The following is a 461373-nucleotide window of genomic DNA, read 5'->3' as shown; positions in this document are numbered from 1 at the left end:
GGTTTCTCTGAGCTTAACGATGCTCAAGACCAAGACCAACGCTTTAAAGCACAAGTTAATGCTAAAGATGCAGGTGATGATGAAGCGATGTACTATGATGCAGACTACATTACTGCGCTAGAGCATGGCTTACCACCAACAGCTGGTCAAGGTATCGGTATTGACCGTTTAGTGATGCTATTTACTAATACACATACTATTCGTGACGTTATTTTGTTCCCGGCAATGCGCCCACAACTAAATAATTAATCGAGCGGTTATAAAACAGCCATCGCTAATGCGGTGGCTTTTTTTTGTCTATTTTTTATCAACTAAAAGGAGTCAAAAAAGTGACAAATATTGGCTTTTCAAACCGTAATATAAGTAACATCAATAATTTATATTAGCTAAATCACATTATACTAAACAAGTTGCACTTGTTCGTATATTATTAATAAAGCAGTTGTTAAATGTTATGAGAGCGATAATTGCTTTATTAATGGAGGAGCGAATGACAATCGGGACTGTAAAAAAACCTAAGGCTGTTATTTCTAATAACTTAGTTGTTTTTGGTGGCAGTAATCAAAAGTGGCTACCCGCAATGGAAAGTGCTGGTTGGTTATGTCATCGTTGCTACGATTTACGTACAGCAGAAACATTATTATTAGAAATTGGACCTTGTATTGGTGTTGTTGATCTTAGCCATGATGATTTTAGTATTCATAGCTTCTCCGTAATGGTAAATCGTAATAAACAAGTCCGTTGGATTGCGATTGTACGTGATGAGCAACTTGCTAATGAAGCAATAGGGCAATTTATTGTTAATTTCTGCCTTGATTATTTTTCAATGCCTGTTCCGTCCGAGCGATTATTACAAACCATTGGTCATCAGATTGGTATGCTTAATTTAGAGCGTCAAGTGTGGCCACAACTGGGTAATTTTGGTCAGCAAGGATTGCAAGGTTCAACTGCCGTTATGAAAAAATTACGCGATCAAGTTAAGCGGATTGCATTAAGTGATGTATCGGTAGTTATCAGTGGTGAAATTGGTACCGGTAAAATATTAGTTGCAGATGCTATTTTTCAAGCTTCAGCGCGCGCAAAGCAACCTGTAATACGGGTGAATTGTGAAACCATGACGACAGATTGGATGATTGATACCGAGCATGGGGTGCAATCTGTTTTTGAAGCGGCAAATTATGGTGTGTTAGTACTTGAGGAATTTACGGCATTAACAGATGCTTGCCAGCAATCTTTATATCAAGTGTTGGTTGATGGGAGTTACTGTGGCTCTGATGGTAATGCGATTGCCATCGATATGCGGATTATCTCGGTAACACATCACTCGTTTGATCATCTAGTGGCATTAACCAGTTTACGACGTGAATTATATTTTCGTTTAAATGTTGTTTCAATTACCGTACCACCGTTACGTGAACGCAGTGATGATATTATCTTGTTAGCTGAATTTTTGTTATTAAAATATGCCCGTCAATATAATAGTGTTGCTAAAAATTTATCCGAAAAGGCTCAAGCGATGTTATTACAATATCCATGGCCGGGTAATGTACAAGAGCTTATTTGCCAAATAAAACGAGCGGTATTATTAGCAGAAAATAAATGCATTGAAGCCGATCAGTTAGATATTCCACGCTTGATTGATGATAAGTTAAGCCTCAAAAAAGTACGTGAAGAATCTGAACGAAATGCATTATTGACAGTGTTAGAAAATAATAAAGGCCAGATATCTGCTGCTGCACGTGAATTAGGCGTATCACGGGCAACAATGTACCGTTTATTGAATAAACATGAGCTAATTCCGCCATCTCGTTGTTTTCGTCAAAGCCACGCTTAGTTGATATGAGAAAATTAACTGTAATGGCTTCATTATTAATTATTAAATAAAGTGCTGTTGTAATAGTTGTCCTGTAAATTGTTTTTTTAAGTAGAAGCCACGGGGTAATGTTTTAATGGGTTGACCATTGGCGCCATAAGCTTCAGTGAGTACCTTGCTATTTGCCGCTTTTGGGCGTAATTGCAGTACTTCACCATGACGAGCTGTAATACTTTCTACTTGTCCTAGCACGATCAAATCCATTAATTCTTCCCAGTCTTGTTGTAATTGTGCTTCTTCCTCGACACTTGGACTCCATAATAACGCTGAGCCTACATGACGATCTTCAAGTGGAATATCGCGCTCGCCTTCAACTGGCATCCATAATACGCGTGCTAGTTTTTGTCTAATATGACTGTGCTGCCATTGTAAGCCTTGTACGCCAATTAAAGGAGCAACACAGACAAAAGTCGTTTCTAATGGTCGGCCTTGGTAGCTAATTGGTATTGTTTTAAGTTCAATGCCAAGGTCTATAAAATCAGGAACAGGTTTACTGCCTGCTGTTGCCCCTAAGTGCCATTCTAATAATTGGCCTACCCAACCTTTATCGCGTTTAAGGTTGGGAGGAGGAATAATTCCAGCTATCGCTGCTAATTCACCTAATGTCATGCCCGCTAATTGCTGAGCTCGATAAAGTAATTCAGCTTCCGTTTTTGGAGGAGATTGGGGTGTTTTTGTGATCATAAGATGTCGTGATAGTAAGTTATATCGAGTATTTACCGTTGTGAATATTAGCATATTTGCATGATATCGTATGCAAGGATCGGCGATGATCGTTGGTTGCGGGTCGAGATTTAAATTGATCTTTTTTACTTTGTTAAATGATATTACCTCTTGTAATGATTTAATAGCGATAACGTATCGTTGTTATTTAAGGCTAATATTAAAATAAAAAGATATCCACAGCTTTTTTTTTGAAAATATTTTATATTATTATGACTGGATATGCATACAGTATTAAGTTGAAAAAGTAATCAGTATGAGCGTGAGTTATTCAAAGTGATGACAGTGACATTACTGCTAAAGTCATTATTGGTTGATATTTAACCGATCATTTTTTGGTGATGTGAAATTTGTATTTATTTTAATTTATTATAGTACGGTTTTTATTTTATCTTTATGTTTTAAAATGGGAAAAATGTATTTTTTAATGTTTTTATTATTCATTTGTAAGGCGTTGATTGTTCGTTAAATCTGTTTTTTTTAGGTTTCTACACAAATCTATCCACAGAAAGAGTGAATAAATGTGGGATATGTCTCATTTGATTGTCTTTAAAGTAATCAGAGTGCAAAGTTATCCAGAATGCAGTTTAAATTGGGTGAAACGCATCGATATTGATGAATGTTTGTTTACCGATCACGTCTACTATGAAAAAATCACTATTAATAGATATTTATACTTGAGGTCGTCCAGTGATTGATGGCGATGGATACCGCCCTAATGTTGGGATCGTTATCTGCAATGGCCATGGGCAGGTATTTTGGGCTCGACGATATGGACAACATTCTTGGCAATTTCCGCAAGGTGGCATTGATGAAGGTGAAACGCCTGAGCAGGCTATGTACCGTGAATTGTATGAAGAAGTAGGTTTAACCAAAAAAGATGTCAGGATAATTGCGTCAAGCCGACACTGGTTACGTTATAAATTACCGAAGCGTCTTGTGCGGTGGGATTCAAAACCTGTTTGTATCGGTCAAAAGCAAAAGTGGTTTTTGCTGAGTTTGGAATGCGATGAGTCCAAGGTCAATATGCAGCGTGGTGTAACACCTGAGTTTGATGGTTGGCGCTGGGTAAGTTATTGGTACCCAGTAAGACAAGTCGTCTCTTTTAAACGTGATGTATACCGTCGTGCGTTAAAAGAGTTTGCAGCTGTTGCAATGCCATTTAAAGAATGGAAAGAACGTAAATTTAAACGCATTAAAAATAAGCGCAATTAGCAAGTAGAGGTTATTGGCTCACAGGCACAATTAAAGGCTCGTTATGCTGACACAGCTAAGAGAAATTGTTGACAAGGTTGTCAGCGCCCACACATTGATCGATGCATTAGATCAATTAGTCTCAAATACGACTCAGGTAATGACGACTGACTGTTGTTCAGTATACATTGCCGATCATCAGCGTCAGATTTATACCTTGATGGCAACACAAGGGTTAAATAAGTCACGGCGACGCATTAGTTTACGCTTTGATGAAGGGTTAGTAGGGTTAGTCGGACAACGAGCCGAGCCATTAAATGTTGCTGATGCTCGAGTACATCCCCATTTTAAACACCTTCCAGGGATCGGAGAGGAATCTTTTCGATCCTTTTTTGGTACACCTATTATACATCAGCGCCAAGTCCTTGGTGTTATTGTGGTTCAACAACGCGAGCAACGTGAATTTACCGAAAGTGAAGAATCTTTTTTAGTTACCCTTGCGGCGCAGTTAGCGGGTATTTTAGCCCATGCTAAAGCGCAAGGAATGTGGTTTGAAAAAGGTAATCGACTTCATTTAACCGGTTCTGCGGCGTCCAGTGGGGTCGCGATTGCTAAAGCATGGTGGGATGATACTCAACCCTTACTCGATCATGTTGCACCAGCATCATGTTTAGATATTCATGCAGAGCAAGAACGGTTAACCATTGCAATTGATGCGGCAGCGAAAGAATTTCGTCGCTTACGAAAACGCTTTGATAGTGACTTACAAAAAGAAACTCTCGCGATTTTTGATTTATTTAGTCATTTACTCAATGATCCGTTATTACGGGCTGATCTAAAAACACATATTGATCGCGGCGATCAAGCTGAATGGGCCGTTCGACAAGTGGTTGAAACCTATTCAAATCGATTTGCCAATATGAAAGATCAATATATTAGAGAACGGGCTCGTGATATTTGTGAGCTTGGGCAGCGACTATTATATTTTTTATGTGATAACAAACCAAATGAACAGCAATGGAATGAACCCATTGTCTTGTTAACTCGAGAATTAACTGCTGCGATGATTGCTTCAGTGCCTGCTGGAAAGCTTGCTGCTGTGGTTGCACAAGATGGTGCTGCTAATTCTCATGCCGCTATTTTATCTCGCGCTTTAGGTATTCCTACTATTATGGGCGTCGATTTCACGCCACATACTGTCCATAATAATAGGGTTGTTGTTGATGGCTACCGTGGTGATTTGTTAGTGAATCCTAATCGGTATGTACTGGCTGAATATCGGCGCTTATTGCGTGAAGATGATGAGCTTGAAAAGATCGTTGAATGCGATCAACAGCAACAGGCGATGACCAAAGATCAACAACGGATCATGGTACATATTAATGCTGGATTAAGTGCAGATTCTCATTTTGCGTTAAATAAAGGTATTGATGGCGTTGGTTTATACCGTACTGAAGTACCATTTTTATTGCAACGAAGTTTCCCCTCTGAAGAAGAACAAATTAACCAATATCGCACTATTTTACACACTTATCCTCATCACCCCGTGGTTATGCGAACGCTAGATATTGGCGGTGATAAACCGTTACCTTATTTATCAATAGAAGAAGATAACCCGTTTCTTGGCTGGCGTGGAATTCGATTTACGCTTGATCACCCTGAAATATTTATGATTCAAGTACGAGCAATGCTAAGAGCTAGTATTGGCTTGAATAATATGGATATTTTATTACCCATGATTTCGGGTATTAATGAATTTGATGATGCCAAGGCAATTATTGAACGGGCGTATACTGATGTTGCTCAAACCGCAGCGGCTGCGGGACAGCAATTGTATAAACCGCGAATTGGGATCATGATTGAAGTACCATCAATGTTATATCAACTCCATGCATTAGTCGGGCGGGTTGATTTTATTTCGGTGGGTAGTAATGATTTAACCCAATATTTATTAGCGGTTGATCGTAATAATGCACGAGTAGCTAATGTGTATGATGCATTACATCCTGCCGTTTTACATGCGTTAAAGCATATCGTAGATAGTGCTAAAAAATATCAATTACCGGTGTGTGTATGTGGAGAATTAGCAGGGGATCCTATTGGCGCATTGTTACTAGTGGGGATGGGCTATCGCTCATTGAGTATGAATGCACGTAATGTTGCGAAAATTAAATATATTTTACGGCATATTAATAGCATAGATATGACAGCATTAACGACTCAAGTGCTAAAGGTTGATGTTGCTGATGATGTGCGTCAATTAACGACAGCATTTATTGAACAGCATCAGTTAGGTGGATTTATTCGAGCAGGTAATAAATAATGGCGACCTGTTCGGTTAAGGTTATGGGTAGTTATTATGCATGAAAGCGTAATATGGCTTTTCTCTATGTGCTTAATTTTAGGTGCAGTGGTGGGGTTATTAGCCGGATTATTGGGAATAGGTGGCGGTTTATTGGTCGTACCTGCATTAGTATGGTTGTTACCACAAGCAGGCATTGAACCTGCGATGTTAATGCACATTGCATTAGCGACATCGTTAGCCAGTATTGTAATGACCTCAATGGCTTCTGCGCGCAATCATTTTAGATTGGGAAATGTTGATTTCTCAGTGGTTAAAGTGCTTGCTCCGGGGATCATTATTGGCGGATTAGGTGGCAGCGTGGTGGCAGAATTAGTTCCTGCACAATATTTGCCAAAAGTGTTTGCAGTGATTGTGCTACTGCTTGCTTTACAAATGCTGTTATCGCTACGTGTTACGCATGCTCGACCATTACCAAGTGCACTAGCATCAGCTGCAGGTGGCTGTGTTATCGGCTTATTATCCAGTTTAGCGGGCATTGGTGGCGGCTCATTAACGGTGCCATACCTGAGCTATTTTGGGGTTGAAATGCGTCGCGCTATTGGTTCAGCCTCATTAGTTGGTTTTCTTATTGCCATCTCTGGCATGATTGGTTTTATTTTTGCTGGCGTTGGCAGTGCTGATTTACCGGCTTACAGTGTAGGTTATGTTTATTTACCTGCATTAGTGGGTATTGCTGCTACTTCAATGATTACGACCCGTTATGGCGCGGCATTGGTGACTCGTTTACCAACGGCGACACTTAAAAAAATGTTTTCAATACTGTTATTTATTATCAGTATTAAAATGTTCATGAGTTAAGTGAATTTAATCGAACTATCTTCTGATAGAATTAAGAGTAACGACTTTAGACGCCTGGCTTTTGCTGGGCGTCATTAATTTAACGGGTAGGACAATGAAACAGTACTTAGCGTTGTGTCAGCGAATTGTTGATGATGGTGTGTGGATTGAAAATGAGCGAACAGGCAAGCGTTGCCTAACAGTGATAAATGCTGATTTAACCTATGATGTTGCTAATAATCAGTTTCCGTTAATTACTACCCGTAAAAGTTTTTGGAAAGCGGCTATTGCTGAGTTGTTAGGTTATCTACGTGGTTATGATAATGCGGCGCAATTTCGTGCTATTGGCTGTAATACGTGGAATGCCAATGCTAACGATAATCAAGCATGGCTTAATAATCCGTACCGTAAAGGTGAAGATGATATGGGGCGTGTTTATGGCGTTCAAGGTCGTCGCTGGCAAAAAGCCGATGGAACGGTTATTGATCAATTGAAGAAGATTGTAGATGACTTAACCAAAGGGATTGATGATCGTGGTGAAATTCTCACGTTTTATAATCCAGGTGAGTTTGATATGGGCTGTTTGCGTCCATGTATGCATACTCATACGTTCTCACTATTAGGTGATACTTTGTATCTAACCAGTGCTCAACGTTCTTGTGATGTGCCGCTAGGGCTTAATTTCAACCAAGTACAAGTGTTTACGCTACTGGCGTTAATGGCACAAATTACAGGTAACAAACCGGGTCAGGCTTACCATAAAATTATTAATGCCCATATTTATGAAGATCAATTGCCATTAATGCGTGATGAGCAATTAGCCCGTACGCCATTTGCATCGCCACAATTGATTATCAACCCTAAGATAAAATCATTAGAAGATTTAGAAACATGGGTAACTTTAGATGATTTTGAAGTGGTGGGTTATGAACATCACGCACCAATTCAATACCCATTTTCAGTATAACTATCTAGCTCGATGACCATAACGTATTGATGGTCAATTAGAGATAACAAAAAGCCCCGCACAAGCAATTGTGCGGGGCTTTTTATTTGATGGTACTTTTATTTATCTTAGCGTAGCGATTAAGCAGTAAACGCTAGGATTGAACCTGGGATAGCAATGAATACTAGGCCAAGGTAACCCGCAACAGCGGCTTTGTTCTTCGTTGCTAAATCGCTCAGGAAGAACGCGCACTTAAGTGGAATTTCACGTAAGAACGGTATGCCGTAAATTAACACTGTCGCTAGTACGTTAAAGCATAAGTGCACCAGTGCAATCTGTAGTGCAAACACCGAGTGCTCACCAGATACTGCCGTCGCTGCTAGTAGCGCTGTGATACATGTACCGATGTTTGCGCCAAGGGTAAATGGGTAAACTTCACGCACTGTTAATACACCAGTACCTACTAGTGGCACCATCAAACTTGTTGTTGTTGATGATGATTGTACAAGAACGGTAACTGCCGTACCTGAAGCAATACCGTGTAATGGACCACGACCGATTGCGCTCTTTAGAATATCTCGTGCACGACCAACCATTAGGCCTCGCATTAGGCGACCCATTAATGTGATAGAGACAAAAATTAGTGCAATACCTAGAACGATTAGACCAAAACCACCGTTATGACCAAATACTTCTAGTGGACCTTTTACTAAATCAACCGCTGGTTGCGTTAACGGCTTCATGAAATCCATACCGTTCATGCTCATATCACCTGCTTTTAAGAATGGTGATACTAACCAACCTGATAACTTATCAAGGATGCCAAACATCATTTCCAATGGAAGGAAAATAGAAACGGCTAATAAGTTAAAGAAATCGTGTACAGTCGCACTTGCAAATGCGCGACGGAATTCTTCTTTACAACGTGCATGACCTAAACTAACTAACGTATTTGTTAATGTGGTACCGATGTTAGCACCCATCACCATTGGAATAGCGGTTTCTACAGGTAAACCACCGGCTACAAGACCAACGATAATAGAGGTTACAGTACTTGATGATTGAATAAGTGCTGTGGCAATTAAACCAATCATTAAGCCTGCAACAGGGTGAGAGGCAAACTCAAATAACGTTTTTGCTTGCTCGCCTACAGACCATTTAAAGCCGCCGCTGACCATAGATACAGCAACGAGTAACAAATATAGCATGAACGCTAGGTTGGCCCAGCGGACCCAACGCATAGAGCTGAACTTAGATGCAGCAGTAGTGGCTTGGGTAGTCATAATCATTTCTCCATGACAGGAATATGTCGTTTTGGTGTCATTTTGTTGAAATCTGCGTGAATAGTAGTTTGGTTATATTTCAGAAATATTACACTGAGTGTCATAAATGAATATTTGTTTGGGGTTTGTCAGAGAAATGAGAGAGCAACCGATTAAATTATACAATGTCAGGTTGCATTAATATGCCCTAGTAGATTGTTTCTAATTGGTTTTTAATGGTTTTCAATATTTTTTGTTTTTAGAGTTAAAAATTATAAAAATATGCTTATTAAAAGTAAAATTTTGCGATTTATTTTGTTTTTAGTATAAATATAATGCATCTCTATAAATGAACAGTGCGGATATAGTATTGCAATTACTCTAATTGCTCGGTTTTTCCGAGTATTCATATCTAAACAACCGATTTTTCAATTTGTCAGTTTGACGTTTACACTAAATTTAATTGAGACGACCAAGTATTTAGCTAACCTTATAGTTAGGGTTGCTTGGATCGCGTGAATATAGTTAAAGGAGTAACGGTTAATGACCGATGCTATTCGTAAGTTTCTTAAATTAGAATCAGCTGGCGGTATTATTCTTATTATCGCAGCATTAATTGCAATGGTTATTGCTAACTCACCACTGGCATCTGTATATACAGATACTTTGCATAGCTATATTGCTGGATTATCAGTAGCACATTGGATCAATGATGGTTTAATGGCAATTTTCTTTTTCTTAATTGGATTAGAAGTGAAGCGAGAGCTTATTGAGGGGGCGCTTAATACGAAAGAAAAAGCGATATTCCCAGCGATCGCTGCTGTTGGTGGCATGATTGCACCAGCATTAATTTATACGGCATTTAATTATGGCGATCCAATGGCAGTTAAAGGTTGGGCGATTCCTGCTGCAACCGATATTGCTTTTGCGTTGGGCGTGATGGCCTTGCTAGGTAATCGAGTACCAGTAAGCCTAAAAGTATTCTTATTAGCATTGGCTATTATTGATGATTTAGGCGTGATTGTGATCATCGCTCTGTTTTATAGCTCAGATTTATCAACACTAGCATTAACGGTGGCGTTTATTTCAACGGCGACGCTGGTCATTATGAACCTGAAGAATATCACGAGTATTCCGCTATACTTAATTGTCGGTGCTATTTTATGGTTTAGTGTGCTGCAATCTGGCGTCCATGCAACATTAGCTGGTGTGGTATTAGGTTTCGCAATACCGCTAGCAGGTAAAGATGGTCGTGCTGATACCCATTCACCACTAAAGACGATTGAGCATGCATTACATCCGTATGTTGCTTTCTTAATCTTGCCATTATTTGCATTTGCGAATGCGGGTATTTCATTAACTGGCGTATCTCTTGCAAGTTTATCGTCAATGTTACCTGTTGGTATTGCCGCTGGATTATTTATTGGTAAGCCTGTTGGTATATTTACTGCGTGTTTCATTGCAGTTAAAACGGGAGTTGCAAAGTTACCTGATGGTATTAACTTCAAGCATATTTTCGCCGTATCAGTATTGTGTGGTATCGGTTTTACAATGTCGATTTTCATCTCATCACTCGCGTTTGTTGGTGCAGATGAGAGTTTTGCGACTTACTCACGGCTTGGAATATTATTAGGTTCAACGGTTGCAGCGATTGTTGGTTACATCATGTTAAGTAAAACATTGCCTAAATCCGAGGTGTAATATGAAAACGTGGTTAATTATTATTACGTGTTTATTTTCACTACCAAGTGTTGCTGCTGATTATCAGCAGTGTACGAATGATGATCGTACTGAATTATGCCAAGCATATTTACAAGGTATCAATGACGCTAAAACGACAGCGGTAAAAACCACAACTGTCGTTCAAGAAAGTTCATTTCGTCAACGTGCATTAGAACAACGCGGTGGCGAACGAGTACGTAATTTAGAACGGCTACAGCCCTAATTATCACTCAAAGACGATCTTGATTTGATTTTACTATAAATTATGACGTCAAAGATTGAACAGCCCAGAGGCACAGCGTAAGCTTTGTCGCTGGGTTTTTTTATTTAAAATAGCAGCAATGTCGCACTTAAATTATAACCATCTTTATTATTTTTGGATGGTCTGCAAGCAAGGCTCAGTAACTAAAGCTGCTGATGCATTATTTCTGACACCCCAAACGGTGACAGGACAGATTCGTTCATTAGAAGAGCGACTAAAAGGTAAGTTAACTAAGCGTGTTGGACGTAATATTGAACCAACAGAGCTTGGTCAATTAGTATTTAAATATGCAGATAAGATGTTTGATTTAAGTTATCAAATGCTCGATCGTATAAATTACACGCAACGAGATAATCAATTATTTGAAGTCGGTGTTGCTGATGCGCTGTCTAAACGGTTAGTAAGCCAAGTGCTATTGGAAGGTATTCCTAACGATCAGCGAATCCAATTAAGTTGTTTTGAATCAACTCATGAAATGTTATTAGAGCAGTTATCGCAGCATAAATTAGACATGATTTTATCTGATTGCCCTGTTAGTTCGACGCAAAATCCAGGTTTGTACAGTAAAAAATTGGGTGAGTCGGCAATGAGTTTTTTTTGTACTGATGATTTATCAAATGCAGATTTTCCGGCTTGTATTGAAGATTATAAGCTGTTGGTGCCAAGTAGACGTTCTGCAATGGGACGCAAATTGCATCAATGGTTTGATCAGCAAGGCATTACGCCAAATATTTTAGGGGAATTTGATGATGCGGCGTTGATGAAGGCGTTTGCTTGTTATAACAAGTCGATGTTTATCGCACCGTCTATTTATGCCGATGAGCTAACCAGCAATAGTCATCTTTATGAAGTTAAACGAGTGACAGATATTTGTGATGAGTATTTTGTCATTTTTGCTGAACGAATGATCATGCATCCTGCCGTAAAGCGTATTTGCGCTGCTGATTTTAGTACGTTATTTTAATATTTATTACTTATCAACGCCTTACTGTATAAGGCGTTAATTGTTATTGCGATTATTTCTGAGTCGCGATTTTGTTACATGATCTATCTGTTATTTTTCTTTTTCTTTTTCTTTTTCTTCTTTATCTTTGGCGGAGATTGAAATACCCGCCGTTAAATTATAACGCATCGCATCTTCAAACGACCAATCAACGACTGTTAGGTCTTCGCGTTTCACAAGCGTTGTAATGCCTGCTATTTGATAGCTGAGTGGAAATAGTACTGGAACCCAATCTCCGCTAGGTAATGCGTTTGTCAGCGGCTCAGGCGTGTCATTAGACATAATGAAGCCAACGACATAGGTATTATTTGCTTGATGGACTAATACGGTTTGCTGGCTCTTATTTTTATTGTCGCTGCTCATCAATGAGGCAATATCATTAATACTACTGTAAACCGTTTTAAAAAAAGGAAATCGCATCAATTGTCGAATAACAAAATCATAAAGCCATGCGATAGGACTGACAGAGAAAAGTAGCCCCGCAACAAATAATAAGATCAGAATGAGTAAAAAACCGGCACCTTTGAAGAGTTCAGTGATATGAACAAGGCCAAATAAAAAACTGCCTACTTCATCTAATGACTCAAAAAGTGACCAGAATAACCAAATACTTAATACCAGCGGCAGAACGTTGAACAAGCCGCGTAATAGCGTTTTTTTCATTTTATGCTCGAAGATGTGAAATAAATTCAGCTATAGAATTAACAATATTTTATGTCTAAATGCTAGTTTTATAGGTAATGGTTGATAAAGAGACATAAAAAAACCGACCATAAGGTCGGTTTTTTTTAATCTAAACTCATTAATTAAAATTAAAGAGCTTTGATTTTCGCTGTTAGACGAGCTTTGTGACGTGCAGCTTTGTTCTTATGGATCAGGCCTTTAGTAGCCATGCGATCCATAACAGGTTGCATTTCAGCGAAAGCTTGTGTTGCAGCTTCTTTATTACCAGCTTCAATAGCGATAATTACTTTCTTGAAGAAAGTGCGCATCATAGAACGACGGCTAGCGTTATGCTGACGACGTTTTTCTGAAGTTAGTGCACGTTTCTTAGCAGATTTGATATTTGCCAAGGGTGTAACTCCCAAATCTTGGTATGGTGACAATTTAAGGCCGAGGACTATGCCCTTAATCTTAATCATTGTCAAATGATTCGTGCAAATAACCGCCATACCAATCTAGTTGGCACTTGCGGATTAACACGGTTAATATGGCGACAGATTTTACCAGTATTTCGATTCAGAAGTCACCTTTCTGAACATCTTTTTATGAGGTTTTTTTGTGAGTAAGCGTCTTTTACGCTCTGGAATGGTAGTTAGCGCCATGACTTTGGTGTCTCGTGTGCTAGGTTTAGTGCGCGATGTGGTAGTTGCTAACCTAATGGGAGCAGGGGCTGCGGCCGATGTTTTTTTCTTTGCCAACAAAATTCCTAACTTTTTACGTCGTCTTTTTGCAGAAGGTGCTTTTTCGCAAGCCTTTGTGCCCGTTTTAACTGAATATCATGCCGCTGGTGATGTTGATCGAACTCGATTGTTGATTGCTCGTGCTGCGGGAACGTTAGGGGGTATTGTTACCATAGTGACATTATTGGGTGTTTTAGGCTCAGGTGTCGTCACCGCATTATTTGGTTTCGGTTGGTTTTGGGATTGGACGCAAGGTATTTCCCCAGGCGCGGAAAAATTTGAATTAGCCAGTTTGTTACTTAAAATCACCTTTCCCTATTTGTGGTTTGTGACCTTTGTAGCATTATCTGGCGCTATCTTAAATACGTTGGGCAAGTTTGCGATTTCATCGTTTACGCCAGTATTTCTTAATATTGCTATTATTGGTTGTGCGGTTTTTGTCGCACCACATTTAGCAAAACCTGAAATTGGGTTAGCACTAGGGGTATTTATTGGTGGGTTGGTCCAATTTGGTTTTCAACTGCCTTTTTTATATCGAGAAGGGTATTTAGTTCGTCCACAATGGGGCTGGAATGACCCTGGCGTGACTAAAATACGAAAATTGATGCTACCAGCACTGTTTGGTGTTTCTGTTACTCAAATTAACTTACTGCTTGATACATTGATTGCAAGTTTCTTAATGACTGGCTCAATTAGTTGGTTATATTATTCAGATCGCTTATTAGAATTTCCGCTAGGGTTATTTGGTATTGCGATTGCAACTGTGATCTTACCTGCTCTGTCGCGTAAACATGTTGATAAGTCGCCTCAACAGTTCGCGGACACGATGGATTGGGGAGTTCGAATGGTATTGATTTTGGGTATTCCTGCCATGCTCGGTATGATCACCTTAGCCAAACCAATGTTGATGGTGATGTTCATGCGTGGTGAGTTTGATCTTTATGATGTAAACCAAACCGCTATGTCACTGTGGGTCGTGTCGGCTGGCTTACTTAATTACATGCTAATCAAAATTTTTGCCCCAGGTTATTACGCTCGTCAAGATACCAAAACACCCGTTAAAATTGGTATTATTGCCATGGTTAGCAATATGGTTTTTAACGGTATCTTTGCACCATTCTATGGTTATGTCGGTCTCTCTATTGCGAGTGTATTATCGGCTTTGCTTAATGCAGGGTTGCTATACCGAGGTTTACACAAAGAAAATATTTATCGAGTGAGCCGCCAAACATTATTTTTTGTACTGCGGTTAGTGATTGCCGGTGCAGTGATGGTTGGTGGATTACTATGGTTCAGTCCATCTATTCAACAATGGTTAGCGTTCCACTTGCTTGAGCGTGTTATATGGCTATTTGGCTTGATTTTAGGTGGAAGCAGTATTTATTTATTATGTGCCATTATTTTAGGTATTCGTCCCCGTCATCTGCGTGCAGAGAGCTGATTGAAATCGCTGAGTAGTATATAATTCGCCAGCTTTACGCTAAAAAGTGGTTGTTAGCCATGTAATCATGGTGGATGAATTACCGTAGTTATTAATTTTTTTGGCTGTTATTGGTCATCATATAAACAAAATACCTGATTGTAGGATGAGCAAATAGCCTTATGAGTACTGACATAGTTAAATTACCTATGGAATTAATTCGAGGTATACCCAATATTCAGCCACACCATCATGGTTGTGTGCTGACAATTGGCAATTTTGACGGTGTACATCTTGGCCATCAAACGTTGCTTAAACAAGTCATTGCTAAAGCGCACTCTATGGGGTTAGCCGCTACGGTAATGACGTTTGAACCACAGCCACAAGAGCTTTTTGCGGGAAATAAAGCTCCTGCAAGGTTGACCCGCTTTCGCGAGAAATATGTAGAATTGAAAAAAGTCGGCATTGATCGATTATTGTGTGTTAATTTTAATCATCATTTTGCGTCTATGACTGCTGAATATTTCGTCGAATGCTTGTTGGTAAAGCAATTGGGTGTTAAATTTCTGGTTATTGGTGATGACTTTCGTTTTGGTCAAGAGCGACGTGGCGATTTTGCGATGCTAGTAGCAGCTGGTAAGAAATACGGATTTGAAGTAATCAGTACAACAAGTTTTTGTGTTTCTAAGCAGCGAGTAAGCAGTACTGCAATCCGTCATGCTTTAGCGAATAATGAATTAGATCAAGTAGAACAAATGCTTGGTCGACCATACAGTATTCGTGGGCGAGTCTCACACGGAAGAAAATTAGGCCGCACTATCGGCTTTCCAACAGCTAATATCCCATTAAAACGCCGTATAGCACCTGTTGCAGGAGTTTATGCGGTCGAAGTGTTGGGTATTACCGCCACGCCTATTGCGGGTGTAGCTAATGTTGGCCACCGACCTACAGTACAAGGTGTACGACAACAACTTGAAGTACATTTATTTGATTATCAAGCCGATCTTTACGGTCGTCAACTTGAAGTCGTGTTGCGCCATAAATTGCGTGACGAAAAAAAATTTGAATCATTCGATGCGCTGAAATTACAAATCGAACGAGATGCTCAAACAGCACGGGTGTGGTTGTCTGAGCGTAATAATGTCCAACTTCGCCCAAGTAACGGAATCTAGAATCCATGAGTGACTATAAAGATACCCTGAACCTGCCGGAAACAGGGTTTCCGATGCGAGGCAATCTAGCTCAACGTGAGCCTGCAATGCTTAAGCATTGGTATGATGAAGATCTTTACGGTGAAATTCGTAAAGCTAAGAAAGGTAAAAAATCTTTCGTATTACACGATGGCCCTCCGTACGCTAACGGTGATATTCACATCGGTCACGCGTTAAACAAGATTCTTAAAGATATTATTATTAAGTCAAAGACGCTTTCTGGCTTTGATTCACCGTACATTCCTGGTTGGGACTGTCACGGTCTGCCGATTGAATTAATGGTAGAAAAGAAATTTGGTAAACCTGGCCAAAAATTAACTGCAGCGGAATTCCGCGAAAAATGTCGTGCTTACGCTGCGGGCCAAGTTGAAGGTCAAAAAGAAAGTTTCATGCGTCTAGGTGTACTAGGTGAGTGGGACAAGCCATACCGCACAATGGATTTTGGTACTGAAGCGAATATCATTCGTGCATTAGGCAAAATTGCCGATAAAGATCACCTATTGAAAGGTTTTAAGCCTGTTCACTGGTGTACTGATTGTGGTTCTGCATTGGCTGAAGCTGAAGTTGAATACCAAGACAAAGTATCGCTATCTATCGATGTTAAATTTAAAGCGGTAGATGAAGCGGCAGTATTAGCGAAGTTTGGCTGTGTTGCTGACCAAGGCGAAGGCGACGTGTCGATTGTTATCTGGACAACGACACCATGGACAATGCCTGCTAACCGCGGTGTTGCTGTGAGTGCTGATCTTGAATACGCATTAGTACAAACACCTGTTACCGATGTACACACTCAACCACAACGTTTAATCGTAGCGGCAGAGCTTGTAAAAGAAGTGATGGCGCGTGTTGGCTTTGAAGAGTCAGAAATCCTTGGTTTCTGTAAAGGTGAAGAATTAGAGCTAATGCGCTTTAATCACCCATTCTATAGCTTTGATGTACCTGTAGTACTTGCTGATCACGTAACGACAGAATCAGGTACAGGCTGTGTACATACGGCACCTGGCCATGGTCAAGAAGACTTCGTGGTAGGTCAAAAGTACAACCTTGAAATTGCAAACCCTGTTGGCAGCAATGGTGTTTACTTACCTGATACTGAGATCTTCGCGGGTCAACACGTATTTAAAGCAAACGAAGTGGTTGTAGATGTTTTACGTGAACATGGTTCATTGCTACATTTCTCTAAAATTACTCACAGCTACCCACATTGCTGGCGCCACAAAACGCCAATTATTTTCCGTGCAACGCCACAGTGGTTTATCTCTATGGAGAAAGCTGGTTTACGTGCGAAAGCATTAGCGGAAATCAAGAACGTACAATGGATGCCTGAGTGGGGTCAAAGCCGCATCGAAGGTATGATCGAAGGTCGCCCAGAGTGGTGTATCTCTCGTCAACGTACTTGGGGTGTGCCAATTGCACTCTTTATCCATAAAGAAACCCAAGAGCTTCACCCACAAACATCTGAGTTGATTGAAAAAGTGGCTCAGCTTGTTGAACAAAAGGGTATTCAAGCTTGGTGGGATCTAGAACTGACTGACGTAATGAGTGCAGAAGATGCAGCGATTTACGAAAAAGTGCTTGATACATTAGACGTATGGTTTGACTCTGGTGTAACACATTTCTCAGTGGTTGATAGCCGTCCTGAGTTCAATGGTCACTCAGCAGATCTTTACCTAGAAGGTTCAGATCAACACCGTGGTTGGTTCCAGTCATCATTGATTTCATCAGTAGCGATGAAAGACAAAGCCCCGTACAAGCAAGTGTTAACACATGGCTTCGTGGTTGACGGTCAAGGCCGTAAAATGTCGAAATCAGTGGGTAACGTGGTTGCACCGAAAGATGTCACTAACAAGCTTGGTGCTGATATTCTTCGTCTATGGGTAGCATCTACCGATTACACGGGTGAAGTTGCAGTATCTGACGAGATCCTAAAGCGTTCTGCTGATGCTTACCGTCGTATTCGTAACACTGCACGTTTCTTCCTTGCGAACTTAAATGGCTTCAATCCTGAAACTGATTGTGTACCAGTTGAAGAGATGGTTGCACTTGATCGTTGGGCTGTAGGTCGTGCTATGGCGGCTCAAGAAGAGATCGTTAAAGCATACGAAGACTACAACCTACACACAGTAACTCAGCGTTTAATGCAGTTCTGTTCAGTTGAAATGGGTTCTTTCTACTTAGACGTGATTAAAGACCGTCAGTACACAGCAAAACGTGGTGGTCATGCACAACGTAGTTGTCAAACTGCGCTTTACTACATTGTAGAAGCACTGGTTCGTTGGATGGCACCTATCATGTCATTCACAGCCGATGAAATCTGGAACGAAATGCCAGGTAAACGTGATCAATTTGTGTTTACTGGTGAGTGGTTCGATGGTTTATTTGGTCTTGCTGAGAACGAAGAACTCAACAACGATTTCTGGGCTGAGATTCAACAAGTTCGTGGTGCTGTGAACAAGTTACTTGAAACTGCACGTAGCGAAAAAGTTATTGGTGGTTCACTACAAGCGGAAGTAACGCTTACTGCGAATGCGGATCTTGCTGCGAAGCTGAATAAGCTAGAAGACGAATTACGTTTTGTATTGTTAACATCAAAAGCACAAGTTGTGGTTGCTGATAGCAAGCCTGAAGGCGCACAAGAAACAGATATCGAAGGATTATTTGTAACAGTACGTGCTTCTGAAGCTGCGAAGTGTGAGCGTTGTTGGCACCATGTTGCTGATGTTGGCACGATTGCTGGACACGAAGAAGTGTGTGGTCGTTGTGTAACTAACATCGATGGCGACGGCGAAGAGCGTAAATTTGCCTAATGACTAATTCAGCACCTCAGCAAGCGTTGACGCTTAAACAATCGGGTATTCGCTGGCTATGGTTAGCGATTGTGGTATTTATTATCGATAATGGCACTAAGCTATTGGTAATGGACTCGATGGGCTATGGCTGGCCAAACCGAATTGAGATCACGCCATTTTTTAATTTACTGTATGTACACAATACCGGTGCTGCATTTAGTTTTTTAAGTAGTGCTGGTGGTTGGCAACGATGGTTGTTTGCCGCAATTGCGTTTGGTGTTTGCGGTTTATTGACATTGTGGATGCGTCGTACGCCAGTAACCAATAAAATGGCCAATATTGCGTATGCGCTGATCATTGGTGGTGCATTAGGTAATTTATTTGATCGCCTTTACCATGGTTTTGTGGTCGATTTTCTTGATTTCTATTACGGTAGTTATCATTGGCCTGCATTTAATATTGCCGATTCAGCCATTTGTTTGGGTGCTGTATTGTTAATTCTTGATGGCTTTAAAGCGGATAAGACAGCTAAAGTTCATTAAGTATTAATCTGTTATTAAAATAAAACGCTGCTTGTTCTTACAGGTGGCGTTTTTTTTTATTATTACCTTGGCTGGATTAAAAACCCTAGTGAACGTACGTTGATACCCGTGACACTTTGTTGTTAAATAGTCGTAACCAATAATAGGGAAGAATATATGTCGGCGATCAACAGTAACAGTGAAGTATTAATGCACTTTTCAATTAAATTAGCTGATGGAACTGTAGCTGAATCTACATTTGCTAATGCTAAGCCCGTTATCTTTCGCATGGGAGATGGCAGCCTTACTGCTAATTTTGAAAAATGTTTATTAGGCCTAGTTGTCGGACAGAAAAAGCAATTTGATTTAGCGCCTGAAGATGCTTTTGGTCCTATAAATCCGAATAATATTCACCATGTTGAATTGAGTAAGTTTAGCGTTGATACTCCTGCAGAAGTTGGGCGTATTATCGCTTTTACTGGCCCTGAAGGGCACGATATTCCTGGAATAATTACACAAGTAGTGGGTGATTCAGTCACTGTTGATTTTAATCATCCATTAGCAGGCAAAACAGTTACCTTTGAGGTTGAAGTTGTCTCCATTGAACGTTAAGAGCCATAAATGATGAAAATATTACTCGCAAATCCACGGGGTTTTTGTGCTGGTGTTGATCGTGCAATTAGCATTGTTGAACGCGCATTAGAAATGTATCAGCCGCCTATTTATGTGCGTCATGAAGTGGTTCATAACCGCTTTGTTGTTGAAGGTCTTAAGCAGCGTGGTGCTATTTTTGTCGAAGAGTTAAGCGAAGTACCTGATGATAATATCGTGATCTTTTCAGCTCATGGTGTGTCTCAAGCAGTTAGAAAAGAAGCGAAAGATCGTCAGTTAACAGTATTTGATGCGACTTGCCCATTGGTAACAAAAGTGCATATGGAAGTGGCTCGTGCTAGCCGTAAAGCAATGGAAGTGGTGTTGATTGGTCATGCCGGACATCCAGAAGTTGAAGGTACGATGGGGCAATATGCCAACCATGATGGTGGAATGTATTTGGTTGAGAAACCACAAGATGTTGATGCGTTGGTCGTTAAAGATCCATCAAATTTACATTTTGTTAGCCAAACTACTTTATCTGTTGATGAAACTGCTGATGTTATCGATCGCTTACGTCAATTGTTTCCTGAGATTCAAGGACCACGTAAAGATGATATCTGTTATGCAACCCAAAACCGTCAAGATGCCGTACGTGAAATGGCTGCAATGGTTGATGTAATGATTGTTGTTGGTTCTAAAAACTCATCAAATTCTAATCGATTGAGTGAGCTTGCAATTAAATTAGGGACTCCTAGCTATCTAACCGATAGTGCTGAAGATATTGATCCGCAGTGGTTTGAAGGTAAAAACCTCGTTGGTGTCACTGCCGGAGCATCGGCCCCTGAAGCGTTAGTGAATCAAATCATTACTCGAATTAAACAGCTGACTGATGCTGCTGATGTTGATGAATTATCGGGACGTGAAGAAAATATGTTCTTTGAAGTACCACGAGAATTACAAGTAAAAAATATCTAAGACAGTGTTTGTTAATGATTGATGAGCCTCAGTGAAGACTGGGGCTTTTTTTATCATAGTCAACAAGCTACAGTGGAGTATCTTATTATAAATAGCGTAGGAGATGCACGTTAATGGTCAGAATTGCAATAGCCGGTGCAGCCGGACGAATGGGGCGTCAACTAATTAAAGCCACTGCATTATCAAATGCAACGACATTAACGGTGGCAACAGAGCGTGCAGGTTCAAGTTTAGTGGGTGCCGATGCAGGAGAGTTAGCGGGTATTGGTTTAGCAAATGTGGTGATTATTGATGATCTTAGCCAAGCGATAGATGACTTTGATGTGTTAATTGATTTTACTGCACCTGCAGTGACTCTTGCTAATCTTGAATTATGTCTGCAATACCATAAAAAAATTGTTATTGGTACAACAGGCTTTTCTGAGTCACAACGGCAATTGATTGATGCTGCTGCTGAGCAAATAGCGATTGTTATGGCACCTAATTACAGTGTTGGCGTTAATCTGGTATTTAAATTATTAGAGAAAGCCGCCAAAGTGATGGGGGATTATTGTGATGTAGAGATCATTGAAGCCCATCACCGCCATAAAGTTGATGCTCCATCAGGTACCGCTATCGGTATGGGTGAAGCAATTGCTGGCGCGATGGGCAATAAGCTAAGTGATGTTGCGGTGTATTCTCGTGAAGGTATTACAGGCGAGCGTAGTCGAGATGAGATCGGTTTTGCGACTATTCGAGCTGGCGATATTGTCGGTGAACATACCGCAATGTTTGCAGATATTGGTGAACGAGTTGAAATTACCCATAAAGCAACCGACAGAATGACATTTGCCAATGGTGCAGTTCGTGCCGCAGCATGGTTACACCAAAAACAAGTAGGATTTTACACGATGAGCGATGTACTCGATCTGGATCGATTGTAAAAATCAGCGGTAATAATTGCCAATAACCTGCCTGATGGCAGGTTTTTTTGTATCTGAATAAAGGAAAGTACCATTGTTGTTTATGTAAATTAAAAGGATAGTTATGCATTAATTAACAGGTTAAAAGGAAAGTTGCTGTTCGAAATATCAACTAGAGTGAAAAATGAAAATAAGCCTTACTTTTATTGGGTAAATGGATGGTTAGAGTTATTTTTGTTGCTTTATGTTGATTTTTGTATATTAAGTATGAATATTTTATCGTTTGCGTGCGATTTTAATTTTGATTAACGTATTTGCAACCTAGGCAATCGATTACATTTTAGCTAATGTTATTTGATAGTCCTAAAGTTGCAATTAAAGTTGTTATTTACAGTGTTTGGCTTAAAAAGTAGTACTTATGTGTGATTATTTAAATTTAATTACGAGTAAATGTTGACAGATTGCTAACTGATCCATAGAATTTGCGCAATTTGTCAAAAATCAGTAGTTGAAGGTTTTTGGTATTAAATGGAATGGGTAGTTGCAAGTTTATCTGTTTTAATTGCATTTTTATTTTTTTGGAGGTTGTCTTGAGCAAATCTGCGCTGTTAGTCCTTGAAGATGGGACAGTGTTCCGCGGCGTGTCCATTGGGGCAGATGGTTCGGCTGTTGGTGAAGTTGTTTTTAATACCTCGATGACGGGGTATCAGGAAATTCTCACTGACCCCTCTTACTCGCAACAGATCGTTACTCTTACCTATCCCCATATTGGCAACACTGGCACTAATACTGAAGACGAAGAATCAACGGCAATTCATGCTCAAGGTTTAGTCATTCGTGATCTTCCTCTTATCGCTTCTAACTTCCGCTGTGAACAATCCCTTTCTGATTATCTTAAATCACAAAATATCGTCGGTATCGCTGATATTGATACTCGCAAATTAACGCGAATTCTACGTGAAAAAGGTGCTCAGAACGGTTGCATCGTTGCAGGGGACCACCTTGATGAAGCTGCGGCACTTGCTCAAGCTCAAGCATTTCCTGGTCTTAAAGGCATGGACTTGGCAAAAGAGGTGACCACAACAGAGACTTATAGCTGGAAGCAAGGTTCATGGACATTAACGGGCGGTTTACCTGCTGCAAAAGATGACAGTGAACTACCGTACCATGTTGTTGCCTATGACTTTGGTGCTAAACGTAATATTCTGCGTATGTTGGTTGATCGTGGCTGCCGTCTAACGGTAGTACCTGCGCAAACAACCGCTGAAGAAGTGTTAGCATTAAATCCCAATGGTATTTTCTTATCCAATGGTCCTGGCGATCCTGCGCCATGTACTTATGCGATTGAAGCAACCAAAGTATTTCTAGATAAAAACTTACCTATTTTTGGTATCTGCCTTGGACACCAGATCTTAGCCTTAGCGAGTGGTGCTCAAACGGTGAAGATGAAATTTGGACACCATGGTGCAAACCACCCAGTAAAAGATCTTGAACGTGATGTGGTAATGATCACCAGCCAGAACCACGGTTTTGCCGCTGATGAAGCAACCTTACCTGATAATTTACGAGCAACACATAAATCCCTGTTTGATGGCTCTCTACAAGGTATCCATCGTACCGACAAGCCTGCATTTAGTTTCCAAGGCCACCCAGAAGCAAGCCCTGGTCCTCATGATGCAGCACCACTATTTGATCACTTTATCGAATTAATTAAGAAACACAGCGCTTAAACCGGGAGTAGTAAAAATGCCAAAACGTACTGACATTAAAAGTGTATTAATCTTAGGTGCTGGTCCGATTGTTATCGGTCAAGCGTGTGAATTCGACTACTCTGGTGCACAAGCATGTAAAGCGCTGCGTGAAGAGGGTTACCGCGTTATTCTGGTTAACTCTAACCCGGCAACGATCATGACTGATCCTGATATGGCGGATGCAACATACATTGAGCCTATTCACTGGGAAGTAGTACGCAAGATCATCGAAAAAGAACGTCCAGATGCAGTATTGCCTACGATGGGTGGCCAAACTGCACTTAACTGTGCGTTAGATCTTGAAAAATATGGCGTATTAAAAGAATTTAATGTTGAAATGATTGGCGCAACAGCTGACGCAATTGATAAAGCTGAAAACCGCTCTCGTTTTGACAAAGCAATGAAATCTATTGGTCTTGAGTGTCCTCGTGCCGATACTGCAACTACCATGGAAGAAGCGTATAAAGTGCTCGATATGGTGGGTTTCCCTTGTATTATTCGTCCGTCATTTACGATGGGTGGTACGGGTGGCGGTATTGCATACAATAAAGAAGAATTTGAAGAAATCTGTTCTCGCGGCTTAGATTTATCGCCAACCAGTGAATTGTTGATTGATGAATCACTGATTGGCTGGAAAGAATACGAGATGGAAGTGGTTCGTGATAAAAACGACAACTGCATCATCGTATGTGCGATTGAAAACTTTGATCCGATGGGTATTCATACTGGTGACTCAATCACAGTCGCTCCTGCGCAAACGCTGACAGATAAAGAATATCAGTTAATGCGTAATGCCTCGTTAGCAGTCTTGCGTGAAATCGGTGTTGAAACAGGTGGTTCAAACGTACAGTTTGGTATTAATCCTCAAGATGGCCGTATGGTTATCATCGAGATGAATCCACGCGTATCACGTTCATCAGCATTAGCATCTAAAGCAACGGGTTTTCCGATTGCTAAAATTGCGGCAAAGTTAGCAATTGGTTTCACCCTTGATGAGCTAATGAATGATATTACAGGTGGTGCGACACCAGCATCATTTGAACCAACCATCGATTATGTTGTAACCAAAATTCCACGTTTTAACTTTGAGAAATTTGCCGGTGCCAATGACCGTCTTACTACTCAGATGAAGTCTGTGGGTGAAGTAATGGCGATTGGTCGTAACCAACAAGAGTCATTGCACAAAGCATTACGTGGCCTCGAAGTGGGTGCTAACGGTTTTGACGAGATGGTTGATCTTGAAGAACCTGATGCAATGAGCAAAATTCGTTATGAATTAAAAGCCGCGGGTGCTGAGCGTATTTGGTATATCGGGGATGCGTTCCGTGCGGGGATGTCTGTTGATGGTATCTTTAATCTAACCGGTATTGACCGTTGGTTCTTGGTTCAAATTGAAGACATCATTAAAGATGAAGCACGCGTTAAAGCCGCAGGTTTCGCAGGTTTAAATGAACAGTCACTACGAGCACTTAAGCGTAAAGGCTTTGCTGATGCACGTTTAGCTAAATTGCTTGGTGTAGCAGAAAGCGAAATTCGTAAACTGCGTGACCAATACAATATTCACCCAGTGTACAAGCGTGTTGATACCTGTGCTGCAGAGTTTTCATCAGATACGGCTTACATGTATTCATCATACGATGAGGAATGTGAAGCAAATCCAACCACTAAAGAAAAAATCATGATTCTTGGTGGTGGCCCGAACCGTATCGGTCAAGGTATTGAATTTGATTACTGTTGTGTCCATGCATCATTAGCACTACGTGAAGATGGTTATGAAACTATCATGGTGAACTGTAATCCTGAGACAGTATCAACTGACTATGATACTTCTGACCGTTTATACTTTGAACCAGTAACACTGGAAGATGTATTAGCGATTGCCCGCGTTGAAAAACCCAAAGGTGTTATCGTTCAGTACGGTGGTCAAACACCTCTTAAATTAGCACGTGCACTAGAAGCTGCAGGTGTGCCAATTATTGGTACTAGCCCAGATGCTATTGACCGCGCTGAAGATCGTGAACGTTTCCAGCAAGCTGTTGACCGTTTAGGTTTATTACAACCAGAAAACGCAACCGTTACGACGATGGAACAGGCGATTGAAAAATCTAAAATCATCGGTTTCCCATTAGTTGTGCGCCCATCATATGTACTTGGCGGTCGCGCGATGGAAATTGTCTACGATGAGCAAGATTTACGTCGTTACTTTAACGAAGCTGTTAGTGTTTCAAATGAATCGCCAGTATTGCTTGACCGTTTCCTTGACGATGCTATTGAAGTTGACGTTGATGCGATTTGTGATGGAGAGCAAGTTGTTATTGCTGGCATCATGGAGCACATTGAGCAAGCGGGTGTTCACTCAGGTGACTCAGCCTGTTCATTGCCTGCTTATACGCTGAGCAAAGAAATTCAGAACGTGATGCGTGAGCAAGTGAAGAACTTGGCGTTTGAACTTGGGGTTCGTGGTTTAATGAATACTCAGTTCGCCGTTAAAGATAACGAAGTTTACTTAATTGAAGTTAATCCTCGTGCTGCGCGTACAGTACCCTTTGTATCAAAAGCAACTGGCGTACCTGTTGCAAAAATTGCCGCACGTGTAATGGCTGGCCAATCTCTTGATTCACAAGGTTTTACGAAAGAAGTTATTCCACCGTATTACTCTGTAAAAGAAGTGGTGTTACCGTTTAATAAATTCCCAGGTGTTGACCCATTGTTAGGCCCAGAAATGCGCTCAACAGGTGAGGTAATGGGTATTGGTAATACGTTTGCAGAAGCGTTTGCTAAAGCAGAGCTTGGTTGTGGTAAAGAATACCCTGAAGGTGGCCGTGCACTGCTATCGGTTCGTGAGGGTGATAAGAAACGTGTGGTTGATTTAGCGTCTAAGTTAATCAAACTTGGCTATCAACTTGATGCAACTCACGGCACTGCCGTTATCTTAGGCGAAGCGGGTATTAATCCTCGTTTAGTTAACAAGGTACATGAAGGACGTCCTCATATTCTTGACCGTATTAAGAATAATGAATACACCTACATCGTAAATACAGCAGAAGGTCGTCAAGCAATTGAAGATTCAAAAGTATTACGTCGTAGTGCTCTTGCTGAGAAGGTAAATTACACCACGACCTTAAATGCTGGTTTTGCTGCTTGTTTAGCGCACACTGCGGATGATCGTAATACTGTCACCTCAATTCAAGAGCTACATGCAATGATCAAATAATCCAATAGCAGAATTGTTATTGGTTATAAAATAGCACTGATAGTGTCAGTGCTAGAAAAGATAGAAAAGCCGATCATGAAAATGATCGGCTTTTTATTTTATAGCATTATCGCTTGTTGTGTTTTAGAAAATACTAGATTTGGTTGCAGCAATGTACTAATAGCGTACAATGCAGTCGTCGCAGTAGGCGATATATTTTTGGAGATGTAAGTGAACGATACCGACCAGCCCCCGAGTATGATGGTGGAAAATCAAGTCTAGCAACGGTATTTGTAACAGTTCCGTGCTGCCAGGCTCGGAATAATATGTCCTTCTTTTAGTGCGATAACTTATCCACGACATCTTTCCTCGATTTTCCCGTTTATATTTCAATGCAATTTGACTATTGAATACCTTCAATACCAGTCTATTTATGGCTGTTATTAGCGGTAGGCCTAATGGCATGCCTGCTATAGTGAGGACCAAGATTTAAATTGTGACGGTCGCTACTTATTACTCTTATTTGAGTATCAGTTAACCGGGAAACCTGTCATGACAGTAATGAATTTTGCAGCCTATGCCGCTGCTGCAACAACTGCTAACTTAGATCAACGCGATGCTTTAGCTGTGCGCAATGCTTTTCTAAAATATGATTTAGATGAGCAAGCACAATTATTAGCAAAAATGGCCTTACCCGAAGCATTAGTTATGCTTCATGAATGCCCTTTACGCCATGTTCAATTATTACTTGATCGTCTTGATGAACGTAAAGAAGACGTTAAAGTGCGACAATTGGCTAATGGATTAGGGTTGATTTGTTCTGAAGTTGAACCTGTAGGGCATTATTTACAAAATAGTGTATTTAGTCACGTGCGCGAACGCATTGGTTGGATTGTTGGTTTAGCTTTAATGGGCATTATTTCAGGTTTGATTATCTCTCATTATGAAGACACATTAAGCCAATTAGTGTTACTGGCTATTTATATGCCTGTGATAGCTGCTGCTGGTGGTAATACCGGTTCGCAAGCAGCGACGCTTGTTGTACGTGCATTAGCGATGGAGGAAATACGATCTCGAGATTGGATGGCGGTCTTATGGAAAGAATTTCGTGTTTCATTAGTGATTGCGTTTGGATTAGCGGCTGTGATCGTTGGTCGAGTGGTATTCTTTAGTGGTCATGTGGTATTACCTGCCGGAATAAGCCTTAATATGGTTGCATTAGCAATTGGTATTGCTATTTCTATTCAAGTGGTGGTATCAACCAGTGCTGGGGGATTATTGCCATTAATTGCGCGTGCATTTAACCTAGATCCTGCAGTGCTTGTAAGCCCCGTATTAGCTTCAATGGTTGATATTACAGGGATGGTTATTTATTTTAGCACCATTAATTGGATCCTTGGGCTAGGCCATTAATTATGATGGTTATGGCGTATTAGTTAACCGTTAATTATGGTAATTGTGATTAACTGTTTTAAAAAAGCCCTGTTTATTGATGAATGTTTTTAAGATTATCATCGATAAATAGGGCTTTTAGATATTGCTAACGAATATTGTCAGTCAATCAGTAATTATTATATAGCGACGTATAATATTGCTTTTCAAACTGATTGATTGGCGGTAACGGACTCGCCTTTAATTCGGCATCTGTTGGGTAATAGTTAGTTACCAGCTGTACAAATAATAGTGGCTCACCTGATTTAGTTTTAATAATACCAGCAAGATTATAAGTTCCAAATAATGAGCCTGTTTTGGCAATAATATTATTTTTTAACGGTAGCTTTTGAACACTTTTGCGATATTGAAGGGTGCCACTCTTACCTGCAACGGGTAAATCGGTCATTAACCCTAGCTTAGGATGATGATAAATGTAAGTAAGCACTTCCATTAGGTCATGTGTATTTAAGCGGTTGTTACGTGAAAGGCCTGAACCATCAACCATGATGGTGTTAGATAAATCAATATTGGCTTTTTGTTTTAGAATAGCCTTAATTGCCGCTACGCCATTGGCATAATTACCCGCTTGATTAAAGTATTTAGCACCCATAGTTTTCGCTAGGTTATCGGCAAATAAATTATCTGAGCGTTTAAGCATAATATATAGCAGTGTTGTTAATGGTGCAGACTGATGAGTTGCAATAATCTTACCGTTAACAGTGTCATTCCGTAATATTTTACCGTCTAAATGTATACCTGCTTGTTTTAATTCGCGCTTAATAATGGCGGTGGAGTACAAGGTGGTATTTTGAACCGCAAATCGTAGTGCTAATGGATCTTTTTTGGGTTGAGTACAGCCTGTGATGTGGTAGCTATTATTATCATTTGCTTGCAGAGATAACTCACAATGTTGATCTTTTTGCTGTGCTTTCGTCACCACAATAGCATCATTAATTGCGGTTATAGGCTGGTGACGAGGAATATTTAAGCGTGTTTTGGCACCAAAGGTCATATTTGAATATAGTGCCCCTTCAAAACAGTTATGCTCTAACGTAATACTGCTTGAAGGTGCACTGTAGCATTGCGTTAGCATATCCCACGGCGAACCAACGGCATGTTCAAAGCCCGTGAAATGCCCCCCATTAAGGTAAAGGTTACCTTTAATGGTCGTTACACCTTGCTGCTTGAGTTGGCGTAACAGATTAGCAATATCACTGCTTTTTAGGGTCGGATCACCACTGAAATTCAAAATAACATTATGGCCTTGGGTCTCAAGGTTAGTGCTAAAACGGAAGTCATTGCCTAAATACAATTTTGCCGCAAGTGCTGTTAATAATTTTTGTGTGCTAGCAGGAGCTTGCAAATGGCTTGCTTGATGCTGATAAATAACCTTGTTAGTTGAAGGGTTAACTACTAATAGTGAGGCGTCACTGCCTGTTGGTAATTGCTTGAGAGCTTGCTGAGGCGCAAATGCAGCAAATGAAGGCATGCTTGTGAGCAGCAGTGCAGAACAAATAAGTCGTTTAAGCATATCAGAATACAATTGAATGAAGAGAGTTAGTCGTAATAATAGCGTTTTTAGGATAGTTAGTAAAAACGTACCTGTGTTGTGTTCCTGTGCGATTAAATAACAAAAAGCGCCGACCGAGGCCGACGCTTTTTTAGTACGCTTTTAATTATTAAAATTAGAAGTCGTAACGAGCACCTAGAGCGAATTGGTCATCGTATAGGTATGCAGCTGGTGTTGCTGTGCCTGAAATTTTCTCTGCATTTGCTTTGTTTAATAGGTTAATAGTGTAACCAGCATAAGCACGGAAATTAGAAGTGAAGAAGTAGGTAGCGTCAAAGTCTAGTGCATTTGCCATCTTGTTGTTTGAATCTGTGTTTTCCATAAAGTTATATGTAGAACGTAGAACAACTTTATTGATGGTGTAGCTAGATGCTAGAGAGAAACCTTGGTAATCAGTATTTGTAGTATCAGCTGTTGAATATAGGTAACCTACGTTACGTGCATATTGGTATAGACCAGCAACGTATAAATCACCCATAGTGTAAGATACTGATGCAAAAGTTTGGTTTGCATTTAAATTGGTATTCTCATTAGCACCTTGGTTTTTCTGCTGACCGTAACCAATACCAGCAGCAAGACCATTGTTGAAGTCATATTTGGTTGCGAAAGAGTAGCCTGTAGTATTTTTTTGGCTATCTTTTGTTTTACCGTTAGCAACGTAGTTTGCTTTAACTGTTAAACCGCCAATTACGCCAGTGTAAACAAGGTTGTTTGTTGTACGGTCAGCTGCTGCGATTTTATTACCTGCTTCGTTACCGTAATATTCCATGATATCGGTAAAATCAGTTAGCATACCTAGAGAGCCGTCAGCTTTACCGTAAACGATTTGGCCATAAGTATTGCTCTTAACACCTACATATAGGTAACGGTTATAATCGTTTTCACCATCAGCAGAATTGAAGTCGTTATTTTCACTACCATCTTCAGCGCTACCAGGGTATTGAGATGTTTTAAATTCATGCTCAAAGAAACCAACAGCAGTTAGGTCATCATTAATTTTAGTTTGAGCATCAATGTTAACACGTGCACGAGAAGTGTCTTGAATATTACCATTTAAGCCTTGAGCGCGAGCTTCTACACGGCCGCCGATAGCTAGGCTAGAAGTGTCATCTGAATAAACTGTTGCCGCTGATACTGCGCCAGAGAAAGTCGCTGCTGCTATTGCTAAAGCAATTAAGTTCTTGTTCATTGCCGAATCCTTTATATGTATTTTTTATAAGTTACATTTTATTACTAAATGTTATGACGTCCTTTTTACTTGTGTCATTGACAATATGTTAGTAAAAAAAACTGAAAAATAGTTTATATGTGGATTTTTTTCGTTTTCTAGTCTTTTATTATCTTATTAATCAGTGTGTTATTATAATAAGTAAAAGTTCTAATTATTTTTTATATTTTAGGTCTATTTAGAAATTAAAATATTTTTTATGCTTAAAAAGATATTTTAATTTCTAATAGTGTGATTTGACGCGCTTTTTTATGTTGAATAAGCAAGATACTTTTTTTGTATTTAGGGATAAAGCCAGAAATGATAGTAAGCGCTAACAATAAATAGATACTAATTATTATTACCGCCAATATTCAGCTTTGGTATTTTAATCGCGGTATCACAAAATAATTAGTCGATAAATAACAGTTAAATGCGGATTATCATTTATCTATGATGATCTCTTGGTCATCTTTGTTTAAAATAAACCAAATCATTTTTATTCTGTCAGGCTAGCTCAATGTTAGGCTGACTATTTTTACCTGAAATTGGCGAGCGCTATCAGGTTACAGAGGCTATTTATTTATGGAAAAAGTACCAATGACTGTTCGTGGCGAACAAAAGCTGCTTAAAGAACTTGAGGTATTATTAAAGCGTCGTCCGTTGATTTCTCAAGCAATTGCTGAAGCGCGTGAACTTGGTGACTTAAAGGAAAACGCTGAATATCATGCGGCACGTGAAGAGCAGGGTATTTGTGAAGCGCAAATTCGTGATATTGAATATAAGTTATCAGTAGCACAAGTGATTGATGTAACAACACTAGCGAATACGGGTAAAGTTATTTTTGGCACAACTATCAAATTGTTAGATTTAGATAGTGATAAAGAAATGACATATTGCATTGTGGGTGATGATGAAGCAGATATTAAGCAAAACTTAATCTCAGTTAACTCTCCTATTGCCCGAGGCTTAATTGGTAAGCTAACCGGTGATGAAGTACAAATTACTACACCTGGTGGTTTAAAAGAATTTGAAATAATGGACGTACAATACATTTAATAATTAATTGCTGTTTGTCGTAACCAAAAATATAGACTATGTTTGACAAATAAGTCTTAACTTATTAATAACGGTAGTGTTTGTCGTTAGCAAAAAGAAATTATTGCCAACGACAGCAATAAAAAAGGCCGCTAGGCGGCCTTTTTTATTTGCGAGGAAGTTCGATTTTACGATCTTCACTTGGACGGTAAAGCACCAATGTTTTACCAATCACTTGTACTTTTTCCGCTTTAGTTTCGCGAATAATAGCATCAATGATTAATAGTTTAGTTTCACGATCTTCAGAAGCCACTTTTACTTTGATAAGTTCGTGGTGGTTTATAGCAAGGTCGATTTCGGCTAATACTGCTTCAGTCAGACCATTTGCACCCATAAGTACAACGGGTTTTAGGTTGTGAGCTAGGCCTTTTAAGAATTGCTTTTGTTTTGTGCTTAGATTCATGATGACTCTATTTTTTTAGTTACAAGGGTTGAAAACGCGACATTCTACCGCCATCTACTCTAGAAGACTAATTTGTTTAATAGATGAGAGTCGGAAAATTTACAGTGATTATGTTGCACTGCACATTTTTAGGGCGCAATCTAGTAAATTAGGTGCGATAAACTCTTTAGCCGACGTATACTTACTGAGTATGGCAACGCATTAGGTTTAGCATGAGTAGAAAAAAACAATCCGCTAGTTCAGGCCGGTGGTTAAAAGAACATTTTGATGATAAATATGTACAAGAAGCGCAAAAACGGGGTTACCGTTCACGGGCTTTCTTTAAAATTGAAGAAATTCAAAATAAAGATAAATTATTAAAACCGGGCATGACAGTGGTTGACCTTGGTGCTGCACCAGGTGGTTGGTCACAGTATGCGGCAGAAATTGTAGGTGATGATGGACAGGTCATCGCTTGTGATATTTTACCAATGGATTCACTACCAGGGGTTAATTTCCTTCAAGGTGATTTCCGCGAAGAAGCAGTATTAGAGGCTTTATTGACGCGCATTAAACCAGATATGGTTGATGTGGTAATGTCTGATATGGCACCTAATATGAGTGGTAACCTTGCATCTGACCAACCTCGAGCTATGTACCTTGTTGAACTTGCATTAGATATGTGTCGACAAGTACTTGCTCCGAATGGCAGCTTTACGGTAAAAGTTTTCCAAGGTGAAGGCTTCGACCAGTATCTTGCTGATATTCGTAGCATGTTTAAAGTGGTCAAAATTCGTAAACCTGATTCCTCGCGAGATCGTTCGCGTGAAGTCTATATTGTGGCTACAGGTTACAAACTGTAGTAATCTACATTCATCTTTTAGTTATCGCGAGGTTAACACCTTGAGTGACATGGCAAAAAACTTGATTTTATGGCTGGTCATTGCAGTTGTTCTTATGTCTGTATTCCAGAGTTTCGGAACCAACAGTAATAGTGCCAAGGGCCAAGTCGATTATACGACATTTGTCCGTCAAATCGGTCAGGATCAGATAAAGGAAGTACGATTCAATGATCGTGAAATCACTGTAACCAAACGTGATAATGCGAGCTATGTAACATACTTACCTGTCGCAAATGATCCTAAACTGTTAGACGATTTAATTAACGCAAACGTAGCTGTTGCGGGTACGCCACCTGAAGAGCCAAGCCTTTTAGCTTCAATCTTTATTTCGTGGTTCCCAATGTTGCTATTAATTGGTGTTTGGATCTTCTTCATGCGTCAGATGCAGGGCGGTGGTGGCAAAGGTGCCATGTCGTTCGGTAAATCTAAAGCACGTATGATGGGTGAAGATCAAATCAAAACAACTTTTGCTGATGTAGCAGGTTGTGATGAAGCGAAAGAAGACGTTAAAGAACTGGTTGATTACTTACGTGATCCAAGCCGCTTCCAGAAACTAGGTGGTAAAATCCCAACAGGTGTGTTGATGGTTGGTCCTCCAGGTACTGGTAAAACGCTATTAGCGAAAGCGATTGCTGGTGAAGCAAAAGTACCATTCTTTACTATTTCTGGTTCTGACTTTGTTGAAATGTTTGTTGGTGTGGGTGCATCCCGTGTCCGTGATATGTTTGAACAAGCGAAGAAAGCTGCACCTTGTATTATCTTTATCGATGAGATTGATGCTGTAGGTCGTCAACGTGGTGCTGGTGTTGGTGGTGGTCATGATGAACGTGAACAGACACTGAACCAAATGCTAGTTGAGATGGATGGCTTTGAAGGTAATGAAGGTATTATCGTTATTGCTGCAACCAACCGTCCTGACGTACTAGATCCTGCATTACTTCGTCCTGGTCGTTTTGACCGTCAAGTAGTGGTTGGTCTTCCAGATGTACGTGGTCGTGAGCAGATTCTTAAAGTTCACATGCGTAAAGTACCGCTAGATGGCGATGTTAATCCATCATTGATTGCTCGTGGTACACCTGGTTTCTCTGGTGCAGATCTTGCAAACCTTGTCAACGAAGCGGCATTGTTTGCAGCTCGTGGTGACAAGCGCACTGTTTCAATGGTTGAATTTGAACTAGCGAAAGACAAAATCATGATGGGCGCAGAGCGTAAATCGATGGTGATGTCTGAAGATCAGAAAGCATCAACAGCCTACCATGAAGCTGGTCACGCAATTATTGGTCGCTTAGTACCGGATCACGATCCAGTGTACAAAGTATCAATTATTCCACGTGGTCGTGCGTTAGGTGTGACGATGTACTTACCAGAGCAAGATCGTGTAAGTCATTCTCGTGAATTCTTAGAATCTATGATTTCAAGTCTTTACGGTGGTCGTCTGGCTGAAGAGCTTATCTATGGTCGCGAAAAAGTATCTACTGGTGCATCAAACGATATTGAACGCGCAACTGATATTGCACGTAAGATGGTGACTCAGTGGGGCTTCTCTGACAAGTTAGGTCCATTATTGTACGCAGAAGACGAAGGTGAAGTATTCCTTGGTCGCTCAGTAACACAAAGTAAGCATATGTCTGATGACACAGCGAAACTGATTGATACTGAAGTACGTATTCTAATTGATCGTAACTATCAACGCGCACGTCAAATTTTGGTTGATAATATGGATATCATGCATGCAATGAAAGATGCACTGATGAAGTATGAAACCATTGATGCGGGTCAGATTGATGACTTGATGGAACGTAAAGCTGAAATTCGAGCACCAAAAGGCTGGAGTGATGATAGTGATACGTTGCGCAATGCACCAGAAACTGAACTTGCTCCTGATGAGCCAGTTGGTGACGGTATTGATGCTCTATCTGAGAAAGATGATACAGATAGCAAGCCTCAAGCATAATTGCTAAGTGAATAGAAAACCCTGACTTAGGTCGGGGTTTTTTTTTGTTGAAATTTACGGAGCCATAATATGCAGTTAATTAGTAAAGATAAGATCCTTGATCTTACAACGCCTCAAGTGATGGGAATTGTTAATATCACACCTGATTCATTTTCTGATGGTGGTAAATATAATCAGTTAGATCATGCATTACGACATGTTGAATCTATGCTAGAAGCAGGTACCACAATCATTGATATTGGTGGTGAATCAACCCGTCCTGGTGCTGCTGAGGTTAATCTTGAAATGGAACTTGCGCGGGTTATTCCTGTGATAGAAGCTATTCGACAGCGATTTGATTGCTGGATTTCGATTGATACCAGTAAAGCGCAAGTGATGACTGAAGCGGTTAATGTTGGTGCTGATTTAATTAATGATGTGCGAGCATTACAAGATATTGGTGCATTAGAAGCTGCCGCAAAAGCAAATGTTCCAATCTGCTTGATGCATATGCAAGGGCAACCGCGTACAATGCAAACCGATCCAAATTATGTTGATTTGATGACTGATGTAAGTCAATTTTTGAGCGAACGTATTCAAGCTTGTGAACAGCATGGTATTTTGCGCCAACAACTTGTATTAGATCCTGGTTTTGGGTTTGGTAAAACAATGCCTCATAATTATCAATTATTAGCACAACTTGAACAATTTCATCAGTTTGGTTTACCTCTGTTGGTTGGTATGTCACGTAAATCAATGGTATCAAAGTTGTTGGATAAATCACCTATTGATTGTTTAGCGGGCAGTTTAGCTTGTGCAACTGTCGCGGCAATTAAAGGTGCGCAAATAATTCGAGTTCATGACGCGAAAGAAACAATGGATATCATTCAAGTTTGTAATATGGTCAAAAGTTATTCTAAATAGTTTAGAGATAATTCCGTAATAGTAAAAAATTGTAAGTTAATTACAGTTGGTATACTGATAAATAGAGCTAGGAGCATAAAATGGCTGAACGTAAGTTCTTTGGTACTGATGGTATTCGTGGTCTTGTTGGTGAAGGTCCAATCACTCCTGAATTTGTAATGAAATTGGGTTGGGCTGCTGGTCGCGTATTATCAAAGACAGGGACAAAAAAAGTCTTAATTGGTAAAGATACTCGCATTTCAGGTTATATGCTGGAGTCTGCATTAGAAGCAGGACTTGCAGCTGCCGGTTTAAAAGCCGCATTTACTGGCCCTATGCCTACACCAGCTGTTGCTTATTTAACTCGTACATTCCGTGCTGAAGCAGGAATTGTTATTTCTGCATCGCATAATCCTTATTACGATAATGGTATTAAGTTTTTTTCTGCTCAAGGTACAAAATTACCGGATGATGTTGAGTTAGCCATTGAAGCTGAAATGGAAAAACCACTGACATGCGTTGAGTCAGCCTTATTAGGTAAAGCTTACCGTATTGATGATGCAGCGGGCCGTTACATTGAATTTTGTAAAGGGACATTCCCTAATCATTTAAGCCTTGAAGGGTTTAAGATTGTTGTCGATTGTGCACATGGCGCAACCTACCACATCGCTCCTAAGGTTTTTACTGAATTAGGTGCTGAAATTATTACTATTGGTTGCGAGCCAAACGGTATCAATATTAATGATAAAGTCGGGGCTACAGACGTTGCTGCATTGCAAGCTAAAGTATTAGCAGAAAAGGCTGACTTTGGTATCGCACTTGATGGCGATGGTGACCGTATTATCATGGTTGATGAGCTTGGCAATAAAATTGATGGTGACCAGATTGCTTATATCATTGCCCGTGATGCATTACGTTGTGGTGAATTAAAAGGCGGTGTTGTTGGTACATTAATGACCAATATGGGCATGGAAGTTGCACTTAAAAATTTAGGTATTCCTTTTGTTCGTGCAAAAGTGGGTGACCGTTATGTAATGGAAGAATTAATAAAGAACAATTGGTTAATTGGTGCAGAAAACTCAGGTCACGTTATTTTGCTTGATAAAGTAACAACTGGCGATGGTATTGTTGCAGGTTTACAAGTGATGGCCTCTATCGTATCAAGTAAAATGAGCTTAAAGGAACTTAGCGATGGTATGACTATGTTCCCACAAGTATTAGAAAACGTTCGCTTTAAAGGTGATAACGATCCATTACAATCTGAGGCAGTTATTGCAGCAACACAGGCTGTAGAACAAAAATTAGGTGATAATGGTCGCGTATTGTTACGTAAGTCAGGTACTGAGCCATTAATTCGTGTTATGGTCGAAGGTCAAAATGCAGCTGATGTTAAGCAATATGCATTAGATATTGCAACAGCAGTAAAAGAAAACTGCTAAATGCAATTATTGATAACTACTTAATTTGTTAAGTATTATTCAATAAAAGGACGGCTGGCTAATAAAATAGAGTCAGCCTTTTTATTTTTATAAATTTGTTTTTGGCTAAATGTTGTGCAAGTAGTTCGTGATATTCACTTTTTAAGTAAATATTACTTGTCACTGTCACAGGGTTTCGCTAGTATTCATTCGCTCTCTAGATAAGAGGAATGCGCTGGCACTGCTAAAGCAAAGTCGGTATAGCAATTTTACCATAGGTGGAACCCATGTACGAAATTCTACTTGTGATTTATCTTGTCGCTGCGCTTGGTGTAATTGGCCTAGTAATGATTCAACAAGGTAAAGGCGCAGATATGGGAGCTTCATTCGGGGCTGGTGCATCAGGAACTTTGTTCGGCTCTAGCGGCTCAGGAAATTTTCTAACTCGAATGACAACACTTTGTGCAATTATTTTCTTTGCAATCAGTCTTGTACTTGGCAATATTAGTACCAAGAAAGCAGCAGAGACAAGTGGTTGGGATGACCTTTCGGCTCCTGCTACAACACAAACTGTTGAACAACCAAAGTCTACAACAACGACTGATAAAGTTGTTGCAGCTGAAAAAACGACTGAGAACACTGCTGAAACAACACCAGCAATAAGTGAAAAATCTCAGTAGGTAAAGATTTAGCCGAGATGGTGAAATTGGTAGACACGCTAGCATGAGGTGCTAGTGCCGCAAGGTATAGGGGTTCAAGTCCCCTTCTCGGCACCATTATATTGGTTACTTGTAATAGTAACATCTGAACGGTATACTCAGTTCAGAATCGGACGCGGGGTGGAGCAGCTTGGTAGCTCGTCGGGCTCATAACCCGAAGGTCGTTGGTTCAAATCCAGCCCCCGCAACCACTTTCCCGAAAATAGACTATTCTTATTTTTGAATGTTTGTTTTCTTACTAAGAGACTTGCTTGCATGTTCTTAGTAATCAGGGTCCAGTAATAAAAAACCCCGTATTCGGGGTTTTTTATTATCTGAAACATGACCATTCAGGTATTTACTGGGCTTTATGCCCTTTTTTTGTTTCCGGGGGGTTGTCTTGACAGCTTTAGAGACACAATTAACCGACTTACTTGAGCCTTCAGTTCAAGCTATTGGCTTTGAACTGGTAGGTTTAGAGTTTATCCGTGCTGGTGAACACTCCACACTTCGCGTGTTTATTGACCATGAAAATGGTATTAATGTAGACGGTTGTGCAGAGGTTAGCCGCCAAATTAGCGCTGTAATGGATGTTGAAGATCCAATTACTGTTGCTTACCACTTAGAAGTGTCTTCCCCTGGATTGGAAAGACCACTATTCAAAGCTGCACATTACCAACAATTTATTGGTCATGAAGTTAGCTTAGTATTAAAAATGGCGATGGGTAACCGTCGTAAGTGGAAAGGTGACATTGTCGCTGTTGAAGGCGAACTGATCACACTTAACGTAGATGGCAATGACGAGTCCTTTGCACTGAGCAATATCTCCAAGGCCAACCTAGTTCCAAAATTCTAACCGCTAAATTGGGGCATTAGAAATGAACAAAGAAATCTTGGCTGTCGTAGAAGCGGTATCCAACGAAAAAGCTGTTCCTCGCGAGCGTATTTTTGAAGCGCTTGAGATTGCATTAGCAACAGCAACTAAAAAGAAACACGAAGCAGAAATTGAAGTTCGTGTTGTTATCGATCGTAAAACAGGTGAATTCGAAACTTTCCGTCGCTGGAAAGCAGTAGAAGAAGTAACGCAACCAACACTTGAAATTACGTTAGAAGCAGCACAATATGAAGATCCAACAATTGCTGTAGGCGATTATGTTGAAGATGATATTCAATCTGTAACGTTTGACCGTATTACAACGCAAACAGCGAAGCAAGTGATCGTACAAAAGGTACGTGAAGCTGAGCGTGAGCAAATTGTGGCACAGTTTATTGACAACGAAGGTGAGTTAATCACTGGTATTGTTAAGAAAGTAAATCGTGATGCAGTTATCATTGATTTAGGCAGCAACGCAGAAGCGGTTATTCAACGTGATGACCAACTTCCTCGTGAAAACTTCCGTCCAGGCGACCGTGTTCGTGGTCTATTGTACAAAGTTGCACCTGAAGCACGTGGTTTCCAGTTATTCATGACGCGTTCTAAGCCAGAGATGCTATCTGAGCTATTCCGTATTGAAGTGCCAGAAATGGGCGAAGAGCTGATTGAACTTATGGGCGCAGCACGTGATGCTGGTTCTCGTGCTAAAATCGCAGTAAAAACTAACGACAAGCGTATTGACCCTGTAGGTGCTTGTGTTGGTATGCGTGGCGCACGTGTTCAAGCAGTTTCAAGTGAGCTTGGCGGCGAGCGTATTGATATCGTATTGTGGGATGAAAATGCTGCACAATATGTTATTAATGCAATGGCGCCTGCGGAAGTTGATTCAATCATCGTTGATGAAGACAACCACACAATGGATATTGCTGTACAGAAAGATAATCTGGCACAAGCAATCGGTCGTAACGGTCAAAACGTACGTCTAGCATCACAGCTTACTGGCTGGGAACTAAACGTAATGACAGTTGAAGACTTACAGAAAAAACACCAAGCAGAAGCTCAAGCATCAATTGAAGTGTTTACTAAGCACCTTGATATTGACGAAGACTTTGCCACTGTATTGGTAGAAGAAGGCTTTACTACACTAGAAGAAATTGCTTACGTTCCATTAAGTGAATTAATGAATGTTGACGGTCTTGATGAAGAGACTATCGAGCAATTACGTAGTCGTGCAAAAGCTGCACTAACTACGCTTGCGCTTGCTAAAGAAGAAACGCTTGATGGTGTAGAACCAGCTGAAGATTTATTAAGCCTAGAAGGTCTTGAGCGCGAGTTAGCGTTTAAGTTTGCAGCTAAAGGTATTTGTACGCTTGAAGATCTTGCTGATCAAGGAACTGATGACTTGACCGACATTGAAGGCGTGGACGATGCAAAAGCGGGTGAGCTGATTATGGCTGCGCGTAATATTTGCTGGTTCAGCGACGAAGCGTAATCAAAAAAAAATAAAGCAAGGGAGGAGCATTATGTCAGAGGTTACCGTTAAAACATTGGCGGAAGAAATTGGTACTCCAATTGACCGTTTACTTCAACAGCTTTCAGATGCTGGGATTGCTAAGAATGTTGATGAGAATGTAAGCCAAACCGAAAAACAGGCGTTACTTAATCATCTCCAAAAGGAGCATGGTAGTGATAGCCATACTGACGGCGCTCCAACTCGTCTGACTCTGCAGCGCAAGACACGTAGTACATTGAGTGTCTCAGGTAATGGTGGTAAGAGCAAAAATGTTCAAGTAGAAGTGCGCAAAAAGCGCACCTACGTGAAACGTTCAGCACTTGAAGATGAACAACGTGCAGCGGAAGATGCTGTTAAGCGTGAAGCAGAAGCTAAAGCGCAACGTGAAGCTGATATGATTGCCCATCAAGCCGCAGAAGAAGCAGCTAAACGTAGTGCAGAGGAAGCTGCACTACGTCAAGCTGAAGAGCAACGTAAAGCAGATGACATTGCTAAGCGTGAAGCAGAACAGAAATTGAAGCGGGACGCTGAGGATAAAGCGAATCGTACCGAACAGGATAAGCGTAAAGCTGACGAAAAAGCTAAGCGCATCGTCGCTGACAAACAGGCTAAGTTAGATGCTGAAGTACTACAGCGTCGTCTGGAACAGGAAGCCAAGCGAAAAGCCGAAGAAGAAAGTCAGCGTCAGCTAGAAGAGGCTCGCAAAATGGCAGAACAGAACGAGAAAAACGGGGTAAAACCTGAGCAAGCAGTAAGTATGGAAAAATCTGATTACCATACAACGACATCTACTTATGCTCGTGCTGCAGAAGATGAACAAGATCGCAAAGAAGAAACTTCTCGCCGTCGTAAAAAGAAAAAACCAGCGGCTAAGCAAGACGAACGTGGTGGCCGTGGCGGCCGTAACCAACGTGGTCGCGGTAAGCCTCAAATGAACAAGCCTGCGTCAATGCAGCATGGTTTTGATAAAACTGCGCAAGTTGCTAAGCAAGATGTTGTTATTGGCGAAACGATTGTAATTTCTGAATTAGCTAACAAAATGTCTGTTAAAGGCGTTGAAGTTATCAAGGTAATGATGAAGATGGGCGCAATGGCGACTATCAACCAAGTTATCGATCAAGAAACTGCATCTCTTGTTGCTGAAGAAATGGGTCACAAAGTTATTCTACGTAAAGAAAATGAGCTTGAAGAAGCTGTGCTTTCTGACCGTAACGCAGAAGACTTAGTGAAAGTTTCTCGTGCGCCAGTTGTTACTATCATGGGTCACGTTGACCACGGTAAAACATCAACACTTGACTACATTCGTAAAGCTCATGTTGCTTCAGGCGAAGCGGGTGGTATCACACAGCACATTGGTGCTTACCACGTTGAAACTGAAAACGGCATGATCACGTTCCTTGATACTCCAGGACACGCAGCGTTTACCGCTATGCGTGCTCGTGGTGCTCAAGCGACAGATATCGTTGTACTTGTAGTTGCAGCAGACGATGGCGTAATGCCACAAACAATCGAAGCGATTCAGCACGCAAAAGCGGCTGGTGTACCTTTGATCGTTGCGGTAAACAAGATCGATAAAGAAGATGCAAACCCTGATAACGTGAAGAACGAGTTAGCTCAATACGACGTTATGCCTGAAGAGTGGGGCGGTGAGAACATGTTTGTTCACATCTCTGCGAAACAAGGTACTAACATCGATGGTCTACTAGAAGCAATTCTTCTTCAGTCAGAAATTCTTGAGCTAACAGCAGTTGAAGAAGGCATGGCATCAGGTGTTGTTATTGAATCACGTCTTGATAAAGGCCGTGGTCCAGTTGCAACTGTACTTGTTCAAGAAGGTACATTGCATAAGGGCGATATCGTTCTTTGTGGTCTAATGCATGGTCGTATTCGTGCAATGCGCAACGAACAAGGTCAAGAAATCGAATCAGCAGGTCCATCTATTCCTGTTGAGATCCTTGGTCTTTCTGGTGTGCCATCATCAGGTGACGAAGCGACTGTTGTACGTGATGAGCGTAAAGCACGTGAAGTTGCACTTTACCGTCAAGGTAAGTTCCGTGATGTTAAACTAGCACGTCAACAAAAAGCTAAACTAGAAAACATGTTTGCGAACATGGAAGCTGGTGAAGTTGCTGAACTAAACGTTGTGCTTAAAGCTGACGTTCAAGGTTCTGTTGAAGCAATCGCTGACTCACTACGTAAACTTTCAACTGACGAAGTTAAAGTGAACATTGTAGGTTCAGGTGTTGGTGCAATCACAGAAACTGATGCAGTACTTGCAGCAGCTTCTAACGCTATCGTACTTGGTTTCAACGTTCGTGCTGATGCGTCTGCGCGTCAAACAATCGAAAATGAAAACCTAGACTTACGTTACTACTCAATCATCTACCAACTAATCGACGAAGTTAAAGCGGCGATGGGTGGTATGTTGGCTCCTGAGTTCAAGCAAGAGATCATTGGTCTTGCTGAAGTACGTGACGTATTTAAGTCACCTAAGATCGGCGCAATCGCTGGTTGTATGGTAACTGAAGGTACTATTAAGCGTAACAACCCTATTCGTGTTCTACGTGAAAACGTAGTTATCTACGAAGGTGAGCTTGAGTCACTACGTCGCTTTAAAGATGACGTTGCTGAAGTTAAGAACGGTTACGAGTGTGGTATCGGCGTTAAGAACTACAACGACGTTCGCGTTGGTGACCAGATCGAAGTATTCGAAATTATTGAAATCCAACGTACACTTGACTAATAATCAGTGTAGCTAGTTGTTTTTCAACATGATAATGATAATGGGGAGCTTCGGCTCCCCATTCTTTCAAGAGCATTATTCTTAGAGAGAGCAAGAAAATGGCAAAAGAATTTAGCCGTACCCAACGTGTAGCGCAACAGCTACAAAAAGAATTAGCTGTAATTTTACAGCGTGAGATCAAAGATCCTGCGATTGCAATGACTACTATTTCAAGTGTTGATGTATCGCGTGATATGAACTACGCCAAAATTTATGTAACGTTTTTCCCAATTGGTGAGCAAACTGCTGAAGGTAGTTTAGAAGCATTACGTGAAATGGCACCTTACATTCGTTCACTACTAGGTAAAGAAATTCGCCTACGTGTGACACCTGAACTTAACTTCATTTTCGATCAATCGTTAACTGAAGGTATGCGTATTTCAAACCTAGTATCTAAAGCGGTACGTGACGATGAAGATCGTCGTGGTGATGAAGACGAAGTAGAAAAAGGCGAGGAGTAAACATGGCACGTCGTCGTAAAGGTCGTCCAATTAACGGTGTGATCTTGGTTGATAAACCAACCGGCATTAGTTCTAACGATACTCTGCAAAAAGTGAAACGTATCTTTTTTGCACAAAAAGCGGGCCATACCGGTGCGCTTGATCCTTTAGCGACGGGCATGTTACCGCTTTGTTTTGGTGAAGCGACCAAGTTTTCACAATTTTTATTAGATTCAGATAAGCGTTATCGTGTGATTGCCAAATTAGGTGAGCGTACTGATACCTCTGATTCTGATGGTGAAGTGGTTGAAACCCGCGCAGTGAATGTTGAACGTGATCAACTTGAAGCTTGTATTGATAGCTTTCGTGGCACGACGGATCAAATTCCATCGATGTATTCAGCATTAAAGTATCAAGGCCGAAAATTGTATGAATACGCGCGTGAAGGAATTTCTATTCCTCGTGAATCGCGTAAGATTACAGTGTATTCGGTTGAACTACTACGCTTTGATAACAACGAAGTTGAAATGGAATTGCATGTGTCAAAAGGCACATACATTCGTACTATTGTTGATGATCTTGGTGAAAAGCTAGGTTGTGGCGCTCACGTTATTATGTTGCGTCGTACAGGTGTTTCTAATTTCCCGTATGAGCGCATGGTAACTATTGAACAGTTACAAGCAATGCTTGATCAAGCCAAAGCGGATGAAATTGAACCTGGCACAGTATTAGATGCATTATTATTGCCAACTGATACTGCGGTACAAGATTTACCAGCAGTAAACATTACGGCAGAAGCTGCAGTACATGTACTACATGGTAATCCTGTGGCTGCCGAGGTTGTTCCCGCTGAAGGCACTTTAGTGCGTATTACCGTTGGGGATACTGCAGAATTTATTGGTGTTGGTACCATTGATGCAAAAGGCATGTTGGCACCAAAGCGAGTAATGGCAAACGAACAAGAACAATAATGATACTAGTCGATCACAAGTGATTATGAACTTTAAATCATCATGATTATTGTGCATGAGTGACTTGAGATTAAAAGTAAAACTGGTTAATTATTCGCTTGTAGTTAGTTCCGCTGATCAGTATAATCCGCGGCTTGGGTGTCGGCTGAATCAGAGATTGGCGGCACAAATTAAAACATCTTGTATTAGGAATGAGTTATGTCTCTGAATGCAGAAACTAAAGCAGCAATCGTTGCAGATTACGCACAATGTGAAAATGATACTGGTTCTCCTGAAGTTCAGGTTGCACTTTTAACAGCGCAAATCAACCACCTTCAAGGTCACTTTGCTAACCATAAGCATGACCACCACAGCCGTCGCGGTCTACTACGCATGGTTTCTCGTCGTCGTAAGCTTCTAGATTACCTTAAAGGTAAAAACCTAGATCGTTACCAAGACTTGATCAAGCGTCTAGGCCTACGTCGCTAAGATTGCTTTAAGAAAGGAGCCCTAGGCTCCTTTCTTTTTATCTGCTCTTTTTATTGCTAATACCGCTATTATTGATTCGCCTTCCTGTCATCTTTTCTAATTTCGTCTACTATCTGTACCGAAGTTAAGCTCAAGTTTGTTGTATGAATGCTTAGGCAGAGATATGATAGGTGTCGAGTAAATAACTGCATATTTCCACTTGTTTTGACTTTACGAGTCGTTTTCGTCGACCTTCAGGTCGCGGCTAATAAAAGTTTTTTGATTATAAGAACTTTCATTAGTCGCGATACGTGAAATCATTACAAAAGTGGACATCATTACATGACGCTTATGTTTGTGTTGGTTATAATTAACCTGCAAATAGAAAGCGGAATATATTTAAGGAAATTCACGTGAATCCTATCGTAAAGACTTTCCAGTACGGTAACCACACGGTTACTCTAGAGACTGGTGTTATAGCACGTCAAGCGACTGCTGCAGTAATGGTTAGCATGGACGACACTTCAGTGTTCGTTTCTGTTGTTGGTAAAAAAACAGCAGTAGAAGGCCAAGACTTCTTCCCACTAACAGTAAACTACCAAGAGCGTACTTACGCTGCTGGTAAAATCCCTGGTGGTTTCTTCAAGCGTGAAGGCCGTCCTTCTGAAGGCGAAACACTGACTGCACGTCTAATCGACCGTCCAATCCGTCCGCTATTCCCTGACGATTTCAAAAACGAAGTACAAGTTATTGCAACAGTGGTTTCTGTAAACCCTGCTGTTAACCCTGATATGGTTACAATGATTGGTACTTCTGCAGCACTAGCTATCTCTGGTATTCCATTTAATGGTCCTATCGGTGCGGCACGTGTTGGCTACATTAATGATCAATTCGTTCTTAACCCAAGCAACGAAGAGCTAGAAGCAAGCCGTCTAGATCTTGTTGTTGCTGGTACTAAAGACGCAGTGCTAATGGTTGAATCAGAAGCTGATCGCCTATCTGAAGAGCAAATGCTACAAGCTGTTGTATTTGGTCATGACCAACAACAAGTTGTTATCAATGCAATCAATGAGTTTGCTGCTGAAGTTGCAACTCCTGCTTGGGATTGGACTGCGCCTGCTGAAAACACAGCACTTAAAGCTAAGATCGCTGAGTTAGCAGAAGCTAAGCTGGTTGAAGCTTACCAAATCACTGAAAAAATGGCTCGTTACGATCGCATCCACGAGATTGCTGCTGAAGTAAACGACGCGATTATTGCTGAAGATGTTGATGCAAACGCAAAAGAAATCCACACTATCTTCCACGATTTAGAGAAGACAGTTGTACGTGGCCGCATCATTGCTGGTCTTCCACGTATCGATGGTCGTGAAAAAGACATGGTTCGTGCGCTAGACGTACGTACTGGTGTTCTTCCACGTACTCACGGTTCTTCACTATTTACTCGTGGTGAAACACAAGCACTTGTTACGGCAACGCTTGGTACACAACGTGATGCGCAAATCATTGATAGCATCATGGGTGAGAAGAAAGATCACTTCCTTCTACACTACAACTTCCCTCCATACTGTGTAGGTGAAACAGGTTTCGTTGGTTCGCCTAAGCGTCGTGAAATTGGTCACGGTAAGTTGGCGAAGCGTGGTATTGCTGCGGTAATGCCATCTGTTGACGAATTCCCATACACAGTACGTGTAGTATCAGAAATCACTGAATCTAACGGTTCATCTTCAATGGCTTCTGTATGTGGTACTTCACTAGCGCTTATGGATGCTGGTGTGCCAATCAAATCATCTGTTGCGGGTATCGCAATGGGTCTTGTGAAAGAAGGCGATGATTTCGTTGTTCTTTCTGACATCCTTGGTGACGAAGATCACCTAGGTGACATGGACTTTAAAGTAGCGGGTACTGACGACGGTATCACAGCACTTCAGATGGATATCAAGATTGAAGGTATCACTAAAGAGATCATGGAAATTGCACTTAACCAAGCTAAAGGCGCGCGTAAGCACATCCTTAGCGTAATGGATAACGCAATTAACACACCTCGTGAAGAGATCTCTCAGTTTGCTCCTCGCATTCACATGATGAAGATCAACCCAGAGAAGATCAAAGATGTTATCGGTAAAGGTGGTGCAGTTATTCGTGCACTTACTGAAGAAACTGGTACTACTATCGAAATCGAAGACGATGGTACAGTGAAGATCGCTGCGACTGAAGGCACTGCTGCACAAGAAGCTATTCGTCGTATCGAAGAAATCACTGCTGATGTTGAAGTTGGTCGTGTTTACACTGGTAAAGTAATGCGTATCGTTGATTTCGGTGCGTTTGTATCAGTTATCGGTACTAAAGAAGGTCTAGTTCACATCTCTCAAATCTCACAAGATCGCGTAGAGAAAGTGTCTGATTACCTACAGATGGGTCAAGAAGTTCAAGTTAAAGTACTTGAAATCGACCGTCAAGGCCGTATCCGTCTAAGCATGAAAGAAGCAGTAGAAGCGCCAGCCGCAGCTCCTGCACAAGACGAACAGCCACAAGGCTAAGCGTTTTGCTAATATCATGATATAAAGGGGCTTAATAGCCCCTTTTTTTGATCTAAATATTGTCATAGGCGCAGGATCGTCGTTGATGTAACAGGGAGAACTGAGTTGATAATACGTTATATTCGATATGTTGTAGTTGCTACGGCATTGGTACTAAGCGGATGTTCTGCGATGCCTACCAAATGGAGTCAGCCCCCGATGGCAATCCCTTATCAACCTAGTTTGCAGCAGCAAATTCAGTTGGCACGGATTGAGCAAATATTACAACAACCTAATATTCCTCAAGCAACGTTAGCGACTATTTATTATGATCGTGGTTTATTGCATGACAGCTTAGGTTTACGTGATTTTGCGCGACTTGATTTTAATAAGTCACTTAATTTAAATCCTAATCAACCTGATTTATTTAATGTGGCAGGGGTGATATTTACTCAAATGGGGATGTTCGATTCTGCTTATGAATCGTTTGATTCAACTCTGGATTTAGATCCTAATCATCCTTATGCACACCGTAATCGTGGTATTGCGCTTTATTATGGTGAGCGTTACGCTTTAGCGAATGATGATTTATTGCCGCATTATCAGCAGGATATTAATGATCCTTATCGTGTAATTTGGCTATATGTTAATGATTTGAAATTTACACCACAGCAAGCACTAGCGTTACTTCAACAACGTTATGCCGCCAGTGATAAGCAAGATTGGGGTTGGCAGATAGTGCGGATGTATCTTGGTGAAGTCACTGAAGAGCAATTTTTAACTGATATTGCTCAGAACAGTAAAGACAATGAGCAATTAGCTTTGCGATTGACTGAAGGCTATTTTTATTTAGCGCAACGCTATCAACAGCAACAAGATTATTCAACAGCAGTTATGCTGTATAAATTAGCTTTATCAGGCAATGTGTATGAGTTTATTGAGCACCGTCTATCGTTGCTTGAATTGAGTCGTATTTTTACAGCAGAACAAAATGCAGTGCCTGAGCTATCTTCACCAAACGAATAATACTTATGATTTTCTATAAAAATAGCCGCTATGATTAGCGGCTATTTTTTATTCTACTGAACCTTGAACCTTGAACCTTGAACCTTGAACCTTGAACCTTGAACCTTGAACCTTGAATCTCTAACGAATATTCAATCCCGCTAAATTATGCCAGTAGCCATTACATTGATGACTATCAGCAAGAGGATGACGAATATCACCTTGTTCATTGGCACGGAAATCATCAATTAAAGTTAGAGTATCAAGTCCCATAGGGCTTAATCGAACCACATCGACCATGTCTTTCATGCCTTTCAAATCGTTAATCAAGTTATAGCAATAACCAGATTGAGTTTGAATGCCATTAAGGGTGAAGACTTTCTGATCTTCTTGGCTGTTAACTGTGATCCCTTGTGAATACTTAATACAACATGTTTCGCAATCATCTTTGGCTTTATTTTCAGCACGAGCAGTAAAACAGCGAGCTGAGTAGGCTAATGGTAAGTAACCATAGCTAAAAACTTCGGTTTCAAATTGATCACGGATCCCGAGTTTTTCACATTCAGTTAAAGTATTACTTAGCCAATCACGTGACAGCTCGACAGGCATACACCAACGGGTCATTCCTTGTTTAACAAACAGCTTTAAAGTCTGTGCGTTATAGCAGTTAACCGCAGGGCCTACGACAAAAGGGACATTATTTTGTGAGGCAAGTTGAATTGCCGATACATCATTAGCTTCAACAATAAAGTCGCCATTATCGATGTATTTTTTCATAATGCTAACTTCGCTAGGGGCTTCTAACAACGCCATGGTTGATAGCACGACTTGTTTACCATTTGCCGCTAGTTCTTTTGCTATATCAATCCATTGGGCTGTTTTAAGTGCGCGACGTTTAGAGCACACTGTTTCCCCTAAATAAATCACATCAACATTGCTATGTTTTGCTTGTTGATAGAACGTTTCAACATCATGCTGAGGCCAAAAATAAAGTAATGGCCCAAGTGAATATTTCATTAATGATCCCTTATTGCCATTTGCGGTGGTATGCACCTAATGTTGTTTGTTTGCCTTCAGACAAATTCCCTAAGCATGAATTCCATGCAGGATTAACTGTGTAGCCTTTTGGGTTTGCTAAGTAGTGGTCAATTGCCGCACGCCAAGTACGGGTCACCTGTTCTACATAAGCAGGACTACGTTGGCGGCCTTCAATTTTGACTGACGCAATATTGGCTTTAAATAGTTCAGGTAAAATATCAAGGGTATTAAGGCTGGTAGGCTCTTCAAGTGCATGGTAACGCTTTTGTTCACCATCAATATTAATATCAAAACGGCCTTTACATAGCGTTGGATAGCCCGCATTTTCACCTTTAGCATAGCGATCAATTAAGATTTCATTTAAGCGCGACTCTAATCCTTGAGGCGTCTCTTGCCAGCGAACATATTTTGCAGGTGAACAAGCACCGACGGTATTTGGTGATTCACCTGTCATGTATGAGGATAAATAACAGCGACCTTCAGACATGATACATAAGCTACCAAAGGCAAATACTTCTAACTGCATGTCTGTGTTTCGTGCTAATTGCTTTACCTGATGCATCGACAATACTCGCGGTAACACTACGCGCTTAATATTGAAATTTTGTTTGTAGTAATCAATCGCAGCAGTATTAGTTGCAGAAGCTTGAACTGATAAGTGCAATTCTAAATCAGGATAGGTGGTTGCAGCATATTCAAGAACACCAATGTCCGCCACTATCAGCGCATCCACACCCATTGCCGCGGCATTATCAACCGCTTTTATCCAACGATTAAAACCATCAGGATGGGCAAAGGTATTTAAAGCAACATGTAATTTACGATTATGATCTTTTACATATTGCACTGCTTTTTCTAATTTGCGCTCGGTAAAGTTTAAACCAGCAAAGTGACGGGCGTTAGTATCGTCTTTAAAACCAATATAAACCGCATCCGCACCATTATCGATAGCGGTTTTTAATGCTGGCAAATTACCAGCTGGGCAAAGAAGCTCCATGTTATTTATTATCCAATCTTTGCGTAAAAACATTACCATCATAGTAAAAGCGTTTAGCGGTGCAGATCTTGATGCGAGGCAGGTTTTGTTGATATTAAACAATAAAATTGTTACTAAATAATTATTTTTTTAGATTTATATCAATCGTTGAGATAATTTTTTTCTTTTAATAACAAGGCTTCTAACTCTTGTTTTGGCATGGGGCGATGAAAATGAAATCCTTGAATATAATCACAATTAAGGTTTGATAATAATGTTGCTTGTTGGTGGGTTTCGATACCTTCAGCGACCACACTCATATTGAGTGATTTACCTAAATTAATAATATTTTCTATCAGCGTAATTTGTTTAGGAATAGTATCAATGTCTTTGATAAAAGCGCGATCAATTTTGAGTTCATCAAGGGGGAAGCGTGCTAAATAAGACAAGGATGAATACCCCGTACCAAAGTCATCAATAGATAACGCAAAGCCTTGTTGTTTAATAGCATTCAGCATTTGGATAGTATGTTCGCCATCACTCATTACCGTACTTTCGGTAAGTTCAAAGGTAAAATCAGCGGCATTAATGCCTGTTGATTGGCGCAGTTTATTGACAAAACTAATCAATTTAGGATTTTCAAATTGTAGTGATGATAAGTTAATCGCAACTCGACCTTTTAATAGTTGTTGTTTTTTCCATTGGTTAACGGTGGTAAAGACTTCTCGCATCACCACTTGACCTAGTTGTTCGATTAATCCTGAACGTTCAGCAACGGGAATAAATTGAGCTGGACTAATGTAACCTTCAACGGGGTGTTTCCAGCGAACTAATGCTTCAGCGCCATCAATTTCAAAATTTTTGGCGTTTACTTTAGGTTGATACCATACTTCTAAGCCATTATTTTGCAATGCTTTTTGAAGTTCAATTTCAAGCCATAACCGCATTCGTGCTTCTTTACTCATAGCGTCACTGAAAATAACGAGTCGGTTGCGGCCGCGGCTTTTGGCTTCATACATGGCAGTATCAGCATTTTGAAGCATTATTCGTGCATCATGACCGTTACCTGGTGATTTAACCATACCGATTGAGCAAGAAAGGTGTTTGCTAAAATAATGCAGATCAAAGGGCTGATTAATTAAATTAATGATCTGCTCTGCAATCATTTCACCACTATTTTCGTGTTCTGGATATGTCAATATAACTGCAAATTCATCGCCACTTAAATGGCCGACAATGGCATCCTCTGGTAACTGCTGTTGTAACCTTTGGGCTATTTCTTGTAGAACTTTATCACCAATATGATGGCCCAATGAATCATTAATATTTTTGAAATTATCAATGTCTATGTAGAGCATAAATAACGGTGTATTGCTTTTCATGAGTTGATCGAGTTGACGACTAAATCCATAGCGATTGAGCAAACCTGTTAATGGATCTAATTGTGTTAATTGTTCAATTTTATGCTGCTGGTTATCACTGGGTGTGGAGAGAGAGAGTTTTACTAATAAAGCCGCTTCTCCCAAAATTGTAATCGGGGTGGTTGTTATTATTAACGGGGCTTGTTCGGTATTATTAATTGCATAATAGTGTTGATCATTAGTGTGGGATGTTGGTGCCGATGTATTACTGTGGCAGGGATGGTGATTACTATCTAACAATAAATGATTAAGCTTTTTACCGAGTAACATGTTTTTTGAGGGCATGCCTAATAACTCAACGGCACGTTGATTGGCATTGTTGATAATGTTTTTTTCTACAATACAAATACCATCAGTCATAAGTTGTTGAAGTTGGCTTAATTGATGCTCAGATTCTTGTAATGAATTGATAAGAATATGGCGTTCTGAGGTGTCAATTGAGTGTGAAATGATATGACTGATTTTACCCTGTGCATTTGTTAATGGTGCTAAACTAATATGCAAACTGGTGTGATGGGAGGTGTCATTAATTGTTATTTCGGCTTCAATCACTTCACCATTAAACGCACGTTCATAATAAGGCTTTAAACATTGATAGTAGTCGTTACCTAGGGTATCGATATCATTACTGCCAATGAGTTCATGCTGTTGCTTACCACTGATATCACTATAACGAGTATTAACATTAGAGTAACAATGTTGTTCATCAAGAATCGCAAACAGAAAAGGACTATTATTTGTCAGTAGTGGGAACCAATAGTCGAGTTGTTCACTTTGCATAAATGTTTGATCCTTGGTAATCATCGTTTTTATATTAATAATAAGGCATTGTAGCTGCATGGCTAGTGTAAATGTTAGTCAACATAAATATAATGCTCATTAACAAAATAATGACTTGTTTTAATCAAGCAATTGCTTTTTTTTGACTTAAGGCATAAAACAAATGGCGAAGGTTGCCATACAATTCATTTTTAGTGTTCGACTTTAAATAGGAAAACAAATAGTGATTGCTCAACTTAGAAAACAATTGGTTCAACATGGTCCGGCATTGTTACGTGTCCCCGCTAAATTGACGCCTTTCTCTCTTCAGAAAAAGATCATGTTAGAGAGCCTTGCAATGGTTTTCAAAGAAGCATTGGCTGATGGTGATTTTGAATTTCTTGAAGATCGGTGGTTAAAGGTTGAAGTTCGTGATTTAGATCTTCAATGGTTTATTAGCTATCAAGATGAGAAATTAGTTGTTGCAGAGCAATGTGAGCATCATGATGTGAGTTTTAGCGGCGAATGCAATGATTTAGTCTTAATTGCTGCCCGTAAAGAAGATCCTGATACATTGTTCTTTCAACGTCGTCTTCGTATTGAAGGGGATACTGAGCTGGGATTAGAAGTAAAGAATTTAATGGACAGTATCGATCTTGATTCTTTACCTTCACCGGTGAAATTTGTGTTACAGCAATCTGCTGATTTTATTCATCAAGGAATGCAAACAAACGCAATCAAAAATGAGGTAGTACATGCTCATCAGATCTGAAGCTCCCGCTGATATTTTATTGATTGATCGATTGTTAAAATCAGTTTTTGAGACTGATGCAGAAGCTAATTTAGTGATGCGCTTACGTGAAAATGGCTGTCGAACTTTATCATTGGTGGCTTGTACTGATGACGGTGAAGTGATTGGCCATGCTTTTTTTAGCCCCGTAACTATTGCAGGACAAGAGACTAATTGGCAAGGACTTGCTCCCTTATCTATTCATGAAGATCACCGTCATCAAGGCGTTGGTTTAGCATTATTAGCAGAGGCTCAAGCAACATTAGCTGATTTTGATTATCCTGCTGTTGTGGTTGTTGGTGATCCTAATTATTACCATCGTGCAGGTTATCAAATGGCTTTGCAGCATGGTTTAACTTGTCGTTGGCCTAATACAGATGAAGCTTTTATGGTGTTAGAAATTGCATCTGGCAGTGTGCAACAACATCAAGGTTTGGTTGAGTATTGTGAAGAGTTTAATGCATTAGCATAAATAATGTGCTGATGGCATAGCGGTAAATGAAAAGTCACGATCTTGCTTTTAATGCGGTAGTTTAATGACTAAACGCGAAGCAGAGAGTGACTTTTTTGTATCTATTCATAAGTTATTCATAAAATGTGCAATAAAGTTAATATTGAGAAGTAAGAACTCTTTATTTGTCATTTGGATTAATATTCGATGATGGTATTTTCTTACCAAGAGAGAACCATTAAGGAATAGTATTCATGATCCCACGTAGCATTACCTCACCAAAAAAATTCATTATCGGTCAGAATTTATTACCACAACTAGGCGGTTTTATTAACGATTTTGGTAATAATGCTGTATTGATTTGTGATGAATTTATTCTTAATAAAGTGAAAGAAGAAGCATTACCTGCGTTACAACAAGCAGGCATTGGCGCTCATGCAGAACAATTTCAATATGAATGTACTGATACTGAAATTGGTCGTATCCATGAGATCGTAAAACACCGCGGTGCAAATGTGGTTGTGGGCATTGGTGGTGGTAAAACCATGGATGTCGCCAAAGCCGTGGCGCATTTTGCTAAAATTCCGGTAATTATTTTTCCAACTATCGCTTCAACAGATGCGCCTTGTACTGCGTTATCTGTAGTATATAAAGATAACGGAGAATTTGACCGTTACTTGTTCCTACCTCAAAACCCTGATGCTGTTATTGCTGATACTGGCATTATTGCTGCAGCACCAACTAAGTTCTTTGCTGCAGGTATTGGTGATGCACTAGCAACCTTCTTTGAAGCACGTGCATGTTGTTATGCTGACGGTTTAAACCTAGTCCAAAAACGCGTATCACGTACGGGTCTTGGTATGGCACTTATGTGCTATGAATTGATTGTTGAAAACGTTGAAATGGCAATGGATGCAGCACGTCGTCATGTAGTGACTCCAGCATTAGAAGAAATGGTTGAAGCAACAATTTACTTAAGTGGTATCGGCGCAGAATCAGGCGGTTTAGCAGCAGCACACGCGGTTAGCAACGGTATGTCTTCATTACCACAATTACACCATATTCAGCATGGTGAAAAAGTGGCGTTTGGTTTGCTAACTCAATTAGTCTTAGAGAAAGCAGATGCTGAAGAAATTGAAAATGTTATTTATGTAATGAAAACAGCAGGTTTACCATTAACATTAGCTGATTTTGGTATTGAAGAAATGGTGGAAGCTGAATGGCGTCAAGTGGCAGAGATTGCTTGTGCTGAAGGTGACACTATGTGCAATATGACCGTTAAAGTTAATGCTGATCGTGTTTACCAAGCAATGGTTGCAGCTGATGCATTAGCACAACGTTACCATGACTAAAATGTCATGCTGATGATGATTAAATAATAATAATCAATGCCGACATAATGTCGGCATTGTTGTTTTTAAGCGGTTGAAGACAGAAGATGATAGTTTATGGGTACAAAGCAGTGCGGATTTGCTAGGATCAGCCTCCATTTATATTCCATAGCAGGTAGGGTATGAAGCAACGCGATATTCAAGTGTTACAGGAAATGGGAATCACTTATTGGCAAGTGCGCAAGCCTGAACTTTTTCCTAATCAAGTGCTACCTGTGATCAATCTGCCCGCTGAGTGTAAGCTACTTTTTATTACGGCAGAGGAATTGGATGAGCATGATGCTTGGCTGTTTGGACGTATTTTATCAAGTATGAAATTGACGCCACAGCAAGCATTATCCTTGCCGTTATCGGCACTTGATCAAATCGCAGAGCACCAGTTAACGTGGTGTTGGTTTGCAGGTTGCCAAGGGACATACCCGACGGGGTGTCAGGTTCTGAATTCGGCCTCATTAAAACTTATGCATAATGATCCTTCATCTAAGAAAGCATTATGGCAACAGATTTGTAGTTATGACTCATAAAATTATTCCATTAGAAGCACACCATACTGACGATGTGTGGCGTATAGAACAAGCGGCCAACACTTTTCCGTGGGCTGAATCAATGATTCGCAAAGAGCCGAACCGTATTGCGGCTAACTATGTATTAGTGGTTGATGAGCAGGTGGTGGGTTATTGCTTTGGCCAATTAGTCGCAGGGGAAGGTACATTACTAAATATTGCTATTGATCCTACTCAGCAACGTAAAGGCTATGGCAAATTATTACTTAATGGTTTTATTGATGCGCTAGAAGCAAAGCAAGCAGAAGAAATCTGGCTTGAAGTACGCGAGAGTAATACCGGTGCGTACAAGCTTTATGAAGCAACTGGATTTAATGAAACTAATCGCCGTATTGGTTATTACCCTGCAGTTGATGGCCGTGAAGATGCATTGATCATGGCTTATATGTTTATGCCTTTTGGCTAACAGATATAAGTATTGATTGAGGAATAAAAAGGGTCTTTTAAAGACCTTTTTTATTTTTAGTTATCACCTAATTATTGGATGTTAACTAAAGGCGGCAATCCTTGTAGGATCAATTTTGTTTGTTGCTCAGATAAATCATAGTTAAAAAATTGATGATAAAAAGCTTGGGTTATTGTTACTAAGTTATCAGTTGCAAATAATTGAGGATGAAATTGTTTGGCCGCCCACTGAATTTGTAACGCACTTTCGGTACCATAACGATCCCAAGGGAAAACACCACTTGGGTTGCGTAAAATATTTCCTGTTGTAATCGCGTTAAGTTGAGCGAGCAAAGATGCATTAGGACAGGTTAATAAGCTACCCGCATTTGCCGCTAATATTATAATATCCGGTTGCCATGCCAGTAATTGTTCAGCTGAAATTGGCTGCATGTTGCCATTAATCGCCGCAACATTTCTTCCGCCCGCAATATTTATCCAGTCATTGATAAGTGTATTTTTCCCATCTACTTTTAATGGATTTAATGATGAAATATGTACTACTGTAGGACGTTGATCTGTCGTTAATTTTACGATTTTTTTACCTATTCGATGTAATTGTTGGTTAAGGTATTGATTATATTGAGTGGCTTTTTGTAACGAAGATTTATCACCGAGAACGTGAGCGGTTAGCTGTAATGTTTGTTGTAATCCTGAAAGGGTTGAAAAATAAACTTGAATAACAGGAATACCAACACGTTGTAAACTTGCTATCTGTGGATCGCCTTTGACGACAAAAGCTAATTCCGTTTGATGTGTTACTAATGCTTCAGCATTAAATTGCCGCCCATTAATAAGCAGTGCTTTATTTAGTGATGGTTGTATTTTAAACATCCAAGGTTGACTGCTAGGATGGTTAACTGTCGCCATTATTTTATTTCCTGCGCCTAATGTCATCATTAATGATGCATGAGCAAACCACCCATCGGCAATACGAGTTATTGGGGCTGATAATATTATTTTCTTTCCCGCATCATCCGTGATAATTCGATCAGCAGCAAACAGTCGTGGGGAGAGCGTTAATATCAAGATTATATTTATCCACTGAAGTAATGTTTTCATGTAACGACCTATTTAATATTATTTTTTAGGAATAAAAAAACGTGCTTGTCCGATATTAATATCATCGACCTGAGTGTTATAAAGCTCTGCAATTAAGTTAGAGGTAATTATTTTCTGTGGTGAACCTGATGCGATGATTTTTCCTTGTTGCATGGCTAAAACATGATCGGCAAATAAGAAAGTATGCTCAGGACTATGCGTGATAGTAATAATCGTTTTTCCTTCATGAGCAATCGTTTTTAGTAACAGTAATAATCTTATTTGACTGCCATAATCTAAGCCATTTGTTGGCTCATCAAGCAGGATTATTGGTGTTTGTTGTACCAGTGCGCGAGCAATAAGTGTTCGTTGACGCTCTCCACCTGATAAGGTGTTATAAGTGCGAGATTGTAAGTGAGTGATCGCCATTTGTTGCATCACTTGCTCAATATATTGCTGTTGTTGTTGGTCGATTGAATTGAAAAACCCAGTTTTAGGTAGACAGCCTTGTTCCACAATTTGTCTGGCAGTAAATGGAAAATGAGGAATATGTTGCTGTGGAACATAGGCAATATTTTGTGCTATTGCTTGTCGTGGCCATTGTGTTAATGGTTTTCCTAACAGATGAATCATACCTGAAGTAGGTTGAATTAAACCTAATAATAATCGCAATAAGGTCGTTTTCCCCGCGCCATTAGTGCCTAATAAAGCAATACTGTTTCCTGCTGAGACCTTGAAATTAATATTCTGTAAAATCGTGGTTTTATTTAGCTGATAATTAACATTTTCAATGTTAAGCAAGACCATGACTATTTCTTCCCATTTTGCTGAGTAATAAAAAGAAAACGCTCGCTCCTAATAATTCAGTAACAACGCCGAGTGGAATTTCTCCATCGCCAATTAAACGAGCAATATCATCAGCAACTAATAAAAAACAGGCGCCTAAAATAGCACTCAGAGGGAGAACGCGTTGATGGCTAGCGCCAAAAATAAGACGAGTAAGATGGGGAATTAGTAGCCCTATCCAACCAATAATTCCAGCAAGACAAACGGTTAACGCCGAGATAATGGTTGCTAAAAAAATAATACCGTAACGAAGATGAATAACAGGTATTCCTAGGCTCAAAGCCTCATCATCACCAAGAGAAATAACATCAAGTATTCGTCCTAAAAGTATTAATAGCATCGAGGCTATAATGATAATTGGAGCTGTAATAGTAAGTAAGGGAATAGAAACTGTGCTTAAACTTCCCAGAAGCCAAAAAATAATACTGGGTAATTGTTCTTGAGGATCAGCAAGATATTTTACTAGAGTAAGTAATCCGGCAAAGAGGGCATTGCTAATAATACCGCCTAAAAGTAAATAAAGAATTGAATGTCCACCAATACTGCGAGCGATTAAGAGCCCGAGAATAACGGCAATTAAGCCACTAATGACGGCTAATAATGAGACACCAAATATATTTACGTGATAGACCATACCTAATGCGGCTCCAAACGCACACCCATTAAGGACCCCTAATAATCCCGGTGATACTAACGGATTTCGAAATACAGCTTGAAAAGTGGTGCCTGCAATCGCCAATCCTGCTCCGATAATGATCGCTGCGATGATTCTTGGTAAGCGAGATTGGATAATAATAGTAAGTAAAATATGACTGTTGACATTTAAAGCATGATTTGAGGACCAAAGATGGTGTAGGAGATTAATAATATCATTGATAGTTAAAGGATAACGGCCTAGCAATAAAGATATACAGGTAAGCAGACTTAATCCTAATAGTGTTAAGAGTAATGGTCGATGTAATGTTGGTGATTGTTGATGAATATGCATGGTTGTTAAAACTGACATCATTTTTAAGATCGAGAAAATTCGATGTATACTAAACTATATATCGAATTTTATACAAGCGAAAAAAAACCGTCAGTCTGTAAACTGACGGTTTTTTATTTAATGACTATCTTATTTAGTGTTCACGAGTCGCGCGGAAGTCACCTTCAGGGAAACGTTCTTTAGCAAGATTTAGGTTAACCATGGTTGGTGCGATGTAAGATAAATTATCACCACCATCTAATGCTAGATGAGATTGGTTTTTACGCTTGAACTCTTCAAGCTTCTTGGCATCACTACATTCAACCCAACGTGCTGTTGCAACGTTAACGCCTTCGTAAATAGCTTCAACGTTGTATTCTGCTTTAAGACGCGCTACAACCACATCAAACTGAAGCACACCCACTGCACCCACGATCAGATCGTTGTTTTGTAGCGGACGGAAGACCTGCACAGCACCTTCTTCTGAAAGTTGCACTAAGCCTTTTAACAATTGCTTTTGCTTTAGTGGATCTTTTAGACGAATACGACGGAAAAGTTCCGGCGCAAAGTTTGGAATACCAGCAAACTTCAGATCTTCACCTTGAGTAAAGGTATCACCGATTTGAATTGTACCGTGGTTGTGTAGACCTATAATGTCACCCGCATAAGCAACTTCTGCTCGTGAACGGTCACCCGCCATGAAGGTTACTGCATCAGAAATACTGACGTTTTTACCGGTACGAACATGGTTCATTTTCATACCTTGGTCGTAAGTACCAGATACAATACGCATAAATGCAATACGGTCACGGTGTTTAGGGTCCATGTTTGCTTGGATCTTAAACACAAAGCCTGAGAATTTCTCTTCCGTTGCTTCAACTTCACGGGTATTAGCTTGGCGAGGTAATGGTGCTGGAGCCCATTCAGTTAAGCCGTCAAGCATATGGTCAACACCAAAGTTACCCAATGCAGTACCAAAGAATACCGGTGTTAGTTCACCCGCTAGAAAGAGTTCACGATCAAATTCATTTGATGCGCCAATAACAAGTTCTAGTTCTTCACGTAAGTTAGCTGCAAGATCACTACCGATAGCAACGTCGAGCTCAGGGTTATCTAAGCCTTTAATAATACGTTGTTCTTGAATAGTATGACCTTGACCTGTGCTGTAAAGAATCGTTTCATCACGGTGAATATGGTAAACACCTTTGAACTCTTTACCACAGCCGATAGGCCATGAAATTGGTGCACATGCCATACCTAATTCAACTTCAACTTCATCAAGCAATTCCATTGGATCACGTGTTTCACGGTCCAATTTGTTCATGAAGGTAACAATAGGTGTGTCACGTAGACGCGTTACTTCCATTAGCTTACGGGTACGATCTTCGACACCTTTAGCGGCATCGATAACCATTAGACATGAGTCAACGGCTGTTAGGGTACGGTAAGTATCTTCTGAGAAGTCTTCGTGTCCGGGAGTATCCAGTAAGTTAACCAAACAAGCATTGTAAGGAAACTGCATTACCGATGTAGTTACTGAGATACCACGTTCTTTTTCCATCTCCATCCAGTCAGATTTAGCATGCTGGTTAGAGCCACGACCTTTTACGGTACCCGCTTTTTGGATCGCGTTTCCGAACAACAATACCTTTTCAGTAATGGTAGTTTTACCCGCATCGGGGTGGGAGATAATAGCGAAAGTACGACGTTTCGATACTTCGCCTTGAAACAGTGTTTGCGACATTAGCATGTTCTTTTTGAATGGAGTGCGTTATTCACTATTGTCGCTGATTTTATCCTTATACTCAATCTAGCCGCAGCGAGAATTCCTCACAAAGGTAAATAATGCCCTGTTTGATGGCTAATTCACGGCATAATAGCGATCACTTACTGAATATAGAGACTCAAATTATGACGGTAATCGTAAAACAACCGCTTGTGATAGATAGTCATTGTCATTTTGACTTTGCACCATTTGCAGCCGATCCCGCTCAAGCATGGACGCAAGCTCAGCAAGTGGGAGTGAAAGCGATGGTTATTCCGACGGTTGGTAGCCAGAATTGGCACACTGTCGCAACTTTATGCCAACAATTCTCCGGCCTATATTATGGATTAGGTATTCATCCTTTTTTTAGTCATCAACATTCTGCTGATGTGGTGGCTGCATTAACACACCAACTCACTAATGCTAAAAATGATGAACGATGTGTAGCGATAGGTGAGTGTGGGTTAGATTTTGCCGTCGCTGATGTTAATCGAGATCAACAATTACAGTGGCTACAGGCTCAATTTCAATTAGCCAATGAGTATCATTTACCCGTGATGTTACATTGCCGTAAAGCTTTTCCTGAATTACTTAAATTATTGCGCCAGCAGCCACTTAAAATGGGGGGTGTTTATCATGGTTTTAGCGGTAGTTACCAACAGGCAACTCAGCTAGTTGATCTTGGCATTAAAATTGGTGTTGGTGGCACCATTACTTATCGTCGTGCTCAAAAAACACGGGATACAGTAGCAAAATTACCGTTATCTGCATTGTTATTAGAGACGGATGCGCCTGATATGCCAGTATCAGGGTATCAAGGGCAACCAAATCGGCCTGAGCGTTTAGTCGATATTGTCACAGTATTAGCAGATATAAGGGGGGATACTTATGCACAAATAGCACAAGCAACAACCTTAACATGTACTGAATTATTTCAAATAAAGCTGTGATTTTGCTGCCAAAGCCAAACGTTTGCGTAATTTATTCGGCTGGTGGTGTAAGTGTAATGTGATGCGAGTCACAATAGCTGATTATGGTACATCAAATTTCCTCATAAACTGTGATCTTTGCATTACATCATCATCAGCTCCATGAGTATAATGCGCCGACTCTATAAAAGAGCTTAACTGTCAATACGCCAAAACTTAACTATAGGATTCCATAAATCATGAGCCTGCTAATGAGCCTAGTTGGGATGGTGGTACTGCTATTACTTGCCGTACTTCTATCTGATAACCGTAAAGCGATCAATTTACGTACTGTTGGTGGCGCATTTGCTATCCAATTTTTATTGGGTGCATTTGTACTCTATGTACCAGTAGGCCGTGATGTGCTGTATGGCATGTCTCAAGCAGTAGCTAACGTTATTGGCTATGGTAATGACGGTATTAACTTCTTATTTGGTGGCTTAACATCAAACAAGATGTTTGAATTATTCGGTGGCGGTGGCTTTGTCTTCGCACTACGTGTACTGCCTGTTATCGTATTCTTCTCTGCACTTATCAGCGTGTTGTACTACATTGGCGCGATGCAAATTGTTATCAATGTTCTTGGCGGTGGTTTACGTAAAGTTCTTGGCACTTCTCACGCAGAATCAATGTCAGCAACAGCTAATATTTTTGTAGGTCAAACAGAAGCGCCATTAGTTATTCGCCCGTTTGTTCCTAAGATGACTCAGTCTGAGCTGTTTGCGGTAATGTGTGGTGGTTTGGCATCAGTTGCTGGTGGTGTTCTTGCAGGTTACGCGCAGATGGGTGTTCCTCTAGAGTACTTGATTGCCGCTTCATTTATGGCAGCACCGGGTGGTCTACTATTTGCTAAAATCATTAAGCCTGAAACTGAGCAACCTATTGAGCAGATTGCAGGTAATGATGAAGATGAAAGCGAAGAAAAACCAGCGAACATTATTGACGCAGCAGCAGCTGGTGCATCATCTGGTATGCAACTAGCACTAAACGTTGGCGCAATGTTACTTGCATTCATCGGTCTAATTGCATTAATCAACGGTATGCTTGGTGGTATTGGTGGTTGGTTCGGTATGCCACAACTAACACTAGAGTTAATTCTAGGTTACGTATTCTCACCACTTGCATTCCTTATTGGTGTGCCATGGGGTGAAGCACAAGTTGCTGGTTCATTCATCGGTCAAAAAATTGTTGTTAACGAATTTGTTGCTTACTTAAACTTTGCCCCTTACCTAAAAGATGTGGCTGATGGCGGCATGATAGTTGCGCAGACGGGTGCTGAAATGACTGATAAGACTAAAGCTATCATCTCATTTGCATTGTGTGGTTTCGCAAACCTATCTTCAGTAGCAATTCTACTGGGTGGTTTAGGTGGTCTTGCACCAACACGTCGTGCTGAAATCGCTCGCTTTGGTATGAAGGCTGTGGCAGCGGGTACATTATCTAACCTAATGTCAGCGACGATTGCAGGTCTGTTTATTACCCTTGCATCATAGTTATAAAGTAACCGTTATAAAGTAATAGTTACCTCAGATAAAAAACGCCATGGTTCACACTGTGGCGTTTTTTTTCGTTCGCAAAAAGTAATGAAATTTAAGTTTGGTTTAATGTAATAAAATCGATTGCGTTCCCCTTTCTGAATTTTCACTCTGTTATTATTCTCTTATAGAAACAGTATCGCGGTTATTATTGATTACGTTACTTGTGTTATTTGCATCATAAATAAAACACAGGCAATAAATGGGATTTTTTATGTCTCAGTTGCATGAGTTGTGAAAACACTTTTGATTTCAGTAAACATATTATCCACCACAGGAAACACGAGATTGATGGTCGAGTTGTGGTTGAGTTGATATTATACGTAAGTAAAAACCTGAACAGATAAAGGCAACTTAGTCTTGTTCGAAGTAGCTTACGCGGTGCTAAGGATAGCAATCAGAAAATAGTGATTTATCTTTCTGGGTCTTCAAGGAATAAAGTCCGACTATAGATGACAGCGATAGTGAATATCGTTGCACGCAGTGAAAGAATATCAAACACTGCTGAATTTATACTGAGTATTCAGGTAGCAATATTAACACTACCGCGATCAAACATTACGACTGGAGAGAGTCATGAGCGATTTAAAAGCTGCAGCACTACGTGCATTAAAATTAATGGATCTTACAACATTAAATGAAGACGACACTGATGAAAAAGTGATCGCATTATGTAAGAACGCAAAAACAGTTGTTGGTAACACTGCTGCAGTATGTATCTACCCTCGTTTTATTCCAGTAGCTAAGAAGCAGTTACGTGAGCAAGGTACACCTGATGTACGTGTTGCAACAGTAACTAACTTCCCACACGGTAATGACGATATTGAAATCGCTGTTGCTGAAACGAAAGCAGCTGTTGCTTATGGCGCAGACGAAGTAGACGTAGTGTTCCCATACCGCGCACTGATTGCTGGCAATGCAGAAGTAGGCTTTGAGCTTGTTAAGCAATGTAAAGCAGCGTGTGGCGATAACGTACTTCTAAAAGTTATCATCGAAACTGGTGAGCTAAAAACAGAAGCTTTAATTAAGCAAGCGTCTGAAATTTGTATTAATGCTGGCGCTGATTTTATTAAAACATCAACAGGTAAAGTGCCTGTAAATGCAACGCCTGAGTATGCTGAAATCATGCTGAATGTAATTAAAGACATGGGCGTAGCAAAAACAGTTGGCTTTAAGCCTGCTGGTGGCGTGCGTACTGCTGAAGATGCTCAACAATACCTAGCAATGGCAAACACTATTCTTGGTGATGAGTGGGCAGATAGCCGTCATTACCGTTTTGGTGCATCAAGCCTACTTGCTAATTTACTTCACACATTAGGTGAAGGCGAGCAAGCAGCACAAGGCGGTTACTAAGCTTTTGCTAATTAAGGTGGTGTAATGCCACCTTATTATTTTCAAACTTTATTAAGCACAGCACTAATTATTTTATATTAGTGACAATTATCTATTTTATTTACCATTATTTTCAATGATGTCCTGATATCACTGAATGGATTCGTACACGTAAAATTTGGCAAAATAATAGTCAGATTTTTAAATTGTATCGTTTATAAAATAGATGATCTTTTCGATTGAAATACATATCAGTAAGAGGATCGTCATGTATTTACCTCAAGAAATTATTCGTAAAAAACGCGACAACATTGCTCTAACAGCCGATGAAATTAGTTTCTTCATTCAAGGTGTTGCCAACAATACGGTATCTGAAGGCCAAATCGCTGCTTTTGCAATGGCGATTTATTTTAATGATATGACTATGGATGAGCGCGTTGCTTTAACCTGTGCCATGCGTGATTCTGGAATGGTAATCGATTGGGGGCATATGAATTTTGATGGTCCTATTGTTGATAAGCACTCAACCGGTGGTGTGGGTGATGTGACCTCTTTAATGCTGGGCGCTATGGTAGCGGCATGTGGTGGCTATGTACCAATGATCTCTGGTCGTGGTCTTGGTCATACTGGTGGTACGTTAGATAAGTTGGAATCGATTCCAGGTTATAACATTACGCCAAGCAATGAAGTGTTCGGTAAAGTAACCAAAGAAGCGGGTGTAGCAATTATCGGTCAAACGGGTGATTTAGCCCCTGCTGATAAACGTGTGTACGCAACTCGTGATGTAACCGCAACGGTTGATAATATTTCATTGATCACCGCGTCTATTTTGTCTAAGAAATTGGCGGCTGGTTTAGATTACTTAGTAATGGATGTAAAAGTAGGTTCTGGCGCATTTATGCCAACTTACGCGGCATCAGAAGAGTTAGCAAAATCAATTGTAGCTGTTGCCAATGGCGCAGGTACATGTACATCGGCATTGTTGACTGATATGAATCAAGTGTTAGCATCAACTGCGGGTAATGCACTTGAAGTACGTGAAGCGGTACAGTTTTTAACGGGTGAATACCGTAACCCTCGTTTATATGAAGTAACGATGGCATTGTGCGCTGAAATGTTAGTTATCAGTAAACTAGCCTCGGATTTACCTCAAGCACGTGCGAAACTTCAAGCTGTGTTAGATAATGGTCAAGCTGCAGAACGTTTTGGTAAAATGGTTGCAGGTCTTGGTGGTCCAACTGATTTTATCGATAATTATGATAACTATCTTGATAAAGCAGAGATCATTAAACCTGTATTTGCTGAAACAACCGGTTTTGCAACTGCGATGGATACTCGTGGTTTAGGTATGGCTGTTGTGGGTATGGGCGGTGGTCGTCGTGTTGCCAGTGATAACATCGATTATGCGGTGGGATTATCAAATATGATTCGTCTTGGTGATGAAGTCTATGCCGATACTCCACTTGCGATGGTACATGCACGTACTGAAGCGCAATGGCAAGAAGCAGCGAAAGCGGTTCGAGCTAATATTACTGTTGCAGATACTACATCAGAAGCAACCCCAGAAGTATACCGTCGCATTGGCAAACAAGACGTATAACGGAGCAAACATGAAACGTTCAATTATTTTAGTTTTAGATTCTTTTGGTATCGGCGCAACAGAAGATGCGATTGATTTCGGTGATGTAGGTGCAAATACACTGGGTCATATTGCACAAGCATGTGCGCGTGGTGAAGCTGATAATGGTGATCGTAGCGGCGCTTTATACTTGCCTAACCTAACCAAATTAGGCTTAGTAAAAGCATGTGAAGAATCATGTGGTCATTTTCCTGAAGGTATGGATACTGACGTTGAAATCGTAGGTGCTTTTGGCCATGCGAAAGAAATTTCATCAGGAAAAGACACACCATCTGGTCACTGGGAAATTGCGGGTGTGCCAGTATTGTTTGATTGGGGCTACTTTAGCGATAAAACCAATAGTTTCCCTAAAGAGCTAACGGATCGTATTCTTGCTCGTGCAGGTCTAGACGGTTACTTAGGTAACTGCCATGCATCAGGTACTCAAGTACTGGATGATTTGGGCGAAGAGCACATGCGAACAGGTAAACCCATTTTCTATACATCAGCAGACTCTGTATTCCAAATTGCATGTCATGAAGAAACTTACGGTCTTGATAGGTTAATGGAACTTTGTCATATCGTTCGTGAAGAACTAGAAGATTATAATATTGGTCGTGTTATTGCGCGCCCATTTATTGGTGCGGGCAAAGGTCAATTTGAGCGTACTGGTAACCGTCGTGACTTATCGCTTGAGCCACCTGCAACAACTATTTTGCAAAAGTTAGTTGAAGAAAAGCAAGGTGAAGTTATTTCTATCGGTAAGATCTCTGATATCTATGCTGGTTGTGGTATTTCTCGCAAAGTAAAAGCAACCGGTATTCCTGCACTGTTTGATGCAACGTTAGCACAAATTGAAGTTGCTGGTGATAACAGCATCGTATTTACTAACTTTGTTGATTTTGACTCAGCTTATGGTCACCGTCGTAATGTTGCAGGTTATGCCGCAGCACTAGAATATTTTGACCGTCGTTTACCTGAAATTTTAGCCTTGCTAAAAGAAGACGATGTGTTAATTATTACTGCTGACCATGGTTGTGATCCAACATGGCCGGGTACTGATCACACACGTGAGCATATTCCAGTGATCGTTACAGGACCAAAAGTTCAGGCTGGCTCATTAGGTCGCCGTGAAACATTTGCTGATATTGGTCAAAGCTTAGCAACACATTTTGGTACATCTGATATGGATTATGGAAAATCGTTTCTATAAAACATAATTAGCTACCATTATCTTGATCATCAAGGCGAGGAATGATTGGATTAATCGCCTTGATTAGTATAAAAATGGACATATTTGTACGATAACGATCGTCATCAGATCGATATTAAACGGTTATTGGTAATCAGTTGTGCGGAGTGTCAATAGACATTAGTACCATTGATTATTGATTCAATTAACAGAAAGGATATAACGATGGCTACTCCACATATTAATGCTGAAATGGGCGATTTTGCAGATGTAGTACTAATGCCGGGTGATCCACTACGTGCTAAGTTCATTGCTGAAACATTTCTAGAGAATGTAACAGAAGTATGTAACGTGCGTGGCATGCTTGGTTTTACTGGTACTTACAAAGGTCGTAAGATCTCTGTTATGGGCCACGGTATGGGTATCCCTTCTTGTTCTATCTACGCGACAGAGTTAATTAAAGACTTTGGCGTGAAGAAAATTATCCGTGTTGGTAGTTGTGGTGCTGTACGTGATGACGTTAAATTGCGCGATGTTGTTATCGGTATGGGCGCATCAACAGATTCTAAAGTAAACCGTATCCGTTTTGGTGGTCATGATTTCGCAGCTATTGCTGATTTTGGTATGGTACAAAATGCAGTAGATGCAGCAAAAGCAAAAGGTATTCCTGTTAAAGTTGGTAATATTTTCTCTGCTGATTTGTTCTACAATCCTGATTTTGATTTCTTCAAAACAATGGATAAATACGGCATTGTTGGCGTTGAAATGGAAGCGGCGGGTATCTACGGCGTTGCGGCAGAGTTTGGTGCTAAGGCACTGACTATTTGTACTGTTTCTGACCATATTCTACGTGGTGAAGCAACAACATCTGAAGAGCGTCAATTAACGTTTAATGAAATGATTGAAATTGCACTAGAATCAGTATTACTTGGTGACGCTGAGTAATCGATCAGGTAATTGATATTTTATATTAGTATCAATAAACATTAAAAAAAGCGGTAATAGTCTACACTATTACCGCTTTTTTATACGCTAAGATCATCTTATTGGTGATGATGATGCAAGAACGGAAAACTACTCTGATAACGTTGGCGACTAAAAACAACCGCCAATAAAACACCAAGAATCAGTGCTGCAATAATGAGTCCGCGAATGATTGCTGTCATCGTGGCTATTTTCTCAATTGCATGCGTCAACAATTTATCGTGTTCCAGCGTAATACGCATAAATCCAACAATATGACCGTTATTTAATACCGGTTCGGCTATTTGTTGGCGACCAATACTTGCCATTGCCAATGGGGTCGACAGTCCGGTTAGTTGCTCTAATGGCAATGCGGCTTTTGTTTTCGCAAGTGCCACTCCTTCAAGGTTATAGATTGTTGCATCTAAAATGAGCGGCTCAGTCGCCAAATTATTGACTAATAATTGCAGTTGGCGCTGATCTTTATTTTTAATATCAGTTGCTGCATTTTTAGCGGCTTGGCGAACAATAATTTGCGATAAAGTTTGAGTTTGCTCACTCAGCATTTGGTAGTTTTGTTGGCTAAGTATCGCGCCATATTGAAGTATGCCAATAGATGTTAATAGGCATACAAACAAGATCATGGCTTTTTGCAGCCGCTGACGTTGCCATCGCTTAGTGTTCCATTGGATCATTCATATCATCCGATTTTTTTGATTATGATTATTCTACACTAAAATAATAACGGATGATTATTTCCCCTAGAGTGAAGTGTTAAAGTTTATTAACAAATAATGCGTGTTAATAAATAGTCAATTAAATCAACATTAAGTTAATGATTATATATAAATAAAGGCATTTTATGTGATTGTTGATATAACACTAATTTTACAATTAGCCTTGCTCTTCAAGCATACAATCGTTAGGTTTATAGTAATTAAATTGTAAAGGATGACACAATGGACGTTGTAAACGTACTCAAAATCAACAAACACCCAACCTTGTTTAAACGCTTTCCAGAAATATTATCTGTAACCAATACCAGTAAACGCCAAGCAAATTGGTTGGTCTATGGTAAACAGATTACCACGGATAATATTGATGCAATTAATGGTGTGGCTTTGAGTGCTATTGAAATTGTAGCGGCATGGAAAGTCGGATCGTATGATGCAATTTTGATTGCCAGTGAACTAACATTAGAACAGCAACAAGCAGTATTAGAACAGCAATTAGATATCGCTTATGTGAGTGATATTCCTGATTTATCAATGCCAGGGATTGTGGTGTTAGATATGGATTCAACCGCCATTGAAATTGAGTGTATAGATGAGATCGCTAAATTAGCCGGTGTTGGTGAAGAGGTTGCTGCGGTTACTGAGCGTGCGATGCTGGGTGAGTTAGATTTTGAACAAAGTTTACGTCAACGAGTCGCAACGTTAGCTGGAGCTGATGAAGCTATTTTAACGCAAGTACGTGATAGATTGCCGTTAATGCCTGAGTTGCCGCAACTTATTGCCACTTTGTATCATTATGGCTGGCAAGTCGCGATAGCTTCTGGCGGTTTTACCTATTTTTCTGATCATCTTCAGCAACAATTTAATTTGGTATCAGCAACCTCAAATACGTTGGAAATTATTGATGGTAAGTTAACGGGCAAGGTGATTGGCAAAGTGGTTGATGCCAAAGCCAAAGCAGAAATATTATTGGCATTAGCTGAAGAGTTTGATATCGAACCGCATAATACCGTTGCTGTTGGTGATGGGGCCAATGATTTAGTGATGATGGATGTTGCAGGATTAGGCATTGCATATCATGCGAAACCTAAAGTTGAGCCACAGGCTGATGTGGCAATTCGTCATGCTGATTTAGGTGCAATTATTTGTATTCTATCAGCGTCGTTAGCCGAGCAACGTTTAGCATGGTAGTTGTGTATGCAGTGATACGCTGTTTCGATTAATGATTCGCTCACTAAGCCGCACCTGAGAATGGTGCGGATTGATGGTTAACGTTAATGGATTTCAAGACGTATTAATACTTCATCTGTAATATCGAAAATTTCGCCACAGCCCATTAACGATGTAAATTCTATTTCTAATACTCGTGCTCGATGAAGCGATAAACGCGCTAATTTACTGAGTTTTTCACCTATTAATCCGGTTAATGGGTTTAATAATGGTAGCGCAGTAATGCGTAATGCGAATAAATCCCCTTGCTGACGTGCTTGCTGTATATAAGCTCGTTGGGATGCAAGATCCTCAAAATCCCTGCGCAGTTTAGTCTCAATCTTATGCCGTTGATTCTCGTGATACTCAACGGCTAAATATAATTCATGAATAAAAGGTTGTTGTGGTTTATCCCGCGGTCGCATTGGATCGGCCAACATCTCTTTTACTCGTTGTTTGAAAATAATATCAAGATCTAAGCGATCATTATTACTTAGTTGATGCAATATGCTCGCGAGTGATGATAATGGGAAATTGGATCCAACCGCTTTTACCTTTATTTTATGATCTACTTTTTCAGCAAAATACGGCAGGCTGTGAAGGCGAGTTAATAACATTTGATGCATTGTTAGTAGCATCGCGGGGGATGGTTGCGGTTCTTTGCAAAGGGCTAAATTTTCAATATTAGATGCAATTAAAGTACGTAGAAATTGTCCACCTAATAAGCCATCTTCATTTTCAATTGTGATTAATTGAATATTTTTACCACTTGGGCTAGTGCGAATGACCTGATAAGGCATTTTTTTTAGAATATCGTTTTTAGTGGCACGTGCTAGTTGGGAGAATGCAATTAGCACGGTATCGCCTTGTTTACATCGTAGTGGTTGATCTAAATTAATATTGAGTCCACGACTTGAAAAATCAATTGAATAGCCACTGATTCTGTGTTGATTCTGTTGTAATTCAATGGCAGTTTTATAATTAAATCGAGATTCACTGCGTAGCGGTTTAGGATCAAAATGAATCGCCTCAGCTTGGCTAATGGGATTGCGAGGATGACGAAATTGATTTAACGCTTGGGCGGATAAGGTTGAGGTCATGCCACAAAGATAGTCTGGTTGTACTTCGTGGTGGGTTAAATCTTGTAACGTACCGATGTGTGATAAATCTTGGCAATAAGGCATCATCTCTGGTGTCAGTTGCGCCAATGCTTGAGTATCATTTTGCAGCAATGGATAAATCGTTAAGCGCATAACTCGCCAACTTTCACGTTTAGCCCCTATTTGCCAAAATAATAAGCGCTGCTGACGCGTCATTTCAGGCAGTGCTGCTGAATAAAAATAGCGCTGACCTTGATGCTCATGAAAGAAGCTATAAATTAAGGTACTGGTGTGCGATATACCACTTAATTCAAGGTTCTTAATTCGTGATGCTGATAACAGATGATTAATTACGGATTGATTGCGTTCATCATGCCAATATTGCCATTGATGCTGATTATGATCCGTTAACAAGCTGTATTTTAGATTTTCTCCAGCAAAAAATAACGGCATTGTTACCGTGTGCTTTAGATAGCAGTGTTCATAACCTTGGGTACGTAACTGAATGATTTTATCATCGTGGTTATTACGACTTAATGATTGATGTTGGTCGTGTTTAATCATTGCCTGTAAAGCAGAATGATCCGTTAATGCCAGTAAACGCAACCATTTGATACTGTCGTTATCTTGAATATCATCAATACCTAAAATGCGGTAAGGGTGACGTTGATTAAGTTGTTGATCTTGGTATTGTTGTGCCAATTGTGGAAAGGATGCAGTAATTGTTTGACCTAATTGATAGTCAAACGCTGCCGGCACTTTACACCTCGCCCCTGAAGGTGAAAGATCAACGGTTGTCGCTAAGATTTGCTGCGCGTTAGGTAGTGTTAATGCTATTGGCGTTGCAATACTGAGCCGTTTCTCTTCGCGACTAAGATAATATCCAAATCGAATCAGTTGCGCCTGAAATAAGCTATATTGGGCATTTGTTGTTGCGGCATCAGGCGGTGATATTTTTTGCTGGTGGTGAAGAATACGAAAATTATTATGGGTATTGATTAATTCTTCATATAAGCCATTACAATATTGATCCGCAAATATTGCTTTGCGACGATGATAAAGATTGATCGCGACATCATCAAGCCAATGATTATGATCGTTAAACGTATATTGTCGACACTGGCCTTTAACGCGCCCTCGTAGATCAATGATCTTATTACAAGGGGTCATTAAACGATTGATTTCCATTTTTATTTGTAGCCGTACCGGACCCGTTTCATGCTGAGTCAGTAACTGGAACACGGCTTCAAAATCAGGCTGGTTATAGATTGGCAATAATTGCTCAATCAGTGCTTTATAATCGTCGAGATGCATGGCTTGGATCTATTGATGAATGGACTAGTTGTATCATCGACCAACAGCGTAAAAAATTTAGCGTTAACTGACATATATTTGTCGTTATTCGATAGTTTCTTGACACTACTATGATTAGTGGCTGTGAAGAATAAGAGATATAGGATTTAGAATGGCAAAAGCAGCAAAACGAGCTTATGTATGTAGTGATTGTGGAATGGACTTTGCGCGTTGGCAAGGTCAATGTTCTGGGTGTAAATCATGGAATACGATCACTGAATTTACTATTCCAAATACTAAAACTGGCGTGGCAACTTCAGCGCGTTCAAGTTTATCGGGATATGCAGGTATTGCCGGCGGTGGTTCTAAAAAATTGCATGAAGTTGAAGCGGTTGATGCTCAAAAAATGCTAACAGGCATTGGAGAGTTAGATCGTGTATTGTGCGGTGGATTAACCACTGGCTCAGTGAATATTATTTCAGGTGATCCTGGTGCAGGTAAAACGACATTATTGTCGGATTTAGTGGCACGAATGTCGAAATTAATGCCATCACTTTACTGTACTGCGGAAGAATCGTTATCGCAGTTTAAAAACCGTGTAAATCGACTTAAATTAGACTGTAATGAAGATAATTTGTATTTAATGGCAGAAACCAGTGTTGAAGCTATTATTGCCGAATTAGATGCAAAACAGATCAAGTTTGCGGTTATTGACTCGATTCAAGCGGTATCAACTGACTTAGCCAATGGGAGTCCGGGGTCGCCGTCACAAGTAAAAACCGCAGCACAATCACTGACGCAATATTGCAAACAAAATAATGTCACCATGTTCTTAATTGCGCATGTGAATAAAAATAATGAAATTGCAGGTCCACAGACATTGGTACATATCGTCGATGCGTTACTGCATATTGACACCAATGATGGTCAAGTTCGAACCTTACGTGCCAATAAAAACCGTTTTGGTGATGTCGATACCGTTGGTATTTTTCGAATGACCGAGCGCGGCATGCTCAGTGTTGATAACCCGAGTGAGATTTTCTTATCGGGGTCAACCACTGAATCATCAGGCTCTGCAATTACTTGTATTCGTAAAGGTAATCGGAATATTTTACTTGAGATCCAATGTTTAACTACCGAAACTGAAGGGGAGTTTCCGCAACGGGTTTGTGTCGGTTTAAATATGAATCGAATTAAAATGCTGACGGGGATTTTACGTAAGCATGCTAAAACTAAAATATTCCATGATACTTTTTTCAATATTGTTGGTGGCTTAAAGATTGATGAATCAGAAACCTGTATTGATTTGGCATTAGTGGCAGCATTATTAAGTAGCTTAAACGAGTTTGTAGTGCCACGCACAACCTGCATTATGGGTGAGTTAAGTCTAAATGGTGATGTGCGTCCGATAGACAGTGGTGTGCCACGAGTAAAAGAAGCCGCTCAGCATGGCTTTACGGAAATCTTTATTCCTTATCGTAACTACCATAAATCAATGGAAGGGTTAGGTGCAAAAATTGTCGCAGTCAAAACAATTCATGAGTTAATTGAGCTGATTAACTAATCTTAATAGTGTCAATTAACCGGTAATAAAAAGGCCAACCATCAATAATGTGGGTGGCCTTTTTTAAAATGAGAAAGAGGCTAGTGAGTGCAGGTCTTATTTAAAGCTCAACGTGGTTTTGAGGTGGCTTGGTATGATTGACCGTTGTCATTCCCATGTTCTGATTTTCATCGCCGGTTAATTGCACCTGCATCGCCACCATACCATTGATGGTATTTAATAATGATGCCCATTGAACGTTCTTTTCTTGTTTAAACAGCGCGTCAAAATTTTCAATATTCCATTTCACAAATGGACGTGGGTTAAGCGGCTTGCCTAAAAAGCGAATTTCGTAATGTAAATGGGGACCGGTAGATAGCCCTGAATTACCTGTCCAACCAATAAGTTGACCTTTTTTAACAAACTCACCCTGTTTAACTTTAAATTTACTCATGTGCGAGTAGGTCGAAATAAATCCCATGGTGTGATTAAGGGTTAATTGATTACCATAGCCATAATTACTGCTACGAGCGCGTTCAATAACAGCATCAGCAGGAGCATAAATGGGAGTGCCAATTTTAGCTGCAAAATCAAGACCATCATGACGTTTGCGTTTTTTAGTTATTGGATGAACACGTGAGCCAAAGTCGGAGGTTAATTGTGCATTAGGGGTTGGAGCGCCGTTAGGAATTAATTGAAATAATGTAGCTCTAACTGCTGAATTAATCGCGGCGGTATCAACCCGTTGAGTTATGGTTTGGTTATTCTCTGATGGCTCAATACCAAGTACGGTTTCCATATCATCAATCCGTTGATTAAGCGCAACTAATGATTTTTTCTTATCCGCTAATGCTTGATTGAGATTGTGGTTCATCGCGGTTTCTTCAGAAAGCGATGCACTTAATGCTAATGCTTGAGCGCCTAGTTTTTGAGCTTTGATTTGTGAGATTTTAGCATTTTGATAAAGGTGAAACATTGAATAGCTACCGTAACTAAACAGACCACACACAACAATGATGATAACTGTACGATAATGCTGTAGTAACAAGTGCAAAGATTTGGTCTGAAATGATGATTTTGGTACTGGTGGTTCTAAATGAGGCATAATTTATAGCTATTATCGATAAATAATAAGCTACTCAGTCTATGTTTTCATTTTCATTATTGCTAGTTATCACGTCACAAAAATGAGGCTATATTGTATCTATTAATGAATAATTAATTAAACTAATTGATTTAAAAGGTTATTTTATTTTGATAAAAAGAGCTGTAGAAACAGCTCTTTTATAGAATGCTATGAATTATTTAGTGATACGTTTGTACTTGATACGGTGAGGATCAGCAGCATCAGCCCCTAAGGTTTTCTTCAACCAATCAGTATATTCAGTAAAGTTACCTTCAAAGAAGCTCACTTTACCTTCATCTCGATAATCAAGAATATGTGTTGCTACACGGTCTAAGAACCAACGGTCATGCGAGATAACCATGGCACAACCTGGGAACTCAAGTAACGCTTCTTCTAATGCACGCAATGTTTCAACATCAAGGTCGTTAGTTGGCTCATCGAGAAGTAATACGTTACCGCCGGCTTTTAGCAGTTTCGCTAAGTGAACACGGTTACGCTCACCGCCTGATAAATCGCCGATGCGTTTTTGATGATCACTGCCTTTAAAGTTAAAGCGTGAAACATACGCACGAGCAGGGATCTCAAAGTTGTTGATTCTAAGAATATCAGCGCCTTCAGAGATTTCTTGGTAAACCGTATTGTTATCGTTCATGCTATCGCGGAACTGATCAACCGATGCTAGTTTTACTGTCTCACCCAGTTCAATGGTGCCAGAATCAGGTTGCTCTGCACCACTTAACATTTTAAATAGCGTTGATTTACCTGCACCGTTAGCACCGATAATACCGACGATAGCACCTTTAGGCATACTGAAAGATAAATCATCAATCAGAACGCGATCACCAAACGATTTAGTTAGGTTTTTAACTTCAATGACTTTATCGCCTAAACGCTCACCTGGTGGAATGAATAGCTCATTAGTTTCATTACGTTTTTGGTGATCGGTGGTGTTAAGCTCTTCAAAACGCGCCATACGTGCTTTTGATTTTGCCTGACGACCTTTCGGGTTTTGACGTACCCATTCAAGCTCTTTCTCAATGGTTTTCTGCAAAGCTCGTTCTTGAGATGATTCTTGTTTTAGACGTGCATCTTTTTGCTCAAGCCATGAGGTGTAGTTGCCTTGCCATGGAATACCTTCACCACGGTCAAGTTCTAAAATCCAGCCCGCAGCGTTATCAAGGAAGTAACGGTCGTGGGTAATAGCGACCACAGTACCACTGTAATCCACCAAGAAGTGCTCTAGCCACGCCACTGATTCAGCATCTAAGTGGTTGGTAGGTTCATCAAGTAGTAGCATGTCGGGTTTATCAAGTAATAAACGACAAATAGCCACCCGACGACGCTCACCACCCGATAGGTTTTTAACGACAGCATCCCAATCAGGTAGACGTAAAGCATCTGCCGCACGCTCAAGTTGCATCCCTAAGTTGTGGCCATCTTTAGTTTCAATTAATGATTCTAAATCGCCTTGTTCTTTTGCGAGTGCATCAAAATCAGCATCAGGTTCAGCGTAAGCGGCATAAACTTGATCAAGACGAATCAGTGCCTCTTTAACATCAGAAACCGATTCTTCAACAATTTCACGTACTGTTTTAGTTTCATCTAATACAGGTTCTTGAGGTAGATAACCGACTTTAAGGCCAGCTTGAGGACGCGCTTCACCTTCAATATCAGTATCAATGCCTGCCATAATACGCAGTAAGGTTGATTTACCTGAACCGTTAAGACCTAGAACACCAATTTTGGCACCAGGGAAAAAACTCAGTGAAATATCTTTTAAGATTTGACGCTTAGGTGGGACGATTTTGCCCACTCGCGACATGGTATAGACGTAATCAGCCATATCCGTGTGTGATCTCTACTCTAAAATAAAGGTTATATAGTACCTATAATCTCTAAAAGTTCACTCGAATTGTTGTTAATTCCGCGGCTGAGTAAGGTATTTTAGCGATAGAAAGAGATTGTTTATTATCATTGTTACTATCACAATCAGACTTTATAGGCATTACTGCCAATGAAGGTGAATGAGTGCTGATGAGTGAGCACTATTTTGCGGTTTTGTGGCTTTTTTTTGCTACTATTGAACAAGGATTGTACATGTTTTTGGGTGGTTTTTTGATATGGAGTTAATCGTGACGCGTCTATGTAGTTCTTCTCGTATTTTTTCATTGGCTTTGTTGACGGTCGGATTAACCAGCACGGTGACTGTTCAAGCTGCTTCTTTAGAGCAACAGCGTACATGGTATGAACAAGCGCAAACGGCTTTTTCAAATAATGATCTGGCTGTATTTCATCAAGAAAAAACCAAGTTAGGCGGATATCCACTTTATCCTTATTTAGAGTATCGTGAATTTAATGCTCAACTGGCAACTAAAAAACCGAGTCAAGTACAGGTATTTATTGATGAATATAAAATGTTGCCGTTCAGTCAGGCTATTAAAACACGTTATTTAAACCAATTGGTAAACACTGGGCGTTGGCATGATTTTTTAATGATTCAACCAGCGGTTCCACGCAAGACTGATCTTCAATGTGCGTTTTATTATGCCAAAGAGAAAACAGGTAACGCAGCATTAGCATGGCAAGGTGCTGAAAAATTATGGCAAACAGGTAATTCTTTACCTGCTGGATGTGATGATTTATTAGACAGTTGGAGTGCGGCGGGTAAACGAACCAATACCATGGTGCTCGATCGAATGGTATTGGCTTATGGCAAAGGTAATAAAAGCTTATTGAGCTATCTTGATAAGCTATTAACGGGTGATGCGCAGGCGACGGGTGATGCAGTACTTGCATTGTATGATCAACCGCAAAATGTGGGGGCGTTTGCTAAAAAAAGCAAAGTCACACCATTTAATCAGGCACTGACTCAAAAAGCCTATTTATTGTTAGCGCGCACTGATACGAAACAGGCGGTAACAGAATATGACCAAGTTGTGCGTGGGCAGCATTTTGATAAAGCAACCAAACAAAAATTGGCTGATGCTGTCGCTTCACGCTTAATGTCGACATCAGATTCAAGTTTAGCGCAATGGCGCGATAGTAAATTAGCGCAGAGTGATAATGCCAGTCTTTTAGAGCGTCGAGTGCGTAATGCTATTCGAGAGGCTAACTGGAAACAAACGCAATATTGGATTGATCACTTACCGAAGGAAGCACAACAGACACCACGTTGGACATTCTGGAAAGCAAAATTATTAGCGCAAAACGGCAAGAAAAAACAAGCGGATAAAATCTATACTTCATTATTAGGTGAGCGCGATTTTTACAGTGCGGCTGCTGCGACGATACTCAATAAGCCCATTGTGTATCCGCTAACTAAAGCACCCACATCGACCGCTTTATTAAAGCCTTATAAAACGAGTTTAGCGCGTGTTAAAGAGTTGATTGCACTTGATAAGGTGACTGCCGCTAATCGTGAATGGGGTTATTTGTTATCTAAAATCACCAATGTTGAAACCAAGCGTCAATTAGCTGTTTATGCCGAGAAACATCAATGGCATTACCTTGCTGTACAAGCCACTATTTCAGGTAAATTGTGGGATCATATGACATTACGATTCCCATTAGCGCACCAGTGGTTATTTGATTTCTTCAGTGAGCAACGCAATATTCCTGCATCAACCATGATGGCATTAGCAAGGCAAGAAAGTGCATTAAATATTCATGCGCGATCCCATGTTGGTGCGAGTGGCTTAATGCAACTTATGCCAGCAACCGCAGCAGAAACAGCGAAAAAGCTTGATTATAAATATAAAGGTAAACAAAGTTTATTTGATCCGAGTGTTAACATTCGTTTAGGCAGTGCGTATTTAGAAATGATGTTAAAGCGTAATGATGATAATCGTGTTTATGCTTTTGCCTCTTATAATGCGGGGCCTGGGCGTGTATCACAATGGAAAAAAGTGACTGATGGTAAACTGGATGTTTATGCATTTATTGAACAAATACCGTTTAATGAAACCCGTGGCTATGTTCAAAATGTGTTGATGTTTGATATTTATTATAATGAACTGATGGGACGTAAAGGGGTGTTATTTAGCCCTGAAGAACTAAAAGCGCGTTATTAATCATTTTCAAACGCTATGAATAAACCGCTATTGTTATATCGAAAATAACCGTAGCGGTTATTCGTTAATAAGAGCATGTTTTTATGTCAGTGTTAGTATTTTGAAGATAAATATCATACTGATTGATATACAAATTATTTGATCAGTGCGGGGTGTAAAAATAACCGTTACTTGGTCTGATATGGGAATCGCGGTACACTCCTCGTGTATATAATGCCTGACGGGATAAATAAAAATGGCTGTAGACTCACCAAAGTATACTGATTGGCAACAAATTATAGATTTGCTTCAGCAAGCCTCTGCGCAACAGCGGGATCAGTTACTGTTTAAAGTATTATTAACTCATGATGAAAGAGAGGCATTAATTGCACGCGTAAATATAGTGCATGAGTTACTTAATGGTGAACGTAGCCAGCGTAAAATCAGTGAATTACTGGGTGTTGGTGTGGCTACTATCACTCGTGGTTCTAACGAACTTAAACATCAAGATGATGCAACAAAAGCATGGTTAGCTGATTTTCTCGCTAAAAATGTTCCTTCTGCACCAGAAGAATAGCGATCCGCTGTTATTAACATATCACGCGTTAGTCATCACTTTTGAATGATAACTAGTATAATTCAGGGTGTAAAAAAGGGATTAACGCGAGAATCAATGCTTGTTGATAGACACTGCTACGGCTCAATAAATGGTTAGTTAGCATTGCAATAGCCCCCCCTTTTTGTTTAATGTTTTGTTGAGCAAACATCTCATCCATCACATCTCCTAGCTCCATTCCCTGTGCTATTTTTTCCAATGCTAATGGCGGTAAAGGTAACGAAGCTGAACGAGCGGTCGATTTTCTTCCTTGATGTTCAATCACCATCCATGCAAAAGTAAAATTATCATCTAATCCTGCTTCTAGGCCGACAATATAATCAGCATCAGGGTAGCGTTCACGACACGAAATAACGCGATTGTTAGCCCCTAATAATGTCTCTTCACTGGTTAATGGTTGATCGCGCACACCACTTTCCGTACTGACACCTGTCGTAATAAATGATTGTTGTGGAAAAATAGCATTGAATGCATCAGTGACAGCGGTAATTTTTGCAGGGTTGGTTGAGGCAACAATAATAGTAGGCATAATGATAAATTCAGTTAAAGAGCGTATTAAATAGCTTAAAAATAACCGTTTTTGATCACAAGCGAAAGCAATAAAAAAGCTCATCGAATGACGATGAGCTTTCTTTTTATCCCTAATTGAGCAGTTTGTCGTGATTAACGATCGTAAGCCCAGTCTGACTGGATAATATAACCGTGAATTTGGAACTCACCATTATTTACAAATAAATTTGGAAAGTCTGGTTGTGAGGTTGAGAATACAACACCATCAGCCAGTTGCGTCATATGGTAAAAATCAGGCTCACTGCCACGTACAGAAGCAAACACTGGTTGCTTAGGACGGTAAGCGGCTTCTTTAGTCGCTAATGCGTAGCTACCCACTGGTGCGCAATGTGAAATGTTTTCATTATCAATGAATAAACCCAGACATGCATCACGCTCTAGATGCTGGGGGATAGCACGCTTGCTAATCACCTCAACAGAATCACCTAAATTGTAAGCTGAAAAATCTTTACGATGGATCACAGGAATATAGGTGCACGTTGTAGAACTATCATGTTCAGTACTGATAGTAGTCGTTGCTTGTGTACCTGTATCAATTTGACCCGTTAAAATATAACCGATTGATGTATTTAATGTTTCTGCGATTTTTTCTAATTCGCGAACTTCAATACCATATTTACCTGAAAGTTTACGGCTCATTGTACCTTGCTGAAGGCTTAGTGCCTCACCAAGTTGCTTTTGACTGATACCTTGAACTTTAGCTAAACGCTTAATTCTCTCTAAATATTCCATGTAACTAGCTTCCTGCTTCAAATAGGGGGAGTGAATACAATATGAATTCTCAATAGTTATAAAAGATATTACTCAAAAGTGTAGAAAAGGAATCATCGTTACTTAAAAAGTGCGATTGATTTGGTTAAAGAAATATACCCCACAGGAAAGATGGGTAAAAAATGGAACAAAATACGCAGAAAGAAATAAGTTTTGGTGCCGAAAAGGCTAAGCTTGAGATTGTAATAATGCACGAGTATGACGTTTAAAATATGAAGCATAAAAACGAAACATAATTATAAGATCATGATTTTAAATATTTAAAAAGTAAACTCAAAAGTGTTAAATAATAGGGTTTCATTTGTTTTTTTATGTTTGTAAATTGGGGTTTATTTTGTAAAATGTGCATTTTTAATGATGGTTTAATCAATAGTGAAATTAAATAGTTTTTATTGGTATTAATTTTTTTATTGATAAATTGAAGAATAATACGAGGTTTAGGTATGACTATTATTACTATTTATGCCAACTACGTATTTAAACCGAAGCTCTAAATATACAGATTTTGGGTGCTTTAAATATTAAAAAGGCCTGCTCTTAATTAGAACAGGCCTTGTATATGATGAATTCGCGTAGCAAATAGAATTATTGAGCGATTGGTGCAGGATTACGAATTAAGTAATCAAAGGCACCTAAACTTGCTTTCGCACCTTCACCCATCGCAATGATGATTTGTTTGAAAGGTACGGTGGTAACATCGCCTGCTGCAAAAATACCGTTAACGTTAGTATTACCGTAAGCACCAATTTCGATTTCACCGCGTGGTGTTAATGCAACGGCTGACTTTTTAAGCCACTCAGTGTTTGGTACTAAACCAATTTGAACAAAGATACCTGCAAGTTCGATGTGTTTGATTTCATCTGTATTACGATCTTTATAGCTAATACCAGTAACACGAGTACCATCGCCAACCACTTCTGTGGTCTGTGCCATTTTAATAATGTCAATGTTAGGCATGCTTTCCGCTTTATTGATCAATACTTGGTCGGCACGTAAGGTATCAGCAAATTCAAGTACGGTTACATGTTCAACAATACCCGCAAGGTCGATTGCCGCTTCAATACCTGAATTACCACCACCGATAACCGCAGTACGTTTACCTTTAAATAATGGGCCATCACAGTGAGGGCAGTAAGCCACACCTTTATTACGGTATTCTTGCTCACCAGGGACGTTCATCTCACGCCAGCGGGCGCCTGTTGTGATGATCACACTGCGAGATTTTAAAATTGCACCGCTTTGTAAGTAAATATGCGCATAACCATCATCAGTATCAGCCGCCGCAACAATATTATCAACACGCTGCTCGCTCATGATATCAACGTTATATTGTTTTACATGCTCTTCAAGACTTGCCGCTAAACGAGGACCTGTTGTCTCTTGAACAGAAATAAAGTTCTCGATAGACATAGTATCCATAACTTGACCGCCGAAACGCTCGGCAACAACACCAGTACGAATCCCCTTACGTGCTGAATAGATAGCCGCTGATGCGCCAGCAGGACCACCACCAATCACTAATACGTCAAATGGGGCTTTATCATTAAGGCTTGCTGCGGCTTTTTTAGCTGCGCCGGTATCTAACTTATTTAAAATTTCAGTGAGTGACATACGACCTTGACCAAATACTTCACCGTTTACATAAACAGTGGGTACCGCCATGATATTACGCTCAGTGACTTCCGCTTGGAAAGCCGCACCATCAATCATGGTTGCTTTAATGCGTGGGTTAATTGCAGCCATCATGTTGAACGCTTGCACAACATCTGGACAGTTTTGGCAAGACAGTGAAATGAAGGTTTCAACAATGATATCTTGATCTAATGCGGCGATTTGATCGATAACAGCTTGTTCTAATTTCATTGGATGACCACCGCTGTGCAGTAGCGCTAATACCAATGAAGTAAATTCGTGTCCCATTGGCAGACCTGCAAAGCTGATTGAAGTCTGTTTGGTTGGGTTAACCACTTGCATTACAGGTTTACGTACGCTGGCATTACTATTCTCAATAACACTGACTTTATCGTTTAGTTCTGCAATCTCGTAAGCTAATTCATGCAGTTTTTGTGCAGTGTCACTATCATCTAAACTTAATACCAGTTGTACATCTGTTTTTAAATTTTCTAAGTACGCTTTTAGTTGCTGCTTCATGCTTTGTTCTAACATAATCTTGCCTTTTTAATTTGTTCATGGCTTAACAGCAGAAAATGAATGCGGGTCTACTGTCATACGACATATTGCCTATATAAAAAGGCGTAAATATGTTTGAAGGTCTTTAAATTAATAAGGCACCAAACACTAGGGGGATGTTTGATGCCTTATTACTTTTAAATAAATGATTTACTTAAAAGCAGGATGAGCAATATTGCATTTCGATTAGGCGTCAAAAACAAATATTGTCATCAAAGGTCAATAAGATTAGATCTTACCAACTAGGTCTAGAGAAGGAGTTAGCGTTGCTTCGCCTTCTTTCCATTTTGCAGGGCAAACTTCACCAGGGTGTGATGCAACATATTGTGCTGCTTTCACTTTACGCATTAGATCATCAGCTTCACGACCGATACCTTCAGCAGTGATTTCCATTGCTTGGATAACACCTTGTGGGTCGATTAGGAAAGTAGCGCGGTCTGCAAGACCTTGACCTTCACGCATAACATTGAAGTTATTAGTGATGTTACCAGTTTGGTCGCCTACCATGAAGTAGTTGATTTTGCCGATAGTATCAGAGCTATCGTGCCATGCTTTATGAGTGAAGTGAGTATCAGTTGATACTGAGAATACTTCAACACCGCGAGATTGTAGTTCTGCGTAATGGTCAGCTAGGTCGCCAAGCTCAGTAGGACATACAAAAGTAAAGTCAGCTGGGTAGAAGAAGAATACAGCCCACTTACCTAGAACATCTTTTTCAGTGATGTCTACGAATTTGCCTTCTTTGTATGCTGTAGCGCTAAATGGCTTGATTTCAGTGTTGATCATAATATGGAATCCTTTTGAATATAATTTTAATTTTTTATGCTGTAGTGCAAATCAAATCTCTGGAGCCATTATTGTCAAAATGGGCATATTAAGGAAATCGTTACAGCCGATACATTCAATAGCTAAAATCTATTATTGTGGTATTTAATATAGTATTAAGGCGTGTTTTTATTGCGCTAAATGAAAGATAGAGCGAGGTTACTTGTGATGTCAAATAACGTACAAAATAGTAATAGCGTTTCGGTTGTCATCAGACTAATGAAAATGCCCTATTTTATTTATTGAGTTGTAAAATAGGACATTTTTAAGTGATATAACACGTATTTTATTAAGATAAACTTAAAAAATCATGGTGCGTTGCTAATTTTATCAGGAGGCTGTTTTTGGATAAAAAGCTAAAATAATGGTGAGAGTTAGCCATAACCACTAAATCAACCTCTAAGTTTGTCGCCAAGCGCTCAATCGCCATTCCAACTGGCCCATTAACAATATAAACATGATCTCTATTTAATGTTGTGTCAGCAATTAACGCCTTTATTTTATTTTCTAGCTCAGCTTTTTCTGTATTAACAATATCATCCCCAACAGTATTTCCTAAATACGCATCATCAGAAAAAAGCTGTTCATCAAGGTTTGTTGCATACCCTACAAACAGTTCTGCATTGAGTTGATCCGCTAACGCAATTGCTTTGAGAAGATAGGGCTTAGAATCGAGATCTAGCGCATACAATATTTTTTTATACATCTTTGCCTTCTTTAGGTTTATTAACCCATGCATATTCTAAACGAGAGACTAATGCATGGTACAACAGTGCAATCAGAACAATGATGCAGCTACCTGCAAAAATGGGATAAAACGCAAACAGAATACTGGTATGAGCGCCTAACATGATCAATAACGGATTTCCGCCAGCGGGTGGATGGGTAACATTAAGCATTATCATTAGAAAAATTCCCACGCCAACAGCCAAACCTAAAGACCAGAATGTGACGGGTAAAAAATTAGCAAATATAATGCCTGTAATTGCCGTTGTCAGGTGGCCGAATATTACATTTTTAGGATGGGCTAAAGGGCTTTGTGGTAAACCAAAAACCAATACCATGGTGGCTCCAAAAGGTGCAACTAATAGATAGTCACCTTTAGCGACACCATCAACAAAGGCAAGGATACCAATACATAATGCAGATCCGGCTGCGGCAACTAACGCAATCATCCATAGTTTATGAGCGGGGTGGGTGATCTTATAATGGATCCCCTTTTGCATATTATCCATTCGTAATACTTATTTATTAGTTCAATTTATTAATATTATATGTCAATTATACGTAAGTGAGAGGGTTATTAATGCTTCATAAGCATTATCTAAGAATGCGAGCATGGTACTAATTGGGTGATCAGTAATAATAAATGTCATATAAAATGAAGATATTAATGATAAATGGATAGTGAAGTTGCGAGTTGAGTTAATTTTAAAGCCATGTTCGGCGTTATCGACATTTAAATTACGCGATGCTGTCATTTTCAAAGTCTATTGAGATAGTATTTTGCCAGAAAACGCTCATAATTGGATGATACAAAACTTAAAGAAGAAATGACTCATGACTAGCTTTCAATATTACTTTCATAAACTTCCTTGCTACAAATGTAAAAAAAATACAGTAAATGCGGATCTTGGTTGGTTAACGCCAGCAATGAAAGAAGAAGTTATCGCACAAGTAACAGCAATGATTGCACAAGACAATGTTGATCCAGAATTATTGGTCAATGTTACTTGCACTAAAGATGAAGCCCGTGATTACTTATTATTAAACTTCTATGGCTATTCAGAAGAAGCACTTGCTAATCAAGTAAAAGCCGATGATGAGCAAGAAGTCGCAGCGGAAATCGCAGATCTACTCGCTGATGGTAGCGAAGTTGCAGTTTTTGAACACGAAATTGTATTACAAAGTTGTACTGATTGCGGTATTGATGAGTAATCGCTTAATGCGACTATGTATAAAATGCGTAGTGAAAAATTGAGATAAAATTCCCCTAATGATAAAACCGTTCACTTAAAGTGAACGGTTTTTTTTTGCGTATCGTTGAGGCTTCTGCTTTATTTAGATTTAATATACTTACAGTACTGTTTCATCATAAGGATATGTTCAAATATGAGATTGAATCAGAATACGCCAGAAGAACGTTTACGAGAGGAACAATTATATAAACAAATTAGCTATGAAGTTCAAAAAGGCTATAAAAGAGATGGTTTGTGGTTAAAAGCGATGTCTGATTGTGGAAATAATAATGATAAGGCGAAGTCGCTATATGTTAAATTACGTTTTCAATCTATTATTGATGAACAAATAATAGAACGTAAAAAACAAATTAAAGATAAAATAGCAAAGGACTCTCATTTAACAATTATTGATTATATTATAATTTTTAGTATTGCCCTCTTAATCTTAATAATAGGCGTTATAGTTGTAATGATATAATTTATATTATGTTTATATATATTAAATGGTAAATACCACCGAAGAAGGTGGTATTTTATTTGTTGGATTTTTTAAATAAGAAATTCGTCTAAGTTAATCCCATTATCAATAGCTGTTTTTAATACTGTTGGTATCCGACCTTGTCCAGTCCACGTTTTCTCATCACCTTTAGCATTAATATATTTATATTTAGGTGGGCGTATTGTACGAGGTTTTTTGGATGCTTTATTTTGTATAGATACAAGATCTTCGATAGAAAGACCATCTGATAATAGCATTTGACGATAAATTTCTAATTTTTCTTCACGTTCTTTTGCAGCAGATTTCTCTTGTTCATCTTTTGCAATACGTTCATTTACAATTTGAGTCAGATTGTTTAGTGCATTTTGTAACTGATCAAGAGAAATTGATTCGATAGCGGTAGTTCGAGGGTTCATCAATAGTTTTATAGCGTCTGTCATTCTTTCCTCGATATGTAGGTTATACATATAAGTATATTTAATTATAAGTGTCTTCGTTATTTATACATATCGGTATAATATGAGATTTTTTAAATCTTATTATTACTCTGGCTAAAAATTTCATTAACAAGAAGGTAGTCAAAGGAATAAAAAATTGATGATATTGAATTGTAGTAGCTAAGTTAATTTTGGTATTTTGTTATACTTTTCAGAATTAATATCCATTTGATTAGATTCCAAAATTTAATCCATTTTTGTCAAAAAAAAGTTTTGATATAGTTAAGTATCATCTCTCAGTGATACTTAAAGATCACAATATTGATATTGAGATTATCGTGAATCGAGGCATGTTTATTCGTTAGTTTTTGTAAGAATAAAGCGGTAATTTATTAAAATACCGCTTTTTATTATAAAGATGGCGCAACTTTATTTAACCACTGCTCATCACATAATCTTTTAAATGCAGCCTTAATATGAACTGGCTTCATCTGATGCTGTTAAAAAGTACACCAGCTTTTGAACTTCAAGTAGTGATAGTCTGTAATGTAAACCTGTTGATAGGTATTGATTTATTAAGCCAATAACAGCAGTTCGACCAATTGTCATCCTAGGCTTTGGAGTTTTATTGATCATCAATTCAGCTTGTGGGGCATTCTGAGGGGGGTATAAACGCCACTCAACATTAGGCATGTCGCTTAACGAGTTTAAGATTTCAGATTCAACCTCAGGCCATGGTAATCCACCTAAACCACTACCAAGAGCGGGTATAGCGACTGATGTTAAATTTAAACGCTCAACTTCTTTCTTTAAAGCGATTAACCCTTCACGGATATATTCTATTTTGGATTTACCTTTCCAGTGTGCTTTAGTTGGAAAGTTAATAATAAAGTAAGGGGCATTCATTGAGTGAGTAGGTATAGATAACAGTTGCCCTGTCGTTAATTCTTTATTGTCACAAGCTAATTTGTAAGCTTTGAAATTATCAGGAAATGCTTTCTTAAACTGCAAAGCTAAGCCTTTACCCATAACGCCAACAGTATTGACGGTATTGATAATAGCATCTGCTTGGTCGTGAAGAATATTGCCTTTAACGTACGAAATCATTGTGAACTACTCAATTAATAATACCACTCAGGTTTAACGACAACATCTGGCTGGTGGTTAGATGATGCGATGATTTTTTTTACTTCTTCGGCTAATTCTGGCGTTTTTACGCCAATCTGTCGAATACAATTCCAAGAAACTGATTGGTGAGCTAAAAATTCCGCCTGTTTTTCTTCTTTACAGTCTTGCCAATATTTTGCATGAATTTTCTTAGAATCAAGTTCATCAATACGACTAAAATCGTCTATTTGTTCGGCAAAGGCTAAATCAGCATGAATGTCTGTGAAAAAACAATCTGAGTTAGTTGCTCTAATATTGTTGAGATTACTAACGTGCGTAATATGAGATACCTTAACGCTCACAGATATGCTGTCCTTGTGTTATGAAATTAAGAACAAAAATAATGACTGTAATTGCTTAATCTACAGTCATTGTGCTGGTAGTTCTATGATTCCTTCAACATATCAAACACGACCCGAGCGAAGCCTTTCGCCAGTTCAGGGTTTGATAGGTACTGCATCATCATTTCTTGGTGTGATTCATTACTATCCATTACCGCATCATCAATTGCTTGAGGGAAGTCGTCTAGCATGGCTTGATCACGAGTATTGTTATCAATCTGGGTCATTACTGCTTCGTTCTCTGATAACTTGTCACGCACAGTCTTGGCGTAGTTAATCAAATCACTATCGGTCAAGTTCTCAGTACTGAACAACTCGTTTAAGCGGTTAAGGATCAGCGATAAGAAGTCTTCTCTTATCCTTAGGCTTAGCCGTACCAACATCAGTCGTTGGCTCTAGCTTGTAATCTGCTGCGTCTTCTTTGAGCTTGATGTCTTGTTCACGGATCTTTGATAAGCGGTAGTGGCTCATTTCCACGTTGCTTAAATCAATATCATCTTCTTGCACGTTTTGCTCATGCAGAAGGGGATCGAGTGAACAGCCTCTAGACTCTCGAAACTGATGAGAGAAAGAAGAGATCTGTTGGGGATTTAAGTGGTCGATTTAGATTAAATTTAAGCTAATACGATGATTTTACTGAATTTTAGGCATTAAAAAAGGCCACTTCCAAAGAAGTGGCCCTTTCCAAACGTTTGGGCTGGCGTCATCGTAATTAGTGCTGTATGTATTTGTTTTTAATTATTATTTTTCGGTTTGATTATTGACGATACTACTATCGGTACTACTAAATGTTTTTGTTAGTGTATTTTTTGTATTATGTGAAGTAGATCTTGTTTTTGGTTTTTTGGGGAGAAGGTCACAAATTAAATCACGCAATAAGTGATGTTTGATGCATATTGTTTTCGCGTTTTATTTTATTTTACAACTACTTTAATAAGACGGAATAAAACGAATGGCTGATATTCAAACTCAAAAGCTATTATATCATATTACAAGCATTAATAATCTTGCTGGTATTTTAGATACAGGTTTAATGCCTCGTGCTCAATTAGATAATTTTCGTGATGTAGCAGATCACGAAATCTTACGTGGTCGCGCTGTTCATCGATTGGAACGTTATGTGCCTTTTCATTTTTTTGCAGGCAACCCTTTTGATGGTCGGATTCAGATAGATTACCCAGAGACTGATTTTATTCTTATAACGGTACGTAGATCTATAGCACTTGGTAATAACTGGCAGGTAATTCCTCGACATCCTTTAGCTAATCAACAATTAGATATTTTGGATTACGAGGAAGGGATGGATCGCATTGATTGGGATAATATGAATCTTCGAGATTATGGTGATGATGTATCAAGAAGTGTTTGTATGGCTGAGTGTTTATCGCCACAAACAGTAACAGTTGATAATTTTTTTAAGCTGTATGTTTCAAACGATAAAGTTAAACAAAATGTTGAAATGATACTGAGAGATCATAACGTTGAAATTGATGTTATCGTGAATCGAGGCATGTTTATTCGTTAGTCTCTGTAAGAATAAAGCGGTAATTTATTAAAATACCGCTTTTTATTATAAAGATGGCGCAACTTTATTTAACCACTGCTCATCACATAATCTTTTAAATGCAGCCTTAATATGAACAGGTTTCATCTGCGCTTTACGCTCACTCCATGAGTGAACCTTACTCACTACATCATCTGGATTAATTTCATCACCTGCGCATTCATGAGTAACGACCCAGTGAACGGTTGAAAGTAATTCCATGCCATAAGGTGACTCAAAGCCATTGACCAGTTTGGTTACCTCATCAAAGTGATGCTTTGTCTCTGGGTGAGAGTCTAAAAATGACTGCGCACTGGTAATAGCATCTTGCTTCAATGAAATTGGAACGTCTGGTGTATTTTTACCGTCAGCGTAGCCAGAAATAAAATGACCTTCCATTTTATTAAGTACATGGCGTAACACATCGGCATACGGACCATAGTGATGCTTTTGAAACTGGACTTTATTCAGTGTTTCACCTGATGCCGTTAAAAAGTACACCAGTTTTTGAACTTCAAGTAGTGATAGTCTGTAATGTAAACCTGTTGATAGGTATTGATTTATTAAGCCAATAACAGCAGCACGACCAATTGTCATCCTAGGCTTTGGAGTTTTATTGATCATCAATTCAGCTTGTGGGGCATTCTGAGGGGGATATAAACGCCACTCAACATTAGGCATGTCGCTTAACGAGCTTAAGATTTCAGATTCAACCTCAGGCCATGGCAATCCACCTAAACCACTACCAAGAGCGGGTATAGCGACTGATGTTAAATTTAAACGCTCAACTTCTTTCTTTAAAGCGATTAACCCTTCACGGATATATTTTATTTTGGATTTACCTTTCCAGTGTGCTTTAGTTGGAAAGTTAATAATAAAGTAAGGGGCATTCATTGAGTGAGTAGGTATAGATAACAGTTGCCCTGTCGTTAATTCTTTATTGTCACAAGCTAATTTGTAAGCTTTGAAATTATCAGGAAATGCTTTCTTAAACTGCAAAGCTAAGCCTTTACCCATAACGCCAACAGTATTGACGGTATTGATAATGGCATCAGCTTGATCGTGAAGAATATTGCCTTTAACGTACGAAATCATTGTGAACTACTCAATTAATAATACCACTCAGGTTTAACTACAACATCTGGCTGGTGGTTAGATGATGCGATGATTTTTTTTACTTCTTCGGCTAATTCTGGCGTTTTTACGCCAATCTGTCGAATACAATTCCAAGAAACTGATTGGTGAGCTAAAAATTCTGCCTGTTTTTCTTCTTTGCAATCTTGCCAATATTTTGCATGAATTTTCTTAGAATCAAGTTCATCAATACGGCTAAAATCGTCTATTTGCTCCGCAAAGGCTAAATCAGCATGAATATCAGTAAAAAAACAGTCAGAGTTAGTGGCTCTAATGGTGTCAGTATCACTAATAAGGTGCAAGATTTGTTCTTGCCCACCATGATAATTTTCATGTCCTTGGTGTATGACGTATAGCATCACTGATCGTGGACAAAAATTGAAAGGAACATATTCTCCAATGTAGCCACCAGCAGCAACTGTTACAGGATGTTGTAGGCGGCGTGCCTTAATGTGGCTATAGCCAATATTTTCATTAGTTAGATTTAGTTCAATACGTTTTGCATCAGACCATAAGCAGTCTTCAGCAATAATATTATTGAGATTACTAACGTGCGTAATATGAGATACCTTAACGCTCACTGATATGCTGTCCTTGTGTTATTAAATTAAGAACAAAAATAATGACTGTAATAGTTTAATCTACAGTCATTGTGCTGGTGGTTCTATGATCCTTTCAACATATCAAACACTACCCGAGCGAAGCCTTTCGCCAGTTCAGGGTTTGATAGGTACTGCATCATCATTTCTTGGTGTGATTCATTACTATCCATTACCGCATCATCAATGGCTTGTGGAAAGTCACCTAGCATGGCTTGATCACGAGTATTGTTATTAATCTGGGTCATTACTGCTTCGTTCTCTGATAACTTGTCACGCACAGTCTTGGCGTAGTTGATCATGTCACTGTCAGTTAAGTTCTCAGTGCTAAATAACTCGTTTAAGCGGTTAAGGATCAGCGATAAGAAGTCTTCTTTCTTATCCTTAGGCTTAGCCGTACCAACATCAGTCGTTGGCTCTAGCTTGTAATCTGCTGCGTCTTCTTTGAGCTTGATGTCTTGTTCACGGATCTTTGATAAGCGGTAGTGGCTCATTTCGACGTTGCTTAAATCAATATCATCTTCTTGCACGTTTTGCTCATGCAGTAGGGGACGTAGATAACGGGCGAACAGGCTCAGTTTCTCTAGCTCTTTATCTTCATAATCGACAATTTGTGACATGAACTCAAAGAAGCGCACAAAGCTACCCAAGTCTTTCTTGAAGATCTCTAGGCGGTCTTTTTCCTGCTTACATTCTTTAAAAGCGTTTTCAGCATTGGCAATCAATACTGCATCTTTGGTCTTCTTGGTGCGCTCGAACATATTTTTCGATTGAATATACGCCTCAATCGCTGATTTATAACGATGCTGCCAACGGTCAACCGCAGGTTTACAGATATTACTGACTGCTGCGTTAGATTTTTTCTTGGTTAGGAAGGCAACACAGAATTGCTCAACTTCATTCCATAAGAAAATACCGCTAGAACGTAGCTTTTCATACAAATCAAACACAAGATTAGGATCGGTGACATCCACCAGCTCAGCAGTTTGATAGTAAGGTTGGAACGCTTCGAGAATGTCATCAGGCTCGTTAAAGAAGTCTAATACAAACGTACCGCTTTCAGCCTTGCCGAGATAAGTACGGTTTAAGCGTGAAAGGGTCTGTACGCACTCCACACCACCTAAAGGCTTATCAACATACATTGCACACAGTTTAGGTTGGTCAAAGCCCGTTTGGAACTTGTTCGCCACCAGCATTACTTGGTAATCATCACTATCAAACGCTTTACGCATATCACGACCCTTTAAGTTAGGGTTCATGTTGTTTTCAGTGAATTTCTGATTAAGCAGCGCAAAGCTATCAGGATCGTTGTCGTTAAATTCCACTTCACCAGAGAATGCCACCATTGCTGCAATGCGTTGGTAGTTGTTATCGGTAATGTATTTATCAAATGCTAGTTTATAGCGTACCGCTTCTTTACGAGAGCTAGTTACTACCATGGCTTTTGCCTGACCACCTAATAAGCCCATCACATGGTTTTTGTAGTGCTCAACAATCACTTTTACTTTCTGTGAAATGTTGTAGTCATGCAGACGTACCCATTGATTAAGCTTGGTCTTGGCTTTCTTGCTATCGACTTCTTTATCAGAGGCTTCTATTTTCTGTACTAGCTTATACGCCACTTTATAGCTGGTGTAGTTCTTGAGTACGTCTAGAATAAAGCCTTCTTCGATTGCCTGACGCATTGAATACACATGATAGGCGTATGGCTTGTTAGTGCTAGACGCTGGCTCATCAGGGTTCGGTAAGCGACCAAACAATTCTAAGGTTTTGGCTTTAGGGGTAGCAGTAAATGCGTAGTAGTTGAGGTTATTACTGTTCTTACGTGCCGCCATGGTTGCATCAAGAATATCTTCTGACGATAGCATCACATCATCATCGGCTTCTTCGGTCATCAATACTTCTTTAAGCTTGCGAGCCGTAGAGCCGCTTTGTGATGAGTGGGCTTCATCGGCAATCACGGCATATTTACGTTGTTTTAAGCTAACGCTGTTCTCAATCGCTTTTAGTACGTATGGGAAGGTTTGAATCGTCACAATGATGATAGGTTGTGAGTTCTCAAGTGCAGCCGCCAGCTTTTCAGACTTAGAACCGTCACCTTCTTTGTTGTTGATGCGTCCTACCACACCATCAGCATGTTCAAACTGATAGATAGTATCTTGAAGCTGATCATCAAGTACGGTGCGGTCTGTAACCACAATCACTGAATGGAACTGCTTTTCACCTTGCTCATCATACAGGGTAGAGAGCTGGTGGGCTGTCCATGCAATCGAGTTTGATTTACCTGAACCTGCACTGTGCTGAATGAGGTATTTATTGCCTGTACCTTCAGCAACGGCTGCACCTATAAGTTTACGCACCACATCCCACTGATGGTAACGAGGGAAGATCAGGGTTTCTTTCTTGTACTTGCGTCCTTCCCAATCTTCTTTTTCTTCAATTTGTAGGTGAATGAAGCTACCTAAGATTTTTAATAGGTTCTCAGGCAGTAATACTTCATTCCATAGGTAATCAGTGGCGTAGCGGTTTTGATCTTCGGGTACATCGTTACCTTTCCCGCCTTCTTTCGTGCCTTTGTTAAACGGTAGGAAGAAGGTGTCATCACCAGCGAGCTTGGTTGCCATGAAGACTTCGTATTGACTTACAGCAAAGTGTACCAATGCGCCCCGTTTGAAGGTCAGTAATGGCTCTGGCTTTTTGGTTTCAGGATCTTTCGGTAAACGAGTTTGCTTGTATTGCTTAATAGCGTTGTGTACCGCTTGTTTGAACTCAGATTTCAGCTCAAGAGTTGATACAGGTAAGCCATTTACAAACAGTACCAAATCAATACGCCATGCTTTGGCTTTCTTGCCTGTTAGGGCTAAGTGCTCTGCGGTGGCGTAAGGGCTATAAACTAACTCAGGTACGACACGGCAGATGTTCTGCTCATAACGTGCCAGTGTTTCAGGGTTCAGGTTGTGCTCTGGTTTAAACTGACACAGCGAGAAACGGGCATTGCGAATCTTCAAGCCGTGACGAAGTACACCTAACGTGCCGTAAGTACGCGATAAGGCATCTGTAGCGTTACTGTCGGCTTTTTTCAGTTGTGCCACCAGCGCATCAAGAAAGTGACGCTCGGTGTCATTCGGGTACACCTTGGCAAACTTTTCCCACTCTTTAGGTTGGGTGGTTTGCACAAAGTGAAGCGCATCTTCACAATATAGCGCACGTTCACGATCATAGCGGTCTGGTTTTCCTAGCTTCCAACCATTAGCTACCATTTGAGCGATAATTTCATCCTGAAAGATGCGTTCAATTGTGGTGTCCTTACTCATGCGATTACCTCCTGCCTTGCCTCATTGGTGTCACTGCTGGTGGTGGGTACAACCCAGTTACGAACGTCAATTTTGCCTGTGACGGCTGCTGAGATAAGGGCTGTGCGGCGTTCTTGCATAAGATTGATAGCATTTTGAGCTGATTCAATTAGAAGATTATATTTATGCTCGTTTGAGTGACAGTATTTTACTATCTCAGTTTGCTCTTCGAATGTAGGAGTACATACTTTCATCTGTCTTATTGAATTTAGAGACAAATTAGAAATTGTTGTTCCTGTTACCTCTAAATCAAAATATCTACGATATTCGTTAGTTCTAAGTAATAGCATCAAATAATCTGGTGATATTGTATCGGTGCAATTTATATATGCGGCACTTTTACCTAAAATTATTTGTTCATTATTATACTTGGCAACATTACCAATTGTTCCATTGATTGATAAAAAAACAGTAGAGCTATCTAAATGAATATAGTGATTATGATATTCACTTTCTGGTACTTCTTTTGCTGTTGCACCAATAGTAATTTTACCATTGACTAAATTATTACCATTAACAAAAAAGTAACCAGTATTATCTTGATATTTAGGAGTTGAATGTAATCCATCTCCTATATTCGTGGTTATGTGAATTAATTTTGGTAAATTCCAATGCTCTGGCACTTCACCCAACCACTCAACACCTGAATCTTTCATAGGTACGTCAGGGTTTAGCCCTTTTGTGACCGCATGGCTAATCACCGCTTGGCGTTTTTCTTTTAGCAGTTCGATAAGTTGCTGCTGCTTTTCGATAAGCGTGTCGATTTTTGCCGTTTCGTGATCGAGAAAGGCTAGTATTAGATTCTGCTCACCTATTGGAGGTATCGGTAAATAAAGGCTTTTTACTATCCCGGAATTTAGTCCATGCATAATAGAACCTTTACCTTGAGTTTTTATTTGATACTCAATTTCAGGTGATTCATCTATTAGCAATTTAAAAAAGTTAGGTACTATACATTCAGGTTTTACCCTCACCCTCAGTAAATGTGAATCTATAATGCCCTCTTGAATACCTTCAGGGACAATTTCACACTTTCCACTTGTTCCCATCATGGTAATCAAGATGTCATTAGTGAAAATTCTATAAACATCCATTTCAAGAAACTTCTTGAGTGAAATCTGTCTTTTCCCCAAAGAAAAATCTTTTTTTATTACATTCTCTTGACCATAAACTCGAAAGCCACTCTCTACCATATCCTCAAGTTTGAGGGCACTACCAAATGGACCTATCTTTATTCCTTCTGCTCCATCTTTTAATAAATATCTAACTTGCTTTATTTCCCAATGAGAGGGCAATTGATTAAGAGCATCTATGTTCGATTCTTTAAAGTCTAGATAGTTTGTATATTGACTCATTACGAACGCACCTCTTGCAGTAGGCTCATAATCTCATCACTGACCAGTGCTAAATCTTCATCAATGGCTTCGAGCGCACGAGGTGGTTGATACACATAGAAGTGACGGTTAAACGGAATTTCATAACCCACAATACCAATCTCACTATCTTTCTCATCACGCTTATCGGCATTGATCCACGCATCGCTAACGTGTGGCAATACTTCACGCTTGACGTAGCTTTCAATTAGCTCTGTGGTGGTAACGTTAGAATCAAGTGGCACATTCTCATTGTCACGTAGGTCGCCATCTGGTTGGAACTCAACCACCTTACCGTTGTAGTTAAATGAGCCATATAACGGCTGCGCGGCTTCTTTGATGACTTTCTTGATCACAGGCTCAGCGTCTGGGTTCTTAAACGTTACCGCATCAAAGAATTGCTTCTTCTCTTTGGTATCAAATTTAATCCCTGTTGTTTTGAATGCGCCTTTCATGGTGATATCGAATTGGTTGAAATCGTTGCTCACTACATTCCGACCACCAGCCATTTCTTTTTCAACAAACATAGCATCAACTGCTGTTTGTAGTTGTTGGGCTTTGTCCATTAGCGAAAGTTGGAATAACCACAACTTGCTATCTAACAGATCTTTGATTTGTTTTTCTTTTAGTTCGCTAAACTCGGCTTTGATGAGTGCACGCACTTCGGTTTCGACTTCAGCAAGGTAGCCGTAGTTATCTTCATTCCACGCAGTGCCAAACTCGTTATATAAACGCTCCATCGGCGCATTGAGTGGCTTTGGTGCAAAGCGTAGGCTTTCAATCGCTGCATCGGTGATTTGTGCCGATAGACGCAATGGACGCTCAATGGTTAAGCGGCGGTAGCCAAAGTCAGTGCTATTGAAAATCTTACTAGCGAATGTCTTTGGTGCTTCTGTTTTGCTGGTGGACGATTGACGACCACGGTTGGATTTTTGTTCAGTAGGCTTATCCAACTCACGGGCATCAACCACTTCAAAGTTACCAAAAGTACGAGTGATGAGTTTGATGTCGTCTTCGCTCATTAGGTTACGCTTAGAGCCTAACGATTTACGCATCTTGCCACACAGGTTAGAGCCATCAATCAGTTGAACTTTGCCCTTACGCTCAGATGTTTTCTTGTTGGATAGCACCCACACATAGGTCGCAATGCCTGTGTTGTAGAACATATCGGTCGGTAGGGCGATGATGCCTTCTAATAAATCCGCTTCAAGAATGTAACGACGGATCTCACTTTCACCGCTACCTGCACCGCCTGTAAACAGTGGTGAACCGTTTAGGATGATACCGATACGACCACCATCTTTAACGCTACCGTCTGCACTGTGTGTGTCACGCATCTTACTGATAAGGTGCATCAAGAACAGTAATGAGCCGTCAGACACACGCGGTAAACCTGCACCAAAGCGACCATCAAAACCTTTTAGAGTATGTTCGTCTTTGATTTCACCTTCGATCTTTTTCCAATCGACACCAAACGGTGGGTTAGACAGCATGTAATCGAATTGATCGGCTGGTAGTTGGTCGTTAGATAGGGTGTTACCTAATTTGATATTGCTAACGTCTTGCCCTTTGATGAGCATATCGGCTTTACAGATAGCGTAAGACTCTGGGTTTAATTCTTGACCAAAGGCAACCATACGAGCTGATTTGTTTTGATCATAGACGTATTCCATGCCTGATGATAAGAAACCGCCTGTACCCGCTGTTGGATCGTAGATAGTACGAATCACACCATCTTTGGAAAACTCTTCATCGTCAACGAAAACAAGCGATGTAGTTAGGTTTACGATGTCACGAGGGGTGAAGTGTTCACCTGCGGTTTCATTTGAGCTTTCCGCAAAACGACGGATTAATTCTTCAAAGATTAACCCCATCTGATGGTTTGATACCTTGCTTGGGCTAAGGTCAGTGGTAGCGAATTTCTTTACTACCTTGAACAGTAGGTTAGCGTCATCCAGTAAACCGACAAATTCATCAAACTTGAAGTGTTCAAAGATTTCACGGGCATCGGTAGAAAAACACTGAATGTAGTTTTCTAGGTTATCTTTAATGTCACTTTGACCTATTTTGCCTAGATCCATCGGTGAAGTATTGAAGAACGATAAGCCCTTATTTGTCTTAGAAGAAAGGGTCGCACGTAGGATCATTTTCTCCTGTGCTTCTTCTGGTAGGTTCATTGCTTTTACTTTTTCAGCTTGAGCAACAACCGCATCTTTACTTTCTTCCAGTACACACTCAAGACGACGTAGCAGGGTAAATGGCAGAATGACACGACCGTATTGAGATTGCTTTAAATCACCGCGAAGTAGGTCAGCAACAGACCAAATGAAGGCAGCGGTTTGGGTAAAATTAGAATTAGGCATGAAGGCTTCTTAATCAAAGTGACAATAAGATAATTGTGCGCATTGTAGCAGAAGGGGATCGAGTGAACAGCCTCTAGACTCTCGAAACTGATGAGAGAAAGAAGAGATCTGTTGGGGATTTAAGTGGTCGATTTAGATTAAATTTAAGCTAATACGATGATTTTACTGAATTTTAGGCATTAAAAAAGGCCACTTCCAAAGAAGTGGCCCTTTCCAAACGTTTGGTGGAGCTGGCGGGATTTGAACCCGCGTCCAAAATCAGTCTAACAGATGGCGCTACATGCTTAGTCAATCTTTATTCTCGTATCGTCACTGCGAATTGACACGCTATGCTAATACATACCAGAATTCTATTTCGCGGTTCATCTCTCTAGTCAAAGAATCCCTCGCTATCTCGTTTGGGTTTGAACCCCTGTTATTCCCCGTCTTACAAGCGGAAGCTAGGGCAGGAGCGCTCTTAGCAGGGTATTAAGCTGCTAGTGCGAAGTTTTCGTCGTTTGCGACTATTTTTTTGCGGCTGTTTAACGAGGCAAACCGCACCTCGACATGCTCCACAAGCCTTCGTGATCCTGTCGAATCCTGAATCAGCCCCAGATGCATTCGATGTTAGCAGAATATTTAACTAGGTCAATAACTATATTTTAATTTACTGACCAAGTGATTGATTACTATTCAAATGCTAACACCATGTTGCATAGGTAGCTTAACGGTTATTGCCTTTCATGATACGAGCTTTATCACGTTGCCAATCTTTAGCTTTGCTGTCAGCGCGTTTATCATGCAGTTTTTTACCGCGAGCAGTACCGATCTTCACTTTTACGAAAGAAGTGCTCCAGTACATAGCCAGTGCCACGATAGTATCGCCTTCGCGGTTTACTGAATCTTCTAGTTTTCTCAGTTCACGACGGTTAAGCAATAGCTTACGTACACGGGTAGGATCTGCCACTACGTGAGTTGATGCTGCGTTTAATGGCGCAATAGTTAGACCTGAAATAAACGCTTCACCGTTACGTAAGAAAACATAACTTTCGGTCATGTTCACTTTACCATCACGAATCGCCTTTACTTCCCAGCCTTGTAGTACCATACCTGCTTCGTATTCGTCGCCGATGGCAAATTCAAAACGAGCACTTTTATTTTTTGCAATAGTATTGCTACTTTGCTTTGGTTTTTTAGCCATGTTGACCTCGTAGAGCGTTGTTGCTGTCCCAGAACAAAATCTAATATCAGTGATTTCTCTGGTCGAATAAGCTATTGACGTTACCATAATACGGCTTGATGGTAACTGTTATTTTGGTCGATAGCCCAGTAATGGTATCATTGACTAAACGCAGCGAATAGATTTTATCTTCAGGGTGAGGATGTGTTCGATGAAGGAGAAACTATGCCACAAATTAGCCGTTCGGCACTGGTGCCTTTTAGTGCCCAACAAATGTTTAACTTGGTGAATGATGTTGAATCTTATCCGATGTTTTTACCCGGCTGTGCGGGCAGTAAAATCATTGAGAGTTCTGCCAGCCATATGATGGCATCGGTTGATGTCGCTAAGGCGGGTATACGTAAAACATTTGTGACGCATAATAAATTGGTTGATTTTAACCAGATTCAAATGCAGCTGGTGGATGGTCCTTTTCGAAAATTAGTTGGCGGATGGACATTTACTGAGCTAGATGCAACAGCCTGTAAAATTGAATTAAACCTCGAGTTTGAATTTACCAGTGGGCTGATTGATGTTGCCTTTGGTAAAATTTTTCGCGATCTGACCGGTAATATGGTGCAGGCGTTCACACAGCGAGCAAGAGAAGTATATGCATTCTGATCAACCCTTAATTCATGTTGAGGTTGTGTTTGCACTGCCCAACGAACAGCGTGTTTTAAAGCTGGCTGTGGTTGCTGCAACCCCTATTCAGGCGATTATTGAGCAATCAGGGATATTAACGATGTATCCTGCAATTGATTTGAATATCAATAAAGTCGGTATTTATAGTCGTAATGTAAAATTAGATGCAACAGCGCGTGATGGCGATCGGATTGAAATTTATCGGCCATTGGTGGCTGATCCGCGTGAGATCCGCCGTAAGCGTGCAGAACAAGCTAAAAAAGATGCTGAAAAGTAATATTATTTTATAGCAGACAACAAAAAGCTCGCCATTAGCGAGCTTTTTTTATTGTTTGAAAACAAGCATTTTCTAACAAGTCAGATTAATTCATAGGATCCATGAAGTTAGGACCTTGCTTGTAATCACCCTTCATACTAACAAGCTGTGCCTGCTGGTTGAAGGTTAAGAACAAGTTCTTTTGAACTGGCTTATCATGACCATTTTGTTCGTAGAAAATGTAGTTCCATGTATTGGGGTAACTTGGGTCTACTAACATAGGTGTACCCAGCACATATTGAACTTGTGTTTTTGTCATGCCAATACGCAAGGTATTAACACTTTTTTGTTCTACATAGTTGCCTTGGTCAATATCAATACGATAAACCAAACGTTCAGCGACCGAACAGCCACTAAGTAAGCCCAACACTAAGGTTAGGGCTGCAATGTTTTTCCAACTCATAGCATCCTGGCTTTTTAGCTTTAACTGCTGCGATGATAAACAAGGTCTTGGCAGAAGTAAAAAGCGGTAAAGAAAAAAAGTAATATAATTTGATATTCGACTACAGCTGATGGCAATAGTTGCATCAAGGTTTTAGTTTATTTCATATTCGCCCAAGATGCGAAATTAAATCAAGCAGCAACGAGCAGTTCTTTTGCATTTGCGAGAGTGCGCTCAGTAATTTCACTGCCACCTAATAGACGTGCTAGCTCAGCAATACGATCATCAGTGCTTAATGGACGCATCTGTGTTTCAGTTTGACCATCGGTGGTTTTCTTGGCGACAAACATTTGCTGATGGCCGCAACCTGCGACTTGCGGTAAGTGAGTCACACACATAACTTGGGTTGATTTACCCAGTTTACGTAGCATTTTGCCGACGATAGCAGCTGTTGGGCCACTGATACCAACATCGACTTCATCGAAAATTAAACTTGGTGTTTCAACTTTTTGCGCGGTGATCACTTGAATGGCGAGTGAAATACGTGAAAGTTCACCACCTGATGCGACTTTACCTAATGGCTGTAACGGTTGGCCGGGGTTAGTTGAAACTAAGAAATTAATGCTGTCGTAACCAAGTGGGCTTAACATACGATCAGGATCGCTCGTTAGTGCTATTTCAAATTCACCGTGCTCCATACTTAACATATGCATACTTTCAGTGATTTTTTGGTCAAGCTCTTTGGCATATCGTTGGCGGCTTTTGCTTAATTTTTCAGCCGCTTCAATACATTGTTGACGTAGGCTTTCAACATTAGCAGCCATGTCTTCTAAGCGTTCATCGCTACAATCAAGGTTCTCTAATTCTTTAAGTAAATCATGGTGTTTTTGATAAAGCTCAGCTGGCATTACATAGTGTTTACGTGCCATCGCCATGATTTTAGCTAAACGCTCTTCAAGGTAAATTAAGCGGTGCGGATCCATGTCTAAGTTATCAAGGTAGCTGCGTAGCTCTTGGCTTGCTTCTTGAACTTGAATAATGGCTTCTTCCAACATTTGCGGAATCGCATTTAAATTGCTGTCATATTCGCCTAGATTGTTTACTTGTTGGCAAGCGAGTTGCAGTAGTTGCAGGGCGTTACCATCATCATTGTCATACAGCATTGATAATGCAGTTTGGCTTGAAATGGCCAGTTCTCCAGAATTAGACAGGCGCTTATGCTCTTCTTCTATTTCAGAGAATTCTTCTTCACCAAGGGCTAATTCATCAAGTTCTTTAACTTGGTATTGGAGTAACTGTTTTTGCGCTTCGTTTTCATCACGGCTTTGGGTTAAGCGTTTAAGCTCGTTATGTGCTTGACGCCAACGTTGATAGGCGCTGCGAGTACGATTAATGAGTAGATGATGACCGGCATATTGATCAAGCATTTGTTGTTGGTATTCAGGACGCATTAATTGTTGATGAGCATGCTGACCGTGAATATTGATCAATAGTTGCCCTAATGCTTTTTGTTGTGATGCTGGAACAGGGCTGCCATTGATGAAACCACGAGAACGACCCTCTTTGGTGATCACTCGGCGCAAAATACACTCTTCACCATCACTGAGTTCGTTATCTTCGAGCCAGCGTCGAGCTGCTTGGTTATTGGCTAATAAAAATGCAGCTGAAATTTCAGCTTTATCTTCATTTGGTCGTACCATTGAAGCTTCAGCGCGATCACCAAGGCATAAGCCTAATGCATCTATTGCAATAGATTTACCTGCGCCAGTTTCACCGGTAATGGTGGTCATGCCTGGTTTTAGTTCAAATTGAAGAGTTTTGACAATAGCAAAATTAGAGATCGTCATATGCGCGAGCATTGTGTTCACCTGTTTAAATCAACACCTGTTTTTCCATCCAGTATATACTGTATCTATAACCAGTAAAGTATTGGGGGGATAATTATTCAGATAAAATGTGACTTAGGTTAACTTTTTACGCTGTTATAAAAAACCAGCCACTAGAATGTGCTGGTTTTGAAGTGAGAAAACGAGTAAATCTTAAAATAACCGACTTGACCAACCTAATTTACCACGTAGAACATTGTAGTAACTGTAATTCTTAGGATGGATTAATTGCAGACGATCTTCACTTTGATAAATATGAATTTCATCGCCAGGACTAACGGGTAATGACACCTGACCATCACAACTGACTTCTAGTGTGCTGCCATTATTCGGTGATACCAGTAGTTTGATACAGCGATCACCATCTACGACTAATGGGCGGCATGATAGGGTGTGAGGAAACATTGGCACTAAAGCAATAGCATTTAAACTGGTTGATAAAATCGGGCCGCCACCTGAAAGAGAGTAAGCTGTTGAACCTGTAGGGGTAGCAATAATTAAGCCGTCAGAACGCTGCGAGAAAGCGAAGCAATCATCAATATAGACTTCAAATTCGATCATATGGGCAATTTTATCAGGGTGTAATACCGCTTCGTTTAAGGCGGCATTACGACTTTTTATCTGCCCGTGACGATGGACTTCAGCTTCAAGTAAAAACCGATCTTCTTTGATAAATTCGCCAGCTAATACAAGGGCGAGTTGTTGTTCAAAATCTTCAGGATCAAGATCAGTAAGAAAACCCAGATTGCCGCGATTAACGCCAATGACTGAAATATCAAACCGTGATAATACGCGAGCGGCACCTAGCATATTGCCATCACCACCGACAACAACGGCTAGATCTGCTCTATCGCCAATCGTAAGTAAATCACAAAAGCAATCCTCAGGTACGTCAATATCGTTGGCTAACCGATGATCGACTAACACGTTATAACCTTGTGCAGTGAGCCACTCATAAAGGCTAGTATGCGTTTGCAGTGCCTCTGGATTACGTGGCTTGCCAATTAACGCGATAGTGTCAAATATACGCTTCATGTCCTTGTTCCGACAAATGATGGTAGGTCAGTATAGCCTTAGAAAAAACAACTTGTCGTGGTTTGTTGTCAATATTGGCTTGAATCATTGAAGTTCATCCCCATAATATGCTCAAGACTATTTAAATAGTGGCACTTATCTAATAAGGCTACTAAGTGAATAAAACCCCTTTTATCTTGGCGGAGAACCAACGCATGACTAACAAAAACCACAATGTACAGGATGAGCAGCTAAACGATACAGTTGAAGCTGTTGAAGTCGAGGCTGTCGAGGGTGAGTTTGTTGAATCTGAGCAAGAGTTATATGCAGCTCGTATTGCAGAATTAGAAGCTGCTTTATTAGCAAAAGATGCAGAAGTAAACGAAATAAAAGATGCAGCATTGCGCGCGCGTGCTGAAGGCGAAAATGTTCGTCGTCGTTCTGAGCAAGAAATTGATAAAGCACGTAAGTATGCGTTAAACAAATTTGCTGAAGAATTATTGCCTGTTATTGATAATCTTGAGCGCGCTATTGAAATGGCCGACAAGAATAACGATGCAACCAAAGCAATGATGGAAGGTGTTGAACTAACATTGATGACAATGACAACAACGGTTGGCAAATTTGGTCTAAAAGTAATTGATCCACAAGGTGAAGCTTTTAATCCTGAATTCCATCAAGCAATGGCTATGCAAGAAAGTGCTGATTTTGCACCTAATACAGTAATGGCTGTAATGCAAAAAGGTTACGAGTTAAATGGCCGAGTGATCCGTCCTGCAATGGTTATGGTATCAAAAGCGGCTGCGGGTAATGTGAATACTCAAGCGTAATTTGCGATCAACAATTCAAGGTTTACTTGATAATGTCGCAAAATAAAGCCCACTTCGGTGGGTTTTTTTATTTTTTTGCATTTTTTTTGGGATCGCCCCTTGAAAAGCAATCTGGCGACCTTATCTAGTAGTCATAAGACATTAAATGTATTTGTCACGGGGTTATCCCGAACCGCTAACCCAATTAATATTTGGGTGTAGTATAAGAACATATAACGAATTTCGGAGATTGTCTGATGGGTAAGATCATTGGTATTGACTTAGGTACAACTAACTCTTGTGTAGCAGTACTTGACGGCGACAAGCCACGTGTAATTGAGAACGCAGAAGGCGAGCGTACAACAGCATCAGTTGTTGCATACACGCAAGACGGCGAAACACTAGTTGGTCAACCTGCAAAACGTCAGGCGGTAACTAACCCTGAAAACACATTATTCGCTATCAAGCGTTTAATTGGTCGTCGTTTTGAAGACGAAGAAGTTCAGCGTGATATCGAAATCATGCCTTACAAAATTGTAAAGGCTGACAACGGTGATGCATGGGTAGAAGCGAAAGGCCAAAAAATGGCTGCTCCTCAAGTATCTGCTGAAATTCTAAAGAAAATGAAAAAAACTGCTGAGGATTTCCTTGGTGAACCTGTAACTGGCGCAGTAATTACTGTTCCTGCATACTTTAACGATGCACAACGTCAAGCAACAAAAGATGCTGGTCGTATTGCTGGTCTAGATGTTAAACGTATCATCAACGAACCAACAGCAGCTGCTCTAGCTTACGGTCTTGATAAGACTGGCGGCGATCGCACTATCGCTGTTTACGACCTTGGTGGTGGTACATTTGATATTTCAATCATTGAAATCGATGAAGTTGATGGCGAGAAAACATTTGAAGTTCTAGCAACTAATGGTGATACACACCTTGGTGGTGAAGACTTTGATACACGTCTAATCAACTACTTAGCAGACGAGTTCAAGAAAGAGCAAGGTATCGATCTTAAGCACGATCCTCTTGCAATGCAGCGTCTAAAAGAAGCAGCAGAAAAAGCGAAAATCGAACTATCTTCTGCACAGCAAACTGATGTAAACCTACCTTACATCACAGCTGACGCAACTGGTCCTAAGCACATGAACATCAAAGTGACTCGTGCGAAACTAGAATCTCTAGTTGAAGACCTAGTACAACGTACTCTTGAGCCACTAAAAGTAGCTATCTCAGACGCTGGTCTATCTGTTAGCGACATCAACGACATCATCCTTGTTGGTGGTCAAACTCGTATGCCAATGGTTCAGGCTAAAGTTACTGAATTCTTCGGCAAAGAGCCACGTAAAGACGTTAACCCTGATGAAGCTGTTGCTGTAGGTGCTGCTGTTCAAGGTGGTGTACTTGCTGGTGACGTTAAAGACGTACTACTTCTAGACGTTACTCCACTATCTCTTGGTATTGAAACCATGGGTGGCGTAATGACTAAGCTTATCGAGAAGAATACAACTATCCCAACAAAAGCGAACCAAGTGTTCTCTACTGCTGAAGATAACCAAAGCGCGGTAACTATCCACGTTATTCAAGGTGAGCGTAAGCAAGCAAGCTTTAACAAATCTCTAGGTCAATTTAACCTAGAAGGTATTCAAGCTGCACCACGTGGTATGCCTCAAATCGAAGTAACGTTTGACCTAGATGCCGATGGTATCCTAAACGTTTCTGCGAAAGATAAGACTACAGGTAAAGAGCAGAAGATCACTATTCAAGCATCTGGCGGTCTAAGCGATGCTGACATCGAGAAGATGGTTCAAGAAGCTGAAGCTAACAAAGAAGCTGATAAGAAGTTTGAAGAGTTAGTAACTGCTCGTAACCAAGCTGACCAACTTGTTCACGGTACTCGTAAGCAAATTGAAGAAGCTGGTGAAGCACTTCCTGCTGATGAGAAAGCAAAAATCGAAGCTGCTGTTGCTGAACTAGAAGAAGCACGCAAAGGCGAAGATAAAGAAGCAATTGACGCGAAAGTTCAAGCACTTGTTGCTGCTTCTCAAAAGCTAATGGAAATCGCTCAACAGAAAGCACAAGCACAACAAGCTGACGGTGCTGGTGAGCAACAAGCTAAGCAAGACGACGATGTTGTTGATGCTGAGTTTGAAGAAGTTAAAGACAACAAATAAGACCATTAACTATAATTAGTTAACATCTTGTTTAAATTACGGGCGTTTGAGGTTACTCTAACGCCCGTAACTATATCTAGCTAGGTGACAATCAAGTTATGTCGAAACGTGATTTATACGAAGTGTTAAGTGTGGCCCGTGACGCAAGTGAGCGTGACATCAAAAAGGCTTATAAGCGCTTAGCAATGAAGTTCCACCCCGACCGTAACCAGGGTGATGCGGAATCTGCTGAGAAATTCAAAGAAGTGAAATACGCTTATGAAATTCTAACAGACGACCAAAAACGCGCTGCTTACGATCAATACGGCCATGCAGCCTTTGAACAAGGTGGTATGGGCGGTGGCGGCGGCGGCTTCGGCGGCGGTGCAGATTTCAGTGACATCTTTGGTGATGTGTTTGGTGATATCTTTGGTGGTGGCGGTGGCCGTCGTCAACAACGCGCACAGCGCGGTTCAGATCTTCGCTACAACATGGAACTAACGTTGGAAGAAGCTGTTCGCGGTTGTTCGAAAGAAATCCGTGTACCAACATTGGTTAGTTGTGATTGCTGTGACGGTTCAGGCGCTAAAAAAGGTTCATCTGCAACAACATGTAGTACCTGTCATGGTGCTGGACAAGTGCAGATGCGTCAGGGATTCTTTGCGGTTCAACAAGCTTGTCCACACTGTCATGGTCGTGGTCAAATTATCAAAGATCCATGCAGTAAGTGTCATGGCGAAGGCCGTGTAGAAGAAACTAAAACGCTCTCAGTTAAAATTCCTGCGGGTGTTGATACTGGCGATCGTATTCGCTTAAGTGGCGAAGGCGAAGCTGGAGAACAAGGCGCACCAGCGGGTGACTTGTATGTTCAAGTACATGTTAAAGAACACCACATTTTCCAGCGCGAAGGTAATAATCTACATTGTGAAGTGCCAGTAAGTTTCACTATGGCTGCATTAGGTGGTGAAGTTGAAGTACCAACCCTTGATGGCCGTGTAAGCTTAAAAGTACCAGCTGAAATGCAAACGGGCCGTATGTTCCGTATGCGTGGTAAAGGTGTTGATTCTGTTCGTGGTGGTTTACGCGGTGATCTTATCTGTAAATTGGTGGTTGAAACACCTGTACATTTAAGCAAGCGTCAAAAAGAATTACTGCAAGAACTAGAAGAAACGTTTGATGGTAAAGATGCAAGCAAGCACAAGCCAAAGTCAGAAGGCTTCTTTAACGGTGTAAAAAAGTTTTTCGACGATTTAACCAACTAATCCGTCGTAAAAAAGAATAAATAAAAACCGCTATTAGTAAATGCTAATAGCGGTTTTTTTATGCTGAGAGTATCTGTCATTCCCTACAGTGAATACTCGCGAGGGTGATAGGGAATCTAATGCTTTTTAAATATGATCACTTAATTAATGGAATAAGTAGAACTAAGCCCCTCACCATAAAGGAAATAAGCCGTCATCTCGGAAGAGAGGCACGAGCTATCCGTGATCTATTTATCACGCGTTTGAGCATAAAAGAACCAGTGAAAATATTACCAACAACCTTCAGGCAAGCCTCTACTTGTTTGATCTAAACTTAGATCTTTGCATTCATCATTACTCTGTAACGGTTTAGCCTTTGCTGTTATAGAATAACCCGCAGTTTTTTTCTCTAATTCCAACGTATAACGCTCGTTATCAGTATCGCAAAAAGAACAACTACCACCACTGACAATAGTAAAATCATAAGCACTATTTTGGGTATAACTTTCCTCTAATGCTAATTGAATTTTAATCAGATCCCCCATCGCCTGAGTGCGATGACCCTTCAATACATGATCCTGATATGAAGGGTAAGCTATGGCTGTTAATACTCCAATGACCGCCACTACAATCAACATTTCGATCAGCGTCACGCCTTTTTGTTTAATCATCTTCCGTAATCTCTTAAATATTCGAGTTGACTCGATAACTGGTTGATATCCTTATTCTGCTATTTTGCGGCGGTGATAAACTCTCAGGCAAGTTGTTCTTAGGGATCAGAATAACGTTTATAGGGATTTGGGGAATGGCTCGCGAAATTATCACGCATTTTCATCACATACATCATAATGGTGACCGTCAGCGAGGATTTACGCTGTTGGAATTGGTTTTTACTGTGGTGATCATGGGCATTCTGATCGCAATGGCCGCCCCAAGTTTTAATAACTTAATTGAATCTAATAAAGTTAAACGCTTGGCGACAGAAATCGAATGGTTATTGGTGCAAGCCAAATCAGAAGCTGTGATGCGTGGGGATAATGTTCAGGTAGCGATAAATGATGCAGGAACGCCTACGTGGTCGATAACATCAAGAACAACATCTAGTGCGGTTACGTTAGCCGAGGTTTCTAGTGAAAATTTTTCAAATATTGAATTAAACACGACATTTAGAACCGGTGTGGTGACCTTTAATAAATTAAATGGCAAACCTAATTTTTCTGGTGGGTATCAATTTAATATACCAACAAAAGATAAAGTGAAAGTAGCAGTCAACACTATGACTGGGCGTATTTATTCTTGTGGTGTTGATGGAGCAATTTATGGCTATAAAGAATGCTACTAGGAATAAAGGTTTTTCATTAATTGAATTACTTATTGCTTCATCGGTTGGTCTTATTGCAATAGCCGTCGTTGGATCGGTATTTTTATCGGGATATAAATCAGCGAATCAACGATCTTTAGAGTTGTTATTACAACAAGATGTTAATGATGCTTTGTCATTATTAAAGCAAGATATTTTAAGAGCTGGATATCAATCAGGCGCATCTTCTAGTTATATCGTAAGCGGTGCTACGGATATTGTTACGTTAAGTGGATTAGGCTCAGATGAACAATGTATTAGTTATGCTTACCATGATGGTACTGTTCAACATCTACGATCTTTTTACAGCAAAGATGGAACAGATTCATCTAGCGTTCCAGTTAAAAATCTAAAGTTTTATAGTACAACGGTTGCAGGAAGAAACATGTCTGACGTTTGTAAGAATGGTCAGTCAGTTCTTGATCAAAATCAGTTAGTAGTGAATGAATTTAGTATTACAGAGCAGTCATTATCATCGGCTAGTGCAACCAGTAAATTACTTACTATTAAATTAGTCGCTCACTTACGGGCTAACCCATCAATTAGTACCGCGAAGTCGATTCAGATTAAGACAAGGAATTGGCAGTAATGAATAAACACCAACAGTCAGGGATGACGACACTATTAATTACCAGCATGTTATTAATTGTGGCGCTGTTATTTTCATTAGCTTCATATAAAAATTTATTTTATCAGATTAAGCGTACCCAAAATGAAGTAATAGCAAGGCAAGCACACTGGGCTGCTGAAGGTGGGTTAGAGTGTGGCTATTCAAAAATAAGGCAGGAGACAAATTTAAGTAATATTTTAAATCCTAATTATTTTAATACTTCTTGCAATAGTAGTAATTTAACTGTGAATATTAATAATATAGATATTGGAAAATATGAGTTATCAGCTAAAAGTAATATTACTCTAGCAAATAAAGAAATAAAGAAAATTATTGTTGCTGGATCTAATCGAAGTGCTGGTACGATTAAAGCAACATCAGATCTAATTATTGATTCTGATGGTGGTAATTCAGATATGTATCCAGATCCCGGAGTTAAAGATGGGGATGAATATGCATGTGTTCTTCTTCGGTATGCCAGTAAAGTTGAAATTAAAGGTAAATTTGCTAATAAAGGGCTTGATTGGAATTATCCTCCATATAATGGTTTTTATTCAGGCGATCTTGGCCAATATCCTAACTGTTTAACAAATCATGAATCAACTGTAGTAAATAATATAATTACAGCTACGAATAAACCGTCTGTTTTTGGTGATGACTATGTAAAAGATACTGTATTTGATCCTTTTTATGACACTTTTAATGTTAAAAGAGCTGAGTGGAAAGAAGGAGTAAGAGATAAATCGACTTTAATTACAGGATCAACAAATTGCTCTAATGACATAGCTGATCATATTAGTGCAGATTCTGATAGGATTTGGGTTGAAGGTGATTGTGATTTAGGTGCAAATGTCTCGATAATTCAAACGGCAATAACCAATGCAGGTATTGCAGGTATTGTTTTAGTTGTTCAAGACGGAATTTTATCAGTAAATGGCGCATTTACACTTGATGCTCTGGTTTATCATTTTAAAACTCCGGATAGTAGTTTTGTACCTACTGAAGCAAAATGGGAGCCATTGTCGGCTAAAGGTGAACTTACATTAGCAGAAAAAAGTTATGTAGCATACTTTCAAAATGGTGCATTTCATCCTAAAGGTGGATATGTTTTAGATGCTCCTGGATTAACAGCTAAATTTAGAGGGGCTTTAAATTTTAGTTTTAATAGTGATGTATTTAAAGATGCACTTGAGGATTTAAAGGAAGTTAAGTGGCAACAAGGATCGTGGCATGATTTCTAATATCAAAAAAATAACAGGCTTTAGCTTATTAGAAGTGGTGATTGCCCTTGGGATACTTTCTGTTGGTGTATTAGGTTTAGTGAAGATGCAAGCCTATATGGAAGTAAAAGCAGAAAATGCATTAAAGACATTAGATGCACTTCATATAGCAGAAGCGCAGATGGAGTTTTATCAAACTCGTGCAAATAATATTAGTGGGGCTGTATCAACAGCTTCTAATCTAATTCCTTTTTCTGATTTGGATAATGATGACTATTGTTTGACAGCGAATGCAATAGATAAAGGATTTGTTCTTTACTGTGATGTTAGTCCAGTATCCGGAGGGGGATCAGGTGGATTAAGTACTTTATCTAAAGTACTTAATACAATTGATATAAAAGTCAGTTGGGCTGATCGCCGTGGTGTCTCGCAGGCGGTATCTCTAAAAACTGCTATCTCTAAATACAGTGAATTTGATTAAACAACGGCTATCATCGCTAAAAAGACACAATTTAAACCAAATCAAATCGTTTTGAACAAAAAATGTTCAAACGATTTTTTTTTGTAAAAAAACGATTGTCAGTAACAAAAATCTCCCTATAATGCGACCTCACTGACACGGACAACGGCGCAAGCGGTTACCGATAGTCAGTATTGTTCTTTAACAATTTGACCATGCAATCTGTGTGGGCACTCACTGAAGAGTTAAGTCGAAAGATTTATCAATAAACTGAGTGACCAATACAAAATAGCCCAATCTATTTATAGAGAAGATTATTTTGGCACAGTTATTTAATTATCATTCTTTGAATGATAAAAAGCTTTAAAATTACATTCTTTATTTATAAAGAATTGGTATTTAAAGTCAGTATTTATTGAGCCGTCTCGAAAGAGACAACAAAACTTTAATTGAAGAGTTTGATCATGGCTCAGATTGAACGCTGGCGGCAGGCCTAACACATGCAAGTCGAGCGGTAACAGATTGATAGCTTGCTATCAATGCTGACGAGCGGCGGACGGGTGAGTAATGCCTGGGAATATACCTCAGTGTGGGGGATAACTATTGGAAACGATAGCTAATACCGCATAATCTCCGATCTTTTACGAGATGGGAGCAAAGCGGGGGACCTTCGGGCCTCGCGCGCTGAGATTAGCCCAGGTGGGATTAGCTAGTTGGTGGGGTAATGGCTCACCAAGGCGACGATCCCTAGCTGGTCTGAGAGGATGATCAGCCACACTGGAACTGAGACACGGTCCAGACTCCTACGGGAGGCAGCAGTGGGGAATATTGCACAATGGGGGAAACCCTGATGCAGCCATGCCGCGTGTATGAAGAAGGCCTTCGGGTTGTAAAGTACTTTCAGTTGTGAGGAAGGCAGTTAAGTTAATAGCTTAGCTGTTTGACGTTAGCAACAGAAGAAGCACCGGCTAACTCCGTGCCAGCAGCCGCGGTAATACGGAGGGTGCGAGCGTTAATCGGAATTACTGGGCGTAAAGCGCATGCAGGCGGTCTGTTAAGCAAGATGTGAAAGCCCGGGGCTCAACCTCGGAACAGCATTTTGAACTGGCAGACTAGAGTCTTGTAGAGGGGGGTAGAATTTCAGGTGTAGCGGTGAAATGCGTAGAGATCTGAAGGAATACCGGTGGCGAAGGCGGCCCCCTGGACAAAGACTGACGCTCAGATGCGAAAGCGTGGGGAGCAAACAGGATTAGATACCCTGGTAGTCCACGCCGTAAACGATGTCTACTTGAAGGTTGTGGCCTTGAGCCGTGGCTTTCGGAGCTAACGCGTTAAGTAGACCGCCTGGGGAGTACGGTCGCAAGATTAAAACTCAAATGAATTGACGGGGGCCCGCACAAGCGGTGGAGCATGTGGTTTAATTCGATGCAACGCGAAGAACCTTACCTACTCTTGACATCCAGAGAATTCGCTAGAGATAGCTTAGTGCCTTCGGGAACTCTGAGACAGGTGCTGCATGGCTGTCGTCAGCTCGTGTTGTGAAATGTTGGGTTAAGTCCCGCAACGAGCGCAACCCTTATCCTTGTTTGCCAGCACGTAATGGTGGGAACTCCAGGGAGACTGCCGGTGATAAACCGGAGGAAGGTGGGGACGACGTCAAGTCATCATGGCCCTTACGAGTAGGGCTACACACGTGCTACAATGGCGTATACAGAGGGCTGCAAACTAGCGATAGTGAGCGAATCCCACAAAGTACGTCGTAGTCCGGATTGGAGTCTGCAACTCGACTCCATGAAGTAGGAATCGCTAGTAATCGTGAATCAGAATGTCACGGTGAATACGTTCCCGGGCCTTGTACACACCGCCCGTCACACCATGGGAGTGGGCTGCACCAGAAGTAGATAGCTTAACCTTCGGGAGGGCGTTTACCACGGTGTGGTTCATGACTGGGGTGAAGTCGTAACAAGGTAGCCCTAGGGGAACCTGGGGCTGGATCACCTCCTTACCTAAAGACTTATACTGTTTTATGCAGTGTCCACACAGATTGCCTGGTTAAAATGTAAAAGAACATCTAAGTTACCCATAACTTAGAGAAAACTTAGTCCCGTTCGTCTAGAGGCCTAGGACACCGCCCTTTCACGGCGGTAACAGGGGTTCGACTCCCCTACGGGACGCCACTTCTTTTCATCGGAAGTAAAACGATGGGCGATTAGCTCAGTTGGGAGAGCACCTCCCTTACAAGGAGGGGGTCACTGGTTCGAGCCCGGTATCGCCCACCACTTTCTTTTGAATAGAACTTCTCCTAAGAAGTAAAACTTGATGGGGTTATAGCTCAGCTGGGAGAGCGCCTGCCTTGCACGCAGGAGGTCTGCGGTTCGATCCCGCATAGCTCCACCACTTTCTAAATGCATTTGTAAGAGTGTGATTAGAAAGTGGATTCGTCATCTTTAAAAATGACAAAAACACATGTTCTTTAACAATCTGGAAAGCTGACTAGTAAATTTAATCGAAAGATTGATTTTAAAAATGTTTTTATTGCTTCTTGTAAAAGAACAATAAAAACGAGTTCTCAAAACATACACATTCAAGTGTCTGTGTTTGCTTTCACTTTTTAAAGTGAAGACAAATAAATGAGTCCGGCGAAAAACCAATGTTTAATATTTTCTTGATCGGATTATTAAACACAAACCTTGGTTGTTTGACTAACTTACTCCACTTTTCAAGTGGAAACTAAGAGCAAAGACCTCTTGGGGTTGTATGGTTAAGTGACTAAGCGTACACGGTGGATGCCTTGGCAGTCAGAGGCGATGAAGGACGTATTAACTTGCGATAAGCCCAGATTAGGCAGTAAAAGCCACTTGAGTCTGGGATTTCCGAATGGGGAAACCCACTAGCATAAGCTAGTATCATTAACTGAATACATAGGTTAATGAAGCGAACCGGGGGAACTGAAACATCTAAGTACCCCGAGGAAGAGAAATCAACCGAGATTCCGGTAGTAGCGGCGAGCGAAACCGGATTAGCCCTTAAGTTAGTTCAGCGTTAGGTGAAGGTTCTGGAAAGTTCCGCGATACAGGGTGATAGCCCCGTAACCAACAACGCTTTATTAGTGAAATCGAGTAGGACGGGACACGTGATATCCTGTTTGAACATGGGGGGACCATCCTCCAAGGCTAAATACTCCTGACTGACCGATAGTGAACCAGTACCGTGAGGGAAAGGCGAAAAGAACCCCTGTGAGGGGAGTGAAATAGAACCTGAAACCGTGTACGTACAAGCAGTAGGAGCCTACTTGTTAGGTGACTGCGTACCTTTTGTATAATGGGTCAGCGACTTAATTTTAGTAGCAAGGTTAACCGTTTAGGGGAGCCGTAGGGAAACCGAGTCTTAACTGGGCGAATTAGTTGCTAGGATTAGACCCGAAACCGAGTGATCTAGCCATGGGCAGGTTGAAGGTGAGGTAACACTTACTGGAGGACCGAACCGACTAATGTTGAAAAATTAGCGGATGACTTGTGGCTAGGGGTGAAAGGCCAATCAAACTCGGAGATAGCTGGTTCTCCCCGAAAGCTATTTAGGTAGCGCCTCGGACGAATACTACTGGGGGTAGAGCACTGTTAAGGCTAGGGGGTCATCCCGACTTACCAACCCTTTGCAAACTCCGAATACCAGTAAGTAATATCCGGGAGACACACGGCGGGTGCTAACGTCCGTCGTGAAGAGGGAAACAACCCAGACCGCCAGCTAAGGTCCCAAAGTTATAGCTAAGTGGGAAACGATGTGGGAAGGCTCAGACAGCCAGGATGTTGGCTTAGAAGCAGCCATCATTTAAAGAAAGCGTAATAGCTCACTGGTCGAGTCGGCCTGCGCGGAAGATTTAACGGGGCTAAGCTATACACCGAAGCTGCGGCAATGTGAACTCGTTCATATTGGGTAGGGGAGCGTTCTGTAAGCCGTTGAAGGTGCATTGTAAAGTGTGCTGGAGGTATCAGAAGTGCGAATGCTGACATGAGTAACGATAAAGGGAGTGAAAAACTCCCTCGCCGGAAGATCAAGGGTTCCTGTCCAACGTTAATCGGGGCAGGGTAAGTCGACCCCTAAGGCGAGGCCGAAAGGCGTAGTCGATGGGAAACGGGTTAATATTCCCGTACTTCTTATAATTGCGATGGAGGGACGGAGAAGGCTAGGTGAGCCTGGCGACGGTTGTCCAGGTCCAAGTATGTAGGCTGATGGTTTAGGCAAATCCGGACCATCTTAAGGCTGAGATACGATGTCGAGCTACTACGGTAGTGAAGTCATTGATGCCATGCTTCCGGGAAAAGCTTCTAAGCTTCAGATTATAAGAAATCGTACCCCAAACCGACACAGGTGATCAGGTAGAGAATACCAAGGCGCTTGAGAGAACTCGGGTGAAGGAACTAGGCAAAATGGTACCGTAACTTCGGGAGAAGGTACGCTCCTAGCGGTGATGAGACTTGCTCTCTAAGCTGCCGGGAGTCGCAGATACCAGGTGGCTGCAACTGTTTATTAAAAACACAGCACTGTGCAAAATCGAAAGATGACGTATACGGTGTGACGCCTGCCCGGTGCCGGAAGGTTAATTGATGGGGTTAGACTTCGGTCGAAGCTCTTGATCGAAGCCCCGGTAAACGGCGGCCGTAACTATAACGGTCCTAAGGTAGCGAAATTCCTTGTCGGGTAAGTTCCGACCTGCACGAATGGCGTAATGATGGCCACGCTGTCTCCACCCGAGACTCAGTGAAATTGAAATCGCAGTGAAGATGCTGTGTACCCGCGGCTAGACGGAAAGACCCCGTGAACCTTTACTATAGCTTGGCACTGAACATTGACCCTACATGTGTAGGATAGGTGGGAGACGTTGAAGCAACCGCGCCAGTGGTTGTGGAGTCAATCTTGAAATACCACCCTTGTATGCTTGATGTTCTAACGTCGACCCCTTATCGGGGTTACGGACAGTGCCTGGTGGGTAGTTTGACTGGGGCGGTCTCCTCCCAAAGAGTAACGGAGGAGCACGAAGGTGGGCTAATCACGGTCGGACATCGTGAGGTTAGTGCAATGGCATAAGCCCGCTTGACTGCGAGAATGACAATTCGAGCAGGTGCGAAAGCAGGTCATAGTGATCCGGTGGTTCTGAATGGAAGGGCCATCGCTCAACGGATAAAAGGTACTCCGGGGATAACAGGCTGATACCGCCCAAGAGTTCATATCGACGGCGGTGTTTGGCACCTCGATGTCGGCTCATCACATCCTGGGGCTGAAGTCGGTCCCAAGGGTATGGCTGTTCGCCATTTAAAGTGGTACGCGAGCTGGGTTTAGAACGTCGTGAGACAGTTCGGTCCCTATCTGCCGTGGGCGTTGGATGATTGAGAGGGGCTGCTCCTAGTACGAGAGGACCGGAGTGGACGAACCGCTGGTGTTCGGGTTGTATCGCCAGATGCATTGCCCGGTAGCTAAGTTCGGAATCGATAACCGCTGAAAGCATCTAAGCGGGAAACGAGCCTCAAGATGAGTCATCCCTAGACCTTTAAGGTCTCTAAAGGGTTGTTGAAGACTACAACGTTGATAGGTCAGGTGTGTAAGTGCTGCGAGGCATTGAGCTAACTGATACTAATTGCCCGTGAGGCTTAACCATACAACACCCAAGGGGTTTTTCTTCTCAAAAGAGAAGAGACGGACTCTACAAACGCTTGAATGGCGTGTTGAGAACAACTAGTTAGATTTTCCCAGATTGCTATTTATTGCCACAAGGCAATAAATAAACCAGAATTTGCTTGGCGACCATAGCGTTATGGACCCACCTGATCCCATGCCGAACTCAGTAGTGAAACGTAATAGCGCCGATGGTAGTGTGGGGTCTCCCCATGTGAGAGTAGGACATCGCCAGGCTTCAATTTCGTTTTTATCTTTTTATAAAGGTAGAGACAACAAGTTGCATTTATGCTGAATAGACACTGCGGAGTGGTAGTTCAGTTGGTTAGAATACCGGCCTGTCACGCCGGGGGTCGCGGGTTCGAGTCCCGTCCACTCCGCCATTATTAAGAAAACCTGAATCGAAAGATTCAGGTTTTTTTTCGTCTGTATAAAAGTAAAATGATACAGAATAGACACCGCGAAGCGATCGTTCAGTTGATTAGCTTTCTATTGGCAACCTGTCACGCAGAGGGGTGCTTATCTTCGGTATGGCAAGTTCCGTCCACTTCATATCATTGAAGAAACCTGAATCTAATGATTCAGGTTTTTTTCATCAACTCTACAATGTACTGATAATGGATTCCCCATCTCGTTCGTAACTTCACTGTAGGGAATGACGGTAGTGGATTTAAGTCATAATTAAGAACCTTGCCTGTCACGGTTATCATTTAATGGAAAAATGGCGGTTGATACTCTGGTCGTGATGCTAGCGATGAAAATTTCGTCCACTTCACATTATTAAAAAACTCGAATTGAAAGATTCAGTTTTTTAGTTAGCGAGCTTGGCTGTTTGTTATGTCATTTTTCGTATGGATTAATATTCATAATTGTATATATAAAATTTTATCATATATCTATTTATTAAATCACAGGTTTTATATATAGAAGTAATAAATATTCACTATTGGGATTAGACTGCATTCAATGACTGGTTAAATTTTATTTCTATTTTAAAGGAATGAGTTGTGAATAAATTTATAGGAATTACTGTTATTGGGCTTTCTATTTTTACCGTAAATTTTGCTATGGCTTCGCCATCTTCTCCTGCGAAGACTCCTAATTTAACGCCCGAAAGTACAGGACAAATAAATTTCACAGGATCTGTGGTTCAATCAACGTGTGATATAACAGTTCGTAATAGTGATGGTACGAGTAATAATAATAATATTAATCTTGGTGTAATGAAAACCGATCAAGATAATTCTAAAGTCGTTAATTTTTATTTAAAGCCAGATACACAATGTGCACCAACTTTTGAAAACTTGAAAGTTAATATTGGTTGGTCTGGCAGTTCATTAAATAAACTAGGATTAGCTAATACAGCAACAGGATCAACAGCAGCAAAAAATGTATATATAAAATTTGATGCTCATTCTAATTCTCGTGGAGAGATTCCAATTAATAGTGGTGAACCAGTTACTTATTTTGGAACAAGAACAAAAGCACCACTATCTTATGCTTTTTCAGCTAATATAGAAAAGGAAAATAAGGGAGAAATGCCAACAGCAGGAAATGTTAAATCAAATGTAACTTATAATGTTACATATAACTAATATTATAATATGAGAAGAGTTAAATATTTATCACTATGTCTGTTAATTACCACAACTAATGCGGCAGCAACTACTATATTTAATACTGATTTTATTCATGGAATGCATCCTAATTCACCTGAAATAAATAATAGTTATATAGATAATACTTATTATGTTGATGTGTATGTTAATGGTATAGAAACAGGATCAGAAGAGATAAATATCAAAAAATATGATATTGAAAAATTACATTTAACCAAAGCATGGCTATCTAATGCAAACGTTAATATTAATAGTAAGTTCTATGCTAAATGTTTTGATAAGATAAATGGATATTATATTTTAACGAAACAAAAAAATACAAAAATAAAATTTAATAGTCATGAAAATAAATTAATGTTTACTATTCCACAAGCAGGATTAGTTGTTAAAGCTAATAATAGTGAGTGGAATGAAGGTAATGATTCTATCTTATTCAATTATTATTTATCCTCTGATAAATATAATAATGAAAAAATTAATACAACAATATCAAGTGATTTTTCAATTAACCATAAGGCATGGAGACTAATAGGTAATATTGATTCTAACGGACAAAATATATTACCTAATGTCTATTTGAAACGTGATATAAGATCTATAACTTCAGATTTAACGATAGGTAAAAATCAAACTAATAGTCGATACTTATCATCAATACCATTTATAGGAATACAATTATACAACAATAATAATATGATCCCATGGCAACAACGAAATTATGCTCCAATTATTTCTGGAACAGTGGCTACTGCTGCCACAATAACAGTTAGTCAGAATGGGTATATAATAAAAAAATTAAATATAAATCCCGGACCTTATCTAATTAATAACCTTAATATTATTGGTAATAGTGATATTAAGGTTGTTATTGTAGATGCAAATGGAAATAAAACAGAAAAAAAATATGCTATTGGTCAAATGTCTACATTACTTAGACCCAATAGTTCAAATTATTTATTTTCAATGGGTAAGGCTAATACGACATCAAATAAATTGCCATTTGGTGAAATAGAGTATTCGTATGGTTATAATATGTTCTCTACCATTATGGGGAGTATTATTTCTAAAAAATACGTCAATATATTAGGTGGTATTACTTATAATTTAGGATTCTTAGGGGTATCTTCTTTAACCTATAATTTCTCATGTGAAAATAGTATAAAAAATAATGTTGGAGATAAAATTTCATTATTATATGCGAAAAATATAAATAAAGATCTCCAAATTGATTTTGAATATAATAAATATAAAAATAATTATTATTCTTTTAATGATATAGGAAATATAAGCAATGATAAATTATTAAGTAATATAAAAATAAGGTTGAATAATAATATTGAGTATTTACAAAGCAATTTATCTGAACAATTATGGTATAACGAATATAGACAGTCATATAATTATGGTGGTGATTTTTTCATAACATCACAATATAAAAATATATTTTTAACGACATCTTTAGCCTACAATAAATCTTCTTCTTTAAAAGATGATATATCATTATCTTTTAGTTTAAATATACCTCTTAATAGTTCGTTTTTATCACTATCTAGTAGCTATATTAATAATGGTGATTATGTAAATAATATTAATATAAATCAAAATATCACAAATAACTTAAGTTATTCTGCTAATATTAGTCAGTCAAAAGATGATATGAATAGTTCAATAAATGCCACGTATTTATCAGATGCGACTCAATTTAATGGACAGTTATCTAAAACAAGATATTCTTCATCTGCAAATATTCAATTATCTGGAACAATTATTGGTGTTAATGACGGAAAAAATAACCATTTACTCTTTAGTAAGAATACTAATAATACATTTGCTGTTATTGATACTCCTAATATCAAAGGAATTTCTTTTAATGATTCAGAACCAACTAATAATTATGGTTTAACAATTAATTCATTAAATAGTTATCAGGCTAATACAATTAATATTAATACTGAAAATATACCTAATAATATTCAATTTAAGACGACATCATTTACTGTAACACCTACGGAGGGTGCGATAGTTTTTAAAAAAATAAATTATATTAAAACATTTACTTATATATTTAGAATATTTGCAAAAAATGGTATTACAATTCCATTTGGTTCTGTAGCGATGAATGATAAAAATCAAACGCTTGGATATAGCCAAGACAAAGGTATTATAATTATAAGAAGTCATAATGATAAAAATACGATTAATATTAATACGGGAGTTGAGCAGTATCATATCAATTTAAAAAAATATAAATCCAACTTAAATACTATTCAGGAAATACATTATGATAAATAAATATATATATGTTTTATTGTTTTTTATGACTACGCAATGTTACGCATCTTTTGTTTTAGATGGTACTCGATATATCTATGATGGAAATAAAAAAAATATTGCAGTGCAAATAACAAATGATTCAAATAATGAATATGGTGGGCAAATATGGATAGAGAATACAGATCAACCTAAAGATAATATCTATTTTATACCAGCACCTGCTTTTTTTACAATATCAAAAAATCAAATTCAGATTGATTCAATAATAAATGTAAATAATAGTTTACCTAAAAATAAAGAATCATTATTTTATTTAAATGTTCAAGAAATACCATTAAAAAGTACAACAAATAATTCATTACAAATCGCTATGAATACAAGAGTGAAATTAATTTATCGACCTAAAGCTATAATAAATGATAGAGCAGGAGCAGAGAATAAAATTAATATAATAAGTAAAAATGGAGATATATATTTAAATAATCCAACACCATATTATTTTGCAATAACTTCTGTAAATGCTAATAATCAACCATTACAGCTTTCATCAGTAATAATGAATAGATTAACTGTTTTTAAGCCGTTTAGCAAAGTTATGCTTGGTAATTATGGTGATAAAAATATTTCTTTTAAAGCAATTAATGATTATGGTGCAGTAATTAATTATAAGATAAAGAGTATTTAATATGAAGAATATATTATTTGTTATTTTATTTTATTTTTTAAGTTTCCATAGTTATGCTAGTGACTCTCGTGGTCCTATTGCTTTAAATAATAGATGCTTTATTAATGTAACATCATCACATCCAACTATTAATATCACAGGGCATAAAGTGGGAGATGTTGTTGGTAAATTAGATGTAACCTATTATTTAACCTGTACAGTAACTGGTGTTATTGGTTCTTATTATCGATATTTTGAAGTTAAAACAAATAATAATGGATTGTATACAGGTAAATTTAATCAGATGTATTTCCCTAATAATAAAAATTATATATTAGAACTAACATCACCTACATTATCCTCTACTAATAAGGCAGCAGTAATAAACAGTGCTGGTTATTTTCCCTACATTTCATGGTTTGATATATTCCATCTTTATTATTCTGATACGATAACAAATAGATTTAAAATAATATTAAATGCACCTCCGCTTATAATAAATAAATTTAATAATGGTAAGCCAACATCTGTAATTGCGATAGCCGCAACAACAACCTCTTCGGGTTATATTAATTTAAGTAATTTTAATGATCTTGATGATCAAACGAATAATGGTAATAATCCTTTAGGGAATGGTGATGTCCCTAATATTATCATAAAGGTTATAAATAAAAAGCCTCGAATTCCTACTTGTAATATTAATCCAATTAATATTGATTTTAAAAATGTATCTGCATTAAATATTAAGAATTCATCATCTAAATCAGAAAGTGCAAATTTACTTATTGAATGTAAGAACACAGCATCACAGACATTAACATTTACAAAAAGATCAATAAATAATATAAGTGATGATGTTATACAAGGTAGTCAAAATGGAAAGTTAAGTAATATTGGGTTTAAAATATGGTGGAATTATTTATCGAATGATATGAAAAATAATAAATTCAAGTTTGGTATCAAATATAATATACCCGCACATTTTAGTACAACAATAAATGTTAAACCTTTATTGTTAAATCCGCATACTAAAATAAAGTCAGGATTAGTATCAGCGTCTATCAATATGGTAGTTAATTATGATTAAATTTTTTTTTGTATTAATAATGATTTTATTTTCAAACTTAGTCTGCGCAAGTAATAGTTCGTATGTAACGAGTGCAAAATTAAATATATCGTTGATTATTTCTAATATTTGTGAAATACACATACCTAAACATAATGTTAATTTCAATATGGTGAGTGTTGAGCAATTAAAAAAAAGGCGTGGAAATATAATTTCAATACCGATCACCGTAACGTGTACAGGAAGTTATAAAAATGAAAATATAGCATTATCATTTAAGCCATTAAATGAGAGTGGGCACTTTGGATTACCATCGTCAGGGGTATTGAATACGACGACTAAAAATTTAGGTATTTTATTAACAACTTATGGCTCAGCGTTTCGATCTTCATATAATGCAAAGAGTAATTATCAAGGGAATAACGGCCCACTTATTTTTTATTCGCCTTATATAATATCCAGCGATAATAATCATTCGTTTACTATTAATGCTCAGCCAATTATTGAAAATAATAATGATACGATAAAAAGTGGAAAATTTTCAGCGGGGGTTATTGTTACATTGTCTTATGCTTAAAATGTATTCTTATTGATAATGCTGGTACGAAAAGGGCTGCATAGTTAGATTATCTGTGATGGGTAATGATTCTCTGTTTTGATATTACAGTGGTAGAATGAATGATTGATAAGTACCTGTATATGAGGACAAAGTGATGAGCAGTTTAAATAATGATAATAATCATGCTGAGAGTGATCAGCTGACTGAAATTGCTATTGCCTATTATCAAGAAGGTGCAACACAAGAAGAGATATCACAACGTTTTGGTATGTCTCGCGCTAAAATTGGTCGCTTACTTCGTCGTGCAAGAGAAGAAGGGGTGGTGGAGATAACAGTTAAATATCACCCAGTATTTAGTGAAAAGCTTGAGCAACAATTAATTGAACGATTTAATTTAAAGCGAGCATTGATTGCATTAGATCAGCCTGATGATAAATCTCAACGCCAACAAGTAGCGAGTCTTGTTTCTGGCTATCTTGCCGCAACATTATCAGATGATATGGTAGTCGCTGTTGGGCAAGGACGAAATATTGCTTCGATTGCGAATCATGTTGGTGTAGTGCCACATCGTAATTGTCGTTTTGTATGTGGAATTGGTGGTACTCACCGTTCTGGTAATGCGATTAATGCTGATCATATTTGTCGACAACTTGCGAAAAAATATGATGGTATCAGTGAAACTCTTTATGCTCCCGCTTATGTAGAAGACATTATTGTTAAAGAAGCATTTATGAAAAACGGTACGGTTAAAGAAACCTTAGATCGTGCTCGTCGTGCTGATGTAGCTTTAGTTGGTGTTGGAGATATGAATGAAAATAGCCATATGGTTAAATTAGGTTGGTTTACTCCTCAAGAAATAGTAGAAGCTCGCATTCGTAAAGGTGTAGTCGGTGACATTGCTGGTTATGACTTTTTTGATAGTCAAGGTAAGCAAGCTGATACCATGATGAGTGATCGGGTGATTGGTTTAACCATGGAAGAGTTACGTCATATTCCGACTGTTGTGGTGACGGCTGCTGAAAATAGTAAGGCATTAGCTTTATTGGGTGCGTTACGATCTGGAGTGGTTGATGTACTTGCGACCAGTGTTAGTAACGCTTTAACTATTTTAAATCTTGATCAACAGATGAAATAGAGTGTTATTTAGCCATATGATTCATAAAAGAAACCGCTATCTTAATCTTGTGCAGATAGCGGTTGCGAATTATACCTTAAAGCAATAAAATACAAACTCAAAATAAAGGAAGAACGTCGTATCCGGTGATGCGTCCGGATTTCAAATCCGGGTAGGGCTGCCAGCAGTCCTGGGTAGGTTCGACTCCTATGTTCTTCCGCCACTTTCTTGCTGTATATTCTTAATCCTGCAATAAATTCTGATCTTTTAATTCGCGATAATTAAATTTACGTTTAGTAAAACCTATCTTATCAAAATACTCTAATAACTGAATGGCAACTTTACGCCCTAACTGGCTAATATCTCTAAACTCAGCTGTTTCTAATTTTTGATGTTGAAGGGTATGTTGGCGAACTGCAGTTGCCATATTTACTAGATATTGATGGCTGACATAGCGATCTTTGACGATGGCAGCAACGTAGCTTAATTGCGCTAGTTTATAGCTAAGTTTTCGTAAACTCTCTTCATTTTCACCCATTTCTGATGCAAGATCGCGTATCCACCATGGCTGAGGATTTGTTGCCATCAATTGTTCTATTTGATGCCAGCATTGTAGTTCAGACGGTGTTAGTTGCAATTGATGCGCAGCTAGATGGAGCCAACCACGGGTATTTGCTAATTGTTGCTGATCAAGCAGTTGGGCGATAATTGCATTAAAGATAACTTGAGGTTGATTAAGTGCAGCCATACGGTATAGCCGATCTTTACCAACACCAAGTGTATCTTGTGCTTGCTGATGATATTGCTCTAGTGTGGCGATAATATGCTGTTGTAATGCTTGTTGATAGCTGTCAAAGCAAAGGTAGTCACCGTACTGATTGATCGTTGTATTTATGGCTAATAAGTGGCTAATAACATCAGATTGGCATTGATGTTGTTCTAGTAGTTGTTGGCGTGATTGCGGGGCATGCTGAAGCTTAAAGGTAATTATATCATTGAGTGAGACTAAGCTGGCACGGTGGTTGAGATACTCAAGTCGCTGCGGGTTACGTTTACCACGATTAGGAGGCAGTAGATCAATAATAATCGCGCTACCAAGATTGATTTTTTTTGCTGGATCGCGCAGTAATAATCGATCTTGCTCGGCTAAACACAATGGCGTATCAAGAGTTATTTCAGCAAGTGCACTATCACCATCTACTAATTGCTTATCTTCTAATAACGCAATCCGGCCAGTAGTATGAGTCGCGGCATGGAATATTTGAATATTTTGCCAATGTTTAATCTGTTGGTTGGCGGTTAATTTTACCGTGATCCGTTTGATTATTTGGGTGGGTGCTGTCTGTAATAGCCAGTCGCCACGGTTTAAGTTTGCTTTATCAATGTCGCCACTAATATTGAGTGCAACCCGTTGGTTTGCTGTTGCAGATTGCGTTGCTTGGCCCTGTGCGTGAATACTTTTTATGCGTACTACTTGCGGCTGGCTATGACCTTTTTTAAGCTGATTATGGCTGACTAAACACAGACTATCACCAACATTTATATGACCATTTAATGCCGTTCCTGTGACAACTAATCCTGAGCCTTTAACGTGAAAAGCACGATCGATAGCGAGTTTAAAATTGAGCGTATTATCGTGTTGTTGTTCATTATCGGCAAGCTCAATTAGGTGTTGTTTAAGTATATCAATACCATCATTAGTGTGTGCTGAGCAGTGAAAAATCGTCGCTTGAGTAAAGCCATATTGAAATAATAATTGGCTTAATGTTGCTTCGAGTTGCTGTTGTTGTGCAACGGTAGTGAGATCAGATTTAGTGATCACTACCGTTAAACTATCCATGGCTAATAACCGTAAAATAGTCAGGTGCTCATAGCTCTGCGGCATCATGCCTTCATCACCAGCGACAATCAGCATTGCGTGATGAGCTGTACCAACGCCTGCGAGCATGTTGGATAGGAATTTTTCATGGCCGGGAACATCAATAAAACCTAACCGTTGTTGTTGGTTAGATTTTGCTGAGTGGTAAGCCATAAAGGCATAGCCTAAATCAATCGTGAGACCACGTTGTTGCTCTTCTGGCAGTCGATCGGCATTGATCCCAGTAAGGGCTTGTAACAGTTTGGTTTTACCATGATCGACATGGCCAGCGGTAGCAATAATCATAGCGTTACTCTAAAGCGTTATTGAGCCAGAGGCAGTAAAAATGGGTTAAAGCCGCTACGGTAGAATTCCATTTGACTCAGTTTTTGATCTAAAACTATTGTTGCTAAATCATCGGCAATTGGATCTAATTGAGGGTTCTTCTCAAGTACCAGCATCTTTAAATAACTTTGGCAATGACTACAGGTTTCAGCACGAACACTATCTTCTAGTGATTCACTTTGGAGTTGAATATTTTCACTATCACCACATTGTGTACATTCAGCGCGTAGTCGATGCCATTGTGCTTCACATTGACTGCAATGTAGATAACGATGACCACTGCCTTGAATTAAACTTGCCGCAGGTGCGCCACCACAAAGAGGACAATGTGATTGTTTTGCATTGGCTTCTGGTTGCCATTCTAATTGAGTATTAGTGACAATTAAGCTCATTAGTGTATTAATGCAACCCCAAAGAATGATCGCAATATCGGCAGGAACACGCTCTGGCTGGTTTTGTTGTAATGCATGAAAGTAATGTTGCAATGTTTGTTGATCTATTTGGCTAATACTATCAATAACTTTAACGATATCATCGCTAACAATAGGACGTAGTGCGGAGGTTAACTGAGTTAACATTGGGTCTAAAATTGCGTGCCAAGTATTGTCTAGTTTAATTGGCCATGCCATTGTTTTGGTTTGTAATTGCTGTTGTACGGTACTATTAAACGTTTCAACTAAATGCAGTTGTTGCTGCACTATTTGACCAGCTAATAAGAGGTAATCTGCCATAAAAGAGTCTTGTGCCAACTGACGTAAACGTGCAGCGCGGGCATGAAAAATGGTTGCAGGTTGACCAATAATTAATGGATTAAAGCCATCACTTTTTTGCTTAACAATGGTGTCTTTATCTAAAATTTTAACGCTCATGCAGGTATCCAATTATAAGAATACCAACCGTGGTAAACCAAGGTTGGTATAGAAATAAAGAACGGATAAACGACGCAGTTTATCCGTTCTAGAGCTGTGTTGTTAGTGTTGGTCTTTGTTGCTAGATAGCGAACGGAACCAGCGAGGGTGGTGTTTCTTAGCCCAAGCGGGAGAAACCTTACCTTCTAACATGCCATCAATTGAGCCTTTTACCCAGTATGCCATATAGGCATGGATAATTAAACTTAAGGCAAATACAAGGGCAGCGATTGAATGCACAATCAATGCGATACGTACTACATCGATGCTGAAGTAGGCTGAAAAGTAAGCGCGCCATGCAATCAGACCCGTTACTAACAACAATACGCCACAGGCAATAAACTGACGTAAGATCATTTTTTGACCTGCGTTGTATTGGCCTGCTTCTGGTACGTTTTCTTCGTTTTCAGTTAAAACATCTTTAACTTTTAGCATCCATTGGAGATCACCTTTTTCAAAGTGGTTATGGCTCCAGTAACGGATCACTAAGAAAAATAGCCCAATTGTCATCACGATCGCACCAAATGGATGCAAAATACGTGCAAGTTGTGGCGTACCATAGACGTAGCTAAGGAAGTGTAGTGGAGCAAACATAAAAGATAGACCAGACAATAAAGTCCAGATACCTGTTAACGCTACCGTCCAATGCACAACACGATCTAAAGGTTTATGACGTAAAATTGTTTGGTTCAAACTCATTTCTCATCTCCTTCATCTTCAGCAACACGACTACGACCAACCGTTACACGGTGGATTGCAGCAAGCGCTAAAGTACCCACTAAGCCGGCAGCGGCAAGTGGCTTGAGATCATCTTTCCATAACTTCACTGTTTCGCTGATTTTAGGATCTTTAGGTAGATCGTAACGCTCAGGATCAGTGATATCGTGCAGAACGTAAATTACGTGTGTACCGCCAACACCTTGTGGGTTGTAGATACCTGCTTTTTTATGGCCTTTTGCTTGCAGAGCAGCAACACGTTGATTGGCATACTCAAGAATTTCTTCACGAGGACCAAAACGTAATGCACCTGTTGGGCAAGTTTTTGCACATGACGGCACTTGACCTGCCTGAAGGCGATCAAGACATAACGTACATTTGTAAACGCGGTTATCAACAGGGTTCATACGCGGAATATCAAATGGGCAGCCAGCGATACAGTAACCGCAACCGACACATTTTTCCGAGTTGAAATCAACAACACCGTTTTCATATTGCACGATAGCACCTGGTTCTGGGCAGGCTTTTAAACAGCCAGGATCAGAACAGTGCATGCAACTGTGCTTGCTAAATAGCCACTTAAACTTGTTATCTTCTTCAATTTCTTTGAAGTGGATAGTGGTCCAAGTTTCAGCTGTCGTATTTGGCGGATTTTGGTAAGAACCTTCAAAAGTGCCCACTTTTCCGCGTAAGTTGTTCCACTCACTACAGGCATCCATACAGCCTTTACAGCCAGTACAGCACGTTACATCAATTAACTTTGTTACCTGAATTTGACGCTCACGCGCATCAGGAGATGGAGTAATCGACGATGTAGCAGAACTACGAATAATATTCTGTGATTCCATACCCATGGCTTACTTCACCTTCTCTACGTTAACCAAAAATGCCTTGTATTCAGGCGTTTGTGAGTTAGCGTCACCGACACATGGCGATAACGTATTCGCAAGGTAACCCGGCTTAGTATCGCCTTCGTAGCCCCAGTGAATAGGAATACCAACAGTGTGAACCGCTTGGCCGTTAACATGCAGTGGCGTAATACGCTTAGAGACATAAGCTTTAGCTTCAATAGAGCCACGCTTAGAGGTTACACGCACCATGTCAGCATTGTTAATGCCACGCTCTTTCGCTAATCCTTCGCCAATTTCTACAAATTGTTCAGGTTGCAATACTGCATTGAAATGAGAGTGACTTGTCCACGTATGGAAGTGCTCAGTTAGACGATAAGTCGTACCCACGAATGGGAAATCAGTCTTCGTACCTAGTTGAGCTGCATCATCTTTGAACAAACGTGCCGCTGGGTTTGAAACCACATTTTTATGTAATGGGTTAGTACCAATCGGTGTTTCAAACGGTTCGTAGTGCTCAGGGAACGGACCTTCAGCCATTTTATCAAGTGCAAACAGACGACCTACGCCTTCAGGTTGCATGATAAATGGACCTGCATTGCTTGATGGTGGCAATTTAGCGTTAAAGTCAGGCACATCAGGACCAACCCACTTGTTACCATTCCATTCAACTAAGATGCGTGCTTTATCCCATGGGCTACCGTCAGGACGTGTTGATGCACGGTTGTACAATACACGACGGTTTGCAGGCCAAGACCATGCCCAGTTAGGTGCAATACCTAAACCAGAAGGATCGCTGTTATCACGACGTGCAGTTTGGTTACCCGCTTCCGTCCAGCTACCGGTGTATAACCAACAAGCAGCATTAGTCGAACCATCCGCTTTTAGTTTGCTAAAGCTTGATAGTTGCTTGCCGTTAGCATCTTTACCGTTAAGTTCTTGTGCTAATTCTTTGGTATTTGGCGCAGCAGGGATTGCATAGTTCCAGTCAAGAGACAGGATAGGATCTGGGTAAGTACCGCCATTTTGTCGGTACATATCACGCATCTTTAAGAAGATACCCGCTAGAATCTCAGCATCACCTTTTGCTTCTCCTGGCATATCAGCTGCTTTCCAGTGCCATTGTAGCCAGCGTGCTGAACTTACAATGGTACCATCTTCTTCAGCAAAACATGCACAAGGTAAACGGAACACTTCTGTGTCAATATTTGCAGTGTCAACTTCATTAACGTTAGGTTTATTTTGCCAGAACGTTGAAGTTTCAGTTACAAGTGGATCGACAACCACTAAGTATTTCAGTTTAGATAAAGCATCTAATGTTTTTTGCTTGTTCGACATTGAAGCAACAGGGTTGAAACCTTGGCAAATATAGCCATTCATTTCACCTTTGTTCATCATTTCAAACACGCGTAGCATGTCGTAGCCTTGATCCCACTTCGGCATCATATCGTAGCCAAAGTTATTCTCAGCCGTTGCATTTTTGCCGTAGAAAGACTTCAGTAATGATACGAAGAATGCTGGATAGTGCTGCCAGTAGTTGGTTTGATCCGCTTCAAGTGCCACTGGTGTGTGGTGCTTAAGGTGAGCAGCTAAATCGACATCTTTATCAGATGGCAGTTTTAAGTAACCAGGTAAACTTTGTGCTAACAAGCCAAGGTCAGTAATACCTTGAATGTTAGAGTGTCCACGTAGGGCATTAACACCGCCGCCAGCCATACCCATGTTACCAAGTAGTAACTGGATCATTGCCATACAACGGATGTTTTCAGCGCCTTTAGAGTGCTGTGTCCAACCTGTTGCGTACAAAATAGTGGCAACGCGGTTATCCGCAGCTGTGCTACCTAGTGCTTTACAAACGTGTTCAAACACATCAACAGGCGTACCTGTGATATTTGATACAACATCTGGTGTATAACGAGATACGTGATCTTTAAGTAGGTTCCATACACAACGAGGATGTTGCAGTGATTCATCCTTTAGTGCATAACCTTGATCGTCAAGTTGGTAGAACCAAGAACTACGATCATACTTACGTTTCTCAGCGTCATAGCCAGAGAATAGACCATCGTGGAATGCGTAATCATCACGTACAATAAAGCTTGCGTTTGTGTATGCTTTAACATACTCGTGATTCACTTGACTGCTAGCGATTAGGTAACGAATAGCACCTAATAGGAAAGCAATATCAGCACCAGAACGGATCGGTGCATAGTGATCAGCAACAGCTGCTGTACGCGTGAAACGTGGATCAACCACAATGATTTCAGCGTTTCTAGTTTTTTGAGCTTCAATCGCCCAGCGGAAGCCTACAGGGTGTGCTTCTGCTGCGTTACCGCCCATTACTAAGATCAAGTCGGCATTTTTAATGTCGACCCAGTTGTTGGTCATCGCGCCGCGGCCAAATGTTGGAGCAAGACTTGCTACCGTTGGACCGTGTCAAATACGCGCTTGAGTGTCTACAGGAACCATACCCAAACCACGGGCAAATTTCTGAGTTAACCAACCATTTTCATTACTTTCCGCTGAGGCACAAAGCATGCCTGTTGTTAGCCAGCGGTTAACGGTGGTGCCTTCGTCATTGGTTTTTACCAAGTTAGCATCACGGTCTTGTTTCATTAGTTTAGCGATACGGCTAAATGCTTCGTCCCATGTTAGACGTTGCCATTTATCTGAACCAGGAGCACGGTATTCTGGGAATTTCAAACGTTGTTCGCTGTTAACAAAACCAGCTAGGCCCGCACCTTTAGGACATAATGCACCACGGCTTACTGGATGATCGGGATCACCCTCAACGTGGAACACTTTTTGTTTAATATTACCGCCAGTAGCACCAGTGCTATACAGTAATGTGCCACAACCTACTGAACAATAAGAACACGTATTACGCGTTTCTTTGGCTGCGGTTAATTTGAAGTCACGAGCTTGCGCCCATGCTTTTTGCGGAATTGTGGCAAGCGAAGCAATCGTAGTTGTTGCTACAGCCCCTGCGCACAATTTAAATAATTGACGTCTACTTATATTCAATCTCAAAAGACCTTATTCGAAATAAAGAAGAGGGTGAAATCTAAGCCGTTATTATATGGGGGAATGTAATGTCGTCAAATTTAGCCATTGAGTACAAGCTTATAAAAAAAAGAGTAATAATATAAATAATATAAATAGTTATTTAAATATCATTAATAATTAATGATATTTAATAAATGAAGGATAATGATTTAAATCAAAATAGTGACTCCTTGCAGTGTAGTAATAATCATTGTCATTTGGTTCTGTTGTAGCCTTAGTATATTTGTTCATGTTTTATTTTTAATGGTAAATATATTTATATAATGTGTGACAAATGAAAAAACGCACTTTTAATTAAATTAAAACTAAGTTCAAAAAGAGTTATTTTGTTTTTTACCTTTTATGTAAAGGTAGGGGTAATAAATGGCATTGCGTTTGTTTTTTTGTTTTTTAATATTAAAATCAAAAGATTAGTTTTTATTTTGTGTCTATTTTTTACCTGTTTTATTATTGTTCTAATTGATGGTAATCATAATGGGATGTTAAGTAATGCCAAAATAGAACAACAATTGAGTGATTAATTATAATTAAATGCAATCTTATGTATCATATTTAAATGGTTAGGGTGGTTATTTAATCATCAATATTAAAATCAATAATTTAATATTTCATGAGTTTTTTATAAAATAACAGCAGGAATAATGCCAAATAAAAGACAGTTATCATTATTAACTAAATATTATTATTTATCCGTATTATTATTTGATTTGTTAAAAAACAAAAAGTAATGATAGTAAGGCTGTTTGAATAACTATTTTTATCTATGGTCTATAACTAAAGCCAACGCTTAATTTTTAGTGGATGAATTTTGCATCGTCTAAAGGTTACGTTATTATTAGTGTTACCGATGATAAAAAGGAAGAATAATGTGTTAAGGATGATAATTACAGGTTTGATACTTACTTGTATAAGCCAGAATGTAATGGCAACACCATGGGAAAAAGTAAAAAATCCAAGTCATGGTGATTCAAATTCGATTGGTTCATACGCGAACGGTTGTCTTGCTGGTGGTGAGCGTTTACCGCTGCAAGGTGATGGCTATCAAGTTATACGTTCAGAACGTGGACGTTATTATGGCCATAGTGAAATGATTGTTTTTTTGCAGCAATTAATGCAGCAATCACAGCAATTAAATATTGGTAACGTGCTGGTGGGTGATATTGCTATGCCACGTGGTGGGCGTTTTTCATCAGGCCATGCTAGCCATCAAACTGGATTAGATGCTGATATTTGGTTACGTATACCTGAAAAACCATTAACAGCTAAACAACTAAAAACAGTATCAGCGTTACCAATGGTTGATGTAAATAAGTATAAAATTATTGAAAAAAACTGGAGCATAAAACAAGCGCAATTAATTCAACTTGCTGCTAGTGATGATCGTGTTGCACGTATTTTTGTTCATCCTGTGATCAAGCAGCAATTATGTAAAACACAATGGAAGCAGCGTGATTGGTTAAGTAAAGTTCGACCTTGGTTTGGCCATTACTATCATTTTCATGTGCGCTTAAATTGCCCAGAAGGAAGTACTACTTGTAAGCCGCAAACGCCGCCACCTGAGGGGGATGGCTGTGGGACTGAACTTGCCTCGTGGTCACCAAATTATAAAGCTCCAGAGGTCACAAAACCGCTTACCAATGTAAAGCCGAAACCAAAACCGAAAAAAGTTTTGCCAGCGATGTGTGCGACGGTGTTAAAAAGTTAGTGTTGGGCTAATTTGTTATAAATTAAGTATTAAATAAAAAAGCGCCACCCAGTTAACTGAGCGGCGCTTTTTTTATGCGGTTTATTACTGAAAACTAAGCTAGACCTTGGAGAGTAACAAACTTTTCAAGTAGTTCGTCATCTGATTCGATATGCTCAGGATCCGTAATAATGCAATTGGTAATAGGACAAACTGACTGACAGGTTGGCTTATCATAGTGCCCTTTACATTCTGTGCAGCGATCAGGGTCGATTTCATAAAATTCATCGCCCATGGTGATTGCCTCATTGGGGCATTCAGGATCACACATATCACAGTTAATGCATTTAGTTGTAATGAGCAGTGCCATAGTGCTTATTTACCGTCTTTAGGTGCGTGTGGGTTACGAGTATCTTCACCGTTACTTAAATTACGCATCAATAGACCAAAATCGAGATCCATATCTGATGGCATTGGAATAAACACAAAGTGACCATTACCTTTAGCATCATCAATCACTTCTGATTTACGGTTTTCCATGGTTTCAAGTTTGAAGATAACGTTACCTTGTGGTGTCATAACTTCAAGGCTGTCACCAACAATGAATTTATTCTTCACTTCAACTTCAGCAAGGTCGCCACGGCGTTTACCTGTAAACTCACCCACAAATTGTTGAGTTTCTGAAATTGAGTAACCGTAATCATAATTTTGGTAAGCATCATGAGTATGGCGACGAAGGAAACCTTCAGTATAACCACGGTGCGCTAGGCTTTCTAATGTACCAAGTAATGAATCATCAAATGGTTTACCCGCAACGGCATCATCAATCGCTTTACGGTAAACTTGTGCTGTACGAGCACAGTAGTAGAACGATTTAGTACGACCTTCAATTTTTAGCGAGTGCACACCCATTTTAGTTAGGCGCTCAACATGCTGTACCGCACGAAGATCTTTAGAGTTCATGATGTAAGTACCATGCTCATCTTCAAATGCTGCCATTTTTTCTTCAGGACGGTGAGATTCACTTAGCAATACAACATCATCAATTGGCTTACCAAGACCCAATGTATTGTTTGGACGCTCTTCAATTTCTTGAATTTGAATCGCATCTTGAGCTTCTATGATTTGACCTGAATCGTTCTCGACGGCTTTTTCTACTTTGTATTCCCAACGGCATGAGTTAGTGCATGTGCCTTGGTTCGGATCGCGTTTGTTGATGTAGCCAGATAGCAAACAACGACCAGAATAAGCCATACAAAGTGCGCCATGAACAAAGATTTCTAGTTCAGTATCAGGGCAGTGCTCACGAATTTCTTCGATTTCTTCTAGTGATAGTTCACGAGACAGAATGACACGCTCAACACCTTGGCTAGCCCAGAATTTAACGGTTGCCCAGTTAACGGCATTAGCTTGTACTGAAAGGTGAATTACTACTTCAGGAAATGCTTCACGAACCATCATGATTAGACCTGGATCTGACATGATAAGTGCATCCGGACCCATATCGACAATTGGCTTTAAATCACGAATAAAGGTTTTAAGCTTTGAGTTATGTGGTTGAATATTACAAACCACATACAGCTTTTTACCTTGAGCATGCGCTTCATCGATACCAATTTTAAGGTTATCTAGATTGAATTCATTATTACGAACGCGAAGGCTGTAACGTGGTTGGCCGGCATAAACAGCATCTGCACCATAGGCAAAGGCGTAACGCATATTTTTAAGGCTACCCGCTGGAGATAGTAATTCTGGTTTAAACATTATTCAATTCTCTTTAGATGTCTGATTCCAAATCAGCCTATAACACCTAGTGCTACAGGGAGGAGGCGAGATTCTACGTTTTTCATTCCCACATTACCAATTTTCTTGAAAATAATGGTTTACTTCATCAATTGATACCAGTGTTGGTGACTATTTAGAGCTATTTTCAATGGCAATAGTTGGATTTAATTGTTGAGTTAATGTACTAAAATACATACTTAGTATGCATTAAATACATTGGTTATATTTTAGGGCAACATGTGAGAAATGTTTGCACAATGTTGCTATTAGTTAATGATGATATGTATAGGAAGGTATATATGATAGGACAAGATATTGGTGGATTGATTATTCATCTGTTTTCTACATTTGGGAATATGGTTTGGCAAATTTTTTGGCCATTGGCATTTGGTTTAATACTGTCATCATGGATACGTAATTTATTACCTGTTTCAAGTGTGGTTAAGCACTTAGGTAAAACGACCGTAGTGAGTTTAAGTTTTACTACCTTTTTAGGTATGGTGTCATCATCATGTTCATATGCTGCTGCATCATTGTCTCATACCTTACTTACCAAAAAAGCGACTGTTGCTAACGCAATGGCATTTTTAGTTTCAAGTACTAATTTGATTGTTGAGATGTTCATTGTCTTAGTTGCGTTAATGGGCTGGACGTTTTTATGGGGTGAGATAATTGGTGGCTTAATTTTAATTGCGACGGTTGGATTTTTATTTAGTCGATTTTATCCAAAAGACGTTGAACAAGAATTGCGTCAACATCTTTTAAATGCTCAACCCCAAAAAGCCAGTTGTGGTATGGACATGTCTGAAATGAGTGGTGATCATGGTGATTGCGGCATGGACATGTCTAAGATGAAGGCTGATGACAGCGATTGCGGCATGGACATGTCTAAGATGAAGTCTGATGACAGCGATTGCGGCATGGACATGTCAAAGATGAAGTCTGATGACAGCGATTGCGGCATGGACATGTCAAAGATGAAATCTGATGACAGCGATTGCGGCATGGACATGTCAAAGATGAAGTCTGATGACAGCGATTGCGGCATGGACATGTCAAAGATGAAGTCTGATGACAGTGATTGCGGCATGGATATGTCAAAGATGAAATCTGACGATCACTCAGCGATGAAGATGGATATGGCAACTGAACCTCAATCTGCCACTATGGAAAAAATCACGAAGTCTGCGGGTTTCTTCCAAATGGATATTGCCATGATTGGTAAAGAGATTCTAATTGGGGTTGTGGTATCTTCAATTTTAATTGCATTAATGCCTCAAGATGGCTGGCGTGATCTGTTTATTAGTAATGATGCTGGTTTACCCGTGTGGTTACATTCTTTGCTTGATGTGATCATTGGTATTTTTGTGGCAATGATTGCTTATGTTTGTTCAGTCGGTAATCTGATTTTAGCGGCAGCATTGTGGCATGGTGGTATTTCATTTGGTGGCGTGATTGGCTTTATTTTATCGGATGTATTAACTATTCCAATGATTCGTGTTTATCAAAAATATTACGGTAAACGCCCAACAAAATGGATGGTTGGCTTATTATTCGTTGCGATTCTATTTACTGGTTTGTGTGTTGATGCGATCTTTAATGGCTTTGGTTGGGTTACCGCTGATCAAACAGTACGTGCATTAAATCAATCAGGCTTTGGTTTGAACTTCACTACCGTGATGAACCTTATCTTTATTCCTGTTTCTATTTGGTATTACCGATTAGGTAAAAAAGCCAATGCAGGGATGGGAATGAGCATGTAACACTGATAGATGTTTATAACGAACGAATTATTATCAGTAAAAGAGTAAAAGAGTAAAAGAGTAAAAGAGTAAAACAGCCGTTATGTGTTAACACCTGACGGCTGTTTTTGTTATTTAAGCAATACTTATATAGCTGAAAGCTTAATCTCGAAAATATAGAGATTAACCTTTATTTTCTAAGCCGCCGATAACATCAAATAGGTTAGGTAAAAATACCGAGAACTCACCGCCCATTAATGACAAGTCAGCATCAATGCGTTGTGCCATATCTTCACGGTCGATATCTTCGTTTTGATCTTTAATTTCATCTGAAAATTTAAGGCGTTTAACAGTTAAGTCATCCGCTAAAATGAAATCGATACGATCTTGCCAATTCAGCGCCAGTTTAGTAACTACTTTATTGGCTTCAATGTGCGCAAGAATTTCATCACAATTTAAATCTTGCTGTTTACAGCGGATCACACCACCGTCTTCTTCAACCGCTTTAAATTCAGCTTCTTCACCAATAGTAAAACCTTGTGGTGATTGGTTGCTACGAACCCATTCGGTTAGAGTCAATGCCAATGGTTTTTCAGGCACAACAGGCACAACAGGTAAGCTACCGATAGATTTACGTAATAATGCTAATACATCTTCGGCTTTTTTGTAGGTACCCGCATCAACCACAATGTAGCCTAATTTAGGCATGATCAACGCGTACGTTTGATGTTGACGACTGAATGCGCGAGGTAATAAATCCATCACGATTTCATCTTTCAGGGTGTCTTTCTCTGTCTTTTTCAGTTTACGACCAAGATCTTTTTCCTGCATTTCAATTTTGTTGTTCAATGATTCTTTGATCACTGACGCTGGCAGCATTTTTTCTTCTTTGCGAGCGCAAATTAAAATGTTGTCACCAGAGACATGGGTAAACATATCGCCATGCTTGCCCAGAGCATGTGCCCAGCCAAATTTTTGAATGTCTTGGCTACCACACGGGGTAAAGCGGAATTCTTCCAGCTGTTTTTCTATTTGGTCTGCATTTAAGTCAATCTCACGCGTAAAACGGTAAGTCAGTATATTTTTAAACCACATCATGCTAGTCACACTTCCTAGGGTAAACAGTTGGGAGGCTATCTTAACCCAACCACTGCAAATTACTAAGTGACGTTTGTGATTGTTGCAAGGATTGGCAAGTACACCAATCCTTGCGCTTAAAAATATTATTCATACTTCGCAGAATAAGTTTCTTCATAAGTATGTGAGTAAAGTTCAAATAAGTTACCAAATGGGTCTTCTAAATAAACCATTTGTGAGGTGTTGTTTTCATCTTCAGGGTGATAACGCATGATATCCATACGCACTTTACCGCCATATTGTTCAGTTCGAGCAATAACACCATGAAAGTCATCGGTTTGAAGGCAGAAATGGAAAATACCAATGCGAGAGAAATCAACCTCATGGCGTTGTTGACGGTCTTTCATTTCAAACAGTTCAAAGCCGATACCATCTTGCGTTAATAAATGGGCAATATTGAAACCTTTAAAGCCTTCGCCAAAGACGGCAATACACATTCTACCAATCGCGGTTTCACGCTCTTCTGTTACTTTGGTATTACCCATAACCACATCAAGACCAAGTGCTTTAGTATAAAACTCAACAGCGGTATCCATATCGCCAACCATGATGCCTACGTGATTCATTTTCATAATTTACCTTCGATACTGATGATTAAGTGGTTTTGTTTCGTTGGAATAATCTTAGGTGAATTTTAAAATAATATAAAATTATCAATATTTATTAAAATAATAACGTTTTGTTATGATTACTGGTGGTTAGCTATCAAATATCTGTGTTGTTACGAGTTCACACGGTACAATCGAATGATTATTTCTGGCTTGGTCGTGTTATTCCTATTATGAAAATTATCCATACTTCTGATTGGCATCTTGGTCATCAATTACATGGCTATAGTCGTGCAACTGAACACCAAGCATTTTTAGATTGGCTTGCTGATACGCTTGAGCAGCAACAAGCGGATGCTTTATTAGTGGCGGGTGATATTTTTGATACTGCCAACCCTGCCGCCAGTGCGTGGGAAATGTTATATCGGTTTTTAGCGCGGTTAGCTAAAACACTACCCAAATTAGATGTGGTGATGATCGGTGGTAACCACGATTCACCAAGTAAACTCGATGCGCCTCAAGCGTTATTAAAAGCCTTTGATCTACATTTAGTTGGCGGCATTCATCGATTAGACAACGGTGAATTAGATTGCGAACGCATGTTAGTACCATTAACCAATGCTGATGGTGAACAGGCTGCATGGGTATTAGCGGTGCCATTTTTACGTAGCGCCGATTTACGCACTGAAAATTTAACTGAAACTGATGATCGACTGATTAAAGGCGTTGAGGTGTTGTATGCAGAAATGACTGCCGTTGCCCGTGAGCGAAAACAGCCTCAGCAAGCGTTAATTGGTATGGGTCACGTGTATATGGCATCAGGAAAAATTTCTGAAATGTCTGAGCGACGAGTATTAGGCGGTAATCAACATGCGCTTCCAGCGACGATTTTTGCCGATGATGTCAGTTATGTTGCTCTTGGTCATTTGCACTTGGCTCAAAAAGTGGCTAAGCAAGAACATGTACGTTATTGCGGCTCACCCATTCCATTATCAATGGCTGAGCGTAATTATAGCCATCAAATCGTAGTGGTTGAATTAGAGGGTACTGATGTTACTAACATTGAGCCCATCACCATTCCGCGTAGTGTTGATATGTTAAAAGTGCCAACGAAACCGATGCTATTGGATGAAGTGTTAGTGGCACTTAAAGCGCTACCTGATGAAGAGTTACCACGAGAGCAACAACCATTTTTAGAAGTGCATGTACTGCTTGATAAGCCTCAAGCTTTATTACGTGAAAAAGTATTGCAAGCGCTGGAAGGAAAATCAGTACGGCTCGCGAAAATTACTCCGCATTATCAACATCCAGAACAGCAACATGGCTTGCAGCACCAACGTTTATCAGAGGTATCACCACAACAAGTCTTTTCTCTGAGCTGGAATAAAAAATACGATGGTGAGCCTGATGCTGCAATGACCGCAGCGTTTGAAAGCTTATTAGTGCAAGTTGAAGAACAACAATAATAATAGAGAATAATAACATGAAGATACTTGCACTGCGTGGTGAGAATTTAGCCAGTCTACAGACCAAATTTGAGATTGATTTTGCTGGTGGACGCTTGGGCGAAGCGGGCTTATTTGCGATCACGGGTAAAACTGGCGCGGGTAAATCAACCTTGCTCGATGCGATTTGTTTAGCGTTATATGATCGTATTCCTCGGCTACAATCCAATAAAAAAAATGATGCCGAAATCGGGCGTGATGATGACGATAATCGCATTAAAGCCAATGATGTGCGTAGTATTTTATCGCGCGGTAAAGCTGAAGGCTTTGCTGAAGTGGATTTTATTGCCAATGATGGCTCGCATTGGCGTACTCATTGGCAAGTGCGCCGTGCTCGAGGTCGCGCTGAAGGTAAAATGCAAGCAGCTGAACAATGGTTAGAAAACATTGAAACAGGACAACGTTTTGCGGGTAAAAAACAAGAACTCCAAGCTGAAATAGAACGTTTAATTGGGCTCAGCTTTGATCAGTTCCGTCGCGCTGTGATGTTACCTCAAGGGGAGTTTGCTGCCTTTTTAAAAGCAGGGGCTGATGAGCGAGCAACCTTACTTGAGCGCATGACGGGCGGTGAAATTTACGGGCGGTTATCAATTGCCGCTTATAAACGTGCCACTGAGGAAAAACAAAAGCTGGTTCAGTTGCAAGATAAGCTTGGCGATGTAGCGCTATTAACAGATGAGCAAAAATTGGCATTAAATAGTCAGTTAGAGGTTGTACGTCAGCAAGTTAACACTCAGCAACAACAGCTTGAACACTTAAAACAGCATCAGAATGTCATGTTAACCGCAGCAAAATTACAGCTGCGAATTGTTGAGGGTGAACAACAGTTACAGCAAGCAGAGTTAATTCAGCAACAAGCCGCGCCGCGTTATATAGCGTTGCAACAATATGAACAAGCTTTACCTGCCCGTGGTGATTTTACGTTATTAGCACAAGCTAAGCAGCAAGTGATTAAGTGGGCAGCAACCGAGCTACAAAGTAGTGCTACTTTAAAAGATAACCATCATCAACAAGCGCAATTACAAGCAACTACAGATCAATACCAGCAGCTATTGAGTCAAAAACAACAAGCTTTTAATGCGTTAGAACCAAAACTAAAGCAAGCCGCTACTATTGAACAACAACGGTCTGGTTTACAACTGCAACGTGATGAATTACAAAAACAAATTTCACTGTTAACTAATGAGTTAGCGCTTAAAAGATCGCAATGGTTAACGCAGCAACAGCAACAACAAACCTCACAACAACAGTATCAGCAGCTGGAGGTTGAGTTAGAAACAACGCAAGCGGTGAAAGCATTAGCCGAACAGCATAACGCGATCAAAGATAATATTGAGCAATTTCAGCAAGCACAAACTGATATTGCTCAATGGCAAACGGATATCAAACAGCGTCAAATTACGCTCACAACAATTATTAACCAACAAACTGAATTAGAATCACAACTATCAGGTTTAGCATTGCAACAGCAACAGTTAACAGCACAAGTTGCAGTACATGATCTTGCTCAATTAGAACAAATGCAAGATCGACAACGTCAGGATTATAGTGCTTACCAACAGTGTAATAGTAAATTAAAAGACGGTTTATACGGCTTAGATAAGTGGCATGGACAGCTACAGCAGCGGGATAAATTACAGTTACAACAGCAAGCATTAGTGGTAACGCTTGCCAATAATCAGCAGCGTTTAACGGCGTTAGCTCCCGAGTTATTACAATTAGACGCACAACATAAAGAAGTTGATCATCAGCTAACTCAAACCCGTGCGGTGATGAATCTAATCGATTATCGTGAGCAATTGGTTGAGGGCGAAGCGTGTCCATTATGTGGTGCACTTGAACACCCATACCAGCAACATAATCCGCAAGTTGCCACCATTATTAGCCAACAACAGCAACGATTACAGCAGTTAGCTCAGCAATTGCAAGATACTTATGCTGAGCAACGTCAACTCACTCAAACGATTACTCAAGATCAACATACTCAAACCGAATTAGCTCAAGATATCGATGGGCTTAATCTTAATATTCAAACATTAGTCAGTCAGCAGCAATGCCATTGGTCTGACTTAATGGCGCTTGATCTTAGTGCAATAACGTTAGATGAAATTAGCTTATCAAACATGAGTGATGTGGCTCAGTTGGCACATTATCAGGCTAATTGGTCACAAGCTATTGATGATGCAACAGCGCAAATGCAGATAATTAAAACTCAAGGAGAGCAGCGTAAAAAACTGATCGCCGAGGTTAAGTTGCAGCAACAACAAATCCAGCAGTTAGTTCAGCAACAAGCAGAGTTTAAAGAGACTTACCATCAGCTTTCGCAACAACAAACTCAAGCGCAAGAGCAGCAAAAAGCGTTAGTGTCACAGTGTGATAGCCAACAAAAAATTCACGAACAAAGACAGCAGGCATTGAATGCTATTTACGGTGATGATTCGTGGTTAACGGCATTATCTCAGCAAGGTAAAAATAGCTTTATCGCTGAACTTGAACAACAAATAGCGCAATATCAAACCAATATTAGCCAACAACAGCAGCTTGAAAAGCAGTTAGCTGAACTTGCTCCCGTATTAGCGCAGTTAATCAGTGGGGTTGAGCATAGCGAACAGCAGTTGCAGATAATGACCAATAAAGATCAGCAATTAACTCAGCAACAAGCGCAATATTGGCAACAACGACTTGATTTAATTGGTGAGCAATCATTAGATGTAATTGAAAATAAAGCCAAAACTGAGATTGAACAGCAACAGCAACAATTACAGCAACAGCAAACGCAACTGAATCAATTAGCGGAAGCGATGGCGGCAAATGAAGCGCACAAACACCATGCAACGCAACAGTTACTGGAAGCGAATCAAGCTCAGCAACAGTTACAACAGACATGGGGTAATTGGCTAGAAAAATTAGCACTGACTGAATCTGAACTGACCGCATTATTGAGTAAAGATGACACATGGTTACCACAACAGCGGGCTGAACTTAAACAACTAGAACAGACATTATCTGCTAGCCAAACGGTATTAACAGAGCGTCAGCAAGCACATGTTGAGCATCAGCCGTTGGTCGAATTAGCGACAGGTTGGTTTACTGATCATGACATCAGCAATGATGTGAGTTCACAACAACAAACGATGGTGGAATGGCAGACTCAAAAACAGCACAGTGATGATCTGGTGTTCCAGTTACGCCAACAATTAGCCCAAGCAGAACAAGCTGAGCAACAAGCGGGTGATCTTCGCAGCGCATTAGCCACACAACAAACTCAAACTGAACTATGGCTTCAAATGAATGAGTTGATAGGTTCGGCTACAGGTAATAAATTTAGAACCTTGGCACAAGGGTTAACCTTGCAACAATTAGTGTTGGCAGCGAATGAACATTTGCAAGATTTAGCCCCGCGTTATGCGCTGCAACCAGTTCCTGGTAGTCCGTTAGCATTACAGGTTATTGACCATGATATGGGCGATGAAGTGCGTAGTGTAGAATCACTGTCTGGTGGCGAAAGTTTCTTAGTATCGTTGTCGTTAGCGTTGGCATTAGCATCGCTTGCCGCTGATACTCGCCAGCTCGGTTCACTGTTTATTGATGAAGGTTTTGGTACTCTCGATCCTGATAGTTTAGAGATGGCATTGGCTTGCTTAGATGCTTTGCAGGCTGATGGACGTCAGATTGGAGTCATCTCGCATGTTGGTACTTTAGTTGAACGCATTGGAGTGCAAGTAGCAGTAGAAGCCATAGGTGGTGGACGTAGTCAAATTATCATAAAAGGGTAATTATATTGCCATTAATTGTTGAGTTATTTTTGTTGTAGTATCAATCATCAAGCTTATTTTAAGCCATTGTTATTGATTTTATTAAAACGCGCTTTATCTGAAAAAGTCACAAAAGTGTCATAATGAACACACATAATGATGCATGTCAGAGAAAACAAACGACTAGGTATATTTTATTATGGCAAGACGGATTCTTGTAGTAGAAGACGAAGCACCGATTCGCGAAATGTTGTGTTTTGTACTAGAGCAAAATGGATACCAAGCAATAGAAGCTGAAGATTACGATAGTGCATTAGACAAAATGTGTGAGCCATATCCTGAGTTAATATTAATGGATTGGATGTTACCTGGAGGCTCTGGCATTAATTTGATTAAGCACTTTAAGCGCGATGAATTAACGCGCCAAATTCCAGTGGTAATGTTAACCGCTCGCGGTGAAGAAGAAGATAAAGTACGTGGTCTTGAAGTGGGTGCGGATGATTACATTACTAAACCATTTTCACCAAAAGAGCTAATGGCACGTTTAAAAGCGGTTATGCGACGTGCTTCGCCAACGGCTTTAGATGATGTAATTGATGTGCAAGGTTTAAAGTTAGACCCTGTTTCGCATCGTGTCACCTCAGCCGATGAGCCGTTAGATATGGGCCCGACTGAGTTTAAGATGTTGCATTTTTTTATGACTCACCAAGAGCGTGTTTATAGCCGTGAACAATTGCTTAATAATGTGTGGGGCACTAATGTTTATGTTGAAGATCGTACGGTTGATGTCCATATTCGTCGTTTACGTAAAGCGCTTGAAAATGGTGGTCACGATAAAATGATCCAAACTGTGCGTGGGGCGGGATACCGTTTTTCAACGCGGATGTAAACATTTAACTGTGCACACCAGCAGTGGCAAACTTGTTACCTTCATTATTATCATGCGGCTATGATGATAATGAAGGTTATGTCGGTTTTATCGAATAGAAAAATAGCGTAACGGAACCACAGAGCGACTCCGTTGCTGCTAGGAGTAAACCTGTGGAAAGATTGACATGGAAAAGGTTGGTTGGGGAGCTGATATTATTTTATCTACCTTGGCTGATACTTGGCGCTATTTTTGGTTATCTACCGTGGTTTTTATTGATCGCAAGTTGGATTCAGCTTGGATGGCATTTTCATAACCAACTTAAAATGTCGAATTGGTTATGGAAAGATCGTAGCTTAACCCCACCTTCAGGCTCAGGCAGTTGGGAGCCGTTATTTAATGGTATTTATCGCTTACAACAGCGAAACCGTCGTCGCCGCAAAGAACTGACTACACTTATTCGCCGTTTTCGTAATGGTGCTGAATCACTGCCCGATGCGGTAGTGGTGTTTCGTAGTGAAGGCAATATAGTATGGTGCAATAAATTAGCCCAACAGCTATTAGGTTTACGCTGGCCTGACGATAGTGGTCAACCTATCAGTAACTTATTACGTAGCCCTGATTTTGTACGTTACCTTTCCCGTCAAGTGTTTGATACCCCATTAGAAATTACCTCACCGATGAACTATGACCGTACGTTAGAATTGCGGATCATGCGTTACACTGAAGGGGAATATCTGATGGCGGTGCGTGATGTGTCACAGTTAAAACAACTGGAAGGCATGCGGCGTAATTTCTTTGCCAATGTGTCGCATGAATTACGTACGCCAATGACGGTATTACAAGGATATCTTGAAATGGCACAAGATCCTGAAATGCTAATGGGACCAATGTGGGATCGTGCTCATGGGGTGATGACCGAGCAATTGGCACGAATGAATGCGTTGGTTGAGCAATTATTGACGTTATCTAAAATTGAAGCCGCACCGACGATTGAGCTAGAAGAAATTGTCGATGTGCCAGCGATGCTTGATATTTTAGAAAAAGAAGCCATGTCACTTAGCAGTAATAAAGAACAGTCATTTACCTTTGAGGTTGATAACAGTTTAAAAGTCTTTGGTGATAATGATCAACTTCGCAGCGCCATTTCAAACTTGGTTTATAACGCCGTTAAACATACGCCTAATGATGCCGCTATTCATGTGCGTTGGTATCGCTCACCAACAGGACCTCGATTAGAAGTGACTGACAGTGGTGAAGGCATTGCGGCACAACATATTCATCGCTTAACTGAACGTTTTTATCGCGTAGATAAAGCCCGTTCTCGTGAGACCGGTGGCAGTGGTTTAGGGTTGGCAATTGTTAAACATGCGCTAAGCCATCATGACGCACATTTAGAAATAGACAGTGAAGTTGATAATGGCAGTACCTTCTCATTTACATTACCAAGTCGATTAGTGGCTGATACAACATTATCAGATACTACCACTCATAATCATTCATAAAGGGTAAGGATACCTGATGCCACTGACTTTGCTTACAAAAATGGTTTCGACGATATTGGGTGCTATTACCTTATGGTGTGTAACAGCATTAGCACCTGTTATGGCTGCAACAACCTCGACTATTGAGGTTGATACTCAGTTGCAGCCATATCATAAAGTCAGTGGTATTTCGGGAAATTTATCGTCAGTAGGATCTGATACGTTAGCCAACTTAATGACTTATTGGACAGAGGCTTTTAAACGTCAATACCCAAACGTTAATATTCAAATTCAAACCTCGGGTTCATCAACTGCTCCAACAGCGCTAGTGGAAGCAACGGCACAATTAGGGCCGATGAGTCGTGAAATGAAAACTAAAGAAATTGAAGCGTTTGAAAAAGAATACGGCTATAAACCAACGGCAATTAAAGTCGCGGTAGATGCGTTAGCGGTGTTTGTTCATGAAGATAACCCCCTTAAAGGGATTAATTTCGAGCAGTTAGATGCAATATATTCACGTACTTTACGCTGTGGCGCATTAATTCCAATAACGCAATGGGGGCAATTAGGTTTACCTAATAGTTGGCAGCAACGTGATATTCAATTATTTGGTCGTAATTCAGTCTCTGGTACTTATGGTGATTTTAAAAAGCGTGCCTTATGTCGCGGGGATTTTCGTAATAACGTTAATGAACAACCGGGGTCAGCTTCGGTGGTGCAGTCTGTTTCAACCTCATTGAATGCGATTGGTTATTCTGGTATTGGTTATAAAACCACGGGCATTCGCGCTATTCCTGTTGCCCGTGAAGGCACAGATTATGTTGAGGCGACAGTAGAAAACTCGATCAACGGTAATTATCCGCTATCACGTTATTTGTATTTGTACATTAACAAGCATCCTAACAAAGCCTTAGCACCGATGGAGCAAGAATTCTTACGGTTTATATTATCCAGTGATGGTCAGAATATAGTGCAAAAAGATGGTTATATTCCGCTACCTGTCGCGATTGTGAATGAAAACATGGTGAAGTTGGGGTTGAAAGATTGAGGTTGGTGTTAAGGCTACCGAAGTAGCCTTAACTTTAAACTTATTCGATTGCTGATTAATCTAATTGGAAACGATTTATTGTGTTTTGTAGTGACAAGGATAAGTGGTTAATATCAGAACAAGATTTAGCAATATATTTTGCACCATTAGCCACATCTATTGAAGATCTGCTGATATTTTCAATATTCTCTCCTAATGCTTCAGTTACTGAATCTTGCTCACTACAAGCAGTTGCTATTTGAAAACTAAGTTCAGACATTCCATTTACTTGTGAGCCAATAGCTTTAATAGCACTTCCTGTTTTATGGCTATTATCTACACATCCATTTATTAATATTTCACTTTTATGAGTGATAGCTTTAGCTGAAGTTACACTTAATTGTAATTTTTCAATAATGGAAATAATTTCGCCTGTTGAATCTTGTGTTCTACCAGCTAAAGTTCGAACTTCATCAGCAACAACAGCAAAACCACGACCTTGTTCTCCTGCTCTTGCGGCTTCAATTGCTGCATTTAAAGCTAAAAGATTAGTTTGATCAGCTAGACCTCGAATAACATCAACAACCATATTAATATTTTGAGATTCCTTATCTAAAATACTAACCATTTCTCCTGCATTATGTATTTCAATAGCAGCTTCTTCTATTTGTGATATTGTTGAAGAAATATCAGTAATACTTTGTTTTACATTATTATTGATATCATTAGCTGATAATGATGAATTTTCAGTGTTATTAGCGACTTCCGCAACAGAAATTCGCATTTGCTCCATTGCTGATGCTATTAATGTAACTTGATTTTGCTGATCTTGTATACCTACTGATGACTGCTCTGAAACAGTACTTACATCATTAATGGATGAGTTAAGTTGGATAACAAGTAATCTTATTTCTTCAATAAGAACTTTAAGGTTGTCCTTCATTATAAGGCTAATATCTGCTAATTTACCAAATTCATTATTAGCAATAGCATTACGGTCAAATTTATATGAAAGATTACCTTTTGATATTTCTTCTGCTAATCTAGATATAGAAGATAACGGATTGATGATTTGACGGTTAATTAAAATATTAATTATAATCAATAAAAAAGCTAATAGAGAAAAACTCAACATTGAACTATAAGAAGCACTTGATATTTCTTCTGATATATATTCACTATTTTTGTTTGTATAATTTATATTTATTTCATATAAAGAATTAGCTTTATTTTCAACATCAATAAAATCTTTATATGAATGTTCTAATATATCACCAGATAAATTAGGATTGTTATAATTATTTGTAAAATCAATGGCTTTACTCTTATAATTTTTCCATGATTTTATTAGCGCATTAAAAGCATTGTTATCATCTGTGCCTGATACAATTTTACTATATTTGAAAATTATATTATCAATATTACTATAATATTGTTTAATCTTAGAATAAGAAATATTCTTTTTATCTATGCCTGTATCTTTATAAAGTAAAATGGCAAATTGTTCTCTCCTTAGATCTGATACATTTTTATTAAAATTATTTACAAGTATCAAACCAGGAATCGATATGTTTGTAATCCGGCCTACTTCTTTATTTATTTTTTGTAATTGCGTGTTAGACATGAACCATAATAATAAAAGAGAGGTAAAAATAAAAATAAAAGATATGGTTATTTTTTTTAAAATAGATAAATTTATAAAATATTTCAAGGGAATCTCATTTTCCATAAAGTTTTTAATCCTTTATATATCGGAAAAAAATATCAAAAATTAAATATAGTTAATCTAACAGTAAGAAGATGGACTAAAATTTAGTTTAAATAACGATCTGTTATCTATGAATCTCTAAATTTTTTGGTATAAAAAGATAATGCTACTTTTCTCTAAGGATGACGGTACACTAAACCGTATCTATTAATCATACATCTTTCAATAGTAAGATTATGAACTTCATTTTTAGATCTTTTCATCAGCTAGAATGATCAAAATATAATATGTTTATTTTGTTAGTGATGTGATGAACTTAGTAAATAATATAGCTGTTCTCATTGTTATTTAAATAGCGTAAAACCAACACGTTACCATGATAAATGCTGTATTTATTGTTAATATTCAATTATAGAATGAAGGGGTATAGTGAGGATTTCAATACTACTACTAATAATAATATTTATTAGTATAAATGGCATGGTAAAGCATGATGATTCGCGTTACATTGCTTGAGTATATGCCATCTAATTGATTTAGCTGCGTGTTTCAATATCGATAGTTAAATCATCAGCTAATTGTTCTAGTTGTTGTTGAATCATAGCAGCACTTATTTCAAGGGGCGTGTGTAATTGAAATTCAGCCACAAAAATAGGATAACCCCAATTAGGTGCGCTTTGAGTGTTGGTTTTTAGTTTTGCGATATTAATCCCCAATTGGGTTAAATGGCATGTCACTTCTTTTACTATGCCACGACGATCATTACCTGTAACAGTGAGGTGTTGAGTGACATAAGCTATTTGGGGTTGAGTATGATCTTCTACGATGTGAATTTGTAATGCTTCAATATGGGCTAATGCTTGGCGCAGTGATTGAATGTGTTCACTCGCAACATCTATATGAATAATACCAGCGAACTGACCACCAAGCTGACTAAGTGAGCTACTCACCCAATTAGCATGATTAAAATAGACGGTATCGGATAGCTGTTCTACAAGCCCTGGTTTGTCTTTACCAATAATGGTCACAATCAGTTGTTTCATTACGTCTGTCCTTGTCGTTATTCGATTATCGTGGTGTTTATTTGACGAGTATTTTTTAAGCATGGTTGTAAAATGGAGTGTTAGCCAATTCAAATTATTATCACAATAGTTTTTGTCATAAATCTGTCATTAAATAGCAATACACTTTTGAGCGTATAAATAGGTTAGAGGTCATAATGGCAAACGCCAGCACATTACTAAGGAAAGAAAACCGTTTTCGTCGAGGAAAAGATCGCTTAGCTCGAGTGGGTGTGACGGCGGGTGGTATTTTTGTTTTGATCACTTTAATGCTGATTTTCTTTTATTTACTGTATGTAATTGTACCTATTTTCTCCTCAGTTTCAGTGACTCCCCAACAGCATTTGTCTTTATCTGTAGCCAATAAAACCGCATTACTCGGTGTAGATGATAGCAATAGTGTTGCATATCGTTTTAGCGATGATGGTAAGGTTACTTTTGTCGATTTACAATCACCGTCACAACCAGCAACAATACTAAAACAGCAAACGATTATTAATAATCCAACGGCATATGGGTTAAGTTTACCTCGTGATGGTATGGTCGCTTATGGGACCGCACAAGGTCAGGTTAAGATTGTTAAACCTGAATTTACGCTTACTTTTGCGGCGGCAAAGAAACAGCTCTTACCAAGTATTCAATTTCCTTTTGGTCAAACACCATTAGCACTTGCTCCTAACGGTGAGGCGATCACACAAATAGCGATTTCGGGTCGTAATGATCACACGGTTGTCGTGGGAAAAACCGCAACTAATCACCTTTATGGGTTGAGCTTATTATTGCCAGAGAATGTGGTGCGACGGGCTAATGGGTGGCAACAGCAGCGATTTACGATAAATAATACTCCCGCTAACATTGATGATTTCCAATTAACGCCAGATGGAAAAACATTGTATGTGCTGAGTGGGTCAAATTTATATTTATATAAGTTAACCGCGAGCACTGCTTTTCTGCGTAAGATTGAAAATATTGCTACAGGTAATAGTAAACCGCTGTCAATTACCTTGTTATCAGGGGCTAATTCACTATTGATAACCAACTCTGATAATACGATTTCACAATGGTTTGAGGTGGTAAAACAAGGGCAACGTCAGTTAATGAGAGTGAGAACATTTCATTTTTCGGCAAGTCCGTTGGTGAAAATCGTTCCTGAATATTATCGTAAAGGTTTTTTTGCTATTCAGAAAGATGGCACAACGTCGGCTTATTACACCGCGGAACGGAAAGTTATATATAAAGATAAAGTCTTTACTCAAGTACCCTCTGATATTGCTATTTCACCTAAAGCAAACTTGTTAGTCACGCTAGATAATGGTCAATTACAAAGCTATCAAGTTAAAAATGCCCATCCTGATATTGGATTATCATCGTTATTACAAAAAGTGTGGTATGAGGGATATGCCGAGCCTGATTATGTATGGCAATCAACATCGGCAAGTGATGAGTTTGAGCCTAAATTAAGCCTAGTGCCAATTGTATTTGGGACGCTTAAAGCAGCGATTTATTCGATGTTTTTTGCGATTCCATTAGCACTTGCTGGTTCAATTTATACCGCTTATTTTATGTCAAATAAAGTCAGAAGAGTGATTAAACCGACCGTTGAATTGATGGAAGCATTACCCACGGTTATTTTGGGATTTTTAGCGGGAGTATGGTTAGCCCCTATTGTTGAACAATATTTAGCCGGTATTGCGCTGGGGATCGTATTGTTACCATTGACTATTATTGCCGTTGGTTGGGGGTGGTCAATGTTACCGGGGCTATGGCGTTCACGTATTCCGAATGGATTTCATATCGCCTTATTAATCCCCGTGATTATAGCGGTAACTTATGGCTGTTTTGGTTTAAGTCCATGGGTTGAAACGCAGTTTTTCAATGGTGATTTACAAGGGTATTTAAATAATCATTTAGGTATTGGTTATGATCAACGTAATGCCCTTATTGTCGGTATTGCGATGGGGTTTGCGGTTATTCCGACTATTTTCACTATTGCTGAAGATGCTATTTTCTCAGTGCCAGCCCATTTAACCAAAGGCTCATTAGCTTTAGGGGCAACCCAATGGCAGACCTTAACAAGAGTGGTATTATTGACTGCCAGTCCAGGTATATTTTCAGCCATTATGATGGGGTTAGGACGGGCTGTGGGTGAAACCATGATCGTGTTAATGGCAACGGGGAATACGCCAGTGATGGATTGGAATTTACTGCAAGGCTTACGAACATTGGCTGCAACCATTGCAATTGAAATGCCAGAATCAGAAGTGGGCAGTTCGCATTATCGAGTATTATTTCTTGCCGCTTTTGTGCTGTTTGTCTTTACCTTTGTCTTTAATACGATTGCTGAAGTTGTTCGTCAACGACTACGTGCAAAATACAGTTCGTTATAATAAGTGATACAGCAATGATTAAATGGTTTAAATCTGGTTCACCATGGATTTGGTTAACTGCGGGTGCTGTCAGCTTGAGCTTGGTTGCCGTTCTTGGTTTATTATTATTAATTGGCTACAAAGGCTTGAGCTATTTTTGGCCTGCACCTGTGTATCAGTTTGATGTTAATCTCAATGGCAAACCGCAAGTGGTGATTGGTGAGGTTTATCAACGTACGATGGTGCCTGTTGATCAACTTGCTGACGCTGGTGTTGATGTTAGCCACTTTACACAAGATAGTGTGCCACGTTATTTAATTAAAACGGGTAATCGTGGGCAGGGTGCCTTGGACTTTTTAACCGTATTGAGTTCTCAAATTATTCACCAACAAATTGCTAAGAATGTTGCTGTGGTTGAGCGTGAAAGTCATGGTAAGTTTTATGGTTATCCTGTGAGTGTGATTGAAGGTGGTGAGCCACAGCTATTATCACAGTTGCCCGCGGCATTAGTTCAGGCCAATCTTATACGCTCTGAATTACGTTCCTTACAAAGTAACGAAATTGCTAATATTAATTGGCATTTAGAGCGGTTAAGAATTGAAAAAAAACGATTAGAATTAAGTGGTAAATTGACGGCAGCTGATGGTTTACGTATCGATCGTGAGCAAGCTAATTACCAGACCATTTATAAAAATATTGAAAATCGGTTATTTGCACTTCAAGGACAATTAGATAACGACGCATTAGTGTTACGGGATCAAAATGGTGCAAATATTACTATTCCAATGATGCAAGTTTTAGATGTATGGCACCCTAATAATTTGTCATGGCTTGAGAAACTACAGCATTGGGGGCATCACGTGTATAAATTCTTAGTTGAAGCTCCACGTGAAGCCAATACCGAAGGCGGCGTATTTCCAGCTATTTTCGGTACCGTATTTATGGTGCTATTGATGAGTGTGATGGTGACACCATTAGGCGTTCTTGCCGCCGTATATTTACATGAATATGCCAGTAATAATCGTTTTACTAACTTAATTCGTATTGCGGTGATCAATCTCGCAGGCGTACCATCAATTGTGTATGGTGTGTTTGGATTGGGTTTTTTTGTGTATATGGTGGGGGGCACTATCGATGATGTGTTCTTCTCTGCTCAATTGCCAACGCCGACTTTTGGTACTCCCGGCATTTTGTGGTCAGCATTAACGCTCGCCATTATGACCTTACCAGTAGTGATTGTCTCGACCGAAGAAGGATTAGCTCGAATACCGAGTTCCATACGTAATGGCTCGTTAGCACTTGGAGCGACGCAAGCAGAAACCTTATGGCGAATAGTATTACCAATGGCAAGCCCCGCTATTATGACAGGGCTTATTTTAGCTGTTGCACGCGCTGCGGGTGAAGTTGCGCCATTAATGCTGGTGGGAGTCGTAAAAATGGCATCGACATTACCATTGGATATGCATTTTCCATATGTGCACCTAGATAGAAAATTTATGCACTTAGGTTATCATATTTATGATGTTGCTTTTCAAAGCCCCAATGTTGAAGCAGCGCGTCCATTAGTGTACGCAACCTCATTTTTATTAGTCACGGTTATTATCAGTTTAAACTTAACTGCAATTGCTATTCGTAATTATCTTCGAGAAAAATTCCGCGCTTTAGAGCAATAACCGTGAGTATAAATAATACGAGATCAACTATGTATAACGATCGTTCACTCTTTACTGACCATTCTCCGATAGGGTTATTTGAGTCATTAGATTTGTCGCAATTAGCAGAAGATAAAACGGCCTTATCAATTGAAGGTCTGAATCTACATTATGGACAAACGCAGGCATTATTTAATATCAATATGCGGATTGCTAAAGGTCAAGTGACTGCCTTTATTGGTCCTTCTGGCTGTGGTAAATCAACCTTGCTAAGCTGTATTAATCGTATGAATGATCTAATTGATGGTTGTCATATTGATGGTAAGGTGATGCTTCATGGACAGAATGTGTATGATAAAAATGTCGATGTTGCTGCTTTACGTCGGCAAATAGGAATGGTATTTCAACGTCCTAATCCATTTCCTAAATCTATTTATGAAAATGTTGTGTACGGATTACGGTTGCAAGGGATCAATGATCGCCGCGTGCTTGACGATGCAGTTGAAAACTCACTACGTTCAGCGGCATTATGGAATGAAGTAAAAGGACGGTTGCATGAAAATGCCTTTGGTCTTTCTGGCGGGCAACAGCAACGATTAGTGATTGCGCGTGCAATTGCGATTGAACCTGAAATTCTGTTATTAGATGAGCCGACATCTGCATTGGATCCTATTTCAACTCTGACTATTGAAGAGTTAATTAATGATCTTAAAGCCAAATATACCGTGATTATTGTCACTCACAATATGCAACAAGCAGCGAGAGTTTCTGATCAAACCGCTTTTATGCATATGGGAGAATTAGTAGAATATACCAGCACTAATGATATTTTTACTACTCCTAAAGAAAAACGTACTGAGGATTATATTACCGGGCGTTATGGTTAAGGAACGACAGAATGTTAAATACAATTAGCCTTGGCCGCCATATTTCTGGTCAGTTTAACCATGAATTAGAAAGCATTCGTACCCATGTGTTAGCAATGGGTGGCTTGGTTGAGCAACAGTTAGCTGATAGTTTAAAAGCGCTACATAAGCAGAATGAAGAATTAGCTAAGCGAGTGATCAAAGACGATCATAAAGTTAATGCAATGGAAGTTGCCATTGATGAAGCGTGTACACGTATTATTGCAAAGCGTCAGCCGACAGCGAGTGATTTACGGCTGGTGATTGCGATCATCAAAACCATTACCGATCTAGAACGGATTGGTGATGTGGCTGAAAGTATTGCGAAAGTGGCGTCTGAAAATTTCACTAATAAACAGTATAACTTATTAGTTTCGCTCGAATCATTAGGTCAGCATGCAGTGCGAATGTTACATGAAACATTGGATGCATTTGCTCGAATGGATGTCAAAGCTGCGATTGAAGTTTATCAAGAAGATGATCGTATTGATCGTGAATATGAGGCAATTATACGTCAATTGATGACTTATATGATGGAAGAGCCTAATTCGATTCCTAATGTGATGAAGGTGATGTGGGCTGCACGTTCAATTGAACGCGTTGGTGATCGCTGCCAAAATATCTGCGAATATATTATCTATTTTGTGCAAGGCAAAGATATTCGCCATACTAACCCTGAAGACATTAAAAACATGTTATAGCACTACAGCAGCGAAGGCATCGTGGTGAATAGTAAACGGGACGTGATGATCTATTACGCCCCGATTTTAATGATAACGGATGGGTGTTATCACAATTTAAGTTGAGCCGCCACCGCCGCAATATTTTCTACGCCTGTAATGGGAATCTCAAAATCATCAATATCAGCACTGCCCATATGGGCTTGTTTAGCGACAGTAAGCATCTGAGTTGGACGCGTTGTTTTACCTGAAAGATGAACCTCATTAATGCCTGTACGCGCAATAATTTCACGGACGTTATGACTATTAACCCCTGCGCCCGCCATAATATTCAAACGATTCCCACAGTATTGGTGCATGTGGTTAATCATACCAATACCATCATAAGCATTGGCTTGTAAACCTGAAGTCAGAATACGTTCACAACCTGCCGCCATAATCGTATCAAGTGCAGCCATTGGCTCAACACATTGATCAATAGCGCGATGAAAGGTGATCCCCATTCCCTGAGCTTGTTTAACGAGACTGGTTAGAATATTGCTATCGACTAAACCGTGTGCGGTTAAAACACCAACAACTACACCTTGTAATCCCGCTTGTTTAGCCGCATAAATATCTGCAAGCATTATTTCGACATCTTCACTGCTGAATAAAAAATCCCCTTGGCGCGGGCGGATCATTGCATAAACAGGGACTGTGGCATATTTAGCTGCCATATGCATAAATCCAGCACTAGGTGTTAACCCACCGAGTGCTAATGATGAGCACAATTCAATGCGAGTTGCGCCACCTTGCTCGGCATAATGGAGTGATTCAATATTATCGATACATACTTCAAGTTGAATAGTCATTGATTATTAGTTGTATGGTATGTGAGAGGAAAGTTAGTGTAGAAGATTATTGCAGCAGGAGCGAATAGTGATAATAAATAATGTGCGGTTGGTTGAAAATGAATAAGCAGGCAGAAAATGCGGCAAAAAAAAGGGCCCGGTATATTCCGGGCCTCATTCTATTTTTATTTGAGCTGACTTTGGCTCTATGTAGCACTAATGCAATTCATAACACCGTGAGCGTGGTGTTAGCAGGTAATTACTTACCTAAATCTGCAGTGTGCTCAGATAGGTAGTCTGCAACACCTTTTGGCGATGCATCCATACCTGCTTTACCTTCTTCCCACTGTGCAGGGCATACTTCGCCATGCTTCTGGTGGAAGTTCAATGCATCAACCATACGTAGCATTTCATCAATGTTACGACCTAAAGGTAGATCGTTAATTACTTGGTGACGAACCATGCCGTCTTCATCGATAAGGAATGAACCGCGGAAAGCAACACCCGCTTCTGGATGCTCAACATCGTAAGCTTTGCAGATTTCGTGCTTAATATCAGCAACGAGTGGGTATTTAACTTGACCGATACCGCCATCTTCAATAGCAGTGTTACGCCATGCGTTGTGCGAGAACTGTGAATCAATTGAAACACCAATAACTTCTACACCTTTCGCTTGGAAATCTTCAAAGCGTTTATCAAAAGCAATCAGCTCTGATGGGCATACGAAAGTGAAGTCTAGTGGGTAAAAGAAAACTACTGCTTTTTTACCTTTGGTAAATTCTGCAAAGTTGAAAGTATCAACGATTTCGCCGTTACCTAAAACCGCTGCAGCAGTAAAATCTGGTGCTTGACGACCTACTAGTACCATTTTGGTGCTCCTTAAATATTAGGTTTTGCCAACCTTTTTAGGCAGGCTCCATACTTGGACGAGACAAACTATAGCTAAACTGTTAAATTGAAAAAAGCGGAATAAACAGATTAAAGTAATCGAAAAATACGATGAATAAATTTCCATCACTGAAACAGCTACATTATTTAGTTACTCTATCGGAAACCCATCATTTTGGCGAAGCGGCTAAACGGTGTTTTGTGAGCCAATCGACATTAAGTTCTGGTATTCAAAACCTTGAAGAGTTACTCGACTGTCATCTTGTTGAGCGAGATACAAAAGCTAAAACCTTGGTATTTACTTCGATGGGAGAACAAGTGGTTGACAGAGCGCGTGAGTTATTAGCGTGCAGTCGTGACTTAATCGAACTTTCTCGTTGTTGCGGTGATGGTATGGAAGGACCATTACGGGTCGGTTGTATTCCAACGATTGCACCATTTTTGTTATGTGGTTTAGTGCAACAAGTGAATGCGCTATACCCTAAGCTCAATTTATTATTGCGTGAAGATACGACGACCAATCTATTAGCAGCGCTTCAACATGGTGAAATGGATGTGTTAATTTTAGCATTGCCTGTTGATATCCATGGAATGGTAAGTAAAGTTGTCGGGCGTGATGCATTTAAGATGGTGATCAGTAAACAACAAGCATCTTCAGTGACAATGCCATTACACTATGCAGATTTACCTGATAAATCAGTATTCTTACTTGAAAAAGAACATTGTTTAACTGAACATGCCGTTTCTGCATGCAAATTAACGACCAAAGAAAAAATTAATCCTTTTACGGCAACGAGTTTACATACTGTTGTGCAAATGGTTGCCAATGGTTTAGGCACTACTTTTATTCCGCAAATGGCAATTAATCACGGAATTTTAGAAAATCAAAATTTAGTGGTTATTGAGCCACCAGGTAAAGATGCTTATCGTGAAATTGGCTTAGTGTGGCGACCAACCTCAAGTCGTACCGCCGTTTTTGAAAAGCTGGGTGATATTGTTAAGGGTCTATTGTAAATCATTTTATTGCCGGTAATTGTATATAAGAAGCCTGCAGTAATAATGAGTAATTACGCTGTGAATTGAGGGTAGTTATTATGGTTACTGGGGCTTTTTTGTGACCACTATATAGCGTGTGATTATTTTTAATGGTTTTTAGTTGAATATATTGTCTCTTTGTAAATAACCAAAATATTATATTATCGAGTATTCTATCTATAAGTTGCTGTTTTGTTGAATAATTTTATTGGATATTACAAACTAAGAGCTTATTTATTTAATATTACCGAGAGTAAATTTTTTTATTATCCCATTTGTTAATAATTAATTATTTTATTAATCATTATCTTATATGAAAATTAGATATTGATCTTTGGTGTCAGCAAATTTTTAAATCAATAACAGTGTAATGTCTATTGTAATTTAATTACGTAACTACATACAAAAAACTATTCTTTAATATAAATTTAAATTCCGAGTAAATAGCTGCGATTTTTATTAATTTGATATTTTGCATATTCTACTTTTTAACTTAACTTGTTGATTTTATTTGCGTTGTCATTTTGTGATAACTATCAAATAGCGGTTTTTTATTTGCATTCCGTCTATGGTTACGGCAACGTAAATATATGCTTTAAATGATTTAACAGGGAATCATCACTTTTGTTATTGATAAAAGTAGTGATTAAGTTACAAGCTGGAGGTGCATATGACAGACATAGCCATTCAAGCAAATGATCATACTCAGTTATTATTGCAGCAACCTCTAACGGAACAGCAGCAACAAATTTTAACCGCTGATGCTTTATTGTTTATTGAGCGATTGGTTGAGCGTTTTGCTGAACGAGTACCGTTATTATTAGAGGCGCGTGAACAACAGCAATTAGCGATTGATCGCGGCCAACTTCCCGATTTTTTATCAGAAACTCGTGCTATCAGAGAAGCCGAGTGGAAAATACAAAACATTCCACATGATTTACAAGATCGCCGTGTAGAAATTACCGGTCCTGTCGATCGTAAAATGGTCATTAATGCTTTAAATGCTAATGTAAAAGTATTTATGGCAGATTTTGAAGATTCATTTTCACCGACGTGGAATGCGATCCTTGATGGTCATCAAAACTTACGTGATGCCGTTAATGGCACTATCAATTATACCCACCCTAAAACAGGTAAGTTATATCAACTTGATGATGATCCTGCGGTGTTGATTTGTCGTGTCCGTGGTCTGCATTTACTTGAGAAAAACTTATCATGGAATGGTCAGCCTATTCCTGGTGCATTACTTGATTTTGCATTGTATTTTTATTTGAACCACCAAGCGTTATTAGCCAAAGGCAGTGGTCCTTATTTCTATTTGCCTAAGCTACAAAGTTTTAGAGAAGCGGCGTGGTGGAGTGATGTGTTTAGTTATACCGAAGATGAATTTGGTTTAACCCGTGGCACCATTAAAGCAACGGTATTGATTGAAACCTTACCTGCTGCATTTGAGATGGATGAAATATTATTTAATCTTAAAGAACATATTGTTGGACTAAACTGTGGGCGATGGGATTATATTTTCAGTTATATAAAAACCTTACGTAATTTTCCTGAACGGATTTTGCCTGATCGCCAAGTTGTGACGATGGAAAAGCCGTTTCTTAACGCTTATTCACGGTTATTAGTGCGTACTTGTCATCGTCGTGGTGCATTAGCAATGGGCGGTATGGCGGCCTTTATTCCGGCAAAAGATCCTAAGCAGCAAGCATGGGTATTAAATAAAATTCAAACCGATAAAGCACTTGAAGCAAACAATGGTCACGATGGTACATGGGTTGCTCATCCAGGGTTAGCGGATACTGCGCGAGCCATTTTTGATGATGTGCTTGATAGGCGAGTTAATCAACTGGATGTGAGTCGTGAAGATGATGCGCCTATTACGGCAGCTGAATTATTAGCGCCTTGTGATGGTGAGCGGACAGAAGCTGGCATGCGCCATAATATTCGTGTCGCTGTGCAATATATCGAAGCATGGATTTCAGGTAATGGTTGTGTGCCTATTTATGGCTTGATGGAAGATGCTGCAACAGCAGAAATTGCTCGAGCTTCTATTTGGCAATGGATAAAACACGGTAAAACCTTATCCAATGGTCAAGTGGTTACTAAGGCATTATTTGCTCAAATGTTGACTGAAGAAATGCAAGTCTTACAGCAGGAGTTGGGTCAAGAAAGGATGGAAAATGGTCGTTTTGAAGAAGCGATTTATTTGATGTCACACTTAGTAACCAGTGATGAGCTCGACAACTTTTTAACCTTAAAAGGTTATGACTATTTAGTGTAATAACGGATTACCGCCAATTGACTAGAGGGATATTATTATGACATTAACTCGCCAACAACAAATTGCTGCCCTAGAACAAGATTGGGCTGAAAATCCACGCTGGAAACACGTTAAGCGTACTTATACCGCAGAAGAAGTTGTTAATCTTCGTGGTTCATTTATTCCTGAACATACCATTGCTCAACGCGGTGCTGATAAATTATGGGAACTGGTTAATGGTAGCGCTAAAAAAGGTTATGTTAACTGTTTAGGTGCCCTAACTGGTGGACAGGCAGTACAGCAAGCAAAAGCCGGTATTGAAGCGATTTATTTATCAGGTTGGCAAGTTGCCGCTGATAATAATACTGCGTCAGCTATGTACCCTGATCAGTCGTTATATCCAGTTGACTCAGTGCCAGCCGTGGTAAAGCGTATCAATAACTCATTCCGTCGTGCTGATCAGATTCAATGGTCAAATGGTGGCTCGCCAGCAGATGGTGTTGATTATTTCTTACCGATTGTTGCTGATGCCGAAGCCGGATTTGGTGGCGTACTTAATGCGTATGAATTGATGCGTAATATGATTGAAGCTGGTGCTGCTGGGGTGCACTTTGAAGATCAATTAGCATCGGTGAAAAAATGTGGTCACATGGGGGGGAAGGTATTAGTACCAACCCAAGAAGCTGTCCAAAAATTAGTTGCGGCACGTTTAGCCGCTGATGTTGCTGGTACCACAACCTTAGTGATTGCTCGTACAGATGCTAATGCGGCTGATTTGCTAACATCAGATTGTGACCCATATGATAAAGATTTTATTATTGGGGAGCGTTCAGCTGAAGGTTTCTACCGCGTTCGTGCTGGTATTGATCAAGCCATTGCGCGTGGTTTAGCTTATGCGCCATATGCTGATTTAATCTGGTGTGAAACAGCAAAACCGTGTCTTGAAGAAGCGCGTAAATTTGCTGAAGCGATTCATGAGCAATACCCTGATCAGTTATTAGCGTATAACTGTTCACCATCGTTTAACTGGGAAAAGAACTTAGATGCTGAAACCATTGCTAAATTCCAACAAGAGTTAGCAGATATGGGGTATAAGTACCAGTTCATCACGCTCGCGGGTATTCATAATATGTGGTTTAACATGTTTGAGTTAGCACATGCTTACGCGCAAGGTGAAGGCATGCGTCATTACGTTGAAAAAGTACAGCGTCCCGAGTTTGAAGCTGCAAATAAAGGCTATACCTTTGTTGCTCACCAACAAGAAGTAGGAACAGGTTACTTTGATATTATGACCAATACTATTCAAGGTGGTAACTCATCAGTGACGGCATTAACCGGATCAACTGAAGAAGAACAGTTTAAATAATCGTATTTGATACGGAAATTACATTATCAAGGGGAGCATAATGCTCCCTTTTTCTGTGTGATTATAAGTCACGTACTATGTCGAGATCATTCATATTACCAAGATCATCAAGGCTATCTTGTTCTTGCTCAACCGGATCTATTTCATCTTGCATTTCTAGTAATGTCACCGCAATCGCTACAAAATCACTATTAGTAATAATTCCTACCAGTTGTTTATTCTCAACCACAGGTAAGCACCCAATTTGATGTTTTTGCATATACAGTGCGGCTTCTTTTAGGCCTGCATGGCTATCAACACTAAAAACATTACGGTTCATGCAATGTTCAAGTAACGCTTCTAACGGTGAGTGTGAATGGCTAGCAATCAGAGATTTTAAATTAGAATCTTGAGCGGCAAGAATATCTCGTTGAGAGATCAGCCCCAATAAGTGGTGGTCATGGTCAGTAATTGGAATGTGACGAATAGACTGGGTTTGCATCATCTCTTTGGCATCAAATAAGGTGTCATTGCGTGATAATGTATGTGGTTTTAGTGTCATCATATCGGCAACAGTAAACATAGAAACCTCCCGTCCGTTATCTAATGGTTAGATATCTTTTATAATTGACTCCTTTGAATGTAGCGAATTATGCAAGATTATCCCATGACAATGGTCATAAAAATTAAATATCATCAATGATTAAACGTTATCTTTATATGGGTAAACTGAGACAGGCTAACGATGGATAGCAGAAGTTTCGCTATGAATAGACGCTTTAATTGCTTCGGAGTTTCGCATCTTTGGTGGAGTTAAGTATAATGCTCGCTTGCTGTTATTTAAGGCGTATTACGATGCAAGTTTCTGATTTTGATTTTGAGTTACCAGATGAGCTAATTGCTCGTTATCCACAACCTGAACGTACTGCGAGTCGTTTACTACATATGACGGGTAATACCGGTGAATTAGCACATAAAGGCTTTAAAGATGTGTTAGATCTGGTTGAGGCTGGAGATTTACTGGTTTTTAATAATACCCGCGTTATTCCTGCACGTATGTATGGTCATAAAGCGTCTGGTGGTAAAATTGAAGTGTTAGTTGAGCGCATGCTGGATGATAAATCCATTCTTGCTCATGTACGCGCATCTAAACCACCAAAGCCTGGTATGGAGTTGTTATTAGGTGAACATGGTGAGTTTTCTGCAGTAATGGTTGCTCGCCATGACGCACTGTTTGAAATTCGTTTTAACAGCGATAAAACCGTATTAGAGATTTTAGATACCGTGGGGCATATGCCGTTACCACCGTATATTGATCGTCCAGATGAAGATGCAGATAAAGAGCGCTACCAAACGGTTTATAATGCTAAACCTGGTGCGGTCGCTGCACCGACGGCGGGTCTACACTTTGACAATAAGCTAATGGCTGATCTAAAAGCTAAAGGTGTTAATTTTGCATTTGTGACCTTGCATGTTGGCGCTGGAACATTCCAGCCAGTACGTGTTGATGATATTAATGATCACCACATGCACTCTGAATATGTTGAAGTGCCACAAGAGGTTGTTACTGCGGTTAATGAAACTCGCGCTAACGGCGGTCGTGTTATTGCCGTAGGTACGACATCTGTACGCTCTTTAGAAAGTGCTGCACAAGATGCGATCAAAAATGGTACTGAGTTAAAACCTTTCTTTGGTGACACGGAAATCTTTATTTTCCCTGGCTATCAGTTCCAGTTGGTGGATGTATTAATTACTAATTTCCATTTGCCTGAATCAACATTGATTATGCTGGTTAGTGCATTTGCTAGTTATGAGTACACCATGAATGCTTATCATCAAGCAGTCGCTAATCAATATCGTTTCTTTAGTTATGGCGACTCGATGTTTATTACTCGTAAAGATGTGTGATATCGATAACGTTAACACTTATTAAAAATTAAGTATTTAGGCTGCTTTTTGTTACAATTGCAGCCTTTGTTGTCTCTGCTATATGATATAAATTTATTTCTGTAGAATTTACAACATAATAAATGTCTTTTTGCTTCAGTTGATCGTTACGGTTATTGACGGTAATGCGAATATTGTGAGCAGTAATGGTCGTTATTAGCGACCATTATTTTTGTGGCTGATCAGGCAATCGCCTGTGGGGCTTAATCCCATAATGGGAACCTGTCAGATTGTTTCTCTGGCTTTTGGAGGTCTTGTGAAATTTGAATTAGATAAAACTCAAGGTCGCGCACGTCGCGGTCGCTTGCAGTTTGAACGCGGTACGGTCGAAACACCTGCATTTATGCCTGTTGGTACTTACGGTACTGTTAAAGGTATGACGCCTGAAGAAGTTGAAGAAACTGGTGCACAAATCATTCTAGGTAATACGTTCCACTTATGGTTACGTCCTGGACAAGAAGTGATGAAGATGCACGGTGACTTGCACGACTTTATGCAATGGAAAGGCCCTATTTTAACCGATTCAGGCGGCTTTCAAGTATTTAGTCTTGGCGCATTGCGTAAAATCACTGAAGAGGGTGTGCATTTCCGTAACCCTGTTAACGGTGACAAGATTTTCATGGATGCTGAAAAGTCGATGGAAATTCAAAAAGATCTTGGTTCTGATATCGTAATGATCTTTGACGAATGTACACCATACCCAGCCACTCATGACGAAGCTAAAAAGTCGATGGAAATGTCACTTCGTTGGGCTCAACGTAGTCGTAACCATTTTGATAAGCTTGAAAATCCAAATGCACTATTTGGTATCGTTCAAGGTGGTGTATATGAAGACTTACGTGATGTGTCAGTTGAAGGTCTAACTAAGATTGGCTTTGATGGTTATGCTGTAGGCGGTTTGGCAGTTGGTGAGCCAAAAGAAGACATGCACCGTATTCTTGAGCATACATGCCCACAATTACCAGAAGACAAGCCTCGTTACCTTATGGGTGTAGGTAAGCCTGAAGATCTTGTTGAAGGTGTTCGTCGCGGTATTGACATGTTTGACTGTGTAATGCCAACGCGAAATGCGCGAAATGCACACTTGTTTGTGACAGGTGGTGTGATCAAGATCCGTAATGCGAAACATAAAACAGATACAACACCACTAGATCCTGATTGTGACTGTTACACTTGTCGTCATTATTCAAAAGCGTACCTATATCACCTAGACAAATGTAATGAAATTCTAGGTGCACGCTTAAATACTATTCACAACCTACGTTACTACCAACGTCTAATGGCAAGTATTCGTAAGTCGATTGAAGAAGATCGTTTCGATGCATTTGTAGAAGAATTCTACGCGCGTCGTGACCGTGAAGTTCCACCATTACAAATTGTATAAATCATAATAAATCGAGGACGTTATAAATGAGCTTTTTTATCTCTCAAGCACATGCAGCAACTGAAGGTGCTGCTCAAGGTGGTTCACCGTACCAGTTATTCATTATGCTGGGTCTGTTTGCTGTCATTTTTTACTTCATGATTTACCGTCCACAAGCTAAGCGTGTTAAAGAACATAAAACGCTAATGAGCTCGATGAGTAAAGGCGATGAAGTAATGACAAACGGTGGTCTTTTAGGTCGCATTACTAAGTCTTCATCTGAAAGTGATTACATTGTTATTGCGCTAAACGACAATACTGAAGTGACAATCAAAAAAGACTTCATTACAGCCGTTTTGCCAAAAGGCACAATGAAGTCTTTATAAGACTATAAAAAAACATTCGCTTTGAAGGATCATAGCAGTGCTTAACCGATACCCTCTGTGGAAGAACTTATTAGTGTTGTTCGCACTAATTATAGGTTTGCTTTATGCACTTCCCAACGTATACGGTGAAGATCCAGCGATTCAAATAACTGGGGCGCGCGGCGCCTCAGTTACTATGAACGCTTTGGATATTGTCACCGAAGATTTAAAAAAGAACAACATCCCTTATAAGTCAGTTGTATTTGAAAAAGGCTCGGTATTAGTCCGTTTTCAAGATACTGACACCCAAATTAGTGCCCGCGATATTCTTAATAGTGAGTTAGGTGACAATTATATTGTTGCGCTTAACCTCGCACCATCAACCCCCTCTTGGTTAGAAGCTATTGGTGCGACACCAATGAAGCTTGGTTTAGACCTACGTGGTGGTGTTCATTTCCTTATGGAAGTGGATATGGATGCGGCGATGGAAAAGCTATTAAGTCAGCAAGAAGAAACATTCAGAACTGAACTACGCCAAGATAAAATTCGTTATCGTGTCATTGATAAAAGTAAAGAAACGGTTTCTGTACGTTTACGCGATGCCGCTCAATTAGAGCAGGCAAAAGCGGTATTAGAACCTCTTCATCCGGATATGATCTTTACTGAAAGTGACGCAAAAGGACGTTTTGTCTTAACCGCTAGTTTCTCTGAAACGCGTCTTCAAGAGATCCGTAATTATGCTGTCGATCAAAATATTACGATTTTACGTAACCGTGTTAATGAATTAGGTGTAGCCGAACCATTAGTACAGCGTCAAGGTGCTAACCGCATTGTGGTTGAGCTACCAGGCGTTCAAGATACGGCACGCGCTAAAGAAATTTTAGGCGCAACCGCAACACTTGAGTTCCGTGAAGTTGATAGTAGTGCTGATCTTGCAGCTGCGGCAGCGGGACGTGTTCCTGCTGGTAGTGAAGTTAAGATGACCCGTGATGGTCGTCCTGCGGTATTGAAAAAGCGCGTTATTCTAGCGGGTTCTCATATTACAGATGCGACTTCAAGTGCTGATGAATATGGACGCCCTCAGGTGAATATTTCGCTTGATACCGAAGGCGGCAGCAAAATGACGGCGTTCTCACGTAATAATGTCGGCAAATTAATGGCGACCGTATTTACTGAGTACAAAGACAGTGGTAATCGTTCAGCTGAAGGTAAAGTCATTCTTGAAAAGCATGAAGAAGTGATCAACCAAGCGACGATTCAAACAGCACTTGGACGTAACTTCCGTATTACAGGTATTGATTCCCAGCCAGAAGCACACAACCTTGCATTGCTATTACGTGCAGGTGCGTTGATTGCGCCAATTTCGATCGTTGAAGAACGCACTATTGGTCCATCAATGGGGCAACAAAATATCGATATGGGTATTCAGGCATGTATCTGGGGAATGGTGGCAGTAATGCTATTTACCTTATTGTATTACCGTGGGTTTGGCTTGATTGCTAACTTAGCATTAATGATGAATCTAGTATTGATTATTGGTGTGATGTCGATGATCCCGGGTGCAACCATGACCTTACCAGGTATTGCCGGTATTGTATTAACTGTCGGTATGGCTGTTGATGCTAACGTACTTATCTTTGAGCGTATTCGTGAAGAATTACGTGAAGGTCGAAGCCCTCAACAAGCGATTCAACAAGGTTATGCCAATGCGTTTAGTACCATTGCCGATGCCAATATCACCACGTTAATGACGGCAATTATTTTGTTTGCTGTTGGTACCGGTGCAATTAAAGGTTTCGCAGTGACATTATCGATCGGTATTTTAACTTCGATGTTTACCGCAATTGTCGGTACTCGTGCTGTGGTTAACTTAATCTATGGCGGTAAACGCATAGATAAGTTGTCAATTTAGGAGGACGCATAAATGAAACAGTTATTAAATAGCGATAAAGTTACCGATTTTATGCGTTGGTCAAAATTAGCGTTTATTTTTTCGTTAATGATGATTACAGCTTCGATTGCGACAATATCAACCAAAGGCTTAAATTGGGGTTTAGACTTTACTGGCGGTACGCTGATTGAAGTAAGCTTTCAAAATCCTGCGGATTTACCGTTAATTCGTGATTCACTCGCAAAGTCAGGTTTTGGTGATGCGATTGTGCAGAACTTTGGTACTGCGCGTGATGTGATGGTGCGATTACAGCCTCGTGAAGGTATTAAAGGTGAGATTCTGGGAAACCAGATTATTGACGCTTTAAAAACTGGAACCGGTCAGCAAGTTGAAATGCGTCGTGTAGAATTTGTCGGCCCTAATGTGGGTGATGAATTAGCCGAGGCGGGCGGCTTGGCGATTCTTATCGCATTACTGTGTATTCTGCTTTATGTCTCTGTTCGTTTTGAATGGCGTTTAGCAGCTGGTGCAGTATTGTCATTGGCACATGACATTATTATTACTGTTGGTATTTTTTCGATATTACAAATTGAAGTTGATTTAACTATTGTGGCAGCGTTGCTAACGGTAGTGGGTTATTCACTTAACGATACTATCGTGGTGTTTGACCGTATTAGAGAAAATTTCCTAAAAATGCGTAAACAAACCGCTGAAGAAATTATGAACTGCTCACTTTCTCAAACATTGAGTAGAACATTAATTACTTCCAGTACGACGTTGTTTGTTGTTATTGCGTTGTTCTTAAAAGGCGGCGTGATGATTCATGGTTTTGCATTAGCATTACTGATCGGTATTACTGTCGGTACTTATTCTTCAATTTATGTGGCGTCTGCATTAGCACTTAAATTGGGAATTACCCGTGAGCATTTAATGCCAACACCCATCGATAAAGAAGGTGAAGAACTTGATGCGATGCCATAGCAGCAAGTAGTCACTCGGTGGAGTAAGTAATTATTAACTATACGGAGTCTTCGGGCTCCGTTTTTTTATGGGTTAATTTCATGATCTTTTGTGTCATTTTCTACAATAAATGTTCACGAGGACGATGGAAAATCAAAGACTTTTGCAAAGATGACCACGTAATGTATGGGATTGGTATAACGGATAAATAGAGTAAATAGGAGGGGGGAAGTGAATAGAAAGGGGATTAACGATATCAACAAAAACGCCCCGCTGTGGATATCAGCGGGGCGTTTTTATTTAGCGGGTAGTAATCAAAGATTACTTAGCCAGAGCGTCGCTACCGAATTCACGGATTTTCGCAAGCATTGGCTTAACTACACGTGCGTTACCAGCAACAATGTTGCCAGATAGTAGGTAGTTAGTGTTACCCGTAAAGTCAGCACAGATAGCACCAGCTTCACGCGCGATTAATTCACCAGCAGCAAGTTCCCAAGGCTTTTGGCCTAGTTTGAACACGCCATCAACACGGCCAGCAGCTAGGTAACAAAGATCCAATGCAGTACAACCTGATTGACGCATGTCATCACATTCTACAAATAAAGCATTTTGGATTTTTAGGTAGCTTTCAGCGTGTTGCTTAGCCGCAAAAGGAAGACCTGTTGCTAATACAGTACCTGTTAGATCACGAGGTTGTGATGCACGTAGACGTAGGCTGTTAAGTTGCGCGCCTGCACCACGAGTAGCTGTGAATAGTTCGTTACGAGCTGGGTCGTAAACTGCAGCAATTTCTGTACGGCCACGCATACGTAGTGCGATAGAAATTGCATAGTGAGGATAACCGCGAACAAAGTTCATGGTGCCATCCACTGGGTCAATAATCCACTGACACTCTTTGTCACGTCCTTCTTTCGTACCAGACTCAGCTGCAAGAATGCAGTGATCAGGGTAAGATTTACGGATTGTCTCGATGATGATAGCTTCTGCTTCATGATCGATATTGGTAACAACATCATTACCTTTATTAGCAACCTCAATAGATTGAGGTTTTTCTAGAGATTTAATGACATGGTCACCAGCCTTTCGCACAGCGCGAATGGCAATATTAAGCATCGGATGCATAGGATTTTCCCAACGGATGTTAAAGAACATAAAAAGCGGCGGCGAGTATAACAGAGCTATAAAAAAAAGGAAGTGGTTATTTTTTCGACGTTAGCGGATGGCGAACAAAATAAAAATAGCTGTATTTTATTTATTGGTAGCAGTAATAGGTAATAACGTTCATCAAATAGACATGTTTTCTTCATTTTTGTGATGGCTGTGCTACTATCTCTGAGCGTTAAATTAGACTGGAATATAGCGACATCATGTTAGATAAAATTCGCGTTGTCCTCATCGGCACGTCACACCCTGGAAATATCGGTTCAGCAGCTCGCGCAATGAAAGTAATGGGGTTAACTAACCTTGTTCTTGTTGATCCTGCGTGTGAGATTGATAGTCATACAATTGCTTTAGCGGCAGGTGCAGCAGATGTAGTTGAGAACGCTAAGATTGTAAAAACATTAGATGAAGCCGTTGCTGATTGCGGTTTAGTGGTTGGTTCAAGTGCGCGTTCTCGTACGTTAGAATGGCCACAATTAGACCCTCGTGAAAATGGCATTAAAGTCATTGCAGAATCAGAGCAGCACCCTGTAGCTATTTTATTTGGTCGTGAGCGTATCGGTCTCACCAATGAAGAATTACAAAAATGTCATTGCCATGTTTATATTCCTGCTAATCCTGAATATAGCTCATTAAACCTAGCGATGGCTGTACAAACAATAACTTATGAAGTTCGCATGGCATATCTTGATGCGACTAAACATCAATCTACTCAAGTTATTGATGAATACCCGCGTGCTGAAGAATTAGAACGTTTTTACCAGCATCTTGAGAAAGTAACCAGCCAAACGCGTTTTATTAATAAAAACCACCCAGGTATGGTAATGGTAAAATTACGCCGTATGTTTACTCGTGCTCGCCCTGAGCAACAAGAGCTAAATATTTTACGGGGTATTTTATCATCAGTAGAAAAGACAATTGAAACCTTAGAGAAGAACAACAAATAACGGCACTTACAAGCTAGTGAAAGACCCAGTATTTTCGCGGGTTAAATACTTGACCAAAATAGTCAGGTATGAGAGACTACTTGTATACATTCAAGTAGGTAGCCATGTTATGAAGTTGACCTCAAAAGGAAGATACGCTGTGACTGCAATGTTAGATGTAGCATTGCATTCACATAATGGACCAGTACCGTTGGCTGATATTTCAGAACGTCAAGGGATCTCACTGTCCTACCTAGAACAACTCTTTTCGCGTCTTCGTAAAGCGGGCTTAGTAACAAGCGTCCGTGGTCCCGGTGGTGGTTATCGCTTGGGTGAAGATGCTAGCAATATCGCTGTCGGTATGGTTATCGCTGCGGTTGATGAATCAGTTGATGCAACTAAATGCCAAGGGAAAGGCGGTTGCCAAGGTGGTGTTCGTTGTTTAACCCACACCTTATGGCATGATTTAAGTGATCGTATCAGCGGATTTTTAAATAACATCACTCTTGGTGAGTTGATGAAGGATAATGATGTACAAGTTATTGCCGACCGTCAGGATGTGATCCTACGTAGTAATAATCAACCATCATTTGCAAATAAAAAATCACACGACAGCGCCCCTATCGGTGTCGATGTCCGCTCCTAGAGACCAGACGTTCGTGTTTTCGGAGAAGAAAATGAAACTGCCAATATATTTTGATTACTCTGCAACTTGCCCGGTAGATCCTCGTGTTGCTGAGAAAATGGTTCAGTGTTTAACAATGGATGGTACGTTTGGTAATCCAGCGTCACGTTCACACCGTTATGGCTGGCAAGCAGAAGAAGCAGTTGATGCTGCTCGTGAGTATATTGCCGAGTTAGTGAATGCTGATCCGCGTGAAATTGTCTTCACATCAGGTGCTACTGAGTCTGATAACCTTGCAATTAAAGGTGCTGCACACTTCTATAACAAGAAGGGTAAGCATATTATTACATGTAAAACTGAGCACAAAGCGGTTCTTGACCCATGTCGTCAATTAGAGCGTGAAGGTTATGAAGTAACATACCTTGAGCCTGAATCAAATGGTCTTATTGATTTGGCAAAACTACGCGACGCAATGCGTGAAGATACTGTGCTGGTTTCTATTATGCATGTAAATAATGAAATTGGTGTTATTCAAGATATCGCAGCAATTGGTGAAATTTGTCGTGAAAATAAGACTATTTTCCATGTTGATGCGGCACAATCTGCAGGTAAATTACCTATTGATGTGCAAGCAACAAAAGTTGATTTAATTTCATTTTCAGCGCACAAAATTTATGGTCCTAAAGGTATTGGTGCACTGTATGTGCGTCGTAAACCTCGTATTCGTCTTGAAGCGCAAATGCACGGTGGCGGTCATGAGCGTGGTTTCCGTTCTGGCACATTACCGACTCACCAAATTGTGGGTATGGGTGAAGCATTCCGTATTGCTAAGCTTGAGATGGCACAAGATTACCAACACGCAATTGATATGCGTGAGCGTCTATTAAAAGGCCTTGAAGGCATTGAAGAGATGTCAATCAATGGTGATATGGAACACCGTATTCCAACTAACCTAAACATTAGTTTTGCGTTTGTTGAAGGTGAGTCATTGCTAATGGCACTGAAAGATCTTGCTGTATCATCAGGCTCTGCATGTACTTCTGCAAGTTTAGAACCATCTTATGTACTACGTGCATTAGGCCTTAATGACGAGCTAGCACATAGTTCAATTCGTTTCTCTTTTGGTCGTTTTACGACTGCTGAAGAAATTGATTATGCTGTTGTTCAAATTAAACAAGCAGTTGATAAGCTACGTGCAATGTCACCTCTTTGGGATATGTTCAAAGAAGGCATCGATTTAAATACAGTTGAGTGGGCACACCACTAATCTGCGGTTAGACATTATTTGAGGAAATTTATCATGGCATATAGTGAAAAAGTCATCGATCATTATGAAAATCCGCGTAACGTGGGTTCATTTGACAACGACGATAAAAATATTGGTAGCGGTATGGTGGGTGCACCTGCCTGTGGCGACGTAATGAAGCTTCAGATCAAAGTGACTGAAGATGGCATTATTGAAGATGCAAAATTTAAAACTTATGGTTGTGGCTCTGCTATCGCATCAAGTTCGCTAATCACCGAATGGGTGAAAGGTAAAACATTAGACGAGGCGGCATCAATTAAGAACTCTGCAATTGCAGAAGAGCTTGAGTTACCACCGGTGAAAGTTCACTGTTCAATTCTTGCAGAAGATGCAATTAAAGCAGCAGTTAGCGATTATAAAAAGAAACGCGAACAAAAATAATATCTGAGGTTTGAAGTATGGCCATTACTATCACTGAAGCGGCAGCTAGTCGCGTATCGACTTTTTTAGCTAATCGAGGCAAAGGCATTGGTTTACGCCTCGGCGTTCGCACTTCAGGGTGTTCGGGTATGGCGTATATCCTTGAGTTCGTCGATGATCTTGACGAAGGGGATCAAGTCTTTGAAGAACGAGGCGTAAAAATTATCGTTGATGCAAAAAGCATGGTTTACCTTGATGGTACTGAGCTTGATTTCGCTAAAGAAGGCCTGAATGAAGGTTTTCAATTTAACAACCCTAACGTGTCTAGCGAATGTGGTTGTGGTGAAAGCTTCAACGTATAATTGCTCATAGTGTTTTATTAAACCTGGCTACTGGCCGCCATTATGGTGAGTGAGTTGTCAGGTTTATTTTTTATATATGGTTGCGATTATGAATCATTTCGAATTATTTGGATTACCGTTTCAATTTGATATTGATGGCGGTTTACTAGCAACACAATTCCGTGAATTACAGCGTCGATTCCATCCTGATAACTTTGCAACAGCATCTGAGCGTGATCGATTACTGTCAGTACAAAAAGCTGCCCAGATTAATGATGCCTTTCAAACATTAAAAAATCCTGTCTCACGTGCTGAATATATGCTTGCTGAACGCGATGAAGATATTCGTGGTGAACAAAAGACATTGCAAGATATGGATTTCTTAATGCAGCAAATGGAACTGCGTGAAGCACTTGAAGTTATTTCTGACTCAACTGATCCTGAAGCGGCTTTGTTTGATTTTGAACAACAGGCAACAGCGATGTATAAGGCACAGTTGGATAAATTGGCTCAGTTATTGAGTCAAGAAAATTGGATTGAAGCTGCTGATGCAGTTCGTAAATTAAAGTTTATTGTTAAGTTACGTGATGAAGTCGAACGTCTTGAAGAATCATTATTCGACTAATCAATCCGTTGTGTTATTTAGACAGGAACAATAATGGCATTTTTACAGATTTCTGAACCCGGTCAAAGTGCAGCACCGCATCAGCAAAAATTAGCGGTTGGCATTGATTTAGGGACGACAAACTCATTAGTTGCCGCCGTTCGTAGCGGTGTTGCTGAAACATTGAAAGATGCTGAAGGACGTTCAATTTTACCCTCAGTCGTTCATTATGCTGATAACAATATAGTTACAGGTGATGCCGCACGTGTTTATGCGCAACGGGATCCTGTTAATACTATCTTATCGGTAAAGCGTCTGATGGGACGTTCATTAGCTGATATTGAACAGCGTTATCCGCAATTACCTTATCAATTTACCGCATCAGCAAATGGCTTACCGCAACTGGTTACCCGTCAAGGGACAATGAATCCAGTACAAGTCTCTGCTGAAATTTTAAAATCATTAAGTCAGCGTGCAGTAGAAAGTTTAGGTGGCGACCTTGAAGGAGTCGTGATCACCGTTCCTGCTTATTTTGATGATGCGCAGCGTGCTGGCACCAAAGATGCCGCTAAGCTCGCTAATTTAAATGTTTTGCGCTTACTTAATGAACCAACAGCAGCGGCTATTGCTTATGGTCTTGATTCGGGTCAAGAAGGGGTTATTGCCGTTTATGATCTTGGTGGTGGCACCTTTGATATTTCAATTCTACGTCTATCAAAAGGTGTGTTTGAAGTATTAGCCACAGGTGGTGATTCGGCATTAGGCGGTGATGATCTTGATCAGTTACTTGCTGACTGGATTCTACTTCAAGCGCAATTAGTTGATACATTGACGCCACAACAACGTCGTGAATTACAAGATGCAGCTCAACAAGCGAAAGTCGCTTTAAGTGATGCTGATAGCGTAACAATTAATGTATTAGGCTGGCAGGGTGAAATTACTCGTGAGCAATTTGATGGGTTAATTACGCCATTAATAAAGAAAACATTGTTTGCTTGCCGTCGAGCATTAAAAGATGCCGATATCACTATTGATGATGTGATTGAAACCGTCATGGTTGGTGGTTCAACTCGCGTACCATTAGTGCGTCAATTAGTAGGTGATTTTTTTGGTAAAACGCCATTAACGTCTATCGACCCTGATCAAGTCGTGGCAATCGGTGCTGCTATTCAAGCTGATATATTAATTGGTAATAAGCCTGATGCAGATATGTTACTGCTTGATGTCATTCCATTATCGCTTGGCATTGAAACTATGGGCGGTATGGTTGAGAAGATTATTCCACGTAATACCACATTGCCTGTTGCTCGCGCCCAAGAGTTTACCACCTTTAAAGATGGTCAAACGGCAATGTCAGTTCATATCGTTCAAGGTGAGCGTGAAATGGTGAGTGATTGTCGTTCATTGGCACGATTCACGCTGCGTGGTATTCCTGCAATGGCTGCAGGTGCTGCGCATATTCGTGTGACTTATCAAGTTGATGCTGATGGCTTATTGTCTGTAACCGCAATGGAAAAAAGCAGTGGGGTGCAATCATCTATTCAAGTTAAGCCTTCTTATGGGCTGTCGGATGATGAAATTGCAACCATGCTCCGTGATTCAATGACATTTGCTCAAGATGACAAAGACGCACGTGCATTAGCGGAGCAACAGGTAGAAGCTGATCGCGTCCTTGAAGGGCTGATTGCAGCATTGGCAACAGATGGCGATGCTTTGTTAAGTGCTCAAGAACGTGAAGAGTTAGAAACTGTAATGATGGAACTGGTTCAATTACGTCAGAGTGGCGACGCTCGTACCATTGAAGCAGGAATTAAGAAAACTGATAAGGCCAGCCAAGAATTTGCGTCACGTCGAATGGATCAATCGATTCGTCAGGCGCTTGCTGGCCAGTCTATTGATGAGGTTTAGGCATGCCTAAGATTATAATTTTACCGAATGAAGAACATTGTCCTGAAGGCGCTATTTTAGACGCGCAATCAGGCGAAACTATCCTAGATGTTGCATTGCGCAATGGTATTGAAATTGAGCATGCGTGTGAAAAATCTTGTGCATGTACGACTTGTCATGTTGTTGTCCGTGAAGGGTTTGATTCTCTAAAAGAGAGTGATGAGCTAGAAGATGACATGCTCGATAAAGCATGGGGACTTGAGCCAGAATCTCGTTTAAGTTGTCAGGCTCGAGTGGCTGATGAAGATTTAGTGGTCGATATTCCACGTTATACCGTCAATCTTGCTTCTGAAGCTCAGTAATTGACTATGAAGATAGGTCGCCATGATGGCGGCCTATTTTTTTAACTGTTGATTAGGGTTACGGCTATTTATACTAATCACAATACGTTTCTGAGCTACTTGCTTGAATCCAATGCTTTGAATGATGACCACTTAATGAATGGGATTGCTATTAATTAAGTGTGGTTAAATTGAGTATGATTAACTTAATGTATTGTTTCTATTAAATAAATGAGGATTTATTATGAGTCTACAATGGATTGATTCACGTGATATTGCTATTGAACTGATTGAGCTATACCCAGAGGTTGATCCAACTCAAGTACGCTTTACTGACTTAAGAGATTGGATTGTTGCGCTTGATACCTTTGATGATGATGTTGATCATTGTAATGAAAAAATCTTAGAAGCCGTGCAGATGTGTTGGATTGATGAACAATAATTAGAACCACGAAAAAGCCTGTTTTATTGTTGCCTCGCAAGGGGGATGGGCATAGTCTTATTGGTTATAAAAAGAGTATAACAATAACGCAGTAATCAGCTTTACTTAATTGCTTGGCTGTGTGGTATTTATCAAGGAGCTTATCAATGTCTAGTGTAATGTCGGTGAGTCTTTCTCATCAAGCGGCAGGTTCGCAATGGGGAACAAACGCATTAATTAGTTTTGGTGCTGAAGGCAGTGTGATTCATGTATCGACCCATGATCTGTTGGGTGATATTCAACGTGCTGGTCGTCGGTTTGATGCGCAAGGCATTAAAGCGGTTAACTTAATCGGCATGGCATGGGGGTTAGACGCAATTTGGGCATTTTTACAAGGCTACCGTAATCCAAAGACGGATAATTCGGTGACTTGGGAACCATTAAATAAAGCCGATGAAACTGAATTGCAGGCACGGATTAAAACCATTAGCTGGGTGTGCGGTATTATTAATCAACCAGCAGATGTGGTAGCACCTTCACAATTGGCAGCACGTGCGGGCGAGTTTATTAAGTCATTAGCACCTGAACATGTTACCTATAAGATCACCAAAGGTAATAATTTATTAGATGAAGGTTGGAATGGTATTCATGCGGTAGGTCGTGGTTCAGATCACCGTCCAGCAATGCTACGCTTAGATTATAATCCAACGGGTGATGCTGATGCGCCTGTTTTTGCATGTATTGTTGGTAAAGGTATCACCTTCGATTCCGGTGGCTATAGCATTAAGCCTTCTGCAGGAATGACGGCAATGAAGGCTGATATGGGTGGTGCAGCATTAGCCACTGGCGGGTTGGCATTGGCAATGACGCGCGGGCTTAATAAGCGGATTAAATTAGTATTATGTTGTGCTGAAAATATGATTTCAGGCCGAGCATTAAAATTGGGCGATATCATTAAATATAAAAATGGTAAAACCGTTGAAGTGTTAAATACGGATGCTGAAGGACGATTGGTACTGGCTGATGGTTTGATGTATGCCAATAGCCAACACCCTGAATTAATTATTGATTGCGCGACATTAACGGGCTCTGCCAAAATGGCGTTAGGTAATGACTACCATGCACTATTAAGTTTTGATCCGGCTCTATCTCGTCAAGCATTAGCGGCAGCAGAACATGAAGGTGAAGGTCTGTGGCCATTACCTTTAGCTGAAATCCACCGTAATATGTTGCCATCAAATTTTGCTGATTTAGCAAATATTTCAAGTGGTGATTTTATGCCAGGAGCCAGTACTGCTGCGGCATTCTTATCTTATTTTGTTGAGAATTATCAGCAAGGTTGGATGCATATTGACGCCAGTGGTACTTATCGTAAGAGCGCGAATGATCAATGGGCGGCAGGCGCAACGGGTATGGGTGTAAAAACCTTGGCGCGTATTCTCGCTCAATAATATAAACTAACAATAGTAAGCCTTCTTAATGATTTTGTTTCTAGTTAAAATCATTTAGAGGGCTTTTTTTATATTTAAATTACGTCAAACTAAAAATATAGACTATAAATAAAACAAGAGGTTATCGATTATGTTGACAGTAACTTTATCCAACTTGCCTGCTGGTGCTCCTTGGGGCGGTAACGCTTTAATTAGTTATCAAACCCGCAGTGCTTGCATCCATTATGGCGATACTTTTAGTTTACGCCGTATTCAACAAGCAGGCCGACAAATTCAAACGCAAGGGGTTGAAGCGGTAAGTTTAGCGGGTGACGGTTGGAATTATGAACGTCAATGGGCATTTTATTGTGGTTTTGCCGCCACCATGGAAACCGTTACTATCAAATGGGCATCGATTGATGAAGATGAGCTTGAATTGTTAAATGCGCGTCGTCATAGCCATGATTGGGCACGAAAACTCATTAATACCGGCCCTGATACGCTATATCCACAACAATTAGCAAAAGCCGCTGTGAGCTTTTTGACTGACATTGGGGGGGAATATATTCATACTCAAATGATTGTTGGTGATGAGCTTTTGGCTGATGGTTGGATTGGTATTCACAGTGTGGGTCGAGGTAGTCAGCATCCGCCAGTATTACTCAGTGTTGATTATAACCCCACAAATGATCCTGATGCGCCAGTGAGTGCGTGTTTAGTTGGTAAAGGGATCACTTTTGATTCTGGTGGTTACAGTTTAAAACCGAGTGCTGGTATGGTCAGCATGAAATGTGACATGGGGGGCGCTGCAACAGTTACTGCTGCATTAGGTTATGCCATTGCACAAGGTTTAACGCAGCGGGTCAAACTTATTCTTTGTTGTGCTGAAAATATGGTCTCAGGCGATGCTTATAAACTTGGCGATGTGTTAACGTATAGCAATGGGGTATCTGTTGAAATTGTGAATACCGATGCTGAAGGTCGCTTAGTACTTGCTGATGGCTTATTAATGGCATCTGCAACCAAAGCGCCGCTAATTATTGATGCAGCAACATTAACGGGAGCTGCAATGATGGCGGTGGGGAGTGATTACAATGCTATTTTTGGATTTGATAAAGCATTGTTAGCCCGTGCACAGCAGTTATCTGAATTAGTCAATGAACCCGCATGGCCATTGCCACTTGAAAAATGGCATCAAGGTTACTGTCCTTCTGCATTTGCAGATACTGCCAATAGTCGCGTTCAAAAGGGAGGCGGTATGGGGGGAGCATCTAATGCAGCAGGATTTTTGTCACGCTTTGTCGACATCGATAATTGCAGTTGGATTCATTTTGATTTAGCCGCGTGTTATCGTGATAGTGCTGACCCTCGTTGGGCTATCGGTGCGACGGGCTTAGGTATTGCAAATATTGCAGGATTATTGTTGTAAGTAATAATACTAATCAGTGGCAATGAAGTGCGACTAAGTAAATGGACGGCAACTAGACTCAAAAGGAAATTATAATAATGACAATAGAAAAAACGTTTTCAATCGTAAAGCCGGATGCTGTTAAACGAAATTTAATTGGCGCTATTTATCAACGTTTCGAAAATGCAGGCCTAAAAATTGTTGCTGCTAAAATGTTGCAGTTAACAAAAACTCAAGCTCAAGGGTTTTATGCTGAACATGAAGGCAAACCTTTTTTTGATGAATTAGTTGATTTTATGACATCAGGCCCAGTGATGGTGCAAGTACTTGAAGGGGAAGATGCCATTGTTCGTTATCGTGAACTAATGGGTAAAACTAACCCACAAGAAGCCGCCTGTGGCACTATCCGTGCCGATTTTGCGATTAGCTTACGCTACAACTCGGTGCATGGTTCTGATAGTCCAGTATCGGCTGAACGTGAAATTAGCTATTTTTTTGCCGCTGATGAGTTATGCCCTCGCAGTGAATGATCGTAAAGTGATAAAAAACAAGTAAAACCAAATACTAAAGGGAGGCTGATGCTTCCCTTTGTTATGTTAAAAGCGAAGATTGTTACAATCACTAAAATAACCATACAGTGAACGGGTGGAAACCTGTGCATAAAGGCTGTACAATTTCGCGCCTTAAACCCTGATAACTATGATGAGGCTGCCCTTTGCAGATCTCCGAGTTATTAAAGGCGCTGCAATAGTCATTTTTAGTGAGGCACCAACCGATGACAACTGTCAAAATTAATCTGCTGGATTTCGATCGCAAAGGTCTGCGTAAATACTTTGCCGAAGAGCTTAATGAAAAGCCATTCCGAGCAGATCAGATAATGAAATGGATTTATCATTTCGGTTGTGATGACTTTGATCAAATGAACAATATCAACAAAAAGTTGCGTGAAAAATTACAGCGTGTTGCTGAAATTCGTGCACCTGAAGTATCAAACGCACAATATTCAAATGATGGCACTATCAAATGGGCAATGCGTGTTGGCGATCAAGACGTTGAAACGGTTTATATTCCAGATGAAGATCGTGCAACCTTGTGTGTGTCTTCTCAAGTAGGCTGTGCATTAGAATGTAAATTTTGCTCTACGGGTCAGCAAGGCTTTAACCGTAATTTGCGTGTGTCTGAAATTATTGGTCAAGTATGGCGTGCAGCAAAAGAAATTGGTATTCAAAAAGAAACTGGCCGTCGCCCTATTACTAACATCGTAATGATGGGTATGGGTGAGCCATTACTGAACATGAAAAACTTAATTCCAGCATTAGAAATTATGTTAGATGATTTAGGTTTTGGTTTATCTAAGCGTCGCGTTACGGTTTCAACGTCTGGTGTCGTTTCAGGCCTAGAGCAAATGATTGGTACTATCGATGTTGCACTGGCTATTTCACTACATGCACCAACAGATGAATTGCGTTCGCAAATTATGCCGATTAACGATCGTTGGAATATCGAAACGTTCCTTGATAGCGTACGTCGTTATGTGAATTCAACCAATGCTAATCGTGGTCGTGTAACCATTGAATATGTGCTGCTTGATCACGTTAATGATGATATGGAACATGCACGTCAGTTAGGACGTCTATTAAAAGACACGCCAGCGAAAATTAATTTGATTCCATTTAACCCATATCCAGGTTCTCCTTATAAAAAACCTAGTAATTCACGTATAGATCGCTTTATGAAAACGTTAATGGAGTATGATTATACGGTAACTGTACGTAAAACACGTGGTGATGATATTGATGCCGCATGTGGTCAGTTAGTGGGTGATGTTATTGATCGAACTAAACGCACTCAAGCAAAATTACCGATGGGTGAATCTATTGCAGTTAAAACCCTTTAATTAGATTAGCGATTATAATCACTTCGCGGTTTAACACGGATGTTAAGGTGAATAAAAATGATACGATGGATGAAGTATCCATTATTTTCTTGTTTGTTGTTGGCCGGATGTGCCACTGTGACAGTAGAAGATAACGCTGAACAATTTGATGCCATTGATGCCGCTGAAGCACGAATGACATTAGGGTTAAATTATTTAAAAGTAGGTCAATGGCAACGTGCACGAGATAATTTAGAGCAGGCATTAGATTATGCGCCGGATTATTATCGTGTTCAAAACGCCATGGCCTATTATTATCAAAAGGTAGGTGAAAAAGACGCGGCAGAAAAAATGTACAAACAAGCCTTAAAAGACGCACCTAAAAATGGTGATGTGCTTAATAATTATGGCGCATTTTTGTGTAGCGAAGGACGTTATGATGAAGCTATCAGCACGTTTGTTAAAGCAATTAACCAACCTTACTATTATCTTATTTCAGCAAGTTATGAAAATGCAGGTTTATGTAGTCGTAAACAAGGCAATGATTTACAAGCAATAGATTATTTCGAAAAAGCACTTTCACACGATCCATATCGTCCAAAATCAATGCTACAACTGGCGCAGTTAGAATTAGAGGCTAATAATTATAAAGATGCTCGCGTACGGTTGTTTAAATTTAATAAACGATATGGATATACAGCAAATAGTTTGTTGTTGCTCATTCAGTTAGAAAAGCAAAATGGACGGTTAACTTTGGTCGATAAATACGTTAATTTATTAAAAAAACAATTTCCCGATTCTCAGCAATTTCAGAATTATATAGCTAATGAATACTGAACCCAACGATTTACCTCAACCCGAAAATGTTGTACGTCCTGGTGATATGCTTCGTCAAGCACGTGAACAACTAGGTTACTCTCAAGTAGATATTGCGAATCGATTACGATTACGATTAGCTGTTATTAATGACATTGAAACTAATTGTTTTGATAGTGAAAAAATATCCACATTTACCAGAGGATATGTACGTTCATATGCAAAATATGTTGGATTAGATGATGTTGCCGTGGTTGCGCTATTAGATGATTACGGTCACTCAAAACCTACAGCACAAGAAATGCAAAGTTTCTCACGTCGCACTAACCGTGAAGCGCATGATAGTCGTATAATGGGACTAACATGGATTTTAGCGGTAATTTTTGTTGGTGTGACAGCTGTTTGGTGGTGGCAAAATAGTCATTTAGAACGAGATACGACGCCTGTTGTTGACGTTGCTAATGTTGCAAAGGTAACTCCTACAACAGATATACCAACTCCTGATACGATAGTAACATCTCCAGCTGTCGAGAGTTCTACAGCAACGATAACTGATGGTGTAACACCAACGGTTTCAGCTGAAGTAACGCCAACGGTTAATACCGATACAGTACCAATGCCTGCAGTGAGCACTGATATTGCAACTACTGTTAAGTCTGTTGCAGCAACCACTACAACAGATACTGAGATAAAAGAGCCAACGGCAGTAACGCCAGCAATCACCACAGAGACTGAAGCTGCACCAGCATTACAATTAGCTTTTGTTGCTGATTGTTGGATTGACATTCGTGACGCTAATGGTAAACGTCTTGAAAGTGGAATTAAGACCGCAGGTCAAACACTTGATATTAACGGTAAGGCACCATTCCGAGTTCGACTTGGCGCACCAAGTGCCGTTAAAATAGAACTTAAAGGGCAACCTTTCGATCTTAGTCGCTATCCGGCAGGTCGACCTGTAACGTTAACGTTGCCGCAGTAATAGAGAATAATAAAACATGCATAACGAATCACCCATTATACGTCGCCAATCAAGCCGAATTTATGTCGGTAATGTGCCGATTGGCGATGGCGCTCCAATTGCTGTTCAATCAATGACTAACACTCTAACCACCGATGTTGATGCAACGGTGGCTCAAATTCGTGCATTGGAAAAAGTAGGGGCTGACATTGTTCGTGTTTCTGTACCAACAATGGATGCTGCTGAAGCCTTTAAACTTATCAAACAACAAGTTAATGTGCCATTAGTTGCTGATATTCATTTTGACTATCGTATTGCATTAAAAGTCGCAGAATACGGCGTTGATTGTTTACGTATTAACCCTGGTAATATTGGTCGAGAAGATCGTATTCGCTCAGTCGTTGAATGTGCGCGTGATAAGAATATTCCAATTCGAATCGGTGTGAATGGTGGTTCGTTAGAAAAAGAAATTCAGCAAAAATACGGTGAACCAACACCAGAAGCATTAGTTGAATCAGCAATGCGCCATGTTGAGATTTTAGATCGTCTGAACTTTGATCAATTCAAAGTCAGTGTGAAAGCTTCTGATGTATTTTTAGCGGTTGAGTCTTACCGGCAATTAGCAAAACAAATTGTACAGCCATTACATTTAGGTATTACTGAAGCGGGCGGTGCACGTGCTGGTTCTGTGAAGTCAGCTGTTGGTTTGGGAATGTTACTTGCAGAAGGCATTGGTGACACGTTACGTATCTCACTAGCTGCCGATCCGGTTGAAGAGATTAAAGTTGGTTTTGATATTCTAAAATCATTACGCATTCGTTCGCGCGGTATTAATTTTATTGCCTGCCCAACGTGTTCTCGTCAAGAATTTGATGTTATCGCAACGGTTAATACATTAGAGCAACGCTTAGAAGATATTATCACACCGATGGATGTTTCTATTATTGGCTGTGTAGTAAATGGCCCAGGTGAGGCAGAAGCTTCTCACTTAGGTATTGCGGGTGGTAACCGTAAGAGTGCTTTCTATGAAGACGGTATTCGTCAAAAAGAGCGTTTTGATAACGACAACGTTATTGATCAGCTTGAGGCGAAAATCCGTGCAAAAGCATCAATGTTAGACCTAAACAATCGTATTGATATTACGCAATAAGATAAAATAGCAAAAACCATGCTGTTATTGTGACAGCGTGGTTCACTATTTCTGCAATAAATTATATATTCGATTTAAATCCCCATCGAAAACTGAGAATAATCGTGGCGAAACAAATTCAAGCAATTCGAGGCATGAACGATTGCCTACCAACACAAACTCCACTTTGGCAAAAAGTCGAAGGTACTGTTAAACAAGTGATCAGTGCATATGGTTACAATGAAATCCGTATGCCAATTGTTGAGTCGACACATTTGTTTAAACGTGCGATCGGTGAAGTTACTGATGTTGTTGAAAAAGAAATGTATACCTTTGATGATCGTAATGGCGATAGCCTAACATTACGTCCAGAAGGTACGGCAAGTTGTGTGCGTGCCGGTATCGAAAATGGTCTGCTTTACAATCAAGAGCAACGCCTATGGTACATGGGGCCAATGTTCCGTCATGAGCGTCCACAAAAAGGCCGTTACCGTCAATTCCACCAAGTTGGTGTAGAAGTATTTGGTATTGATGGACCAGATGTAGACGCTGAATTGATCATGATGACTGCACGTTTATGGCGTGAGCTTGGTATTAATGACCATGTTCGTCTAGAGTTAAATTCTATTGGTTCACTGCAAGCGCGTGCAGATTACCGTGTTGCACTGATTGCATTCCTTGAACAACATATGGATGTGTTAGACGAAGATGCTAAGCGTCGTATGTATACCAATCCATTGCGTGTTTTAGATACTAAGAACCCTGCAATTCAAGAAATTCTTGTTGATGCACCAATGCTTTCAGCATACCTAGATCCAGAATCACAGCAACATTTTACTGGATTATGTGAACTATTAGACGCTGCTGGCATCAAATATCAAGTAAATGAACGTCTTGTACGTGGTTTAGATTATTATAACCGTACTGTATTTGAGTGGATCACTGATAGCTTAGGTGCACAAGGTACAGTATGTGGTGGTGGTCGTTATGACGGTCTAGTTGAACAACTAGGTGGTAAAGCAACCTCATCAGTTGGTTTTGCGATGGGACTTGAACGTCTGGTTTTACTGATGGAAGCATTACAACAAGACGATGTACGTCGTTCTGTTGATGTTTACATGGTCACAGCCGGTGAAGGTACATTAGCCGCTGGTATGATGCTGGCAGAAAAATTACGTAATCAACTGCCTCAGTTACGCATTATGTCTAACTTTGGTGGTGGTAATTTTAAAAAACAATTTAAACGTGCTGATAACGTAGGTGCAGCAATTGCATTGGTTCTTGGTGAAAATGAAATGGCAGAAAACACCGTCGTAGTTAAAGATTTACATGGCGGTGAACAAATAACCATGGCACAGGATGAGGTTGCAGCGAAGCTGGCAGCACTGATTTAAGAGAGGACAGGAAGTGAACGACTACGCCACAGAAGAACAACAGGTTGAAGCGATAAAATCGTGGTGGCAAGATAACGGCAAAGCCGTTGTTCTAGGCGCTGTGATTGGTTTAGGCGGTCTATTAGGTTGGCGTTACTACCAGTCTGAAGTCCATGTTGCTAAGCATTTAGCTTCAGATTCCTATACTCAAGTAGTTACAGCTCTCGACAATAATAGTAAAACTGCTGTTACTGAAGCGAAAACGTTCATCGAAGCTAACAAAGACAGTCAATATGCTGTTCTTGCTGCATTACAATTAGCGAAAGTTCAAGTTGAAAATAATCATCTTGATGGTGCGATTGAGCAACTTAATTGGGTGATCAATAACACTAAAGATAACGCTATTTTACCATTAGCAGTAACGCGTTTAGCTCGTATTTATGCAGAACAGCAGAAATTCACAGAAGCGTTAGCTGAATTGAAAAAAGTAACGCTTCCTAGCTGGAATGAAAATATTGCGGAGTTGCGCGGTGATATCTTACTGCAAAAAGGCGATATTCAAGCAGCACGTGATGCATATATAGAAGCTCAGCAAGATGGTTCATCACCAGCATTGCAAATGAAGCTTAATGACTTAGCTCAATAAGGCGAACATAATGCATAAGGTGTTAAAACGAGCTTTAGCCGTAGCAATTGCTGTGAGCGTATTATCTGGTTGTGCGAGTGAAGTTGATTCTATTCATATGGCACCATTGCCTAAAGTAGATAATACTTTTACGCCTAAAACAGATTGGAGTCGTAGCGTTGGCGACGGTGTTTCTGGTTACTATTCAAAGCTAACGCCTGTAGTCGGCCAAGGTAAAGTCTTTGTTGCTGATCGCAATGGTTTAGTTGAAGCTCTAGATCCTAGTAACGGTAAAGTGCTATGGAAAAATGATTTAGAGAAAGAGACCAGCGTTAAAATTTCTGGAGGCTTAGTGTTAGCGGAAGGAAAAATCTTTATCGGTACTGAAAATGCTGACGTAATTGCATTAGATGCTGAAACTGGTAAAGAAGTTTGGCGTGCTAAAGTGGCTGGTGAAGTATTATCACAACCTTTAGTTGATAGTGGTATTGTTGTTGTTAACACCAGTAGTGGTGTGCTTGAAGCGCTTAATGCTGATACAGGTAAGAGCAAATGGCAAATTAGCAATGAGATTCCAACATTAACATTACGTGGTACAAGTTCTCCCGTTGCGATCTCTGGTGGCGTTTTCTGGGGGCTATCAAATGGCCGTTTAGAAGGTGCGATCTTAAATGATGGCCGTGTATTATGGCAGCAAACAATTTCAACCCCTAAAGGTTCAACTGAAATTGATCGTTTAGTGGATGTGGATGCTGCACCTATAATTGCTGGCGATCGTTTATATGCTATCGGCTATAATGGTTCATTAGTATCAATTGATCTTCGTAGTGGTCAAATTGCGTGGAAACGTAATTATTCATCAGCAACAAATTTTGTGGTTGATGGAAATGAGTTGTTTTTAATAACAGCTAAAGATCATATTGTTGCGGTTGATGCACGTAGTGGTACTGAGCTATGGCAAAATAAAGATCTTCAATACCGTCAACTAAGTGCGCCTGCAGTTATTGATGGCTATTTAGTGACAGGTGATGCTGAAGGATATCTACATTGGTTAGATACTCAATCAGGTGAATTTGTTTCACAAGAATCAGTTGATGGCAGTGGTATTGCGGTTCCACCTGTTGCACTTGATGACAATGGCTTCATTGTTGTTACCCGTGATGGTGAAATCAACAAAATGCAAATATCGAAATAAGTCGGTATACTGTCGCTAGATTAATTTGTCGGCTCCAGCTGTCTTATACAGTTGGAGCCGTTGTTGTTATATCCGTTACGTATATTATTGTCGGATGAAGATAAGTAAATATACTTATTTGAGGCAAGAATGAACGGTAAAATGTCAATTAAGACTATGAAAAGTAAGAGGTAGTTATGATTCCTGTTGTTGCCCTTGTCGGGCGCCCAAACGTGGGTAAATCGACGTTGTTCAATCGTCTTACTCGCACGAGGGATGCACTAGTTGCAGACTTTCCTGGTTTAACTAGGGATCGTAAATACGGTAGAGCTGAGCTAGAAGAGCACGAATTTATTGTTATTGATACCGGCGGTATTGATGGCACAGAGGAAGGTGTTGAAACCAAAATGGCTGAACAGTCATTAGCGGCAATCGAAGAAGCGGACGTTGTACTGTTCCTTGTTGATGGTCGTGCGGGATTAACTTCTGCTGATGAAGCAATTGCAAAACACCTTCGTAGCCGTGAAAAGCCAACATTTTTAGTGGTTAACAAAGTAGACGGTATTGATCCTGATACAGCGTGTGCTGAGTTTTGGCGCTTAGGCGTTGATGCGATGTTCCAAATTGCAGCGACTCAAAACCGCGGTGTAACGGCGTTAATGGAGCGTGCGTTAGCGCCATTCTCTGATAAATTAAATGCAGAGTTAGCGGCTGAAAATGGTGAAGAAGGCGAACTAACGCTTGAAGACTTAACCTCAGTTGAAGATATCGAGAAAGCAAACCTTTCTGAAGAAGATGCTGAAGCTGCGTACAAACGTCTACAAGAACAACCAATTAAGATGGCTATCATTGGTCGTCCTAATGTGGGTAAATCAACCCTAACTAACCGTATTCTTGGTGAAGAACGTGTTGTTGTTTACGATATGCCGGGAACAACGCGTGACTCTATTTACATTCCAATGGAACGTGATGGACAAGAATACGTATTGATTGATACCGCAGGTGTTCGTCGTCGTAAAAATATGAGCATGGCAGTTGAGAAGTTTTCTGTTATTCAAACATTGAAAGCTATCGAAGATGCTAACGTTGTATTGCTCGTTATTGATGCGCGTGAAAATATTTCAGATCAAGACTTAAGTTTACTTGGTTTTGTACTGAACTCAGGTCGTTCATTAGTGATTGCAGTTAATAAGTGGGATGGTTTAGATAACGACGTTAAAGAGCGTGTTAAATCTGAACTTGATCGTCGTCTTGGTTTTGTTGACTTTGCGCGTATTCACTTTATTTCTGCACTACACGGCACTGGTGTTGGCCACTTATATGAATCAGTTATTGAAGCATACAAGTCAGCAACTAAGCGTATTAGTACATCATTGCTAACCCGTATTATGCAAATGGCGCAAGATGATCACCAGCCACCAATGATTCGTGGCCGTCGTGTGAAACTAAAATATGCCCATGCTGGTGGTTATAACCCACCAATTATTGTTATTCACGGTAACCAAGTAAATGATCTTCCAGGATCTTACAAGCGTTACTTGATGAACTACTACCGTAAGTCATTAGAGATGATGGGTACACCTATTCGAATTCAATTTCAAAATAGTGAAAACCCATTTGAAACAACGAAGCAAAAGTTGACTGTTTCTCAAGAACGTCAACGTAAACGCTTAACCAGCGCTTTGCATGATCGCAGAAAGTAATCTAGCGATATAATGTGTTGTCTCTAAATGTAAAAGCCCAGCCATCGTGTTGGGCTTTTTTATAAGGAAAATACCATGTCAGTTGTTATACCAACAATTGCTACGCCAATCACTATGACACCAACAACAGTGTTTTTTACTCAAAATATTTGGCAAATAAAGACTGCGGTTGTCTGCGCCGTTACTACTGAAATAAGTCGTACGTGGATTGTTGTCGAACAAACACCGTTTCATCCTATTAGCCATATTTGGCCAGATCATCCTGCAGATCGTGGTGAATTAATTTATCAAGATAAACATTATGCGGTGACAGATTGTGTTGTAGGTGCGATAGAAATGACAACTCAGCTGCTTTATATTGCCGCTGATATTCCAGTTAAACGTAATACTGATGGTTGGGTGTTTGTGGTCGTTCATCAGGTATCATCATCGCTGGCTATTGGTGCTGGTGAAGAGGTAACTCTGGTGGTGGATAAAGTTTATCAGCAGAATTTGAGCCGCGGCCATAGTGGTGGTCATCTATCATCATTGGCATTAAATAAAGTGCTACATACTGAATTTTGGCGTAAAGATCCTCATCGACGTGATGAGCTAGGCTATTATGATTTCCATAGTTATGCACAAGAGAAGAGTATTGCGGGTGAAAATTGCAATACCGACCATTATCGTTTAGGTAAGACTTTACGTAAACGTGGGTTGAATAGTATTGAGATGATAGCAAATTTAGCTGACATAACGTTGCTTATTAATCAGCAACTTGCGCAATGGATTCAGTTAGCGACACCAATTATTATGCGCCGTGAAGGTGATACATTAACAGACTCACGCTATTGGCAATGTGATCTTGGAGATGAAGGTGTTATTGAAATCCCTTGTGGCGGAACACATGCAACTTCCCTTGCTGAATATCACGCGTTAACAGTAAAGTTTGAGGTTATCTCTGAACAAGAAATTGTCATGATAACGACAGCAACCGTTAAATAAATAGGCATTATATTCTTATTGATAAATCGTCTGCGGACGATTTTTTTATATTTGTAATGCTATATTTTTATAATGTTAGGTGTGATGTTTTGTAGGTAAGTCTATTATTGAATGATAATAAAGTGATATTTTTCTACGAGATCCTTATTTATAAAATATTAGATCTACACGTTATTATTGGACTAAATAAGCATTTAATCCTGTTTAAAATCCATATGCAGAATATGTAACTTATGCTTTCGGGATGTGTATTGATAAATATTCTTTTGATAGCAGATCGCTGATCAAGTTTAATTAACATAATGATCACCCATAAGGGTAATGATCATCATTGGGATCAGTGCATCACATTAATCGGAATAAAAGAAAGTAAATTGCTAACTATTATTAGTGCGATGACAAAGATTGCAGCAATGGTGAGTAATTTTAGTGGCATCTAACTTAATAATTTTGCATGCTAGAATAAAATTATTTAGGAGTTAAATAGAGTGAGTGAAAATACTTGTCCGCAATGTGAGAGTGAATTAAGTTGGAAAGATCATGGATATTTTTGTGATTACTGCCAACAGAAAGTATCAAAAACAGCATTTTGTCCTGACTGCTCAGAGCAACTAGAAAAGTTACAAGCGTGTGGTTCTGCAAGTTATTTCTGTAATCATTGCAATGAATTAAAATCAAAATCACGAGTTAAAAGTGTCTTTAATGTCGTTGCAGATTAGTGTGGTAGCGAAAAATATATGCCGCAATAATGATCACTATTGCGGCTATAAAATAAGTGGTTAGGAAGGGTTCACAGTAGTATGAATCTTACCGTCAGTTACGGTTGTGATCAGTTGATCTCCGGCTTTAACTTGCTCGCAGCGGCGAATAACATTGCCTTTATTATCCCGAGTAATCGAATAGCCACGGCTGAGTGTTGCCAGTGGACTTACCGTATCGAGTTTCTCGGCTGCTAATGCTAATTTATGGTTAGCATTAAGTAACTTACGATCCATGGCATCAAATAATCTGCGTGTCGTACTTGTTAATGCAGTTTTATCATGCTGCAGACGTTGTTGTGGTGAATAAAGTGACAGTTTATAGGCATTTTGAGTAATACGTTGTTGCTGTATTTGAATCTTTTTCAGCATAATCTGCTGCAATCTACGGCTGATATCATCTAAATGCTGTTGTTGTTGATTTAAGCGTAATTGGGGATGTTGGCGCTCTAAGCGATGACTTAAAAGGTTAATAGACTGGTTTTGCTTGGATAAATAGCGCTGCACTGCATGTTGTAATTGTCTTTTTTTGTGGGCGATATTCTCTGTTTGTGCTGAATTATCTCGGCTGATTAACTCAGCAGCAGCAGATGGTGTTGGTGCGCGCATATCTGCGACAAAATCCGCAATAGTGACATCAACTTCATGGCCAACAGCACTGACAATCGGAATCTGACTTGCTGCAATTGTTCGCGCAACAATTTCTTCGTTAAATGCCCATAAATCTTCTAATGAACCGCCACCTCGGCCCACAATTAAAACATCACATTCTTGTCGTGCATTAGCGCGTCCAATGGCTTGAGCAATCGATATTGCTGCGCCATCACCTTGTACCATCGTGGGATAAATAACCACGGCTAAACTTGGATCTCGACGTTGTAATACGTGCAGAATATCGTGCAGTGCAGCGCCTGTTTTAGAGGTAATAATGCCGACACGTTGCGGCTGTTGTGGTAATGGTTTTTTTAATGATTGAGCAAATAATCCTTCAGCAGCAAGGGTCATTTTGAGTTGTTCAAATTGTTGCTGTAAACGACCATCACCTTCAGGTTGCATGCTTTCAATGATCAGTTGGTAGTCACCACGAGGCTCATAAATAGATAACCGTGCTTTAACTAATACTTGATTACCATTGCTCGGTTTAAAGCTGACATGGCGATTATTGCCTTTGAACATTGCGCATTTTACTTGGGCACGAGAATCTTTGAGGGTGAAATACCAATGACCAGAAACCGGCATTGAAAAATTCGATAATTCACCGACGAGCCATACTATTCCCATTTCATTTTCAAGGATTAGACGGACTTGTGCATTGAGACTGGAGACGGTGTAGATACGATCGTTGGATTGGCTTTGAGAAGCGAATAGAGTCACGAAGTGAAGTACCTGCTAGCGAATAAGTGGCGGCAGGCGGTCAGAAAACTATCAAATAGAACGAAAAACGCCTAGGCAGATCAATGGACAGATCTTGGCCGTATTTCGTCGACCGCATCACCGGATAGTTAACCGAAATATACTACACAGCAAATGTTTTTTGTCAATAAAAAAATAAAAAATAAAACTAGCCAAACGATTGCTTCATACGTATAATCCGTTCGCAATATTTTAATCTTCTTTGTAAACCTTTAAATTGGTGTGAGATATTGCATGTTACGAATTAAAAAAGAAGCGTTGACGTTTGATGATGTATTATTAGTTCCTGCTCATTCTACAGTCCTACCTAACACTGCCGATCTGCGCACCCGTCTCACGAAAGAGATTGCTCTTAACATTCCTATGCTATCAGCATCTATGGACACAGTGACTGAAGGTCGCCTAGCTATTGCTCTCGCTCAAGAGGGTGGTATTGGTTTTATCCACAAGAATATGTCAATCGAACAACAAGCGGCTGAAGTTCGCATGGTGAAAAAGTTCGAAGCTGGCGTTGTTGCAGAACCTGTTACAGTTAAACCAAATAACACCATTGCTGATGTTAAGCGTTTAACGGAAGAAAATGGTTTCGCAGGTTACCCTGTGGTTACAGATAACAATGAATTGATTGGTATTATTACTGGTCGTGATGTTCGTTTTGTTACCGACCTTTCAATTAAAGTTGAAGAAGTCATGACATCTAAAGAGAAGCTAGCCTCTGCTAAAGAAGGTGCATCTCGTGAAGAAGTTGAAGCTATTATGCAACAGTACCGTGTTGAAAAAGTACTGTTAGTTGATGATAACTTCCGTCTAAAAGGCATGATTACAGCGAAAGACTTCCAAAAAGCAGAACGTAAACCAAATGCTTGTAAAGATGAACGCGGTAGTCTACGTGTTGGTGCTGCTGTTGGTGCTGGTGCGGGCAATGAAGAACGTGTTGCTGCCTTGGTTGAAGCTGGTGTTGACGTATTACTTATCGATTCATCTCACGGTCACTCTGAAGGTGTTTTACAACGTATTCGTGAAACACGTGCAGCTTTCCCTAACCTTCCTATTGTCGGCGGTAACGTTGCAACGGCTGAAGGTGCTCGTGCACTGATTGAAGCGGGTGTAAGTGCCGTTAAAGTGGGCATCGGCCCAGGTTCAATCTGTACTACTCGTATTGTTACTGGTGTAGGTGTTCCACAAATTACTGCGATTTCAGAAGCTGCGTCAGTGGCTGATCAATACGGTATTCCAGTTATTGCTGATGGCGGTATTCGTTACTCTGGCGATTTATGTAAAGCAATCGCTGCCGGTGCATCATGCGTAATGGTTGGTTCAATGTTTGCTGGTACTGAAGAAGCACCGGGTGAAGTTGAATTATACCAAGGTCGTTCATATAAATCATACCGTGGTATGGGCTCACTAGGCGCAATGTCTAAAGGTTCTTCTGATCGTTATTTCCAATCAGATAATGCTGCTGACAAGCTAGTTCCTGAAGGCATCGAAGGCCGTGTGGCATACAAAGGTTTGATGAAAGAAATCGTGCATCAGCAAATGGGTGGTTTACGCTCAAGCATGGGTCTAACAGGCTCTGCAACGATTGAAGATTTACGCACTAAAGCTGAATTTGTACGTATTTCAGGTGCTGGTATGAAAGAATCACATGTTCATGATGTGACGATTACAAAAGAAGCACCTAACTACCGTATGGGTTAATTGTTAGGCAGTCAGTAGTCTTTTGACGAAAACGATTGCCTAAGTGAATAAGTTAGATAAAATCGGGGCTAGATATAGCCCCCAATACATTCAATTTTTGAGATAGCTCTATAATGACCACTACCACAAATATTCATGACCAACGTATTCTTATTTTGGATTTTGGTTCGCAATACACTCAGTTAATTGCCCGTCGTATCCGTGAAATTGGCGTTTACTGTGAGCTTTGGAGCTGGGATGTTGATGAAGCTGATATCCGTGATTTCAATCCAAACGGTATTATTCTTTCTGGTGGTCCTGAAAGTGTTACTGAAGCGGGTTCTCCTCGCGCACCACAGTATGTTTTTGATGCGGGTGTTCCTGTGTTTGGTGTCTGTTACGGCATGCAGACCATGGCAGAACAACTGGGTGGTAAAGTTGCAGGTTCTGATGAGCGTGAGTTTGGTTATGCGCAAGTTAAAATTGTTGAGCAGACTGCTTTCTTAAAAGATATTCAAGACGCTGTTGCAGCTGATGGCACACCACTGCTTGATGTGTGGATGAGCCACGGTGACAAAGTTGTCGAAATTCCAGCAGATTTTGTCAAGATTGCTGAAACAGATACCTGTCCATTTGCTGCGATGGCAAATGAAGACAAGCGCTTCTATGGGGTGCAATTCCACCCTGAAGTAACCCATACTCGTCAAGGCATGAAGTTAATTGAAAACTTTGTAATGAACGTGTGTGGCTGTGAAAAACTATGGACATCAGCCAATATTATTGAAGATGCGATTGAACGTATCAAAGAGCAAGTAGGTGACGATGAAGTTATCCTTGGTCTTTCTGGTGGTGTTGATTCATCTGTAGTTGCGATGCTTATTCATCGTGCAATTGGCGATAAGCTAACATGCGTATTTGTTGATAATGGGTTACTTCGTCTTAACGAAGGTCAACAAGTGATGGACATGTTTGGTGATAAATTTGGCCTAAACATTATTCACGTTAAAGCAGAAGATCGTTTCTTAACTGCATTGGCTGGCGTTGATGAACCAGAAGCAAAACGTAAGATCATTGGTCACGTATTTGTTGATATCTTTGATGAAGAATCAAAGAAACTGAAAAATGCTAAGTGGTTAGCACAAGGTACAATCTACCCTGATGTTATCGAATCTGCGGCATCTAAGACGGGTAAAGCACATGTGATTAAATCACACCATAACGTTGGCGGCTTGCCAGATGATATGGAAATGGGCTTGGTTGAACCATTACGTGAATTATTTAAAGATGAAGTACGTAAAATCGGTTTAGAGCTTGGCTTGCCTTATAACATGCTATACCGCCACCCATTCCCAGGACCGGGTTTAGGTGTACGTGTATTAGGTGAAGTGAAGAAAGAATACTGTGATTTACTACGTCGTGCTGATGCAATCTTTATTGAAGAGCTACATAACGCAGATCTTTACAATAAAGTATCACAAGCATTTACTGTGTTCTTACCTGTACGCTCTGTCGGTGTGATGGGCGATGGTCGTAAATATGATTGGGTTGTATCGCTACGTGCGGTAGAAACTATCGACTTTATGACTGCGCATTGGGCACACTTGCCGTACGATTTCTTAGGTAAAGTATCTAATCGTATTATCAATGAAGTGAACGGTATTTCACGGGTTGTTTACGATATTTCAGGCAAACCGCCAGCAACGATTGAGTGGGAATAATTACCGCTTTGCTCGTAATAATTGAATAATAAAAAGCACCTGAGGGTGCTTTTTTTATGGCTGCAATTTGGCGTTAATTTAGTTTGATTACCGCTATTGTTAATAAGTTGTTTTTTTTGTGTGTGCTGTAAGTTTCACATTAACGATTGGTTACAATATGTTGTGGTAGTTAAGTGTTATAACTAGGTCTATAACACTGTTTGTTGTGGTAATTTCATTACAATCGTTCAGTGAGTATTCAGACTTAATTTGAGCGAAAAAAAATGAGATCGACTACATGTAAGTAGATCCGCACTGCAAACATAACCACATAAGGACATGGAATTACCATGAACGAAAAAACACTTAAGCAAGCACCACCTCCAGCATCGACGAGTGCGATGGACAAGTTTTTAAATGGTATTGAGCGTGCAGGTAATAAAATTCCTGATCCTGCTTTACTGTTCTTTTGGGGTTTAGTAACCGTTTGGGTTTTGTCTGCGGTGCTATCACAGTTTGATTTTGGCCTTGTGCACCCAGTTACTAAAGATGTTGTGCAAGTGAACAACTTGCTAACTGGTGATGCAATGGCAAGCTTTTTAGCTAACATGGTGAAAAACTTCACCGGTTTTGCGCCATTAGGTATTGTATTAGTTGCAATGTTAGGTGTTGGTGTTGCTGAAGCGTCAGGCTTTATCAATACTGGTCTTAAGAAAATGCTTAATGTTACACCAGCTAAACTGCTGACACCGATGCTAATTTTAGTGGCGATTGTTTCACACACAGCAGCGGATGCAGGTTATGTATTGGTTATTCCACTAGGTGGTATCATCTTCCATGCGGCAGGTCGTCACCCTCTTGCGGGTATTGCAGCGGCGTTTGCAGGTGTTTCAGGTGGTTTCTCAGCGAACTTTATTCCTTCAGGTATTGACCCATTATTGGCGGGCTTCACCCAAGAAGCTGCGCGCATTATGGATCCAAGTTACATTGTTAACCCATTAGCAAACCTAATGTTCACTGGTTTATCATCGTTTGTTATTGTCGGTATTGGCTGGTACATCACTGATAAAGTGATAGAGCCTCGTTTACAAAAAACTGCAATTGATGCTGATGCTGAAGAAGCGCCTGATATGGGTTCTTTTACACCACTAGAAAGTAAAGCGTTCTCATACGCTGGCTGGACAATGCTAGCTGGTATTGCATTGCTTGTTGCTGCAGTATGGCCTGAAACATCGCCACTACGTTCACCAACAGGTGAAGTGGCAGCCTTTAATGCGCCAGTAATGCAATCTATTGTGCCGTTAATTTTCATCCTGTTTGTTATTCCAGGTATTATTTACGGTAAAGTGGCGGGTACGTTTAAGCAAAGCGCTGATATTATTAAAGCAATGTCGACCACCATGGCAGGTATGGCTGGCTTTATGGTAATGGTGTTCTTTATTGCTCAGTTCTTGGTTGCATTTACTCAGTCAAACTTAGGTACACTACTGGCACTTTCTGGTGCACAGTTATTGCAACAAATGAATTTACCAGGCCAAGTAACGATTGTTGGTATGATTTTACTTACTGCAAGCGTTAACTTATTAGTCGGCTCAGCGTCTGCTAAATGGGCATTGATTGGTCCTATCATGGTACCAATGCTGATGGCTGTGGGTATTTCTCCTGAATTAACTCAAGCGGCTTACCGTGTTGGTGACTCTGTATCTAACATTATTTCGCCAATGATGGTGTTCTTCCCATTAGTGGTTGTTTACATGCAACGTTACGTGAAGAGTTCAGGTATTGGTACGCTAGCTTCAATGATGATGCCATATTCAATTGCGATGTTAATTGGTTGGACGGTATTCCTACTTATTTATTGGGCTCTAGGTATTCCTCTAGGTGTTCAAGCACCTTACACTTACAGCATGTAATAAATAGATTTTAATAATGAATAAAAGCCTCGAACAGGTAGACTGGTCGAGGCTTTTTTTATTTTATTAATCCCTGTCTGCAAAGAGGAGTTTAATAAAAACTAATGGTTATTTATTGAAATTTTCAACGTGGAAACGAAGATGATCATCAATAAATGAAGCCATAAAGTAGTAGCTGTGATCATAGCCATCTTGCATGCGCACTTCGAGTGGGTAGCTATTTGCTTCCGCTGCTGCAACAAGGGTTTCAGTACGAAGCTGACCATCGTTGTAGAAGTTATCGTGCGTACCTTGATCAACAAGCATTGGTACTTTAGCGTCAGCGATACGCATTAACTCACTTGAATCGTATTGTTTCCAATTCTTAGTGTCATTACCTAAGTAACCCGTTAGCGCCTTTTGACCCCAAGCACTATTAATTGGATTAGCAATTGGGCTAAATGCTGATGCAGAGCTGTAACGATCAGGATTACGCAAGGCGATCATGAGAGCGCCATGTCCACCCATTGAGTGGCCACTGATCGCACGTTGCTCTGTCACAGGAAATTGTTTTTCAATAAGAGTAGGAAGCTCATTGACGATGTAATCATACATTTGGTAGTGACGGTTCCACGGTGCTTCTGTTGCATTAACATAGAAACCAGCACCTAGACCAAAGTCATAAGCACCTTGTGGATCGTCGGCAACGCCTTCGCCACGAGGACTTGTATCTGGAGCAACAATAGCCACCCCTAACTCGGCAGCCATGCGTTGTGCACCTGCTTTTTGCATAAAGTTTTCATCAGTACATGTTAGTCCTGATAACCAGTAAATAACGGGTACTTTTTGTCCTGCAGCACATTGTGGTGGCAAGTAAATAGCAAAACGCATATCGCAATTAAGGACTTCTGAGCGGTGAGTATATTGCTTATGCCAGCCGCCAGCACTTTTATTACAGCTAATATTTTCTAAAGGCATTGGATTTGAACTCTTGTTAAAGCTGCGCAGAGTGTAGGTGCTCTGCGCATTTTTTATAACGTCATTTTAAGTAAAGTTAAGGTATAAAAAACTTACTTATCGAAGTGAATAACCGTACGGATACTCTTACCTTCGTGTAATAGGTCAAAAGACTTGTTGATGTCTTCTAGACCCATGTTAAATGAGATGAAATCGTCAAGCTTGAACTCACCAGCCATGTAACGGTCAACGATACCTGGAAGCTCTGAACGGCCTTTAACACCACCGAATGCAGAACCACGCCATACACGACCAGTCACTAGTTGGAATGGACGGGTAGAGATCTCTTGACCTGCGCCAGCAACACCGATGATCACTGATTCGCCCCAACCTTTGTGACAACACTCAAGAGCTGAACGCATAACATTAACGTTACCGATACACTCAAATGAGTAATCAACGCCGCCGTCAGTCATTTCAACAATCACTTCTTGAATTGGCTTGTCAAATTTCATTGGGTTGATGCATTCAGTTGCACCTAGCTTCATTGCTAAGTCAAACTTACTTTCGTTGATATCAATCGCAATAATACGGCTTGCTTTAGCCATAGTACCACCGATGATAGCAGCAAGACCGATACCGCCTAGACCAAAGACAGCGATAGTGTCGCCTTCTTCAACTTTTGCAGTGTTAAGTACTGCGCCCATACCAGTTGTTACACCACAACCTAAAAGACAAACTTCTTCAAGTGGCGCTTCTTTGCTGATTTTAGCTAAAGAAATTTCAGGAAGTACAGTGTACTCAGAGAAAGTAGAACAACCCATGTAATGGAAGATTGGCTGACCGTCTTTGTAGAAACGAGTAGTGCCATCTGGCATTAGGCCTTTACCTTGTGTTTCACGTACAGCCTGACAAAGGTTAGTTTTGCCAGATAGGCAGTATTTACACTTGCCACACTCAGCGGTGTAAAGCGGAATAACGTGATCGCCTACTTCAACACTTGTTACGCCTTCACCAATCATTTCAACAATACCGCCACCTTCGTGACCAAGGATTGCAGGGAAGATACCTTCTGGATCGTCGCCAGATAATGTGAATGCATCTGTGTGACATACGCCAGTTGCAACGATGCGAACTAATACTTCGCCAGCACGAGGTAACATCACATCAATTTCTTCAACAGAAAGTGGTTGTTTTGGGCCCCATGCAATAGCTGCTTTTGATTTAATAAATTTGTCAGTCATAATCTTCACTTTAATTTTATTGATTTCTACTTCATCAAAAGTAGATGAAATTCGGGTGAAAAGGGAAAAGTTATTATTTTATTGCCCCGTTTCGATGGTTGCTATTGTATTTGTTTCTCGAATAATGATAATTACCTAAAAGTGTAAATTACTTTTACATATGTGTAATAATCAGCGGTATAATTGTCATTTAAGCGTTCGATCACGTTATTAATAGGTATTTAATATGTTTCTATGGGAAGGGGTAACAGAGTTTGTCGCTGTAGCTGAAACTGAAAGTTTTACAGCTGCATCTAAACGGCTCGGTATTTCGACAGCGCAAGTGAGTCGACAGGTAAGTGCGTTGGAGAATAGACTAAATACTAAATTATTCTACCGTACAACACGTAAGGTTTCATTAACGGAAGAGGGTAATGTTTATTATCAGCATTGTCGTCAGGTGCTAGATGGCCTTGAAGATGCTGAGCGGGCGATCAGTAATTTACGCGGTACACCACAAGGGCTAATTAAATTAACGGCACCTGTGACGTACGGTGAAAAATATATCATGCCGTTAGTTAATGACTTTATGTTGCAATATCCAGAAGTCGAAGTAACGATTGATATGACTAACCGTCAGGTTGATTTGGTGGAAGGTAGTTTTGATCTTGCTATTCGGTTAGGGCGCTTAACCAGTTCATCAATGATGGCGAAACGATTAACTAGCCGTACTATGTATGTCTGTGCTTCACCTGAATATTTACATAAATTTGGTATTCCACATTCGTTATCTGAATTACGTCAACATAATTGTTTGATTGGTAATTATGATCATTGGCGTTTTCAAGAATCTGGTAAAGAAAAAAGTATTCGTGTTAATGGTACCCTTAATTGTAATAGTGGTTATGGTTTACGTGATGCTGTTATTAAGGGGATCGGTTTGGCACAATTACCCGATTATTACATAGATAAAGATTTAGAATCTGGGGCGATAGTGCCAGTTTTGACTAATTATCAAGAGCCAGATGAAGGTATTTGGGCGCTTTATCCCCATAATCGACATTTATCACCAAAAGTAAGGATGTTGGTAGATTATCTTGCTGAGCAATTACCGCATGTTAGCCATTATGAATTGTAAGTATCAATAACTGATGTCAAATAAAATACAAGAAACGCAGCTTTCAATACCTACTGATGATGTATTTATGCGTCGTGCAATGGAATTAGCCGCCCAAGCTGAGGCTGAGGGTGAAGTACCTGTTGGAGCCGTAATTGTTCATAATGGTGTGATCATTGGTGAGGGTTGGAACCGTTCTATTGGTCATCATGATGCGACAGCACATGCCGAAATGATGGCATTACGTCAAGCTGGGCAAGCGCTACAAAACTATCGCCTAATTGATACGACGTTATATGTCACGTTAGAACCTTGTCCTATGTGCGCCGGTGCAATAGTGCATAGCCGAGTCGGTAAAGTGGTATTTGGTGCTCATGATGCAAAAACAGGTGCTGCTGGCAGTACCATGAACTTGCTGAGTTATGAGGGCGTTAATCATCATGTTTTGTTTGAAGGTGATGTACTTGCGACAGAGTGTCGTGCTCAGCTTCAAGCTTTTTTTAAGCGTCGTCGAGCAGAGAAAAAAGCGGCTAAATTATTAGCAAGACAACATCCCCATGATGATTGAGTAAGAATTAAGTTAAATCGAATAAGCTCGGTGATTATTTATGATGATATAAATTATGCCGAGCTTGTAGACCTATTACAGCATGCAAGTCTGTTCTGTTGTTACAGCTAGAATATAGGTGCGTTGACGCCATAAAATTTTCTTTCGAATATTACTGCTTAAACGTTTACGGCGTGTTGCTGCGGAAGTGATATTTTTAGCGATATGTTGAGTTCTTGATTTTAATTTAATTAATTTCATGGGTCCATCCATTGAGTCGATATTATGGCGCCACAAATAGTCAGTAAATAGACCTTGCAGTCAGCGAATAAACCTTGCTGCACCATTAACAATATCATTATTTAATGCGATTAATTGCATTATGCATAATGGTGCACTTTTGGGTAGCAATCTTTATCGCTTAATCGTCAAACGTTGATCAAACGCCCATTACGCTAAAAATTAGATGATTATTCCGAACTCATAATAATCGATGCTGTTATTGCTTTGTAATTACAGGTATTAGTTATGATTTATTATTTTAATCAGTTAAGGGCTGACAATTGTTGTTGGTGGCACTTGTGGCGTTGTTATTGTTTGTAAGCCATCAATAATTTTCAAATGTTCATTTTCAAATTGACTATTATGGGCTCGCTCATAACCAATAATGCTTTGATAATAACGACGAATACCTTCAACATAATTCAGCGCTTCATTACCACGAGCATACCCATAGCGCGATTGAATATAATATTTCCGCTGTCCTAATAGGGGTAAGCGTTGTTTTACATCAACCCAAGTATCAGGGTTTCCTCCTTGTGCTTTTGTCAGTCGACGTGCATCCATTAAATGACCAAAACCAACATTATAAGAGGCAAGAGCAAACCATACTTTCTCGTGTTCTTCGATGCTATCTGGTACGCGAGCAATCATTTTTCGTAAATATTCACTGCCACCACGAATACTTTGTTCGGGATCTAAACGGTTAGTCACTCCTACCGACTCTGCGGTTGGTAATGTTAGCATCATCATTCCACGGACCCCTGTTGGTGATATTGCTTGTGGATCCCAGTGTGATTCTTGATAAGACAATGCAGCTAATAAACGCCAGTCAAAACCATTGGCATATTGTTTAAATAATGTTTTCCATTGTGGCAAGGTATTAGAGACTGCTCGTAAGAAAGCGCGGGTATCAACATAGTCAAATTGATCAATATGGCCTAAATATTTTTCTTCAAGTAACGTCATGGTGCCATTTTTTTTCATGGCCCCAAAAAATTCAATCAATAATGCATATAAGCTATCGTTACTACTTTGTTTTACAAACCAACTGATAGGCTCATCTTGCGTCAGTTCAAATGCAATAGCAATGTCGGGGTGAGTACGCTGCAATAGCGCAACATTGATGGAGTTAGCAATAGTATAATCAAGTTCGCCAGTCGCAACTTTGATTAACAGATCATCTACGTCTAATTCTGGAATTGATTGCCATTGTAATGCGGGATGGGTGTCACTAATAAGCTTTAATTTTTGCTCATAGTTAGATCCTTTTACAATGGCTAGATGTTTGTTATTTTGAGTTAGTTTAGCTAATTCTGTTAGGTTTCTTGGTCGTCGTTGACCTTTTTTATAGACAAGCACTTGGCTAGCGTAGTAATAGGCAGGGGCTGGATAGAAGTCTTGCAGACGATCAGGGGTCACGGCAAGTCCTGCTGCAATAATATCAATATTACCACGTTCTAATGCTGGAAATAATTCAGATAAAGTTAGCATGGAGGTTATTTCAAGCTTAACCCCAAGCTTTTTTGCAAAGGCTTGAGCTAGTTCATAATCCAAACCAGTAGGGCCTTCGGCACCAATATAATAAGACAGTTGATTATTGAGTGTTCCTACTCGTAATACACCACTATCTCGAATTTTCTCAAGGCTGGTGGGTTTGCTATCTTGCCATTGACAGCCGCTGGTCAATATAGCAAGTATTAGCAAACATATAAAACGACGTAGTAGAGTGAACAACTGAATATTTATCAACTAAGCAGACCTAATCTGAAAATTAAAGCTCTTTATATCAAACCCTGTTAATTGCGCAAAGTTGAACTGTTCAGTTAATAGCCATAATTTAGATATTCAAATAGATAAAATGATATTTACCTATTTCATGGTTAAAAAGTAACCCCAAAATAGTGAGCTAAGGTGTTTTTTAATTATTTTGATTAAGATTGTAAAAAAAATACGCAAACGGTTGCGTCAAGTGTTACGTCACAAAAAAAATTCCCTTATACTAGGCACACGTAAACAACATTGCGGTAGTTAAGCAGTAAATAGTCTTGTACTAAGTGCTATTGAGGTAAGTTTCTAGAACTTGATATTTACCTCAATATCACTTTTTTTAACCTGCTAATCGAGAGACCTTTGCACATGGAAATTTTGCGTGGTTCACCCGCTTTGTCTGAGTTTCGCGTTAATAAGTTACTTAAGCGTTGTCATGAGTTAGATCTACCTATTACTCATATCTATGCTGAGTTTGCCCATTTTGCTGATGTGGCTACAACGTTAACTGCTGATGAACAAGCTAAACTTACCAGTCTACTCACATACGGCCCAACGATTGCAGAGCACGAGCCTAATGGTTTATTGCTACTTGTTACTCCTCGTCCGGGCACTATTTCGCCTTGGTCTTCAAAGTCGACCGACATTGCTCGTAATTGTGGTTTAACCGCGATCAAACGTCTTGAGCGTGGTACGGCATATTATATTGAATCCTCATCGACACTCACTGCAGTACAATTGCATGAGTTAAAAACCCTACTTCATGATCGGATGATGGAAGTGGTGTTGGATAATGTTGATGCTGCGGCAGCATTATTTATTCAAGCGCAACCTGCTGCGGTAAAAAGTATTGATATTTTAACGGGCGGACGCCAAGCATTAGAGCAAGCTAACCTCAGTTTAGGTCTTGCTTTAGCGGAAGATGAAATTGATTACTTGGTTGAAAACTTTACTAAGCTTGAGCGTAATCCTAATGACATTGAATTAATGATGTTTGCTCAAGCGAACTCAGAACATTGTCGCCATAAGATTTTTAATGCTGATTGGACTATCGATGGTGTCGATCAGCCAAAATCATTATTTAAAATGATTAAAAATACCTATGAGCATAACCATGAGCATGTTTTGTCGGCTTACAAAGACAATGCTGCTGTAATGGAAGGCTCTCATGTGGGTCGTTTCTTCCCAGATCCACAATCACGTCAATACACTTATCATCAAGAAGATAATCATATTTTGATGAAAGTGGAAACACATAACCACCCAACAGCTATTTCACCGTGGCCAGGCGCAGCAACAGGCTCTGGTGGCGAGATTCGTGATGAAGGCGCAACCGGTATTGGTGGTAAACCTAAAGCGGGTTTAGTGGGCTTTACGGTATCTAACTTACGTGTACCTGGTTTTGAACAACCGTGGGAAACCGATTTTGGTAAACCAGATCGTATCGTTACCGCGTTAGATATTATGCTTGATGGTCCATTAGGTGGCGCGGCATTTAATAATGAATTTGGTCGTCCAAATCTATTAGGTTATTTCCGTACTTACGAAGAAAAAGTCACTTCCCACGCTGGTGAAGAAATCCGTGGTTACCATAAGCCAATCATGATTGCAGGTGGTATGGGCAATATTCGTGCTGATCACGTGCAGAAAAAAGAAATTCCTGTTGGCGCTAAGTTAATAGTCCTTGGTGGTCCAGCAATGAATATCGGCCTTGGTGGCGGTGCAGCCTCATCAATGGCATCTGGTCAATCAGCGGAAGATCTCGACTTTGCATCTGTCCAGCGTGAAAATCCAGAAATGGAACGCCGTTGTCAGGAAGTGATTGATGGTTGCTGGCAGATGGGCGATGACAACCCGATTGCCTTTATTCATGATGTTGGCGCGGGCGGTATCTCCAACGCCTTACCTGAATTAGTTAATGATGGTGAGCGTGGCGGTAAATTCCAGCTACGTGATGTACCCAATGATGAGCCAGGTATGAGCCCGCTTGAGATTTGGTGTAATGAATCACAAGAGCGTTATGTTCTCGCCATTGCGCCTGAAAATATGGCAACATTTGATGCGATTTGTCAGCGTGAACGAGCACCGTATGCGGTGGTGGGTGAAGCAACCGCTGAACGTCATTTAAGCCTTGAAGATAGTCATTTTGATAACACCCCGATTGATATGCCAATGGATATTCTATTGGGTAAAGCGCCGAAAATGCACCGTGAGGCACAAACATTAACCGTGGTTGGACAACCGCTTGATCGCAGTGAAATCACTATTGTAGAAGCAACTGAGCGAGTATTACGTTTACCTGCGGTAGCTGAAAAGACTTTCCTAATCACTATCGGTGATCGTAGTGTGACCGGATTGGTTGCGCGTGATCAAATGGTCGGTCCTTGGCAGGTGCCAGTGGCTAACTGTGCGGTAACTGCTGCGAGTTATGATAGTTACCACGGCGAAGCAATGTCGATGGGTGAGCGTACGCCTGTTGCACTGCTTAACTTTGGTGCTTCTGCGCGTTTAGCGGTTGGTGAAGCGATCACCAATATTGCAGGTACTGATATTGGCGATATGAAGCGGATTAACTTATCGGCTAACTGGATGTCACCTGCAGGTCATCCGGGTGAAGATGCTGGTCTATATGAAGCAGTAAAAGCCATTGGTGAAGAGTTATGTCCTGCATTAGGGTTAACGATTCCTGTGGGTAAAGACTCAATGTCGATGAAGACTAAGTGGCAGCAGAATGGTGAACAGAAACAAGTGACATCTCCACTTTCTTTAGTCATTACCGCGTTTGGTCGTGTTGAAGATGTTCGAAAAACCGTGACACCACAATTGCGTACCGATAAAGGTGCATCGAGCTTATTGCTGGTGGATCTTGGTTGTGGTCAAAACCGTTTGGGTGCAACGGCACTGGCACAAGTTTATAAGCAGTTAGGTGATAAAGCCGCTGATGTTGATAGCCCTGAGTTATTAAAAGGCTTCTTCTCTGCAATGCAAACCTTAGTGCGTGATGAGAAGCTATTGGCTTACCATGATCGTGGTGATGGTGGCTTGTATGTCACTTTAGCTGAGATGGCATTTGCGGGTCACACTGGTATTGAAGTTGATATTAATACTACCGCAACAGATGCATGTGATGACGTGCTCGCAGCGTTATTTACCGAAGAACTGGGTGCTGTGATTCAGGTTCGCACAGATGATCTTGATGTTGTTCAATCGGTGCTCGCTGCAAATGGTTTAGCGGCATGCAGTCACATCATTGGTACAGTGATTGATGAAGATACGCTACGTATTTGGAATGGTAACGACTTAGTGCTTCAACAAAACCGCACTGAATTACGCGCAATTTGGGCTGAAACCACTTATCAAATGCAAGCTATGCGTGATAACCCCGCCGGAGCATTACAAGAATTTGAAGCGAAGAAAGATACGCAAGATCCAGGTCTACATACCAAGTTAACATTTGATATTAATGATGATGTTGCAGCACCATTTATTGCACCAGCGATTAATTTTGGTGCCAAACCGCAAATGGCAATTTTACGTGAGCAAGGGGTTAACTCTCACGTTGAAATGGCGGCTGCGTTTGACCGTGCTGGCTTTGAAGCTAAAGATGTTCATATGAGTGATATTCTTAGCGGTAAGATACAACTTGATGGCTTTAATGGTTTAGTGGCTTGTGGTGGCTTCTCTTACGGTGATGTATTAGGTGCGGGTGAAGGCTGGGCAAAATCAGTATTATTTAACAATATTGCTCGTGACCAATTTGCTGCATTCTTTACTCGCCCAGATACGTTGGCGTTAGGTGTATGTAATGGTTGTCAGATGATGTCTAACCTACATGAGCTGATTCCAGGTGCTGATTTATGGCCGCGTTTTGTGCGTAACGAATCAGAGCGTTTTGAAGCGCGCTTTAGTTTAGTTGAAGTACAAAAGAGTGATTCATTGTTCTTTAATGAAATGGCTGGCTCGCGAATGCCAATCGCGGTTTCACATGGCGAAGGTCGAGTTGAAGTACGCAATGCCGAGCATTTGGTAGCGATTGAGCAGTCAGGAACGATTGCGCTACGTTACCTTGATAACTATGGCAATGTCACTCAAAATTACCCCGCTAACCCTAATGGTTCGCCAAACGGTATTACAGGATTAACCACGCAAGATGGGCGGGTTACGATTATGATGCCGCACCCTGAGCGAGTGTTCCGTACTGTTGCCAACTCTTGGCATCCAGATGATTGGAGCGAAAATAGCCCTTGGATGCGTATGTTCCGTAACGCACGAGTTAATCTCGGTTAAATATTGAGTTATCTAAATTAATGAAGGCTGCCAGTGTTGGCAGCTTTTTTTATGCTGTAATTTGAGAGTTACAAAATTAAATATGAAGTTGATATTGATCACATTCACTTTGAAAAAACATTGGGATAATTGACATAATTAATAAATAGAACGACGTTGGCGTCGTTACAAGGATGAAATAATGGGATTGGATTTTCCCAAGAGTTACTGTCTTATCGGTGCGACCAAACTATTGGCAGTATTAGTTATTATTGGTCTTATTCAGCATGTTGAGATGATAATTCATATCTTTAAATTTGATATTCTGACAACAGTGCCAGTGAGTGTCACTATATTAGTATTAAGCTCTGGAATACTTGCTTGTATAGGCTTATTTCGAGGGAAAAAATGGGGATTTATACCGCTTTATTTCTATATTCCAGCCGTAACATTATTTCTACAAGTAAGTTTAATTCCTTTCATACCAGATCTTTTTCCAGTTAAATATCATGATATTGTTATTATGGTGATCAATGGCTTAGTATTATTGTATTCAGTGTTGCTACTTTTGCGACGAATGGAGTCTAATTACATTAAAGAATATTAAATGTGATTAAGTTACTGCATTAAATCTGTGATAATAGCCTTAATTTAATCAAGTCGGTGATTGTAATTATGATCCCGATCTTCTGCTCAGCAAAGGATGATGATAATGAAAAAAATTGAAGCCATTATTAAGCCGTTTAAACTTGATGATGTTCGTGAAGCATTAGCGGAAGTGGGTATCACCGGAATGACGGTGTCAGAAGTAAAAGGATTTGGTCGTCAAAAAGGCCATACGGAGCTTTACCGTGGTGCAGAATACATGGTCGATTTTTTACCTAAAGTGAAAATTGAAATTGTGGTGACTGATGAAGTTGCTGAGCAATGTATTGAAACAATTGTTGAAACCGCGCAAACGGGTAAGATTGGCGATGGTAAAATCTTCATGTTTGATATAGAGCGTGTGGTACGTATTCGTACCGGTGAAGAAGATGAAGATGCTATTTAATTTGTGATGGTTCGTCATGATTAAGATAATAATCGGGGGTGCGTATATGCAGCCCCTTTTTTATATTTATAACTTGAGTTTGATGGATCGGGTATTAGCGGCAGATTATTGTAACAACAAAGAAAACCACATTTAGGACTTTCTGATTTAGATCAATTTATGTAGTATAGTTTACAGATAAAAACGAAAACGAAAACGTTTGCGTCCGCATGGCGTCTAGTGTTGGTGATTTTTCGTTTATTACTAAAAATAGTATAAAACTTAGCTGAGTCAGGAGATACAGATGCTAAAGCGTGATATGAATATTGCTGATTATGATGCGGAACTATTTGCAGCTATTCAGGAAGAAACTGCCCGTCAGGAAGAACACATCGAGTTGATTGCTTCTGAAAATTACACCAGCCCACGTGTAATGGAAGCACAAGGTTCTCAGCTAACAAATAAATATGCTGAAGGTTATCCTGGTAAGCGTTACTACGGCGGTTGTGAATTTGTCGACAAGGCTGAGCAACTTGCGATTGATCGTGCTTGTCAGTTATTTGGTGCAGAATACGCGAATGTTCAGCCACACTCAGGTTCTCAAGCAAATAATGCTGTTTACATGGCACTATTGAATGCTGGCGACACAGTATTAGGCATGAGCTTGGCACACGGCGGTCACTTAACTCATGGTTCACCGGTAAACTTCTCTGGTAAGTTATACAATATCATTCCTTATGGTATTGATGAAAATGGTCAAATTGATTACCAAGAAATGGAAGCACTGGCGTTAGAGCATAAGCCAAAAATGATCATTGGTGGTTTCTCCGCTTATTCTCAAGTTGTTGACTGGGCAAGAATGCGTGAAATCGCAGATAAAATTGGCGCTTACTTGTTTGTTGATATGGCGCACGTTGCGGGCTTAATTGCGGCGGGTGTTTATCCAAACCCTGTGCCTCATGCGCATGTCGTTACCACAACAACGCATAAAACATTAGCCGGTCCTCGTGGTGGTTTGATTCTGTCAAATGAAGGCGAAGATCTATACAAAAAGCTTAACTCTGCTGTTTTCCCTGGTGGTCAAGGTGGTCCGTTAATGCATGTTATCGCCGCTAAAGCGGTAGCATTTAAAGAAGCGATGGAGCCAGAGTTTAAAGTTTATCAAGCTAATGTGGTTGTTAATGCTAAAGCGATGGTGGCTGAATTTATTAAACGCGGTTATAACATTGTTTCTGGTAGCACTGAAAACCATTTATTCCTTGTCGATTTAATTGATAAAGGAATCACAGGTAAAGAAGCAGACGCAGCACTGGGCGCAGCCAATATTACGGTTAACAAAAACAGCGTGCCTAATGATCCACGTAGCCCATTTGTAACTTCAGGTATTCGTGTTGGTACGCCTTCAATAACTCGTCGTGGTTTTGATGCTGATGATGCACGTCAACTTGCCGGTTGGATGTGTGATGTACTAGATAACATCAATGACACTGCCGTTATTGAAGCGACAAAAGAGAAAGTGCTTGAAATTTGTAAGCGTCTTCCTGTTTACGCATAATTCACGCATGATGCAGTATTAAATACTTATTGCATATCAAAAAAAGGCTTACCTGTTTCATAGGTGAGCCTTTTTTGTTTTATGAATACTATAAAATGCGCCATTATTAATGATAATTGTTACTTTTAAGGCTATTTATTATAAAAAAGGAAGGGGATTGTCTCATTAAAGTGATGAAATGGGTTACACTGAGACGATTGAATGTAGGAGGCTAAATGCATTGTCCTTTTTGCGGTGCAAATGACACCAAAGTAATCGATTCACGATTGGTTGCAGATGGCCACCAAGTGCGCCGACGACGCCAATGTTTAGCGTGTAATGAACGCTATACTACGTTTGAAACGGCAGAGCTTGTAATGCCTCGCGTAGTGAAAACTAATGGTAACCGTGATCCGTTTAATGAAGAAAAATTACGCGGTGGTATTCAGCGTGCGTTAGAAAAACGTCCAGTGAGTACTGATGATATTGAACGCGCAATTAACAGCATTAAATCTTGTCTGCGAGCAACAGGTGAACGTGAAGTACCATCAGAGATGATAGGTAATTTAGTAATGGAAGCATTAAAAGAATTAGATAAAGTGGCTTATATCCGCTTTGCTTCTGTTTATCGTAGTTTTGAAGATATTCGTGAGTTTGGTGAAGAAATCGCTAAACTGGAACGTTAAAATAAATAATCGTTAAGACCAACAATAATGACACATACTGATCAACAAATGATGTCGCGAGCGATAGCTCTGGCTAAGCGCGGCCGTTATACCACAGCACCGAATCCTCAGGTAGGATGCGTGATTGTAAATAATGGCGACATTGTTGGTGAAGGGTATCATTATCAAGCAGGACAACCCCATGCTGAAGTGTTTGCATTACGGCAGGCTCAGCAACGTGCTCAAGGGGCGACGGTGTATGTCACTTTAGAGCCATGCTCTCATTATGGTCGAACCCCTCCTTGTGCTGAAGCATTAATTAATGCCAATGTTGCTCGCGTTGTATGTGCCATGGTCGATCCCAATCCTGCCGTTGCTGGTCGTGGTATCGCTTTATTGCAAGCGGCTGGTATTCAAGTTGATATCGGTGTTTTAGCCGCGCAAGCACAAGCACTTAACCCTGGTTTTATTAAGCAAATGTCCCATCAGATGCCGTATGTTGAGCTTAAACTCGCTGCGAGCTTAGACGGTCGAACCGCATTAGCAAATGGTGTCAGTAAGTGGATCACAGGTCCTAAAGCGCGCTCTGATGTACAACATTTTCGTGCGCAAGCTGGTGCTATTTTGTCAACCAGTGCGACAGTGATTGCTGATGACCCTTCGTTGAATGTGCGGTGGAATGAGTTAGATGTATCAGTACAACAAGTGTATCCTCAATCCGCATTACGCCAGCCAACACGGGTTATTATTGATAGCCAAAATCGACTCACACCTGAATATCAGTTATTTCATTTGCCTGGAGAAACTATTCTCGCTCGTACTAGGCTTGGAACAGAAGTGTGGCCAGATTCAGTACAGCAATGGATCATTCCGACTCAAACCAATAGTAAGCAGCTTGATCTAGTCGCTTTACTGTCGCAGTTAGCTGATTATGGTATTAATCATATATGGGTCGAAGCGGGAGCATGTTTAGCTGGCGCATTGTTGCAGCAGCAATTGGTCGATAGTTTGATTTTATATCAAGCACCTAAATTGATGGGGAGTGATAGTCGTGGTTTGATTGCTATCACAGGTTTAACCTCGATGGAACAAACACCACTATTGACTATTACTGATGTGAGCATGGTTGGTGAGGATATTCGTATTATAGCAACAGTACACAATAATAAATAAAATAGTGAAATTAAGGGCTTATCATGTTCACTGGCATTATAGAAGCTGTCGGTAAAATATCCGCACTTACACCTAAAGGTGCTGATATTTCTGTTACCGTCGATTCAGGTTCGTTAGATTTAGCGGATGTTAAGTTAGGCGATAGTATCGCGACTAACGGCGTATGTCTCACCGTCGTAAAACTAACAGGTAAAGGTTATGTTGCTGATCTTTCATTAGAAACATTAAATCGTACCGCATTTGCACATTATAAAGCTGGCCAAGTGGTTAATTTAGAAAAAGCCATGTTAGCGACTACCCGTTTTGGTGGTCATATGGTTTCTGGACATATTGATGCTGTGGCTGAAGTGATTGAGCGTCAACATGTTGGCCGTGCAATTGAATTTTGGGTCAAAGTACCACCACAGCTTGCAAAATATATTTCAGAGAAAGGGTCAGTGGCTGTTGATGGCATTAGTTTGACTGTAAATGCTGTTCGTGGCGATGAGTTTAAATTAACGATTGTGCCGCATACTGCTGCTGAAACCACGATGGCTGATTTTAGTGTCGGCCGTAAAATTAACCTTGAGGTTGATGTTATCGCGCGTTACCTTGAACGCTTAATGTTGGGTGATAAAGCCGCAGAGAAACAATCTCAGGTAACAATGGATTTATTGGCGAGAACAGGGTTTCTCGGTTAAGCATTGCTTTATGCTTGATAAAGCAACATAAGAATGAAGGGTAGTATTATGGCTTTAAGTAGTGCAAAAGAAATCATTGACGATATTCGCCAAGGCAAAATGGTTATTTTGATGGATGATGAAGATCGTGAAAATGAAGGCGATCTGATTATTGCATCAGAGAAAATCACTCCTGAAGCCATTAACTTTATGGCGATGTATGGTCGTGGTTTAATTTGTTTAACATTAAGCAAAGCACGTTGTCAGAAATTAAGCTTACCACTAATGGTTCAAGATAATACTGAACAGTTTGGTACGCCTTTTACTATTTCTATTGAAGCTGCAACCGGTGTAACGACGGGTATTTCAGCCGCTGATCGCTCTCGTACAGTACAAGCTGCTGTTGCCGCTGATGCAACAGCTGCAGATATTGTTATGCCAGGTCATATTTTTCCACTAATGGCTCAAGAAGGTGGTGTTCTTACTCGTGCTGGACATACTGAAGCGGGTTGTGATGTTGCGCGTTTAGCTGGTCTTGAGCCATCAAGTGTTATTGTGGAAATTTTAAATGAAGACGGCACCATGGCACGTCGTCCGCAATTAGAGATTTTTGCAGAAAAGCATGGCTTAAAGTTGGGTACTATTGCCGATCTTATTGAATATCGTAATTATCACGAAACCACTATTGAACGTGTTAGTGAGTGTAAGCTTAATACTGAATTTGGTGAGTTTGATATGATCACTTACCGCGATAAAATTGATGATCAGATCCATTACGCGCTGCGTAAAGGTAATATTGAAGCTGACGCATCAACGTTAGTTCGAGTGCATTTGCAAGATACCTTTAAAGATATTCTACAGTCAGGTGCAACGCAGTGGACACTACCTGCAGCAATGCAACGTATCAGTGCTGAAAATGGCGTATTGGTGGTGCTAAGTAAACAAGAATCGGCTGATAGTATCATCAATAAAGTGAAAAATATTGCTGCTGAAAATGAAGGTCGTCCACAAGTAAAAGCAAGCCCGTATAATCCATCACGTCAGGTGGGTATTGGTTCGCAAATTTTATCTGATTTAGGTGTGAGTAAAATGCGTTTGTTGTCATCAAGCACACAACGTTATCATTCTCTATCAGGTTTTGGTCTTGAAGTAGTTGAATATATTTGCGAATAATACCGTACTGTATTTTCTGAAATGAATTCACGGAGCATTATTGTTATTGATAATGCACACTTATTGGTTGGTTCTACAACGAATAAGCAATAAATATTAACAAATCCACTGAAACCGACGGTTGTGCGTAGCAGACATATCCTAAAGTGTGTTAGACTCCCGCGGTTTCTCAAACTGGAAAGACATAGTCACAGGAAGGCCCATGAAGGTAATTGAAGGCGCCATCGCGGCACCAAACGCAAAAATTGCTATCGTAATTGCACGCTTTAATAGCTTTATTAACGAAAGTTTACTTTCAGGTGCATTAGATGCGCTGAAACGTCAAGGTCAGGTTAGTGAAGATAATATCACTGTTGTTCGTTGCCCTGGTGCTTATGAACTACCGCTTGTTGCCCAGCAAGTCGCGAAGAGTGATCGCTATGATGCTATCGTAGCGTTAGGCTCTGTTATTCGTGGTGGAACACCTCATTTTGACTATGTTGCCGGTGAGTGTAATAAAGGTCTCGCACAAGTCGCACTAGAGTATAATACTCCAGTTGCTTTTGGTGTGTTAACTGTTGATTCTATAGAACAAGCCATTGAGCGTGCCGGTACCAAGGCTGGTAATAAAGGGGCAGAGGCTGCACTAAGCGCGCTCGAAATGGTAAATGTCCTGTCCCAAATCGAATCCTAATGGGGGTTACTGTGAAACCAGCCGCGCGTCGTAATGCACGTCAATTTGCTGTACAAGCAATTTATTCTTGGCAACTTACTAAAGGTAATGTTGCTGATATTGAGCAATATTTCCTTTCAGGCGATAAGTTTGAAGAAGAAGAACATCAAGCTGATGCGCCTGCATGTAAAGCGCCAGAAACTGATGTAGCTTATTTCCGTGATTTATTTGCAGGTGTTGTATTAAGCCATCAAGAACTTGATAGCAAAATGCGTCCATACTTGTCTCGTCCACTTCAGGATCTAGACCAGATGGAACTTGCACTGCTTCGTCTTGCAATGTACGAAATGGTTAAACGTGAAGACGTACCATTTAAAGTTGTGATCAACGAATCAATCGAATTAGCGAAACTCTTCGGTGCTGAAGATAGCCATAAATTCGTCAATGGTGTATTAGATAAAGCTGCACCATCTCTACGTAAAAAAGATAAATAATTTTTTATTGCGTTGAGTACGATGAAAGAAGTCAGCTTATTAGCTGGCTTTTTTTTTATTGAGGGAAAAGATAATCATGGCAAAAAATGAATTTGATATCATTAATCATTACTTTGCACAGCAACAACCTCAGCGTGATGATGTTGCTTTAGCTATTGGTGATGATTGCGCTTTAGTTGATGTAGCTGCTAATTATCAGGTCGCAATAAGTACTGATTCTTTAGTTGCAGGAACACACTTTTTAGTAGACGCTGATCCCGCATTGGTTGCTTATAAAGCATTAGCATCTAATTTAAGTGACTTAGCGGCAATGGGGGCAACGCCAGCATGGGTATCATTAGCATTAACTTTACCGACGATTGATGAAGCGTGGTTAGCGCCTTTTTGCCATGGTTTTTTTGAGTTAGCGAATAAGTATAATATTCAATTAATTGGTGGTGATACGACTAAAGGTCCATTAAGTATTACTTTAACAGTACAAGGATTAGTTCCTCGTGGTCAGGCATTAACTCGCAGTGGCGCACAAGTGGGTGATGATATTTATGTGACGGGTGATCTTGGTGATAGTGCCGCAGGACTCGCTCTGATATTAAATCAGTCGCACTGTGAGCCAGCTCTTGCGGCAGCGTTGGTTGAACGGCATTTTAAAGCCCAACCTCGAGTGAATGTTGGTGAAGCTTTACGTGGCATTGCATCGGCGGCATTGGATATTTCTGATGGCGTGATCGCGGATGTAAAACATATCAGTGATCGTTCTCAAGTTGCCATTGAGATTGATGTTGAACAGCTGCCATTATCTGCTGAGTTATTAGCATTTTGTCATGGTGATCGGCAACAAGCACAACAGTTAGCATTAACCAGTGGCGAAGAATATGAACTTTGCTTTACGGCGCCCAAAGCTAATCGAGATGCATTAAAGCTGGCTTTAGCGCATACTAATGTCAAATATAGCTGTATTGGTAAAGTAGTAGCAGGGCATGGCTTATCATTATTACAGCTAGATAAACCATTAAGTTGGCAATTATCCGGTTGGGATCATTTTGTCGTAACAAATAAGTAAGGTATTAGCGTGAGTACAAATCCAAAAGATCTACTAAAAATGAACAATCCTTGGCACTTATTAGCGACAGGATTTGGCAGTGGTTTAGCTAAATATATTCCTGGCACAATGGGTACACTAGCCGCCATTCCGTTATACCTTATTCTTGCGCAGTTACCTTTTGGTTGGTATTTAGTTGCTGTATTGGTTGCCGCTCTTATCGGGATCCGTATTTGCCATATTACTTCTACCGACATGAAAGTTCATGATCATGGCAGCATTGTTTGGGACGAGTTTGTTGGCTTTTGGATCACAATGGCTATTGCACCAACGGTATCATGGAAGTGGATATTAGCTGGTTTTATTCTATTTCGCTTTTTTGACATGTTAAAACCATGGCCGATCAGTTGGTTAGATAAACATGTTGAAGGTGGTTTTGGGATCATGATTGATGATGTTTTGGCTGGCTTTATGGCAATGATTTCATTGTGGTTCGTTGGCTATTGGTTAGGATTTTAAGTTATATACTGCCATAAATAGGCAATAAAAAAGCCATGAACAGTTTATTATTCATGGCTTTTTTTGCAGTATATTTCAGGCGAATAATACAATTAATGCTTATTTAGCAAGATACGCAAGGATTTGTTTCTCAATTCCTGGACCATCAATCTCTAACATCTGATGTAATTCAGCTTGAGTCCCTTGTTCGATAAAGCGATCGGGCAAGCCAATGGTTAATACCGGCTTAATGCATTTTTGTTGCATGAGGAACTCAATCACACCACTGCCAGCCCCGCCAGCAATCGCATTTTCTTCAACAGTGACTAACACATCATGGCTAGCCGCAAGTTCAAGAATTAATGCTTCATCAAGCGGTTTAACAAAACGCATATCGGCAACGGTTGCATTTAAGTTTTCAGCAGCATCTAAGCTATAACCTAGCATGGCACCAAAGTTTAAAATAGCCACCTTTTCGCCTTGACGACGAATAATACCTTTGCCAATTTCAAGTGCTGTCATGGTGGTTTCAACTTCAGTACCCAAACCACAACCACGCGGATAGCGTACTGCAGTAGGACCTTGATGCTGATGACCGGTATAGAGCATTTGGCGGCACTCGTTTTCATCACTTGGTGCCATAATCACCATATTAGGGATACAACGCATAAAGCTAATATCAAATGCCCCTTGGTGAGTTTGACCATCAGCACCGACTAAACCTGCACGATCAATGGCAAACATAATTGGTAAATTCATAATAGCAACATCATGAATTAACTGATCATAGCCGCGTTGTAAGAACGTTGAGTAAATAGCGATAATTGGATGGTAACCACCAATAGCCATACCACTGGCTAGTGTCACAGCATGCTGTTCTGCAATTGCAACATCAAAATATTGCTCTGGGTATTCTTTTGAAAAGCGTACCATACCAGAGCCTTCACGCATTGCAGGTGTGATAGCCATTAACTTGTCATCAACGGCTGCCATATCACACAACCAATCACCAAAAATTTTAGAAAAAGTTGGATTAGTATTTTTAGCTTTAGGCAGTGGATTTTCACTTAAATCAAATTTTGGTACGGCATGATAATTGATTGGATCGGCTTCTGCTGGTGCATAGCCTTTACCTTTTTTAGTCATGATATGCAGAAATTGCGGCCCTTTAAGGTGACGCATATTCTTGAGTGTTTTAACTAACTCATCAATATCATGGCCATCAATTGGGCCAATATAATTAAAACCAAGCTCTTCAAACATCGTGCTTGGAACAACCATACCTTTAATATGTTCTTCAGCGCGTTTCACGATTTCTTTAATGGGTGGTGCATTAGACAGTACTTTTTTACCACCTTCACGAATAGTTGCGTAAAAGTTACCAGCCAGTAAGTGAGCTAAGTGGTTGCTTAAACCGCCAACATTCTCAGAGATAGACATCTCATTGTCATTAAGAATAACTAGCATATCACTGTGGATGTCACCAGCATGATTCATGGCTTCAAACGCCATGCCTGCAGTAATAGCACCATCACCAATAATGCTGACAACTTTACGGCCAAGCCCTTCTTTTTCAGCCGCAATCGCCATGCCTAAACCAGCACTTATTGAGGTTGAAGAGTGACCGACAGACAGTACATCGTATTCACTTTCACCACGCCAAGGAAAAGGATGTAATCCACCTTTTTGGCGAATAGTTGACATCTTATCACGCCGACCCGTTAAAATTTTATGCGGGTAAGCTTGATGACCAACATCCCAAATCACATGATCGAATGGGGTATTATAGACATAATGAAGCGCAACGGTCAGTTCAACTGTACCGAGTCCGGAGGCAAAGTGGCCGCTGGTTTGGCTAACCGTCTTGAGTAAGTAAGTACGTAACTCATCACAGACTTGAGGTAGACTTTCAGCGGGCAATAATCGTAATTCATCTGGCGTGTTAGCTAATGCGAGATGCGGGTATTTTGATATATCCAAAGTCATAACAGTTCGGCGCTTTTACTGATTCTAGTTGTTGCGCTCGATAATATATCGGGCAAAAACTTCCAATTGATAGGTATTGTAAGGTATTGCTGCTAATGCTTGTAGCGCTTCTTGATAAAGTTGTTGCGCTTTTTGTTGCGCACCTTCTAATCCAAGCAATGCTGGATAGGTACTTTTATCAAGTTCAAGATCTGAACCTTGAGGCTTACCGAGTGTTTCAGTGTCGCTGATGACATCTAAAATGTCATCTTGAACTTGAAAAGCAAGGCCAATAGCATCAGCATATTTGTCTAGCTGTGGCAGAATTTGACGTCCTTTCTCACCGGCAGCGAGTGCTCCTAATCGAACCGCACAACGGATCAAGGCACCTGTTTTATGTTTGTGAATTAATTCTAGTTGCTCAAGTCCAACATGCTGTCCCTCTGCTTCTAAATCGAGAGCTTGCCCTTGGCACATACCTGCTGCCCCTGAGGCTTGCGCTAATTCGCTAACCATGGCAATACGTTGTTGATGTCCTTCTGGACTTAAACGACCTTGAGCAATAATTTCAAAAGCCAATGTTTGTAAGGCATCACCAGCTAAAATAGCTATCGCTTCATTAAACGCAATATGGCAAGTGGGTTGACCTCGACGTAAGGCATCGTTATCCATTGCGGGTAAATCATCATGAATTAATGAATACGCGTGAATACATTCAACAGCAGCTGCTGCTGTATCGAGATCATCGTAATCGACGCCGAGCATATTACCTGTCACGTATGTCAGATAAGGACGAGCACGTTTTCCGCCAAGTAGAGTACCATGCTTCATGGCTTCAAGTAGCGTTTGATCTGCAAAAGGTTGTTTAGTTAACCAATCAATTAAGCATTGGTTATTACGTTGTTGCAGCATTTTTAGTGTTTGCGATAACGGTATATTATTCGTCATGGCTTGGCTCAAAGTCTGTTAATGGCGCATTATCGTCAGCGCGTAATAAAATTTCTACTCGCTGTTCTGCTTGAGTTAACTTTAACTGACTGTTGCGAGCTAATGAAATACCACGCTCAAATTTCTTTAGCGCATCTTCCAGTGGGATATCACCCGATTCTAGTTCATTGACAATGGCATCTAGCTCATCAAGTGCGGCTTCGAATGCCATATTTTCTGGTTTTTTTGCTGCCATATCATTTTCACTCTTATCTAAGTGCTAGAAAAATAACGTAGTGACTATCTAAGGTCAAATTATGTCACAGTAATCTGTGCCACAGACAGTAATTTTCATAGTAGAGAACGATAAATATCACGTAATGATAGAAATAAAACCCTAAATGAAACGTGATGATGGTCGATAAAGAGTTAGCTTGCGATAGATAGTGCTATTGACGTTTTATCCTCTGGTCGCAATATTTTGTTTTATGAGGTGATATTGCACTGTTATTTATTGAATAGTGAGCATTATCCTTTATTAATTTTTGTTCTATGTTCATTGACTGTTAAATCGATTATTAAAATAACAGTTAAGGAGATTTGGCGTGGATTTGGCAACACTTATCGGATTAGTAGGTTCATTTGCTTTTATTTTAATGGCAATGTTGGTAGGTGGCGATTTGGCTATGTTTGCTGATACCTCATCTGTCTTGATCGTCTTTGGCGGCAGTTTGTTTATTGTGCTGATGAAATACAATGGCAGTCAGTTTTTGGGGGCAGCAAAAATTGCCGCTAAGGCATTTATGTTTAAAACAGATAAACCCGATGACCTTATTGCTCAAATTGTCACCATGGCTGATTCTGCCCGTAAAGGGGGATTTTTAGCGCTTGAAGAAATGGAAGTAGAAAATCCTTTTTTACGAAAAGGCATTGATTTACTTGTTGATGGGCATGATGCAGATACGGTACGAATGATTTTAAGAAAAGATATCTCATTAACCAATGAACGTCATGAGCAAGGCGCGAGTATTTTTTCCTCCCTTGGTGATGTGGCGCCAGCCATGGGAATGATAGGAACATTAATTGGTTTAGTGGCAATGTTATCTAATATGGATGATCCTAAATCGATTGGACCTGCGATGGCGGTGGCATTGTTAACCACACTTTATGGCTCTGTTTTAGCAAATATGGTGGCATTGCCTATCGCAGATAAACTGATGCTACGTAAAAATGAAGAGCGTTTAAATCGATTATTGATCCTTGATGGTGTGCTAGCGATTCAAGAAGGACAAAATCCTCGCGTAATAGACAGCTATTTGAAAAACTATTTACATGAGAAAAAACGTCACTTAAATTTTGATGAATAAGAGTTAATTATGGATTCTTTACCACCAAAATATAAAAAAGGTGCACCAGCATGGATGGCAACCTTTGCTGATTTAGCCACATTATTGATGTGTTTTTTTGTATTACTGCTGTCATTTTCTGAAATGGATGTGCTTAAATTCCAGCAAATTGCAGGATCGATGAAAAATGCTTTTGGGGTTCAAAATGTATTAAATGTGAATGATATTCCTAAAGGTACCAGTGTTATTGCACAAGAGTTTCGACCAGGACGACCTGAGCCGACACCAATTGAAGTGATTATGCAGCAGACGATTGATATTACTAAACGCTCATTAGATTTTCATGATGGTCTGGCAGAGCAAGATGGTGGCAGACGTAAAGATACAGCGACATCAGACAGTGATAAAAATGAAAGTGCTACGCAAGAACAGTATCAGCAGCAAGTGCCAATAGAATCACAACCCCAGATAACCCAGATTTTAACTCAAGCATTAGCGCGTGAGATCACTGACAATACGGTTGAGATTGAATCGTTTGGACAACAATTAGTGATTCGTATTAAAGAAAAAGGGGCCTTTCCTGAAGGATCTGCATTTTTGCAGCCTAAATTTATCCCGCTTATTCAACAAGTCACTGAATTGGTAAAAGATGTTCCTGGTATTATTCGTATTAGTGGTCACACTGATAATCAAGCGTTAGATTCTGAACTTTATCGTTCAAAATGGGATATATCCTCCCAACGTGCGGTTTCTGTTGCTCAAGCAATGGAGCAAGTAAAAGGTTTTGATCGAAAACGAATGCGGGTCGTTGGCATGGCCGATACCGCCCCGATTGCCGATAATAAAACGCCACAGGGAAGAAGTCGTAACCGACGAGTTGAAATTTCAATTGTACAAGGTAAGCCTCATTATTCTGCAGAAGTTAGCACTCAATCGCCGTTATAACGTATTTTTTGATAACGAAATTTGCTGGTTGATGTGATTGTGACTAAGGTAAACACAGCACAAATATCAATAATAATTGCGCGAGTGAGAAAGATAAGTCGTGCTGTTAGCATATCCTTGTTTCAGTGGCAGACACCTTGCTGTATAATTCGCGCCTTTAATTCCGTTTGGTACTTTATTCTGTTTGGTACTTTAGACCCAGTGAAGCGAAGTGTGTTATGAAATTTATAGTTAAACCACATCCAGAGATTTTTGTTAAAAGTGATTCAGTACGTAAGCGTTTTATCAAAATTCTTGAGTCTAACCTGCGCATTATTTTAAAGCGTCAGTCAGAGTCTGTTAGTGTTTATAATCGTCGTTTTTCGTTAGAAGTGAACGAACCTGATGAAACAAAACGTGACATGGTGCTTACAGCCTTAACGCAAACACCTGGTATCCACCACTCACTTGAAGTTCAACAGACGGAATTTACTGATCTTCATAATATCTTTGAGAAAACACTAGAGCTTGTTGGTGATAGTCTTGACGGTAAAACATTCTGTGTACGCGCAAAACGTGTAGGTAAACATGATTTTACCTCGATTGAAGCTGAGCGTTATGTTGGTGGTGGTCTTAATCAAGCGATTGAGTCTGCAAAAGTAAGACTGAAAAAACCTGATGTTACGGTTAATATTGAAATTGAGAATAACTTACTTAACCAAGTATTATTCCGTCATAAAGGGCTAGGTGGCTTCCCTCTTGGTACACAAGAAGATGTATTAAGCCTTATTTCTGGCGGTTTTGACTCTGGTGTTTCAAGTTACCTTCATATTAAACGTGGCAGTAAAGTACATTACTGTTTCTTTAATCTTGGTGGTCCTGTCCATGAGATTGGTGTTAAGCAAGTTGCACACTTCTTATGGAAAAAATACGGTTCATCTGCCAAAGTTAAATTTATCGCGGTTGATTTTGATCCTGTTGTTGGCGAGATCTTAGAAAAAGTCGATGATGGTCAAATGGGCGTGATCCTTAAGCGTATGTTTATGCGTGCAGCGGGTCGTGTTGCTGAAAAATTTGGCATTCAAGCATTAGTAACGGGTGAAGCGTTAGGTCAAGTATCTAGCCAAACACTCACGAATCTACGTCATATTGATGGTGTGACTGATACTTTGATTCTGCGTCCGCTGATCAACTGGGACAAAGAAGATATTATCGATGTATCGCGTCAAATTGGTACTGAAGATTTTGCCGCAACCATGCCAGAATTCTGTGGTGTAATTTCAAAGAGCCCAACAGTTAAAGCAGTGAAATCAAAGCTTGAAATTGAAGAAGCGAAATTTGATTTTACTATTCTTGATCGCGTTATAGATGAGGCACGAGTGATGGATATTCGTGAAATCGAAAAACAGAGCCAAGAACAAGCCCCTGAAATTGAATTAGTAGAGCAGATCTCTACTGATGCTGTTGTGCTTGATATTCGTAGCCCAGATGAAGAAGACGAAAGTCCGCTAGAGCTTGACGGTGTGGAAGTAAAACATATTCCATTCTACAAGTTAGCGACTCAATTTGGTGATTTACCAAAAGATAAGACTTACTTACTTTACTGTGCTCATGGTGTGATGAGTCGTTTGCAAGCGCTGTACTTGAAAGAGAATGGCTTTGAGAACGTAAAAGTATATCGCCCATTATAATTAATGCCATGTGCGCGGATCTCATGCCGTGCTTGTGACATCAAAAAGCCCTCAATGATCTGATCATTGAGGGCTTTTTATTTTAAAAAATGGCTTATGTTAACGTTCAGGCATGACGTCGTAATGCATGTTTGGCCACACCACCATTGATTCGGCAATAGCAGCTGTTGTGGCTTTATTGGTGAGTTGAGTAACAAGATCAAGCGCAAATTCTTGGGCTGTACCTGGACCTTGACTGGTCAACAAGTGAGCATGCTTGTCATACACAACACGCTTAGGGCGTAATTGTGGTGCTGGAATTTGGTTATGGAAAGCAGGATGACAGGTCATAAGCGCTTTAGTAAACATATCATTAGCAGCAAACATAATCGCAGGTGTAGCACAAATAGCGGCAATTAATTTACCGTCATAATGGTGTTGTTTAACAAACTCAACCACTAATGGGCTATCTCGAAAATGCTCAGCTCCTGCAACACCTCCGGGTAATACCACAGCATCAAATTGTTCATCGGCAATCGTAATTAATGCCGTATCCGCCACCAGTTTAATGCCGCGCGAACCATCAACAATTAATGCGCCATCTTCTGCTGCACTGGCAACAATAACCTCAAATTGAGCCCGTTTTAAAATAGAAATGGTATTAATTGCTTCCATTTCTTCACTGCCAGGGGCAATACAAACAACGACGCGAGGACATAACTCAGGCATGGTCTAGTGACTCCATGTGTTTAATAGCCTGCCATAATTGATAATTTATAGGTGTATCAATGTCATGGCGTTGGGCTTGTTGAACTAAATACCCATTAATATAATCGATTTCAGTGAGTCGATGATGAAAAATGTCACGATTCATCGAGGAATAGTTATTGGCTGTCGCTTTAATAACATTATCAACTTGGTGACGAAGCTGCTGTTGAGTGGTCAAAAAACCTTCCGCTGTCATAACTTGTGCCACTTCTAAACAAATACTATCGAGTTGGGATTGGTAGCAAGGAAGGGCTAAATCGCCATTAGTACATTGATGGATAGCCGTCAGCGGATTAATGGCACAATTGATGGCCAGTTTTTGCCACAGTGGTTGATAGATATTAGCTTGCCATTGGGTTGGTGCTAAAGCGGCATTAAACAGTGCCGCAATATAAGATAAAGGTTGTGCTTGCTGATTAATTGCACCCAGTGATGTTTGCCCTAAACCAGTATGCTGAATGGTTGTTGGGGTAGGTTTGAAAGCTGCTTGAGAGGTGGTTGCATAGATTATCGGGTTATGAGGTAGTAATTGCTGAATTTGCAACTGAGTACCGATGCCATTATGCATAATAACTACTACGCAATCGGTATTTAAATAAGGCAATAATGGTGTAAGTGCTGTTGTGACTTGAAAGGCTTTGACAGTAACAATTAACAGTTCACAAGCGGCGAGATCATCAGGGCTATTACAGCTAAAAGAATAGCTATTCGTGGTGGTTGGCGTTGTTAATTCATTAAAGTGCAGGGTTGTTTGGGTCTCAGAATGTCTGGTCCATAACTGCACATTGTGTCGTTGTTGGGTTAATTTTATGGCCCATAATGCACCAATAGCACCAGCACCTAGCAGGGTTATGTTCACAGTTTAATCCGTTATTAGCCTAATTTGTCGCATCATAACATCGTGGCTAATTACAGCGATCAAAAAAAGGCGCTATCAGCGCCTTTTTTTATGGTGTTATACCGTCAGCTTAGAACTTGTAAGATAGGCTGAAGTATTGTGAAACACCTGATGATTTAAGACCGAAAGTACCGTCATCAATACCGTAGACATTGTGGTAAGCTTTTAGACCGTAACCAACTGCGTAGCGATCAGTGTGCCATACGATACCGTTGTACATCACGCCGCCATTGCTTGCTGATGTGTATTCTTTCTTCATACCAAATTGGTAATCAATGTAACCTTGGTAAGAGATGAAAGTACCGTTTTCAAAGGTGTAAACCGGCTTGAACCAGTTAGTCGATACTTGGTAACCGTTCCAGTCTTTAACGTTCATGTCATACAATGAGTAAACGTTAAAGCCCATTTTACCTAACCATGGCACTTCAATATCAGAACCTAGACCAACGAAGTAATTGTTTACGCCGCCGTTGTTACCGCCCCAGTTAAATAGTGTTGCAATATAAAGTTCTTTTACTGGACCGAAAGATAGGTCTTTACCTGTTAATGCGTCAAGAGAAATGCGCGGTGCAAATTTCATGAACATTTTATCATCAGCAGATGCTTTATCACTGCTATTAGAGTTAGTTAGGTTAAATACATCAACATAACCATAAAGATCAAAGATTCCTGAACGACCGCCAAATTCCATTTCTAGGTAATCGTGGCCTGAATGTGCATCTGCAGGGCGAGGTAATTCTTTTAGCGCGTACATTAAGTTGAATTGCATCCACTTATAATCATTTTTGTGGATGTTGTCAGAGTAATCTGCCGCATTAGCTAACGAAGGTAATGCTGTTGCTGCTAAAACGCTTAATGCTACTAGTGATTTGCGCATCTTGTTATCTCGCTCATGTTGATCTAGATAGATGGTGGGATTTGGCCGCCCGTTTTGTTGGCGGTGATTCTAGTGCTTTATTGCACGTTTGGGAATGAAACGTTTGCGCAATCCTTTTCTATTTGTGATCACGATCTATTGTAATCGATTACATTAGTTAAAAATGTGATATTGATCCATTGAAGAATGATTCAAGTGAACTTTATCTAAACTTAATAGACTAACGGCTTTTTGATTTTTTTGCTTTTAGACATAAGAAAAGGAAGTTAACTTAATTAATATTAACTTCCTTTAATATGGTTATTTTATTGATAGCTTTTAAGGCTGACGGGTGGATGCCGCGGTAATATTAAGGGCCGAATTATTAGCTAATATTCGAATTAATATTAATACGGGAATACCCATTAAAGCTGTGGTTAAGAAAAATACATTATAGCCAAAGTGATCAACATAAACGCCGGAGAAACCCGCTATAAATTTAGGAAATAACACCATTATTGAGCTAAATAACGCATATTGAGTCGCTGAGAAGGCGACATTGGTTAAGCTTGACATAAAAGTAATAAATGCAGCGGTTGCTATACCTGCACCTAGATTATCTGCTGAAATAACCACGGTTAGCATTTCAAGGTTATTACCGACGTAGCTAAAGATAATAAATAATAAGTTCGTGATCGCTGATAATAGTGCACCGAGGGCGAGTATTTTAAGCGTGCCAAATTTACTGACTAAAATACCGCCTAGCCCTGCACCCGCAATAGTCATTGCGACACCAAAAACTTTTGAAATTGATGCTACTTCGTTTTTAGTAAATCCCATATCAACATAAAACACATTCGACATGACGCCCATCACGATATCGGAAATACGATAGCAGCTGATTAACAATAGAATTAAGAGTGCATTTTTTCCATAACGCTGAAAGAAATCTCGAAATGGCATAATAACAGCAGTGTAAAACCAAGCACTTAAATTGGCATGATGCTTACTGTAGCCTTTATTGATAAGTTCCAGTTTATAATCGGTTTCTATTTTATTTATTGCACTATTATCAATGGTGGGTTCTTTGACAATAAAAGTAGTAATAACGCCAATAAGCATCATTGCCGCCATGATAAAGTAGGCACTTTGCCAGCCACTTGGATCATAACCGGTATCTGAGCCGAACCAAGCAGCAAAAGCTAATGCACCAGCACCTGCCATGATCATTGCTAAGCGATAACCGGCTAAATAGGTTGCTGATAATGCCGCTTGCATGCGCTCCGTTGCCAGTTCAATACGAAAAGCATCAATAACAATATCTTGAGTTGCAGAGGCAAAAGCGACCAGAATGGCAAAAATAGCAAATTGAAATAAGTCTGTTTGAGGGTTACTTAATGCCATGCCACACAATGATAATATAATTATAATTTGTGAAAATAGCATCCAACCGCGACGACGACCAAAGAGACGAGAAAAAACAGGTAATGGAAAACGATCGACTAATGGCGACCAAGCCCATTTAAAACCATAAGCTAAAGCGACCCAGCTAAAAAAACCAATACTTGTTTTACTTACATCAGCTTCACGAAGCCAAAAAGACAGCGTACCAAAGACCAATAAGATCGGTAATCCTGATGAGAATCCAAGGGCTAACATGATCAAGGCTTTAGGGTTAGCGTATACTCGCCAGCCCTGAGTATTTTGTTGAGGTGCCGCTTTATCCATATATTCCTCTGGAAATCAGGGTAACAATACTCGTCGCGAGGGTATTGAATTTTTAAAATTTCGATTGTGAATTGAAAGCTTATCAGCTCTCAGTTTCTTACGCATTGACTTGATGATTTTCAGACAAATATTTTACGGTTTAATTCTGTCTTATAGGTAATTTAGATAAATTATTAATACTAAGGTCGATTTGTCATGGCTATTTGGGGGCAGGGACCGATATTGAGTAAATAACAGCTAAGGGTTGCGACTTTGTGCTGAATAAAGCTGTCTCCCATTAATTGATAATCACTAATACCATTTAATGTCTGTATTAAGGCCCAATAACTGGCTTCATATTGATTGGCAGATTGGGGATTATCATGAGGGAGAACCCACCATTGTGCTAATTGATGATTAAACAAATTTTGTAGTTGCACATAAGTAATATTACCGTGACTGGCGGCAATCGCATTAAAAGCGAGAACAGGCGCGTTATCAGCAATAAACTGCTGTAAGCTTTGTTCTTGTGCTGGTATAGCGGGGCGATTATAAGCAAGAGTCAACATAGACGTCACCTGTTACGTGAGTGATTACGCACATAAACAGGTGACGTAATCACATTATTTAATAACTTTCATAGCTTCAATAATAATCGGTTGTTGTGGAATATCACTCATACCGGTTTGTGGATTAGATGTTGTCGGTATGGTTGCCATTTTTTCAACAACAGGAAAACCTTTTATTACCTTACCAAATACAGCATAGCCTGTGCGGTTGCCTTGGGTATTTAAGAAATCATTATTTGCGAGGTTGATATAAAACTGACGAGTGGCTGAATTTGGATTTTGAGTGCGTGCCATCGCAATGGTTGCAATATTATTTGGTAAGCCATTATCAGCTTCGTTTTTGATCGGTGGGTAGCTAGGGCGTTGTTTTAATGCTTGATCAAAACCGCCACCTTGAGCCATAAATCCCGGAATTACACGATGGAAAATAGTACCAACATAGCTACCATCATCAACGTAACGTAAAAAGTTTTTGGTTGTAATGGGTGCTTTAGCTTCATTTAGCTCAACAGTAAAATTACCTAGATTAGTCGTAACAAGTACTTTTGTAGCGGCACTAACTGGTAATGCTACCAATAAGCATAAAGCGAATAAAAAACGTGACATTATATATTCTCCGTAAGGTATTTATTTAATTCACTATCATTAGCGATTTCATTGAGTATAGAATTGATGAGTTTATTCATGCTTGTTGCAATATCTTTATTCGATGCCGTTAGTGCATCTTCACGACTTGAATTGCCTGAGTAACGTTTAATAAACTGGCCATTCGGTGTTTTTACGCTTAGTTGCAATTGCAGTTCACTGTGCATGTTATATTTCACGAGTCCCTGTTTTATTGTGACTAGTGCTTTTTCAATGGTAACTGCCATGATTGAAGTTGCATGGTTATTAATCCTAAACCCTTGCCCTGCAAGTTGCTGTGCTAATACGTGATGTAATGTTAATGATATCGGTTGTTGAGGCTGAATAACCTGCACATTTTCAGTACTGCCATTATCTATTACCGCGATATAACTATTGGGTGCTTTGTCAATACAGCTGAGGTTGAGGGTCTTGTTGTGTGCCCATGGCTGTGGCGTAAAGACAGCGGTTGGCATTAATGCAAGAGGGGCTGGTGGTGTAGCAGCACATGCACTTAATAGCAGTGTTGATACTAGGACAAAATATTTTTTGATCATAAAGCATTCCCTTTGCTTGTCAGTAAAAGTGGATAATTATTGCCGTTTAACTATCAATTTAAACGACAATAAATGTTGGTTTATTTTATTGCACGTAATACAACAAATTTATCATTACTACCAATGGTGTCGACTTTCGCGAAAATACGGCTTAATTTTTCATGGTATTTGAGTTGGCGATTACCAATGATAATTAACTCTCCATGTTGACGTAATACTCGTTGAGCATCACAGAACATTTGCCAAGCGATATGATCGGTGATGGTGTTGTTTTGATGAAATGGTGGATTACATAACACTAAATCTGCACTTTGATTATCAATGTTATCAAGGCAGTTTGATGCTATTACATTAAATTTTTTTGTTGTTGGCAGGTTTAACTGCGCGTTCTCACGACAAGAAGCTACAGCCATAAAGCTTTCATCAACACAGGTAACATTGGCATGTGGGTTTAATCGAGCGGCTTTAATTCCAATCACACCATTACCGCATCCAAGATCAATAATGTCCTTATACTGTGATTTTGATGGAATAAACTCTAATAAGAATCGACCACCTATATCCAAGCTATCACTTGAGAATACATTAGCATAATTAGTTATTGTTAAATTATGCTCAGGCACAGCCCAGCTTGTTGGCTGTGGCATTGGCGCTGTTAATAACTTATTGACGGTAGTAAAAATGAGTCGTGCTTTTTTTACCGCTAATGATGTTTTTGTTGTACCCAAATATTTTTCAAATAACTTTAAGGTTGAAGAATGAATTTCTTTTACTTTTCCCGCTGTAATAACCACACAGTCTTGAGGTAATACTTGGCAAAGTTGTTGTAATTGCCAACTTAAAAGACGATTATTTTTCGGTTGTTTAATTAGTACTAATTGTGGTTCAGTGGGTAAATCAGCTAAACAGTCAATAATAGTGACTGTCGGTAAATTATTTACACTTAGGTTATTAATAATGGCTTGCTGAGTAATAAAGGAATCTGTCACCGTTGTTACAGGGGCTTGATTTGCAAACCAACAACTTAATGCTCCAAAATTATCATTAAGGATTAATATTGGTCGTTGAGGATCAAGCGCCATTGTATGACAATGGTTGATCAAATATTCATCTGCGGCATCCCATGCTTGCAGGGTTTCATTTTTGCGTACTGGAAAACGGGTTAGCGTTAAAGTACGTTGATGCAAGGTTAGCTCTGGTTTCATTAAGAATAACTTTCGAGTATGTTGACGAAGAAATAGTAGAGCATTTTCGCAGAACAGTGAAAAGCTTGAAAGGAAATCTATCAAGTTAATATCATAATAATGAGTAATTATTATGATTAGTGGTAATAAAATGCTTTTTAGTTGAGGATATTATGATCCAGCCCCAAATTGAAACAAAGTTAAATCACACGTTCTCTCCGCTATATATTGATGTTATTAATGAAAGTTATATGCACAATGTACCTGATGGTTCTGAAAGTCATTTCAAAGTTATAGTTGTAAGTGATCAGTTTGAAGGCCAACGTCTTATTGCTCGTCATCGAGCCGTAAATCAGTGTTTAGCGGATGAATTGGCTAATTATATTCATGCGCTTGCTATTCATACTTATACAAAATCAGAATGGCAACAACAACTTAATGTACCAACATCACCTAAATGCCATGGGGGTCAACATTAGATAAATAATAAAGAAGTCAGAATTATAAGATCGTTAACCAAACGGTTTTTTATGACATATTCAATAAGTCACACTGTTGATTGTTGTTTATTCTGATTACCCATTAAATGTTAATGATATGGTAAAAATAGTAATAACCATCACACGCTTGATGATAAAAATGTATTTATGTTGATGTGATGTGCTAATGAGTGATATTTTTTGCAATATTGTTAAATATTTTGTCATATTTTAAATTTCATATTTATGTAAAAAAATCCCGTAAATGTGCAGTTGATCATATTTATTAGTTAATAAACCTATTGCGTCTTATTTGTTGCGTGGTTTTCACTCGTAATCGAGTGGATTACCATAGAAAAAACGAGTTAATTAATGGTAGAATCGCGGGCTGAAAAATTACTCGCGCAGTAGTGTTTGTAGCGAGATAGTTAACTGGATGTTGCGATACGGAGTCGTTCAGTGATTGCTGTCACTGCCTGTTCATCGGTATCAGGCCAAGGAACGTAGTATCTTTATTACGCAATATGAAAATTCTTTTTTCCCTTTAATGTAGTGCAAGTGCGTATGATTACAATAAAAAAGGGTTTGGATATCCCAATTTCAGGGACTCCAACCCAGGCGATACACGATGGCAATGCCATTTCTAAAGTCGCCTTGCTTGGCGAAGAATATGTTGGTATGCGTCCTACAATGCATACTCGCGTAGGGGATGTAGTGAAGAAAGGTCAGGTTCTTTTTGAAGATAAAAAGAATCCGGGCGTTAAATTCACTGCGCCAGCTAGTGGCAAGGTAATAGAAGTTAATCGTGGTGCTAAGCGCGTTCTACAATCAGTTGTTATTGATGTGGAAGGTGATGAGCAAATTACGTTTAATAAATATGAAGCAGCACAATTAGCACAGTTAAGTCGTGCAGTTGTGGTTGATCAGTTAGTTGAGTCAGGCATGTGGACAGCGCTTCGTACGCGCCCGTTCAGTAAAGTACCTGCTGTTGGTTCAGAATCGAAAGCGATTTTTGTTACTGCAATGGATACTAATCCATTAGCGGCGAACCCAGAAGTTATCATCAATGAGCAAAGTGAAGCGTTCATTGCTGGTTTAACTGTGCTTTCTCGTTTGACTAGCGGCAAAGTTTACGTGTGTAAATCAGGTGCAAGCCTACCTCGTTCAGCTGAAGCGAACGTTGAAGAACATGTATTCAATGGTCCACATCCTGCAGGTTTAGCCGGTACACATATTCATATGTTGTTCGGTGCAGACGTTAAGAATATTGCATGGAATATTAATTACCAAGACGTAATTGCGTTTGGTAAATTGTTCCTTACTGGTGAAATTTTCACTGGTCGTGTAGTAGCTCTTGCGGGTCCTGTGGTTACGAATCCACGTTTAGTACGCACACAAATCGGTGCTTCTATTTCTGAACTAACTGATTCAGAAATGATGCCTGGTCAACTGCGTGTACTATCTGGTTCAGTACTTAATGGTGTTAAAGCTGAAGGTGTTCATGGATACCTTGGTCGTTACCACTTACAAGTTTCTGCATTACGTGAAGGCTATGAGAAAGAATTCTTAGGCTGGATCGTTCCAGGTAAAAACAAGTTTTCTGTTACTCGTGCCTTCATGAGCCAGTTCTTCCCAGGTCAGTTGTTCAACATGACAACAACGACTAACGGTAGTGAACGTGCCATGGTGCCAATCGGTAATTACGAAAAAGTAATGCCACTTGATATTGAACCAACATTATTACTGCGCGACATTTGTGCAGGTGATATTGACAGTGCACAACAACTGGGCTTACTAGAACTGGATGAAGAAGATCTAGCACTATGTACGTTCGTGTGTCCTGGTAAATATGAGTTTGGTCCAATGATGCGTGAGTGTTTGGACAAAATTGAGAAGGAAGGGTAATTCATGGGTTTCAAGAATTTCCTCGAAGGCATCGAGCACCACTTTGAACCAGGTGGTAAGCATGAGCGTTGGTTTGCGTTGTATGAAGCGTTTGCCACTCTTATGTATACGCCAGGACAAGTGACGCGTTCATCTGCGCATGTTCGTGATAGCATCGATCTTAAACGTATCATGATCATGGTATGGTTTGCTGTATTCCCTGCGATGTTCTGGGGTATGTATAATGTTGGTGATCAAGCTATTGCTGGTCTTAACCACTTATACACAGCTGACAAATTAACAGCAATTATTGCTGCTGACTGGCATTACTGGTTTACCCAGATGCTAGGCGGTACTCTATCAGCATCTGCTGGTTGGGGTAGCAAGATGCTACTAGGTGCAACTTACTTCCTACCTATCTACGCAGTTGTCTTTGCGGTTGGTGGTTTCTGGGAAGTGTTGTTCTGTATGGTACGTAAGCATGAAGTTAACGAAGGTTTCTTTGTAACTTCTATTCTTTTTGCATTGATCGTTCCGCCAACACTACCACTTTGGCAAGCAGCTTTAGGTATTACCTTTGGTGTTGTTGTCGCAAAAGAAATTTTTGGTGGTACCGGTCGTAACTTCCTTAACCCAGCACTTGCTGGTCGTGCTTTCCTATTCTTCGCATACCCAGGTCAGATTTCTGGCGACCTAGTATGGAATGCGGCGGATGGTTTCTCTGGCGCGACACCGCTAAGTCAGTGGTCTCAAGGTGGTCAAGCAGACGTAGTTAACACTATTACTGGTCAATCAATCACTTGGATGGACGCTTTCGTTGGTCATCTTCCAGGTTCAATTGGTGAAGTATCAACACTTGCTATCTTAATCGGTGGTGTGTTCATTGTTGTTATGGGCATTGCTTCATGGCGTATTATCGCTGGTACAATGATCGGTATGATCGTTGTTGCAACGCTATTTAATATCATTGGTTCTGATACTAACCCAATGTTTAACATGCCTTGGCAATGGCACCTAGTTCTAGGTGGTTTTGCGTTTGGTATGATGTTTATGGCGACAGATCCAGTGTCGGCTGCGTTCACCAATAAAGCAAAATGGTGGTACGGCGCACTGATAGGTGCAATGGCTGTAATGGTACGTGTAGTTAACCCTGCATACCCAGAAGGCATGATGCTAGCGATTCTATTTGCTAACCTATTTGCACCTCTATTTGACAACCTAGTTGTTCAAGGCAACATCAAACGGAGACTGGCTCGTCATGGCAAGTAATAAGGATAGCTTCTCAAGAACGCTGATTTTTGTTGTAGTATTGAGCCTTGTGTGTTCAATCATCGTATCTACAGCAGCAGTTGTTCTACGTCCAAAGCAACAAGAAAACGCAGTACTAGACGTACAACGTAATATTCTTGCTGTTGCAGGTCTATTAAATAAAGACACTAACATTAAGCAAACGTACAACCAGTTTATCGAGCCTAAGCTTGTAAACATTGATACGGGTAATTATGTTGCTGAAGTTGATGGTCAAAATGCGGCGCAATACAACCAACGTAGTGCTGCGAAAAATCCAGCTGAATCTATTTCGCTTCCAGCAAATGAAGATTTTGCGAAGATCATTCGTCGTGCAAACGTTGCAACGGTATATCTTGTAAAAGATGCAGCAGGTCAGACTACAAAAGTAATTCTACCTATTCATGGTAACGGTCTATGGTCAATGATGTACGCATTTGTTGCTGTTGCGACAGATGGTAATACTATTGACGGTATCACTTACTATGATCAGGCGGAAACTCCTGGATTGGGTGCTGAAGTTGAAAACCCAACATGGCGTGAGCAGTTTGTTGGTAAGAAGTTATATGATATGAACTTCAAGCCTGCAATTAAAATTGTTAAAGGTGGCGCTCCAGCTGGTAGCGAGCACGGTGTTGATGGTCTTTCTGGCGCAACGTTAACAAGTAATGGCGTACAGCATACCTTCGATTTCTGGTTCGGTGCTCAGGGCTTTGGTCCTTACCTTGCTAAGTTACGTGCAGGAGATCTGAATAATGGCTGATACTAAAGAAATGAAAAAGATCCTATTTGGACCTTTTATCAGCAATAACCCAATTGCATTACAAATTCTTGGTGTTTGTTCAGCGTTAGCGGTAACTACTAAGTTAGAAACTGCGTTTGTAATGACAATTGCAGTAACATTGGTAACTGCATTTTCGAACTTTTTTGTATCATTAGTTCGTAATCAAATTCCAAACAGCGTACGTATTATTGCGCAAATGGCGATTATTGCATCATTAGTAATCGTGGTTGACGAAGTATTACGTGCATACCTTTACGATGTATCAAAGCAGCTGTCTGTATTCGTTGGTTTGATCATTACTAACTGTATCGTAATGGGTCGTGCGGAAGCATACGCAATGAAATCTGCACCAGTACCCGCATTTATTGATGGTATCGGTAACGGTTTAGGTTACGGTTTTGTACTTATTACTGTAGCTTTCTTCCGTGAGCTTTTAGGCTCAGGTAAGTTATTTGGTATGCAGGTATTGCCACTGGCTTCTGATGGCGGTTGGTATCACCCGAACGGTCTAATGCTGTTGGCTCCTTCTGCGTTCTTCCTAATTGGTTTCATGATCTGGATTATTCGTACTTTCCGTCCAGAACAAATAGAAGCGAAGGAGTAAGAGGAATATGGAACATTATATTAGCCTATTGATTCGCTCGATCTTTATCGAGAACATGGCATTATCTTTCTTCTTGGGTATGTGTACTTTCCTAGCGGTGTCTAAGAAAGTTAAGACCTCTTTTGGTCTGGGTGTTGCGGTAATCGTAGTACTTACATTATCTGTACCGTTAAATAATCTTGTGTACAACTATGTACTTAAAGATGGTGCGATTTTCCCAGGTGTTGATCTTTCTTTCTTGAACTTTATTACGTTCATTGGTGTGATCGCGGCATTGGTTCAGATCCTTGAAATGGTTCTTGATCGTTTCTTCCCACCGCTATATAACGCACTAGGTATTTTCTTACCGTTGATCACAGTTAACTGTGCAATCTTCGGTGGCGTATCTTTCATGGTGCAACGTGATTACAACTTCACAGAATCAATCGTCTACGGCTTCGGCTCTGGTGTTGGTTGGATGTTGGCAATTGTTGCGCTTGCGGGTATCCGTGAGAAGATGAAATACTCAGATGTACCTGCGGGTCTACGTGGTTTAGGTATTACCTTCATCACTGTTGGTCTTATGGCGTTAGGCTTTATGTCTTTCTCTGGCGTACAGCTGTAATCAGGATAAGGAAGGAATAGTCAATGGATATTATTCTTGGCGTAGGCATGTTTACCTTGATTATCCTGGCTCTAGTTTTAGTGATTCTATTCGCTAAATCTAAGCTAGTACCATCAGGTGACATTACTATCTCAGTAAACGGCGATCCAGAAAAAGCGATCACCACCGGTGCGGGCGGTAAACTGCTAAATGCACTTTCTGCTAACGGTATTTTTGTATCATCAGCATGTGGTGGCGGTGGCTCTTGTGGTCAGTGTCGTGTAAAAATCAAATCTGGCGGTGGTGATATTCTACCAACAGAACTTGATCACATTTCTAAAGGTGAAGCACGTGAAGGCGAACGTCTAGCGTGTCAGGTTAACGTTAAATCTGACATGGAAATCGAGCTTCCTGAAGAAATTTTTGGTGTGAAGAAGTGGGAATGTTCAGTTATCTCTAACGATAACAAAGCAACCTTCATCAAAGAGCTTAAGCTTCAAATTCCAGATGGCGAAACAGTACCTTTCCGTGCTGGTGGTTACATTCAGATTGAAGCACCTGCTCATCACATTAAATACTCAGACTTTGATGTACCAGAAGAGTACCGTGGCGACTGGGATAAGTTTAACTTGTTCCGCTACGAGTCTAAGGTTGATGAAGATATCATCCGTGCTTACTCAATGGCTAACTACCCAGAAGAGTTCGGTATTATTTTGCTAAACGTGCGTATTGCTACGCCGCCGCCTAATAATCCAGACGTTGCTCCTGGTCAAATGTCATCATTCATCTGGTCACTTAAAGAAGGTGACAAGTGTACTATTTCTGGTCCTTTCGGTGAGTTCTTCGCGAAAGATACCGATAATGAAATGGTATTCGTAGGTGGTGGTGCAGGTATGGCGCCTATGCGTTCACATATCTTTGACCAACTTAAGCGTCTACACTCTAAGCGTAAGATGTCTTACTGGTACGGCGCACGTTCTAAGCGTGAAATGTTCTATGAAGAAGATTTTGATGCCCTAGCTGCTGAGAACCCTAACTTTGTATGGCATTGTGCATTATCAGATCCACAGCCTGAAGATAACTGGGATGGCTACACTGGCTTTATTCACAACGTTCTTTATGAAAACTACTTACGTGATCATGAAGCACCTGAAGATTGTGAGTACTACATGTGTGGTCCACCAATGATGAACGCAGCTGTTATCAGCATGCTAAAAGATCTTGGTGTTGAAGATGAAAACATTCTATTGGATGATTTCGGTGGCTAATCACTAGCCCTTCGCCTTGAAAGAAGGCTGGCCTATTATGGCCAGCCTTTTTCATTAGTAATGAATAGTAATGTTATTTTTATTGTGGTTATTATCTGTTAGTGATGACTAACTATGGTCCCTAGAGTAAAAATTACCTTTATTTCATTGGAGTAGTTGAATGAAAATGTTCCTCATACGGGCTGTAGTTGTAGTGACAGCATTGTTAGCCCTTGCTGGCTGTAGTGATCAACGTCAGCAAATCACTATTAATGGCTCGACAATGGGAACCTATTATTCAATTAAAATAATAAATCAAGATGGTTTGCCTACAGCGAAAGTGATCCAACAAGAGATCGATCGTCGCTTAGAATTGGTCAACGATCAAATGTCGACTTATCGTCCACAATCTGAATTGAGTTTATTTAACAAAGCGCCAGCGAATGAACCTTTTCCTGTCTCTGCAGCGACGGCGAAAGTGATCAACGAAGCTTTGCGTATATCTAAAGTCAGCAATGGCGCTTATGATGTAACCGTTGGGCCTGTGGTTAATTTATGGAGCTTTGGTCCTGAAGCACGTCCAGAGTCGATTCCTACAGATAAAGAGGTAACGACTCGTCTTTCAGAGGTGGGTTACCAGCATCTACAAGTATTAGCCGGCAATAAATTAGTAAAAGATGAAGCGAAACTTTATGTCGATTTATCTTCAATCGCCAAAGGTTATGGGGTTGATGTGGTTGCTGATTATCTAAAAGATGACTTACATGTTAAAAACTTTATGGTTGATATCGGTGGTGAGTTGCGTTTACAAGGTAAAAATCAAGCCAATGTTTTGTGGCGTATTGCGGTTGAAAAACCAGTAGAGAATGAGCGCGCAGTACAGGAAATTCTTCAAGCAGGTGATATGGCGATTGCAACATCGGGTGATTACCGTAATTACTTTGATGAGAATGGCGTCCGTTACTCGCATCTGATTAATCCTAAAACGGGTCGTCCTATTGATAATCATGTAGTGTCAGTCACTGTTATTGCGCCATCATGCATGACTGCTGATGCTTATGCGACAACCTTCTCTGTCATGGGAGAGGATGAATCAATTACGCTTGCAAACCAAGAAAATATTCCCGTCATGTTGATTGTAAAAACCAAAGATGGTTTTGTTGAATACAAATCAAAGACCTTTGAGCAATACGTAGATAAAAAATAATAGAGGCTTTCATGGCAATTTATTTAGTAACATTTGCTGTTTTTCTACTGGTTATTATTGCAATGGCAGTAGGTTATATTTTTCAGCGTAAGTCTGTTAGTGGTAGTTGTGGCGGCTTAGATGGGATTGGTATCGCGAAAGAATGTGATTGTCCTGAGCCATGTGATGCACGTAAAAAGCGTGAAGCACGTGCAGCTCGTCAGGCTGAATGGAAGAAAAACCAGATTATTTAATCACTTTATGTAAGTCATTACTTACTTTAAACCCAGGTACGACAAAGATCTTGTCATGCCTGGGTTTTTTATATGCGTAATTTACGTTCAAATTAGTGTGATGAGTATTTACTGTGACTGTAGTGGTCAACAAATATTGGCCATAGTTTTAGAGGTTAACCAATATAATCGTTCAGATTTATTAGGGGTTAATCCACCATTATATTGGTGAGGCCTTAATTGGCTATAATGGCCAATAATATATCGAGTGATTTCGTGTTTTGCTTCAGCAAAACTACGATAGCCAACATTTGGAACCCATTCTATTTTTAAACTTCTAAAGAAACGTTCCATTGGTGCGTTATTCCAACAATTTTCCCGTCGAGATAAACTTTGTTTAATCTGTTATCGCCATAATAATTGTCGATAGTAGCGACTTGTATAATGACTACCTTGATCGCTGTGGAACATAACCTCTGTAGGTTTATGTCGTGATTCATAAGCCATCAGAAGAGCTTTACGGTATCGATGTTTCGGTGATTGACAGCTAACAAGATTAAGACCTTTCATTAGCTTAGATGCGCGATATCAGCTCAAGGGGATGCCTTGAGCAGTAACCATACCGGCAATACTTCTAGTCCCAGCTGAACTCTTGCTAGCTGCATGTACCTCTTTGATTAAAAACCGAAGTTTAATCAATTCAATAGAGATAGACTTTGGCAGTCTCTGCCAATATTTAGAACTACTTCGATGAACACCTAATTCTTTGCATAACGTTGTTATGCTGTGGCTCTTCTTGAGTTTCTCGATTAATGAGAATTGTTCAATGAGTCTGACATCAAGTGTCGCTAATTTCTTTTTTAATTCTGGTATTTCAATTTGTTCTGGCGTCATTGGTGATGCTTTAGGAGCTTTTCCTTGGCGCTCCTCTTTAAGCTGTCGAACCCACTTATCCATCGTAGATTTACCCGCGTTACATTGCTTGTGCAGCTTCTGTTACGGAGTAATTTTGTTCTAGAACTAATTGTGCTGCTTCAAGCTTAAATTCAGCACTAAATAATCGTTCGAAAAAGTGTTTAGACTTTAAGCAACCAGCAATTGTCTTTAAAGAAATGGTATTGGTTGCTTGATATTGACGAGTGTCGCACTTTGGGGTTGAACTCGGGCCTTTAATAATTCTTCCGTGATAACATCTTAAAGCTAATCAGTAAGTTAATAAAATAATAACCTACGATACAAAATGACATGATGATTTTGTATTTTCAACGTTACAACCAATTTAGAAACTAAAGCAAATCACAATTAAATGTAGATGGTGAAGTTCATGACAGGTATACACACGACAGTAAAAGTTGTTGGAGCGAAATGCAATTACGATTGTAAATACTGTTTTTATCTTGAAAAAGATTTACTACTAAACTCAAAAAAAGTGATGAACTTAGACGTTTTAGAAAGTTACATTAAAAACTATATATCAAACCAAGAAACACCAATTATCGAATTTGCTTGGCATGGTGGTGAGCCTCTATTAGCGGGGTTAAATTTTTTCAATAAAGCCATAGAACTACAAAAAAAATATGCTGGTAATAAGGTTATAAAAAACACACTACAAACAAATGGCTCTAGACTTGATAAAGAATGGTGTCGATTATTTAAAGAAAACAATTTTTTAATTGGATTAAGCTTTGATGGTCCTGAATTTTTGCAAGCTGCTTACCGTACAAAACAAGGAAAAAGTGTTTTTAACGAAAGCCTTAACGCATTAAAACTTCTGCAAAAAATGAATGTTGACTACAATGTTTTGGCATGTGTAACACAAGAATATTGTCAGCATGCAGAAGATATTTACACTTTCTTCAAAAAACACAAAGTAAAACACCTTCAATTCTCCCCTATCATTGAATTTTTACCTTCAGAACAAGAGCTGTATAGAGGACAACATTTTGCTAGCAATATCATTTTGACAACATCCAGTAACACTGATGTTCGCCAGTCAATGCCTTGGTCTGTTAATGCTAAAGATTATGGTCATTTCCTTGTTGATATATTTAAATTATGGATTAAACACGATGTTGGTAAGGTCTATATCTCAAACTTTGAGCAAGCTTTAACACAATACATTGGAAATGAATCACCAAACTGTATTCACGCCAAAGAATGTGGTTCATCTTATTCAATAGAGTCAAATGGTGATGTTTACTTCTGTGATCATGTCACTTATCCAGAGTCTCATCTCGGTAATATCACGACAGACACTTTGCAACAATTAGCAGAAAATTCAAGTAAGTTTGATTTCAGTAAACAATCTCGTCTTTCGAATCGCTGTAAACAATGTCGCTATTTAAGAATATGTAATGGTGGTTGTCCTAAACATCGTTATCTAACTTCTAATTTTGAATATGAAAATGTTCTCTGCGAAGGATATTTATATTTCTTTCAACAAATTGAAAAGTACTTACACGCAATGACGTCACTGTTAGCGAATGGTTACCCTGCAAGCTATATCATGCAAGCTTTGGATGGCCCTCTAATCCTTACCCCTCAAACAAAAGGTAATTAATAATATGGACACCTTAAAAACTACACTCGCAATCAGTGGTTTGCTTGTGCCTTGTTTAACATCGGCACAAGCTATTGATAGAACGAAACTTCCTGTAGCTGATATAAAGCCTCTAACGTATGATCAATTTGATGTACGCGATGTTAAGCGTCCCAAAATAGTTCCCAGAGTAGCTGCTCCCGATGATGCACCCAACGTTCTGGTTATCTTGTTAGATGATGTTGGTTTTAGTCAAGCATCATTGTTTGGTGGTGCAGTTGATATGCCAACGTTAGACGCGTTAGCTGAGCAAGGTTTAATTTATAATCAATTTCATACAACGGGTGTAAGTTCTGCCACTCGAACAGCATTATTAACAGGTCGCAACCATCACCAAAATAACATGGGTTCCATTGCTGAGACATCGACAGCATTCCCGGGTAATACTGGAGCGAGACCCAATGATATTGCCGCACTGCCAAAGATTCTAAAGTACAACGGTTATAGCACTGCTATGTTTGGCAAAAACCATGAAATTCCACCATGGGAAACAGGCCCAGCTGCGAACCAAAGCTTATGGCCAAATCAAGTTGGTTTCGATAAATTTTATGGATTCTTTGGTGGAGAAACTGACCAGTTTCAGCCTGTATTAATCGATGGTAATACACGAATTAAAACGCCACGGAAGGAAAACTATCATTTCACTACCGACATGACTGACCAAACTATCCAGTGGTTGAACTTACAACATAGTTATAATGCGAATAAACCATTCTTTACTTACTATGCACCAGGTGCAGCGCATGCTCCTCATCAAGCTCCAAAAGAATGGATTGACAAATTTGAAGGCAAATTTTCAATGGGCTGGGATAAACTTCGCCAGGAGACGTTTGAAAGACAAAAGGCAGAAGGTATTATCCCCAAAGACACCATCTTACCGCCAATGCCTAAACAAGTACCTCGCTGGGATTCGCTTTCAAAAGATGAAAAACGAGTATTTGAACGCCAAATGGAAGTTTATGCCGGTTTTCTAGCTCATACAGATCATGAAATTGGCCGTGTTATTGATACTCTGAAGAAAAATGGTGAATTTGACAATACCTTAATCTTCTACATTGTTGGTGATAATGGTGCTAGTGGTGAAGGTAACCGCTTCGGTAGTTTGAATTCTCTTGCTTTCTACAACGGCGTAGAAGAAGACTTTCAATATGTATTAGATAATATTGATAAGCTGGGCGGTCCTGATAGCTTTGGTCACTATGCTGCTGGTTGGTCAATTGCTGGCGATACTCCGTTTGTATGGATGAAAGGTATGGCTTCTGATTACGGCGGCACACGTAATGGAATGGTTATTAGTTGGCCTAATGGTATTAAGCAAGGTAAAGATAATATCCGCTCTCAATGGTCTCATGTTATTGATATTACTCCGACTATTCTTGATGTAACCAAACTCCCACAACCAAAAGTTGTTGATGGGGTGAAGCAAACACCTATTGCGGGTATTAGTTTCGCAAAAACATTCACAACACCAGTAGCAAAAACGCAAGATCGCACTCAATATTTTGAACTTGGCGGTAACCGCGCGGTATATCATGATGGTTGGTTTGCTCGTGTTGTTCATTTCCCTTTATGGGAAGATTCGAAGAAGTTCTCAACTTTGCAAGAAGATAAATGGGAATTGTTTGATACTCGTAAAGACTGGTCTCTTTCTACTGATTTAGCTAAATCAAATCCAAAGAAACTTGAGGAAATGAAAAAACGATTTGATAAAGAGGCGGAAATTAATCACGTATATCCAATTGATGACCGAACACTCGAGCGTATGAATGCTGAGATTGCTGGTCGTCCTGATGCACTGTTCGGTAAGAAGTCTTTAACTTTATACGAAGGTGCTAGAGGGATCCCTGAAAACTCATTCTTAAATATTAAGAATAAGTCATTTGATATTGTCGCTAAAGTCTCTATAGATGATACATCAGATACTAATGGCGTTATTATTGCACAGGGTGGTAACTTCGGTGGTTGGACTCTTTACGTTAAAGATGATGTTCCGACTTTTGAGTACAACTGGCTAACTTACGAGTATACCAAGTTGAGTGGCTCGAAGTTAAAAACGGGTGATAATAAAATTGTTGTTAAATTCCGTTATGATGAAAATGGTCTTGGTGGTAAAGGTAACATCGCTGGACAAGGCAAAGGGGGTAATGCTTACCTATACGTTAATGGTAAATTAGAGATTAAAAAGCTAATCCCGCATACTAATAGCCGCCTGTACTCACTGGATGATGGTGTCGGCATCGGTGAAGATGAAGGTGGTGCTGTTAGTCGTAATTATCAAGCTCCGTTTAAATTTAATCAACATATAGAGAGTGTTACTACTTCTCTAGTAGAGTAACGATAATAGCTCTAAATTATAAGTGAAGTGACCCCCAGTAGTTGGATAACCAATTATTGGGGGATTTTTTATGGTAAACGTCTTTAAATCGACGCCAACTCGAGTAATCTTTGCCATTTGTGCCTCTCATCCAGGTAATAAGCTAAACATTTAAAATGTAGCATTGTTAGTTGACCACTTCACCTTTCTGAGTTGGTGAGGCTTACGCTGGGCAAACTCAGAAGTGCTCCGAAACGTTGTGGTGTGGTTTGATTTATGTGCTGAGATATATACTTGAGACTAATAATGATGGCCCTCCAACCTCTTAATTTAAGGCATTGTCTGCAAGTTTTAATACTGTTAATCTATACAGTATTTTCCAATTGAGTATAATTGCCAAGTGCTTATAAATCGCACTAGACTAATATCTCGATTGTCTCAAACTTCTCGCTCCTACAAACTGTACTTTTATGACTAGAAAAATTATCCATGTTGATATGGATTGCTTTTATGCGGCTGTTGAAATGCGAGATAATCCTGCTTTACGTGATATTCCAATCGCTATTGGTGGTCGTTCTGAGCAACGTGGTGTGGTCAGTACATGTAATTATTTGGCCCGTAAATATGGTATTCATTCTGCAATGCCGACAGCACAAGCAATGAAATTGTGTCCGCATTTAACCTTAGTTCGCGGTCGAATGGATATTTATCGCCAAGTCTCTCAGCAAATACGCGCTATCTTTGCCCGCTATACCGATAAAATTGAACCATTGTCGTTAGATGAAGCTTATTTAGATGTTAGTGATTGTGAGATGTTGCATGGCTCTGCAACCTTGATTGCACAACATATTCGACAAGCTATAGAACAAGAGTTGCAGCTAACGGCGTCTGCTGGCGTTGCTCCGGTTAAATTTATTGCAAAAGTAGCGTCTGATTTAAATAAGCCCAATGGTCAATATGTAGTAACCCCCGAACAAGTGGATGACTTTGTCGCAGAGCTAAAACTGGAGAAAATTCCAGGGGTGGGGAAAGTAACTATTCAAAAATTGCATCAGCAAGGGTTGTATGTCGGTCGGGATGTTCAAAACTATGCACAGCAGCAGCTATTACAACAGTTTGGTAAGTTTGGACAATCATTATGGTTGCGGGCTCATGGTATTGATGAGCGTGAAGTGATTGTGGAACGTCAGCGTAAATCTGTCGGAGTTGAACGTACGTTTAATAAAAATATAGCTAGTTATGATGAGTGTTGGCAGGTTATTGAGCACTTACATTTAGAGCTGGAACAACGATTGAAAAAAGTACGTCCACAACTGAATATTGCTAAGCAAGGAATAAAATTAAAATTTGCTGATTTTCAGCAAACGACAGTAGAGCATAGTTGCCCGCAATTAGATAAACAGCAATTTATTCCATTGTTAACAGAAGCATTGACGCGCCAACAAGGGCGAGAAATTCGTCTTATTGGATTAAGTGTAGGTTTAGAGCAAGGATTAAAAGCACAACAGTTATCATTTAGTTTTTGACTATTCATGATCTAAAATGAAAAGAGTGCAATATTATAAAAAAACGGGCTCAAGGCCCGTTTTTAATCAGTAGCTTAATTCATTATTCGTGTTATTTTTTAACAGGAATATTTTTAAGAATCGCTAGCATTTGATCCCAGAACATTTGTACGGTATCAATTTTTACTTTTTCATCAGGAGAGTGAGGGAATTTAATTGTTGGACCAAAAGATAACATATCCATTTCTGGGTACGGTTCTTTAAATAAACCACACTCAAGACCTGCGTGGATCACCATAATATTTGGCTTGTTACCGTACATCTGCTGGTAGGTATCACGGAAAACTTGCATGATCTCAGAATCAGCATCGGGTTTCCAACCAGGGTATGCGCCAGATGCTTCACATTGTGCGCCAGTAAGGGCTGCCAATGATTGCAACATACCTTCAACGTAGCTACGACCTGAGTCGATCAATGAACGAATTAGGCATAAGATTGTTACGGTGTTAGCTTCAGTCGTGATCACACCCATGTTTAATGATGTTTCTACAACACCCTCAATATCATCGCTCATGCGAATAACACCGTTAGGGCAAACATTTAACGTATGCATTAAACGTGTTTGGTCGGCTAACATCATAATATCGCTAGGCAGAGCACATGTTTCGGTAAATAGAGTAATGTCAGTTTCAACATGACCTAACTCTGCACGAACGATTTGTAGGTATTCAGCAAATAATGTATTAAGTTTATCAATGTTTGCAGCAGGTAAGGTTGCAATTACCGTTGCTTCACGTGGTAAGGCATTACGTAAGCTACCACCGGTGAAATTATTGATACGTAGATCAAGCTCATTAGCATGACCCACTAAGAAACGCGCCATTAATTTATTAGCGTTACCACGACCTGTATGAATATCACAGCCTGAGTGGCCGCCTTTTAGGCCTTTAACAATTAATTTTACCGCTTGATGTTCAGCCGGAACCGCTTCACGTTGAATATCAACAGTCAACGCAACATCAACACCGCCTGCACAACCCATGTAAACTTCGCCTTCTTGCTCAGAGTCAGTATTCAATAGAATATCACCCTCAAGCCAGCCTGCTTCCAAGCCAAAAGCGCCTGTCATGCCTGTTTCTTCATCGATAGTTAATAGTACTTCTAATGGGCCATGTTCAATATCTTTTGCCGCTAGAATAGCGAGACAGGTTGCCATGCCCATACCATTATCAGCACCTAGTGTTGTTCCAGTTGCTGTTACCCACTCGCCATCAATAAATGGCAGAATTGGATCTTGAATAAAGTCGTGTACGGTGTCTTCATTTTTTTGTGGCACCATATCAATGTGTGCTTGAAGTACAACGCCTTTACGGTTTTCCATGCCTGCAGTTGCTGGTTTTTTGATAATAACGTTACCAGTATTATCACGACGAACATCCAACCCTTCAGCTTGTGCGAACGACACAATATACTGTGCTAGTTGCTCTTCATATTTAGAAGGGTGAGGAATTGAACAAATCTGATCAAAGAAATGCCAAACAGCTTTTGGTGATAGTTGAGTAATTTCAGACACGGTAGCCTTCCTTTTTATATACGAGATTGGGCTAGTGTCATTTTGTAGGGTTTTAGCCGTAAAATGACAAATAGATAACGAATATTTTCATCGCTTTGGTTTTAGCATATCACTCTGTCTTTAGGGGTGATAGGGCAAATAATAAAATCTTATAGCACTGATTTCTGCGATGATTACCTTATTGGTAGCCTCATATCGTATCATTTTGATGATCATGCATCATATGTGATTAAATATGCTTTAAGTACATAAAAGTGGCTGGTCTAAATATAATCAAATAATAATGTAATAAATTTACAGTAATAGCCATATCTCAAGTAATAAAGGTAAAAAGTGTGATCTGGTTAAAAAAAACATTGTAAATTTATTTCATTTTGGCTATAGTTTGATCAAGCCATCTTAGTTGGCACAATAATTAACACGACACGTTCAGGATGAACCCGAGATATCGCCTCCAAGGAACCGAGAATAAGTGAGCCATGAGGGCAACCCACTGACATTATGTTGGTGTACTTATGATAAAGGTGATTTACATGAAAATATTTTCTTCAATGACACATTTTTGGAATAATCGTACGGTATATACAAGTAATTTTCATTACCCAACACCTTACCGTTACTAATTTGATTTTATTGTTTTGTTATTTTTAACGAGACAAGTGTAATTTTTTACCCCCTTAATTAAGAATATCTCGATAATGCTATCCTGTTATCCGCAACATTCTGCCGCCACTTCGATTTGAAGTGGCGTTTTTTTTAGCTGCTTTTATCTTCTATTCACTTTTTTATTGTTGTTATCGGTCTTTATTAACTCTTCTTGAGTCCTTTAAAAAGTAAACGCTCAAAAAACAGCCATTAATGAATTGTTAATAACATAATGATTATTAAGACTAATATCATTTTTTTAAAATAGTATCTGCAGGGTTAGTTATTGTTTTACGCTTTTCAACGATAAAATCTGGAAATTGAGGGATCGCATGATTATAATCAGCGCCGAAACGGATTGCGCAATCGTTTTCTATTTGTTGACGTTGTTTGTTACTTTATTGTATTTCTCTAAGGAACCGAGAAGCATGCTAGAAAAGTTGTTTAAACTCACTGAACATGGCACCACCGTACGTACTGAAATTATGGCTGGTGTAACCACCTTCCTGACAATGGCTTATATTATTTTTGTAAATCCCACTATGTTAGCCAGTACAGGAATGGATCAAGGTGCAGTATTTGTTGCAACGTGTTTAGCGGCAATGATTGGCTGTTTTGTGATGGGTTTTTATGCTAATTACCCAGTAGCACAAGCCCCTGGTATGGGACTTAACGCCTTTTTTACCTATACCGTTGTATTAGGTATGGGACATACTTGGCAAGTGGCGTTAGCAGCTGTTTTCTTATCGGGCTTATGCTTTATTGCATTGAGTGTTATGCGAGTTCGTGAGTGGATCATCAACGCAATTCCTCATTCATTACGTATCGGTATTTCTGCGGGTATTGGTCTGTTTTTAGCGTTTATTGCATTGCAAACATCAGGCATTGTCGTTGCAAGCCCGGCAACATTAGTAACGGCAGGTGATTTAACAAGCTTTCCTGCAATAATGGCAGCTTTGGGCTTTTTCTTAACGATATCTTTAGTTCAACGTGGTTTTAAAGCTGCGGTACTCATTGCGATTTTAATTGTAACAACTATCAGTATTATCGTTGGTGAAGTGGATTATAACGGCATTATTTCTATGCCACCAAGCATTGCGCCAACCTTTATGCAGCTTGATTTTTCAGGCGCGATGGAAGTCGGCTTAATTTCAATTGTGTTTGCCTTTTTGTTTGTCGATTTGTTTGATACCGCGGGTACATTGGTCGGTGTTGCGACCAAAGCAAACTTAATTGGTGAAGATGGTAAATTACCACGTTTAAACCGAGCACTATTAGCTGACAGTACTGCCACTTCGATTGGTGCACTATTGGGAACGTCAAATACGACATCTTTTGTTGAGAGTGTGTCGGGTGTCGCAGTTGGCGGTCGTACAGGCCTAACAGCAGTGACTGTTGGCGTGTTATTCTTATTAGCATTATTTTTTGCACCGTTAGCTGGAATGGTTCCTGCATATGCGACGGCTGGTGCGCTATTTTATGTTGCTATTTTGATGATGTCAGGCTTGGTATCGATTGATTGGCGAGATTTAACAGAAGCGGCTCCTGTGGTGGTTGTATGTTTGCTAATGCCTCTTACTTATTCGATTGCAGAAGGTATTGGTCTTGGTTTTATTACATTTGCAGTTGTAAAAGCATTGAGTGGCAAGGGGCGTGAAGTAAACATCAGTGTATGGGTTATTTCAGCGTTATTTCTTGCAAAGATTATTTTCTTATAAGCGTGATGTATTTACGTTTACATAAATTTATGCGGTTTCAAATCGCTGTTTCAGAGGTTGTTTTACTATGAGTAATAAATTCGTCATCACTTGGGATAACATGCAAATGTACACACGCCAGCTAGCAGAAAAGTTGCTACCAGCAGAGCAGTGGACAGGTATTATTGCAGTTAGCCGTGGCGGTTTAGTGCCTGCGGCTATTTTGGCGCGTGAATTAGGCATTCGTCACGTTGATACTGTTTGTATCGCAAGCTACGATCATGATCATCAACGTGACATGAAAGTGATCAAGCAAGCTGAAGGTGATGGTGAAGGCTTTATCGTAGTTGACGACTTGGTTGATACTGGCGGTACTGCTGAAAAGATTCGTGAAATGTACCCACGAGCTAAATTTGTAACGGTATGTGCGAAGCCTGCTGGCCAACATTTAGTGGATGATTTTGTTGTTAGCATTCCACAAGATACTTGGATTGAACAGCCTTGGGATATGGCAGTGACTTTCGTTGATCCTATTGCTAAAAAGTAATTAATTTATTTAAATGCCGGTTTATTAATACAATACTATTGTGGCGATGATCGTGCTTGAAAACTAAGTTTTAGTGAAGACGTCACGTTGTTGGCGTCTTTTTTTTTGGTTTTTAATTATTGATGACGGTTTAGGTATATTATCTAGGTCTATTAAGAAAAGAGATATATACGTTGGAGGATGCCGTGTCGGAACCATCAAAACAAAATTTATCAGAAAAGCTATTTGCTCCACGTCAAACCAGCAAAGAGACGTCGAATATTGTTAAGATTGCGCATGTTCGTAGTGGTGATGTAAACAATGCACTTGATGGTGAAAGTCAGCTTGGTTGGTATCGTGTTTTACGCCGTCCACAATGGATTTGGCAAGGTGTTGACCCTATTGAACAAGAAGCTGTTTTAGCAAAGATTGCAGGTTCAACGGCACCTCGTACAAGTGAGCATCTATTAGATACTGTTATTGGTTATCGCTCTGGCAACTGGACTTATGAATGGTCACAACTTGCATCTAATTATCAACAATTAGCCCGTACTGCGGTTAACAATGGTGATAAATTAGCGGCATCAGAGCTATTATTTAAAGCTAGCACTCATTATAGCATTGCCGCATATCCTTATATAAAAGGTGATCAGTTGGCTGATCAAGCGGAATTACAAGCTAATCAAAGTTATCGTGAGGCGATTGAATTACGCCCACATGATATGCGTAAAATTGATGTTAAATATGAAAATAAGACCTTTGAGGCATTCATTCATTTACCACGTACCGATAAGCTGTTACCAACAGTGATTGTCAGTGGTGGTTTAGCGACATTACAAAGTGATCTCTGGCGTTTATATGCTGATTATTTAGGCCCGGCTGGATATGCAATGGTTACGCTTGATATGCCATCAGTAGGTCACAGTGATCGTTGGAACTTAACCGAAGATACTAGCCGTTTACACCAAGCATTATTGCAACAAATTCGTGATGTGCCTTGGGTTGATAACCGTAATGTTGCAATGTTAGGGTTACGCATGGGAGGCAATGCGGCGATTCGACTTGGGTTTATGGAGCCGACACGTTTGAAAACCTGTGTCAGTATTGGCGGTGCGATTAATAGCTTTCTTACTCAGCCTAAGTTGTTAGATAACATTCCTCGAATGTATTTAGATGTACTTGCATCTAGAATGGGTAAAAATGGTCAAGCCGAGGCGAGTATCAAATCACATTTGCCAGCATGGTCTTTAAAAAATCAAGGTATTTTAGGGCGTCGCCGCGTTGATATTCCAATGCTAGGTATTGGTTTGAAAGATGATCCTGTTTGCCCTGAGATAGACAATCAATTAATTGCACTATCAAGTTATGGTGGTAAAGCGATGACGTTACCTGCAAAACCTATTTATGATGGTTATCATCGAGTGATGACTGAAGTTGTTAAATGGCTTGATGATAAAATGAAGTAAATATCGGGTTCGATAGATTATTTATTAATAACGGGAGTGTACGATGGTGCGCTCCCGTTTTTTATTTAAATATATTGTCATGATATTGTTAGCAAAATTGGCATCTAAGGTTTGTTATTTTGTTAAATATTATTCATACTATAGTAAATTATTATTGTACTAAACGTGTTTTAAAATACGTTATGGATGATGAAAAGGTAGTAAGTATTACTTACATATTCAATACCACTGACTATGGATGGACAATATAATGACAATAGCAACAAGCTTTCCACCGCATGGACGTTTAATGTCTAAATTGACTGCAATTGGTCCTTATCTTCGAGAGAAAAAATCACAGCCACAAAAGTTCTTTTTTGATTGTTTATCCAGTTGTATCAATGCTGATAAAGAGCCAGAGCTGCGTGAATTTTGGGGCTGGTGGTTAGTCATGACGGCTACGGATAGTGGCTATCAATATGAGTATGATTTTGGCCGTTTTAATGCCGCGGGTGAGTGGGCCTCTGGTAAATTACCAGCCAAACATAAAGAGGCTGTTTTAAAAACATTAGTCGATTTTTACGCTAAATTAACGCCCTTTATTATTGATGAATGTGAGTTAACCTTAGTGCCGGCTGCAACGTTAGCTCAAACGCCTCTGACTAAATTATCGGCTCACTAAGCCTCATTACTTTTTTAGATGTCTTAAATGACCACTAGCGACATTAAATAGAGCGATTGTGAAATTTCTATCAATATGCACAAATATTGTCGCTATGTGGTACAAGCGTTATCCATTAGGGATGTTTATGCTTAAACATCCTCCTAAAGCTGATTAATATTGATTTTGTCATTGTTTTTTTCTTGTGCTTTTCGATAGGGATTGATACAACAAAGCACTTTTATTTTTTCAATCAATTTGATCTCATGGCTGATTCAAAAAAATCTAACGCTCAACAGCAAGATGTTGCCGCTGGTGCTGCAACACATACAATTGTCGTCAAACTAGGTACTAGTGTTCTTACAGGTGGCACACTAAAACTTGATCGTGCCCACATGGTCGAGTTAGTGCGCCAATGCGCTATGTTACGTAGTCAAGGTCATAAAATTATCATTGTTACGTCTGGTGCGATTGCAGCTGGTCGAGAGCATTTAGGTTATCCCGAACTCCCCAAAACCATGGCAAGTAAGCAACTTCTTGCTGCTGTTGGACAAGGCCGCTTAATTCAAGAGTGGGAAACTTTGTTTGGCATTTATGGGATCAATATTGGTCAAATGTTATTAACCCGTGCTGATTTAAATGATCGTGAGCGTTATTTAAATGCCCGCGATATGTTAGTGGCGTTATTAGATAACGGCATTGTACCTGTTGTGAATGAAAACGATGCAGTAGCAACCACTGAAATTAAAGTGGGCGATAACGATAATTTATCTGCATTAGTGGGTATTTTAGGCGGTGCTGATAAACTTTTATTAATGACGGATCAAGCCGGTTTATTTACGGCAGATCCTCGTAGTAATCCTGATGCTGAATTAATTCATGAAGTACATACTATCGATGATAAATTACGTAAATTAGCTGGTGGTACGGTTGGTGGATTAGGCACTGGTGGTATGGCAACTAAGCTACAAGCTGCTGAAGTGGCTTGTCGTGCTGGCATTGAGGTAATTATTGCTGCAGGTCGTCGTGTTGATGTCATTGTTGATCTTGCTGCAGGTAAAGCGGTCGGTACGCGTTTTCTACCCTTAGAGTCACCACTTGAAGGTCGTAAACAATGGATCCTTGCAGGTCCACCGCCAGCAGGTGATATTGTCATTGATGATGGTGCTGTGACCGCGGTGCAACAAAAAGGCAGTAGTTTACTTGCAAAAGGTATCACTCAAGTAAAAGGTACATTTGAGCGCGGTGAAGTTGTTCGAATTTTCGATAGTAAAAATGTATTGCTTGCACGTGGTATTAGTCGTTATTCAAGTGCTGATATGGTCAAAATTGCGGGTAAGCACAGCCATGACATTCATCAGGTTTTAGGTTATGAATACGGTCATGCAGCCATTCACCGTGATGATATGGTTGTGATTTAATTACAGTGACTGTTTACATCGATAACTCATCAGACATTGAATTCGAATTTAAGTAAGGAATTATTGTGAATCTTGAAATAATGGGACAAGCTGCGCAGCAGGCTGCGTTTGAATTAGCGACGACAGCAACGGCAGTAAAAAATACTGCATTAGCGATTATTGCTGATGAATTAGAAGCAAACCAAGCCGTTATTCTTGCGGCAAATAAGCAAGATATTGATGCTGCTGTCGCAAGTGGTATGTCTGATGCCTTAATCGATCGTTTATTACTTAATGATGAACGTATTTGCGCGATTGCTAATGATGTGCGTAATGTTATTAATTTAAATGATCCTGTTGGCGCAGAACTTGATAGCCGTGTACTTGAAAATGGCATGCGATTAAGCCGTCGTCGAGTACCATTAGGGGTTGTTGGGGTTATTTATGAAGCGCGTCCTAATGTAACGATTGATATTGCAGCGTTATGTCTTAAAACGGGTAATGCGAGTATTTTGCGTGGTGGTCGTGAGACTTTTCATTCTAATATGGCGTTAGTTAAAGTCATTCAAGTTGCATTGGCTAAAGCGGGTTTACCTGCGGCATCAGTACAATATATTGAACAACCTGATCGTGAATATGTAGCGCAGTTACTCAAGCTTGATCAATATGTAGATATGATCATTCCCCGTGGTGGTGCGGGCTTACATAAAATGTGTAAAGAAAATAGTACTATTCCAGTGATCATTGGTGGTTTTGGTATTAGCCACATGTATGTTGATGAAAGTGCAGATTTATCACGTTCATTAGATGTCGTTGAAAATGCTAAAGTACAGCGTCCTTCTGCATGTAATTCACTGGATACCTTATTAGTTAATGAACACGTTGCTGCGACGTTCTTATCGCGTTTAGTTGAGCGGATGAATAAAGCTAAAGTGACATTAGTGGCTGATGATGCTGCATTTAATTTACTTGAAGGTAAAGCGAGCTTATTACGTAAAGCAGAAGCGGGTGATTTTGATACTGAATGGTTAAGTTATACGTTAGGCATTAAAGTGGTTGCAAATGTAGACGAAGCTATTGTGCATATGCGTAAACATAATGCCAGTCATTCAGATTCAATTTTAACCAATAATCTGCAAGCGGCAGAGCGATTTGTAAATGCTGCTGGCTCTGCAGCGGTATATGTTAATGCATCAACGCGTTTTACCGATGGCGCACAATTTGGTTTAGGTGCAGAAGTTGCTGTATCGACACAAAAATTACATGCTCGTGGACCAATGGGTTTAGAAGAATTGACCAGCTATAAGTGGGTTGGTATTGCTGATTACTTAAGTCGTCCGTAATAAGCACTGTAGTACCATATATATTTGAAAAGCTGCCTATTAAATGGCAGCTTTTTTATTATATAAAATAATGGGTTAATATTTTAAATTGCTTGTTTAAGTTTTGCCAATCCATAAGCCGCAATAGTGACACTGTCTTTTAGTTCACCATTAATTATCATTGCTTCAAAATCGGCAATGGAAAAAGATTGGCTAATGAGATCTTCTTCTTCAATATCTCGGTGTTGCTCAGATGCTGTGTGTAATTGGGTTGCTAAATAAATATGGCAAGTTTGGTTTAAAAAACCATAAGCGATAAATTGGCTGCCAAGATAGATCATATTATCTGCGATTAATCCTGTTTCTTCTTGCAACTCGCCTTTTGCTAGATCAAGGTGATCTGCATTTGGATTTGCTTCCCAAGCTCCTTGTGGAATTTCCCAACATCGTTGCTGAATACTATAACGAAACTGTTGAACTAAGTGGATATGGTCGTTATCAATCGCTAAAATAGCGGCACAATCAGGTTTATCAACGATGCCGTAAATACCTTCTGTACCACTTTGACGCTGGATTTTATCTTCTCGTACTGTCATCCATTTATTTTGATAAACAACACGGCTGTCTAATGTTTTGATATCAGTCATTTTTATCCTGCGTATTATTGCTGTTGTAATTGTTACTCTTATCAGAGTGTTCTGATTGCTGAGGATCCTCTTGTGGAGGCTGAGGTGGATGGCGTTTTTTAAGTCCCGTTCTCATATAAGCGGTGTACTTTAACGCGGCAATATTACTGGCAATAACCGCAATAATAATCACGCAGATAACCCAAGGATTAAAAAACCATTCCATATTTACCTCACAATGATAAATTTTATTTAACACATAAAATACAATCTATGCTGTTGATCATGAGCCACAAACTCTAGTGATAGAATACCAATAATATGCGTTAGCTGCGATGATTTACTCATCACAACAATGCATAATTATCTGTCAATATTACATGAATAGTGGCTTGGTGATGATCTTTAAATAACTATCTTTGATGGCGAAAAATAAGCAGTAATTATAAAATATTGCTAAGGATACGCTGATACATAGTCGTTAGTTTTTCAAGATCAGAGATTTTAACGCACTCATTAACTTTGTGGATTGTTGCATTTACAGGGCCTAGTTCAACAACTTGTGCACCAGTACGTGCAATAAAACGGCCATCTGATGTACCGCCAGTCGTTAATAATTGTGGTGGAATATGGTTCACCTCAGTAATAGCAGCGACAACGGCATCGACCAAAGCACCACTATCAGTTAAGAAAGGATGGCCACTCAAAGTCCACGTTAAATCATAGTCGAGATCATGTGTATCAAGTATTGAGTGCACGCGTTGTTTAATATCAGTATCGGTTAATTCAGTACTGAAACGAAAATTAAACTGCACCTCACATTGACCAGGAATAACATTTGATGCACCTGTTCCTGCTGCAATGTTCGGAATTTGAAAGCTTGTTGGTGGAAAGAAATCATTGCCGTTATCCCAATGGGTTGCTGATAATTCAGCAAGAGCAGGCAGTGCTTTATGGATTGGGTTATTGGCTAAATGTGGGTAGGCAACATGACCTTGAATCCCCTTAATAATGAGATCGCCTGTCATTGAGCCTCGGCGACCATTTTTAACAATATCACCCACGACATGAGTACTTGATGGCTCACCAACAATACACATATCTATTTTTTCATTACGCGCTTCTAAAGTATCAATAACTCGCGTGGTACCATTAATAAAGGGACCTTCTTCATCGGAGGTGATCAATAGTGCAATCGAGCCATTATGATTGGGATTTTCTGCGATAAAACGTTCAATAGCAACCACCATACAGGCCAGTGAACCTTTCATATCTGCAGCACCACGTCCGTATAAGTAACCATCAATAATTGTTGGTTCAAAAGGTGGTGTATGCCATTGTTCTACAGGGCCTGAAGGCACAACATCGGTATGGCCTGCAAATACAAACAGTGGTGCCAGTGTACCGCGGCGAGCCCATAAGTTAGTGGTATCTTCAAATACCATTGTTTCAATAATAAACCCTAGCGCCTGCAAACGATCGATCATGACTTGTTGGCAACCAGCATCTTCAGGTGTCACTGATGGTCGGTGCATTAAATCTTTTGCTAATGAAATAACGGGGCTGTCTGACATCCTTGTATCCTTATTATTTAGCCATAAAAATGACGTGATATTGGTCAGGTTTAAAACCTAAGTAGTAATGATTATTATGCTGTAATAAAGGACGCTTAATCATTGCTGGTTGTTCTAGCATTAATTGCAATGCAGTTTCACGGTTAAGATTGGCTTTTTGTTCTGCAGTTAATTGGCGAAAAGTCGTACCACGTTTATTGACCATAGCCTCCCAGCCAAGGGCTGCTTCAAATGTTTCTAGTAACGTTGAATCAATGCCATCGATACGGTAATCATGAAATTGATATGCAATATTTTCAGTTGCAAACCATTGCTTCATTTTTTTGATGGTATCGCAATTTTTTATACCGTAAACAATTGTACTCATATTTTGACTGACTTTTTTATAATAATTAAAGTGTCTTTTATAGCGAGATTATTAGCTTATCGCAACCGCTGTACTTTGATTGGTTACTATTTACGACAATAGAACAGTATTATTAGAATAATAAAAATGGGATCAAACTCACTTTTATTTGTATCCATAATGATGAAACCGAATAGCTCGTTGATCAAACGCAACACCCTAATGCGAGAACGGGCAATAATAGGTGTAGTATATTATGGAGGCCCCAATGGAACTGAATCCGGTTTTTGCCCGTAGACTTTATTTGGCGTTACTTGTTGAGCATACAGAACGCCCTAATGTACCTCGTTTAATTGAACAAACGGGTTGGCCACGACGAACGATTCAAGATGTATTAAAAGCTTTACCAGGATTAGGTATTGAATTGACCTTTGTTCAAGATGGGCGTCGGCATAATGATGGCTATTATCAATTGAATGATTGGGGGCCTTTTGATCTTCAGTGGGTTGAATCTCGAGAGCAGGATTTAATGACAGCCTTAGCATTATAAATATGAATGATGGCGTTAAAGTAATATTAACCGCAGTGTATTAATTGGCACTGCGGTTTTTTATTGGGTTAGTAACTGAATGTCAGTAACCTAAGGTTTGTAAATAAAGAACCGTTGCAGCAGTGCGTGATTTTACTTGTAATTTACGCAATAAACTTTTCATGTGAACTTTTACGGTAGCTTCTGAAATAAACAAGGAATCGGCAATGATTCTATTACTATGACCTTTTGCAACCTCTTGTAATATTTGATTTTCTCTTTCAGTTAAGCTTGAAAATATTGTGTTTTCAGCATTATTGTTATTGAGAAACTCAGTGATAGTACTGCTGTATGCTTTGCCTCCCGTTAACGCTGTTTTTAATAATGTAACCAGTTCATCTGGCTCGGTATCTTTAAGTAAATAGCCATCAGCGCCAGCGTCGAGAAGCATTTTAATATCAGTATGATTATCAGACACCGTAAGAATGACAATACAAGCATCAATACCTTCGTTACGAAGAGTTAGTAGTGTGTCTAAACCTGACATTCCTTTCATATTAAGATCTAATAAAATAAGATCTACGGGCATTTTATGGGCAAGTGCAATCGCTTCATTACCATTACTCGCCTCACTAACGACATCAAATTCACTATCAAAACTAAGTAATTGTCCAATACCTCTACGCATTAACGGATGATCATCGACGATCATTACTTTCCAAGGTGTCATATTTCTTTTCCTATAATAATGCGAACTGTAATTTTATTTGGCTGCCAACACCGACTTGAGAATGAATAGTTAACTCGCCTTTTAATCGCGAGGCACGCTCTTGCATGATATTTAAACCATAGTGATTAAGTTTTGAATTTGACGGGTTAAATCCAATGCCATCATCTGCAATTTCAACATTAATAATGCCTTGTTGTTGGTGACAATGAATTTTGATGTGGTTGGCATTAGCATGCTTAATCGCATTTAGTACCGCTTCACGAATAATTTGCAATAAATGGACTTGATTATGCGCAATGAGTGCCATTGAAGGTAATTGGTTATCAATACTAAATGTTGCTGTCGTTTGTTCTCGTAATGGCACGAGTAATTGATTAAGGGCTTCACTAAAATTGGCTTCTTTGATCGTTAATCTAAAGGTACTTAATAACTCTCGTAACTGGGTATAAGCATTAGATAATTCTTCATCAATAACTTGTACTGTTTGTTGCTGGTTATCATTAATATCGGTAGCGAGTTGGCGCTTTAATAATGTTAATTGAATTTTTAGATATGATAATGATTGTGCCAAAGAATCATGCAATTCACGGGCAATAGTAGCGCGCTCTTCCATTAATAATAATTGTTCTGTTTGTTTCTGAGTACGGTTGTAATAAATGCCACGACCTAAAATATTAGCGATATTTTCTATTAAAGCTAAATCAGGACACGGTAATTGGTATTGCCACCACAATTGACCCATCGTTTCGCCATCAATTAATAATGATTGCTGATGCCAAGCTGTAGTTTGGTATTCACCAACAGTAATTTCAGTCGTTGTACCATTTGATTCTTCAATAATTAGTTTGGCAGCTGTTAAGCCATCAATGGCAATTAATGTTTCTAGCATTTGTTGAAAATGGTGATGAGTTAAACGGCTTACCGATAATTGTTGTGAGCAGTTGTATAACACTTTAAGTGATTCATTAGCATGGCGTAAGCGGTGCGTTTTCTCATGGACACTGTGTTCTAAATCAGCATAAAAATTATCTAGATCGGCTGCCATTTGAGTAAACGTACGAGCAAGAATACCCAATTCATTGCCACTATTATTATTAATAGTTAATGCAAAATTATGTTGTTTAATTTGTTTACATCCAGCCATTAATTGATTAAGTGGGACGACTATTTGGCGCTGTGTAAATTGAATCGTAAATAACACCACCATTAAAATAAGTAATAAACCTACCGCACTAATGAGTGCCAAAAGATGTAATTTATTTTCAGATGACTGTTGTAATTCAAATACAAAGTGATCAATACGTTCCACAAAAGGAGCGACTTGAATTAAATAGCCATCTTTATCTATTTGATTTAATTCTGAACGTACCGCCCGCCATGTTAAGAGTAATTCAGTGTAATGGTGCTGTATTGTTTGAGGGGTATACCAACGATGTAATTCCTGCATTGTTGGTGATGACAGTGATTGATCAAACTCAATAGTATGGGCGTTAAGTAATGGCGATTGAGTTTCGATATCAAAGGCTAATCGATAGCTTTGCATTCTTAATGATCCTGCAGTGTTAATTGCGGCGGCATCGTTAAGACTCGAAACTAACATGCACAACGCTAAACTCGTCGTTGTTGCAACTAAAAAGAGAATGGTAACCATTGAGCGACCAATGGTGGTGGTAACAGAATTTACTTTTTGGTGTTGCATTAATTGTTAACCACCTGACATATGAAAAAATATGAGTAAAAAAAGGATTTAACAGCTATAGATATATAGATATGACAGCCATTTGTAATATCGTGAATGATTATGCGATAAAATTATAAAAAATCAGAGGTTATCCATGGTATTTTTTTGATCTAGAACAATAAATCGCGCTAATTACCCCTTAATGGGTATGTTCGTGGTTATGACGATATTTAAAAATAACGTAAAAGAAAATTAATAGAAAGTGAATGGCTATCAATAAAGTAATTTGTTGCCATTAATCAGTAAATATAAGGAGAGGGCTGTGATTAATCGTTCGCGTCGAGGTTTTTTTACTCGTAAACAGCCATCTCAACAGCAATATTTACCTTGGATAAAGGATAAACAAACATTTACTGATCATTGTTTGCGTTGCAATGCTTGTGTTGATGCTTGTCAAACAAAGATCATTGTTAAAGGCGACGGTGGTTTTCCGATGGTGGATTTTCATCATGGGGAAGGTGAATGCAGTTTTTGTTATCAATGTGCAGCTATATGCCCTGAACCTTTATTTGAACCTCAACATCAATTGCCATGGTCACAAATCGCCACGATTAATTCATCGTGTATTGCATTGAATAATATTGAATGTCGTAGTTGTGGTGATCAATGTGAAACACAAGCAATCACTTTTTCTTTACAAGTGGCAAAAGTTGCCTTGCCCGTTATTAAACAGCCAGATTGTAATGGCTGTGGGGCGTGTATAGATGGTTGTCCAGTGGCTGCGATTGAAATGATAACGCCTTAAATTTAAAGAATTATTTAGAGAGTAAACATGACATTAAATGAAGTGCATACCTCAAGCCTTATCGTTCACGTTAAGCCACAATATATAGCAACGATTAGCCAACAGATTTTAGCAATCCCAAACACAGAAATTCCTGCGACAAGTGAAGAAGGTAAAATTATCGTAGTACTTGAGACAGAGAACCAAGGCTACGTAACAGAGGCAATAGATAAAATTAATAATTTAGACCATGTGTTAATCACTTTTTTGGTCTATCACCATATTGAGCATTACGATCTACAAGCTGAGGGTAAGCTATGAAAATGACAAGAAGAGCATTTGTGAAAGCAAATGCTGCAGCATCAGCTGCTGCGGTAGCGGGGATTTCGTTACCAGCATCTGCGACGAATTTAATTGTGAGTTCTGATGAGACTGAGATTAAATGGGATAAAGCGCCTTGTCGTTTTTGTGGCACTGGTTGCTCTGTTTTAGTCGGAACTCAAAACGGTCGCGTGGTTGCAACACAAGGAGATCCTAAAGCGCCAGTAAATAAAGGGCTTAACTGTATTAAAGGTTATTTCCTTTCAAAAATTATGTACGGCAAAGATCGCTTACAAACACCCATGCTTCGTATGACCGACGGTAAATATGATAAGAATGGAGATTTTACGCCAATATCTTGGGATCAAGCTTTTGATATCATGGCTGAAAAATGGAAAGCAGCATTAAAAGAAAATGGTCCATCAAGCATTGGTATGTTTGGTTCTGGTCAGTGGACTGTAATGGAAGGTTATGCTGCATCTAAAATGATGAAAGCGGGTTTCCGTTCAAATAATATCGATCCCAATGCTCGTCACTGTATGGCTTCAGCAGTTGGTGCGTTTATGCGTACTTTTGGTATTGATGAGCCGATGGGCTGTTATGACGATTTTGAACATGCAGATGTGTTTGTCCTTTGGGGCTCAAACATGGCTGAGATGCATCCAATATTATGGACGCGTATTACTGATCGTCGTTTAAGTCATCCTCATGTAAAAGTTAATGTGCTTTCTACCTACCAGCATCGTTCATTTGAATTGGCTGATAATGGTATGATTTTCAATCCTCAAACTGATCTTGTCATTGCCAATTTTATCGCTAATTACATTATTCAAAATGATGCGGTTAACTGGGACTTTGTTAATAAGCATACTCATTTTAAGCGCGCTCAAACCGATATCGGTTACGGTTTACGGGATGATGATCCTCTTCAAGTGAAAGCTGAAAATCCTAATTCGGGCGAGATGTTCCCGATGACGTTTGAAGAATATAAAGCATCAGTTGCTGATTATACGGTTGAGAAAGCGTCAGAAATGTCAGGCGTTGAACCAGAAAAATTAATTGAGTTAGCTAAATATTACGCGGATCCAAAGTTAAAAGTGATGTCTCTGTGGACGATGGGTATGAATCAACATACTCGTGGTGTATGGATGAACAGCTTAGTTTATAACCTACATTTGTTAACGGGTAAAATATCAACACCAGGGAATAGCCCATTTTCATTAACAGGTCAGCCATCAGCATGTGGTACGGCTCGTGAAGTGGGTACTTTCTCACACCGTTTACCTGCAGATATGGTGGTTACAAACCCTAAGCATCGCGCGATAGCTGAAAAAATTTGGAAATTACCAGAAGGTACAATTCCACCAAAACCTGGTTATCATGCAGTCGTCCAAGATCGCATGCTTAAAGACGGAAAGCTTAATGCTTACTGGGTAATGTGTAATAACAATATGCAAGCGGGTCCAAATATTAATACTGAACGCTTGCCGGGTTATCGTAATCCTAAAAACTTTATTGTCTGTTCTGATCCGTATCCAACAGCAACTGCTCAGGCGTCTGATTTGATTTTACCAACCGCAATGTGGGTAGAAAAAGAAGGTGCGTATGGTAATGCTGAGCGTCGAACTCAAGTTTGGTATCAACAGGTAAAAGCGTCAGGTGATGCTAAATCTGATTTATGGCAAATCATGGAGTTCTCAAAGCGCTTTAATGTTGAAGAAGTGTGGGATGAGGCGCTACTAAACAAAATGCCACAGTATCGTGGTAAAACTATGTACGATGTTTTATTCCGTAATGGTCAAGTTGATAACTTCCCATTAAGTGAAGCTCAAGAACTTAACGATGATGCCCAGTCGCAGGGTTATTATGTTCAAAAAGGTTTATTTGAAGAGTACGCAATGTTCGGTCGTGATCATGGTCATGATTTAGCACCGTACGATACTTATCATCAAGTCCGCGGTTTACGCTGGCCTGTTGTTGATGGTAAAGAAACATTATGGCGCTTTAAAGAAGGCTCTGATCCATATGCGAAGAAAGGCTCTGATTGGGACTTTTATGGTAAGCCAGATGGTAAAGCTTTAATTATTTTTGCACCGTATGAAGCACCGCCAGAAGTACCAGATAATGAATATGATATGTGGTTATGTACTGGTCGAGTGTTAGAACATTGGCATACAGGTACGATGACGCGTCGTGTTCCTGAACTGTATAAAGCAGTACCTGATGCGCTGTGTTATATCCATCCGGATGATGCAAAAAACCGTGGTTTACGTCGAGGTGATGAAGTTTTACTTGCTTCGCGCCGTGGTGAAGTCCGTTGCCGAGTTGAAACTCGCGGTCGAAATCGTCCGCCTATTGGTTTAGTTTTTGTGCCATTTTTTGATGCTCATATTCTAGTTAATAAATTAATACTGGATGCGACAGATCCGCTTTCTAAGCAGACTGATTATAAAAAATGCCCAATAAAAATTAGTAAGGTTTAAATCTGCTTAAGGCGAACAATAATATTTTGTTCGCCATTCTAAGAATTAGCCAGTTGGCGGAGAACATCATGAAAAGAATTCTATTAGCGTTACTAGCTGTCAGTGCATTAATAGCAGGTACGGTACACAGTGAAGAGCCTGCTAATGTTGCACCTGCAGCAACTAAAATTGAAATATCTAATCCAGGTGGAATCGGAGGATTAGAGTCACTGCGTGGATTAGCCGAATTAGAAACGACACGCCCAGCAGATCCAATGAAGCGTTACCCGAGAGATCAAGGTGTGATTGATAGTGATTATGTTTATCAACCGCCGTTAATTCCTCATACTATTCGTAACTATGAAGTATCACTTAATGCTAATAAGTGTTTAGCCTGTCACAGTTGGAAAAATGCCAAAGAGATGGGGGCAACAAAAATTAGCGTAACACATTATATTGCACCACAAGAAGGGCAAGTACTTTCAGATGTATCGCCTAGCCGTTATTTTTGCCAACAATGTCATGTACCACAGGCGGATGCAAAGCCATTGGTTGAAAATGACTTCAAACGTGTAAATGCATTGCGCTAGTCATAGCCAAAAGGAGAGAGGCTATATATGAAGTTATTAAAAACATTTTGGCTACGATTAAAAACCCCTAGCAAAGTCGCGGTTGGATTAGTGCTGTTTATGGGATTTATTGGTGGGTTATTGTTCTGGGGTGCATTTAACACCGGAATGGAAAAAACCAATAGTGAAGAATTCTGTGCTGGGTGTCATGCGCCAATCGTTAAGGAAATTCAAGAGACGATTCACTTTTCAAACCGTTCAGGTGTGAGAGCGATTTGTTCAGATTGTCATGTGCCGCATAATTGGACCGATAAAATTGTGCGTAAGGTGCAGGCATCCAAAGAAATTGTAGCACATATGATGGGTACGATTGACACTCAAGAAAAATTTGAAGCTCGACGAGGTCATTTAGCTGAACGTGAATGGAAGCGAATGAAAGACAATAATTCTCAAGAATGTCGAAATTGTCATAAATTTGAATATATGGATTTTTCGGAACAAGGTCCACGTAGTGTAAAACAACACTCAACGGCATTGGCTTCGGGTGATAAAACATGTGTCGATTGCCATAAAGGGATTGCCCACAAATTGCCTGATATGAAAGATGTAGCTGGATGGCAGTAATAAGCACGAAGGAGAAATTATGAGTACGTTAGAATCCGTAATTTGGCACGTTCTTGGCTATGCTGCAATGCCAGTGATTATCTTGGCCGGCTTTATTGCAGTGGCTGCGGTGTCTGTATGGCTACTGTCGTTAGGTAAAGATAAAACACTTGATTAAATAACCATAAAACATGACCTTTAAACCATGATTGCAATAGTGAAGACTAGGGCAATCATGGTTTTTTTGTTATAGGCATATTAGTTGCTGGTGGATGTATCGTGTATTAGTTGTTGCTCAACTAATAATTGTCTAAATTGCTGAGCTCGCTTACGGTTTACACCAAAATCAGAATAGCCACTACGGGAAATAGATCTGACTTGTAGTTGTTGGTCTTGTTGTCTTACTTCAAAATCGTCAATAAATCCAAACACAGCACTATGAACTTCAAGATGAAAATAATGATCATCTTGTTCTATTAGTTTTGCTCCTGGCAGTGTTTGAGCAATCATAATAATATCTGACCATTTTTGTATACCTTTGTCAGTCAGCGTAAAAGGGGCTAATTTAAACTTTTCGCGTTGTTCGGTAGTTGATACACAATGGGATTTATTATCGCAGGGCGTGTCTATTTGACGCTGCCATGGCGTTGATTGTGGGTCAGCACAGCCACTGATTAATCCACTTAAGACTGTTATAAAGCCAAAAATTCTCATATTTACTCTCATTATAGTGTACCGGTATACGCTAAATAAGCCCCAAAACTCACCCAAGAAACCACAATAATTCCCCAAGGTAGCCAATGTTGTTTATAAATAATTTGTGGCGTTGGTAGTGAATTATCACTAATTGTTGACTGATTATTTTTAGATTGTATTGTTTTTTTCTTTAATTTATCGCGTTCTCTCGCTTTGGCTTTTTGTTGTTTTTTATATTGCTCAATTCCCTTTTGAATGCCTTGTGCGATCAGTTTAGTTTGCTCTTTGGTTTGACCTTCTTTTTGTGTGGCTTTAGCAACTCGTAATGCTTCTATCTGTGTTTCTGCAGAAGGTGCTGTGTTCTTTTTCATGGTCGCCATATAGATTAATGACCTTATTGATAAGTAATAATTAAGAGGATTATATCTGATTACTTTATTTTAGCAGCAGTGTTGTCGCATGTGTGATTGTTGTTATATATATTGAAATTTATATATTTATGGTTTTTTGTATGAAAATTCCAGTTTTAGATGAATATAGTGTTAATACTATATTCATATTGTAACTTTATGATTAGAAAGAATTTACTGAGTTGTTTTTTGAATATGTAACGGTTAATAAATGACCATATCTTGTTGGTTTTAGATCAAAAAACGTGACTTACATGGCAATATATATAAATGAAAAGTGCGGTATTCCACAAAAATAACGCTTAAATAGTACTTAATATACGTTGATCGATTACAGTCGAAATTAAGCCATAGTGTGTTGATGTTATCTTAAATTAATGTGTGTCGAGTTGAACAGGTAAGAGGAAAGTTGGTTGCTTTATCCTATTAATGCTTATGATGATCATGGGCAGTTAAAATTAAATAAGATGCTATGGCTAGCGCTGATTTTTAATGCGAAAGCATTGGTAATTTTTATCATGGCGGGTGTTAGTCGAACTCAAGGTGGGCAACTACTTGAATTGATTTATCCGCTGCGAGAGACACTTTATATAGGCATGGTGTTGGGAAGCCCATCTCTATTGTTGATGTGGTTATCAGGTCAGCGTAGTAATAATAATAAAGTTATACATTATCTGTGGCGGCATGGAAAAAAATTACTAATAGCCGTTTATAGTATCGATTTTGCTTTGCAAATATATCATCTCGTGTTGAGTCAAGGTGCATTTTCTTGGGTACGTGCATTAACCTTGTTATTAACCGTTTGGCTAGGATTATATCTAGTACGAAGCACGCGAGTAAAAGATGTGTTTGCACATTAGATTGTAAGAGGTAGTCGTAATGGAAAAGTCAGTAATAGATAAAGGGCAATTATTTCTAAGTACATTATTGAGTCCGTTAGCAATGGCGGATTGGCTGTTAGATGTCAGTTTTGAAATGCATAGTGCTTGTCGACTACGACAAACGGTTAATACATCATTGTCACTGTTACCCGGTGAAGAAACGATCTTTTTTGAAGGTTTGAGCCAAGACAATCATCATTTATACCGTGAAGTTGTGGGTAGTGCGCAATTGTTAGATGTCTCAGCTGAAAGTGTGAGTATTGCACTACAAGTACAAGAACGGTTAGATGATGGTGGCTGGCGAACTATTTTGGCACAAACATTATCGACTGGATTAAATATGCCAATACTATTTGAGTCAGGTGAGCCTAATTGCGAGCATGTTAAATTACAAGTAGAGGTGATGACCGCATAAGCCATCAATTAAATATGGGTTACGATAATGAATAAGAAACGCGACTATTTTATAGTGGCGTTTTTTTATGGCTGCTTATAAATAGAAGCAATAATGTTGACCTTATTATATCAAGCACTACCCGCTTCTGACCTAATTTCATGTACCACTACATTTTCAAGAGCGAATACTCGCAAGGGCAATAGATAATCATTTGATTAACGGTGTTGATATTACCTATGAGCGGCTTAATAATTTTAGATACATCTATTTAAGATGAATAGATAAAGTCTCACAGAGACGGTTTGATGGGCTTTTATAGACAGAAACTGGTTTATCATAAACATAAAAAAACGCAGCTAGAAAGCTGCGTTTTTTATTAAGATATTAACTATCTTATTTCTTGATGCGTAGTACTGGTGTTTCACCAACGTTTACAGCACCAGATAGCTTGATTAGCTCTTTGATCTCATCCATGTTAGAGATAACAACTGGTGTCAATGTTGACTTAGCTTTCTCTTCTAGAAGTGCAAGATCGAATTCGATGATAGTGTCGCCAACTTTAACAGTTTGGCCTTCTTCAGCGATGCGAGTAAAACCTTCGCCTTTAAGTTCAACAGTATCAATACCGAAGTGAACAAAAAGCTCGATGCCATCGTCAGACTCAATAGAGAAAGCGTGGTTAGTTTCAAAAATCTTACCGATAGTACCGTTTACTGGTGCAACCATTTTGTTGCCAGTTGGTTTGATAGCAATACCATCACCAACAATTTTTTCAGCAAATACTACATCAGGCACATCTTCGATGTTAACGATTTCGCCAGAAAGTGGTGCGATAATTTCAATTACACTAGCTTCACTGCTGTCGTCAGAAACCATTTTCTTTAATTTGTCAAACAGGCCCATATCGTTGCTCCTAAGCGTTGTTATTTTATCTGCAGCTATATTTTATTAGCAGATGGTTTTTTCTGCGATGAATTTTTCTACGTGCTCTTCAATTTCTGCCGCTGTTGGAAGAGTTAATGCATACTCTGCCATTGCTTTAACGTCAGCAAAGTTAGCATTACGGATAACTTTCTTAACGCGAGGAATCGAAATAGCACTCATGCTGAACTCGTCCAGACCCATACCTAGTAATAGTAGGGTTGCACGTTCGTCGCCAGCAAGTTCACCACACATACCTGTCCACTTACCTTCAACGTGAGAAGCATCAATAACTTGCTTGATCACAGTAAGTACTGCAGGCGATAGTGGATTGTAGAGATGAGAGATAAGCTCATTACCACGGTCAACTGCTAGAGTATACTGGGTTAAATCGTTGGTACCAATACTAAAGAAAGAAACTTCTTTCGCTAAGTGGTGTGCAATCGCTGCGGCTGCTGGTGTTTCAACCATAACACCGATCTCGATATTAGCGTCAAACGCTAAACCTTCAGCAGTTAATTCAACCTTAAATTCTTCAATAGCCGCTTTTAGTGTACGTACTTCTTCAACCGAAATAATCATCGGGAACATGATACGTACTTTACCGTGTGCTGACGCACGCAGAATAGCACGGAATTGGTCACGAAGAATTTCACGACGATCTAGGCTGATACGAATTGCACGCCAACCCAAGAATGGGTTCATTTCTTTAGGAAGATCTAAGTAAGGTAGATCTTTATCACCACCGATATCCATAGTACGGATAATCACTGGTTCGCCATGCATTGCTTCTGCAACTTCTTTATATGCTTGGTACTGTTCTTCTTCTGTTGGCAGAGAATCACGGTCCATAAACAAGAATTCAGTACGGTATAGACCAACGCCTTCGCCACCGTTACGGCTTACACCATTACAGTCTTTAACTGTACCGATGTTACCACATACTTCAACTTGCTTGCCATCAAGTGTAATAGCTGGAAGATCTTTTAGCTTTGCTAATTCTTCTTGCTCTGCTTTATCAGCATCACGGATAGCTTTAAATTTGTTTAGTTCATCTTCAGTTGGGTTGATAACAATCTGATTATTGATTGCATCAAGAACAAGCATGTCGCCATTCTTAACTAAAGATGTAATATTATTTGTACCTACAATCGCAGGAATTTCTAGTGAACGCGCCATGATAGAGGTGTGTGAAGTACGACCACCGATATCAGTAATAAAGCCAAGAACGAACTCTAGATTAATTTGTGCTGTTTCTGACGGCGTTAAGTCGTTAGCAACTAAAATTACCTGCTCATCAATAGCACTTAAATTAATAACATTGATGCCTAATGCGTTCTTAACAAAACGGCTACCGATATCACGGATATCACTTGCACGTTCTTTTAAGTATTCGTCATCAAGAGATTCAAGAGTTTGTGCTTGCTCTTCAATGATCGAATAAATCGCATAATCAGCTGAATGCTTATCTTTAATAAGGGCTATGATTTCTTCTTCTAGCTCCTCATCTTCAAGCAACATGATGTGACCTTCAAAGATGGCTTCTTTCTCTTCACCAAAGGTGACACGTGCTTTTTCTTTGATAACTTCAAGTTGCTCAGAAGATTTTTTTCGAGCGTCGAAGAAACGTTGAATTTCGTTATCAATCTGGTCTGCAGCGATTGGAGTTTTGTTTAAAACAATCTCTTCTTCTTGCAATAGCAATGCTTTACCGAAAGCAATACCAGGAGACGCCAGGATACCTGAAATCATAGCCTTACCTTTAAATTAACTAAAAACTGGAAACTCGGTTGTATACAAATGTAGCTTAGATTTCGCGGAACATTGCGATTTCAGCGCCATCATGTAGCTCTGTAAGAGTTACTAGCTTATCTACTGCTTCTTGAGCTTGTGCACCTTCAGCTGCGATAGTAATAACAGCACCTTTAACTAGGCCAAGTGTTTGAAGCTTAAATAAGCTCTTAGCACTTGCGCTTTTACCGTTTGAAGTTACTGTGATGTCAGCTTCAAATGATTTTGCGTCTTTAACGAACTGAGCCGCTGGACGAGTGTGTAGGCCGTTTGGTGCAGTGATTTCAACTTGCTTCTGATACATAATTCACCCCGATTTAGATATAGTTGTTATATTAATAGTTTGCTTCATGAGCAATAACCGTTGTGGTTATCGTCTCAGCATATTGTTCAAGCAGTATAAGCTACCTAATAACATACTGTCTTAGCTTTAATCCAAGTCAAAGTTTTATGAGAAACTTTTTTTTGGCATTAATCAAAATTGACTAATAATTGTCCTTTTATTTTGATGCTAAAAATAAAGCGCATCAGCTTTATAGTAAAGCTGGGAATAAAATGCAACAAAAAAGCCCACAAAGGGCCTTTTTGGGGAAGGATATACCTATATAACATCGTAAAGTGTGATCACTGTTGGGTTTCTTTTTCCGTAAAGATTCCAGCAAAAAGCGCTGTTGATAAGTAGCGTTCACCGGAACTGGGCAAAATAACAACAATATTTTTATCTGCAAATTCTGGCCGAGCAGCGATATTATTAGCCGCAACAACTGCAGCTCCTGATGAAATACCCGCTAATATACCTTCTTCGTCCATTAATCGACGCGCCATTTCAATTGCATCTTCTGAATTGACACGTTCAATTTCATCGATAAGAGCTAAATCAAGGTTACCTGGAATAAAGCCAGCGCCGATACCTTGAATTTTATGGGGTGCTGGTTGGACGGTATCACCATTAATGGTTTGAGTGATCACTGGGGATTCTGCTGGCTCAACGGCAACGACAGTAATCGCTTTACCTTGTTGTTGTTTTATATAACGGCTAACTCCAGTTAGTGTTCCACCTGTACCGACACCAGAAACAAAGACATCGATCTCACCATCAGTGGCATCCCAGATTTCAGGCCCTGTGGTTTTTTCATGAATGGCAGGGTTGGCTGGATTATTAAATTGTTGTAGTAGTAAATATTTACTTGGATCTGAATTGACAATTTCTTCAGCTTTATCTATAGCACCTTTCATGCCTTTTGCTGCTTCTGTTAATACTAGCTTTGCACCAAGGGCTTTTAGTAATTTACGGCGTTCAAGGCTCATGCTTTCTGGCATAGTGAGAGTAAGCTTATAGCCACGAGCAGCAGCAACAAAAGCCAGCGCAATTCCCGTATTACCACTGGTTGGTTCTACAAGTTCAATGCCTTCTTTCAATAAGCCATTGCTTTCTGCTTCCCATACCATATTGGCACCAATGCGGCATTTAACACTAAAGCTAGGGTTGCGAGCTTCAATTTTTGCGAGCACTTTACCGTTACTGACACGATTAAGACGTACCAGCGGAGTGTTACCTATAGTGAGAGAATTATCTTCGTATATTTTGCTCATACTTCGTTCCTTCGTGACAAATTAGACTTAATGTTAAACAGATTAAGCATATACCTGTCTTTATATTTGCAAAGTAATTAATGGTTATATCTTATTGTTATTATGTGATAGTTACTGTTTTTTCATGTTGCCATTTGTTATTTGTTGCAACGGATTGCTATTGAAATCGTATTTTTTGGTAATAATAAACATGAAAAAAGGTCAACAGCAGAGGGGCTATTGACCTTATATTTGAAATGTTACCTAATTATCAGTAACGCTTAAATTGGCTACGATAATGATCAACCCACATTGCTGTAGCACCACATACTGCAATGGGCATAACAAATAAATTTATAATAGGAACCATTGTTAATACCATTACCACAGCCCCAAAGCTTAATGCTTGACCTCGTTTTTGCTTGAGTGCATCTCGCATATCAGGAAATGGTACTTTATGGTTATCAAATGGATAATCGACATATTGAATAGTCATCATCCAAGCGTTGAACAAGAACCATAATATTGGTGCAACAGTTTGGCCAATAGCTGGAATCCACATTAAAATGAGTAATCCAATCGCTTTGGGTAGATAATACTTAAGTTTCGTCCACTCTCGACCCATTGTTCGAGGAAGATCTTTTATTAATGCTTTGAAACTATCATCTGGTGGCGTTTGCCCCGTGAGTTTAGCTTCAAGATATTCAGCTAACAGTCCATTAAATGGGGCTGCAATCCAGTTAGCAATAGTACTAAAAAAGTATGAGAAGGAGACGAGGGCAGCAATAGCAAGTAATGGCCATAAAATATAAGAAAGCCATTCAAGCCAGCTAGGTAGATAACTTAGCCAATGGTTAATCCATCCGCCTAATTGACTTAATAATGTAGCAAATGCTGTACCAAGTAATACAATATTGATGAGTAGAGGAATGAGAACAAAACGTCGCGTACCAGGTTGAGAGGCGAGTTTTAAGCCTTGGAAAAAATAACCAGCACCGCTGGTTGTTGAATTTATATTATACTGCTGTGACATCTCTTTCTCCATAACAAGCATATTTTAGTGTTTTTCTGCTTATTTGTTTAGGTTTCTTTATCAATATTAACGGTAGGGGTAGGATAGAATCAAATAGCAAAATTGTTGTCATTACTTTAACAACAAAATAAAAATGATGAGTCACAATACAAAAATGATGTAAATTTGTACAAAAATTATTAAGCTTACATTATCTTAATGGAATCTCGATATTCATCTTCTCATTGTTAAGTGAGTTTTGATACAGTAAGTCATTCGGTGAGAAATTCTAACTAGATACTAAGTTTCCTAGTAGATTTTTTTCTATTATTAACCCCGTAAAGGGATAACGAGTTAATTTAGAGTATTCATATGCAGGAATTGCGTCTGGTTCTTATTATTGTTGGTGCGTTAGCAATTGCTGCGCTTCTTTTTCATGGCCTATGGACAAGTAGAAAAGAAAAACCCGCTAAATTTGGTGAGAAACCATTAAGTAAAATAGATGAAGCAAAGCTTAAAAATCAAGATACTGCTCAAGAGGGTGTTAGTGACGTCCGTGTCGTGGATAGGGCTGCGGAAATAACACCAACAAAATCAAATCAAGCAGATGTGACTGCAACTAAATCTAAACGTAAAGAGCCAGGTTTTAGTTTTGGTGAGCGCCCTCAATATGATCCTTTGCTAGGTGAGACAGTACCTCAAAGTGCAAACTCGACCTCAAAAATTGTAGCTCATGAGCGTATTGAACCTCAGATGCATATTGAATCTGCGGTTCAACCAACAGTTGCGGCTCAACCAGCCGTTGCGGTTCAACCAACAGTTGCGGTTCAACCAACAGTTGCGGCTCAACCAGCCGTTGCGGTTCAACCAACAGTTGCGGCTCAACCAGCCGTTGCGGTTCAACCAACAGTTGCGGCTCAACCAGCCGTTGCGGTTCAACCAACCGTTGCGGTTCAACCAACCGTTGCAGCTCAACCAGCCGTTGCGGTTCAACCAACCGTTGCGGTTCAACCAACCGTTGCAGCTCAACCAACCGTTGCAGCTCAACCAACCGTTGCAGCTCAACCAACCGTTGCAGCTCAACCAACCGTTGCAGCTCAACCAACCGTTGCAGCTCAACCAACCGTTGCAGCTCAACCAACTGTTGCGGCTCAACCAGCAGTTGCGGCTCAACCAGCAGTTGCGGCTCAACCAGCAGTTGCGGCTCAACCAGCAGTTGCGACGGCAGATGTTATCACCGCTCCAGCACCTATCTTTACGCCAGTTATTGAAGATGAAAAACCTCAACAAGATGTAGTTGAGCCTGAAGTGATTATTGAGCCAGAGGTATTGCCTGAGTCAGAACAATTACCACCAAGTTATTTATCTGTTTGTGTGCATGCGCGTAAAGGAAAGGTATTACGTGGACCATCATTATTTGCATGTTTAGAGCGTAATGGTTTAACTTTTGGTGAAAATTCAGTGTTTCATCGATATGCTGACTCAGGTTCTGGCCCTGTCATTTTCTCGGTAACTAATTTGCTTAACCCTGGTACTTTTCCTGAAACGAACTATCAACATTTTGAAACACCATGTATTGGTTTCTTCTTAATGTTGCCATGTCATGGAAAAGCGTCAAGTAACTTCAATATGATGTTGCAAACAGCACAGCAAATTGCTGATCAATTAAATGCGGATGTAATGGATCAAGATCGTGTCATGATCACGCCTAATCGTATTGCTGCATATCGTGAGAAATCAGTAAAATATAATCAATGTTAAGTTGACAGGTTATTTTTATTGATAAAAAGTCAGGCTCCTTCGGGGGCCTGATTTTATTGTATCTACTGAGATAACTATAAAAATTTAATGTTTTGTAATCAGAGTTCTTAATCGACATTTTCTTCAGGTAGGAATTGAAATGAACACCGACCTTCAGCAACAACTTGCCAGCTTAAAACAACAACTAGATTATCATGGCCACCGTTATTACGTTGAAGATGATCCTGAGATACCAGATGCTGAATATGATCGTTTAATGCAACAGTTATTAGCGATTGAAGCTGAATATCCCCAGTGGATAACTAATGATTCACCCAGTCAGCGTGTTGGTGGCAGTGCCCTTGAAGGTTTCACTCAAGTAACACATGAAATTCCAATGTTATCATTGGGTAATGCATTTAATGATGATGATTTACGTGACTTTCAAAAGCGTCTTCAGGATCGATTACGTGATAGCAGCAGTATTCATTACTGTTGTGAACCTAAATTAGATGGTTTAGCCGTGAGTTTACTGTATGAGAATGGCATTCTTGTACAAGCAGCAACACGAGGTGATGGGGCAACGGGGGAAAATATTACTCATAACGTACGTACTATTGGTGCAATTCCACTACGCTTACGAGATGATGATTGGCCGCAACGATTAGAAGTGCGTGGTGAAGTCTTTATGCCAAAGAAAGGCTTTGATGAGCTCAATGCAAACGCGCTTAAAAAAGGCCTTAAAACGTTTGCTAACCCACGTAATGCTGCTGCTGGTAGTTTGCGTCAGCTTGATCCTAAAATTACCGCAACACGTCCATTAAGCTTTTATGCTTATGCGGTAGGGATCGTTGAGGGTCGTGAATTAGCAGCTTCTCAATATCAGCGTTTATGTCAACTTAAAGCATGGGGTCTACCTATGTGCCCTGAAATTAGAACAGTTGACAGTATTGAAGCGGTGATTGAGTACCATCAAATGATCGGTGAGAAGCGTCAATCATTAGGTTATGAAATTGACGGTGTAGTGATCAAAGTAGATCAGCTCGATCTGCAATTGCAATTAGGGTTTGTTGCTCGAGCTCCGCGGTGGGCGATTGCTTATAAGTTTCCAGCCCAAGAAGAAATGACCATTTTAAACAATGTTGAATTTCAAGTTGGGCGTACTGGCGCAATTACACCCGTAGCTAAACTGGAGCCCGTATTTGTTGGCGGTGTTACGGTCAGTAATGCGACCTTGCACAATGCTGATGAAGTATCTCGTTTAGGGGTGATGATTGGCGATACGGTTATTATTCGTCGTGCTGGCGATGTGATCCCTCAAATAGCAGCGGTAGTTGAATCTCGTCGCCCTGTTGATGCGATTGCGATAGTGTTCCCAACTGAATGCCCAGTGTGTCAATCTAAAGTTGAACGAGTAGAAGGCGAAGCTGTTGCGCGCTGTTCTGGTGGTTTATTTTGCCAAGCGCAACGTAAAGAAGCACTTAAACATTTTGTCTCACGTAAAGCATTAGATGTTGATGGTTGTGGTGAAAAAGTCATTGAGCAATTAGTTGATCGTGAAATGGTTATGACTCCTGCTGACTTGTTTAAGTTTAGTGCGGGTGAAGTAACAGTACTTGAGCGTATGGGACCTAAATCAGCGCAAAAATTAATTGATGCGCTCGCAGCATCAAAAAAAACCACGTTAGCGCGATTTATTTATTCATTAGGTATTCGTGAAGTGGGTGAAGCTACCGCAGCTAATGTTGCTAATTATTTTGAAACCTTAGACGCGATCAGTCAGGCATCTAAAGAGCAGCTAGTTAAAGTCCCTGATGTTGGTGATGTTGTTGCCGCGCATTTATTTAACTTCTTCCGTGAACCGCATAATACGACTGTTATTGAAGAGTTATTAGCACAAGGTATTCATTGGCCCGCGATTGAAAAGCCTCAAGCTGGGGTTGAATTGCCATTAGAAGGCAAAGTTGTAGTGCTAACAGGATCATTGTCACAACTGACCCGTGGTGATGCTAAAGCTGCATTACAAGCACTTGGTGCTAAAGTAACCGGCAGTGTATCTAAAAAAACTGATTTATTGGTTGCAGGTGAAGCAGCAGGTTCTAAATTAATTAAAGCCCAAGAGCTAAATATTGAAATTTGGGATGAACAACAGCTAGTTGATTTAATGACTAATGTATAAAAAAACTAATAATTGATATCAAAGCCCCATATTTTGGGGCTTTTTTTTTAGTAAATGACAGTAGATTTATGGATAACAAACTTAATTTTTAGTGTTTATTTAATGGTGACAATAAAAAATTTATTTTAATAATTAGCCAAGAGATATTATTAATAATCTTATTGATAGTGTTATTTATAAAATATGACACTGTTCACACTAATTGACTTCAATGTTTGTAACTAATTGTTTTATTTTGGTTTGTTTTTATTTTTATTATAAAAATGAAAACATATGACATTGATCACGATAGCACCAAAAGTTTGCACTCAATCATATTTTCACTATTAAAAAGTAAGTTCTTATTGATGTTTTGCGCTGCGAAAGTAGTCTTAATACCGAAGTTACTTAAAAGTTCAATTTAAAACGAAATAATATGAATTAGTCGAAATGATTCGACTGACATATAGAGATTTGCTTGTCACCTTCGGCGGCCAACCTTTCAGGGGCAAGTAAACAGCTAATATCTTTTAGGAGTTATTCCATGGAAAACATGTTCAAACGTACGCTACTTGGTGTTGCAATCGCAACGGCAGCAATGGCTTCAACTGGTGCAAATGCTGCAATCGATCTTATGGATGGTAAGGTTCAGGTTTACGGTCAAGCTGCTGGTGCAATTTTTATCGATGATAATGATAGTGGTACTAATGCTGCATTCTCTGATATGGAATCACGCATTGGTTTCCGTGGTGTAGTTGAGTTTGATAACTTCGCACCTGATATTGTATGGCAGATTGAATCTGGTAATGCTAACGGCGCGGCTGGCTCTTTTGGTGTTCGTGATACATATGTTGGTCTTGCTTTTGATAATATTGGTTCGATCAAATGGGGTCGCCAATTACAAGCTGCTTATAACTACGTTGACTGGCCACACTCAAACCCTGGCTTAGGTAATGTGTTTGACTGGAATAATGATATTACAGCTGCGGGTAACAACTACTTAGACCGTGCTGATAACACATTACGTTTTGACTCTGTATCTTGGAATGGTGTTGGCGTTCAAGCAACAGTTAGTGGTATGGGTTCTAATACTGATGCTATAGTTTCAAGTATTGCAGCAAACTATGCAGGTAGTAACTTTGGTATCCATGCTGGTTATTACCATCGTGGTGCTTACACTGTTACATCTAAAGTTGATGCACCTTTAAAACCTGATGATAATGGCGGCTGGAAACCAAACCCTGATTTTGGTAAAGACCTGAATACAGAGTACTACGCTAACTCTTACGCGATTGTCGGTGGTAATGTAGCATTTGGTGATGTGACACTGACTGCTGCTTATAAATACATGATGCAAGATACTAAAACTGGTGATGCTGATCAGAATGCATTCTCTGCAACCGCACAATATGTAGCTGGCGGTACTTGGTTGTACAAACTAGGTTACGCAGCAACAACTGATGCTGACATCGACGGTAAAACAGCTGCAAATACTGCAGATACTGCAATTACTGGTCGTATTGGTTACTTACTACCAAGCGCAATTATCTACTCTGATGTTCGTCACTATGATATGAATGATGATGCGAAGCAAACTCGTTTCCTACTTGGTATTGAATACTACTTCTAAATTAAAAATTACTTTTAGTTAGAGTTTATAGGTGGGTTTTTATTAACCCACCTTTTTTATTATAGGGAGATTAATTATGAAAAAAATTGTTATTTTAAGTTCGTTGTTAGCGGTAGGTTTTTCTTTACCAGCAATCGCTGATGTTAAAGTTGAATTATCTCCTGAACTAACATTATTAGCAGTTAACGGCTCTGAAGATTTTGGTGAAAAATGGTATAGCAACACCAGAAAAGTAAATTTAAAAGATGGTGATAATCAGTTATTGGTACGTGTTGAAAAGTTAATTCCGCAAGCAGGTGATTGGGCTAAATTTAATTCAAAACCAATGGTTGTTAGTTTTAATGCTTCAAATGAAACAGTGAAATTATCTTCAGCATTTAAAATAAATGGTGTTGAATCCCAAGCTAAATTTGAGAAGTATCCAGCGTTAACGTTGCAGAATCAATCTGGGAATATGATCAATTTTAATTTTGCAGTATTGCCTGGTAGCTATTCAGTTCTTTCAGGTTATGAGAAAGCTTTAACTGCTTATAATGCTAAGCAAGGAAATAGTGAGTTTTTACCAACCCAAATTCAATCTACCCCTATTTCTAATGTCGTAGCTACTCAAACCCAAACCTTATCTCAACCTTCAAGTGGGACCGTTATACTCTCATCGGTAAAATCTGATTTCTTATCTCTTACTGATATCGAACGAAAAAAATTCCTCCAATGGGCGATCATCCAGTAAATTAAAATTGTAGGTACACTTATAACGACAAGTATACCTACATTATTTTAGCTAAAATACGTACTTTCCTTTTTTGATTTCACAAAACATTGCTGGCATATATTCAATATTACCATTCTGCAATTGACACTCAACAAATGGTCCTGTAGGTGAGTTACCAGCCCCAGCTTGCAAGGTAAATGGCATCATTAAAAGTACTCCAGCGCAAAGTCCTAAAATGTTTTTCATAATTTAGTTCCTTTTTTTTGAGAGGTTGCTAGCAAATTTACACTTCTAGTCTGGTTTAGGTATTGCATTTTCGCAAGTTAAAGTGGTTAATTTTTGTACTTAAAAAAGTACCAAAGGCTTTTTTCTTTGAAATTATGCTATTAAGTGTTTTGTTACTATTTATAGTTACGCTACTTTATTCTTATCCTGCCCTATTTTAAAAAACTGAAAATCTACAGTGTGTAGCAGTAATAACGTCATAATTATCAAATTGAATTTTGGCTTGTGAAACAGATCAAAGATTGTAGATCTTGGTTACAGTGCTAAAATACCTATCAATAGATTCAACACAGTAGTTTTTACTGTGTCATCCATCATTCATAAGGTAATCTCAATGACGGTTAAAACTCGCTTTGCACCAAGCCCAACTGGCTTTTTGCACGTTGGTGGTGCGCGTACAGCATTGTATTCATGGCTATTTGCTAAGCACATGGGCGGTGAATTCGTATTACGTATCGAAGACACAGATCTTGAGCGTTCAACGCAAGAAGCGATTGATGCGATCATGGAAGGCATGGAGTGGTTAGAATTAAATTGGGATGAAGGTCCTTACTACCAAACTAAGCGTTTTGATCGTTATAACGAAGTAGTTGATCAACTACTTGCTGAAGATAAAGCATATAAGTGTTACTGCCCGAAAGAATTGCTTGATGAAATTCGTGAGCAGCAAATGGCTGATGGTGTTAAACCACGCTATGATGCTAATCACCCAAAAATTATTGCAGCAAATGCAGCAGCAACAGCTGATTCTCCTTTCTGTATTCGTTTCCGTAATCCAAAAGAAGGCACAGTGATCTTTGATGATAAGATCCGTGGTCATATTGAGATTGCTAACAGCGAGCTAGATGATTTAATTATTCGCCGTACAGACGGTAGCCCAACATATAACTTCTGTGTTGTTATTGATGACTGGGACATGGGTATTACTCAAGTTGTTCGTGGTGAAGATCACATCAACAATACTCCACGTCAAATCAATATCTACAAAGCACTTGGTGCACCAGTACCAGAGTTTGCACACTGTGCAATGATTCTAGGTGATGATGGCGCTAAACTTTCTAAACGCCATGGCGCTGTTGGTGTAATGCAATACCGTGATGACGGTTTCCTACCTCATGCACTGCTTAACTACCTAGTGCGTTTAGGTTGGTCTCATGGTGACCAAGAGATCTTCTCGCTACAAGAGATGATCGATTGCTTTACTCTTGAATCAGTAAGTAAATCAGCATCAGCTTTCAATACTGATAAATTGTTATGGCTAAACAACCATTATATTAAAACAGCAGCACCTGAGTATGTTGCTAAATACCTACAATGGCATTTAGATCAAAAACAAATTTCAATTGAAAATGGTCCTGCAATTACTGAAGTGATCACGTTAGTTGGTGAGCGTTGTCATACATTGATCGAATTAGCTGAGCAATCACGTTACTTCTACCAAGACTTTAGTGAATTTGAAGCCGGTGCGGCTAAGAAGCATTTACGTCCAGTGGCGAAAGAAGCATTGGCATTAGCGCTTGCAAAAGTAGAAGCATTGGAAGAGTGGACAACTGAAAATTTACATGCTGTAACAACACAAGTTTGTGAAGAACTTGAGTTAGGTATGGGTAAAGTTGGTATGCCGCTACGTGTTGCTGTTACAGGTCAAGGTCAATCACCATCAGTTGATGCAGTAATGCAATTGATTGGTAAAGAGCGTGTTGTTGCTCGTATTAAGATGGCATTAGATTATATTGCAGCTCGTGAAGCTAACGCATAAACATTAGTTTATGATGATAAAAACGGAAGTATTATTGATGCTTCCGTTTTTTTTATGAACGTAAAGCTGATCACATTTTTAGTTTTATAATAATGACATTGTTTAACAATCTTTATATTATAAACAATATATTGGGGCTATAGCTCAGCTGGGAGAGCGCTTCGCTGGCAGCGAAGAGGTCATCGGTTCGATCCCGTTTAGCTCCACCAAATTTAAAACCTCGTCAGTTAACTGACGAGGTTTTTTGCGTTTAGTAATGATTAAAAACGCGCATTAATAATTGGGAAGATTGGAAGGTTTTTGCTTACAAAAGTACCTGATTTATCATAGTTAATTAAACCAATCTGCACACCTTTATTAATATGATCTGTTGCGTTAACAAAACCAAACTGAAGGCCATTAAGAGAACCAGCATAGTTAAAGGTACCAAATTGAGCACCTGTAAAATTGTTACCAGTATAGTTGACTAAACCAAAGTCAGCACCAGTAGCATTACCTTCGTTCCAGTTAGCTAAACCAAATTCTAAACCAGTCATGCTTGATGTGGTGTGGTTAACACCAAATGCTAAACCAAAGTTAAGACCGGTAAAGTTACTAATAGTCGATAAACCTAACAGTGAAAAGTTAACACCTTCAACTTGGCTTGTCTGTCCGTAAAGTAGATTTAAACGAACACCAGAAACGTTGCCTGCAGGTAGGTTTACACCAGGTACAGAAAGTTGAACCGGTGTGTTAGCCATCGCCGTTGCAGGAACGAGTAGTGCAGCTGATACGATAAATGATGCCAATTTAATTTTCATGAAATACCTAAAATAAGCTAATAGTGGAATAATTGTAAATTATAAGCAGTATAAACAGTAAAGAATAAAAAACAACGTTCAAATATTGTAACGTTATGTTTCAAGATGAGGTTAGTTCATTGGTATTATATCTATTTGATAGTTATAAAAAATAACAGTTATTGATGTTATTTTTTAAATTGGGATGCAGATCTAAAATGCAAAAAAGCCAACCTATTGGTTGGCTTTTTTTAATATGGTGCTCCCTGCTGGAGTCGAACCAGCGGCCTTCCCCTTAGGAGGGGGACGCTCTATCCATCTGAGCTAAGAGAGCATTTGCACAGTATACGCGAAAATTCGTAGAGTTTAAGAAAATAGTGTTATTGATTCAACTGCTTGGTCAGTAAATCACCAGGTTGAATGCTAGAAGCCAGTTGTGGCTGATTAACACGAAGTTCTGCTGATTTTTCGTAGACACGATTGACTGTGAGTGTAATGGCTGTTTCAACCATGCGATTGCGTGGAATACCTTTTTGATCGATAAACCCTGCGCTATGCCATAATTTAAGTTGATCACCATTATGGACTCCATGGACACGACCCACATTGATTTGAGCAATCCCTTGATGGATATTAATTATTTCCGGTAAGCTGGCGCGGCATGAAAGCGCACTTTCAATATCTAACATCATATTCTGAGTGACTCGTTGAATACTTTGTCCGTAGGGTGATACCCAAAAGCGAGCTGTTTTAGTGTCAATATAACTCGTGCGAGCAAAGGGCCACAACCCAATATCACGGTAGTTATTTTGATAGATTATCTCTCCTGTTTTACCGTCCATAATATCAAGAGTTATCGCAAATTGACGATTGATGCGTTGGCGGTTATCAATTGTTGTTGATATATCCGTGATCTCACCACTAACCAAATATTGGGCGTCATTATCTTCTGCTAACATCATCATTGCATCAGCATGGTTGACATTAAATGGTACTTGAGTAACACCTGTGACTAAAAAACTCTGCGAACGCTGCTGAATATTTTTTTGTAAGATTTTTGAAAAATCATGACCTAATTGATAAATACTGCCCATTGCTGCTTGTTGTGGTTCTGCTAATGAAAATTTTCCCAGCAATAATCCTTTTTTATATTGTACCTTGTGGCAACTTTTTGCCGATGGATAAATATCTATTCTGGCGGTGACATACATTTTGCCGCCCGTATCTTTTTGTTCTAGTACGCTAATATGCCGAATTTCGTTGCCACTAAAACGATATTGTTGCCGATCTTCTTGTAAATAGGTTTTGAGTAACGGCAAACTGGCAATCTCACCGCCAGTAAAGGTCATCGCTTGGAATACTGCATTTTCTAAAGCATTAACGCGTGCAGTAGCTTTGCTTTCAAGAATAGTTGCCTCTCCTGTCACTTGTACCCACTGCGCGTTGATAGTGTGTGAAACGAAGAGGCACAAGACGCTTAAGCAGAGTAATATTTTTTTATTCATAAAAGACCAGTTTAGGTATGTTTTTTGCTTTAATCGAGACATAACCACAACGGAATGCAAAGAGTGTTCCCAATTGGTGTTTCTCATTAAAGAAATTGTATTCGTGAACGATATATTCCTTATCACACGTAGCAAGAGTGGCTAACAATGAACAAAATTATACTGGTGGTGTGTGCGCTACTATTAACAGCTTGTGCGGGGCCCCAAGTTTATAATGGTAAAGAGCAATTTTCTTCTGCGGGGTATTCACTAACAACAACGCCTCGTCATACGGTTGATTATTTTGTTGAAGGTTTGACTAATCAGCTTATTGAATCAAATCAATATCTAACCGCAAGCACACCTTTAGCTGTGACATCGTTTGTTGATCTGCAAGATATGGGGGTGACTAATTGGCTAGGAAATGTGGTTAGTGAAAATTTCATGTTTCAGATGCAGCAACGAGGATTCACCGTGGTTGACTACAAATCAACTGGGGTGATTAAAGTCACGCGTAATGGTGATTTTAGTATTAGCCGTAACTGGCAAGAATTGTCAGCGCAACAACCTGTTGATTATGTGCTAACGGGGACAATGTTACGCCAAAGCGGTGGAGTGTTAGTGAATGCGCGAATTATTGGAATGCGATCTCATGTTGTTATTGCAACTGCACAGGGATTTTTACCCGCTGAACGAATTGGACGCGATTTAGATTTTATGAATAAAATTCAAATACGTAATGGCGTTATTATGCGTACTGAACAACAACAGACGACCCTTAATAATGTGGTATTACGACCTTGAGGATGAATTCCATGATTCAATATTTCACAGCAATACTGTTCATCATAATATCAGGGTGTTCGGCCTCAAATGGGATCAATAATCCTGATTTAACCGGCAGTAATGAGACGGTTTTTGCGGTTGGTTATGCATCTATTAGTGAACAAAATGGGCGCACTCAAGAGGAGAAAAGTTTACGTGCTATGCGAGCATCAAAGCTTGATGCTTATCGAGAGTTGTCTGAACAAATATATGGCCTTCGAATCTCAGCTACAACGTCGCTATCTAATCAACAATTAGGTCCAGAAAATACGGATGGTGCAGTTGATGGTATTATTCGTGGGGCAAAAGTGATCCGTAGTTATCCTGTTGGTGATAGCTATGTGACTGAAATGGAACTGAATTTAGGCTTGATGGAACGTATGAAACAACACGGTGAAGTGTTTCATGTTCCCAATAATCAACAAGTGATGTTCTAATTTTTAGGCTTTGAGGTTGGTACCTAATGAACGAACGTTTTGTGCTTTGCCGTCACAATTATAGGTCATTTGGTGACGACCACGACTTTGTTGAAATAGATTGTTGAGTTTATGAAAACTTAATTGCGCCCGTTGTAATACTTCGCCATTAACATCATTGCGCTGCTTACAGAGTGTGACTAGTTTCTGGATTTCATCAACATGCTGACTGAGTAGTTCATCATCTTGTAATTGTTGTCGTTGCGGGTGATTAGCGATTAAATAATCATGTTGTTGAATGCTATTAATCAGCGCAAGTTTTTCTTTTGCAAATTGTTCTATTTCTAATGCACGTCGATGAGCAATAGCCGTTTTCTCTTGGTTGAGTAATTCAGCAAGAGAGACTAAAGCTGTATGTTGAAGCTCAAGCAATTGCTCAATAGTGTATTTCATAACCAAGATCCTTACAGTGAACGTACAATAATATCAGTATTAAAGGCCATTTAGTTCATCTTCAAATTTGATCATATTATTAGCGAGTTTATCAGCATCAATCGTATAACTACCATTGGCGATAGCTTGTTTTATTTCCGCAACTTTTGCAGCGTCAAAACTGGTTTCAGCGGCTAATTGTTGATGAATTTGACCGACAGCCTTACCTTGAGAGCTTAATGATACCGCATCATGTTGTGGCTCAACGGTTGTTGCTTGTGGTGTATTCGTGGTTGCTGTTTTCGAGTGGTTAGCCATGCGAGTTGTATTCAATGGCTGTCCGCCACGAAGATGATCAATGTTTGTCATAATTTAGTCCTGTTAATCTCAATAGAGTTATAGCTAATTATCGACGTATAGACTATAAACTTTAGCTTTTTTTGCTTACCAATACCAAAATATTATGGTGTATTGTTTTGGTTTTTAGCCACCTATTATAGGTTGTTGCTAATATTTTACCGATACTTCTCCTACTGCTGTAATAACCCCATCAATGATCCGTTTTGATTTACTATTTTGAACGCGGATCTCATCGCCGATAGCCCCATCAGATAATGCTTTTCCGGTGGTGACAATGGCTAATCCTGTTTGTCCTGCGCGAATGAGAACACTGTCGTTACGGCATACTAAGCAGATATCATTAGCTTGAATAACATCGCCAGCCTTTATTGTTCGTTTTACTTTTGAACCAATAAGTTGTTGTGGGTTATTAAAACTAACTCCGCGTTGAAAGCGGCTTTCTACCATCGCAATTTTCACGTTAGCTGCACTGAGTAAAGCGCCACGACCTAAGTGTGTTGTGGCAATGACTTGAGGCAGTGTTTGCTGAATATTGACCGGTACATAGATCTGCCAATTTTCACTATTACAGCGAACTAATACGGTAACATTACCTGATAATGTTTGTTTACCAGGTGTGGTTGCAATGAGGGGATGAGAGCAGGGCGGGAACCGTAATCGAGAATCTAATGTCGCAGCGGTAATATTGACACTACCAAAATCTGGTGGTGTTAATGAATGTTTTATATGATCCACTGCTGTTTTCTGAATAAGGTTTTGTTGAGCGAGTGGTGCGGCATGAACATTAACACTAAAGTTCAGCAATAAACTGCCGATAATAATGCTAATTAAGTTTAAATATCGATGAGTGATCACGGCGTTATGCTCTCTGTCGGTGGTAGTCATTCGGTCATTAAGTGGCTTATCATAAGTAATTATTTGAAAAATTGCTTGTATTGGTCTTGTTAATATTTTTAGGCAGGGAACCTTTTTACATGACAGGTATTTTAGATTCAGTCAATCAACGTACGCAATTGGTTGGACAAAATCGATTAGAATTACTTACTTTTCGGCTTAATCGACGACAGCGATATGGGATTAATGTCTTTAAAGTTAAAGAAGTTTTACAGTGTCCAAGGCTAACCTCGATGCCTAATTTACATCCTTTTGTTAAAGGTGTTGCTTATATTCGAGGTCAAACAATTTCAGTGATCGACATGAGCCTTGCTACCGGGGGACGACCTGTCGAGGATGTTAGTAATTGTTTTATTATTATTTCTGAATTTAATCGTTCGGTGCAGGGATTTTTAGTATCAGCGGTTGAGCGGATTGTGAACATTAATTGGGAAGCCATTTTACCGCCACCACAAGGGGCTGGGCGAAGTAATTATCTTACGGCAGTCACTGAAATTGATAATGAGCTAGTAGAAATTCTTGATGTTGAAAAGATCCTTGATCAGATATCTCCCGTTGATACTCGCTTATCCAGCCAATTATTGGATGAAATTAGTTTAATAATTCCGACAGTAAAAACGGTCTTAGTAGCTGATGATTCGATGGTGGCACGTAAGCAAGTACAACGTGCGATTGAATCTATTGGTTGTGATTGTCTTTGCGTGAAAGATGGTAAAGAAGCTTTTAGAACCCTACAAAAAATGGCTGAAAAGGGCAGTATTTATCAACAATTAGCTTTAGTGATATCTGATATTGAAATGCCAGAAATGGATGGTTATACCCTAACAGCAGCGATTCGCAACGATCCCGCGTTAAAAGATCTACATGTTATTTTACATACTTCACTTAGTGGCGTATTCAATCAGGCGATGGTTGAACGTGTGGGCGCTAATGCTTTTATTCCTAAATTTAATCCAGATGAGTTAGGACGTGCTGTAAAAAATGCCATGACTACCGTAACAGCGGTTAGCATGAGTTCTTAATAACAAATATATACGACGTGCAATAAACGGTAAAAATAAGAAAGAGTAATTGATGACAACATTAACGGTAAATGATCAAGACTATTATGACTTTTGTCATTTTCTTGAAGCACAGTGTGGCATTGTTTTGGGGGACAGTAAGCAATATTTAGTGCGAAGTCGTTTAAGCCCTTTGATTAAGTGTTTTGGATTACTGTCTTTGTCTGATTTATTGCAAACTACATTGAAAGGGCGAAATCGAGAATTACGCGTTGCGGTGATCGATGCAATGACGACCAATGAAACATTGTGGTTTCGTGATGGTTATCCGTTCACTGTTTTAGCCGATAAGATATTGCCTGAGCTTGCCGCTAACAGAAGACCGCTAAAAATATGGTCAGCAGCGAGTTCATCAGGGCAAGAGCCGTATTCAATGGCGATGACGATTTTAGAGCAGCAATTGAAACGACCGGGATCACTCCCAAGCATTCAGATCACTGCGACAGATATTTCTCAAACTATGCTTGATATGTGTCGAGAGGGGATTTATGACAATCTTGCGTTAAGTCGTGGTTTATCCGCTGAGCGCCGAAAAATGTTTTTTGAATCGCATAGTAGTGGTGGTATGCAAGTTAATCAACGCGTTAAACAATTGGTTAATTTCCGCACTCAAAACTTAAAGGATAGCTACGTTCTATTAGGTAAGTTTGACATAATATTTTGCCGGAATGTCTTAATCTACTTTTCACCAGCAACCAAAATTAAAGTACTTAATCAATTAGCAGCCTGCTTAAATCCCGGTGGTTATTTATTTCTTGGTGCTTCTGAATCATTAACGGGGCTGTGTGACCGTTTTGAAATGGTACGCTGTAATCCGGGTATTATTTATAAATTGAAATAATAGCAACAACAGGTAATTTAGGGGCGAGAGTGTAAGGCTTTGAGATTCGAGTTTTTAAGGTTTAAACTCGAGCTGGAAAGATTGGTACTACATTGTTAGCTATCAAGTTCTTATTCTCGTCACTTGCTCTTCCTTGTCACTCGATCCTTTCTTCTGCTTTCCCTATTTTTTCCTCACCCCCTTTTCCATCTTGGCATTGTCTTTGCTTTACTACTGTTGTCATTGTGACAGTAAATAACACCGTAGAGGCAAAGCATGTCGATTTCTTTTGATAAAGCATTAGGTATTCATCAATATACTGTTGGTGCACGTGCAACTCGTGCGGAAACGTTGGCGAGTAACCTTGCTAATGTCAATACTCCCGGCTTTAAGGCAAAAGATGTCGACTTTAGCCGCGTTCTTCAATCGGCGACGGCGGGGGCAAACGTTGGCCTTAACCGTACTAATGGGCGGCATATTACTGCCTCTCCTGCCGCTAGTGGCGAGCAACTTTATCGAGTGCCAACTCAGCCTGATACTGGTGATGGCAATACTGTTGATGCGCAATTAGAACAAAACTTATTTATGCAAAACAGTATTGAATATCAAGCATCATTGGATTTTTTAGGTTCTAAATTTAAGAACTTAACCAAGGCATTGAAAGGGGAATAATGGATGAGTTTATTTAATATATTTAATGTTACGGGCTCAGCCATGAGTGCAGAATCAGTACGACTTAATACCACCTCTAGTAACTTAGCCAATGCCAATAGTGTCAGTAGTTCAGCGCAAGAAACTTATAAAGCGCGTTACCCTATTTTTGCGGCAGCGCTTGATAGTGCTAATCAAGGCGATGCTAGCGTACCAGTACAACTGCAAGGGATCGTTGAAAGTAATGAGCCATTAAGTGCTGAATATAATCCTGAGCATCCATTAGCAAACAGTGCGGGTTATATTTATAAACCTAACGTTAATGTGATGGAAGAAATGGCCAATATGATCTCTGCATCACGTTCTTATCAAAATAACGTTCAAGTGGCTGATGCCAGTAAACAAATGCTAATGAAAACATTACAGATGGGCAAATAAGCGAAGGAGCTAGTGTTATGACAACCATTAATGGCGCAGGGCAATCCCTTTCTTATCTTGACCAACTTAAAGGTATGCAAGATAAAAAAATCGCTCAAGAACAGCCAACAACAGGCACTAATCAATTAAAACAAGATGATTTTTTATCGCTGTTAACCAAACAATTAGCCCAACAAGATCCGTTTAAGCCCGTGGGTAATGATCAGATGATTGCTCAAATGGCATCCTTTGCGACCGTTGATGGCATCAATAAAATGAATGAACAATTTGGTTCACTCAATAGTGCTATGACATCAAACCAAGCCTTACAAGCCTCATCGTTGGTTGGGCAAGATGTACTTATTCCAAGTGCCACAGCACTTAAAAACCATGATGGTGAAATGGCAGGCATGGTTCGGCTGCAACAAGGGGTCGATAACGCCATTCTTCGAGTTGAAAATGAGCAAGGGGTATTAGTAAAAACCATTACTCTAGGTGCAAAATCAGCCGGAGAGCATTCGTTTACATGGGATGGCAAAGACGATGTAGGCAATGTAATGCCACAGGGTAAATATAATTTCTCAGTATCAGGTAACGTTGGTGGTGAAAGTCAGCAATTTGAAGTGTTAACCCACGCCAATGTAAATAGCGTTTTATTGGGTAATAGCGACGGTAAAGTGATGTTAAACCTTGCTGGTGTAACTAAACCTGTCAACCTCGCTGAAGTTTTACAAATAGGTAAAAGCGCCCAATCTGCGGCCCCACTGAGTACACAACAAGGATAATTAACTGATGAGCATGAATATCGCATTAAGTGGCTTGGGTGCTGCGCAAAAGGATTTAAACACCACCAGTAATAACATTGCTAACGCCAATACCTTTGGTTTTAAAGAGTCGCGGGCAGAGTTTGGTGATGTGTATTCGAATTCCATTTTCTCAAATTCTAAAACCACTACTGGTGGTGGTGTCCAAACCTCAACGGTAGCGCAACAGTTCCATGAAGGTTCAAGTATTTATACTAATAATCCGCTTGATTTACGGGTGTCTGGTGCGGGTTTTTTTGCAGTTGCAGATAATAAAAATGAAGCAGCAAATAGCAATTTAACCCGTAATGGTGCGTTTCAATTAAATAATGAAAATGAACTGGTTAACTCTGAAGGTAAGTTTTTATTAGGTTATCCTGTTAACCAAGATTCAAATACGGTAGCTTCTTATGAGGCAAAATCTTTAAAAATTGACGATGTTTTTGGGCAGCCCACTGCGTCTAAAAATATCAAGGTTTCTCTCAATCTGCCGAATAAAGAAACGGTGCCTAAAGCGCAACCATTTGATTTTAAAAATAGTGATTCATTTAGTCGTTCTACGTCATCGACTATTTATGACTCACTCGGTAAGCCATATAAAATGACCACTTATTATGTGGCTAAGTATGATCCTAATGCCGTGGCACCAGAATCAACCAATGCCAATACATGGGAAGTCTACCAAACCGTGACTGATAATAACGGCAAAGAAAAAGCATTAGATGCTAAAGCAGAGTCTTTACCTGCGGGGTATTCAGTAGCAGGTGCAAATGGGCACCTTGGGTATGTGATGAAGTTTGATGCTAATGGACAACCACTAAAAGCAACACCAGCAGTACCGCCTGACGCTGCTATTCCAGGAACACCATTAAATATTCAGATGGAAAGTTTTGCTGAGGCGGCTATTGATGTAGGTGGTGCGGATGCAACTCAAGCAATAGCCATGAATTATGAAGATCCAACCCAGTATGCGTCGGCGTTTGAAGTGCGCAAGTTTCAGGATGTTGATGGTGCATCAACAGGGTATTTATCTAAAGTTGATATCGATCCTGATGGCAATATCATGGCCTCTTACTCAAACGGTAAAGATTTGGTTGTTGGTCGTGTAGCGATGGCACGAGTAGCTAATGAGCAAGGGTTGACGCAACTTGGTGGATCGCTATGGAATGCGACTCAAGAGTCAGGTGAAGTGGTGTGGGGTGATGCATCTCAGGGTTCATTTGGTGCCATTAAAAGCGGCACTTTAGAGCAATCAAACATCGATATGACTCAAGAGTTGGTGGATTTGATCAGTGCCCAGCGTAACTTCCAAGCCAGTTCTCGTGCATTAGATGTTAATAACCAACTCCAGCAAAATATTCTTCAGATTCGTTAATTTCAAATGCGTTAATAATTATTATGAATAGATCAACGCCACCGTTATCGGTGGCGTTTTTGTTTCTTCAGTTCTCAATTTTTCGCACTTGTTATTTTTTATTTATATCTTGGCGTAATTTTTGCTTTAAATCGGCTAATGCACAGAGGAGTGTCAAAAAAATGGATCGGGCGCTGTTTCTCGCCATGAGCGGGGCAAAACAAGATATGCAAGGCATGCGAGTCCATGCTAATAACCTTGCTAACGTCAGTACAACGGGCTTTCGTGCTGATTTACAACAGGCGCGCAGTATGCAGGCATTTGGTGAAGGGGTGCCAAGTCGTGTATTTACCATGGCCGAGCGTACAGGTAACGATTTTGCGCAAGGGTCAATGATCAATACTGGCCGTGATCTTGATGTTGCAGTGCAAGGTGATGGTTGGTTGACGGTTCAAGATGCGGGGGGACAAGAAGGTTATACTCGCGCGGGTCATTTAAAAGTTGATCAAATGGGCATGCTGCAAAACAGTAATGGTCAGCTTGTTTTAGGGCGCAATGATAGCCCGATCTTTATTCCTCTGCCGATTAATAAAATTGAAATTAGTCAAGATGGTACGGTTTCAGTAATCCCTAAAGGTGCACCATCTGATGTGATGGTAACAGTCGATCGTATTAAGTTAGTGAAACCTGAAAATCGTAGTCTATTTAAAGATACTGATGGTTTATTTAAAGTGATTGGTAATCGTGATCCATTAGATGCCGATGCGAGTGTTAGTTTAGCGAAAGGCATGCTTGAAGGTAGTAATGTTAATGCGGTGGCCGAAATGACCAGCATGATTGATTTACAGCGTCACTTTGAAATGCAAGTGAAGTTAATGAAATCAGCCGAAGAAATGGATAAATCCTCATCTTCACTGATGCGTATCAGCTAATTACTCAAGGACGATCATTATGCATCCAGCATTGTGGGTTAGTAAAACGGGTTTAGATGCCCAACAAACCAATATCTCAACCATTTCTAATAACTTAGCTAACGCCTCGACGATTGGTTTTAAGAAAAGTCGTGCGGTCTTTGAAGATCTTTTTTATCAAAATATTAATCAGCCCGGCGGTAAATCAACCCAAGATACCACATCGCCAAGTGGCTTAATGTTGGGGGCGGGTTCAAAAGTGGTAGCGACTCAAAAAGTCTTTACTCAAGGCAATACTCAAACCACCAATAACGCCATGGATATGATGATCGAAGGCGATGGTTTTTTCCAAGTCTTACTGCCTGATGGCAATATCGGTTATACCCGTAATGGTCAATTTACGATTAATAATCAAGGTATTTTAGTCACCAGTGGTAGCGGTTATCCGGTTCAGCCAGAAATTGTGGTGCCTGATAATGCGGTGGGTATTACTGTGGGGACTGATGGCGAAGTCTCGGCACGTATTCGTGATCAACAAGAAAATGAAGTGTTAGGGCAATTAACTACGACTGATTTTATTAACCCCGCAGGTTTAGAACCAATTGGACAGAACTTATTCTTACCAACCGGTGCTAGTGGCGATCCACAAGAAGGTACGCCGGGCTTAGAAGGTTTTGGTTCTATTCGTCAATCGATGCTTGAAACCTCCAATGTCAATGTAACCGAAGAGCTAGTGAACATGATTGAAGCACAGCGGGTTTATGAAATGAACTCAAAGGTGATTTCAACCGTTGACCAAATGCTAAGTTATGTTAATCAGCAATTATAACTTTATTGGCAAAGGAATCGCTGTGAAAGTACACCAAAATAGTTATTGGCGCTGGAGCATGGTTGCATTTATTTTTAGTTTAAGCGGCTGTATGTCAACACCAGATTCTGTTGGGAGTGATATTGAAAAAGCCACCACCAATGTTGATGCTGTTGAAGGTAAGCAGACAGAATCAAAAAGTTTAATTGATCGTTTACGTGGCCGTGAAGATGCGCAAATGAACGATCCTGCTTGGAATCCAGTGCGACCTCAAGATAAACCTGAGCATTATGCTACTGCAACCGGATCTCTATTTAATCAGGCGCAGGCGCAAGATTTATATGATGACACTAAACCGCGTGGTATTGGTGATATTGTGACAATTTTGCTTGAAGAAAAAACCACAGCTAAGAAAAATGCCAGCTCAGATCTCGATAAGAAAACCGATCTTCACATGAAGCCGATTGATCTTGGTGGTAAGCCTGTCACTTTGCATGATTACACGCTGTCTTATGGAATGGCAAATAATAACTCTTTTGCCGGATCTACTTCAGCGGATCAAAGTAACAGTATTAAAGGCTCGATCTCGGTTGAAGTCGTCGATGTGCTTAGCAATGGTAATTTAGTTATTCGTGGCGAGAAGTGGTTAATGCTTAATACTGGGGAAGAATATATTCGTGTTAGCGGCAATATTCGTCCCGATGATATTGATCAAGATAATAGTATTGCCTCAACCCGTATTTCTAATGCGCGTATTCAATATTCAGGCACCGGTGATCGCCAAGATGTTCAGCAGCAAAATTGGTTATCACGCTTTTTCAATGTCGCTTTTTAAGTTGATTTTTTAGTAAGGTTAATTGCCTTATCGTTTTAATTTTTCGGAGAGTTGCTTGAACATTTCGACAATATGTTTATTGGCATTTACATTCTTTGCTACAACCGTACAGGCGGCACGCATTAAAGATGTTGCAGCGGTTGCAGGCGTACGGAGTAACCAATTAGTGGGTTATGGTTTAGTGGTTGGTTTACCAGGAACAGGTGAAACCACGCCGTTTACCGAACAAACCTTTAATGCGATGCTGCAAAATTTTGGTATTCAATTACCTGTTGGTACTAAACCAAAAACCAAAAATGTTGCAGCAGTAGCGGTGAATGCCACCTTGCCCGCGTTTACGAAGCAAGGTCAGACTATTGATATTACTGTATCTTCGATTGGCTCAGCGAAAAGTTTACGTGGCGGCACACTGTTACAAACGTTTCTAAAAGGTCTTGATGGTAAAGTGTATGCGATTGCCCAAGGCAGTTTAGTAGTCGGCGGTTTTAGTGCTGAGGGGGCTGACGGTTCTAAAGTGGTCGGTAATACGCCAACGGTGGGTCGTATCACTAATGGTGCGATGGTTGAACAAGAAGTCTCAAATCCGTTTGGTCGTGGGGATTATCTAACGTTTAATTTATATGAGTCTGATTTTACTACTGCCCAGAGAATGTCTGATTCTATTAATCAATTTTTAGGGCCACAAATGGCGTCAGCGGTTGATGCTACCTCTATTCGAGTGCGGGCACCACGTGATGTCAGTCAGCGAGTGGCGTTTTTATCAACGGTAGAAAACCTAGAGTTTGATCCTGCTGAAGGTTCAGCCAAAATTATTGTAAATTCACGTACTGGGACGATTGTTATCGGACAACATGTCAAATTACGCCCAGCAGCGATCACCCATGGTGGTATGACGGTCTCAATTAAAGAGAATCCACAAGTGAGTCAACCCAATGCCTTTGCTGGTGGTGATACGGTTGTGGTGCCTAATTCTCAGATCACCGTTAATGAATCAGATGCGCGCATGTTCAAATTTGAACCAGGGGTGACATTAGATGAATTAGTACGAGCGGTGAACCAAGTTGGCGCAGCCCCCTCAGATTTAATGGCTATTTTACAAGCGTTAAAACAAGCAGGTGCCATTGAAGGCCAGTTAATTATTATCTAATATTTAAGAGAGTGGCAATGAAACACATAGAGCCTAGTTTTATTCATGATTTAAGTAGCCTTGATCGCTTGCGAGCTGGAATTGGTGAGGATAAAAAAGGCTCTTTACGTGAAGCCGCTGTTCAATTTGAATCTATTTTTACACAGATGTTATTTAAATCGATGCGTGAAGCAAATAGTGCATTTGAATCTGATTTAATGAGCAGTAATAATAGCAAATTTTATCAACAAATGCATGATGAACAATTATCCTCGCAGCTAAGTACTACTGGCAGTCTTGGGCTAGCGGATATGATTGTTAAACAGTTAGGGGGTGAACAACAAGATTTAAGCCAACACCAGCCAACAACCGATTTGTACTCACAACAACAGCCGCAGCCATTCTCAATTCGGCCAATTAATGCTGATCCTGCGACTTTACCATTTGCTAAATCTTCTATTAGTCAATCAGATCCATTGGATAAACCACTGCCACACCAGAAAATGGTTACAGTTGCTGCTAAGACTGAGCCAACGTTGCGACCAAAAATCACAGAGCCGATAAGTTTCGCTTCTGCAGAAGCATTTGTGAGTCACATGAAGCCTTATGCTCAGCAAGCGGCACGCACATTAGGCACTGATCCCGCTTTGTTAATTGCTCAAGCGGCTTTAGAAACAGGCTGGGGAAAAAAGGTGATCAACAATGCGCTTGGCTCAAGCAATAATTTATTTAATATAAAAGCTGATCCACGTTGGGAGGGGCAAAAGGTTGCCACTAAAACATTAGAATTTTATGATGGTATTGCCGTTCAAGAGCAAGCTGCATTTCGTTCGTATGATTCTTATCAGCATAGTTTTGATGATTTTGTGAATTTCTTACAGCATAATCCACGCTATTCAAAAGCATTAACCCACAGTAATCAGCCGCAGCAATTTATTCGTGAAATCCATCAGGCAGGGTATGCCACCGATCCGAATTACAGTAATAAGGTTCTGGCTGTCATGAAAAAAGTGCAGAGCTTATTGTGATCAGAATGTACTGTAATTAGAATTAACGGTGAGTAAAGAAGAGTAACAAAAGCAGAGTTAATTAAGTTGTAAGTAATCGTTATTATCACACGACGATATCAATTAAGCTTGAAACCATTTTAATGAGATCGTTACTCTCAAATAACGCTCCTTCTACTTCTTTATCAGAGACTTGCTTTGGTGGTTGCTCATCATCAAAGCTATCGGTGATTAATGGTACTACTACTTCTTTTATCGCGTAACCAATTAATCCAGAAAGTAAAATGTTCATTCACCTGATCCTTTTTATAGCGCTGTTTTGCTATTGTTTTGATTGTTATTTTATTTATATCGGCAGCTGCAGCAAAATTATAAGTAAATAAATGCTAATTAACAGTATTTATTTAGACATCGATGCTAGCGATATATTTATTTAAAAGTGGTTCATTTCTTGCTTGTTAGTTGTAGCGTTATCGCAATACGTTGTTGGTAATGGTCTAATTTTTAGCGGGGAGCAATTGGCAATGGCGGTAGATTTGATGCAAATTGGGGTGAGTGGCTTACGCACATCTCAAAAACAATTGGATGTGGCAAGTCATAACATTACCAATGTCAACACGCCAGGATATAGTCGTCAAGTTGTTGAACAAAAATCTGATGATGCGCAGTGGAACGGTAATAATTATTATGGCACAGGTGCTTATATTGATAACGTTAGTCGTGCTTATGACCAATTTGCTGCCCGCGAACTGACGCTTTCCACCACTCAACTAGAAGAGGCTAATGTTAAACAACAGCATTTAGCAATGTTGGATGATTTTAGCTCTAAAAGTGCCGTTAATAGCGTTAATAGTATGAACGATTTTTATCATTCAGTACGCTCTCTTGCTGATAATCCTAGCGATCTAGGTAGCCGTCAAACGGTACTAGAACATGCCAATCAAGCAGCGGTTAATCTTAATAATGCCCACGAAACCCTAACCAATATTCGTACTGATGTTAATCAGCAACTCGATGTTTCACTTGAACGCGTCAATGCGCTAGGGCAAGAACTTGCCGCAGTCAATACCAGCCTGCAACAACAATCAAATAGTGATGGCAGTAACGATCTGTTTGATCAACAACGAACGCTGATCAACGAATTAGCCAAATATACTCAAGTGACTGTATTGGCTGATAAAGGCAGTTTAGCCAATACGGTTATCATTGGTAGCGGTGATACTTTGGTTTCTGGTGTGAGTGCATCGCAGTTGACACTCGTCGATGGCGATCCTGATGTTGCCAATAAACAAATTGCGTTAATCAATGGCAATAACAGTAAACCGATTAAAAGTGACACCATTGGTGGCAGCTTAGGGGCAATGTTAACGGTGCGCGATGATGTGATTGATAAAAGTTTAGATCAACTCGGACAGATGGCGCTAGGCTTTGGGGCGCAAATGAATGATCTTCAACAACAAGGTGTTGATCTTAATGGTCAGCAAGGACAAGCGTTGTTCAATGACATTAATAGCCCTAATGCTATGTCGCAACGCGCACTTAAACCGTTGGGTAGCAGCAGTGATATTAGCGTTAAAATTGACGATATTAACCAGCTTAAACTGGGTGATTATCAATTAGTCAGTGATGCGACCAGCCATACCTTGATTGATCAGCAAGGAAATAAAACCCAACTGGAAGCCGATGCTGACGGCAAGTTTGTTGCTAAGGTTGATGGTCTTGAAATTACTATTAATAAACCGCCAACATTAACCGCTGGTGAGACTGAAACTAGCGTGATTCAACCTTTACGTCGTGGCGCAGCAGATATTTCATTGGCAATGACCGATCCACGTGGATTGGCGGGTCATCGTCAGTTAACCGCGATTGCCGCTGAATCCAATCTTGGCTCAGCAACTATCACCAAAGCGACTGCTGTGCCTGATAATGCAGCTGGGCGCTATCAATTACAGTTAAATGCCGCGGGCGATCAAGTTACCGTTACTGACTTAAAAACCAATACTAATGTTGAATTAGCGGATAATAAATATTCAGCTGAAAATGGCGCAACCATTGCCTTTAAAACAGGCGCTACGACGTCAATACCAGTGATGACCTTATCTGTTGGCGCACAAGCTAACGACAGCTTTGAGGTTGAACTTGGTACGCAAAATTCCCAAGGCGGTAATGGTAACTTCTTGGCGATGCAGCAAGTTCAGCATCAAAAGACCATGGCAGACGGTAAATCAAGTGTGATTGATGTCTTTGAAGGCTTAGCGACAGATATTGGTATGCTTAAAAAAAATGCCGATAAATTAACTGAAGTAAATCAGCTTGATTTTGATTCCGCCTCAGAGCGGGTATCGAATCTGTCAGGGGTTAATCTTGATGAAGAAGCCGCCAACTTAATGAAGTTTCAACAATCGTATATGGCGTCATCACGAATTATGTCAGTGGCAAAAGAAACCTTTGATACCTTAATGCGCGCAGTATAATCAGGAGTTGTTATGATCAATCGCGTCTCAACCGCCAGCCAATACCAAAACCTGACCTCCAACTTAATGCGTAAGCAAGGCGAGCTTAATCAAACTAACGGTCAACTTTCTAGCGGCAAACGGGTCGAAACCGCAGGCGATGATCCAGTGTCCTCAGTGACAATTCAAAACTATCGCCAACAACTGACTCAAATCGATCAATATAATAGTGCCATCACCCTTGCAAATAATCGTCTGCAAACCATGGAAACCGCGATTGCAGGAGTTGAAGATAACCTTGGCGCAACTAAGCAAAAAGTGCTCGGTATGATCAATGGCGCGATGGCAAGTAACGACCGCACCGCATTTAAAGATGAATTAATCAGCCTGCGTGATGGTTTACTGGAATTAGCCAATAGCCGTGATGAAGCGGGTAATTATGTGTTTGCGGGTAATCAATCTGACACTAAGCCGTTTATGGAAGCCTCTGATGGCAGCATGAACTATCACGGTGATAACCAGTCGCGTTATGCGCAAATTGATAAATCGGTTAACGTAAAAACCAGTCTGCCTGGGGATCAATTATTTACTGATGTCCCTAATAGCTACGGTGATTTTCGACCTGTCTTTAGCGATGGTGCTGGTGGCTTAACTGATGGATCTAAACTGCACCTACTTTCTGCCACTACCAGTGATTTTAGTTCAGCTGAAGCTATTGAAGTGAGTTTCAATGAAGTTGATGTCGCAGCGGCGGATGGTACAACAACCAAAGAGATGCAATATAATTTAACCGTTGGGGGCAAAGTCGTCGCTGCAAATCAAGCTTATGATTCAGAACAAGGCATCGTTTATAAAGATCCTGCAGTTGCCGATAGCGCCACCCTTAATTTAAAATTTGATGGTATCAGCAGTGGCGATAGCATTGCGCTAAAGCCTGCCCAAACCATCAATATATTTGATTCAATTCAGAGTGCAATTGATAACGCAGAGCGTTCAACCTCATCGCCAGCAGCAGAAGCAAACTTACAGCGAGTGATTGATGATCTCGACAGTGGCTTTGTGCACATGAACCAGCAACGTTCAGAAGTCGGCATTATTATGCAGCGGGTCGATCGCCAATTAGAACAACATCTGGATTTTGAGTTAACCCTCAATCAGGCGCAAAGTGGCTTAGAAGATCTCGATTACAGCAAAGCTATCATGGATATGAATCAACAAATGATGGCGCTGCAAGCCTCGCAGCAAGCGTTTGGGCAAACTAAGCAATTGTCATTGTTTAATTATATTTAAGGGACGAGGCTATCCGTGATCTACTCAATGCGTGCTTGAGCCTAACAGATGGCAGTGAATTTAATCATGACAACCCTAATGACTCTACAACGCGTGGGGAGTAGATTCCCTATCTCGTTCGTAACCTCACTGTAGGAAATGACGGGGTGGGGTTTGGCACTCACGGTCGGCAATAACGGGGTTGGCACTCACGTAGCTCATTATGCGTCATCTCGGAAGTCGAGGGACGAGGCTATCCGTGATCTACTCAACGCGTGCTTGAGCCTAAAAGACGCTAGTTAATTCAATCATGACAACCCCAATAAGCCACTCGCCAAATATTCTCCCTATTTATCAATTGTTAAATTCATATACAAAATCCTAAAAATAATCCTCAAGCTTCGCCAAAAGGTGCCGTTAACTTTAGCACTAAGTTAATTAAATCTCTTTTTAACCCGGCACCACGTCTGGGAAAGATCATACCAAGGAGTGTCACCTTTATGGCTATTACAATTAATACTAACGTAACAGCAATGACTGCCCAGCGTAACCTTAACAGTGCAAGCAGCAGTGTTGCCGACAGCATGCAAAAATTATCATCTGGTCTGCGTATTAACTCTGCCAAAGACGATGCAGCCGGTCTGCAAATCTCAAACCGTTTGACTAACCAAACCAATGGTCTAAACGTTGCAATGCGTAACGCTAACGATGGCGTGTCAATGGCACAGACTGCTGAAGGTGCGATGTCAGAATCAACCACCATCATGGAGCGTATGCGTGAGTTAGCACTACAATCGGCTAACGGTTCAAACTCAGATAAAGACCGTGACGCCATGCAGAAAGAAATGGGTGAACTACAAAGCGAAATGAACCGTATTGCTGATACTACTAGTTTTGGTGGTCAGAGCCTGCTTGATGGTTCATTTGGTTCAAGAGATTTTCAAATTGGTGCTAATTCAAATGAAACGCAAAGCTTAGGATTGATGGATGTATCTTCACACGCTTTGGGTCAAACTTATAAAAGTTTTGGTACGGATGCTGCTGGTGATATGGAGTTAAGTGCAACAGCAGTTGCCGGAACTCAAGGTGCTAATGGATCTGTAACTATTGATGTTGGTGGTAAATCTCAGTCAATTTCATTAGGTCATGATATGAATGCTGAAGAGTTACAAGAAAAAATCAATAATATTGATGGATTAAGTGGTGTTTCTGTCTCTCAGGGGAGTGATAAATCTGCAGCGGTAAATGCAACAATGGATATTACTTCACTATCGATGGGAGCAGGAACGACAGGTAGTTTAAATATTAATGGTATTGATATATCACTAGATGATATAGCTGCAACAGATGTTAGTGCTGGTAAACTAGATGCTTTAAATAAAGCAGCTGTCGAAAAAATTAATGAAATGTCAGAAAAAACAGGTGTAACAGCTACAGTTGATTATGCAGGTGGTGCTTCAGACGGTACGGTTGCCGGTAAGATTGTACTAGAAGCTGCTGATGGAAAGAATATAGCAGCATCAGCAACAGTAACCGGTAGTGTAGGTACAGGTACTGATGCTGCTAGTGGTGCTGCTGGTACCGATGCAACAATAAAACTAGGTGATGCTGCACTTATTACTGGTGCTGGGGGAGATGCAGCCACAGATTCAGCTGATCCTACTGCTGGTCGTAGTGCTAATGGTAATGAAGTGGTTGATGGTGTTCCTGCGGTTAAAGGTGATTTCTCAATTAATTTTGCTTCAGCAAAACTGGATGCATCTGTTGAAGGTGATGTGAAAGTCGGCGATACAGTACTTACTCAAAAAGAAGGTACAACAACCGAATCTGTAGCAAGCTTAGATCTATCAACTCAGGCTGGCGCACAAAACGCGATTGACGTACTTGATGCTGCAATGGAGCAAGTCGACTCAAAACGTGCGGAAATCGGTGCCTTCCAAAACCGCATGACGCACACCATGAGCAACTTGGCTAACATCAACGAAAACGTTAATGCGTCAAATAGCCGTATCAAAGATGTTGATTTCGCCTCTGAAACTATCAACATGACTAAAGGTCAGATCCTGCAACAAGCGGGTACTTCTATCCTTGCGCAAGCAAAACAAATTCCACAAGCAGCACTTAGCCTATTAGGTTAATCCGCTCTAAATATCGTGCCCTGTTGATATTATCAGCAGGGCATTATTGTATTTTAATCGCTAACAAATATGCTCAAGGAACTGGCTATGGCGATCACTTCTACTGCTGCAACAGGACAATATACCGCGCTACCAACATCATTAAATAGTACGACTTCTGCGACGGTCAATACTGCTAATCAGTCTAAATCTGATCCAACTTATAGTGAGTTACCACCAAGCGGCAAGCCATTGCCACTGATAACAGCGTTAACGGATGTTGATGATGTTAATCACCCTCTTGATGACAATCCGCTTAATTCATTTACGCCTGATCCTATTGCAGAGCAAGAACGCATTAAGCAGATTGAACAAGCATTACAACAATGTAATCGCAGTTTACGTTTCCACCAAGATGAGGAAACAGGCAAGCAGATTGCCACCATTGTTGATAATAAAACCGGTGATGTGATTCGCCAAGTTCCGGCACAAGAATTGCTAGAGTTAAACAAAAATTTAGCCAAGCATGCTCTGGGCTCTATCAGTAAAACAGTGTAGAGGACATAACTATGGGGTTAAGTGCTGCCGGAATGGCATCAGGGCTAGATATTGCAGGCATGACGCAACAATTAGTTGCCGCTGAACGTAAACCAAAAGCAGATCGAATCACCACTCAGCAGAAACAGGTTAATGTCTCTCTTAGTGCTTATGGTCAGGTTAAATCATCGATCAGTAGCATGCAGTCAATGCTTGAAAAATTTGGTAAAGATGAAGCCTTTAATGGTCAAAAAGCCACATCTGATAACAGTGATTATTTATCGATAAAAGCTACTGCTAAAGCCAAAAGCGGGGTGTATAACATTAACATTCAGCAAATGGCGCAATCACATAAATTGATGGGTAAAGAACTATTCAGTGCCGATCCTGAAGCCTCTTTAGGTAGTGGTGAAATGGTGATTAAGGTTGGTGATAAATCAATGACCTTAAATATCGGTGAAGATAATGATGATTTATCGTCAGTAGTCGATGCAATTAATAATGCTGATGATAACCCCGGCGTCACTGCAACCTTAATCAATACCGGTGAAGAAGGCGGTTCAAAAATTGTATTTTCAACCAAAGAAACGGGTGAGGAAAATACTATTGAGATTGATACTTCAGCGATGACAGGGCAATTAGCGTCATTAGCTTATAAAGAAGGCATGACGGATAGTAAAGTTGAGCAAATGCAAGCTGCTCAAGATGCCAAAATCATGATCGATAACTTTACCACCGTGACCAGCAGTAATAACACCTTTGAAGATGTCATCGAAGGGGTAACGTTAGATCTTAAAAAGCTCACCGGTACATCGGGTTCCGAGAACCCTGAAACCGATGATATCGATGTTAAATCAGTAAAAATCACCATTGAAAGTGATGAGAAAAGCACTAAAGATTCACTGAAATCGTTTGTTGATAGTTATAACAGCTTAATGGGCACCATTGATAAGTTAACTGGTTTTGATGCTGATAAAGAGCCAGATGATCCTAATCGTGCCGGCGCATTGAACGGTGATAGCTTAACCCGCTCAGTGACCACCCAAATGCGTAATTTACTCAATGAGCCGATTGATATTAACGGTAAGCTGTATCAAATGTCTGATTTCGGGATTTCGATTCAGCGAGACGGCACCCTAGAGCTTGAAGAAGACAGCGATAAACTGGACGATATTATCAGCGAAAATTTTGCAGTTATCGGCCAATTTTTTGCAAAAGAAGACACTGGGTTTCTGGCTAAAGCCGATAAGTTGTTAGACAGTTTTACCGATAAAACTGATGGCTCATTGTCTGTTAAAGAAGACACGTTAAAAGAGCGCCAAAAATCATTAGACAATGACATGACAGAGCTTAATAAACGGATGGTCGCTTATGAAGATCGTACTTATAAACAGTTTTTAGCGATGGATGAAGCCATCGGCCAAATGAATAATCAACTTAGTAGCATGATGAGCTTGATGATGTCATTTGATTAAGGATAACCCATGCAACAAGTAATCACACTAGATCCACTTACTCAGCTTGAACGTCAAATAGAACAATTATTACTAGCGGAAGAGTACTCTGATGATTTTCCACAACAATTAGAAAACTTAGTCACTTTACGTCATCAGCAAGTGGAAGTTGTGCTTAAACAAACGGATTTATCACGGGCGGTATTTGATGATGTTGTGACACGTACGCAGGCGATGAAAGGGTTATTACAACAGCATAAAGATCGTATTGGTATGCAATTGGTACGTTCGAAAAAAAGTCAAAAATCATTATCGCTCTACAGCAATATTCAACAACACGGACAATAACCTCTAAACCTGATGTTTATTGATAATGTCTCGCTACTAAACAAAGGATAATAACATGCGTGGTTCTCTTCAGGCATATAAGCAAGTTTCAGTGAATGCACAACTCGCTAGCGCATCACCACACCGTATCATTCAAATGTTATACGCTGGGGCGATAGAACGTCTCATTCAGGGCAAGGCTGCGATGGAACAGGGGAATATCGCTGTTAAGTGTGAGCGTTTAACCAAAGCATTAGATATTGTATTAAGTTTGCGTGATTGCTTATCAATGGAAGATGGTGGTGATATCGCTAAAAACCTTGATGCATTGTATGATTTTATGGGCAGTGAGATTTCACGTGCTAATGCAGAAAATGTGACTCAGCCATTAGATGATGTTATTGGTATGCTACGTGAAATAAAGTCAGCGTGGGATCAAATTCCAACGGAATATCACTACCTTACTGAAACAAACTAAGTGATTTTTATTATCGGTAATGGTAATTAGTGTTGCCGATAATATTTTTTTAAAGTGTTTTTAGCTTAAAATTTACATAAAACCTGATCAAATACATTGTTATTTGTATTGGTGTCACAGCTTTTACATGTCAAATCTTGCCTTATAATATGCATTAATTACAATGTAATCACTCTCTTCTTGATTGTTGTTCTGTTTGCTACATTGAATATACCATCAGGGTGTATTCTTATAAAGTATAAAGGCAGTATCCTTCTATGGACGGTTTAGTAAATACGCTCGTTATTGATGACGACCCACAACAATGTCATGATTTAGGTGTCATCCTTAATTTTATGGGTGAACATCATAGTGCACTGTCATCGCAAGATTTGTCTATGTCATTATGGGAGCAGCCATGGGGCGTCTGCCTGCTAGGAACCATTACCAATCCCAAAAGACTCAATAGTATTATAGATAAGTTTAAAATGTATCCGCAGATCCCTGTGGTTGCATTAACTAATCACCATGAGTTATTGGTTGAATTACCTAATTATATTGGCAACCTTAAATTCCCTCTACATTATAATCAATTAGCAGATGCCTTTCGTCATTGCCAAGAATATTTAGGTAAGCTTACTCATCAGGTTCCGTCGTTAGGGCGTAAAAACATGCTGTTTAGAAGCATGGTAGGGCGAAGTGAAGATATTAGTAATATTCGTCGGTTAGTAGAACAAGTCGCTGCTTGTGATGCAAGTGTATTGATCTTGGGTGAATCAGGTACAGGTAAAGAAGTGGTTGCGCGTAATGTGCATTATCATTCAGGGCGTGGCAAAGGACCTTTTGTGCCAGTGAATTGTGGCGCTATTCCTGCCGATTTACTTGAAAGTGAATTATTTGGTCATGAAAAGGGGGCGTTTACAGGTGCTATTTCAACTCGAAAAGGTCGATTTGAATTGGCAGAGGGGGGGACCTTATTTTTAGACGAGATTGGTGATATGCCAATGTCGATGCAAGTTAAATTATTACGTGTATTGCAAGAACGTAGTTTTGAACGCGTTGGCGGTAGTCAAACCATAAAAGCTAATGTACGTATTGTGGCAGCAACGCACCGTGATCTTGATAAAATGATCGCCGATAGATTATTTCGTGAAGATTTATATTACCGCTTAAATGTATTTCCTATTGATATGCCAGCATTGCGTGATCGCATTGAAGATATTCCATTATTATTGCAAGAATTGCTAACTCGAATGGAAGCTGAAGGCGCAAAACGGATCCATTTTACTCCGCGTGCGATTGCATCATTAATGTTGCATGATTGGCCGGGTAATATTCGTGAATTAGCCAATTTAATTGAGCGATTAACGATTCTGTATCCTGGTGAAATGGTGGATGTTAACCACCTTCCAGTGAAATATCGCTATAGCCAGCTACCTGATTTTATTCCCGAAAGTAATATGGTATCTATTGAGGAACAAGAGCAACAAGCATTAGCGGATCTGTTTGCTGCTGTTGATACCGATGCCACTGTATTTGGTAATGATTTACCACCAGAAGGGATGAATCTTAAAGAGATGCTTGCTGAGCTGGAAGTTGAGATGATTCGTCAAGCATTAGATGCACAATCTGGTGTTGTTGCTCGTGCTGCTGATATGTTAGGTATGCGTCGAACAACACTTGTTGAAAAAATGCGCAAATATGGATTGTCAAAAGACAGCTAATTTAGAGCCTGTATATTGATAAAAAAACCGTCGTCATTAATTTGACGGCGGTTTTTTTATGCCATTTAAAAGCTCGATAGCTATATAGGTGATAACGAAATATTGCTAGTAACCATGTTTTATGGGTTAACGCGATAGTAAATTGATACGAATGAGTAAAAAGGGCGGCTTATAAGCATAAAAATATTACTAACGTCATAAAAATGACACTGGTTAATATTATTTTTTTATATAAGTGATTGATAAATATTGATTATTGGTGGCATGAAAATTGCTTTAAACTCTATCCTTGCTGTCCGTCGTAGGTTAATCATGAATGACTCATCCATAGCATTATTAGCGTTAAACCAACAAGTTGAACGTTATCAACAGGTATTACAAGTGATGCCTGTTGCAGTAATTTTATTGGATGAAAAGGGAGTGATTAGTGACGCTAATCAAGAAGCATTGCGGTTGTTGGGTGAGCCGCTAACGGGTCAACGATGGGGAGATATTATTCAACGTAGTTTTGCACCACAAGATGACGATGGACATGAAGTATCACTGCGTAGTGGTCGTAAAGTGAAATTAGCCATTTCAGCGTCGGCAGCAGGACAGTTAATCGTGATCACTGATTTAACCGAAACGCGGCAATTACAAGCACGGTTAAGTGAAATGCAACGTTTATCATCGTTAGGACGAATGGTGGCATCATTGGCTCATCAAGTGCGTACTCCACTAGCAAGTGCGTTGTTGTATGCGGCTAATTTAGCATCATCAGGGTTAACTCCAACCACACGGGCTCGGTTTCAAACCAAGCTGGTAGATCGATTATACGATCTGGAAAAACAAGTTAACGATATGCTGTTATTTGCTAAAGGTGGGGACAATAAAGTGGTGAGTGAATTTACGATTGAAAGTTTACTCAACAGTTTAGAAGCAATGATAGAAGCACAAGTTTTAAGCAATGACGTTGATTTTAGTATTGACTGTGATGATGAAAAATTACGTTTAATGGGCAATGAAAATGCACTTGCGAATGCGGTGGGTAATTTAATCACCAATGCCATTCAAATGGCAGGTAAAGGTTGTCGAGTCGCAGTGCGTTGCCAACAACAAGATCAAATATTACTCCTGAGCGTGACTGATAACGGCCCGGGAATTGCGGCAGAAGATCACCAAAAAGTATTAGAGCCATTTTATACCACTCGCCAACAAGGAACGGGATTAGGGTTAGCCGTTGTGCAGATGGTGGTATCTGCTCATAGCGGTAGCTTGAAACTAAGATCACAACTTGGCGCTGGGGCAACTTTTACCTTGCAGTTACCATTAGCCTTATCCGCTCAAACCGCATAATGAATCGATTTAACTATGGAGAGTAAAGCATGAGTCAAACGCGCGTATTAGTCGTAGAGGATGACGAAGGTTTGCGTGAAGCATTAGTCGATACGTTAGCATTAGCAGGTTATCAATGGATCGAAGCGGAAAGTGCAGAACAGGCATTAGTGCTGCTGAAATCAGAATCTGTTGATATTGTTGTTTCGGATGTACAAATGACGGGTATGGACGGATTAGCCTTACTGCGCAGTATTAAATTACAGTGGCCGAAAATGCCGGTGTTATTAATGACGGCATACGCCAATATTGAAGACGCTGTTGCTGCGATGAAAGACGGCGCTATTGATTACATGGCAAAACCGTTTGCTCCCCAAGTATTGCTTAATATGGTGGGTCGTTATGCGCCGATTCGGCGTAACACGACTGATACTATTGTTGCTGATCCCAAAAGCCTGCATTTGTTATCAATGGCTGAAAAAGTCGCTAAAACCGATGCTAACGTTATGGTTTTAGGCCCAAGCGGCGCTGGTAAAGAAGTATTATCGCGTTATGTTCATGATCATTCTTTGCGCCGTGATGGACCTTTTGTTGCTATTAACTGCGCAGCAATTCCTGAAAATATGTTAGAAGCGATGCTTTTTGGTTATGAAAAAGGAGCGTTTACAGGCGCAGTACAAGCATGTCCTGGAAAGTTTGAACAAGCTCAAACAGGCACTATTTTACTTGATGAAATCAGTGAAATGGATGTGAACTTGCAAGCTAAGTTATTACGAGTATTACAAGAGCGTGAGGTTGAACGCTTAGGTGGACGTAAAAGTATTAAGTTGGATGTGCGAATTATTGCAACCAGTAACCGTGATTTAAAAAATCATGTTGCTGAGGGGCTTTTTCGTGAAGATTTATATTACCGCTTAAATGTATTTCCAATTACATGGCCAGCATTGGCTGATCGCAAGGGGGATATTGTGCCACTTGCGCAGTTTTTCTTACACCGTCATGCGTGTCAACAAGGTATCGCAGTACCAATTCTTACTGATTGTGCGCAGTACAAATTATTACAATATTCATGGCCAGGAAATGTCCGTGAACTTGATAACGTGATTCAACGCGCGATAATCATTCACGATAACCTTATGATAAATGAGCAACATATACTGGTAGAAGGCCTTGATTGGTTGCAGATGACCAATATACCAGTAGCGTCTAAAACGACTGTTGCTGATACCTCCACGGTGATGACCGAGGTATCAAGTACAGTCGATAGCTTAGGTAATGAATTACGAGGTCAAGAATTTAGCATTATTCTAGATACCTTAGTGGTTTGTCAGGGAAACCGTAAAGATATGGCTGAGAGGTTGGGGATTAGCCCGCGAACATTACGTTATAAGTTAGCCAAAATGCGTGATGCTGGTATTGAATTGCCGGCATAACGTGATCGGATCGAGACGATAAATATATTTTTAGTTGCAATACACACAGTGAGATTCTGGTATGAAAGTTAATGGATTAGCGGCCGAAATGCAGACGATGCGTTTAGATGCTCAAAATAGTATTCGCCCAGCAACAGGACAACAAGTTAGTGCTGATTTTGGTCATTTACTCAATGATGCCATTAAGTCGGTAAATACTCTTCAAGGTCAATCAAGTGATTTAGCGACTCGTTTTGATCAAGGAGATCGTAGTGTGTCGTTATCAGATGTAATGATCGCACGTAATAAATCCAGCGTTGCGTTTGAAGCTACCGTACAAGTGCGCAATAAAATGGTGCAAGCTTACAAAGAATTAATGAATATGCCGGTATAAGTATTGCCGCTATCTGTCGGTGTGATAACGCCTAATTTGCTAGATGTGTGAGAAATAAAAAGTGTCAGATCAAATTGTTAATCAACAAGTTACGGTTGCAAATAATAATGCCTCGCCGATATTACGCGATGCTGATCAAGATCCCGATCTTACAGAAAAGAAAGCATCGCGCACTGATAGCATTTTAGGCAATCTTGATCTGTTACGACAGGTTATTTTAGTGCTATCAGTTGCGATTTGTGTTGCATTAATCGTGATGATGATGGTGTGGATAAAAGAGCCTGAAATGCGCCCCTTGGGGAGCTATGAAACCGAAGAATTGATCCCTATTTTGGATCATTTTGATCAAAAGAAAATTGATTATCAACTTGATGGCAATACTATTCGTGTTCCTGCCGATAAATACAGCAGTATAAAATTAGATTTGACCCGTAGTGGTTTAAATAGTCGCACCGCAGAAGGTGATGATATTTTATTGAAAGATATGGGATTTGGTGTTTCACAGCGTTTAGAAAATGAACGTTTAAAACTAAGCCGGGAACGCCAATTAGCCCGTGCAATTGAGCAAATTAGTCAGGTTAGAAAGGCACAAGTCCTGCTGGCAATGCCAAAACAAAGTGTGTTTGTACGTCATAATCAAGATGCCACTGCAACCGTTTTTCTTACCTTAGCATCAGGCGCAGCACTTGGTCAGCAAGAAGTTGATTCTATTGTTGATATGGTGGCAACGGCAGTACCTGGTTTACGACCAACTCGCGTTACTGTGACAGATCAACATGGGCGTTTATTAAGTTCTGGTACCGAAGATCCAAGTTCGACGGCTAAACGTAAAGAATATGAATTAGAGCGTAAACAAGAACAAGCATTACGTGAAAAAATCGACGCAATTCTAATGCCTGTTCTGGGGTTAGGAAATTACACCTCACAAGTTGATATAGCGATGGATTTTTCTGCACTAGAAGAGACTCGTAAACGGTATGATCCCGCGACCGCTGCTACTCGCAGTGAGTTTACCCGTGAAGATACCAATGGTGGTCAAGTTGTTGCAGGTATTCCGGGATCATTAAGTAACCAACCGCCTATTAGTAGTTCTATTCCTGAAAATATTAAAGATATGCAAGCTGGCACAAGTGGTGGCAGTGGTCGAATGCATCGAGAATCAACGCGTAACTATGAATTAGATACCACGATAAGCCATAAACGTGCTCAAACGGGCATTATTGATCGTCAAACTGTATCCGTTGCGATTGATTACAAATCGATTATTGATCCTAAAACAGGTGAAATTACACGAGTGCCAGTATCAGAAGCCGAGATTGTGAAAATTCGCCGTTTACTTATGGGAGGGATTGGATTCTCACAAACTCGCGGGGATTTATTAGAAGTATTATCTGTACCTTTTGCTCTACCTGAAGCGTTATCACTGACGGATGTTCCTATTTGGGAAAACCCTAATTTTAACAGTTGGATTCGATGGTTAGCAGCAGCTTTAGTGATTATTGTTGTGATCGTGGTATTAGTACGACCTGCAATGAATAAATTGTTATATCCAAATCAAGCGGCGAATGGAACACCATTAGATGAAAATGGGGTGCCAATTTTAACGCACAATAGTAACAGTAATAATGAAGGTTCTAGTTTGATTGGTGGTGATTTAGAACCTCACCACAGTTTTGAATTAAGTAGCAGTAACTTAGACTTACCTAATTTACATAAAGATGAAGATTTACTTAAAGCAGTGCGAGCGTTGGTTGCCAATGAACCCGATCTTGCGGCACAAGTAGTGAAAAGCTGGATGAATGAAGATGGCTAATGACGTAGCAACAATTGATAATAAATTTGATATAAAAAGCCTTAATGGTACTGAAAAAGCAGCGATTTTATTATTAAGTCTCAATGAACAAGATGCTGCTAGTATTATTCGTCACCTTGACCCAAAGCAAGTGCAGCGGGTGGGAGGGGCAATGGCTAGTATGAAAAACTTAAATCAAGATAAAGTCTCTAGTGTTCATCGTTCATTTTTAGAAGAAATTCAAAAATACACCAGTATTGGCATGGGCAGTGAAGATTTTGTCCGTAATGCTTTAGTCGCAGCATTAGGCGAAGATAAAGCCAATAACTTGGTAGATCAAATTTTAATGGGTAGCGGATCACGTGGACTTGATTCTCTAAAATGGATGGATCCTCGTCAAGTAGCAAGCATTATTCTTAATGAACACCCGCAGATTCAAACGATTGTGTTGTCTTATTTAGAGCCTGAACAATCGGCTGAAATTTTATCGCAATTTCCTGAGCGAGTGCGATTAGATTTAATGATGCGTATCGCTAATTTGGAAGAAGTACAACCCGCAGCATTACATGAATTAAACGATATCATGGAAAAACAATTTGCAGGTCAAGCCGGAGCACAAGCTGCCAAAATTGGTGGCTTAAAAGCGGCGGCAGAAATCATGAACTATCTCGATAATAATGTTGAAGGATTGTTGATGGATCAAATTCGTGAAAACGATGAAGAAACAGCAACCCAAATTCAAGATCTGATGTTTGTGTTTGATAATTTAATTGAAGTTGATGATCGCGGTATTCAAATTTTATTACGTGATGTACCTCAAGATCTATTACAAAAAGCCCTTAAAGGGGCTGATGATATGTTGCGAGATAAGTTCTACAGCAATATGTCTAAGCGTGCAGGTGAAATGCTACAAGAAGATTTAGAAGCGATGGGACCGATTCGTGTTGCAGATGTAGAAGCTGCCCAGAAAGAAATATTATCTATCGCGCGTCGTTTATCTGATTTAGGTGAATTAGTCCTAACGGGTAATGGCGGTACTGATGAATTTTTATAAGCGATCCTCATTATTTTTCCAACACCATTATCGCTGTAGGGTTTTATCATGAGTGATGAACGTCGTCGTGGTTTTATGCGCGTATCTGAGCATCAAGCACAAGAACTTGAACGTTGGGCATATCCAGATTACAGCAAAGATGGTGATCGAGATCTTGAGAATGCATTTAACTATGATCATCAATATTATCTTGAGCAGGAACAACAGCAACAGTTACAACAATTACAAACTGAGCCACCACCACCGCCACCCATAACTGCCGCAGAACTTGAAGCGATGCAGAAATCTGCTTATGACGAAGGGGTTGAACAAGGTCGCCAAGCAGGGCATAGCGAAGGTTTCAGTCAAGGTCATGCTGAGGGGATCGCGGCTGGTCATGCTGAAGGACTCGCACAAGGATTGCAGCAAGGGCTGGAACAAGCACAAGCACAAATTGATCAGCAAGTGGCATTATTAACAGCAGTGATGGATAAATTTTCAAATCCAATTGCACAAGTAAATACTGATGTTGAGCAACAGCTATTGTTATTGGTTAATAGCTTAACGAAGGCGCTAATTCGCGTTGAGGTAAAAACTAATCCACAAGTATTGCTCAATACATTACGTGAAGTCGTTGCGACACTGCCAATAGCAGATCGATCAATCAAAATGCATCTACACCCAGAAGATGTTGCGCTGGTTTATAGCCGTTTTGATGAGGCTGATTTACAACAACGTAAATGGTCTTTGGTTGCTGAGCCGAGTTTGCAACGAGGAGATTTACAGTTGGAATGTGGCAGTTCAAGCGTTGATTATTTAATTGATGATCGGATTTTGCATTCACTGACGACCTTTAATGAACTCAATAGTCACTTGCAAGAGCCAACATCATGACCCTTGTACAGCGCCTAAGTCGTTACCAAACGGCGAATACTGCTTGTAAACCTGTCGCGTCTGGACGATTAGATCGTGTCGTTGGCTTAACCCTTGAAGCGATTGGCTGCCGCGCCCCTGTTGGTAGTGTCTGTAAAGTGGAAACCCTTAACGGTGAGTTAGAGGCAGAAGTGGTTGGTTTTGCTGGTGAAACATTATTTTTAATGCCGAGCGAGCAGTTATCTGGCGTAATGCCGGGCGCTAAAGTAACTCCGATTTTACACAATAGCGGTATTCCCGTTGGTCCTGAATTATTAGGTCGAGTGATTGATGGTATTGGCAATCCATTAGATGGTTTGGGTCCTATTTTTACTGAGCAACGAGCAGCATTTACTTCAGTACCGATAAATCCGTTATCACGTAAACCGATTAAAGAGCCATTAGATGTCGGCATTAAAGCCATTAATGGTTTATTAACCGTGGGGAAAGGGCAACGTATTGGCCTCTTTGCAGGCTCCGGTGTTGGTAAGTCAGTGACATTAGGCATGATGACCCGTGGTACCAGTGCCCAAATTGTGGTGGTGGGATTAATTGGTGAGCGTGGTCGAGAAGTAAAAGAATTTATTGATGAAATTTTAGGAAAAGAGGGGCGAGAGCGTGCCGTGGTGATTGCAGCGCCTGCCGATGCTTCGCCATTAATGCGCTTAAAAGGCTGTCAAACCTCACTTACGATTGCGGAGTATTTTCGCAATCAAGGTTTTGATGTATTGCTACTGATGGATTCACTAACCCGTTTTGCTCAGGCGCAACGTGAAATTGCGTTATCTGTTGGTGAGCCGCCAGCAACCAAAGGTTATCCGCCGTCAGTGTTTGCTAAGTTACCAGCGCTGGTGGAACGTGCCGGTAATGGTAATGAAAACCAAGGTTCGATCACGGCTTTTTTCACCGTATTAAGTGAAGGTGATGATCTGCAAGACCCGATTGCTGATGCGTCACGGGCGATCCTTGATGGTCATATTGTGCTATCGCGTGAAATGGCAGATGCAGGGCATTATCCCGCTATTGATGTTGAACGTTCAGTCAGTCGTGTAATGCCAGCCATTGTCAGTGATGAACATATGTTGATGTCTAAAGCTGTACGTCAAATTTTATCTATCTGTCGTAAAAATCAAGATCTAGTTGCTATTGGCGCTTATAAACCAGGAACGGACGCCACTATTGATCAAGCTTTTAATTTTAAACCCAAATTAGATAGTTATTTGCAGCAAGAAATGAAAGAAGCCGTACCGTATGAAATGTGCGTCAACATGTTGCGATCTACATTAGGCGGCTAATGGACTCGACAACCAGATAATTTAAACACAGGGTCGTTATAATATGCCATTGAGAACATTTGAATTACTGATAGAACAAGCACAACAACAAGAACATCAAGCCAGTCTCGCCCTTAATCAAGCCCAGCTTGAACAACAAAATTATTTACAGCAATTAGCTCAAATTGAACAGTATCGACTCGATTACTGTCGTCAGCTTTCTGAGCGTGGTCAACAAGGATTAACGGCAAGTCAATATAGCCATTTACAAAAATTTTTAACTCAACTTGATACCACATTAGAGAAACAAAAACAGGCGGGGGGTTACTTTGCTAATCAAATTGAGCAATGCCGTCAGCACTGGCAAGCAATGCAGCAAAAAAAGCGCGGTATTGAATGGATATTGGAAAAAAAACAGCGTGAACGCCAGCTTTTTTTGGATAAACAAGAACAAAAAATGATGGATGAATTTGTGACGTTACAATTTGCACGCCGTCAACAAGGCGTGAACTAAAAAACTGGTTTGCTTTTTGCATTAGTATAGAACATTTGTTTTGAATGAAGCGTTTTTTTGACGTTTTAATCAAACAGTTATTCATTTATTTGTCGTTTGTTACGACACGTATTAAAAGAGTTACTATGAATCTATTTAATGTGTCATCTACGCAAACGGCAAAACTCGATACGGGCAGTTCTGGGTCCAGTTCCACCTCTGATATGGCGCTATTTAGTGAGAGTCAGTTTTTAGAACAATATCAGCAAGCGATTGATAACGCGCCACCGTCAGTGGTCATTGATGATGAATCTATATCAGCACATGATGTCGCAACGATGGGTGCTGAAGTAATGAATATTGATAGCGAAATGCATCTAACAGATGCTTCTGATGTCATTGATACAGACAATGTAACATTAACCGCCGATTCGATAATGGCTGATGCTGCAACTGATGAAGCATTAATAGTTATTGATAATGACATGATAGCAATTGATGATGCAGTAGAGTTAATGGCTGCGGGGAATGTATTTTTACAGCAATTAACACAATCTAATCAGCAGCTTAACTCTAAAAATATAACACAAGTAAATAGCCTTGATACGAACGGCAAGACCTTGCCGCCGACTGTGATGTCTGCAACGACAACTGTGGTGACACCGACGGCAGCATTATTAGCGACGAAAGTTACAGATAATATCGATGGACAAAAATCTGGCGCGGAAAGTGATACAAGTCTCACTATTGATGGTGGTGTCAATAATTCGTCACTATCAACATCTACGCCGGCCCCATTAGCGACAACATCTCATTCTGACATGCTAATTAAGTCATCGGTATTTGATGATGCTTGCTTGTTGACCGATGATAATCGACCACAGCAGAGCATTAATAGTCATACACAGGGGGATGTGCTGGCTCAACAATTGACGGGATTAGCAACGACATCAACGACACCCTTAATGCTAAAACCTGAGCAACTTTCTATTGCCCCTTCTCTCCAATCACCGTTAGTTCTTACTCGCGAACAGGCTGGCGAAGAGGTTCATGAGCGCATTAATATGATGATGGCGAAGAACCTAAAATATGTTGATATTCGATTAGATCCGCCAGAACTTGGCAAACTTCAGATTAAATTGACCATTAACCAAGATCAAGCCTCGGTCCAATTTACAGTGAATAATCATCAGGCTCGCGACATTATTGAACATGCGATGCCACGATTACGTGAAATGTTGCACCAGCAAGGATTGCAACTAGCTCAAAGTTCAGTACAGCAAGATAGTCATCAGCAATTTGCCGATCATCAAAGTCATCATTCAGCACACTCGCAGTCACAATCTGGTCAACAATCATCAGTAAGCACGCTTGCAGATGACAGTCATCTTATCGCGGATAATGATCCACTTGATTCTGTTATTAACGTGGTCGTAAAAGAAAATAAAGATCAAGTTGATTATTACGCTTAGTGTTTTGAATCAAATTAATAGCGAATGCTTAATCAATAAGGAAAAACATGCAGCAATGTCATGTGGCAAGAAATGAAGTAATAAAACAGCGAGCAAGGATTGATAATGTTTGGTGGAAATAGAAAAAAAACACTCATCATGAGCTTGGTGATTCTGTTGGTCATGGTGGTGATCGGTGGTGGAATTTGGTTTTTTACTGCGCCATCAGCTGAGTCTAAAACTGCAAATGTGTCATCAGAAGAAGCCCTTCAAACGGCATTGAAAATGTCAGCTTATTACATCGTATTACCCGAACCTTTTATTTTTAATGTCAGTGGCCAAGAACGAGATCGTGTGGTGCAAATAAAAGTACAGCTAATGGTTCGAGGTGAACACAATGAAGCATTAGCTAAAAAACATGTGCCATTAGTTGAAAGTGTCTTATTGCAAACTTTTTCAGCAACCACGGTTGAACAATTACGTCAGCCGCAAGGACGTGAACAGTTACGTCAACTGGCATTGACGGCAGTACAAGCAACAATGAATAAGATGACGAATATGCCTGTGGTTGAACGGGTGTTATTTACTGGCTTTGTGATGCAATAGGTGCCCTGTGAGTGATTTACTAACCCAAGATGAAATTGATGCGTTATTACATGGCGTTGATGAACCTGATGATGATGTGAATGATGGCGATCAAGGTTCAGGTATCACCACTTTTGATTTTTCTTCGCAAGATCGCATTGTTCGTGGACGAATGCCAACCCTTGAATTGATCAACGAACGTTTTGCGCGTCATATGCGGATCAGTTTATTTAATATGTTGCGTAAAACCGCCGAAGTATCGATCAATGGCGTGCAAATGATCAAATTTGGTGAGTATCAAAATACACTTTATGTTCCTACAAGTTTAAATATGGTGCGTTTTAGACCATTAAAAGGAACCGCATTGATCACCATGGAAGCACGATTAGTGTTTATCTTGGTTGAGAACTTTTTTGGTGGTGATGGTCGTTTTCACGCCAAAATTGAAGGGCGTGAATTTACACCAACAGAACGACGTATTGTTCAGATGTTATTGAAATTAGTATTTGAAGATTACCGTGAAGCATGGTCGCCGGTCATGCCCGTTGAGTTTGAATATATCGACTCTGAAGTGAACCCAACCATGGCCAATATTGTTAGCCCAACAGAAGTGATAGTGGTGAGTTCATTTCATATTGAGATCGATGGCGGCGGAGGCGATTTTCATGTCGTGATGCCGTATTCAATGGTCGAGCCTATTCGTGAATTACTAGATGCCGGAGTACAAAGCGACAAGATGGATACCGACGTTCGTTGGAGCCATGCATTGCGTGATGAAATCATGGATGTACCCGTAAATCTACGTGCCAAGCTATTGGATATTGATATCTCATTACGTGATCTAATGGAATTACAAACTGGTGATGTCATTCCTATCACTATGCCAGAATCAGCCACTATTTTTGTTGAAGACCTACCGACCTATCGCGCCAAAATGGGGCGTAGTGGCGATAATGTCGCGCTTAAAATTACCGATAAATTAAAACGCCCAGACATGGTGAAAACGGACTTGGCTTTTTTAGATCGTGAACTATTAAGCTCTACATTATTAGAGATGAACAGTAACGATGAAACGCACTCATAATTAATAGGAATAATAATGTCTCAAAATGATCAACAAATGGCAGATGATTGGGCTGCTGCTTTAGCTGAACAACAAGACACTGTAATCCCCGCGCCATTGGAAGAGTTAACCGATGATACTGCGCCTATCTCAGATGATGAGCGTCGTAAACTGGATACCATTATGGATATTCCAGTGACGATTTCAATGGAAGTTGGTCGTACGCAAATCAGTATTCGTAACTTATTGCAACTTAACCAAGGATCAGTGGTTGAGCTTGATCGAATTGCAGGGGAATCATTGGACGTGATGGTTAATGGCACTTTGATTGCTCACGGTGAAGTGGTGGTGGTCAATGATAAATTTGGGATTCGTTTAACCGACGTGATTAGCCAAACCGAACGCATTAAGAAATTACGTTAAGAGTTAACAATGGATCAGTCAGTGACCTTAGGGCAAGCGCCCGATCTTAATTTAGCCACAACCTTAGCGTCATTGGTATTGGTGATTGTTATTATTTTATTTTTGGCATGGGTGCTAAAAAAAATGCGTTTAGTGGGCGTGCACAGTAGTGACCAGCGACTCACGATTGTAAAGCAGTTAACACTTGGACAGCGGGAGCGAATTGCGTTGATTCAAGTGGGTGATGAACAGCTATTAGTTGGCATCACTCAGCACAATATTTCATTGCTGAGTAAGCTTGAACAACCTTTAATCATGGAAGATGTGCCAGCCAACGATTTTGCATCTCAGCTGAGCCGATTGATAACCACCAATGATAAAAAATAACCCCGCAATGTACATCAAAATCGCTTTATTACTGTTATTGACGAGCAGTTGGATCATGACAACTCCCGTTTGGGCAACCGAAAGCGTTACTCAAGCTGCGATGACAGCGGAAAGTCGTGCATCACATTTGATTGCAGGTACAGGCCATGGTGGTATTCCTGCATTATCAGTCACCATGAACCCTGATGGCAGTGAAGATTACTCAATCACACTGCAAATATTAGCGTTAATGACGGCGTTAGGTTTTTTGCCTGCTGTGGTGATTTTAATGACATCATTTACCCGTATTGTGGTGGTGATGTCGATTTTACGTCAAGCGATGGGATTGCAACAAACACCATCAAATCAGGTAATTATAGGCATCGCGATGTTTTTGACTTTCTTTGTGATGTCACCTGTTATCGATAAAATTAATACTGATGCAGTGCAGCCTTATATCAATGAACAGATCAGCGCCCAGCAAGCATTAACTAACGCTGAAGCGCCAATGCGACAGTTTATGTTGAAGCAAACGCGAGTGAAAGATCTGGAAACCTTTGTCAATATTTCAGGCTCAACCGCCACCGATCCTCAAACCGTCCCACTAACAGTATTAGTGCCTGCGTTTATTACATCAGAACTTAAAACTGCGTTTCAGATTGGATTTATGTTGTTTTTACCGTTCTTAATTATCGATCTCGTTGTGGCATCAGTATTAATGGCGATGGGTATGATGATGCTATCACCGATGATTGTGTCATTACCGTTTAAATTGATGTTGTTTGTATTAGTCGATGGCTGGAATTTAATTCTGTCCACGCTAGCGGCCAGTTTTGGCACTTTATAAAGAACAGCTCAAATGGAAAGGATAAGCAGAAGATGACCCCTGAAGCGTTTGTCGGTATTTTTCAAGAAGCGTTGTTTATGGTGTTAATTATGGTATGCGCGATTGTTATTCCGGGCTTATTAATTGGGTTGGTGGTAGCAGTATTTCAAGCGGCGACTTCGATTAACGAACAAACATTGAGTTTTCTACCGCGTTTAGTGGTGACGTTATTAGCGCTGATGTTCTTTGGCCATATGATGACACGTATGTTGATGGATTATTTCTTTCGTATTATCGATCAGATACCACAACTACTGTACTGATAGCAGCACGATGCTGTGTTTATCTCGTGAGTAACCACCGTTTATGCACTATACCTCTAGCGTGTTATTAGAGTGGATTGCCAATTATTTTTGGCCATTTACTCGTATCTCTTCAATGATGATGGCAATGACTTTTTTTGGGGCGCGTTTTGTGTCACCTAAAATTCGGCTATACCTTGCATTAGCGATCACGTTTACGGTGATGCCAATGCTACCTAAAGTGCCGACTGATATTGCGTTGCTCTCTCTGGCGGGATTTATTGTCACCACCCAACAAGTCATTATTGGGGTTGCAATGGGGCTGGTCACGCAGTTTATTACGCAGACTTTTGTGTTGTTAGGACAAATATTAGGCATGCAATCAAGCTTAGGTTTTGCCTCAATGGTTGATCCCGCGAATGGTCAAAATACGCCAGTGCTGGGACAATTTTATATGTTTCTAGCGATATTATTGTTCTTAGCCACTGACGGTCATTTGACGATGCTTAATGTGGTAGTCCTGAGCTTTACTAGCTTACCTGTAGGAAGCAGTATGTTAGTTGCTGCTGACTATCACCAATTAGCAGGATGGTTTGGACATATCTTTAAAGCTGGGGTTGATATGGCGCTGGCTGGTGTTATTGCCCTATTAACCGTGAACCTTTCATTTGGCGTGATGACCCGCGCTGCGCCCCAGTTAAATATTTTCTCATTAGGCTTTTCATTTGCGTTATTACTAGGACTGGCAATTAGTTGGTTTATTGTGCTCGGGATTGTGCCGCAATATGAGGCTATTTGGCAGCAAGGTTTGGATCAAGTGTGTCGCTTAGCAAGGCTTGATTGTTAACTGTAAATTTCCATTTTATAGCGGTTTCTGTCGCTGTTTATTTTTCTTACATTCACCTTCTTAATTCACCATGGACGAACCATTATGTCGGATGCTGACGGTCAAGAACGTACCGAAGACGCCACCGCGCGAAAACGCGAGCAGGCGCGAGAAAAAGGTCAAGTACCGCGCTCAAGAGAATTAGCCTCCGTAGCAGTATTGGTTTCCGGTGCAGTGGGTTTAATGTGGTTTGGTGAAGGTTTAGGAACTGCATTAGCCAAGGTCATGAGTCGAATGTTTACATTAAGTCGTGAGGAAGCATTTGATGTTCACTTATTATTTTCGGTGATTGCTACTGCAATATGGCAGGTATTTTTGCCGCTGGTTATTATTTTAGTATTTTTATTTACTGCAGCCTTGATTGGAGCCGCGGGGCTAGGTGGAGTACGTTTTTCTTCTGAAGCGGCGATGCCGAAGTTATCAAAAATGAACCCTATGAGTGGCCTTAAACGTATGTTTGGTAGTCAAAGTTGGGTTGAATTAATTAAATCGATACTCAAAGTTGGGTTAGTCGCCAGCGTAGCCGGATATTTGATTTATTCTAGTTTGAATGATTTTTTTCAGCTTAGTATTGAAACTTTTCCAGCCAATTACTTTCATGCCTTAGATATTCTATTGAATTTTGTATTGCTGATCTGTTGTTCGTTGTTGATCGTGGTCGCGATTGATGTGCCTTATCAGATTTGGCATTTTAGCGATCAATTAAAAATGACTAAGCAAGAAATTAAAGACGAATATAAAGACTCAGAAGGTAAACCAGAAGTAAAAGGGCGTATTCGTATGTTGCAGCGTGAAATGGCCCAGCGCCGCATGATGGCCGATGTACCACAAGCTGATGTTGTGATCACTAACCCCGAACACTTTTCAGTGGCATTACGTTACGATCCTAAATTAGATGCCGCACCTATCGTTATAGCCAAAGGTGGCGATCATCTTGCGCTAAAAATTCGTGAAATCGCCAATAAACACAAGATTGATATTGTACCTGCAGCGCCATTAGCCCGTGCTATTTATTATACCACTGAGTTAGAGCAACAAGTGCCTGATGGGTTGTTTGTTGCGGTAGCACAGGTGTTAGCTTATGTTTTTCAATTAAAGGCGTATCGTCGTGGAAAAGGTCAAAAACCGACCTTATCAGCCGCAGCAACGGAGATCCCTGAAGAGTTGCGACATTAATAATGACGTGATGAATAAAAGTAGAGCAGAAGGTTAGCAGTATAATTTTACTGTCAAAATAATGGCATTATTATGCGGCATGATAATTGCTTAAGCTAATGTCTTCGTGATGGGTTATGGATTAACGTTAGTCTGTAAGTCTCGCTTTTATGCCAATAATTGTGATTAATAACAATAGAATGAAGCTTTCAATTCCTTTTGCTGACCGCTTACCGTTAGCGCGTTTACAGAATATGCCCGCAATCGGTGCGCCGGTGATGGTGTTAGCGACCTTGGCGATGATTATTCTGCCAATGCCGCCATTATTATTGGACATGACTTTTACGTTTAATATTGCGCTGTCATTAGTGGTGTTGTTAGTGACTGTTTACACTCGTCGCCCACTTGATTTCGCTGCTTTTCCGACCGTTTTACTTATCGCAACGTTATTACGTCTGGCACTTAATGTGGCTTCCACTCGAGTAGTGTTATTGCATGGTCATGAAGGCTCAGATGCTGCTGGACAGGTGATTGATGCATTTGGCTCGGTTGTGATTGGTGGTAACTATGCCGTTGGTTTGGTGGTGTTTCTTATTCTTATGATCATCAACTTTATGGTTGTTACCAAAGGTGCTGGGCGTATTTCAGAAGTTAGTGCTCGCTTTACCCTTGATGCTTTACCCGGTAAACAAATGGCAATTGATGCTGATTTAAATGCTGGTTTAATTGATCAAGAGCAAGCCCGTACCCGTCGATTTGAAGTTACCAAAGAAGCTGATTTTTATGGTTCAATGGACGGTGCATCTAAGTTTGTTAAAGGGGATGCCATCGCTGGTATTTTGATTTTGTTCATCAATATTATTGGTGGCTTAATTATCGGTATGACGCAATACGGCTTAGGCTTTGTTGAAGCGATGGAGATTTATAGCCTACTCACTATTGGTGATGGCTTGGTGGCACAAATACCGTCGTTATTGTTGTCTATTGGTGCCGCGATGCTGGTTACTCGTCAAAATACTGATGAGGATATGGGCCAGCAGATGTATTTCCAGATGTTCAGTAACCCACAAGCATTGATCATTACTGGGGTTATTTTATTCGTGATGGGTATTGTTCCTGGCATGCCCCATGTTCCGTTTTTACTGTTGGCTGCCATTATTGGTGGTGTTGCTTATTGGCGTTATAAGAAAGATAAAATAGCTGCACTAGTTGAAAAAGAACCACCGACACATGATATGACACCGATTCAACCAATGAAGGAGTTATCATGGGATGATGTTCAACCTGTTGATACTATTGGTCTTGAAGTCGGCTATCGACTGATTTCAATGGTTGATAAAGATCAAGGTGGTGAGTTACTAGAGCGCGTTAAAGGCGTGCGTAAAAAGCTGTCTCAAGATTTTGGTTTCCTCGTTCCCCCCGTCCATATTCGTGATAATTTAGAACTCCCTCCAAATAGCTACCGTATTAGCCTAATGGGTGTTACCTGTGGCGAAGCGACTATTCATCCCAACATGGATTTAGCCATTAATCCCGGTCAAGTATTTGGCAGTATTGATGGTGAACGTACGCTCGATCCTGCTTTTGGTTTAGAAGCGGTGTGGATTCAAGTGTCTCAACGTGAACATGCGCAGGCGTTAGGTTACACGGTGGTAGATTCTGCCACTGTGCTCGCTACCCATTTAAGTCAGTTACTCACCAATCATGCGGCACAATTATTAGGCCACGAAGAAGTGCAAAATCTACTTGAAATGCTTGGTCAATCAACACCGAAATTGGTTGATGGTTTTGTACCAGATCAATTGCCTCTTGGAGCGGTGGTGAAAGTGATGCAGAACTTACTTAATGAAGCGATTCCATTAAGAGATATTCGAACTATTGTTCAAACGCTGTCTGAGTATTCCAGTAAGAGTCAAGATCCTGACATTTTAACTGCCGCTGCTCGCATTGGTTTAAAACGCTTAATTTGTCAGGAAATCAATGGAATAGAATCAGAGCTACCCGTTATTACCTTGGTGCCGGAATTGGAACAGATATTGCATCAAACGATGCAGTCTGCTGGTGGTGAGTCATCAGGTATTGAACCTGGACTTGCTGAGCGTTTACAGCGTTCACTGACAGAAGCAACGCAGCAACAAGAGTTAAAAGGTGAACCTGCGGTGTTATTAACTTCCGGTGTTTTACGTTCTACCTTGGCAAAATTTGTCAAAAATACTATTCCGACCTTGAGAGTGCTTTCTTATCAAGAAGTGCCCGATGAAAAGCAAATTCGAATTGTTAATGCTGTGGGTCATTAAGAATGTTGAAAGTGAACACTAATTTAAGCACTTGCTGATAGGGAATTAAGTTTGAAAATTAAACGATTTTTTGCCAAGGATATGAGAACGGCACTTAGCGAAGTTAAAGAAGAACTTGGCCCTGATGCAGTGATTATGTCCAATAAAAAAGTCGCTGGTGGGGTTGAGATTGTGGCTGCGGTTGATCCCGAGCCTAGCAGTCCATCAGCGACTAAAGACAACCATGCTGTACGCCATGAATTAGAGCAAGGTTTTGGTCAAGCTCGACGTAAACTTGCGGATGATAAAGTAAATGTTAGCCCTTCAGTATCAAAACCGTTTGCCAGTGTGCTGCAAAACTATGCTGAAACAACAGCATCATTCGATGATATGGCATCAGTTGATTCATTAACGGCACTATTACAGCGTCAATCTAAGCATCAAAATCAGCAGCAATCTCAGCCTCATCGTACAAATGATCGGGATCAAGAGCAAGTCCGCCAACGGTTATCATCATCAGTAAAGCCTGCTCGTCGTTATGATGATCATACACAAGATCTCAATGTCGGTGACTATACTCGTCCATCATCAAAACACTATGAACAAGAGGCTGCGGTTAGTCGTAATGACTATGCCAGTACCGCGCGTAAACCTCGTTTAGATCCGAGTCGGTATGAAGCTAAGGGGATGAGAAAAGATGATGAATTAGAGACGATGCGTGCTGAAATTGTCTCTATTCGACGGTTATTAGAACATCAATTATCAGGGCTCATGTGGCAAGAAGTTGAACGCCAAGAACCGATGCGAGCAATGATGATCAAGCGACTGGAAAAAATGGGATTATCTGATCAATTAGCGGATCAACTCGCATGCTATATTCCTGAAGATCTACCAACCAATGAAGCGTGGCCTGCTCTACTCGATTTATTAGCTGATCAATTAATTACTACCGATGACTGTATTTTAGAGGCGGGTGGTGTTGTGGCATTACTTGGACCAACAGGCGTTGGTAAAACAACAACTGTAGCAAAACTGGCTGCACGTGCAGCTATGGAATTTGGTCCACATCAAATTGCGTTAGTTACAACGGATAATTATCGTATTGGTGCTCATGAACAACTGGCGACTTATGGTCGAATTATGGGATGTCCGGTAAGAGTTGCTAAAGATGCACAGGAACTGGCCGATATACTTCATCAGTTACGTCATCGTCGGTTAGTGTTGCTTGATACCGCAGGCATGGGTCAACGGGATATTCGTTTATCTGAACAGTTAGATACATTAATGCAAAATAGCGGCGCTAAGATTCGCAGTTATTTAGTTATGCCTGCCACATCACAACGGCGAGTACTTCAAGAAACACTTGAGCATTTTCGCCGTATTCCATTATCAGGCTGTGTTTTAACAAAGCTTGATGAATCGTTGAGCTTAGGGGAAATCATTGGAGTTGCTATCCAAAATGCTTTACCTATTGCATATTTAGCCGATGGCCAACGGGTTCCTGAAGACTTAAAAGTAGCGACCGGGAATTACCTCGTTTCGCGTGCAAATGAGTTGTTAGAACTAGAACTGTCACAGCAATCTCATCTCTGGTCTAGTGATAGTTCAGATAATAATGCGGCCGATTTTTATGACTGAGAACATTATGTACGATCAAGCGAGTGGTTTACGTCGAATGACCCAATTAACATCGACGAAAGTCATTACGGTTACTGGCGGTAAAGGGGGCGTAGGGAAAACCAACGTTACTCTTAATATGGCTATTTCGATGGCACGTCAAGGTAAGCGTGTCATGGTACTTGATGCTGATCTTGGACTGGCGAATGTCGATGTAATGTTGGGTTTGCGTGCGGGACGTAATTTATCGCATGTATTAGCCGGGGCATGTGAACTTGACGATATTATTATTGACGGTCCATATGGAGTAAAAATTATTCCATCAGCTTCTGGTACCCAGAATATGGCTGAATTAACGCCAGCTCAACATGTGGGTTTGATTCGAGCTTTTAGTAATTTACAACATGATCTTGATTTTTTTATTGTCGATACTGCGGCGGGTATTTCTGACATGGTATTAAGTTTTGCGCGTGCTGCTCAAGATGTTGTTATCGTCGTGTGTGATGAACCAACGTCGATAACTGACGCATACGCATTAATGAAAATTTTAAGTCGTGAGTATGATATTCAACGCTTTAAGATTGTTGCAAACATGGTTCGTAGTTATCGTGAAGGACGAGATTTATTCATTAAGTTAACGCGAGTAACCGAACGTTTTCTGGATGCAAACCTTGAGCTAGCAGCATGTATACCGCTTGATGATAATGTTCGACAAGCCGTTAAGCGTCAAAAATTAGTGGTTGAAGCTTTTCCACATACACCTGCAGCATTAGCGTTGAATTCATTAGCATCAAAAGCGATGACATGGCCGCTACCACATCATCCAGGTGGGCATTTGGAGTTTTTTGTTGAACGATTGTTAGTGCATAAACCACGAGCCATGGAGGCCATTATTCGTGAATAAAACGTTAACTTATAGCCGTTATCAACCAAGCCCACAGGCGTTTATTGAACGTTACTCAACATTGGTTAAGCGGATCGCGCATCATTTAATGGCGCGGTTACCACCAAGTGTATTGGTCGAAGATTTGATTCAATCAGGCATGATCGGTTTGTTAGAAGCGCAACAAAATTACGATCCAACCAAAGGTGCAAGTTTTGAAACATTTGCAGGGATCCGTATTCGAGGTGCGATGTTAGATGATATTCGCCGTGGTGATTGGGTTCCAAGATCTGTATATAAAAATAGTCGTCGAATTAGTGATGCTATTTCAAAACTGGAACATAGCCTTGGACGAGATCCAACAGATATTGAAATCTCCCAGTTTCTTGAGATGCCGTTAGAACAATATCATCAGGCATTAAATGATGTTAATTGTGGGCGTATTGTTGGCATCGCAGATCTTGCTGGTGGCGAAGAAACAATGGTGCATGAGGATGATGTTGATCAAAATCTGCCTTTTCAACATGTTGTTGATGATAGCTTCCGCCAGAGTTTAGCTGCCGCAATCAAAACCTTACCAGAGCGTGAAGCATTAGTGTTATCGCTGTATTACGACGAAGAAATGAATTTAAAAGAAATTGGTGCCGTTATTGGTGTAAGTGAATCACGCATTTGTCAGATTCACAGCCAAGCGATGCAGCGGTTACGGGCTAAATTACAAGCTTGGGCTGCTTAATTTTAATAAAAAAACATCATTATTTTATAACTAAAAACAACACAGGTTTCGCTGTGGAGGCAATTTTGAATACTAATATGAAAATTCTTATTGTTGATGATTTTTCAACAATGCGTCGAATCGTAAAAAATTTACTGCGTGATTTGGGGTTTAATAATACCGTAGAAGCAGATGATGGCTTAACCGCATTACCATTATTAAAGCGCGGTGACTTTGATTTTGTGGTCACTGACTGGAATATGCCAGGAATGCAAGGTATTGATTTATTGCGTCAAATTCGAGCCGATGATCAATTAAAACATTTGCCCGTATTAATGATTACCGCAGAAGCTAAACGTGATCAAATAATTGAAGCCGCTCAAGCTGGTGTTAATGGTTATATTGTTAAACCTTTTAATGCGGTGACATTAAAAGAGAAATTGGCGAAGATTTTTGAGCGTTTACAGCAGTAATTATGTTTTGGCATAGGGATAGATAACCATGATTTCATTAGAGCAGGCACAGCAGTTAGTGGTGTTGCTTGAGCAAAAACAGCAACAACAAGCTAACACGTTAGTGCAAACTTTAGTTGAACGTCATCATGCACCTATGTATGAAGAAGTTGGAAAAATGACTCGCCAATTACATGATTGTTTAGTCAGTTTTCGACAAGATCTACGTTGGCGAGATTTAGCCGAAACGGATATTCCCGATGCACGTGACAGTTTATCTTATGTGATTGATAAAACGGAGTCTGCTGCTAACCGTACAATGGATGCGGTTGAAATAACTTTACCTATTGCCGAACAGTTACAACAAACACTACAGAGCCTTCATCCCCAATGGCAGCGATTAATGATCGGTAAAATTGCATTGACCGATTTTAAACAGCTTTGTCATGATATTAATGCGTTATTGCTTCAAGTTGATCAAGATAGTTCACTGTTACGTGAGCATTTAACGGATATTTTAATGGCACAAGATTTTCAAGATCTTACCGGACAAGTCATTCGACGGGTGATCACCTTAGTGCATGAAGTTGAACAGCGAATGCTAGATGTATTACAAGCTTTTGGTCTTGATCAGGCATCTATTTCAACGGCAAAACAACGACAACCGTTAGGCGTTATGGCAGAGGGACCTATTATTAATCCTCAGCAGCGTAAAGATACGGTTTCATCACAAGATGATGTTGATGATTTACTTTCAAATCTTGGATTTTAGAGGAATTTATGAGTTTTGATTTAGATGAAGATATCCTGCAAGACTTTCTAATTGAAGCTGGAGAGATCCTTGAGTTGTTGTCAGAGCAATTGGTTGAGCTTGAACGTAGCCCTGATAATAGTGAATTATTAAACGCCATTTTTCGTGGTTTTCATACCGTAAAAGGTGGGGCAGGATTTTTATCGTTAACAGAGTTGGTTGAGGCTTGTCATGGCGCGGAAAATGTATTTGATTTGCTACGAACAGGCAAACGTAAAGTAACATCAGAACTGATGGATGTGATTTTAGAAGCGTTAGATTGTATTAATATAATGTTTGCTCAAGTACAAGAACATCAGCCATTAGTGAAAGCGAATCAAGTATTATTGGACCAATTGCATCACTATAGTTTACCGCCAGCAGCTGCTGAAATGACGCTTAAAACTCCCGTTGAAACTGCTGCAATGGATATCGATTCAGTGTCATCATCAACAAGTGCGATTGCGGCAAATTCTGTTGATGATATTACACAAGATGAGTTTGATCGTTTATTAGATGAATTGCATGGTGTGGGTAACTCGCCTTCTGCATTATCGGTAGCTCCTGTTGCTGAAAAGGACGTTGATAACCGTAATAATGTGATGACGAGTGTTGAAAGTAATGATATTACCGATGATGAATTTGAACGTTTGCTCGATGAATTACACGGTAGTGGTAATGCTCCCGGTGTTACAGATTGTTTGAAAACAACGTCTGCTGCAACAACCGTTACGCCAATAACAGCAAATGAAAATAGTACTGTTGTTAGTGAAAATATAATGACAGATGACGAGTTTGAAAATTTATTAGATGAATTACATGGTATTGGTCGAGCCCCTCAGGCTGATAATGCCACTCCTATCGATAGACCAGAAAATAGTGAACCTACCGTCTCTACTGTGGTAAATCCGCCATTAGCAACGATAACGAGTGAACCCGCTAAGAGTTCAGTATTACCAGCAAACAAAGATAAACCTAAGCCTTCGGCTGATACAACAGTACGAGTTGATACCTCAACCCTTGATATCATTATGAATATGGTTGGTGAGTTGGTGTTAGTACGTAATCGACTGGTTAGCTTAGGTTTAAATACTACCGATGAAGAAATGTCAAAAGCCGTCTCGACCCTAGATGTTGTAACGGCAGATCTTCAAGGGGCGGTAATGAAAACACGTATGCAACCGATTAAGAAAGTCTTTGGTCGTTTTCCTCGAGTTGTTCGTGATTTAGCTCGTAGTCTCAATAAAGAAATTGTACTTGAGATGGTGGGTGAGGATACTGATCTTGATAAAAACTTAGTAGAAGCATTGGCTGATCCATTAGTTCACTTGGTTAGAAATTCAGTTGATCATGGTATTGAAATGCCAGCAGTCCGCGAACGAGCAGGAAAATCCCCGATTGGTAAAGTGTTGTTATCAGCCTCGCAAGAAGGGGATCATATTCGTTTAACCATTGCCGATGATGGTGCTGGTATGGATGCCAATAAATTACGTAAAATCGCGATTGATCGCGGCATGATGGATCACGATGCCGCCTCACGTTTGAGCGATAATGATGCTTATAACCTGATATTTGCTCCGGGATTTTCAACTAAAAAAGAAATTTCTGATATTTCCGGGCGTGGTGTCGGTATGGATGTGGTTAAAACCAGCATTAACCAACTTAATGGCTCAATTGTGATTGATTCTACCTTGGGTAAAGGAACACAGATTGACATTAAAGTGCCGCTAACATTAGCAATCTTACCGACATTAATGGTAGGAGTTGCGCAACAACCATTTGCCTTACCTTTGGCGAACGTGAATGAAATATTCCATTTAGATTTAACTAAAACGCATACGGTTGATGGCCAATTAACCATTATTGTACGCGACAAAGCAATACCGTTATTTTATTTACAAGATTGGTTATCAAAAAAATCACAGCTTAACCAATCACAGCATAATAGTTATGGTCATGTTGTTATTGTTCAAATAGGGCATCAACGAATTGGATTTGTTGTTGATAGTTTAATTGGTCAAGAAGAAGTGGTGATAAAACCGTTAGATAAATTGCTCAAAGGAACGCCAGGTATGGCAGGAGCAACTATTACCAGTGATGGTCATATTGCACTTATTTTAGATGTGCCAAATCTATTAAAGCATTATGTAAGACGTTAATTATTAACAATGATACCCCGTAAACCGCCAGTGTTTAGGCTTGCGGTGTTGTTTATGTAAAGGAATGAAAACAAATGGCAATAAAGGTGTTAGTTGTTGATGATTCAAGTTTTTTTCGTCGGCGTGTCAGTGAAATTATTAATGCAGATCCTCGCTTAACGGTTGTAGGTAATGCAACTAACGGCAAAGAAGCGTGTGAGTTAGTTAAAACGTTGCAGCCTGACGTTATTACGATGGACATTGAAATGCCTGTGATGGATGGTATTACGGCTGTCCGTGAAATAATGAAAATAGCCCCAACACCTATTTTGATGTTTTCTTCCTTAACGCAAGCTGGCGCTAAAGCGACTTTGGATGCCCTTGATGCTGGCGCCTTGGATTTCTTACCAAAAAAATTTGAAGATATTGCTCGCAACCGTGATGAAGCGGTCGATTTATTACAAAAACGGGTCGCAGAATTAGCGGGTAAACGGTTTTATTTGCGCCGCAATAGTAATCTAGCTGCGACAATCAAACCCGCATCTATTCCTTCTGTACGTCATACAGCAGCTAAAGTGATAGCAACCCAAAACACCAATATCAATACCACGGTAACATCCAGTATTGGGCGTACGCTGACTGGCTCGGCAATAACATCATCATCGATGCCCTTTCATTTTCGCGCATCAAGAAAAAAATATCAGTTAGTCGCTATTGGAACGTCTACTGGTGGGCCAGTTGCTTTACAAAAAATATTGACACAATTGCCCGCTAATTTCCCTTATCCTATTGTGCTAGTACAGCATATGCCGATGACCTTTACTGCCGCTTTTGCCGCACGATTGAATAACTTATGCTGCATTGAGGTAAAAGAAGCTCAAGATGGCGATATACTACGTGCAGGTGTCGCTTATTTAGCGCCAGGCGGACAACAAATGATGGTCGATGGACGTGCAGTTGGAGCGCGACTACGTATTATTGATAGTGGCGATCGAATGAACTATAAGCCTTGTGTTGATGTCACCTTTGGTTCTGCGGCAAAAGTATTTAATGATCGCGTGTTATCGATGGTGCTGACGGGCATGGGGGCTGATGGACGTGAAGGCGCTCGAATGTTAAAAGCCCATGGTTCGACAGTTTGGGCTCAAGATGAAGAGAGCTGTGTAGTGTATGGTATGCCACAAGCAGTTGCTAAAGCTGGCATTTCTAGTCATGATCTTCCCCTCGACCGTATTGCTGAATGTATTTTAATTGAATTAGGTTTGTCGTGAGGAGTTGACGGTGGTTGTTTGGAGTATTGCAAACCAAAAGGGTGGAGTAGGGAAAACGACCACTACCATAGCATTAGCAGGATTATTAAGTGAGCAAAATCAGCGAGTATTAGTGGTTGATACTGATCCGCATGGATCATTAACAACTTACTTAAATTTTGACGCTGATTATGTACCCGCCAGTTTATTTGATTTATTTCAATTGCCAGAAATTAATCGTGATGGCGTAAGAGAATTGATTTTAAGCACGACATTTAACAACATTGATATTATTCCTGCTCATATGTCATTAGCGACGTTAGATCGTTCTATGGGTAATCGTAGTGGCATGGGATTAGTTTTAAAGAAAGCCTTACACAGTGTCGCTGCTGATTATGATTATGTATTAATTGATTGCCCACCGATTTTAGGGGTAATGATGGTTAATGCATTGGCTGCAAGTGATCGTATTTTGATTCCTGTACAAACAGAGTTTTTAGCCATGAAAGGTCTAGAACGAATGTTGCGTACATTGCAGATTATGCAGCGTTCTAAACCTGGCGGCTTTGATGTCACTATTGTACCAACCATGTATGACAAGCGTACTCGTGCATCATTACAAACGTTACAAGACTTAAAAACGCGTTATCCAAATCAAGTATGGATGTCTGCTATTCCTATTGATACTAAATTTCGAGATGCCAGTATTAAACATATGCCACCATCATTGTATGCTCATAATTGTCGAGGTGTTTTTGCTTATAAGACCTTATTAAGTCACTTAACAAGATTAGTGCATAATGAATAAGAAACCGTTAACCAGTGAACAAGCATTGGATGATTATTTTGGTGATTTACTGCTAGATACGGAACAACAACCTACTCAAGCAATTAAACCAACAGCGATCTGTGAACCAGCATCGACGCAACAGCTACAACAGTTATTAAATCAAATACCATCACAGCTTGAAGCTGAACCTAAAGCTGTGATTATGATTGATGCAGAACCAGAACCAGAACCAGAACCAGAACCACCGGTTGTTACATGGCAACATCTCGGTCAGCAGCAGTCATTCCAAGCGCTATTTTTTGAAGTTAACGGCATGATGTTTGCGGTAGCGTTAACAGAGTTAGGTGCAATTTATCAGCTTGGAGATCTGAATCATATTGTGGGGCGTCCGGCGTGGTATTTAGGCTTAGCACCATTGGCACAATATAATGTTGATGTAGTTGATACCGCACGTTGGGTAATGGCTGAAAAGCTCACCAATGATGATTATCGTGATAATTATCGCTATATGGTGATGTTAGGTAATAGTCAATGGGGTTTAGCTTGCGATAAGTTACATGGTACGCAGACATTAATGACAACCGATATTCGGTGGCGAGAACAAGCGGGTAAGCGGCCGTGGTTGGCGGGAATGGTCAAACAAAAGATGTGCGCATTGATCCATGTTGATGCATTGATTCAAATGCTAAATAAAGGTTTAGATGTTAGTAGTGGTGCGAATTAAAGCATTAAAGAGGAAATAGTATGTCGCAAGTAAATATGGCCGAAATACAAAAAGACAGCGTTAATGATCATGTATTGCAATGGGTTACATTTCAATTAGAAAATGAAACCTACGGCATTAATGTTATGCAGGTACGGGAAGTTTTACGTTATTCAGATATCGCGCCAGTCCCCGGTGCACCAGATTACGTGATTGGTATTATTAACTTACGTGGCAGTGTTGTTACCGTTATTGATACGCGTGCCCGTTTTGGTTTACAACATGGTGAAATTTCAGACAGTACCCGTATTGTGATCATTGAAGCAGAAACGCAAGTAATTGGCATTTTGGTCGATAGTGTGGCGGAAGTGGTTTATTTGCGTAATTCTGAAATTGACAGTACACCTTGTGTTGGTACTGAAGAAAGTGCCAAGTTTATTCAGGGTGTCAGTAATCATGATGATCAATTATTGATTTTAGTGGATTTAAATAAACTACTGTCTGATGACGAGTGGGATGACGTGGCATATTTGTAATGGATATTATACTTCAACAATGGCTACCTGTTGTAATTTCAGTATTGATTGCGATAACGGCTGCGGTATTAATTAACCGTGAGCGGCAAGCACGCCAAGCATTAGAAATAAAATTTTCAGCGATTGAAACCGTCTTAAAAAATTCACGTTTACAGCATGAAAGTTTAATTAAACAATTTAATGAATTGCGTACTGGTAGTATCGGTATGAGTCATAAGCTAGTTGATTTGATTGAGCAGCTTGAGCGGGTTGAAGAGCGTCAAAATGAGATTGCTATGAATGATTCTGGTGGGCGGTTATACAGCCGAGCCAGTAAGATGGTCGAGCTTGGCGCTGATGTTAACGAGCTAATGAAAGAGTGTGACTTACCTAAAGCCGAAGCTGAACTATTATTAAGTTTACAAAAAAGCATGCCACAACATTATCGACGTTAATCTTCCGCTTTAGCTATTGATCTATGCTGTAATATCAATATTTTCAAACCCTTCCCATCCTGGAGGGGTTTTGCCGTTTAGATACCATGAAAATGCAATTAATTCCGCAATAATCACATACAATTCCTGCGGTATATGATCATTGAGATCAAAACTATTGAGATACTGTGCGAGCATCGGATCTTGATGAATTAACCCTCCTTGTTGTTTTACTTGCTCAATAATGTGTTGTGCTAATTTATCGTAACCTTTTGCGGCAACATAAGGGGTGTGTTCACCATCATAACGAAGTGCGATAGCTTGTTGAGCCGTTGATGTTGTTTTGTTTGTCATACCATACCTTTTGTTATTACACTTTTATTGATAACCCTGATGGTGCTGGTGGTGTATTTGGTTGTTGTTGAGTGAGTAGTTTATAGTGCGGTGGCGTACTATTTATACCTAATTGTTGTAATCGTGAAATTAAATAAGGTGTTACTCGTTCAATATGATGTAATAACATTTGATTTGTACATTCAAAATGCGTACTTAATTGTTGTTGAGACCAACAAGCGATAACATTCATGCTATCTATGGTACCAATAGGCAAACTCAATTTGACGGTCCATTTGTTATTGTTATCCTTAACAGTATTTTTTTTCTGTTGTTGATGGCTGTGTAGTTGTAACCAAATGGTTTGACCGTTGTCCTGTACCCACTGCAGATGGATATTATTATTATCAAGTGAGCGTTGACTTTCGGGGCCTCGTTGTTCACCAGCAAGGCGTAACAATGCTGTGAATTCTTGTTGTTGTTCAGAGCTTAATTGATTTAACCATTGACTGAGCGGGCTTAATGGCTGTGATAATTGTAATAATAACGTTGCTAACGTTTGATGACCGATATTGTGTTGTAGCCAATGGATCAATGTAGGTTGATTATTGGGTAATAATAATTGGTTAAACAGCAGTTGTAGGGAAGACGGGATCGAATGCGGTGATTTAGCTGTACCTAAGTTTAATGGAATCAATAAATTTGTAACTAAACGTTGCAAGCTATTCATAGATAATAATAATTGTGGCAGTTGAGATATAAGTTTTGAGTTACTGTTAGCAATTATTGGTGGTAATTCTACCTGTGAAGTCTTGAATGCTGGGTTAACCATTTCTATTTTAGGCAGTTTTTCTATAAATACAGATTGATTTTGTGATATTTTTGTTTGCATTTATTTCACATTTGATTACGTTAATTAACGATTAAGAAGCTGAGCAGTTTAGTCAATTTGTTAGCCATTGTGGTATTATGCGGCTATTTTGTGACACCTAGGATACATCATTTTATGTTGTCAGTAGCAAATTTGAGCTGTGTTCGTGATGAACGCGTATTATTTGATGAATTAAATTTCACTATTTCAAGTGGTGAATTAGTTCAAATTGAAGGACCTAACGGGGCGGGTAAGACAACCTTATTAAGGATTATTGCTGGCTTAGGTCATTCAGACAGTGGTGAAGTGCAGTGGTGTAATGAAAATATTGCGACTGCGCGTGAAGATTACCACCAAGCATTATTATTTTTAGGTCATCAAACTGGCGTAAAGCGTGAGCTTACGGCCTTTGAGAACTTGGCTTTTTTTCAGGCTATGCATACCTGCCAACAAGGCTCAGATCTCAAAGGCGCACCAGCCGTTAGTGGTGATGATGCGTTGTGGCAAGCATTGGCACATGTTGGTTTAGCTGGGCGCGAAGATATCAGTGCAGGGCAGTTATCAGCAGGGCAACAACGGCGAGTTGCATTAGCACGATTATGGTTAAGTAATCATAAGTTATGGGTGCTTGATGAGCCGCTAACGGCAATTGATAAACAAGGCATAAAAGTGCTTGAGGCGCTTTTTTTAGCGCATGCAGAACGTGGCGGAATGGTGCTATTAACTACCCACCAAGACATGTTTGTCGACAGTGACCGTTTAAGAAAAATTAAGCTAGGATAATAACAATAATGCTTAACACCCTTATTCAAATTATTCGTCGAGAGTTATTGATAGCTTATCGTCGACAGGCGGATATTTTTAATCCGTTATGGTTTTTTATTATTGTTATTACACTGTTTCCACTAGGGATTGGGCCTGAGCCAAATTTATTAGCCCGTATTGCCCCTGGTATTATTTGGGTAGCAGCATTATTAGCGGCATTGTTATCGATGGAGCGTTTGTTTCGAGATGATTATCTTGATGGTTCATTAGAACAAATGTTGTTAATGCCAATACCATTATCAGTAACAGCTTTTGCTAAAATGATTGCCCATTGGCTACTTACTGGATTGCCATTGATTCTAATTAGCCCGTTATTAGCGATCTTATTGTCACTTAATTGGCATACTTGGGTTGCAGTATTATTAACGTTACTGATAGGCACGCCGACATTGAGCTTTTTAGGCGCTATTGGTATGGCATTAACGGTTGGATTACGAAAAGGTGGCGTTTTATTGAGCTTGCTCATATTACCTTTATATATACCTGTGCTTATATTCGCCACCTCAGCAATTGAGGCTGCAAGTTTAGGTATGGCTTATGATGGTCAATTGGCCATTATGGGTGCGATGTTAGTTGGCTCATTGACCTTAGCGCCATTTGCTGTGGCTGCATCATTAAGGATCAGTGTCCATTAACCGATAAAATTTTTCTTTAAGGCGCATACCAGATCGAACGGGGCGCAGTAAGGAAAGCGAGAGTGATAATGTTGCTCTCAGTGACGTATTTATTATTGATTATAAGTTGAGAGCATTATGTGGAAGTGGCTACATCCCTACGCTAAAGCAGAAAATACCTACCGTCTATGCGGTAAGTTGTTGCCTTGGTTTTCTATTATCGCTTTGATCTCCATTTTAGTGGGATCGGTGTGGGGACTATTATTTGTACCCGCAGATTACCAACAAGGTGATAGCTTTAGAATTATCTATATTCACGTACCTTCTGCAATTTGGTCGATGAGTATTTATGTAACTATGGCTATTTCTTCTTTCATTGGACTTGTGTGGCAGATTCGAATGTCAGATATGGCAGCGGCTGCGATGGCACCTATTGGCGCAGTGTTTACTTTTATTGCTCTTATTACTGGGGCTATTTGGGGTAAACCTATGTGGGGTGCTTGGTGGGTTTGGGATGCTCGTTTAACCTCTGAATTGATTTTATTATTTTTATACCTTGGTGTAATTGCCTTATATAACGCGTTTGATGATCATAAAACTGCAGCTAAAGCGGCAGGTATTTTGTCGATTGTCGGCGTGATTAATATTCCTATTATTCACTACTCTGTTGAGTGGTGGAATACCCTTCATCAAGGGGCAACAATTTCTAAATTTGGCAAGCCTTCAATGTCAAATGATATGCTATGGCCATTGTTAGTAATGCTACTTGGTTTTGGTTGTTTCTTTGCGGCTGTTACATTAATACGGTTACGCAATGAAATTCTATCACGTGAGAGTCACCGCCCTTGGGTGCAGAAATTGGTGAAGTGAGATCGTTATGTATTTTGATTCTATAAATGATTTTTTTGCGATGGGTGGTTATGCGAGTTACGTATGGAGTGCCTACGCTATTTCTTTTCTATCGATGTTATGGGTTTTATTTTCAAGCTTAACAACGAAACGTCGTTTGTTACGCGAAATTAAAAATAAAATGGCGCGTGAACAGCGCATTCAAGAAGCTAAAACATTGGAGAATACGCTATGACCCCAAGACGTCAAAAACGTTTAGTGATTGTGCTGGCGTTAGTACTTGGACTCGGCGCAACAGTAGGGTTGGTGTTATATGCACTTAACCAAAATATGAATCTATTTTATACGCCTTCAGAATTGATTAATGGCAAGTCTGATGGTGGTGCTAAGCCTGAAGTTGGGCAGCGATTACGTATTGGCGGCATGGTTGTGAAAGGGTCGGTTAAACGTGATCCTAAATCATTACGAATTTCATTTAAAGTGGCTGATATTGGTCCTTCTGTTACCGTTATTTATGATGGTATTTTGCCGGATCTATTCCGTGAAGGCCAAGGTATTGTGGCACAGGGGGTATTGATTAACCCAACAACAGTTAAAGCCAGTGAAGTATTGGCAAAGCATGATGAAAAATACATGCCACCTGAAGTAGCAGATGCAATGAAGATAAACCATAAACAACTTAAATACACTGAAGAACAACTACAAGGTAAGTGATCAATGATCCCTGAATTAGGCCAATTCGCTCTTATAGCCGCACTTGCGCTGTCGGTGCTGGCCAGCATTTACCCATTGTATGGTGCCACGGTTGGCAACCAAGCAATGATGCGTATGGCACGTCCGCTGTCATACGGAATATTCGGCATGCTTGCATTGTCGTTTGGTATTTTGAGCTGGTCGTTCTATAGCAATGATTTTACAGTAGCGTATGTTGCCAGTAACTCAACCAGTTTACTGCCATGGTATTACCGTTTAACCGCAGTGTGGGGCGGGCATGAAGGCTCATTAATGCTATGGGTACTTATCCAAGCGGGTTGGGCAGCAGCTGTTGCTCGATTTAGCCGTGGAATGCCTCTAGATGCAGTAGCACGTGTACTTTCCGTTATGGGAATGGTAGCGGTAGGTTTCTTACTGTTTATTATCGTAACGTCAAATCCATTTTTGCGCACATTACCTGATTTCCCTGTACAAGGTCGTGACTTAAACCCATTATTGCAAGATCCCGGTTTAATTGTTCACCCACCAATGCTGTACATGGGTTATGTTGGTTTCTCGGTTGCGTTTTCTTTTGCTATTGCATCATTAATGACAGGGCGTTTGGATACGGCTTGGGCACGTTGGTCACGTCCGTGGACAATTGCAGCATGGTCATTTCTAACTTTAGGTATCGCACTAGGTTCATGGTGGGCTTACTACGAACTTGGTTGGGGTGGCTGGTGGTTCTGGGATCCAGTAGAAAACGCATCATTAATGCCATGGCTTGCGGGTACAGCATTAATGCACTCACTATCAGTGACTGAAAAGCGCGGTACTTTTAAAGCGTGGACTGTATTACTGGCAATTTCTGCATTCTCATTAAGTTTATTGGGTACATTCTTAGTACGTTCTGGCGTCTTGGTTTCTGTGCACGCATTTGCGTCAGATCCATCGCGCGGTATGTTTATTCTTGGCTTCTTAGTGGTAGTTATTGGTGGTTCATTACTACTTTATGCACTACGTGGTGGTCAAATTCGTTCTCGTGGTAACTATGCACTGTTCTCTCGTGAGAACTTCTTGTTAGCCAACAACTTATTATTAGTTGCAGCGTTATTAGTGGTATTAATTGGTACGTTGTTACCGTTAGTTCATAAGCAATTAGGCTTAGGTTCTGTTTCTATTGGTGAACCGTTCTTTAATACGTTGTTTACGTGGTTAATGGTGCCATTCTCATTCTTAATGGGTATCGGTCCTCTGGTTCGTTGGAAGCGAGATAACTTTGCTTCTATTGCTAAACCAATGTTATGGAGTGCGGTATTTACTGTTCCATTCTCATTCTTAGCTATTTACTTAACAGCAAGCGTCGTTGAGCCATTAGCGGTTGTCGGTGTAATGATGGCCGTGTGGATTATTGTACTGCACTTAGTTGAAATCTACCGTCGTGCAACGCACCGTCACTCTTTCCTTGAAGGTTTGGGTAAATTAGGGCGTAGTCACTGGGCGATGATGTTAGGCCACTTAGGGTTAGCAATTGCTATCATTGGCATGACATTAGTATCAAATTACGGTATTGAACGTGATTTACGTTTGTCACCAGGACAATCTGTTAACGTTAAAGGCTATGACTTCCATTTTGCAGGTTTACGCGATGCAGATGGTTCTAACTATGATGGCTATGTGGCTGACTTTGAAATTAGTCGTCGTGGTATTGACATTACAACGTTGCATGCAGAAAAACGTTACTACACGGTTGCCGGTTCAATGATGACAGAAGCTGCAATTGATAGTGGCTTTACTCGTGATCTATATGTTGCGATGGGTGAGCGTTTAGGTAATGACGGCGCATGGGCTGTACGTATTTACTACAAACCATTTGTTAACTGGATGTGGATGGGGGCGTTCTTGATGGCGCTTGGTGGTGCTTTTGCAATTAGCGATAAGCGTTACCGATTCCGTAAACCAGCGAATATTGCTGCAAATGAGCAAAAATCGGAGGCGAAGCTAACTAATGAATAAGAAGCTATTATTTATTCCTTTAGTGCTGTTTTTAGGGTTAGTTGTGATGTTTATGGTCCAACTAAGCCGCAACGCAGCAGGTGATGATCCGACAAAACTTGAATCAGTATTAGTGGGTAAACCGGTACCAGCCTTTAAGCTAGAAGATTTGTTTGAGCCTGGTAAAGAATATCAGCAAACGATCTTTAAAGGTCAGCCATTACTCTTAAATGTGTGGGCGACATGGTGTCCAACCTGTCAAGCTGAACACCAATATCTAAATACTCTTGCTGAACAAGGGGTGAAGATCATTGGTTTAAACTACAAAGATCAGCGACCTAAAGCGATTAGATGGCTTAAAGAACTGGGAAATCCTTATATGATTTCTCTGTTTGATGGTAATGGCATGTTAGGAATGGATCTGGGCGTTTATGGCGCACCTGAAACATTCTTAATTGATGCTAATGGTATTATTCGTTACCGCCATGTGGGAGATGTTAATCCAGAAAACTGGAACAAAACTCTTGAGCCGTTGTATAAAAAATTACAAGCGGAAGCAAAGGCTAACAACAAGCAAGCGGAGGCAAAAGCATGATGAAACGCTTTTTTGCTTTAATGTTCGCACTAGGACTGACCTTTTCAATGGTTGCGCCAGCATTGGCTGCAATTGATGTGTATGATTTTAAAAATCCGGCACAAGAGAAGCAGTTTCAAGAGCTAACAGAGACTTTACGTTGTCCTAAATGTCAAAATAACAGTATTGCCGATTCTAATGCAACCTTAGCAGAAGATATGCGCATGAAGACGTTTGAACTGTTAAAAGAAGGCAAAACCAACCAGCAAGTCATTGATTATATGATTGCGCGTTACGGTAATTTTGTAACTTACGATCCTGCTGTGACGGCATCAACAATGATCTTATGGGCAGGGCCTATTGGTTTTATTGTTATTGGTTTTACCATCTTGGTTTATCGTTCACGCAAAAAAAGTGAATTAGCGAAAGATGAACCACTTGATGATGTTGAGTCGGAACGTTTGCAGGGGTTGTTGGCTGAAATGGCGCAGCAAGATACTGAAGCTACCAATAATCAAACAAAGGTAAATAAATGACGCTGTTTTGGATTTTAACCGCTGTTTTGGTTTTAATTGCGATCGCCATCTTTGTAATTCCGATGTATGTCGGTAAAGAATATGACGATACGGCAAGCCGAGATGAACTAAATAAAGCCTTCTTTAAAGATCGTATTCATGAACTTGAAGAAGAATCCCAAGAAGGTTTGGTCGATAGTCAGCAAGATATGGTGTCTGACTTACAACAAACATTATTGGATGACTTACCTGTTGCTGAAAAGAAACAAGCAACCCATGTTAGCCCCGCAATGATTGTACCAGGTCTTATTTTGATAGTGGGTATTTGTTATGGTGTTTATGGCGCAGTCGGTAGTAGTGCTAAAGTTGAAGCATGGCATCAAGCCGTTAATCGCTTACCAGAGCTAACACAACGATTAATGGGTGATAACGCTTCTAACGAACCGCTGTCTGATCAAGACATGTCTGATTTGACCTTAGCGTTGCGTACTAAATTGCACAAAGACGGTGATGATCCAATGGGATGGTTACTGTTAGGGCGTATTGCTATTGCTAACCGCGATGGTGCAACGGCTGAAATGGCAATGAAACGCGCTTATGATCTTAATCCGGTTGATCTTGATATTCGTTTAGGCTACGCGCAAACATTGATGCTAAGTGGTAGACCTGGTCAAAGTGATCTCGCTCGTCAACTTTTACGTCAGGTGATCAAAAGTGATCATACTAACGTTCAAGCATTGTCGTTATTAGCGTTTGATGCCTTTGAACATAAACATTATCAACAGGCCGTCGATTACTGGACGATGATGAAAACGCTTATTGGTCCGAATGATTCACGTACGCCAATGCTAACACGTAGTATTGAACGAGCGAAAATGCGGATTGGAAATGGTGATGGTTCAAAAGTTGCACCTGATCCAACGGCTATTGATGAGAAGGCACCTGTATCTGAAACACAAAATGTTGATACAGATAAGCAAGTTACTGCTACTATAGCACTAGGTAAAAACGTTGTGTTGCCAAAGCAGGGAAATATTATTATTTCTGTGTATGATGCTGATGGTTCACCAATGCCAATTGCTGCTGTGAAATTGCCATTATCAACGACATTTCCATTAACGGTGACGTTAACAGATAAAGACAGCATGATTCCACAACGACAACTATCATCATTATCAGAGATGATCATTAAAGCACGTGTGGATAGCGATAGTAACGTGATGACCAAACAAGGTGATTGGTACGGTCAAAGTAGCCAAACTCCTTTAGGCGGCGAAACAGCGTTTGTCATTAATAAGCAATATTAATTAATTTATTGCTAAAGTGAATAAGACAGGCTGAATATGAGAATTCAGCCTGTTTTTTATTAGGTGTATGTTTTGAATAGAAAGCTATTACTGATAATTGTTTTAAGCATCGGCATGGTGGGCTGTGCTCAATCACCCGATAAAGCGACTGAACAAACGGTATCAACTAACGTTGTTGATCATATTGATGGTGACAATACTGCGGCAAATGCTGTATACGATCCGTTTGAAGGTTTTAACCGCACGATGTGGGATTTAAACTTTAATTATTTAGATCCATATGTTGCTCGCCCAATCTCATTGGCTTATGTGAACTATACACCGTCATTTGCACGTACAGGTATCGCTAATTTTTTATCAAATCTTGATGAGCCTGCAAGTATGGTGAATAGCCTATTAACACTACATGGCAAAGATGCGTTAACCCATTTTAACCGCTTTTGGATTAATACTGTTTTTGGTTTAGCGGGTTTGATTGATATTGCATCAGCAGCAGATATTAATAAAGTACAAGATCGTGATTTTGGTGACACATTAGGCTATTACGGTGTTGGTAATGGTCCTTATTTGATGCTACCTGTTTATGGTCCGATTACGTTTAGAGGCTTTACTGATTCAGTTGATGATTTATATTTACCATTGAGTCTATTAAACTTCTGGGAAGGCTTAGGTAAGTGGATCTTTGAGGGTATGGAAGATCGTGCTGCATTAGTTAACCAAGAAGCGATCCTAAATAATTCGCCAGATCCATATATCTTCACTCGTGATGCGTATATTCAATATAAGAATTTTACCGCGAGTGATGGCAAAGTAAGCACTCAACCGGTAGCTGAAACATTTGATGATAGCTATTTAGATGAAATCGATAACGATTAATTTTATTGCTGCATCAATATAAAAAGACCGCCATAATAGGCTAACACCTATCACTTAAGAAATTGATAGGTTGCATGATCTTTCAGATAGTTAAAAATACCCTCAGTTTTGCAAAACTGAGGGTATTTTTTATGTTGTCACATTGGCTCATTGATGTAGATGCGTTTGCAGCACCAGAATCACTCTCATTATTTCAAAGAGACTTACCTCTTGAGTGGATTCAACAAGCATTAGATGAAACCAATAAGGCCAGTATACGCAGACGAAAATTACCTGCGGAATTGGTTGTTTGGTTAATCGTTGGAATTGGTCTATATCGTAATAGATCGATAACCGATGTTTTAAATAAACTTGATTTGCAATTATCGCGATCACAAGGTGATTCTATTGCACCAAGTGCTATCCCTCAGGCGCGAAAACGATTGACAGCACAGCCTCTAAAAGCACTTTTCTCACTCACGGCCAAATATTGGACGAAAGCCGAAGATAGCAAAGACACATGGAAAGGCTTGCGCCTTTTCTCTGTCGATGGAACTCAATTTAGAAGTCATGATACTCCAGAGTTAGCGAATCACTTTCAGTATGTCAAACACGGTAAGATACAGCATACAGCATACAGAATACCCTATCGTCAGGTTGTGTGCTTTATGCTCCCTTCGTAGTCGTTTAATACATAACGTAGCATTTGGTCCCAGCAATATTGGTGAGGAGAACTATGCTAAACAGCTTATATCTTCAATAGCGCCAGATTCTTTAACTATTTTTGACCGATGTTATCTTGGCGCCGAGTTGATGATTAATTGGCAACGTCAGCATGGTTCGAGTCATTGGATGACTCCAATTAAGTCTAATACACGATATACCGTCATTAAGCAGCTTGATGAAGCAGGACGAGATTTGATTGTAGAAATGGATGTATCCAAATATGCCAGAACTAAAGACCCAAGCCTGCCTGAAAAATGGCAGGCTAGATTAGTGCTGTATCCAGAAAAAACTCAAAAAAATCATATCCAAGGGCTTCTTACTTCCTTAGTTGGTGACCATTATAACTATCAAGCTTTGCTTGATGTTTATTTCGAACGTTGGGAGATAGAAAACAGTTATGGTGAAATAAAACATGACATGCTTGAAGATGAAATATTATTGCGTAGTCAATCAGTAGAAGGTATTGAGCAAGAAATCTGGGGAATATTGATAGCTTATAATCTTGTTCGCTTAGAAATAAGTAGAATAGCGGCAGAAGCGAATGTTTCACCATTACGGATAAGTTTTATGATGGCGTTAAGAGATATTCAAGATGAATTAATGTGGTGTGCCATCGCTTCACCAGGTTCAATTCCTCAAAAACTGAGAGCAATGAGAAAACAAGTAAAGCGTTACATATTACCTGAACGAAGAAAACGGCCCAAGCAGAGAGCCGTTCGTATCAATAAAACTCGTTATCCAGTTCGTTCCAAACACCTTAAGTGATAGGTGTTAGCCATAATAGGCGGTCTTTTTATTACTGCTAATACATATCAGGTTAGAAGCGGTAACTTGCCTGTACACCTGCAAGCCAAATGTGACCAGATGTTTGACCGTCAAATTGGCCTAGCATCTCGCCGATAGCACCGCTGCCTTTTTCTTGCTCAAGCATGTGGGCTTTTTTAGCAAAAATATAAGTAAAGCCAGCATCGAAGGTTAGGTTTTCAGACCATGCATAACCTGCACCAACACTTAACCATGTACGATCAGTTTCAGGAATGGTTTGGGTTCGGTTCGCTTCATCAACCGCTGACGTGTCATAGGCAATACCAGAACGTAAAACTAGCTTATTGGTTGCTTGGTAAGTCGTACCAACAGCAAAGCGGTAGTTGTCTTTCCAATTTTCTGGTTTGATATCTACAGGGCCATTAAGATCTGGAATATTGGCTTCTAGTTTTTCAAAGGCACTCCAATCGGTCCAGTTAACACTTGCATGCACAGCCCACTGATCATTTAATTGGTGGAAGCTAGCTATTTCAGCAGATGCGGGTAGTTCGATTGGTAATGTACCTGCGTATGAACCTTTACCTGTACCATCAAAACCAATACCATTAGCATGACCTTCAAGGTTGAGTTTAACCGCTGATTGGTAGCTAACACCAATGCGGTTATTCGCGTTAATCTGCCATGCGGTGCCTGCTTGCCAGCCCCATGCATTATCTTCACCTTCCATGAACTTAAGATTTTTCCCTGCTAGGGGTTGCAGCATACCTAATGATGCATTTGTTGGTACTGCCGCACCAAAGTGACCGCTTGCCATCACATAACGTACACCTGCCCCCACACTTAATTGGTCATTAATTTTGTAACCAAGGTTAGGGTTGATCTCAACGGTATGAATTTCAGCTTGGTTACCAAACATAGCAGCTTTAAAATCAGTACCAAGGTCGGTACGCATGCCAAAATGCGTACCAAACGCAATACCAATTGTTGCTTTATCCGTTAATGGGCGAGAAAAATAAAAATTAGGGATAACGGCGTTATTAGCAAAATCAGAACTACCAGTTTGACCTAATAATGAATGGGTGCCAGTAATATCAATATTGGGATCAACATAAATAGCACCCGTAGAAATTTGGATGCCTGTTAAATACGTTAGCATTGCGGGGTTGCGGAACTGGGCGCTGGCGTTATCTGCCATTGCAGCTTCACCAGCGAAAGCTCGTCCTAGGCCCGTTGCTGAATATTCAGCTAACTGAAAACCTGCAGCGGTAGCTTGATTGCTGATGCCTACAGCAGCAGTAATCGCTAATGCTAAAGTGATTTTATTTTTATTCATGTTATAAAAAAGCTTATTGTTGATCGAAATAATGGCGTAAATCATACCCGCAGCAATAAAATGCGTTAAAAGCTATCTTATAAAATGGTCTGATTAAATAGATTATGCTTAAAATTCTTTATATTGTGGTTTTTTATCGGGTATAAATTATTCATTTGCTGGGGTGTATTCATATTTGAGCGTACACTTGTACGAAAAATAATGTAAATATAGTCAGTTATATTTGTGGAAAATTGCTCGCTATTCTTCGTTTTTTAGTCTTTTATAGTAAATAGAATAAAAATTTCTGTTAAATAAGGGCATAAAAAAGAAGCCATAGTGGCTTCTTTTTAAAATTAGCTGTTACTGTACGCTCAAATTAGAATGAACGGCTATATTGAAGACCATATAGCCATGCATCAGCACGTGTAGTTGCTTTTATGCCAATAGGTAACTTATCTGAAAGTTTTTCATTAACATTAACATCTTTACCAATTAGGTAAGTTAGACCAAAGTCGATGGTTGATTTACTGTCAATATGGTAGCTGAAACCACTTGATAACCAGTTACGGGCAGAATCTGGTACAGAGATAGAGGTACGCTCATTTTGAGCACTGGTGTCATGCATGTAACCAGCACGCAATGTCCAATCGTTGTTGAGGTAGTAAGTACCACCTAATGAGTAGTGCCAGCCATCCTGCCATTCATATTGTTTACTGAAAGAATTACCCGTTGTGGCTAAATTATCAAACTCACTCCAACGGATCCATTGCACACTATAATGCACCGCAAATTTATCATTAAGTTTGTTAAAGCCAGAAAACTCAATCATGTCTGGTAATGGCATGATCAATTTTTCGTTACTTAAATTTTTACCCGCATAATGAATATCACCTTTCGCTTTTAGCGTCGGGCTATAACGGTAAGATAAACCAAAGCGGTTATTTTGATTGTATTCATAAATAGCGCCAAGGTTGTAGCCTAATGCCATACCATCAGCATCGATATTCAATGCTTGTGCATTACCACGTTGTAGTTTACCGCTACCATGAATAATGTCTAAACCACCACCCACGCTAAAGTGTTGGTTAATACGGTAAGCAGCACTTAAACCTAAGTTAACACTTTTAACGTCCGTTAAGCCGCCAAAAAGATCAGCTTTATAACCTTCTTTAAACTCAGTTTTAGTGCCAAAGTTTGAATACAGCGAAGCACCTACTGAAAATTTATCGTTGATAGGTTGAATGTAGTAGATGTTTGGTGCGTAACTAGTGCCACCAATTGATGCATTATCAATATTCTGCCCTAGAAATTTAGTGTTTTTTACTTGAACATCAGTATCAATAGCAATAACACCTAATGATAATGCAGGCGCGTCAAAAAGAGCCATTGAAGCGGCGTTTTTAGCCATGGTTGATGCGTTATCAGCAATAACACCATCACCAGAGAATGCACGACCTAAACCCGTGGCTGATTGGGCATTCAATTGAAAACCTGCAGCCATTGTTTGTGATGATGCTACGGCGATAGCTACAGTAATAACTGAGCGTGTAAATATCTGCTTCTTGTTCATGCGTTTATGATTCCTGATCATGATTTTTATATTTATTAGTCCAGTCTATGTATGACTGATTGGCGATGATTGTAGGGGGGGAGAAGACACGATCAAAGCTGACCAGTACTTTAGACACTTAAAAATACTTTTTAGCGAACATTTGAGTTCATTTGGTATCATTTTACGCGGAATTTCTGCAGTTTTCGCTACAATTCGTATGACAAATAACAGTGAAAATCGATACTTAAATACCAATATCGAGTTTTCAGCTGTTATATAGAGAAGATGGCTAAGCTAGATTTGCCAATAAAGTTCAGATTTAAGCTTTTCTGCGATTGGCATTAATTTATCGTCTTTATCACCGACAACGATTAAGCTGGCATCTTGGAGCGGTAATAATAAACTTTGATTGATATTGTCACTATCTGTCGCTATTTGTGAACTTGTTTGCGGCACTATAAAGACGGTCATTTTGCCTTTGTCTGTTCCTACAATCATATGTAATGCGCGGTTACCATCAAAGCCACAATAATTCAGGTAGTAAATATGACCGGGTAATTGGTTCATACTGGTACCAAATGGTTTAAGTTTGGCATTAACTTGCTGCAATGTAACTGCTTCATCGGTATGTTCAACAAACCGTGCTTCAGCGTTGACGTGTTGTAATGCTATCGCTGACATTGAGGTTGGTGTAAATACTTGTGATTGTGGTTGTTGAGGGGAAAGCTGTTGTTGACCCACCATGACACCGACAAAAAACATCACGGATGCTGCTAATCCGTAAGATAAATAACGTTTATACGGATGATGATTTTTTGGTTGCGCCTGACTTGATTGATGAAACAGAATGCGATCAGCAAGATTTTCTGGAATATCGACATTAATTGTTTGTTTTAATTTAAGATCTAATTGTTGTAACTCATTAGCGAAGTGACGATTAGTCGTCGACTGATTTTTAGTCTTAACCAGTTCTGGATCATTATCATTCGGATTCGCCAAAAGGCGCCGACGAAACTCTAGATCATCCATTATGATTCCCCTGTTGAGTTGTTTTTTTTTCAAGTTGTTCTTTTAATTGGTTTCGAGCACGAAAAAGTCGCGTCATAACAGTATTACGATTAAGATTTAAGATTCCAGCTATTTCATCACCATTAAACCCAGCCATGACTTGTAGTATCAGAGGCTCTCGATATTCTGGTGTTAGCTTCATAATTAATCGGTGCAGTAAATATTGTTCAGTATCCATTTCAATACTGGGTTTTGTGTCTGCTATATGATGATCATCAATATCTACTAAATCAAATTGTTTTCGTTCAAATCGACGTGCATTTTCACGCCGTAATATAGTGATTAGCCAGGCTTTGGCGGCATTATCATCTTGCAAATTATCTAATGATTTCCATGCACGCAGACATGTCTCCTGCACTAAATCTTCGGCAATATGGGGATCATGACAGAGCCAATACGCATAGCGATATAGGTCTTGATGCCAAGCTCGAACAAGGGCTTCATAACGTTTTTGTTTATTCATATTTAAACAGACCGTAGCAGAAGCCTTTTTGTTACTAAAAAATTTTTTTATCATTGATGTGCCTGCTTAGCGTTATTGCATCAATTAATGATGTCATCTACTAGCCTTTGGATGATGTATGATGTTTTTTTATAGTTTAGAGCGCATAAACCGCAATAAAATTGATCTGGTGCAAATTCTGTTTTGAGTGGTAGGTTATAGTGGTCGCGTCATCTGATGGTTGAGGTTATTGTCAAGTTGAATAACTTAATAATAGTTAACACCGTCTGTTGAGCAAGATGACAACTTCCTTTTGAAGGCTGACTTTACTTTCTCCTATCAGGTTTATCCTGATTTGCAATTGGCTTTATGTTAATTGATTATTTTATTATGTAGATTGATTGCTTTCTGCATTAATTCGAACCATACCTGAGGGTGTGGTTTTTTTTTGTCTTAATTTTATGCCTTATTATTCCTTTCAAAAAGATTCGTTAGCGCAATAATACTAATCCTAAATAGTGTTGATTATTTCTATACCATAACCGACTTAAATGTAAGCATTTTTTACTTATAATGTCATTTTATCGCAAAATTTAAACAAATATTTTTAATTCCATAACTTTATGGTTACAATTGTGAGGTCTGACCTCGTGATATAGGTTAATTATAATTGTGACAAGGAGTTGCGATGACGGGTCTTCAAAAAATCACCACACATAACGGTGAACGTATTGCTATTGTTAGCGGTTTACGAACGCCATTCGCACGTCAATCAACCGCATTTGATCGTTTATCAGCCCTTGATTTGGGTAAATTAGTTATCAATGAAATGTTGCAAACGGCTGATTTTGATCCTCAGTTAATTGAACAAGTTGTCTTTGGGCAAGTTGTCCAGATGCCAGAAGCCCCCAATATTGCGCGTGAAATTGTATTAGGGACCGGAATGAATGTTCATACTGATGCTTATAGTGTCAGCCGCGCCTGTGCAACTAGTTTTCAAGCTGCCGTTAATGTCACTGAAAGTATTATGGCAGGTACGATTGATATTGGTATTGCTGGCGGCGCAGATTCAACCTCAATGCTTCCGATTGGGGTAAGTAAAAAAATGGCAGCAACATTATTGGCACTTAGCAAAGCTAAAACGATGCCCGCCCGTTTGAAATTAATCAGTGCGTTAAGTGTTAAAGATTTAATGCCAGTTCCTCCTGCCGTTGCAGAATATTCCACAGGTCTAAGTATGGGGCAAACGGCTGAACAAATGGCAAAAAGTCATGCGATTAGTCGCGAAGAACAAGATGCGTTTGCCCATCGTTCTCATTGTTTAGCCGCACAAGCATGGCAAGATGGAGTGCTTAGTCATGAAGTAATGACAGCATTTTCAGCACCTTATCAACAATGGATTGATCGTGATAATAATGTTCGCCAAGATTCAACATTGGCAACATACGCAAAGTTAACGCCTGCTTTTGATCGATTACATGGCAGTGTTACTGCGGCCAATTCAACGCCATTAACGGATGGGGCCGCTGCGATCTTGTTAATGCGAGAAGGGCGGGCGAAAGAATTAGGACTAACACCTCTAGGATATATTCGGTCGTATGCGTTTGCTGCCATTGATGTTACTGAAGATATGCTAATGGGTCCGGCTTATGCGAGCCCGTTAGCACTTGAACGGGCTGGATTAACCCTTGGCGATTTAAGCTTAATTGATATGCATGAGGCATTTGCAGCACAGACATTAGCTAACGTAAAGATGTTTGGATCTCAACGGTTTGCAAAACAAAAACTGGGTCGGTCCAATGCCATTGGCGATATCGATATGGATAAGTTTAATGTATTAGGCGGTTCTATTGCTTATGGTCATCCTTTTGCTGCTACTGGCGCCAGAATGATTATTCAAACATTACATGAATTGCAACGTCGAGGCGGAGGTTTTGCACTGAATACCGCTTGTGCTGCGGGTGGTCTGGGTGCTGCGATGATTTTGGAGGCAGAATAATGACACAATCTGCATTTAGTTTATCTTATGGTGATAATGGCATCGGTTGGCTTAAAATCGATGTTGCTAATGAAACCATGAATACGTTACAAGCGGCTTTTGCTGACCAAGTTAGTGCTGTCTTAATGGAATTGAGTACCCATACCGATCTCAAAGGATTAGTGGTTTATTCAGGTAAAACGGATAATTTCATTGCTGGTGCTGATATTCGAATGTTGGCTAACTGTGAAACTGCCGCTGAAGCTGAAGCATTAGCAAATAAAGGCCAACAACTATTTATGGCCCTTGAAGATTTGCCTATTCATGTTGTAGCCGCTATTCATGGACCGTGTCTAGGCGGAGGATTAGAGCTAGCATTGGCTTGTCATAGTCGTATTTGTACTGAAGCTGATATTACACGGTTAGGATTACCTGAAGTGCAATTAGGTTTGTTGCCAGGTTCGGGGGGGACACAACGTTTACCGCGATTAATTGGTGTGGCTAATAGTTTAGAATTGATGCTAACGGGCAAGCAATTACGAGCGAAACAAGCGCTTAAAAAAGGCATTGTTGATCAAGTCGTTCCGTTGAGTATTTTGTTACAAGTGGCTGAAAAAATAGCGTTAACGGCTAAACCTATTCGAACCCATTCATTTCAAGACTGGGCGATGGCGGGTAATGCGTTTGGTCGAAGTGTTGTGTTTGATCAGGCCGCTAAAAAAGCCCAACAAAAAGCCCGTGGTTGTTATCCTGCAATTGATGCGATTTTAGATACCGTAAAATACGGCTTAGAAAAAGGGATGAAAGCTGGGCTTGAACAAGAAGCGAAGGTTTTTGGTGATTTAGTTATGACGACGGAATCAAGAGCCTTACGTGATATTTTCTTTGCCACGACAGCAATGAAAAAAGAAAAAGGCGCTGATGCTGAGCCGATTAACATTGATCGAATCGCAATACTTGGTGGCGGTTTAATGGGAGGCGGAATTGCTCATGTCTCTGCGATTAAAGCGGGCTATGCGGTGCGAATTAAAGATATTACTAACGATGGTATTCAACATGCATTAGCGTACAACTACGCTATTTTAAATAAGCAATGCCAACGACGTATTATTCGAAAACCACAGCTTCAACAGCAGATGTTACGTATTACAGGTGGGACAGATTATCGTGGAATGGCACATGCTGATGTAGTGATTGAAGCTGTATTTGAAGATGTTGCGCTTAAACAGCAGATGGTTCAAGAAATTGAAGCCAATACATCTGAGCATACAATTTTTGCAACGAATACATCATCTATTCCTATTCATCAAATTGCTAAAAATGCTCAGCGACCACAAAATATTGTTGGTTTACACTATTTTAGCCCTGTTGAAAAAATGCCACTAGTGGAAGTAATTCCTCATACAACAACGTCCCCAACAACCATTGCAACCGTAGTCGCCCTAGCCAAAAAACAAGGTAAAACTCCGATTGTTGTTGCAGATAAAGCCGGTTTTTATGTTAACCGTATTTTAGCGCCATATATGAATGAAGCGGCTCAAATATTATTAGCTGGCGAGCCGATTGAACATATAGATACTGCATTGCTTAATTTTGGTTTTCCTGTTGGACCAATAACATTACTTGATGAAGTTGGAGTTGATATTGGCGCTAAGATCAGTCCAATTTTAGAAGCGGAATTAGGCGAACGTTTTGCCCCTCTTGCAATGTTTGAATGGCTGCAACAAGATGGTCGTCAAGGCCGTAAAAATGGCAAAGGTTTTTATTTATATAACACTAAGAGTAAAGAAGTAGATAAATCTGTTTATACCTTACTCGGTGTTGAGCCTCAACAACAATTAACCGAAGTGGAAATTGCAATTCGTTGTACTTTAATGATGTTGAATGAAGCTGCACGTTGTTTGGATGAGGGGGTTATTCAATCCGTTCGTGACGGTGATATTGGGGCTATTTTTGGTATTGGTTTTCCTCCGTTTCTTGGTGGACCATTTAGTTATATGGATCATTTAGGTATCGATTTAGTGGTCGATATGATGCGTCAATACAGTGACTCTTATGGTGAACGATTTGCACCTTGTGATTATTTAGTTGAAATGGCACAAGCAGAAAAACGGTTTTATTAATGCTTTATTTTTAGCATGATAAAACCCCCATTTATATTGAATAAATGGGGGTTTTTATTAGTATGCGTTTTTCTGAAAATCTGCAATAGACTCAATCGCTTTGCCGATAGTTAATGGTTCGGCATCATGGTGAGTTTTCCCCATGTAATACATCACCAAGCGGTTAGCTGTTCGAGGTTTAACCGTATCAACAATAAATTTAATCATGTCAGCTCGTGTGAGTTTTTTTAACTGTTCAACCACTAATTGACGCTGATTAAAGTCTTCATCTTTATTACCAATACTGACCCAAAAGCGTTGTGCACGTGAGCGAAGGTTTGTATCTGGCTCAGAAATTTGTGCAATAAGTCCTGTTTTGCTAGCTTGCCATTGTGCTTCATTAAGCTCTAATAACACCAGTGCAAATGCATTAGTAAAATCATCAATAGCATCTGATAAGTAACGAGGCTCAGCCACAGGAGATTGAATATATAAAATCAAGCCCGGGTGACGGTTTAAGGGTAAATTTCCCGTTCCTACCATATAGCCTAGTTGTTGTTTAGTACGTAATTCATGGAAAAATGTAGTCGACATCAAATGGTTTGCCAGCGTGTAAATGGCAATTTTTTTAGGTGTCGTTTGGCGTGATTGGTAATACATTAAAATAGCAGAGTCTTCATGATGACAATCTAGCTCATAGGTTAACGTTCCACTGTTTTTTAAATGCACTAATGGACGCTGAGATTCACCGTATAATTGATCTGTGACCCTAAAGGCATCTTTTAGTGTTTCAGCCAGTGCTAATGCATCTTTCTTGATCCAGTTACCATAGACAAAAGTATCAATGTGAAGTTCTGCAAACATCGCTTCAACAAATGGAGGAAGGTCATCAATAGTGATGGTTTCCAGAGCTTCAATCAGGTGTGGATAAGGCGGATTGTTTGGCTGTAATAACCCCGTTAATTGATTAAACAGTTGCGAAATTGGTTTATCTTCGGCGACATTACGCCAATTACGCAACATTTGAGCTTTGATATTATCAAATCGTTGTTGAGTAAAGTGCCGATTTTTAAAGCGCTCTAAAATCAATTGCATTAACTGCGGTTGTTTTTCACTAAAGCCTGAAAGTTGAAGCGTTACTCCACCTTGGTGAGCATAAAGATTATAAGACATTCCTGCAATTTCAGCGGGATAAGCAGATTCATTGATCGCTTCTAATAATAACTCTACACACAAACGTGTTTTAACAATATTTGCGGTTGAACTGACGGCATGTGGGCTATCGATGGCAACATACACAATGCCTTTTGGCACGCGAAAATCATGCTCTTGTTTATGCCATAAACGAAACCCTGGTAGATCTTGAATTAGCTGTGGGGGTAATTCTGAGCCAGCCTCTAGCGGTAAAGGTTCGAATTTTTCACACAAATAGATATTAGCTTCAGGTAAGAATAACGCCGCATCAAGGCTTACATTGGTCCAGCTTTCAATTTGCAGCGGTGTAAATGGCGTCACAGAATAAGGAGTATCATACCAAGCCGCTACGCGATCGTAATAACCGCCTTGAGCCACTAAAGTGAGTCGCATATTACTAACGGTAAAGTAAGCTAAGAGTTGTTCAAGTAAGTCTTGATCATAGCCTTCCATCATATAATCGCCGTAGATAATATCTTCTGCGTTGTAATGGAGTAGATTCATGACTAAATAGCTAACGGTATCAAGTGGACGACTTTTTTCTTGATAACGAAAAGCCATTTCTAATACTGATTTCTTTTCTTGGTAACGCCAATTATTCAGCCCTTGTTGTTTTATTAGCGAAATAAAAGCAAATACGCATTGAACGATCTCATCAGTATGATGTTGACCTTTAGGGGTTAAATTTAAACCAATTGTAAACTCACGGAAATTATTACCACTAACACCGCCGCCAGCGGTAAGGGTATTAATTAAACCACGTTGTTTGAGAATTGCCATTAAACTGCCTGTGCCTTCATTACCTAATAAATGAGCAATGTATGACAGCGGTTTAATTTGATAATGCGCATCAACAGACGGTAATGCAAAAGATAAGGTTAATTTACGTAATTCTTTAATTGGTTCAATTTGAATGAACTTCTGACACTCGTTATCAGTAACAAATGGCACGTCGATTGCTAACTTTTTAGTGGTAGCATTGGGAATTTGGCTAAAGAAATCTTGAGTATATTGTTCTAGCTGATCTAATGATTGTGGGCCTAATAACACCAAGCCCATAACATCAGCAGAATAATGTTGATGATAAAAAGTTAATAAATCATCACGAACAGATTGACCATTACGATCATCAAGAGTAGTGAGATCGCCAACAGAAAATTTAGCAAAAGGATGCGCTTGATTAATGGTTTCTTTTTGCACTTGATATAAACGACGAACATCGTCTTTTATTTTTAGTTTATATTCTGAATCAACGGCTTGTCGTTCTTTATCAACGGCATCTTCATTGAATAATGGGGCCGTGAAAAATTGACCAAAGCGATCGAGTCCTTCCTCAAAAGTATGGGGACTGATTTCAAAGAAAAACGTGGTGTTTTCGGTGCCTGTCCATGCATTATTACTGCCGCCATTACGGTTGATAAATGTTTGGAATTCACCGACACGAGGGTATTTTTCAGTACCAAGAAAAAGCATATGCTCAAGAAAGTGTGCCATACCTTGGCGATCCATTGGATCATCAAAGTGACCAATCTCTACCGATAAAGCCGCAGCAGAGCGAGGCGCTTCAGCATCATGAACGAGTAATACTCGAAGTTCATTCGCTAAAGTAAGATAGCGATACTGCTTATGATCGTTAGGACTAGTATGCACAGGAAGAGCCTATTTTTGAGGGAATTAGGTTAAGTATGACGTTCAATATTAAGGCTGGCAAATTGAAGATGCGATTAGATGAATTATAAGTCGCATTTTTGTTAATAAATTGATGAAGTAGTCATTACTTAATCAATTGAAGTATTGATTAATAGCAGGCATAACCACAAAATGAAGACTCTGTAGTTATGCCAATAATAAAAGCGTGTAATAATGATCGACCTACTCCTAGATGAGAGTAGGGACAGCGATTGTTTAACTGAGGTTATAAAAGATTTATGCAAATTTATATAATGCGCCATGGCGAAGCTGAAAATTTTGCAGCCAGTGATGCTGAACGCCCATTAACCGCACGTGGTATTGCTCAATCACAGCAAATGGCGACATTACTCGCATCGCATCTAGACGGTGAGTTGGATCATGTTTGGGTCAGTCCTTATTTACGGGCTCAGCAAACATGGCAAGCAATGACAGATATCTTACCGATCCCAACGCAAGTGGGTAGTGTTGAAGATATTACGCCGTATGGTGATGCTGAAACGGTCGCTGATTATATTAAAGCAGCCATTAAAATCGAGCAGCCACAATCATTATTACTGATTTCACATTTACCATTAGTTGGTTATTTAACCGCTGAGTTGGTGGCAGGTTTGCAGCCTCCGATGTTTTTAACGTCAGCCATTGCTGCGATAGATTACGATCCACAATCAGGACAAAGTAAATTATTGTGGCAGCACCAGCCGCATAAATAATGGACAACAAATAATCATGGCGAAATTTGGAATAGTAGCACTGATAGGCTTAGTGTTTACTGCAGGATGCAGTGTCGGTGAGTCTGTTCGTATTGCTGCTAACGGAATGGTAAAATGGACAGATGGACATACCGAAGGCATGCATATTTCACAAACAGGCAGTAGCATAACCTTTGCAAATTATTCAAATGAGGTTGGCGCTTTACCATTAGTTATCTTTGCGCGTATTGATAGTGCACGTAATGATAATTGTGAATATTTTTATGTTGAAACAGCAGTTAAAAAACGTCTTAAAGTCTGTGAGACAGGGGAAGTGACGTTATTTAACCGCGGTAAAGTCGTTAAAGTTGGTCATATGGTAAAACCAAGATATTAGCGCTCGGGTATATCAATTAACACTAGTAATGCACCAGCACCACCAAATTCCAATGGGGCTTGGTGAAAAGCCATCACATCAGGATGTTGTGCTAACCACATTGGGGCTTTTTGTTTCAATATATATTTGCCAATGCCATGCATAACACAAGCACATGACACATGCTCTTTAATACAAGCGGCAATCATTGCAGCTAACTCTCGTTTTGCTTCTTGCTGTGTCATACCGTGCATATCAAGGTAAATATCTGGTACATAGACACCACGGCGTAATTTTTTGACCTCATACTTAGACACGCCATCGCGCGCATATTGGGTTGGACCCGTATCACTAAGGTGAGGTTCAAACTCATCTGAGAAATAAAACTCATGATTTTGAGTCTCTTTGCCCATCACTTTTGCTTTATCCGCTTTTGAGTTCTGTCGACGTGGCGTGATTATGGTATCATGCGCAAACTTTTTTACGCCTTTTACCTCTGCCTTGAAGAGATCAAAATCATCTTCAAGCGGTGAATTTTTATTACTCATAATGAAATTCCAACAATTATATAGTGGTATTGTAGCGTTTATCGGAGGCTATTTTGGATAAGATTTTTGTCGACGAAGCTGTCAGCGAACTTCACACATTGCAGGACATGTTACGTTGGACGGTAAGCCGTTTTAATGCTGCTGGCCTATTTTACGGTCATGGTACTGACAATGCATGGGATGAAGCTGTGCAACTGGTATTACCGACAGTTTACTTACCGTTGGATGTTCCACCGGAAGTGCGTAATTCTCGTTTAACAAGCAGTGAGCGTCATCGTATTGTTGAGCGTGTTATGCGTCGAATCAATGATCGTACACCTGTTTCATACTTAACGAATGTTGCCTACTTTTGCGGTATGGAGTTCTTCGTTGATGAACGTGTACTTGTGCCACGTTCACCAATTGGCGAGCTCATTGAAAACCGTTTTGAACCATTTTTACAACAAGAACCAACACGCATCATGGATCTGTGTACGGGCAGTGGCTGTATCGGTATAGCTTGTGCGCACATGTTCCCTGAAGCAGAAGTGGATATCGTTGATATTTCGACAGATGCACTTGCTGTTGCTGAACAGAATATAACGGATCATGGTCTTGAGCAGCAAGTGATTCCGCTTCGTTCTGATCTTTTACGTGATATACCAAAAGATAAATACGATCTGATCGTGACCAATCCACCGTATGTTGACCAAGAAGATATGGACAGCCTACCAGAAGAATTCCGTCATGAGCCAGAACTTGGTTTAGCGGCGGGTAGTGATGGTCTTAAGTTAGTGCGTCGTATTCTTGCTAATGCGCCAGATTATCTTAAAGATGACGGTATTTTGATTTGTGAAGTTGGCAACTCAATGATCCATATGGAAGAGCAATATCCGCATATTCCATTCTTATGGTTAGAGTTCGTAAACGGTGGTCACGGTGTGTTCATGCTAACTCGTGAACAGCTTGTTGATTGTGCTGAAGATTTTGCGCTTTACCGCGATTAATTAGTACGAAATTATAGATAAAATAAAAGCCAACATCAATACCATTGGTGTTGGCTTTTTTATTGGGATTTTTATATTTTTTTATCTAGCTTGTGAAAAAATTACGCTTTGTGCTGTGCTTGTTTTTGTTTCAATGCGGCCATTACCGTCGCTTGATGTTGTAGATAATCATCTAAGCCTGCGCGACGTAAATCACAAGAAGGGCAATCACCACACCCGTCACCAACAATACCATTGTAGCAAGTTAGCGTTTGTTCACGAACGTAGTCTAATTTGCCATATTGATCAGCAAGCGCCCATGTTTCTGCTTTATTCAACCACATTAATGGGGTTTCAATCTTAAATTGACGATCCATTCCTAACACTAATGAGTGGTTGAGTGAGCGTACAAATTCATCGCGGCAATCAGGGTAGCCAGAGAAATCCGTTTCACACACGCCTGTAATGACGGTTTCTGCCCCAATTTGGTAGGCATAAATACCGGCTAAGGTTAAAAATAAAATGTTACGTCCAGGTACAAATGAATTGGGTAAGCCATTTGCTTGTAATTCATGGGAAACGGGAATGCTATCACGGGTTAATGAACTAATTGCAAGTTCGCCTAGTAAGCTGACATCCATAACTTTATGAGCGGCAACACCAAGATCTTTGGCGATATGTTCAGCAATTTCAACCTCTAGTTTGTGGCGTTGACCATAATCAAACGTAATACAGTGCACTTCATCGTAGTGCGCTAATGCTTGAATGAGACACGTGGTCGAATCTTGACCGCCACTGAAAACAACTACGGCTTTTGCCATGATGAATTATCCTTTATGAGTGATTACCGAGAAACAGTCGGTACAATAGTATTCTAATGATAGCTTCATTAGCATGGGGATATGCTAACTCAGCTGACGGCGATAGAAAAGTAGCGATCACAAATAGCATTGATAAAAAAGCCGTACACAGCGCACGGCATAAAATATATTTTATATGGTTACTTATATAAACCTAATTAATAGCAATACCAACGCTAACATATTTAATACGTTATTTTTTCTTTGTTTGTTATAGGTGCCCGTTACCTGTTTGCTGTAGGTGGTGCAGTTGAGTAAGGTAAGTACTGATATCACCAATATTGGTGGTGATCCATTCATCGTTATAATAGGTTTCTAGGTAACGCTCTCCGCTATCACACAGCAGTGTCACAATGGAGCCTATTTCCCCGCGCTGTTTCATTTCAGTCGCTAATTGCAAGACGCCATACAGGTTAGTGCCAGTAGATGCCCCTGCTTTACGCCCAATAATTGTTTCAAGCCAATGGATGGTTGCGACACTTGCTGCATCAGGAATTTTTCGCATTTGGTTAATAACAGTAGGAAGGAAACTCGGTTCAACACGAGGGCGACCAATGCCTTCAATTCGACTACCGACTTCTAACGTAATATTAGTGTTACGTTCTATAAAATAGTCATAGAATACCGAATGTTCAGGATCAACCACACATAATTGAGTTGAATGCATTTGATAACGAATATAACGCCCAATAGTTGCTGATGTGCCGCCTGTGCCGGAGCTCATAACTATCCAAGTGGGAATAGGGAAGCGTTCAAATTTCATTTGGTTAAAAATACTGTCAGCAATATTATTATTTCCACGCCAATCTGTTGCTCGTTCAGCGAAAGTAAATTGATCCATATAATGACCATTTAACGCTTTAGCGAGACGGCGAGATTCATCATAAATTGCGGCTGATGAATCAACGAAGTGAGCTTTACCACCATAAAATTCAATCTGTTCAATTTTTTTACGGGCGGTCTTGCGTGGTACAACAGCAATAAATGGTAAGCCGAGTAAACGTGCAAAGTAGGCTTCTGATACTGCAGTACTGCCTGATGATGATTCAATCACCGTTGTATCTTGGTTGATCCAACCATTACATAACGCATATAAGAATAATGAACGTGCTAAGCGATGTTTAAGGCTTCCTGTTGGATGTGTACTTTCATCTTTTAGATAAAGATCGATACCTTCAAGATTAGGAATATCGAGTTTAATCAGGTGAGTATCTGCAGATCGTTGATAGTCTGCTTCAATAGCTTTTATGGCTTGACTGATCCAAGCATTTTGCACGGGTGGAGTAGTTGCCGTCATATTCATGGTGATTACCTTTTTGCTTAATTCGAATCCATCGCGTATTTACTTAATTAACTTCCTTAAAGCAATTGGGTATAGCGTAACTAAAATAGTTGAAAAAAACTTCACTTTGATAATTGTATTATTGGTTGTTTTTAGAAAAATTTTTTAGTTTTATTGTTATTATTGTCATTTTATTCTATTTTATCGTTATAGATTGGAATTTATTTTCATCTATGTCATCGTGTATTTAACACTGGCACTACTGCTGGTATAAAACCAAAGTCTGTCTATGATGAGGTTGCATAAATAAAGTGGTAGTGATCAGTATTATTAGTAATTTTTTTGCCTCTTGACTGAATAAGAGGTATTTTTTAGCAAGTATTTACTCTTTTATCGTAATTGGCGGAATGAATGGCAGTTTTAGATAGTGTTGATAGAACGTTATTACGTTTGTTGCAGGATGATGCGACTATGCCGTTGGCAGAACTTGCAGATGCTGTGAACTTAACAACCACACCATGTTGGAAGCGATTAAAGCGTCTTGAAGAAGATGGTATTTTACGCCAACGGGTAGCACTGCTTGATCCGATAAAATTAGGTATAGCTTTTACAGCTTTTGTACAAATAAAAACCAGCAACCATTCTCAAGATTGGTTTAATCACTTTGTCGCAACGGTAACTGAATTTCCTGAAGTGATGGAATTTTACCGAATGGCGGGAGAATATGACTATATGATGAAAGTACAAGTGGCTGATATGCAAGCCTTTGATAATTTATATAAAAAGTTGGTCTCGTCTGTTGCTGATCTTACTAATGTAACGTCTACATTTGCAATGGAGCCGCTTAAATACACGACTGCTTTACCTGTTTAATAATACTAAAAATAACCCCGAGTCATTAGTTATATAGTGGCTCGGGGTTATTTTTATTAGTGTGGCTATAAGTAAGTAATAACTTAACGCTGACGAATCAATCCTTCTTGAACCGCTGATGCCACTAATTGTCCTTGCTGATTATAAATCTCACCGCGAACAATACCGCGAGAACCGCTAGCTGATGGGCTATCAATGACATACAGTAACCACTCATCTACCTTAAATGGACGGTGGAACCACATTGAATGGTCAATGGTAGCCACCTGCATATTCGGGCTAAATAACGTCACTCCATGTGGGTGTAATGACGTAGTTAAAAATCCCCAATCAGACGCATAAGCCAACATATATTGATGAATACTCAAATCATTTGGCATTTCACCATTGGTTTTGATCCACAAATATTGTTTTGGTTCTTCAATTGTCGGTTTTAAGGGATTCACTACCGTGACAGGGCGCACTTCAATGGGACGTTGATGACCAAACGTTTCAACAATCTTTGGCGGTAAATATTGTGCGATTGATTCAACCAAATCACTTTCAGAGGCTAAGCCTTCAGGACCCACCACATTAGGCATTGTAGATTGATGTTCAAAGCCTTGTTCATCTGCTTGATAAGATGCGGTTAAATAGAAAATAGGGCGACCATTTTGAATCGCTTTTACACGGCGAGTGCTAAAACTGCGACCATCACGTAGTGTTTCAACATCATAGATAATGGGTTTTTCTGGGTTACCAGGTAAAAGAAAATAACTATGAAATGAGTGTAAATGACGCTCTGGATCTACCGTTTGTTGTGCTGCAGATAAAGACTGCCCAATAACTTGACCGCCATATACCTGTGGCAAACCTAAGTTCTCACTTTGGCCTCGAAAGAGTTCACGTTCAATTTGCTCTAATTGCAGTAGAGTTAGTAGTTCATCTAATTGTTTGCTCATGGTACATCCTGAAAAATAAAAACTAAGGGAATGGTATGCTGATTTTGGGTTGCTGCCAATATGCCTATGGGTGCTGTTGCCAGCGATAATAGCGTAGTGATAGACGTCCAAGGTCAGATACTGCAACGTTTTCGGCCCGTAATGCTGCAATTTGTCTTATTAATGCATCACCTTTTAATGAAATGCGCCCTTGGCTATTAATTACGCGATGCCAAGGTATTTTTGAGCCTTCAGGTAAGGTTGCCATCAAGCGTCCGACATGGCGAGCATAGCCAGGATAACCTGCAAATTTGGCAATGTCGCCATAGGTAGCAACCCGTCCAAATGGAATTTGGTAGACTTGGCTATAGATTTGATTGGAAAAGTCGTCCATATTTATAAGTAGTCGTTAAATAATGTGCTTAGTAAATAATAGCGGCTCTCTTTTTTTAGACAACAGGATAACGCAAGGAGGTGTTGCCATGTTGTATGCGGCTTCATTGGTTACCGTTACCTTAATTTTAACGGTATTAGGTGTTAGTGCTCTTGGTCCAACGGCAGGAGAGCTACCAGTGTTAGCACTTGCAATTCCAGCTTTGTGGTTATTGCCTCAAAGTGGTGTTGCAGGTTGGCTATTACTCTGCGGTTTAGGTGCGTATGGGGCAATGTTACCTGAGCAACCACTCGCGCTATCCATTAGCTTATTTATGATGCTGCCAATTCTTATGATTTGTTCATCTTCAAAAGGCTGCTGGCAACTTGGTGCATTAATGGTATCAATTGTGCTCTCTATGAATGTTGGGCTGATGGCATTACAAGGAGAGGGCAAACTTGAGGGAAGTATTAGCGCAACGGTAATTCAAATTATTGCTATTGGCGTCATTTGGTATGCTGCTCGTTGTTGGCGTCCTATTGCGGGTAATACATGGTGGCCACTGTTTGCTGTATTTCCACTATGGCTTGGTGGTATGGAAGCTGCTGCATTAGTTGGTTTATGTGTTACAGGTTTAATTGCTGCGTTACAAAGCCTTATTAAAGTAAAACATCAAGATTGGATCCCTCGATTAGCTTGTGTGTTACCTGCTATTGGATTTGCGACTTTAGTTGTACTACCACAATTTAGTGTAGAGAATCCGATTTTAGTCTCATGGCTATTAATATTAGGCGGGGGATTATTAGGAGAATCGTTATTAGATGATCCTGAAGAGGAAGATGAATAACATTTCAATAGGCAATAGTTTGAAATTCTTACTATTTGCCTTGTTTTGAGTGAATAATCGGCAGTTGAATAAAATAGAAAGATAACAGCTTGCATTATTGGCGGGGTTAATAGATAATCCTTCCCGTTCTCGAAAGAGACAAAGAATCTATGGAGGCTCCTATTGGTCCTCCCGCAACACTAACCTGTGAACTCGGCCAGGCCCGGAAGGGAGCAACCGCAGCAGGCGTCGTGTGTGCCGGGATGTGGCTGGTGGGAGCTTCCACCCATCTAGCGTTTGAGAAATATCTTTCCTTATCAAAAAGATACATTTTAATTCACTCCTTACAGTGTAGTTCAATATTATTGTTTTGCTTTTTTATTGCTCGTAATAATAAATACTCCGTTATAATCTTCAAACTACCAAACTACTCACATATTTAGACCTGTAAGCGTACAAGCGCTATTTAATCTAAGCGTCATGTGTGATTCAAATACTATGTGATCCAAGCGTTACCTAACCACGGAACCTCCCCCGCGTCATTCCCTACAGTGAGGTTACGAACGAGATAGGGAATCTACTATTAGCGTATTGTAGAGCTAATTGCTTTTATTTTTGTTGTAACTAGTTTGTGGACAGAAACGTGTTTGGCAGTTTACCCATTTGAGCTGGTAGGTATTAGAAAATATAAGGAAAACACTCGGCTTCTTTTCAGTATCACCTTTCATGATATTCGCAATATTTATTTATATAAAGCTGCTCGGGCTTGTTCAACACTTCGGATAGGTGTCGACTGCGCGACACATATCCTTATCTGTTATGTTTCATCTGTTAATGCACGGACATCTTCTATGAACTGAATATCGTCAGCAGAAAATGGCGCAAACTCGCGCTCAAACTTCTTTCGGTTCAGTTGATTAGAATATTGTCCGTTGCTTACAAACTTCCCAGTATAGAAAATCAGCTTAGATAAGCATTCATCTGCCGTTTTGCAATCCAAGTGAAAAAATGACATTAAGTCTTCAGTGAATGCTAACGATGTAGTGTCTGCGCCACGAGCAGAAAAACCAGCTTTAATCGCCACCTTGGTGATATTTTCAAGTTTTACTATTGAAATAACTGGCTCATCTATATTTTCGCACCAACGAACCTCACTGTAGAATCCGTCAACAGGTTCATTGATTATTGATTGAAACACACTTGAAATGTCAGTTTCCTCAGTACTCTTGTACGCTAGAGCCCCCATTAAAAAAGGAAACGTAACCCCATAATCCCCTTTCCCCATAAGCTTCCATTGCTGAATAATATTGAACCAAAATGGATTCTTCATCATAACCTCTAAATATAAACTGCTAATATAGCTCTAATACATAACGCCCGCAGCACGTGCGGCTTTGTAATGAAGGCGCTGCCGCAATGTAAAAGCCGTTGCTGTGTCTGCGATTGTTAGTTCATTTTCCTAGGTTCAGCTCTAAACGCATTTGCTTAATGATTTCGTCTTTGAGGCTCTTGGCCCGTAGCCCCTTAGCTTTCATTTCCTTCGCAATTGGCGCTTCTAAGTCTGGAGCCGTAATCACATGCTGCATCTCACCTAGCCACTTGGAAGACATATCCAGAATTTCTTGATTAAGTAGCTCAAATTCGGAGGTCAACTGAAAGAGCTTATCAGATCCCAGTATTTTCAGTGATGTAACTTCTTCGGTAACCTTTCTGTAAGAATCATAAATCTGCTGTGGAAATTTACCAACTTCATCTTGAAATTTAATAATGGCATCAGGAGAGTTTTCTGATTCAAGAAGATTTCGGAATGCACTACGCAATGTCACCTTCGAGAACTCCTCATAATCAACTCCAACACCAACAGCCGCTTCTTCAAATTTCTTAAAGTACTCGGTGTAAATCTTCGTCCTTATTTCTAGGATTTTATCTTCCCGCTCCCTCCTTGCTTTTAAATAATGCAACAAAATAGGAACTATTACTGAGGCAAGAACCACGCCAATAGCGGGTACGACCACCTTTGGATCTAGCCAAGCTGCTAGTTCTACCATGCCTTCTTCCACTGAATCTCCTTACGAACTAACGCCGTGTTAAGCGGAACTAAAATGAGGGGCTATAATGTGTAGCGAAGCGAAACCTAACCAACTTTTTTAGTTCCGTTTAAAGCGCTTGTTAAATTGCGCAACGCGATTACCTCAATAAGCCTAGGTAAATGATTTGCGTATCTAATAATAAACTTAAGATGATCCTTATATAGGTCTAATTTCTCCTTATAAAAACCACCTGCAATAATTGGTTTTCCAGAAGGTAACATCAATGAACCCATTGTCATTATTGATGCGTGACTATAACCATTATAAAAATTCTTAGCTTGCTTGAGCCACTTATGCCCCTCTATTAAACCTAAAGTATCAGCATTCGATAAAACATTATCGATGGCTCTATGAGCTTTTGTATTATTCTTTCCTTGTTCATAGGACTTGTAAAAATTGACTGGCTTTGCATTTTTACCCTTATCAATTATTACATTGTTCTCTGCACTAAGGAGTATTGCTAAACATAGAGATTCATAGGAAATTCTCATAGTATTTCCAGAGGCATTAATATGCCCTTCAATCAATAGCCTTGTTGCTGTCACAAGGGATTCTATGGTCATAAATGTGAATTCCTGCACCCATTTATATTTTTGTTTGTCAGGTTCACTAAAGTAGTACTCAAAGCATGATTCACTTTGCTCAAGTAAATTAGTAATCACAGTTATCTCTGAATCGAAAGTTAAGCCAAATTCTGCTACTGAACGATCAGTTACTAAAACATTTCGGATACTCAGAACTCCATTAGCAATTTAACAGTGTTTTAATAAGCATTCTTACTTTTACGCACAAACACTCATATGACCCGTTGATTATATTCCATTTAACTCACAAAAATCATAAACTTAATTTCATTATTTTGTTTCAAAGTGTTTATTGGAAATGTAGAAAGTAAGAAATGTATTTAATAAGCCTTATTAAATACAAATGGGAAACAAAACTAATCCAAAATCACGTTAATACGATATGAATGAGTATTAGGTCTAGCTAATAAAGGGGCATTTCCGTGTTAGTAACTTTTCTAAATTAGTGTGATCACCATACAATAACCATCTTCATTAGCCCCTTTAATGCTTAAGCGCGTAATGAATAGATCACGGATAGCTCGTGCCTCTCTTCCGAGATGACGGATAATAACCTGCGTTACACTTCTGATTTTATTATAATTAATAAATTGAGGTGATACTTTTATATTAGAGCTTATATAAACAGGTTCTGACGTTGAAGTGAAATTAATAGATATCAATTAAATAATATATTACAGCGAAGGATATGACGTTTTAGCGTGAAAGGCAGATAGAACAGAAAAGTTGAAAACAGTTTACGAAATATAATTATCAAAGCTTCTAATCGCTATGATGTATTAGAAGCTTTGCTAATAGCGGCCTAACCTTAACTGTTAGCGGCTATTTTTTTAGTGATTTTAGCTAATTTTTTAGCTTTTTTCTCTTTTGTCGTTAAAGATGGTTTTTTATTACCTTTCTTGGTATCTAGCGACTTACTCATAACACTAACCTCTAATTGTTGAGGTTGGTCAGTTTGGCCAACGACATGTTAAATAGTGATATTCACTTGATATCACCTGCGTTTAATATGCGCTTACCAGCTAAAAATGCAATGGCATTTGTGCAAACAAAAATCTCATTTTTATGTGTTATCGTGATTGCGTCATTATTTTTGTTTGTATTTATATAAAATATTAACAGATTAATGATAGCAATTTTATGTTAATATTCTTCAAGGAAATAAAATTCATTATAGGTATATACGTTGGATATAATATGAAAAGGAATATAGCGTTAATAAATAAAATTAATACCGTGTTATTATTACATTCTGAATGTTTAACTCATTGGGAACGTGATTATGTGAGTAGTCTTAATCAAACACTCATTAATTATGGTGAGTTATCAAATAAACAAATTGATCTATTCCATAAAATATTATCACGCCGAAAAATAACCAACATATAGATTTCAGGCGACTACGATCGTGATCACATTAATAATAATGAATGTATCATTAGATCGTGTATTTTATAAAAAATGATATTTTTCAATTAAATGAGTAAATATGTTTGCTTTTTTATACGACTTAATTAGAATTAAATTCTAAGCAGAAACCGTAGCTTACATTGCCAGAATAATTCCCGGGGCGGACCGGATTTAAGCATAAGGTATGTTTAATGATTGTTCTCGCACCTCGTTCACGAAAGCTTGTTTATGCTGTCTCTTTTGAAATACTTGCGATCATATTAAGTACTTTCTTATTAGCGATGCTCAACCATGGTGAATCGTCCAATTCACTGCCTGTTGCCTTTATGGTGTCAACAATAGCATTGCTTTGGAATTACGCCTTTAACTCTTGCTTTGAATTAATTGAAACTAAACTGCATATTAAAAAACGAACACTCTACGTTCGATTAGCTCATTCTATTTTGTTTGAGCTTGGTCTATTTTTATTTACGATCCCACTTTATATGTGGTGGTATGATGTTAGTTTGATTAAAGCCATTAGTATGGAAATGGCAATATTAGTCTTCTTCTTAATCTATACGTTTATATTTACCTTATTGTTTGATTTAGTCTTTCAAACTAACAATGCGATGACTACCGCAGCCGCTGGACATGAGTAATGGTTAGTTATCGTAACTGTTCGGCTAAATAATCAAGAAACGCTCTAATCTGTGGTTTTAGATATTGGGCGCTCTTGTACACCGCATAAATTTCACCACTGGTGTTTTCATTATGTGTCACGGTCCATTTAGGTAATAAGATCTCTAATTCTTTGCTGTCAATATAGGGCCTAATCATCCAATCAGATAATAATAATACGCCAAGATGTTGCAATGCGGCATTTAATAACGGTGAGCCACCTTTAGATGCTAAATTACCTGTTACTGATATTTTAGCGAGGGTATTATTTGAATTAAAATACCAATTCGTTCGTTGACGTTCATGACTGATAATTAGACAGTTATGATCCTTTAGATCTTGTGGTGTATTAATTTGAGGGTGATTTTTAATATATTCAGGTGTCGCAACTAAAGAGGTGGTATTGGTAAGAAGGTGTCGCGCTTTAAGATTACTATCAATAGGTGTACCGATACGAATAGCAATATCTATATTATCACTGTTTAAATCAACCAGATTATTATCTAATTCTAATTCAATATTTATTTTAGGGTAACGTTTTAAAAAATCAGGTATTAGTTTCGTAAGGTAAATATTACCAAAGGTTTCAAATACCGAAATACGTAAAGTACCTTCTGGCGTATTATTATTTCCTTGCATTTCTGATAATAGATTTCGAGATTGCTCAAGTATTTTAATTGACTGCTGATAAAAATATTGACCATCTTCCGTTAATATTAATTGGCGCGTGCTGCGTTTAAACAGGGTCGTTTTGATCTTGCTTTCAAGCTTATCAATGTTTCGTGTTACGGATGATGGAGCCATGTTTAATGCTTTTGCTGCTTGTGAAAAACTTCCAGAAACAACAACTTGCTCAAATACGCCTAGTAAATCTAGCATACTAATATCCTTTGTTATTAGAAGTAATCTATCATATAGGGCTTAAAAATTATAAATAAAAACCCCCAATATTTAAAATAAACATTAGGGGATAGTCATTATAATGAGTGTTTCATTTTGGTTGCTAATGCAAAGCGATTCCATGAATTGATCATGATGATCTGCATCATCGCTTCTGCTAATTGAGTTTCACCTAATAGACTAAAACATTCAGCATAAGTTTCATCATTGACTGCATTATGTGAAATTAATGTCATTTCATCAGTTAATTTTAATAATGCTCTTTCTGTGTCATCAAATAATGGTGATTCTGACCATGCCGCAATAGCAAATAATTTTTGTTGATCAAATCCTAATTTTAATGCTGCTATAGTATGCATTTGAATACAGTAGGCACACTTATTAATCATCGATGAACGAATTTTAATTATTTCTTTTAGTTTATTTGATAATTCAGTTTCAGCTAAATAATTTTCAATCGTTAACATTGAGCTTAATGCTTTTGGTTGAACCTGTGCAATATCAATACGCTTATTCATAATAATACCTTTCGTTTTATCGTTGATGATTTGTTGAAAAGAGTATATTAATTATTTTTAAGCGATGTAATCGATATATAAGCGTAACAGTTTTGCATAAAACGCAAAGATATAACCAGATATTAGGATGATTCTGATTATATATACAAGATTAAGCCGAGTGCTTGACGTTGCTGTTTAGTCTTCTCAAATAAAGCTAATGATAAAATAGGTTACGGAAAAAGAGATTGCAGCTTTTTAGGTTAGTATTATGGTGAATAAAATATTTTATGGACTTACTACTTATGAATACTACGATTCAAACGATGCTTGGTCATCGCTCTATTCGTCAATTTACCGATGATGCGATTTCTGCTGAGCAGTTAAAGGCGATTGTTGCAGCAGGTATTGCCGCTTCTAGTTCAAGCATGATTCAAGCGACATCGATTATTCGTATTACTGATCCTGAGAAACGGACCGCATTAGCACACCTTGCTGGTGATCAAGCTTATGTGAAACAAGCCGCTGAATTTTTAGTGTTCTGTATTGATTATCAACGTCATTATTCTATTAGTGCTGAGATCAAACCTGAATATACCGAGCTTGCCTTAATTGGCGCTATCGATAGCGGTATCATGGCGCAAAATTGTTTATTAGCCGCAGAATCAATGGGGCTTGGAGGGGTTTATATTGGCGGGTTGCGTAATAATCCTCGAGAGGTGGATGCGCTACTAAATTTACCACCGTATAGCGCCATATTATTTGGTATGTGTTTAGGTGTGCCAGCGCAAGATCCACAACAAAAGCCACGTTTACCGATGGATATGATTTTGCATGAGAATGAATATCAGCCTTTAAACACACGACGGTTAGCTGAATATGACCAACAGACGATTAACTATTATCAGCAGCGTTCGACGCATAATAAACAACAAGATTGGTCGAGCGCAGTAACAGCCACGTTATCAAAAGAATCGCGTCCATTTATTGCCGAATATTTTCACAGTAAAGGTTTAATGGAAAAGTAGCACAGTAGAATAGATATCATGATATTGAATTTTATAAGCTAAGTATATTACTATTATTATATTTCTAGTATTATGGAAATGTAGTGCTATTGAAGAGTGATGAAAGTATGAATACCAATAAAAAAGCGGTGATTGCACCACAGGTTATTGAAGATATTTGTGAGTGGGCAATTATGAATGGTGTCGCTTTTCGTCAAGCTGACAATAGTGCACGACACTGCCCATTTAGTATAGCGCCAATGACGATTGAGAGAAAAGTGTATACTCACTTACGTCAAGTTGTTCCGTTACTTACTAAATTGATCAGTAATGTTGCTGAAGATTATGTATTTTTACAATCATCATTGAGTGATATGGCAAAAGCCGATCCTTTCTTTGGACGCTTAATGGCGCTTCACCAGCAGATCCATGGTAATGAGATTCAGCCACTCGATCCTGCTCGTCAGCCATTATTGTTAATGCGTACTGATTTTATGGATGATCGTCAATATGGCGCAAAAGTGATTGAATTTAATGGTATTGCGGCTGGTATGGCTCCTTTTGGACAACGTGCAACTGAACTTCATGCCTTTATGCAACGTCAATGGCCAGAGATTTATCAATCATGGTTAGAAGATACGTCAGCAACGCCAGCTGATAATCAAGCTTTAACACAATTAGCAAATAGCATTGTGACGGCTGCTTTTCAAATAAAAGCGGATTTTAACGAACAAGGATCACCTGTTTTTTTAATGGTGGTGCAGAAAAATGAAGATAATGTTTATGATCAGCACCTGTTAGAAATAGCCTTACAGCAACAGGGCGTACGTACCGTAAGGCGTACCTTTGAACAATTAAGTGCGCAATTATTAACGGGCGATAATCAGCGATTGATATTGGACGGAGTTGGCGCCGTAGATGTCGTTTATTTACGAGCGGGGTATCAATATTCTGACTATTGTGCGCCTGATCTGAATGAAGCTGTGTGTTGTTATACTCTGAGCCAGATGCGGGTTTTTATTGAACAGCATCATATTGCGCTTAATGCCACTGTTGGACAGCAACTAGCCACCAGTAAAACGATGCAGATGTTACTCACCATGATGCCCGCATCTGAGTATATACGTTGGGGGCTTACACTTGCAGAAGCAGAATCAGTTAAAAGTGTATTAGCTGAGATGAAACCTATTAATGCCACTACGATTAATTGGTTCAATACAAAAGCAATCAAAACAGAATGGGTGTTAAAAAATCAAGGTGAGGGTGGTGGTCATTGCGTTTTTGGTGATGATATTAGCGCAACATTGGCAAAATTAACGGTTGCTGAATATGATGCTTGGGCCTTAATGCAACGCTTATACCCGCATGAACGAGACGTAGCAACCATTGCAGTGCGTGATGCAAAAACAACTATAATTGATGATCTTGTAAGTGAAATAGGCTTATTTAGTGCTTATTTTAATGGGGTACCTGTTACTGATTTTGATGGTTATGTTGGCTATTTAATTCGTAGTAAGCCTGCAAGTGAAAATGAAGGTGGGATCCATAGTGGTAAAGGCATTTTAGACTCTTTAGTATTGATTGATTAACCGCTGTCGTATAAAAATCGATATAAAAGATGGCTGTTAAAAATAAAATTGCCGTAAAAGCTATTGTGTTATTATCGCTAATAGTCATATTGGATGGCTGTTAGCGATTTTAGCCATTGGAGTGCATCGTAGTGCTTAACCGAAACACCGTTCTTTCTTCATTTTTACTTTCATTATGTTTAGCCGCACCAACAGCCTTTGCTGGTACAACTCAACATAATAGTTATCAAGCTCTTCCTGCTCAAAATGAAATCATGACCAAAACCGATTTTGGTAATCAGACGTATATTTTTCATTTCACTAATCGTGGTCAACGTTTATCAAGTATTGATTTTTTTGATCATATGGAAACACAAGCAACGGCATGTCAAAATTGGTTATATGTTCCCGTATTTAGTAATTTGAATGTTGCTGATGAAATAGTACTACGAGTAAATACCCGTTATGATCCTACGACGCATAATTGCACTGCACATGCTTATGCGGGTAATAATGCCGATAATATGGATAAAGTATTAACGTTTTTTCAAAAGAAAGAATATGTTGATATTGCTGGATTTAATCTATCTGCAAATGGATTTACGACAGCAATCGAGGCATTATAAAATCGAGTTATTATCTTTTTGTTGATATTTTTCAATAGAATATCAACAAATTAAAATTATAATATACATTTCAATATTGTCAGGCTACGGTTACAACCAACACGTAAACCTTTAGCTGAATAAGATAACAGCTTATTAGTAAATGGAATTATTAGTCATTATTGGAGAGGTGATTTTTGCTTGGTATTATAATTACTCAGTTTGTTGTACTTTGGGCTGTGATTGATCCGATTGGATCGGTTCCTGTTTATTTATCACAGACTCAACATTTGACACCAAAGCAGCGGCGTAAAGTTGCATTAAAAGCTGTTGCTATTGCAAGTGGCGTATTAATCTTTTTCTTAGTTGCGGGGCAATTATTGCTCGAAGCAATGCAAATTCCATTACCTGCATTTCAGGCTGCTGGTGGTTTAGTGTTACTACTGTTTGCGTTAACCATGATTTTTGGTGAAAGTAAGCCTGAGCAAGAACAAAAATTAACCCAAGATGTGAGCCGTTCAGAACTTGCTGATCTCGCCGTTTATCCTTTAGCTATTCCATCTATTGCTTCTCCTGGTGCGATGATGGCTGTAGTGATGCTAACGGATAATCACCGTTACTCTGTGATTGATCAAGCAATAACGGCAGGAGTAATGCTGGCGATATTGTTTGTGAGCTTGTTATTACTCCTGAGTGCTACGACGATTCAAAAATGGATTGGAAATATTGGTGCTGCGATTATTAGCCGTGTGATGGGGTTGATATTAGCGGCGGTTGCAGTGAATAATTTATTACAAGGGATTAAAGATTTTTATATTTAGTTTACGTCTATTCTTTCGAATATAAATAGTATCGTTTTTAAATTATCTAATTACCACCGAGACTCAGCCAAGGTTAATAATCTCTCTAGTATCGGTGGTGATTTTGCACCACATTTAATCAGCGTATTGAATATATCTTCAATAGTCGTGATCTACTATTGGTTGAGTAATGCTTCTAATTCAGCCCAGCAACCACCACAGCCTGTACCTGCGGTTGTGGCTTGACTTAATGCTTCTACATTTTGTATGTGTTTTTCAGTGATAGTTGACACTAATTGTTGTTTGGTTATTTGCTTACAAGCACAAATAATTTTAGGTGCTGTAATATTATCTTTGCAATTGAGAAATTGATGTAATGCTAATTCATCACTGCTACAGGTAAGAATATTCACTGGTGGGTTAATCATTGGTTTATTGTCATTTTCTTGAATCAGTAGTGAACGGACACATCGGTTATTGTTAAGCATGATGATTCGACGATGTTGAGCGCCAATTGCTCTTAAATGGATCGCAGATGTTGGCATAAAATAATGAACTAATATTTGTTCTAATGCGTTGAGGTTTAAGGCTGAATTAATATGATATTGATAGCCTGCTGTGACTTTTTTAGATACCCAATAAAGTGTAGTTTGTGGCGGTAAGTTTGCCAATGTCAGTGCTGTGGTAGTGGTTAAAATAGCTTCAGTGGTGAAAGGAATTGGCGTTAATTTAATTGGGGTCGCTTTATACTGCGGTTGCCCTGAAATAGGATCTTGTTGCTCTCCAATTAATGAACATACACTGCCTGATGATGATGTTTGCTGTGTCCAGTGAATCGGAATAAACGCATTGTTAGGCTGAACATCATTACTTATATGTGCTCGAAAAATAGCATGGCCATGTTGACTCTTTACATTGACAAGATGGTTATTCTTGATCTGATATTGTTTAGCATTTGAGGGATGAATTGCGATCAGTGGTTCTTGGGTGTGATGAGCAAGGGTGGCCGAAAGCCCCGTCCGTGTCATGGTGTGCCATTGATCACGCACTCGACCTGTATTTAATAGTAATGGATATGTAGTTGATATATTTTTAATCAGTGGCTTATAGTCTGTTTCAACAAAACGAGCGCGACCATCTTGAGTGGGGAAAATGCCATCACTGAATAAGCGTGGCTGGTGTAGACCATCACTATTTAACGGCCATTGCTGCGGTAATAAAGTATCGTATTCGTGTGCAGTAAGCTCACTTAACCCACTTAAATTAAGCAAACGTGGCGTTTGGTGTGGGTGATTATTTTGGGCTGTTAAAGCGACATGCTCAGCAAATATTTCAGCTTCATTGATGTAATGAAAACTTTCTTTAAATCCCATTCGTTGAGCTACTTGAGTGATAATCCACCAATCAGGTTTAGCTTCACCTTGAGTTGGTATTAAGCGACGTTGACGAGAAATGCAACGTTCTGAATTGGTAACTGTGCCTGATTTTTCACTCCAACCTTGAGCCGGGAGCTTAATCGTTGCATGGCGTAAAGTATCATTATTATCGACACAATCTGACACGATAACACATGGACATTGCGCTAACGCTTGATGAACTTTATGGCTATTGGGTAAGCTGGCTGCAGGGTTGGTCGCGATGATCCAAATAGCTTTTATTTTCCCTTGGGCAACTGCATCAAACATATCTACGGCTTTTAAACCGGGGTGGGTGACAAGGTTATCTGTTTGCCAAAAATCACGCAATAGTTGCCAATGTTCTGGATGCTGAAAATCAAGGTGAGCCGCCAAGGTTGTTGCTAATCCTCCAACTTCTCGTCCCCCCATTGCATTAGGTTGGCCGGTAATAGAAAAAGGGGTTGCTCCCGGTTTTCCTATACGTCCAGTAGCTAAATGACAGTTAATGATAGCATTGACTTTATCTGTACCTGATAGCGATTGATTCACACCTTGAGAATAGACGGTGACAGTACGTGGATTATCAGTAAAGAGTTGATAAAATTCATTGAGTTGTTGTTTGCTAATGCCTGTTAATTGACTGATGTCAGCCGTTTGTTCTAAAGCTATTGCGGTTACTAAAGCAGACTGAATATTATGAGTATGAGCATTAATATAATCATGATCAAAACCGTTATTATTGTTTAAATAATTTAATAAACCCGTAAATAATGCCACATCACTGTCAGGTGTAATCGCAAGGTGTAAGTCTGCAATATCGCAGCTTGCAGTATGACGGGGATCGATGACCACGATTTTAGTGTGATGTTTTTTTTGTGCTAGTTTTAAGCGTTGAAAAAGGACTGGGTGGCACCAAGCAAGGTTGGAACCGGTTAGTATTACCACTGCTGCAGCGTCTAAATCATCATAACAGCCTGCAACACAATCTTCACCAAAAGCCCGTTGATGACCTGCAACTGCTGATGACATACATAAGCGTGAATTGGTATCAATATTTGCTGTTCCAATGAAGCCTTTTGCTAATTTATTAATGACATAATAATCTTCTGTGAGTAATTGCCCTGATACATAAAAAGCGACCGCATCAGTACCATATTTTGTAATTGTTTCTTGTAACTGCAAAGCGGTTTGATTTAATGCTTCATTCCAACTTACGGGTTGATGTAATATTTGAGGAGTTAACATTTTATTATCGCTAACCAGTGTTTCTACTAAATTTAATGCTTTTGAACATAACCGTCCTTTATTAGCTGGATGGTGTGAATCACCTCTTATATCAAGTTGACCTTTATTGTTTATTCTTGCTTCTATACCACAACCAACACCACAATAAGCACAGGTTGATTTTACCCATGATGTTTTTTTATTATCCATTGGTTGTTTCTCCTTTATAAATAATAAGATTTAAACTGTATTAATAATTAGCAATATATATACCAGAGCTGTAGTTGCGTTATTCTTTTGTCTACTTTTGATAATTATTTGTTTTTTATTAATGGGTTAGGTTTGTTTGCGTACTTTATTTATAATTATTTATTAATTAACAATACCAAGATTTAATTATTTTGGTGCAACGATAATAAACAATGCACTATAAAGGTGCTTATTATTGGTTTTAATGTTTTTATTGTAAGTGGTCTATTTGTCGGTTTTATTTTTAATTTATTTAAATTCAACGAATTGGCAAGGATAAATATATGGTTAATTAGTGGCTGGCATTAAGTTTGCTTTAGTAAATAAGACATAAATATAAATCCAAATAAGTCAATCTTCATCCATATAATATCGAGGTGAACCATGAAGTCATTGAAGTCACAACAATATTCTTCTCTTACTGATGACATTAATACTCGATGGTGTCAGATAACACAAACCGTCGATGCTAATAATAACCAAGGTAGAGTGACATTAGTCGGAGCGGGTCCTGGTGATCCCGACTTGTTGACCTTGAAAGCATTAAAAACATTAGAGAGTGCTGATGTTGTAGTTTATGACCGCTTAGTCAGTGATGCAATTATGGCGTTAGTACGATCTGGCTGCCAAACCATTTTTGTCGGTAAAGAAAAGGGGCAGCAAAGCTTGCCTCAAATGGCGATTAATCAGTTGTTAGTGCATTTAGCACAACAAGGAAAGCAAGTGTGCCGTTTAAAAGGTGGTGATGCGTTTATCTTTGGTCGCGGCGGTGAAGAAATTCAGTTTTTGCGTCAGCATGGCATTAAGGTTGATTTAGTGCCAGGGATTACCGCTGCGAGTGGTTGTAGTGCTTATGCTGGCATTCCATTAACTCATCGTGGCGTGTCTCAGGGGTGTACTTTTGTCACCGTCCATACTGAAAAAGAGACGGTTATTGCATGGCAAGCTTTGGTAGATCTTAACCATACCTTAGTGTTTTATATGGGGTTATCTAAAGTTGATTTAATTTGTCAACAATTGACTAATGCAGGATTAATCGCAACAACACCAGCGGCAATTATTGAAAGAGGCTGCACCGATGAGCAACGTGTTATTAACGCTACGTTGGCAACACTCCCTCAACGGGTTAGACAGCAACACATTGTATCGCCAGCGTTAATTATTATTGGTGAGGTGGTGAAGTTAAGTGAGAGCTTAGCTTGGCCTTCATTAAAAATAGAAAGTTTAACCTCATACAATAAACCTCAAGAATGGGCATAGATAAGGAGATCAAAATGAGCAGAACACGGATAGTTATTATTGGTAATGGCATGGTTGGACATCATTTTATTGAACAAGTTTTAGCGCAAGATAATGAGCAAAACATAGCGTTAATCACATTTTCAGAAGAAGATCGTTTAGCCTATGATCGTGTTCAATTAAGCAATTATTTTAACGGGAAAACGGCGAGCGATTTAACCCTTGCTCATGAGTGTGATTACCAACAGGCGGGAGTTAGTTATCACATTAATCAACGGGTGGTAAATATTGATCGTGTACATAAAACTATTGTAACTGATGGCGGTGAAGAGGTTGCTTATGATCGTTTGATTTTAGCTACTGGATCATATCCTTTTGTGCCTCCTATTGAGGGTAATGATGCTGAACATTGTCATGTTTATCGAACCATTAATGATTTAAAAGCCATCGCGGCATCAGGTAAAAAAAGCCAAGTTGGGGTTGTGATTGGTGGTGGATTACTTGGACTTGAAGCTGCAAATGCATTGCAAAATATGGCGTTAGAAACCCATGTGGTTGAGTTTGCCTCTCAGTTAATGGCGGTTCAACTTGATGAGGGCGGTGGTGAGCTATTACGTCAAAAAATAACAGCCTTAGGGGTCAATATTCATACTAGCAAAGCCACTGAAAAAATTGTAGCGGGTGATCAGTGTCGCTATAAATTAATTTTTGCTGATGGCACAGAATTAGAAGCGGATATGGTGGTATTTTCTGCTGGCATTCGTCCTCAAGATGCCTTAGCGAAACAAGCCGGTTTAGCTATTGGTGAGCGTGGTGGAATCGTGGTTAACGATCATTGTCAAACCAGTGACCGTGATATTTACGCTATTGGTGAGTGCGCACTATGGAATAATCGTATTTTTGGTTTAGTGGCACCGGGTTATAAAATGGCACGAGTTGCAGCATCGATAGTCTGTGGTATTGATGCGGTGTTTACTGGTGCCGATATGAGTACTAAGTTAAAGCTTTTAGGGGTAGATGTCGGCAGTATTGGTGATGTTCATACTACGATTGATGCTGCGCAAGTGTTCACTTTATCCAATGATGCTGAGCAAAGTTATCAACGGATTATTGTTTCAGAGCAAGGTGATAAATTACTTGGGGCAGTGTTAGTTGGCAATGTTGAGCAATATTCTCAACTATTGCAACTCACACTGAATCAATCACCATTACCTAGTCCACCATCGCTATTATTAATGCCTCAAGCCTTAGCTGCGATAACACCAGCAACAGAAGATAGCTTGAGTGACACCGCGCAAGTGTGTTCATGTTTTGATGTTAATAAGGGACAGATTTGCCAAGCCGTTGCTGAGGGGTGTGTTGATATGACACAGCTTAAAACAATGACTAAAGCCAGTACGGGATGTGGCGGGTGTGCTTCTTTTGCAAAACAAATCATGGAAGTAGCATTAGTAGCAAAAGGACATGAGATCAATCATTCTCTATGTGAACATTTTAGTTATAGTCGCCAACAATTAGCCGATATTATTCGTGTTAAGAAGGTCAAAACCTTTAGTGCATTATTAACTGAATACGGCTCAGGACTAGGGTGTGATATTTGTAAGCCTACCATTAGTTCAATCCTCACATCATTTTGGAATGACTATATTCTTGAACCACAACATATTGGCTTACAAGACACGAATGATGTTTATCTCGGTAATATGCAAAAAGACGGTACGTATTCAGTGGTACCTCGTATTCCAGCCGGAGAGATCACCCCTGAAAAACTGATTATCTTAGGGCAAGTAGCACAACAATTTAAGCTCTATACCAAAATTACGGGTGGGCAACGGATTGATTTATTTGGCGCGCAATTGCATCAGTTACCTCAGATCTGGCGTTTACTTGTTGATGCGGGATTTGAGACCGGGCATGCGTATGGTAAATCCGTTCGTACTGTAAAATCATGTGTGGGCTCGATGTGGTGTCGTTATGGAATGGCTGACAGTATGGCATTTGCGATTGTTCTTGAAAATCGTTACAAAGGCTTGCGTTCCCCTCATAAACTCAAATTTGCTGTTTCTGGTTGTACTCGTGAATGTGCTGAGGCGCAGTCAAAAGATATTGGTGTAATTGCAACTGAAAAAGGCTGGAATTTATATATTGCAGGTAATGGTGGTATGCGCCCTCGCCATGGGGATTTGTTTGCTGCCGATCTCGATAATGACACTCTGATTCAATATATCGATAGAATATTGATGTTTTATATTCGTACCGCAGACCGGTTACAGCGTACTTCCGTATGGCTTGAAAATCTGGAGGGGGGGATCGAATATTTACGACAAGTAGTGATTGAGGATGCACTCAATATTACCTCGGAGCTTGAGCAAGAAATGGCACAAAGTCTGAGCCTTTATCAATGTGAATGGAAAACTACGCTTGAATCACCGCAAAAGCTGCGTCGGTTTCAACATTTTATTAATAGTCATCAACCTGATTTGGGATTAGCTTATAAAACTGTTCGTGAACAACGTACGCCTCTAATGTGGTTACAAGCGGCTGAATCTATTGCTGTTGTTAATATTACCGATGAGGAATAAGTAATGATTAATCAATGGATTACTGTTTGTGATGAAGACGATTTGCATATTGATATGGGTGTCTGTGCTTTGGTGGGCGGGCATCAGATAGCGCTGTTTCTATGTGGGCATAATAATACTCTGTATGCGATTAATAATTATGATCCAATAGGAAAAGCGAATGTATTGTCACGTGGCATTATTGGTTCATTAAAGGGAACCGTTGTGGTGGCTTCTCCTCTCTATAAACAGCATTTTTGTCTTGATAGTGGTCAGTGTATAGAGTCGGCTGAAATGTTAGTGCCAACTTATCCTGTAAGGCGCATTAATGGCTGTGTTCAAGTGCAACTGCTCGATTCTTTAATGCGTTAAGAGGGAATAATCATGGCGACTTATACTCAATTTAATCTGCTCTCTTTCCGCGGCAAAATGAAAATACTCCACATAAGTTGGTTGGCTTTTTTTATTACTTTTATGGTGTGGTTTAACTTTGCACCTTTACTTCAAGCAGTAAAAACGTCATTAGGGTTAACTACTGAACAAATCAAAACGCTATTAATTTTAAATGTTGCGTTAACCATTCCTGCGCGAGTGGTTGTTGGAATGCTGACTGACCGATATGGCCCTCGTATTGTATATAGTTTGTTATTGGCGATCTGCGCTATTCCTTGTTTTGTGTTTGCGTTTTCAACCTCCTTTATGCAAGCCGCGTTAGCCCGTTTTGCGCTGGGATTCATTGGGGCGGGGTTTGTTATTGGAATTCGGTTGGTGTCGGAATGGTTTCCACATCATGAACTTGGTACAGCAGAAGGTGTTTATGGTGGCTGGGGCAATTTTGGTTCTGCCGCCGCCGCGTTTACATTACCTTCATTAGCGTTATGGTTTGGTGGTGAGGATGGTTGGCGCTATGCCATGGCTGTGACAGGGGGATTAAGCATTATTTTTGCCGCTCTATTTTATTTTACGGTAACAGATACTCCGCAAGGAGCGACATATTATAAATCTCACCACATTGGCGCAATGGAAGTGACCTCTCGAGGAGATCTATGGTTGTTAATCATCATGAAACTACCCATGTATGCGGCAATGGGGTTATTAGTATGGAAGCTCTCATCAGCAACGATTGGACTATTAGATACCAAGATAAGTTACGTTATTTATGTGGGGTTAATTGGGCTTTATTTGGTTGATATTAAACAGTTGTGGCGAGTTAACCGTAAGATGTTATCGCAACCAGTGCCAACACTTCATCGGTATTCTTTTCGTCAGGTTGCGGTGCTTAATGTGCTTTATTTTACCACCTTTGGATCTGAATTAGCGGTGGTATCAATGTTACCGTTATTTTTTGCTGACATCTTTACATTAACACCCGTGATGGCGGGGATAGTGGCCTCTTCGTATGCATTTATGAATTTAATCTCGCGCCCCGGTGGTGGCTGGTTATCCGATAGATTTGGGCGTAAAGCAACCTTATTGATCTTAACTGCGGGTTTAGCTATGGGGTATGTGTTAATGGCGAATATTAATGTGGGGTGGCCATTATGGAGTGCAATATTAGCGGCGATGATTTGCTCGTTCTTTGTTCAGGCAAGTGAAGGTGCTGTATTTGCTGTAGTGCCGTTAATTAAACGTCGTATGACAGGCCAAATTGCAGGAATGACTGGAGCATATGGCAATGTTGGTGCGGTGTGCTATCTCACCGTTTTATCGATGGTTGAGTACAGTACCTTTTTTATCATTATTGCATTAACGGCGGTTGTTGGTTTTATAACGTTGTTGGCACTCAAAGAGCCATCAGGAAAAATGGCTGAAATTAATGATGATGGTAGCGTAACTTTAATTGATGTCGGGTAGTGGTATGAACTTGTAGTATGGATTAATGATGTAACTAAATGAGGAATATCATGACGGTATCAAATTTGGTTGTACGCTATGGCGGTTATTCTGATACGGGGAAAAAGCAGTGTAATCAGGATGCTTTTGCAGTGTTATCGCCATCAAAAACGGTTGAATTACAGCATAAAGGGGTGATTGCATGTATTGCTGATGGTGTCAGTTGCAGTGATCGTAGTTATATTGCCAGTCAATTGAGCGTGATAAATTTTATTGAAGATTATTTAGCAACGGCAACCACCTTATCTGTAAAAGAAGCGGCCTCTTTAGTGCTTAATACGCTTAATTTATGGCTGTTTCATTATGGGCAGCAAGCGAGTTTACCGCAAGATGCACCATTGACTGCATTATCGGTTGTGATTATTAAATCAAATACTGCGCATATCTTTCATATTGGAGATTGCCGTGTATATTTATGGCGTGAGCAGCATTGTTATTGTTTAACTAACGATCATCGCCGTCGGCATCATGATGGACAACATTATCTGACTCGGGCTTTAGGTGCTGACTCTCAATTACACGTCGATTATCAGGCAATACCACTAGATGTTGGTGATAAGTTCGTTATGACGACGGATGGTATTCATGATGAAATCAATGTCGTGCAATGTATTGAGCAAACTTTCAGTATCAATACCGTGTCGCCACAATTATCAACGCAATCAAGACGTGAGTATTTAGAACAACAGGCACAACAATTAGTGACTGATGCACATCTGTGCGGATCACAAGATAATGCCAGTTGTGTGATCGTTGAAATTGATGTTCTTCCTGTATTAGCGCTAAGTGAAGCACTCATCAAAGAGGGGGCGAAAATTATTCCGCAATCATTAAAAGCGGGGCAACGAATAGATCAATTTGTTATTTGTCGAGTGCTTGATGCTGGGTGTCGTAGTTATATTTATTTGGCTCAAAGTGATGATGATAAAAAGTTGTATGTATTAAAAATGCCATCTCAAAATATGATTAGCGATAGTAGTTACTTACATTGTTTTATGCGTGAAGGTTGGCTAGGGCAACAGTGTCAGTTGACGGGGATGATGAAAATTTTTAACCATAATATGAATTCTGCCTTTCTTTATCATGTCTGTGAATTTGTTGATGGGCTGACGTTACGACAATGGATCATTGATAACCCTCACCCACCATTAGCTACGGTACGAATGATAGTGACGGACATTGTAACAATTGTACGCACTTTGCAGCGCCAAGGGATTTATCATGCGGATATTAAACCCGAAAATATTCTCGTCTGTGAAAATTTAAGCGTAACATTCATTGATTTTGGCAGTGCGTGGGTCAATGGTTATCAAGAGTTAAAGCCTGCAACGATTGACTATTATCCTCAGGGTGATTTGAATTATTTAGCGCCAGAATGTTATGCTGGTGGACAACCTTCAATATTGAGTGAGCAATTTTCATTAGGAGTGATGATCTATGAAATGCTGACGGGATCACTACCGTATCAACGTTTAAGTTCCCACTCACAAGCGCCTGTTGCAATGAAAATGAATTACACTGCGATATCCTCCTATCGACAAGATTTACCGCGATGGTTAGAGATGAACGTTAAGAAAATGTGCCATCCTCATGCGCAATACCGTTATCAAGCTCTTTCAGAGCTCATCAATGGGCTTAAAACACCGCCGTCTTCCTCCCCGTTATTGTCACGACCATTAATTGAACGTGATCCGTTATTATTGTGGCAACTTATCAGCGCCGTATTATTGTTGGTAGTAGTATTGCTGCTCTTTTCGTCTTAGTTAATATGGTATTAGTTAATGTAAATCAGCGTAAAGTTCGTGTGTAATGATGTATTATAAAGAATCAGCCTTGGGGAGTTGTATTTCTCATAGATACATTGCGCTGGTTTATCTTTGCTCATGTTCAATCTAAGGGTGGTTCCATTACCTAAATTGATCAGTATTAAAAATCAATTATGATTGCGTTTTCTTAATTAATAAGATTGTGCAACATCGACGTTATGATCGATTTGATTAGCTGATGGTGTCGGTCAGGGGCTGAGGAATCAATGTGTTAAATTTCATGTTACCGATGCTTATGCTACTTAATGCGCGTTATAGTTATACTGATAGCGCTAAACAATATCTAGACGCTAATCAGCAAATGATAATACTATCATTGTATGAAAAAACGACTAAACTTTAAGCGTAAATATATAAAGAGTGAGTCGGTTTAGTGGTAATGATTAGCCTTGGCTAAGTAAAACCTTAATGTGTGGTTTAGGTAGCGGTTTTGTAGTTAGTAATAAAATAGACTGCGATGAAAATTAACGTTTTTATATTGCTAGACAAATAGTTACAATCTGTTGGTTGAAAATCAATCTAGCAGTGCTTTATTTTTGTTGTTGAAAACGGCAAAATGAGCGTACATTTGAGCTCTGTCTCCTATTTGAACTAATTTTTGATAAAACATATAGCAGTTTATCGAGTAGGTGGTAAGGTCTCATCGCATTCCGAATTCTTAAAGTAAAAGGTTACAAATATGTCTGATGTTCCAGAGTCTGTTGCAAATATTGCCGCTGTTGCTCAACCTGTCGCTGAATCTTCAGGTTCTATCTGGGGTTATGTTGCAGCGGGTAGTGTAGCGTTATTGGTGCTTGCGGGTATCTTCGCTTATCGTAAAATAAATCAACCAGCATTTGTTATTAATCAGGTTCGTAAGAAAAACCTTAAAGAAATGAAAAAACAGGGTACTGAAAACTCTGAATTCATGGTTGATATGGATCGTTTATTAGATTCTATTTTACGTTACACAACTGAAAATAAAAAGAAAGGCTCAGATGTAGTGACATTGCTTAAGCCATTGAACGATAAAGAGCGTATTAAAACGCCACGTGATATGTACCAATCAATGATCTTCATTGCTAATGATGTTAACGATACTGCGCTTGCTAAAGATTTAAAAAACAAATCAAAGCAAGTGAAATCAAGTTCAGCATTGATGGCTGGTTTGTTAAAGCGTGCAGGTATTAACTAATTTATATTTAAGATAAATAGATATTATAAAGGGCTGATTTATTCAGCCTTTTTTTATACCCATTATTTATGATTATAACGGTTGTGATTGGAGTTTCTTTTCAAAATCATGTCGAACAATATCTAATGCAGATAATACTGTTTGAGGTGCAATGTCGTTGTCTTCTAATAGGCAGATTAAATCAACAGCGAGTTTAATATCAGCAGGGGCATTTTCTAATGATGTGGTTGGTGCATTACTCATTTATGAATCTCTTTTATTAGGTATATATAACTATTTATCATGCTATCAGTATGATTGTATTATTAATGAGATTAGCCTTTTCTTTCGCGGCGATTAATCTCATTTTCAAGTGTTACTAATGCTGCTTGGCAACGACTGATACGCCCTTCAAGAGCTAGGACTTCTTTTTGAGCCTGTTGTTGTTCAAATTGAGAGCCGCAACGATTAACCAGTAACTCTTTATCCCGTAACATTAATTTTAATCGGCGTTCCCAATCTTTATGCTTCGCAAGATCTTGGTACATATCATTGATTGAACGTTGCCATTTAACCGCTTGCTGGGGCTCATTTTTACGGATATTTTGAGTGGCTAGTTCACGTTGAATGGCATTGATTTGAGCAATTAGTTTCTCACATAAGTGCTGAGTACGTTCGGGTAATAATCGACCCGCTTGTTGCTCTTTTTGTAGCGTAGTTAGCTCTTGGGCTATTTCAGTTACGCAAGGCGCGAGTAACTTACTACGATGACGAAATAACTGTTGATCAAATAAGGGACGGGGTGCTTCACCACGTAAGCGATCTGCTTCTGCTGCTTGATGTTGTAGTTGTTCAATAAGTGTTTGTAATCGAGAAAGATCAATCATAGTTATACCTATAAACGGAATGGTTAAAACCAAGCTTGCCACGCTAATTTAGCCGCAAGAATAAACACTACCGTAATAAAAACAGGTCGAATAAATTTAGCACCAAAATGAATCGCAGAGTGTGCGCCTAAATAGGCACCAATCATTAAACACAGCCCCATAATTAAACCTAGTGCAATATTTACATGACCTAAAATAATGAATGTAATAAGTGAAGTAATATTACTGGTAAAGTTCATGGCTTTTGCTAGACCACAAGCCCGTAGCATATCTAATCGATATAAAACCAAACTTGAAACCGTCCAAAATGCGCCAGTTCCAGGGCCTGCTAGTCCATCATAAAATCCTAAACCACAACCTTGCAGCCATTGTTTACGTTTAAACATTGCTGTTACTTCAGGTAATTGAGTTTGATCTGGATTAGGGTGCGGATGCCATAAACTATAAATCGCAACGGCAAAAATCACTAAAGGCAGTGTTTTTTCCAACCATACACCACTGATGAGGTTTACCGTTAGCGTGCCAATAATTGCACCAATGAAAGTCGCAATAAAAGACGCTTTCCAAAATTGCGGATTAAATAACTGTTTCTTGTAATATGTCCATGCTGCCGTTGAAGAAGCAAAACTTGCTGCCAGCTTATTGGTGCCAAGTGCAATATGCGGTGGAAGGCCAAGAGAAAGCAACGCAGGAACCGTTAACATTCCACCTCCACCGGCTACGGCATCAATAAAGCCAGCGGCTAATGCAACAATACCAAGTATTAATAATGTACTTGGTTCAATCATATCAATCATTTAAATGCTTTGTATTATGGTTAAAATGATTAGCTGTATTCAATAACGCGTTTAAATGGTGGCAGAGAATCAAGTAGTGCCTTGCCATAACGACGATTAATAATACGACGATCTAAAATAACCACTCTACCAGAGTCGAGTTCTTTACGCAGCAAACGACCTACTGATTGAATCAGTTTTTTACTGGCTTCTGGAACTGAAATTTGTAAGAAAGGGTTACCGCCTTTACTTTCAATGTATTCTGCATGTGCTTCTTCCACAGGAGAGGTGGGTACTGCAAATGGAATTTTTGTAATAATTAGGTTTTTTAATAAATCGCCAGGTAAATCAAGTCCTTCTGAAAAACTTCCGGTACCAAATAAAATACTAGGTACACCTTTTTTACAATTTTCTTTATGTTTTTTTAGGGTTTCATTACGCGATTCTTCACCCTGAACCAGCAATTGCCATTTATTTTTCTTGGCTAATGGACGCAGAGCTTCTGCAACTTTATTCATTTGCCAGTAAGATGAAAATAACACTAAACTGGCGGTTTCACCTTCGAGATATTCAGGTAATACTTCAATTAATAGGTCGGTAAATTGTTCTGCTTGTGGCTCTAATTTTAACGCTGGAATAACTAACCGAGCATTGTTTTGATAATCAAACGGCGATGCTAATGCAAGAAAACGTGTACCTTCTGTTTCTGCATCAGAGATCCCCGCTTGACGACAAAAGAAGCTAAATTGATTTAATGCTCGTAATGTTGCAGACACTAAAATCGCACCAGCTGCGCGGCTCCATAGAAGTTGATCAAGTCGATAGCCAACTTCTAATGGTGATACTTCAATAATGTAATCATTCTCACGTTCAGGGCTTTTTTCTATCCAACGTGCCAGTGGTGCGCCTTTTTTATGGTTTGGCTGTGCCATTAATGCCCAAACTTTCTCCAAATTTTCAAGGCGTTGTAAGTAAAAACCAATTTCAGTAAGTGCTTGCTCACCTAAACGTGGAATAATGATATTTTCCTTGGTACGTTCGGCGATAAGATCTTGAATTTTACCCAGTGATTGTAGTGCTTTTTTACTGGCTTCTTTACAACCTTTTGCTTCTTCTTCAAGCCATTGGGGTAATTCACCATGTTCAAAACGATAAACGCCGTCTTTATTAAATTTGCTTGAATCAATATTGTTGGCAATTTGGTTTAAGGTTGGAACTAAGTGTTGAATGCTATCTTGAATCGCGTTTTGGAATCGATTGGCTTTTTGATAGTCCGCTAATTCTGCAAATTTAGCCACAATTTGATTAAGCTTTTCAAGCCATGTAGCAGCCCCTTTTAAACTTGAAGCAGCCGATGAAAAATCACGAGCAACTTGAGGTAAATGGTGAGCTTCATCAATCACATAAATAGTTTGTTCTGGCTCTGGCAGAATGACACCGCCACCTAATTCAATGTCTGCCATTAGCAATGCATGGTTAGCAACAATAACATCTGCTTTATCGAGATGTTCACGCGCCTTAGCAAAGGGGCAACTACGATGTTTAGGCATACCCGCATGGCAACTGTGTTTGTCTGCCATAATTTGTTGCCACACTTTATCAGGAATAGTTGTTGGCCAGCTATCGCGATCACCATCCCATTTATTTTGTTCGGTAGCTTTTAGCATCCGCTTGAGTAAATCAAGATCGGATTTTCTTGGCTTTTCTTCCCACATGCCCAGTTGTAATTCGCTATCGGTTGAACAACTGGCTTCTAATTTATGGTTACAACAGTACCGTTGACGCCCTTTAGCCAAAATAAAGCTAAATTCACGCGGAAAAATTTGATTGAACAGCGGTAGATCTTTGGTAATTAATTGCTCTTGAAGTGCCACTGTTGCGGTAGAGATCAGCAGCTTTTTATTATTGAATAAGGCAAAAGGGATCCCTCCAATTAAATAGGCAAGAGATTTACCGATCCCCGTTCCAGCTTCAGCAACCAGAACGCGATTTTTTTTGTGGTATTCACCCGCGAGCGTCTTGGCTATTTCTGCGACTAAATAGTTTTGTGCGCGACGAGGAATAAAGTTATCAAGTTGATGACCAAGGTTGGTGTAACACTGTTTGATATCGCTTTTTATGGTGTTGTGCAGCATGGTTGAAACTTCATCAGGACCGGGAAATGCATTATAGCATGAAGCGTTAAATGTGAGCGGTAACAAAATTCAGGCTATTTATATTTTAAAGTGAGGGATCGCTCACGGTTTTTTATTCCTGTTACATTTGCAAAATATGGCTTGTCTTCTTGCAAATTTAAACACTGCATACTAAGTGGCTTAATAGTTTTTTATGCTGTTTATTTCATTATTAAAGGTGGATTAGTTATGTAATTAAGCGTTGTTCATAGTTATTAATTTAATGTTAATTGCATTTTTTTACTTATTTTTTTGTGATAAATATCTCAAGCTATAATCTTAACTGTTTGTTTTTGTGATATGTTTTATGTTTTTTTATGTTTAATTTAGATTATTTGACAAAAATATTGAACTTCTGGCAGGATGTGAGCCATAAATTACTTTCCTTGTTGATTCAGTGTTTTGTTTTCTAAACAGAGTGCGTGACAGGGGAATATAAGGACAGGGAATCTCAGGATTGAGATTTACAACAATAAGAAAGGCAGTGGACATATCATGAAAAAAACTCTATTAGCGCTAGCAGTTCTAACTGCAGCTGGTTCTGCAAATGCTGGCATCAACCTTTATGACGCAAATGGCGTTAAAGTTGATCTTTCTGGTGCAGCTGAAGTGCAATTCCGCGAAGATTACGAGCCACAAAATGATGCTAAATTCCGCATTGATGACGCAGATCTTGCGTTAACAACAAGCATCAAAATTTCAGAGCAGTTAACAACTGTTGCTGGTATGGCTTTTGAATTCGAAGATGGCAATGTAACTAGTGATGAGTTATGGGCTGGTTTCTCTGGTGACTTCGGTACGTTAACATTTGGTCGTCAATACTTAGTATCTGATGATTCAGGTATTGGTAAAGATTACGAGCTTGGTTCTGAAGGTATTGACTTCGTACAAACAAATGGTAACAACGTAGTTAAGTATGTTTACGATAACGGTACTTTCTACTTTGGTGCTTCTCATGATATGAAAGACAACGGTCTAATTTCTGACGGTAGCGGCGATATTTCTCGTGATGTTAACACGTACGTTACTGATGCCCGTCTTGGTTACCGTATTGGCGGTCTTGATGCTCGCGTTTATTACTACACTGCAGATAATATTCCTGGCACAACATTTAAGCCTGCAGGTGTTATTGATGTTGAAGGTTATAACCTTGAAGCAGAATATGCATTTGGTCAATTTGGTTTAGCGGCATCTTTCGGTCAACTTGAATATAAAAATTCATTTGGCGTAGAGAAACTACGTGGCAATGTTTACCAAATCGCTGCTGATTACACGATGGACAAAACAACGTTTGCTATTGGTTACAACAATTACGACCGTCGTGATCAAAAAGGTGATACTTACGCAGTTTACGCTAACGTAACGCAAAAACTACACAACAACGTTAAAGTATACGGTGAAATTGGTACTACTGATGCTAAATTCCTTGAGAATGGTGAATCACGTAACTCTGATTTCGGTTACGTAGCTGGTATCGAAGTAACATTCTAATCCGTTGAGATAAGAATTGTTATATAAAGCCGCCTTTTGGCGGCTTTTTGCTAATTTTTATTTATATCGATAGTTATTGTTATCACACGAATATATTGCGGTGGTGATACCAATGAGCAGCCGATAAATAGAAATGAAGGATCAAGTATGAACAACAAATTATGGTTATTAGCGGCTTTGTTTTCAGCCTCTACTCAAGCAGCAACATTAGCTGTGGCGGATAACATACAATTATTGGCGGTTGACGGTAAAGAAGTGAAAAGCCAAGGTTGGAGTGCGGTCGATAGTGTTGAGTTATCTGAGGGTAAACACCAAGTCGTAGTACGTTTTGATGGTGAAGTTAAGCGGGGCTCAAAATCAACAATTTATACGACTCGACCTTATTTATTTGAGATTGATTTAGCAAATACCAATGCTGAAATTATTTTGCCTCGTTTAACAACAGAATCTCAAGCGAAAGCATTTTTTGAGCGTGGAGCCCAATGGCAGTTAGCCATGGCTGATGGTTCTGTAAAGCCCTTAGTCGTGACAGAGTTACAAGGTGAGGGGTTTGCAGCCTACAGTGACATTGAGGCACTTGTTAACGCTTATAACAGTGATAACGGCATTGTGATAGAAAAAGGTAATGCAGTAGATTTACAACAAGTTGCTGTTAATGTTGATAATAAAACAGGTAAGGTTGAAATTACTGGTGATGCATTAACACAACTTAAAATGTGGTATAGCAAAGCATCAAATAATGATAAAAAAGCCTTTAAAATTTGGATGGCAGAAAAAGAGTTTAACTAGATCATTGGTTAGATCAACCGCGCGATGCGAATGCTGCTAGATTGTATCTAAAAAGTAAAAGGCAACCATGTTGCCTTCTATTTTTTGAATTTATTGATATTAAAAGTATGACTTTTAGCGATAATTAATCGTGATGATAACGGCTATGCTCACGACATGCTTTACACCGAGGCTGAGCAGGGTCTTGTTCAAGATCGCTATATTCTATTTCTTCCTCACAATCAGTACATAAACCATACATACCCAATTTAAAGGAGCATACAGCAGCATCTACTTTTTCTAATCGTATTGCCATATCAAAAAGAGTAGGAATAAAAGATGATTTGGCCATAACGATAAGATCATTGAGATCCGTATTATTTATTTCGGCGGTATTGTTTTTTAAATGATTGATTAACATTTCATTTTTTAATTTTTCTGCTAGAGATAAGTATTCAGTTTCTAGCGGATACTGAAAATTTTTATAATTCATATCGTGATAGCCATAGTGATGATATTCAATAGGAAAGCCGGCAAAAAAAGATAATAAGCGGAGCTTTGATTGAGTGTTGTTATACTGCGGCTAAATAAAATCTAATGCAGTACCTCTAAGTGTTATTAGTCTAATCGAGATTTAATGTACCGTTGTGATTTGAATCAATTCTTTAAACGAATTTAATAAATATGGGGTATTTTTTGTTGTAATACAGTACCCATCACTGCGTGATAATAAATACTAACAATTAGAACGAATTATTGTTACAAGGTGAGTGTTGCGCAAGAAAAAGAGCATATTAGGTTGTTAAATATATTAATTGAGGTGGTAAACCTTGAATGAAGAAGTGATGGTGAAGAGCCGAATAGCCCGCTATGTTTTAGTGGCTATCGGTTGGATTGCTGTTGTCTTAGGTGTATTGGGAATTTTCTTACCGTTATTACCAACGACACCTTTTTTATTATTGGCGAGTGGCTGTTTTATGCGGGGCTCTCCTCGGTTAAATCAATGGTTATATCAACACCCACAGTTGGGGCCTATTTTAGTGAATTGGCATCAGCATGGTGCTGTGACGTCAGTTGTAAAACGGCGTGGGTTGATCATGATTGTGTTAAGTTTTACTTTTTCCATTGCCATGGTGCCATTGTGGTGGCATAAGCTGATGTTATTGGGTGGTTTAGTGATTTTATTATATTGTTTTAACCGCTTACCTGTTGTAGATATTCAACCTGATTCTTCGTCAGTTGCCGAACCTGAAGAAAAGCCATAAAATGTCTAATTGTCACATAAAAATATGGCTGTTATTTACGGCTCTATTTTTATGCTTTGTCTGCAATTAGCAGGCGTTAACTTAAGGTTACTCTGTTTGCAGTTAGAGTAAGTACGGAAAGAACAATGAATCAAGAAACATTAAATTTAATCACCAATAGCATTAAATCCATTCAAGATTATCCTAAGCCAGGTATTTTATTTCGTGATGTGACGAGCCTTATGGAAGTGCCTGAAGCGTACCGCGCTACAATTGCGCTTTTGGCTGAGAAGTATCAAGATCAAGGTATCACAAAAGTTATTGGTACAGAGGCTCGTGGTTTCTTATTTGGCGCACCTTTAGCCTTAGCATTAGGGGTTGCATTTGTCCCTGTTCGTAAGCCGGGTAAATTACCACGTGAAGTGATTGCTGAAAGTTATGAGCTTGAGTATGGCAAAGATACTTTAGAAATTCATAAAGATGCGATTGTTGCTGGTGATAAAGTGCTATTAGTTGATGATTTATTAGCAACTGGTGGCACTATTGAAGCAACCACGAATTTAGTCCGTCGTTTAGGTGGTGATGTTAACGATGCTGCGTTCGTTATTAATTTGCCTGATATTGGTGGTGAAGCGCGTCTGCAAGGTTTGGGACTTAACGTTTACTCTATTTGTGATTTCCCTGGTCACTAAAATTTTAATTAGCAATAACACCTTATTATCATATAAATAAAGGTGATAGTTGGCTAATCATTGGGCGCTTACTCTAGCGCCCTCTCGCTCACTAAACTGCACTATGTTAGCATTGATGTTAAATTCAATGTGTTACATACCTCATTACTATTTCGTTTATTTTCTTTGTTTTATAATGATTAATATCGGTTATTATCATTATAGCTATGATAGCGAGAATAAAAGAAAGAGTGGCGAGTTTCGTTACACCAGATGCAGTCCAGATTGATTAAGGTTATTTATAAATGAGTTATCAGGTTCTGGCCCGAAAATGGCGTCCTTACCAGTTTGCAGATGTGGTTGGACAATCACATGTATTAACTGCACTAGGTAATGCCTTAGAGCAAAATCGGCTTCACCATGCTTATCTTTTTAGTGGTACACGAGGTGTGGGTAAGACGACAATTGCCCGTATTTTTGCTAAAGGGTTAAATTGTGAGCAAGGGATCACATCGACACCTTGTGGTAAATGTACAACTTGCCGTGAAATCGATGAAGGACGGTTTGTTGATCTGCTCGAAATTGATGCTGCATCACGTACTAAAGTTGAAGATACACGCGAATTATTGGACAACGTGCAATATAAGCCTGCTCGTGGTCGCTTTAAAGTTTATCTGATTGACGAAGTACACATGCTTTCGCGTCACAGTTTTAATGCATTATTAAAAACATTAGAAGAGCCGCCTGAATATGTGAAATTTATTTTGGCGACGACTGATCCGCAAAAATTACCCGTGACGATTTTATCTCGTTGTTTACAGTTTCATTTAAAACATCTTGATCATCAACAAATTCATGCTCAACTAGATAAAGTTTTAACGGAAGAAAAAGTTGAGTATGAGGCGCGTGCTCTGGCGTTATTAGCGCGTGCAGCAGAAGGCAGTATGCGTGATGCATTAAGTTTGACCGATCAAGCTATTGCATTAGGTAACGGTAATGTAAGTGCTGAAACTGTTGCGGCAATGCTAGGTACATTAGATACCGATCAGGCTTTGGCATTACTTGAAGCGGTGGCAACAGCTGATGCAAATACTGCGATGGCAAGTTTGCAGCAGTTAGCATCGATTGGTATTGAATGGGATAGTTTACTGCGTGAATTGTCAGCACAATTACACCGTGTTGCCATGTTCCAAGCATTACCTGCAAGCTTAGATGACAGCTTACCTGATGCAGAGAGAATTAATCTTTTAAGCCAATTGATGACACCACAAGATGTACAATTATGTTATCAAATTTGCTTACAAGGACGTCAAGATCTCTCGTTTGCACCTGATGGCCGTACTGGTTTAGAAATGGTGTTATTGCGTATGCTTGCTTTCCGTCCAGTCAGTGGCGGTAGCATTACACCACAAGCGATTGTGGTGCCAAGCAGTCAACCAACATCGTTAGCTGCACCTACTCATCCACCTGTAAGCGGTGTCTCACGGGTGCAAGCATTAAAAGCACAAATACAAACGCCTGTAACGAATAGCGTACCGCCAGCAGTGATGCCAATCTCAGAACCACAGCCAACACCGTCTGTTGTTGCAATGCCAGTTTCTGAGCCGCAGCCTGTTCCGCCAGTACCATCATTACAACCATCACAACCATTGACACAACCTGAACCCGTCGCATTGCAGCCCGCGCCATTAACACCGTCGCAGGCGACAGTCATGCCAAATCAGCCCGTGGTTGATAGCACAGTTGTTACATCACCTGTGCCAGCGGCGTCACCACGACCATCAGCGGCTTCTGGGTTATTAGCGGCTCGTAATCAGCTACGTAGTCAAACTAAACGTGGTCAAGATGGACAAACAACAGCAATATCGTCAAAAAAGCCTTTAACGACGCCAGCTAAAAAAGTCGCAACCTCAGTGATGGATCGGATTGCGAATAAGCAAACGACGATGCCAACAATGAAATCTCATGCGATGCCGGCGTCGGCAGCTTCTAATCAGGTTGCGGAAGATGATGAATATCGTTGGAAGCCAATGGCGAAACCCGCAGCTGAAACGGTGATTAAGCCTGAGTTAACTCCGCGAGTATTAAAGCGCGCTTTAGAACATGAAAAAACACCGGAGATGGCGAAATTACTTGTCAATGAAGCAGCAAATCAGGATAGTTGGTCACAATTAGTGACTCAGCTTGATGTGCCAAAGTTAATTCAACAATTAGCATTGAACTCTGCTTTTGAGCGAAAAGATGATCATATTACATTGTATTTACGATCATCCCAAAAGCACTTACAAGCAGATCGTGCGACGGCACAATTAAACAGTGCCTTGAATGATATATTGCAAACATCAGTACAATTATCAATTGTATTGGGCGAGCAAGGTCAAACACCATTGGAATTACGCGAAAGTTTGTATCAACAAAAATTGTTACAAGCTCGTGATAGTTTAGCAAATGATCCTAATGTTAACTTCATTTGTCAGCGTTTTGCTGCACAACTGGATGAAGACAGTATTAGACCTGTTTAAAAATTTTTAACCAGACCAGATAGAGAGAGAAGAGTTATGTTTGGTAAAGGCGGTATGGGCAACATGATGAAGCAAGCGCAGCAAATGCAAGAGCGCATGCAAAAGATGCAAGAAGAAGTTGCAAGCATGGAAGTTACTGGTGAATCTGGTGCTGGCCTTGTTAAAGTAACGATTACTGGTAGCCATAGTGTACGTCGTGTTGAAATCGATGATAGCCTAATGGAAGATGATAAAGACATGCTTGAAGATTTAATTGCAGCCGCATTTAATGATGCAGCGCGTCGTATCGAAGAAACACAAAAAGAGAAAATGGCAGGTGTTACCGGCGGTATGAATTTACCTGCTGGCTTTAAGCTACCATTTTAATCAATGCGAACCAGTCAGTTACTGGAGCATTTGATGGAAGCTTTACGCTGTTTGCCAGGGGTTGGTCCTAAGTCAGCACAGCGTATGGCTTTTAATTTGCTACAACGAAATCGTCAGGGTGGTTTGCAACTCGCTGATGCATTAAATCAAGCAATGACTGAAATAGGTCATTGTCGTGATTGCCGTACATTTACTGAAGATGATGTTTGCGCTATTTGTGATAATCCGCGACGTAAAGAGAACGGTATTATTTGTGTGGTCGAAAGTCCGGCAGATATTGTAGCAGTAGAAGCAACAGGGCAATTTTCAGGACGTTACTTTGTATTAATGGGGCATTTATCTCCACTTGATGGTATTGGCCCAGCTGATATTGGTCTTGATACACTAGAGTTTCGTTTGCAAAAAGAAGCAATTAATGAATTGATTTTAGCCACTAACCCTACGGTTGAAGGTGAAGCAACAGCGCATTATATTGCAGAACTTTGTCATGAATATAATGTGCCTGCGAGTAGAATTGCTCATGGCGTGCCTGTTGGCGGTGAATTAGAATTGGTCGATGGTACAACGCTATCGCATTCTATTGCTGGACGACAGCGATTATAAAAATAGTTATTATTTAATGAAAAAACCGCGTTCTTTGGACGCGGTTTTTTATTGGTTATCTGTTAAGAATAACGGCTATATTCGTTATATTACTTGGTTGAGAATAATACTTTAGAACCATGAGTCAGGCTCGTTAGCAGTAACGTATGCTCATTAATTATGTCAATACGACGACTTTCTTGAGCATTCATTCTAAATATATCTCTGATCATTTTTAATTGCTCACTATCAAAATCATGGTTTGAACCTGAGGTAATATCTTTAAACTCTAATGGTTCTGTAAGTAAATAGCCGCCACTGACATCCCAGCGACCTGACTCAGAAATATGAACCATTAAGGGCTGTGGTTTATCACTGTGTAACTCAAGGATCGTGATCCGTGAGTAAGTGTGATTAGGTAAAAACACCATATTGCTATTTTGTTTTACTTGCCGTAACTCTTGCAGTGAATTTTGTGGTAATGACTCTATTTGGCTAATAGTCGTACTTTGCCATTCACGCGACATCAGTAATTGTTGCTGTTTGTAATCAGTTGAAAAATAGACCCATGAGCACAATACAATAGAGCTAATTAAAATCAAAAATGGCCAGTATCGGTGTAATAGGCGTGTTATTTGGTTAGAGGCCGTTAGCGACATAAGTTTATATTATCCTTATCACTAGTAAGTAAACGTACAGTTACGTTTTCTGCTGGCACTTTACTGTCATGTAAATAGTTTAAATACAATTGGTTATTTTGACCGCCTGTTACAATCACTTCTGATGGTTTCATCCCTGAATTCTTGTGATATTGGATGTAATTACTGACACACATTTGGATCATCTTATGCCATTCTTTTATCTTTGGATTATCTTTTGGCTCATAAATCATAACATCATCGACCTTAAATAAGGGGGTAAATGCTGCCGATTTCGGTGGCATACTGATGTTAACAATAATCGGTAATACAAAAGCAACTGTAAGTGCTAGCCAGCCTTTCCATGAGATCAACGTTGATTTATTTTCCGTCGTTTCTTTATCATCTTGAGAGTAATAAACCGGCGTCGCAGTATTAATAAACACCTCTTTCCTTGGCGAAGAAAGCATTGGTTCAAACTCAGGGGGGGTTGAAAGAATCGCTGGGTTATCGAGGTTAGTATTAGGCTCTGGTTGCTTTTTTTGACAGATATAGCTTTCTACGCTGGCAATCATTTGATAGCCACGTTTAGGGACTGTTTTAACAAATTCAGGTGATTTTGTAGAATCTTTTAATGCCTTACGTAAGGTTGAAATCGCCTGTGTTAGGCTCGAATCATCAACCTCAAAACCTTGTTCTCGCCAAACATAATCATGAATACGTTGGCGAGTAATAATTAGGCTAGGATCTTCAATGAGCAAACTTAATGCTCGACTTTCATTACTACCAAGTCGAGTTAATTCATTATTATCACATTTATCTATTAAGCTGTTATCATTAGGATCGAAAATAAAACGATTTCCAATCAAATACTTACTTGCATTTGTTGTCATTTGTTTAGCCTTGCCAAGGGTTTTATATAAACAGTATTATTATCTGTTTTATCTGAATACTGTCTGAATCTAAAAATATAAAACCGTTACTCAAAAAATATAAAAATAAAAAACATGTCATTTTAGGTTGAAATCATACAGTTTGACCATATTTATCTTTAGATATTACTCATAATTTTCTTGGAGTCGAAATGAGCGAGCAAACAGTTGATAACCAAAAGGAAACACGTGGTTTCCAATCAGAAGTAAAACAACTACTGCATTTAATGATTCATTCTCTTTACTCTAATAAAGAGATTTTTTTACGTGAACTGATTTCTAATGCGTCAGATGCTGCGGATAAATTACGTTTTAAAGCATTATCAAAAACTGACTTATACGGCAATGATGCAGAGTTATGTGTAAAACTATCCGTTAACAAAGACGCTGGCACTCTAACCATTAGTGATAATGGTATTGGTATGACACGTGAACAAGCGATTGAGCATTTAGGTACAATTGCTAAATCTGGCACTAAAGAATTCTTTGCCCAGTTAAATGAAGACGAGACTAAAGACTCGCAACTGATTGGTCAGTTTGGTGTGGGTTTTTACTCTGCATTTATCGTGGCTGATAGTGTAACGGTTAATACTCGTAGTGCAGAAGTGACTGCTGAAGAAGGTGTATGTTGGACATCAGCGGGTGAAGGTGATTACAGCATCGAAACTATCACTAAAGCAACCCGTGGTACTGATATTATTTTACACTTACGTACTGACGAGCAAGAGTTCTTAGATGAACATCGTCTACGTGAAATCGTTGGTAAATATTCTGACCATATTGGTATTCCTGTCTTTATTCAAACAGAAGAAAAAGATGAAGAAGGCAAGGTTACTGGTACTAAGTGGGATCAAATCAACAAAGCACAAGCATTATGGACACGTAATAAGTCCGATATCAGCGATGAAGAGTACAAAGAGTTTTATAACCATGTTGCCCATGATTACGCTGAGCCATTAGCATGGAGTCATAACCGTGTTGAAGGTAAGCAAGATTACACTAGCTTGTTATACATTCCATCAAAAGCACCGTGGGATTTAAATAATCGCGATGGTCAGCATGGTCTAAAACTGTATGTACAGCGTGTGTTTGTTATGGATGATGCACAGCAATTCATGCCAACTTACTTACGTTTTGTTCGCGGTTTGATTGATTCAAATGATCTACCACTAAATGTTTCACGTGAAATATTACAAGATAACAAAGTGACTCAAGCACTGCGTAAAGCATGTACTAAGCGTGTATTACAAATGCTTGAGCGCATGGCGAAAAACGAGCCAGAGCAATACCAAACATTCTGGAAAGAGTTTGGTCAGGTACTAAAAGAAGGTTTAGCCGAAGATTTTAGTAACCGTGAAAAAATTGCAGCATTACTACGTTTCTCATCAACAGAAAATGATTCACTCGATCAAACGGTTTCTTTAGCTGATTATGTTAGCCGTATGAAAGAAGGTCAGGATAAAATTTACTACCTAACGGCTGATAACTTTAATGCAGCTAAACACAGCCCACACCTTGAGCAATTCCGTGCTAAAGGCTTAGAAGTTATTTTGATGTACGATCGTATTGATGAATACCTAATGGGTCATTTACCTGAATTTGAAGGTAAGAAGTTCCAAGCGATCACTAAATCTGATCTTGATCTGTCTTCGTTTGATAATGCAGAAGAAAAAGAAAAGCAGAAAGAAACAGAGAAAGAATTCACATCAGTTATTGAGCGTACTAAAACTTACTTAGGTGAGCGTGTTAAAGAAGTACGCCCAACGTTTAAATTGAACGATACCCCTGCGGTAATGGTTACCGATGAAAATGAAATGGGGACGCAAATGGCTAAATTGCTTGCAGCAGCAGGTCATGATGCGCCAGAAGTTCAGTATATCTTTGAATTAAACCCAGAACATAGCTTAGTGAAGCAAATGGCTGATGAAGCAGATGAAGAAATATTTGGTCGCTGGGTTGAGTTCTTATTTGGTGAAGCAATGCTTGCTGAACGTGGCACTATGGATGATCCTTCGCAGTTCCTAGCCGCAGTAAACAAGTTGTTGGTTAAATAATCAATTTATTAATTAAAACCGCAGACTCTTCTGATAAATCATTCAATCGCGGCTTGGTCATAGTGCCAAGCTTGCGACTGAAGGCTAATCAGTGTATTTTCAGTTTTTTGCAAATTTCCACTCTATTTTAAAGGGGAACACAATGCGCATTATCCTTCTGGGTGCACCCGGTGCAGGTAAAGGTACTCAAGCTCAATTCATCATGGAAAAATTTGGTATTCCTCAAATTTCTACTGGTGATATGTTACGTGCAGCAATCAAAGCAGGCACTGAACTAGGTAAGCAAGCAAAATCAGTGATCGATGCTGGTCAACTTGTATCTGACGATATCATCCTTGGTCTTGTTAAAGAGCGTATCACTGCAGAAGATTGTGCAAAAGGTTTTCTACTTGATGGTTTCCCTCGCACAATTCCTCAAGCTGATGGTCTTAAAGAAAATGGCGTTGTTGTAGATTACGTTATTGAATTTGACGTTGCTGATGATGTGATTGTAGAGCGTATGGCGGGTCGTCGTGCTCACCTTGCTTCTGGTCGTACTTACCACGCTGTTTACAACCCACCAAAGGTTGAAGGTAAAGATGACGTAACAGGTGAAGATCTTGTTATCCGTGAAGATGACAAAGAAGAAACTGTTCGTGCACGTCTAACGGTATACCATAATCAAACTGCACCACTTATCGAATACTACGGTAAAGAAGCTGCGGCTGGTAACACTAAGTACCTTAAATTTGATGGTACGTTACCTGTTGCTGAAGTAAGTGCACAGCTTGAGAAAGCACTAGCATAATTAGCATTATGAATTAGCTAATGTTTTATTCATAGCTAAGAACAATGTAAATAAACGGGCTTACCAATTGGTAATGCTCGTTTTTTTTGGTTTTAATATAATGGTGTTATAAGATGTTGTAACGAAATTGCGTATTTTTGTTATTTAAATGGGTAAGTGTGAGGCTGGAAATAAGCCATTTTCAGCAACGAGTAAAGATAAAGGATAAATACCGATGACAATAAATAATAACTATGGGGTATTACTGGTTAATCTTGGTACTCCTGACGCGCCAACAACCGCTGGTGTGAAACAGTTTTTAGCTGAATTTTTGCATGATAAACGAGTGGTGGATATGACACGTTGGCTATGGTGTCCTATTTTGCATGGTATTATTTTACCCATTCGCTCGCCAAAAGTGGCTAAGTTATATCAGTCTGTATGGATGGATGATGGATCGCCCTTAATGGTATATTCGCGTCATCAGCAACAGGCATTACAACACACCCTCAATGCTCCGGTTGAATTAGGTATGACTTATGGCGAGCCAAGTATTCAATCAGGCTTACAGCACTTAAAACAGCAGGGGTGTAAGCGCATACTGGTGTTGCCGTTATATCCACAATATTCAGCGACAACAACAGCTGCGGTTTTTGATCGTATTGCTAAAACGTTAAAAACAGTACCTGAATTACCCGAGTTACGGTTTGTAAATCATTATTATGATCACCCTGATTATATTGCAGCGTTATCTCAATCTGTTGAGACCTTTTGGGCTGAAAAGGGACGGCCCGATTATTTATTGTGCTCATATCATGGTATTCCTCAACGCTATGCAGATAATGGCGATCCATATCCAGATCATTGTCATCAAACAACCGTATTACTTGCTCAGTCTCTTGATATGCCGCGAGAAAAAATGAGCATGAGTTATCAATCTATTTTTGGACGTGAAGAATGGCTCAAACCGTATACGGAAGCGACGATTCGATCATTAGCAGAAAAAGGTATTCAACGGTTAGATGTAATGTGTCCGGCTTTTTCGGTTGATTGCCTCGAAACGTTAGAAGAAATTGCAGAACAGTGTAAAGACGTTTTTATTGCAGCTGGTGGTAAAACGTTTAATTTGATCCCCTGCCTAAATGACAGTCCTGCTCATATATTGATGATGGAAAACTTGATTAAGCAGCATACGCAAGGATGGTAATAGCGATAGTAACAGGAAAACTATTTCCTTTACGGTAACGATTGCGTTGGTGTTTGTGGCTATTATTCTTAAAACCAATGATAGCTTTTGCTTTTATGTGCCAAATTCTGTGATAGAATTCGCAAAATTTACAACTTGACAGCCCATTGACATGAAATTTCCAGGCCAACGAAAATCTAAGCATTATTTCCCTGTACATGCTCGCGATCCACTTCTAAGTCAAACGAAGATAGAGAAGCGTTTAACACGTACTCATGTTGTGGGTATTGATCAAACATTGGTTGATATTGAAGCCTACGTTGATGATGAATTTCTGGAACGTTATGAGCTGAGTAAAGGCCATTCATTAGTTATTACTGATGAAAAAGCAGAAGCACTTTACAATGAGTTAAAAGAAAATAATCTTGTCACTCATGAATTTGCTGGCGGTACTATTGGTAATACTTTACATAATTACTCAGTATTAGCTGATGATAAATCTGTATTACTTGGTGTAATGAGTAAAGACATTGAAATTGGTAGCTATGCTTACCGTTATCTTTGTAATACTTCAAGCCGCATGGATATGAATTATCTGCAGCCTGTTAATGGTCCAATTGGCCGTTGTTTTGCGCTAATCTCTAAAGATGGTGAGCGTACCTTCGCAATTAACGAAGGTAACATGAACCAACTAAAGCCAGATAGTATTCCTGAGTGCGTATTTGAAAACGCATCTGCTTTAGTACTGACAGCTTATCTTGTTCGTTGTAAGCCTGGTGATCCGATGCCAGCAGCAACAATGAAAGCGATTGAGTACGCTAAGAAATATGATGTACCAGTAGTATTAACTCTGGGTACTAAATTCGTGATTCAAGATGATCCACAGTGGTGGCGTGATTTCCTACGTGATCATGTTACCGTGGTTGCAATGAATGAAGACGAAGGTGAAGCATTAACGGGTGAGTCTGATCCATTAGTCGCAGCAGATAAAACACTAGAGTGGGTTGATCTTGTTTTGTGTACTGCTGGTCCTGTTGGTCTATACACTGCGGGTTACACTGAAGATTCAGCAAAACGCGAAACGGCGTTGCCATTATTACCTGGCGAAATTGCTGAATTTAACCGTTTTGAATTTAGTCGTCCGATGATTAAAGCAACGTGCGAAAACCCAACTAAGGTTTATTCACATATTGCCCCTTACATGGGTGGCCCTGAGCGTATTAAAAATACTAACGGTGCGGGTGATGGTGCATTATCTGCGTTATTACACGATATGTCTGCTAACCGTTACCATAAAGAAAATGTGCCAAATTCAAGTAAGCACCAGTATTCTTTCCTTACATACTCATCATTTTCACAAGTTTGTTTATATGCAAACCGCGTGAGTTATGAAGTATTAGCTCAGTATTCTCCTCGTCTTTCTCGCGGCTTACCTGAGCGTGAAGATAGCCTAGAAGAAGCTTACTGGGAGCGTTAATGGCATATTGCCGTTAATAAAAAAAACCGCCATTATTCGTGGCGGTTTTTTTATGGCTTCAGTTTATCTATTTGGTATAAGCTTGGTTATGAACCGCAGCAATTGCACGACCTGATGGGTCAGCAGCATTTTTGAAGCTCTCATCCCACTCAATTGCTTTTGCACTAGAACAAGCAATAGAAGGGCCACCAGGAACACATTTAGCAGCACTTTCTAATGGGAATAGCTCTTCAAAAATTTCACGGTAAACATAGCCTTCTTTCGTTGTTGGCGTGTTATACGGGAAGCGGAACGCGGCTGTTGCTAATTGCTGATCAGTGACTTTTGCTTCTGCAACTTCTTTTAAGCTATCAATCCAGCTATAGCCTACGCCATCAGAGAACTGCTCTTTTTGACGCCATGCGACAGATTCAGGCAGATAATGTTCAAAACACTCTCGAATAATGTGTTTTTCCATTTTACCGTTACCACACATTTTATCTTGAGGGTTAATACGCATTGCCACATCTAAAAATTCTTTATCTAAGAACGGCACGCGCGCTTCAATACCCCATGCAGCCATAGATTTGTTTGCTCGTGCACAGTCAAACATGTTAAGCGCTAATAGTTTACGCACGGTTTCTTCATGGAACTCTTTAGCATTAGGTGCTTTATGGAAGTATAAATAACCACCAAAGATTTCATCAGCACCTTCACCTGATAGCACCATTTTAATACCCATAGCACGGATTTTACGTGACATTAAGTACATTGGTGTTGATGCTCGAATGGTGGTGACATCATAAGTTTCAATATGATAAATAACATCACGAATAGCATCTAAACCTTCTTGAACGGTATAAGTTAACTCGTGGTGAACGGTTCCAATCGCATCTGCTACAATTTTCGCCGCTTTTAAATCAGGAGCATCTTCAAGACCGATCGCAAATGAGTGCAGTGTTGGCCACCATGCTTGTGATTTTTCATCATCTTCAATACGTTTAGCGGCAAATTTCTTAGTGATTGCAGAAATAACTGATGAATCAAGACCACCTGACAATAAAACACCATAAGGTACATCAGTCATTAGTTGGCGTTTAACGGCACTTTCAAGTGCGTCGGTTAATGCCACTTTGTCTGTTTTAGCCTCTTTAACAGCATCAAATTCCATCCAATCGCGCTTGTAGTAACGAACCGGTTCACCTTTTTTACTCCAAAGGTAAGTACCTGGAGGAAATTCACTGATGGTTTTACAGACGGGAACCAATGCTTTCATTTCAGAAGCGATATAAAAGTTACCATGCTCGTCATAACCTTGATAAAGCGGAATGATGCCAATGTGGTCTCGGCCAATCAAGTAAGCGTCTTCTTTCTCATCGTAAAGAATAAAGGCAAAGATACCGTTAAGGTAATCCAATAGCTCAGGACCTTTCTCTTTATAAAGCGCTAAAATAATTTCGCAGTCAGATTCAGTTTGGAAAGGGTAGTCAGGTGCAAATTCTGCACGTAATTCCTTGTGGTTGTAGATCTCTCCATTTACGGCAAGCACATGGCTTTTATCAGTGTTATATAACGGTTGTTCACCACTATTAAGGTCAACGATGGCTAAACGCTCATGGACAAGAATTGCGTTGTCTGAAGCATAAATACCTGACCAATCAGGACCGCGGTGGCGCATTTTTTTTGATAGTTCAAGAGCTGTTGTACGAAGTACTGAAGCGTCGCTCTTAATGTCAAGAATACCGAATATTGAACACATAATAATATTACTCCAAACGTTTTATTTATTATCCATAATTGATGAAAATGTATCATGTAACTAATAAGTTATCATTATGGTAATTAATGTTTATACTTTTTATGTTTTTATCTTGGCTTTTAAAATTACGCATTCGTTAATCAATTACAATACTTTATTGGTAAAATATTTAAATAAACCACTATCGGTGAATATCATTCATTTAAAGTGGATTTTTCCGAATATTTTCTATTTATGAGGAGTTTTTTAATTGAAAAAATAAACAGTAACAGCGCTACTGTTTATTTTTCACTGCGAAATATCTAACTTTTGAAGTGTAACTTAATGTTGTTTCAGAGGGGTTATCTGTGGTTGAAGGTGGTCACAAACATCACGAGCAAAACCGCTGCCTGCTTCATTATAAATATTGAATGCAGCATCAATACCTTGTTGATGTAATTGAGTTTCTTCATCACTATACTTGGCTATAGCTGCAATTTTTCCTTGAAAATGCCGATTTTTAAGTTGATCTAATGCATAGATATTGGCTGAACCATTTGGCATAGCTAATAAAATAAGTTCAATATGGTGATTGTTAATTACTCGCTCCCAAAAGTCGGGATCAGTAGCATCACCATGAATGACATTACGCTGTTGATGGCGGTGAAGTTCTACAGACTCTCGGCGATTTTCTACACCAATAATTTGTTTTCCATATCGACTTTCTAATTCGTCATAAGCGCCTGAACCGATACGGCCCATACCAAGAATAAGAATAGTGGCATTACCAAAATCAATTAATTTATCGTTACAATTCAATCGCTCAGGATCAAATTCTTTTAAGCGTTTAGCTGCTTCTGTATACAGTTTGTGGCTTATGCTATTAAGGGGAGCGGCTAATAAAAACGATAATGATACTGCGATTGCCATCGCGACTAAAAATGTGCCCGGTAATAGCCCCATTTTATAAGCCACCCCACCGACAATGAGTCCAAATTCACTATAATTGAATAAGGTTAGGGTTGCTAACATTGAGGTGCGAACTCGGTAGCGGCATAAGTGGAATACGGCGTAATAAAGGATACCTTTGATAGGCAGTAGTAGCATTAATACCAGTGCCATCAACATGCCGTTTAAGGTTGGAGATTCTGCAAGACCAATATTTAAAAAGAAACAGACGAGCAGTAACTCTTTAAAATTAAACAGGGATTTTGCCATTTCTGAAGCTTTAGGGTGCCCTGCCATTAACATGCCTAATATTAATGCGCCTAAATCAGGCTTCATGCCGACAATGTCAAATAAGCCAGCTCCTGCAACAAGTGCTAGCATAACAGCATAAAGAACTAATATTTCTCCGTGGCCTGCTTTGTCGAGAATTCTATATAATAATGGGCGTAATAAGGGCAGAGCAAATAAACCAATAGCAGTAATATCCGGTACCTTCCCACTAGAAATAGTAAGAAATAACACGGCGAAAATATCCTGCATAACCAGAATACCAATCGCGACCGTGCCATATTTGGTATTTAATTCCCCTTTTTCTTGAAGTAATTTTACGGCAAAAACGGTACTAGAAAATGATAATGCAAATCCAATGAGTACTAATTGACTGAGTGCCATTTCGGCAAACATGGTTAGCCCTAATTGCTTTAGTATGAGTAGAAAAAGGGTGAAAATAGTGGTTGATAATAGGTTGTGTATGGTAGCACCACCCCATATTTCCTTGTTAAGTAAGGTTTTTATGTCAAGTTTTAGCCCGATGGTAAATAATAATAACGTTACGCCAAGATCGGCTAAGGTCGTTAAGGCTGGGGTCGATTGAAAGCCAAAACTATTGAGCATAAAGCCAGCGACTAAAAAGCCAACTAGCGGGGGTAATTTACAACGAAGGGCAATGAAACCGGCCAGAAAAGCCGCGCTAATATACAGTAGCTCCATATCTTAGACTACATCCTTGTAAGATAGAGTGGGGGAATATAATTGATAACAATAATAGCATTAGGGGGATTAATCATTTGAGATTAATCCCCCTTTTTTATGATGGTGGTATTATTAGTGTTAAAGACTAATTTAAATCAGACGGGTGATTAATCTTCAAGTAATCGTTGTAATAATACGCCATTAAGCATAGCTCGTTTGATCATCGAAAATGCGCCAATCGTGGGTTGGTTATAGAGTTCTGATGCGACAATCGGTAAGTCACTATTAAATGCGGATAAGGATTGGTTTTCAACACAACGACGTATTGCGGGTAACACAATTGCCTGCGCTTGAGTAATATTACCCGCGAGAATGATTTTTTGTGGATTGAATAAATTGATTGTCATCGCTAATGCTTTGCCGAGGTGATGACCTACTTTGAGTAAAATTTGAGTAGCCAGTTCATCGCCATTATTGGCTGCATCACAAATTGCAGGCATGGTTAGTTCATCAAGAGCTTGTAAGCTGCTTGGATAACCTTGATTAAGTAGTTGTTGCACATGCTCAATGACGGCAGGATCTGATGCGATAGTTTCTAAGCAACCAAAATTACCACACTGACATTTATCACCTAATGGGTCGATTTGAATATGACCAATTTCACCAACATTTCGGTTTTGTCCGAGAAAGACTTGGCCATTAACAATAATACCTGCACCAGTACCGTTATGCATGCTGACTAAAATAGAATCGTTACAATCACGGCTAGCGCCAAAGAAGTGTTCAGCTAACGCTAAGCCCCTGATATCATTACCAACAAAAGTAATAATGTTAAAGGTTTCTTGAATGATATTGGCAAGTTCAAAGTTATGAACGTTGATATTTGGCATGTAAGTTACAGTGCCATTTTCTGGATTAATAAGTCCTGGCAAAATAATACCAAATGCGACCAGCTCTTTCATTACGTTCTGGTTATTATCAATAAACTCTTGAATACACTTGATAAGACCTTCTGCGAGAACATCTTGGTCAGAATATAAAAAGGGGTAGGCCGCACCAGTAATATGCTTACCACTGAGGTCATAAAGGGTTATTTCAATATTATTACGACCAATACGTATTGCGATTGAGTGGAAATCAACCGACTCAGTGGTCAGTGATATCGCTCTTCTTCCTCCCGTTGAAGCCTGCTGAGCAACTTCTTTTATTAAGCCGCGTTCTAGCAGTTGGCGCGTGATTTTAGTGACACTTGCAGGAGCGAGGTGACTAATATCAGCAACCTGAATGCGAGAGATAGGGCCTTGCAAGTCGATAAGTCGGTATACAGCAGCACTATTTAGCTGCTTGACCAGATCAACGTTACCAATTTGTCCGCCTGTCATAGTTTAATTCTGCTCGTAATTAGTGTTAATAATTATCGCCTTAAAATGATAATAATTTTTTGTTTTCATTATCTTTTTTATCAAAGCGCTACCTAATGTGTACGACACTGGTCTAATTGAATTTGATGAATATTGGTGTCGAATTATTTTATGTATTGCGGTTATCAATACACTATTTATCACCGTAATATACTTTCTTATAAATAAAAATAAAGTAATCGTTGTTGGTGCTTGCTGGGGCTGTGGTGTTGGTCACGTAAAATACGTAATAAGAGCTATTAAGAAGGAAAGTATCGCTAAGTATCAAATTATAAACTATGACTGTATTGTCAATAGTGATGATTATGCTTTATATGTCATCTTTTAAAGATGAAAATTAAACGCCGTCAATAAGGCGGCGTTTATTCAATGTCTTGAAACGGTTACCAATAAAGCTGGCTTTTCGTAAAAAGACAGAGGTTATTATTTAGATGTGAGTGATGTTTTCTGCTTCTAACTCTTGGAAATACTTAACAGTTTTTACTTTAAGCTCTTGAGTTGATGGTTCATCACAAATGATCATTGATTTAGGGTGAAGCTGCAATGCAGATACTGTCCATAGGTGGTTAACACAACCTTCAACAGCAGCTTGTAATGCTTGTGCCTTGTTGTGACCTGTGATCAGAATCATAACTTCTTCAGAATCTAACAGTGTACCCACACCAATAGTTAATGAGTACTTAGGTACTTGGTTAATATCACCATCAAAGAAACGAGAATTCGCAATGCGTGTTTCGTGCGTTAATGTCTTGATACGTGTACGAGAAGCCAATGATGATGCTGGTTCGTTGAATGCAATATGACCATCATTACCCACGCCACCCATGAATAAGTTAATGCGACCGTAGGTTTTAATTTTGTCTTCGTAACGTTGACACTCAGCTTCGTGATCGGTGGTATTACCATCAAGCAAGTTGATATTTTGTTCTTGCATATCAACATGGTTAAAGAAGTTGTTGTACATGAAGTTACGGTATGACTCAGGGTGATCAGACGCCATACCAACATATTCATCCATGTTGAAAGTCACGACGTTCTTAAAGCTTACTTCGCCAGCTTGGTATAGTTCAATCAAACGCTGGTATGTCGCAAGTGGTGTACCACCTGTAGGTAGACCTAGCACAAATGGACGCTCAGCTGTTGGTTGAAACTTATTAATGCGGTCAGCAATGTAGCGAGCAGACCATAAACCAACATCTTTAGCGTTATTAAGCGGGATTAGTCTCACGTTGACACCTCGTTGAAGATAGTTAAAACAGGAAAAATCTTAGCGGCATATCGCCTTTGTTTCGAATGATAAAATAAGTTTTATGATCGAGCTAGCAAAATCACTCAGTTCTATCTTCGGTCGGTGATTGAGATCACAAATGATGATGTTTTAATTTGCGGAGCGAAATAAAATTCATAAACTGCAAAGGACAAAAAAGAGATGGTACAAAAAACTATCACTATTACATCTAAGAAAACCATAGGGGGAACTAAGGGTGAATATTCTTGGATATTTTCAAAAAGTAGGTAAAGCACTAATGGTGCCAGTTGCAGTACTTCCTGCAGCAGCAATTTTAATGGGTATTGGTTACTGGATTGATCCAACGGGTTGGGGTGCAAACTCTGCGTTGGCGGCATTCTTAATCAAGGCTGGCTCAGCAATTATCGACAACATGTCAGTGTTGTTCGCTATTGGTGTTGCTTACGGTATGTCTAAAGATAAAGATGGTGCGGCTGCACTTTCTGGTTTCGTAGGCTTTCTCGTTGTAACAACATTACTTGCACCTGGCGCAGTAGCACAAATTCAAGGTATTGATGCAAACGCAGTTCCTGCAGCATTTGCAAAAATCAATAACCAATTTGTTGGTATCCTAGTTGGTATCGTATCAGCAGAAATTTACAACCGTTTCTCTCACGTAGAATTGCATAAAGCATTAGCATTCTTCAGTGGTAAGCGTTTGATCCCAATTTTAACTTCTGTTGCTGGTATCGTTATCGCAGGCGTACTGATGTATGTTTGGCCATCAATTTACAACGGTCTAGTACACTTTGGTGAAAGTATCCAAGGTTTAGGCGCTGCCGGCGCTGGTATCTATGCATTCTTTAACCGTTTATTGATTCCTGTTGGTCTTCACCATGCACTGAACTCAGTATTCTGGTTTGATGTTGCAGGTATTAACGATATTCCTAACTTCTTGAGCGGTAAAGGTACTCCAGGTGTTACTGGTATGTACCAGGCTGGTTTCTTCCCAATCATGATGTTTGGTCTACCAGGTGCAGCACTTGCTATGTACCAAACGGCTAAAGCGAAGAACAAAGAGCGTGTAGCTTCACTATTTATCGCTGCTGGTTTTGCATCATTCTTTACAGGTGTTACAGAGCCGCTAGAATTTGCATTCATGTTCCTTGCTCCGCCTCTATATGTTATCCACGCAGCACTGACGGGTATCTCTGTATACATCGCAGCATCAATGCACTGGATTGCAGGTTTCGGTTTCTCAGCAGGTTTAGTTGACTTATTCTTGTCAACCCGTAACCCACTCGCTGTTCAATGGTACATGTTGTTGCTTCAAGGTGTTGTATTCTTCGGTCTATACTACTTTATCTTCCGTACCGTTATTCTTAAGTTCAACCTTAAGACGCCTGGTCGTGAAGATGACGAAGAAGAAACTTCATCTGTTCGTGGCTCAGCTGAAACTGGTGAGCTAGCGAAGCAATACTTAAAAGCACTTGGTGGTCACGGTAACCTAGAAAATATTGATGCTTGTATTACTCGTCTACGTCTTACTCTAAAAGACAGTAGCCTTGCTAATGAAAAGACATTAAAAGCGTTAGGTGCGATGGGTGTAGTTAAATTAGGTTCAAATAACTTACAAGTTATCCTTGGCCCTCTAGCTGAAATCGTTGCTGGCGAGATGAAAAAAATCCCAGCTTCAGAAGACCTATCAGCAGTAAAGCTTCCATAATTACCTAAATTCTTAAGTAATTAAGTAACACACGAAATACCGCAACACTTTTTAATTAGACCGGTCCTGATATTTTAATTGTAAGATATCAAGGCCGGCATTTTGAGTACCCAACTTTTGGGCTCTATATAGATTTTCCCTTCATTTAAAGGGATATCGGGAGAAAGGAATATTTCATGACTATTAAACTTACAGCGTTAGCATCTTTCATTGCACTTGCAGTAACTGGTTGTGCAACACAAGGAAATGATGATGAAAAGGTTGTTAAAAATTTAGCTAACAACCTTGATGTTACTTATGAAATTGTTACTCAACATGGTGCAGAAGAGGGCCTACAGTGTAAGACGCTAGGCGCAGAATGGGCATCTTGTGATCTAATTAATTTGACGCTAGAAAATAATGGTCCAGCGGTTACTGGTACTGATTGGAAAATTTATTTCAGCAGCATTCGCCAAATTCTTGAAGTTCAAAATGAACAATTTAAAGTTACACACGTAACGGGTGATCTTCATACGCTAGAGCCAACAGATAAGTTTGATGGTTTTGCAGAAGGTGAAAAGGTTGTTATTCCTTACATCGGTGAATATTGGACGCTTTTCGAAAACGATTATATGCCTCGTGCATACGTGACTTCTGGTGATGCCGCAGCGCAAACAATCAAAAGTACTGACTCAGTAAACCCTGCTGATTATCTTGTTCCTTTAAAAGGTGATCAATTCAAGCGTGTTAAAGCTGATAATAATATACTGGCGACCGCTGAAACACGTTTTGAAAAGAACCAAGATATTAACGTGTTAGCGACAGAAGAAGTGGCAGCAACAATTGTTCCTACGCCATTAAGTACGAAGTTAACAGGTAATACTGTTTCACTAGCAAACGGTATTAAAATCAGCAATTTTACGCTACCTGCCGATATGATGGCAGCAGTGAATGAGCGTCTTGATGTATTAGGTGTTAATACTCAAGGTCAATACCCTGTCAAGGTGAGTCTACTACCTGGTTCATTTGCTAAAGATCAACAAATTGCTGGCGCTTACAAGTTAGATGTAACCCCAACAGGTGCAACGGTTATTGGTTTTGATGACCAAGGTGCATTCTATGGTATGCAGTCACTTATCTCGCTAATGAGCACTGGTGCTAAAAACAGCATTCCTACGTTAGAAGTAACTGATGCACCGCGTTTTGATTACCGTGGTGTGATGGTTGATGTGGGTCGTAACTTCCACTCAAAAGAAGTTATTTTACGTACGCTAGACCAAATGGCAGCGTACAAGATGAACAAATTCCACTTCCATTTATCTGATGATGAAGGTTGGCGTGTAGAGATCCCTGGTTTACCAGAGCTAACAGACATTGGTGGCAAGCGTTGTCATGATTTGTCTGAGACTTCATGTCTACTGCCTCAACTAGGCTCAGGTCCAACATCTGATAACGATGGTTCTGGTTACTACAGCAAGCAAGATTACTTAGATATTCTAAAATATGCGAAAGCACGTGGTATCGAAGTTATTCCTGAAATCGATATGCCAGCTCACGCACGTGCAGCAGTGGTAGCGATGGAAGCGCGTTATAAGCGTCTAGCTGCTGAAGGCAAAATGGATGAAGCGAACGAATATCGCTTAATGGATCCACAAGATACATCAAATGTTACTACTGTTCAGTTTTACGATAAGCGTAGTTTCATTAACCCATGTATGGATTCTTCTGCAAAGTTTGTAGATAAAGTAATTACTGAAATTCAAGCGATGCACAAAGAAGCGGGTATGCCGCTAAATACTTGGCACTTCGGTGGCGATGAAGCGAAAAATATCAAGCTAAATGCGGGTTTCCAAGATATTAACGCTGCTGATAAAACAGCTTGGACAGGTTCTATTGACCAATCTAAGCAAGATAAGCCTTACCAGAAATCACCAATGTGTCAAAAATTGATCGCTGATGGTGTTGTTGCTGATTACGATCATCTACCAAGTCACTTTGCAGAGCGTGTTAGTGAGATTGTTAACGGTAAAGGTATTGAGAACTTCCAAGCATGGCAAGATGGCTTGAAGTACTCTAAAGATTCAAAAGCATTTAATACTGATAACGTGCGTGTCAACTTCTGGGACGTTCTATACTGGGGCGGTGGTGCATCAGCTTACGAGTGGGCTGATAAAGGCTACGATGTAGTCGTTTCTAACCCTGATTATGTTTACATGGATATGCCATACGAAGTAGACCCATCTGAGCGTGGCTACTACTGGGCAACACGTGCAACAGATACCCGTAAGATGTTTGGTTTTGCACCAGAGAACTTACCACAAAATGCTGAGACATCACTTGACCGTGACGGTAATGGCTTTACAAGTAAAGGTACGGTGAAATCGAAAGGTTTCCATGGTCTATCTGCTCAGCTTTGGAGTGAGACAGTAGGCAATGATAAGCAGTATGAATACATGGTATTCCCTCGTGTGTTAGCTGCTGCAGAGCGTGCATGGCACAAAGGTGAGTGGGAAAATGAATACCAAGTAGGTGTTGAATACTCTCAAGATTCAAACCTTGTAAACAAAAAAGCACTGCATGATGAGTGGCAGAGTTTTGCAAACGTACTGGGTCACCGTGAACTGGCTAAACTAGATGCTGCCGGTATTCAATACCGTGTACCAGTACCTGGCGCTAAGATTGAAAATGGTAAACTTGCGATGAACGTAAGTATGCCAGGTCTTACTCTACAGTACTCTACAGATGCTGGTAAAACATGGAACACTTATGATGCGAAAGCACAACCAAGTGTAACTGGTAACGTTGAAATCCGTGCAGTAAGTGGTAACGGTAAACGTTTCAGTCGTGTTACATCACTGTAAGCGACTAACAACAAGATAAGCTAAGATCATAATATGATCGCTCTATTGCCGACGATGGGATGACCATCGTCGGCTTTTTATTGCGCGTTATTAATTAAATTCACAACTATTGTTTGTTATAACTGCGTTTTTGATTTTTTGCATAGCGGCATTGAGGTATAGTGTAAAATCATAGTTCATATTGATGAACTGTATATAATTCTCAATCCTGTAAGTACACGAGGTGTAATAGATGAGTGAATCTGAAGCTCGTCCAACTAACTTTATCCGTCAAATTATTGATACGGATTTAGCAAGTGGCAAACATACAAGCATACATACCCGATTCCCGCCAGAACCAAATGGTTATCTGCATATCGGCCATGCGAAATCTATTTGTTTGAACTTCGGTATTGCTCAGGACTATCAGGGTCAATGTAACTTACGTTTCGATGATACCAACCCTGAGAAAGAAGACATCGAATACGTTGAGTCTATTAAAAATGATGTTAACTGGTTAGGCTTTGAGTGGAGTGGTGAAATTTGTTATTCATCAAACTACTTTGATCAGCTTTACGGGTTTGCCATTGAATTAATTAATAAAGGCTTAGCGTATGTTGATGAGCTAAGTCCTGAGCAAATGCGCGAATACCGCGGTACGTTAACGCAAGCGGGTAAGCACAGCCCTTACCGTGATCGTAGCGTTGAAGAAAACTTAGCCTTATTTGAAAAAATGAAGAATGGCGAAGTTGAAGAAGGCAAGATGTGTCTACGTGCCAAAATCGACATGGCATCACCATTTATGGTTATGCGTGATCCGGTTATTTACCGCGTACGTTTTGTAAATCACCACCAAACCGGTGATAAGTGGTGCATTTACCCAATGTACGACTTTACGCATTGTATTTCTGATGCGCTAGAAGGTATTACGCACTCTATCTGTACGCTTGAGTTCATGGACAACCGTCGTTTATACGATTGGGTTCTTGAAAATATCACTATTGATTGTACACCACACCAGTATGAGTTTAGTCGTCTAAACCTTGAATATACGGTGATGTCTAAGCGTAAGCTAAACCAACTTGTGACTGATAAATTAGTTAATGGTTGGGATGATCCACGTATGCCAACTATTTCTGGTTTACGTCGTCGTGGCTTTACGCCTGGTTCTATGCGTGAATTCTGTAAGCGTATTGGTGTAACTAAGCAAGATAACACCATTGAAATTAGCTCACTAGAATCTTGTATTCGTGATGATTTGAACGAAAATGCACCTCGTGCAATGGCTGTTCTTGATCCCGTTAAAGTTGTGATTGAAAACTTTGATGGTGAGACTGAAATTCTGACGATTGCTAATCACCCGAATAAGCCAGAAATGGGTACGCGTGAAGTGCCATTTAGTCGTGAACTTTACATTGAGCGTGAAGACTTCCGCGAAGAAGCGAACAAGAAGTACAAGCGTTTAGTATTAGGTAAAGAAGTTCGTTTACGTGGCGCATACGTGATTCAAGCTGAGCGTATTGAAAAAGATGCTGAAGGCAATATCACTACTATTTACTGTACTTACGATAAAGACACGCTAGGTAAAAATCCAGCTGACGGTCGTAAAGTAAAAGGTGTTATTCACTGGGTTTCTGCACAAGCAGGTATTCCAGCAGAAATTCGCTTATACGATCGTTTATTTACAGTGCCAAATCCTGGTGCTGCTGATGATTTCGTATCAGTAATTAATCCTGAATCTCTAACAGTATTAAACGGCTTTGTTGAACCATCATTGGTGACTGCTGAAGCTGAAAAAGCATACCAGTTTGAGCGTATGGGTTATTTCTGTGCTGATAACAAAGATTCAAGTGCTGCTCACTTAGTCTTTAACCGTACGGTTGGTCTACGTGATACTTGGGCAAAAATTGGCGACTAATTAATCGTTAATCTTTGTTAAAAAGCGCTTATTTCAGTAATGGAATCGGCGCTTTTTTTATAATGCGTATTTGGGGTAATAAAAAACCAGTGATAGTGATCACTGGCTCTTAGGGCGAAAATAACTAGTCATTGTTATTTTTTATCATGCAACGTTTCATCAGCTGTACAGTCGCCATCCATGCAGTGACCGTAAAGGTATAAACTGTGATTTGTTAAGCGAACATTAAAGCGTGCCGCGATGTCTTTCTGGCGTTGCTCAATCATTTCGTCTGAAAATTCAATTACTTTACCACAATCAAGACAAACTAAGTGGTCATGATGATGTTGAGTGGCAAGTTCAAATACTGATTTACCACCTTCAAAATGGTGACGAGTTACAATGCCTGCATCATCAAATTGGTTAAGGACACGGTAAACGGTCGCTAGGCCAATTTCTTCACCGATATCGATGAGCTTTTTATACAGGTCTTCAGCACTGATGTGTTGGCAATCAGGTTGTTGAAGCACTTCTAAAATCTTAAGACGAGGAAGTGTTACTTTAAGACCAGCTTGCTTTAGCGCGTGATTATTATCTGACATCCGATTTTCCTGTTGGCTAGCTGCAAAAATGTTGCAGTAGTCTTTCTCATATAGATTCATTATAAGTGACGCAACGATAACAATAAACCTTAAAAGGTCAGTTATCTAGCAGAAGTGTCACTTTTCTTGAGTTTGCAATATTGTGATATTAATGTAACAAAACAACGGGTAATATTTATTTATAGAGTGGGGCGCTTTATTTTATTATTTTAAGTCTTGTTTCGTTAACTTAACGGTAAATTTATCGTTTCTATTTTAAATTAAAGAGTAAAGCTGTGTTTCTTCGCTATGAATATTGTTATCTTAAATTATTTTTAAATCAATAGGATAAAATATTAACTGCGTGATTATCTGTATAGAGGAAATATGTATATATTCATTTTATATACAAACAATATGATAATTTATTTATTGTGTCGTATTTCAGATAACAGTATTACGAATATTAAAATTAAACGTCCGTATAATAATGCTATAGATAATAAAAAACGCGCTTTAAAGCGCGTTTTTATGAATGTTTTTAAACTGGACACTGCTTAGTCAGCAAGTTCAGCAAGGCACATTTCATCAAAGATTTGATTAACCCATTGCTCAACACGAGGTGCTGTTAGCTCTGGTTGACGATCTTCATCGATACATAAACCAACAAAGTTTGTATCATCAACTAATGCTTTTGATGCTTCAAACTCATAACCTGCTGTTGAGGTATTGCCAACAATTGTGCCGCCTTTGCTTTCAACGATGTCACGTACTGTGCCCATCGCATCACAAAAGTATTCCGCGTAATCTTCTTGGTCACCACAACCAAAGATAGCGACAAGCTTAGTTGAAAAATCAACTTGCTCAAGCTCAGGGAAAAAGTCATCCCAATCACACTGTGGTTCACCGTAATACCAAGTAGGAATACCTAGTAGTATCAGATCAAAGTTGTCGATATCTTCTTTGCTGCTTTTTGCGATATCTTTTACTTCAACTAGCTTGCTACCTAGTTGCTTCTGAATCATTTTAGCGACAGCTTCGGTGTTACCAGTGTCGCTACCAAAGAAGAGTCCAACGCTCGCCATAGTAGATCTTACCTATATTTAATTGTTAACTGCTATTGGGCAGTTTACAGAAATCCGTATAAATGACGCAACGATAATTACTTTTTGATGGCGATTTGGTGTTTTTTCGCCCAAATATTATCATTGGTTATTGTTGCCCTGTATCAAAAGGGCATGATAGCTCTTAGTCAATAACGTTAGCTGGTCTAGAGGCTGCTTTAATCGTATTACTATAGAGCAGAAGATAGCAGTAAGCCTAGTTCCATTGCTATCAAACTTTAGCGCACTATACCACAGTCGAGTCAGGGGTTTAATAGTTAGTCTCGTCGTCTACTATAGTTAATTACTGATTCTACTGGTGTGTTATTTATGGTTATTGATTCAAAAATTGATCAATAATTCGATTTACAGTTTCAGGTTTTTCAGCATGGAGCCAGTGACCTGTATTTGCCACGATATGTGCTTTAGCATTAGGAAATTGTGCCATGATCGCATCACGATATTGAGGTTCTATATAATCAGAGAGCTGACCTTTAATAAATAATGTTTTGCCTATAAATGGCAAAGATGCTGGTTGCCATTCCATAATCGTAGCGTAGTTTGCAATTAATCCCTCAACATTAAACCGCCATTGATAACCTGTTTCTATTTTAGTGAGTGATTTTAATAAGAATTGGCGAACGCCGATATCGTTAATATATTGAGCTAAATATTGCTCAGCTTCACTGCGTTTTGTTATTAAGTGACGATTAACTTCGCGTAAACCCGCAAATACATTTTGGTGACGGTGCTCTTGATAAGCAACAGGCGCGATGTCGAGAATAATTAAGTGCTTAATGCGTTGTGGCACTAATGCTGATAGTGCCATCGCAACCTTGCCACCCATAGAGTGGCCAACCACATCAAATTGATCAATAGCGAAGTGATCCAGCGTCTCAATAATATCTTGCGCAAGATCTTGGTAGCTAAATTGATCACTGTGAGGTGATAAGCCATGATTACGAAGATCGACGCTGATCACGTGGTAATGATGTTTTAATTCTCGGGCTAAAAGACCAAGATTATCTGCGCTGCCGAACAAACCATGGATCAAAACGATCGTTTTACCCTTGCCTTCAGCACGAAAATGAAGATTCACAGGCTATTTTCTCTAATTAGGTGTGGTATTTACCATAGAGTATAACCTCGGATCAGGCTATAATCGTACCCAGAATTTTAAACGGAATGATAATGAATAATACCATGAAGACTATTGAGGTAGACGAAGAGCTATATCGTTATATCGCTAGCCAAACTCAACATATTGGTGAAAGCGCTTCTGATATTTTACGTCGCTTGCTTATGGTGCCAGAAGAACAATTGCAGCAACCTGCAGTTGTGATGCCGGTTCGTCCTAAAGGTATTGTTGTGAGCAGAGATGCAGGCAATGAACCCACTATGGATCGCGTTAAAGAAATGCGTACGGTGTTAATTTCAGATGAATTTGCGGCACAAGAAAAAGCCATTGGTCGTTTTATGCTGATCTTATCTTCTCTTTATCGTATTGATGCTGACGGTTTTGCTGAAGCGGCGGCAATTAAAGGACGTACGCGGGTTTATTTTGCCCATGATGAAGAAACATTGCTTGCCAGTGGTAAAACGACCAAGCCAAAAGCCATTCCCACAACCCCATTTTGGGTGATCACAAATACTAATACTGATCGAAAGCGTCAGATGATTGATCAATTAATGACAAAAATGGGCTTTGGTTCTGATATTATTGATAAAGTTTGTGGTGAGATATAAATATAATCACGATTGAGTTTTTACAAGGATAAGACAATGGCAATCCACCCTCGTGCGGGTCAACGCGCTCAGCAAGAAGATATGCATAACATTCCAGCGCTTGTTGCGAATTATTTTCTGATCGAGCCGAACGTTACTGATCCGTTACAAAAAGTAGCCTTTGGTACTTCAGGGCATCGTGGTACTGCAGATAAAGGGACCTTTAACCAACACCATATTTGGGCTATTGCTCAAGCAATCGCTGAGGTTCGTCTTGCTAATGGTTTAACTGGGCCGCTATTTTTAGGTAAGGATACTCATGCTTTATCAGAGCCTGCATTTACCTCAACATTAGAAGTATTGGTAGCGAACAACGTTACTATCGTGGTTCAAGAAGGGTTAGGTTACACACCAACCCCTGGCATCTCTTATGCTATTCTTTGCCACAATAAGGTACATGCAGATAAAGCTGATGGCATTGTCATTACTCCATCACATAATCCACCACAAGATGGTGGTATTAAATATAACCCTGTTCATGGTGGTCCTGCTGAAAGTGAGTTAACTACCGCTATTGAACAGCGCGCTAATGAAATTATTGCTAATGGCATGGTTGATGTAAAGCGTGTATCAATTACAGATGCTTTTGCTTCTGAATTTGTTATTCAACAAGACTTAGTGGCACCTTATGTTGCTGACTTAGCTAATGTTATTGATATTGATGCGATTCAAAAAGCGAACTTAAAGCTGGGTGTTGATCCTCTTGGTGGTTCGGGTATTGAATATTGGCGTCAAATTGCGCAGTACTATGCACTAGACTTAACTTTAGTCAATGAATCTATCGATCCATCATTCCGTTTTATGTCATTAGACAAAGATGGTGTAGTGCGTATGGATTGTTCATCACCTTACGCAATGGCTGGTTTACTTGCTTATAAAGATAATTACGATTTAGCCTTTGGTAATGATCCTGATTATGACCGTCATGGCATTGTTACTCCTGCTGGTTTAATGAATCCTAATCATTATCTTGCAGTATGTATCGATTATTTATTCCGTCACCGTAGTGGTTGGAGTGAGCAAGTAGCCGTTGGTAAGACGTTGGTTTCAAGTGCAATCATTGATCGTGTTGTTGCAGCATTGGGTCGTGAACTTGTTGAAGTGCCGGTTGGCTTTAAGTGGTTTGTTGATGGGCTATACAATGGCACATTAGGCTTTGGCGGTGAAGAAAGTGCGGGTGCATCTTTCTTACGTAAAGATGGTACGCCTTGGTCAACCGATAAAGACGGTATTCTTTTATGTCTACTTGCTGCAGAAATTACAGCGGTAACAGGTAAGAACCCACAACAATACTATGATGAACTTGCAGCTAAATTTGGTAGTTCAGAATACGCTCGCTTACAAGCTGTTGCTAATAAACAACAAAAAGCAGTGTTAAGTAAATTGTCACCAGATATGGTTGCTGCTGAAACATTGGCTGGCGAACCTATTCTTGCGCGACTAACCCATGCTCCAGGTAATGGTGCTGCGATTGGTGGCTTGAAAGTAACTACCGAAAACGGTTGGTTTGCCGCTCGTCCGTCAGGCACAGAAGATATCTACAAAATTTATTGTGAAAGCTTTAAAGGTAAAGAGCATCTAGCCCTTATTGAAAAAGAAGCACAAGATATCGTAAGTAAAGTCTTCAGTGATGCTGGTTTATAATAACTTAGCACCATAACAGATAATACATTCGAAAAAACGCCCTAATTATTCTCTTCGTTATTGAAAGAGTATTAGGGCGTTTTTTTATTGCTCGCGATTATGCCGAGGCCAATGATTTGGCACAATAAACCAAACGGTATTATTATTATCGACTGCTTGAGTCGGAACCATTATATTCGTGGTGTCAAGTGTTGTTGTTAATTGAGAAAAAGAGGGCGGCGCAATCCATTGTCGTTTTTCTAATGCGCGTAAAGTCAGTGCTGATGCTTGTGAACAATAACACCAATGACCTTTGAGGCTGGTGGGGTTTATTATCATAGAGGAGCCTGATTGAGTCTCTGGCCACGCATCAAATAAGCGTCCTTGCATAATTAATCGATGCTGTGTTGGTAGCGAATAATCGAGAGGCTCAAATGCTGGATGGGTGGTTAGTTGGAGTTGATGATCCCGCATTCGATTGATTTTTTTATCTAAATTGTCATTAGCATTGGGGCCGGGCCATTGGTGTTGGAAGCTTAAATAAAATTTAATAGCGACTTCCCAATGTTCAATTTCATTACTGTTATGGTTATGGACTAAAAAATCAATAGCGCCAACGGTTTGATGTTGCCACTGTAACTGAATTTCCTCGCCAATAAGGCTGTAATCAGGATGATGAATGATTAATTGTTGCCATAACCATTGATAATAAAAGCCTAAGCGAGCATTGCCATGATAACTAACATGAGTCGGAATAATGGCATTTTTGGAAAATTGCTGTAACCATTGATCGCTGATACTGTAATCACCATAGGTAACCAGATTAGGTGTCATTAATAACGCATGAAAATCAGCCGTTATTTGATGATTAATATCATGGTTTTGTAACATATTGACATATCCTTTCAAGTAAACGTTTCCTTTACCATTATTGACTAATCATTGACCTAGTTTCTGTAGTATTCTTTCATTTATTGGATTAAAGTACCAATAGGTTTATAGAGGCAGGAGCTAGCAATGTATACTCAATTTTCAGTGGCGAATATCATTTTTCGTCGTATTTATACGGTTTTATTAGGATTTGTTTGTTTTCCTGTGCTGCTTTGTATTCCTATTAATAAACGTACACGATTTACAAGTTATATGTACCGTTGTTGGTCACAGACGAGCACGAAACCATTATGGTTATCACGACTTGAACATAGCATTCCACGTCGTTAGTTAATCTATTTAGTATGATGATTTGTTATTGAAAAGCTGCCGATGGCGGCTTTTTTTGTCTTTTAAATAATATAAGTACTGTGAGTTATTGATATTGTTGATTGAGATTGTCATTAAAGGCTGATATTTTTTGAATAAGATGTTGTTGAGCCAATAGCATAACGTTATTAAAAAAGGATGGGCAATGAATAATCTAAAATTAGAAGCCTTGTTAAATGATTTTTTATCGCCACAATTGATAAAAGATTATTGCCCTAACGGGTTACAAGTAGAAGGTAAAGCTGAGATCACTAAAGTCATCACTGGTGTTACTGCTTGTCAGGCATTGATTGATCGTGCAATTACAGAACATGCAGATGCTATTCTTGTTCACCATGGTTTCTTCTGGAAAGGCGAAGCGGCTGAAATTCGAGGTATGAAATATCGCCGCATTAAGGCACTGATTGAAAATGGAATTAATCTTTATGCCTATCATCTACCACTTGATGTTCATATGCAGGTGGGTAATAACGTTCAGTTAGCACAGCGGTTAGGATTAGATATTATTGGGGGATTAGAAATTAATAACCCGCGCTCGATTGCTATTTATGGTGAGCTTGATACCGCATTAAGTGGTGATGAATTTGCAGCACGTATTGCGATGGCATTGCAACGTGAGCCCTTACATATTGGTGACAATGCACCTGCGCTAATCAAAAAAGTCGGTTGGTGCTCTGGTGGTGGTCAAGACTATATTGAACTTGCAGTATCGCAAGGTTGTGATGCGTTTATTTCTGGTGAAGTGTCTGAACGAACAACCCATATTGCGCGAGAATTAGGTATTCATTATTTTGCTGCAGGGCACCATGCGACAGAACGTTATGGGGTTAAAGCTCTTGGTGAATGGCTAGCGAAAGAACAGGGTTTTAGTGTTGAATTTATTGATATCAATAACCCAGTGTAACTAATTACCTTGATTAAATTGGTAATTATACTGTTGTTTTTTAAGTGTAAAAAAGGTTGAGCTTTAGTCTCAACCTTTTTTTTTGAACCTCGAACCTCGAACCTCGAACCTCAGTTACTCACGTTCATGGAGAGGTTTAAATTCTCGTTGTGAATAACCGGTATAAAGCTGACGAGGACGACCAATTCGGTTTGTTGGATCGCTGTGCATTTCATTCCAATGTGCAATCCAGCCGATAACACGTGACATTGCAAAAATCACCGTAAACATTGAGACAGGAATACCGATCGCTTTAAGAATAATACCCGAGTAGAAATCAACATTTGGATATAGCTTCTTACTAACAAAGTATTCATCTGATAATGCAATACGCTCAAGTTCCATTGCAACATCAAGCAATGGATCGTCAATCTTCAGCTCTTCAAGCACTTCGTGGCAGGCTTCGCGCATCACTGTTGCTCGTGGATCATAGTTTTTATATACCCGATGGCCAAAGCCCATTAAGCGGAATGGATCATCTTTATCTTTAGCGCGTTCAATAAATTCAGGGATATTTTCTACGCTACCAATTTCCTCGAGCATTTTCAGGCACGCTTCATTTGCACCACCGTGGGCAGGTCCCCAAAGTGAAGCAATACCAGCCGCAATACAAGCAAATGGGTTAGCACCTGATGAGCCTGCTAAACGAACAGTTGAGGTTGATGCATTTTGTTCGTGATCAGCATGAAGGGTGAAAATTTTATCCATTGCACGTGAAACAACAGGGCTAACTTCATATTCTTCACATGGTGTCGCAAACATCATATGCAGGAAGTTTTCAGCGTAATCAAGATCATTACGAGGATAAATAAAAGGCTGACCGGTGGTGTATTTATGACACATTGAGGCCAACGTCGGCATTTTAGATAACAACCTAAATGCAGTTATTTCACGGTGAAGATCATTATTGATATCTAATGAATCATGGTAGAACGCTGATAAAGCCCCGACGACACCACACATAATTGCCATTGGGTGGGCATCACGACGAAAACCATGGAAGAAACTTGCGATTTGCTCATGCACCATGGTGTGACGAGTAACGGTGGTACGAAATTGTTCATACTCAGCGCGTGTAGGGACTTCACCATAAAGCAGAACGTAACAGACTTCTAAGTAATCAGCATTATTCGCTAATTGATCGATAGGAAAGCCACGATGTAACAGAATTCCTTTATCGCCATCAATATACGTGATTTGAGATTCACATGAGGCTGTCGCTAGAAAACCTGGATCAAATGTAAAAAAACCGTTTGCGCCGAGTTTTCGCACATCGATTACATCTTGGCCCTCTGAGCCCTCGATAATCGGCAGTTCGATAGGTGCTTTCCCTTCTATATGAAGAGTAGCGTTCTTATCTGCCATAACAATCTCCTTTGTTATTTGTAGAATCCTGAATCCGAAACGGATGTATATTTGTTGTACCGCTAGGTAAGCCAATTGTCAATTTTTGTGTTCATCAATGTGCGCTTGTTAATAACTTTTCTATGTTTGTGTGTTTTTTGTGAACTTGATGTGTAATATCATGTGACTAAGTTTGTTTTTGAATGTTACGCTAGGTATAGTTACGTTGATATTTGGTTGTGATATAGATGAAATATTGTTAATGGACTGCGTAAGGAATGCGGTTGAAAGACAAAGCGATTATATTGCTCAACACTTTGCTTTTAATGATGGCGTAGCATTTTTTAACTGTTTTTTGATGGCTCACTATAAAAACAATCAAGGATTTTAATAAAAATAAAATGCTTTAATGAAGCTGAGTGAGCAAAATGTGAAAGTAAAGAAGCCTAGACCCGTCAACCTCGACCTACAAACAATACGCTTTCCTTTAACAGCGATAGCGTCAATTCTACATCGAATATCCGGCGTAATTACGTTCGTCGCTATTGCCATTTTATTATGGTTCCTACACTTGTCCTTATCTTCTCCCGACGGTTTTGCTACTGCGGTCAGTATGACTGAAAGTTGGTTGGTGAAATTTGTATTATGGGGAATATTAACGGCGCTGTTTTATCACATTGTACTTGGTGTTCGTCATTTATTGATGGATATGGGGTATTTTGAAGAAATGGATACCGGCCTTTCTAGTACCAAAGTGAGTTTTGTCATTGTGGCAATATTATCTGTATTTGCGGGAGTATTAGTATGGTAACCAATATCTCTTCTGTTGGGCGTAATGGTATACATGATTTTATCTTAGTGCGTGTTACCGCCATTATTTTAACGTTATATACCCTTTATTTAGTGGGCTTTTTTACTTTTGGTCCCGAAATAACGTTTGTTTCTTGGCAAGCCTTTTTTGGACAGCTCTCAACGAAAGTTTTTACCTTATTGGCATTAGGATCTATTTTAATTCATGCGTGGATTGGCTTATGGCAAGTACTTACCGATTACATTAAACCAGCAGCATTAAGAGCTTGTTTGCAATTTGTTATTGTTGCCATTTTATTTATTTACCTATTTTCAGGTTTCTTTATTGTGTGGGGTGTGTAGTGGGTATTGCTATTCGTGAATTTGATGCGGTTGTTATTGGTGCTGGTGGCGCTGGAATGCGTGCCGCACTACAAATATCAGAACAAGGCTTAAAATGTGCTTTGTTGTCAAAAGTATTTCCTACCCGCTCTCATACCGTATCTGCACAGGGAGGGATTACGGTTGCATTAGGTAATTCACATCCTGATGATTGGCAATGGCATATGTACGACACCGTTAAAGGTTCTGATTATATTGGTGATCAGAATGCGATTGAATATATGTGTGAAAATGGACCTAAGTCAGTGATTGAGCTTGAAAAAATGGGGCTACCATTCTCACGATTTGATGACGGCAGTATTTATCAGCGTCCATTTGGTGGTCAGTCAAAAGAATTTGGTGGTGAACAGGCAGCCCGTACAGCAGCAGCGGCAGATCGAACGGGTCATGCGTTATTACATACGCTTTATCAACAAAATATTAAACACCACACTACTATTTTTTCGGAGTGGTATGCCCTTGATCTCGTTAAAAATTCAGAGGGTGCTATTTTAGGTTGTACTGCACTATGTATGGAGACGGGAGAAGTATGCTATTTCAAAGCTAAAGCGACGATTTTAGCAACAGGTGGGGCTGGGCGTATTTATGCATCGACCACCAATGCCCATATTAATACGGGTGATGGTGTTGGTATGGCACTACGTGCTGGTGTACCGATGCAAGATATGGAAATGTGGCAATTCCATCCAACGGGTATTGCAGGTGCTGGTGTATTAGTTACCGAAGGTTGCCGTGGCGAAGGGGGCTATTTACTTAACAAAGATGGTGAACGCTTTATGGAGCGTTATGCACCCAATGCCAAAGATTTAGCCGGACGTGATGTTGTTGCTCGTTCGATGATGGTTGAAATTCGCGAAGGCCGTGGCTGTGATGGTCCATGGGGACCCCATTTGAAGTTAAAGCTCGATCATCTAGGGAAAGATGTTCTTGAATCGCGCTTACCGGGTATTTGTGAATTATCACGGACATTTGCCCATATTGATCCTGTTAAAGAGCCTATTCCAGTCATTCCAACCTGTCATTACATGATGGGGGGAGTACCAACGCAAGTCTCAGGCCAAGCATTGAAACAAAATGCGGCGGGTGTTGATGAAGAAATTCAAGGTTTGTTTGCCTGTGGTGAAATTGCATCAGTATCTGTACATGGTGCTAACCGTTTAGGCGGAAATTCCTTACTTGATTTAGTGGTCTTTGGGCGTGCGACAGGGTTGCATTTAGGTAAAACATTATTAGCTCAAGCTGATGCAACTCCTTCGACAGAAGCCGATATTGAAGCCTCTCTTGCACGGCTTAACCGCTGGAATAATACTCAAGAAGGTGAAGATCCGGTTCAAATCCGTAAAGACCTACAAGCGTGTATGCAAAATAACTTCTCGGTGTTTAGAGAAGGTGAGGCAATGGCTGCTGGACTGGAAGAGCTTAAAGCGATTAGAGAACGTTTGCAGCATGCTCGGCTAGATGATACTTCAACCGAGTTTAATACTCAGCGTATAGAGTGTTTAGAACTAGATAATTTGATGGAAACAGCAATGGCGACAGCAATTGCTGCTAATTATCGTACTGAAAGCCGTGGTGCTCATGCTCGATTTGATTTTCCTGATCGTGATGATGCAAATTGGTTATGCCACTCTATCTATAATCCAGAAACTGAAGCGATGACAAAGCGTGACGTTAATATGACACCCATTCATCGTGAAGCATTTCCACCTAAAGCACGTGTTTATTAACGGGAGATCACCACGATGAAACTGAATTTTTCAATTTACCGTTACAATCCAGATGTTGATGATGCTCCGTATATGAAAGATTATCAGCTTGATGTACCTGATGGCTCAGATATGATGGTACTTGATGCTCTAATTTTACTTAAAGAACAAGATGCTAGTTTATCTTTTCGTCGCTCTTGCCGTGAAGGAGTGTGTGGATCAGATGGCATTAACATGAATGGTAAAAATGGCTTAGCGTGTATTACGCCATTATCCGCTTTAATCAATTCTAGTGCGATTATTATTCGTCCGTTACCTGGGTTGCCCATGATACGTGATTTGATTATTGATATGGAACAGTTCTATAGTAACTACTCAAAAGTAAAGCCTTTTTTAATTGATGATGCGACAATACCGCCCGCACGCGAAAACCTACAAGCACCCGAAGATCGTGCGCAATTAGATGGTCTATACGAATGTATTATGTGTGCTTGTTGTTCAACTGCGTGTCCATCCTTTTGGTGGAATCCTGATAAGTTTATTGGCCCTGCCGGCTTACTAGCGGCCTATCGATGGTTAATTGATAGCCGTGATACTGCAACCGATGAACGATTATCGGATCTCGATGATGCATTTAGTGTTTTTCGTTGTCATGGCATAATGAACTGTGTAAATGTTTGTCCTAAGGGATTAAATCCGACAAAAGCGATTGGACACATAAAATCAATGCTGCTTAAACGAGCAGTTTAAAAATATCGATATGTTAGTGCGTTTATATTGTTTGTGTAGCTCACTAACCAAAATGCTCGGTATTAGACCGATGCCAATGGCGATAAATCAGTAGTTAAGGGAAAATAATGCAGAATAGCGTTATGAAGGCATGGCTTGAGTCTTCACATTTAGCTGGCGCCAACGCAACTTATATAGAAGATCTTTACGAGTTGTATCTTAGCGATCCAGAATCAGTTGATACCCAATGGCAAGAGGTGTTTGTTAACTTACCTGTTGTTGATGAAATGGTTATTGAGCAGCCTCACTCTCGTGTACGTGATTACTTTAGACGTCTAGCAAAAGAAACACATTTTTTAAGTGCAGTTGTTAATGATCCTGATGTTGATGCTAAGCAAGTAAAAGTATTGCAGCTAATCAATGCCTATCGTTTTCGTGGTCATCAAAATGCCAATCTTGATCCATTAGAGTTATGGCAACGAGATCATGTTGCAGATCTCGATCCAGAATTTCACTCGCTAACCGCCGATGATTTCAATGAAACCTTTAATGTTGGTTCGTTTGCGATTGGTCAAGAGACCATGAAACTCAGTGAAATATATGCGGCACTTAAAAAGACCTATTGTGGGTCTATTGGTGCTGAATATATGCATATTACTGATACGGAAGAAAAACGTTGGATTCAGCAGCGACTTGAATCCGTAATGGGTACGGGCTCGTTTACTGCTGATGAACAATTATGCTTTCTTGATGAATTAACGGCAGCGGAAGGTCTTGAACGTTATTTAGGCGCAAAATTCCCAGGAGCAAAACGTTTTTCATTAGAGGGTGGTGATGCTCTTATTCCAATGATGAAAGAGCTGATTCGTCACGCGGGCTCACAAGGTGTACGTGAAGTTGTAGTGGGTATGGCTCACCGTGGTCGCTTAAATATGTTAGTTAACGTATTAGGGAAAAAGCCACAAGATTTGTTTGACGAATTCGCTGGTAAACATGGCGAGAGCTGGGGAACGGGGGATGTGAAATACCATCAAGGTTTCTCTGCTGATTTTGCAACACCTGGTGGTGATGTGCATCTTGCGCTTGCTTTTAATCCATCACACCTTGAAATTGTAAACCCCGTTGTTGTTGGTTCAGTGCGTGCTCGTCAAGATCGCCTTGGTGATGATACTGGCGATAAAGTGTTGCCTATTACCATTCATGGCGACTCCGCTATCGCTGGGCAAGGTGTTGTTGCTGAAACCTTTAATATGTCTCAAGCACGAGGTTATAGTGTTGGCGGTACGGTTCGTATTGTTATCAATAATCAAGTCGGTTTCACAACGTCAAATCCTCAAGATACTCGCTCAACAGAATACTGTACTGATATTGCTAAAATGGTACAGGCACCTATTTTCCACGTAAATGCTGATGATCCACAAGCGGTTGCGTTTGTGACTCGACTAGCATTTGATTATCGTCATGAGTTTAAGCGTGATGTTGTGATTGATTTGGTTTGTTATCGTCGTCATGGCCATAACGAAGCCGATGAACCCAATGCTACGCAGCCATTGATGTATCAAAAAATCAAAAAACATCCGACGCCCCGTAAATTATATGCCGATTATTTAACTGAAATTGGTGCATTTGGGTTAGATATTGCGACAGGCTTAGTGAATGAATACCGTGATGCATTAGATCGTGGTGAGTGTGTGGTTAAAGAGTGGCGACCAATGAAATTGCACTCGGTCGACTGGGCACCATATTTAGGTCACGATTGGACTGTTGACTGGAAGAGTAAAGTTGACGAGCAACGATTGCAGGAGCTAGGTAGTCGCTTATGTCAATATCCAGCCAGTCATCAATTACACAGTCGCGTTCAAAAAATTTATAACGATCGTGTCGCTATGTTTGCCGGTGAAAAAGCCTTTGATTGGGGCATGGCTGAAAATTTAGCGTATGCAACATTGGTTGATGATGGTCATCGTATTCGTATTACAGGTCAAGACTCTGGTCGCGGTACGTTTTTTCACCGACATGCGGTATTACATAACCAAGAAGATGCAAGTACCTATATTCCGTTAACTCATATTCATAATGGTCAAGGGCCATTTGAAGTGATTGATTCGGTGTTATCTGAAGAAGCGGTATTAGCGTTTGAATATGGTTATGCAACCGCTGAGCCTAGTGGGTTAACAATTTGGGAAGCGCAATTTGGTGATTTTGCCAATGGTGCTCAAGTTGTGGTTGACCAGTTTATTAGTTCAGGTGAGCAAAAATGGGGACGTATGTGTGGTTTAACCATGCTACTACCACATGGTTATGAAGGTCAGGGGCCGGAACACTCATCTGCACGTCTTGAACGTTATTTACAATTATGTGCTGAACAAAATATGCAAGTGGTTGTGCCGTCAACGCCAGCTCAAGTTTATCATATGATTCGACGCCAAGTTGTACGTCCAATGCGTCGCCCATTGATTGTGATGTCACCTAAGTCATTGTTACGTCATCCATTATGTACATCAACATTAGATGAATTAGCGAATGGTACTTTCTTAGCTGCCATTGGTGAAGTAGATGACTTGCCAGCGCAACAGGTACAACGAGTGGTATTTTGTTCTGGTAAAGTGTATTACGATTTATTAGAGCAGCGTCGTAAAAATGAGCAAACCGATGTTGCGATTGTACGTATTGAACAGTTGTATCCTTTCCCGAAGGAAGATGTTGAAGCGACTATTGCAGATTATAAGCATGTAACGGATTTCGTGTGGTGTCAGGAAGAACCTCAAAATCAAGGTGCGTGGTATTCTAGTCAACATAATTTCTATTCTGCTTTACCCGCTGGATCAGTGTTACGTTATGCTGGACGTCCAGCATCAGCATCACCTGCTGTAGGTTATATGTCAGTACATCTGAAACAACAAAAAGCGTTAGTTGAAGACGCATTAACTATTGAATATCAAGACCATTCTAATAATTAGAACGAGAACAAAAGGACAATACCTATATGACAATCGAAATTCTGGTTCCTGATCTTCCGGAATCTGTTGCTGATGCAACTGTAGCCACATGGCACAAACAACCCGGTGACACAGTGATGCGTGATGAGGTCTTGGTTGATATTGAAACTGATAAAGTTGTACTTGAAGTTCCTGCTCCTGAAGATGGCATATTAGAAGCTATTTTTGAAATTGAAGGGACAACAGTATTAACCAAACAGCTGATTGGAAAAATTAAAGTTAATGCAGTTGCTGGTGAACCTACATTAGATGTATTAGCTGATGCTGAATCATCGCCAAATAAACGTAATACAGCATCATTAAACGAAGAAAATAGCGAGGTATTAAGTCCTGCGGTACGTCGTTTATTAGGTGAGCATGGTATTGCGGCTGAAAAAATCAAGGGAACAGGTGTTGGCGGACGTATTACTCGTGAAGATGTTGATGCTTACTTAAAAAATATTGTTACAGTTCCTTCGGTAACTAAGCGCGTTGAATCTAATATTGAGCACGAATTACCTTTAGCACATCGTAGTGAAAAACGTGTACCGATGACACGGTTACGCAAACGTGTTGCTGAGCGCCTATTAGAAGCAAAAAACAGTACCGCCATGTTAACAACATTTAATGAAGTTAATATGAAGCCAATTATGGATCTGCGTAAGCAATATAAAGATGTGTTTGAACAACGCCATGGTATTCGTCTTGGGTTTATGTCGTTTTATGTAAAAGCGGTTGTTGAAGCATTAAAGCGTTACCCTGAGGTAAATGCATCGATTGATGGCGATGATATTGTCTATCACAATTTCTTTGATATTAGTATTGCTGTCTCAACACCACGCGGTTTAGTTACCCCTGTGTTACGAGATTGTGATAAGTTAAGTTTAGCGGAGATTGAAAAAGGCATTCGTGACTTAGCTATTAAAGGCCGCGATGGCAAGTTAACTGTTGATGATCTTATTGGTGGTAATTTTACTATCACTAATGGTGGTGTTTTTGGATCATTAATGTCGACACCGATTATTAATCCACCACAAGCTGCAATCTTAGGTATGCATAAGATCCAAGATCGTCCTATGGCGGTTAATGGGCAGGTTGAAATTTTACCAATGATGTACCTTGCGCTGTCTTATGATCATCGTTTAGTGGATGGTCGCGAGTCAGTGGGTTATTTAGTGACAATTAAAGAGTTACTGGAAGACCCAACACGTTTATTACTTGACGTCTAAAGCTCTAAAGAGTTAACCGAGTAAGTGCTCATTATTCGGTTAACTTACCTCCCTATAAATGGGAAGCAGTAAGCATGATGCAATGATGAAGAGGTATCAAAGAATATCTCAAATGGATTTAATGAGTCCCAAAGGGATAAAAACGGATAGAACATTATGAATTTGCACGAGTATCAAGCAAAACAACTATTCGCTGAATATGGTTTACCAGTGCCTGATGGCTATGCTTGTGATACCCCACAAGAAGCAGCCGCGGCAGCTGGTAAAATTGGCGGTGAAAAATGGGTAGTAAAATGTCAAGTTCATGCTGGTGGCCGAGGTAAGGCTGGTGGTGTTGAGCTACATGACAATAAAGAAGGCATTAAGCAATTTGCTCAACATTGGTTAGGCAAAAATTTAGTGACTTATCAAACAGATGCTACAGGTCAACCAGTAACAAAAGTATTGGTAGAAGCAGCATCAAGTATTGCAACTGAATTATATTTAGGTGCGGTTGTTGATCGTAGTTCACAACGTATCGTTTTCATGGCATCGACAGAAGGTGGTGTGGAAATTGAAAACGTTGCACAAGAGACGCCACACTTAATTCACAAAGCGGCAATCGATCCTTTAGTTGGACCACAACCTTACCAAGGGCGTGAATTAGCCTTTAAATTAGGTCTACAAGGTGATCAGGTTAAGCAATTTACACGTATTTTCCTTGGGCTTGGCACCATGTTTGCTGAGTGTGATTTAGCCTTACTTGAAGTAAATCCATTAATTATTACAGATGAAGGCACGTTAGTATGTCTCGATGGTAAAGTTAATGTTGATGCGAATGCACTTTATCGCCAGCCTAAACTGCGCCAGATGCATGATGCCTCACAAGAAGATGAGCGCGAAGCTCACGCTGCACAATGGGAACTCAATTATGTTGCCTTAGAGGGAAATATTGGTTGTATGGTTAATGGCGCTGGATTAGCAATGGGAACCATGGACATTGTTAATCTTCACGGTGGTCATCCCGCTAACTTTTTAGATGTTGGTGGTGGCGCAACTAAAGAACGCGTGACAGAAGCGTTTAAAATTATTCTTTCCGATAGCAATGTTAAAGCTGTTTTAGTGAATATTTTTGGCGGTATTGTACGTTGTGATTTAATTGCTGACGGTATCATTGGCGCGATTGCTGAAGTGGGTGTAAAAGTACCCGTCGTGGTGCGTCTTGAAGGCAATAATGCTGAAGTTGGTACTGCAAAATTGGCCGATAGTGGTCTTAATATTATTGCCGCCACTTCGTTAACAGAAGCCGCTGAAAAAGTTGTTGCTGCCGCGGAGGGTAAATAATGTCGATACTTATTAATAAAGATACCAAGGTTATTTGCCAAGGTTTTACTGGCGGGCAAGGGACATTTCATTCAGAACAAGCCTTAGCTTATGGTACGCAATTAGTCGGGGGAGTTTCTCCTGGTAAAGGCGGGACTACGCATTTAGGGTTACCTGTGTTTAATACTGTTCGTGATGCCATTAAGGCAACAGGGGCAACCGCTACCGTTATTTATGTGCCAGCACCTTTCTGTAAAGATGCGATTTTAGAAGCTATCGATGCGGGTATTGAATTAATTGTTACGATTACAGAAGGCATTCCAACGTTAGATATGTTGGAGGTTAAAGTACGTTTAGATGCGACTGGCGTACGAATGATCGGTCCTAACTGTCCCGGAATTATTACTCCTGATGAATGTAAAATTGGCATTATGCCGGGTCATATTCATAGAGTGGGTAAAGTGGGCATTGTTTCACGTTCAGGCACATTGACGTATGAAGCGGTAAAACAAACCACTGATGAAGGCTTTGGTCAATCAACGTGTGTTGGTATTGGTGGCGATCCGATACCTGGCTCTAATTTTATTGATATTCTTGAAATGTTCGAAAATGATCCAGCGACAAAAGCCATTGTAATGATCGGTGAGATCGGTGGTACAGCCGAAGAAGAAGCTGCTGCCTATATTAAAGAGAATGTTACTAAACCAGTGGTGTCTTATATTGCGGGTGTTACTGCACCTGAAGGTAAACGTATGGGACATGCTGGAGCTATTATTTCTGGCGGTAAAGGTACTGCGGAAGAAAAATTTGCAGCTCTGGAAGCGGCCGGTGTTACAACCGTTCAAAGTCTAGCTGATATTGGTAAAGCACTTCGTGATGTGACGAATTGGTAATTAACGCTGATATTGATTTATAGTTGCTAAACCTATAAAAACCCGCTCACTAAATTAAGTGTAGCGGGTTTTTTGTTTGTATTTTGTTGTAATAAATACGGTTAGCGTTGCGTGGGCTTAAATTGACTTAACATAAATAGGGCTGCTGCAGATACCACGACAGAAGGACCAGCAGGTGTATCGTAGTGCCATGACATTGCGAGTCCTAATACGACGGAAATTGAGCCAATAATAGATGCAATAACAGCCATAGATTCTGGGCTACGGGCAAAACGTCGTGCTGTTGCTGCGGGAATAATTAAGAGAGAGGTGATAATTAACGCTCCCACAAATTTCATTGCCACAGCGATTACCATACCCACCATTAGCATTAGTAATAATCGCATTAAATCAACATTCACACCTTCAACTTGTGCCATTTCTTCGCTTATAGTCATGGATAAAAGTGGTCGCCAGAGGTAAATCAGTAGTGCTAATACAACAACGCCTCCCCCATAAATCCACATTAAATCATTGGTGGTTACAGCCAATAAATCACCAAATAAGTACGCCATTAAATCGATACGAACATTATCTAAAAAACTTACTGCGACTAAGCCAAGAGACAGTGCACTGTGCGCTAAAATACCCAATAAAGTATCTGTTGCGACATAACGTTGTTTTTGTAATGTCACCAAAATAACCGCTAAAACTAAACAACAAATAACTAGCGCAAGGTTTAAATTGATATTAAACAAAAAGCCTAAAGCAATACCCAGTAATGACGCATGTGATAGCGTATCACCGAAATAAGCCATTTTTCGCCATACGACAAAAGAACCAAGAGGACCAGCTAAAAGGGCTATCCCAATACCAGCAATTAACGCAGGAAGTAGAAACTCAATCATTATTTATTATTATCCTGATGATTATTACAGCATGTTGATGGCGTTGTTGAATCATCATGTTGGTGGTTGTGTTGGTGTTGATATAACGCTAACTGATCGCTGGCTTGACGACCAAATAATGCAATATATTTAGGGTGATTAGTAACACTAAATGGACTACCAGAACAGCATATATGGTGTTGTAAACAAATTACTTTATCGGTTTTTGCCATCACCAAATGTAGATCATGTGAAACCATTAATATTGCACAATTAAGCAAATCACGTAATTGTTGAATTAAGCGATAAAGCTCTAATTGGCCGGTTACATCAACGCCTTGAACTGGTTCATCTAAGACCAGTAAATCCGGTTTTTGGAGTAATGCTCGCGCTAATAATACCCGTTGCATTTCACCGCCAGATAAGCGGTGCATATCACTATCAATTAAGTGTGCGCCATTAACCATGGTCAAGGCTTCATGGCGTTGATCTAAAGAATAACGGCCGGCTAAACGCATAAACCGATCAACAGAAAGCGGTAGCGTACTGTTAAGGTGAAGTTTTTGCGGAACATAACCGATTCGTAATCCTTTTTGTCGAATGACTTTTCCTTGTGTGGGCTTTTGTAATCCAGTAATCACTTTAACCAAGGTGGACTTGCCTGCGCCATTTGGACCAATAAGGGTTGTGATTTCACCACGCTCTAATTTGAGTGCAACATTATCTAGAACATTACGTCCAGAGAAGGCCACTGTGAGTGATTGTAATTCTACTAATGTTGTCATAAAGCATGCTTAAAATAAGAGTTTGCCAAAATGTGATGTTATATTATAACATCTTTGTTTTACATGTGTTACTGTTAATACGCGCCGATTATAGCCAATAGAGAAAAATTTCTTTGCTGATAATCAACAATTTTCGCTGCTCTATATTTTTATGGGAAAAATCATGCACCGTTTAACTTCTCTATTTTGTGCTACCGCTCTTATTGCTTCTGGATCTGCATTAGCTTCTGACACTTTTAATGTTGTCACTACAGTTAAGCCTCTAAATCTTATTGTCAGTGAATTAACGCAAGGTGCAGCAACCAGTGAATTCGTTATTCCATCAGGATCATCACCACACGATTATGCATTACGTCCATCAGATGTCAGAAAATTAAAGCAAGCAGATCTTGTCGTTTGGGTTGGACCAGAATTAGAGTCATTTTTAGTTAAAACAATGGCGTCTAAACCTGAAAATATTGCATTAAGCCAGCAACATGATATTGATTTTCGTTATTACGCTGCAGATGAGCAAGATCATGCTGGGCATGAGCATGAACATGAACATGAACATCACGATCATGAATCTGAACATAAAGGGCATCAACATAATCATCATGGTATTGACCCACATTTATGGTTAGGTCCCGATCAAGCGGTGCAAGCAGCAAATGTCATAACTAAGGCATTGATCAAGTATGACCCATTGCATAAAAATACATATACAGCTAATCTTTCTACATTCACAGCAGATGTTCAGTTAGCAGTTACTCAGCTTAATAAGCAGTTAAAACCGCTAAGTGACAAAGGCTATTATGTTTTTCATGATGGTTATGGCTATTTCGAACAACAATTTAAATTAGACAATTTAGGTCATTTTACCGTTGAACCTGATCGTCGTCCGGGTGCTAAAACATTGTTATCTATTCGCGAAGCGTTAAATAATAACCAAGCGTATTGTGTTTTTAGTGAGCCGCAGTTTTCGCCAGCTGTTGTGAAGTCTGTAATCAAAGGAACGAATGTTAAAATAGGGACTCTTGACCCAATGGCAACTGATATCGTTGAGGGCAAGGGAGGATATGTCCGTTTTCTAAATGAACTTGGGCAACGATTTAGTAAGTGTCTTAATTAATTATGAAATATTATATCGCTGCGGTAACATCATTGAAGGTGTTACCGTTGCAGCATAAAATTGCGTTATTCTCGACTACAGTTTTAATGGTGGCTGCTATTGCATGGCAGCCAGCTAAACACACTATCCACATACCCACTTTTAAAAAACCAGCACCTATTGCTGTGCCTATTAATCTCACAACGTCAGAGGAATCTGAATCTGATAGTGAGCCTATGGGGGTCTCTTTGGATCAAAACGATCCTCAATTTCAAGCGCCAAAAGATGAGATAGAGCAGCAATTAGTACAAGCGCATGCTGAAACAGAATCTAAACACCGCGTAGTATCGGGAGAAACGTTAGGGGTTATTTTTTCCCAATACGGCTTACCTATATCAGATATGTACCGTTTAATTGATGCAAATAAATCAGTACAACAATTACGTGTTGGACAGACATTAGAATGGGAAGTTGATACTGATGGAAAGTTAACCTCCCTAAGTATTATACGAAGTAAAAAAATAACAGATACTTATACGCTGAGTAAAAAAGGCTATATATATAAAGAAGTTGCCCAAAAAGGTGTTATTAAGCCTGTAACCTTAACAGGGCGAGTATCGGGTAGTTTTTATAATTCTGCTCGTGATGCAGGATTAACGCCAACGCAAATTGGTAATGTGGTTAAAGCATTACAATGGAAGATGAACCTAGGTCGTGATGCTCGCAAAGGTGATTCGTTTGGGGTCGTTTTGGATCGTGAATTTATTGATGGTAAAGCGGTGGGTAAAGGTAAAATTAATGCTTTTTACTATAAGAGCCAACGTCGTGGGCATTCCATGTTTATTGCCCGTGGTGAAGATGATCAATTTTATGATCAAGATGCGCGTAGCTTGAACCGTGGCTTTAAACGTATACCAACGCTTAAATCATACCGAATTAGTTCTTCATTTAACTCTAATCGGTTACATCCTATTACTAAACGTCGTTCGCCCCATAATGGTACTGATTTTGCTGTGCCTATTGGTACAACCATTTTAGCCGCTGGTGATGGGGTTGTGGTTAAATCACGTTATCATCCGCTAGCGGGTAATTATATTGTAATTAAACATGGTCGTGAATATATGACGCGTTATTTACATTTAAGTAAACGCCAAGTCAAAGTCGGAGATAAAGTCAAAATGGGACAACGTATTGCAAAAAGTGGTAATACAGGTCGCTCAACAGGACCGCATCTACATTTTGAATTAATAAAAAGTGGCCGCCCAGTGAACGCAATGAAAGTGCCATTACCGCAAGCTGAACCATTAAGAGGCAGTACTCGAACGCAGTTTTTACGTGATGTTAAAGCGTATAAAAAACAATTAAGCGCGAAGATGCCAAGTTAAGATAAATAGAATTATTCTTACGAGAAGCGTATCGAAAGGTACGCTTTTTTTTATTAGTATCAAAAATAATATATAAATAATAAAAATGCTAAATTATTGGTTATTTATATTGGATTTTTCGTATTAATAAGTGATAACTATTATTTAAGATCAGACATAAAATAATTGATTTAAGACAAGACTAATTCTGTATCAAAGTGTAGAATCCTCCATATCGTAATGTAAATAATTCTTATTAAGGTAGCCATTTAGTTATGAAACTGTCAGAGATGTCGTGTGGTCACAGCGGTACAGTGATTAATATGTCTGCGTTGCCTGTTGTAACGCGCAAAAAATTAATGGTTATGGGGTTATTACCACATACAGAAATTACTGTTGTTCGTTTAGCGCCATTAGGTGATCCTCTTCAGGTACGAGTGCGTGGTGTTGACATTGCAATCCGTAAAAAAATTGCTGAAGATATAGAAGTTGAGGTTAAATAATGCAATATGACATTCTTACCGTTGGTAACCCAAATAGCGGTAAAACGACACTGTTTAATGGATTAACGGGTTCAAAACAGCAAGTGGGTAACTGGGCTGGTGTCACTGTTGAAAAGAAGACCGGTTGTTATCAACATAACGGCGATGATTTTTCTCTGACGGATCTTCCAGGTATTTATAACCTTGATAGTGCTAATGATGCTAACAGTCTTGATGAGGCTATTGCATCACGAGCAATTTTAACAACACCTGCAGATGTTATTATTAACGTCGTTGACGCATCGTCACTTGAACGTAGTTTATACATGACGTTACAGTTACGTGAGTTGGGCCGACCAATGGTGGTTGTGCTTAATAAAATGGATGTATTGAAGCGCCAACAACAAGTATTAGATCTGAAAGCATTAGAAAAAGCCTTAGGTTGTCCAGTAATAGCATTATCAGCTAATAACATGGAGCGTATTGGCGAATTTAAATCTAAATTACATAAAATGCTAATTCAAGGTATTGTTGTTTCAGATTTTTCACTTGATTACGGCAATGATTTTGAAGCTGCTGTTGAACAATTAAAACCATTATTTATTCATGATGAAAAGTTAAATCCTCGTGCTCAATCAATTCGAGTGCTGGAAAATGATACATTAGTTATTTACACGTTGTCAGAAGAACATAAGCAACAAGCTTGTGCTATTCGTAGTCAAATGCTGGAACGGGTTGATCCCGATATTCAGGTTGCTGATGTACGATACACCTTTTTACATCAATTATGTCAAAAGGTTCGTCGTCAAGAAGGGCGTTTAAGCCATAGTTTAACTGATAAAATTGACAGCGTATTACTACACCGTGCTATTGGTATCCCATTTTTCTTCTTAGTAATGTACGTCATGTTCATGTTTGCCATTAATGTGGGTAGTGCATTTATAGACTTTTTTGATATTAGTTTTGGTGCAATTTTAGTTGATGGTGGTCACTATTTATTAGATAACCATTTACCTGTTTGGTTAGTAACGATTATTGCTAATGGTATTGGTGGCGGTATTCAAACGGTTGCTACCTTTATTCCTGTCATTGCTTGTTTATACCTATTTTTGGCTGTATTAGAAAGCTCAGGTTATATGGCACGTGCTGCTTTTGTGCTTGATAAAGTAATGCAAAAAGTAGGCTTGCCGGGTAAAGCATTTGTTCCACTAGTACTTGGTTTTGGTTGTAATGTACCTGCTATCATGGCGACACGGACTTTAGAACAAGAGCGTGAACGTAAACTGGCTGCAGCAATGGCACCGTTTATGTCATGTGGTGCACGTTTACCAGTATATGCACTATTTGCAGCAGCTTTCTTCCCTGATAATGGTCAGAATGTTGTTTTTGCCTTATATATTTTAGGCATTGTTGCTGCCGTAATGACAGGTTTGATTCTACGAAGTACGCTTTACCCAGGTTCTAGTGATAGTTTTATCATGGAAATGCCAAACTATGAATTACCAACAATGCGTAATGTCGTTATTAAAACGTGGCAGAAGCTAAAGCGTTTTGTATTTGGTGCAGGTAAAACGATTGTCGTTGTCGTGACTATTTTAAGTTTCTTCAATTCATTAGGTACTGATGGCTCATTTGGTAATGAAGATACATCAAAATCTGTCTTATCACATGCAGCACAAGTGATCACTCCCGTATTAGAGCCAATTGGTGTTAAAGCTGATAACTGGCCTGCAACGGTGGGTATTATTACTGGTATTTTTGCTAAAGAAGCCGTAGTTGGTACGCTGAATAGTTTATATGCTCCAGCACTTAATGGTAATAGCGAAGAATATGATCTTCTTGGTAGTCTTAAAGAAGCCGTTGTTTCTATTGGTGATAATTTATCGGCACTTAGCTTCAGTGATCCTTTAGGTATTGAAGTCGGTAGCCTTGAAAACCAAACAGCCGTTGCTGAAGAGCAGGGTGTTGATCAATCAGTTTACGGTAATATTCAATCACGCTTCGTGAGTGGCGCAGCTGCCATGTCATACTTAATTTTCATCCTACTTTATACACCATGTGCGGCAGCGATGGGTGCATATGTTCGTGAGTTTGGTAAGAAGTTTGCTGGTTTTATTGCAGGTTGGACAATGTTACTGGCTTATACTTTTGCTTCACTGTTCTACCAAATTGCTGACTTTGCAGTACATCCGGCCAGTAGTTCGTTTTGGATTGCGTTCTTCATTATTATTAATCTTGGGATTTATTTATTGATGAAACGACAAGGTAAAAAGCAGGCTAACTTAGAAGGATTATTGTTTGAATGATTTTACAACAGTTAAAACAATATATTACCGAACATGGACGAAGTAGTCGTAAGCAGCTTTCAATGCACTTTGGTATGTCGGAAGACGGTGTTGATGCCATGCTTGCTGTTTGGGTTCGAAAAGGAACGATAGGTAAAGAGTTGGTTGGCTGCGATAGTACACAATGCTGCCAAACCGCTAAAGATGTGTGGTATCGATGTTTAGCGGCAAATGAATTATCTATCACAGTGATGCGCTAGCAGTAAATAGCGCCGATTAAAAAGCAGCCTCAGGGCTGCTTTTTTTGTATTGAATACAAATACAAGAGTCAATAATAAGCGTTGCAATAAAATTAAACGTTAACGGTATTAAACCCCGTTATATGAGACAACTCTTGACGTAATTCTTCTGCTAATGCTTGCTGTACTTCTTCGCTACGCTGAATACCTTTGGTATTACCCCAAATAGGTCCAGGCCATGCTACATCATTACTAAAACGAGCAATATGATGAAGATGAAGCTGAGGAACAAGATTGCCTAATGCGCCAATATTAATTTTTTCAGCTTGGTAGTCTTGCTCTAATAAGGCGGCAACGGCTGATGATTCACGCATTAGCTGCTGTTGATCTTGTTCTGATAAATGGTGGATTTCACGTAGTGATTCATAACGTGGAACTAAAATAAGCCATGGTCCAAGGGCTTCTTTAGCAAGCAATACTCGAGATAAAGGTAAATCGCCAAGTATGGTTGTATCTGCCATTAATCGAGGATGAAGAGTGAAACTCATGTAATTATTCCTTAACAGTACATTCTAGCTCACAAGCTTGAGCAATATTTATTATAGTAAGCTTAATTTGGCGTAATTGGTATTATCCTTTGGGTATACGTAATCGTTACTTAATAGATAATGATTATTCAATAAAAATGTTGTTGAAGTGTATATGAATGGGGGGATTAAATGGTAGCTGAGTATCAATTTATTCTTGATTACTGGTTTGGTGAACTTGATGGTGAAGTGACCCGTAATAATAAACATGCCCTGTGGTTTTTAGGTGGCGCTGAGGTCGATACCGATATTATTTCGAAGTTTCAACAATGGGTTAGTATGGCGGGTAATGGTGAACTTAATCATTGGAGCAATACTGCGCAGGGTCGGCTTGCCTTAATTATTTTATTAGATCAATTTCCACGTAATATTTACCGCGGATTAAATGCTGCTTTTCGTTATGATCTATTAGCATTGGCTATTTGTAAGCGAGGGCTAGCACTTAATCAAGATGCTGAACTTGCTGCTATTGAACGGGTATTTTTTTACTTACCATTAGAGCATTCTGAAGATTTAGAAGATCAAGAAGAGAGTGTTTTTCGGTTTGATTTACTGCGTAAAAGTGTTCAACCTGAAAATATAACAGTGTTTGATAGCTTTTATGAATTTGCAAATAGTCATTTGCAAGTTATTAGACAATTTGGACGTTTCCCGCATCGAAATGCAGTGAAAGGACGGCTATCTACTAAAAAAGAACTAACATGGTTGCATGATGGTGGCTTACGATTTGGGCAGTAGTTTTTAGTATAAGTACGATTAAAAAAGCCTTCACGAATGAAGGCTTTTTGTTATGTTGCTACTACAATAAGTCACTAGTGTAATAAGTAGCAATCATAATAACGTGTAATTACATACGCTCTAGTGTTTCGATACCAAGAAGATCCAAGCCTTTTTTGATAGTGTTAGCAGTCAGTAGTGCTAACTTCAAGCGGCTTTGTTTAACGGCTTCTTCTGCGTTAAGAATTGGACATGCTTCGTAGAAGCTAGAGAATAGACCTGCAAGTTCAAACAGGTAAGTACACATTAGGTGTGGTTGACCTTCACGTGCAACAGATTGAACAGCTTCTTCAAATTGAAGTAACTTAGACAATAGTACTTGCTCTTTTTCGTCATTGATAACGATAGGGAAAGTAAGATCTTTTAGTTCAACATTTGCACGTTTGAAGATAGATGCTACACGTGTGTAAGCATACTGCATGTATGGTGCAGTATTACCTTCAAATGCAAGCATGTTATCCCAATCGAAGATGTAGTCTGTTGTACGGTGCTTAGAAAGATCAGAGTACTTAACTGCAGCCATTGCAACTGTTGTTGCAATTTTTGCTTTTTCTTCAGCACTTAGCTCAGGGTTCTTTTCTTCAATTAGCTTGTTTGCACGCTCTTCTGCTTCATCAAGAAGATCAGCAAGACGAACAGTACCGCCAGCACGAGTCTTAAATGGACGACCGTCTTTACCTAGCATCATACCAAAAGCATGGTGTTCTAGAGACACTTCTTCAGGTACATAACCTGCTTTACGAACAATAGACCAAGCCATCATTAGGTGTTGGTGTTGACGTGAGTCAATGAAGTACAGTACGCGATCTGCATGAAGTTGCTCGTAACGGTATTTAGCACAAGCAATATCAGTTGTAGTGTATAGGTAGCCACCATCACGTTTTTGAATGATAACACCCATAGGGTCACCATCTTTATTCTTGTATTCATCAAGGAAAACAACCGTTGCGCCATCACTTTCTACTGCTAGACCTTTTTGTTTAAGATCTGCAACAACAGGTGCAAGCATGTCGTTGTACATTGACTCACCCATCACGTTATCATCAGTTAATGATACGCTTAGACGATCGTAGTTACGTTGGTTTTGTTTTAGTGTAATAGCAACAAGTTGACGCCATTTCTCAAGGCAATATTCATCACCACTTTGAAGACGAACAACGAAGTTACGTGCAGTTACACCAAACTCTTCGTCTTCATCATAAAGTACTTTTGATTCACGGTAGAAGCCTTCAAGATCGCTGATGTTCATTGAAACATCGCTACCTTCTTTCTCTTTACGTTCCATGTTAGCGATAAGCATACCAAATTGAGTACCCCAATCACCAAGGTGGTTAGCACGAATAACATTGTGGCCTAAAAACTCAAGAGTACGTACAACAGCATCACCGATGATAGTTGAACGTAAGTGACCTACGTGCATTTCTTTTGCTACGTTAGGTGCAGAGTAGTCAACAACGATTGTTTGTGCTTCATCTGTATTAACAGCTAGGCGCTCACTTGCTAATGCTTCTTCACCGCGAGCAGCTAGCCATGCTTTATCAAGGAAGATATTGATAAAGCCAGGGCCTGCAATTTCAACTTTTTCAGCAATACCATCTAATTCTAGGCAATCGATAACTTTTTGAGCAAATTCACGTGGATTCATGCCCAATTTTTTAGCAACGCCCATTACACCATTTGCTTGGTAGTCACCAAATTGTGCTTTTGCTGATTGACGAACGGCTGCTGGACTACCAGCAGGTGCGCCCGCAGCTTCTAATGCTTGTGCTACTTTATTATTAATAAGTGCTTGAATATTCACTTGCTGTTCCTTAAATCGTTTGTAACGCCAATCATATATATATGGCAAAAACGTCTGCATATAGCAAGATATGCCGTTAAAAATACTCACGGAGCTAAAGTGTTTTTTGGTTAACTAAAAAAGCGACCAAAGCTACGTGAGTATTTTTTGATGGTGGTGTTAATTTAGTTTAAACACCAATATCTTGATAAGCAGCGTGCGTTACCCTAATAATACCCACATAGTTAGGTACTTTGGCAACTGGAAAAAGAGATTGCAGGCAATTTTTTTTAAAGTTTTTCAAATAGGTTAAAATAAAGCCAAAATTCAGCCCCGATAAGGGCTCCATCATGGTAGTTTAAGTATTGGTAATGCGAAAAGCGTGAGTAATTATGCTGTTGTTTATTAAATGTTACGTGTTTTGAGGTGAGAAATGCAAAAGTTGAAACAATTAGGTCTACATCCAGAACAAATGTTAGCTGATTTACCAGCCTTTATGAATCGTGTTATTTGTCTGGCTAATGATATTGGTATTTCACTCTCATTGTATACAGCAGATCATATCGCATTAAGGGTCAATTCTCAGGATATTGCACTAGAGCTTCATCAAGCATGGTTAGCTTATGGTACTGAATGGTCAAAGACGATTATTAATGGGCGTCCGATTGTAGTTATTGGCTTTGATAAACCGCTACAGGTAGGTGATTGGACGATTGAGGCATTAGAGTTACCTTACCCTAGCGATAAGGTTTATTTGCAACAGGGCTGGGAGCATGTGGAATTTGTTATACCTGGTAATGCAATGTCGATTGAGCAATTAGAACAGACGATTAATTGTACCTTTCCTGAATTAGATTGGCTGCAATTAGAAAGTAAAGGCATTAAGGTTAAAGCAAGCTCTCCCGCCGGTGAAAATGAACGATTACCTAATCCAACTTATGCATTTAAAAAAGACAATATCTGCATTAAATTACATTCGCACTCTTTAGCGGCTGTGATTGCGAGCGAACAATAATTAAATCAATCATGGCTCGATAACAGAATAGAAAAGAATGCCACGGTGTTGTGCTGTGGCATTTATTAAACAATGATCCAGTTAAAGAATAACTGTTCGGTTTCCGTGGACAAAAACGCGATCATCAACGACTAAACCCAGCGCTTTACTTAATACTGATTTTTCAACATCACGTCCTGATTTGGCCATTTCTTCGGCACTGAACGTATGATCAACGGGAATGACGTTTTGAGTAATGATTTGGCCTTCATCTAGATCATTGGTAACAAAGTGGGCTGTTGCACCAATAATTTTTACGCCGCGTTCAAAGGCTTGCTGGTAAGGCTTAGCACCGATAAATGCGGGTAGAAAGCTATGATGAATATTAATAATTTTATGGGGGAATTGCGCGACAAAATTAGGCGTGAGAATCCGCATGTATTTTGCAAGGACAACATAGTTTGGTGAATACTGTTGTACTGCGGCAAGTAATTTTGTCTCATGTTGTTCGCGCGTGAGTCCTTCATGACAAACATGATGAAAGGGAATATCAAATTTTTCGGTTAAATTTTGAAGTTTATCGTAGTTACCAACAACTGCTGCGATATCTATATCTAGCGAACCATCAAAGGTTTTAACTAAAATATCACCTAAGCAATGGGCTTCTTTGGTCACCATGATAACGACTTTTTTACGCTCAGAGCTAATAAGTCGACGTTTACTTCCTGTTGGTAAAGCGCGGTCTAGATCCGCCAGTAAAGTCTCATCATTAAAGTATCCTTCTAGCTCTGTACGCATGAAGAAATGGTTTTTAGCGTTATCAACGTACTCTTTGTTATTAATAATATTGAGTTGGTGTTTATGACATATATTGGTGATTTTGGAGATAAGCCCCATATTATCAGGGCATTCCGTTAATAGTATTTTCTTTTCCATGTCTATTCCTGATGACGGTAACGCGATGTTCCGCCTAAAAATCATAATTGATCACTATGACGCTTATACTGTGTTGGGGTCAAACAGTTTATTGAATGTACGGTTTCATCACTAAGAAATAGCCTTGGACATGACTGGTCGTAGAGTAATAAAGTTGGCATAATAGAGCTATAGATACTGTATAAATAACCAATAGTGCGAAGTAAATGATAGCTAAGTTTTTTGCCGCTGGTGGTGCGTTAGATAAAGCCATTCCCGGATTTCAAGCTCGACAACCTCAAATTGATATGGCGAAAGCGGTAGCGGATGCAATTAAACAACAGTCACAATTAGTGGTTGAGGCTGGGACAGGTACCGGCAAAACCTTCGCCTACCTCGTGCCAGCACTTGTTAGCGGTAAAAAGACCATCATTAGTACGGGATCAAAAAACCTTCAAGAGCAATTATTTCATCGAGACTTACCCCTTATGACGCGAGCCTTGGGGTTTACAGGTCGAGTAGCATTATTAAAAGGGCGTTCAAATTATTTATGTGTTGATCGTCTTAGCCGTCAGATTACTGAAAGCCATGGAGATCATTCCGATCCTGTGATGCTGAGTTTGTTAATTAAAACTCGCCAATGGTCATCAGCATCTAAAACAGGTGATCTTGGAGAATGCGAAGATATTGCTGAAGATAGCCCCGTCATTCCGATGATCACTTCAACCAATGATAATTGCCTTGGACGAGAATGTCCGTCTTTTGATGATTGCTTTGTGGTTAAAGCACGACGAAAAGCGATGGAGGCTGATGTAGTCGTGGTAAATCACCATCTTTTTCTCGCTGATTTAGCGATGAAAGATAATGGTTTTGGTGAATTAATCCCTGAAGCTGATGTGTTTATTTTTGATGAAGCACATCAAATGCCAGATATTGCCAGTCAATATTTTGGTCAAAACTTATCAAGTCGCCAATTAATTGAACTCGCAAAAGATATTGAAATTGGGTATCGCACAGAAGCGAAAGATATGCGCCAACTGCAAAAGGCGGCAGCGCGTTTACAACAAGCAGCGTTTGAAATGCGAATTATTTTAGGTGATCCTGGCTTTCGTGGTAATTGGCGTGAAGCATCGCAAACACCGGCGGTACAACGTGAATTAGTGCGTTTAAATGATGCGCTTGATTTAATCTATGATGTGCTTAAATTAGCATTAGGACGTAGTCAATTATTAGATGCCGCCTTTGAGCGTGCAACATTGTTAAAAGCGCGTTTAAAACGCGTAGTTGATACCAGTATTATTGGTTATTCGTATTGGTATGAATGTACTCCTCGTCAATTTAGCTTAAATATTACGCCACTATCGGTTGCAGATAAGTTTAGTGAGCGTATGGCTGAACAAAAAGGGGCATGGATTTTTACCTCCGCAACATTGGCTGTTGATGATGACTTTAGTCACTTTAGCCATCGGTTAGGATTACAACCTAAACAACAGTTTTCATTAGAAAGCCCATTTGACTACGCCGCTCAAGCTTTGTTATGTGTGCCTCGACATTTACCTGAGCCTAATAGCTATGGTTTGGCTGATAAGTTAGTTGAAATATTAGCGCCAGTAATTGAAGCAAATAACGGGCGCTGTTTCTTTCTTTGTACCTCACATCAAATGGTACGCGATCTTGCTGAGGGCTTTCGTGCTCGACTAGATTTACCCGTATTAGCTCAAGGTGAAACCAGTAAACAAAAGCTATTAGCGGAATATCTTGAGCGAGGTAATGCATTATTAGTAGCAACTGGCGCATTTTGGGAAGGTATTGATGTTAGAGGCCAAGCCCTTAGCTGTGTTATCATAGATAAATTACCGTTTACAGCACCTGATGATCCGTTATTAAAAGCCCGTATTGAAGATTGTCGATTGCGAGGTGGTGATCCCTTTGCTGAGGTACAAGTACCTGATGCGGTGATTACCTTAAAGCAAGGCGTTGGTCGATTAATTCGTGACACTCAAGATAAAGGGGTGTTAGTGATTTGCGATAATCGGTTAGTCACTCGTGCTTATGGTGCTGTATTTTTGAGAAGTTTACCGCCAATTCCGCGCACGCGCAGTGTCGTAGGGGTTAGCGAATTTTTGTCGAGCTTAACCGATACAAAGGTATCTGTAAGTGACGATATCCAACATTCAGAGGCTTGAATGAGTACCAAAATTCTGGCAGTAGATACTGCAACTGAAAACTGTTCTGTCGCGCTAATGATTGGCGATGATGTTATTTCTCGTTGTGAATACGCTCCTCGTGAGCATACAACGAAAATTTTACCCATGATTGATGCGGTACTTGCTGAAGCTGGTGTCAAATTAAAGCAGCTTGATGCATTAGCGTATGGTCGTGGTCCTGGTAGCTTTACTGGTGTTCGTATTGGTATTGGTATTGCTCAAGGACTAGCCTTTGGTGCTAATTTACCTATGATTGGTGTATCTACTTTGGCTGCAATGGCGCAAGGTACATTCCGTTTACATCAAGCTGATCATGTACTGACTGCTATTGATGCACGTATGGGTGAGCTTTATTGGGGGCAATACCAACGTAAAACAGATGGCGATTGGCTTCTATTGGGTAATGAGCAAGTGATTGCACCTGATGTTTTGTTAGCGAACATACAAGCTGACACGAATGCTTGGTTAACAGCTGGTACAGGATGGGAAGCTTACCCTGAACTACTAACTCAATTGCCGTTTAACGCTCAATTAGGCAGCGTGCTATATCCTGATTCACAAGATATGGTGCATTTAGCTAAGTATGCTTTTGCGCGTGGTGAAATAGTTGCAGCAGAAGCCGCAAGCCCTGTTTATTTACGTGATACAGTGACATGGAAGAAATTGCCAGGTCGCGAATAATACCAATCGATATCAGTCGGGTTGATAATGACTGATAACGTTGCGTACATAAAAGATCAAGAGTGCCAGTTTCGCTGATCACTCTTGGTCTTTTTATCTTAGAGTCTTATTAAGCATGACTTTATCTTCTATGATGGCAACGACAACGTTATATATCGAATAGCAATTATTCGTATATCCATACCTTTGCCTGTGCTACTTGTGACCGCATTCGTTTTATCTCTCGTTATTTTAATGCCTGTATTATTGATGATATAAGATCACGTACTATATTCCGTTACGATAGGAATTAAGGAGTGACATATGTTATTTTTTGTCGAGTTATTAAACAAATGTGCGGGGGTTTTAGATGTTTGGTAAGCTATTTCTTGGGGTGATATTAGTGTTTATGGTAGGCTGCGCGAGCTTACCTGCAACATTAGTAACGAAATCGAAAGATCCTATTACTGATTTAACGGTTATTCTGCAACATCCTCAAGCGAATGAAGGTAAATATGTTCGTCTTGGTGGTGTTATTGCTTCGATTCGTAATGAACAGCAGCAAACGCGTATTGAAATGGTCGCGATGCCATTAACTGCTGATGGTCGGCCAATATTACATGCACAATCTCAAGGACGTTTTATTGCCTATGTTCATGGCTTTTTAGAGCCGATTGAATATGCCAAAGGGCGTCTATTGACCGTTGTTGGGCAATTTTCAGGTGATGAGCCGGGAAAAATAGGGCAATACCCATATACTTTTCCTGTGGTGCAAGTATCCGGTGAGCAATTATGGCAAGTACAACAACAGGTACAATTAGATGACCCTTTTTGGACTCGTCAGCCATGTTACTCATTTAATTGTGATCGATGGGGCAATGACTTAATGATGCCTAATTTCGGGGTTAATGGTCGAATTGTTGAACGAGTAGTACTATAACAGCCATGAAAGAGATAACACTAACGCTAGCAGAATATAACCTTGCTGCTTATAGCAGTATTGATGTCACCACGGCGATGAGTGCCTCAAAACCTTTATTGGTACTATTACATGGCTGGCAAGATAATGCCGCTACGTTTGCATCACTATGGCCGTTATTAATAACTGATTATGACATTATTGCACTTGATTGGCCGGGACATGGAAAATCTGATTATAAAAGTGCGGATAATTATTACCATTTTGTTGATTATATTGATGACTTACATCAAGTGATCACGCAGCTTAAACCGACAAAAGTACATCTTATTGGTCATTCTCTTGGTGCTATTGTTGCGGGATGCTATGCCGCGATATTTCCTGAATATGTCGATAAAATTGTATTAATTGAAGGATTGTCACCATTAACTGAACCTTCGCAAATGGTAGCAGAACGGTTACGAATGGGCATAATGAGTCGGCAGCGTTATCGTCGACAGCAACAGCGTTTACAGCAACGTTCGATGGCAACATTTGAAGATGCTGTGATGCTTCGTGCGAACGTAAATCGATTACCTGCATCGTTACTTGGTGCTGTCGTCAAAAGAGCAACAATTGAACGTGATGGACGCTGGTATTGGCGTCATGATCCTCGTCTTCGTTGTGATTCTTTATATCGAATGGCGCAACAACATGCACAGACTTTATTAAGTTGTATTCAAGTTCCTGTATTATCGATTATCGGTACAGATGGATACGCGACATTACGTCAATGTGATGCTAATGGATGGGGTATTAACGATTTTACACAAGTGATGGTGTTCGGGGGACATCATTGTCATTTACAAAGTTCGAATGACGTTTATCGCCATATTCGAGCCTTTATCCCCACTCAATTAGATTAATTATTGGTTTCTCTTTGGCATCAACAGATATCGCCATTGTGCAATATTCAATTTTTAATCCAAAATTAAATATGCGGTAGTACCGTTATAATGAATTATCTTATTTATAGCATTACCGTTTTGTGAAGTTTATAGGCACGCACCGCAGTCTAATTATAAGGAGAGTGCACGTGGATAAGGTTTGGCTTAGCCGCTATCCGGACGATGTACCGGCAGAAATTAACCCGGATGAATATTCATCTTTGGTCGACATGTTTGAACAATCTGTACGTAAATACGCAGATCAAACGGCATTTATCAACATGGGGCAGGTCATGACCTTCCGTAAGTTGGAAGAGCGTAGCCGTGCATTTGCTGCATACTTACAAAATGAGCTTAAGCTTCAAAAAGGTGATCGTGTTGCCGTTATGATGCCAAACTTATTGCAATATCCGATTGCACTCTTTGGTATTTTACGTGCAGGCTGTGTAGTAGTGAATGTTAATCCACTGTATACACCACGAGAATTAGAGCACCAACTTAACGATTCTGGCGCAAAAGCCATTGTTATTGTGTCTAATTTTGCACATACGCTAGAAGCGGTGGTTAAAGACACGTGTGTTAAGCATGTTATTTTAACCAGCCTTGGTGATCAATTATCTCGTCCAAAGGGAACATTAGTTAACTTTGTGGTGAAATATATTAAAAAAATGGTGCCTTCATACCATTTACCTCATGCGACCTCAATGCGTATTGCTTTACGTAAAGGGCGTAGAATGCAATATGTTAAGCCGTTTATTACTGGCGATGATATGGCATTTTTGCAATACACTGGCGGTACAACAGGTGTTGCTAAAGGTGCAATTCTTACTCACCATAATATGGTGTCCAATGTCATGCAGGCGAAAGGGGCTTATGGTCCAGTGCTGACGGAAGGACGCGAGTTAATCGTAACAGCACTGCCGTTGTATCATGTATTTGCGCTGACGGTTAACTGCTTATTATTGTTGGAAATGGGTGGACAAAACCTATTGATCACTAATCCTCGTGATATTCCAACGTTTATCAAAGAGTTACAACGCTATCCGTTTTCTGCCATTACAGGCGTAAATACCTTATTCAATGCGTTGGTAAATAATCCTGATTTCCATAAGTTAGACTTTAGTAATCTTCATCTGTCTGTTGGTGGCGGAATGGCGGTGCAACGTGCCGTTGCTGAAAAATGGCAAAATATCACAGGTAACTATTTACTTGAAGGCTATGGTTTAACGGAATGCTCACCGTTAGTTGCAGCTTATCCGTATAATCTAACTTACTATAATGGTTCTATTGGCTTACCTGTACCATCAACAGATGTGCGTATGATTGATGATGAAGGTAATGTTGTTGATATCGATCAAGCTGGTGAGCTACAAGTGCGTGGTCCTCAGGTTATGAAAGGCTATTGGCAACAGCCTGAAGCGACTAAAGAAGTATTAAGTGATGATGGTTGGCTTTCAACGGGTGATATCGTTAAATTTGATGATGAAGGCTTTTTACACATCGTTGATCGTAAAAAAGACATGATCTTAGTATCAGGATTTAATGTTTACCCTAATGAAATTGAAGATGTAGTCGCATTACACGATAAAGTATTAGAAGTTGCAGCTATTGGTCAAGCCCATGAAGTATCTGGTGAAGTAGTAAAACTTTGTGTGGTTAAACGTGATGATAGTCTAACTCGAGAAGAGTTAATTACCCATTGTCGACAGCATCTAACGGGTTATAAAATTCCTAAAATTGTTGAATTTATGGATGACTTGCCAAAGACTAATGTCGGTAAAATTTTACGTCGTGTCTTACGTGAAGAGTCAGATAAAAAAGTGCAACAAACCACGAAGTAATATTTTAACTGACATAAAGTTAATGTTGGTTTGATAAAACAATAGCAACTGATTGTGCTAGCACGTATCTAATGCCGGCTTTTATGCCGGCATTTTACTATAAAATATTTAATTGGCTCTAAAACGGGGTCGTTCTGTTATAAAAAAGGTACATTGTGAATTTCGAGATTGTTACAACAACTGAGCAGCTTCGCCTGCGGTGTGAGTCAGCACGTCAGCATACAGCTGTTATGCTTGATACTGAATTTGTACGTACGCGAACACTTTACCCTCGTTTAGGTCTGATTCAACTATTTGATGGGGAATACTTATCACTTATTGACCCGCTTAATGTCGAAGATATGGAGCCGTTATGGGCATTATTGCGTGATCAGTCTGTGATTAAAGTGCTTCATGCCTGTGGTGAAGATCTAGAAGTCTTTCAACATCATGCAGGCTGTTTACCCGTACCAATGTTTGATACTCAAATTATGGCAGCTTTCCTTGGCCATGGTATTTCTACGGGGTTTGGTGCGTTAGTTAGAGAATATGTAGGCGTGGAGCTTGATAAAGGTGAAGCGCGTACTAATTGGCTAGCTCGACCGCTAACGGACAAACAGCTTGATTACGCTGCAGCAGATGTGCATTACCTTAAACCCTTATATGAAACGTTATTAGCGAAAGTTGAAGCGGCAGGGTATATGGATGCATTACAACAAGAATGTAATGCGATTATGTTACGTCGAACTAAAATCCTTGATCCTAATAAAGCGTATCTTGATATTAAAAATGCTTGGCAGTTAAATCCAAAACAGTTAGCCATATTACAGCAATTGGCTGCTTGGCGTGTACGTGAAGCAAGAAAACGTGATATTGCCCTTAACTTTATTGTTAAAGAATTACATTTATGGAAACTGGCACATTTAGAAATTAAGTCACGTTCAATGCTTGAAAAAGAAGGATTTGAACCGATGGAAATTCAGCGTCATGGAAACCGTTTATTGAAAATGGTACATGATTGTGATGCGATAAATTGTGCCGATTATCCACGAAAAATTGAACGCTTGGTTGATTTTCCTGGCTATAAGCAAATGGTTAAGCGTATCAAAGATGTCGTTACAGATATTGAAGCTAAAACTGGATTAGCACCAGAATTTTTAGCCTCTAAGAAGCAAATTCATCAATTATTATCATGGGCATGGAAACATCAACGGGTTGATGAGAAGCGCCCTGAAATGCTTAAAAACTGGCGTAAAGATTTATTTGAAACGCGAGTATTAGCTATACTTGATGAAAAATAAACGTTATGCAGTAGCTGTCTAAATTAAAAGCCCCGCTAAGTTATACTTAGCGGGGCTTTATTATTTTTCTTCGTCAGGTAGGGTGACATTAAGTTCTAGTACCGATAGCTCATCGCCGTTATGGTCTAGATTTACAGAAACATGTTCAGGATTAATTTGAACATATTTACCAATAACAGCTAAGATATCGCGTTTTAATTGTGGTAGATAAGCTGGAGATGCTTGCCCAGCACTACGTCTTTCAGCAACAATAATTTGTAGCCGTTCCTTTGCTACATTTGCAGTTTTCGCTTTTTTAGGGCGAAAAAACTCAAGCAGTGCCATGTTAATTAGCCCCCAAACAGACGTTTTAGGAAGCCTTTCTTTTCTTCATCTAAGAAGCGGAAAGGGCGATCTTCACCAAGTAGACGCGCAACCGTGTCTTCATAAGCTAGTCCAGCGTCTGAACCTTTATCAAAGATAACTGGTTCACCTTTATTTGATGCATTTAATACTGCTTGGCTTTCAGGAATAACACCAAGTAGTGGAATATGAAGAATTTCTTCAACATCTTGTACACTTAGCATTTCACCTTGGTTAACACGTGTAGGGTTGTAACGTGTCAGTAATAGGTGCTGTTTTACTGGTTCAAGACCTTTTTCGGCGCGACGAGATTTTGAATCTAGAATACCTAGAATACGATCTGAGTCACGAACTGAAGAGACTTCAGGGTTTGTAGTTACAATGGCTTCATCTGCAAAATACAGCGCCATTAAAGCACCTGTCTCAATACCAGCGGGTGAGTCACAGATAATAAACTCAAAACCCATTTTTGTTAGTTCTTTAAATATCTTATCAACACCATCACGAGACAATGCATCTTTGTCGCGTGTTTGTGAAGCTGGTAATACAAATAGATTATCAACGCGCTTGTCTTTAATTAGTGCTTGACTTAGATTTGCTTCGCCATTGATAACATTAACGAAATCATAAACGACACGGCGTTCACAACCCATAATGAGATCGAGGTTACGCAGGCCGATATCAAAATCGATAACTGCAGTTTTTTTACCGCTCAGTGCTAGACCAGATGCAAGAGCAGCACTTGATGTTGTTTTACCAACGCCGCCTTTACCTGAGGTAACAACGATAATTCGTGCCATTTACTCAATTCCTTCTTAAAAACCTTTATAAAGCGAGGTGTTCTATACTGAGATTATTATCTTCAAGAGATATGACAACACCTTTGCCCCAAAACTCTTCCTGAATGTTATCACTTAGCCAGTAGTTTCCTGCAACAGAAATTAGTTCAGATTGTAAGTTTTGACAGAAAATTGTCGCCCCTTGCTCACCACTGGCACCTGCGATAGCGCGACCACGTAGTGTGCCATAAATATGGATACAACCATCGGAAATAATTTCTGCACCGGCACTGACATTACTGATAATAACGAGATCACGATTACGAGCATATATTTGTTGCCCAGAACGAACCGGAGTACGAATAATTAACGTGGGTTCTTTTTCTGGACTTACTGGAGTATCTAATGTTTTAGCTAAAAACTCTGATGGTTCGTTTTTAGCAAGTTTTGCTGCATTCATAATAGCAAAACCAGCTGCTTTTGCTTGTGTTTGCTGTGTTTTATTTTTACAGCCACTAATACCGACCGGTATCATCCCTGCATCAATAATACCCGCTTTTAGCTGTTTAAAATTAATATCAGCGTCAACTTGTGATATATCAATAACAATAGGAGCAGAAACAAAAAAATTTGGTGCGAGTTCAACTTTATCTTTTAGCTGATTAGTCACTTTACTAATGTCATTATCAACTAAATGAAGAGCAGAGAGCGTGAACGAGCTCCCTTTGAGTTCAGCTATCTTGGTCATAGGTATAATATTATGGCTAAGATTTTAATTTAACCATTTAGTTCATTATCACAAAGGTACTAACATGGTATATTTACTCACGGTTAGGGGCAAGCTATCCTTGCATTGACGTTGGTTTTTCAGACAAACTTCTCATACTATTTACTTGAAATTTAGTCAATAGTGAATGATTTCTGTAATTATACGCTGAAATGTATGACGTATAAATGAAATAGGCTAATTATATGTTGTGTTCAATCTACAAAAGTTTAAAAAAAGACAATACTTATCTTTACATTAATAAAAAAGATGATTTTGTGGATGTACCCGCACAATTAATGTCGACCTTTGGTAAACCTCAATTTGTGATGGTGATCAAACTTGAGGGAAGAACATTAGCACTGGCCGATGTGGAAAAGGTAAAAGAGTCATTACGTACTGTCGGCTTTTATTTACAAGTACCACCACCAGTGATTAATTTATTAGAACAATATAAGGCTGATCAAGCCGCTAAATAAGATATAAGGTTATTATGCATAAACGTTTGATATCGATTTTTGTTGCCATTGGAATGGGAGTGTCCTTTTCAGCTATTGCTAGTGAAGAAGGATTTGATGCTTACGTAGAAAAATTAAAAGTAGAAGCACGTGAAAAAGGTATTTCAGAGCCGATAATCGGGGCAGCATTTAACGGTATTAAATATACAGCTCATGCAGTTAAGGCTGATAATAATCAACCAGAAAAAAAATTATCATTAGAGCAATATATATCTCGTGCAGTACCTGATTGGAAAGTAAAACAAGCTAATCGTCTTTATCAGAAAAATAAAGAAGCACTAGAACGTATTGGTAAGCAGTATGGTGTGCAACCACGATTTATTGTTGCATTGTGGGGAGTAGAAAGTAATTTTGGCAAGATTCAAGGTAATTATAATGTTGTCGAAGCATTAGCAACATTGGCTTATGATGGCCGTCGTGAAGCTCTATTTCGTAAACAGGTTATGGCGGCATTAGAAATATTGCAAGACGGTCATATTACGATTGATGATATGAAAGGCTCTTGGGCTGGTGCAATGGGTCAATGTCAATTTATGCCAACGTCTTACCTAACTTATGCAGTTGATGGGAATGGTGATGGCAAAGCTGATATTTGGAATACTAAGGCCGATGTTTTTGCTTCTGCTGCAAATTATTTAAAACTCTCAGGATGGAATAGTGAATATACTTGGGGGCGTCCGGTTAAGTTATCACAAGTATTGGTAGAGAGTTATGAAGGTACCGAAATTGAAAAAGGTAGAACATTAGCTCAGTGGCAACAACTAGGTATTATGAGTCATACTAATGGCACTCTGCCAAATGTGGATATTCAAGCGTGGTTAATTCAGCCTGATGGTGGAGAAGGTAAGTCATATCTAATCTATGAAAATTATCGCACATTGTTAAAGTGGAATCGTTCGCATTATTTTGCTTTAGCGGTAAGTGCATTAGCTGATCGTATTCAATAAGCTCATTATTATTAGTTTATATAAGCTCTGTGATGATTGAAAAGCTAGGCATTAATGTCTGGCTTTTTATTTAGTTCAATGATTAGTGAATATATATATTTATTCTTACTGAGAATATTTACGAGCAGAATAGTCATCATAGTATTAATTGCAGATATAAAAAAAGC

General features: G+C 39.8%; 412 protein-coding genes, 9 tRNA genes, 3 rRNA genes, 2 other RNA genes and 2 pseudogenes (1 of these 428 running past the window's edge). 292 read left to right on the top strand and 136 right to left on the bottom strand.

What is annotated here, in order from left to right:
* Together lysS and OC457_RS11695 are read left to right on the top strand one after the other, a co-directional pair.
* Nucleotides 1-249, top strand: the end of a protein-coding gene (gene lysS / locus OC457_RS11700; RefSeq protein WP_080175120.1) for a lysine--tRNA ligase. The gene continues 1260 nt to the left of window position 1, outside the view; 249 of the gene's 1509 nt are visible here — the last part of the coding sequence; its start codon lies off the left edge, out of view; the stop codon is at nt 247-249.
* A 241-nt stretch (nt 250-490) separates the two neighbouring features.
* Nucleotides 491-1834 (top strand): sigma-54-dependent transcriptional regulator, encoded by a 1344-nt coding sequence (locus OC457_RS11695; RefSeq protein ID WP_210436086.1) that lies wholly within the window; start codon nt 491-493, stop codon nt 1832-1834.
* 42 nt (nt 1835-1876) lie between these two features.
* Here OC457_RS11695 and mutH read toward each other — a convergent pair whose 3' ends face one another.
* Nucleotides 1877-2557, bottom strand: a complete 681-nt coding sequence (mutH, locus tag OC457_RS11690) for a DNA mismatch repair endonuclease MutH (RefSeq protein ID WP_080175118.1) — start codon at nt 2555-2557, stop codon at nt 1877-1879.
* A 729-nt stretch (nt 2558-3286) separates the two neighbouring features.
* Here mutH and rppH point away from each other — a divergent pair.
* From rppH to OC457_RS11670, 4 genes are all read left to right on the top strand, one after another.
* Entirely contained in the window at nt 3287-3811 is a 525-nt protein-coding gene (gene rppH / locus OC457_RS11685; RefSeq protein ID WP_080175117.1) for an RNA pyrophosphohydrolase, read from the top strand.
* Nucleotides 3812-3854: 43 nt separating this feature from the next.
* Entirely contained in the window at nt 3855-6113 is a 2259-nt protein-coding gene (ptsP, locus tag OC457_RS11680) for a phosphoenolpyruvate--protein phosphotransferase (protein ID WP_080175116.1), read from the top strand.
* A 36-nt stretch (nt 6114-6149) separates the two neighbouring features.
* The gene (locus OC457_RS11675) at nt 6150-6953 is read left to right on the top strand and encodes a sulfite exporter TauE/SafE family protein (RefSeq protein ID WP_080175115.1); all 804 of its coding nucleotides are present in this window, start codon (nt 6150-6152) and stop codon (nt 6951-6953) included.
* A gap of 94 nt (nt 6954-7047) precedes the next feature.
* On the top strand, nt 7048-7899 hold the full coding sequence (locus tag OC457_RS11670) for a thymidylate synthase (protein ID WP_080175114.1): 852 nt from the start codon (nt 7048-7050) through the stop codon (nt 7897-7899).
* Between the two features lie 119 nt (nt 7900-8018).
* Here the strand turns inward: OC457_RS11670 and OC457_RS11665 are convergent, their stop codons facing one another.
* Nucleotides 8019-9161 carry a Na/Pi symporter gene (locus OC457_RS11665; protein ID WP_080175113.1) on the bottom strand — a complete coding sequence of 381 codons (1143 nt, stop codon included), beginning with the start codon at nt 9159-9161 and terminating at the stop codon, nt 8019-8021.
* A 522-nt stretch (nt 9162-9683) separates the two neighbouring features.
* On the opposite strand from OC457_RS11665, the gene nhaA reads away from it, so the two are divergent.
* The 3 genes from nhaA to nhaR all read left to right on the top strand — a co-directional run bounded on the left by nhaA (nt 9684) and on the right by nhaR (nt 12088).
* Nucleotides 9684-10841, top strand: a complete 1158-nt coding sequence (gene nhaA, locus OC457_RS11660; protein WP_080175112.1) for a Na+/H+ antiporter NhaA — start codon at nt 9684-9686, stop codon at nt 10839-10841.
* 1 nt (nt 10842) lies between these two features.
* A complete protein-coding gene (locus OC457_RS11655; RefSeq protein WP_080175111.1) occupies nt 10843-11085 on the top strand; it encodes a hypothetical protein in 243 nt (80 codons plus the stop codon).
* Nucleotides 11086-11203: 118 nt separating this feature from the next.
* A complete protein-coding gene (nhaR, locus tag OC457_RS11650; RefSeq protein WP_080175146.1) occupies nt 11204-12088 on the top strand; it encodes a transcriptional activator NhaR in 885 nt (294 codons plus the stop codon).
* Between the two features lie 90 nt (nt 12089-12178).
* Here nhaR and OC457_RS11645 read toward each other — a convergent pair whose 3' ends face one another.
* Nucleotides 12179-12790 carry a DUF502 domain-containing protein gene (locus tag OC457_RS11645; protein WP_080175110.1) on the bottom strand — a complete coding sequence of 204 codons (612 nt, stop codon included), beginning with the start codon at nt 12788-12790 and terminating at the stop codon, nt 12179-12181.
* Nucleotides 12791-12939: 149 nt separating this feature from the next.
* The gene (gene rpsT, locus OC457_RS11640; protein WP_036796485.1) at nt 12940-13200 is read right to left on the bottom strand and encodes a 30S ribosomal protein S20; all 261 of its coding nucleotides are present in this window, start codon (nt 13198-13200) and stop codon (nt 12940-12942) included.
* A gap of 208 nt (nt 13201-13408) precedes the next feature.
* On the opposite strand from rpsT, the gene murJ reads away from it, so the two are divergent.
* The 10 genes from murJ (at nt 13409) to OC457_RS11590 (ending at nt 28299) form a co-directional block, all read left to right on the top strand.
* The gene (gene murJ, locus OC457_RS11635; protein ID WP_162841688.1) at nt 13409-14971 is read left to right on the top strand and encodes a murein biosynthesis integral membrane protein MurJ; all 1563 of its coding nucleotides are present in this window, start codon (nt 13409-13411) and stop codon (nt 14969-14971) included.
* 188 nt (nt 14972-15159) lie between these two features.
* A complete protein-coding gene (gene ribF / locus OC457_RS11630; protein WP_080175144.1) occupies nt 15160-16122 on the top strand; it encodes a bifunctional riboflavin kinase/FAD synthetase in 963 nt (320 codons plus the stop codon).
* Nucleotides 16123-16127: 5 nt separating this feature from the next.
* Entirely contained in the window at nt 16128-18968 is a 2841-nt protein-coding gene (ileS, locus tag OC457_RS11625) for an isoleucine--tRNA ligase (RefSeq protein WP_080175109.1), read from the top strand.
* Complete coding sequence (lspA, locus tag OC457_RS11620; RefSeq protein WP_080175108.1) at nt 18968-19492, top strand: signal peptidase II; 525 nt, start codon at nt 18968-18970, stop codon at nt 19490-19492. The genes ileS and lspA overlap by 1 nt, the downstream gene beginning before the upstream one ends.
* 156 nt (nt 19493-19648) lie before the next feature.
* Nucleotides 19649-20083 carry an FKBP-type peptidyl-prolyl cis-trans isomerase gene (gene fkpB / locus OC457_RS11615; RefSeq protein ID WP_080175107.1) on the top strand — a complete coding sequence of 145 codons (435 nt, stop codon included), beginning with the start codon at nt 19649-19651 and terminating at the stop codon, nt 20081-20083.
* A 12-nt stretch (nt 20084-20095) separates the two neighbouring features.
* Entirely contained in the window at nt 20096-21040 is a 945-nt protein-coding gene (gene ispH / locus OC457_RS11610) for a 4-hydroxy-3-methylbut-2-enyl diphosphate reductase (protein WP_080175143.1), read from the top strand.
* Nucleotides 21041-21153: 113 nt separating this feature from the next.
* Nucleotides 21154-21963, top strand: coding sequence for a 4-hydroxy-tetrahydrodipicolinate reductase (gene dapB, locus OC457_RS11605; protein WP_080175106.1), 810 nt, complete (start codon nt 21154-21156; stop codon nt 21961-21963).
* 569 nt (nt 21964-22532) lie between these two features.
* The gene (gene carA / locus OC457_RS11600; protein WP_080175105.1) at nt 22533-23672 is read left to right on the top strand and encodes a glutamine-hydrolyzing carbamoyl-phosphate synthase small subunit; all 1140 of its coding nucleotides are present in this window, start codon (nt 22533-22535) and stop codon (nt 23670-23672) included.
* Nucleotides 23673-23688: 16 nt separating this feature from the next.
* Entirely contained in the window at nt 23689-26907 is a 3219-nt protein-coding gene (gene carB, locus OC457_RS11595; protein ID WP_080175104.1) for a carbamoyl-phosphate synthase large subunit, read from the top strand.
* Between the two features lie 531 nt (nt 26908-27438).
* A complete protein-coding gene (locus OC457_RS11590) occupies nt 27439-28299 on the top strand; it encodes a magnesium transporter (RefSeq protein WP_080175103.1) in 861 nt (286 codons plus the stop codon).
* Nucleotides 28300-28447: 148 nt separating this feature from the next.
* On the opposite strand, the gene dacB is transcribed toward OC457_RS11590, so the two are convergent.
* Together dacB and OC457_RS11580 are read right to left on the bottom strand one after the other, a co-directional pair.
* Nucleotides 28448-29851 carry a serine-type D-Ala-D-Ala carboxypeptidase gene (gene dacB, locus OC457_RS11585; RefSeq protein WP_080175102.1) on the bottom strand — a complete coding sequence of 468 codons (1404 nt, stop codon included), beginning with the start codon at nt 29849-29851 and terminating at the stop codon, nt 28448-28450.
* Between the two features lie 154 nt (nt 29852-30005).
* Nucleotides 30006-31079 carry a porin gene (locus OC457_RS11580; protein WP_080175101.1) on the bottom strand — a complete coding sequence of 358 codons (1074 nt, stop codon included), beginning with the start codon at nt 31077-31079 and terminating at the stop codon, nt 30006-30008.
* A gap of 603 nt (nt 31080-31682) precedes the next feature.
* On the opposite strand from OC457_RS11580, the gene greA reads away from it, so the two are divergent.
* Complete coding sequence (greA, locus tag OC457_RS11575; RefSeq protein WP_045042271.1) at nt 31683-32156, top strand: transcription elongation factor GreA; 474 nt, start codon at nt 31683-31685, stop codon at nt 32154-32156.
* A gap of 145 nt (nt 32157-32301) precedes the next feature.
* Here the strand turns inward: greA and yhbY are convergent, their stop codons facing one another.
* Nucleotides 32302-32598 carry a ribosome assembly RNA-binding protein YhbY gene (gene yhbY / locus OC457_RS11570; protein ID WP_080175100.1) on the bottom strand — a complete coding sequence of 99 codons (297 nt, stop codon included), beginning with the start codon at nt 32596-32598 and terminating at the stop codon, nt 32302-32304.
* Nucleotides 32599-32810: 212 nt separating this feature from the next.
* Here yhbY and rlmE point away from each other — a divergent pair, with 212 nt between their 5' ends.
* From rlmE to nlpI, 15 genes are all read left to right on the top strand, one after another.
* On the top strand, nt 32811-33440 hold the full coding sequence (gene rlmE, locus OC457_RS11565) for a 23S rRNA (uridine(2552)-2'-O)-methyltransferase RlmE (protein WP_080175099.1): 630 nt from the start codon (nt 32811-32813) through the stop codon (nt 33438-33440).
* Nucleotides 33441-33489: 49 nt separating this feature from the next.
* Nucleotides 33490-35433: an ATP-dependent zinc metalloprotease FtsH gene (ftsH, locus tag OC457_RS11560; RefSeq protein WP_080175098.1), complete on the top strand. Its 1944-nt coding sequence runs from the start codon at nt 33490-33492 to the stop codon at nt 35431-35433.
* Between the two features lie 69 nt (nt 35434-35502).
* Complete coding sequence (gene folP, locus OC457_RS11555; protein WP_080175097.1) at nt 35503-36336, top strand: dihydropteroate synthase; 834 nt, start codon at nt 35503-35505, stop codon at nt 36334-36336.
* 80 nt (nt 36337-36416) lie between these two features.
* On the top strand, nt 36417-37754 hold the full coding sequence (gene glmM, locus OC457_RS11550) for a phosphoglucosamine mutase (RefSeq protein WP_080175096.1): 1338 nt from the start codon (nt 36417-36419) through the stop codon (nt 37752-37754).
* A 266-nt stretch (nt 37755-38020) separates the two neighbouring features.
* The gene (gene secG / locus OC457_RS11545) at nt 38021-38413 is read left to right on the top strand and encodes a preprotein translocase subunit SecG (RefSeq protein WP_080175095.1); all 393 of its coding nucleotides are present in this window, start codon (nt 38021-38023) and stop codon (nt 38411-38413) included.
* Between the two features lie 11 nt (nt 38414-38424).
* Nucleotides 38425-38509: transfer RNA gene (locus OC457_RS11540), tRNA-Leu, on the top strand.
* A 57-nt stretch (nt 38510-38566) separates the two neighbouring features.
* Nucleotides 38567-38643, top strand: a tRNA-Met gene (locus OC457_RS11535).
* Nucleotides 38644-38831: 188 nt separating this feature from the next.
* Complete coding sequence (gene rimP / locus OC457_RS11530) at nt 38832-39287, top strand: ribosome maturation factor RimP (RefSeq protein ID WP_045042274.1); 456 nt, start codon at nt 38832-38834, stop codon at nt 39285-39287.
* Between the two features lie 22 nt (nt 39288-39309).
* The gene (gene nusA / locus OC457_RS11525) at nt 39310-40797 is read left to right on the top strand and encodes a transcription termination factor NusA (protein WP_080175094.1); all 1488 of its coding nucleotides are present in this window, start codon (nt 39310-39312) and stop codon (nt 40795-40797) included.
* A gap of 31 nt (nt 40798-40828) precedes the next feature.
* Complete coding sequence (infB, locus tag OC457_RS11520; protein ID WP_080175093.1) at nt 40829-43561, top strand: translation initiation factor IF-2; 2733 nt, start codon at nt 40829-40831, stop codon at nt 43559-43561.
* Between the two features lie 98 nt (nt 43562-43659).
* Nucleotides 43660-44061 carry a 30S ribosome-binding factor RbfA gene (gene rbfA / locus OC457_RS11515; RefSeq protein ID WP_045027569.1) on the top strand — a complete coding sequence of 134 codons (402 nt, stop codon included), beginning with the start codon at nt 43660-43662 and terminating at the stop codon, nt 44059-44061.
* Between the two features lie 2 nt (nt 44062-44063).
* Complete coding sequence (gene truB, locus OC457_RS11510) at nt 44064-45011, top strand: tRNA pseudouridine(55) synthase TruB (RefSeq protein ID WP_080175092.1); 948 nt, start codon at nt 44064-44066, stop codon at nt 45009-45011.
* 198 nt (nt 45012-45209) lie between these two features.
* The gene (rpsO, locus tag OC457_RS11505) at nt 45210-45479 is read left to right on the top strand and encodes a 30S ribosomal protein S15 (protein ID WP_006646210.1); all 270 of its coding nucleotides are present in this window, start codon (nt 45210-45212) and stop codon (nt 45477-45479) included.
* Between the two features lie 392 nt (nt 45480-45871).
* Entirely contained in the window at nt 45872-47995 is a 2124-nt protein-coding gene (gene pnp / locus OC457_RS11500; RefSeq protein ID WP_080175091.1) for a polyribonucleotide nucleotidyltransferase, read from the top strand.
* 111 nt (nt 47996-48106) lie between these two features.
* On the top strand, nt 48107-49000 hold the full coding sequence (gene nlpI, locus OC457_RS11495; RefSeq protein ID WP_080175142.1) for a lipoprotein NlpI: 894 nt from the start codon (nt 48107-48109) through the stop codon (nt 48998-49000).
* A 120-nt stretch (nt 49001-49120) separates the two neighbouring features.
* Here the strand turns inward: nlpI and OC457_RS11490 are convergent, their stop codons facing one another.
* The 3 genes from OC457_RS11490 to OC457_RS11480 all read right to left on the bottom strand — a co-directional run bounded on the left by OC457_RS11490 (nt 49121) and on the right by OC457_RS11480 (nt 53194).
* The gene (locus OC457_RS11490) at nt 49121-49996 is read right to left on the bottom strand and encodes a U32 family peptidase (protein ID WP_080175090.1); all 876 of its coding nucleotides are present in this window, start codon (nt 49994-49996) and stop codon (nt 49121-49123) included.
* 10 nt (nt 49997-50006) lie between these two features.
* Nucleotides 50007-51014, bottom strand: a complete 1008-nt coding sequence (gene ubiU, locus OC457_RS11485) for a ubiquinone anaerobic biosynthesis protein UbiU (RefSeq protein WP_080175089.1) — start codon at nt 51012-51014, stop codon at nt 50007-50009.
* A gap of 140 nt (nt 51015-51154) precedes the next feature.
* Entirely contained in the window at nt 51155-53194 is a 2040-nt protein-coding gene (locus OC457_RS11480) for a sensor domain-containing protein (RefSeq protein ID WP_096777843.1), read from the bottom strand.
* A gap of 223 nt (nt 53195-53417) precedes the next feature.
* Here OC457_RS11480 and ubiT point away from each other — a divergent pair, with 223 nt between their 5' ends.
* The 5 genes from ubiT to rimI all read left to right on the top strand — a co-directional run bounded on the left by ubiT (nt 53418) and on the right by rimI (nt 56774).
* Nucleotides 53418-53945: a ubiquinone anaerobic biosynthesis accessory factor UbiT gene (gene ubiT, locus OC457_RS11475; RefSeq protein WP_080175088.1), complete on the top strand. Its 528-nt coding sequence runs from the start codon at nt 53418-53420 to the stop codon at nt 53943-53945.
* Nucleotides 53929-54435: a GNAT family N-acetyltransferase gene (locus OC457_RS11470; RefSeq protein ID WP_080175087.1), complete on the top strand. Its 507-nt coding sequence runs from the start codon at nt 53929-53931 to the stop codon at nt 54433-54435. The genes ubiT and OC457_RS11470 overlap by 17 nt, the downstream gene beginning before the upstream one ends.
* 233 nt (nt 54436-54668) lie before the next feature.
* Nucleotides 54669-55766, top strand: a complete 1098-nt coding sequence (locus tag OC457_RS11465; RefSeq protein WP_080175086.1) for a glycerol dehydrogenase — start codon at nt 54669-54671, stop codon at nt 55764-55766.
* Nucleotides 55767-55927: 161 nt separating this feature from the next.
* Nucleotides 55928-56329, top strand: coding sequence for a DNA polymerase III subunit psi (locus tag OC457_RS11460; RefSeq protein ID WP_080175085.1), 402 nt, complete (start codon nt 55928-55930; stop codon nt 56327-56329).
* Nucleotides 56319-56774 (top strand): ribosomal protein S18-alanine N-acetyltransferase, encoded by a 456-nt coding sequence (gene rimI, locus OC457_RS11455; RefSeq protein WP_080175084.1) that lies wholly within the window; start codon nt 56319-56321, stop codon nt 56772-56774. Before OC457_RS11460 ends, rimI begins: the two co-directional genes overlap by 11 nt.
* A gap of 71 nt (nt 56775-56845) precedes the next feature.
* Here the strand turns inward: rimI and OC457_RS11450 are convergent, their stop codons facing one another.
* From OC457_RS11450 to prfC, 4 genes are all read right to left on the bottom strand, one after another.
* Nucleotides 56846-57874 (bottom strand): ABC transporter substrate-binding protein, encoded by a 1029-nt coding sequence (locus OC457_RS11450; protein ID WP_080175083.1) that lies wholly within the window; start codon nt 57872-57874, stop codon nt 56846-56848.
* Between the two features lie 18 nt (nt 57875-57892).
* On the bottom strand, nt 57893-58660 hold the full coding sequence (locus OC457_RS11445; RefSeq protein WP_080175082.1) for an ABC transporter ATP-binding protein: 768 nt from the start codon (nt 58658-58660) through the stop codon (nt 57893-57895).
* Nucleotides 58647-59708 (bottom strand): FecCD family ABC transporter permease, encoded by a 1062-nt coding sequence (locus OC457_RS11440; RefSeq protein ID WP_080175081.1) that lies wholly within the window; start codon nt 59706-59708, stop codon nt 58647-58649. The genes OC457_RS11445 and OC457_RS11440 overlap by 14 nt, the downstream gene beginning before the upstream one ends.
* A 112-nt stretch (nt 59709-59820) precedes the next feature.
* Entirely contained in the window at nt 59821-61410 is a 1590-nt protein-coding gene (prfC, locus tag OC457_RS11435) for a peptide chain release factor 3 (RefSeq protein ID WP_080175080.1), read from the bottom strand.
* A 167-nt stretch (nt 61411-61577) separates the two neighbouring features.
* Between prfC and OC457_RS11430 the strand changes: the two genes are divergently transcribed.
* The 6 genes from OC457_RS11430 to deoD all read left to right on the top strand — a co-directional run bounded on the left by OC457_RS11430 (nt 61578) and on the right by deoD (nt 69021).
* Nucleotides 61578-62381 (top strand): TatD family hydrolase, encoded by an 804-nt coding sequence (locus OC457_RS11430; RefSeq protein WP_235866949.1) that lies wholly within the window; start codon nt 61578-61580, stop codon nt 62379-62381.
* A 218-nt stretch (nt 62382-62599) separates the two neighbouring features.
* Nucleotides 62600-63892 (top strand): NupC/NupG family nucleoside CNT transporter, encoded by a 1293-nt coding sequence (locus tag OC457_RS11425; protein WP_080175079.1) that lies wholly within the window; start codon nt 62600-62602, stop codon nt 63890-63892.
* 618 nt (nt 63893-64510) lie between these two features.
* Nucleotides 64511-65287 carry a deoxyribose-phosphate aldolase gene (deoC, locus tag OC457_RS11420; RefSeq protein WP_080175078.1) on the top strand — a complete coding sequence of 259 codons (777 nt, stop codon included), beginning with the start codon at nt 64511-64513 and terminating at the stop codon, nt 65285-65287.
* A 247-nt stretch (nt 65288-65534) separates the two neighbouring features.
* The gene (deoA, locus tag OC457_RS11415) at nt 65535-66866 is read left to right on the top strand and encodes a thymidine phosphorylase (protein ID WP_080175077.1); all 1332 of its coding nucleotides are present in this window, start codon (nt 65535-65537) and stop codon (nt 66864-66866) included.
* 10 nt (nt 66867-66876) lie between these two features.
* A complete protein-coding gene (locus tag OC457_RS11410; RefSeq protein WP_080175076.1) occupies nt 66877-68097 on the top strand; it encodes a phosphopentomutase in 1221 nt (406 codons plus the stop codon).
* A 204-nt stretch (nt 68098-68301) separates the two neighbouring features.
* Nucleotides 68302-69021: a purine-nucleoside phosphorylase gene (gene deoD / locus OC457_RS11405; protein WP_080175075.1), complete on the top strand. Its 720-nt coding sequence runs from the start codon at nt 68302-68304 to the stop codon at nt 69019-69021.
* A 98-nt stretch (nt 69022-69119) separates the two neighbouring features.
* Here the strand turns inward: deoD and OC457_RS11400 are convergent, their stop codons facing one another.
* Nucleotides 69120-69734: a YtjB family periplasmic protein gene (locus OC457_RS11400; protein WP_080175074.1), complete on the bottom strand. Its 615-nt coding sequence runs from the start codon at nt 69732-69734 to the stop codon at nt 69120-69122.
* Nucleotides 69735-69998: 264 nt separating this feature from the next.
* Here OC457_RS11400 and serB point away from each other — a divergent pair, with 264 nt between their 5' ends.
* Nucleotides 69999-70964: a phosphoserine phosphatase gene (gene serB, locus OC457_RS11395; protein ID WP_080175073.1), complete on the top strand. Its 966-nt coding sequence runs from the start codon at nt 69999-70001 to the stop codon at nt 70962-70964.
* Nucleotides 70965-71047: 83 nt separating this feature from the next.
* Here the strand turns inward: serB and OC457_RS11390 are convergent, their stop codons facing one another.
* Nucleotides 71048-73396: a PilZ domain-containing protein gene (locus OC457_RS11390; protein ID WP_080175072.1), complete on the bottom strand. Its 2349-nt coding sequence runs from the start codon at nt 73394-73396 to the stop codon at nt 71048-71050.
* Between the two features lie 151 nt (nt 73397-73547).
* Here OC457_RS11390 and radA point away from each other — a divergent pair, with 151 nt between their 5' ends.
* Nucleotides 73548-74939 carry a DNA repair protein RadA gene (gene radA, locus OC457_RS11385; protein WP_080175071.1) on the top strand — a complete coding sequence of 464 codons (1392 nt, stop codon included), beginning with the start codon at nt 73548-73550 and terminating at the stop codon, nt 74937-74939.
* A gap of 100 nt (nt 74940-75039) precedes the next feature.
* On the opposite strand, the gene OC457_RS11380 is transcribed toward radA, so the two are convergent.
* A complete protein-coding gene (locus OC457_RS11380; protein WP_080175070.1) occupies nt 75040-76023 on the bottom strand; it encodes a M23 family metallopeptidase in 984 nt (327 codons plus the stop codon).
* A gap of 196 nt (nt 76024-76219) precedes the next feature.
* A complete protein-coding gene (gene ettA, locus OC457_RS11375) occupies nt 76220-77887 on the bottom strand; it encodes an energy-dependent translational throttle protein EttA (protein WP_080175069.1) in 1668 nt (555 codons plus the stop codon).
* A 289-nt stretch (nt 77888-78176) separates the two neighbouring features.
* On the opposite strand from ettA, the gene sltY reads away from it, so the two are divergent.
* Complete coding sequence (gene sltY, locus OC457_RS11370) at nt 78177-80114, top strand: murein transglycosylase (RefSeq protein WP_235866948.1); 1938 nt, start codon at nt 78177-78179, stop codon at nt 80112-80114.
* A gap of 229 nt (nt 80115-80343) precedes the next feature.
* Complete coding sequence (gene trpR, locus OC457_RS11365; RefSeq protein ID WP_370737969.1) at nt 80344-80670, top strand: trp operon repressor; 327 nt, start codon at nt 80344-80346, stop codon at nt 80668-80670.
* Nucleotides 80671-80722: 52 nt separating this feature from the next.
* Here the strand turns inward: trpR and yjjX are convergent, their stop codons facing one another.
* From yjjX to OC457_RS11335, 6 genes are all read right to left on the bottom strand, one after another.
* Entirely contained in the window at nt 80723-81238 is a 516-nt protein-coding gene (gene yjjX / locus OC457_RS11360) for an inosine/xanthosine triphosphatase (protein WP_080175139.1), read from the bottom strand.
* Between the two features lie 134 nt (nt 81239-81372).
* Nucleotides 81373-82011: a helix-turn-helix domain-containing protein gene (locus OC457_RS11355; protein ID WP_080175066.1), complete on the bottom strand. Its 639-nt coding sequence runs from the start codon at nt 82009-82011 to the stop codon at nt 81373-81375.
* 624 nt (nt 82012-82635) lie between these two features.
* Nucleotides 82636-84216 (bottom strand): alkyl hydroperoxide reductase subunit F, encoded by a 1581-nt coding sequence (gene ahpF, locus OC457_RS11350; RefSeq protein WP_080175065.1) that lies wholly within the window; start codon nt 84214-84216, stop codon nt 82636-82638.
* A 252-nt stretch (nt 84217-84468) separates the two neighbouring features.
* Nucleotides 84469-85026, bottom strand: a complete 558-nt coding sequence (ahpC, locus tag OC457_RS11345) for an alkyl hydroperoxide reductase subunit C (protein ID WP_080175064.1) — start codon at nt 85024-85026, stop codon at nt 84469-84471.
* A 328-nt stretch (nt 85027-85354) separates the two neighbouring features.
* Nucleotides 85355-85771, bottom strand: coding sequence for a universal stress protein (locus tag OC457_RS11340; RefSeq protein WP_080175063.1), 417 nt, complete (start codon nt 85769-85771; stop codon nt 85355-85357).
* Entirely contained in the window at nt 85764-86300 is a 537-nt protein-coding gene (locus OC457_RS11335) for an HPP family protein (protein WP_080175062.1), read from the bottom strand. The genes OC457_RS11340 and OC457_RS11335 overlap by 8 nt, the downstream gene beginning before the upstream one ends.
* A 325-nt stretch (nt 86301-86625) precedes the next feature.
* Here OC457_RS11335 and OC457_RS11330 point away from each other — a divergent pair, with 325 nt between their 5' ends.
* A complete protein-coding gene (locus OC457_RS11330; protein ID WP_080175060.1) occupies nt 86626-87003 on the top strand; it encodes a hypothetical protein in 378 nt (125 codons plus the stop codon).
* Between the two features lie 174 nt (nt 87004-87177).
* Complete coding sequence (locus OC457_RS11325; protein ID WP_080175059.1) at nt 87178-87504, top strand: hypothetical protein; 327 nt, start codon at nt 87178-87180, stop codon at nt 87502-87504.
* A 71-nt stretch (nt 87505-87575) separates the two neighbouring features.
* Here OC457_RS11325 and OC457_RS11320 read toward each other — a convergent pair whose 3' ends face one another.
* The 5 genes from OC457_RS11320 to OC457_RS11300 form a co-directional block, all read right to left on the bottom strand.
* Nucleotides 87576-87965 (bottom strand): H-NS family histone-like protein, encoded by a 390-nt coding sequence (locus tag OC457_RS11320; RefSeq protein WP_159447857.1) that lies wholly within the window; start codon nt 87963-87965, stop codon nt 87576-87578.
* 468 nt (nt 87966-88433) lie between these two features.
* The gene (gene darG / locus OC457_RS11315) at nt 88434-89069 is read right to left on the bottom strand and encodes a type II toxin-antitoxin system antitoxin DNA ADP-ribosyl glycohydrolase DarG (protein ID WP_262054057.1); all 636 of its coding nucleotides are present in this window, start codon (nt 89067-89069) and stop codon (nt 88434-88436) included.
* A 14-nt stretch (nt 89070-89083) separates the two neighbouring features.
* Nucleotides 89084-89431, bottom strand: coding sequence for a DarT ssDNA thymidine ADP-ribosyltransferase family protein (locus OC457_RS11310; RefSeq protein ID WP_159447897.1), 348 nt, complete (start codon nt 89429-89431; stop codon nt 89084-89086).
* 83 nt (nt 89432-89514) lie between these two features.
* Nucleotides 89515-89697, bottom strand: a complete 183-nt coding sequence (locus OC457_RS11305) for a hypothetical protein (RefSeq protein WP_210436120.1) — start codon at nt 89695-89697, stop codon at nt 89515-89517.
* A gap of 100 nt (nt 89698-89797) precedes the next feature.
* Nucleotides 89798-89977, bottom strand: coding sequence for a hypothetical protein (locus OC457_RS11300; protein WP_210436121.1), 180 nt, complete (start codon nt 89975-89977; stop codon nt 89798-89800).
* A gap of 445 nt (nt 89978-90422) precedes the next feature.
* Here OC457_RS11300 and OC457_RS11295 point away from each other — a divergent pair, with 445 nt between their 5' ends.
* Complete coding sequence (locus OC457_RS11295; RefSeq protein ID WP_080176606.1) at nt 90423-90995, top strand: DarT ssDNA thymidine ADP-ribosyltransferase family protein; 573 nt, start codon at nt 90423-90425, stop codon at nt 90993-90995.
* Nucleotides 90996-91040: 45 nt separating this feature from the next.
* Here OC457_RS11295 and darG (OC457_RS11290) read toward each other — a convergent pair whose 3' ends face one another.
* From darG (OC457_RS11290) to smpB, 7 genes are all read right to left on the bottom strand, one after another.
* Complete coding sequence (gene darG, locus OC457_RS11290; protein ID WP_262054056.1) at nt 91041-92108, bottom strand: type II toxin-antitoxin system antitoxin DNA ADP-ribosyl glycohydrolase DarG; 1068 nt, start codon at nt 92106-92108, stop codon at nt 91041-91043.
* 14 nt (nt 92109-92122) lie between these two features.
* Nucleotides 92123-92728, bottom strand: a complete 606-nt coding sequence (darT, locus tag OC457_RS11285) for a type II toxin-antitoxin system toxin DNA ADP-ribosyl transferase DarT (RefSeq protein WP_080176434.1) — start codon at nt 92726-92728, stop codon at nt 92123-92125.
* Nucleotides 92729-92811: 83 nt separating this feature from the next.
* Complete coding sequence (locus OC457_RS11280) at nt 92812-96060, bottom strand: type I restriction endonuclease subunit R (RefSeq protein ID WP_080176435.1); 3249 nt, start codon at nt 96058-96060, stop codon at nt 92812-92814.
* A complete protein-coding gene (locus OC457_RS11275; RefSeq protein WP_080176436.1) occupies nt 96057-97454 on the bottom strand; it encodes a restriction endonuclease subunit S in 1398 nt (465 codons plus the stop codon). The genes OC457_RS11280 and OC457_RS11275 overlap by 4 nt, the downstream gene beginning before the upstream one ends.
* On the bottom strand, nt 97454-99835 hold the full coding sequence (locus tag OC457_RS11270) for a type I restriction-modification system subunit M (protein WP_080176437.1): 2382 nt from the start codon (nt 99833-99835) through the stop codon (nt 97454-97456). Before OC457_RS11270 ends, OC457_RS11275 begins: the two co-directional genes overlap by 1 nt.
* Nucleotides 99836-100057: 222 nt before the next feature.
* Nucleotides 100058-100427: a transfer-messenger RNA gene (ssrA, locus tag OC457_RS11265) on the bottom strand.
* Nucleotides 100428-100538: 111 nt separating this feature from the next.
* Nucleotides 100539-101015, bottom strand: coding sequence for an SsrA-binding protein SmpB (smpB, locus tag OC457_RS11260; protein WP_080176438.1), 477 nt, complete (start codon nt 101013-101015; stop codon nt 100539-100541).
* A gap of 204 nt (nt 101016-101219) precedes the next feature.
* Here smpB and OC457_RS11255 point away from each other — a divergent pair, with 204 nt between their 5' ends.
* Nucleotides 101220-101654 (top strand): SRPBCC family protein, encoded by a 435-nt coding sequence (locus OC457_RS11255; protein WP_045038495.1) that lies wholly within the window; start codon nt 101220-101222, stop codon nt 101652-101654.
* Entirely contained in the window at nt 101644-101952 is a 309-nt protein-coding gene (locus tag OC457_RS11250) for an RnfH family protein (RefSeq protein WP_080176439.1), read from the top strand. The genes OC457_RS11255 and OC457_RS11250 overlap by 11 nt, the downstream gene beginning before the upstream one ends.
* A gap of 85 nt (nt 101953-102037) precedes the next feature.
* Here the strand turns inward: OC457_RS11250 and bamE are convergent, their stop codons facing one another.
* From bamE to nadK, 3 genes are all read right to left on the bottom strand, one after another.
* Entirely contained in the window at nt 102038-102394 is a 357-nt protein-coding gene (gene bamE / locus OC457_RS11245; protein ID WP_080176440.1) for an outer membrane protein assembly factor BamE, read from the bottom strand.
* Nucleotides 102395-102564: 170 nt separating this feature from the next.
* Entirely contained in the window at nt 102565-104232 is a 1668-nt protein-coding gene (recN, locus tag OC457_RS11240) for a DNA repair protein RecN (protein WP_080176441.1), read from the bottom strand.
* Between the two features lie 180 nt (nt 104233-104412).
* On the bottom strand, nt 104413-105294 hold the full coding sequence (gene nadK, locus OC457_RS11235; RefSeq protein ID WP_080176442.1) for an NAD(+) kinase: 882 nt from the start codon (nt 105292-105294) through the stop codon (nt 104413-104415).
* Nucleotides 105295-105488: 194 nt separating this feature from the next.
* Here nadK and grpE point away from each other — a divergent pair, with 194 nt between their 5' ends.
* The 3 genes from grpE (at nt 105489) to dnaJ (ending at nt 109494) form a co-directional block, all read left to right on the top strand.
* A complete protein-coding gene (gene grpE / locus OC457_RS11230; protein WP_080176449.1) occupies nt 105489-106103 on the top strand; it encodes a nucleotide exchange factor GrpE in 615 nt (204 codons plus the stop codon).
* A 236-nt stretch (nt 106104-106339) separates the two neighbouring features.
* Complete coding sequence (gene dnaK / locus OC457_RS11225) at nt 106340-108253, top strand: molecular chaperone DnaK (protein WP_080176443.1); 1914 nt, start codon at nt 106340-106342, stop codon at nt 108251-108253.
* Between the two features lie 98 nt (nt 108254-108351).
* Nucleotides 108352-109494, top strand: coding sequence for a molecular chaperone DnaJ (dnaJ, locus tag OC457_RS11220; RefSeq protein WP_080176444.1), 1143 nt, complete (start codon nt 108352-108354; stop codon nt 109492-109494).
* A gap of 269 nt (nt 109495-109763) precedes the next feature.
* Here dnaJ and OC457_RS11215 read toward each other — a convergent pair whose 3' ends face one another.
* Entirely contained in the window at nt 109764-110144 is a 381-nt protein-coding gene (locus OC457_RS11215; RefSeq protein ID WP_080176445.1) for a type IV pilin protein, read from the bottom strand.
* Nucleotides 110145-110278: 134 nt separating this feature from the next.
* On the opposite strand from OC457_RS11215, the gene OC457_RS11210 reads away from it, so the two are divergent.
* From OC457_RS11210 to OC457_RS11125, 18 genes are all read left to right on the top strand, one after another.
* Nucleotides 110279-110815, top strand: coding sequence for a GspH/FimT family pseudopilin (locus OC457_RS11210; protein ID WP_080176446.1), 537 nt, complete (start codon nt 110279-110281; stop codon nt 110813-110815).
* The gene (locus OC457_RS11205; protein ID WP_235867006.1) at nt 110793-111422 is read left to right on the top strand and encodes a PilW family protein; all 630 of its coding nucleotides are present in this window, start codon (nt 110793-110795) and stop codon (nt 111420-111422) included. The genes OC457_RS11210 and OC457_RS11205 overlap by 23 nt, the downstream gene beginning before the upstream one ends.
* The gene (locus tag OC457_RS11200; RefSeq protein WP_080176447.1) at nt 111422-112684 is read left to right on the top strand and encodes a hypothetical protein; all 1263 of its coding nucleotides are present in this window, start codon (nt 111422-111424) and stop codon (nt 112682-112684) included. Before OC457_RS11205 ends, OC457_RS11200 begins: the two co-directional genes overlap by 1 nt.
* The gene (locus OC457_RS11195) at nt 112674-113144 is read left to right on the top strand and encodes a type IV pilus modification PilV family protein (RefSeq protein WP_080176448.1); all 471 of its coding nucleotides are present in this window, start codon (nt 112674-112676) and stop codon (nt 113142-113144) included. Before OC457_RS11200 ends, OC457_RS11195 begins: the two co-directional genes overlap by 11 nt.
* Nucleotides 113145-113569: 425 nt before the next feature.
* Nucleotides 113570-115128, top strand: a 16S ribosomal RNA gene (locus OC457_RS11190).
* Between the two features lie 96 nt (nt 115129-115224).
* Nucleotides 115225-115300, top strand: a tRNA-Glu gene (locus OC457_RS11185).
* A 26-nt stretch (nt 115301-115326) separates the two neighbouring features.
* Nucleotides 115327-115402 (top strand) — tRNA-Val (locus OC457_RS11180).
* A 42-nt stretch (nt 115403-115444) separates the two neighbouring features.
* Nucleotides 115445-115520: transfer RNA gene (locus tag OC457_RS11175), tRNA-Ala, on the top strand.
* A gap of 362 nt (nt 115521-115882) precedes the next feature.
* Nucleotides 115883-118776, top strand: a 23S ribosomal RNA gene (locus OC457_RS11170).
* Between the two features lie 138 nt (nt 118777-118914).
* Nucleotides 118915-119030 (top strand): 5S ribosomal RNA (gene rrf, locus OC457_RS11165).
* Together the 16S, 23S and 5S rRNA genes with 4 tRNA genes alongside form the textbook arrangement of a ribosomal RNA operon.
* A gap of 69 nt (nt 119031-119099) precedes the next feature.
* Nucleotides 119100-119176: transfer RNA gene (locus tag OC457_RS11160), tRNA-Asp, on the top strand.
* 624 nt (nt 119177-119800) lie between these two features.
* Entirely contained in the window at nt 119801-120388 is a 588-nt protein-coding gene (locus tag OC457_RS11155; protein ID WP_080175796.1) for a fimbrial protein, read from the top strand.
* 9 nt (nt 120389-120397) lie between these two features.
* Complete coding sequence (locus OC457_RS11150) at nt 120398-122704, top strand: fimbria/pilus outer membrane usher protein (protein ID WP_080175795.1); 2307 nt, start codon at nt 120398-120400, stop codon at nt 122702-122704.
* The gene (locus OC457_RS11145) at nt 122694-123371 is read left to right on the top strand and encodes a fimbrial chaperone (RefSeq protein WP_080175794.1); all 678 of its coding nucleotides are present in this window, start codon (nt 122694-122696) and stop codon (nt 123369-123371) included. The genes OC457_RS11150 and OC457_RS11145 overlap by 11 nt, the downstream gene beginning before the upstream one ends.
* Before the next feature lies 1 nt (nt 123372).
* Nucleotides 123373-124437, top strand: coding sequence for a hypothetical protein (locus OC457_RS11140; RefSeq protein ID WP_080175793.1), 1065 nt, complete (start codon nt 123373-123375; stop codon nt 124435-124437).
* Entirely contained in the window at nt 124430-124993 is a 564-nt protein-coding gene (locus OC457_RS11135) for a fimbrial protein (RefSeq protein WP_080175792.1), read from the top strand. Before OC457_RS11140 ends, OC457_RS11135 begins: the two co-directional genes overlap by 8 nt.
* 136 nt (nt 124994-125129) lie before the next feature.
* Nucleotides 125130-126110: a sugar-binding transcriptional regulator gene (locus tag OC457_RS11130; protein ID WP_080175791.1), complete on the top strand. Its 981-nt coding sequence runs from the start codon at nt 125130-125132 to the stop codon at nt 126108-126110.
* A gap of 107 nt (nt 126111-126217) precedes the next feature.
* Nucleotides 126218-126312, top strand: a tRNA-Sec gene (locus OC457_RS11125).
* A gap of 18 nt (nt 126313-126330) precedes the next feature.
* On the opposite strand, the gene selB is transcribed toward OC457_RS11125, so the two are convergent.
* From selB to fdnG, 5 genes are all read right to left on the bottom strand, one after another.
* Nucleotides 126331-128253 carry a selenocysteine-specific translation elongation factor gene (gene selB / locus OC457_RS11120; protein ID WP_080175790.1) on the bottom strand — a complete coding sequence of 641 codons (1923 nt, stop codon included), beginning with the start codon at nt 128251-128253 and terminating at the stop codon, nt 126331-126333.
* Nucleotides 128254-128270: 17 nt separating this feature from the next.
* Nucleotides 128271-129161, bottom strand: a complete 891-nt coding sequence (gene fdhE, locus OC457_RS11115; protein WP_080175789.1) for a formate dehydrogenase accessory protein FdhE — start codon at nt 129159-129161, stop codon at nt 128271-128273.
* A gap of 102 nt (nt 129162-129263) precedes the next feature.
* Nucleotides 129264-129899 (bottom strand): formate dehydrogenase subunit gamma, encoded by a 636-nt coding sequence (locus OC457_RS11110; protein WP_080175788.1) that lies wholly within the window; start codon nt 129897-129899, stop codon nt 129264-129266.
* Nucleotides 129896-130771, bottom strand: a complete 876-nt coding sequence (fdxH, locus tag OC457_RS11105) for a formate dehydrogenase subunit beta (protein WP_080175787.1) — start codon at nt 130769-130771, stop codon at nt 129896-129898. The genes OC457_RS11110 and fdxH overlap by 4 nt, the downstream gene beginning before the upstream one ends.
* Before the next feature lie 3 nt (nt 130772-130774).
* Nucleotides 130775-133789, bottom strand: coding sequence for a formate dehydrogenase-N subunit alpha (fdnG, locus tag OC457_RS11100; protein ID WP_144379601.1), 3015 nt, complete (start codon nt 133787-133789; stop codon nt 130775-130777).
* A gap of 964 nt (nt 133790-134753) precedes the next feature.
* Here fdnG and mepA point away from each other — a divergent pair.
* The gene (gene mepA / locus OC457_RS11095; RefSeq protein ID WP_256383167.1) at nt 134754-135536 is read left to right on the top strand and encodes a penicillin-insensitive murein endopeptidase; all 783 of its coding nucleotides are present in this window, start codon (nt 134754-134756) and stop codon (nt 135534-135536) included.
* 94 nt (nt 135537-135630) lie between these two features.
* Here the strand turns inward: mepA and OC457_RS11090 are convergent, their stop codons facing one another.
* Nucleotides 135631-135885, bottom strand: coding sequence for a YfhL family 4Fe-4S dicluster ferredoxin (locus tag OC457_RS11090; RefSeq protein ID WP_080175783.1), 255 nt, complete (start codon nt 135883-135885; stop codon nt 135631-135633).
* A 5-nt stretch (nt 135886-135890) separates the two neighbouring features.
* Nucleotides 135891-137279, bottom strand: a complete 1389-nt coding sequence (trhP, locus tag OC457_RS11085) for a prephenate-dependent tRNA uridine(34) hydroxylase TrhP (RefSeq protein ID WP_080175782.1) — start codon at nt 137277-137279, stop codon at nt 135891-135893.
* A gap of 320 nt (nt 137280-137599) precedes the next feature.
* Here trhP and OC457_RS11080 point away from each other — a divergent pair, with 320 nt between their 5' ends.
* Nucleotides 137600-139063 (top strand): permease, encoded by a 1464-nt coding sequence (locus OC457_RS11080; RefSeq protein ID WP_080175781.1) that lies wholly within the window; start codon nt 137600-137602, stop codon nt 139061-139063.
* Nucleotides 139064-139225: 162 nt separating this feature from the next.
* Here OC457_RS11080 and rdgC read toward each other — a convergent pair whose 3' ends face one another.
* Nucleotides 139226-140137, bottom strand: a complete 912-nt coding sequence (rdgC, locus tag OC457_RS11075; protein WP_210436103.1) for a recombination-associated protein RdgC — start codon at nt 140135-140137, stop codon at nt 139226-139228.
* A 128-nt stretch (nt 140138-140265) separates the two neighbouring features.
* Nucleotides 140266-140751 (bottom strand): VOC family protein, encoded by a 486-nt coding sequence (locus tag OC457_RS11070; protein ID WP_080175779.1) that lies wholly within the window; start codon nt 140749-140751, stop codon nt 140266-140268.
* A gap of 209 nt (nt 140752-140960) precedes the next feature.
* Here OC457_RS11070 and OC457_RS11065 point away from each other — a divergent pair, with 209 nt between their 5' ends.
* From OC457_RS11065 to OC457_RS11045, 5 genes are all read left to right on the top strand, one after another.
* Nucleotides 140961-142193, top strand: coding sequence for an exonuclease SbcCD subunit D C-terminal domain-containing protein (locus tag OC457_RS11065; RefSeq protein WP_080175799.1), 1233 nt, complete (start codon nt 140961-140963; stop codon nt 142191-142193).
* A gap of 17 nt (nt 142194-142210) precedes the next feature.
* Nucleotides 142211-146008, top strand: coding sequence for an AAA family ATPase (locus tag OC457_RS11060; RefSeq protein ID WP_080175778.1), 3798 nt, complete (start codon nt 142211-142213; stop codon nt 146006-146008).
* A gap of 178 nt (nt 146009-146186) precedes the next feature.
* Entirely contained in the window at nt 146187-146876 is a 690-nt protein-coding gene (gene phoB, locus OC457_RS11055; protein WP_080175777.1) for a phosphate regulon transcriptional regulator PhoB, read from the top strand.
* 152 nt (nt 146877-147028) lie between these two features.
* Nucleotides 147029-148360: a phosphate regulon sensor histidine kinase PhoR gene (gene phoR / locus OC457_RS11050; protein ID WP_080175776.1), complete on the top strand. Its 1332-nt coding sequence runs from the start codon at nt 147029-147031 to the stop codon at nt 148358-148360.
* Between the two features lie 100 nt (nt 148361-148460).
* A complete protein-coding gene (locus tag OC457_RS11045; RefSeq protein WP_235866978.1) occupies nt 148461-149387 on the top strand; it encodes a PstS family phosphate ABC transporter substrate-binding protein in 927 nt (308 codons plus the stop codon).
* Between the two features lie 55 nt (nt 149388-149442).
* Here the strand turns inward: OC457_RS11045 and OC457_RS11040 are convergent, their stop codons facing one another.
* Both OC457_RS11040 and OC457_RS11035 read right to left on the bottom strand, forming a co-directional pair.
* Nucleotides 149443-151095 (bottom strand): methyl-accepting chemotaxis protein, encoded by a 1653-nt coding sequence (locus OC457_RS11040; protein WP_080175775.1) that lies wholly within the window; start codon nt 151093-151095, stop codon nt 149443-149445.
* Between the two features lie 515 nt (nt 151096-151610).
* Nucleotides 151611-152117, bottom strand: coding sequence for a glycine cleavage system protein R (locus OC457_RS11035; protein ID WP_080175774.1), 507 nt, complete (start codon nt 152115-152117; stop codon nt 151611-151613).
* 176 nt (nt 152118-152293) lie between these two features.
* On the opposite strand from OC457_RS11035, the gene OC457_RS11030 reads away from it, so the two are divergent.
* Genes OC457_RS11030 through phoU form a run of 4 tightly spaced genes read left to right on the top strand, consistent with a single transcriptional unit; the run spans nt 152294 to nt 157759 of the window.
* Nucleotides 152294-154522, top strand: a complete 2229-nt coding sequence (locus tag OC457_RS11030) for an ABC transporter permease subunit (RefSeq protein ID WP_080175773.1) — start codon at nt 152294-152296, stop codon at nt 154520-154522.
* Nucleotides 154523-154536: 14 nt separating this feature from the next.
* A complete protein-coding gene (gene pstA / locus OC457_RS11025; RefSeq protein ID WP_080175772.1) occupies nt 154537-156174 on the top strand; it encodes a phosphate ABC transporter permease PstA in 1638 nt (545 codons plus the stop codon).
* Nucleotides 156175-156203: 29 nt separating this feature from the next.
* A complete protein-coding gene (pstB, locus tag OC457_RS11020; protein WP_080175771.1) occupies nt 156204-157040 on the top strand; it encodes a phosphate ABC transporter ATP-binding protein PstB in 837 nt (278 codons plus the stop codon).
* An 11-nt stretch (nt 157041-157051) separates the two neighbouring features.
* Nucleotides 157052-157759 carry a phosphate signaling complex protein PhoU gene (gene phoU, locus OC457_RS11015; RefSeq protein WP_080175770.1) on the top strand — a complete coding sequence of 236 codons (708 nt, stop codon included), beginning with the start codon at nt 157052-157054 and terminating at the stop codon, nt 157757-157759.
* 89 nt (nt 157760-157848) lie between these two features.
* Here phoU and OC457_RS11010 read toward each other — a convergent pair whose 3' ends face one another.
* Nucleotides 157849-158589 (bottom strand): copper homeostasis protein CutC, encoded by a 741-nt coding sequence (locus OC457_RS11010; protein ID WP_080175769.1) that lies wholly within the window; start codon nt 158587-158589, stop codon nt 157849-157851.
* A gap of 238 nt (nt 158590-158827) precedes the next feature.
* Nucleotides 158828-159436: a peroxiredoxin C gene (locus tag OC457_RS11005; protein WP_080175768.1), complete on the bottom strand. Its 609-nt coding sequence runs from the start codon at nt 159434-159436 to the stop codon at nt 158828-158830.
* Between the two features lie 131 nt (nt 159437-159567).
* Here OC457_RS11005 and OC457_RS11000 point away from each other — a divergent pair, with 131 nt between their 5' ends.
* The 3 genes from OC457_RS11000 to aceA all read left to right on the top strand — a co-directional run bounded on the left by OC457_RS11000 (nt 159568) and on the right by aceA (nt 164120).
* Nucleotides 159568-160470, top strand: a complete 903-nt coding sequence (locus OC457_RS11000) for a hydrogen peroxide-inducible genes activator (RefSeq protein WP_080175767.1) — start codon at nt 159568-159570, stop codon at nt 160468-160470.
* Between the two features lie 691 nt (nt 160471-161161).
* Nucleotides 161162-162775, top strand: coding sequence for a malate synthase A (gene aceB, locus OC457_RS10995; protein WP_080175766.1), 1614 nt, complete (start codon nt 161162-161164; stop codon nt 162773-162775).
* A gap of 37 nt (nt 162776-162812) precedes the next feature.
* On the top strand, nt 162813-164120 hold the full coding sequence (gene aceA, locus OC457_RS10990) for an isocitrate lyase (protein WP_080175765.1): 1308 nt from the start codon (nt 162813-162815) through the stop codon (nt 164118-164120).
* A 61-nt stretch (nt 164121-164181) separates the two neighbouring features.
* Here the strand turns inward: aceA and OC457_RS10985 are convergent, their stop codons facing one another.
* Nucleotides 164182-164682 carry a CBS domain-containing protein gene (locus tag OC457_RS10985; protein WP_080175764.1) on the bottom strand — a complete coding sequence of 167 codons (501 nt, stop codon included), beginning with the start codon at nt 164680-164682 and terminating at the stop codon, nt 164182-164184.
* Between the two features lie 272 nt (nt 164683-164954).
* Here OC457_RS10985 and queA point away from each other — a divergent pair, with 272 nt between their 5' ends.
* The 5 genes from queA (at nt 164955) to secF (ending at nt 170646) form a co-directional block, all read left to right on the top strand.
* Nucleotides 164955-166007, top strand: coding sequence for a tRNA preQ1(34) S-adenosylmethionine ribosyltransferase-isomerase QueA (gene queA / locus OC457_RS10980; RefSeq protein ID WP_080175763.1), 1053 nt, complete (start codon nt 164955-164957; stop codon nt 166005-166007).
* A 295-nt stretch (nt 166008-166302) separates the two neighbouring features.
* Nucleotides 166303-167430 (top strand): tRNA guanosine(34) transglycosylase Tgt, encoded by a 1128-nt coding sequence (gene tgt, locus OC457_RS10975; RefSeq protein ID WP_080175762.1) that lies wholly within the window; start codon nt 166303-166305, stop codon nt 167428-167430.
* Nucleotides 167431-167456: 26 nt separating this feature from the next.
* Nucleotides 167457-167795 (top strand): preprotein translocase subunit YajC, encoded by a 339-nt coding sequence (yajC, locus tag OC457_RS10970; protein ID WP_080158922.1) that lies wholly within the window; start codon nt 167457-167459, stop codon nt 167793-167795.
* Nucleotides 167796-167832: 37 nt separating this feature from the next.
* Complete coding sequence (gene secD / locus OC457_RS10965) at nt 167833-169686, top strand: protein translocase subunit SecD (RefSeq protein ID WP_080175761.1); 1854 nt, start codon at nt 167833-167835, stop codon at nt 169684-169686.
* Nucleotides 169687-169698: 12 nt separating this feature from the next.
* Nucleotides 169699-170646 carry a protein translocase subunit SecF gene (gene secF, locus OC457_RS10960; RefSeq protein ID WP_080175760.1) on the top strand — a complete coding sequence of 316 codons (948 nt, stop codon included), beginning with the start codon at nt 169699-169701 and terminating at the stop codon, nt 170644-170646.
* A 300-nt stretch (nt 170647-170946) separates the two neighbouring features.
* Here the strand turns inward: secF and suhB are convergent, their stop codons facing one another.
* Nucleotides 170947-171747 carry an inositol-1-monophosphatase gene (gene suhB, locus OC457_RS10955; RefSeq protein WP_080175759.1) on the bottom strand — a complete coding sequence of 267 codons (801 nt, stop codon included), beginning with the start codon at nt 171745-171747 and terminating at the stop codon, nt 170947-170949.
* A gap of 245 nt (nt 171748-171992) precedes the next feature.
* Here suhB and trmJ point away from each other — a divergent pair, with 245 nt between their 5' ends.
* The 23 genes from trmJ (at nt 171993) to OC457_RS10840 (ending at nt 192792) form a co-directional block, all read left to right on the top strand.
* Nucleotides 171993-172733 carry a tRNA (cytosine(32)/uridine(32)-2'-O)-methyltransferase TrmJ gene (gene trmJ, locus OC457_RS10950; RefSeq protein ID WP_080158918.1) on the top strand — a complete coding sequence of 247 codons (741 nt, stop codon included), beginning with the start codon at nt 171993-171995 and terminating at the stop codon, nt 172731-172733.
* Between the two features lie 109 nt (nt 172734-172842).
* Nucleotides 172843-173358: a Fe-S cluster assembly transcriptional regulator IscR gene (iscR, locus tag OC457_RS10945; protein ID WP_045037132.1), complete on the top strand. Its 516-nt coding sequence runs from the start codon at nt 172843-172845 to the stop codon at nt 173356-173358.
* A 31-nt stretch (nt 173359-173389) separates the two neighbouring features.
* Nucleotides 173390-174604, top strand: coding sequence for an IscS subfamily cysteine desulfurase (locus OC457_RS10940; RefSeq protein WP_080175758.1), 1215 nt, complete (start codon nt 173390-173392; stop codon nt 174602-174604).
* Nucleotides 174605-174637: 33 nt separating this feature from the next.
* On the top strand, nt 174638-175024 hold the full coding sequence (gene iscU, locus OC457_RS10935) for a Fe-S cluster assembly scaffold IscU (RefSeq protein WP_080175757.1): 387 nt from the start codon (nt 174638-174640) through the stop codon (nt 175022-175024).
* 17 nt (nt 175025-175041) lie between these two features.
* Nucleotides 175042-175365 (top strand): iron-sulfur cluster assembly protein IscA, encoded by a 324-nt coding sequence (gene iscA / locus OC457_RS10930; protein WP_080175756.1) that lies wholly within the window; start codon nt 175042-175044, stop codon nt 175363-175365.
* An 88-nt stretch (nt 175366-175453) separates the two neighbouring features.
* The gene (hscB, locus tag OC457_RS10925) at nt 175454-175969 is read left to right on the top strand and encodes a co-chaperone HscB (RefSeq protein WP_080175797.1); all 516 of its coding nucleotides are present in this window, start codon (nt 175454-175456) and stop codon (nt 175967-175969) included.
* A 33-nt stretch (nt 175970-176002) separates the two neighbouring features.
* A complete protein-coding gene (gene hscA, locus OC457_RS10920) occupies nt 176003-177856 on the top strand; it encodes a Fe-S protein assembly chaperone HscA (RefSeq protein WP_080175755.1) in 1854 nt (617 codons plus the stop codon).
* 2 nt (nt 177857-177858) lie between these two features.
* Nucleotides 177859-178197: an ISC system 2Fe-2S type ferredoxin gene (gene fdx, locus OC457_RS10915; RefSeq protein WP_080175754.1), complete on the top strand. Its 339-nt coding sequence runs from the start codon at nt 177859-177861 to the stop codon at nt 178195-178197.
* Nucleotides 178198-178420: 223 nt separating this feature from the next.
* Nucleotides 178421-178618: a Fe-S cluster assembly protein IscX gene (iscX, locus tag OC457_RS10910; RefSeq protein WP_080175753.1), complete on the top strand. Its 198-nt coding sequence runs from the start codon at nt 178421-178423 to the stop codon at nt 178616-178618.
* Nucleotides 178619-178764: 146 nt separating this feature from the next.
* Complete coding sequence (gene pepB, locus OC457_RS10905) at nt 178765-180048, top strand: aminopeptidase PepB (RefSeq protein ID WP_080175752.1); 1284 nt, start codon at nt 178765-178767, stop codon at nt 180046-180048.
* Nucleotides 180049-180178: 130 nt separating this feature from the next.
* Nucleotides 180179-181456, top strand: coding sequence for an aminopeptidase PepB (pepB, locus tag OC457_RS10900; protein WP_080175751.1), 1278 nt, complete (start codon nt 180179-180181; stop codon nt 181454-181456).
* 77 nt (nt 181457-181533) lie between these two features.
* Complete coding sequence (gene ndk, locus OC457_RS10895) at nt 181534-181965, top strand: nucleoside-diphosphate kinase (RefSeq protein WP_080175750.1); 432 nt, start codon at nt 181534-181536, stop codon at nt 181963-181965.
* A 245-nt stretch (nt 181966-182210) separates the two neighbouring features.
* Nucleotides 182211-183332, top strand: coding sequence for a bifunctional tRNA (adenosine(37)-C2)-methyltransferase TrmG/ribosomal RNA large subunit methyltransferase RlmN (locus OC457_RS10890; RefSeq protein ID WP_080175749.1), 1122 nt, complete (start codon nt 182211-182213; stop codon nt 183330-183332).
* A gap of 57 nt (nt 183333-183389) precedes the next feature.
* Entirely contained in the window at nt 183390-184148 is a 759-nt protein-coding gene (gene pilW, locus OC457_RS10885; RefSeq protein WP_080175748.1) for a type IV pilus biogenesis/stability protein PilW, read from the top strand.
* Nucleotides 184138-185106 (top strand): cytoskeleton protein RodZ, encoded by a 969-nt coding sequence (gene rodZ, locus OC457_RS10880; RefSeq protein ID WP_080175747.1) that lies wholly within the window; start codon nt 184138-184140, stop codon nt 185104-185106. The genes pilW and rodZ overlap by 11 nt, the downstream gene beginning before the upstream one ends.
* Before the next feature lie 16 nt (nt 185107-185122).
* On the top strand, nt 185123-186235 hold the full coding sequence (ispG, locus tag OC457_RS10875) for a flavodoxin-dependent (E)-4-hydroxy-3-methylbut-2-enyl-diphosphate synthase (protein ID WP_080175746.1): 1113 nt from the start codon (nt 185123-185125) through the stop codon (nt 186233-186235).
* A 104-nt stretch (nt 186236-186339) separates the two neighbouring features.
* A complete protein-coding gene (gene hisS / locus OC457_RS10870) occupies nt 186340-187608 on the top strand; it encodes a histidine--tRNA ligase (RefSeq protein WP_080175745.1) in 1269 nt (422 codons plus the stop codon).
* A 13-nt stretch (nt 187609-187621) separates the two neighbouring features.
* On the top strand, nt 187622-188233 hold the full coding sequence (locus OC457_RS10865; protein ID WP_080175744.1) for a YfgM family protein: 612 nt from the start codon (nt 187622-187624) through the stop codon (nt 188231-188233).
* Nucleotides 188234-188243: 10 nt separating this feature from the next.
* Complete coding sequence (gene bamB, locus OC457_RS10860) at nt 188244-189407, top strand: outer membrane protein assembly factor BamB (protein ID WP_080175743.1); 1164 nt, start codon at nt 188244-188246, stop codon at nt 189405-189407.
* A 176-nt stretch (nt 189408-189583) separates the two neighbouring features.
* Nucleotides 189584-191089 carry a ribosome biogenesis GTPase Der gene (gene der, locus OC457_RS10855; RefSeq protein WP_080175742.1) on the top strand — a complete coding sequence of 502 codons (1506 nt, stop codon included), beginning with the start codon at nt 189584-189586 and terminating at the stop codon, nt 191087-191089.
* Between the two features lie 75 nt (nt 191090-191164).
* Nucleotides 191165-192073 carry a metal-dependent hydrolase gene (locus OC457_RS10850; RefSeq protein WP_080175741.1) on the top strand — a complete coding sequence of 303 codons (909 nt, stop codon included), beginning with the start codon at nt 191165-191167 and terminating at the stop codon, nt 192071-192073.
* Nucleotides 192074-192375: 302 nt separating this feature from the next.
* The gene (locus OC457_RS10845) at nt 192376-192513 is read left to right on the top strand and encodes a hypothetical protein (RefSeq protein WP_159447868.1); all 138 of its coding nucleotides are present in this window, start codon (nt 192376-192378) and stop codon (nt 192511-192513) included.
* Nucleotides 192514-192561: 48 nt separating this feature from the next.
* Nucleotides 192562-192792 (top strand): zinc ribbon domain-containing protein, encoded by a 231-nt coding sequence (locus tag OC457_RS10840; protein ID WP_080175740.1) that lies wholly within the window; start codon nt 192562-192564, stop codon nt 192790-192792.
* Nucleotides 192793-192852: 60 nt separating this feature from the next.
* On the opposite strand, the gene xseA is transcribed toward OC457_RS10840, so the two are convergent.
* The gene (gene xseA / locus OC457_RS10835) at nt 192853-194205 is read right to left on the bottom strand and encodes an exodeoxyribonuclease VII large subunit (protein WP_080175739.1); all 1353 of its coding nucleotides are present in this window, start codon (nt 194203-194205) and stop codon (nt 192853-192855) included.
* 273 nt (nt 194206-194478) lie between these two features.
* Here xseA and guaB point away from each other — a divergent pair, with 273 nt between their 5' ends.
* From guaB to OC457_RS10820, 3 genes are all read left to right on the top strand, one after another.
* The gene (guaB, locus tag OC457_RS10830) at nt 194479-195942 is read left to right on the top strand and encodes an IMP dehydrogenase (protein ID WP_080175738.1); all 1464 of its coding nucleotides are present in this window, start codon (nt 194479-194481) and stop codon (nt 195940-195942) included.
* A gap of 113 nt (nt 195943-196055) precedes the next feature.
* Nucleotides 196056-197639, top strand: a complete 1584-nt coding sequence (gene guaA, locus OC457_RS10825) for a glutamine-hydrolyzing GMP synthase (protein WP_080175737.1) — start codon at nt 196056-196058, stop codon at nt 197637-197639.
* A gap of 329 nt (nt 197640-197968) precedes the next feature.
* Complete coding sequence (locus tag OC457_RS10820) at nt 197969-199531, top strand: AbgT family transporter (protein WP_080175736.1); 1563 nt, start codon at nt 197969-197971, stop codon at nt 199529-199531.
* Between the two features lie 108 nt (nt 199532-199639).
* On the opposite strand, the gene fghA is transcribed toward OC457_RS10820, so the two are convergent.
* Together fghA and OC457_RS10810 are read right to left on the bottom strand one after the other, a co-directional pair.
* A complete protein-coding gene (gene fghA / locus OC457_RS10815) occupies nt 199640-200488 on the bottom strand; it encodes an S-formylglutathione hydrolase (protein ID WP_080175735.1) in 849 nt (282 codons plus the stop codon).
* A gap of 92 nt (nt 200489-200580) precedes the next feature.
* Nucleotides 200581-201711, bottom strand: a complete 1131-nt coding sequence (locus OC457_RS10810; protein WP_256383143.1) for an S-(hydroxymethyl)glutathione dehydrogenase/class III alcohol dehydrogenase — start codon at nt 201709-201711, stop codon at nt 200581-200583.
* 226 nt (nt 201712-201937) lie between these two features.
* On the opposite strand from OC457_RS10810, the gene OC457_RS10805 reads away from it, so the two are divergent.
* Together OC457_RS10805 and tadA are read left to right on the top strand one after the other, a co-directional pair.
* Nucleotides 201938-202828 (top strand): LysR substrate-binding domain-containing protein, encoded by an 891-nt coding sequence (locus OC457_RS10805; protein ID WP_080172748.1) that lies wholly within the window; start codon nt 201938-201940, stop codon nt 202826-202828.
* A 13-nt stretch (nt 202829-202841) separates the two neighbouring features.
* Nucleotides 202842-203375, top strand: coding sequence for a tRNA adenosine(34) deaminase TadA (tadA, locus tag OC457_RS10800; RefSeq protein WP_162841668.1), 534 nt, complete (start codon nt 202842-202844; stop codon nt 203373-203375).
* 75 nt (nt 203376-203450) lie between these two features.
* Here tadA and OC457_RS10795 read toward each other — a convergent pair whose 3' ends face one another.
* A complete protein-coding gene (locus tag OC457_RS10795) occupies nt 203451-203615 on the bottom strand; it encodes a hypothetical protein (RefSeq protein ID WP_162841669.1) in 165 nt (54 codons plus the stop codon).
* 288 nt (nt 203616-203903) lie between these two features.
* Complete coding sequence (gene mltF / locus OC457_RS10790) at nt 203904-205382, bottom strand: membrane-bound lytic murein transglycosylase MltF (protein ID WP_096777797.1); 1479 nt, start codon at nt 205380-205382, stop codon at nt 203904-203906.
* Nucleotides 205383-205772: 390 nt separating this feature from the next.
* Between mltF and purL the strand changes: the two genes are divergently transcribed.
* The 12 genes from purL (at nt 205773) to pgpA (ending at nt 218607) form a co-directional block, all read left to right on the top strand.
* Nucleotides 205773-209690, top strand: a complete 3918-nt coding sequence (gene purL / locus OC457_RS10785; RefSeq protein WP_080172751.1) for a phosphoribosylformylglycinamidine synthase — start codon at nt 205773-205775, stop codon at nt 209688-209690.
* A gap of 181 nt (nt 209691-209871) precedes the next feature.
* Nucleotides 209872-210276, top strand: coding sequence for a hypothetical protein (locus tag OC457_RS10780; RefSeq protein WP_080172753.1), 405 nt, complete (start codon nt 209872-209874; stop codon nt 210274-210276).
* Between the two features lie 105 nt (nt 210277-210381).
* Nucleotides 210382-210720 (top strand): nitrogen regulatory protein P-II, encoded by a 339-nt coding sequence (glnB, locus tag OC457_RS10775; protein ID WP_036795812.1) that lies wholly within the window; start codon nt 210382-210384, stop codon nt 210718-210720.
* A gap of 283 nt (nt 210721-211003) precedes the next feature.
* Nucleotides 211004-212254 carry a serine hydroxymethyltransferase gene (gene glyA / locus OC457_RS10770; protein WP_080172754.1) on the top strand — a complete coding sequence of 417 codons (1251 nt, stop codon included), beginning with the start codon at nt 211004-211006 and terminating at the stop codon, nt 212252-212254.
* 215 nt (nt 212255-212469) lie between these two features.
* Complete coding sequence (gene nrdR, locus OC457_RS10765) at nt 212470-212919, top strand: transcriptional regulator NrdR (protein ID WP_045031203.1); 450 nt, start codon at nt 212470-212472, stop codon at nt 212917-212919.
* Between the two features lie 24 nt (nt 212920-212943).
* Complete coding sequence (gene ribD / locus OC457_RS10760; RefSeq protein WP_162841674.1) at nt 212944-214071, top strand: bifunctional diaminohydroxyphosphoribosylaminopyrimidine deaminase/5-amino-6-(5-phosphoribosylamino)uracil reductase RibD; 1128 nt, start codon at nt 212944-212946, stop codon at nt 214069-214071.
* A 23-nt stretch (nt 214072-214094) separates the two neighbouring features.
* Nucleotides 214095-214751 carry a riboflavin synthase gene (locus tag OC457_RS10755; protein WP_080172757.1) on the top strand — a complete coding sequence of 219 codons (657 nt, stop codon included), beginning with the start codon at nt 214095-214097 and terminating at the stop codon, nt 214749-214751.
* Nucleotides 214752-214799: 48 nt separating this feature from the next.
* Nucleotides 214800-215903 (top strand): bifunctional 3,4-dihydroxy-2-butanone-4-phosphate synthase/GTP cyclohydrolase II, encoded by a 1104-nt coding sequence (gene ribBA, locus OC457_RS10750; protein ID WP_080172759.1) that lies wholly within the window; start codon nt 214800-214802, stop codon nt 215901-215903.
* Nucleotides 215904-216105: 202 nt separating this feature from the next.
* Entirely contained in the window at nt 216106-216576 is a 471-nt protein-coding gene (ribH, locus tag OC457_RS10745; protein ID WP_036795804.1) for a 6,7-dimethyl-8-ribityllumazine synthase, read from the top strand.
* On the top strand, nt 216576-217049 hold the full coding sequence (gene nusB, locus OC457_RS10740; RefSeq protein ID WP_080172760.1) for a transcription antitermination factor NusB: 474 nt from the start codon (nt 216576-216578) through the stop codon (nt 217047-217049). The genes ribH and nusB overlap by 1 nt, the downstream gene beginning before the upstream one ends.
* Before the next feature lie 76 nt (nt 217050-217125).
* The gene (thiL, locus tag OC457_RS10735; protein WP_080172761.1) at nt 217126-218109 is read left to right on the top strand and encodes a thiamine-phosphate kinase; all 984 of its coding nucleotides are present in this window, start codon (nt 217126-217128) and stop codon (nt 218107-218109) included.
* Nucleotides 218110-218148: 39 nt separating this feature from the next.
* Nucleotides 218149-218607 (top strand): phosphatidylglycerophosphatase A, encoded by a 459-nt coding sequence (gene pgpA / locus OC457_RS10730; protein WP_235866893.1) that lies wholly within the window; start codon nt 218149-218151, stop codon nt 218605-218607.
* Between the two features lie 99 nt (nt 218608-218706).
* On the opposite strand, the gene dxs is transcribed toward pgpA, so the two are convergent.
* Genes dxs through xseB form a run of 3 tightly spaced genes read right to left on the bottom strand, consistent with a single transcriptional unit; the run spans nt 218707 to nt 221734 of the window.
* Entirely contained in the window at nt 218707-220572 is a 1866-nt protein-coding gene (dxs, locus tag OC457_RS10725; protein ID WP_080172764.1) for a 1-deoxy-D-xylulose-5-phosphate synthase, read from the bottom strand.
* 24 nt (nt 220573-220596) lie between these two features.
* On the bottom strand, nt 220597-221499 hold the full coding sequence (gene ispA, locus OC457_RS10720; protein WP_080172766.1) for a (2E,6E)-farnesyl diphosphate synthase: 903 nt from the start codon (nt 221497-221499) through the stop codon (nt 220597-220599).
* Nucleotides 221489-221734, bottom strand: coding sequence for an exodeoxyribonuclease VII small subunit (xseB, locus tag OC457_RS10715; protein ID WP_036795796.1), 246 nt, complete (start codon nt 221732-221734; stop codon nt 221489-221491). The genes ispA and xseB overlap by 11 nt, the downstream gene beginning before the upstream one ends.
* A gap of 349 nt (nt 221735-222083) precedes the next feature.
* On the opposite strand from xseB, the gene pomA reads away from it, so the two are divergent.
* The 3 genes from pomA to thiI all read left to right on the top strand — a co-directional run bounded on the left by pomA (nt 222084) and on the right by thiI (nt 225439).
* A complete protein-coding gene (pomA, locus tag OC457_RS10710) occupies nt 222084-222845 on the top strand; it encodes a flagellar motor protein PomA (protein ID WP_080172768.1) in 762 nt (253 codons plus the stop codon).
* Between the two features lie 9 nt (nt 222846-222854).
* Complete coding sequence (locus OC457_RS10705; protein WP_080172770.1) at nt 222855-223769, top strand: flagellar motor protein MotB; 915 nt, start codon at nt 222855-222857, stop codon at nt 223767-223769.
* 218 nt (nt 223770-223987) lie between these two features.
* The gene (gene thiI / locus OC457_RS10700; RefSeq protein WP_080172771.1) at nt 223988-225439 is read left to right on the top strand and encodes a tRNA uracil 4-sulfurtransferase ThiI; all 1452 of its coding nucleotides are present in this window, start codon (nt 223988-223990) and stop codon (nt 225437-225439) included.
* A gap of 99 nt (nt 225440-225538) precedes the next feature.
* Here the strand turns inward: thiI and OC457_RS10695 are convergent, their stop codons facing one another.
* The 8 genes from OC457_RS10695 to OC457_RS10660 all read right to left on the bottom strand — a co-directional run bounded on the left by OC457_RS10695 (nt 225539) and on the right by OC457_RS10660 (nt 232602).
* Nucleotides 225539-226147 (bottom strand): DJ-1 family glyoxalase III, encoded by a 609-nt coding sequence (locus tag OC457_RS10695; protein WP_080172773.1) that lies wholly within the window; start codon nt 226145-226147, stop codon nt 225539-225541.
* On the bottom strand, nt 226140-227045 hold the full coding sequence (gene panE, locus OC457_RS10690) for a 2-dehydropantoate 2-reductase (protein ID WP_080172775.1): 906 nt from the start codon (nt 227043-227045) through the stop codon (nt 226140-226142). Before panE ends, OC457_RS10695 begins: the two co-directional genes overlap by 8 nt.
* Before the next feature lie 109 nt (nt 227046-227154).
* Nucleotides 227155-227961 carry a nucleoside-specific channel-forming Tsx family protein gene (locus OC457_RS10685; RefSeq protein WP_080172776.1) on the bottom strand — a complete coding sequence of 269 codons (807 nt, stop codon included), beginning with the start codon at nt 227959-227961 and terminating at the stop codon, nt 227155-227157.
* A 318-nt stretch (nt 227962-228279) separates the two neighbouring features.
* On the bottom strand, nt 228280-229668 hold the full coding sequence (locus OC457_RS10680; protein WP_080172778.1) for an AmpG family muropeptide MFS transporter: 1389 nt from the start codon (nt 229666-229668) through the stop codon (nt 228280-228282).
* Nucleotides 229669-229847: 179 nt separating this feature from the next.
* Nucleotides 229848-230216 (bottom strand): hypothetical protein, encoded by a 369-nt coding sequence (locus OC457_RS10675; protein WP_080172780.1) that lies wholly within the window; start codon nt 230214-230216, stop codon nt 229848-229850.
* 54 nt (nt 230217-230270) lie between these two features.
* Complete coding sequence (locus OC457_RS10670; RefSeq protein ID WP_080172781.1) at nt 230271-230822, bottom strand: peptidylprolyl isomerase; 552 nt, start codon at nt 230820-230822, stop codon at nt 230271-230273.
* Nucleotides 230822-231397, bottom strand: a complete 576-nt coding sequence (locus tag OC457_RS10665) for a YajG family lipoprotein (RefSeq protein ID WP_080172783.1) — start codon at nt 231395-231397, stop codon at nt 230822-230824. Before OC457_RS10665 ends, OC457_RS10670 begins: the two co-directional genes overlap by 1 nt.
* An 80-nt stretch (nt 231398-231477) precedes the next feature.
* On the bottom strand, nt 231478-232602 hold the full coding sequence (locus OC457_RS10660; RefSeq protein ID WP_080172785.1) for a methyltransferase: 1125 nt from the start codon (nt 232600-232602) through the stop codon (nt 231478-231480).
* Nucleotides 232603-232754: 152 nt separating this feature from the next.
* Between OC457_RS10660 and bolA the strand changes: the two genes are divergently transcribed.
* The 9 genes from bolA (at nt 232755) to nqrM (ending at nt 240889) form a co-directional block, all read left to right on the top strand.
* Nucleotides 232755-233060, top strand: a complete 306-nt coding sequence (bolA, locus tag OC457_RS10655; RefSeq protein ID WP_080172786.1) for a transcriptional regulator BolA — start codon at nt 232755-232757, stop codon at nt 233058-233060.
* A 564-nt stretch (nt 233061-233624) separates the two neighbouring features.
* Nucleotides 233625-234965, top strand: a complete 1341-nt coding sequence (locus OC457_RS10650) for a Na(+)-translocating NADH-quinone reductase subunit A (protein WP_080173310.1) — start codon at nt 233625-233627, stop codon at nt 234963-234965.
* Between the two features lie 3 nt (nt 234966-234968).
* The gene (locus OC457_RS10645; RefSeq protein WP_080172788.1) at nt 234969-236213 is read left to right on the top strand and encodes an NADH:ubiquinone reductase (Na(+)-transporting) subunit B; all 1245 of its coding nucleotides are present in this window, start codon (nt 234969-234971) and stop codon (nt 236211-236213) included.
* Nucleotides 236203-236994: a Na(+)-translocating NADH-quinone reductase subunit C gene (locus OC457_RS10640; RefSeq protein ID WP_080172789.1), complete on the top strand. Its 792-nt coding sequence runs from the start codon at nt 236203-236205 to the stop codon at nt 236992-236994. Before OC457_RS10645 ends, OC457_RS10640 begins: the two co-directional genes overlap by 11 nt.
* The gene (locus tag OC457_RS10635; protein ID WP_036795778.1) at nt 236987-237619 is read left to right on the top strand and encodes an NADH:ubiquinone reductase (Na(+)-transporting) subunit D; all 633 of its coding nucleotides are present in this window, start codon (nt 236987-236989) and stop codon (nt 237617-237619) included. The genes OC457_RS10640 and OC457_RS10635 overlap by 8 nt, the downstream gene beginning before the upstream one ends.
* 7 nt (nt 237620-237626) lie before the next feature.
* Nucleotides 237627-238223, top strand: coding sequence for an NADH:ubiquinone reductase (Na(+)-transporting) subunit E (gene nqrE / locus OC457_RS10630; RefSeq protein ID WP_060999503.1), 597 nt, complete (start codon nt 237627-237629; stop codon nt 238221-238223).
* 23 nt (nt 238224-238246) lie between these two features.
* Entirely contained in the window at nt 238247-239470 is a 1224-nt protein-coding gene (gene nqrF / locus OC457_RS10625; protein WP_080172791.1) for an NADH:ubiquinone reductase (Na(+)-transporting) subunit F, read from the top strand.
* Between the two features lie 160 nt (nt 239471-239630).
* Nucleotides 239631-240656, top strand: coding sequence for an FAD:protein FMN transferase (locus tag OC457_RS10620; RefSeq protein WP_080172792.1), 1026 nt, complete (start codon nt 239631-239633; stop codon nt 240654-240656).
* Between the two features lie 11 nt (nt 240657-240667).
* The gene (nqrM, locus tag OC457_RS10615; RefSeq protein WP_036795773.1) at nt 240668-240889 is read left to right on the top strand and encodes a (Na+)-NQR maturation NqrM; all 222 of its coding nucleotides are present in this window, start codon (nt 240668-240670) and stop codon (nt 240887-240889) included.
* Nucleotides 240890-241015: 126 nt separating this feature from the next.
* On the opposite strand, the pseudogene OC457_RS10610 reads toward nqrM, so the two are convergent.
* A pseudogene (locus tag OC457_RS10610) lies at nt 241016-241982 on the bottom strand (transposase).
* A 210-nt stretch (nt 241983-242192) separates the two neighbouring features.
* On the opposite strand from OC457_RS10610, the gene OC457_RS10605 reads away from it, so the two are divergent.
* From OC457_RS10605 to dinB, 3 genes are all read left to right on the top strand, one after another.
* Nucleotides 242193-243428 carry an anaerobic sulfatase maturase gene (locus OC457_RS10605; RefSeq protein WP_080172794.1) on the top strand — a complete coding sequence of 412 codons (1236 nt, stop codon included), beginning with the start codon at nt 242193-242195 and terminating at the stop codon, nt 243426-243428.
* Nucleotides 243429-243432: 4 nt separating this feature from the next.
* The gene (locus OC457_RS10600) at nt 243433-245802 is read left to right on the top strand and encodes an arylsulfatase (RefSeq protein ID WP_080172795.1); all 2370 of its coding nucleotides are present in this window, start codon (nt 243433-243435) and stop codon (nt 245800-245802) included.
* A gap of 449 nt (nt 245803-246251) precedes the next feature.
* A complete protein-coding gene (dinB, locus tag OC457_RS10595) occupies nt 246252-247307 on the top strand; it encodes a DNA polymerase IV (RefSeq protein ID WP_080172797.1) in 1056 nt (351 codons plus the stop codon).
* Between the two features lie 91 nt (nt 247308-247398).
* Here the strand turns inward: dinB and OC457_RS10590 are convergent, their stop codons facing one another.
* A complete protein-coding gene (locus OC457_RS10590; RefSeq protein WP_080172806.1) occupies nt 247399-248859 on the bottom strand; it encodes an aminoacyl-histidine dipeptidase in 1461 nt (486 codons plus the stop codon).
* A 1073-nt stretch (nt 248860-249932) separates the two neighbouring features.
* Between OC457_RS10590 and OC457_RS10585 the strand changes: the two genes are divergently transcribed.
* The 6 genes from OC457_RS10585 to OC457_RS10560 all read left to right on the top strand — a co-directional run bounded on the left by OC457_RS10585 (nt 249933) and on the right by OC457_RS10560 (nt 256576).
* On the top strand, nt 249933-251222 hold the full coding sequence (locus OC457_RS10585; RefSeq protein ID WP_080172808.1) for an NCS2 family permease: 1290 nt from the start codon (nt 249933-249935) through the stop codon (nt 251220-251222).
* A 67-nt stretch (nt 251223-251289) separates the two neighbouring features.
* Complete coding sequence (gpt, locus tag OC457_RS10580) at nt 251290-251748, top strand: xanthine phosphoribosyltransferase (protein ID WP_080172810.1); 459 nt, start codon at nt 251290-251292, stop codon at nt 251746-251748.
* A gap of 185 nt (nt 251749-251933) precedes the next feature.
* On the top strand, nt 251934-253193 hold the full coding sequence (frsA, locus tag OC457_RS10575; RefSeq protein ID WP_080172812.1) for an esterase FrsA: 1260 nt from the start codon (nt 251934-251936) through the stop codon (nt 253191-253193).
* Nucleotides 253194-253443: 250 nt separating this feature from the next.
* Nucleotides 253444-253854 (top strand): sigma factor-binding protein Crl, encoded by a 411-nt coding sequence (gene crl / locus OC457_RS10570; RefSeq protein WP_080172813.1) that lies wholly within the window; start codon nt 253444-253446, stop codon nt 253852-253854.
* 245 nt (nt 253855-254099) lie between these two features.
* A complete protein-coding gene (gene proB, locus OC457_RS10565) occupies nt 254100-255254 on the top strand; it encodes a glutamate 5-kinase (RefSeq protein ID WP_080172815.1) in 1155 nt (384 codons plus the stop codon).
* An 80-nt stretch (nt 255255-255334) separates the two neighbouring features.
* The gene (locus OC457_RS10560) at nt 255335-256576 is read left to right on the top strand and encodes a glutamate-5-semialdehyde dehydrogenase (RefSeq protein WP_080173311.1); all 1242 of its coding nucleotides are present in this window, start codon (nt 255335-255337) and stop codon (nt 256574-256576) included.
* An 83-nt stretch (nt 256577-256659) separates the two neighbouring features.
* Here the strand turns inward: OC457_RS10560 and OC457_RS10555 are convergent, their stop codons facing one another.
* The 4 genes from OC457_RS10555 to OC457_RS10540 all read right to left on the bottom strand — a co-directional run bounded on the left by OC457_RS10555 (nt 256660) and on the right by OC457_RS10540 (nt 259122).
* On the bottom strand, nt 256660-257202 hold the full coding sequence (locus tag OC457_RS10555) for an NUDIX domain-containing protein (RefSeq protein WP_080172817.1): 543 nt from the start codon (nt 257200-257202) through the stop codon (nt 256660-256662).
* Complete coding sequence (locus OC457_RS10550; RefSeq protein WP_080172819.1) at nt 257195-257407, bottom strand: DUF2897 family protein; 213 nt, start codon at nt 257405-257407, stop codon at nt 257195-257197. The genes OC457_RS10555 and OC457_RS10550 overlap by 8 nt, the downstream gene beginning before the upstream one ends.
* 217 nt (nt 257408-257624) lie before the next feature.
* Complete coding sequence (gene dapE, locus OC457_RS10545) at nt 257625-258755, bottom strand: succinyl-diaminopimelate desuccinylase (protein WP_080172821.1); 1131 nt, start codon at nt 258753-258755, stop codon at nt 257625-257627.
* 13 nt (nt 258756-258768) lie between these two features.
* Entirely contained in the window at nt 258769-259122 is a 354-nt protein-coding gene (locus OC457_RS10540) for an ArsC family reductase (RefSeq protein ID WP_080172823.1), read from the bottom strand.
* A gap of 247 nt (nt 259123-259369) precedes the next feature.
* Between OC457_RS10540 and OC457_RS10535 the strand changes: the two genes are divergently transcribed.
* On the top strand, nt 259370-259651 hold the full coding sequence (locus OC457_RS10535) for a winged helix-turn-helix domain-containing protein (protein WP_080172824.1): 282 nt from the start codon (nt 259370-259372) through the stop codon (nt 259649-259651).
* A gap of 82 nt (nt 259652-259733) precedes the next feature.
* Here the strand turns inward: OC457_RS10535 and OC457_RS10530 are convergent, their stop codons facing one another.
* Entirely contained in the window at nt 259734-260360 is a 627-nt protein-coding gene (locus tag OC457_RS10530; protein ID WP_210436051.1) for a response regulator, read from the bottom strand.
* 10 nt (nt 260361-260370) lie between these two features.
* Nucleotides 260371-262059 carry a nitrate/nitrite two-component system sensor histidine kinase NarQ gene (gene narQ, locus OC457_RS10525; RefSeq protein ID WP_080172825.1) on the bottom strand — a complete coding sequence of 563 codons (1689 nt, stop codon included), beginning with the start codon at nt 262057-262059 and terminating at the stop codon, nt 260371-260373.
* 304 nt (nt 262060-262363) lie between these two features.
* On the opposite strand from narQ, the gene napF reads away from it, so the two are divergent.
* The 6 genes from napF to OC457_RS10495 all read left to right on the top strand — a co-directional run bounded on the left by napF (nt 262364) and on the right by OC457_RS10495 (nt 266958).
* A complete protein-coding gene (gene napF / locus OC457_RS10520) occupies nt 262364-262846 on the top strand; it encodes a ferredoxin-type protein NapF (RefSeq protein ID WP_080172827.1) in 483 nt (160 codons plus the stop codon).
* 27 nt (nt 262847-262873) lie between these two features.
* Complete coding sequence (locus OC457_RS10515; protein ID WP_080172829.1) at nt 262874-263146, top strand: chaperone NapD; 273 nt, start codon at nt 262874-262876, stop codon at nt 263144-263146.
* The gene (gene napA / locus OC457_RS10510) at nt 263143-265629 is read left to right on the top strand and encodes a periplasmic nitrate reductase subunit alpha (RefSeq protein ID WP_080172830.1); all 2487 of its coding nucleotides are present in this window, start codon (nt 263143-263145) and stop codon (nt 265627-265629) included. The genes OC457_RS10515 and napA overlap by 4 nt, the downstream gene beginning before the upstream one ends.
* Before the next feature lie 68 nt (nt 265630-265697).
* The gene (locus OC457_RS10505) at nt 265698-266198 is read left to right on the top strand and encodes a nitrate reductase cytochrome c-type subunit (RefSeq protein WP_080172832.1); all 501 of its coding nucleotides are present in this window, start codon (nt 265698-265700) and stop codon (nt 266196-266198) included.
* A 27-nt stretch (nt 266199-266225) separates the two neighbouring features.
* Entirely contained in the window at nt 266226-266801 is a 576-nt protein-coding gene (locus OC457_RS10500; RefSeq protein WP_080172834.1) for a NapC/NirT family cytochrome c, read from the top strand.
* 19 nt (nt 266802-266820) lie between these two features.
* Entirely contained in the window at nt 266821-266958 is a 138-nt protein-coding gene (locus tag OC457_RS10495) for a TIGR02808 family protein (protein WP_080172836.1), read from the top strand.
* Nucleotides 266959-267038: 80 nt separating this feature from the next.
* On the opposite strand, the gene OC457_RS10490 is transcribed toward OC457_RS10495, so the two are convergent.
* Both OC457_RS10490 and OC457_RS10485 read right to left on the bottom strand, forming a co-directional pair.
* The gene (locus tag OC457_RS10490; protein WP_080172837.1) at nt 267039-267494 is read right to left on the bottom strand and encodes a DUF1499 domain-containing protein; all 456 of its coding nucleotides are present in this window, start codon (nt 267492-267494) and stop codon (nt 267039-267041) included.
* Nucleotides 267495-267505: 11 nt separating this feature from the next.
* Nucleotides 267506-267847: a DUF2956 domain-containing protein gene (locus tag OC457_RS10485; RefSeq protein WP_370737952.1), complete on the bottom strand. Its 342-nt coding sequence runs from the start codon at nt 267845-267847 to the stop codon at nt 267506-267508.
* Nucleotides 267848-268299: 452 nt separating this feature from the next.
* Here OC457_RS10485 and OC457_RS10480 point away from each other — a divergent pair, with 452 nt between their 5' ends.
* Together OC457_RS10480 and OC457_RS10475 are read left to right on the top strand one after the other, a co-directional pair.
* Entirely contained in the window at nt 268300-268746 is a 447-nt protein-coding gene (locus OC457_RS10480; RefSeq protein WP_080172841.1) for a DUF2919 domain-containing protein, read from the top strand.
* A gap of 19 nt (nt 268747-268765) precedes the next feature.
* Nucleotides 268766-269182, top strand: a complete 417-nt coding sequence (locus OC457_RS10475; RefSeq protein WP_080172842.1) for a hypothetical protein — start codon at nt 268766-268768, stop codon at nt 269180-269182.
* Between the two features lie 375 nt (nt 269183-269557).
* Here OC457_RS10475 and crr read toward each other — a convergent pair whose 3' ends face one another.
* From crr to cysZ, 5 genes are all read right to left on the bottom strand, one after another.
* Complete coding sequence (crr, locus tag OC457_RS10470; protein WP_045037603.1) at nt 269558-270067, bottom strand: PTS glucose transporter subunit IIA; 510 nt, start codon at nt 270065-270067, stop codon at nt 269558-269560.
* A 45-nt stretch (nt 270068-270112) separates the two neighbouring features.
* Nucleotides 270113-271837, bottom strand: coding sequence for a phosphoenolpyruvate-protein phosphotransferase PtsI (ptsI, locus tag OC457_RS10465; RefSeq protein WP_080172844.1), 1725 nt, complete (start codon nt 271835-271837; stop codon nt 270113-270115).
* A 55-nt stretch (nt 271838-271892) separates the two neighbouring features.
* Complete coding sequence (locus OC457_RS10460) at nt 271893-272180, bottom strand: HPr family phosphocarrier protein (RefSeq protein ID WP_045037604.1); 288 nt, start codon at nt 272178-272180, stop codon at nt 271893-271895.
* Between the two features lie 320 nt (nt 272181-272500).
* The gene (gene cysK / locus OC457_RS10455; RefSeq protein ID WP_080172846.1) at nt 272501-273469 is read right to left on the bottom strand and encodes a cysteine synthase A; all 969 of its coding nucleotides are present in this window, start codon (nt 273467-273469) and stop codon (nt 272501-272503) included.
* 250 nt (nt 273470-273719) lie between these two features.
* Entirely contained in the window at nt 273720-274481 is a 762-nt protein-coding gene (gene cysZ, locus OC457_RS10450; protein WP_080172848.1) for a sulfate transporter CysZ, read from the bottom strand.
* A 351-nt stretch (nt 274482-274832) separates the two neighbouring features.
* On the opposite strand from cysZ, the gene zipA reads away from it, so the two are divergent.
* From zipA to OC457_RS10430, 4 genes are all read left to right on the top strand, one after another.
* Nucleotides 274833-276221, top strand: a complete 1389-nt coding sequence (zipA, locus tag OC457_RS10445) for a cell division protein ZipA (protein ID WP_080172850.1) — start codon at nt 274833-274835, stop codon at nt 276219-276221.
* A gap of 139 nt (nt 276222-276360) precedes the next feature.
* The gene (gene ligA / locus OC457_RS10440) at nt 276361-278379 is read left to right on the top strand and encodes an NAD-dependent DNA ligase LigA (protein WP_080172852.1); all 2019 of its coding nucleotides are present in this window, start codon (nt 276361-276363) and stop codon (nt 278377-278379) included.
* 523 nt (nt 278380-278902) lie between these two features.
* Nucleotides 278903-279988, top strand: a complete 1086-nt coding sequence (locus OC457_RS10435; protein WP_080172853.1) for a porin — start codon at nt 278903-278905, stop codon at nt 279986-279988.
* Nucleotides 279989-280064: 76 nt separating this feature from the next.
* Nucleotides 280065-280718 carry a DUF2057 family protein gene (locus tag OC457_RS10430; RefSeq protein ID WP_080172855.1) on the top strand — a complete coding sequence of 218 codons (654 nt, stop codon included), beginning with the start codon at nt 280065-280067 and terminating at the stop codon, nt 280716-280718.
* A gap of 51 nt (nt 280719-280769) precedes the next feature.
* Here the strand turns inward: OC457_RS10430 and OC457_RS10425 are convergent, their stop codons facing one another.
* Nucleotides 280770-280946, bottom strand: coding sequence for a hypothetical protein (locus OC457_RS10425; protein ID WP_159447832.1), 177 nt, complete (start codon nt 280944-280946; stop codon nt 280770-280772).
* Between the two features lie 373 nt (nt 280947-281319).
* Between OC457_RS10425 and gltX the strand changes: the two genes are divergently transcribed.
* Both gltX and OC457_RS10415 read left to right on the top strand, forming a co-directional pair.
* On the top strand, nt 281320-282744 hold the full coding sequence (gene gltX, locus OC457_RS10420; RefSeq protein ID WP_080172856.1) for a glutamate--tRNA ligase: 1425 nt from the start codon (nt 281320-281322) through the stop codon (nt 282742-282744).
* A gap of 133 nt (nt 282745-282877) precedes the next feature.
* Nucleotides 282878-282953 (top strand) — tRNA-Ala (locus OC457_RS10415).
* Nucleotides 282954-283004: 51 nt separating this feature from the next.
* On the opposite strand, the gene OC457_RS10410 is transcribed toward OC457_RS10415, so the two are convergent.
* The 3 genes from OC457_RS10410 to OC457_RS10400 all read right to left on the bottom strand — a co-directional run bounded on the left by OC457_RS10410 (nt 283005) and on the right by OC457_RS10400 (nt 285028).
* Complete coding sequence (locus tag OC457_RS10410) at nt 283005-283544, bottom strand: hypothetical protein (protein WP_080172858.1); 540 nt, start codon at nt 283542-283544, stop codon at nt 283005-283007.
* Nucleotides 283545-283780: 236 nt separating this feature from the next.
* Nucleotides 283781-283857, bottom strand: a tRNA-Arg gene (locus OC457_RS10405).
* 46 nt (nt 283858-283903) lie between these two features.
* Nucleotides 283904-285028 carry a flagella assembly protein FlgT gene (locus tag OC457_RS10400; RefSeq protein ID WP_080173313.1) on the bottom strand — a complete coding sequence of 375 codons (1125 nt, stop codon included), beginning with the start codon at nt 285026-285028 and terminating at the stop codon, nt 283904-283906.
* A 147-nt stretch (nt 285029-285175) separates the two neighbouring features.
* Between OC457_RS10400 and OC457_RS10395 the strand changes: the two genes are divergently transcribed.
* Both OC457_RS10395 and OC457_RS10390 read left to right on the top strand, forming a co-directional pair.
* The gene (locus OC457_RS10395) at nt 285176-285811 is read left to right on the top strand and encodes a FlgO family outer membrane protein (protein WP_080172859.1); all 636 of its coding nucleotides are present in this window, start codon (nt 285176-285178) and stop codon (nt 285809-285811) included.
* A 2-nt stretch (nt 285812-285813) separates the two neighbouring features.
* On the top strand, nt 285814-286269 hold the full coding sequence (locus OC457_RS10390; protein WP_370737953.1) for an LPP20 family lipoprotein: 456 nt from the start codon (nt 285814-285816) through the stop codon (nt 286267-286269).
* Nucleotides 286270-286272: 3 nt separating this feature from the next.
* Here the strand turns inward: OC457_RS10390 and OC457_RS10385 are convergent, their stop codons facing one another.
* The 3 genes from OC457_RS10385 to flgA all read right to left on the bottom strand — a co-directional run bounded on the left by OC457_RS10385 (nt 286273) and on the right by flgA (nt 287925).
* Nucleotides 286273-286701: a flagella synthesis protein FlgN gene (locus OC457_RS10385; protein WP_080172861.1), complete on the bottom strand. Its 429-nt coding sequence runs from the start codon at nt 286699-286701 to the stop codon at nt 286273-286275.
* Nucleotides 286702-286740: 39 nt separating this feature from the next.
* Complete coding sequence (flgM, locus tag OC457_RS10380; RefSeq protein ID WP_080172862.1) at nt 286741-287049, bottom strand: flagellar biosynthesis anti-sigma factor FlgM; 309 nt, start codon at nt 287047-287049, stop codon at nt 286741-286743.
* A 138-nt stretch (nt 287050-287187) separates the two neighbouring features.
* Entirely contained in the window at nt 287188-287925 is a 738-nt protein-coding gene (gene flgA / locus OC457_RS10375) for a flagellar basal body P-ring formation chaperone FlgA (RefSeq protein ID WP_210436052.1), read from the bottom strand.
* Between the two features lie 89 nt (nt 287926-288014).
* Here flgA and OC457_RS10370 point away from each other — a divergent pair, with 89 nt between their 5' ends.
* The 11 genes from OC457_RS10370 (at nt 288015) to flgJ (ending at nt 297748) form a co-directional block, all read left to right on the top strand.
* Entirely contained in the window at nt 288015-288956 is a 942-nt protein-coding gene (locus tag OC457_RS10370; protein ID WP_080172866.1) for a chemotaxis protein, read from the top strand.
* Between the two features lie 52 nt (nt 288957-289008).
* Nucleotides 289009-289836: a CheR family methyltransferase gene (locus OC457_RS10365; RefSeq protein ID WP_080172868.1), complete on the top strand. Its 828-nt coding sequence runs from the start codon at nt 289009-289011 to the stop codon at nt 289834-289836.
* A 255-nt stretch (nt 289837-290091) separates the two neighbouring features.
* Nucleotides 290092-290487, top strand: coding sequence for a flagellar basal body rod protein FlgB (gene flgB, locus OC457_RS10360; protein ID WP_045036602.1), 396 nt, complete (start codon nt 290092-290094; stop codon nt 290485-290487).
* Between the two features lie 3 nt (nt 290488-290490).
* Complete coding sequence (gene flgC / locus OC457_RS10355) at nt 290491-290904, top strand: flagellar basal body rod protein FlgC (RefSeq protein WP_045036601.1); 414 nt, start codon at nt 290491-290493, stop codon at nt 290902-290904.
* 17 nt (nt 290905-290921) lie between these two features.
* Nucleotides 290922-291668 carry a flagellar hook assembly protein FlgD gene (gene flgD / locus OC457_RS10350; RefSeq protein WP_080172870.1) on the top strand — a complete coding sequence of 249 codons (747 nt, stop codon included), beginning with the start codon at nt 290922-290924 and terminating at the stop codon, nt 291666-291668.
* A 7-nt stretch (nt 291669-291675) separates the two neighbouring features.
* Nucleotides 291676-293061 carry a flagellar hook protein FlgE gene (gene flgE / locus OC457_RS10345; protein WP_080172871.1) on the top strand — a complete coding sequence of 462 codons (1386 nt, stop codon included), beginning with the start codon at nt 291676-291678 and terminating at the stop codon, nt 293059-293061.
* Between the two features lie 161 nt (nt 293062-293222).
* Nucleotides 293223-293972, top strand: a complete 750-nt coding sequence (gene flgF / locus OC457_RS10340) for a flagellar basal-body rod protein FlgF (RefSeq protein WP_080172873.1) — start codon at nt 293223-293225, stop codon at nt 293970-293972.
* A gap of 19 nt (nt 293973-293991) precedes the next feature.
* The gene (gene flgG / locus OC457_RS10335) at nt 293992-294780 is read left to right on the top strand and encodes a flagellar basal-body rod protein FlgG (RefSeq protein WP_080172875.1); all 789 of its coding nucleotides are present in this window, start codon (nt 293992-293994) and stop codon (nt 294778-294780) included.
* A gap of 58 nt (nt 294781-294838) precedes the next feature.
* A complete protein-coding gene (locus OC457_RS10330) occupies nt 294839-295594 on the top strand; it encodes a flagellar basal body L-ring protein FlgH (RefSeq protein ID WP_080173315.1) in 756 nt (251 codons plus the stop codon).
* A 55-nt stretch (nt 295595-295649) separates the two neighbouring features.
* Nucleotides 295650-296741 carry a flagellar basal body P-ring protein FlgI gene (locus tag OC457_RS10325; protein ID WP_080172877.1) on the top strand — a complete coding sequence of 364 codons (1092 nt, stop codon included), beginning with the start codon at nt 295650-295652 and terminating at the stop codon, nt 296739-296741.
* 17 nt (nt 296742-296758) lie between these two features.
* On the top strand, nt 296759-297748 hold the full coding sequence (gene flgJ, locus OC457_RS10320; RefSeq protein WP_080172879.1) for a flagellar assembly peptidoglycan hydrolase FlgJ: 990 nt from the start codon (nt 296759-296761) through the stop codon (nt 297746-297748).
* Between the two features lie 85 nt (nt 297749-297833).
* On the opposite strand, the gene OC457_RS10315 is transcribed toward flgJ, so the two are convergent.
* Entirely contained in the window at nt 297834-298019 is a 186-nt protein-coding gene (locus tag OC457_RS10315) for a flagellar hook protein (RefSeq protein ID WP_080172881.1), read from the bottom strand.
* A gap of 163 nt (nt 298020-298182) precedes the next feature.
* Between OC457_RS10315 and flgK the strand changes: the two genes are divergently transcribed.
* The 37 genes from flgK to OC457_RS10130 all read left to right on the top strand — a co-directional run bounded on the left by flgK (nt 298183) and on the right by OC457_RS10130 (nt 336309).
* Entirely contained in the window at nt 298183-300201 is a 2019-nt protein-coding gene (flgK, locus tag OC457_RS10310) for a flagellar hook-associated protein FlgK (RefSeq protein ID WP_235866885.1), read from the top strand.
* A gap of 12 nt (nt 300202-300213) precedes the next feature.
* Nucleotides 300214-301470: a flagellar hook-associated protein FlgL gene (flgL, locus tag OC457_RS10305; RefSeq protein WP_080172883.1), complete on the top strand. Its 1257-nt coding sequence runs from the start codon at nt 300214-300216 to the stop codon at nt 301468-301470.
* Between the two features lie 479 nt (nt 301471-301949).
* A complete protein-coding gene (locus OC457_RS20915; RefSeq protein WP_080172885.1) occupies nt 301950-303587 on the top strand; it encodes a flagellin in 1638 nt (545 codons plus the stop codon).
* 87 nt (nt 303588-303674) lie between these two features.
* The gene (locus OC457_RS10295) at nt 303675-304124 is read left to right on the top strand and encodes a flagellar protein FlaG (RefSeq protein WP_080172887.1); all 450 of its coding nucleotides are present in this window, start codon (nt 303675-303677) and stop codon (nt 304122-304124) included.
* Nucleotides 304125-304135: 11 nt separating this feature from the next.
* Complete coding sequence (fliD, locus tag OC457_RS10290; protein ID WP_080172888.1) at nt 304136-305578, top strand: flagellar filament capping protein FliD; 1443 nt, start codon at nt 304136-304138, stop codon at nt 305576-305578.
* A 9-nt stretch (nt 305579-305587) separates the two neighbouring features.
* Entirely contained in the window at nt 305588-305905 is a 318-nt protein-coding gene (locus OC457_RS10285; protein ID WP_080172889.1) for a flagellar biosynthesis protein FliS, read from the top strand.
* 55 nt (nt 305906-305960) lie between these two features.
* Complete coding sequence (gene fliS, locus OC457_RS10280; RefSeq protein WP_080172891.1) at nt 305961-306362, top strand: flagellar export chaperone FliS; 402 nt, start codon at nt 305961-305963, stop codon at nt 306360-306362.
* 257 nt (nt 306363-306619) lie between these two features.
* Nucleotides 306620-308065: a sigma-54 dependent transcriptional regulator gene (locus tag OC457_RS10275; RefSeq protein ID WP_080172893.1), complete on the top strand. Its 1446-nt coding sequence runs from the start codon at nt 306620-306622 to the stop codon at nt 308063-308065.
* 312 nt (nt 308066-308377) lie between these two features.
* Nucleotides 308378-309400, top strand: a complete 1023-nt coding sequence (locus tag OC457_RS10270; protein ID WP_080173317.1) for a sensor histidine kinase — start codon at nt 308378-308380, stop codon at nt 309398-309400.
* Nucleotides 309401-309429: 29 nt separating this feature from the next.
* A complete protein-coding gene (locus OC457_RS10265) occupies nt 309430-310812 on the top strand; it encodes a sigma-54-dependent transcriptional regulator (protein WP_080172894.1) in 1383 nt (460 codons plus the stop codon).
* A 61-nt stretch (nt 310813-310873) separates the two neighbouring features.
* Nucleotides 310874-311185, top strand: coding sequence for a flagellar hook-basal body complex protein FliE (gene fliE / locus OC457_RS10260; RefSeq protein ID WP_080172896.1), 312 nt, complete (start codon nt 310874-310876; stop codon nt 311183-311185).
* Nucleotides 311186-311246: 61 nt separating this feature from the next.
* A complete protein-coding gene (gene fliF / locus OC457_RS10255; RefSeq protein ID WP_080172898.1) occupies nt 311247-312998 on the top strand; it encodes a flagellar basal-body MS-ring/collar protein FliF in 1752 nt (583 codons plus the stop codon).
* The gene (gene fliG / locus OC457_RS10250; RefSeq protein ID WP_080172900.1) at nt 312991-314031 is read left to right on the top strand and encodes a flagellar motor switch protein FliG; all 1041 of its coding nucleotides are present in this window, start codon (nt 312991-312993) and stop codon (nt 314029-314031) included. Before fliF ends, fliG begins: the two co-directional genes overlap by 8 nt.
* 48 nt (nt 314032-314079) lie before the next feature.
* Entirely contained in the window at nt 314080-314904 is an 825-nt protein-coding gene (gene fliH / locus OC457_RS10245; protein WP_080172902.1) for a flagellar assembly protein FliH, read from the top strand.
* Nucleotides 314901-316217, top strand: coding sequence for a flagellar protein export ATPase FliI (gene fliI / locus OC457_RS10240; RefSeq protein WP_370737954.1), 1317 nt, complete (start codon nt 314901-314903; stop codon nt 316215-316217). The genes fliH and fliI overlap by 4 nt, the downstream gene beginning before the upstream one ends.
* A gap of 43 nt (nt 316218-316260) precedes the next feature.
* Nucleotides 316261-316710, top strand: coding sequence for a flagellar export protein FliJ (gene fliJ / locus OC457_RS10235; protein WP_080172907.1), 450 nt, complete (start codon nt 316261-316263; stop codon nt 316708-316710).
* A gap of 125 nt (nt 316711-316835) precedes the next feature.
* On the top strand, nt 316836-318161 hold the full coding sequence (locus tag OC457_RS10230; protein WP_235866886.1) for a flagellar hook-length control protein FliK: 1326 nt from the start codon (nt 316836-316838) through the stop codon (nt 318159-318161).
* Between the two features lie 105 nt (nt 318162-318266).
* Entirely contained in the window at nt 318267-318746 is a 480-nt protein-coding gene (gene fliL, locus OC457_RS10225) for a flagellar basal body-associated protein FliL (RefSeq protein ID WP_080172911.1), read from the top strand.
* Nucleotides 318747-318753: 7 nt separating this feature from the next.
* Nucleotides 318754-319809: a flagellar motor switch protein FliM gene (gene fliM / locus OC457_RS10220; protein WP_080172913.1), complete on the top strand. Its 1056-nt coding sequence runs from the start codon at nt 318754-318756 to the stop codon at nt 319807-319809.
* A gap of 15 nt (nt 319810-319824) precedes the next feature.
* Nucleotides 319825-320211: a flagellar motor switch protein FliN gene (fliN, locus tag OC457_RS10215; RefSeq protein ID WP_080172914.1), complete on the top strand. Its 387-nt coding sequence runs from the start codon at nt 319825-319827 to the stop codon at nt 320209-320211.
* A gap of 9 nt (nt 320212-320220) precedes the next feature.
* Nucleotides 320221-320577, top strand: a complete 357-nt coding sequence (gene fliO, locus OC457_RS10210; RefSeq protein ID WP_045039247.1) for a flagellar biosynthetic protein FliO — start codon at nt 320221-320223, stop codon at nt 320575-320577.
* Complete coding sequence (fliP, locus tag OC457_RS10205) at nt 320564-321403, top strand: flagellar type III secretion system pore protein FliP (RefSeq protein ID WP_080172916.1); 840 nt, start codon at nt 320564-320566, stop codon at nt 321401-321403. The genes fliO and fliP overlap by 14 nt, the downstream gene beginning before the upstream one ends.
* A gap of 32 nt (nt 321404-321435) precedes the next feature.
* The gene (gene fliQ / locus OC457_RS10200; protein WP_080172918.1) at nt 321436-321705 is read left to right on the top strand and encodes a flagellar biosynthesis protein FliQ; all 270 of its coding nucleotides are present in this window, start codon (nt 321436-321438) and stop codon (nt 321703-321705) included.
* A gap of 43 nt (nt 321706-321748) precedes the next feature.
* Nucleotides 321749-322531, top strand: a complete 783-nt coding sequence (gene fliR / locus OC457_RS10195; protein ID WP_080172920.1) for a flagellar biosynthetic protein FliR — start codon at nt 321749-321751, stop codon at nt 322529-322531.
* Between the two features lie 84 nt (nt 322532-322615).
* Complete coding sequence (flhB, locus tag OC457_RS10190; RefSeq protein ID WP_080172922.1) at nt 322616-323746, top strand: flagellar biosynthesis protein FlhB; 1131 nt, start codon at nt 322616-322618, stop codon at nt 323744-323746.
* 179 nt (nt 323747-323925) lie between these two features.
* Nucleotides 323926-326022 carry a flagellar biosynthesis protein FlhA gene (gene flhA / locus OC457_RS10185; RefSeq protein WP_080173318.1) on the top strand — a complete coding sequence of 699 codons (2097 nt, stop codon included), beginning with the start codon at nt 323926-323928 and terminating at the stop codon, nt 326020-326022.
* A 51-nt stretch (nt 326023-326073) separates the two neighbouring features.
* Nucleotides 326074-327639, top strand: a complete 1566-nt coding sequence (gene flhF, locus OC457_RS10180; protein ID WP_080172924.1) for a flagellar biosynthesis protein FlhF — start codon at nt 326074-326076, stop codon at nt 327637-327639.
* Nucleotides 327632-328522 carry a MinD/ParA family protein gene (locus OC457_RS10175; RefSeq protein WP_080172926.1) on the top strand — a complete coding sequence of 297 codons (891 nt, stop codon included), beginning with the start codon at nt 327632-327634 and terminating at the stop codon, nt 328520-328522. Before flhF ends, OC457_RS10175 begins: the two co-directional genes overlap by 8 nt.
* Complete coding sequence (locus OC457_RS10170) at nt 328515-329237, top strand: RNA polymerase sigma factor FliA (protein ID WP_080172928.1); 723 nt, start codon at nt 328515-328517, stop codon at nt 329235-329237. Before OC457_RS10175 ends, OC457_RS10170 begins: the two co-directional genes overlap by 8 nt.
* A gap of 77 nt (nt 329238-329314) precedes the next feature.
* On the top strand, nt 329315-329689 hold the full coding sequence (gene cheY / locus OC457_RS10165; RefSeq protein WP_080172930.1) for a chemotaxis response regulator CheY: 375 nt from the start codon (nt 329315-329317) through the stop codon (nt 329687-329689).
* Between the two features lie 28 nt (nt 329690-329717).
* The gene (locus tag OC457_RS10160; protein WP_080172932.1) at nt 329718-330440 is read left to right on the top strand and encodes a protein phosphatase CheZ; all 723 of its coding nucleotides are present in this window, start codon (nt 329718-329720) and stop codon (nt 330438-330440) included.
* An 8-nt stretch (nt 330441-330448) separates the two neighbouring features.
* The gene (locus OC457_RS10155; RefSeq protein WP_080172934.1) at nt 330449-332617 is read left to right on the top strand and encodes a chemotaxis protein CheA; all 2169 of its coding nucleotides are present in this window, start codon (nt 330449-330451) and stop codon (nt 332615-332617) included.
* 74 nt (nt 332618-332691) lie between these two features.
* Nucleotides 332692-333867: a protein-glutamate methylesterase/protein-glutamine glutaminase gene (locus OC457_RS10150; RefSeq protein WP_080172936.1), complete on the top strand. Its 1176-nt coding sequence runs from the start codon at nt 332692-332694 to the stop codon at nt 333865-333867.
* 10 nt (nt 333868-333877) lie between these two features.
* A complete protein-coding gene (locus OC457_RS10145; RefSeq protein WP_080172938.1) occupies nt 333878-334654 on the top strand; it encodes a ParA family protein in 777 nt (258 codons plus the stop codon).
* Nucleotides 334647-335360 carry a chemotaxis protein CheW gene (locus OC457_RS10140; RefSeq protein ID WP_080172939.1) on the top strand — a complete coding sequence of 238 codons (714 nt, stop codon included), beginning with the start codon at nt 334647-334649 and terminating at the stop codon, nt 335358-335360. The genes OC457_RS10145 and OC457_RS10140 overlap by 8 nt, the downstream gene beginning before the upstream one ends.
* A gap of 20 nt (nt 335361-335380) precedes the next feature.
* Entirely contained in the window at nt 335381-335875 is a 495-nt protein-coding gene (locus OC457_RS10135) for a chemotaxis protein CheW (RefSeq protein WP_080172941.1), read from the top strand.
* Nucleotides 335875-336309, top strand: coding sequence for a DUF2802 domain-containing protein (locus OC457_RS10130; RefSeq protein WP_080172942.1), 435 nt, complete (start codon nt 335875-335877; stop codon nt 336307-336309). The genes OC457_RS10135 and OC457_RS10130 overlap by 1 nt, the downstream gene beginning before the upstream one ends.
* A 21-nt stretch (nt 336310-336330) precedes the next feature.
* Here OC457_RS10130 and OC457_RS10125 read toward each other — a convergent pair whose 3' ends face one another.
* On the bottom strand, nt 336331-336642 hold the full coding sequence (locus OC457_RS10125) for an EscU/YscU/HrcU family type III secretion system export apparatus switch protein (RefSeq protein WP_080172944.1): 312 nt from the start codon (nt 336640-336642) through the stop codon (nt 336331-336333).
* A 16-nt stretch (nt 336643-336658) separates the two neighbouring features.
* Nucleotides 336659-337513, bottom strand: a complete 855-nt coding sequence (locus OC457_RS10120) for a hypothetical protein (protein ID WP_096777793.1) — start codon at nt 337511-337513, stop codon at nt 336659-336661.
* A gap of 114 nt (nt 337514-337627) precedes the next feature.
* Here OC457_RS10120 and ccmA point away from each other — a divergent pair, with 114 nt between their 5' ends.
* The 11 genes and pseudogenes from ccmA to OC457_RS10065 all read left to right on the top strand — a co-directional run bounded on the left by ccmA (nt 337628) and on the right by OC457_RS10065 (nt 347210).
* Entirely contained in the window at nt 337628-338275 is a 648-nt protein-coding gene (gene ccmA, locus OC457_RS10115; RefSeq protein ID WP_080172946.1) for a cytochrome c biogenesis heme-transporting ATPase CcmA, read from the top strand.
* A gap of 8 nt (nt 338276-338283) precedes the next feature.
* Nucleotides 338284-338952, top strand: coding sequence for a heme exporter protein CcmB (gene ccmB, locus OC457_RS10110; RefSeq protein ID WP_080172948.1), 669 nt, complete (start codon nt 338284-338286; stop codon nt 338950-338952).
* Between the two features lie 117 nt (nt 338953-339069).
* Complete coding sequence (locus tag OC457_RS10105; protein WP_080172950.1) at nt 339070-339801, top strand: heme ABC transporter permease; 732 nt, start codon at nt 339070-339072, stop codon at nt 339799-339801.
* Nucleotides 339802-339808: 7 nt separating this feature from the next.
* Complete coding sequence (ccmD, locus tag OC457_RS10100) at nt 339809-340015, top strand: heme exporter protein CcmD (RefSeq protein ID WP_080172953.1); 207 nt, start codon at nt 339809-339811, stop codon at nt 340013-340015.
* The gene (gene ccmE / locus OC457_RS10095) at nt 340012-340494 is read left to right on the top strand and encodes a cytochrome c maturation protein CcmE (protein WP_080172955.1); all 483 of its coding nucleotides are present in this window, start codon (nt 340012-340014) and stop codon (nt 340492-340494) included. Before ccmD ends, ccmE begins: the two co-directional genes overlap by 4 nt.
* 3 nt (nt 340495-340497) lie before the next feature.
* Nucleotides 340498-342489: a heme lyase CcmF/NrfE family subunit gene (locus OC457_RS10090; RefSeq protein WP_080172957.1), complete on the top strand. Its 1992-nt coding sequence runs from the start codon at nt 340498-340500 to the stop codon at nt 342487-342489.
* Nucleotides 342482-343063, top strand: a complete 582-nt coding sequence (locus tag OC457_RS10085; RefSeq protein WP_080172959.1) for a DsbE family thiol:disulfide interchange protein — start codon at nt 342482-342484, stop codon at nt 343061-343063. Before OC457_RS10090 ends, OC457_RS10085 begins: the two co-directional genes overlap by 8 nt.
* The gene (locus tag OC457_RS10080; protein WP_080173320.1) at nt 343063-343578 is read left to right on the top strand and encodes a cytochrome c-type biogenesis protein; all 516 of its coding nucleotides are present in this window, start codon (nt 343063-343065) and stop codon (nt 343576-343578) included. The genes OC457_RS10085 and OC457_RS10080 overlap by 1 nt, the downstream gene beginning before the upstream one ends.
* On the top strand, nt 343575-344864 hold the full coding sequence (gene ccmI / locus OC457_RS10075) for a c-type cytochrome biogenesis protein CcmI (protein WP_080172961.1): 1290 nt from the start codon (nt 343575-343577) through the stop codon (nt 344862-344864). The genes OC457_RS10080 and ccmI overlap by 4 nt, the downstream gene beginning before the upstream one ends.
* A gap of 72 nt (nt 344865-344936) precedes the next feature.
* The gene (locus OC457_RS10070) at nt 344937-345740 is read left to right on the top strand and encodes an MlaA family lipoprotein (RefSeq protein WP_080172963.1); all 804 of its coding nucleotides are present in this window, start codon (nt 344937-344939) and stop codon (nt 345738-345740) included.
* A gap of 131 nt (nt 345741-345871) precedes the next feature.
* Nucleotides 345872-347210, top strand: a pseudogene (locus OC457_RS10065) (IS4 family transposase).
* A 52-nt stretch (nt 347211-347262) separates the two neighbouring features.
* Here OC457_RS10065 and OC457_RS10060 read toward each other — a convergent pair.
* The 4 genes from OC457_RS10060 to OC457_RS10045 form a co-directional block, all read right to left on the bottom strand.
* Nucleotides 347263-348543: an outer membrane protein transport protein gene (locus OC457_RS10060; RefSeq protein ID WP_080173321.1), complete on the bottom strand. Its 1281-nt coding sequence runs from the start codon at nt 348541-348543 to the stop codon at nt 347263-347265.
* 358 nt (nt 348544-348901) lie between these two features.
* Nucleotides 348902-350095: an outer membrane protein transport protein gene (locus OC457_RS10055; RefSeq protein WP_080172965.1), complete on the bottom strand. Its 1194-nt coding sequence runs from the start codon at nt 350093-350095 to the stop codon at nt 348902-348904.
* Nucleotides 350096-350371: 276 nt separating this feature from the next.
* Nucleotides 350372-351106 carry a DUF3379 family protein gene (locus OC457_RS10050; RefSeq protein ID WP_080172966.1) on the bottom strand — a complete coding sequence of 245 codons (735 nt, stop codon included), beginning with the start codon at nt 351104-351106 and terminating at the stop codon, nt 350372-350374.
* A complete protein-coding gene (locus OC457_RS10045) occupies nt 351099-351662 on the bottom strand; it encodes a sigma-70 family RNA polymerase sigma factor (protein ID WP_080172967.1) in 564 nt (187 codons plus the stop codon). The genes OC457_RS10050 and OC457_RS10045 overlap by 8 nt, the downstream gene beginning before the upstream one ends.
* A gap of 613 nt (nt 351663-352275) precedes the next feature.
* Between OC457_RS10045 and fadI the strand changes: the two genes are divergently transcribed.
* Complete coding sequence (gene fadI, locus OC457_RS10040; RefSeq protein WP_080172968.1) at nt 352276-353586, top strand: acetyl-CoA C-acyltransferase FadI; 1311 nt, start codon at nt 352276-352278, stop codon at nt 353584-353586.
* On the top strand, nt 353586-355688 hold the full coding sequence (gene fadJ, locus OC457_RS10035; RefSeq protein ID WP_080172969.1) for a fatty acid oxidation complex subunit alpha FadJ: 2103 nt from the start codon (nt 353586-353588) through the stop codon (nt 355686-355688). Before fadI ends, fadJ begins: the two co-directional genes overlap by 1 nt.
* A gap of 57 nt (nt 355689-355745) precedes the next feature.
* On the opposite strand, the gene OC457_RS10030 is transcribed toward fadJ, so the two are convergent.
* Nucleotides 355746-358511, bottom strand: a complete 2766-nt coding sequence (locus OC457_RS10030; protein ID WP_080172970.1) for an insulinase family protein — start codon at nt 358509-358511, stop codon at nt 355746-355748.
* A gap of 278 nt (nt 358512-358789) precedes the next feature.
* Here OC457_RS10030 and sixA point away from each other — a divergent pair, with 278 nt between their 5' ends.
* Together sixA and OC457_RS10020 are read left to right on the top strand one after the other, a co-directional pair.
* Entirely contained in the window at nt 358790-359263 is a 474-nt protein-coding gene (gene sixA / locus OC457_RS10025) for a phosphohistidine phosphatase SixA (protein ID WP_080172971.1), read from the top strand.
* Between the two features lie 16 nt (nt 359264-359279).
* Nucleotides 359280-359639 carry a hypothetical protein gene (locus tag OC457_RS10020; protein WP_080172972.1) on the top strand — a complete coding sequence of 120 codons (360 nt, stop codon included), beginning with the start codon at nt 359280-359282 and terminating at the stop codon, nt 359637-359639.
* Here OC457_RS10020 and smrB read toward each other — a convergent pair.
* Nucleotides 359636-360166 (bottom strand): endonuclease SmrB, encoded by a 531-nt coding sequence (smrB, locus tag OC457_RS10015; RefSeq protein ID WP_080172973.1) that lies wholly within the window; start codon nt 360164-360166, stop codon nt 359636-359638. The two genes, OC457_RS10020 and smrB, sit on opposite strands and share 4 nt — an antisense overlap.
* Before the next feature lie 53 nt (nt 360167-360219).
* Between smrB and prmB the strand changes: the two genes are divergently transcribed.
* Nucleotides 360220-361152 (top strand): 50S ribosomal protein L3 N(5)-glutamine methyltransferase, encoded by a 933-nt coding sequence (gene prmB, locus OC457_RS10010; RefSeq protein WP_080172974.1) that lies wholly within the window; start codon nt 360220-360222, stop codon nt 361150-361152.
* Between the two features lie 101 nt (nt 361153-361253).
* Here prmB and queC read toward each other — a convergent pair whose 3' ends face one another.
* Together queC and OC457_RS10000 are read right to left on the bottom strand one after the other, a co-directional pair.
* Nucleotides 361254-361952 (bottom strand): 7-cyano-7-deazaguanine synthase QueC, encoded by a 699-nt coding sequence (gene queC, locus OC457_RS10005; RefSeq protein WP_080172975.1) that lies wholly within the window; start codon nt 361950-361952, stop codon nt 361254-361256.
* A gap of 250 nt (nt 361953-362202) precedes the next feature.
* Nucleotides 362203-363294: a PLP-dependent cysteine synthase family protein gene (locus OC457_RS10000; RefSeq protein ID WP_080172976.1), complete on the bottom strand. Its 1092-nt coding sequence runs from the start codon at nt 363292-363294 to the stop codon at nt 362203-362205.
* 390 nt (nt 363295-363684) lie between these two features.
* Here OC457_RS10000 and OC457_RS09995 point away from each other — a divergent pair, with 390 nt between their 5' ends.
* A complete protein-coding gene (locus OC457_RS09995; protein WP_080172977.1) occupies nt 363685-364146 on the top strand; it encodes an Lrp/AsnC family transcriptional regulator in 462 nt (153 codons plus the stop codon).
* 83 nt (nt 364147-364229) lie between these two features.
* Here OC457_RS09995 and tesB read toward each other — a convergent pair whose 3' ends face one another.
* Together tesB and OC457_RS09985 are read right to left on the bottom strand one after the other, a co-directional pair.
* A complete protein-coding gene (tesB, locus tag OC457_RS09990; protein WP_080172978.1) occupies nt 364230-365087 on the bottom strand; it encodes an acyl-CoA thioesterase II in 858 nt (285 codons plus the stop codon).
* A gap of 64 nt (nt 365088-365151) precedes the next feature.
* Nucleotides 365152-365460: an MGMT family protein gene (locus OC457_RS09985; protein WP_080172979.1), complete on the bottom strand. Its 309-nt coding sequence runs from the start codon at nt 365458-365460 to the stop codon at nt 365152-365154.
* Nucleotides 365461-365548: 88 nt separating this feature from the next.
* Here OC457_RS09985 and OC457_RS09980 point away from each other — a divergent pair, with 88 nt between their 5' ends.
* Together OC457_RS09980 and ffs are read left to right on the top strand one after the other, a co-directional pair.
* Nucleotides 365549-366286 (top strand): hypothetical protein, encoded by a 738-nt coding sequence (locus OC457_RS09980; RefSeq protein WP_080172980.1) that lies wholly within the window; start codon nt 365549-365551, stop codon nt 366284-366286.
* 160 nt (nt 366287-366446) lie between these two features.
* Nucleotides 366447-366543: signal recognition particle sRNA small type (gene ffs, locus OC457_RS09975), an RNA gene on the top strand.
* Between the two features lie 539 nt (nt 366544-367082).
* Here ffs and OC457_RS09970 read toward each other — a convergent pair.
* The 3 genes from OC457_RS09970 to OC457_RS09960 all read right to left on the bottom strand — a co-directional run bounded on the left by OC457_RS09970 (nt 367083) and on the right by OC457_RS09960 (nt 369017).
* Nucleotides 367083-367598 carry a hypothetical protein gene (locus tag OC457_RS09970; RefSeq protein ID WP_144379575.1) on the bottom strand — a complete coding sequence of 172 codons (516 nt, stop codon included), beginning with the start codon at nt 367596-367598 and terminating at the stop codon, nt 367083-367085.
* Nucleotides 367599-367716: 118 nt separating this feature from the next.
* Nucleotides 367717-368325: a hypothetical protein gene (locus OC457_RS09965; protein WP_080172982.1), complete on the bottom strand. Its 609-nt coding sequence runs from the start codon at nt 368323-368325 to the stop codon at nt 367717-367719.
* A gap of 74 nt (nt 368326-368399) precedes the next feature.
* A complete protein-coding gene (locus OC457_RS09960) occupies nt 368400-369017 on the bottom strand; it encodes a hypothetical protein (RefSeq protein WP_080172983.1) in 618 nt (205 codons plus the stop codon).
* 1523 nt (nt 369018-370540) lie between these two features.
* Here OC457_RS09960 and OC457_RS09955 point away from each other — a divergent pair.
* Entirely contained in the window at nt 370541-370990 is a 450-nt protein-coding gene (locus OC457_RS09955) for a PACE efflux transporter (protein ID WP_080172985.1), read from the top strand.
* Nucleotides 370991-370997: 7 nt separating this feature from the next.
* On the opposite strand, the gene OC457_RS09950 is transcribed toward OC457_RS09955, so the two are convergent.
* Entirely contained in the window at nt 370998-371888 is an 891-nt protein-coding gene (locus tag OC457_RS09950) for a LysR family transcriptional regulator (RefSeq protein WP_080172986.1), read from the bottom strand.
* Between the two features lie 98 nt (nt 371889-371986).
* Nucleotides 371987-372427: a carboxymuconolactone decarboxylase family protein gene (locus tag OC457_RS09945; protein ID WP_080172987.1), complete on the bottom strand. Its 441-nt coding sequence runs from the start codon at nt 372425-372427 to the stop codon at nt 371987-371989.
* Between the two features lie 284 nt (nt 372428-372711).
* Here OC457_RS09945 and nfsA point away from each other — a divergent pair, with 284 nt between their 5' ends.
* The 4 genes from nfsA to OC457_RS09925 all read left to right on the top strand — a co-directional run bounded on the left by nfsA (nt 372712) and on the right by OC457_RS09925 (nt 376407).
* Nucleotides 372712-373434 carry an oxygen-insensitive NADPH nitroreductase gene (nfsA, locus tag OC457_RS09940; RefSeq protein ID WP_080173322.1) on the top strand — a complete coding sequence of 241 codons (723 nt, stop codon included), beginning with the start codon at nt 372712-372714 and terminating at the stop codon, nt 373432-373434.
* A gap of 107 nt (nt 373435-373541) precedes the next feature.
* Complete coding sequence (locus tag OC457_RS09935) at nt 373542-375002, top strand: glutathione synthase (protein WP_080172988.1); 1461 nt, start codon at nt 373542-373544, stop codon at nt 375000-375002.
* 131 nt (nt 375003-375133) lie between these two features.
* Entirely contained in the window at nt 375134-375607 is a 474-nt protein-coding gene (locus OC457_RS09930; protein WP_080172989.1) for a hypothetical protein, read from the top strand.
* 176 nt (nt 375608-375783) lie between these two features.
* On the top strand, nt 375784-376407 hold the full coding sequence (locus tag OC457_RS09925; protein ID WP_080172990.1) for a MarC family protein: 624 nt from the start codon (nt 375784-375786) through the stop codon (nt 376405-376407).
* Between the two features lie 155 nt (nt 376408-376562).
* Here OC457_RS09925 and OC457_RS09920 read toward each other — a convergent pair whose 3' ends face one another.
* Nucleotides 376563-379217, bottom strand: a complete 2655-nt coding sequence (locus tag OC457_RS09920; protein ID WP_080172991.1) for a nitrate reductase — start codon at nt 379215-379217, stop codon at nt 376563-376565.
* 423 nt (nt 379218-379640) lie between these two features.
* Here OC457_RS09920 and cobA point away from each other — a divergent pair, with 423 nt between their 5' ends.
* From cobA to OC457_RS09890, 6 genes are all read left to right on the top strand, one after another.
* Nucleotides 379641-380516: a uroporphyrinogen-III C-methyltransferase gene (gene cobA, locus OC457_RS09915; protein ID WP_080172992.1), complete on the top strand. Its 876-nt coding sequence runs from the start codon at nt 379641-379643 to the stop codon at nt 380514-380516.
* A gap of 14 nt (nt 380517-380530) precedes the next feature.
* Complete coding sequence (gene nirB / locus OC457_RS09910) at nt 380531-383077, top strand: nitrite reductase large subunit NirB (protein ID WP_080172993.1); 2547 nt, start codon at nt 380531-380533, stop codon at nt 383075-383077.
* A gap of 6 nt (nt 383078-383083) precedes the next feature.
* The gene (gene nirD / locus OC457_RS09905; protein ID WP_080173323.1) at nt 383084-383428 is read left to right on the top strand and encodes a nitrite reductase small subunit NirD; all 345 of its coding nucleotides are present in this window, start codon (nt 383084-383086) and stop codon (nt 383426-383428) included.
* A 12-nt stretch (nt 383429-383440) separates the two neighbouring features.
* Nucleotides 383441-384910 (top strand): NarK family nitrate/nitrite MFS transporter, encoded by a 1470-nt coding sequence (locus OC457_RS09900; RefSeq protein ID WP_080172994.1) that lies wholly within the window; start codon nt 383441-383443, stop codon nt 384908-384910.
* 50 nt (nt 384911-384960) lie between these two features.
* Nucleotides 384961-386712 carry a protein kinase domain-containing protein gene (locus OC457_RS09895; protein ID WP_159447833.1) on the top strand — a complete coding sequence of 584 codons (1752 nt, stop codon included), beginning with the start codon at nt 384961-384963 and terminating at the stop codon, nt 386710-386712.
* A gap of 742 nt (nt 386713-387454) precedes the next feature.
* Nucleotides 387455-387949, top strand: a complete 495-nt coding sequence (locus OC457_RS09890; RefSeq protein ID WP_080172996.1) for a hypothetical protein — start codon at nt 387455-387457, stop codon at nt 387947-387949.
* Nucleotides 387950-388021: 72 nt separating this feature from the next.
* Here OC457_RS09890 and rsmS read toward each other — a convergent pair whose 3' ends face one another.
* From rsmS to dinG, 4 genes are all read right to left on the bottom strand, one after another.
* Nucleotides 388022-388192, bottom strand: coding sequence for a pleiotropic regulatory protein RsmS (rsmS, locus tag OC457_RS09885; RefSeq protein ID WP_080172997.1), 171 nt, complete (start codon nt 388190-388192; stop codon nt 388022-388024).
* A 71-nt stretch (nt 388193-388263) separates the two neighbouring features.
* Complete coding sequence (gene priC, locus OC457_RS09880; protein ID WP_080172998.1) at nt 388264-388815, bottom strand: primosomal replication protein PriC; 552 nt, start codon at nt 388813-388815, stop codon at nt 388264-388266.
* 23 nt (nt 388816-388838) lie between these two features.
* A complete protein-coding gene (locus OC457_RS09875; protein ID WP_080172999.1) occupies nt 388839-389612 on the bottom strand; it encodes a sulfite exporter TauE/SafE family protein in 774 nt (257 codons plus the stop codon).
* 29 nt (nt 389613-389641) lie between these two features.
* Entirely contained in the window at nt 389642-391726 is a 2085-nt protein-coding gene (gene dinG, locus OC457_RS09870; protein WP_080173324.1) for an ATP-dependent DNA helicase DinG, read from the bottom strand.
* A 534-nt stretch (nt 391727-392260) separates the two neighbouring features.
* On the opposite strand from dinG, the gene OC457_RS09865 reads away from it, so the two are divergent.
* Together OC457_RS09865 and OC457_RS09860 are read left to right on the top strand one after the other, a co-directional pair.
* On the top strand, nt 392261-393256 hold the full coding sequence (locus OC457_RS09865; protein ID WP_080173000.1) for a porin: 996 nt from the start codon (nt 392261-392263) through the stop codon (nt 393254-393256).
* A 147-nt stretch (nt 393257-393403) separates the two neighbouring features.
* Nucleotides 393404-394045 carry a YccT family protein gene (locus OC457_RS09860; RefSeq protein ID WP_080173001.1) on the top strand — a complete coding sequence of 214 codons (642 nt, stop codon included), beginning with the start codon at nt 393404-393406 and terminating at the stop codon, nt 394043-394045.
* A 124-nt stretch (nt 394046-394169) separates the two neighbouring features.
* On the opposite strand, the gene OC457_RS09855 is transcribed toward OC457_RS09860, so the two are convergent.
* On the bottom strand, nt 394170-394517 hold the full coding sequence (locus OC457_RS09855) for a conjugal transfer protein TraR (protein WP_080173002.1): 348 nt from the start codon (nt 394515-394517) through the stop codon (nt 394170-394172).
* Between the two features lie 352 nt (nt 394518-394869).
* Between OC457_RS09855 and OC457_RS09850 the strand changes: the two genes are divergently transcribed.
* The 5 genes from OC457_RS09850 to recR all read left to right on the top strand — a co-directional run bounded on the left by OC457_RS09850 (nt 394870) and on the right by recR (nt 399430).
* Nucleotides 394870-395289, top strand: coding sequence for a YbaN family protein (locus OC457_RS09850; protein WP_096777800.1), 420 nt, complete (start codon nt 394870-394872; stop codon nt 395287-395289).
* A gap of 125 nt (nt 395290-395414) precedes the next feature.
* Entirely contained in the window at nt 395415-395960 is a 546-nt protein-coding gene (gene apt, locus OC457_RS09845) for an adenine phosphoribosyltransferase (RefSeq protein WP_080173004.1), read from the top strand.
* 284 nt (nt 395961-396244) lie between these two features.
* The gene (dnaX, locus tag OC457_RS09840) at nt 396245-398461 is read left to right on the top strand and encodes a DNA polymerase III subunit gamma/tau (RefSeq protein WP_080173005.1); all 2217 of its coding nucleotides are present in this window, start codon (nt 396245-396247) and stop codon (nt 398459-398461) included.
* A 36-nt stretch (nt 398462-398497) separates the two neighbouring features.
* On the top strand, nt 398498-398827 hold the full coding sequence (locus tag OC457_RS09835) for a YbaB/EbfC family nucleoid-associated protein (protein WP_080173006.1): 330 nt from the start codon (nt 398498-398500) through the stop codon (nt 398825-398827).
* Nucleotides 398828-398830: 3 nt separating this feature from the next.
* Nucleotides 398831-399430 (top strand): recombination mediator RecR, encoded by a 600-nt coding sequence (recR, locus tag OC457_RS09830; RefSeq protein WP_080173007.1) that lies wholly within the window; start codon nt 398831-398833, stop codon nt 399428-399430.
* A gap of 89 nt (nt 399431-399519) precedes the next feature.
* On the opposite strand, the gene OC457_RS09825 is transcribed toward recR, so the two are convergent.
* Nucleotides 399520-400068 (bottom strand): regulatory protein ToxS, encoded by a 549-nt coding sequence (locus tag OC457_RS09825; RefSeq protein WP_080173008.1) that lies wholly within the window; start codon nt 400066-400068, stop codon nt 399520-399522.
* Nucleotides 400059-400940, bottom strand: coding sequence for a winged helix-turn-helix domain-containing protein (locus tag OC457_RS09820; protein WP_080173009.1), 882 nt, complete (start codon nt 400938-400940; stop codon nt 400059-400061). The genes OC457_RS09825 and OC457_RS09820 overlap by 10 nt, the downstream gene beginning before the upstream one ends.
* Nucleotides 400941-401131: 191 nt before the next feature.
* Here OC457_RS09820 and htpG point away from each other — a divergent pair, with 191 nt between their 5' ends.
* The 4 genes from htpG (at nt 401132) to OC457_RS09800 (ending at nt 406462) form a co-directional block, all read left to right on the top strand.
* Nucleotides 401132-403033, top strand: coding sequence for a molecular chaperone HtpG (htpG, locus tag OC457_RS09815; RefSeq protein WP_080173010.1), 1902 nt, complete (start codon nt 401132-401134; stop codon nt 403031-403033).
* A gap of 142 nt (nt 403034-403175) precedes the next feature.
* Complete coding sequence (adk, locus tag OC457_RS09810) at nt 403176-403820, top strand: adenylate kinase (RefSeq protein WP_036795529.1); 645 nt, start codon at nt 403176-403178, stop codon at nt 403818-403820.
* A gap of 214 nt (nt 403821-404034) precedes the next feature.
* Complete coding sequence (gene hemH, locus OC457_RS09805) at nt 404035-405006, top strand: ferrochelatase (RefSeq protein ID WP_080173011.1); 972 nt, start codon at nt 404035-404037, stop codon at nt 405004-405006.
* Between the two features lie 151 nt (nt 405007-405157).
* Entirely contained in the window at nt 405158-406462 is a 1305-nt protein-coding gene (locus OC457_RS09800; protein ID WP_080173012.1) for an inosine/guanosine kinase, read from the top strand.
* 67 nt (nt 406463-406529) lie between these two features.
* Here the strand turns inward: OC457_RS09800 and asnB are convergent, their stop codons facing one another.
* From asnB to nagB, 4 genes are all read right to left on the bottom strand, one after another.
* Nucleotides 406530-408200, bottom strand: a complete 1671-nt coding sequence (gene asnB, locus OC457_RS09795; RefSeq protein ID WP_080173013.1) for an asparagine synthase B — start codon at nt 408198-408200, stop codon at nt 406530-406532.
* A 321-nt stretch (nt 408201-408521) separates the two neighbouring features.
* The gene (locus tag OC457_RS09790) at nt 408522-410117 is read right to left on the bottom strand and encodes a cation:proton antiporter family protein (RefSeq protein ID WP_080173014.1); all 1596 of its coding nucleotides are present in this window, start codon (nt 410115-410117) and stop codon (nt 408522-408524) included.
* Between the two features lie 149 nt (nt 410118-410266).
* A complete protein-coding gene (gene nagC / locus OC457_RS09785) occupies nt 410267-411481 on the bottom strand; it encodes a DNA-binding transcriptional regulator NagC (protein WP_080173015.1) in 1215 nt (404 codons plus the stop codon).
* Between the two features lie 466 nt (nt 411482-411947).
* Nucleotides 411948-412748: a glucosamine-6-phosphate deaminase gene (gene nagB / locus OC457_RS09780; protein ID WP_080173017.1), complete on the bottom strand. Its 801-nt coding sequence runs from the start codon at nt 412746-412748 to the stop codon at nt 411948-411950.
* Nucleotides 412749-413004: 256 nt separating this feature from the next.
* Between nagB and nagE the strand changes: the two genes are divergently transcribed.
* The 3 genes from nagE (at nt 413005) to glnS (ending at nt 419211) form a co-directional block, all read left to right on the top strand.
* Nucleotides 413005-414474: an N-acetylglucosamine-specific PTS transporter subunit IIBC gene (nagE, locus tag OC457_RS09775; protein ID WP_080173018.1), complete on the top strand. Its 1470-nt coding sequence runs from the start codon at nt 413005-413007 to the stop codon at nt 414472-414474.
* Between the two features lie 176 nt (nt 414475-414650).
* On the top strand, nt 414651-417314 hold the full coding sequence (locus OC457_RS09770) for a beta-N-acetylhexosaminidase (protein WP_080173019.1): 2664 nt from the start codon (nt 414651-414653) through the stop codon (nt 417312-417314).
* A gap of 232 nt (nt 417315-417546) precedes the next feature.
* Nucleotides 417547-419211, top strand: coding sequence for a glutamine--tRNA ligase (gene glnS, locus OC457_RS09765; RefSeq protein ID WP_080173020.1), 1665 nt, complete (start codon nt 417547-417549; stop codon nt 419209-419211).
* Between the two features lie 134 nt (nt 419212-419345).
* Here glnS and fur read toward each other — a convergent pair whose 3' ends face one another.
* The 3 genes from fur to OC457_RS09750 all read right to left on the bottom strand — a co-directional run bounded on the left by fur (nt 419346) and on the right by OC457_RS09750 (nt 421973).
* Nucleotides 419346-419792, bottom strand: coding sequence for a ferric iron uptake transcriptional regulator (gene fur, locus OC457_RS09760; RefSeq protein ID WP_080173021.1), 447 nt, complete (start codon nt 419790-419792; stop codon nt 419346-419348).
* A 536-nt stretch (nt 419793-420328) separates the two neighbouring features.
* Nucleotides 420329-420856: a flavodoxin FldA gene (fldA, locus tag OC457_RS09755; protein WP_080173022.1), complete on the bottom strand. Its 528-nt coding sequence runs from the start codon at nt 420854-420856 to the stop codon at nt 420329-420331.
* Between the two features lie 352 nt (nt 420857-421208).
* Entirely contained in the window at nt 421209-421973 is a 765-nt protein-coding gene (locus OC457_RS09750; protein WP_080173023.1) for an alpha/beta fold hydrolase, read from the bottom strand.
* Between the two features lie 104 nt (nt 421974-422077).
* Here OC457_RS09750 and seqA point away from each other — a divergent pair, with 104 nt between their 5' ends.
* On the top strand, nt 422078-422620 hold the full coding sequence (seqA, locus tag OC457_RS09745) for a replication initiation negative regulator SeqA (RefSeq protein WP_080173325.1): 543 nt from the start codon (nt 422078-422080) through the stop codon (nt 422618-422620).
* Between the two features lie 36 nt (nt 422621-422656).
* Nucleotides 422657-424303: a phosphoglucomutase (alpha-D-glucose-1,6-bisphosphate-dependent) gene (gene pgm / locus OC457_RS09740; RefSeq protein ID WP_080173024.1), complete on the top strand. Its 1647-nt coding sequence runs from the start codon at nt 422657-422659 to the stop codon at nt 424301-424303.
* An 84-nt stretch (nt 424304-424387) separates the two neighbouring features.
* Here the strand turns inward: pgm and OC457_RS09735 are convergent, their stop codons facing one another.
* Nucleotides 424388-425173, bottom strand: coding sequence for a DUF1853 family protein (locus OC457_RS09735; RefSeq protein ID WP_080173025.1), 786 nt, complete (start codon nt 425171-425173; stop codon nt 424388-424390).
* Nucleotides 425174-425299: 126 nt separating this feature from the next.
* On the opposite strand from OC457_RS09735, the gene OC457_RS09730 reads away from it, so the two are divergent.
* Together OC457_RS09730 and OC457_RS09725 are read left to right on the top strand one after the other, a co-directional pair.
* Nucleotides 425300-425503: a DUF2517 family protein gene (locus OC457_RS09730; RefSeq protein ID WP_080173026.1), complete on the top strand. Its 204-nt coding sequence runs from the start codon at nt 425300-425302 to the stop codon at nt 425501-425503.
* Nucleotides 425504-425687: 184 nt separating this feature from the next.
* Nucleotides 425688-426446 carry a Nif3-like dinuclear metal center hexameric protein gene (locus tag OC457_RS09725; RefSeq protein WP_080173027.1) on the top strand — a complete coding sequence of 253 codons (759 nt, stop codon included), beginning with the start codon at nt 425688-425690 and terminating at the stop codon, nt 426444-426446.
* Nucleotides 426447-426560: 114 nt separating this feature from the next.
* Here the strand turns inward: OC457_RS09725 and OC457_RS09720 are convergent, their stop codons facing one another.
* Nucleotides 426561-427850 carry a citrate synthase gene (locus OC457_RS09720; RefSeq protein WP_080173028.1) on the bottom strand — a complete coding sequence of 430 codons (1290 nt, stop codon included), beginning with the start codon at nt 427848-427850 and terminating at the stop codon, nt 426561-426563.
* A 388-nt stretch (nt 427851-428238) separates the two neighbouring features.
* Between OC457_RS09720 and sdhC the strand changes: the two genes are divergently transcribed.
* The 8 genes from sdhC (at nt 428239) to sucD (ending at nt 437857) form a co-directional block, all read left to right on the top strand.
* On the top strand, nt 428239-428640 hold the full coding sequence (gene sdhC / locus OC457_RS09715) for a succinate dehydrogenase cytochrome b556 subunit (RefSeq protein ID WP_080173029.1): 402 nt from the start codon (nt 428239-428241) through the stop codon (nt 428638-428640).
* Nucleotides 428634-428981: a succinate dehydrogenase, hydrophobic membrane anchor protein gene (gene sdhD, locus OC457_RS09710; RefSeq protein ID WP_080173030.1), complete on the top strand. Its 348-nt coding sequence runs from the start codon at nt 428634-428636 to the stop codon at nt 428979-428981. Before sdhC ends, sdhD begins: the two co-directional genes overlap by 7 nt.
* On the top strand, nt 428981-430747 hold the full coding sequence (gene sdhA / locus OC457_RS09705; RefSeq protein ID WP_080173031.1) for a succinate dehydrogenase flavoprotein subunit: 1767 nt from the start codon (nt 428981-428983) through the stop codon (nt 430745-430747). The genes sdhD and sdhA overlap by 1 nt, the downstream gene beginning before the upstream one ends.
* 15 nt (nt 430748-430762) lie before the next feature.
* Nucleotides 430763-431476: a succinate dehydrogenase iron-sulfur subunit gene (locus tag OC457_RS09700; protein WP_080173032.1), complete on the top strand. Its 714-nt coding sequence runs from the start codon at nt 430763-430765 to the stop codon at nt 431474-431476.
* A gap of 107 nt (nt 431477-431583) precedes the next feature.
* On the top strand, nt 431584-434415 hold the full coding sequence (gene sucA / locus OC457_RS09695; protein WP_080173033.1) for a 2-oxoglutarate dehydrogenase E1 component: 2832 nt from the start codon (nt 431584-431586) through the stop codon (nt 434413-434415).
* A 26-nt stretch (nt 434416-434441) separates the two neighbouring features.
* The gene (gene odhB, locus OC457_RS09690) at nt 434442-435662 is read left to right on the top strand and encodes a 2-oxoglutarate dehydrogenase complex dihydrolipoyllysine-residue succinyltransferase (RefSeq protein ID WP_080173034.1); all 1221 of its coding nucleotides are present in this window, start codon (nt 434442-434444) and stop codon (nt 435660-435662) included.
* A gap of 156 nt (nt 435663-435818) precedes the next feature.
* The gene (gene sucC, locus OC457_RS09685; protein ID WP_080173035.1) at nt 435819-436985 is read left to right on the top strand and encodes an ADP-forming succinate--CoA ligase subunit beta; all 1167 of its coding nucleotides are present in this window, start codon (nt 435819-435821) and stop codon (nt 436983-436985) included.
* On the top strand, nt 436985-437857 hold the full coding sequence (gene sucD / locus OC457_RS09680) for a succinate--CoA ligase subunit alpha (RefSeq protein ID WP_080173036.1): 873 nt from the start codon (nt 436985-436987) through the stop codon (nt 437855-437857). Before sucC ends, sucD begins: the two co-directional genes overlap by 1 nt.
* Before the next feature lie 101 nt (nt 437858-437958).
* Here sucD and znuB read toward each other — a convergent pair whose 3' ends face one another.
* The gene (gene znuB, locus OC457_RS09675) at nt 437959-438744 is read right to left on the bottom strand and encodes a zinc ABC transporter permease subunit ZnuB (protein WP_080173037.1); all 786 of its coding nucleotides are present in this window, start codon (nt 438742-438744) and stop codon (nt 437959-437961) included.
* Nucleotides 438744-439508, bottom strand: a complete 765-nt coding sequence (znuC, locus tag OC457_RS09670; RefSeq protein WP_080173038.1) for a zinc ABC transporter ATP-binding protein ZnuC — start codon at nt 439506-439508, stop codon at nt 438744-438746. Before znuC ends, znuB begins: the two co-directional genes overlap by 1 nt.
* Before the next feature lie 163 nt (nt 439509-439671).
* Here znuC and znuA point away from each other — a divergent pair, with 163 nt between their 5' ends.
* From znuA to OC457_RS09645, 5 genes are all read left to right on the top strand, one after another.
* Nucleotides 439672-440619 carry a zinc ABC transporter substrate-binding protein ZnuA gene (gene znuA, locus OC457_RS09665; RefSeq protein ID WP_080173039.1) on the top strand — a complete coding sequence of 316 codons (948 nt, stop codon included), beginning with the start codon at nt 439672-439674 and terminating at the stop codon, nt 440617-440619.
* Between the two features lie 2 nt (nt 440620-440621).
* Nucleotides 440622-441983, top strand: coding sequence for a murein DD-endopeptidase MepM (mepM, locus tag OC457_RS09660; RefSeq protein ID WP_080173040.1), 1362 nt, complete (start codon nt 440622-440624; stop codon nt 441981-441983).
* Nucleotides 441984-442237: 254 nt separating this feature from the next.
* Nucleotides 442238-442465 carry a FeoA family protein gene (locus OC457_RS09655; protein WP_080173041.1) on the top strand — a complete coding sequence of 76 codons (228 nt, stop codon included), beginning with the start codon at nt 442238-442240 and terminating at the stop codon, nt 442463-442465.
* Nucleotides 442465-444750: a Fe(2+) transporter permease subunit FeoB gene (gene feoB, locus OC457_RS09650; protein WP_080173042.1), complete on the top strand. Its 2286-nt coding sequence runs from the start codon at nt 442465-442467 to the stop codon at nt 444748-444750. Before OC457_RS09655 ends, feoB begins: the two co-directional genes overlap by 1 nt.
* Nucleotides 444747-444989 carry a FeoC-like transcriptional regulator gene (locus OC457_RS09645; protein ID WP_080173043.1) on the top strand — a complete coding sequence of 81 codons (243 nt, stop codon included), beginning with the start codon at nt 444747-444749 and terminating at the stop codon, nt 444987-444989. The genes feoB and OC457_RS09645 overlap by 4 nt, the downstream gene beginning before the upstream one ends.
* A gap of 92 nt (nt 444990-445081) precedes the next feature.
* Here OC457_RS09645 and OC457_RS09640 read toward each other — a convergent pair whose 3' ends face one another.
* Nucleotides 445082-445516 (bottom strand): HIT domain-containing protein, encoded by a 435-nt coding sequence (locus OC457_RS09640; protein WP_080173044.1) that lies wholly within the window; start codon nt 445514-445516, stop codon nt 445082-445084.
* Between the two features lie 171 nt (nt 445517-445687).
* Between OC457_RS09640 and OC457_RS09635 the strand changes: the two genes are divergently transcribed.
* A complete protein-coding gene (locus OC457_RS09635) occupies nt 445688-446293 on the top strand; it encodes a DUF924 family protein (protein WP_080173045.1) in 606 nt (201 codons plus the stop codon).
* A gap of 109 nt (nt 446294-446402) precedes the next feature.
* On the opposite strand, the gene argS is transcribed toward OC457_RS09635, so the two are convergent.
* Nucleotides 446403-448133, bottom strand: coding sequence for an arginine--tRNA ligase (gene argS, locus OC457_RS09630; protein WP_080173046.1), 1731 nt, complete (start codon nt 448131-448133; stop codon nt 446403-446405).
* A 412-nt stretch (nt 448134-448545) separates the two neighbouring features.
* Here argS and OC457_RS09625 point away from each other — a divergent pair, with 412 nt between their 5' ends.
* Nucleotides 448546-449127: a VOC family protein gene (locus OC457_RS09625; RefSeq protein ID WP_080173047.1), complete on the top strand. Its 582-nt coding sequence runs from the start codon at nt 448546-448548 to the stop codon at nt 449125-449127.
* A gap of 81 nt (nt 449128-449208) precedes the next feature.
* On the opposite strand, the gene purU is transcribed toward OC457_RS09625, so the two are convergent.
* A complete protein-coding gene (purU, locus tag OC457_RS09620; protein WP_080173048.1) occupies nt 449209-450042 on the bottom strand; it encodes a formyltetrahydrofolate deformylase in 834 nt (277 codons plus the stop codon).
* A 206-nt stretch (nt 450043-450248) separates the two neighbouring features.
* Here purU and OC457_RS09615 point away from each other — a divergent pair, with 206 nt between their 5' ends.
* The 6 genes from OC457_RS09615 to rnd all read left to right on the top strand — a co-directional run bounded on the left by OC457_RS09615 (nt 450249) and on the right by rnd (nt 457854).
* Nucleotides 450249-452207: an ATP-dependent DNA helicase gene (locus tag OC457_RS09615; protein ID WP_080173049.1), complete on the top strand. Its 1959-nt coding sequence runs from the start codon at nt 450249-450251 to the stop codon at nt 452205-452207.
* Complete coding sequence (tsaB, locus tag OC457_RS09610; RefSeq protein WP_080173050.1) at nt 452208-452909, top strand: tRNA (adenosine(37)-N6)-threonylcarbamoyltransferase complex dimerization subunit type 1 TsaB; 702 nt, start codon at nt 452208-452210, stop codon at nt 452907-452909.
* Nucleotides 452910-453258: 349 nt separating this feature from the next.
* On the top strand, nt 453259-453828 hold the full coding sequence (locus OC457_RS09605; protein ID WP_080173051.1) for a Slp family lipoprotein: 570 nt from the start codon (nt 453259-453261) through the stop codon (nt 453826-453828).
* 5 nt (nt 453829-453833) lie between these two features.
* Nucleotides 453834-454712 carry an alpha/beta fold hydrolase gene (locus tag OC457_RS09600; protein ID WP_080173052.1) on the top strand — a complete coding sequence of 293 codons (879 nt, stop codon included), beginning with the start codon at nt 453834-453836 and terminating at the stop codon, nt 454710-454712.
* 170 nt (nt 454713-454882) lie between these two features.
* Nucleotides 454883-456574, top strand: coding sequence for a long-chain-fatty-acid--CoA ligase FadD (fadD, locus tag OC457_RS09595; protein ID WP_080173053.1), 1692 nt, complete (start codon nt 454883-454885; stop codon nt 456572-456574).
* 155 nt (nt 456575-456729) lie between these two features.
* Nucleotides 456730-457854 (top strand): ribonuclease D, encoded by a 1125-nt coding sequence (rnd, locus tag OC457_RS09590; protein WP_080173054.1) that lies wholly within the window; start codon nt 456730-456732, stop codon nt 457852-457854.
* Nucleotides 457855-457914: 60 nt separating this feature from the next.
* Here the strand turns inward: rnd and minE are convergent, their stop codons facing one another.
* From minE to minC, 3 genes are read right to left on the bottom strand one after another with little or no spacing between them, the layout of a single operon-like run.
* Nucleotides 457915-458178 (bottom strand): cell division topological specificity factor MinE, encoded by a 264-nt coding sequence (gene minE / locus OC457_RS09585; protein ID WP_080173055.1) that lies wholly within the window; start codon nt 458176-458178, stop codon nt 457915-457917.
* A 5-nt stretch (nt 458179-458183) separates the two neighbouring features.
* A complete protein-coding gene (minD, locus tag OC457_RS09580; protein WP_080173056.1) occupies nt 458184-458996 on the bottom strand; it encodes a septum site-determining protein MinD in 813 nt (270 codons plus the stop codon).
* 25 nt (nt 458997-459021) lie between these two features.
* The gene (gene minC / locus OC457_RS09575) at nt 459022-459723 is read right to left on the bottom strand and encodes a septum site-determining protein MinC (RefSeq protein ID WP_080173057.1); all 702 of its coding nucleotides are present in this window, start codon (nt 459721-459723) and stop codon (nt 459022-459024) included.
* Nucleotides 459724-459947: 224 nt separating this feature from the next.
* Between minC and OC457_RS09570 the strand changes: the two genes are divergently transcribed.
* Together OC457_RS09570 and OC457_RS09565 are read left to right on the top strand one after the other, a co-directional pair.
* Nucleotides 459948-460220, top strand: coding sequence for a YcgL domain-containing protein (locus OC457_RS09570; protein ID WP_080173058.1), 273 nt, complete (start codon nt 459948-459950; stop codon nt 460218-460220).
* A 14-nt stretch (nt 460221-460234) separates the two neighbouring features.
* Nucleotides 460235-461206, top strand: a complete 972-nt coding sequence (locus OC457_RS09565; RefSeq protein WP_080173059.1) for a lytic murein transglycosylase — start codon at nt 460235-460237, stop codon at nt 461204-461206.
* Nucleotides 461207-461373: the final 167 nt, after the last annotated feature.

The sequence above is a fragment of the Photobacterium toruni genome, from assembly GCF_024529955.1.
Classification (GTDB): domain Bacteria; phylum Pseudomonadota; class Gammaproteobacteria; order Enterobacterales; family Vibrionaceae; genus Photobacterium; species Photobacterium toruni.
The sequence above is the reverse complement of the archived record's forward strand: the minus strand, read 5'-3'. Positions and strand labels throughout refer to the sequence as shown.

Bases quoted from the DNA above. Each gene is read 5' to 3' on its own strand.
- OC457_RS11140 (WP_080175793.1), top strand. From the start codon at position 123,373: ATGAAGAATATATTATTTGTTATTTTATTTTATTTTTTAAGTTTCCAT.
- phoU (WP_080175770.1), top strand. From the start codon at position 157,052: ATGTTAAATACAATTAGCCTTGGCCGCCATATTTCTGGTCAGTTTAAC.
- minC (WP_080173057.1), bottom strand. From the start codon at position 459,723: ATGACCAAGATAGCTGAACTCAAAGGGAGCTCGTTCACGCTCTCTGCT.
- fdx (WP_080175754.1), top strand. From the start codon at position 177,859: ATGCCTAAGATTATAATTTTACCGAATGAAGAACATTGTCCTGAAGGC.
- OC457_RS11255 (WP_045038495.1), top strand. From the start codon at position 101,220: ATGCCACAAATTAGCCGTTCGGCACTGGTGCCTTTTAGTGCCCAACAA.
- OC457_RS09855 (WP_080173002.1), bottom strand. From the start codon at position 394,517: ATGAATTATAAAAATTTTCAGTATCCGCTAGAAACTGAATACTTATCT.
- znuB (WP_080173037.1), bottom strand. From the start codon at position 438,744: ATGATTGAGTTTCTACTTCCTGCGTTAATTGCTGGTATTGGGATAGCC.
- dnaJ (WP_080176444.1), top strand. From the start codon at position 108,352: ATGTCGAAACGTGATTTATACGAAGTGTTAAGTGTGGCCCGTGACGCA.
- OC457_RS11665 (WP_080175113.1), bottom strand. From the start codon at position 9,161: ATGACTACCCAAGCCACTACTGCTGCATCTAAGTTCAGCTCTATGCGT.
- hemH (WP_080173011.1), top strand. From the start codon at position 404,035: ATGACAATAAATAATAACTATGGGGTATTACTGGTTAATCTTGGTACT.
- OC457_RS10050 (WP_080172966.1), bottom strand. From the start codon at position 351,106: ATGGATGATCTAGAGTTTCGTCGGCGCCTTTTGGCGAATCCGAATGAT.
- nqrM (WP_036795773.1), top strand. From the start codon at position 240,668: ATGGCAATTTATTTAGTAACATTTGCTGTTTTTCTACTGGTTATTATT.
- ccmI (WP_080172961.1), top strand. From the start codon at position 343,575: ATGACGCTGTTTTGGATTTTAACCGCTGTTTTGGTTTTAATTGCGATC.
- sucC (WP_080173035.1), top strand. From the start codon at position 435,819: ATGAATTTGCACGAGTATCAAGCAAAACAACTATTCGCTGAATATGGT.
- OC457_RS11275 (WP_080176436.1), bottom strand. From the start codon at position 97,454: ATGAGTCAATATACAAACTATCTAGACTTTAAAGAATCGAACATAGAT.
- queA (WP_080175763.1), top strand. From the start codon at position 164,955: ATGCAAGTTTCTGATTTTGATTTTGAGTTACCAGATGAGCTAATTGCT.
- OC457_RS11070 (WP_080175779.1), bottom strand. From the start codon at position 140,751: ATGAAAATGAATCACGTAGGCATCATGGTTGGCGATATGGATACCGCT.
- recR (WP_080173007.1), top strand. From the start codon at position 398,831: ATGCGAACCAGTCAGTTACTGGAGCATTTGATGGAAGCTTTACGCTGT.
- OC457_RS09600 (WP_080173052.1), top strand. From the start codon at position 453,834: ATGAAAGAGATAACACTAACGCTAGCAGAATATAACCTTGCTGCTTAT.
- iscA (WP_080175756.1), top strand. From the start codon at position 175,042: ATGGCCATTACTATCACTGAAGCGGCAGCTAGTCGCGTATCGACTTTT.
- OC457_RS09835 (WP_080173006.1), top strand. From the start codon at position 398,498: ATGTTTGGTAAAGGCGGTATGGGCAACATGATGAAGCAAGCGCAGCAA.
- OC457_RS10275 (WP_080172893.1), top strand. From the start codon at position 306,620: ATGGACGGTTTAGTAAATACGCTCGTTATTGATGACGACCCACAACAA.
- dapE (WP_080172821.1), bottom strand. From the start codon at position 258,755: ATGTCAGACAGCCCCGTTATTTCATTAGCAAAAGATTTAATGCACCGA.
- flgD (WP_080172870.1), top strand. From the start codon at position 290,922: ATGACAACCATTAATGGCGCAGGGCAATCCCTTTCTTATCTTGACCAA.
- OC457_RS11065 (WP_080175799.1), top strand. From the start codon at position 140,961: ATGAAAATTATCCATACTTCTGATTGGCATCTTGGTCATCAATTACAT.
- OC457_RS10805 (WP_080172748.1), top strand. From the start codon at position 201,938: ATGTTTCTATGGGAAGGGGTAACAGAGTTTGTCGCTGTAGCTGAAACT.
- rimI (WP_080175084.1), top strand. From the start codon at position 56,319: ATGACTCATAAAATTATTCCATTAGAAGCACACCATACTGACGATGTG.
- rdgC (WP_210436103.1), bottom strand. From the start codon at position 140,137: ATGTGGTTTAAAAATATACTGACTTACCGTTTTACGCGTGAGATTGAC.
- proB (WP_080172815.1), top strand. From the start codon at position 254,100: ATGGCTGATTCAAAAAAATCTAACGCTCAACAGCAAGATGTTGCCGCT.
- pepB (WP_080175752.1), top strand. From the start codon at position 178,765: ATGTCTAGTGTAATGTCGGTGAGTCTTTCTCATCAAGCGGCAGGTTCG.
- OC457_RS10315 (WP_080172881.1), bottom strand. From the start codon at position 298,019: ATGAACATTTTACTTTCTGGATTAATTGGTTACGCGATAAAAGAAGTA.
- OC457_RS09995 (WP_080172977.1), top strand. From the start codon at position 363,685: ATGGCAGTTTTAGATAGTGTTGATAGAACGTTATTACGTTTGTTGCAG.
- OC457_RS11150 (WP_080175795.1), top strand. From the start codon at position 120,398: ATGAGAAGAGTTAAATATTTATCACTATGTCTGTTAATTACCACAACT.
- OC457_RS09720 (WP_080173028.1), bottom strand. From the start codon at position 427,850: ATGGCAGATAAGAACGCTACTCTTCATATAGAAGGGAAAGCACCTATC.
- nagC (WP_080173015.1), bottom strand. From the start codon at position 411,481: ATGACAGGCGGACAAATTGGTAACGTTGATCTGGTCAAGCAGCTAAAT.
- fliL (WP_080172911.1), top strand. From the start codon at position 318,267: ATGTTTGGTGGAAATAGAAAAAAAACACTCATCATGAGCTTGGTGATT.
- fliN (WP_080172914.1), top strand. From the start codon at position 319,825: ATGTCTCAAAATGATCAACAAATGGCAGATGATTGGGCTGCTGCTTTA.
- narQ (WP_080172825.1), bottom strand. From the start codon at position 262,059: ATGCAACACCAAAAAGTAAATTCTGTTACCACCACCATTGGTCGCTCA.
- nirB (WP_080172993.1), top strand. From the start codon at position 380,531: ATGAGCAGAACACGGATAGTTATTATTGGTAATGGCATGGTTGGACAT.
- bamE (WP_080176440.1), bottom strand. From the start codon at position 102,394: ATGAGTTGGAAAAACATTGCAGCCCTAACCTTAGTGTTGGGCTTACTT.
- OC457_RS11010 (WP_080175769.1), bottom strand. From the start codon at position 158,589: ATGACTATTCAACTTGAAGTATGTATCGATAATATTGAATCACTCCAT.
- OC457_RS09655 (WP_080173041.1), top strand. From the start codon at position 442,238: ATGAAACTGTCAGAGATGTCGTGTGGTCACAGCGGTACAGTGATTAAT.
- flgL (WP_080172883.1), top strand. From the start codon at position 300,214: ATGATCAATCGCGTCTCAACCGCCAGCCAATACCAAAACCTGACCTCC.
- flgA (WP_210436052.1), bottom strand. From the start codon at position 287,925: ATGACTACCACCGACAGAGAGCATAACGCCGTGATCACTCATCGATAT.
- OC457_RS10650 (WP_080173310.1), top strand. From the start codon at position 233,625: ATGATTACAATAAAAAAGGGTTTGGATATCCCAATTTCAGGGACTCCA.
- OC457_RS10155 (WP_080172934.1), top strand. From the start codon at position 330,449: ATGAGTTTTGATTTAGATGAAGATATCCTGCAAGACTTTCTAATTGAA.
- rpsO (WP_006646210.1), top strand. From the start codon at position 45,210: ATGTCTCTGAATGCAGAAACTAAAGCAGCAATCGTTGCAGATTACGCA.
- fliS (WP_080172891.1), top strand. From the start codon at position 305,961: ATGCGTGGTTCTCTTCAGGCATATAAGCAAGTTTCAGTGAATGCACAA.
- OC457_RS11670 (WP_080175114.1), top strand. From the start codon at position 7,048: ATGAAACAGTACTTAGCGTTGTGTCAGCGAATTGTTGATGATGGTGTG.
- gltX (WP_080172856.1), top strand. From the start codon at position 281,320: ATGACGGTTAAAACTCGCTTTGCACCAAGCCCAACTGGCTTTTTGCAC.
- OC457_RS20915 (WP_080172885.1), top strand. From the start codon at position 301,950: ATGGCTATTACAATTAATACTAACGTAACAGCAATGACTGCCCAGCGT.
- dnaK (WP_080176443.1), top strand. From the start codon at position 106,340: ATGGGTAAGATCATTGGTATTGACTTAGGTACAACTAACTCTTGTGTA.
- OC457_RS10120 (WP_096777793.1), bottom strand. From the start codon at position 337,513: ATGCAAACAAAAATATCACAAAATCAATCTGTATTTATAGAAAAACTG.
- ccmD (WP_080172953.1), top strand. From the start codon at position 339,809: ATGTATTTTGATTCTATAAATGATTTTTTTGCGATGGGTGGTTATGCG.
- OC457_RS09820 (WP_080173009.1), bottom strand. From the start codon at position 400,940: ATGACAACAAATGCAAGTAAGTATTTGATTGGAAATCGTTTTATTTTC.
- asnB (WP_080173013.1), bottom strand. From the start codon at position 408,200: ATGTGTTCAATATTCGGTATTCTTGACATTAAGAGCGACGCTTCAGTA.
- ribF (WP_080175144.1), top strand. From the start codon at position 15,160: ATGGAATTAATTCGAGGTATACCCAATATTCAGCCACACCATCATGGT.
- OC457_RS09725 (WP_080173027.1), top strand. From the start codon at position 425,688: ATGAATAATCTAAAATTAGAAGCCTTGTTAAATGATTTTTTATCGCCA.
- trmJ (WP_080158918.1), top strand. From the start codon at position 171,993: ATGTTAGATAAAATTCGCGTTGTCCTCATCGGCACGTCACACCCTGGA.
- fliI (WP_370737954.1), top strand. From the start codon at position 314,901: ATGACCCTTGTACAGCGCCTAAGTCGTTACCAAACGGCGAATACTGCT.
- flgJ (WP_080172879.1), top strand. From the start codon at position 296,759: ATGAAACACATAGAGCCTAGTTTTATTCATGATTTAAGTAGCCTTGAT.
- OC457_RS11390 (WP_080175072.1), bottom strand. From the start codon at position 73,396: ATGCATCTCGACGATTATAAAGCACTGATTGAGCAATTATTGCCAATC.
- OC457_RS10085 (WP_080172959.1), top strand. From the start codon at position 342,482: ATGAATAAGAAGCTATTATTTATTCCTTTAGTGCTGTTTTTAGGGTTA.
- OC457_RS09875 (WP_080172999.1), bottom strand. From the start codon at position 389,612: ATGATTGATATGATTGAACCAAGTACATTATTAATACTTGGTATTGTT.
- OC457_RS11250 (WP_080176439.1), top strand. From the start codon at position 101,644: ATGCATTCTGATCAACCCTTAATTCATGTTGAGGTTGTGTTTGCACTG.
- nhaR (WP_080175146.1), top strand. From the start codon at position 11,204: ATGTCGCACTTAAATTATAACCATCTTTATTATTTTTGGATGGTCTGC.
- OC457_RS09615 (WP_080173049.1), top strand. From the start codon at position 450,249: ATGATAGCTAAGTTTTTTGCCGCTGGTGGTGCGTTAGATAAAGCCATT.
- OC457_RS11045 (WP_235866978.1), top strand. From the start codon at position 148,461: ATGGCTGCAACAACCTCGACTATTGAGGTTGATACTCAGTTGCAGCCA.
- OC457_RS10535 (WP_080172824.1), top strand. From the start codon at position 259,370: ATGGAACTGAATCCGGTTTTTGCCCGTAGACTTTATTTGGCGTTACTT.
- crr (WP_045037603.1), bottom strand. From the start codon at position 270,067: ATGGGCCTGTTTGACAAATTAAAGAAAATGGTTTCTGACGACAGCAGT.
- OC457_RS09735 (WP_080173025.1), bottom strand. From the start codon at position 425,173: ATGTTACAAAACCATGATATTAATCATCAAATAACGGCTGATTTTCAT.
- OC457_RS10475 (WP_080172842.1), top strand. From the start codon at position 268,766: ATGGAAAAGTCAGTAATAGATAAAGGGCAATTATTTCTAAGTACATTA.
- dinB (WP_080172797.1), top strand. From the start codon at position 246,252: ATGACTAGAAAAATTATCCATGTTGATATGGATTGCTTTTATGCGGCT.
- zipA (WP_080172850.1), top strand. From the start codon at position 274,833: ATGCAGGAATTGCGTCTGGTTCTTATTATTGTTGGTGCGTTAGCAATT.
- OC457_RS10940 (WP_080175758.1), top strand. From the start codon at position 173,390: ATGAAACTGCCAATATATTTTGATTACTCTGCAACTTGCCCGGTAGAT.
- fliQ (WP_080172918.1), top strand. From the start codon at position 321,436: ATGACCCCTGAAGCGTTTGTCGGTATTTTTCAAGAAGCGTTGTTTATG.
- OC457_RS11590 (WP_080175103.1), top strand. From the start codon at position 27,439: ATGACAGTAATGAATTTTGCAGCCTATGCCGCTGCTGCAACAACTGCT.
- OC457_RS11430 (WP_235866949.1), top strand. From the start codon at position 61,578: ATGACGGTAATCGTAAAACAACCGCTTGTGATAGATAGTCATTGTCAT.
- OC457_RS11215 (WP_080176445.1), bottom strand. From the start codon at position 110,144: ATGATTAAACAAAAAGGCGTGACGCTGATCGAAATGTTGATTGTAGTG.
- cysK (WP_080172846.1), bottom strand. From the start codon at position 273,469: ATGAGCAAAATATACGAAGATAATTCTCTCACTATAGGTAACACTCCG.
- OC457_RS11380 (WP_080175070.1), bottom strand. From the start codon at position 76,023: ATGCCTCATTTAGAACCACCAGTACCAAAATCATCATTTCAGACCAAA.
- ptsI (WP_080172844.1), bottom strand. From the start codon at position 271,837: ATGATTTCAGGTATCCTGGCGTCTCCTGGTATTGCTTTCGGTAAAGCA.
- OC457_RS11490 (WP_080175090.1), bottom strand. From the start codon at position 49,996: ATGAAATATTCACTTGGGCCATTACTTTATTTTTGGCCTCAGCATGAT.
- OC457_RS11675 (WP_080175115.1), top strand. From the start codon at position 6,150: ATGCATGAAAGCGTAATATGGCTTTTCTCTATGTGCTTAATTTTAGGT.
- ribH (WP_036795804.1), top strand. From the start codon at position 216,106: ATGAAGGTAATTGAAGGCGCCATCGCGGCACCAAACGCAAAAATTGCT.
- nqrE (WP_060999503.1), top strand. From the start codon at position 237,627: ATGGAACATTATATTAGCCTATTGATTCGCTCGATCTTTATCGAGAAC.
- OC457_RS11445 (WP_080175082.1), bottom strand. From the start codon at position 58,660: ATGGTCTTGCTTAACATTGAAAATGTTAATTATCAGCTAAATAAAACC.
- dnaX (WP_080173005.1), top strand. From the start codon at position 396,245: ATGAGTTATCAGGTTCTGGCCCGAAAATGGCGTCCTTACCAGTTTGCA.
- OC457_RS10820 (WP_080175736.1), top strand. From the start codon at position 197,969: ATGAACGAAAAAACACTTAAGCAAGCACCACCTCCAGCATCGACGAGT.
- OC457_RS09950 (WP_080172986.1), bottom strand. From the start codon at position 371,888: ATGCTAGATTTACTAGGCGTATTTGAGCAAGTTGTTGTTTCTGGAAGT.
- feoB (WP_080173042.1), top strand. From the start codon at position 442,465: ATGCAATATGACATTCTTACCGTTGGTAACCCAAATAGCGGTAAAACG.
- OC457_RS11695 (WP_210436086.1), top strand. From the start codon at position 491: ATGACAATCGGGACTGTAAAAAAACCTAAGGCTGTTATTTCTAATAAC.
- OC457_RS10140 (WP_080172939.1), top strand. From the start codon at position 334,647: ATGAATAAGAAACCGTTAACCAGTGAACAAGCATTGGATGATTATTTT.
- pgpA (WP_235866893.1), top strand. From the start codon at position 218,149: ATGAACAATCCTTGGCACTTATTAGCGACAGGATTTGGCAGTGGTTTA.
- OC457_RS11410 (WP_080175076.1), top strand. From the start codon at position 66,877: ATGAAACGTTCAATTATTTTAGTTTTAGATTCTTTTGGTATCGGCGCA.
- deoC (WP_080175078.1), top strand. From the start codon at position 64,511: ATGAGCGATTTAAAAGCTGCAGCACTACGTGCATTAAAATTAATGGAT.
- OC457_RS10505 (WP_080172832.1), top strand. From the start codon at position 265,698: ATGAAAAGAATTCTATTAGCGTTACTAGCTGTCAGTGCATTAATAGCA.
- flgE (WP_080172871.1), top strand. From the start codon at position 291,676: ATGAGCATGAATATCGCATTAAGTGGCTTGGGTGCTGCGCAAAAGGAT.
- sixA (WP_080172971.1), top strand. From the start codon at position 358,790: ATGCAAATTTATATAATGCGCCATGGCGAAGCTGAAAATTTTGCAGCC.
- folP (WP_080175097.1), top strand. From the start codon at position 35,503: ATGCAGTTAATTAGTAAAGATAAGATCCTTGATCTTACAACGCCTCAA.
- minD (WP_080173056.1), bottom strand. From the start codon at position 458,996: ATGGCACGAATTATCGTTGTTACCTCAGGTAAAGGCGGCGTTGGTAAA.
- aceB (WP_080175766.1), top strand. From the start codon at position 161,162: ATGACAGACATAGCCATTCAAGCAAATGATCATACTCAGTTATTATTG.
- OC457_RS10265 (WP_080172894.1), top strand. From the start codon at position 309,430: ATGAGTCAAACGCGCGTATTAGTCGTAGAGGATGACGAAGGTTTGCGT.
- lspA (WP_080175108.1), top strand. From the start codon at position 18,968: ATGACTAATTCAGCACCTCAGCAAGCGTTGACGCTTAAACAATCGGGT.
- OC457_RS10755 (WP_080172757.1), top strand. From the start codon at position 214,095: ATGTTCACTGGCATTATAGAAGCTGTCGGTAAAATATCCGCACTTACA.
- OC457_RS09625 (WP_080173047.1), top strand. From the start codon at position 448,546: ATGCAAAAGTTGAAACAATTAGGTCTACATCCAGAACAAATGTTAGCT.
- iscX (WP_080175753.1), top strand. From the start codon at position 178,421: ATGAGTCTACAATGGATTGATTCACGTGATATTGCTATTGAACTGATT.
- OC457_RS10665 (WP_080172783.1), bottom strand. From the start codon at position 231,397: ATGATCAAAAAATATTTTGTCCTAGTATCAACACTGCTATTAAGTGCA.
- thiL (WP_080172761.1), top strand. From the start codon at position 217,126: ATGGCAAAAAATGAATTTGATATCATTAATCATTACTTTGCACAGCAA.
- guaB (WP_080175738.1), top strand. From the start codon at position 194,479: ATGTTACGAATTAAAAAAGAAGCGTTGACGTTTGATGATGTATTATTA.
- ccmB (WP_080172948.1), top strand. From the start codon at position 338,284: ATGCTTAACACCCTTATTCAAATTATTCGTCGAGAGTTATTGATAGCT.
- OC457_RS09850 (WP_096777800.1), top strand. From the start codon at position 394,870: ATGGTGAAGAGCCGAATAGCCCGCTATGTTTTAGTGGCTATCGGTTGG.
- glmM (WP_080175096.1), top strand. From the start codon at position 36,417: ATGGCTGAACGTAAGTTCTTTGGTACTGATGGTATTCGTGGTCTTGTT.
- OC457_RS09955 (WP_080172985.1), top strand. From the start codon at position 370,541: ATGATTGTTCTCGCACCTCGTTCACGAAAGCTTGTTTATGCTGTCTCT.
- OC457_RS10000 (WP_080172976.1), bottom strand. From the start codon at position 363,294: ATGAATATGACGGCAACTACTCCACCCGTGCAAAATGCTTGGATCAGT.
- smpB (WP_080176438.1), bottom strand. From the start codon at position 101,015: ATGGCTAAAAAACCAAAGCAAAGTAGCAATACTATTGCAAAAAATAAA.
- OC457_RS10230 (WP_235866886.1), top strand. From the start codon at position 316,836: ATGAATCTATTTAATGTGTCATCTACGCAAACGGCAAAACTCGATACG.
- seqA (WP_080173325.1), top strand. From the start codon at position 422,078: ATGAAGACTATTGAGGTAGACGAAGAGCTATATCGTTATATCGCTAGC.
- OC457_RS09565 (WP_080173059.1), top strand. From the start codon at position 460,235: ATGCATAAACGTTTGATATCGATTTTTGTTGCCATTGGAATGGGAGTG.
- OC457_RS10660 (WP_080172785.1), bottom strand. From the start codon at position 232,602: ATGAAACCAGAGCTAACCTTGCATCAACGTACTTTAACGCTAACCCGT.
- OC457_RS10640 (WP_080172789.1), top strand. From the start codon at position 236,203: ATGGCAAGTAATAAGGATAGCTTCTCAAGAACGCTGATTTTTGTTGTA.
- OC457_RS11000 (WP_080175767.1), top strand. From the start codon at position 159,568: ATGAATAAATTTCCATCACTGAAACAGCTACATTATTTAGTTACTCTA.
- truB (WP_080175092.1), top strand. From the start codon at position 44,064: ATGGCACGTCGTCGTAAAGGTCGTCCAATTAACGGTGTGATCTTGGTT.
- flgB (WP_045036602.1), top strand. From the start codon at position 290,092: ATGTCGATTTCTTTTGATAAAGCATTAGGTATTCATCAATATACTGTT.
- cheY (WP_080172930.1), top strand. From the start codon at position 329,315: ATGAAAATTCTTATTGTTGATGATTTTTCAACAATGCGTCGAATCGTA.
- OC457_RS09700 (WP_080173032.1), top strand. From the start codon at position 430,763: ATGAAACTGAATTTTTCAATTTACCGTTACAATCCAGATGTTGATGAT.
- OC457_RS10175 (WP_080172926.1), top strand. From the start codon at position 327,632: ATGACTGAGAACATTATGTACGATCAAGCGAGTGGTTTACGTCGAATG.
- glnS (WP_080173020.1), top strand. From the start codon at position 417,547: ATGAGTGAATCTGAAGCTCGTCCAACTAACTTTATCCGTCAAATTATT.
- OC457_RS11340 (WP_080175063.1), bottom strand. From the start codon at position 85,771: ATGTATAAAAAAATATTGTATGCGCTAGATCTCGATTCTAAGCCCTAT.
- OC457_RS10600 (WP_080172795.1), top strand. From the start codon at position 243,433: ATGGACACCTTAAAAACTACACTCGCAATCAGTGGTTTGCTTGTGCCT.
- tadA (WP_162841668.1), top strand. From the start codon at position 202,842: ATGTCAAATAAAATACAAGAAACGCAGCTTTCAATACCTACTGATGAT.
- ptsP (WP_080175116.1), top strand. From the start codon at position 3,855: ATGCTGACACAGCTAAGAGAAATTGTTGACAAGGTTGTCAGCGCCCAC.
- fadJ (WP_080172969.1), top strand. From the start codon at position 353,586: ATGACACAATCTGCATTTAGTTTATCTTATGGTGATAATGGCATCGGT.
- flhA (WP_080173318.1), top strand. From the start codon at position 323,926: ATGAAGCTTTCAATTCCTTTTGCTGACCGCTTACCGTTAGCGCGTTTA.
- guaA (WP_080175737.1), top strand. From the start codon at position 196,056: ATGACCACTACCACAAATATTCATGACCAACGTATTCTTATTTTGGAT.
- OC457_RS09900 (WP_080172994.1), top strand. From the start codon at position 383,441: ATGGCGACTTATACTCAATTTAATCTGCTCTCTTTCCGCGGCAAAATG.
- OC457_RS10060 (WP_080173321.1), bottom strand. From the start codon at position 348,543: ATGAATAAAAATAAAATCACTTTAGCATTAGCGATTACTGCTGCTGTA.
- deoD (WP_080175075.1), top strand. From the start codon at position 68,302: ATGGCTACTCCACATATTAATGCTGAAATGGGCGATTTTGCAGATGTA.
- ccmE (WP_080172955.1), top strand. From the start codon at position 340,012: ATGACCCCAAGACGTCAAAAACGTTTAGTGATTGTGCTGGCGTTAGTA.
- OC457_RS10645 (WP_080172788.1), top strand. From the start codon at position 234,969: ATGGGTTTCAAGAATTTCCTCGAAGGCATCGAGCACCACTTTGAACCA.
- OC457_RS10295 (WP_080172887.1), top strand. From the start codon at position 303,675: ATGGCGATCACTTCTACTGCTGCAACAGGACAATATACCGCGCTACCA.
- znuC (WP_080173038.1), bottom strand. From the start codon at position 439,508: ATGACAACATTAGTAGAATTACAATCACTCACAGTGGCCTTCTCTGGA.
- suhB (WP_080175759.1), bottom strand. From the start codon at position 171,747: ATGCATCCGATGCTTAATATTGCCATTCGCGCTGTGCGAAAGGCTGGT.
- OC457_RS09945 (WP_080172987.1), bottom strand. From the start codon at position 372,427: ATGAATAAGCGTATTGATATTGCACAGGTTCAACCAAAAGCATTAAGC.
- fdhE (WP_080175789.1), bottom strand. From the start codon at position 129,161: ATGAGCGTTAAAATTTTAGATAAAGACACCATTGTTAAGCAAAAAAGT.
- priC (WP_080172998.1), bottom strand. From the start codon at position 388,815: ATGATTGATCTTTCTCGATTACAAACACTTATTGAACAACTACAACAT.
- ispA (WP_080172766.1), bottom strand. From the start codon at position 221,499: ATGACGAATAATATACCGTTATCGCAAACACTAAAAATGCTGCAACAA.
- OC457_RS11135 (WP_080175792.1), top strand. From the start codon at position 124,430: ATGATTAAATTTTTTTTTGTATTAATAATGATTTTATTTTCAAACTTA.
- sucA (WP_080173033.1), top strand. From the start codon at position 431,584: ATGCAGAATAGCGTTATGAAGGCATGGCTTGAGTCTTCACATTTAGCT.
- htpG (WP_080173010.1), top strand. From the start codon at position 401,132: ATGAGCGAGCAAACAGTTGATAACCAAAAGGAAACACGTGGTTTCCAA.
- OC457_RS10435 (WP_080172853.1), top strand. From the start codon at position 278,903: ATGGAAAACATGTTCAAACGTACGCTACTTGGTGTTGCAATCGCAACG.
- sucD (WP_080173036.1), top strand. From the start codon at position 436,985: ATGTCGATACTTATTAATAAAGATACCAAGGTTATTTGCCAAGGTTTT.
- OC457_RS10080 (WP_080173320.1), top strand. From the start codon at position 343,063: ATGAAACGCTTTTTTGCTTTAATGTTCGCACTAGGACTGACCTTTTCA.
- OC457_RS10285 (WP_080172889.1), top strand. From the start codon at position 305,588: ATGCAACAAGTAATCACACTAGATCCACTTACTCAGCTTGAACGTCAA.
- OC457_RS10685 (WP_080172776.1), bottom strand. From the start codon at position 227,961: ATGCGCAAATCACTAGTAGCATTAAGCGTTTTAGCAGCAACAGCATTA.
- secG (WP_080175095.1), top strand. From the start codon at position 38,021: ATGTACGAAATTCTACTTGTGATTTATCTTGTCGCTGCGCTTGGTGTA.
- OC457_RS10890 (WP_080175749.1), top strand. From the start codon at position 182,211: ATGACAACTGTCAAAATTAATCTGCTGGATTTCGATCGCAAAGGTCTG.
- OC457_RS11330 (WP_080175060.1), top strand. From the start codon at position 86,626: ATGACTAGCTTTCAATATTACTTTCATAAACTTCCTTGCTACAAATGT.
- ccmA (WP_080172946.1), top strand. From the start codon at position 337,628: ATGTTGTCAGTAGCAAATTTGAGCTGTGTTCGTGATGAACGCGTATTA.
- ahpC (WP_080175064.1), bottom strand. From the start codon at position 85,026: ATGATCAACACTGAAATCAAGCCATTTAGCGCTACAGCATACAAAGAA.
- OC457_RS09920 (WP_080172991.1), bottom strand. From the start codon at position 379,217: ATGGATAATAAAAAAACATCATGGGTAAAATCAACCTGTGCTTATTGT.
- OC457_RS10850 (WP_080175741.1), top strand. From the start codon at position 191,165: ATGTCAGTTGTTATACCAACAATTGCTACGCCAATCACTATGACACCA.
- phoB (WP_080175777.1), top strand. From the start codon at position 146,187: ATGGCAAGACGGATTCTTGTAGTAGAAGACGAAGCACCGATTCGCGAA.
- OC457_RS10270 (WP_080173317.1), top strand. From the start codon at position 308,378: ATGAATGACTCATCCATAGCATTATTAGCGTTAAACCAACAAGTTGAA.
- OC457_RS10705 (WP_080172770.1), top strand. From the start codon at position 222,855: ATGGATTCTTTACCACCAAAATATAAAAAAGGTGCACCAGCATGGATG.
- OC457_RS09985 (WP_080172979.1), bottom strand. From the start codon at position 365,460: ATGGACGACTTTTCCAATCAAATCTATAGCCAAGTCTACCAAATTCCA.
- mepM (WP_080173040.1), top strand. From the start codon at position 440,622: ATGAAATATTATATCGCTGCGGTAACATCATTGAAGGTGTTACCGTTG.
- OC457_RS10780 (WP_080172753.1), top strand. From the start codon at position 209,872: ATGGGATTGGATTTTCCCAAGAGTTACTGTCTTATCGGTGCGACCAAA.
- sdhD (WP_080173030.1), top strand. From the start codon at position 428,634: ATGGTAACCAATATCTCTTCTGTTGGGCGTAATGGTATACATGATTTT.
- dxs (WP_080172764.1), bottom strand. From the start codon at position 220,572: ATGACTTTGGATATATCAAAATACCCGCATCTCGCATTAGCTAACACG.
- OC457_RS11130 (WP_080175791.1), top strand. From the start codon at position 125,130: ATGAGCAGTTTAAATAATGATAATAATCATGCTGAGAGTGATCAGCTG.
- OC457_RS10400 (WP_080173313.1), bottom strand. From the start codon at position 285,028: ATGAATAAAAAAATATTACTCTGCTTAAGCGTCTTGTGCCTCTTCGTT.
- bamB (WP_080175743.1), top strand. From the start codon at position 188,244: ATGCATAAGGTGTTAAAACGAGCTTTAGCCGTAGCAATTGCTGTGAGC.
- OC457_RS11280 (WP_080176435.1), bottom strand. From the start codon at position 96,060: ATGAGTAAGGACACCACAATTGAACGCATCTTTCAGGATGAAATTATC.
- pepB (WP_080175751.1), top strand. From the start codon at position 180,179: ATGTTGACAGTAACTTTATCCAACTTGCCTGCTGGTGCTCCTTGGGGC.
- prfC (WP_080175080.1), bottom strand. From the start codon at position 61,410: ATGTCGCAAACACTGTTTCAAGGCGAAGTATCGAAACGTCGTACTTTC.
- OC457_RS10985 (WP_080175764.1), bottom strand. From the start codon at position 164,682: ATGTTTACTGTTGCCGATATGATGACACTAAAACCACATACATTATCA.
- fur (WP_080173021.1), bottom strand. From the start codon at position 419,792: ATGTCAGATAATAATCACGCGCTAAAGCAAGCTGGTCTTAAAGTAACA.
- mutH (WP_080175118.1), bottom strand. From the start codon at position 2,557: ATGATCACAAAAACACCCCAATCTCCTCCAAAAACGGAAGCTGAATTA.
- dacB (WP_080175102.1), bottom strand. From the start codon at position 29,851: ATGCTTAAACGACTTATTTGTTCTGCACTGCTGCTCACAAGCATGCCT.
- flgF (WP_080172873.1), top strand. From the start codon at position 293,223: ATGGATCGGGCGCTGTTTCTCGCCATGAGCGGGGCAAAACAAGATATG.
- fliO (WP_045039247.1), top strand. From the start codon at position 320,221: ATGGATCAGTCAGTGACCTTAGGGCAAGCGCCCGATCTTAATTTAGCC.
- OC457_RS11450 (WP_080175083.1), bottom strand. From the start codon at position 57,874: ATGAAAACATTACTTCAGTGGATAAATATAATCTTGATATTAACGCTC.
- OC457_RS11465 (WP_080175086.1), top strand. From the start codon at position 54,669: ATGATCCCACGTAGCATTACCTCACCAAAAAAATTCATTATCGGTCAG.
- aceA (WP_080175765.1), top strand. From the start codon at position 162,813: ATGACATTAACTCGCCAACAACAAATTGCTGCCCTAGAACAAGATTGG.
- OC457_RS10605 (WP_080172794.1), top strand. From the start codon at position 242,193: ATGACAGGTATACACACGACAGTAAAAGTTGTTGGAGCGAAATGCAAT.
- ileS (WP_080175109.1), top strand. From the start codon at position 16,128: ATGAGTGACTATAAAGATACCCTGAACCTGCCGGAAACAGGGTTTCCG.
- ftsH (WP_080175098.1), top strand. From the start codon at position 33,490: ATGGCAAAAAACTTGATTTTATGGCTGGTCATTGCAGTTGTTCTTATG.
- OC457_RS10675 (WP_080172780.1), bottom strand. From the start codon at position 230,216: ATGTTGACTCTTGCTTATAATCGCCCCGCTATACCAGCACAAGAACAA.
- OC457_RS09970 (WP_144379575.1), bottom strand. From the start codon at position 367,598: ATGATGAAGAATCCATTTTGGTTCAATATTATTCAGCAATGGAAGCTT.
- mepA (WP_256383167.1), top strand. From the start codon at position 134,754: ATGGCAACACCATGGGAAAAAGTAAAAAATCCAAGTCATGGTGATTCA.
- thiI (WP_080172771.1), top strand. From the start codon at position 223,988: ATGAAATTTATAGTTAAACCACATCCAGAGATTTTTGTTAAAAGTGAT.
- fliH (WP_080172902.1), top strand. From the start codon at position 314,080: ATGAGTGATGAACGTCGTCGTGGTTTTATGCGCGTATCTGAGCATCAA.
- ndk (WP_080175750.1), top strand. From the start codon at position 181,534: ATGACAATAGAAAAAACGTTTTCAATCGTAAAGCCGGATGCTGTTAAA.
- trhP (WP_080175782.1), bottom strand. From the start codon at position 137,279: ATGTTTAAACCAGAATTACTATCTCCAGCGGGTAGCCTTAAAAATATG.
- carB (WP_080175104.1), top strand. From the start codon at position 23,689: ATGCCAAAACGTACTGACATTAAAAGTGTATTAATCTTAGGTGCTGGT.
- OC457_RS11035 (WP_080175774.1), bottom strand. From the start codon at position 152,117: ATGAAACAACTGATTGTGACCATTATTGGTAAAGACAAACCAGGGCTT.
- OC457_RS10055 (WP_080172965.1), bottom strand. From the start codon at position 350,095: ATGAACAAGAAGCAGATATTTACACGCTCAGTTATTACTGTAGCTATC.
- ligA (WP_080172852.1), top strand. From the start codon at position 276,361: ATGAACACCGACCTTCAGCAACAACTTGCCAGCTTAAAACAACAACTA.
- smrB (WP_080172973.1), bottom strand. From the start codon at position 360,166: ATGAGTAATAAAAATTCACCGCTTGAAGATGATTTTGATCTCTTCAAG.
- fliE (WP_080172896.1), top strand. From the start codon at position 310,874: ATGAAAGTTAATGGATTAGCGGCCGAAATGCAGACGATGCGTTTAGAT.
- radA (WP_080175071.1), top strand. From the start codon at position 73,548: ATGGCAAAAGCAGCAAAACGAGCTTATGTATGTAGTGATTGTGGAATG.
- cysZ (WP_080172848.1), bottom strand. From the start codon at position 274,481: ATGTCACAGCAGTATAATATAAATTCAACAACCAGCGGTGCTGGTTAT.
- OC457_RS09895 (WP_159447833.1), top strand. From the start codon at position 384,961: ATGACGGTATCAAATTTGGTTGTACGCTATGGCGGTTATTCTGATACG.
- OC457_RS10370 (WP_080172866.1), top strand. From the start codon at position 288,015: ATGACAGGTATTTTAGATTCAGTCAATCAACGTACGCAATTGGTTGGA.
- OC457_RS10810 (WP_256383143.1), bottom strand. From the start codon at position 201,711: ATGACTGACAAATTTATTAAATCAAAAGCAGCTATTGCATGGGGCCCA.
- fliG (WP_080172900.1), top strand. From the start codon at position 312,991: ATGGCTAATGACGTAGCAACAATTGATAATAAATTTGATATAAAAAGC.
- OC457_RS10160 (WP_080172932.1), top strand. From the start codon at position 329,718: ATGATTTCATTAGAGCAGGCACAGCAGTTAGTGGTGTTGCTTGAGCAA.
- OC457_RS10490 (WP_080172837.1), bottom strand. From the start codon at position 267,494: ATGAGAATTTTTGGCTTTATAACAGTCTTAAGTGGATTAATCAGTGGC.
- cobA (WP_080172992.1), top strand. From the start codon at position 379,641: ATGAAGTCATTGAAGTCACAACAATATTCTTCTCTTACTGATGACATT.
- OC457_RS10555 (WP_080172817.1), bottom strand. From the start codon at position 257,202: ATGACTGATATCAAAACATTAGACAGCCGTGTTGTTTATCAAAATAAA.
- ispG (WP_080175746.1), top strand. From the start codon at position 185,123: ATGCATAACGAATCACCCATTATACGTCGCCAATCAAGCCGAATTTAT.
- OC457_RS11200 (WP_080176447.1), top strand. From the start codon at position 111,422: ATGAATAAACACCAACAGTCAGGGATGACGACACTATTAATTACCAGC.
- deoA (WP_080175077.1), top strand. From the start codon at position 65,535: ATGTATTTACCTCAAGAAATTATTCGTAAAAAACGCGACAACATTGCT.
- grpE (WP_080176449.1), top strand. From the start codon at position 105,489: ATGACTAACAAAAACCACAATGTACAGGATGAGCAGCTAAACGATACA.
- OC457_RS09865 (WP_080173000.1), top strand. From the start codon at position 392,261: ATGAAAAAAACTCTATTAGCGCTAGCAGTTCTAACTGCAGCTGGTTCT.
- flhB (WP_080172922.1), top strand. From the start codon at position 322,616: ATGTCGGATGCTGACGGTCAAGAACGTACCGAAGACGCCACCGCGCGA.
- sdhC (WP_080173029.1), top strand. From the start codon at position 428,239: ATGAAGCTGAGTGAGCAAAATGTGAAAGTAAAGAAGCCTAGACCCGTC.
- OC457_RS10020 (WP_080172972.1), top strand. From the start codon at position 359,280: ATGGCGAAATTTGGAATAGTAGCACTGATAGGCTTAGTGTTTACTGCA.
- OC457_RS11425 (WP_080175079.1), top strand. From the start codon at position 62,600: ATGAGCCTGCTAATGAGCCTAGTTGGGATGGTGGTACTGCTATTACTT.
- fliR (WP_080172920.1), top strand. From the start codon at position 321,749: ATGCACTATACCTCTAGCGTGTTATTAGAGTGGATTGCCAATTATTTT.
- OC457_RS11210 (WP_080176446.1), top strand. From the start codon at position 110,279: ATGGCTCGCGAAATTATCACGCATTTTCATCACATACATCATAATGGT.
- OC457_RS10425 (WP_159447832.1), bottom strand. From the start codon at position 280,946: ATGAAAAACATTTTAGGACTTTGCGCTGGAGTACTTTTAATGATGCCA.
- OC457_RS10500 (WP_080172834.1), top strand. From the start codon at position 266,226: ATGAAGTTATTAAAAACATTTTGGCTACGATTAAAAACCCCTAGCAAA.
- OC457_RS11090 (WP_080175783.1), bottom strand. From the start codon at position 135,885: ATGGCACTGCTCATTACAACTAAATGCATTAACTGTGATATGTGTGAT.
- ribBA (WP_080172759.1), top strand. From the start codon at position 214,800: ATGGCTTTAAGTAGTGCAAAAGAAATCATTGACGATATTCGCCAAGGC.
- flgM (WP_080172862.1), bottom strand. From the start codon at position 287,049: ATGACAAACATTGATCATCTTCGTGGCGGACAGCCATTGAATACAACT.
- OC457_RS10495 (WP_080172836.1), top strand. From the start codon at position 266,821: ATGAGTACGTTAGAATCCGTAATTTGGCACGTTCTTGGCTATGCTGCA.
- recN (WP_080176441.1), bottom strand. From the start codon at position 104,232: ATGCTCGCGCATATGACGATCTCTAATTTTGCTATTGTCAAAACTCTT.
- OC457_RS10385 (WP_080172861.1), bottom strand. From the start codon at position 286,701: ATGAAATACACTATTGAGCAATTGCTTGAGCTTCAACATACAGCTTTA.
- darG (WP_262054057.1), bottom strand. From the start codon at position 89,069: ATGATTTCGTACGTTAAAGGCAATATTCTTCACGACCAAGCAGATGCT.
- selB (WP_080175790.1), bottom strand. From the start codon at position 128,253: ATGATTATTGCTACCGCTGGCCATGTCGATCATGGTAAAACCAAACTG.
- nusA (WP_080175094.1), top strand. From the start codon at position 39,310: ATGAACAAAGAAATCTTGGCTGTCGTAGAAGCGGTATCCAACGAAAAA.
- rsmS (WP_080172997.1), bottom strand. From the start codon at position 388,192: ATGAGTAATGCACCAACCACATCATTAGAAAATGCCCCTGCTGATATT.
- ettA (WP_080175069.1), bottom strand. From the start codon at position 77,887: ATGGCTGATTACGTCTATACCATGTCGCGAGTGGGCAAAATCGTCCCA.
- bolA (WP_080172786.1), top strand. From the start codon at position 232,755: ATGATCCAGCCCCAAATTGAAACAAAGTTAAATCACACGTTCTCTCCG.
- ubiU (WP_080175089.1), bottom strand. From the start codon at position 51,014: ATGGAGCTTCTTTGCCCAGCTGGTAATTTGCCAGCATTAAAAACCGCT.
- queC (WP_080172975.1), bottom strand. From the start codon at position 361,952: ATGGCAAAAGCCGTAGTTGTTTTCAGTGGCGGTCAAGATTCGACCACG.
- OC457_RS11060 (WP_080175778.1), top strand. From the start codon at position 142,211: ATGAAGATACTTGCACTGCGTGGTGAGAATTTAGCCAGTCTACAGACC.
- OC457_RS10680 (WP_080172778.1), bottom strand. From the start codon at position 229,668: ATGGATAAAGCGGCACCTCAACAAAATACTCAGGGCTGGCGAGTATAC.
- OC457_RS10130 (WP_080172942.1), top strand. From the start codon at position 335,875: ATGGATATTATACTTCAACAATGGCTACCTGTTGTAATTTCAGTATTG.
- OC457_RS10395 (WP_080172859.1), top strand. From the start codon at position 285,176: ATGAACAAAATTATACTGGTGGTGTGTGCGCTACTATTAACAGCTTGT.
- fadI (WP_080172968.1), top strand. From the start codon at position 352,276: ATGACGGGTCTTCAAAAAATCACCACACATAACGGTGAACGTATTGCT.
- nrdR (WP_045031203.1), top strand. From the start codon at position 212,470: ATGCATTGTCCTTTTTGCGGTGCAAATGACACCAAAGTAATCGATTCA.
- yajC (WP_080158922.1), top strand. From the start codon at position 167,457: ATGAGCTTTTTTATCTCTCAAGCACATGCAGCAACTGAAGGTGCTGCT.
- dinG (WP_080173324.1), bottom strand. From the start codon at position 391,726: ATGCTGCACAACACCATAAAAAGCGATATCAAACAGTGTTACACCAAC.
- OC457_RS11655 (WP_080175111.1), top strand. From the start codon at position 10,843: ATGAAAACGTGGTTAATTATTATTACGTGTTTATTTTCACTACCAAGT.
- rodZ (WP_080175747.1), top strand. From the start codon at position 184,138: ATGAATACTGAACCCAACGATTTACCTCAACCCGAAAATGTTGTACGT.
- iscR (WP_045037132.1), top strand. From the start codon at position 172,843: ATGAAGTTGACCTCAAAAGGAAGATACGCTGTGACTGCAATGTTAGAT.
- OC457_RS10795 (WP_162841669.1), bottom strand. From the start codon at position 203,615: ATGAAATTAATTAAATTAAAATCAAGAACTCAACATATCGCTAAAAAT.
- OC457_RS11355 (WP_080175066.1), bottom strand. From the start codon at position 82,011: ATGGAATATTTAGAGAGAATTAAGCGTTTAGCTAAAGTTCAAGGTATC.
- OC457_RS11470 (WP_080175087.1), top strand. From the start codon at position 53,929: ATGCTCATCAGATCTGAAGCTCCCGCTGATATTTTATTGATTGATCGA.
- OC457_RS11335 (WP_080175062.1), bottom strand. From the start codon at position 86,300: ATGGATAATATGCAAAAGGGGATCCATTATAAGATCACCCACCCCGCT.
- OC457_RS11145 (WP_080175794.1), top strand. From the start codon at position 122,694: ATGATAAATAAATATATATATGTTTTATTGTTTTTTATGACTACGCAA.
- hscB (WP_080175797.1), top strand. From the start codon at position 175,454: ATGAATCATTTCGAATTATTTGGATTACCGTTTCAATTTGATATTGAT.
- OC457_RS10090 (WP_080172957.1), top strand. From the start codon at position 340,498: ATGATCCCTGAATTAGGCCAATTCGCTCTTATAGCCGCACTTGCGCTG.
- OC457_RS11480 (WP_096777843.1), bottom strand. From the start codon at position 53,194: ATGCAAAGTGAACAACTCGACTATTGGTTCCCACTACTGACAAATAAT.
- OC457_RS09730 (WP_080173026.1), top strand. From the start codon at position 425,300: ATGTATACTCAATTTTCAGTGGCGAATATCATTTTTCGTCGTATTTAT.
- OC457_RS11030 (WP_080175773.1), top strand. From the start codon at position 152,294: ATGGCAAACGCCAGCACATTACTAAGGAAAGAAAACCGTTTTCGTCGA.
- adk (WP_036795529.1), top strand. From the start codon at position 403,176: ATGCGCATTATCCTTCTGGGTGCACCCGGTGCAGGTAAAGGTACTCAA.
- ispH (WP_080175143.1), top strand. From the start codon at position 20,096: ATGAAAATATTACTCGCAAATCCACGGGGTTTTTGTGCTGGTGTTGAT.
- OC457_RS11645 (WP_080175110.1), bottom strand. From the start codon at position 12,790: ATGAAAAAAACGCTATTACGCGGCTTGTTCAACGTTCTGCCGCTGGTA.
- darG (WP_262054056.1), bottom strand. From the start codon at position 92,108: ATGATTTCGTACGTTAAAGGCAATATTCTTCACGATCAAGCTGATGCC.
- purL (WP_080172751.1), top strand. From the start codon at position 205,773: ATGGAAATTTTGCGTGGTTCACCCGCTTTGTCTGAGTTTCGCGTTAAT.
- OC457_RS10560 (WP_080173311.1), top strand. From the start codon at position 255,335: ATGGGACAAGCTGCGCAGCAGGCTGCGTTTGAATTAGCGACGACAGCA.
- greA (WP_045042271.1), top strand. From the start codon at position 31,683: ATGGAAAAAGTACCAATGACTGTTCGTGGCGAACAAAAGCTGCTTAAA.
- pgm (WP_080173024.1), top strand. From the start codon at position 422,657: ATGGCAATCCACCCTCGTGCGGGTCAACGCGCTCAGCAAGAAGATATG.
- OC457_RS09605 (WP_080173051.1), top strand. From the start codon at position 453,259: ATGTTTGGTAAGCTATTTCTTGGGGTGATATTAGTGTTTATGGTAGGC.
- serB (WP_080175073.1), top strand. From the start codon at position 69,999: ATGGACGTTGTAAACGTACTCAAAATCAACAAACACCCAACCTTGTTT.
- rbfA (WP_045027569.1), top strand. From the start codon at position 43,660: ATGGCAAAAGAATTTAGCCGTACCCAACGTGTAGCGCAACAGCTACAA.
- OC457_RS09570 (WP_080173058.1), top strand. From the start codon at position 459,948: ATGTTGTGTTCAATCTACAAAAGTTTAAAAAAAGACAATACTTATCTT.
- fkpB (WP_080175107.1), top strand. From the start codon at position 19,649: ATGTCGGCGATCAACAGTAACAGTGAAGTATTAATGCACTTTTCAATT.
- OC457_RS09825 (WP_080173008.1), bottom strand. From the start codon at position 400,068: ATGTCGCTAACGGCCTCTAACCAAATAACACGCCTATTACACCGATAC.
- yhbY (WP_080175100.1), bottom strand. From the start codon at position 32,598: ATGAATCTAAGCACAAAACAAAAGCAATTCTTAAAAGGCCTAGCTCAC.
- purU (WP_080173048.1), bottom strand. From the start codon at position 450,042: ATGGAAAAGAAAATACTATTAACGGAATGCCCTGATAATATGGGGCTT.
- OC457_RS10585 (WP_080172808.1), top strand. From the start codon at position 249,933: ATGCTAGAAAAGTTGTTTAAACTCACTGAACATGGCACCACCGTACGT.
- minE (WP_080173055.1), bottom strand. From the start codon at position 458,178: ATGGCACTGCTTGAGTTTTTTCGCCCTAAAAAAGCGAAAACTGCAAAT.
- OC457_RS09800 (WP_080173012.1), top strand. From the start codon at position 405,158: ATGAAATTTCCAGGCCAACGAAAATCTAAGCATTATTTCCCTGTACAT.
- fliP (WP_080172916.1), top strand. From the start codon at position 320,564: ATGATAAAAAATAACCCCGCAATGTACATCAAAATCGCTTTATTACTG.
- OC457_RS10460 (WP_045037604.1), bottom strand. From the start codon at position 272,180: ATGTATCAGAAGCAAGTTGAAATCACTGCACCAAACGGCCTACACACT.
- OC457_RS10150 (WP_080172936.1), top strand. From the start codon at position 332,692: ATGGCAATAAAGGTGTTAGTTGTTGATGATTCAAGTTTTTTTCGTCGG.
- nfsA (WP_080173322.1), top strand. From the start codon at position 372,712: ATGAATACTACGATTCAAACGATGCTTGGTCATCGCTCTATTCGTCAA.
- OC457_RS09640 (WP_080173044.1), bottom strand. From the start codon at position 445,516: ATGAGTTTCACTCTTCATCCTCGATTAATGGCAGATACAACCATACTT.
- OC457_RS11110 (WP_080175788.1), bottom strand. From the start codon at position 129,899: ATGAGTTTGAACCAAACAATTTTACGTCATAAACCTTTAGATCGTGTT.
- OC457_RS10125 (WP_080172944.1), bottom strand. From the start codon at position 336,642: ATGACAAACAAAACAACATCAACGGCTCAACAAGCTATCGCACTTCGT.
- OC457_RS10515 (WP_080172829.1), top strand. From the start codon at position 262,874: ATGACATTAAATGAAGTGCATACCTCAAGCCTTATCGTTCACGTTAAG.
- OC457_RS10365 (WP_080172868.1), top strand. From the start codon at position 289,009: ATGACAACATTAACGGTAAATGATCAAGACTATTATGACTTTTGTCAT.
- OC457_RS10620 (WP_080172792.1), top strand. From the start codon at position 239,631: ATGAAAATGTTCCTCATACGGGCTGTAGTTGTAGTGACAGCATTGTTA.
- OC457_RS11580 (WP_080175101.1), bottom strand. From the start codon at position 31,079: ATGAACAAGAACTTAATTGCTTTAGCAATAGCAGCAGCGACTTTCTCT.
- OC457_RS09790 (WP_080173014.1), bottom strand. From the start codon at position 410,117: ATGGAGCTACTGTATATTAGCGCGGCTTTTCTGGCCGGTTTCATTGCC.
- hscA (WP_080175755.1), top strand. From the start codon at position 176,003: ATGGCATTTTTACAGATTTCTGAACCCGGTCAAAGTGCAGCACCGCAT.
- OC457_RS11040 (WP_080175775.1), bottom strand. From the start codon at position 151,095: ATGGAAAATGAGATTCCCTTGAAATATTTTATAAATTTATCTATTTTA.
- OC457_RS09935 (WP_080172988.1), top strand. From the start codon at position 373,542: ATGAATACCAATAAAAAAGCGGTGATTGCACCACAGGTTATTGAAGAT.
- pilW (WP_080175748.1), top strand. From the start codon at position 183,390: ATGATACGATGGATGAAGTATCCATTATTTTCTTGTTTGTTGTTGGCC.
- fliD (WP_080172888.1), top strand. From the start codon at position 304,136: ATGGGGTTAAGTGCTGCCGGAATGGCATCAGGGCTAGATATTGCAGGC.
- fdxH (WP_080175787.1), bottom strand. From the start codon at position 130,771: ATGGGTATGGAATCACAGAATATTATTCGTAGTTCTGCTACATCGTCG.
- yjjX (WP_080175139.1), bottom strand. From the start codon at position 81,238: ATGCCTACTATTATTGTTGCCTCAACCAACCCTGCAAAAATTACCGCT.
- OC457_RS09890 (WP_080172996.1), top strand. From the start codon at position 387,455: ATGTCTGATGTTCCAGAGTCTGTTGCAAATATTGCCGCTGTTGCTCAA.
- OC457_RS10430 (WP_080172855.1), top strand. From the start codon at position 280,065: ATGAAAAAAATTGTTATTTTAAGTTCGTTGTTAGCGGTAGGTTTTTCT.
- apt (WP_080173004.1), top strand. From the start codon at position 395,415: ATGAATCAAGAAACATTAAATTTAATCACCAATAGCATTAAATCCATT.
- OC457_RS10105 (WP_080172950.1), top strand. From the start codon at position 339,070: ATGTGGAAGTGGCTACATCCCTACGCTAAAGCAGAAAATACCTACCGT.
- OC457_RS11295 (WP_080176606.1), top strand. From the start codon at position 90,423: ATGGCTGATATTCAAACTCAAAAGCTATTATATCATATTACAAGCATT.
- nadK (WP_080176442.1), bottom strand. From the start codon at position 105,294: ATGAAGCGTATATTTGACACTATCGCGTTAATTGGCAAGCCACGTAAT.
- OC457_RS10485 (WP_370737952.1), bottom strand. From the start codon at position 267,847: ATGAAAAAGAACACAGCACCTTCTGCAGAAACACAGATAGAAGCATTA.
- nhaA (WP_080175112.1), top strand. From the start codon at position 9,684: ATGACCGATGCTATTCGTAAGTTTCTTAAATTAGAATCAGCTGGCGGT.
- OC457_RS10530 (WP_210436051.1), bottom strand. From the start codon at position 260,360: ATGACACCTTGGAAAGTAATGATCGTCGATGATCATCCGTTAATGCGT.
- flgG (WP_080172875.1), top strand. From the start codon at position 293,992: ATGCATCCAGCATTGTGGGTTAGTAAAACGGGTTTAGATGCCCAACAA.
- pstA (WP_080175772.1), top strand. From the start codon at position 154,537: ATGATTAAATGGTTTAAATCTGGTTCACCATGGATTTGGTTAACTGCG.
- OC457_RS09980 (WP_080172980.1), top strand. From the start codon at position 365,549: ATGTTGTATGCGGCTTCATTGGTTACCGTTACCTTAATTTTAACGGTA.
- OC457_RS11270 (WP_080176437.1), bottom strand. From the start codon at position 99,835: ATGCCTAATTCTAATTTTACCCAAACCGCTGCCTTCATTTGGTCTGTT.
- OC457_RS11440 (WP_080175081.1), bottom strand. From the start codon at position 59,708: ATGATGTCAGTTTTAACAACCATGCATATTCATCAACAATCACCAACA.
- crl (WP_080172813.1), top strand. From the start codon at position 253,444: ATGACAATAGCAACAAGCTTTCCACCGCATGGACGTTTAATGTCTAAA.
- gpt (WP_080172810.1), top strand. From the start codon at position 251,290: ATGAGTAATAAATTCGTCATCACTTGGGATAACATGCAAATGTACACA.
- OC457_RS11400 (WP_080175074.1), bottom strand. From the start codon at position 69,734: ATGATCCAATGGAACACTAAGCGATGGCAACGTCAGCGGCTGCAAAAA.
- OC457_RS10045 (WP_080172967.1), bottom strand. From the start codon at position 351,662: ATGATAAAAAAATTTTTTAGTAACAAAAAGGCTTCTGCTACGGTCTGT.
- glyA (WP_080172754.1), top strand. From the start codon at position 211,004: ATGCTAAAGCGTGATATGAATATTGCTGATTATGATGCGGAACTATTT.
- OC457_RS10330 (WP_080173315.1), top strand. From the start codon at position 294,839: ATGGTTGCATTTATTTTTAGTTTAAGCGGCTGTATGTCAACACCAGAT.
- napA (WP_080172830.1), top strand. From the start codon at position 263,143: ATGAAAATGACAAGAAGAGCATTTGTGAAAGCAAATGCTGCAGCATCA.
- fghA (WP_080175735.1), bottom strand. From the start codon at position 200,488: ATGCCTTTAGAAAATATTAGCTGTAATAAAAGTGCTGGCGGCTGGCAT.
- OC457_RS11195 (WP_080176448.1), top strand. From the start codon at position 112,674: ATGATTTCTAATATCAAAAAAATAACAGGCTTTAGCTTATTAGAAGTG.
- glnB (WP_036795812.1), top strand. From the start codon at position 210,382: ATGAAAAAAATTGAAGCCATTATTAAGCCGTTTAAACTTGATGATGTT.
- OC457_RS10550 (WP_080172819.1), bottom strand. From the start codon at position 257,407: ATGGAATGGTTTTTTAATCCTTGGGTTATCTGCGTGATTATTATTGCG.
- infB (WP_080175093.1), top strand. From the start codon at position 40,829: ATGTCAGAGGTTACCGTTAAAACATTGGCGGAAGAAATTGGTACTCCA.
- nusB (WP_080172760.1), top strand. From the start codon at position 216,576: ATGGGGGTTACTGTGAAACCAGCCGCGCGTCGTAATGCACGTCAATTT.
- OC457_RS10845 (WP_159447868.1), top strand. From the start codon at position 192,376: ATGATCACCCATAAGGGTAATGATCATCATTGGGATCAGTGCATCACA.
- pstB (WP_080175771.1), top strand. From the start codon at position 156,204: ATGTATAACGATCGTTCACTCTTTACTGACCATTCTCCGATAGGGTTA.
- OC457_RS10390 (WP_370737953.1), top strand. From the start codon at position 285,814: ATGAATTCCATGATTCAATATTTCACAGCAATACTGTTCATCATAATA.
- OC457_RS09635 (WP_080173045.1), top strand. From the start codon at position 445,688: ATGGTAGCTGAGTATCAATTTATTCTTGATTACTGGTTTGGTGAACTT.
- secF (WP_080175760.1), top strand. From the start codon at position 169,699: ATGAAACAGTTATTAAATAGCGATAAAGTTACCGATTTTATGCGTTGG.
- odhB (WP_080173034.1), top strand. From the start codon at position 434,442: ATGACAATCGAAATTCTGGTTCCTGATCTTCCGGAATCTGTTGCTGAT.
- flgC (WP_045036601.1), top strand. From the start codon at position 290,491: ATGAGTTTATTTAATATATTTAATGTTACGGGCTCAGCCATGAGTGCA.
- iscU (WP_080175757.1), top strand. From the start codon at position 174,638: ATGGCATATAGTGAAAAAGTCATCGATCATTATGAAAATCCGCGTAAC.
- ahpF (WP_080175065.1), bottom strand. From the start codon at position 84,216: ATGTTAGAACAAAGCATGAAGCAGCAACTAAAAGCGTACTTAGAAAAT.
- dapB (WP_080175106.1), top strand. From the start codon at position 21,154: ATGGTCAGAATTGCAATAGCCGGTGCAGCCGGACGAATGGGGCGTCAA.
- der (WP_080175742.1), top strand. From the start codon at position 189,584: ATGATTCCTGTTGTTGCCCTTGTCGGGCGCCCAAACGTGGGTAAATCG.
- OC457_RS10540 (WP_080172823.1), bottom strand. From the start codon at position 259,122: ATGAGTACAATTGTTTACGGTATAAAAAATTGCGATACCATCAAAAAA.
- OC457_RS10635 (WP_036795778.1), top strand. From the start codon at position 236,987: ATGGCTGATACTAAAGAAATGAAAAAGATCCTATTTGGACCTTTTATC.
- OC457_RS10670 (WP_080172781.1), bottom strand. From the start codon at position 230,822: ATGTCACGTTTTTTATTCGCTTTATGCTTATTGGTAGCATTACCAGTT.
- OC457_RS10695 (WP_080172773.1), bottom strand. From the start codon at position 226,147: ATGCCTGAGTTATGTCCTCGCGTCGTTGTTTGTATTGCCCCTGGCAGT.
- znuA (WP_080173039.1), top strand. From the start codon at position 439,672: ATGCACCGTTTAACTTCTCTATTTTGTGCTACCGCTCTTATTGCTTCT.
- tsaB (WP_080173050.1), top strand. From the start codon at position 452,208: ATGAGTACCAAAATTCTGGCAGTAGATACTGCAACTGAAAACTGTTCT.
- xseB (WP_036795796.1), bottom strand. From the start codon at position 221,734: ATGGCAGCAAAAAAACCAGAAAATATGGCATTCGAAGCCGCACTTGAT.
- fldA (WP_080173022.1), bottom strand. From the start codon at position 420,856: ATGGCGAGCGTTGGACTCTTCTTTGGTAGCGACACTGGTAACACCGAA.
- OC457_RS09770 (WP_080173019.1), top strand. From the start codon at position 414,651: ATGACTATTAAACTTACAGCGTTAGCATCTTTCATTGCACTTGCAGTA.
- OC457_RS11080 (WP_080175781.1), top strand. From the start codon at position 137,600: ATGATAGGACAAGATATTGGTGGATTGATTATTCATCTGTTTTCTACA.
- OC457_RS11305 (WP_210436120.1), bottom strand. From the start codon at position 89,697: ATGACCCAGATTGATAACAATACTCGTGATCAAGCCATGCTAGACGAC.
- OC457_RS11325 (WP_080175059.1), top strand. From the start codon at position 87,178: ATGAGATTGAATCAGAATACGCCAGAAGAACGTTTACGAGAGGAACAA.
- OC457_RS09860 (WP_080173001.1), top strand. From the start codon at position 393,404: ATGAACAACAAATTATGGTTATTAGCGGCTTTGTTTTCAGCCTCTACT.
- OC457_RS11005 (WP_080175768.1), bottom strand. From the start codon at position 159,436: ATGGTACTAGTAGGTCGTCAAGCACCAGATTTTACTGCTGCAGCGGTT.
- rlmE (WP_080175099.1), top strand. From the start codon at position 32,811: ATGAGTAGAAAAAAACAATCCGCTAGTTCAGGCCGGTGGTTAAAAGAA.
- OC457_RS10410 (WP_080172858.1), bottom strand. From the start codon at position 283,544: ATGAAAATTAAATTGGCATCATTTATCGTATCAGCTGCACTACTCGTT.
- OC457_RS10135 (WP_080172941.1), top strand. From the start codon at position 335,381: ATGTCGCAAGTAAATATGGCCGAAATACAAAAAGACAGCGTTAATGAT.
- OC457_RS11205 (WP_235867006.1), top strand. From the start codon at position 110,793: ATGGCTATAAAGAATGCTACTAGGAATAAAGGTTTTTCATTAATTGAA.
- OC457_RS11320 (WP_159447857.1), bottom strand. From the start codon at position 87,965: ATGACAGACGCTATAAAACTATTGATGAACCCTCGAACTACCGCTATC.
- nqrF (WP_080172791.1), top strand. From the start codon at position 238,247: ATGGATATTATTCTTGGCGTAGGCATGTTTACCTTGATTATCCTGGCT.
- tesB (WP_080172978.1), bottom strand. From the start codon at position 365,087: ATGAGCAAACAATTAGATGAACTACTAACTCTACTGCAATTAGAGCAA.
- OC457_RS09645 (WP_080173043.1), top strand. From the start codon at position 444,747: ATGATTTTACAACAGTTAAAACAATATATTACCGAACATGGACGAAGT.
- OC457_RS11460 (WP_080175085.1), top strand. From the start codon at position 55,928: ATGAAGCAACGCGATATTCAAGTGTTACAGGAAATGGGAATCACTTAT.
- fliJ (WP_080172907.1), top strand. From the start codon at position 316,261: ATGCCATTGAGAACATTTGAATTACTGATAGAACAAGCACAACAACAA.